The sequence below is a fragment of the Dactylosporangium sp. CS-047395 genome (genome assembly GCF_050942185.1).
Classification (GTDB): domain Bacteria; phylum Actinomycetota; class Actinomycetes; order Mycobacteriales; family Micromonosporaceae; genus Dactylosporangium.
In genome coordinates this window covers 10861484-11264437 of record NZ_CP192015.1, presented here as the reverse complement: position 1 = coordinate 11264437, position 402954 = coordinate 10861484, and the positions used below count along the sequence as shown (strand labels likewise).

Below are 402954 nucleotides of genomic sequence, written 5' to 3'. Positions count from 1 at the left end.
TCGCGCACCCCCATCGTGTTTCGCGGCCCCCACCGCGAGTGGACGGTGCCCGGAATCTTTCCGCCGTCCCGGGCCACCATTGTCCACAGGTTTTCCACAACCTGTGTACCAACGAGTCATGTCCCGTGGACGGATCGTCCTGATTCCCCCTCGTCCCGTGCTGACCGTGCGGTGATCAGCGCGTACGCAGAGGTCATGCAGGCCGGGCGGGTGTCTTACCCCCTTGCAGAACACCCGTTGTGAGCAGGAAAGTCCAGTTGTGCACCGTCGCCGGCGGTCGCGGTGTCCACCGGCAACCGGGCACGTTAACAGCGTTGTCCACAACCACTCAACCGTTGTCCACAACGAACCTGTGGATTTCGGCTCTCATCAGGGCTTTTGTTGTTCACACCCGGCCTCGGTGTGTGATCGTTGACGGTGCGTGAGGCGGCGCGTACCCTGTTTCGGTTGGAGCACCGTTCCCTGGTAAACTCCAATCACTGATCGACATCCCCGTGGGCGCTCCATCGCGTCCCGCCAGTCACGAAGACGGAGCCCCGACGTGAGCAAGCGCACCTTCCAGCCGAACAACCGCCGGCGCGCGAAGACCCACGGCTTCCGGCTGCGCATGCGCACCCGCGCCGGCCGTGCGATCCTCTCCGCGCGCCGCGCCAAGGGGCGCGACCGCCTCTCGGCCTGAGCCGTCGACTTCGACCGCGTCCTCCGGGAGGCAGCGTGCTGGCGGCCGCTCAGCGACTGCGGCGGCGGGATGACTTCGCCGCCACCATTCGCAACGGCCGCCGCGCCGGCCGGGGAGCCGTGGTCGTGCACTTCTTGAACCCCGGGCCCCCGCGGCCCGGGGTTTCCGGTGTTTCGGATCCTTCTGACTTGTCTGATTCTTCTGCCGCTGTTGCTCGCGCCGGCTTCGTGGTCTCCAAGGCGGTGGGCAACGCCGTTGTGCGCAACACCGTGAAGCGGCGGCTGCGGCACCTGGTCCGTTCGCGCCTGGCCGACCTGCCGCCCGGCTCCGTGATCGTCGTGCGGGCGCTGCCCGAGGCGGCCGCCCGGCCGTACGACGAGCTGCAGCACGACCTCGACTCGGCGCTGGAAGCCGCGCGCCGACCGAAGAACCGAGGTGTCCGTCGATGAACGCCGGAGCCCGGATCGTGGCAGCTCCCATCGTCGCGTACCGTCGTTGGATAAGCCCGGCGTTGCCGGCGCGTTGTCGGTTCTACCCGTCGTGCAGCGCTTATGCCCTGGAGGCGGTCGGCACGCACGGCGTGGTCAAGGGACTCGGTCTCGCGATCTGGCGGCTGCTGCGCTGCCACCCATTCCACCCCGGTGGGTACGACCCGGTGCCTCCGCGCCGGGGACACTCGCCCGAGCCCGAGTCGACGTGACTGGAGCGGTGTCGTGATTAGCAAGCTCATGGCCGGGATCTACTGGCTGATCTCGAAGGTGATGCTGTTCTGGCACACCGTGTGGGATTCGATCCTGCCCGCCAACCGGGTGCTGAGCACCAACTGGCAGTGGGTGCTGGCGATCGTCTTCCTGGTGATCACCGTACGCATCGTGCTCTTCCCGATCTTCGTCAAGCAGATCAAGTCGCAGCGCGCGATGCAGGCGATCCAGCCGAAGATGAAGGAGCTGCAGGAGAAGCACAAGGGCGACCGGGAGACCCTCCAGAAGGAGGTCATGGAGCTCTACCGGCAGGAGAAGGTCAACCCGCTCATGGGCTGCCTGCCGATGTTCCTGCAGATCCCGGTGTTCATCGGCCTCCTGCACGTGCTGCGCCACCTCCGCCCGGGCCAGTCCGAGCACCAGCAGACGCTGTACGGCTGGACGGTCGGCGAGTTCGAGAGCGCCGTCGACGCCCGCCTGTTCGACGCCCCGATCGTCGCCAAGTTCAGCAGCAGCGCGGCCGACCTGCTGAAGATCGACGCCAGCTCGACCGCGGTCAAGATCGTGGCCGCCATCCTGGTCGCCCTGATGATCACGACGACCTACCTGACGCAGCGTCAGATGATCAAGAAGACGGGCTGGAACACCGACCCGCAGCAGCGCATGATCCAGAAGTTCATGCTCTACGGCATCCCGTTCTTCACCCTGACCTCCGGCTGGTACTTCCCGATCGGTGTCATCATCTACTGGGTCACGAACAACGCCATCACGTTGGGCCAGCAGTACTGGGTGCTGCACAAGTACCCGCCGCCGGCGAGCGCGTCGACCAACACGACGCCGTTCAAGGGCGGCGCCGCCAAGGCCACCGACGCCAAGCAGCCCAGCGGGTTCGCCGCGCTGTTCAGCAAGGCGCGCGACGAGGCCGCGGCCCAGCGGGCCAACGGCAAGGGTGCGCCCGCGAAGGCGACCGGCGCGAAGGCCAACGGCACCGCTCCGCAGGCGGCCGCCGGCCCGTCCCGCGCCCCGAAGCCCGGCGCCAAGCCGATCAACCCGAAGAAGGGTGGCGCCGCGAAGCGGCAGTCGGGTTGATGCGACCCCGCCGGGCCCACCCCTCCAGCGGCCCGGCGCGTGGCGCTCCCTGAACCGAACCCACCCCTCACCGACGACCTGTGACGGCGCCTCGGCGCCCCAAACAAGCGGAGATGAGTTTCGTGACCGACACCACCAGTGATCTCGGCGCCGAGGATCTGGAGAAGCAGCCCACTGCTGTGCAGGAAGACGCCGACACCGATGCCGAGCGCGAGGACGACGGCGAGGACGAGGGCGACGACGAGGCCGACGAGGGCGACGAGGCCGACGAGGCCGACGAGGAGGGCGACGAGGCTGACGAGGAGGGCGACGAGGCCGACGATGACGAGGGCGACGAGGAGTCGTCGGAGTCGTCGGAGTCGGAGACCGCTGCGGCCGGCGGTGGCTCGAGCCGCTCGAGTGCGGACCTGTTCCGCGAGAGCGAGATCGCGGCCGACTACATGGAGGGCCTGCTCGACATCCTCGACTACGACGGCGACATCGACGAGCTGGTCGTGAGCGGCCGCCCGGTGGTGGAGGTCGTCGAGGGCGGGGACGGCTCGGGCAAGCGGCTGCAGGCGCTCGTCGGCCAGCGCGGGGCGACGCTCGAGGCGCTGCAGGAGCTCAGCCGGCTGGCCGTGTTCCGGCAGACCGGTTCGCCGAGCCGGCTGCTGCTGGACGTGGGCGGCTACCGGGCGCTGCGGCGCAAGGAGCTCGGCGCGATCGCCAAGAACGCGGCGGAGAAGGTGAAGGAGTACGGCGAGGCTGTGCGACTGGAGCCGATGAGCGCGTTCGAGCGCAAGTGCGTGCATGACGTCATCAACGCGCTGCCTGGCGTGGAGAGCGAGTCGGAGGGCGTGGAGCCTTCGCGCCGGATCGTGGTTCGGCCGGCTGCCTGACGCTTGGTTGTTCTTTGTTGTGTACCGCCCCGGCCTCTTGGTCGGGGCGGTTTCTTTTCGTCCGGGGCTCGAGGTCTCGGCCGGACGGTTCTCGTGCTCGGGCTCGGGGCTTCTTTTTTGTGTTCGGGCTCGGGGCTTCTTGTGTTCGGGCTCGGGGTCTCGGCCGGGCGGTTCTTGTGCTCGGGCTCGGGGCTTCTTGTGTTCGGGCTCGGGTCTCGGCGGGCCGTTCTTGTGGTCCGGGGCTCGGGGCTTCGGCGGGGCGGTTCTTGTGGTCGGGCATACTTGTTGGCGAGCGACTGGCGGCATGGAGGATGGGCAACCATCGGGAAGCCTCGTCGTGGGAGTCGACCGCCTGGGCTTCCACGCGCGACGAGGAGCCGTATGTCCAACACTCCCCTGGTTGCCCAGGCCCGTCTCCTGCCGGGCGCGCCGGTGGCCGAGTCGATCCTCGCGGACGTGGCCGAGCGGGCCGCGGCGCTCACCGCCCGGGGCATTACGCCGTCGCTGGCGACCATTCTGGTGGGCGATGACGATGCCAGTGTCGGCTACATCCGTATCAAGCAGCGCCAGGCCGCCGAGCTCGGGTTCGCCTCGCCCCACCGGCACCTCCCGGCCGACGCGACCCAGGACGACCTGCACGCGGCGATCGACGGCTTCAACGCCGACCCGGACGTGCATGCGCTGCTGATCCAGTACCCGACGCCGAAGCACCTCGACTACGACGCCGCCCTCATGCGGGTCGACCCGGACAAGGACGTCGACGGCATGCACCCGCTGAACCTGGGCCGCCTGGCCGCTGGGATTCCGGGGCCGCTGCCGTGCACCCCGGCGGGGATCGAGGCGCTGCTGGCCCACTACGAGATTCCGGTGAGCGGTCGCGAGGTCGTCATCCTGGGTCGCGGGGCGACGCTCGGGCGGCCGCTGGCGATGCTGCTGGCCCAGAAGCGGCCCACGGCGAATGCGGCGGTGACCGTGGTGCACACGGGGGTGGCGGATTGGCCGCGGTACACCCAGCGGGCCGACATCCTCATCGCCGCCGCTGGAGTGCCGGGGATCATCCAGCCCGAGCATGTGAAGCCGGGGGCGGTTGTGGTTGGTGGGGGCGTCCGCTACGAGGGGCGCCGGCTCCTGCCCGACGTGGATGAGTCCTGTGAATCGGTCGCGGGGGCGATCACCCCGCGCGTGGGTGGCGTGGGGCCGACGACTGTGGCCATGCTGTTCCGCAACGCGATCTCGGCGGCGGAGCGCCGTTTCACGTGAAACTCGTTCCCGGGGGATCTTCGCGTGCGTTTATGTGGGGTCTCCCTCAGGGACCGCTGCGCGGCGGCGATCCGCTGGGCGTTCCACGTGAAGCTCTCTCCTGGGGGGATCGCCGCGAGGCGGCCGCCCCGTGCGTTTCACGTGAAACGCCCTCTCGGGGGACCGTCGGTCGGCGGCGGTCCCTCCATGCGTTTCACGTGAAACGCGCATGGTTTGCTTAGAGGCATGGACGGTGCAGTGCCCAGCGAAATCCTCCCCGCTGCCGAGAAGGTCTTCGGCGATCGGCTCCCCACGGCGATTCGGTTCGCCGAGTTGCTCGTCACCGATGGGGTGGTGCGGGGACTCATCGGCCCGCGGGAGGCACCGCGGATCTGGGAACGGCATCTGTTGAACTGCGCCGTGGTCGCGGATCTCATTCCGTCGGGTGCCTCGGTGGTCGACGTCGGGTCTGGGGCCGGTCTGCCCGGTATGGTGCTGGCAGTGGCTCGTCCCGACCTTGCCGTCACCCTGGTCGAGCCGCTCGCACGACGTACCGCATTCCTTTCCGAGGCGGTGACGGCGCTCGGCCTCGAGCGGACCACCGTGGTTCGCGCCCGGGCCGAGGAGTGCGTCGGGAAGGTCCCGCTCGCCGATGTCGTCACCGCCCGGGCCGTTGCTCCGCTCGACAAGCTCGCCGGCTGGTGTCTCCCCCTCACCGCCGTCGGTGGCCATCTGCTCGCGATGAAGGGCGCCTCCGCGGCGGCCGAGGTCGCCGAGCACGCGGAGGTACTCACACGGCTGGGTGCGGGCACCGCGTCGGTGCGCACGTGCGGGGACGCCGTTCTCGCCGAGCCCACCACCGTCGTCGACGTCGTGCGCGAGCGGGAAGTCGCGCGCCCACGCAAGGCCGGGGGGCGCCGCGGCCGGTGACCCGGGGGCGGAACCGCGACCCCTGGGCGAGGGGAACGCGGAGGACTCATGGGGGACGGCAGGGCGGTCGGCATCGGATGGCCGATGTCGCCGATACAGCGCCTGGGCGGGCTGCTCCGGCGAGTTGACGGATTTCTGGTGTATTGGCGGCCGAGTTGGGGTGAGAAGACCAACGACGCGCCGGTGAGTCATGGCTCCACCCGGCGAAGCGCCGTAGGCTGGCCCCGCGCCACTCTTCTGTCCGACGGAACGGAACCCGAGGAAACCGGAACGGTACCCGACGCAGCCGGCCTGGTGGGAACGGAACCGGACGACGAGCGCCCTGCGGGGCCGTTGTCGCCCGGAGCCGGTACCGCCGAGACGACTCCCGAGGCGACCAACTCCGGCCCGCGGAATTCCGCGAACGGCGACCCCTCCATCGACGCGCGCGACGAGCAGCAGAACGTCGCCCGGGCCGCGGAGCCGAAGCCGGCGGACGAGGCGGCCGAGGGTGCACACCTTTCCGAGCGGGACGGGACTGACATGGTGCGCGATAGCGGTGATGGTCCGGGGTACGTCGATGCAGACGGTCATGTTTCACGTGAAACGGGGATAGAGGGTTGGGGTGTACGGCCCAGTGGCCGGCCCGTCCCGCAGCCACGATCAGAGAACGGCGAGCCGCGAATCGGGGACCCGGCGCGACCCGTAGAACCCGTGCGGTTCGAGGCCCCGTCCTCGCCGCCGCCCTCCCCCGCTGCCCCGACGCCCAATTCCCCGGAGCCGACACGCGGAGGCAGGGTGGAGTTTCACGGCACCGGGCCAAGCGACCGCAGTGCAACCGGTACTCTGTACGGCCGGGGAGTGACGCCGACAGTTGACGCTTCTCCGGCCGAGGTGCGGCCCGAACGACGGAACCCACCATCCCCCCGGCCTCACCCGACCGTCGTCACCGCGGATTCCGAGGGCGCCATGACTGACGCGTATGTTTCACGTGAAACCGAAGACCCCCCGCTCGCACAGGAGGCAAAGCGCGCCGTGGAGATTCTCAACCCGAGTGGGGAGATCACCATGCCCCGCCCACCACGGCGTCGCACGATGTGCGTCGCGAACCAGAAGGGCGGCGTCGGGAAGACGACCACCGCGGTGAACATCGCCGTCGCCCTGGCGCTGCACGGCAACCGGGTGCTCGTGATCGATCTCGACCCCCAGGGCAACGCCTCGACCGGACTCAACGTCCCGCACCACTCCGGTGTGCCCGACGTGTACGACTGCCTGATCGACGGCGCCCCGCTCGACGCGGTGACCCAGCAGGTCGAGGGAATCCCGAACCTGTGGGCGGTCCCGGCGACCATCGACCTCGCCGGCGCGGAGATCGAGCTCGTCTCGGTCGTCGCGCGCGAGTCGCGCCTCAAGCGCGCGATCGAGGCCGGTGGGAGCGACTACGACTACATCTTCATCGACTGCCCGCCGTCGCTCGGGCTCCTCACGGTCAACGCGCTCGTCGCCGCCGAGGAGGTGCTGATCCCGATCCAGTGCGAGTACTACGCGCTGGAGGGTGTGCAGGCCCTCACCAACAACATCGAGCTCGTGCGGTCGCACCTGAACCCGCACCTCGACATCTCGACCGTGCTCCTGACGATGTACGACCGGCGCACGCGCCTGGCCGACCTCGTCGAGCAGGACGTGCGGAACCACTTCGGCGAGAAGTGCCTGAACGCGGTGATCCCCCGCAACGTGCGGGTGTCGGAGGCGCCGAGCTACAGCCAGTCGGTCATGACGTACGACCCGGGTTCCCGGGGTGCGGTGAGCTATTTCGAGGCAGCGCAGGAGATCGCGCTCCGCGGCGCGCAGGGCGCCCAGGTGGGAGGGGTCGCATGAAGTCCAACCGACGTGGAGGTCTCGGGCGGGGGCTCGGCGCCCTCATCCCAACCGCCGCCGCGCCGGCCGAGGGTACGACCGGCACGGCGACCGCGCTGGCCACTCCCCCCGTCGCGGCAAACGGTGCGGCGAACGGTGCGGCGAGCGAGGCCGCGGCGGCGGTACCGGCGGCGGCTCCTCTTGCGGATGACGCTTTGGCTCCGGTGCCGGGCGCGCGCTTCGCCGAAATCCCGGTGGGCGCGATCATCCCCAACCCGAAGCAGCCGCGGCAGGTCTTCGACGAGGAGGCCATCGAGGAGCTGAAGACCTCGATCTCGGAGGTCGGCTTCCTCCAGCCCATCGTCGTGCGCGAACTGCGTGAGCCGTCCGAGTCGGGCGAGAAGCAGTACGAGCTGGTGATGGGCGAGCGCCGCTGGCGGGCCGCCCAGGCGCTGGACAAGGAGGCCATCCCGGCGATCGTCCGCGAGACGCGCGACGACGCGATGCTGCGGGACGCGCTGCTGGAGAACATCCACCGGGCGAACCTGAACCCGCTGGAGGAGGCGGCCGCGTACCAGCAGCTGCTCGAGGAGTTCGGCGCGACCCACGAGGAGCTGGCGCGGCGGATCGGTCGATCGCGCCCGCAAATCTCGAACACCATCCGCCTCCTGAACCTCCCGGCCCCGGTGCAGCGCCGCGTCGCCGCGGGCGTTCTGTCGGCGGGCCACGCGCGGGCGCTGCTCGGGCTCGACGACTCGAACGAGCAGGAGTCGTTGGCGACTCGGATCGTCGCGGAGGGGCTGTCGGTGCGGGCGACCGAGGAGCTGGTACAGCTTGCGGCTTCGGAGGCCCCGAAGAAGTCCGCCCCCGCCCAGCGCCGGGCGAAGCCGCACGCGCCGGCCTTGTCCGACCTGGCCGACCGGCTCTCGGACCGCTTCGACACGCGCGTGAAGGTCGACATCGGGCGGCGCAAGGGGCGCATCACCATCGAGTTCGCCACGGTCGACGACTTGGAGCGGATCGTGGGCATCATTGGGGTACCGGACGAGCAGTCGGCTTCTCAGCGCGAGCAGTAGCCCGCTTCAGTTCGTCGAAGAGGCCGATCCCACTGCGGGGTCGGCCTCTTGCGTTTTATGTTTCCCGTGAAACGTCACTCGGCCTCGGCCTCGGCCTCGGCTCCGGCGCGGTCCGGCGCGCGGCCCGGCTCGTTCCAGACGGGGCGGTGGGCGGCCCATCTCCGGCACCGCGCTCCACTCGACTCTCCTGCACCCGCGCTCCACTCGACTCTCGTGCACCCGCGCTCCACTCGACGGACGCCGGCGTCCGATGGCTGTCACCGATCCCGCCGGGTGGCGGCTCTGGTCGATGTCACTCGCCGTCTGGGGTCGTCGCGGCGGCGTTCGCTCGATGGCACCGTGCCCGTTCGCGGTCTTGAGGTGGCGCGCGGCGATGATGGCGTGCTTTGGTGGCCGTGCGGTCAATTGGTGGTCGGCGAGGGTCAAAAGGGCCGTTTGGAACGTCGCGGGCCCGAAAATCCGGCGGATGGAATCTTGAGAGAACGGTTCTGGGCGAATCTTGTCCACAGGGGTTATCCACAGGCTCACGCGTTTCACGTGAAACCAAGTGCTCGCAGGACGCCTGGCCTGTGGATGGACCCGGTCAAGTCAGGTGAGTGGACGACTGCCTGCCTGTGGATAACTCGGTGTACGTCCACAGGGTGCGGACAGCGGGGGCGGCGTCGGCTAGGGTCGGCTTCGTGCCTGAGTCGCCGCAGCTTCCCGCCTTTACCTACTGGCCTACGTTTCCGTTCGAGGGCGACATCCGTGTCAAGCGCCTTCTGGAGCCGGTTCCGATTGAGCCGCCCCGGCATGGGGACAACCCTGCCGAGTGCCGGGCGTGTGCTGCGCCCGACGAGGCGTACATCTGGGTCAGTGATCGCTGGCGGGTTCGGGCCCTTGATCGGCCGACCGGGCTGCCGGCCGTTTTGATCCTGGAGTCCCGGTCGCATCTGGACCTTGGGGATCTGCCGAACATGTTGGCGGCTGAGCTCGGGGTGATGACCGTACGGCTGGAGCGGGCGATCCGGTCGCTCGACGGGGTGGCTCGGGTTCACGTGAATCGCTGGGGGGACGGGGCGGCGCATCTGCACGTTTGGTTCCTCGCCCGGCCGTATGGGCGGCTTCAGCTTCAGGGGACCTTCCTTGCGCTGTGGGACGACATTCTGCCGCCGATCTCCGAGGAGAGCTGGCGGGAGAATTTGGCGCTCGTTGCCGCCTGGCTCGCCGAGTTCGGTGGGCGTCCGTTGGCCGAACCGCCTCGGATCAACTGGACCTCGCCCACCAGCCTCGCCGAGCGGGAGGCGCAGGCCCAGCCGGAGGATGCGCTCGAGCCGGCAGCGGCCGCTGAGGAGAATGACGACGTTGTAGTTCCCGAGCCGGCCGAGGGCAATGGCGATGCGCCGGATGAACCCGCCGGTGGTCAGAAGCCAGCCACCGCCTGACTCGCCCTTCCGGTCGTCGTCGCAGCCAGAATCGCACCGCACCGGCCCGCACCGCACCGCACGCACCGCATGCACCGCACCGCACGCACCGCATGCACCGCACCGCACGCACCGCATGCACCGCACCGCCGTGCCGCCGCGTCACCGTTGTGCCGCGTCACCGTCGTGCCGTCGAGCGTTCGTGCTGTCGTGCCGTGGGGCGTTCGTGCGGTCGGGCGTTCGTGCGGTCGGGCGGTCGGGCGTTCGTGCGGTCGCGCTGGCGTCGGGGCGTCATCGGGTCGAGCCGTCGGCGTCGGGCGGTCGCCGTCGCGTAGTTGCCATTGACCCGTTGCCGTCGCCGCTGGAGTGCCGTTTCGAACGCCGGACCAATGTCGGCTTCGGCTTGGACGAGAGCTTGCATCGCGTACCGGCGGCGTTTCACGGGAAACCATCCAAGTGCCGCCGCCCGCAAGCTATGCGCGTGGGCGGCGCGAGAGGAACTGTAGCCATGTCGCACCGTGGGTGGAGGCTATCGGCACGGAGCGTTGATCGGGCAGGGTGCCGACCGGGTTCGTCTTTTCTGTCACCCGGATAGCGGACGCAGGGATGAGGTGCGGTCGTCCTGTAGGGAGCAGGATGAGGAACTGTGTTCGGATGGGTCCCGCAGAGTGTGACAAATGCGTACCATCATGACGAGCTAATCCCGGTGCGGTGGAGATGGGCCAATGTCGCGACGTCTCGTCAGTTTGACGCTGGACACCCTCGAGGATCTTCCTCGTTCGTGCCGTGATTGCGTGTTCTGGGAGCTCGATCCCGTCGCCGCCGACCGGGCCTGTGCCAACGGCGATCCGGGGCTGGAGAAGGAAGCCTGGGTCTCGCAGACACTGCTGGAGTGGGGCTCCTGCGGCAAGCTGGTGTACGTCGACGGCATGCCGGCCGGGTTCGTGATGTTCGCGCCGCCGGCTTATGTGCCTCGCAGCATGGCGTTTCCGACTTCGCCGGTTTCTCCTGATGCGGTACTGCTGATGACGGCCCACGTCGTCCAGCCGTTCGCCGACGGCGGGCTCGGGCGCATGCTCGTCCAGGGCGTCGCCCGCGATCTCACCAAGCGGGGTGTGAAGGCGATCGAGGCGTTCGGCGACGCGAAGTTCGGCGAGGTCGACGAGGCCGGGCGCAACGAGCGCGGGTGCCTGGCGCCGGCGGACTTCTTCCTGTCGATCGGCTTCAAGACCGTACGGCCGCATCCGAGATATCCGCGGCTCCGGCTCGAGCTCCGGACCGCCCTGTCGTGGAAGTCGGACGTCGAGTACGCCCTGGAGAAGCTGCTCGGATCGATGAGTCCGGAATCGCTGCTTCGTCCGGTTCTTCCGGTTCGTCCGGCTACGCGGGAAATGACCTCCGGCTGAAAGCGCGACGGCCCAACCGCTGCCAAAGCCAAAGCCAAAGCCAGCAAGCCAGAGCTCAGAAGCCAAAGCTCAGAAGCCAAAGCTCAGAAGCCTGAGCCGAGAAGCCTGAGCCGAGAAGCCTGAGCCGAGAAGCCAAGAGCCAGAGTCAAGAGCCCGAAGCCGAGTGCGAGAGACCAAGCGCCAGAAAGCAGAGAGCCGAAGAAAGCGCTCAGGCCGAAGGCGCGGTGCCGGTCAAGGCACGCAGCAAGCTGACGTCAATCGACCCCGTCGGAACGTCCGCCTCAACGGGGAGATACATCCGCTGCACAGCCGCCATGATGGCCTCCACCACCCGGTCGCGGAACGCCGGATCGATGAGCTGCCGCCGATCCCCGGGCGAAGTCAGGTACCCCACGTCAACCCGCACAGCCGGCATCTTGGTGAGCCGCAACAGCTCCCAGGTCTTCGCGTGCACATGGCAGTCCCGCAGCCCGGTACGCACGACGATCTCCCGCTGGACGAGCCCCGCCAGCCGCTCCCCCACCACCGAGGTAGGCCCGGACACCGAGCCGTAGTGATAGGTGGCCACGCCATCGGCGAGCGGCGTCGAGTGCCCGTCGAGGTGGATCGAGATGAGCAGGTCCGCGCCGAGCTCGTTGGCCAGCTGAACCCGGTCACGGTCACTCAGAGCCCCCGCCGGCTGCGGACCCCTGGTCAAGTTCACCCGCATCCCCGCAGCCGCCAGACGGCCCTCCAGACGGGCCGCAAGGTCATACACGAGGTCCGCCTCCACCCACCGCAGCGGCCCATCGGGCACCACGTGGCCGGAGTCGGGGCCGCCGTGGCCCGGGTCGATCACGATGCGCTTGCCGAGCAGGGTCGGGCCGGACTCGCGGAAGGCTTCGGCCTCGCGCAGGAGCTGCGGGCGGCCGCCGATCACCTTGCGGCCGAGGCGGCGCAGGGCACCGAGGGTGGCCGGGCCGCACTCGCCGTCGGGGCGCAGGCCGACCTCGCGCTGGAACTGGGCCACGGCGTGCGCGGTACGGCTGCCGTAGATCCCGTCGGCGCGACCCGGGTTGTAGCCCATCTCGAGCAGCCGCTCCTGCAGCTGCCGGACGTCGTCGCCGACGTAGGGGTCACCGACGGTGTGGAAGAGCGCGCGCTGGCCGAGCCGCCAGCGGGCCGCGTCCAGGGCCCGCCAGGTCTCGTCGCCGACCTCGCCGTCGACCGTCAGGCCGCGGCTCTGCTGGAAGGCGCGCACGGCCCGCTCGACGTCCGCGTCGTACTCGGGGTCGTGCCGGGTCGGATCCGATGGCAGGAGGTCGTCCAGCAACTCCAGCACGACCAGAATGCCGCGGATCTCGGCAACCGCCGCTCCCCGCGCCCCGCGCCGGATCGCCCGCATATGGCCCTCCTGAGTTGCCAGTACCCCGCGTCGGAATCGTACGTGCCCACCTGAGCGCGCCGTTATGGGGCGATTTACCCATCCGGTACCGCATCCGCGAGGCAGCGTACTCCCACCACCCCATGAGCGCGTCCCGGAACGGCCGCGACGCGTCCGGGAACGGCCGCACCACGTCCGAGAACGGCCGCGACGCGTCCGGGAACGGCCGCACCACGTCCGGGAACGACCGCAACGCGACGCGGAACGACCGCAACGCGACGCGGAACGGCCGCGACGCGACGCGAGAAGCGTGCGCGGACAAAAGTGGCCCCGGTCCCCGCGAACGACGGAGACCGGGGCCACCAAAGAGAACGATCAGGCCGGGTCGAGCGCCGATTCGATCAGGCGGACCAGCGCGCTCTTCGGGTTAGCGCCGACGACCGACCGGAACTGCTCGCCGTCCTTGAAGACGGTCAGCGTCGGCACCGACAGGACCTGGTAGGCCCGCGCGGTCTCGGGGTTGCTGTCGATGTCGACCTTCACGATCTTGACCTTGTCGGCGAGCTCACCGGCGGCGATCTCGTTCAGCATGGTCTCGATCTTGCGGCACGGCTGGCACCACTCGGCCCAGAAGTCCACCAGGACCGGAATGTCGGATTTGAGGACCTCGACATCAAAAGTCTTGTCGCTGACGGCCTGGATGGCTCCCATGCGCTCTCCTTCTCCTATGCTTTTCTTGTACTTCTAGAGGCCCGCGATGTACCGCTCGGCGTCGAGCGCCGCGGCGCAGCCCGTCCCCGAAGCGGTGATGGCCTGACGGTAGGTGTGGTCGACGACGTCGCCGGCGGCGAACACGCCCTCGATGTTGGTGCGGGTGCTCGGGGCGTCCACCTTCACGTAGCCCTCGTCATCCAGCTCGACCTGACCGCGGAAGAGCTCGCTGCGCGGGTCGTGGCCGATCGCGACGAACACGCCGGCCACCGGCAGGTCCTGCGCGGTGCCGTCGGCGGTGTTCTGGACGCGCACCGCGCTGACGCGGCCGCCGCCGTCCAGGACCTCGGTCACCACGCTGTTCCACAGGACGTCGATCTTCTCGTTGGCCAGCGCCCGCTCGGCCATGATCTTGCTGGCGCGGAACGAGTCGCGGCGGTGGATGATCGTGACCTTGGTGGCGAAGCGGGTGAGGAAGGTCGCCTCCTCCATCGCCGAGTCACCGCCGCCCACGACGACGATGTTCTCGTTGCGGAAGAAGAAGCCGTCACAGGTGGCACAGGACGACACGCCGCGGCCGAGCAGCTCCTGCTCGCCGGGCACGCCCAGGGGCCGCCAGGCGGAGCCGGTGGCCAGGATCACGGCCTTGCCCTGGTATTCCGTCTCGCCCACCCAGACGCTCTTCACCGGGCCCTCGAGGGCCACGCGGGTCGCGTCGTCGGTGATGAACTCGGCCCCGAACCGCTCGGCCTGCTTGCGCATGTTGTCCATGAGCTCGGGGCCGTTGATCCCGTCCGGGAAGCCGGGGAAGTTCTCGACCTCGGTGGTCGTGACGAGTGCGCCGCCGGACGTGACACCTTCGATCACCAGCGGCTTGAGGTTGGCGCGGGCGGCATAGACGGCAGCCGTGTAACCGGCGGGACCGGACCCCACGATGATCAGGTTGCGGACCTCGTCCACGGTCGACTCCTCGAATTCAGCCTGTGCCAGCAAAACGTCATCCTACGAACCGGCCATTCCCGGTGGACGGTGACTCGTGTGCCACATCACCGCTACGGGGTGGTGGTGCGGTACCGCTCGTCGGCGATGGCCCCACCGATGCCGCAATCCGGCCCGACGACGACCACGAGGCGCTTGCCCACCGCGGTCCGCGCGCCGTCGACCACGACGACCAGCGCCGCCTGTCCCTGGAACGCGGCGTAGTCGACCAGTGCCACCTGACCACCGTATTCGGTCGTGATGGCGGCCAGGCACGCAGCCCGCGCGGCCGGCTGGGCGAGCCGTGCCAGGGGACCCGGCACGCTCGACGGGGCCGGCGGGCCGACGTTCGAGTTCGCGGAGGCGCCGCCCTCGCCGTTGAGGTTGTTGTTGGGCCGCTGCGCCTTGGGCGCGTTGGCGGAGAGGTCGCCGATCGTCGCCGGGTCGTAGTCGCGGCCGCTGGACGTGATCGCGGTGGTGTCCGCGGACGCGCCGCCGGCCGCGTCGCCCGCGGCGGTGGCCGTGTTGCGTTCGGGCCGGCCGCCCGGGCCGCCCGCGATGCCCGGGGCCGACGCCGGCTGGTCGTAGCTGTCGCTGCCGCCCATGCGCAGCACCTGCACGCCCACGCCGCCACAGACGAGCACGGCGGCGGCCGCGGCCAGCCCGGCGGTCCAGCGCAGGCGGCGTCGCTTGCGAGCCTCACGGGCCCGGTCCAGGTCGACGACCGGGGCGCCGGCGGGAGGTGCGGTGACGGCGGCGGCCAGGACGGCGTTCAAGCGATGCACGACCTCATCCGGTACCGGATGAGCCTCTGCTCCTAGCGCATGCAACTCGTCCCGCATGGCGGCGTCGGCGGTCACGAGCGTCGCATAGGCCTCGGCCCAGCTCTCCTCGGTCGTCACCAGGTGGCGCACGTCGTCCGCCTCCGGGGTGCCGTCCAGCGCCCCGCCGACGAAATCGGCGAGTCGGTCGAGATCGGCGTCGGAGAAGGCCGTCACGCGCCACCCTCCTTTCCGGATGCGGAAGTCTGCCCGGCGGCCCGGGTGTTCGCGGCAGCGTCTGCCCGGGCCGCCTCAGTTGATGGGACGCGGCCGCCGTCGACGGGGTTCCGCAGGTGGCCGAGGAGCAGCGCCAACCGGGCCCGGCCGCGCGCACACCTGCTTTTGATGGTGCCCTCCGCGACGCCGAGGATGACGGCCGCCTCGGCTACCGCATACCCCTGGACGTCCACGAGTACCAGCGCGGCCCGCTGCTCGACCGGCAGTTGCTGCAGCGCCTGGCGCACGTCCATGGCGGTGTCGCGGTCGCTCGCCGGGGCCGGTGTGACGTCGGTCTCGGGCAGCGGGACGGTGGGGCGGGCGTTGCGCCGGCGCACCCGGTCGAGGCAGGCGTTCACCACGATCCGGTGCAGCCAGGTGGTGACGGCCGAGTCGCCACGGAAGTTGCCGGCCGCGCGGAACGCCGAGAGCAGCGCGTCCTGCAGGGCGTCGGCGGCCTCCTCGCGGTCGCCCAGGGTGCGCAGCGCGACCGCCCAGAGCCGGTCGCGATGCCGGCGTACGAGCTCGCTGAAGGCGTTGGGGTCGCCCGCGGCATGGGCGCGCAGAAGCCACGCGTCGTCGCGCGTGTCTCGCGCGCCCGGCTCCCCTGCGTCCACGGGTCGCACCTTATCGACCGCGAACGGTTCGTGGGGTCACTGCACCCGGACGGTTATCTCTCCGATAGACACGCGGTATCCGCTGTTGTTGCTCTCCTTGGGCAGCTTGGTGATCCACACCAGGAGGTAGCGGGTCTTCTGCTCGGGTCCGTTGAAGATCGTCCGGCTGCCCATGTTCTGGCGGGCCGTGTTGGGCACGGCGGTGTACGCCTGCACCGTGGCCTGGTCCTGCGAGGAGCCGCTGCCGAGATCCTGGGCGCCGGTGCGCAGCTCGCCGTCGGCGCCGGGGGTCTGCAACACGACCTCGACGTTGACGACCTGCTTCTCCTCGCCGAGGTCGAGCCAGACGCCCATGCCGGACTTCTTGCCGCCAAAATCGGCTTTGTTGTACCGCTCGGTCTTCCACACGGTATTGGGATCGCCGTCGACGGTCTTGTCGGCGTCCTTGACCTCGGAGCGCGTGCCCTGCGGGTCGATGATGCGGACCTTCGAGCCGTCGATCTTGATCTCGACCGGCTGCCCGGCCGGCTTGGCCTGCTGCGAGGCGCTCGCACCGGGCGGCGCGTTGCCCGGCGACGGCGTCTCCGTCGTGGCCGGGTCGCCCAGCACCCGCGCCGCGGCCAGCGTGCCGGCCAGGGCGAGCACGAGCAGACCCACGACGCCGACGGCGAGCTTGCGCCCGGCGGGCTTCGGCGGGGTGGTCGACTGGGCGGCGGAGTCGAACGCGGCGAAGTCGACGCGGCCGCCCTCGTCGGCCAGGTCCTCGTCGTCGAGGCTGCCGAACGAGGCGAGCTCACCCGCGAGCGACTCGGCCGACGGCAGCGGCATGTCGGGGTTGAGCAGGTCCGCCACGAGCGAGTCCAGCGCGGCGGGCACACCGGCCCGCACCTGACGCGGCGTCTGCAGCGCGCCGGCGTTGTCGCGGACCCCGTCGGGCACGGAGTAGGTGCCGGCCTCGGCGTGCGGCCAGTAGCCGGTCAGCGCGCAGTACAAGATGGCACCGATGGAGCGGATGTCCGTCTCGGGCGTGGCGCTGTCGTCGGCCCGCGCGTCGGTGAGGACGACCCGGCCGTCGTGCGCCACGAGCACCGTCCCGGGGTGCACGTTGCCGTGCGCCATCCCGGTCCCGTGCAGCGCCGCGACGGCGTCGGTGACGGCCCAGGCGATCGCGACCGAGCGCCCGGCGTCGAGCGGGCCCTGGGCCACGATGTCGCGCAGGGCGATCCCGTCGACCCACTCGCGCACCACGTAGGCGCGCTCGCCCTCGTCGATCGCGTCGTAGACGCCGACCAGGTGAGGATGCACGATCCGGCTCGCGGCCACGGCCGCGGCCAGCATCTCCTTGGCACTGTCCCCGCCGGGATAGCGCGTGATCACCGCCACCGGGCGCCGCAGGATGACGTCGATCCCGCGGTACAGCTGGCGACCTAGCGAGTCGTTGCCGATGTGCTCTTCGAGCTGGTATCGCTCGGCAAGGATTTCACCGACGGATGGGGTGCCGAAGGTCAGGACCTGGGGAACGCCCCCAGCCTCCAGCCCTTCGTCGAGCTCAGCCACCCGTCCTCCCTTCCGATCCGTGTGCCGACCTGTGGCGTCTGTCGTAACGCGAGTCGCAGTCACTAAGCCTAAGCGCTTCGGCAGGGCGCCGGGGTTGACCTTACCTGTCGGCTCTTCGGTCTCCGACACGTCATCATCTCCGGACCACCCCGCGTGAGGCCAATTGATCACCCATGTCCCGACACGGCCGTCATATCGCCTTCACGTACTTTTCACCGAATCGTCGCCACATGCCGCCCGGCTTCTCGCCGCATGCACCCGCCGGAAGCGGTCGTCATTTGGCAAATTGGACAAAACGCCCACGGCCCGGCGCGCGCAATGGTGCCCCCACCGGTGTCACGCGGCGCGGCCCCGATCGGGTTCAACCGAGCTCCCAAGTGAGACGCCGCTCTCTGATCACTTGCCCGCCGAATGTGTCGAATCGCCACCAGGCACACGCGAGCGTCAATCTCGACAAACCGTCACGACGATTCTTGCCGCATTGCGCCCGCCCCGGCCGGACCCCTTGTCCGCGCCGGTGGCCTCCGGGGGCGGGCGGGAGCTCTCAGCGGCCGAGGCGGCGGCGGATCATGCCGGCGAACTGGCTGACCTCGGGGACCTTGAGGAAGATGCCGCCGGCCGCGTACACGCCCAGCAGCACCCCGGTGCCCAGGATCAGCTGGACGACGCCCAGCAGCTTGCCCGGGTCGAGGATCTGCGCGATCAGCCACGACAGCCCCAGCGCCAGCAGGCCGCCGGCCGCCGCCGCCGCGGTCAGGCGGATCAGGGTGTCCAGCAGGCGGCGCAGGCCCAACCGGCCCAGGCGCTGGCGGAGCAGGACGTAGCCGACGATGAGGGCGACCAGGTAGGACAGTGCCGTGCCCACCATCAGCGAGGTCGTGACCACCGCGACCGGCAGGATGAAGTAGAAGCTCACGTCCAGGATGAGGCGCACGGCCACGCCGCCGATGTTGACCAGGGCGGGGGTCTTGGTGTCGCGCATGGCGTAGAAGACGCTGGTCTGCATCTGGCTCAGCGCGAACGGCACCAGGCCCAGGCCGGCCGCGGCGACGACCGAGCCGGTGGCCAGGGACTGGTCGTAGTCGTAGTGGCCCCAGTTGAACAGTGTCACCGCGAGCGGGCGGCCGAGGACCAGGTAGACGGCCGACGCCGGGATCAGCACGACGGCGGCCAGCCGGCTCGCCTGGGCCAGCTGCTCGGTGACGTCGGTGAAGCGGCCGTCGGCGGCGGCGGCCGAGATGCGGGGCATGATCGCGGTGATGACGGAGACGGCGACGATGCCGTGGGCCATCATGAAGATCAGGAAGGCATTGTTGAACACGGCCGGGCCCTCGCCGCCGTGCAGCTGGGTCTGCTTGGCCAGGGCCATGACGACCGTGATGCCGACCTGGTTGACGCCGACGTACAGCAGCATCCACGCGCCCAGCTTGGCCAGCTCGCGCAGGTGGAGCTTGCGGAAGTCGAACCGCCACTTCCACTTGAACCCGGTCTTGCGCATCGCGGGCCAGAGGCCGGCCGCCTGCACGACGATGCCCAGGGTGGTGCCGATGCCGAGGATCAGCACCTGGGGCAGGGTGATCGTCTCGGGGGTCGGCACGCCCCCGCCGCGGACCAGCATGAACAGGCCGGCGGTGGCGATGACGACGATGTTGTTGAGGATCGGGGTCCACATCGGGGCGGCGAAGTGGCCGCGCACGTTGAGGATCGCCGCGGAGATGCCGGCCAGGCCGTAGAAGAAGATCTCGGGCAGCAACAGGTACGCCAGCAGCGTGATCAGATCACGGTCGCTCGTCGTCACCTTGTCGTTGCCGAGGGTGTAGATGGCGGTGATGAGCGGCGCGGCGACGACCACGATCAGGGTGGCGATGCCGAGCGCGACGGCGGCCAGGGTCAGCAGGCGCTGGGCGTGCGCCTCGCCGCGGTCGGGCTCGTCCTTGCGGGCCCGCACCAGGGTCGGGATGAGGACGCTGGCCAGGACGCCGCCGAGGAGCAGCTCGTACACCTGGTTGGGCAGGTTGTTGGCCAGCGTGTAGTCGTCGCCGACCACGGCCCCGCCGATGGCCGCCGCGATGGCCGCCGCCCGCACGAAGCCCGTGGCCCGGCTGACCAGGCTCAGGATGGCCATCGTGCTGCTGTTGCGCACGACGGTGCCGGTGCTGTCGTCGTCGGCCGCGCTGGGCGGGGCCGACTCCTCGACGACCGGCGCGTCGGCCACCACCTGCGGCCGCGGCGTGATGAACGGCAGCGCGACGGTCGGCGCGTTGGCCGGATCGACCATGCCCGGCGGCCGCTGGCCGACATGCAACCGGACGGTCTGCCCAGGGTCGACGGGCGGCGGTCCGGCGGGCACCGGGTCGGACGGCGGCCGAAGCACCTGCGTCGGTCCGGAAAGAGCAGCATCACCCGACGGCGGCCGAAGGACCTGTGTGGGGCCGGAAAGAGCAGGATCACCCGACGGCGGCCGAAGGACCTGCGTGGGACCCGCGAGCGCGGCATCACCCGAAACGGGAGCCGGTGGAGCAGCCGGCGACGGATCGGCCCACGGATCCTCAGGAGCGCGGTGCGCCCCACCCCGGCGCCGTGGCGGTTCCGCCGTCGGTTCCGGCCACCCGTCCGTCCCCGGATCCATTCGCCACATCCCCACTCAAGCCGAACTTCCCTCTCGCAGCACCGACCATAGTGGCACCCCCCGACACTTCCGAGGGGCCGACGATTATCAGGCGACCCGATGCACACGCGGCGGCTACCCTCGGTGCCTGGTTTCCCCTTCGCGATAGGCTGATCGACCGATGCCCGAGACCACACGCGCCCCGAACGAGGCCCAGCGCCCTTCCGTGCCCGACCTGCTGAGCGAGGCCCAGCGCCGCGCCGTGCACGAGCTGCTGCGCGTCTCCCCCGTCGCCGACGAGCTCGGCCGCCGCTTCGAGCGGGCCGGCCACGAGCTGCACCTGGTGGGCGGTTCGGTCCGCGACGCGCTGCTCGGGCGGCTCGGGGACGACCTGGACTTCACCACCGACGCGCGGCCCGAGGACACGCTGCGCATCATCGACGGCTGGGCGGAGTCGATCTGGACCACCGGCCAGGAGTTCGGCACGATCGGCCTGGCCCGGCGCGGCCTGCGCATCGAGGTGACGACGTTCCGCGCGGACGCGTACGACCGCGTGAGCCGCAACCCGATCGTCCGCTTCGGCGACAACCTGACCGACGACCTGCGCCGGCGGGACTTCGCCATCAACGCGATGGCCGTCTCGGTGCCGGGGCACCAGTTCACCGACCCGTACGGCGGCCTGACCGACCTCGCCGCCGGCATCCTGCGCACCCCCGGCACGCCGCAGGAGTCCTTCGCCGACGACCCGCTGCGCATGCTGCGGGCCGCGCGGTTCGTGAGCAAGCTGGGCTTCGGGGTCGCACCCGAGGTACTGGCGGCGATGACCGAAATGGCGCCCGACCTGGCGCGGATCACGGCCGAGCGGGTGCGCGACGAGTTCGTCAAGCTGATGTGCGGCCAGGACCCGATCGCCGGCCTGCGGCTGCTGGTCGACACCGGCCTGGCCGAGCAGTTCCTGCCGGAGCTGTCCGGGCTCAAGCTGGAGATCGACGAGCACGCCCAGCACAAGGACGTCTACGAGCACACGCTGATCGTCGTGCGCAATGCGATCGGCCACGAGCCGGACGGGCCGGACTTCACCCTGCGCATGGCCGCGCTCATGCACGACATCGGCAAGCCGGCGACCAAGGCGGTCGGCCCGGACGGCGGGGTCAGCTTCCACCACCACGAGATGGTCGGCGCGCGGCTGACCAAGCAGCGGATGAAGGCGCTGAAGTTTCCGAAGGACGTCATCGCCGACGTGGCCGAACTGGTGGCGCTGCACCTGCGCTTCTACGGGTACGGGCGCGGGGAGTGGACCGACTCGGCCGTACGCCGCTACGTCACCGACGCCGGCCCGCTGCTCAACCGCCTGCACGCGCTGACCCGTTCGGACGTGACGACCCGCAACCGGCGCAAGGCGGCCCAGCTCGCGGCCGACTACGACGCGCTGGAGGAGCGGATCGAGCGCATCGCCGCCGAGGAGGACCTGGCCCGGGTCCGGCCCGACCTCGACGGCAACGCGATCATGGAGCTGCTGAACCTGCCGCCCGGCCCGCTGGTGGGCCGCGCCTGGCGCTTCCTGAAGGAGCTGCGCCTGGAACGCGGCCCGCTCGATCACGACGAGGCGATCGCCGAGCTGTTCAAGTGGGCGGAAGCCGAGGGGATCACGCCACCCGGATCTCGGTGATCTGCACGGCGAGCTTGGGCGGGCCGTCCGGTCCGCCCGTCGTCGTGCCGGCCGCGGCGATCCGGTCGAGCAGGTCCATCCCGCTGGTCACGGTGCCGAAGACGGTGTAGTCCGGCGGGATGTCGCTGTCCTTGTACACCACGAAGAACTGCGACCCGTTCGTTCCCGGGCCCGCGTTGGCCATCGCGAGCGTCCCCCGCGGGTACGGCGGCACGGTCGTCGGCAGGTTCTCCTCGCCGAACTGGTAGCCCGGCGTGCCCGTCCCGGTGCCGCTCGGATCGCCGCACTGCAGGACGTACAGCCCGTCGGTGGTGAGCCGGTGGCACGGGGTGTCGCTGTAGAAGTCGTCGCGCGAGAGGTGCACGAAGGAGTTGACCGTGCAGGGCGCGCGGTCGGCGTACAACTGGATCCCGATCGGGCCCAGGTTGGTCTGCATCGTCGCGGCCAGCCGCCCGGTCAGCGTCGACTTGGGCGCCGGCGTGGCGATCAGGCGCGTGTCGCCCTCGCCGCGCCCCGCCGAGGCATAGCTGCAGGGCACCCCGGCCGGGGCCTGGGTCCGGGCACCGGTCGGGCCGGCCGCCCCGTTGGGCAGGGTGCTCGCGCCGCCGCCGGTGGTCAGCGGCGCGCCGACCTGGGGTGCGGGCCCACGACCGGACGCCGCCGGGGAGCCGGTGACGGCCCCGCCCATCGTCTCGGTCGAGTCCCGCCCGGGCCCGACGGCCAGGTACGCCACGACGGCCACCACGGCGAGCGCCAGCACGGCCCCGCCGGCCAGCGGTACCAGGCGCGACGGCTTTTCCAAAGGCGTCGAAGGCGGAGAAGCAGCAGCAGGAGGAGCCGGGAACTGAGGGTCCTCCGGCTGTGATTTACGCAGTGATTCGGGACGGACCGCGCCGGGCACACCAGGGACTGGCGCGGTCGGCGGCAGCGGCTCGGCGAGCTCAGGCGGTCGCGGTTCGCCGGGCTCCGGTGGCGTTGACATTCCGTAATCTTACGACTACCAAACGCAACAGTCCGGGAGGCTGTTGCCCGAGATCGTCTCCTTGTCGGAACACCGACCCCGTCTGCGTCGTGCATGTGGCGATTCGGCCGCTTCTGCGCCTAGACCGGGTGGGCTACCGTCGCTAACACGCAACCCCTGAACGAGCAAACCCCTGAACAGCGAACCCCCCCCGGAACCCTGAACCTGGAGGCAGACATGCAGCCGTGTCCAACCTGCGGCGGCATGGGCATTGATGCGAACGGCTACTGCACGCAGTGCCGCACCTATCGGGGCGTCCCGCAGGCGCCCCAGCAGCCGACGAGCGGCTCGCCGTACAGCGGCGCACCGTACGGCGGACAGCAGCCCTATGCCGGATACCCCACGAGCTCAGGACCGCAGTACTCGGCGCCGCCCCAATATTCCGACCCGGTCTCCGCTCCGCCCACCGCGTACGGCGCGACGTACGGCGGCGGCTCCGCGCCCACGGGTGGTGGCCGGAACAAGTACCTGATGCCGATCCTGGCCCTGTCCGGCGTGCTGGTCATCCTGGTCGTGGCGATCGTCGTGGTCGCGGCGCTCAAGAGCGGCGACGACGACAAGAAGGACCCGCAGGCGAACAACCCCACGGGTGGCCCGGCGACGACCGGAGCAGCCGTCGAGGACGCCAAGATCGACAAGTGCCTCGTCGGTACGTGGACCACGCAGACGTACACCGAGAAGGTCCCGATGGACCAGGTCGGTGAGGTGCCGATCAGCCTGACCAAGAACGGTTCCGTCCTGAAGTTCACCGCTGACGGCAAGCTGACCGAGACGTACAAGGACAGCACCTTCACCGGCAACCCGACCATCTCGGGTTCGAACGTCGCGATCACCATCACGGTCAACGCGACGGTCACCTCGAACGTCTCGACCAACAGCGGGAGCATCGCCTACACGAACGTGCAGGCGACGGGCACCATCAACACCAAGGCGCCCTCGATCAACTTCGACGAGACCGAGCCGTTCCAGACGGACGACAACCCGGCGAAGTACACCTGCAGCGGCGACAACCTGACGATGACCACGTCGCAGGTGAACCTGTCGGCCAAGAAGACCGGCTGACCTAGCGGGCCTGACGCTTCAGGAGCCCGTCGGGAGCGGCGATGTCGTCGCCGACCCGGCGGGCCCAGCGTCCGCCCAGCGCCGCGTAGCCGGCGGCGGCCAGCACGTAGCAGGCCGCGATGACGCACAGGACCAGCGCCGAGCGCCCGGTCTCGGGCAGCGTGAGGGCGCCGATGTACATGCCGGCCACCAGCGTCAGATTGAACGCGGTGTCATTGATGCTGAAAACGCGGCCACGGTACTCGTCCGCGCACTCGTGCTGCAGCGAGGTATCGGTCACGATCTTGATGCCCTGCGCCGCCAGGTTCGTCACGAACACGGCGCCGAGCAGCAGCACCGGGTCGAACGGCAGCCCGAAGCCCAGGATGGCCAGGCCGGTGCCGGCCAGCACGATCGCCACCCAGCGCCAGCCGCCGATCCGGCGGGTGATCGGGGGCGTGACGAACGAGGCCAGCAGCATGCCGACCCCGCCGGCCAGGAACGCGTTGGCGATGGTGCCGAACGAGCCGGTGACGTCGTCGCCGTGGTTGAACACCGTGCGGAAGAGCAGCAGGCTGGCCAGCAGGACCACGCCGTACAGCAGCCGGAAGGTCGCCTGCGCCAGCACCAGATAGGCCGCACCGCGCTTGGCCGCCAGGTGACGGACGCCGGCGACCGTGCCGCGGCTGGTCTCGCCGAGCGCGGCCAGGATCGATCCCCTGGTGCGGCTGGCGGCATCCGGCCCGAGCTCGTCCGGGCCGAACGAGGTCCGCCCGACCAGCGCCGAGAGCAGATAGAAGACCGCGGCCATGGCGGCGACCAGCGCGTATCCGTGAAACGACGTGGCCAGGACGGTCTTGATGAGCGCCGCGCCCGCCCCGATCCCCAGTGAGTAGCTCAGCGAGCCCAGCGTGCCGGCGAACGAGTTCGCGGTGACCAGCGTCGAGTCGGCGACCACGTGCGGGGTGGCCGCGGACAGCCCGGCCAGGAAGAAGCGGTTCAGGCCGATGACCACGAGGGCCAGCAGAAAGGGGATCGGCGACTTTTCACCGCCCCAGATGTACAGCGAGATCGGCAGCACCAGCAGCGCCCGCACGATGTTCGCCACGCTGACGATCGAGCGGCGCCGCCACCGGTCCAGGAACACGCCGACGTAGGGGCCGACCAGCGAGTAGGGCAGCAGCAGGATCGCGAAGCCGGCGGCGATCGCCATCCCGCCCGCCCGCTGCTCCGGGTTGAACAGCACGCTGCCCGCCAGGGCGCCCTGGAACAGCCCGTCGCCGAACTGGGCGATCATCCGCACCGAGGTCAGCCGCCGGAAACCCCGCTGGCGGAGGACGGCACGGACGAAGTGCGTCTGCGGGCGGGAGCTGATGGTGCTGGCGGACACGGCGCAAGCCTACGGCGAACCGGGCGGTCGTGACCCCGCACGAACAGAGAAGGGCCCTCACCAAATGGTGAGGGCCCCGCTCCGAACGGTTACCGATGCGGTTACCGGTCCTGCTTGGGCGCCTCGACCGCGGGCCGGCCGTTGACCGGCTCGACGACGTCGTCGCCGCCGGCCATCGCACCGAGCCGGCTCAGCAGCTTCTGCACGTCGATGCCGGTCAGGTCGGTGCCCAGCTGCAGGCCCTGGGCGACGTTGCTGGCGACCGACTTGGACAGCGACGAGGCGCCGTCGGTCGAGATCACCGTCAGCCGGTCGATGTTGCCCATCGGGTCGCTGGCCGCCTTGACCACGTCCGGCATCACCCGGACCAGCAGGTCGAGGATGGCCGCCTCGCCGTAGGTGGCGAACGCGTCGGCCTTGGCCCGCATGGCCTCGGCCTCGGCCTGGCCGCGGGCCAGGATGGCGGACGCCTCGGCCGCACCCTCGCGCTCCAGCGCCTCGGCGATGGCGACACGGCGCCGCTGCTCGGCCTCACCTTCCTTGGCACCCTCGATCGCGTTCGCCTCGGCCAGCGCGGCGCGGCGGGACCGCTCGCCCTCACCGGTGAGGCGGGCCTGCTCGGCGGAGGCCTGCGCGGCCGCGATGGTCGCCTGCCGCTGCGCGTCGGCCTTGAAGATCGCCGCGTTCTTGGCCGCCTCGGCCTCCTGCTCGACGCGGTACCGCTCGGCGTCGGCGGGCTTGCGCACCTCGGTGTCGAGCTGGCGCTGCTTGAGCTCGGCGTTGCGCTCGGCCACCTTCTGCTGCTCGGCCAGGATGACCTGCTCGCGCTCGGCCTGGGCGAGCGGGCCGGCCGCGGCCGACTTGGCCTTGGCCGCGTCGATCTCGGCCTGGATGCCGGCCTGCTTGAGGGCCAGGTTCCGGTTGGCCTCGGCGATGGCCTCCTCCGAGCGCAGCCGCTCGGACTCGGCCGCCTGGCGGGCCTGGGCCTCGGCGATGGCGGCGTCGCGCAGCACCCGGGCGGCCTCGGGACGGCCCAGGTCGGCGAGGTAGGAGCCCTCGGCGAAGATGTCCTGCAGCTGGAACGTGTCCAGCACCAGGCCCTGGTTGGTCAGCGAGTGCTCGGCCTCCTCGGCCACGGCGCTGGCGAACGCGGTGCGGTCGCGGATGATCTCCTCGATGGTCAGCCGGCCGACGATCGAGCGCAGCGCACCGGCCAGGACCTCGCTGGTGAACAGGTCGATGCCCTGCTGCTGGTTGAGGAAGCGCTGGGCGGCGGCGCGGATCGCGTCCTCGGTGCCGCCGACCTTGACGATCGCCACGCCCTGGAGGTTGGCGCGGATGCCCTGCTTGCTGACCGCACCGGTGATCTCGACGTGGATGCGGCGGCTGGACAGGTCGAGCACCTGCAGCTTCTGCACGATCGGGACCACGAACACCGAGGCGCCCATGACGACCTTCTGGCCGGACAGGTCGGTGGAGCGCGAGCCGTCGAGGCCCTGCACCGACTTGCCCTTGCGTCCCGTGATGATGAACGCCTCGTTGGAGCCGGCCACCTTGATGCGCGAAACGATGAACAGGATGATTAGCAAGATCAACAAGATGCCGCCGCCGATGGCGACGAGCAGGACTGTGTCCATCCGCTCCTACTTCCGGGGGTTGTATTTAGAGGGGCGTTTCTTCCACGATCACGCTGGTGGGGCTGGTCGCCTCCACCACGAAGACGCGGGCGCCGAGCGCGATGGGCTTGTCGGCGCGGGCGCTGACTTTGACGGGCTGCCCGCCCAGGGAAATACGGATCTCACCGAAACCGTTGCCGAGAATGGGCGTGACGACCACGCCGGTGGCGCCGATCATGTCGCGCTGGGTGGGGGTCGCGTCGGTGCGCATGTTCAGCGCCAGCCGCGCCAGGCGGGTGGCGAGCCAGGCGGTCGGGAACGCCGCGACGGCCCCGGCCACGACCGGCACCAGCAGGCCGTCCGCGCCGGTGATGGCCGCGAAGGCGGCACCGGCGAAACCGAAGGCGCCGATGAAGCCGGCGACGGCGGGCACCGAGAAGGGTCCTCCCGCGTCGGGATGGCCGAAGTGGAAGAGGTCTCCGATGAGTACGGACAGGGCGAGCACCACAACGCCTACGCCGCCGATCACCAGGAACGTCGTCTCCACCGTCCCCTCCCCTCCAGGACACCTGGAGAGTAGCGCCACCGCGCCACTCCCAGCGTCGGGCACAAGGAGCAGAATCGGCGCCGTGCGGTGGGTTCAGGTGCAGGCGCCGATCGATGCGCTCGGGGTGGCGTTCGACGATTCGGGCATTTGCCGCGTTCAGTTCGGCGGGGCGCCGCCGAACGTTCCGCTGGCCGAACCGGACGAGGTGCTCGGGCGCGCGGTCGACGAACTGACGCGCTATTTCGCGGGCGAGGACGTCGCATTCTCGGCGCCGTTGTCGGTGCGCGGCGGCTCGGAGTTCGAGCGGGCCGTCTGGCGGGAGCTCGCGGCCATTCCCTACGCCGAGATGCGGACGTACGGCCAGATCGCGGCGGCCGTCGGCGAGCCCGACGCGGCCCGGGCGGTCGGCACCGCGTGCAACCACAATCCGATTCCGGTCATCATTCCCTGCCACCGGGTGGTCGGTGCCGACGGCAAGCTGGTCGGCTTCGGCGGCGGGTTGTGGCGCAAGAAGATCCTGCTGGAGCTCGAGGCGCGGGTGCGCATCGAGCGCGAGTTCGGGCTCGCATGACATTCGGATGACAAAAAGGCCGGCCCCGCGCGGGGCCGGCCTTTTTACTACTGCGCGATCAGCGCTCGATCTCGCCCTTGATGAAGTTCTCGACCGACTCGTGCGCGTCGTGGTCGTTGTACTGCACCGGCGGCGACTTCATGAAGTAGCTCGACGCCGAGAGGATCGGGCCGCCGATACCGCGGTCCTTGGCGATCTTCGCGGCCCGCAGCGCGTCGATGATGACGCCGGCCGAGTTCGGCGAGTCCCACACCTCGAGCTTGAGCTCGGCGTTGAGCGGGGTGTCGCCGAAGGACTTGCCCTCCAGGCGGATGTACGCCCACTTGCGGTCGTCCAGCCACGGCACGTGGTCGGACGGCCCGATGTGCACGTCGGACTTCACCATCTCGTGCGGGATCTGGGACGTCACCGACTGCGTCTTCGAGATCTTCTTCGAGACCAGGCGGGTGCGCTCCAGCATGTTCATGAAGTCCATGTTGCCGCCGAAGTTGAGCTGGTAGGTGCGCAGCAGCTCGACCCCGCGGTCCTCGAACAGCTTGGCCAGCGCGCGGTGCACGATCGTGGCACCGACCTGGCTCTTGATGTCGTCGCCGACGATCGGCAGCCCGGCGTCGGTGAACTTCTGCGCCCACTCCGGGTTGGAGGCGATGAACACCGGCAGGGCGTTGACGAACGCGCAACCGGCGTCGATCGCGGCCTGGGCGTAGAACTTCGCCGCCTGCTCGGAGCCGACCGGCAGGTAGCACACCACGACGTCGGCCTGCGCGTCGCGCAGCGCCTTGACCACGTCGACCGGCTGCTCGTCGGACTCGTCGATCATTTCGCGGTAGTACTGCCCGAGGCCGTCGTGGGTCGGGCCGCGCTGGACGGTCACGCCGGTGGGCGGCACGTCGCAGAACTGGATCGTGTTGTTCTCGCTCGCACCGATGGCAGCCGCCAGGTCCTGGCCGACCTTCTTCGCGTCGACGTCGAACGCCGCCACGAACTCCACGTCGCCGACGTGGTAGTCGCCGAACTTGACGTGCATGAGACCCGGTACTCGGTCATTCGGGTCGGCGTTGCGGTAGTACTCCACACCCTGGATCAGGGACGAAGCACAGTTGCCGACACCGACGATGGCAACGCGGACGGAGCCCATCGCGGATGCCTCCTTCTTGTTGTTCACGATGACCGCTCCGGATCTTGTCCCGAAGGCGGCTGAGGGGTGGTGCCATTGCGCTCGTTCGCAATGAGCTCTTCGAGCCAGCGGACCTCGCGCTCGCAGGCGTCCAGGCCGTGGCGCTGGAGTTCCAGCGTGTAGGCGTCGAGCCGCTCGGCGGCTCGGCCGAGCACGTCACGGAGGCCTTCGCGGCGCTCTTCCACGCGCCGGCGGCGGCCCTCGAGGATCCGCAGCCGGGTCGCGGGGTCGGTTCGCGCGAAGAACGCGAAATGCACCCCGAAACCGGCCTCGCTGTCGTAGGTCTCGGGACCGGCGGCGCCGAGCAGTTCCTGGAACCGCTCCTTGCCTTCCGCGGTGATCGTGTAGACCACGCGGCCCCGCTTGCCGGTGAGCAGGGGCGGCTCTTCGGTGCCGGCCGTCGCGTCGGCCGGCGTCGCACCCTCGGTGATCCAGCCGTCCGCCTGCAGCCGGCGCAGCGTCGGGTACAGCGAGCCGTAGCTGATTGCGAAGCGGAACGCCCCCAGCTTGGTCGTCAGTTGCTTGCGCAACTCGTATCCGTGCATCGATGACTCGTGCAGAAGGCCCAGGATCGCCAATTCGAGCACTCCCGGCCTCCTTCCCGTAACCCGCCCGATGTATCGGGCCGATACATCGAACGGTAGGTCGAGATCTGAACGGACGCAACAAATCCGACCAAGTGGGCTGGGCCACAGCGCTGGTCGTCGATCGGACGACTACCGATCGTGACGGGAGTCGCCGTGCGGCGCCCGACCGCGTACCCTCGGGCGCATGCGTACCCAGCGTCAGGTTGTCGACTTCTCGTTGAGAAGACGCGCCCTGCTGCGTGAGGTGCAATCCGGACGCGTCGGCACCTATGAGGTGTGCGATGCGTCGCCATACCTGAAGAGCGCAGCGAAATTTCACGGTGAGCCGACGGACGAGCTGTGCCCCGTCTGCCGCCGCGAGAACCTCACGCACGTGCACTACATCTATGGCGACGAGCTGCGGCAGTCGTCCGGCCAGGCCCGCCGCCTCGCCGAGCTGCCGATCCTCGCGATGACGCTGAGTGAGTTTCACGTGTACGTGGTGGAGGTCTGCCGAGCGTGCGGCTGGAACCACCTCGTCGAGCAGTACCTCCTCGGGCGTGACGGCCTCGTCACCGACGGCGGCGACGCGCCGTCGCGGATGCGGGGAGGGGCGGCCGAGTGAACCTTGTGCACGTGACGAAGCGTTGTCACGAGTGCGGGACGAAATTCGCTGACTTCCTGCTCGGACCCCCGGCGCGCGGCATCCGGGCCGCGCCGCACCGGCTACCCCGCCAGTGGCGCACCTCACAGACATGACGGCGACGGAGCATGCGACAAAAATGCAACCGGCAAGGTGGGACGAATGAACTACGGTGACCCGAGCAACCCCCAATCGGGCCGCGCGCAGGTTCCTGGAAACCAGCCGGAACCCCCCTCACCCAATCCCTCCTCCGCCCCGCCGGCCGGCCGGGCCCAGGTGGGTCGGGCCGGGGTCGGCGGCCCTGGTGCCACCGGCTCCGCGAGTGTCGGCTCCGCCCGCGTCGGCGGTTCGGCGAGCGTCGGTTCGGCCCGGGTGTCGCCACCCGAGGGTCCGACCGGCCGCGCGTCCGTCGGCTCCGCCCGGGTGGGCGGCTCCGCGAGTGTCGGCTCCGCGCGCGTCTCACCACCGGAAGGCCCGACCGGCCGCGCGTCCGTCGGCGCGGCCTCCGTGCCGGGCGCCGCGGGCCGGGCCACCGTCGGGCGGGCCGTGGTCGGCTCCGCCTCGGTCGGCGTGCCGGATGTCATGGACGGCCCGGGTGGTCCCGGCGGTCCCGGTGACCTTCCCCCGGGCGCGGGCGGCCGCGGCGGCAAGGACGGCCGCAGCGTCACCGCCAAGGCCAAGAAGCGCCGCCGGCGCAACATCATGATCGCCTCGATCGCCGCGTTCATCATGATCGCCGGCATCGGCATGGTCGCCGGCACCTACTACTTCGACCAGGTCGCGCTGCCCGACGACATCACGCTGGACCAGTCGACCACGATCTACTACTCCGACGGCGTGACCCCGATGAGCCGCATCGGTGAGAACCGCACGGTGCTGCCGTTCGACCAGATCCCCAAGGACATGCAGCACGCGGTCGTGGCCGCCGAGGACAACAGCTTCTACACGAACGACGGCGTGGACTACAAGGGCGTCGTGCGGGCCGCGTGGAACAACGTCAGCGGCGGCGACCGGCAGGGCGCCTCGACGATCAGCCAGCAGTACGCGCGGCGCTGGGCCGACCTGGAGGGCGTGACCTACGCCCGTAAGGTCCGCGAGGCGGTCATCGCGCTCAAGCTCAACCAGCAGTACTCCAAAGACGAGATCATGACGATGTACCTCAACGTCGTCTACTTCGGCCGCGGCGCCTACGGCATCGAGGCGGCGTCCCAGGCGTACTTCGGCAAGCCCGCCAAGGACCTCAAGACCAACGAGGCGATGCTGCTGGCCGGGCTGATCAAGAACCCGGAGGGCTCCGGCAAGGGCAGCCCGTTCGACCCGAACATCGACAAGGCGCAGGCCCTCGACCGGTTCAACTACATCAAGGGCCAGATGATCAAGCTGAACTTCGTCCCGGAGGCCGAGGCGGCCGACCGGATGAAGTTTCCGGACAACGTGGTCACGCCGGCCGACGCGCGCAAGCGCTCCGTATCGCAGCAGAACCTCGACAAGCCCGAGGGCCTGATCGTGCACCACGTGCTCGGCGAGGTCGCGGCGCTGACCGACCCGCGCACCGGCCAGCTGCTGTACGAGGACACGGACGCGGACGGCAAGAAGAACTTCGACAAGATCCGCAACGGCGGCCTCAAGATCGTGACCACGATCGACAAGGACGTCCAGCCGATCGCGGTGCGCGAGGCCAGCCGCAACAAAGACTCGAACATGAACAAACAGCCGGAGAACCTGCAGGCCGCCCTCGTCGCGGTCGAACCGGGCACCGGCGCGGTGAAGGCGTACTACGGCGGCGACGACGGCAGCAAGAACGACTACGCCGGCTACTACAACGACCCGGTGCTCGGCACCGGCGAGGACAGCTGCTGCGGCGGCCACCCGCCGGGCTCGACGTTCAAGGTCTACACGCTCACCACGGGTCTGCTGAACGGGTACCGCATCGACTCGATGTGGGACGGCAACTCCCCCGGTGACTTCCCGAAGAGCGGCCGGTCGATCAAGGGCGGCAACCCGGTCAAGAACGCGGGCGAGAACCCCGTGTCCCACCCGGCCTGCGGCGCCTGGTGCACCCTCGAAGAGGTCACCGTCCTGTCGCTCAACGTGCCCTTCTTCGCCCTCGCCGAGAAGGTCGGCCCGGACAAGGTGATCGACACGGCCCGCGCGGCCGGCATCACCGACATGTGGGCGACGGTCAAGGGCCAGCCCCTGCCGGTCAAGATCGACCTGACCAACAAGACCGGCAAGGACGTCATCCCGCAGTACTTCAACACCGAGGTCGCGTTCGGCCAGTACCCGGTGACGGTGCTCGAGCACGCGGGCGGCATCGCGACCATCGCGGCGCGCGGCTACGCGGCCAAGACGCACTTCCTCAAGGAGATCTGGACCGGCGGGAAGAAGACGTACGGCGAGGTCATCAAGCCACAGCGGATCCCTGGCTTCACCGACGGCATGTCCGACGACATCAACACCGTCCTGCAGGGCGTGCCGAAGCACTACAACCTGAAGATGAAGGACGGCCGCCAGATCGCCGGCAAGACGGGCACCTGGCAGTACGGCCAGAACCAGAGCGGCAACGCGCACGCCTGGATGGTCGGCTACGCGGCGTACGACCCCGTCAAGAAGACACCTGACCTCGCGGTCGCGGTCTGGGTCGGCAACAAGGGCAACGAGCAGCCGATCAAGGACGTGGGCGGCAAGCCGATCATCGGTGGTTCGCTGCCCGGCCCGATCTGGCGCGACTTCCTCAACGACGCGCTGACCGCGCTCAAGGCGCCCAAGGTCAACTTCCGGCCGCCGGCCAACACCGGCCGCCTGGACGTGGGCACGGGCATCTCGCCGGTGCCGAGCGAGCCGGTGGTCGACCCGAACAACCCGGGCCAGGACCCGAACAACCCGGGCAACGGCAACGGCGGACCGGGGCCCGGCAACGGCAGCCAGAACCCGGGCGGCAACGGCGGCGGCACCGTGCCGACCACCGAAGCCACCCGAAGACGCTGATATCAGCAGGGTCTGATGTGTGCGGCCACGGCACCGGCGGTAAGTTCGCTCGGGACCGTGGCCGCATTCTGTTGGGGGTGGCGCGTTGGACACGGGCAGGCGCAGGGTCGTCCGATGGGTGCTGCTCGCCCTGTTCGTGGCGCTCGTCGTGTACGGCCACATCTGGTACCGCAACCGCCACGACTGGTTCGACCTGGGCATCTATCGCCAGGCCGTGAACTGGTGGCTCGACGGGCACCCGCTCTACGACTACGTCAAGCCCGACGACACCCAGGGGCAGCTCGGCTTCACCTATCCCCCGTTCGGGGCGCTGATCCTCGTGCCCTTCGCGGTGCTGCCGTGGATGGGTGCCGTCGTGCTGTACAGCGTGATCACGATCGCCGCCCTCCTGATCACCACCTGGTGGCTGGTGGTCCCGGTCGCCCGGCGCAAGGGCTGGGAGCTGCCGTTCGCGCTCGTCCTCGCGCTGACCGTGATCAGCGCGCTCGAGCCGGTCCGTGAGAATTACACGTTCGGCCAGATCAACATGGTGCTCGTCGTGCTGGTCCTGGCCGACCTGCTCGTGCTGCTGCCGCGCGGCAGCCGCTGGGCCGGGGTGCTCATCGGGCTCGCCGCCGCCATCAAGCTCACGCCGGCCATCTTCATCGTGTACCTGCTGCTCAGCCGCCGGTACCGGGCCGGGCTGACGGCCATCGCGAGCGCCGCCGCCGCGAGCCTGCTGGCGTTCGCCGTCATGCCGCGGGGTTCGATCGACTTCTGGACGGACGCGTTGTGGCAGGGCGAGGGGATCGGCAACGCGGCGTACACCTTCAACCAGTCCTTCTACGGGATGCTCGCCCGGCTCTCGGCGCCGCACGACGCCAACCGGCTGGTCTGGGCGCTGCTGGTGCTGGCCGCGCTGGGCTTCGGCCTGTGGCGGGCCCGCAAGGCGGCGCTGGCCGGTGACGAGGTGGTCGGCCTGACCATCACCGGGATCGTGGGCTGCCTGGTCAGCCCGATCACCTGGGTGCACCACATCTACTGGTTCGTCCCGGCGCTGATCGTGCTGGCCGCGGCCGGCCGGCGGGCCTGGCTGGCGGGGCTGATCGCGCTCACCGTGGGCCTCGGCCTGGTCTCCTGGTTCGAGCAGGGGCTGCCGGTGGACCCGTGGAGCCACGGCGTTCAGGGATTCATCATCAAGAATTGGTACCTGCTGCTGATGGTCGCCCTGCTGTTCGCCCTGCCGATCCGGACGGATTCTCGCGTCGAGCCGGGCCTTGCATCCACTTCCGAGCCCGCGACGGTACGGTGACACGATGCCGATGAGTCTGGGCCAGCCGAGTGGGCGCCCCGAGCATCTAGTCGACGAGCCCGCCAACTCCGACCGCTTCATCGGTGGCCTGTCCGAGTCCATCGGCGGCCCCCTCGGCAACCATGCCGTGCGGTCCCGTGTCCGGCTGCCCGGTGGCGGCCGCTTCTGGACCCCGGCCCGCGTGGTCCTGCTGCTGATCTGCGCCATGCTGAGCTTCCACTGGATGCAGAAGGCGCCCTGCCGCGACGCGGCGTGGACGGACATGAAGCAGTACAAGTACTTCTGCTACACCGACGTCCTTGCGCTGTACTACGCCGAGGGCCTCAACGAGGGCCAGGTCCCCTACGCCGACCACCAGGTCGAGTACCCGGTGCTGACCGGCGCCTTCATGGGCGTCCTCGGCCTGCCGGTGCACGACCTGCACCAGCGCGGCGTGGTGCAGAACGACGGCCAGGCCTTCTACGACCTCAACGCGGTCGTCCTCGGCGCGTTCGGCATCGCGGCGGTCGCGGCCACCCTCGCGGTGCGCCGGCGCCGGCCGTGGGACGCGGCAATGTTCGCCGTCGCACCCGCGCTCTTCGTCTCGGCCACCGTCAACTGGGACCTGTTCACGGTCGGGCTCACCGCCGTGGCCATGGTCTATTGGGCCAAACGAAAACCGGTCCTCGCCGGGGTGTTCTTAGGCCTGGCGACGGCGGCGAAGCTCTATCCGGTCCTGATCCTCGGCGCGCTGCTGGTGCTGAGCATACGAACCGGCAAGTGGAAGGACTTCTTCACCGCGGTCGGGGCCGGGGTGGTGACCTGGCTCGCGGTCAACCTGCCGGTGGCGTTCTTCTTCTACGACAGCTGGGTCAAGTTCTGGGAGTTCAACCAGCTGCGCGGGATCGACTGGGGCACGCTGTGGTACATCGGCGCGCACTTCCCGCGGGGCAACGGGCAGTACGGCTTCGAGTTCTTCCAGAAGCTGGACCTTGACCCTGAGCACGCCACGCTGAACATCCTCTACCTGGGCCTGTTCCTGATCTGCTGCGCGGGCATCCTGATCCTGGGGCTCACCGCGCCGAAGGAGCCGCGCCTGGCGCAGCTGGCGTTCCTGATCGTGGCCGCCTTCCTGATCACCGGCAAGGTCTGGTCGCAGCAGTACGTCCTGTGGCTCGTGCCGCTCGCCGTGCTCGCCAGACCCAAGTGGGGAGCGTTCCTGGCCTGGCAGGTGGCGGAGGTGCTCTACTTCGTCTCCTTCTACGGCGAGCTCATGGGCGCTTCCGGGCGGCAGGTCTTCCCGGAGGGCGTGTTCGTGCTCGCCTCGATCCTGCGGCTGGTCACGCTCGGCGTCCTGGCGGCGTACGTCATCCGCGACATCCGCCACCCCGAGGAGGACGTCGTGCGCCAGACGTACGAGGGCGAGGACCCGGACGGCGGCAGCTACAACGAGGAGTCGCTGGACGAGCATGCGCTGCTGGACGAACCGCCCCCGCCCGGCGCTCCGGCGCTGGTCAAGTCCGGTTGACGCTTTGTAGTTCTTCGATACCGTTTCACGTGAATCGGCCCGGCTTCCTTTCTGGGGAGCCGGGCCGTTCTGTTGTGGTGGCGATAAGTCGGGCGCTGGCGCGCCGCGACTTATCGGACATATCACGATTTTGCGGGATCTCACGGTACCAGAGCAGGCTCTTTTTGATCTTCACTTGGAAGCGCGATCGGGCTCAGGCGGGTGGCGATCAGGAAGGCGAGCACGACGATCGCGGCGGCCACCGCGAAGACGACCTCGATCCCGGTGGCGAAGGCGTGGTGGGCGTAGACCCTGGTCAGCACCGAGCCGAGGGCGGCCGCGCCGATCGCGGTGCCGAGCGACTGGAAGAACCGGATACCCGTCGTCGCCACGCCGAGCTGGTGGCGGGGTGCGGCGTCCTGCACGGCCATGATCAGCAGGCCGAGGAGCTGGCCGAAGCCGATGCCGAGCAGCACCAGCGCGCCGCGGATGGCCCAGAGCGAGGCGTCGAGGTGGACGAAGAGCACCAGCGCGGCCAGGGCGACCGCCGCGGCCGAGGTGCCGATGAGCACCGCCGTGCGGGTGGCGAGGCGGATGCGGGCGCCCGCCATGCCGGAGGCGGTCAGGCCCAGGGCCATGAACGCGAGGTACAGCCCGGAGTCGGACGCGCTGACCCCGCGGACGACCTGGAGGTACAACATCAGATGGACCATCGCCCCGATCATCGCGGCCCCGATGAGCAGCTGGATCGCGTAGCTGTGGCGGATGGTGCGGTTGCGCAGCAGGGTGAGCGGCAGCACGGGGTGCTTGGCGACGGACTCGCGCCACACGAAGAGGACCAGGCCGGCGACCGCGGCGGCGGCGAGCGCGAGGATGGCCGGGGACGTCCAGGCGTACCGCTGCCCGCCCCACTCGCTGATCAGCAGGAGCGCGGCGGCGAACGCCCCGGCCAGCGCGGCGCCGGGCAGGTCCAGGTCGGTGCGGCGGGTCGTGCGCGGGATGCGGATCGCGAACAGGCCGCCGACGATCACGATCAGGCCGAGCGGAATGTTGATGTAGAAGATCCCGCGCCAGTTGCCGTGGTCGGCGAAGAGGCCGCCGATGAACGGGCCGATCGCCATGCCGACGCCGGCGAACAGGCCGCCCATGCCGGCGCCCTTGCCGCGGTCCTGGCCCGGCTCGGCCAGGTTGGCCAGGACGACCATGGTCACGCTCATCAGGCCGCCGGCGCCGATGCCCTGGACGGCCCGGAACGCGATGAGCTGGCCCATGCTCTGCGCCGCGCCGCAGAGGGCCGAGCCGAGCAGGAACACGGCGACCGCGGACAGCCAGACCGGCTTGGCGCCGAACGAGTCGGTGAGCCGGCCGTACAGCGGCAGGACCACGGTCGAGGCCAGCGCGAACGCCGCGACCAGCCAGGCCACGTGCTCGACGCCGTGAACCGGATCGAGATCGCGCACGATCGGCACGACCGCCGACGACACGATGTTCTGGTCGAGGATCGCCAGCACGATCGTGAACATGCAGAGCAGAACGCCCAACGTCTTCATGTTCTTAGACTAAGCACAAGTTTGTACTGAGTACAAGTTTGATCCTGGTACAGTTGTGTCATGGCGAAGGAGACGCTGCGGGAGCGGAAGAAGGCGCAGACGCGGTCGGCGCTGTGGAACGTGGCGATCGAGCTGTTCGTCGAGCACGGCTTCGACAACGTCTCGGTGGCGCAGATCGCGGCGGCCGCGGAGGTCTCGAAGATGACCTTCTTCAACTACTTCCCGAGCAAGGAAGACCTGGTCGTCGGGCCGATGTCGGAGCACGTGGACGAGCCGGCGCTGGTCGTGCGGTCGCGGCGGGCGGGCGAGACGCCGGTGGACGCGCTGCACCGGCACTTCTTGTCGGCGCTCGCCGCGCGCGATCCGAACGCCGGGATGTGCGACAAGCCGAATGTGCTCGCCGTGCTGCGCCTGGTCTTCTCGACGCCGGCGCTGACCCAGCGCGCGTTGTCGGTCACGAACGCGACGACGGACGCGCTGGCGGCGGAGCTGGGCGCGGACTTCCGCAGCCGGGCCGCCGCGGCCATGATCGTCGGGGTGCGGCACGCGCTGATCATGGAGAACACCAACCGGCTGCTGGCCGGCGCGACCGCGGACGAGGTCTATCCCGCCGCGGTCGCCAACGCCGATGAGGCCTTCGCGCTGCTGCGCTCTGGTCTCTGAAACTTTCTAGCCGTCGATCTTGTACAGGATGACGTCGCCCTGTTCGGTGCGGGTGATGCCGAGGCCGTCGATGGGCGCGTCGATGGCCTTCGCGTACTCCGTGCCGGCCGCCCGGTCGCGCAGCACCACCACCGTGTGGATCTTCAGCTCACGTAGCTGGTCGACCGTGGCCTGATCCGGGAACTGCTGCATGTTGAGCCGCAGGACCTGCTGGTCGTCCGGGGTGAAGCCGCTGCCGCCGTTGACCATCTTGGGCAGGCCGTCGGTGCTCCAGAGCATGACGTTCATGTCGAAGAGCTCACTGGTGGGCAGCACGATGAGCGGCGCCTCGAGCGTGCTCATGGCGACCGGCGCCGGGGGCACCTCGGGATTCGGCCCCCACTTGTGCACGCCCTCGGACAGCACGAGCACGAGCGGAATCAGCGTGATCAGACGCCAGGCGCCGGCCCGTCCGCCCACGTCGGACTGGGTCTGATCGGCGAAGAGCTCGACCGCGCGGTCCGCGAACGCGCTCACCGCCCCGGCGGCGAGCAGCGCCAGGAACAGCGTCACCCAGACCATCAGCCGGCCCGAGGTGCGGATGCCCTCGAAGCCGGGGAGCAGGCGGTACAGCGCCATGTAGCCGAGGTCGCCCTTCGCCGGCCCGTTGCTGCCCATCGCGAGCATCGCCGTGAGCACCACGCCGACGCCGAGCAGGATGCGGTGCTGCAGCTTCCAGACCGACACGAACAGGCCGGCGAACGCCAGCCCGTACAGGAAGAAGCCGGGCAGCAGCGCCATCTCGGGCGCCCAGCCCAGCGTCGAGCGCGCGTTGGCGTACGCGTCACCCCACAGCCACGACTCGGGCGGCGAGATGAAGAACCCCTTCAGCGGCGGCGAGAACAGGCTGATGATCTCCGCGCTGCGCTTGGCCTCCTTGTGGTCCTTCAGCACCTGCAGGTACGGGTACGCCATCATCGCGCTCACGCCCGCGAAGATCAGGCCGCCGCCCAGGTTGGCGAAGAACAGCTTCCAGCCGAACGGGCGCCGGACCGCCCAGCGGAACGCCTGCCGGTAGCCCCACGTGATCGCGGTGGCCAGCACGGCGAACAGCAGCGCGTAGGCGAACGGGATGCCGATGCCGAAGCCCAGGCTGATCTGCCAGGCCGCGACGAGCCACCCGCCGAGGACCCAGCCCCAGCGCCGCTTCTCCGGCTCGTACCCGTTCTTGAGCGAGAACCCGTGCCCGCGCGCCAGCATCGCCAGCGAGAGCGCGATGCCGCCGATGGACAGCACGTGCAGGTGCCCCGCCTGCCCGAGCCGCCACGGCGCATAGGCGAAGGCCGCACCCGCCACCGCGGCGCCCGTCGCGCCGGCCCCGAGCTGGCGGACCAGCGCATAGGCCCCGAAGAACGCGAAGGCGAAGATGAAGATGAAGACCATGTTGTACCGCACGATCGCGGCCACCGGACCCTCGCCGATCATCCCCGCCGGGGCGTAGCCGAGCAGGGTGTCGGAGAACGCGTAGCTGTACTGGTCCGGGTAGAACGCGTTGGCGTGCCAGAGCTGCAGCGGGTTGGTCGTGAGGATGTGGCCGGCCCAGGACATCTGCCAGGCCTGCAGGGTCGGGTCCCAGATGTCCTGCGGGATGGTCGTCGCCGGGTGCCGCGCGGCGGGCCAGGTCATGACGATCGCGAGCAGGACCGAGCCGATGGCGGCGAGGGTCCACTCGTGCGCGAAGAACCTGCTCAGGGCGGAGCCGCTCTTGCGGGTGATCCTTCCGGCGCGGCCTGGAACGAACTCGGGCTCCGGCGCGAAGGCGTTGAACGGGTCCTTTTCGGCCTCTTCGCTTTCGTCCTCGGCCTTGGTTTCGCCCTCGGTCGCTGCGTCGTTCTTGGCGTCTGGGGCCGCCGCGTTGGCCTCGTCGTCCTTGTCGTTCTTGTCCACGCGGGTGTTGTTCTTCTCCCCCGGTTCGGCCGTTGTCGTGGCGGTCTTCCCACGGCGCCGCCGCTTATCCGGCTTGGCTTGGGTGTCCGATTTGTCACCCGAACCGGTGGAGTTCTCCTGGCGGGCCGCGGGTGCCTGGGGCGTGGCCGCGGTGGCGTCGGCCTTGTGGTTGCCGTCCGGCGTATCGGGCACGGGGGGTACCGACCCCGCGGAGTCTTCCGCGGGGGGCTCCTCGGACAGTGTCGGCTCCGACGACAGGTTGCTCACGCCAGCCGCTCCCGCAGGTAGGTGATGTCGGCGCCCTGGCCCTCGACGCCGCCCGGAGTCTCGACGAGTGCCGGAGCGCCGGCCGCGCGGATGACCGCGACGATCAGCTCCGGGTCGATCTCGCCGGAGGTCATGTTGTCGTGCCGGTCCCGGCCCGAGTCGAACGTGTCGCGCGAGTTGTTCGCGTGGATGAGGTCGATGCGGCCGGTGATCGCCTTGAGCCGGTCGACGATGTCCAGGAGGTCCTCGCCGCCGGCGAAGGCGTGGCAGGTGTCGAGGCAGAAGCCGACCTCGTACTCACCGATCGCGTCCCACAGCCGGGCCAGGTTGTCGAAGCGGCGGGCGCAGGCGTTGTCGCCGCCGGCCGTGTTCTCGATGAGCACCGGGGTGGCGAATCCGCCGTTGTCCGCCGCGTAGGCGAAGGTCTTGCGCCAGTTGTCGAACCCCTTGGCGAGGTCGCCGTTCTCGACGTGGCCGCCGTGGACGATGATCCCCTTGGCGCCGACCTTGGCCGCGCCGGCCGCGTGGTTGAACAGCAGTTTCCGGCTCGGGATGCGGATCTTGTTGTTCGATGAGGCCACATTGATCCGGTACGGCGCATGGACATATACGTCGATCTCGGCCGCTCGAATCGCCTCGGCGTCCGGGCGATCCTTGGGGTCCACCCAGTCCTGCGGGTCGGTCAGGAAGAACTGGATGAGGTCGGCGCCGCGGGCAGCGGCCTCAGCCAGCGGCTCAGCGGGGTCGACGTGAGCACCGATTCGCATGCCGGAGAGCCTACGACGTGGGTGTGACACTTTGCGCGGCCCATCTCCGGCCGGTCTCCCGGCGGTCTCTCCGGTGGCGACCGAAGCGTCCGGTATGCCGGTCTCCGTCACCGTCCCGGCGATCGCCTCGTTACGCACGTAGCCGCTCGTGATCGCGCCGATGCTCGTATGGCTCGATGGAACGGTCCCCCCAATCGAACTCCCCAACCCTGGATGGCTACTGGATGGCTACCTTGTCCGGACACCGAACGGCAGTCCGCCTGGCGGCTACCGCCATGGCGCTCGCCGCCGCGGCCCTGACCGTGGGCGCCAGCCCGGTGAGTGCCGCTCCCGAGTCGCCGACCGTCGAGTTCTCCGGCGGCAGCGTGCTGAGCCTGCTCGTGTGCAAGTCGGAACCGAACCTCGGTGACCTGTCGGTCCCGTCCGACACGCGCGTCAACTTCGTCAATCGGCTGGGCCAGAACGCGGCGCTGAAGGTGGACGGGAAGTCCGTGGCGACGGTACAGCCGAATCAGCAGGTCCCCGTGACCTTCAAGAAGGGCCCGGTCGAGGTCGCGATGACCTTCGACTGCGGCGTCGGCGTCGTGCAGCAGTTCAAGCCCGTCTCGGTCGGCGTGACCTCCCCGCCGCCCGCGCCCGCCGCGCCCGGCCAGGCCGCGCAGCCCCAGGCCAAGGCCGCTCCGGGCGCGACCAAGACCACGCCGGCCAGCGGGCCCGCGGGCGCCGCGGCCGGTGCGGCCAACGGCGTGATCTCGAACCACGGTGGCGGCGGCTCGACGCAGAAGACGAAGGCGCCGACGACCGCGGCGACGCCGGACAGCACCGCGGCGGACGAGTTGGGTACCGAACCCATCGACCCGTCGCTGCTGGACCCGAGCTCGTCGGCCCTTCCCGGCCTCGGCATGGGCGTCGACCCGAGCGCGCCCGTGGACGACCGTGTCACCGTCGAGGAGCCGGTGGCCGCGAGCGGGCCGGCGAGCAACGGGCCGGTCGGGCTGCTGGCCCTGGTCGCCACGGTCTGCGTGGTGGGCGTCGGAATTGCCGCAATTCGGGCTATCATTGCACAGCGGGCATCACGCGCTAGCTTCGCTTAAGGTACAATTTTCCCAAAGCTCCGCGGGGCGCAGTCATCCAACGCACCGGTGTGGTCGTTCCTCCCCAGGTCCCACCCAAAGAAGCGGATGACGCGCCCCGCGGTCTTTTTCTGTCTTGACACCTCAGCGTGTACTCTGGTTCGGTCCCGCAGCTCTGTTGTTGCTGGACGACGCATGACCTCCTGCCGCGGATGGACCGCGGCCGCTTAGCCCGTAGGAGGTGAGAACGTCTTGCGTCATTACGAGATCATGGTGATCCTCGACGGAAGTCTCGAGGAGCGCACCGTCGCCCCGTCGCTCGATCAGTATCTGAATGTGATTCGGACGTCGGGTGGCTCGGTGGAGAAGCTCGACGTGTGGGGCCGCCGGCGCCTCTCGTACGAGATCAACAAGAAGACCGAGGGTATCTACGCCGTCATCGACCTCCAGGCCTCGCCGGAGTCCGTGGCCGAGCTGGACCGTCAGCTGCGACTCAACGAGTCCGTGCTGCGCACCAAGGTCATCCGGCCCGAAGTCCGCTAAGCGGATTCGGGCGAGATCGATCTGCTTCGCCCGGCCGCTGGTCACTCGGCGAGACGGGAAACTGTCGTACCCCTGTGACATGGTGGCCATACACCAGCGCGCGAGGAGTTGACTCAAATATGGCAGCGGGAGACACCACGATCACGGTCATCGGCAATCTGACCGATGACCCTGAGTTGCGTTTCACTCCGTCGGGAGCGGCGGTGGCCAAGTTCCGGGTGGCCTCGACCCCCCGGACGATGGACCGCCAGACCAACGAGTGGAAGGACGGCGATCCGCTCTTCCTGTCCTGCACGGTGTGGCGGCAGGCGGCCGAAAACGTCGCCGAGTCGCTGACCCGCGGGTCGCGAGTCATCGTCTCCGGACGGCTCAGGCAGCGGTCCTACGAGACGCGCGAGGGCGAGAAGCGCACCGTCATCGAGCTGGAGGTCGACGAGATCGGCCCCTCGCTGCGCTACGCGACTGCCAAGGTGCAGAAGATGTCGCGCAGTTCCGGCGGCGGTGGTGGCGGTGGCGGCTTCGGCTCCGGCGGCAACGGCGGCGGGGGCGGTGGCGGAGGCGGCGGGTACAACGATGACCCGTGGGCCAACGCGACCCCGGCCGGCGGTGGCGGCGGTGGCGGCGGCAGGTCGAACTCTTCCTTCGACGACGAGCCCCCGTTCTAATGGCATCAGGAGCAAGAGCAATGGCGAAGGCTGCGGCCCTGCGCAAACCGAAGAAGAAGGTGAACCCTCTCGACAAGGAGGGCATCGCCTACATCGACTACAAGGACACCGCGCTGCTGCGGAAGTTCATCTCCGACCGCGGCAAGATCCGCGCTCGGCGGGTGACCGGTGTTACCGCCCAGCAGCAGCGCCAGATCGCGCGCGCCGTCAAGAACGCGCGCGAGATGGCGCTGCTCCCCTACACCGCGACCACGCGGTAAAGGGGGCCGGCGACATGAAGATCATCCTCACCCAGGAAGTCAGCGGCCTCGGTTCGCCCGGCGACATCGCCGAGGTGAAGGACGGCTACGGACGCAACTACCTGCTCCCGCAGGGCTACGCGATCCTGTGGTCCAAGGGTGCCGAGAAGCAGATCGTGACGATCAAGCGGGCCCGCGGGGCCCGTGAGATCCGCGACCTGGGGCACGCCAACGAGGTCAAGGCCCAGCTCGAGGGCCTGAAGGTCCAGCTGGCCGTCCGCGCCGGCCGCGAGGGTCGCCTCTACGGCTCGGTCACGCCGGCCGAGGTCGTCGAGGCCGTCCAGAAGGCGGGCGGGCCCGAGCTCGACCGCCGCCGCCTCGAACTGCCGGGCCACGTGAAGTCGGTCGGCGACTACAAGGTGCAGATCAAGCTGCACCCTGAGGTCGCGGCGAGCTTCACGCTGAAGGTCACGGCGGCTAAGTAGGGCGCTGCTTTACCTGAGGGCCCCGGAGAAGATTGCTTCTCCGGGGCCCTTCGGCGTCCGCCCCATCCTTCGCCACGCCGCACGCCGCACTTCGCACCGCGCGCCACCTCTTGCCGCCCGCCACCTCTTGCCGCGCACCGCATTTCGCGCCGGGCCACGCTGCATGCCGGGCCGCACACTGCACACCGCGCCACCTCTTGCCGCGCGCCGCACTTCGCGCTGCATGCCGGAGCCGCACTTCACGCCGGGCCGGACTTCACGCCGGGCCGGACTTCACGCCGGGCCGCACTTCACGCCGGGCCGCGCTGCATGCCGCGCCGCCTGTTGCCGCGCGTCGCACTTCCCGCCGCGTCGCAGTGCATGCCGGCACCGTATTTCGTGGCGGTGGCATCTCGCGGCGGTCGCACTTGACGCCGCGCCGTTTATTGCCACGTCTTGCCGGGGTTTCCGCCTTGGGCCGGTCTCCCTCTGCGCCGCAATACGTCTGGCGCCGCGCGTGGGTCATCGTCGTCGTGGTCGTCGTGGTCGTCGTGGTCGTCGTGGTCGTCGTGGTCGTCGTGGTCGTCGGGTGCGGTGGTCGACGGCGACGCGCCCGGCATGAGGCGGCGTGGCTTGGGCGGCCACGGCGCCGGCCGCTCGGGCGCGTCGACTTCGGGTGGTCAGGTGCGTCGACTTCAGGTGGTCAGGTGCGTGGAGGTCGGGTCGTCAGTTGCTTCGGGCTCGGGCGGTCAGTTGTAGAGCGACATGGCGTCGGTGATCATGGCGGTCAGGTCGCGGAGTTGGGGGGTGTCGCCGCAGTCCTGGGCGATGGTGCGCAGGTCGTTGAGGCGGACCTCCTCGGCGTAGCGGCTCGACCGCAGGACCTCGGCCAGGTAGGCCGCTACGTACGAGACGCGCAGGGGGGTCGGGGACTCGGCGAAGTCGCGGTTCAGGGCGGTCACCGTGATCGGTTGGGTGAGTTCGCTCGGCTCGCGGGTTTTGGGGTCTTGCCAGCGGACGCGTACGTCGGCGAGGTGGCCTTCGGCGCCTGGCCGCAGATGCAGGGCGTAGAGAGCGGTCACCGCATGGCCGGGGCCCACCTCGCCGCCGTCGACTCGGTCGTTGCGGAATTGGGAGGCGGAGAGCGCGCGGTTGTCGTAGCCGATCAGGCGGTACGAGAGAACGGTTTTGGGATCGAACTCGACCTGTGCCTTGGCGTCCAGGGCGCGCAGGGCGACGGTCGCGGGGAGTTGTTGCACGAACACGCGGTCGGCCTCGGTCTGGTCGCTGACGTAGACCACGTAGCCGTCGCCCTTGTCGGCGAGTTGTTCCATGAAGCGGTCGCCGTAGTCGCTGCCGACGCCCACGCCCAGCAGCGTGATCTGCTTGGACGCGGCTTCCTGAATCTCCTTGACGAGGGCGGAGGAGTCGGTGGTGCCGACGTTGGGCAGGCCGTCGGAGAGCAGGATGACGCGGTTCGTGGCCGAGTTGCGGAAGCCCTTGCGCGCGGTGTCGTAGCCCATCCGCAGGCCAGCCTCGAGGTTGGTGCTGCCCGAGACCTTGAGGCGGTCGATCGCCTGGTCGAGCGACTCGCGCTCGCGGACCGCGGTCATCGGGCGGAGGAGTTGGGCCTTGTCGGAGTACGACACGATGGCCACCGAATCGCTCGGGCGCAACTGGCCGACGAGGGTGTGCAGGCCGCGCTGGACGAGGTCGAGTTTGCCGGGCTCGGACATGGAGCCGGAGACGTCGACGACGAAGGTGAGTGCGGCGTCGGGGCGGTCGCCGCCGGCCTCGGTGCTGGTCTGCAGGCCGACGCGGAGGAGCCGGGCGCTCTCGTCGGCGCCGCGGTGGGTGGACGGCAGCCGGGTGCCGTCGGTGTTGATCGAGAAGCCGTTGCCTTCGGGCTCGCGGTACCGCTGGTCGAAGGAGTTCACGAACTCCTCCGGGCGGATCGTGTTCTCCGCCGGGCGCCGTCCGGACTCGAGGGTGCGCTTGGCGAAGCTGTACGAGGCCGTGTCGACGTCCACCGCAAACGTCGACACGGGCCGGTCGGCCGTGTTGGTCTCGCCGGCCGCGGCGGCGCGGTCGGCCTGGTCGGTGCTGTCCGGGGTCGCCTCGCCCTGGGCCAGGCCTTCGGGCGTTCCGGTGGCCCCGCCGTACTGGGGTGCCGCCTGTTTCCCGCTGTCGCTGCTGCTCTGGTTGGTGTCCCCGCCCGCGCTGCAGGCCGCGAGCAACGTGGTGGCGAGGGCCATCACGGCGGCGAGGCGCAGGCGTCGGAGCGAATGCCGACCGGCCATCGAATCCTCCTTCAAGGTCTTTGGCCGGTCTGACGGCGGCATGCGGCGGACGGCTCCCGGCGTGACCCGACGGTGACCGAACGGAGATCAGCGAGTTGTCAAAGGCCGAGATTTTGCGTCGCTAGTACCGCAAATCCGACCGTCGCCACGCCCGCGCCCAGCACCGCGCTGGCGAATCCGATCGCGAACGGCCGCCAGCCCGCCGTGATCTTGCCGAGGATCATCGCGACCACGATGCTCAGCGCCAGCGAGACGGCGAGTTGCGGCACCAGGTTCGTGATGTTCGAGATCGCCTCGTCGTGCTGGGACGGGCACGGCAGCCCGAACGCGTTGGTGCAGCCCGGGCGCGGGTCGTCGGGCAGGGTCAGCGAGAAGCCGACGTACGCGGCGAACGGGATGAGGTACCACAAGGCCGTCGAAATGAACGAGCCGATGTAGATGCTGCGCTGGTCCGGCTCGTCCTCGTCGTCCTCGTCGTCATCCGGCTCTTCCTGCTGGTCCCGCTCGTTGGGCGGGGGCGGGGGAAGCGGCACCCGCCGGCGGGGACGGCGGGCCCAGTCGTCGTGATCGATGACGCGGCCCTGGCCGGGGCGGCGGTTGGGGTCCGAGCGCGCGGGGAACGGCTCGATGCCGTAATCGTCCCCATCCGGTACGCGCTGCTGGGGGATCCACCGCTCCTGTCGCGGATCCCAGCGGCCCGTCTCCGGCGCCTGCCGCTCGCGGCCGCGGCGCGGCCGATCCCAATCCGGATAACCCACCGTCAGAGCGTCACCCTTTCGTGACCTTTCCGCAATCGGTCGTCCAGACGGAAATCCGTGGCGCTCTTTTTCTACTACACAGGCTGTGGATGTTGTACTGCCTGGTCAGCGCCCATTTCGGCCGCCCGTTCCCAGGGTTGTCCACAGGTCTGTGCACAAGCTTTCCCAAGGTCTGGGGCCTGCGTCCACAGGTTGTCCAGAGGCTTGTCCACCGGCTAACTTTCATCGAACGCCAGTCGCCCCATACCGTTGCGCGGGCGCGCGTCGTCGCGCCGGCGAGTTTTTGTCATACCCGCGAGGTCTACTAGGCCTGGCAGGTGTGGCGTTGGGGGGCGAGGACGTGTCGATCACCGAAGACAGGCGCAGCGAGCAGTGGGACGAAGAGCCGCCACCGGAACAGGGCAGCGGCGGTTCGGAACGCCGATCCGCGGAGACCTTCGAGCGCACTCCACCGCAGGACGTCGCGGCTGAGCAGAGCGTGCTCGGCGGCATGCTGCTGAGCAAGGACGCGGTCGCCGACGTCGTCGAGATCCTCAAGACGCACGACTTCTACAAGCCGGCGCACAGCGTCATCTTCGACGCGATCCTCGACCTCTACGGGCGCGGCGAGCCCGCCGACGCCGTCACGGTCGCGGCCACGCTGACCGACAGCGGCAACATCGCCAAGATCGGCGGCGCGCCGTACCTGCACACGCTCATGACCACGGTGCCGACCGCGGCCAACGCCAGCTACTACGCGCGCATCGTGGCCGAGCGGGCTGTGCTGCGCCGCGTCATCGAGGCCGGAACCCGGATCGTGCAGCTCGGCTTCGGCTCCGGCGGCCAGGGCGGCCGCGACGTCGACGACGTGGTGGACCTCGCCCAGCAGGCCATCTACGACGTGACCGAGAAGCGGGTCAGCGAGGACTTCGCGGTCCTGGCCGAGATGCTGCAGCCGACCCTCGACGAGATCGAGGCGGTGGGCGCGCAGGGCGGCATGATGACCGGCGTACCGACCGGCTTCAGCGACCTGGACCGCCTCCTCAACGGCCTGCACGCGGGCCAGTTGATCATCGTTGCCGGAAGACCCGGTCTCGGGAAGGCGCTCGCCCTCGACACCCCACTGCCCACACCGGACGGCTGGACGACGATGGGCGAGGTCAAGGCGGGCGACCGGCTGCTCGGCGCCGACGGCCGGCCCACGACGATCGTCAACGCCTTCGACGTGCTGCACGATCGCCCGTGCTACGAGGTGGAGTTCTCCGACGGCTCGGTGATCGTGGCCGACGCCGAGCACCTGTGGACGACGGTGACCCGTGCCGGCCGCCGGCAGCATGCCGAGGGCCGGCGCACGCCGCAGTGGCCGGCCAGCGCCCGCACCGAGCTGGCGGCGGTGCACAGCAAGGTCCTCGCCGCGCCGGACCAGATGGTCACGTTCGGCGAGGCGGTGTCCCTGGTCGGCGAGCAGTTCCGGCACGTCCTGCACGTCGTTGGGCAAGAGGTTGGGACGGCGGGCCACGTCACCCGGGAATACACGCGCTCGGGCCGGCCGTGGCGGCGTTCGATGCAGGCGTACTCCCGGCGCGCGCTGATCGAGGCGCTGAGCCGACGGGTGGGCCGGACGATGAACGCCGAGACCACGGCACTCCACCCGGCCACCGTGACGACCGCCGAGATCGCGGCGACGCTGCGGCACCCGGCCGACGGCCGGCTCAACCACGCCGTGCGCAACGCGGCCGCGCTGCAGCTTCCGGAGCGCGAGCTTCCGGTGCCGGCGTACATGCTCGGCGCCTGGCTCGGTGACGGTCACTCGGCCGCAGCCCGCATCACCACCGCCGATCCGCAGGTCGTGACGTTGATCGAGGCCGACGGGTTCCGGATCGTGCCCAGCACGGCGCACCCGATGCTGTACGGCATCCGTGCGGCGACGCCGGGCGACTCGCTGACCCACGACCTGCGCGCGCTGGGAGTGCTCAACGACAAGCACATCCCGGTGGCGTACCTGCGCGCGTCGGAGCGGCAGCGGCGGGACCTGCTGGCCGGGCTGCTCGACACGGACGGCACGGTGACGAGCACGGGCAACGTGCAGTACACGTCGACGAGCGAGCGGCTCGCGCGGGACGTGCGGGAGCTGGTGGTCAGCCTCGGGTACCGCTGCACCGTGACCCGGCGCGACGTGCACGGCCGGACGCCGGCCTCCTCGGTCGCGTACTCGCTGAATTTCACCACCGCCGACGAGGTCTTCCGGCTGGAGCGCAAGCGCGCGGTCCAGCGGGAGCGGCGCTGCACGACGAGCATGGCGCGGACCGGCGTGCGCTACATCGTCGCGGTGCGGACGGTGCCCAGCGTGCCGGTCCGGTGCGTGCAGGTCGACAACGCCGACCATCTGTACCTGGCCGGTCACGCCATGATCCCCACGCACAACTCAACGGCCGCCATGGACTTCAGCCGGGCGGCCTCGGTGAAGCACAACATGGCGTCGGCGATCTTCAGTCTGGAAATGTCGAAGGTCGAGATCGTCATGCGGCTGCTGTCGGCGGAGGCTCGGGTGCCGCTGCACGTGTTGCGGTCCGGGCAGTTGTCCGACGACGACTGGACGAAGCTGGCGCGGCGGATGGGGGAGATCAGCGAGGCGCCGCTGTTCGTGGACGACACGCCGAACATGAACCTGATGGAGATCCGGGCGAAGGCGCGGCGGCTCAAGCAGCGGCACGATCTCAAGCTCATCGTGGTCGACTATCTGCAGCTGATGACCAGCCCGAAGCGGACCGAGAGCCGGCAGCAGGAGGTCGCGGACCTGTCGCGTGGGTTGAAGCTGCTGGCCAAGGAGGTCGAGTGCCCGGTGGTCGCGGTGAGTCAGCTGAACCGTGGTCCCGAGCAGCGCACCGACAAGCGGCCGCAGCTGTCCGACCTGCGTGAGTCGGGCTCGATCGAGCAGGACGCCGACGTGGTGATCCTGCTGCACCGCGACGACTACTACGACAAGGAGTCGCCGCGCGCGGGCGAGGCGGACTTCATCGTGGCCAAGCACCGAAACGGGCCGACCGACACGGTGACGGTGGCCGCGCAGCTGCACTTGTCGCGGTTCGTGGACATGGCCATCTGACAGCGGCCTCCGGCTGAGGCAGCGAAGGTCGGCCGCGGCGAGGCGGTTGGCGCGGGCGGTTGCTTTCTCGGGCGGACGCACGCGCGTCATGCAGGGGCCGCCGGTCGCGGTTGCTTGCGTTTCGAGAGGGCGCCGCGCAAGCCAGGGGCCGGCGCGGTGGCGATGGCGGCGCGGTGGCGATAACGGTGGTGGCGGCGCGGCGGTGGTGGCGGCGCGGCGGTGGTGGCGGCGCGGCGGTGGTGGCGGCGCGGCGGTGGTGGCGGCGATAGCGGCGTGGTGGTGGTGGCGGCGCTGCTCACGCGGCGGTGATGGCGGTGCTGCTCACGCGGCGGGCGGTAGGCGCCGAGCCAGAAGGTCGGTGACATCGGTGTCGGTCAGTTGGTGGAAGTCGTCGTAGAAGCGGCTCACGGCGCCGAAGTCGGATTCGGCCAAGGGGCAGACGACCTGGTCGGCCCGGCGCTGCAGGCGGGCCACCGCAGCCGTGGCGCCGACCGGTGCGGCCAGCACCACGTGGGCGGCGGCGAGCTTGCGGGCCACGGCGACCGCCGCGCCGGCCGTGGCGCCGGTGGCCAGGCCGTCGTCGATGAGCAGGGCGGGCCGGCCGGTCAGGTCGAGCGCGGGGCGGCCCTGGCGGAAGAGGCGTTCGCGGCGGTGGAGTTCGGCTGACTCGTACCGGATGACTTCGGCCATCTCGTCCTCGTCCAGGCGCATGGCGATCTCGCGGTTGAGGACCTGGACGCCGCCCGGGCCGACGGCGCCGAACGCGACCTCCGGGGCCCACGGCACGCCCAGCTTGCGGATCACCAGGACGTCCAGGGGGAGGCGGAGGCGGGCGGCGACCTCGAAGGCCACCGGTACGCCGCCGCGGACCAGGCCCAGGACGACCGCGTCCGCGTGGTCGGTCCAGGTGGCGAGCAGCGACGCTAGGGCCGCGCCGGCCTCCTGCCGGTTTCGGAAGGCCATGCCTCCTGTCTACGCGCGCCCGCACGCAGCGACCACCAGAAGGCCAGGAACGCGACCGGATACAGCAGATATCCGAAGCGGGTCGTCGGCGTGAGCATGATGGCGGCGGTCAGGCCGGCCGCGATGTACGCCGACGCGGCGGCCGCGGTTTGCGGGGGGCGGCGGAACAAGAACCAGGCGATGATCGCGCCGGCCAGCAGGAGCAGGGCCAGGGCCACGGTGCGGCCGGCGGGGAACGAAGTGGCGATCAGGTGGCCGGGCAGCGGGGACTGGGCGGGGCTCGTGACCAGGCCGTGGCCGCTCGGGAAGCGGATGGCGTTCTCCACGAACGCGTCGGGGTCGACCACCAGAGCCGGGAGCAGGGCCAGCACCGGGATCCCGAACGCCGGTACCGCGAACCGGGCCGAAAAAGTCCAGCGGCCGGACGACCAGGCGAGGATCAGTACCACCAAAGCGACAGGAAGCGCGAAGAGCTTCAGCGCACCGGCGAGCCCGACCGCCACGCCGGCGGCCAGGAAACGGTTGCGCGAGGCGAAGGCCAGGGACAGCACGCACAGCGCGAGGACCGGAATGTCGTCGCCGCCGGTGGCCAGGGTCAGGGTGCAGAGCGGGAGGACGGCCACGGCCTGGGCCAGCCGGAGCGGGTCCGAGGAGCGCAGGAGCCGCCAGGCCCACGCCAGGCACGCGATCGTGGCCAGCGCGAACCATATCCGGGCGTCGGTCCACCAATATGCACCGACGGCCGCGCGGGGTAGGCCGAACAGTGCCATTCCCGGCTGGTACGGCGCGTAGCCCAGCAAGCGATCCGGAAGCGCGGCGATCGCGTCGTGCGAGAGGTACGGCGTCCCGGTGTGCACCAGCCGCTCGCCCATCTGCTCCACGACCAGCACCTCCTCCTGGGCGCGGTCGGTGCGGCCCGCGGCGCGTTGCACCGACTCGACCAGCAGCGGCAGGACGGCGGTCGCGGCGAAGAGGAACGGGATCAGCCACCAGCGGGCGAGCCGGAGGACCAGGAGGGCGCCCGCGGCGTACCCGATCCAGGCGATCTGACCCCAGGCCCGGTGCGGCAGCAGGGTGGACGTCAGGGCCGTGAGGCCGGCGAAGGCGGCGCACAGGGCGTAGAAGGCGGCGTCGAGCAGGCGAGGGTTGATGCGACCCATTATCAGGTGGAGCGCTCGCGACCCTGGCTCTCGGGGCCGAGGTTCATCTTGCGCGCCCGGCGGCTGCGCGACATGCGAATCACCGCGCCGGTGTCGTGCAGCGGGTCGGCCAGGTGGCCCTCGCCGCGGTTGAGGTGGGCGAGCAGGCGGTCGGCGGGCATGGCGCGGGCGAACAGGTGGCCCTGGCCGGCCGGGCAGCCGAGCTCCCACAGCTGCTGGCGCTGGTCCTCGCGCTCCACGCCCTCGGCCACCACGAGCAGGTCGAGGCTGCGACCGAGGTCGATGGTGGAGCGGACGACGGCGCCGGGGGCGGAGGTGTTCATCGCGGCCACGAAGCTGCGGTCGATCTTGAGTTCGTCCACCGGTACCCGTGCGAGCGTGGCCAGCGACGAGAAGCCCGTGCCGAAGTCGTCGAGGGCGAGCCGGATGCCCTGGTCGCGCAGGGCGGCGAGGACCTCGTCGACCACCTCGAGCTTGCTGAGGGTCACGGACTCGGTCAGTTCGATGACCAGGGCCGACGACGGTACCCCGCGTGCGCTCAACCGCCGCGCCACCGCGTCCGGGAACGAGGGGTCGAGCAGGCTGCGCGGGGACACGTTGACCGCGACGGGGATCTGGTAGCCCGCGTCCGCCCAGTCGGTGGCGGCGCTGAGGGCCTGGTCGAGCACCGCGTCCGCGAAGGCCGCCAGTTGCCCGGAGCGCTCGATCGCGCCGAGGAACCGGTCCGGGGACAGCGCGCCGCGGTCCGGGTGCTGCCAGCGGGTCAGCGCCTCGGCCGCGATCACCCGGCCGCTGGCGAGGTCCACGATGGGCTGGAAGTGGACCATGAACTCGTGCTCGGCGAGGGCCCGCACCAGGTCGCCGCCGAGGGTCAGGCTGCCCACGTCGGCGGTGTCGCGGGCCTGGGCGTAGACGACGACGCGCTGGCCGTCCTGCTTGGCCTGGTACAACGCGATGTCGGCCCGGCGCAGCAGCTCGCCGACGCTGCCGCCGGTGCCGGTGGTCACGCCGCAGGTGGCCTCGACGCTGATCCGCATGTCGTCGAGCTCGATGGGCGGCGCGAGCGCGTCCAGGATGGCGTTGGCGCGCAGCTCGGCGATGGCCGGCGCGCTCAGCCCGGCCAGCAGGATCGCGAACTCGTCGCCGCCGAAGCGGGCCACCAGGTCGTCGGGGCGGGTCGCCGTGGTGAGCCGGTCGGCGACGGCCTGCAGCACCCGGTCGCCCTCGGCGTGGCCCAGCGTGTCGTTGACCTCTTTGAAGTGGTTGAGGTCGATCAGCAGGACGCCGACCACACCGGCCTGCCCGGCCAGGATCTCGTTGCCGTACTGCTGCAGCCGCCGCCGGTTGGCCAGCCTGGTGAGCGGGTCCTGCGCGGCCGCACGCGCGTGGCTGTCGGCCAGGCGCTGGGTCTCGGCGAAGGTCGCGGCGTTGCGGATGGCGGTGCAGAGCGCGGCGGTGAAGGTCCGCAGCGTGTACTGCTCCCGCTCGGTGAACCGCACCGGGTCGGACCCGCGGAAGCGCAGCCGCAACTGCCCGAGGTCGGCGTCGCCGCGGTAGCTCTCGAGCGGCACCGGGATCAGGTAGCCCTCGGCCGCGGGCGCGTCGCCGGGCGGGCCGTCGTACAGGATCTCGGTGCCGTTGCTGCGCACCAGGCGCGGCCGGCCGCCGGGCGGGTCGATCTCGACCTCGGCCTGGTCGGTGGAGAAGATGTCGGTCGCGCGGCGCACGGCGGCGTAGAGGACCGCGGTCTGGTCGACGGAGTTGAACTCGTCGGTCGCCTCGGCCAGCCGCTGCCACGCCTCGTTGCCGGCCCGGGTGCGCGTCTTGTTGGCGAAGGCCAGGTGGATGGCGACGGCCAGCGGCGGGAGGACCAGCACGAGCCACTCGCTGACCCGGTACGCCGCGACGGTGGCCAGCGCCACGCCCAGCAGCCCGAGCCGCGTGACGAGCCGGACGTCGAAATGGGTCAGCAGCAGTTGCCGGAACGGCTTGTGCGTGATGATCGAGAACAGCCCGTGCGCGACGATCTCGTCCACGAACATGTAGGCGGCGAAAGCGGCGAAAAGTCCGGGTACCGCATCAAAAAAGGTGAATGTCGGATTCAGCAGGATGGGTTGCGTACCGACGGCCGTGGCCGCGGCAATCGCCGCAGTCGCGCCAATAGTGTCTTTTCCGACATTGAACCCGACCTTCATCGGATCGGTCGCGCGGCGCACCATGTGGGACAGGAACGTGCCGCACGCCGTGCCGAGAATCATCTCGGGTGCCGGCAGGAAGACGGCCGCGAGGGTGATCACCGCGGTGGTCGGAGTGATCACGTCCGACACGGACCGGATGCGGACCTCGACGGTCACGAAGCTCCGGCCGACCAGCACCAATGTGAGTGCGGCCAGGCCGGCGAGCTCCGTCGGACGGCTGGCGATGCCCCACAGCGCCCAGAGGGCGGCGAGGGCCCCGCCGACGACGACGGGACCAACGAGACGCCAGAGGCGCTGGTTGGTCGCGTCGTCGGTTCGCGGTGTTCTCTGCATGGCCCGATGTCATCGTGGCCGATGTCTCTGCGGGGTTGTCAACCCGACGAACGGGTTTAGCCCCAGTCGTGATCTCTGCGCATTTTCGCTCCTAAAAGTCGTTCGCGGATTCGACCCCCGTCAGCACCGGATATCGAAGGTCATCGACTTCCGAAGCGCTGAACGCAGCTTAGGGTGCAGAACGCAAGATGCCCTAAGCGAATTGTCCGTCGAATCATAGTTTGCGAACTATAACGGTCTTTGTCACGATTTGGCGACCCGAACGTGACGCTCCGTATAGCAAATTCGACTCAGCTAGCCCTTAGCGTGCATGATCATCCGCGGTTCCGCCTCCGACGATTAAGCTCTTTGGGTGCCAAATGAGCTGACCCACGTCGACGCCTCCGGGGCGGCGCGGATGGTCGATGTCGCCGGCAAGGAAGTGACCGCGCGTCGCGCCGTCGCGGCGGGATTCGTCCGCACCACCAACGAAGTCGTCGCACTTTTGCGTGACGGTTCCCTTCCGAAGGGTGACGCCCTCGCGGTCGCGCGCATCGCCGGGATCATGGGAGCGAAGCGCACGCCCGACCTGGTGCCGCTGTGCCACCCGATCGCCCTGCACGGGGTGACGGTCGAGTTGACGTTGCGTGACGACGCCATCGAGATCGAGGTGGTCGCGCGCACCGCCGACCGCACCGGGGTCGAGATGGAGGCGCTCACCGCTGTGGCCACCGCGGGGCTTGCGCTGATCGACATGATCAAGGCCGTGGATCCGGCGGCGTCGATCGAGCACGTGCGGGTACTGCGGAAAGAAGGCGGCAAGACCGGACTCTGGGAGCGCGCATGAAAGCGGTCGTCGTGGTCGCGTCCAATCGGGCGGCCGCCGGGATCTATGCGGACACCAGCGGGCCGCTGCTCGTGGAGGGCCTGCGGGCGCTCGGGTTCGACACGCCCGACCCGGTCGTCGTGCCCGACGGCGAACCGGTCGCGGCGGCCCTGCGCGAGGCCGTCGCGAGCGGCGCCGACGTGGTGCTCACCAGCGGCGGCACCGGCATCACGCCGACCGACGCCACGCCCGAGATGACCCGCCGGGTCCTGGACTACGAGGTGCCCGGCATCGCCGAGGCGATCCGCGCGGCCGGCGCGGCCAAGGTGCCCACCGCGATCCTGTCCCGTGGGCTGGCCGGCGTGGCCGGGCGCACCCTCGTCGTCAACCTGCCCGGCTCCCGGGGTGGCGCCAAGGATGGTTTGACCGTGCTGGGGCCGGTGCTGCAGCACGCCGTCGACCAGCTCGGGGGCGGGGATCACCGGCAGGACTAGGCTTTCGGCGTGACGTTACCGATCGCCTGGACGGCGGCGCGGGATGCGGTGCACGCGGCGGGCTCGGCGGTCGCTCCGGGTCCGGTGGCGGTACCGCTGGCCGAGGCCGACGGCCGCACGCTCGCCGAACCGCTGGTGACCCTGACCGACCTGCCCGCGTTCGACACGTCCAGCATCGACGGCTGGGCCGCCCGTGGACCGGCGCCCTGGCGGGTCGTGGGGCGGGTGCTGGCCGGGGACACCGCTGCGCCGCTCGGCGAGGACGGCACCTGCGTCGAGATCGCCACCGGCGGCATGGTCCCCGCCGGCACCACCGCGGTCGTGCGCGTCGAGGAGTCCAAGACCGACGCCGAGGGCCTGGTCACGGGCGAGCCGCGGGCCCTGCCCGACTGGCGCCGCCGGGGCGAGGAGGCGGCCGCGGGCGAGGAGCTCCTGCCCGCCGGGACGCCGGTGACGCCGGGGGTCATCGGATTGGCGGCGTCGTGCGGGTACGACACCCTGGTTTGTCGTCCTTCTCCGAAAACGGCCGTGCTGGTCTTCGGCGACGAACTGCTCACCGCGGGTGCGCCCGGTCAGGGAAGGGTGCGCGACGCGCTCGGCCCGTCGCTGCCCGGCTGGCTGCGCCGCGCCGGGACGACCGTGGTGCTCGTGCGCGGGCCGGTCGCCGACACGCTGGAGGACCACGTGGCCGCGCTGCGGGCCGCCGTCGACGCGGGCGCGCAGGTCATCTGCACCACCGGCGGCACCATGCACGGGCCGGTCGACCACCTGCACCCGGCCCTGGCCGAGCTGGGCGCGCGCTACATCGTCAACACGGTGGCGGTCCGGCCCGGCTTCCCGATGCTCGTCGCGCAGCTGCCCGGCGGCCAGTTCGTGGCGGGCCTTCCGGGAAATCCACAGTCGACGTTCGTCGCGCTCGTTTCGCTGGTACTGCCACTGCTCGCCGGATGCACCGCAAGCCCGTTGCCCACGTTGTCCACCGTGACCCTCGGCGCCGATGTGCCCGGCCGCGGCGACTTCACGCACCTGGCGCTCGTGTCGCTGGTGGACGGACGGGCGCATCCGGTCGCGCACGTCGGCTCGTCGATGCTGCGGGGCCTGGCCAACTCGGTCGGCTTCGCGGTGATCCCGCCGGGCGCGCAGGGGCGGGCGGGGACGGTCGCGGAGCTGGTACCGCTGCTCGCCGGTGATCGCCCGTGATCCGCAGCGAGGTGACCACGGAGCCGCTGGACGTGGCCGAGCACGAGCGGGCGGTCGCCGACCGGGCGGCCGGTGCGGTCGTGTCGTTCGCCGGGGTCGTGCGCGATCACGACGGCGGGCGGGGCGTGGTCGAGCTCGAGTACGAGGGGCATCCCAGCGCCGGCGACGTGCTGCGCGAGGTGGCGGCCGAGATCGCCGCCGACCCCGCGGTGCGCTCGCTGGCCGTGTCGCACCGCGTCGGCCGGTTGGAGATCGGCGATGTGGCCCTGGCCGCGGCCGTGTCGACCGCGCACCGGGCGGAGGCGTTCGCGCTCTGCGCCCGGCTGGTGGACGAGGTCAAGGCGCGGCTGCCGGTGTGGAAACGTCAGGTGTTCACCGATGGTGAAGAGGAATGGGTGAACTGTCCTTGAGGTGCTTCTTGGCGCGCTTGTAGGTCCTGCCCGCTCGCCAGCGCAGATCGGGGCGGCCCTCCTTGTCGAGGGCGGCCAGCACGAGGCCGCCGAACAGGCCCATGTTCTTCAGGAAGTTGATCCGCTGCTGGGCGCGCTCGGCCGGGTCCTCGACCTCCCAGAACGCGTGCCCGGCCAGGGTCGTCGGCACCAGCGAGCCGGCCAGCAACAGCGCCGCCGGCCGGGTGGCGTGCCCGGTCGCGAGCAGCAGGCCGCCCGCCACCTGCGCCGCGCCGTTGACCCGCACCAGCGTCTCGGCCTCGGTCGGCAGGTTGGGATGGATCGCCTTGATGCCCGGCTCGAGCCGCTCGGTGATCTTGGTCGCCTTGCCCGCGAGCCGCCCCGGGTTGGTGAACGCGGACCAGCCCTGCACCACGAAGATCGCCGCGAGCATGGAACGGGCTGCGGTACGTACGGGTCTCATGACGGAAACATACCCACCCGCGAAATGTCGTACCCCCTCACTACGGTTAGCAGCATGGCGGAAACAACGACGGTCACCACGGTCTGGACGACCGACCAGGTGATGGCGCTGGCCCCCGACTCGTCCGCGCAACGGGCGGCGCGCGGGCTGGCCGGCGACCGCGCCTGGCTGGAGACCGGGCTGAGCACCGCCGACGACATCGACCCGACGCTGTGGGGGCTGTGCCAGGGCAGCGGGAGCACGCCGTACCAGACCGTGGTCGACCTGACCGAGCCCGCCTTCAAGTGCACCTGCCCGAGCCGCAAGTTCCCCTGCAAGCACGCCCTGGCCCTGCTGCTGCGCTGGTCGGCCGGGGCGGTGCCGGCCGCGGTCGCCCCGTCCTGGGCCGCGGCGTGGCAGGCCGCCCGGGCCGCGCGTGCACATCGCGGGAATTCCGGCCCCGTGTCGGAAGAACCCAAAAGCAGCAGCGGCAACGGTACTTCCGGCAGAGCGCCCGTCAGCGAGAAAGCCCAGGCCCGCCGGGCCGACCGCATCTCCGCCGGCCTCGACGAGCTGGACCGCTGGCTGGCCGACCAGATGCGCTCCGGCCTCGCCGGCACCGGCAAGGGCGGCCCGGCCTGGGACAACATGATCGCCCGCCTGGTCGACGCCCAGGCGGCCAGCGCGGCTGGCATCCTGCGCCGCACGACCGCGGTCCTCGGCTCCCCCGAACGCCTCCTCGGCGAGCTGGCCAAGCTGCACCTGCTGGTCGGCGGCTACCGGCGGCTGGACGAGCTGCCGGAGGAGCTGGCGGCGAGCGTGCGGATGCGGGTGGGGGTGCCCATCGCCACCGAGACCGTCCTCGCCGGCCCGCCGGTCCGCGACCGCTGGCAGGTGCACGGCGTGCGCGACGAGATCGAGGACCAGCTGACGGTACGCCGGGCCTGGCTGCGCGGGGCGGCCTCGTCCGAGCCGCTGATCGTGCTGTCGTTCGCGGTCGCCGGCCAGACCCTGCCGATCGACCTCCTGCCGGGCACCGAGTTCGACGCGGACGTGTGCCTGTATCCGGGCGGGCAGCCGGCGCGCGCGCTGATCGCGAAGCGGCACGCGCCGCCGGAGCGGATGCACTTCGTGGCGGGCGCCCTCGGGATCGAGGACAGCCTGCGGGCGCACGCCTCGGCGCTGGCCACCGACCCTTGGCTGGACTACTGGCCGATGGTGCTCGCGGACGTGTGCCCGGTCCGCGACGGCTCTTCGGGCTGGGCGCTGGTGGACGCGGACGGCTTCGGGTTGCCGCTCGATCCCGCTGCGGGCGAACCCTGGCGGCTCGTCGCGGTCACGGCCGGACGCGCGGCGACGGTGACTGGCGAGTGGTCGGCGGCGGGGCTGCGGCCGCTGGGCGTGTGGGCCGACGACCGGCTGGTGCGGCTGTGATCGCGGTTCTGTCGGTGATTTCAGGCTTGGCGGCGGGCGATTGGTTGGTGGGGTTGTGAGCGAGCTGCCGGACTGGGGCGATGTGCTGGCCACGGCGCTGGTCGGGACGCAGCGGCGGACCTTGCCGGCCGGGGTCGGGCGGGCCGGCGCGGACCCGGCGGACGAGCTGCTGGATGTGGCCGGGGCGCTGACGCTGTACCGGCGGGGCGGGTTCCGGGCGCGGCGCGGGCTCACGGTGCCGGAGGCGGCGCCCGACGACTCGGGGATTCCGCTGGTGACGTGGGCGGCGGCGGCGCGGGCGGCGGACCTGCTCGCGGTCGACGCGGCCGGCTACGGGACCAGCAACGCCGTGCCGGTCCGCGACGCGGACGGGCGGATCGAGCTGCTCGCCGAGTGGCTGGGGGGCGTGCACGACCGGCGGGTACCGGGCGAGCTGTTGCCGGCGCTGCTGGAGATCGCCCGGCGGCATCGGGCGCTGCGGCCGCTCGTGGCGGCGGCGGGTGGGCCGCGGGCGGGGTGGCTGGCCCGGCAGCGGCCCGAGTGGGCGTTCTTCGACACCGCCGTCGTCGAGGCGCCGGCCGACGACCCGCGAGGATGGGAGCTCGGGACGATCGGCCGGCGGGTCGGCATCCTCACCGCGGTGCGACGCGCCGGTGCGGCGGGCGAACAGCGCGGCCGCGACATGCTGGCCGACGTCTGGCCGACCGAGACGCCCGACGATCGGGCCGCGCTGCTCGGGACGTTCGCGACCGGGCTCTCCCCCGCCGACGAACCGGTGCTCGAAGGCGCGCTGGACGACCGGCGCAAGGAGGTGCGGCTCGTCGCCCTCGACCTGTTGGCGATGCTGCCTGAGAGCGACTACGCGCGGCGTATGACCGAGCGCTCGACCGCCTGCGTGCGGGTTGTGGGCGGGCGCATCCAGGTGGCACCCCCGGCCGCCTGCGACAAGTCCATGCGCCGCGACGGCATCGTGCCCCGCCCGCCGGCCGGGGTGGGCGAGCGGGCGTGGTGGCTGGAGGAGCTGCTGACGCGTACGCCGCTGTCGGTCTGGGGCGAGCCCGAGGAGTTCCTGTCGCTGCCGGTGACCGACGAGTGGGCCGCCGTGCTTCGGCGTGGCCTGGCCCGGGCGGCGGCCGGCCAGCGCGACTCCCGCTGGGCCACGGCGCTGACCGGACGGCTGACCGAGGAGGTTGCGGCGGGCGGCCGGCCGGACGACCGGTTGCTGCTCGAGGCCCTGTACGACGCGCTGCCCTCCGACGCCCTGGCCTCCCTGGCCGTCGGCGTCCTGCGGCGCGGCCTCGCGGGCGCGGCCGCGGTCGGCGTCGAACACGTGCTGGAACTGTGCCCCCGCCCGTGGCCGCCGGCGCTGGTCGAGGCGGTCTTCGGCGCTTTGGACGACCTCGGCGGGCGGCGGTCCGCGGGCTGGCGCCTGGCCGGCCTGTGCGAACTGGCCGCCCTCCGTTTGCCGGCCGACACCGCATCCCGCGCCACGGCGATGGCTGCTGCACTGCCCTCGGACGACCCGATGTCCTCGATCGTCGGCCGGTTCGCGGACACCTTGCGCTTCCGCCACGACATGCTCGCGGAGCTGTCGTCATGACCGTCTTCCGATCGCGCTGGTTTGCGGTCGTGCCGTTCCGCAGTCTGCGGCGGTCCGTTGGCGTGGCGGTGGTCTGTAGTCCATGGCTGTCCGTTGTGGTGGCGGCGGTGTTCCGCCGTCGGCGGCCGTCCGTTGTGGTGGCGGCGTTGGGCCGTTGGTGTTCGGGCGTTGTGGTTCTTCCCCGGTTTGGTTCCTACCTCTTGGAGTCCGCGTGACCAGCAGTGTCGATGTCGCCGCCGCGCATGTTGATGGGGCGCCTGTTGCCGACGCCGTGCAGCGGCGGCATGCCGAGGACGAGTTCGCCGCCGAGCTGGTGGCGCTCGCGGGCAGCGACGAGCGGCCGCGGCCGCCGGGGTGGCGGCTCTCGCCGGCCGCCGTGGTGACCTATCTGCTGGGCGGGGAGGCGGGGGACGGGACGGCGATCACCCCGAAGTACGTCGGGCCGCGGCGGCTCATGGAGGTCGCCGTCGCCACGCTGGCCACGGATCGGGCGCTGTTGTTGCTGGGGGTGCCCGGCACCGCGAAGACCTGGGTTTCGGAGCACCTCGCGGCGGCGATCAGCGGGGACTCGACGCTGCTGGTGCAGGGCACGGCGGGGACGCCGGAGGAAGCGATCCGGTACGGCTGGAACTATGCCCGGCTCCTCGCCGAGGGACCGTCGCGGGGCGCGCTGGTGCCCAGCCCGGTGCTGCGCGCCATGGCCGACGGGCGGATCGCGCGGATCGAGGAGCTGACCCGGGTGCCGTCCGACGTGCAGGACACCCTGATCACGATCCTGTCGGAGAAGACGCTGCCGGTGCCGGAGCTCGGGCAGGAGGTACAGGCGCGCAAGGGCTTCAACGTGATCGCCACCGCCAACGACCGGGACCGCGGGGTGAACGAGCTGTCCTCGGCGCTGCGGCGGCGGTTCAACACCGTGGTCCTGCCGGTGCCCGCCGGCGTCGAGGAGGAGGTCGACATCGTGGCGCGCCGGGTCGCGGCGCTCGGCAAGGCGCTGGAACTGCCCGAGCTGCCGCCCGCCGCCGACGAGATCCGCCGCGTGGTCACCGTGTTCAGGGAGCTGCGCAACGGCGTGACCGAGGACGGCCGCACCAAGCTCAAGTCCCCGAGCGGCACCCTGTCCACGGCCGAGGCGATCTCCGTGGTGACGAACGGGATGGCCCTGGCGGCCCACTTCGGCGACGGCGTCCTGCGCGCCGGCGACGTGGCCGCGGGCATCCTCGGCGCCGTGGTCAAGGACCCGGTCTCGGACCAGGTGGTGTGGCAGGAGTACCTGGAAACCGTGGTCCGCGAACGCGAGGGCTGGCGCGACTTCTACCGAGCGGCCCGCCGTGGCGAGTGATGCGAACGGCACAGGATCGCGGCACGACTTCGGCCCCTCGGCGGCGCGGCGGCTGGCGCGCGTCGTGGCGAGTGATGTGAGCGGCACGCGATCGCGGCGCGACTTCGCATCCTTGGAGGCGGCGCTGCCCGGTCCGGCGTGCGGGCGGCTGTCGCGGTGGCGGCTGGGGGTGGGTCGTGGCGAGTGAGATGGCCGGGGCGCGGATGCTGCCCGGGATCGACGACGAGCCGGTGTTGTCCGGGATGGACGACGGGCCGGTGTTGCCCGCGTTCGATGGGCCGCTGCTACTCGGGGTGCGCCACCATGGGCCGGGGTCGGCGCGGGCGGTTCGGCGGGCGTTGGCCGCGTACCAGCCCGAGGTGGTGCTGATCGAGGGGCCGCCCGAGGCCGATGCGCTGGTGCCGTTCGCCGGGTACGAGGACATGCGGGCGCCGGTCGCGCTGCTCGCCTATCCGGCGGACAACCCGGATCCGAAGCTGCGGGCCTCGTTCTGGCCGCTCGCCGAGTTCTCGCCGGAGTGGCAGGCGATCCGCTGGGCGGTGGCCCGCGAGGTGCCGGTGCGGTTCATCGACATGCCCGCGGCGGCACGGCTCGCCGCTCCCAAAAACCCGCCCACCCCCGGTAATTCGGGTGACGACTCGGTGCGCCTCGATCCGATCGGAGCGCTTGCCGAAGCGGCCGGGTACGACGATCCCGAGCGGTGGTGGGAAGACGTCGTCGAGCACCGGTTCAACCACCCCGCGCCGGCTGTCGAAGTCCGTCCCGGCAACGGTGCGCAAGGCCGTTCCGCGCCTGGAGTCGAGAGCAGTTCCGCACCTGGAGCTGAGGGCAGTTCCGCGTCCGGAGCCGAGGGCAGTTCCACGCCTGGAGTCGAGGGCCGCTTCGACGGCGGGGAGTGGAGCCCGGCGACGTCCGCGCCCGCATCTTCGAACCGTTCCTCACCACCAAGCCCGTCGGCCGAGGAGGAACTCGCGGCGGCGGTGGCGCCGTTCGGGGCCATTGCCGAAGCCATGACCGTCGTGCGGGCGCACGCGCCGGAGCCCGACGAGGCGGAGCGGGTCGAGGAGGAGCGGCGTGAGGCGTACATGCGGATCGGGCTGCGGGGAGCGCTCAAGGAGTTCGAGCGCGTCGCCGTCGTGTGTGGGGCCTGGCATGTGCCCGCGCTGACGGGGCCGTTGCCCAGTGCGTCGGCCGATGCGGCGGTCGTGCGGGGGCTGGGCAAGGTCAAGGTGGCGATGACGTGGGTGCCGTGGACGCACGCGCGGTTGGCGTCGTGGCAGGGGTACGGGGCGGGAGTGCGGTCGCCCGGGTGGTACCACCATCTGTTCACCGCTGTCGATGAGCACGTGATCGAGCGGTGGCTCGTGCGGGCGGCCGGGGTGCTGCGCAAGGACGGCGTTCCGGTGTCGAGCGCGCACGTGATTGAGGCGACTCGGCTCGCGCAGGCGTTGGCGACGATGCGGGGGCGGCCCCTGGCCGGGTTGGCCGAGGTGACCGATGCGGCTCATGCGGTGCTGTGCGACGGGGACGATCTGCGGCTGGCGCTGATCAATCGGCGGCTCGTGGTCGGGGATCGGCTGGGGCGGGTGCCGGATCAGACGCCGGGCGTACCGATTGCGCGGGACGTGGCGGGAAGCCAGCGACGGCTGCGGCTGCCGCCCCGGGTGGAGCGGCGGGAGCTCAAGCTCGATCTGCGGCAACCGTTCGATCTGGACCGGAGCCGGTTGTTGCATCGGCTGCGGCTGCTCGGGGTCGAGTGGGGCAAGGTGCTCGCGGCGGCGAAGGGGAAGGGGACCTTCCGCGAGGAGTGGGAGATCGCCTGGCAGCCCGAGTTCGCGGTGGATCTCGTCGAGGCCGGGGCGTACGGGACGACGGTCCTCGAGGCCGCCACCGCGCGCGTCGCCGAGCTGGCGGCGTCGGCGGCGACGCTGGCCGATGTGACGGCGCTGGTCGAGCGGTGCCTGCTCGCGGATCTGCCGGATGCCCTGCCGGGTGTGCTCGACGCGCTCGACGAGCGGATGGCGCTCGACGCGGACGTGGCGCACCTGATGGATGCGTTGCCGGCGTTGGCGCGGACGCTGCGGTACGGGGACGTGCGGGGCACGGATCTGTCCGCGCTGCGCGAGGTGACGCTCGGCATGATCACGCGGATCTGTGTCGGGCTGCCGGCGGCCGTCGGGGGGCTCGACGACACGGCGGCGGCGGTCATGCGGGATCGGATCGACGGGGTGCAGGCGGCGCTCGCGCTGGTCGACGAGGCCGAGGCGCAGGAGCGGTGGCAGGGGGTGCTGGCCGGGCTGTCCACCCGGGACGACCTGCACGGACTGCTGACCGGGCGGATGAACCGGCTGCTGCTGGACGCGGGCGCGGTCGACTCGGACGAGATCGGCAACCGGATGGCGCTGGTCCTGACGGTGGGCGTGCCGGTCGCGCGCACCGCCGCGTGGATCGAGGGCTTTCTGGCGGGGGACGGACTGCTGCTGGTACACGATGAGCGGCTTCTGGCTCTTGTCGACGCGTGGCTCACGGGCATTCCGGCCGAGGCGTTCGTGGAGGTGCTGCCCCTGCTGCGGCGGACGTTCAGCGGCTATCCGGCGCCGCAGCGGCGGATGATCGGCGAGCGGGCGGCGCACATCGGGTCGGCCCGCCCCGGTGCCGGGGACGAGGACGAGGTGGACGCGGCCCGCGGGGCGTTGCTGCTCCCGGTCGCGGCCCGGTTGCTGGGGAGGGAACTGCATGGATGAGGACCCGGGCGACGAGCGGCTGCGGCGGTGGCGACTGGCCCTGGGCGGTGCGCCCGGTGCGGAGGGCACCGGGTTCGGGCTGACCGGGACGGACGCGGCGGTCGATGCGGCGCTCGGCGCGCTCTACGACCACGGCGGCGACGGTACGCCGAACCAGCGCGGGGCCGGCCTCGGTGCGTCCGCCCCGCGGGTGGCGCGCTGGCTCGGGGACATCCGGCAGTACTTTCCCTCGACGGTCGTGCAGGTCATGCAGGCCGACGCGATCGAGCGGCTCAACCTCACCCGCCTGTTGCTGGAGCCCGAGATGCTCGACGCCGTCGAGCCCGACGTGCACCTCGTGGGCACGCTGCTCTCGCTGAACCGGGTCATGCCCGACAAGAGCAAGCGCGCCGCCCGCAAGGTGGTGGCCAAGGTCGTCGCCGAGCTGGAGCGGCGGGTCGCCCAGCCGACGCGCACGGCGCTGAGCGGAGCGCTGAACCGGGCCGCGCGGATCAACCGGCCCCGCCACCACGACATCGACTGGAACCGCACGATCCGGGCGAACCTGCGGCACTACCAGGTCGCGCAGAAGACCATCGTGCCGGAGCGGCTCATCGGGTACGGGCGGCGGGCCCAGGCCGTGCAGCGCGACATCGTGCTGTGCGTGGACCAGTCCGGCTCGATGGCGGCCTCGGTCGTCTACTCCGGGGTGTTCGCGGCGGTGCTCGCCTCGATGCGCTCGCTCAAGACGTCGCTGGTCGTGTTCGACACCGCCGTCGTGGACCTCACCGATCGGCTCAGCGACCCGGTCGACGTGCTGTTCGGCACGCAGCTGGGCGGGGGCACGGACATCAACCGGGCCATCGCGTACGGGCAGCAGCTCATCACCCGCCCCCGGGACACGATCTTCGTGCTGATCAGCGACCTGTACGAGGGCGGCGTGCGCGAGGAGATGCTGCGCCGGGTCGCGGCCATGACGGCGGCCGGCGTGCAGGTGATCACGTTGCTGGCGCTGTCCGACGAGGGCGCGCCGGACTACGACCGCGAGAACGCGGCGGCGCTGGCCGCGCTCGGGGTGCCCGCGTTCGCCTGCACCCCGGACGTGTTCCCGGAGCTGATGGCGGCCGCGATCGAGCGGCGCGACCTACGGGCCTTCATGGAACGTCACTCCGCGGGTTGAGTCCGCAGGTAGCGCGCGAAGTGGGGGACGGTGAACGCCACTGTCCCCCGCTCCCCCGAGTAGATCAGGCCCTTCTTGATCAGCGCGTCCCGGGCCGGTGACAGGCTGGCGGGCTTGCGGCCCAGGGTGCGGGCGATCTCCGCGGTCGGCACCGCCTCCGACACGTCGACGGCCGGCAGCAGGGTCGCCATGGTGCGCATGTACTCGCGCTCGGCCGGGGTGGCCCGCTCGTACCGCGAGCCGAAGAACCCCACCGCCAGCTCCGCCTCCGCCTCGGGCGCGGCCACCCGCACGTCGGCGGCCGTGATCGGGGAGCGCGGCGCGTGGTCCCAGGTCGCCTTGCCGTACGCCTGCACGAAGTACGGGTAGCCGCCGGACGCCTCGTACAGCGCGTCGAGCGCCTTCGCCTCGTACTCGACCTCCTCGCGCTCGGCCGGCGCGGTGAGGGCCAGGTCGGCCGCGATCCGGTCGAGGCGGTCGATGCGCTGGTAGCGGAAGAGCCGCTCGGAGTACGACTTCGAGGCCGAGAGCAGCGCCGGCACGTGCGGCAGCCCGGCACCGACCACGATCAGCGGCGCACCGGTCTGGGACAGCTCGTGGCACGCGGCGCACAGGGCCGAGACGTCGTCCACCGAGAGGTCCTGCAGCTCGTCGATGAAGAGCGCGACGCCGGTACCCACATCGCTGGCCACGCTCGCCGCATCGGTGAACAGCTCGACGAGGTCGATCTCGATGTCCCCGGAGTCGGCCCGCCCGGTCGCCGCGGGCACGTCGATCCCGGGCTGCCAGCGGTCGCGCAGCTTGGAGGGGGGCTTGCGGGGGTCTTCGCGCAGCGCGAAGGCCTTGAGCACCCCGAGGAACTCGTCGATCCGGTCGGGCGCGCGGTGCTGCGGCGCCAGCTCCCGGACGGCCATGTGCAGGGCCGCCGAGACGGGGCGGCGCAGCGACTGGTCCGGCCGCGCCTCGATCTTGCCGGTTCCCCACAGGTGCGAGATGGCCTCCGAGCGCAGGGTGTTCAGCAGCACCGTCTTGCCGACGCCGCGCAGGCCGGTGAGCATGAGCGACCGCTCGGGCCGCCCGCGGGCCACGCGCTCCAGCACGACCTCGAAGGCGTGCAGCTCACGATCGCGTCCGGCCAGCTCAGGAGGGCGCTGACCGGCGCCGGGCGCATAAGGATTGCGAACCGGGTCCACGAATCGGAGAGTATCGGGCTTTCTAGCGCGCAGGCTAGAACCGCGTAGAGGAACCTCTACGGCGTGTCGTCGTGGAGCATCTACGGCTTTCTAGCGCAGGCGCAAGACAGCCTTATAAGGCGCCATCGTCAGACTACCGAACAGCTGTTCGATGGCGGGCTCGAACTAATGTACTACACCCCTTTGGGGGCTTGTAGCAAGGGGGCCCAAAAACGCCGAAGGCCCGGGCGAGGGCCCAGGCCTTCGGTAAAACCGCTGGTCAGCTGCGCAGCTTCAGGCAGAGCACGAAGTCGTTGGAGTCGACCGGGCTGTCGAAGAAGTAGTTGTGCGAGTACCCCGGAGTGCCCTCGCACTTGTTCTTGTCGGTCGTCCCGGGGATGCGCTTGAGCACCTCGTAGGCGCCCGGCCCGCACTGGATCTTCTGCATCTGCGGCTTGTCGTTGCTCGTGCCGATGTTCTTGAGGCACTCGCCGACCTGGACCGAGGCCGCATCGCCGGCCGACACCCCGCCCTTGGTGGGCGACGCGGCCGTGCTCGGGGCCGTCGTCTGCCCGCCGCCGCCCGCGTTGGCCGACGGGTCGGCCTTCGTCGAGGACTGGGCCGCGGGCGGGTTGGAGTCGGTCTTCTTGTCCTTCAGGACGTAGTAGTACACGCCGACGCCACCGCCGCCGCAGAGCAGCAGCACGAGGAACACGACCAGCGCGATCGTGCCGCCCGAGCGCTTCTTCTTCTCCGGCTCCGGGGGCGGGCCCCACTGCGGGTTCGGGTCGTCGTAGCCCGGCTCGTTGCCGTAGGGCTGGTAGCCGCCGCCCGGCTGTTGGTAGGTGCGGTCGTCGTACCCGCCGCGCCGGTCGTCGTAGCCCTGGTCGCGGTAGCCGCCCTGGTTGCCGTAGCCGCCCTGGTTGCCGTAGCCGGTGTTGGGGCCGTTCGGGCCGCCGTAGCCACGGTCGCCGTAGCCACCGCCACCGCCGCCACCACCTTGGCCGTAGCCGCCGCCCTGGCCGTAGCCGCGGTCACCGCCGCCGCCTCGCCCGCCGCCCTGGCCCGGGTACGGGTCCGGCTGGCCCCACGAGGGCTGCTGGCCCTGGCCGTAGCCCTGGTCGCCATAGGGGTCCTGGTTACCGCCCCCTTGGCCCTGTCCCTGGCCCCAAGGGTCCTGAGGTTGACCCTGGTACGGTCCGCCCGGCGGTCCGTAACCCGACATGATGTCTCCTCCTGGTCCTGCGGCCGGTGGTCGGCTTGGTGAGCCTATCGGCGTCAATGCAGCAACGGTAGCGCCAACCACCTCCCCCCTCACCTCACGGATCCGCGCCAAAAGAGGTTCAGATCAGACGGAGCTGCCGATCCTTGGGCCGGCGCGGCGCGGCCGGGCCGCGGCGTTCCAGCAGGCCCGGGTCGATCGCGGCAAGGAACGGCGACACCGCCATCTCGCGCTCCGACCCGAACCGGAACCGCGTCCGGCTGTGCGACACGAACAAGCGGTCCTGGGCCCGGGTCAGCCCGACGAAGAACAGCCGCCGCTCCTCCGCCACGTCGTCGTCGGTCGACTGGGCGCCGGCGAACGGGCGCAGCGGCAGCAGGCCGTCCTCCACCCCGACCAGGAAGACGACCGGGAACTCCAGGCCCTTCGAGGCGTGCAGGGTCAGCAGGTTCACCCGATCGGCCCGCGGGTCCCAGCCGTCCACCTCGGCCCCGGTGGCCAGCGCGCCCAGGAACTCGTCGAGGTCGGCGCCGGCCCGCAGCGCGAGCGGGGTCATCAGGTCGACGGCATTCCACACGTCGGCCTCGGACAGCGCCATCAGGTCGGTGTCCAGCGTGCCGCACCGGCTCGCCACCACCTGGCCGGCCAGCCGGACCCGGGCCGCGATCGAGCCACCGAGGCCGTCGGCGAAGCGCAGCTCACGGGCGAGCGCGGCCACGCCGGGGCGGTCGAGCAGGCGGTCGTGCGAGCGCTTCTGCACCGGCACACCGGCCCGGCTGAGCGCGTCGACGATCGGTGCGGCCTGGGCGTCGGTGCGGTAGAGCACGGCGATGTCGGAGAAGGACATCGCGCCGACGGCGGCCCGGGAGTCGACCCGGCCGTCGTGCGAGCGGTGCGACAGGCCGCCGACCAGTTCGTCGACGGTACGGACGACGAAATCGGCCTCGTCCGCGACCGAGCCGGCCGGGTACAGGCCGACCATCGGCGCCTCGAGGTCCAGCCGGGCCGGGTCCAGCCGGCGGCCGGGCACGAGCGTCGTCGGGGCGATGGCCTGCACGGCGGCGGCCAGGATCGGCGCCGATGAGCGGTAGTTGCGGGTCAGGCGGACCACCCGGGCGTCCACGTCGGGCGTGGAGAAGTCGGCCGCGAAGCGCAGGAAGAACGAGACCTCGGCGCCGCGGAACGCGTAGATGGCCTGGTCGGGGTCGCCGATCGCGCACAGGTTGCCGCCGGGCGGGCAGAGCAGGCCGAGCAGCTCGTACTGCACCGGGTCGACGTCCTGGTACTCGTCCACGAAGATCCAGCGCCAGCGGGCGCGATACCGCTCGACCAGGGCCGGCGTCTCGCGCAGCAGGTCCACGGTGAGCGTGAGCAGCTCGTCCAGCGCGACCAGGTCGCGGGCCCGCAGCGCCTTGGCCAGCGTCTCGCGGGTGCCGTCCTCCATCGCCGCGAGCGCCTTGCGGGCCTCCCGCTCGGACAGCGGCTCGAGCGCCGCGAGCAGGTCGGAGTCCTCGGCGATGCGGAACTGCGGGGTGAGCCCGACCGCGGCCGCGTTCTCGCGCAGGATCGCCAGGCCCAGCGCGTGGAACGTGGAGACGGTGACCGCCTCGGTGACCGGCCCGAGCAGCACCTCCAGGCGCTCGCGCAGCTCCTCGGCGGCCCGCCGGGTGAACGTGATGGCCAGGCAGTCCTCCGGGAACACGCCCAGCTCGGCGCAGAGGTATGCGACCCGGTGCGTCAGCGTGCGCGTCTTGCCGGTGCCGGGGCCGGCCACGATCAGCAGCGGGCCGCCGGGCGCGGAGGCCGCCACCCGCTGCAGCGCGTCGAGCCGGTCGAGCAGGCCCGTGCCGACCTCCTCCATGCCGGCGAGCATCGGTTCGAGCGGCTCGTGCGGGGACGGCGGCGCCGAGATGGGCGGGGGCGGCGGCGCGGCCTCCACGGGTGCGCTGCGCCGCTTGCGGGGCTGGGCCTTCACCGTGGGCTCGGCCTTGCGCTGTTTCGGAAGAGCCGGCATCGGTACGTCGAACAGCACGTCCTCCTGCCCGCCCGTCCGCAGCTCGGCGGGGTCGAACAGCTTGATGACGCCGTATTCCCCGTCGTAGCCCGGGGTCCGCCGCACGTCGCCGCGCCGCAGCCGCGCGATGCCCTCGCCGAGCAGCTCGCCGCCGGCCCGGGCGATGTCCTCGATCGGCACCGAGCGCAGGATCGACAGCTCCGAGCCGAGCTCCGCGACCAGCGCGGACAGCTTGTCGTCGACCGTCTTGGACTTCGGGCCGACGCCGTTGATCTCGCCGAGGATCTCGTGCAGCTGGATGAGGTGGGTGACGTCGGGGGCGCCGGCCGGGGCGTACCCCTCGGGCCGGTCGGCCAGCTCCTCGACGCGGTGCAGGACGCCGACGGTGAGCGGCTTGCCGCAGACCGGGCAGCGGCCCTGGGCCTCGCGGGTGCGGGCCGGGGCCCAGTTCACGTCGCAGGCGCGGTGCCCGTCGGCGTGGTACTTGCCCTCCTCCGGGAAGAACTCGAGCGTGCCGACCAGGCCGTCGCCGGTGCGCAGCATGTCGCGCACGCCGGTGTAGGACAGCTCGCCGTGCAGCAGCGTCGCCTCCCGGGCCAGCGCCGGGGCGGAGTGCGCGTCGGAGTTCGAGACCAGCCGGTACTTGTCCAGCGACGACACCCGCCAGTTCATCTCCGGGTCCGAGGAGAGGCCGGTCTCCACGGCGAAGATGTGCTCGGCCAGGTCGGCGTAGCAGTCGGCGATCGCGTCGAAGCCGGACTTCGAGCCGAGGGCGGAGAACCAGGGCGTCCAGATGTGCGCGGGCACCAGGAAGCCGTCCGGGCTCGCCTCGAGGGTGATCTCCAGCAGGTCGCGGGAGTCGAGGCCCAGGATCGGCCGGCCGTCGGAGCCGAGGTTGCCGATCCGCCCGAGCGCCGTGTTGAAGCGGCTCACCGCGTCGAAGTCGGGCTGATAGATCAGGTGGTGGACTTTGCGGGTACGGTCGCCGCGCTTGTAGATCGTCGAAATCTCCACCGAGAGCATGAACCGCACGGCCGAGTCGGCCACGCCCAGGCGCGGCGGGAGCTTGCGCAGGACGTCGGCCTCGCGGTCGGGATGCAGCCGGTAGAGCCCCGGCTCGGCCGGGACCAGCGCCTCGCGCAGGTGGTCGAACCAGGCCGGGTGGGTGAAGTCGCCGGTGCCCAGCAGGGCGATGCCCTTGCGCCGCGCCCACCAGGTGAGCGTCTCGATGCTGAGGTCGCGACTGCACGCCCGGGAGTACCTGGAGTGGATGTGCAGGTCCGCGACGAACGAGTCGGAGGCGACGTTCGAAGGCACGCTGCATCCTGTCACAGGCGCCCCACCAGTCGCTGGCTACGCGCCGTGCAGCTCGACGATCGAGATGTCCGGAGGTGCCCCGAATCGCACCGGCGGGCCCCAGAAACCGGCACCGCGCGTGACGTACACCTGAGTCCCGTCGACGGTGCCGAGCCCGGCCACGACCGGCTGCTGGAGCCCGACGAGCAGGTTGAACGGCACCATCTGCCCACCGTGGGTGTGACCCGACAGCTGCAGGTCGACGCCGCGTTTCGCCGCGTCGTGGGCCTGGACCGGCTGGTGGGCGAGCAGCACGACCGGCCGGCTGGTGTCGCGGCCGTCGAGCGCCTTGCCGAAGTCGGGGCCGTCGCCGACGTCCTCGCCGCTGAGGTCGTTCACCCCGGCGAGGTCGAGACCGAGGATGTCGACCCGCTCGTTGCGCAGCACGCGCACCCCGAGCGAGTTCACCTCGTCGACCCACTCCTGGTAGCCGGAGAAGTACTCGTGGTTGCCGGTCACGAAGAACGCGCCGTGCTTGCCGCGCAGGTCCTGCAGCGGCTCGGCGGCGCTGCCCAGCTCGGCCACGCTGCCGTCCACGAGGTCCCCGACGACGGCCACGAGGTCCGCGTCCACCGAGTTGATCATCCGCACGATCCGCTCGGTGTGCGAGCGCCCGAGCAGCGGCCCGAGGTGGATGTCGGACACCACCGCGATGCGGAACCCGTCCATGCTGGCGGGCAGCTTCTTCAGGGCGATCGGGACGCGCTTGAGGTTGGGGGCGCTCTTCGCCTGGTACACCCCGATGCCCACGGCCCCCGCCGACAACACGCCCGCGGTGACGGCGAGCGACCGCCCCAGCAACAACCGCCGCGACGCATCGAACCCCGGCTCGGTCGGCGCGGGAGGCACGGGCGGTGCCTCGGACGGAAGGGCCTCACCCGCGGGCACCGGCTCCAGAGCCGCGGTCGCCGGCGTGTTCGCCGAGCGGCGCTGCCAGAGACGGATCGCGAGCCGCGGGATCTCCAGGATCAGCAGCGTGACCAGGAGGTAGAACATCAGCGCGAGCCACAGGAACCCGGGCCAGGCGACGAGTGGCTGCTTCGCGAGCGGCAGCGCGCGAGAGAGGGCCAGCGTGACCGGGATGACCAGGGCGAGGAGCACGGCCACGATCGAGCCGGTCACCCGGGCCCGGCGCGAGTGGGTGGTGTCCTTGACGAGGCGCTTCCAGAGGTACCAGTGGATGGCTCCGACGACCAGGAGCACGACCACCAACAGGACGGCGATCACCCGGCTCAGCCGCCCGCGAAGGGGGGCAGCACGTCGACCGTGGCGGTCGCGGGAAGGGCGGCCTCGCGGTCCCGCCAGGCGGTGCCGTCGACCAGGAAGGAGCAGGCGGTCACCACACCGGCCAGGCGCGGCCGGTCGGCGGTGACGGTGGCCACGAGGTCGGCGAGGCTGGCGGCCTCGACCTTCTCCTCGGGCACGCCGGCGGCCGCGCGGGCCCCCGCGAAGTAACGGACGAGCAGCAAGTGGGTCATCCTCCGATGGCGGACATGGGCCGGGCGGGCTGCAGGAACTTCGGGTCGTCGATGCCGTGGCCGGCCGGCTTGGCCCACATCGCCTTGCGCCACAGGTCGGCCAGCTCCTCGTCGGTCGCCCCGCCGCGCAGGGCGCCGCGCAGGTCCGTCTCGTCCTGGCTGAACAGGCAGGATCGCACGGCGCCGTCGGCGGTGAGGCGGGTCCGGTCGCACGCCCCGCAGAACGGGCTCGACACGCTGGCGATCACGCCGACCTTCGCCGGGCCGCCGTCGACCACCCACGTTTCGGCCGGGGCGCCGCCGCGGGTCGAGGGATCTGGCTCCAGCACGTGCCGAGTGCGGAGGGCGGCCAGGATCTCCGCGCCGGTGATCATCTCCTCGCGGCGCCAGGTGTGGCCCGCGTCGAGCGGCATCTGCTCGATGAAGCGCAGCTCGTACCCATGGGCGAGGGCGAAGTCGAGCAGCGGCACGGCCTCGTCGTCGTTGATCCCGCGCAGCAGGACGGCGTTCATCTTCACCGGCAGCAGGCCGGCGTTGGCGGACGCGGCCAGCCCGGCGAGCACGTCGGCGTGCCGGTCGCGGCGGGTGATGGCCTTGAACCGGGCCGGGTCGGTGGTGTCCAGCGAGACGTTGACCCGGTCGAGCCCGGCCTCCGCGAGGGGCGCGGCCAGGCGGGCCAGGCCGATGCCGTTGGTGGTGAGCATCATGCGCGGGCGGCCCGGCAGCGCGGCGACCGCGCGCACGATCTCGGTCAGCCCGCGGCGCAGGAGCGGCTCGCCGCCGGTGAAGCGCACGTCGGTCACGCCGAGGCGGTGCACGGCGACGTCGATCAGGCGTACGACCTCGGCGTCGGTGAGCAGGGCCGGGTTGGGCAGCCAGTCCAGGCCCTCGGCGGGCATGCAGTACGTGCAGCGCAGGTTGCACCGGTCGGTCAGCGAGACCCGCAAATCGGTCGCCACCCGCCCGAACCGGTCGGCCAGAGCGGCCCCCGGGGGTTCGTGCGGCGCCAAACGGGTCATGGTTCGAACGGTACCCGGTTCACAGCGCGCGAAGCAGTGCCCGAACGGAGTCGCGATAGGCGGCACCGAAGAGCGCGGTGTGGACCAGCATCAAGTACAAGCGATGCAGTGGTATTCGCTCCTGCCAGCCGTCGGCGAGGGGCCACGCCTCCCGGTAGGCCGCGAGGAGGCGCTCGAGGTGCGGCACCCCGCCCCACAGGCCGAGCAGGGCCAGGTCGGTCTCGCGGTGCCCGCCGTGCGCGGCCGGGTCGACCAGCCAGCCCCGGCCCTGGTCGTCCCAGAGCACGTTGCCGGGCCACAGGTCGCCGTGGATGCGGCTGGGCGGCTCGTCCCCGCCGTAGCTGCCGATGCCGGCGATGACCCGCTCGACCTCGGCGATGTCGTCGGGGGTGAGCGCCTCGGTGGAGGCCTCGAGGAACGGGCGGAGCCGCTGCTGCGCGAACCACTCGCCCCACGGCAGCGTCGAGGGCTCGTTGGGCAGCGGCAGGGTGCCGATGTACCCGGGCCACGGCGCCCCGAACGCGTCGGCGCCCGCCCGGTGCAGGCCGGCCAGGCCGCGCCCGAGCTCCTCGGCGCCGCGCACGGTGGGCTCGCCGTGGTCGATCCACTCCAGGGCCAGCAGGTCCGGCAGCTCGGCGATGATCTCGGGTACCGGTGCCGCGCCGGCCGCGCGCAGCCAGCGCAGGCCGGCGGCCTCGGCGGCGAAGAAGCCCGGGGGCGGGTCGGCCAGGGACTTGGCGAACAGGGAGCCGCCGTCGTCGAGGGTGAGCCGCTGGGCGGTGCAGATCGAGCCGCCCGGCACCGGCGTCTCGCGGATGCGCTGGTGCTTGATGAAGACGGGCAGCTGCGCCGGGTGCTCACGCAAGTACTGGAGGTCCATCTACTCCGACTCTTCCAGAGAATGGGTCGCGGCGAGTGCGGGTGGGAGTACGGCTCCGCCGATCAGGCTGAGCAGGCTCATGATCCGGTCGGCGGTGTCCATGTGCCCGGCGTGCAGGGCGTGGTAGCCGAAGTGCAGCGTTCCGAAGACGGCGGTGGCGATTCCGGCCAGCCAGCTGACGGCGGGCTGGTCGGCGATCGCCGCGCCCGCGAAGAGGACGGCGAGGGTGAGCATGGTGGCGCCGAGGTCGACGGTGAGGTGCTGGTTGAACGGAGGGTACGACGCCGTCCAGTGCAGCCCGAAGCCGGGGAAGGTGCGGAAGAAGTGCTGCGGGGCCGCGACCGCCCAGCCGCCCCAGACCAGGTTGACCAGGCCCAGAGCGGCGAAACCGAGCCGCCGGACGGGACGGGCGAGCTTACGCGGCAGCGGCGGCGAGGGCTTCACGCGCGTCATCGTACGAGCGCAGGACCTCCTCCACCGGGGCCACGATGTGGGTGCGGGCGACCCCGCCGATCGCGTTGCGCAGCCGCCGTTCGGCCCGGGCCCGGGCGCGGCGGGCGGCGAGGGCGACGAACGGGCGCACCACGACCGCGAGCAGCAGCCCGAACAGCAGTCCGCCGCCGAGCAGCAGGGTGGCCAGCGGGATGCCGGAGCCGACCGTCGGCCCGCTCACGTTGGGCAGGCCCAGCAGCGCGAACACGGCCCGCACGGCGAGCCAGACCAGGCCGGCCAGCGCGACCGCGGCGCCGAGCCACTGCAGGCCGCCGATCAGGCTCCACCAGAAGGGCTTGCGGGCCAGGCCCAGGTCGGCCGAGGCGAGGGCGACGTCGAGCGCGTCGGGCACGTCGTCGACCCGCGAGCGGGACGCCGTGGTGATGGCGCCCGGCCACGGCTCCGGCAGCCCCTCGGACGCCTTGGCCGCGACCTCGCGGGCGGCCAGGGTGACGGCCGCCTTCTGGGCCGCGCTGGACTCGGGCAGCGAGGTGGCCTCGGGGCGCGCGATCGGGCCGGCCTCCAGGTGCAGGCGCTTGAGCGGGTCCGGGCGCAGCCGGCGGGCCCAGCGCAGCATCGGCCAGCCCAGCGACGCGGTGGCCCGGTGCCGGTAGGTGCGCTCGGTCGCCGCGGCCACGATCGGGGCGCCGGCGGCCTCGGCGAGCGCGCCGGAGAGGCGGTCGACGGTCGGCTGCGGTACCCCCGCGGAGACCTTCGCCCCGGCCACGACCAGCGGCTGCAGGGCCGCGACGGCGTCGGTGACGTCGCCGTTGAGGCGCAGGAGCGCGGCCTGCCGGTCGGCGACCGTGCGCTCCAGCGCGACCCGCAGCTGGCCCAGGCCGGGCTGGCCCTTGGCCGAGGTGGCGAACACGGGCACTCCGCCCAGGCCGTCCTCGTCGAGCAGCCGGCGCAGGTCGGTCAGCAGGCGCTCGGCGTCGGCCCGGTTGAGCCGGTCGGCCTGGTTGAGCACGACCACCGTGACGTCGCGGTGCCGCTGGAACTGGGCGAGGTACTGCTGGTGCACCAGCCGGTCCGCGTACTTCTGCGGGTCGAGCACCCAGACCACCAGGTCCACCAGGCGCAGCAGCCGGTCGACCTCGAGGCGGTGGCGGGCCTCGACCGAGTCGAAGTCGGGCAGGTCGAGCAGCACCAGCCCGCGCAGCGCGGCCTGGTCGTCGCCGTCCAGCGCGCTCTCGCGGGTGAACCGGCGGTTCGGCGGGACGCCCAGCCAGTCGAGCAGCGGTGCGGCCCCGGCCTGGCCCCAGACGCAGGCGTGGGCGACGCCGGTGGTCGGGCGGCGCACCCCGACCCGGGACAGCTGAAACCCGGAGACCGCGTTGAACAGGCTCGACTTGCCGCTGCCGGTGGCCCCGGCCAGCGCGACGACGGTGTGGGCCCGGGACAGCCGCAGCCGCTCGCCCGACCGGTCGATCACCGTGCGGGCGTTGACCAACTGGTCCTCGGGCACGTGACCCTCGGCCGCGGCGACGAACCGGTGCAGCGCGTCGACCCGCGTGACCAGCCGATCCGCGTTCACGGGCTGCCTCGGCATCATCTGCTTGACCCGCTCCACGAGGCTCATCCTCGATCAACCTCCGGGCGCGAGCGCAGAACCTGCTCCACAGGGCTCATGTGGCGATCGACCTCCGGGCGCATGCGTGGCGAGCGCAGAACCTGCTCCACAAGGCTCATGTGGCGATCGACCTCCGGGCGCATGCGCGGCGAGCGCAGAACCTGCTCCACGCGGTTCATGTGCGATCGACCTCCGGCCGGGCGTGGTGGATGGCGGTGCTCAGCGAGCGCAGCCGCGGTGACAGTTCCTCGTCCACGCCCGCGCCGGTCAGGGCGCTGCGGAACCGGTCCGACTCGGCCGCGAAGAGGTCCGCCACCCGCTCGCCGAGATTCTGCCGGGCCCGCTCGGCCAGCCGGCGCACGGCCTGGTCGCCGAAGATCGCCTCGAGCACCTTCTGGGCCGCGATGGTCGTGCCGCCGGCCACCGCGATCTCGGCCCCGGTCGGGATGAACGCGGTCGCGGCGAAGACGCTCACCATCACCAGCAGGCCGGTCGCGTTCACGGCGTAGGCGCTGGCCTTGGCGACCACCCGCTTGTCGCCCGCCTCGGTGCGCACCAGGTCGAGCACCGAGCGCTGCCAGTCGCGCACCAGCCGGTCGATCCGCTCGTCGATGTCCTCGGAGGGGTGCACCAGGCCCGGCGCGGCCTCCAGCAGCGCGGCCCCGGCCGGGTGGGCCTTCCACGCCGTCCCGGCCCGCTCGGCGGCGTCGGTCGCGGCCGCCTTGAGCAGCACGGCCAGGCCCGAGCCGAGGGCCTCCTGGAACTGCTCGCCCGGGGCCGGCCGCCCGGTGATCGCGGCGATCGCCCGGTCGCGCAGCTTGCCCACGCGGGCCTGCAGGGCGCGCATGATGTCGCCGGTGCCGACCAGCTCCTGCCAGCGGGCCAGCACCTCGCCGCGCAGCAGCGCCCCGTCGTGGATCCCGTGCTCGACCGACTCGGTGGCCGCGCGGTACGCGACGTGCACCGCCTCGCGCAGCGTGCCGGCCGCCGCGACCTGGTCCTCGGCCGCGGCGGCGAGGATCACCACGTCGACGGTCAGGGCGTCGATGGCCCCGCCGACCGTCTGGCGCACCACCGCGGCGCGGGCCTCGGCGTCGCGGGCCAGCCGGCCCAGCCACTCCTGCAGCTGCCCGATCTGCGCCTCGCCGAGCAGGCCCTGGCTGTCCAGGCGGGTCTCGGGGAGGACGAAGAGCGGTACCCCGCCCAGGTTGTGCTCCTCCAGCATCTGCGTCAGGTGCGGGGCGATCTCGTTCGCCGCCCCGCCGCCGGGCACCCGGTCGAGCACCAGGGCGACCGCGGTGCCCCGGTTGCGCGCGGTGTGCAGGAGGTTCCAGGGCACGGCGTCGGCGTAGCGGGCCGCGGTGGTGACGAAGAGCCACAGGTCGGCCGCGGCCAGCAGCTGCCCGGCGAGCTGCCGGTTGGCGTCGACGACGGAGTCGATGTCGGGCGCGTCCAGCAGGGCCAGGCCGGGGGTCAGGGCCTGGGCCGAGACCACCTGGAGCGAGCGCGGGTCGCCGCTCGGGCCGCTGGTGCGGGCGAGCGACGGCAGCAGGTTGGCCCGGGAGAACCAGGACATGTCGTTCGGGTGGCAGACCAGGACCGGGGCGCGGGTGGTCGGGCGCAGCACCCCGGCCGGGCTGATCGGGGTCCGGACCAGGCTGTTGACCAGCGTGGACTTGCCCGCCCCGGTGGAGCCGCCGACGACCACGAGCAGCGGCGCGTCGAGGCGCTCCAGCCGCGGCAGCAGGTAGTCGTCGAGCTGGGCGACCATGCCGGCCGCCACGGTGCTCGCCCGCTCGGCGCTGGGCAGCGGCAGAGCGAACCTGGTCGCGCGCACGGTGTCGCGCAGCTCGACGAGGCGCTCCTGGAGGGAGTCGCGGGTGTCGTCTGCGTCACGCGGGCGCGGTGGACGACCGGACGAGGGGTCATCCGACGAAGGGGTCGGGCCCGTCGACCGGGCGGACACCGACTCGCCCTGTGTGGTCACGGGTAAATCGTCCATGATGCGGCTCGTCAGCGCCATGCAATGGGCGTGCGTATCGATGCCACGAAGCGCAATCACATTCCGGGAATCACCCGGAGCCGTCCGTAGTTGCGTCTAGCAGACTCAAGGTTCCACTTGACGATCGAGCATCGCGTGGCACTATTGAGTGACAGTCACTCAACTTCGCAGCCGGCGGCTCCGTCGACTGTGGCATGGAGGTCAAACAGCTATGGCACGTGCGGTCGGCATCGACCTAGGAACCACCAACTCGGTGGTCAGTGTCCTGGAGGGCGGCGAGCCCAGCGTCATCGCCAACGCCGAAGGTGCGCGCACGACGCCCTCGATCGTCGCCTTCGCCCGCAACGGCGAGGTGCTCGTCGGTGAGGTCGCCAAGCGCCAGGCCGTCACCAACCCGGACCGGACCATCCGCTCCGTCAAGCGTGAGATGGGCACCAACTGGGCCATCGACATCGACGGCAAGAAGTACACCCCGCAGGAGATCTCCGCGCGGGTGCTCATGAAGCTCAAGCGCGACGCCGAGGCCTACCTGGGCGAGCAGATCACCGACGCGGTCATCACCGTGCCGGCATACTTCAACGACTCCCAGCGCACCGCCACCAAGGAGGCCGGCGAGATCGCCGGGTTCAACGTGCTGCGGATCGTCAACGAGCCCACCGCCGCGGCCCTCGCCTACGGCCTGGACAAGGGCCCCAAGGAGCAGACCGTCCTGGTCTTCGACCTCGGCGGCGGCACCTTCGACGTCTCCGTCCTGGAGCTCGCCGAGGGCGTCGTGGAGGTCAAGTCGACCTCCGGCGACAACCACCTCGGTGGCGACGACTGGGACGAGCGGGTCATCGACCACCTGGTCAAGACCTTCCGCGGCCAGCACGGCATCGACCTGTCGGCCGACAAGATGGCCATGCAGCGACTGCGCGAGGCGGCCGAGAAGGCCAAGATCGAGCTGTCCGCGGCCACCACGACGTCGATCAACCTGCCCTACATCACCGCCGGCCCCGACGGCCCGCTGCACCTGGACACCCAGCTGTCGCGCGCCGAGTTCCAGCGGATGACGCAGGACCTGCTCGACCGGACCAAGGTGCCGTTCGAGTCGGCGATCAAGGACGCCGGCATCAACGTGAACAAGCTCGACCACGTGATCCTGGTCGGCGGCTCGACCCGTATGCCGGCCGTGACCGAGCTGGTCAAGCAGCTCACCGGCCGCGACCCCAACAAGGGCGTCAACCCGGACGAGGTCGTCGCCGTCGGCGCCGCCCTGCAGGCCGGTGTCCTCAAGGGCGAGGTCAAGGACGTCCTGCTGCTCGATGTCACCCCGCTCTCGCTGGGCATCGAGACCAAGGGCGGCATCATGCACAAGCTGGTCGAGCGCAACACGACCATCCCGACCAAGCGCTCCGAGGTCTACACGACCGCCGATGACAACCAGCCCTCCGTGCTCATCCAGGTCTTCCAGGGCGAGCGGGAGATGGCGGCGTACAACAAGCGCCTCGGCACCTTCGAGCTGACCGGCATCCCGCCGGCGCCGCGTGGCGTGCCGCAGATCGAGGTCACCTTCGACATCGACGCCAACGGCATCGTGCACGTGTCCGCCAAGGACCTGGGCACGGGCAAGGAGCAGTCGATGACGATCACCGGCGGCTCGGCGCTGCCGAAGGACGACATCGAGCGGATGATGCGCGACGCGCAGGACCACGCCGACGAGGACAAGCGCCGCCGCGAGGAGGCCGAGACCCGCAACCTGGCCGAGGCCCTGCAGTGGCAGACCGAGAAGTTCCTGGCCGAGAGCGGCGACAAGATCCCGGCCGAGGCCAAGGACCAGATGAACGAGGCCCTCGGCGACCTGCGCAGCGCGCTCGGCGGCAACGACACCGAGCGGATCAAGGCGGCCCACGAGAAGCTGGCCCAGGTCTCGCAGCAGGCCGGCAGCGCGCTGTACGAGCAGCAGCGCCAGCAGGCCGCGGGTGACGCGGCCGGCGCCACGGGCGGCGCGACCGGCGGTCCGGGTGCCACTGGCGCCCAGCCCGGCGGCAACGGCCCCGAGGACGTCGTCGACGCCGAGATCATCGACGAGGACAACAAGAAGTGACGGATGCCAAAGAGCCGGCCGCGCCGGAGGCGCCCGAGGCCGACGCCGTCACGGTCGACGAGACCGTGACGGCGGGGGCCGCGGGGGAGCCGGAGGAGGAGAAGCCGGTGGAGGGCGAGATCGTGGACGAGGAGTTCACGGTGCACGCTCCACAGCACAGTGCTGATGCGGACGCACCGAACCAGGCGGCCGCGCAGGGCACCACCGACGACGCGCACCAGCACGGGCTGGGCGCGGAGCTGGCCGGCCTGCGCACCGAGCTCGACGAGCGCACGCGGGACCTGCAGCGGGTGACCGCCGAATACGCCAACTACCGCAAGCGGGTCGACCGCGACCGGGCGCTGGTGGTCGAGCAGGCCAGTGCGAACGTGCTGGGCGCGCTGCTGCCGATCCTCGACGACCTGGACCGGGCGCGCGACCACGGCGACCTGGTCGGGCCGTTCGGAACGGTGGCCGAGCAGCTCATCGCCGCGCTGACCAAGTTCGGGCTGACCGTCTTCGGGGCCAAGGGCGACCCGTTCGACCCGACCCGCCACGAGGCGGTGGCCCATCTGACCTCGGCCGAGGTGACCGAGCCGACCTGCATCGACGTGATGCGGCGGGGCTACCTCCTCGGCGAGCGGCTGCTGCGACCGGCGCTGGTCGCAGTCGCCGACCCGGAGTAGACGCACGCTGGAGGAGGTGGCGCAATGAGTTCGAAGGACTGGTTGGAGAAGGATTTCTACGCGGTTCTGGGCGTCACCAAATCCGCTCCCACCGACGAGATCAAGAAGGCGTACCGCAAGCTCGCGCGCGAACTGCACCCCGACCGCAACCCCAACAACGCGGCGGCCGAGGAGCGGTTCAAGGCGGTGTCGGAGGCGTACGACGTGCTCTCCGACCCGGCTCGGCGCAAGGAATACGACGAGATGCGGTCGCTGTTCGGCGCGGGCCAGTTCCGCCGCAACGCCCGGGCCGGTGGCCCGGCGGGCGCGGGCGGCCCCGGGTTCGACTTCACCGACCTGTTCGGCAACGCCGGGACCGCCGCGGGCGGCCCGGCGGGGCCGGGTGGTGGCGGTGACCGGCGCTTCGGCGGTGCCGGCTTCTCGGACCTGTTCAGCTCGATCTTCTCGGGTGGCGGGGCCCAGCCGGCGACCGGCCGGCGCAGCCGGGGGCGGGACGTCGAGACCGAGGTCGTGCTCAACTTCGCCGACGCGGTGCAGGGCGCGACGCTGCCCATCACCCTGCGCACGCCCGGCACCTGCGAGACCTGCCACGGCAACGGCGCGGCGCCCGGCACGTCCCCGCGGACGTGTCCGAAGTGCCGCGGCATGGGGGTCGTGAGCAGCAACCAGGGCTCGTTCAGCTTCACCGAGCCCTGCCGCGAGTGCCAGGGCGTGGGCACCATCGTCGACGAGAAGTGCCCGGAGTGCCACGGGACCGGCGGGGTCACCAAGACCCGCACGATCAACGTGCGCATCCCGGCGGGCGTGGCCGACGGCCAGCGCATCCGGCTGGCCGGCCGCGGCGAGCCGGGCACCCGGGGCGGGTCGCCCGGCGACCTGTTCGTGCTCATCAAGGTCCGGCCCGACCCGGTCTTCGGCCGGTCCGGCGACGACCTGACGCTGACGGTGCCGGTGACGTTCGCGGAGGCGGCTCTCGGGGCCGACCTGCGCGTGCCGACGCTCGACTCGACCGTGACGCTGCGGGTGCCCCCGGGCACGCCGAGCGGGCGGACGTTGCGGGTGCGCGGCAAGGGCGTCGCCCGGCGCGACGGCAACGTCGGTGACCTGCTGGTCACGATCGACGTCCACGTGCCGGCCGAGCTGTCCGAGAAGGCGCGGCAGGCTCTGTCCGACTATGCGGCCGCGGCGCCGCCGGCTCCTCGTGAGCGGCTCGACGCGATCGCACGGGAGCGCAGCAGTTATGAACAACGATGACGAGACCACCGAGCACGCGGTCTTCATCAGCTTCGAGGCGGTCTCCGACGCCAAGGTGCTGATCATCTCGATCGCGGCCCGCCTGGCCGGGATGCACCCACAGACGCTGCGGCAGTACGACCGCATGGGTCTGGTGCAGCCCGGCCGGACGGCCGGCGGCGGGCGCCGCTACAGCGAGCGCGACGTCGCACTGCTGCGCGAGGTGCAGCGCCTCAGCCAGGAGGAGGGCGTCAACCTCGCCGGCATCAAGCGGATCATCGAGCTGGAGGGCATGGTGGGCGACCTGCGGCAGCGGGTGGCCGACCTGGAGGCGGAGCTCGTCCGCACGCGGCACCGGCTGGCCCAGATCGAGGCGGCGGGCTTCCCGCGGCGCGACCTGGTCCCGTCCAACCAGCACCAGACCGCGCTCGTCGTATGGCGCCCGGTCAAGAACTCCTGAACGACGTTTATGCCCCGCGGACCGCGGGCACCACATGGTCAGGGAATGGTGCGGCTCGTTCCGGAGGCTGACCGGAGCGGTCCTGCGCAAGGGGTGTGGTCACCTCGAGAGGCGTCTCGCAATCTGCGAGGCGCCTCTCGTTTTTTGTGCCTCCGGAGGCCCCAAGAGGATGACAAATCCATCTATATGGGGGTTCACCGACGGTGAGCACGCACTTCGGCTCTTCCCATGCCGCCTGATGGCGGGCTAAGTTGTCGCCAAACCAGGACCCCGGCGGGCCATGGGAGCTGACGGTGAGCGTGACACAGGCCGGATTCCGGGGCTTCGAGAACCCCGTGGACCCTACCGCAGCTGAACTGCGCGCGTGGGCCTATCACCCCGACGCATCGCTGCTGTCGACGATGCCCCCCGACTGGGATCTGCTGGTGGCCGGCGACCGGCTGATCGGCACCCTGTTCGAGCTGGCGATGGACCCGGCCTGCCCGGCGCGCCGGTTCGCGCTGCACTGTCTGTACATCTACGCCGCCGACGGCATCCGCACGCACTTCCGGGCCCACCCCAAGCGCCGGCTGAAGAAGTTCACCGAGCAGGCCGAGGACCAGGGTGACGAGCTGCTCACCACCTGGGCGCACAACGTCCGGATGCTGCTGGCCCGGCCCGACCTGTTCGATTACCACGACTGGTGTGAGGGCGGCCTGGTGCGCCAGCCCCGCCGGATCAGCTGAACGACTCGCGGATGTTTTTGGCCGCCGCCGGGGATTAGAGTGTCGGCGTGAGCACGGACCGGCCGGACATGCGCATCTCCGACGCCGAGCGTGAGCTCGTGGTCGCCCAGCTCAACTCCGCGGTGGCCGAGGGCCGGCTGACGTTGGCGGAGTTCGAGGAGCGCGTCGACGGCGTGCTGCGCTCCCGCACGTTCGGCGAAATCGAGCCCTACGTGGGGGACCTGCCGCAGAAGGGCCCGATCGCCGCGCCCGAGCAGCTGGAGATCCGCAACCGCGCATCCAGCCTCAAGCGGGTCGGCCGCTGGACGGTGCCCCGGCGGCTGCTCATCAGCACCCGGGCCGGCTCGGTCAAGCTCGACTTCACCGAGGCCCAGTTCACCACCCAGCTCGTCGAGGTGCGGCTGGAGGCCCGCTCCAGCTCCATCGACCTGGTGCTGCCCCGCGGCGCGACCGCCGACATCGACAGCATCGCCCCGCACTCGAGCTCCCTGAAGCAGAAGGTGCCCGCCGCCTACGACGCCGCGGCCGGCTCCGGGATCGTCTTCCGCATCGGCGGCGAGGTGCGCAGCAGCAGCGTCCGCGTGCGCTACCAACGCAGGTTCCTGCGCTGGCGCTGGTGAAACGGCGCCCGGTTCTGGCCGTCGCACTCGCCGCCGCACTGGTCGCGACGCTGAGCGCGGGCTCGTGCGCGCCGGGCAGCACCGCCGAGCCGGAGAAGCCCCCGGCCGACGACGTCTCCTACGAGGACGTTCCCACCGCCTTCCCCAGTGCCAACCCGCTCGACCGGCAGAACGTCGTGCCGGTCCCGAAGGGCACCTCGCCCCGCGGGGTCGAGTTCGCCGACGGCGGCACCGGCTATGCGCTGTTCACCTCGTGCGTGGCGGGCGGCGCGTGCAAGGCCGGGCTGGTGCTCACCCTCGACGGCGGGTACAGCTGGCTCGAGCGCAAGCTGCCCTTCGACGACGCGATCGACGTGGACATGCGCCTCGGCCGCGGCAACGTGCTGATCATCAAGGCCGCACCCGACGGGTACTTCGTCTCCCGCGACACCGGCCGCACGTTCCAGCGCCGCCCCCTCGACCCGCCGCCGGTCGAGCTCAACCTGGCCGACCCGCAGTACTCCGTCGGGTGCCAGGACGCGCGCACCAACACCTGCGCCGACGCCCAGCCGTGGGTCGTGGGCGACGACGGCAACCGGTCCCCGCTGCCGACCCGCCCGGCCGGCCAGCACGAGTGGACCGGCCTGGCCGCGGCCGCCGACGGCACGCTCTGGCTGACCGCTCGCGGGCCCGCCGCGGCCGGCGCCTCGCCCGCCGGCGGCACCACGATCAGCGTCTGGAACAGCGGCGACCGGGGCCGCACCTGGAAGGCGCAGGGCAGCGCGACCGCGCCCCAGCCCAGCGCCACCGTCCGGCCCGTGGTCTCGCCCGACGGGGCCGACGTGTGGCTGGTCGGGCCGCAGTACGCGGCGCACCGCACGAACTCCGGCTGGGTCGAGTCGACCGCGATGCGCGAGGTCGCCCAGGTCTTCAACGCCGAGGTGCTGCCCGGCGGCAAGCTGCTCGTGGCCAGTGGCCAGGGTGTCTGGCTCGTCGACGAGGGGCAACGGGTGCGCGACCCCGGCGCCCGGCTGATCTTCCAGCTGCGGCGCCTCGACGCGCAGACGATTCTCGGGTACCCCGCACAACTCTCCGGCGACGTCTGGCTCTGCACCGCCTCCGCCGACGGGTGCGACTGGGCGCACGTGGGTGTGTCGTCGCGCTAAGGCCTGTTTGGTAACTGGGGTAGGTGCTGCGGCGGAGTCCAGATTTCGTCTGCGTGCGCAGCGCGGAGGCCCGGCTACCGGTGTTGTAACCGGGCCTTCGCGCTGTGTGCGCAGGCGGAATCTGGGCCCGCCGCAGTCCTGCCTCAGTTACCAAACAGGCCTTAGTTGCCGCAGTCTCAGCGGGCAACGCTCGGCAATTCAGACTTGAGTGGAATAGACTCAACCTCGTGGGTGTCGTACCTCATGAAGGACCACCTGGGAACGAGGAGTCTGAGGCCAACCGATGAACGCCGAACGCCTGACCACCAAGAGTCGCGAGGTCATCAAGGCCGCCGTGGACGCGGCGAGCCAGCGCGGACACGCGACCGTTGAACCCTGGCACCTGCTCCTGGCGCTGCTGGACACGGGCGGCTCGACCGCCGCCGGGCTGCTGCGCGCCGTGGGTGCCAACCCCGCCGACGTGCGCCGCGCCGCCCTGCATGCCGTCGAGCGGCTGCCCAGCGCCCGCGGCTCGAGCGTCGTGGAGCCCAACGTGGCCCGCGAGTTCGCCAACGCCATCGCCGCCGCCGAGCAGATCGCCCGGCCGCTGGGCGACGAGTACACCTCGACCGAGCACCTGCTGGCCGGCCTGGCCCGGGTCGGCGGCGCGGTCGCCACGCTGCTCAAGGACGCCGGGGCCACCGAGCAGACCCTGGTCGCCGCGTTCCCGCAGATCCGCGGGGGCGACCGCAAGGTGACCACGGCCGACCCGGAGCAGACCTTCCAGGCGCTGGAGAAGTACGGCGTCGACCTGACCCAGTCCGCCCGCGACGGCAAGATTGACCCGGTGATCGGCCGCGATGCCGAGATCCGGCGCGTGATTCAGGTGCTGTCGCGGCGTACCAAGAACAATCCCGTGCTCATCGGCGAGCCCGGCGTCGGCAAGACCGCGATCGTCGAGGGCCTGGCCCAGCGGATCGTGGCCGGTGACGTCCCGGAGTCCCTGCGCGACAAGCGGCTGGTGAGCCTGGACCTCGGCGCGATGGTGGCCGGCGCGCAGTACCGCGGCCAGTTCGAGGAGCGGCTCAAGTCCGTCCTGGAGGAGATCAAGGGCTCCAACGGGCAGGTCATCACCTTCCTCGACGAGCTGCACACCGTGGTCGGGGCCGGCAAGGGCGAAGGCTCGATGGACGCCGGCAACATGCTCAAGCCGATGCTGGCCCGCGGCGAGCTGCGCATGGTGGGCGCGACGACGCTGGACGAGTACCGCGAACACATCGAGAAGGACCCCGCGCTGGAGCGGCGCTTCCAGCCCGTCGTGGTCGGCGAGCCGTCGACCGAGGACACCATCGGCATCCTGCGCGGGCTCAAGGAGCGCTACGAGGTCCACCACGGCGTCCGGATCACCGACGCGGCCCTGGTCGCGGCGGCGGCGCTGTCCGACCGGTACATCACCGACCGCTTCCTGCCGGACAAGGCCATCGACCTCGTGGACGAGGCCGCCTCCCGGCTGCGCATGGAGATCGACTCGCGGCCGACCGAGGTGGACGAGGTCGAGCGCAGCGTCCGCCGGCTCGAGATCGAGGAGATGGCGCTGGCCAAGGAGCCGGACGCGGCCTCGGCCGAGCGGCTGTCCCGGCTGCGCGCCGAGCTCGCCGACAAGCGCGAGTCGCTGAGCGCGCTCACCGACCGCTGGCAGAACGAGAAGGCGCACATCCAGAAGATCTCCAACACCAAGGAGCAGCTGGAGCAGCTGCGCGGCGAGGCCGAGCGGGCCGAGCGCGACAACGACCTGGAGAAGGTCTCCGAGCTGCGCTACGCCGTGATCCCCGGCCTGCAGAAGGAGCTCGAGCAGGCCGAGCGCGAGCTCACCGCCCTGCAGTCGGCGGGCGCGATGCTCAAGGAGGAGGTCTCGGCCGACGACATCGCCGCCGTGGTCGCCGCCTGGACGGGCATCCCGGCCGGCCGGCTCATGGAGGGCGAGACGGTCAAGCTGCTGCGCATGGAGGAGTCGCTGCACAGCCGGGTCATCGGGCAGGACGAGGCGATCCAGGCCGTCTCCGACGCGGTGCGCCGGGCCCGGGCCGGCATCGCCGACCCCGACCGGCCGACCGGCAGCTTCCTGTTCCTGGGCCCGACCGGCGTCGGCAAGACCGAGCTGGCCAAGGCCCTGGCCGAGTTCCTCTTCGACGACGAGCGCGCCATGGTACGCATCGACATGAGCGAGTACAGCGAGAAGCACACGGTCGCCCGGCTCGTCGGCGCCCCGCCCGGCTACGTCGGCTACGAGGAGGGCGGCCAGCTCACCGAGGCGGTGCGCCGCCGGCCCTACACCGTGGTGCTGCTGGACGAGGTCGAGAAGGCCCACCCGGACGTCTTCGACGTGCTGCTGGCCGTGCTCGACGACGGCCGGCTCACCGACGGGCAGGGCCGCACGGTCGACTTCCGCAACGCGATCCTGATCCTGACCTCGAACCTCGGCTCGGAGGTGCTCGCCGACGACCCGACGCTCAACCCGGAGCAGCGCCGCGACGCGGTCATCGCCGCCGTGCGGGGCCACTTCAAGCCGGAGTTCGTCAACCGGCTCGACGACATGGTCGTGTTCAACGCGCTGTCGCCGTCCGACCTGCGGGCCATCGTGGAGATTCAGCTCAATGCGCTGGGTCGCCGGCTGGCCGACCGCCGGCTCACGCTGGAGGTCTCGGAGCCGGCACGTGACTGGCTGGCCAGTCTTGGGTATGACTCCGTGTACGGCGCCCGCCCCCTGCGCCGCCAGATCCAGACGTCGATCGGTGACCAGCTCGCCAAGGCGCTCCTGGCCGGTGGGATCAGGGACGGGGACCGCGTGGTGGTCGACCTGTCCGACGACAAGAAGACGCTCACGGTCACGGCCGGCTAGTCCGAGCTCGGGGAGGGTGCCGCAGATGCTGTGGAAGAAGCAGGCGTACGACGAGGAACTGAAACTCCTGGCCGCCGCCGACACGCTCGCATTCGGTGGCGTCGGCATCGCCGGCGCCCTCCTGCCGGCCACCAAGGCGTACTTCGCCGTCGAGGAGGCCCTGCGCCGGGACGGCCACGACCTGCGGCCCCGGCTGGAGGCCCTGCTCGACAAGGCCACCCCGGCCGGCAAGGTCTACGCCGCCGAGCTGCTCACCCACGTCGACGCGGCGGCCGGCCGCTCGGCCTGGGAGCGGCTGCGCGGGCAGAGCGGCGAGGTGAAGACGTTCCAGGGCTGCATCATGGGCAGCACGACGGTCGCCCGCTACGCGGAAGAGCGGCTGCGGGATTAGCGCGGCATCGATACGGTGATTCCCAGACATTTCCCTGGGAGGAGATCCGTTCGATGTCGTTCGCAACACCACCTGCGGCCCGGGCCCGGCCCTCGACCGTCAGCCTCGCTTCGACGCTGCTGTTCGTGGCGGCCGGGCTGGAAGTGATCAGCGTCGTTCTCCAGCTCCTCTACGCCAACAAGATCGCCGAGGGCACCAAGCGGGTCTACGAAGAGGCCGGCGTCCAGATGAGCTCGACCACCGGGGTCGGGATCGGCTCGACGATCACCGTCATCTTCGGGTTCATCATCATCGTGGTCCTGGTGCTGCTCGGCTACCTCGTCGGCCGGGGCAACCAGGTCGCCCGGGTGCTGACCTGGGTCGTCGGCGGACTCGCGCTGTGCTGTGGCGTGTTCGCCCTCGGCGCGGCGCTGTTCCAGTCGGCGCTCTGGGAGGCGGCCCGCGACACCAACTCGTCGCTGCCGACCTGGGACCGCTACAAGGAGATCGTGTACGCCGACGTGCCCGGCTGGTACGAGCCTGTCACCACGATCCTGGGCATCCTGCTGGTGATCGCGATCGCGCTGCCGATCATCCTGCTGGCCCTGCCCTCTTCGCACCCGTACTTCCGCAAGGAGCAGCAGCAGTGGGAGCCCCCGGTGCCCGGCGCCAGCCCCGGCTACCCGCCCCAGGACCCGCCGCTGCCGGGTTCGGGCCAGGGTGGGTACCCGCCCCCGAACGTCTGATCGTGTTCATCGGGGGACCGGGGCGACCCGGTCCCCCGATTCGTTAGCCTGCCGCGATGCCACCAACCGCGCTCGTCACCGGCGCCACCGCGGGCCTCGGCGCCGCGTTCGCCCGCGAGCTCGCCGCCGAGGGATACGGGCTCGTGCTCGTCGGCCGCCGCGAGGATCGCCTGCACGCCCTCGCCGCCGAGCTTCCGGTGCCGGTCGAGCCGCTCGCTGCCGACCTGGCCACCGATGCGGGCTGCGGCGCCGTCGCGGCCCGGCTGTCCGCCGCGGACCGCCCGATCGACCTGCTCGTGAACAACGCCGGGCGGTCGCTCAACCGCTCCTTCCTGCGCTCCACGCCCGAGCTGGAGGAGGAGCTGCTGCGGCTCAACGTGCACGCCGTCATGCGCCTGACGCTGGCCGCCCTGCCCGGCATGGTCGAGCGGGGCCGGGGCGACATCGTCAACGTCTCGTCGGCGTCGGGCTTCGCGGCGCTGATGCCGGGCTCGACCTACCCGGCGAGCAAGGCCTGGGTCACCAACTTCAGCGAGTCGCAGGCCCAGCTGGTGCACGGGACGGGCGTGCGGGTGCTGGCGCTCTGCCCGGGGTACACCCGGACCGAGTTTCATGACGCGGCCGGGATCGACACGTCGAAGATGCCGGACTGGCTCTGGATGGACGCCGGCGCCGTAGTGCGGGCGGCGCTCAAGGACCTGCGGCGGGGCCGGATGGTCAGCGTGCCGGGCTGGAAGAACCGGCTGGGCGTGTTCGGGATGCGCCACGCGCCGCGCCGGCTGTTGCACCGCATCGCCCGGGACGCGAGGGGACGCATCGGGCACGAAGAGCGCTAACGCCCATCTCGGCACCGCTCGGCGTCGATATGTGCCTGATGACAAGCATTGATTTTGCTGTGTATCGAACATGATTGTGGTCACGTACGAACGGCTGATGGGCCGATTGGCAGCGCTCCCAGCGGCGTCCGGTCGGGTGGGTACCGTACGTTCGGGTGTTCGTGCTGGTCAGAAGCGTGCATCGAGCATTGCAACGATCTAATGAGAGCAAGATTCGGGTTCCTCGACCGCTCATCGGTGGATCGTCATCCGCCGTCACGGGTGTCTCTCGTGTCACTCGCGGTGATCGCTGCGATCACCTTCGTATTCACCCTTGTCCCCTTGACGGCCATTAATTTCGGCGAGAGTGCGGGTCATCGATTCACCGCGCAGGTTTAGCGCGTACGCTTCGGACATGACCGACCGTGACGACCTGCTGAAACTCGTACGTGACCTCGCCGTGGTCAACGGACGAGTCACGCTGTCGTCAGGACAAGTTGCCGACTGGTACGTGGACCTCCGTCGTTTGACGCTGCACCATGCTGGTGCACCGTTGGTCGGCCGAGTCCTCCTCGATCTCGTCGACGACTGGGAGTTCGACGCCGTGGGAGGGCTGACCCTCGGCGCGGACCCGGTGGCCACCGCGATGCTGCATGCGGCGGCTGCCCGTGGGGGACGACCGCTCGACGCGTTCGTCGTCCGCAAGAGTGACAAGGCACATGGCCTGCAGCGCCGGGTTGAGGGGCCCGACGTCGCCGGCCGGCGCGTCCTCGCTCTCGAGGACACCTCCACTACAGGTGGAAGTGTGCTCACTGCGGTCGACGCGTTGCGAGAGGCGGGCGCCGATGTGGTCGGTTGCGCCGTTATCGTCGATAGAGGCGCGGAAAAGGCGGTTCGCGCCGCTGGGCTGAGCTATCGCTCAGCATTTTCGTTGGCCGACCTCGGCCGACAGGGCTGAAAAATTGTCGATTCGGACCTGCGCATATGCAGGCGGGTCGATGGTGTTGGTGGAAGGATGGAATACGTGGGAACTGCGCTGGCTGAGATGACCCTGCCCCAGATCTCGCCGCTTGCCGGCGAGCCGATTGACCGTGCCGATGCCGAGCGTCTCGCCGGCGTCCTGAAGGCGCTTGCCGACCCGGCCCGACTCCGGCTGCTGAGCCTGATCCAGTCGGCCCCGGATGGCGAGGCCTGTGTTTGTGACCTGACGGCCCCGCTCGGGCTCTCGCAGCCGACGGTGAGCCACCACCTGCGAATCCTGACCGAGGCCGGTCTGCTGGAGCGCGAGAAGCGGGGTGTGTGGGCGTTCTACCGCCTCGTGCCCTCCGCCATCGGCACCATCGCCGACCTTCTGACGCCGCCGCGCAAGCGCGCGACCAAGAAGGCGCCTCGCTAGCAGCGTCGGGTAGCGCCTCCGGGCTCTACCCGACCGGAGACCTCCGCGACCAACTCGCCCACGCCGGGCGTGCGGTCGTGCAGGCCGGACTCGTCGTGGGCTCGGGTGGCAATCTTTCCGCCCGGGCGCCAGGCGCCGACGAATGCTGGGTAACCGCGGCCGGGTCTTGGCTCGACCGGCTCGACCGTGGTTCATTCGTTCGGATCCGAATCATCGACGGCGCGACCCTTGACAACTCTGTCGGGGTCGCGCCGTCTTCGGAGGTTGCCCTCCATCTGGCGACCTACCGTGCGCGGCCGGACGTGAACGCGGTGGTGCACCTGCACCCGCAGACCGTCCTGCTGCTCGACGCCATGGGCGCGCCGATCCGCCTGGTCACCACGGACCACGCGTTCTACCTGCGCCGGGTGGCGACGACGCCGTTCGTGCCGCCGGGCCGTCCCGAGGTCGGGATCCTGGCCGCCGCCGCGTGCGCGGACGGGACCAACTGCGTGATCCTCTCCCGGCACGGCTGCTCCGTCGCGGCCGACTCGGTCGAGCTGGCCCACAAGCGCGCGATGTACCTTGAGGAGGCCGCGCGCCTGACCTACCGCGCGCTGGCACTGGGCGTTGCGCTTCCCTCGCTGCCGACCGACTGGCTGGATGATCCACTGGCCACGGCCTGATCTACACTCCTCCTCTCCTGCTGAACCGCAGGTCAAGGGGGTGTGAACGGTGGATGTCCGGCGACGGCCGCTGCGGGTGGCGATCGCGATCGGCGTCGGCTTGGTCCTCGCCGCCGGTGCCTTCGTGTTGGTACGCGCCGTGCTCGGCACCTCCGGCTCGTGCGTGCGCGTCGTGGTCGCGGCCGCCCCGGAGATCGAGCCGGCCGTCACCTCAGCGGCGACCCGGTTCGCCGGCACCGATCCCGAGGTGCGCGGCACCTGCGTCCAGGTTCAGGTCCGATCGGCCGAACCGGCAGACGTGGCCGGCTCGCTGATCGCCCGCACCGGCGCCGCGGCCACGCCCTCCCCCTCCGACGCGGACGTGCCGACGGTGTGGATCCCGGACTCGACGGCCTGGCTGACCCGGGTGCGCGGCGCCGACCAGGAGGCCTTCGAGGACCGCGCCGACTCGATCGCCAGCAGCCCGGTGGTGTTCGCCGCCGCGGCGCCGGTGGCGTCCGCATTGGGCTTCCGCTCGGTGGGCACCGGGCAGGTGGCGGCGCTGCTGGCCAAGGCTCCGATCGGCGCGGTCGACCCGCGGCGCAGCACGGCCGCGCTGGCCGGGGCCGGGCTGCTCTACGACGGGCTGGTCACCGACCCGAACCGCCTGGTCGACATGGTGCGCGCGTACCGGTCGATCACCGTCGCGCCGGACACCGCCGCGCTGCTCAAGAACGCCGCAGCCGGGCAGGTGGTGCTGACGAGCGAGCAGCGGGCGGCCGGGGATCTGACCGTACTGCCGCTGGAGCCCCAGGTTTCGCTGGACTATCCGTTCGCGGTGGTCAGCGGGAAGCCCGGGCCGGAGCTGGCCGCGGCCGAGCTGTTCCGGTCCGCCCTGACCGCCGAGACGTTCACCGGCCTCGGCTTCCGGGCCGCCGGCGAGCAGGTCTTCCCGGCCCAGCGGATCACCGACGTGCTCGGCTACTGGAACGCGACCACGGCCCCGTCGCGGGTGCTCACGCTGGTCGACGTGACCTCGTCGATGACCAAGCCGATCGCCAGGGGCGGCCCGTCGCGGCTGGAGGTGCTGCGCAAGACCGCGACCGACGGGCTGGGGCTGTTCACCGACGACAGCGAGCTCGGGCTGTGGGCGTACGCGTCCGGGCTCGCCGGCGGCCAGGACTACCAGCAGGTGGTGCCGGTGTCGGCGCTCACCGAGGGGCAGCGGGCCCGGCTGACCGGCGCGGTGAAGGCGGCCAAGGCGGCCCCGACCGACGTGTGCGGGCTGTACGACACGGTCCTCGCGGCCTACCGCTCCCTGCAGGAGGGCTACCGCGAGGGCCGCTCCAACACCGTCGTGGTCTTCACCGACGGCTCCAACACCAAGTCCGGCATGAGCCTGGAGACGCTGCAGCTGGAGCTGGAGCGGGCCACCGATCCCACCCGCCCGGTCCGCGTGGTGCTGCTCGGCATCGGCCCCGACGTGCGCAAGGACGAGCTCGAGGCGATCGCGGCGACGACCGGGGGGCGGGCCTTCGTGGTCCAGGACCCGCAGCAGATCGGCAACATCTTCCTGCAGGCGCTGATCCGGGCTTAGTCGCGGACCCGGCGGTCGGTCGGCGGGACGATCGGGAAGGCCTGGGTGGGGGCGTTCGCCGGGTCGATCGCCGACATCGGGGCGGTGGGGGCCTCGGAGGAGGGCGCCTCGGCGGCCTTGCGGCGCTTCTCGCGCCAGCCGCGGTAGATCTCGATGAAGATCGGCAGCGCGGAGATCAGGACGATCAGGGCGACGGCCGGCAGCAGGTACTTGTCGATCTCGCCGCCGGTCAGGTCGAAGATCTGCTTGGCCAGGGCCCAGCCGATCAGGATGATGCCGTCGGTCCACAGGATGCCGCCGACCACGTTCCAGATGAAGAACTGGCGGGCCGGCATGCCCACGACGCCCGCGACCGGGTTGAGGAAGGTGCGCACGATCGGGATGAAGCGGGCCAGGACGACCGCGCGGGCCGGGCCGAACTTGGCGAAGTAGTGCTCGGCCTTCTCGACGTACTCCTTCTTGAAGATCCGCGAGTTGGGCCGGTTGAACATCTGGCGGCCGTAGCGGGCGCCGAGGAAGTGGCCGAGCTGGGCGCCGGCGATGGCGCACAGCGGCGCGCCGATCAGCAGCGAGGTCAGGCTCAGGTGGGTGCCGACCAGCTCGCTGGCGACCGGCGAGGCGGCGACACCGGCCAGGAACAGCAGCGAGTCGCCGGGGAAGAAGAAGCCGACGAGCAGCCCGGTCTCGACGAACATGATGATCCAGACGCCGATCACGCCGAACGTGCTCAGCAGCCCCTCCGCGTCGAGGGGGTTGAAAGCGAGCAGGTCGCCGAAGGGGCGCGTCTTCTCTTCCACGGGTCACCAGGGTACGTGAGGGTCCTTGCAAAGCTAAGCTCGGTATATGGCGGTGGTCACGACCGCACACTGGCACCGGCTCGACGACGGCCGGGTGCAGTGCGACGTCTGCCCCCGAAACTGCCGGTTGCACGAGGGCCAGCGCGGCTTCTGCTTCGTGCGGCAGCGCGAGGGCGACGAGATCGTGCTCACGACGTACGGCAGATCCTCGGGCTTCTGCGTCGACCCGATCGAGAAGAAGCCGCTGAACCACTTCCTGCCCGGCACGCCGGTGCTCTCGTTCGGAACGGCCGGGTGCAACCTCGGCTGCCGGTTCTGCCAGAACTGGGACATCTCCAAGAGCCGCGAGATCGACACGCTGGGCGCGGCCGCCGGACCGGAGCAGCTCGCGGCCGAGGCCGAGCGTCTGGGGTGCCGGTCGATCGCGTTCACCTACAACGACCCGGTGATCTTCATGGAGTACGCCATGGACGTCGCCGACGCGTGCCGCGAGCGCGGGATCAAGGCGGTCGCGGTGTCGGCCGGCTACATGAACCCGGCCCCGCGCGAGGAGTTCTACCGGCACATCGACGCGGCGAACATCGACCTCAAGGCGTTCAGCGAGCGGTTCTACGAGAAGATCACGTTCGCCCGGCTCGACTCGGTGCTGGAGACGCTGGAGTACCTGCGCACGACCGACGTCTGGTTCGAGGTGACCACGCTGCTCATCCCGGGCCAGAACGACGGCGACGCCGAGCTGCACCAGCAGTGCGACTGGCTGCTGGAGCACCTGGGGCCGGACGTGCCGCTGCACTTCTCCGCGTTCCACCCCGACTTCAAGATGCGCGACGTGCCCGCCACCCCGCCCGCGACCCTGCGCCGGGCCCGCCGGATCGCGCTCGAGACCGGGCTGCGGTTCGTGTACACCGGCAACGTCCACGATCCCGACGGCCAGACCACCCGCTGCCCGGGCTGCGGGGCGGACGCGGTCGTGCGGGACTGGTACGACCTCGTCGCGTACTCCCTCACCGACGACGGGCACTGCCAGGCGTGCGGGTATGCCGTACCCGGCGTCTACGCGGGCCCGGCCGGCGGCTGGGGACGGCGGCGGCTGCCCGTGAGGATCGGGTGAGGCCGCCCGCGGTGGCCGGGAGCTTCTACCCGGCCGACCCGGACGAGCTGCGGTCGACGATCCGGCGCCTGCTCGCGGCGGTGCCCGAGGAGACGGCGCCGGAAAGCGCGTTCATCGTCCCGCACGCCGGCTATCGCTGGTCCGGTCCAACCGCCGCCCAGGTGTACGGCCGGCTGCGCGGTCGGAGCGCGCAAAGCGTGGTCATCGTTGGGCCGGCGCACCGGGTCCCGCTGCGGGGCGCCGCGGTGCCGACGCAGCCGGCGTGGGCGACCCCGCTCGGCGATGTGACGATCGACACGGAGCTGGCCGCGCGACTGGTGGCACAGGGCCTGGCCGCCGCCGACGACGGCCCGCACGGTCCGGAGCACGCACATGAGGTACAAGTGCCGTTTCTGCAGCTTCTGGGCTTTTCCAAGGTGTTGCCGGTGTGCGTCGGGGTGGCCGAGACCGATGCCGTGGCGGCGTTGATCGAGGCCGTCGCGGGCCCGGAGACGCTGGTGCTGTGCAGCACCGACCTTTCGCACTATCTGACCCAGGAGCGGGCCGAGGCGGCCGACGCGCGGACCGTCGGGGCGATCGAGCGGCTGGACGCGGCCGGGATCGGTGAGCGGGACGCGTGCGGGCGCTATGCCCTGCGCGGCCTGCTGGCGTGGGGCAACGCGCGAGGTCAGGCCGTTCGTGTACTGCACCGAGCGACCTCCGGCGATGAGGGCGGGCCGCGCGACCGCGTGGTCGGTTACCTCGCCGCCGCCCTGTCCTAGTCACGCAGCGTAGTCGAAAACGGCACACCGACGTCATAACGGTCGATTCCGTTGCACCCGAACCGGCCAAAAGACCCTGACCGATCGGCCGACCTCCAGCAGGGGTCGCTGGGACCGTCTTCCGAAGTGGAGGCGCCGGTGGACGGCGCCGGAACTGGAGAACGGGGCATGTCTGCCACGACGACGGCCGGCCCGGCGGCCGGCACCGGCTGGGTGCCGATGACGGCCGAGCAGCGGGAGCAGTTCGACACGGACGGTTACCTCGTGCTCAAGGGCGTGCTGAGCCCGGACGAGGTACGCCACTACGCGTCGGTGCTCGACGTCGCGCACGCCACGCACCCGCGCGCGGCGGACGGCTCGCTGCACCTGCTCAGCGCCGTCACGAGCTGCCCGGAGCTGGCCGGCCTGATCGACCACCCGGCGACGTTCCCGCTGGTCTGGTCGATCCTCGGCTGGAACGTGCACATCTACCACTCGCACCTCGACGTGCACCCGACCATCCCGGCCCCGAAGCCGGACTGGTGGCACTGGCACCAGGACGGCGGCCGGCAGAACCGCGAGCTGGAGACCGACCCGCGGCCGCGGTTGTCGGTGAAGCTCGCGTACTGGCTCTCGGACGTCTCCGAGGAGGGCCGGGGCAACCTGACCCTGCTCCCGGGCAGCCACAAGACCAACTGGCTGCCCGGCCCGCCGAAGCGCGACGTGCCGTGGCCGATGCCGCCGGGCGCCAAGCAGGTCAAGGTCGACGCGGGCGACGTGGTCTTCTTCGACCGCCGGATCTGGCACGCCCGCTCGGACAACTACTCCGAGCTCACCCGGCGCTGCGTGTTCCTCGGCTACACGTACCGCTGGATCGCCATCCGCGACGAGATCGCCGACCTGCCGAACAAGCCCTGGTGGAACAAGCTGAACCCCGTCCAGCAGCAGCTGCTCGGCGGGGTCGGCGCGGGCGACGGCGACCACCTGTGGGGGCACTACCCGGAGTCGACGCCGCTGTACGTCGCGCTGCGTGACCGCGGCCTGCTCGATCCGTCGTACCCGCCGCTGATTCCGTAAGGCCGCAATGTTCGCCGGTCCTCGATCCGTCATAGGGTCGGGGACCGTACGGGCAGAGGGGTCGGTTTGACGTTCGAGGAGTTCGTCGACGCGAGGCTGCAGGCGCTGCTGCGCTATGCCGTCATGCTCACCGGCGACCCGCACACGGCGCAGGACCTCGTCCAGGACACGATGATCCGGGCCCAGCTCAAGTGGCGCCGGATCGCCGCCGCCGACCTGCCCGAGCGCTATGTCAAGCGCATGATCACCAACGCCTACGTCGACCTGCACCGCGGCTCGTGGCTGCGGCGGGTCGCGCTGAAGGGCGTCGAGCTGGACACCGGCGTGCTCACGCCCGACCACGCCGTGCAGCACGCCGAGCGCGACCAGATGTGGGAGCTGCTCGGCTCGCTGCCGCGCCAGCAGCGTGCGGCCGTGGTGCTGCGGTACTACGAGGGGCTCACCGACGGCGAGATCGCCGAGGTGATGCGCTGCCCGGTCGGCACGGTCCGCTCGTGGATCTCCCGGGCCCTGGCCACGCTGCGCGCCGGCCTGACCCCGAGCACGGTGCTGTGATGGACGACCTGCTGCGGGAGACCTTCGCCCGGCACGAGGAACTGGTCCCGGTCGCCCGGCCCGAGTTCGGCGAGTCGATCGCCGCCGGGGCCCGCCGGGTGCGCGCGCTGCGCCGCTGGGTCGTCTCCGGCGCGACGTTCCTGTGCTGCGCGCTCGCCCTGTTGCTGGTGCCGCTCCTCGCCACACCGCGCCAGGGGCCGCCGGAGGCCGCCGCGCCCGGCCAGCCGCTCAACCTGCTGATCATCGGCATCGACCGGGGCACCGGCGAGCCGGCCCGGGTCAACGCCAACGCGATCGTGCTGGTGCACGTGAACCCCGGGGCGCGCACGGTGTACGAGGTGACGCTCCCTCGCGACCTCACGCTCGGCCTGCCCGGCGTGGGTCCGCAGCGGGCCGACGGGGCGTACTTCCTCGGCGGGTACCGGCTCACGGCCGAGGCGGTGGCGGCGATGACCGGCCTGACGTTCGACGGCGGGGCGGTGGTGGACATCGCCGGGCTGGAGTCGGTCACGCGGGCCATGGGCGGGGTGGACCTGTGCGTGCCCGAGTGCCGGCGCTACGAGGCGGGGGAGGCGGTCGCCCGGCTGCGGCAGTCGATGGGTTCGGGCGACGATCGTCTGCTGCACCAGTACCTGGCCGCGGTCGCGAAGGCCGCCGGCGATCCGCAGCGTCTACCGGCCCTGCTCACCTCGGCCTCGGAGTCGCTCGAGCTGCACCTCGGGCTCACCTCGCTGCCGACGCTGGCGGCCCGGATGGAGGGGGTCGACGCGTCCAAGGTGACGGGGATCAAGTTCCCGGCCGGCGGGGACGGCCTGTACGAGGCCATGCGCGACGGGCGGGTCGGCGCGTGGCTGACCGCGCACCCGCAGTACCAGGTCGCGGGGTCCTAGACCCTGTCCTAGTACTCGTCGTTCAGGTCGACCTCGCGGTCCTGCTCGATCGCGTCGTACTCGTTGGCCTCCCACGGCCGCGCGTGGGGCGTGTAGGGCCGGTCCAGCGGGTTGGCCGGCTGGGCCTGCTCGGCCGCGTCCTCGGGCGAGGCCTCCGGGTCGCGCACGTCCGGGTCGAGACGGTCCTCGAGGGTCAGCAGTTCCTCGTCTGGCTGGGTCATCGCCGGGGCTCCCTGTCGGTAGCTCGCTTCCGTCCTTGGCCGTTCTCCACCGTACGACGCCCCGGCCCGCCGTGCCCCCTCGCCCGGTGAATTACCGGCGCAGGTCACCCGGCGGCGAGGCAGGCTCAGGACTGCGAGATACTCCGTGGCAGGACAGCGCGGTCCGCGTTGGAGCCGCGTTCCGTCCGGCTCCAAACCGCATGATCCCAAGAAATCAAGGAGCGCCGTCATGCCCATCGCCTCGTCCGATGTCTACGCCGAGATGCTCGACCGCGCCAAGAACGGCGCGTTCGCCTACCCGGCGATCAACGTCTCGTCGTCGCAGACGCTCAACGCGGCGATCCGCGGCTTCGCCGAGGCCGAGAGCGACGGCATCATCCAGGTCTCGACCGGCGGCGCGGAGTACGTGTCCGGCCCGACCGTGAAGGACATGATCACCGGCTCGGTCGCGCTGGCCGCGTTCGCGCACGAGGTCGCCAAGAAGTACTCGGTGAACATCGCCCTGCACACCGACCACTGCCCGAAGGACAAGCTGGACAAGTTCGTCCGCCCGCTGCTGGACATCTCGGCCGAGCGCGTCGCCAAGGGCGAGGAGCCGCTGTTCCAGTCGCACATGTGGGACGGCTCGGCCGTGCCGCTGGGCGAGAACCTCGACATCGCCGAGGAGCTGCTGGCCAAGACCGCGGCGGCCAAGGTCGTCCTCGAGATCGAGGTCGGCGTCGTGGGCGGCGAGGAGGACGGCGTCGTCGGGGCGATCGACGAGAAGCTGTACACCACGGTCGAGGACGGCCTGGCCATGGTCGAGAAGCTCGGCCTCGGTGAGAAGGGCCGCTACATGGCCGCCCTGACCTTCGGCAACGTGCACGGCGTCTACAAGCCGGGCAACGTCAAGCTGCGCCCGGAGATCCTCAAGACGATCCAGGACGCGGTCGGCGCCAAGTACGGCAAGGACAAGCCGCTGTCGCTGGTCTTCCACGGCGGTTCGGGCTCGCTGCTCTCGGAGATCCGCGAGGCCCTGGACTACGGCGTGGTCAAGATGAACATCGACACCGACACGCAGTACGCGTTCACCCGCCCGGTCGCCGCGCACATGTTCAGCAACTACGACGGTGTGCTGAAGGTCGACGGCGAGGTCGGCAACAAGAAGGCGTACGACCCGCGCGCCTGGGGCAAGGCCGGCGAGGCGGGCCTGGCCGCGCGCGTCGTCGAGGCCTGCGAGCACCTGCGCTCGACGGGGACCACGATCTCCAAGTAGTTCTTCCACGACGAACGGCCCGGCTGGAGCTCCCAGCCGGGCCGTTCGCGTTGCTGCTCGATGGTGCTTATTCGTTCAGGAAGTTGAAGTAGCCGCCCGCGGTGATCGGGCCCATGACCGGCTGGGCGCCGGACAGGTCCGCGATGGTGACCGGGCAGGTGCCGGCGAAGACGCCGGTGCCGAGGCCGTCGGCGTCGTCGCTGACGTCGGGCGTGGTGACGGTGACGGCGGTGCCCGTCGGGTTGATCGCGGTGACCGTGGCCTGCTTCTTGCAGAAGAAGACGCCCCAGGTCGCCGAGCCGCCGTTGTAGTCGGCCACGGTCTTGTCGGGCAGCGTGCTCGTGGTGAGCACGGTGCTGGTCGCGGCCTTCGTCCGGCCCGAGGAGACGGTCAGCGAGGTGACCGTGGGCAGGGCGACGAGGCTGATCCCGGTGTCGGAGGTCGAGAACGTCTTGCTGACCCCGCCCTGGGAGATGGTCATGCTCGCGTCGGTCGTCGACAGCCCGACCGGCGTCTTGAACGTCATGTAGTTGCCGTTCGCCGGCGTGCTCGAGGTCGTGGCCGGGATGAGCGTGCCCGTGGTGTCGTACACCTTGATCTCGGTCGCCGCCTTGCCGCCGAACGTCACGGCCAGGCCCTGCGCCGAGCGCGGGTCGAACGCGTAGTTGGCGCCGGCCTTCACCCGCACGGTCTGCCCGCCCGCGGTGAGCAGCCGCTGCACCTGGGCGGTGGAGCCGAGCAGCGAGCTGTTGTCGTTGATGACCGGCTTGTCGGAGAGCGCGGCGAGGGTCGGCGGCGTGATGAAGTTCAGGCCGCCGGTCTTGCTCAGCGTGTTGCTCCCGGCGAAGAGAATGTCGATGTTGTCGCCGGCCGCCACCGTGGTCGCCGGGCAGCCGCCGGTGGGCGTCTTGACCGCGAGCGTGGTCGCGCTGGTGACGATGTACGTCGGAATGTTCTGACAGTTCGGGTCGGTGCCGAGGTTCACGCCGGTGACCAGCGCCTCGGACAGCGTCTGGCCGGTGACCGTGAGCACCAGCACCTGCTTGGCGGTGTCGGCGGCGAGCTTGCCGCCCACGGGTGTCGTGATCGCGATGGTGCCGGTCAGCGTGGCGCCGTACGCCACCTGCGGCAGGCCACCGACGATCAGCGCGGCGGCGGCGCCCGCGGTCAGGGCTCGTTTTCGCCAGGATCGTTGCTGCGGCATGGGGTCGGGTCCTCTCTGAAACCTGTTGCTGACCCAACGTAACAGCAGCATTACTGACAGTAGTGGTATTTCAGGTGGTCAGCAGCTCCGCCGCCTCGGCCACGTCGTCGGTGATGTGCAGCAGCCCGCGCAGGTCGCCGACCGGGGAGGACGCCAGCAGCGGCTCCAGCAGGCCGCGGATCGGCAGCCGTTCGGTCCAGTGCTTGACGTCGAGGAAGACGAACGGGCCGCTCACGCCGTCGGTCGCGTAGAACGTCTTGGTCGCGGCCTGGAACACCTCCTGCACGGTGCCGGCCATGCCCGGGGCGAACACGATGCCGCCACGGGCCAGCCGCAGGATGGTGTCCTCACGGATCGCGTTGGAGAAGTACTTCGCGATCTTCGCGGCGAACAGGTTGGCCGGCTCGTGGCCGTAGAGCCAGGTCGGGATGGCCAGGCCGCCGCGCCGGGCCCAGGTGACGGGGTCGACCGAGGCCTGATCGGCGGGCTCGGCCGAGTCGGGCGTGGGCGGGACCGGACGGCCGTAGCGCTCGCGGACCTCCAGGGCGATCGCGGTGAACGGCTGGTGGTCGTGGAAGTCGGGCGCGCTCGCCAGCGCGTCGATGGCCTCACGCACGGTCTCCAGCGGGTGCTCGGCCAGGAACGCGCCGAGGTTGGCCGCCTCCATGACACCGGGGCCGCCGCCCGTCACCACCAGGCGGTCGGCGCGGGCGAGGCGCCACGCGAGTTCGGCGGCGTTGCGGTACTCGGCCGCACCGCGCAGCGCCGCGTGCCCGCCCATGATGCCGATCGCGGCGGCCGGGCCCCGGGCGGCGATCCAGCCCGCGGTCACGTTGGCCAGCGCGTTGTCGATGCCCGAGTCGTGCATGCGCTGGGACACGGCCTCGCGGATCTCCGGCGTCGCGCCGCCGGTGGCCCGGAAGTGCTTGTAGACCAGGGTGTCGAACATGCCGTCGAAGCCGTCGGAGGCGAAGCCGGCCGCCAGGTCCTCGGGCACGTAGAGCTGGGAAGGGTGCGTCGGGTACGGGATGCCGGTGAACTCCGGCACCACCACCGCCCGGCGCAGCAGCAGGTCGACGACGTGGTCGAGGGCGGCGAAGTGGCAGCCGATGAACAGCGAGTCGGCCACGTCCACGGCGGACAGGTCGACGGCGGCGAGGTCCAGGCCCTGGACGATCTTGCCGGCGATGGTGCCCTGGCGCAGGTGGAACTGCAGCTCCTCAGGCGATTCGATCTCGTCCGGCGAGTGGTCGTGCAGCGCGACGACGTCCGGCGGTGGCGGGGTTGGCACGGTTCATATCCTGCCAAAGCCCCGCAAAGAGCGATGGCCCGATCTTGAGGATCGAGCCACCGCGAACCGGGTCCTGGGGAGGCTCCGGACTTTCATTTGTAGTACGCCGCGCCGCCACCTGGCACCCCCGAGCGCTCGGTGCGGGCTCAGCCGTTCAGCCAGGCGTGCTCTGGTGTAATTGCTGGATGCAGAACCTGCTTCCCGAACCCGCGCCCACCCTGCTCCCGGCCGAGCCGGACGCCGCCGAGCTGCTGGCCAAGGCCGATTCCGAGGAGGCCGTCAAGGCGGTCGCGGCGCAGTTCCCGACCTACAGCGCCGCCTGGGCGAGCCTGGCCGAGCTGGCCCTGGCCGCCGGCGAGCCGGTCACCGCGTACGCCTACGCGCGCACCGGCTACCACCGCGGGCTGGACCAGCTCCGCCGCAACGGGTGGCGCGGGGCCGGGCCGGTGCCGTGGGCGCACGAGCCGAACCAGGGCTTCCTGCGGGCGCTGCGGGCGCTCGGCCAGGCGGCGGGGGCCATCGGCGAGACCGACGAGGCCGAACGGTGCGCCACGTTCCTGCGGGACAGCGACCCTTCGCTCGCTTAGGGCCAGTTCCGAAACAGGCCCTAAAGCCCCTCTGACACCGACGCCGCTACCTTGAGCCAGGCCTCGCGACTCGCGGCGCTCAGCCCGGGGTAGCGGATCGGCTCGCCCGAGTCGATGAAGCGCTCATAGGGCACGATCAGCACCGTTCTGGTACGGGCGGCGAAGTGCTTGGTGATCGCCGGCACGTCGACGTGCCGGCGGCTGGGCGGCATCGACACGACGGTGACCGCCTGGCGCACCAGCCGCTGCCGCCCGTGCTGCTCAAGATGGTCGAGCATGCGCGAGGCGGTCTCGGCCGAGTCGTTACGCGCCGACATCGTGACCACGAGCTGGTCGGTGGCGTCGATGGCCGCCTGCCAGTTCTCGGCCCGCACGTTGTTGCCGGTGTCGACCACGATCAGCTTGTAGAACCGGCTGACGATGTCCCGGATCTCGCCGAACGCGCTGGACGTGAGCATCTCGCCGGCGGTCGCGGACTCGTCGGACGCGAGGACGTCGAACATGCCCTCGCCCTGCGCCCGCACGTACTGCGAGAGGTCCCCGACCCGCCCCTGCGCCCCCCGGAAGTTGCCCAGGTCGGTCAGCAGATCGCGGACGGTGCGGTTGTGGAAGTCCTGCTGCGCCCGCATGCCGAGGGTGCCCTGGGTCTCGTTGTTGTCCCAGGCCAGCACGTAGCCCCCGCGCTTCTGCCCGAACGTCATGGCGAGCAGCAGCACGGCAACGGTCTTCCCGGCGCCGCCCTTCGGGTTGACCACGGTCACCTGGCGCAGACCGCCGAAGTTGCGACGGACCATTTCGACTTCTTGGCGGTACTCCATCTCGCGCCGCCCCGGGGCGACGTTGATGAGCCCCATGGTGCCTTTGGCGAGCGCACCCCGGACACCCTGCGACGCGATGGGGTCGGCCGGCTTGGCCTGCCGCCGCCGCGCGAACTCCTCGGCCGTTGGCGTCTTGCCGTCATGCCAGTTCTGCGGCATGGGCGGCAACGGCGGCACGTTGGGGTTGTGCCCCTGCTGCTGCGGATCGGCATAACCCAGCGGAGCCGCGTACGGCTGCTGCCCGTACGGCGGCATGGGCGGCTGACCGGGCGGCCCGTCCTGCGGCGCCCCGGGCGGCGGCCCGTACATGGGCGGCTGTCCCGGCGGCATGTCGGTGGGCGCCCCAGGAGGCGGCCCGTAGATCGGCTGCTGTCCCGGTGGCACGTCGTTGGGCGGGCCGTACGGTGGCCGACCCTGGTGCGGACCGGTCGGGGCGCCGGGCGGCGCGTCGAACGGCCGGCCCTGGTGGGGACCGGGCGGCATCCCGGTGGGCGGCCCGAACGGCGGGCCCGGCGGCACGTAGAGGGGCGCGCCCGGAGGCGGTGGCGCGATCGGCCGTCCGTCGGGTCCGAGCATGGGAGGACCGACCGGCGGTGGACCGGGCGGCCCGGACATCGGCGGACCCACAGGCGGCGGACCGGGCGGCCCGTACATCGGCGGACCCACAGGCGGCGGACCGGGCGGACCGGACATCGGCGGCTGACCGGGCATCGGGCCGGAGGCAGGTGGCATCGGCCACGTTCCCGGCGGCGGTGCACTCGGCGGCCCCGGGACCGGACCGGCGGCAGCGTTCGGAGCGCCCGAAACAGGCGGACCGGACACCGGCGGCCCCGAGACTGGGCCCGGCGCACCAGGCCCGGAGACCGGGACCGGCGGTCCAGCGGGCGGGGCAGGGGGCGGGGTAGCGGCAGGGCCGCCCAGGCGCGGAACGGGCGGGAAAGCGCCGACCCCGACGGCCGGACCACCCGGGCGAGCAACCGGCGGCGGCCCCGAGACAGGACCCGGCACGCCCGGACCAGAGGCCGGGCCGGCCGCTGGAGGAGCAGCTGGAGGACCGGAAGCCGGCGGACCCGAGACCGGCCCGGGTGGTGGTGTCTGGGCCGGGATCGGTGGGCCGGGGACCGGGGCGCTGCCGGAAGCCGCCGCCGAAGCGGCCGGCGGCTGGAACGGACCGCCCACCGGGATGCCGCCCGCGACCGGGATAGCGTTGCCGCCCGTCACCGGGATGGCGCCCGCGCCGGGGACCGGGATGCCGGTGCCCGCCGGTTCGCCGGCCGCCGGGGTGTGCGGGACCGGGCGGCCGTGCTGCGGGCTCGCCTCGTCGCCGGACGGGGGTGGGGGCCAGGCCAGGGGGTCGACGGTGCCGGGCGGCTGTGACCAGGGTGAGCCGACGTGGTCGTCCTTGGCCGCGCGTTCAGCCCGCCGGTCCACGCTGTCTTCCGGCGGCCAGACCATGTCGTTCACGATTGGATTCCCTCCCCGCGGTGCCCTACCACCGTATGCGACGAGTTCGACCTGCGACACTTCTGAACGGCGAAGGGCCCTACGGCACGTACACGCCCCAGGCCCCGCGCTCCATCCACCAGGACCGTTTGCGGGTGAGGGTGCCCTCGACGCCGTCGTCGACGAAGGGGACCTCGGCGCGGGGATTGATGGCCACCGCGCGGCCGTGGGCGCGGCGGACCTGGATCTCGACCCGGGAGCGGCGGAACAGGCCGCGGGAGGCCACCGGGACCGCCACCGCCACGTCCAGCACGCCGTCGTCCATCGCCGGGGCGGTGACCAGGGGCAGGCCGTCGACCGTGGCGTAGCGGGAGGCGTTCGCGACCACCGACATCAGGACCGGCTCGGTGCCGTCGGCGAGGACCGCGTCATCCACCTCGACCCGGGCCAGGTAGGTGGCCGCGGAGCCGGTCGCGTTCACGCCGCCGAGCAGGGCGCCGTCCAGGGTGACCGAGCCGCCGTCGTTGCGCAGGAGGTCCAGGCGCCTGGTCTTGCCGCCGAGGACCGCGGCGGCCACGTCGGCCGGCTTGCGGGGCAGGCCCAGCCGGGTGGCGAGGTCGGTCGGGTCGGGGCCGAGCGACAGCACGCCGATCGGGGGCAGGTCGGGGATGGTGCGGTCGGCCGCCAGGGACTCGGGGCGCTTGCTGGGCGCCGGGGCGTACTTGCGGACCAGGCGGCGCATGACCGCGCGCAGCTGGCCGTCGGCGGCCGTGGCCACGATCAGGCGGGCGTCGGGGAGATCCGTGAAGGCCGCGTCGATCTCCTTGTCGTCGTGCGCGACCACCGTGCGGACCTCGGCACTTGCCGTGCGCAGCGCGTCGCGGCAGGCGAGAATGGGGGTACGGGTGCCGCACGCGCCGCCCTCGCAGTTGCATTGCGAGTCTTCGCCCAGCGCGAGCAGCACGATGTCGACCACCGTTGTCAGCCTGCCTTTCCGAAGGTTGTTAGCCTGGCACCCTGGGCGAACGCGGGTCGCCCGACCTTGGAGGGCGAGCAGACATGCCAGCGATCGTGCTCATCGGCGCACAGTGGGGCGACGAGGGCAAGGGCAAGGTTACCGACATGATTGGCGGCGGCGTCGACTACGTCGTGCGCTACTCCGGCGGCAATAACGCGGGTCACACGGTCGTGACCCCCGACGGGCAGAAGTTCGCCCTGCATCTCATGCCTTCCGGCGCCCTGTGGCCCAACGCGGCCATCGTGATCGGCAACGGGGTCGTGGTCGACCCCAAGGTGCTGCTCACGGAGATCGACGGGCTGGCCGAGCGCGGCGTGGACGTGTCGCGGCTCATGATCTCGGGCGACGCGCACCTGATCATGCCGCACCACCGGGCGCTGGACCGGGTGGTGGAGCGCTACCTCGGCTCGTCCCGGATCGGCACCACCGGCCGCGGCATCGGGCCGGCCTACGGCGACAAGGTCGCACGCATGGGCATCCGCGTGCAGGACCTGCTCGACCCGGGCATCCTGCGCAAGAAGCTCGAGATCGTGCTGCGCGAGCGCAACCAGGTGCTGTTCAAGGTGTACAACCGCAAGGAGATCGACGTCGACGGGGTGGTCGAGGAATACCTCACCTACGCCGAGCGGATGCGCCCCTACATCGCCGACACGCGCCAGGTCCTGTGGAAGGGGCTCGAGGAGGGCCGCACGGTCCTGCTGGAGGGCGCCCAGGCCACCATGCTCGACATGGACCACGGCACCTATCCGTTCGTGACGTCGTCCAACCCGACCGCCGGCGGCGCCTGCGTCGGCGCGGGCATCCCGCCGACCGCCATCACCCAGGTCATCGGGGTGACCAAGGCCTACACCACCCGGGTCGGCTCGGGCCCGTTCCCGACCGAGCTGTTCGACGAGAACGGTGTCCACCTGCGCAAGATCGGCCGGGAGTACGGCACGACCACCGGCCGCGAGCGCCGCACGGGCTGGTACGACGCGGTCGTCGCGAAGTACTCGACCCGGCTCAACGGCATCACCGACCTGGTCGTCACCAAGCTCGACGTGCTCTCCGGGCTGGAGAAGGTGCCGATCTGCGTGGCGTACGAGGTCGACGGCAAGCGCACCGACGACATGCCGATGACGCAGACCGAGTTCCACCACGCCACCCCGGTGTACGAGGAGCTGCCCGGCTGGTGGGAGGACATCTCCAAGGCGCGCACGTTCGATGAGCTCCCGGCCAACGCCCGGGCCTACATCGAGCGCATCGAGGAGCTCGCCGGCACGCGGGTGTCCATCGTCGGAGTGGGACCGGGCCGGGACGAAAACGTGGTGCGGCACGCGCTCATCTAGTCTGTTCGGGTGCGCGTACTCCTGATCGGGACGGGCGGCCGCGAGCACGCGCTCGCCGCCGCCCTCGCCGCCGACCCGGCCGTCACCTCGCTCGTCTGCGCTCCCGGCAACCCGGGCATGGCCGCGCTGGGCGAACTGGCCGCCGTCGACCCGCTCGACCCGGCGGCCGTGGCCGCGCTCGCCGTCGAGACCGGTGCCGACCTGGTCGTGGTCGGCCCCGAGGCACCGCTGGTGGCCGGGGTCGCCGATGCGGTACGCGCGAAGGGCATTCCCTGCTTCGGCCCGTCCCAGGCGGCGGCGCAGCTGGAGGGCTCGAAGGCGTTCGCCAAGGACGTGATGCACGCGGCGGGGGTGCCGACCGCGCGGGCGTTCGTGTGCACGACGCCGGAGGAGCTGGCGGCGGCGCTGGACGAGTTCGGCCCGCCCTACGTGGTCAAGGACGACGGGCTGGCCGCCGGCAAGGGCGTCGTCGTCACCGGGGACCGGGACGCGGCGCTCGCGCACGGAGCGGCCTGCGGGCGGGTCGTGGTGGAGGAGTACCTGGCCGGCCCCGAGGTGTCGCTCTTCGTGGTGACCGACGGCGTGGCGGCGGTACCGCTGCAGCCCGCCCAGGATTTCAAGCGCATCTTCGATGGCGACCAGGGCCCGAACACCGGCGGCATGGGCGCCTACTCGCCGCTGCCGTGGGCCCCGCCGGACCTGGTCGAGCAGGTCATGGCGAGCGTGGTCCAGCCGACCCTGGCCGAGATGCGCAAGCGCGATACGCCGTTCAGCGGCACGCTGTACGTCGGGCTGGCGCTGACCGAGGACGGCCCGAAGGTCATCGAGTTCAACTGCCGCTTCGGCGACCCGGAGACGCAGGCCGTGCTGGCCCGGCTGGAGACCCCGCTCGCCGGGGTGCTGCACGCCGCCGCCGTCGGCCGGCTCGCTGAGGACCCGCCGCTGGCCTGGCGCTCGGGCGCGGCCGTCACCGTGGTCATGGCGAGCGCGGGCTACCCGGAGTCGTCCCACAGCGGCGACGTGATCACCGGGGCCGAGGTGGCCGGCGTCCTGCACTCCGGCACCGCCCGCCGCGAGGACGGCGCGCTGGTCACGGCGGGCGGCCGGGTGCTGACCGCCACCGCGCTGGGCGCTGATCTGGCCCAGGCCCGGGAGGCCGCCTACGCGATCGTGCGCGGGATCGCGTTCGACGGCGCGCAGTTCCGCACCGACATCGCCCTGGCCGCGACCGACGGAAGAATCCAGCTGCCCTAGGCAACCCGGGCGGCCGACGGCTCCGTTTCCTGCACGTACCCATCAGGGAGGAAACGGATGACGCCGGAGCAGTCCTATCGCGAGTACGTCGCCGGCAACCTCGAGCGCCTGCGCCGCACCGCGTTCCTGTTGTGCGGCGACTGGCACACCGCCGACGACCTCGCCTCGACGGTGCTGGTGAAGCTCTACCGGCACTGGCGGCGGGTCGCGCGCTTCGACTGTGAGGATATTGATGGGTCGCCTCGGAGCCTTGGCCTGACCCGCGCTTCGACCGGCCGGAACGTTCGTGCCCTGAGTTTGATCTGTCGGCCCAGGCTCCGAGGCGACGCGCTGCCACCGGACCGGCCGACGTGTCTCAATAGGGGCCTTGCTGCGAACAAGGCACCATCACAGTCCTGACCGCCCTGCCGGCCCGGTGACGGCCCATCCGTTCCCGAGCCCTCAGGAGCCGACTGACCATGTCCAGCATGCCCGACCGCACCGCTGTCAGTCACGATCCCCACGCGGCTGAGGTTATTCTCGGCGTCGACACGCACAAGGATGTGCACGTCGCGGCAGTGGTGACCACGATGGGCGCTCTGGCCGGCACCAGAACCTTCCCGATGACCACGTCCGGCTACCAGCAACTCCTGCGCTGGGCGCGAACGTTCGGGCCGGTGCGACGCGCTGGTGTTGAGTGCACCGGTTCATACGGAGTTGCGCTGACCCGGCACCTTCACCAGGACGGCGTCGAGGTTATCGAGGTCAACCAGCCCGACCACGGCGAACGGCGCCGGCGCGGCAAGACCGACGCCATCGACGCCGAAGCCGCAGCCCGCGCAGTGCTGGCCGGCCGAGCCACCACCCTGGCCAAGTCCAGCGACGGGCCAGTGGAGATGCTGCGCATGTTCCGACTGGCCAAAGACTCCGCAACCAAGTCCCGCACCCAGGCGATCAACCAGCTCAAGGCCGTCCTCGTCCGCGCCGACCCAGCCCTGCGCGACGCGTTTTCCGGACTCAGTCTGGCCAAGCTCATCCGCCGATGCGGTGAACTGCCGACCGGAACACCGACTGACCCAGCCTCAGCAGCGGCCTACACGCTGCAGCTGCTGGCCACGCGCGTGGCCCAACTCACCACGCAGATCGAGGAGCTGACCGCCCACATCAGCGAAGCGATCAGCGCCCACACGCCGGCTCTGCTGCAGCAGTACGGCGTCGGACCAGATACCGCCGGCGCGCTCCTGCTCGCCATCGGCGACAACCCCGAACGCATGACCAGCGAAGCCGCCTTCGCCGCCCTCTGCGGCGTCAGCCCCATCGAAGCCTCCTCGGGCAAGACCCAACGCCGCCGCCTCAACCGAGGCGGCGACCGCCGCGCAAACTCAGCCCTCTACACCATCACCATCGCCAGACTCCGCTGGGACCAACGCACCCGCGCCTACGTTGAACGACGCACCAACGAAGGAAAAACCCGCCGGGAAGCCATCCGGTGCCTCAAGCGCTACATCGCCCGCGAGCTCTTCCAACTCATCACCCGGACCCAGCCCTCAACCGCTTGACATCCATAGGGGCATCAACCTCGACGCGTACGTCCGCCGCATGCTCATGCGCGCCTGGCTCGACGAGCGGCGAAGGCCCTGGCGGCGGGAGGCGTCGACCGAGCGGCTCCCCGAGTCCGCGGCGCCCGGCCCCGACGCCGACCGCCGCCTCGCCGTGCTCTCCCTCCTGGGCACGCTGCCCCCGCGCCGCCGGGCCGTGCTGGTCCTGCGGTACTTCTGCGACCTCTCCGTCGAGGAGACCGCCGAGGCCCTGGGGTGCAGCGAGGGGACCGTGAAGAGCCAGACGGCCCGGGCGCTGGAGTCGCTGCGGGCCGACCTCAGCGAGGGAGAAGCGTCATGGATCTGAAGCAGGCGATGCAGGAGGCCACCGACAGCCCGCCGCCCACGGGCATCGACGTCGACCGGCTGATCGCGAGCGAACGCCGCCGCGGCACGAGCATTCGGCTGGCCGGATTCGCCGCCGTCGTGACCGTGCTCGCGTTCGGGGCGACCATGCTCCCGCGGTACTTCGGCGAGAGCCTGGCCCCGCCCGTGGTCGCCGCCTCGGGTGACCGCACGCCCGGCCCGACGGTGACGGCGCCGGCCTCGGAGTCGACGTCGATGCCGGCCCTCCCGTCCGGGATGCCGGGCTCGATCAAGGAGCCGTGCGCGCAGTTGCCGGCGGCCGGCCTGCCCGCGCCCCGGCAGCCGGTGACCGAGGACTGCCAGCGTGCGACCGGCCGGCTGACCGCCACCTACGGCTTCCAGATCGAGGAGATGGTCACCGGCCACGTGGGCGGCCTGGCGCTGCGGTTCGTGCGCGACCCCGCCGTCGCGGTGGGGTACTCCTCGGGCCGGGACTACGACCGGGACGGCCACCGCTTCACGATCACCATCCGGGCCGCCGCGAGCAGCACCGACCAGGCCGGGTGGGAACTGCGGCACCCGTGCGGGACCGGGTGCCACCGGCAGGTCGTGAACGGCGTCACGGTGCAGGTCACCGACGGCCGGAACGTCGAGGCGTTCCGGCCCGACGGCACCGAGATCGTCATGACCGTCGACGGCGGGGACTACCGGCCGCTCACCGAGGACCAGCTGGTCACCCTGGTCACCGTGCCGGAGCTGACGCTCTACCCGACCGTTTCCTGAACCGCGACGCGCTGGGCCGTCACCGCGGTGATGGCCCGGCCCCGCACCTGCGAGACGGTGAACCGCCAGTCCTGGACGGTCACCGTCTCGCCCGGGCCGGTCGGCAGCTTGCCCAGCCGGGCCAGCACCAGGCCGGCCACCGTGGTGAACGGCGCGTCGGGGGCGATCTCCAGCGGGATGCGGACGTCCTCGAGGTCGTGGATCGGGAAGGTGCCCGGCAGCAGCACGCTGCCGTCGGCGTTGCGGCGCACCGGCGAGCCGGAGTCGGGCCCGGGCAGCGCGCCGACCACCTCGGACACGGCGTCGGTCAGCGTCACGATGCCGTCGATCGCCCCGCGCTCGTCGACGACCAGCGCGAGCTCCTGCCGCTCGGCCTTGAAGCGCTGCAGGGCGTCGGCCACCGGCAGCGACTCGGGCAGCAGCAGCGCCGGGCGCATGACGTCGCGGACCGTGGCGCCGTCCTCCGCGCGGATCAGGTCGGCCCAGTGCACGATGCCGGTGGCGCTGTCCAGGTCGCCGTTCTCGATGACCGGCGCGCGGGCGTGGCCGGACGCGGCCAGTTCGGCGGCCGCCTGCGCCGCGGGGGTCGAAGCCTGAAGAGCGAAGACCATCGGCCTTGGTACCAGTACAGCCCGCAGACTCCGCGCCGCGATCTCGACCGCGCCGGAGATGATCTCGCGCTGCTGGCGGGTGAAGGTGGGCTGGGACGCGACCAGGTCGCGCAGCTCCTCCGGGCCGATCTCGTCCTGCCGGCGGCGCGGGTCGGCCCCGGCCGCGCGGACCACGAGGTCGCTGGCCGAGCCGAGCACCCAGATGACCGGGCGGAGCAGCGTGGAGAGCAGTTGCAGCGGCCGGGCCACGGTCATCGCCCAGCCCTCGGCGCGCTGCATGGCGATGCGCTTCGGGGCGAGCTCGCCGATCACGAGGGTGACGAAGGTGAGGGCCAGGGTGACCAGCACGATGGCGACGGGCCCGGCCGCCCCGCCGAGGAAGCCCAGCAGCGGCTCGACCGGCTCGGCCAGCGACACCGCGGCCGTGGCCGAGGCGAGGAAGCCGGCGAGCGTGATGCCGATCTGAATGGTGGACAGGAAGCGGTTCGGGTCGCGGGCCAGGCGGGCCAGCGCGCGGCCGGCGCCGTCGCGGCGCTCGAGCTTGCGCAGCTGACCCTCGCGCAGCGAGATGAGGGCCATCTCGCTTCCCGCGAACGCGGCGTTGAGCAGAGTCAGGAGAAGAACCAGGGCCAGTTCGAACCAGACGTTGTCCATTGGACGATCAACAATAACGGCCCTAGCTGGGAAAAAGCTGACGGCGAACGATCTTGCCGGTGGCGTTGCGGGGCAGTGCGGGCACGAAGTACACGTCCCGCGGCACCGAGAAGCGGGCCAGCCGGTGCCGCACGTACTCGCGGACCGCGTCGGCGTCGACCGCCTCACCCGGGTGCAGCGCGATCCAGGCGGCCAGCCGCTGCCCGAACTCCGGGTCCGGCACGCCGGCCACCGCCACCTCCCGGACCTGCGGCAGCTCGGCGATGACGTCCTCGACCGAGGCCGGGTAGACGTTCTCGCCGCCGGAGATGACCATGTCGTCCTCGCGGCCGTCGACGAACAGCAGCCCGTCGGGGTCGAGGTGGCCCAGGTCGCCGGTGGCGATCAGGTCGCCGTGGTACTCGCGGCCGGTGCCGTTGGTGTAGCCCTCGAACAGCATGTCGTTGCCGACGAAGATCCGCCCGACGGCGCCGGTGGGCTGAGGTGCGCCGGCGGAGGACAGGATGGCCACCCGGGTGCCGTGCGGCGGGCGGCCGGCGGTGCCCGGGGCGGCGCGCAGCTCGGCCGGGACGGCGATGGAGGCCCAGGACGCCTCGGTCGAGCCGTACAGGTTGTAGAGCACGTCGCCGAACGCATCCATGAACCGGGTGGCCAGCGGGCCGGTCAGCGCCGAGCCGCTCACCGCCACGACCTTGAGCGACGGCGCCGGGCCGGCATCGGGCGCTTCGAGGATCCGTTGCAGCATCACCGGTACCGCGAACAGCGACGTGCATCCCTGCGCGCGCACTGAGGCCAGGGCGGTCGCGGGGGCGAAGCGGCGGTTCAGCACGATCGTCCCGCGCAGCGCCAGGCAGAGCTGCAGCGCGGCCAGCCCCCAGGTGTGGAACAGCGGCGCGGCCACGAACATCCGCTCGCCGGCGTTGAGCGGGATGCGGGAGACGACGGTGGCCAGCGGGCCGAGGCCGGCCGGGTTGCGCCGGCGGGCTCCCTTGGGCGCGCCGGTCGTACCACTGGTGAGCACCACGATCGAGCCGGGCTGTTCCGGCGGGGCGAGCTCGTCCGACGGCGCCCGGCCGATCAGCTCCTCGAGCCGCTCGGTCGACTGGCGGGGCAGGCCGGCCGGCACCGCGGCGAGCATGCCCAGGAACGTCTCGTCGTGCAGCAGCAACTGCAGGCCCTGGTCGTGGGCGACCGCCTCGACCTGCGCGTTGCCCAGCCCGGTGTTGACCAGCACGGCCTGCGCGCCGAGGGCGACGATCGCCATCATCGACTCGATCATCGTGACCGAGTTCTCGCACAGCAGCCCGACCCGGTCGCCCGGCCGCACGCCGAGCTCGACCCGCAGGCCGTTGGCGAGGCGGCGGACCCGCAGGTCGAGTTCGCCGTAGGTGACCGCGCGGTGCTCGTCGACGATCGCCTGCTTGCCCGGGTCGCGGGCGGCGGCGGAGCGCATCTCGCCGTACAGGCCGAAGCCCCACCGGCGCAGCGCGTTGAGCTGGCGGACCACCCGGCCCGGCGCGCCGGGGTGGAGGACCTTGCGGCGGGCGAGCGTGCGGAGCACGAATCCGGCGTCCATGGCGGTGGGACTCCTCGTTCCGATCGTCGGCCCAAGAGGGATAAATCTGGACACTATCCCTCTTGGCCGACAAATGGCGAGATCAGCGGACGTAGATCCCGGAGATCGCGCGGGAGATCACCAGGCGCTGGATCTCGCTGGTGCCCTCGAAGATGGTGTAGATCTTGGCGTCCCGGAACCAGCGCTCGACCGGGTGCTCGCGCAGGAAGCCCGCGCCGCCGAGGATCTGGACCGCCCGCTCGGTGACCGCGACGGCCACCTCGCCCGCCTTGAGCTTGCTCATCGAGCCCTCGCCGGCCTCGAACACGCGGGTGTTGCGGCCCATCCACGCGGCCCGCCACACCAGCAGCCGGGCGGCGTCGATCTCCATGCGCATGTCGGCCAGGGCGAACGCGATCGCCTGGTTCTCGATGATCGGGCGGCCGAACTGCACGCGGTTCTTGGCGTACTCGAGCGCGTACTCGAACGCCGCCCGCGCCACCCCGAGCGCCTGCGCGCCGACGGCCGGGCGGGACAGCTCGAACGTGCGCATCGCCGCCTGGCCCTGTGCTTTGCGGCCCTCGCGGGCCCGCGCCAGCCGCTCCGCCAGCGCCTCCCGGCCGCCGAGCACCAGCTCGCCGGGGACCCGGACGTCGTCGAGGAACACGTCGGCGGTGTGCGAGGCGCGCAGGCCGAGCTTCTTGAGCTTCTTCGTGCCGTTGAGCCCGGGGGTGCCGGGCGGCACGATGAACGCGGCCTGGCCCCGCGAGCCCAGCTCGGGCTCGACGCTCGCCGTCACGACGTGCACGTTGGCGATGCCGCCGTTGGTCGCGTACGCCTTCTGGCCGCTGATCACCCACTCGTCCGCGGCCTCGTCGTAGCGCGCGCGGGTGCGCATCGAGCCGACGTCGGAGCCGGCCTCGGGCTCGGTGGTGCAGAACGCGGCCACCTTGGGGTCGGCGGCGTCGCCGAAGCACTGGGGCACCCACTCGACCATCTGGTCCGGGGTACCGCTGCCATAGATCGCGGCCACCGCCAGGCTGGTGCCGAAGATGGCCATGCCGATCCCGGCGTCGCCCCAGAACAGTTCCTCGTTGGCGAGGCACAGCGACAGCCCGGACGGGTCGGACCAGGCGTTGGCCAGGAACTCGAAGCCGTACAGGCCGATCTTCGCCGCTTCCTGGATCACCGGCCAGGGGGTCTCCTCGCGGGCGTCCCACTCCGCGGCGGCCGGGCGCACGACGTCGGCCGCGAAGCCGTGCACCCAGTCGCGGAGATCCCGCTGGTCCTCGTTGAGGTCGAGCGAGAACTCGGGCATGACGATCAGGCCTTGGGGATGTCGAAGAGGTTCGCGATGTTGGCGGCGAGGCCGAGGTCGCCCTTGGCCTTGAGCTTGCCGGTCATGAACATCATCATGGGGTTGCCGACGCCGGAGACGACCTTCAGGAAGTCCACCGGGCCGACGGTGATCGCGAGCTTCGGCTCCTGGTCGGGGCTCGGCGACAGCGTGCAGGTGCCGTTGGCGATGACCAGCTCGTAGGAGTCGGCGCCGCCGTCCGGGGCGCCGGTGATGTTCCAGTGGATGATCGCGTTGGTCGAGCCCGCGCGGTCGGCCCGGAACAGCTCGGGGAACCGGGAGAAGATCGTGTCCAGGATCGTCTTGCGCTGCGGGCTGCTCATGATGTCGGCCAGCTGCGAGTCCGGCGCGTTCTTGACCAGCTGCGCGAACTGCTTCGGGTCGACGTTGTTGAAGTCGCCCAGGGCGTCGAGATCGGACATGGTGTGGCCCTCCGTCGAGGCACCCAATTCGGTTCGGCGAACGCTTTGCGGCAGGCCGAACCGAATTGGGAGCCCTAGTCGTTTGCTACTCGTGCGTAACCTTACGCACGAGTAGGTAAGGTGGCAAGATGCTGAAACGCCTCCCCCGCGTCGTGCGCGAGCAGCAGATGCTCGACGCGGCGGTGAAAGTCTTCTCGAGGCGGGGCTTCCACGCGGCCTCGATGGACGAGATCGCGGAGGTCGCGGGCATCTCGAAGCCGATGGTGTACGCGTACCTGGGCACCAAGGACGAGCTGTTCCTGGCCTGCCTGCAGCGTGAGGCGACCCGGCTGATGGAGGCGGTCGCCGCCGGTGTCGTCCCCACCGCCCGCCCTGACGAGCAATTGTGGAACGGGCTGCGGGCGTTTTTCGCCTTCGTGGGTGCGCACCGCGACGGCTGGCAGGTGCTCTACCGCCAGGCCCGCAGCGAGCCGCCGTTCGCCGCCGAGCTGGCCGGCATGCGCACCCGGATCGTCGAGGTGGTGGCCGGCCTGCTCGAAGGCGCGTGGGCCCAGGCCGACGCCACCCGCCCGACCGCCGCCGACGACTTCCTGGCCATGGCGTTCGCCTACGTGGGCGCGGCCGAGTCGCTCGCCGACTGGCTGGCCGACCACGCCGACGAGGACCCGGAGCGCACCGCCACCCGCATGATGAACTTCGTCTGGGTCGGCGCCGACGCCCTGCTGCAGGGGCGCGTCTGGCGGGCGGGCGAGGCTTAGGCAGTACCCACGGCGGGCACTTGTGACAGTCCCACCGCGAACGCTATGGCGAGCAGCGCCAGAGTGCCGACCACGGTTGCGACCTGCAGTTGCGTGCGCTGTTTGGACGGGGCGTAGGCGAAGCCGGCGGCCACGATCGCGCCGGTGATGAGCCCGCCGACGTGGGCCTGCCAGGAGATGTAGCCGCTGAAGCTGAACGTGATGACCAGGTTGAAGATCAGCACCGGGATGATGCTGGCCACGCTGAGCTTCATCTTGCGCAGGATCACGATGAGCGCGGAGAACATGCCGAAGATGGCGCCCGACGCGCCGGCGCTGGCGGTGTTGGGGCCGGCCAGCAGGAAGACCAGCACGCTGCCGCCGAGGCCGCACAGGATGTACAGCGCGAGGAAGCGGACCCGGCCGAGGGCCGCCTCCAGGGGGCGGCCGAGAATCCACAGCGCCCACATGTTCATGGCCAGGTGGAGCAGGCCGTAGTGCAGCCAGATCGACGTGAACAGCTGGTACCAGTGTCCGTCGGCCACGCTGTCGCCGGGGAGCCGGATGCCGGAGCCGCGGGCGGTGAAGTAGGGCACCTCGGCGCCCCAGTCGTGCAGCGGCGTCGAGCCGCCGAGCAGGCCGCCCAGCCCTCCGCCGCCGAGGCCCTCGGAGGCGTTCCGGCCGGCGCTGATGATCCCGATGATGAAGACCATCACGTTGATCACGATGAGCGTGATGGTGACCGTTCCGGCCGCGCCGGACTGGGTGCCGCCGAAGACCGTACGGGCCTGCCGCTGGGTCTTGTTGCCCGCGCGGACGCACTCCGGGCACTGGAAGCCGACCGAGGCCTCGTTCATGCAGTCGGGGCAGATCGGCCGCTCGCAGCGGGTGCACCGGACGTACGTCTCGCGATCCGTGTGCCGGTAACAGACGGGGACCACGTTCGCCGGCGGCTGAGTCATGCTGACAAGGTTAGCCAGCACTCACCCGAATCCGGTGAGGACGTGGTCCCGTCTGTCTGAGCGGCCTGGTTCAGCCGACCCGGTCGATGGAAACGCTCTGGATCACGACGTCGTTCACCGGGCGGTCCATGCTGGCGGTGCGGGTGGTGGCGATCTGGTCGACGACCTTGCGGGAGTCGTCGTCGGCGACCTCGCCGAAGATCGTGTGCTTGCCGTTGAGGTGCGGGGTCGGCCCCACGGTGACGAAGAACTGCGAGCCGTTGGTGCCCTGGCCGAAGCGGATGCCGGCGTTGGCCATGGCGAGCAGGTACGGCCGGTCGAAGCGCAGCTCCGGGTGGATCTCGTCGTCGAAGTTGTAGCCCGGACCGCCGGTGCCGGTGCCCGTCGGGTCACCGCCCTGGATCATGAAGTTGGCGATCACGCGGTGGAAGATGACGCCGTCGTAGTACGGGCCCTTGCCCGCCTGGCCCGTGCGCGGGTCCGTGTAGTCCTTGGTGCCCTCGGCGAGCTCCACGAAGTTGCGCACGGTCTTCGGGGCGCGGGTGGGGAACAGCTCAAGCCGGATATCGCCGACATTCGTGTGCAGCGTCGCGAACAGTTGCTCGGCCACCAGTTCTCCCTTTCCTTGGTGACATTCCGTCATCACGGTATCCGACGCGGATTCTCCCGGTTCCGGGTGTACGGCCGCCTCGTTCGTTGCACGATGACGAAGCGGTTCCTGGCCGCGAGGTTCCCCCTGGTCGGTTCGGGGTAACCGGGGATGGACGAGATTTCGCGCCTCGGGAGGTGGAGCAAGTGTTTCGACGTCGTCAGGTGCAGTCGCACACCCGGCTCATGCAGGACGAGCTCGGGCAGAGCCTCGATCACCTGCGGATGGCCGCGGCGCATGCCGCCGATGGCGCTTCGGGCGCCTTGGCGCCACGCGTCGACGCCGCCCGCAAGGCGGTCAAGCCGCGGCTGGACAGCGGCATGACCATGGCCATGGGTGGCATGGAGTCGGTCATGGAGATGGCCCGCGAGCGCTCCAAGAAGGCCGGTAAGCAGGCCCAGAAGGCGAGCCGCAAGGCCGAGAAGATGAGCCGCAAGACGAAGAACAAGCTCATGCGCAACGAGCCCAAGCCGTCGCGCCGCCTGCCGATGGCGATCGGTGGCCTGGTCGTCGCCGGTGCCGCCGCGGGTGTCGCGGCCGCGTACATGCGCCGGCGCCGCAATGAGCAGGCGTGGGACGAGTACGGCTCGACCCGCACCACCAGCGACACCGGTTCGCTGCTCGACTCCGCGAAGAACTCGATGGACGCGGGCATCGACAAGGCTCGCACCATGGGCCAGGAGGCCAAGGATCGCGCCTCGGATCTGATCGGCCACAAGAGCACCAACACCGGCCCGACGAGCGGCACCGAGTTCGACAAGAGCCCGATGCAGAACACGTCGGTCTCGAAGAACAGCCGCTCTTAGTACCGTCGATCACGTAGGCGGCCCGTCCCCGGCCACGGGGGACGGGCCACCTATGTGTCTCGCAACGAATGGTCTTGCAGGCACCGTTGACTACCGTTCGATGTCCTGAAGAACAGTGGGGGAGCAAGCTCCACCCACACCCCCTCAACACCGCACCGAGTCCTACGGGCGGCAGCAGTCCTTCTGGAACGGGTGCCCTAGAGCCAGCCGCTGCGTCTGAAGCCCCAGAACAGGGCGCCCGAGCCGGCCAGCATGAGGGCCATCACGCCCGGGTAGCCGAAGACCCAGTGCGTTTCGGGCATGTAGTCGAAGTTCATGCCGTAGATGCCGGCGATGGACGTGACCAGGGCGGCGATGGCGGCCCAAGCCGCGATCTTGCGCATGTCGTTGTTCTGGTCGACGCTCACCTGCGCCAGCCGGGCCGCGAGCACCGAGTTGATCACGTCGTCGAGGTACAGCACCTGCTCGACGGCGCGGGCGAGGTTGTCGGCGACGTCGCGGAAGTACCGCTTGATCTCCTCCGGCACCTCGGCCAGCTGCCCCGACACCAGCCCGTTCATCGGCCGCTGCAGCGGGAGCACGGCCCGCTTGAACTCCATCAGCTCGCGCTTGAGCTGGTAGATCCGCTGGATGCGGCTGGACGTGCGCTTGCCCCGGGTGCCCTCGGCGCTGAAGACCTGGTCCTCGACCGCGGCCACGTCCTCCTCGATGTTCTGGGCCACGTCGACGAGCGTGTCGACCACGCTGTCGGCGACCGCGTAGGCGACCGCCCACGGGCCCCGGGCCAGCACCTCCTGCCGCCGCTCCAGCTGGGAGCGGACCGGGGCCAGCCGGGCCGCGTCGCCGTGCCGGACCGTGATCACGAAGTGCTCGCCGATGAACATCAGCACGTCGCCGGTCTCGACCACCTCGCTGGTGTCGGTCAGCTCGTCGTGCTCCACGTAGCGGGCGGTGCGCATGGTCAGGAAGGTCATCTCGCCGTACCGCTCGACCTTCGGCCGCTGCCGCGACTGCACCGCGTCCTCGACGGCCAGCTCGTGCAGCTGGAACGTCTCGGCGATGGCGGCCATCTCGCCGGCCTGCGGCTCCTTGAGCCCGATCCACACGAAGCCGCGGTGCCGCCGGGCCGCCTGCAGGGCCTCGGCGTAGGTGCGGTCGCCGGGTTGACGGATCCCGTCGATGTACAGCGCGCAGTCCACGATCGCGCTGTGCTCGGACCGCGTGGCCGGCGGACTGTTCGTCAGCGCGGCGTTGCTGGTGAGGATCCGCGACATCGCCCGCACCGGCCGGGACAGCGCGCGCTGCAGCGGTCGCGGATTCGGGTGCTGTTCGTCGGCCATCTCGACCTCCCGGTGAGACGAGGGGCCGGCCCGCACGGCTTTGTTGGCACCGGGCGGACCGACCGCAGGTGGGGGGTGGGGGCGCGGTCGGCCCACCCGGTGCCGTTGGGGGGCGGGGGGTGATGCCGTTGGGGCGCAGCAAGAAAAGCGCGCCGGGCTGGATTTTGATCCATCCGATACCGCCTGCGGAACCACCCCCACCATCACGGTTTGGTGTCAGGTTCCTTGGAACGTGTATTTGTGCGTGGACGCGGGCCCTCAGGCGGACTTGCGCACGGCCTCGATCGCCGCCGCCAGCCGCTGCACGCCCTCGTCGACCTGGTCGGTCAGCACCGCCGAGAAGGCCAGCCGCACCGAGTGCCGGCCGCCCTCGAGCAGGAAGTCGGAGCCCTTGACCACGGCCACGCCGAAGTCCTTGGCCGCGACCTTCTCCAGTTCGGTGGTGTCGACGTCCTCGGGCAGCTCGACCCAGAGGAAGTAGCCGCCGTCGGGCTCCACGAACGTGGCGTCCGGGATGTGCTTGCGCAGGCCCTCGCCCAGCAGCCGGGCCCGCTCGCCCAGCACCGAGGAGACCTTCTCGATCGAGCGGTCGACGTCGCCGGCCGCGCAGAACTGGTGCACGATCGCCTCGGCCACCATGCTCGGCGAGATGTAGATCGTGGTCGCCGTCGCGGCGATCGCGCCGATCGTCTCCTTCGGGCCGACGAGGTAGCCGACCCGCAGGCCGGGCGCGATGGTCTTGGTGAACGAGCTCGCGTGCACCACGGCGCCGGTGGTGTCCTGGGAGAGCATCGACGGCAGCTTCTCGCCCCGCCAGCGGATGTCCGCGTACGGGTCGTCCTCGAAGATCGTGAAGCCGTACTCCTGGGCGAGCGCGAGCAGCGCCGTGCGCTTCGCCGCCGACAGGGTGACGCCGGCCGGGTTCTGGAAGTTCGGGATGATGTGCGCCAGGACCGGGCGGACCCCGCTCTCCAGCAGCGCGCGCAGCTCGTCGACGTCGATGCCGTCGGCCTGCAGCGTCACCGGGTGGACCTCGGCGCCCAGGTTGCGCAGGTTCAGCAGCGTCCGGTCGTACGTCGGCTTCTCCACGATCACGGCGTCGCCCGGCTTCACCAGGTGCGCGAAGAGCAGCGCGTCGGCCTGCATCGAGCCGTTGGTGACGATGACCTGGTCGGCCTGCACGCCGTGCTTCTCGGCGATCCACGTGCGCAGCGGAAGGTAGCCCACGGACGTGCCGTAGGCCGTGATGCCGGCCGGGTCAGCCTCGAAGGCGCGAACGGCGGCGGCCTTGAGCCCGTCGACGTCGATGATGTCGAGACTGGGCGCGCCACGGGAGAAAGAAATCAGCTGCATGCCTGGCAGCCTACGCAGGCACGCACCGGCCGTTCAGCCGAGTTCCCGCCGTCCACCTGGGGTGTTCCTGGAGTGTTCCCGGGCGGTGGCGGGGTTCTTGCGGCCGAACGGCCGGATCGCGCGAAGAATCACGCCGAGATCGACGTCTGGACCCAGACTCGCACGATGTCGCGCACCGAGATGACTCCCAACACATCGTCGCCGTCCAGCACGACCAGGTGACGGAAGCCGCCGCGGACCATCGCGGCCGCGGCCTCCTCGATCGTCCAGGCCGGGCTCGCGTAGACGACCTCCCAGGTGATGTGATCGGCGGCCCGCTCGGTGTCGGGGTCGAGCTCGGTGCCGATCGCGTTGAGGATGTCCCGCTCCGTGATGATGCCCACCCCGGAGCCGTCGGGGTCGACGACGATCGCCGAACCCACCTTTCGCCGGGCCATGAGGGCCGCGGCCTGCCGCAGGGTGTGGTCGGGACCGAGTTGGACGACGGTCGTGGACATTGCTTCGTGTACCTGCATGGTGATCACTCCTCGCAAGGGCACGGCTACGGACATGGTGCCGCCCAGGCCCGGAAGTCTCAAGAGCGCTCACCCGGGTGGGCCGGGCGGCTACAGTTGCCCAACGTGCGGTTTCTCAACGACCAGACGCCCGGGCACGAGCTGACCTACGACGACGTCTTCATGGTGCCGAGTCGCTCGGCCGTGGAGTCGCGGATGCAGGTCGATCTCACCTCACGCGACGGCAGCGGCACGACGATTCCGGTCATCGTGTCCAACATGACCGCGGTGGCCGGGCGGCGGATGGCCGAGACCGTGGCCCGCCGCGGCAGCATCGCGATCATCCCGCAGGACATCCCGATCGACGTCGTGGGTGAGGCGGTCGCCTGGGTCAAGCAGCGCCACCTGGTGCACGACACCCCGATCACGCTCGGCCCGACGGAGACCGTGTCGCTCGCGCTCGACCTGCTGCCGAAGCGGGCCCACGGCGCGGTGATCGTGGTCGAGGACGGCCGCCCGGTCGGCGTGGTCACCGAGGCCGACTGCCACGACGTGGACCGCTTCAGCCAGCTGCGCAGCGTCATGTCGAGCAACCTGCTCACCCTGCCCGACGACGTGACGCCGGAGGAGGCCTTCAACCGCCTGGCCGCCGGCCACCACCGGCTGGCGCCGGTCATCGACCCGGCCGGCCGGCTGGTCGGCATTCTCACCCGCAATGCCGCCCTGCGCGCCACGCTGTACTCACCCGCGACGGACGGCGAGGGCCGGCTGCGCATCGGCGCGGCGATCGGGATCACCGGCGACGCCGCCGGGCGGGCCGACAAGCTGCTCGCGGCCGGCGTGGACGTGCTCGTGGTCGACACCGCGCACGGCCACCAGGAGCGGATGATCAGCACGCTGCGCGCGGTCCGGGCCCTGAACCCGTCCGTGCCGGTCGTCGCCGGCAACGTCGTCACCCGCGAGGGGACGGCCGACCTGATCGCGGCGGGCGCCGACATCGTCAAGGTCGGCGTCGGCCCGGGCGCCATGTGCACCACCCGGATGATGACCGGCGTGGGCCGGCCCCAGTTCTCCGCCGTGCTCGAGTGCGCCGAGGAGGCGCGCCGCCACGGCGGGCACGTGTGGGCGGACGGCGGCGTGCGCCACCCGCGCGACGTGGCCCTGGCCCTGGCCGCCGGGGCGTCCAACGTGATGATCGGCTCCTGGCTGGCCGGCACCCACGAGTCGCCGGGCGACCCGCGGCGCGATGCCGACGGGCGGTTGTACAAGGAGAACTTCGGGATGGCCTCGGCCCGCGCGGTGAGCCGGCGCACGGCCGACGACAGCGCCTACGAGCGGGCCCGCAAGGCCCTGTTCGAGGAGGGCATCTCGTCGTCGCGGATGTACCTGGATCCGCGCCGCCCGGGCGTGGAGGACATCCTCGACGAGATCGTCGCCGGCGTCCGCAGCGCGTGCACCTACGCGGGTGCGGCCGATCTCGCCGAGTTCGCCGGGCGGGCTACTGTCGGTGTGCAGAGCGCCGCGGGGTACGCGGAGGGCAAGCCGCTCGATGTCTCCTGGTAGATGACCTTGCGGTGGACCTCGGAAATACCTCAAAGACCGGATGGTCCCGTCACTTGCGGTTCACGTAAGGTGCGTGTCGTGAAGCTCGCTCGCGACCCTCTCGGCTTGTGACGACAAGGCCGTTGCTGCGCCGCTTGCAGGGTCTGCGCGGCGCCTCCCGCTTCGTCGGCGCGGGTCTGCTCGACCAGGTCGTCATCGCCGCGGCCAACTCGGCGAACACGCTCCTGGGCGGCATCCTGCTGCCCAAGGAGCAGTTCGGCGCGCTCGCGCTGGCGCTGGCCGTCGGGTATTTCGCGATGTACTTGAACCGCGCCGTCGTCGGCGACGTGCTGCTCGCGCTCGCGTCCCGCTACGACGGGGAGCCCCGGATCCGCCTGGCCCGCAACGGCCTGGCCACCGCCCTGTGCTCCGGTCTCGTCGCCACCGTCGTCTTTGTCGTGCTCTGGGCCGCGTGGCCGAACAGTGGCGAGATCGACCTGCACGAGCTCATCTGGCTCGCCCCGTTCATGATCCCGGTGATGCTGCACGACACCGCGCGCTGCGACTACCTGGCCGATCGGCGGCCCGACAAGGCGCTCGGCATCGACCTGGTCTGGGCCGGCACGCAGGCCGTGCTGGTCGTGATCATGATCCTGACGCACAGCTCCAGCGCCGGCGGCCTGCTCTCGGTCTGGGGGATCGGGGCGACGGCCGGCATCACGGTCTACCTGCTGCGGGAGAAGCGGCTGCCGTGGTCGGGCAACCCGCTGGCGTGGCTCAGCGAGACCCGGCACCTGTCGAGCTGGTTCACCGTGACGGCGATCGTGGCCCAGATCCAGGTGCTGGCGATCAGCTTCGTGGTGGCCGGTCGGCTGTCCAAGGTCGACCTGGGCAACCTGCGCTTCGTGCAGACCGTGCAGTTGCAGCCGGTACAAAATCTGATCACGGCCGTCCAGAGCCTGCTGGTGCCGCGGGCCTCGCGCAATGCCGCCGACGCGGCCAAGCCCGGCCCCGAGGGCATCGAGGCGGCGGCCGTCCTGCGCCGCCAGACCCGCACCCTCGCGACGGCGTTCGCGGTGCTGGGGGCGCTGATGGTGCTGATCGTCTGGCCGATCGTCTCCTACGTGCTCGTGCACACCCACAAGTTCTCCGAGGCGGCCCCGCTGGCCCTGCCGATCGCCCTGCAGGGCGCGGTCTACCTGCTGCAGGTGCCGTTCACGGCGGCGATGCGCGGCATGCACCGGGCCCGGATGCTGTTCCTGCAGTACGTCGTGTTCGCCGTGGTCTCGCTCAGCGGCCTGACCCTCGGTGCGGACCTCGGCGGCCTGCACGGCGCCGCGTGGGGCCTGCTGACCGGGTCCACGGCCGGCCTGATCTGCATGGTGGTGCTGTACCTCTACGCGCTGCGCTGGGTCGGCCCGCCCGCCGGCGCCCCCGCCGCTCAGCCCCGCCCGGCGACGATCTCCCGGTAGACCCCGACGAGCCGCTCGGTCAGCACGTCCGGGGCGAACTCGGTCTCGTAGCGGGCCCGGGCCACCGGCGCCAGCGCGTCCGCCCCGGCCCAGGCCTTGACCAGCCCCTCGGCCATGGCGGTGGGCTCCGGCTCGACCACCCAGCCGGCGTCCCCGGCCAGATAGGGCAGCCCGCCCCGGTCGGTCACCAGCACCGGCCGGCCGCCCGACAGCGCCTCCAGGACGATCGTCGGCAGCACGTCGTGCCAGGTGGAGGCGGCGATCACGCACGCCGCCCGGCCGATCTCGGCGCGCACCGCCGCGTTGTCGACCGGGCCGACGTACGTCACGTCCTCCCGGTTCGCGGCGGCCCGTTCGGCCAGCGGGCGCAGCGGGCCGTCGCCCACGATCCGCAGCGGCCCGAGCTCCCCGTCGGCGTGCCGCGACCAGGCGTCCAGCAGCAGCTCGAGGCCCTTCTCAGGGGACAGCCGGGCGGCGTAGAGGAAGCCCTTGCCGGGCTCGGTGGCGGCGCCCGCGTCCGGGATGCCGTTGGGCTTGACGGTGATCCGCTCGGCCGGGATGCCGAAGTCGACCAGGTGCGCGGCGATCCGGTCGGTCAGCGCGATGAACCGGTCCACCTGCTTCCAGGTGCTTCGGTGGTACGCCAGCGTGGCCGCCATCACCGCCGACTGCGCCTTGGAGCCGCGGTAGCAGGTGTGGGCCACGGCCGGCAGCGGAAACGCCTTGCCGCGGCACTCGGTGCAGATGTGCCCGTCGCGGAAGTACAGGCCGGGCGCGCACACCTGCCGGTAGTTGTGGACCGTGTGCACGACCGGGACGCCGTGCGCGTGGGCCGTCTTGACCACCGAGGGTGACAGCAGCGGGTATGGATTGTGCAGGTGCAGGACGTCCGGCCGCTCGGTCTTCAGCAGCGTGGCCAGCGCCTTCTGCGACTCGCCGTTGCGGATCGGCGACAGCGGCAGCAGCACCTTCTGGGCCGTTGAGAACGTGCCGATCTCGTCCGAGCTGCGCAGGAACGGCAGCACGGTGACCCCGGCCGCGCCCAGCTGGGCGATCTCGGCGTCGACGATCACGTTCTCGCCGGACGGCTGCCCGGACGCGTACCTGTTGTGGGCGACGACGACCTTCATGATGAGGGCAAGCCTACGGACCGATGGGTGAGGCAGACTGTACGGGTGCCCGAGCTTCCCGAGGTCGAGGCGCTCGCCGCGTTCCTGCGGGAGCGCGCCGCCGGCCACACCATCGACCGCATCGAGGTCTCCTCGCTCAGCGCGCTGAAGACCTTCGACCCGCCGATCACCGCCGCCGCCGGCCAGACGCTCACCGGAGCGTCCCGGCACGGCAAGTTCCTCGACATCCACGTGGGTGACGAGCTCCATCTCATCGTCCACCTGGCCCGCGCCGGCTGGCTGCATTACCGCGACTCGTTCAACGCGAAGACGCCGCTCAAGCCGGGCTCCGGGCCGATCGCGGTGCGCGTCCGGCTCGACGACGAGTCCGGGTTCGACCTGACCGAGGCCGGAACCAAGAAGAGCCTCGCCGCGTACTTCGTCAAGGACCCCGGCCTCGTGCCCGGCATCGCCCGCCTGGGCCCGGACGCGCTCGCGGTCAACGTCGACGAGTTCGCCGCGGCCATGCGCTCGCGCAAGGGCCAGATCAAGGGCGTGCTGACCGACCAGACCATCCTGGCCGGGGTCGGCAACGCGTACTCCGACGAGATCCTGCACGCGGCCAAGATGTCCCCGTTCGCGCTCACCAACAAGATCACGGACGAGCAGATGGCCCGGCTGCACGACGCCATGCGCGCGGTGCTGACCGGCGCCGTCGAGCGCTCGGTCGGGCAGAAGGCGGCCACGCTCAAGTCCGAGAAGCGCTCCGGGCTGGCCGTGCACGCGCGCACCGGACTGCCCTGCCCGGTGTGCGGCGACACGGTGCGCGAGGTCTCGTTCGCGGACACGTCGCTGCAGTACTGCCCCACCTGCCAGACCAACGGCAAGCCCTTGGCGGACCGGCGGTTGTCGAAGCTCGTACGCTGAGCCGCGTGCGTCGTGCGTTCCTCGTGGCTTTCGCCGCGTTCTTCCTCCTCGGTGCGGCGTGGGCCCTCGCGCTGCCGGTGAACGGGACCTACGACGAGAAGCAGCATCTCGTCCGGGCCTACGCGGTCTGGGACGCCCAGTGGCTGCCGCACGACCGCACGGCGGACGCCAGCGGCATCGTGACCAGCGCGTTCGTCGGTCCGCGGAGCCTGCTGCCGGAGAACGCCGACTGCACCTTCATCGACAAGCCGGTCTACCACCCGGCGTCCTGCCTGGTGACGACCGGTGACCGGACCGAGACGCTGGTGCCGAGCGCGGCCGCGCGGTACAGCCCGGTGTACTACGCGCTGGTCGGCCTGCCGCTGCGGATCAGCCCCGACGGCACCGGCCTGATCTGGGCCCGGCTGCTGTCGGCGGCGCTGTCGGCCGCGCTGCTCGCGGCGGCGGTGGCGATCGCGCCCGGCCGGCTGGAGCGGCTCGCCGTGGTGCTGGTCACGACCCCGATGCTGGCCGACCTGGCCGGCTCGATCAACCCCAACGGGCTGGAGATCAGCGCGGCCGTGCTGCTCTTCGTGGCGCTGCTGCACCGCCGATTCGCCCTGGCCGGAGTGGGTGCGCTGCTGCTGTTCACCGTCCGCGACCTGGGGCCGTTCTTCGCGCTGGCGGACATCGCGCTGGCGCTGTTCGTGACCCGGCAGCATCCCCGGGTGCTGCTCCGGCGGGCGTTCCTCGTCCCGGCCGCCCTGGGTGCGGCCTTCGCGGTGTTCTGGGCCGCGGTCGCGTCGCGGAGCAGCGACCTCGACGCGGGCCGGCCGATCCCGCCGACGAGCTCGGGCGCGATCCTGTCCGACATCGCGGACGGCCGCGCCGAGTTCTGGGCCCGGCAGATCATCGGCCAGTTCAACTATGGCGAGACCACGATCTCGATCGCCGTCATCGGTCTCTGGTACGTCCTGTGCCTCGCCCTGGTCGCGCCCGCCCTCGTCCTCGGCGACCGCCGCCTGCGCCTCGGCATCGCGACGGCCTTCGTCGGCAGCGCCGCCCTGCTGGTGGCCCTGGAGTTGTACTTCGCGCCGAAGGTCGGGCAGTTCGCCCACGGCCGGTACGTGATGCCCCTCGGCGTGGGGGTGATCCTGCTCGCCCCGGTCGCTGCCGGTTACTCAGGGTGGCTGTCCGGATCGCGCTGGCGGGAACGGGCGGTGCTGGTGGCGGCGGCACTGACGGTACCGATGCAGCTCTATGCCCTTGCTCGGGTCATGACACGCTTCGACCGCGGCATCTCGGCCGGACTCAACCCGTTCGGGGGATCGTGGACTCCCCCGTTGGGGAGCGCGGTGCCGCTTCTGTGTGCTTTGGTGGGTGCTGGGCTACTCGGGGTGATTGTCACGCGCAGTTCTGTCCGCCCTACGCCAGTGCACTCGACAGCGCTAACGTTCAGCAACTAGTGTCGGCCGGTCGTCATCGGTTGCTACGGCGCTCATGGGACACTTTGCACGAGCTTTCCGGTGCCCGTGAACTTCGCAGCCGAACTTCACAACCGGCCGAGCAGAGCTGTGCCGCGATTCTTGGTCGCGGCGCGAGAGGACGCACTGAGGTGACCGCTAGTCTCCAACGTCCGGCCACCCCGCCGAGCCGGAGATCGACCTTGGGTGAACTCGACAGCTTCGAGATTCTTCCTGATCACGCTGTGGTGCCAACGGGTCCGAACGGCGTGCCGCGATCGGGCTGGCAACGGGCCAAGCGGCTGGCTCGGTGGCACCGGCCGTACGGGGCCATCCTGGTCCTGCTCGACATGGGCGCGGCCGCGCTCGCCTCGCTGACCGCCGCGGCCAACCTGCCCAAGGCCGACTCCGGCTTCCAGAACAGCCCCGAGCTCTTCGGGCTCGTCGCCTACCTGCTGCTGCCGGCCGTGTGGCTGCTCGTGCTCTGGGGCCACGGCTGCTACGACCGCCGCTACCTGGGCGCCGGCACCGACGAGTTCAAGCGGGTGGTCCGCGCCTCGTGGTCGGTGGTGGCGATCGTCGCCTTCGCGGCCTTCGCCTTCAAGGTCGACGTCTCCCGGTTCTCGGTCGGCTCCGCGCTGGTCGGCGGCCTGGTCTTCGTGCTGATCTTCCGGTACATCGCGCGCCGCGCCCTGGCCCTCGCCCGCACCAAGTTCCACCTCGCGACCCACCGCATGCTGCTCATCGGCACCCTGCAGGAGGCGCTGGAGGTGCACGCGGCGATCGCCCGCGACCCCGCCGCCGGCCTGGTGCCGGTCGGCATCCACCTGACCGAGGGCTACGCGCCGCGGCCGAGCACGGTGACCCCGGTGCCCGTGCACGCCGGCCGCGACATCCTCTCCCTGGTCCGCGAGCTCAACGCCGACACGATCGCGGTCTGCGGCTCGGCCAGCGCCGAGCCCGTGGAGCTGCGCCGGCTCGCCTGGCAGCTCGAGGGCACCGGCATCGACCTCGCCGTGGCGCCCCAGCTGACCGACATCGCCGGCCCGCGCGTGCACATCCGCCCGATCGAGGGCATCCCGCTGCTCTACGTCGAGGAGCCCAAGCTCTCCGGCCTCGGCTGGCTGTTCAAGAACATCATCGACCGCGTCCTGGCCCTGCTCGGCCTGCTCATCTGCCTGCCGCTGTTCCCGTTCGTGGCGCTGGCCATCAAGCTCTCGGACCGCGGCCCGATCTTCTTCCGCCAGCCCCGCATCGGCCGCGAGGGCAAGACGTTCAAGGTCTGGAAACTGCGGACGATGTACGTCGACGCCGAGGAGCGCCTGGCCACGCTCAGTGACCAGAACGAGAGCGACGGCCTGCTCTTCAAGATGAAGAACGACCCGCGCGTGTTCCGGGTCGGCCGCTGGCTGCGCGCCTCCTCGATCGACGAACTGCCGCAGCTCATCAACGTGCTCATGGGCGAGATGTCGCTGGTCGGCCCGCGCCCGCTACCGGCCGAGGACGGCGACTTCCTGGGCGACGTGCGCCGCCGCCTGCTGGTCCGCCCGGGCATCACCGGCCTCTGGCAGGTCTCCGGGCGCAGCGACCTGAGCTGGGACGACGCGGTCCGGCTGGACCTGTACTACGTGGACAACTGGTCGCTGGTCCTGGACCTGCACACCATGTGGCGCACGATCTGGGTCGTGGTCTTCCGTAAGGGCGCGTACTAGCTGACGATGTCGGCGTGGCTGCCAACCTCGTCGCCGGGCTGATCGTCGTCGTGCTCGTGTGCGCGCTCGGCGGTGCGGTCTACGCCGTGATCCGGCATCGTGGCCGCCGGGCCATCGCGACCGCGGCGCAGCGGGCCACGTACGACGTGCTGCACATCGCCGAGCTCGCCGCCGAGCCGCTGCGCAACGGGCTCACCGAGGTCGCGGCCGGGAAGGCCATCCGGCACCTGCGGACGCTCACCGGGGCCGCCGGCATCGCGGTCACCGACGCCCGGCGGGTGCTCGCCTTCGACGGGATCGGGGAGCATCACCGGGATCACGCGGCGGCCGCGGCGGTCAAGGCCGTCGCCGCCGGGCGGCCCACCGTGCTGTCCGGCCGGGATCTGCCCTGCGACCTGGTGGACTGTCCGATCCGGGGTGCGGTGGTGGTGCCGCTGGCGCAGCGGGAAGGGGCCCTCGTGGCGCTCTCCGACGGGCCGCCGGCGCCGGGGCTGGTGCAGGCGACGGCCGAGACCGCGCGGTGGGTCGGGACGCAGCTGGCCCTGGCCGAGCTCGACACCTCGCGGGCGCGGCTGGCCCGGGCCGAGGTGCGGGCGCTGCGGGCGCAGATCAGCCCGCACTTCATCTACAACGCGCTGACGGCCATCGCGAGCTTCGTGCGCACCGACCCGGAGCTGGCGCGGGAGCTCATCCTCGAGTTCGCGGAGTTCACGCGGTACAGCTTCCGGGCCCACGGAGAATTCACCACGCTCGCCGAGGAACTGCGATCCATCGACCGATACCTCACCATCGAGCGGGCCCGCTTCGGTGAGCGGCTGCAGGTGCGGCTGCAGATCGCGCCCGAGGTGCTGCCGGTGACGTTGCCGTTCCTGTGCCTGCAGCCGCTGGTCGAGAACGCGGTGCGGCACGGGCTGTCACGCAAGCCCGGGATGGGGACGGTCAGCATCGTGGCCCGCGACGCCGGGGCCGAGTGTCACATCACGGTCGAGGACGACGGAGTCGGCATGGACCCGGCCGCCCTGCTCACCGCCGACGACACCGGCGCCGACGCGGGCCAGCACGTGGGCTTGCGCAACGTCGACGATCGGCTACGTTCGGTTTTCGGGGACGGGTTCGGCGTCGTGGTGGAGACCGCGCCCGATGCCGGCACCAAGGTGAGCATGCGCGTGCCGAAGTTCCACCCGGGGGTGAGTTCACATTGAGTGATCACGGCTTTCTGCGCGTGCTGGCCGTCGACGACGAGGTGCCGGCGCTGGACGAGCTCGCGTACCTGCTGCGGGCCGATCCCCGGGTCGGCCGCCTGCACTGCGCCGGGGACGCGACCGAGGCGCTGCGGGTGCTGCGCGACGCCGACGTCGACGCGGTGTTCCTGGACATCCGCATGCCGGGGCTCGACGGGATGGAGCTGGCCCGGGTCCTCGGCCGGTTCGCCAAGCCGCCGGCGGTCGTGTTCGTCACGGCGTACGACGACCGCGCGGCCGAGGCGTTCGACCTCGGGGTCGCCGACTACGTGCGCAAGCCGGTGCGCGCCGACCGCCTCGCGGAGTCCATCCGGCGGGTGCTGGCCACCCGGCTCGTGCCCACCCACCCCGCCGTGGCCGCGCGCCGCGACCGCCAGGACGACCCGACCATCCCCGTCGAGCTCGCCGGCACGACCCGGATGCTGCCGCGCTCGTCGGTCCGGTGGGTCGAGGCGCAGGGCGACTACGCGCGCCTGCACACCGCCGACGCCTCGCACCTCGTCCGGGTGTCGCTGGCCACGCTGGCCGAGCGGTGGGCCGATGCCGGATTCGTCAGGATCCATCGCTCGTACCTCGTGCAGCTCAAGCTCATCACCGAACTGCGCATGACCAACACGGGGTACGTGGTGCTGATCGACGACCACGAGCTGCCCGTATCGCGTCGTCACACTCGGGAGTTGAAAGATCGCCTGGTGCGAGCGGCGAAGTCGTGGGGCTGAGGTCTTCACAGATCCTGCACATCGCCGACTGAGGGCCTGCACGTCACGGGCCTACGCTCAGGTACATGAACCCAGGTGGTGAGCGGCGCCGCGTGCTCGTCGTGGACGACGAGCGGATGATCGCGGAGTCGATCGCGGTACGGCTGCGGGCCGAGGGCTTCTCCGTCGACACCGCGCACGACGGCCCCTCCGCGGTCGCCGCCGCCCGGCTCATCCGCCCGGACCTCGTGGTGCTCGACGTGATGCTGCCCGGCTTCGACGGCCTCGAGGTGTGCCGGCGCATCCAGGCCGAACGTCCGGTGGCGGTGCTCATGCTCACCGCCCGCGACGACGAGAACGACCTGCTCGTCGGGCTGGCCGTCGGCGCCGACGACTACCTGACCAAGCCGTTCTCGATGCGCGAACTGGCCGCCCGGGTGCACGTGCTGCTCCGCCGGCTGGAGCGGCTCGCCCAGGTGCAGCCCGACCCCAACCAGACCCCGATCGTCCTCGGCGACCTCGAGATCAACCGGGCGCAGCGCCGCGTCACCCGGGCCGGCATCGAGGCCCACCTCACCCCGACCGAGTTCGACCTGCTGGTCAATCTCGCCAGCCGGCCGCGCACGGTCCTGCCCCGCGAGCGCCTGCTGGCCGAGGTCTGGGGATGGGCGGATGCTTCCGGCACCCGTACCGTCGACAGCCACATCAAGGCCCTGCGCCGCAAACTCGGTGCCGACCTGATCCGCACGGTCCACGGTGTCGGCTATGCCCTGGAGTCCGCATGACACGCCTGGCTGACCTCCTCCCGCGCCCGCTCGACCCGCTGCGCTCGATCAAGCTCAAGCTCGCCGTGCTGCTCCTCGCCTCGGCCTGCGCGGGTCTCGGCGTGTTCTGGATCGGCATCGGCTGGATCCCGCCGAACACGACCTACATCGCGCTGACCGTCGGCCTGGTCACCTCCCAGGTCCTGGCCCACGGCGTGACCCGCCCCCTGCGCGAGATGACGGCGGCCGCCCGCGCGATGGCCCGCGGCGACTACTCGACCCGGGTCCGCGCCACGTCGCGCGACGAGGTCGGCCAGCTGGCGGTCGCCTTCAACCAGATGGTCGGCGAACTGGCCGCCGCCGACCAGCAGCGCCGCGAGCTGATCGCCAACGTCTCCCACGAGCTGCGGACGCCGATCTCCGCCCTGCAGGCCATGCTGGAGAACATCGTGGACGGCGTGGCCGAGCCCGACCCGGCCACGCTGCGCACCGCACTGGCCCAGACCGAGCGCCTGGGCCACCTGGTCACCGAACTGCTGGACATCTCCCGCCTGGACGCGGGCGTCGTACCCCTTGATCGCGAGCTGTTCCACATCGAGGACCTCTTGCACGAGGTGGTGGCCGAGGCCGAGGTGAAGGCGACGGCGGCCGGCTACAAGGTGGACTACCTGTCCTGCTCGTTCCCGGAGAACGCCCTGATCCGCGCCGACCGCGCGCGCCTGCACCACGTCCTGACCAACCTCGTCGACAACGCCACCAGACACAGCCCCGACGGCGGCACGGTGACCATCCTGGGCCGCCGGGAACCGGGCCGAGTCATGATCGAGGTCGCCGACGAGGGCCCGGGCATCCCGCACGCCGAACGGGAGCGCGTGTTCGAACGCTTCACCCGGGGCGCCCGCGCCTCGGGCGGCGGCACGGGCCTGGGCCTGGCGATCGCCCAGTGGCTGACGCAGTTGCACGACGGGACGATCGCGGTCGTCGAACAGCCGGACGACCTGCCAGGCTGCCGAATCCGCGTGACGCTGCCCGCGTAGTCCTCCGCACTTCCGTTTGGTTCGTGACGGCCGCCGCTCCGGCCGATCGCGCAATGCCGCGCGCGCATTTCCGTTCCCCGTGGCCGTCACCGTCGCGGTCGCGGTCGCGGTCGTCGTTGCCGTTGTTCGTCGCGGTCGCGGTCGCCGTTGCCGTTGTCGACGTCGTTGCTCGTTGCTCGTTGCCGTTGGTCGTTGCCGTTGCTGACGTCGTTGCCGTTGCTCGATCGCCCTGTGTGAGGAGCTCACCGAGTCATGTCCGAAACGCCAGAGCAGCCCGCGAAGCCGTCCGGATCCCAAGCCGCCCCGGGAGCGCCGCCCGGTGCCGCGTCATCGCCATCGCCCTCATCGCCGCCGTTGCCATCGCGATCGCCCTCATCGTCGCCGTCGCCGTCGCCATTGCAGTCGCCATTGCCATCGCCATCGCCGGCCGGGGGATTCGCACCGCCCGGGCAGCAGGCGGGACAGCAGGCGGGGCAGGTGGCGGGGCAGGTGGCGGGGCAGGTGGCGGTGGCCACGCGACCGCCCGGCACGTTCGCACCCCGGCCGCCGGGCCCGCTTTCGCCGCCGCCGCTGCCGAATCCGGCGCTGATGAACCCGTTCCGCCTGGGCCCGCCGCCGCCGACCCTGTGGCAACGGGCCTGGCCGGTGCGGAGCCCGGCCGCGAGCAGCACCGCGCTGTACGGGGCGCTGGTCGCCGCGATCGTCGCCGCCGTCGCCCTGCCCCCGGACCGGCCCGGCATCGGCTGGCCCATCGCGGGCCTGGGCGTGCTGGTGCCGCTGGCCGTGCTCCTCGTGCGCCGCCAACCGGCCAGGACCGCGCAGCGGGTGGAGTCGCTGCTGTGGTGCGTGGCCGCGCTGGCGCTGCTGTCGGTCGGCTTCTTCCGGGCCGCCGAGTGGCTGTTCACGTTGAGCGCCCTGACCGCCTTCGGCTGCCTGGCCCTCGCCGTCGGCCTGCACCGCCGCATCCCCGCGGTCCTGGTCGCTCCCTTCAACCTCGTCTTCGCCGCCTTCCGCGCCGTCCCCTGGTCAGCCGCCGGCCTGACCAGACCGACCCGCACAGCACCCACCGCGCCGAGCACACCCACCGCATCGGAAGGACCAACCGCCTCGCCAGGTGCAGGGCCGGCAGCGGTTCAGCCCGGCGCCAACGAGCCCACAACGACCGCAGGATCGAGCGCGGCCACCACCGCGTCGAGCAATGACCGCACGGCGACTCGATCCGGCGAAACCGCGAGGAGTCACGCCGGCGGGGTCGTGGGTGGCCAGGCAGCCACGGTCGGCAGTGGCCAGGCAGCCACGGTCGGCAGTGGCCAGGCAGCCACGGTCGGCAGTGGCCAGGCAGCCACGGTCGGCAGCGGTCAAGCGGGCGATGCAGTCGAGGCCGACGGGCACGGCAACAAGGCCCTCCGGCTACTGGCCTCCATAGCGATCGGTATAGCCCTCCTAATACTCTTCGGCGCCCTCTTCGCCAGCGCGGATGCCGGTTTCGCGCGGGTCGTGGACGCGATCATCCCGTCGGTCGACGCCGACGTCATCGTGCGTTGGGCGCTGGTCGGCATGGCCGCCGCCGGCTTGGCGTTGGGTGCGGCGTTCCTGGTGGCGAACCCCTCGGCGGTCGGGGAACGAGCGCCGCGGGCCAAGGCCGTCCGCACAGTCGAGTGGCTGGTTCCAGTAGGGGCCGTGCTCGCGATCTTCCTGCTGTTCGTCGCCGTGCAGCTGACGGTGCTGTTCGGGGACCGCGACTACGTCATGCGCACCGTCGGGCTGACGTTCGCGGAATACGCCCGGAAGGGCTTCTGGCAACTCCTCGTCATCACCCTACTCACGCTCGGTGTCATCGCGGTGTCAGCCCGCAAGGCCCCGCCCGAGGACCGCAACCTGCTCCGCGCCACGCTCGGGCTCCTCGCGGCCTGCGCGCTCGTCGTGGTCGGCTCGGCCCTCTGGCGCATGAACGTGTACGAGCAGGCGTACGGCTTCACCAGGCTCCGCGTCTTCGTCAGCACCGTCGAGCTGTGGCTCGGCAGCCTCTTCGTGCTGGTCATGATCGCCGGCCTGGCCAGGAAGCGCGGCGAGCAGCCGAACACCTGGCTCGGCCGGGCGGCCGTCGGCCTCTGGGTGATCACCCTGCTCAGCCTCGCCGCGATCAACCCCGACCGCCTCATCGCCGCGCACAACGTGGCCCGGGCCGATCGGAGCAACGCCGACATCTGGTACCTGCGCACGCTCTCCGCCGACGCCGCCGAAGAGCTCGACAAGCTGCCGCCGGGCGCCCGGGAGTGCGCGCTGCAGGACATCCGGGGAGACCTGACCGAGAACGAAGACGACTGGCGCGCGTGGAACCTGGCACGGGCCCGCGCGCGTCAGATCGTTCCGGAGCCGGTTGCGCCGGGGGAGTACCCCTGTTATCGGCGGTACTGAAGGAAGGAAACCGAGCGAGGGCCGACGTTCAAACGGGGGACGTCGGCCCTTGCTTTTGTCGCTCGCCCGTTGCGAGACTGCCGTCCATGGAGCCGCCGACTCCGCGCGTCAGGGTGGTGCTCGGAGACGTCTCCCGGGCCCCGATCCACCCTGCTCCGGCCCGCGTCGAGCTGGAGGAGCAGAGCCCGGTCGGCACCGCCCTCGCCCGCGGGCTGGTGCGGGCCCAGCTCTCCGTGGCCGTGCGGCTCTCGGCCGTCGTCGCGGTCGGGCTCGGCGGGCTGCCGTTGCTGTTCGCGGCGGTGCCCGCGGTCGCGCACGCCCGGCTCTTCGGGGTCTCGCTGCCGTGGCTGCTGCTCGGCGTGCTGGCCTATCCCTTCCTCTACCTGGTCGGCGCGGTGTACGTGCACCTGTCCGAGAAGAACGAGCAGGAGTTCGTCGCGCTCGTCGAGGACCGCGGCCAAAACCCCAAGGCATGAATCAGTACTCGGTCGCGGCCGTCGTCGTGGTCACCCTCGCGACCGTGGCCATCGGCATCTACGGGCTGCGGTTCGCGCGCACGACGTCGGATTTCCTCGTCGCCTCGCGGATGGTCAGCCCGACCTGGAACGCGGCCGCGATCAGCGGCGAGTACCTGTCCGCGGCCAGCTTCCTCGGCGTCGCCGGACTGGTCCTCAAGCACGGCGTCGACCTGCTCTGGTACCCGGTCGGGTTCGCGGCCGGCTACCTCGCGCTGCTGCTGTTCGTGGCCGCGCCGCTGCGCCGCTCGGGTGCGTTCACGCTGCCCGACTTCTGCGAGGTACGGCTGCGGTCCAAGCGCCTGCGCAAGCTCGCGACGGCGTTCGTGATGTTCATCGGCTGGCTGTACCTCGTCCCTCAGCTGCAGGGCGCCGGCCTCACCCTGCAGACGGTGACCGGCGCCCCCTACGCCCTCGGCGCGCTGCTCGTCGGCGTGGTGGTGACGCTGAACGTGGCCCTCGGCGGGATGCGCTCGATCACCTTCGTGCAGGCGTTCCAGTACTGGCTGAAGCTCACCGCCCTCGCCGTGCCCTTCGTGTTCCTGGTCATGCAGTGGCAGGCTGACGGCCACCCCACCCTGACCGCGCCCGACGGGCCCCGCTTTCCCGCCGTCACGACCGTCGACGTGGATCACGACACCCGGATGACGATCGGCGAACCGACCATGGTCGACGGGCACGGCCTGGTCGACGGCGTGCTGACCAACGGCACCCTGCTGCTGACCCCCGGCGAGCACACGGTCACGGAAGGTGCTCGGCTGGTGTTTCCAGAAGCGGCCGCGGTACCGCAAGTGGTCGACGTCACCGCCGACTCGCCCGCCGAGTGGCTGCTGCCCGGCGACGACCCGCAGGACCTGTTCGGCACCTACTCGCTCATCCTGGCCACGTTCCTGGGCACCATGGGCCTGCCGCACGTGCTCGTGCGCTTCTACACCAACCCGGACGGGGCGGCCGCGCGCCGGACCACCCTCGTCGTGCTCGGCCTGGTCGGGGTGTTCTACCTGACCCCCACGTTGTACGGCGCGCTCGGCCGGATCTACACGCCGCAGCTGCTCATGACCGGCAACACCGACGCGGTCGTGCTCCTGCTGCCCCAGGCCGTGCTCGGCGGCGGCGTCACCGGGCGGCTGCTGAGCGCGCTCGTGGCGGCCGGGGCGTTCGCGGCGTTCCTGTCCGCCTCGTCCGGCCTGCTCACCAGCGTGGCCGGCGTGCTGTCGACGGACGTGCTCGGGCACGGCTCGGTGCGCGACTTCCGGCGCTCGGCGTTGCTCGCGGGCGTGGTACCGCTGCTGCTCGCCCTGTTCGTCGCCAGCCTCGACGTGTCGCAGGTCGTCGGCCTCGCGTTCGCCGTCGCCGCGTCGAGCTTCTGCCCGCTGCTGGTGCTCGGCATCTGGTGGCGCGGGCTCACCGCGGTCGGGGCGGCGGCCGGGATCGTGGTGGGCGGCGGGGCGGCCGCAACCGCGGTGCTGCTCACCGTGCTGGGCGGCCCGCTGGACGGCTGGGCGGGCGTGCTCACGGCCCAACCGGCCGCCTGGTCCGTGCCGTTGGCCTTTCTGGTCATGATTCTGGTCTCCCTGCTGACAAGGCACCGTTTGCCCGCGGGCGTCGGAGCGATCATGCTTCGCCTGCACGCGCCCGATGCGCTGCGCTTGTAGTGGCGAGGGTGGACACCGTGACCTACGTTCGAAATGTGACGAGCGGGCCGAATTCGGCTCTCGCGCTGCGGGGGCTCACGAAGCGTTTCGATGACAAGGTCGCGGTCGCCGGGGTCGACCTCGACGTGCCGACCGGGTCGTTCTTCGGGCTGCTGGGCCCGAACGGCGCCGGCAAGACCACCTCCCTGTCGATGGCGGTCGGGCTGCTGCGCCCCGACGCCGGGCACGCGTACGTGCTCGGGCACGACGTGTGGTCCGATCCGGTCGAGGCCAAGCGGCGCCTGGGCGCGCTGCCGGACTCCGCGCGGATGTTCGACCGGCTGTCCGGCAGTGAGCTGCTCGCGTACACCGGGCTGCTCCGCGGTCTTCCCCAGGACGTGGTGGACGCCCGGGCCGCCGAACTGCTCGACGTGCTCGGCCTGGCCGACGCCGGGCGGACGCTGGTCGTGGACTACTCGGCCGGCATGAAGAAGAAGATCGGCCTGGCCTGCGCGCTGCTGCACGCGCCGCGGCTGCTGGTGCTCGACGAGCCGTTCGAGGCGGTCGACCCGGTGTCCGGCGCGCTCATCCGGGACATCCTGATCCGCTACGTGCGCAACGGCGGCACGGTCATCTTCTCCAGCCACGTCATGGCCGTGGTCGAGAAGCTGTGCACGCACATCGCGATCCTGGCCGACGGGCAGATCAAGGTCGTCGGCACCACCGAGCAGGTCCGCGGCGGCCGCGAGCTCGAGGACGTCTTCGTCGACGTGGTCGGCGGCCGCGTGTCGACCGGCGCGGAGCTGTCGTGGCTGTGACCGGCGGCCCCGGCGAGCCCGGCGGCGTGCCCGGGCCCGGCCTGATCCCTCAGCAGCGGCCCGCCCCGGCGGAGCCCCCGTCGCTGCGCCCGCACGAGCCGATTCCGACAAGCCAACCGCGCATCTTGTACTTCGTGCGCCTCAAACTGCGCATCATCGGCAACTCGCTGCGGCCCGGCCGATCGCACGCGGCCGACTCGGCGGGCAAACGCCTCGGCCGGCACTCGCGGCTCATCCTGTTCATCTTCGGCGCGCTGTTCGGCCTGTGGGGCGCGTTCATCGGCTTCGCCGCGTTCGCCGCGAGCAGCCTGGCCAATGACACGCTGCGCCCGACCGTGGCCGCCTTCGCCGGCGCCGCGCTCGTGCTCGCCTGGATCTTCGTGCCGCTGCTGTTCTTCGGCGTCGACGAGACCCTCGACCCGGCCCGGTTCGCGCTGCTGCCGGTGCCGCGCCGCACGCTGATCGGCGGCATGCTGGCGGCGGCGTTCGTGGGCATCCCGCCGACGGTCACGCTGCTGGCCACCTTCGGCTCGGTGATCGGCGCCGCGATGCAGGGCGGCGTCGGGGCCGTGCTCGTCGCGGTCGTGGGCGCGGCCGTCGGGCTGGGCGTGTGCGTGGCCGCGAGCCGGGCGGTGACCAGCGCGTTCGCCCGGATGCTGCGCTCCCGCCGGGTCCGCGACCTGGCCGCGCTGCTCATCGCGCTGCTGGGCATCTCGTGCAATCCGGTGTTCCAGCTCGTCTTCGCGCTCGTCCAGCACGGCGAGTCGCGGCAGGCCACCACGGTCGGCGAGGTGCTGTCGTGGACGCCGCTGGCCGCACCGTACGTCGCCTACGCCGACGCCATCGCCGGCGACTGGGCCCTCGTCCCGGTGCGCCTGCTGATCGGCGTGGCCGGCATCGCCCTGCTGCTGTGGTGGTGGTCGCGGACCATCGAGTCGGCCATGGTCGGCAGCGCCGCCGGTCCGGGCGCGAAGAACCGGGCGGCCGGCGGCGAGACGCCGGTGCGCGCGTTCGTCCCGCGGATCGTGCGGTTCCTGCCGGTCGGGCGGTTCACCGCGCTGCTCTCCCGCGAGCTGCGGTACTGGCTGCGCGACCCCCGCCGCCGCGCCAGCCTGATCTCGCTGCTGGCGGCGTCGGTGGTCATCCCGTTCGCCTTCACCTTCAGCTTCAACGGGGGCGAGTCCCAGCGCGCCTCGCTGAGCCAGGGCGCGCTGGTGTTCTCGCTGATGTTCGCGGGCGCGTTCGTCGGCCTGGTGCTGGTGAACCAGTTCGGCAACGACGGCACCGCCTACGCCCTGCACATGCTCACCGCCGTCCCCGGCCAGGTCGAGCTGGCGGCCCGCGCCGTGGCCGTGGGCATCCTGGCGTTTCCGCTGCTGCTCGCCGGTACCATCGCGGCTTCGATCTTGAGTGGGCACGCCGATCAGCTGCCGGCGGCCATCGGGGTCGGCCTGTGCGCCTTCGGCATCTCGGTGGGCGCGGCGGGCATCACGTCGGTCCTGGCGCCGTATCCGATGCCGGACTCGACCAATCCGTTCGCGATGAACAGCGGCCGGGGCGGGGCCAAGGGGCTGCTGTCGTTCGTGAGCATGTTCGCCACCTGGATCCTCACCGCGCCGCTGGCCGTCGCGTTCGTGCTGCTGCCCGACGGCGCGTCCTGGATCCTGCTGCCGCTCGGGCTGGCCTGGGGCTTCGCGATCGCCTGGCTGGGCACCCGGCTGGCCGGCAACGTGCTGCAGCGGCGCGCGCCGGAGGTCCTGTCCGCGGTGACCCCGAAGCGGGCCTGACGACCGGGAGAATGGGGGCGTGAGCATTCACGCCTCCGACCCGTTCGCGACCCCCGACGAGCTCAAGTCGCCCGTGCGGCGCCTGCGCGGGCGACTCCCGGCCGCGGTCACGCTGTGGACGGCCGCCGGCGACCGCGGCTTGACGGTCTCCTCGCTGCTGGTGGTGGACGGCGACCCGGGCCGCGTCCTGGGCCTGATCGACGACGAGAGCGACTTCTGGACCGCGGCCGAAGCGGCGGGGCGCTTCGCGGTGAGCCTGCTGACCGCCGAGGACCGCCAGCTCGCCGACAAGTTCGCGGGCCTGATGCCGGCGCCGGGCGGGCTGTTCGCGACCGGCGAGTGGGACCGCACCGACTTCGGTCCGGTGCCGCGGGGCCGCTCGTGGGCCGGCTGCCGGCTTGTCGGCGCCGAGGCCAAGGGGTGGTCGCTGCTCGTCGAGGGTGAGCTCGAGCGCATCGAGCTGGGCGAGGCCGGCGTGGCGCTGGTGCACGAGCGGGGTCGCTACCGCGGCTGAGCGATGTTTCGAGAACACCGGTAACCGGTGTGATCGGTGTCACTCGGCGCACGGACGGTGCCGTTCGGCGCACATGCGGTACCGATGCGTCGGAAAGATCTTTATAGATGCCTGCCGGGTTCCTAGCGTGCGCGGTTACCCACACCCCCAATGGCAGGTGGTGATCAACCATGAGCACCGAGACCCCGGCCGGCACGGATGCCGACGAGAACCGCTACGTCGCCGTCGCCAACACGCCGGAGTTCGACACGCTGCGCCGCACGCTGCGCCGCTTCGTGTTTCCCGTTTCCGCCGCGTTCCTGGTCTGGTACGCGCTGTACGTGCTGATGTCCGCATACGCCCGCGACTTCATGAGTGCCAAGGTCGTCGGGCACATCAACGTCGCCCTGATTTTCGGGTTGCTGCAGTTCGTCTCGACGTTCCTCATCGCGTGGCTCTACGCGCGGTACGCCGAGCGCCGGATCGACCCGCTGGCCGACGATCTGCGGGCCAAGATCGAGGGCACCCCGGCCCCGGCCGCCGCCCCGGTGACGGATGGAGACGCCGATGCCTGACATTCTCGCCGCAGCCTCGGTGACCACCCAGCGGACGCTGACCCTGACGCTGTTCGTGATCCTGGTCGGCGTCACCCTCGGGATCACCATCTGGGCCAGCCGGCAGAACAAGACGGCGGCTGACTTCTACGCCGGCGGCCGCTCGTTCAGCGGTTTCCAGAACGGCATGGCGATCGGCGGCGACTACATGTCGGCCGCCAGCTTCCTCGGCATCGCCGGCATCATCGCGCTCAACGGCTACGACGGCTTCCTCTACAGCATCGGCTTCCTGGTCGCGTGGCTGGTCGCGCTGCTGCTGGTGGCCGAGCTGATGCGCAACTCGGGCCGCTACACGATGGCCGACGTGCTCGCCTACCGCATGCGGCAGGCGCCGGTGCGCACCGCGGGCAGCATCTCGACGATCATCGTGTCGATCTTCTACCTGCTCGCCCAGATGGTCGGTGCCGGCGCCCTCGTGGCCCTGCTGCTGGGCATCAAGGCCGGCGACACGTTCATGGGCATGAGCGCGGAGACGGCCAAGATCGTCACGATCGCGCTCATCGGCGTGCTGATGATCGTGTACGTCACGGTCGGCGGCATGAAGGGCACGACCTACGTGCAGATCGTCAAGGCGTTCATGCTGATGATCGGCGCCCTGGTGCTGACCCTGCTCGTCCTCGCGCACTACAAGTTCAACCTGTCGAGCCTGCTCGGCGAGGCGGCGGCGAAGTCGGGCCGCAACCCGACCGAGTCGTTCCTGGAACCGGGGCTGCGCTACGGCCGCGAGTTCGCCGGGAACGCCACGGCGACCCTGGTGAGCAAGCTGGACCTGATCTCGCTCGGCCTGGCCCTGGTGCTCGGCACCGCCGGCCTGCCGCACATCCTGATCCGCTTCTACACCGTCCCCAACGCCAAGGCGGCCCGCAAGAGCGTCGTCTGGGCGATCGGCCTCATCGGCGTGTTCTACCTGATGACCCTGGCGCTGGGCTTCGGTGCCGCGGCGCTGGTCGGCCGCCAGGCGATCGTCGCGCAGGACGCGGCCGGCAACACGGCCGCACCACAGCTCGCCCAAGTGCTGGGGCAGGACTATCTCGGCGGTGACTTCGGCGGCTCGCTGCTGCTGGCCATCATCGCCGCGGTCGCCTTCGCCACCATCCTCGCCGTGGTCGCCGGGCTCACCCTGGCCTCCTCGTCCTCGCTGGCGCACGACCTGTACGCCAACGTGATCAAGCGGGGCCAGACGGACGAGCGGCAGGAGGTCGTGGTCGCGCGGTACTCGGCGTTCGTGATCGGCGCCGTGGCCATCGTGCTCGGCATCGTCGCGCGCAACCTCAACGTCGCCTTCCTGGTGGCGCTGGCGTTCGCGATCGCCGCGTCGGCGAACCTGCCGGCGATCCTGTTCTCGCTGTTCTGGAAGCGGTTCAACACCCGCGGCGCGACCTGGGGCATCTACGCCGGCCTCATCTCGGCCGTCGGCGTGGTGCTGATGAGCCCGATCGCCTGGGGCGGCGTCAGCGACGCCCGCACCCCGGCCACGCTCACCGCGGCCCAGGCCAAGGAGTGCGGGGTGGCCCAGACGTCGAAGGAGGTCTCCAACGCCACGGCGCTGTTCAGCTGCACCACGGCGGCGCCGATCCCGCTGGAGAACCCGGGGCTGATCTCGATCCCGATCGGGTTCATCTTCGCCGCCATCGGGGCGATGACCAGCAAGGAGCGGGACCCCAAGAAGTACGCGGAGCTGGAGGCCCGGTCGCTGACCGGCGCCGGCGCGCACTGACGATCCGATCCAGATGAGTGCTGGGTCCGGGGGCGCCGCCGAGCCCCCGGGCCCCGTACCGGGACACGCTAGGCTGTCGGTCATGGTCGTTGCGCAGCGTTACGGCGAGGGTCACCGTGTTCTTCTGACCGGTGGTGCCGGGTTTGTCGGCTCCCACCTCGCGGATGCCCTGATCGCCCGAGGGGCCGAGGTTGTCGTGGTCGACAACTTCCTTACGGGGAGTAAGGACAACGTCGCGCATCTGCACGACAACCCGCGCTTCACGCTGGTCGAGGCGGACGTCACCGAGCCGCTGCCGGCCGTCGACGCCCTGAGCGCGCGCTTCGACGCGATCATGCACTTCGCCTCGCCGGCCAGCCCGACCGACTTCGAGTCGCTGCCGATCGAGATCCTGCGGGTCGGCTCGCTGGCCACCCTCCAGCTGCTCGAGCGCGCGGTCAACGACGGCGCCCGGTTCATCATGGCCTCGACCTCCGAGGCGTACGGTGACCCGCTGGTCCACCCGCAGCCCGAGACCTACTGGGGCAACGTCAACCCGATCGGCATCCGCAGCGTCTACGACGAGGCCAAGCGGTTCTCCGAGGCGGCCGTCATGGGCTACCACCGCCGCCGGGGCGCCGACGTGGGCATCGTGCGGATCTTCAACACGTACGGCGAGCGCATGCGCCCCGACGACGGCCGCGCCATCCCGACCTTCATCTCGCAGGCGCTGCGCGGCGAGGCGATCACGGTGCACGGCACCGGCACCCAGACCCGCTCGATCACCTACGTCTCCGACCTCGTGCGCGGCATCCTGCTGCTGCTCGACTCGGGCGAGACCGGCCCGGTCAACTGCGGCACCACGCACGAGATGACGATGCTCGAGCTGGCCGAGACGATCGTGCGGATTTGCGACAGCTCCTCCCGGGTGGCGCTCATCGCCCGCACCGCGGACGACCCGGAGCGCCGCCGCCCCGACCTGACCAAGGCCCGTGAGCTGCTCGGTTACGCGCCCACCGTGGGCCCGGAAGAGGGACTCGCGCGCACCGTGGAGTACTTCCGCAACCGCTGAGCTCTCCCGGGTTCGTGCCGCGCCCGCCGCGCTTACGTGGCGTGGCGGCGCGGGGTTCGTATCGTGGATGTATGCCCACCACGCCCGCCTCTCGCGGCCCGTCCTCGGGTCGCGCCTCGGTGCCCGGCGCGCTCACTCCGACGTCGGGCGCCCGTGCCCGCGTCTCCCGAGCCAACGCCCCTACGAGCCCGTCGTCGCCTGGCGTGTACGGCCGGCCGGGTTCACCGCCGCCGCCCGACCGTCCCGGACGCACGCCCGGGAACGGCGGCCAGTACTCCGGCCGCAAGAAGATCCGCCCGCGCTGGGGCCGCATCGCCCTGGTCGCCGGGGCCGGCATCCTCGTGCTGGCGCTGCTCGCCGGGCTCGGCGGGTACATCTACTACCGCAACGTCGACGCCGGCCTCAACCGCGACGACCCGTTCTCGCAGATCACCGACGGCCGCCCGCCCAAGGTGGCCGACGGCGCGCTGAACATCCTGCTGCTGGGCAGCGACTCCCGCGACCCCGACAACGGCGGCAAGGCGGGCGAGTGGCGCACCGACACGATGATCATGTTGCACATCCCGGCCGATCACCAGAAGGCCTACCTGATCTCGATGCCGCGCGACCTCTACGTGCACATCCCCAAGAGCAAGACGACGCCGTACGGCAACACGAACGCCAAGCTCAACGCGTCCTTCTCGTGGGGTGGCACACCGCTGACCGTGCAGACGATCGAGGAGTACACGAAGGTCCGGATGGATCACGTGCTGCTCATCGACTTCGGCGGCTTCAAGCAGGTCATCGACGCGCTCGGCGGCATCGACATGAACATCGAGAAGGACATCACCTCGATCCACCCGCCGAAGCGGCAGTTCAAGAAGGGCATGAACCACCTCAACGGCGACGAGGCGCTGGACTACGCGCGGCAGCGCTACCAGTTCGCGGACGGCGACTTCGCCCGCATGCGGCACCAGCAGGAGATGATGAAGGCCATCCTGGACAAGGCGGTCAGCTCCGGCACGGTGACCAGCCCGACCAAGCTCAACTCGTTCCTCAAGGCCGTCACCAAGGCGATGACCGTCGACAAGGACTTCTCGCTGGCCGACATGGCGCTGCAATTCCGCAACCTCCGCAGTGACGACCTCACGTTCATGGTCAGCCCGAACGACGGCAGCAAGAAGATCGGCGGCGAGGACGTCGTGGTGCCGGACAAGGAGAAGGCGACCTCGCTCTACGACGCCGTGCGCAACGACAAGATGGCCGACTGGATGGCCACCAACGGCCCGAAGCCGTCGGCGGCACCGTCGAAGGCGAAGTAGTACCGGCGTAAATCGGAAAAGCCCGGGCATGTCCCCCCTGGTGCGGGGTTGCATGCCCGGGCTGTCGTCTACATCTCATTGCCCCCACGCCGGGTGAACGAGTAGAAATCGCCTCATTGACGACTTCCCGGGGATCGTTCACCGGCTTCGCGGTCAGCACATTCGTGCTCGCGAAAGTAGACTCGTATGGATTCCCGCCGTAGCGCGGGCGGGTTGGCTCGGGGGCAGGCATGCAGAGCGAGTTGAGCACCGCGGACGGCGCCGCCGCCGATGTGCCACCCGTGATTGAACCCGAGCGATCCGGGAAATCCAAGAAGGTGAAACTTCCCGGTCGTGACCCGATCTGGGCCCGGCTGCTGATCGCCCTCGGGCTGGTCGTCGTGCTGGTCTCCGGCACCGCCGTCGCGGGGGTCAACGCGCTGAACAAGCGGTACACCGGGGCAATCAACCAACGGACCCTGCTGGGTGAGAACTCGCGGGCCGGAACGCCCGCCGAGACCCACCACAACACGGTCACCGGCCCGCTGAACTTCCTGCTGCTCGGCTCGGACCTGCGCGCCCTCGACCCGGAGGACGGCCAGCGGTCCGACTCGATCATCATCGTGCACATCCCGGCCACCATGGACCGGGCCTACCTGCTGTCGATCCCGCGCGACCTGCGGGTGGCGATCCCGCCCTTCCCGGCCACGAACTTCCGCGGCTCGACGCACGAGAAGATCAACGGCGCCTTCCAGCACGGCGGCGGCGGGGAGGGCGGCGTCCAGCTGCTCGCCGAGACGCTGCACGGCCTGCTCGGCATCCAGTTCGACGGGGCCGCGATCGTCGACTTCGACGGCTTCAAGACCGCGGTCGACCTGCTCGGCGGCGTCGACATGTGCATCGACCAGAAGGTCACCTCGATCCACCTCGGCTGGGACGACCAGGGCAACTACCTCTCGCCGGCCGACGGCGGCCACCCGGCCGTCTACGAGCCGGGCTGCCACCACCTGGAGTCGTACCAGGCGCTCGACCTCGTCCGGCAGCGCAAGAGCCTCGCCAACGGCGACTACGACCGCCAGAAGAACCAGCAGAAGTTCATCCGGGCGATGCTCGACAAGGCCCAGGAGAAGGACCTCACCACCAACCCGATCGCGCTGGACAAGTTCATCCGGGCGATCGGCCAGGCGCTGACCGTGGACACCAACGGCGTCTCGCTGGCCGACCTGATGTTCGCGCTGCGCAACGTGAGCCCGAGCAATCTGATCGGGCTGCAGGTGCCCTCGGAGCCGCAGGACATCGGCGGCATCTCCTACGTGGTGGCGCTCAACGAGGCCGACGGGCTCTACACCGCCATGCGCGACGACCTGCTCGACTCGTGGGCGGTCGAGAACCCCACCTGGGTCAACCACATGTGACTCCGGGCCGCCGGATAGCCTGAAACGGTGTTCAGGGGACCATCCATCCCGACCGCCTCGGTCGGTGACATCGCGGACGACGCCTACCTCCTCGACGTGCGCGAGGACGACGAATGGGCGGCGGGCCACGCGCCCGGCGCCGTACACGTGCCGATGATGCAGATTCCGGCCAGCCTCGGCGACATTCCGACCGACCGCGAGGTGTTCGTGGTCTGCCGGGTCGGCGGGCGCTCGGCCCAGGTCGTGCAGTTCCTGCAGCAGAACGGCGTGGACAACGCGATCAACGTCGGCGGCGGCATGCAGAGCTGGGAAGCGACCGGCCGGGCCATGGTGAGCGAGGACGGCGGTGCTCCCCGCGTCGTCTGAGGGCGCCGGCGGCTGGCGGCCGCTGGTCTTCGCGCACCGCGGCTCGTCGCGCACGCACGCCGAGCACACGCTCGACGCGTACCTGCTCGCCATCGAGGAGGGCGCCGACGGCCTGGAGTGCGACGTGCGGCTCACCCGCGACGGCCACCTCGTCTGCCTGCACGACTCGCGCATCGACCGGACCAGCGACGGCAAGGGCCGGGTCAGCACCCAGACCCTGGCCGAGCTGGACCGGTTCGACTTCGCCTCCTGGCGGGCCGACCCGCCCAACGAGCTGATCGTCGAGCGCAGCCACGGCGACGAGCGGGTGCGGGGCCGCCTGCTCACCCTCGACCGGCTGCTCGGCGTGGCCACCGACGCCGGCCGCCCGATGCGGGTGCTCATCGAGACCAAACACCCCGTCCGGTACGGCGGAGCGGTCGAAGCGGCCCTGCTGCGGCTTTTGCGGCGGTACGGCCTGGATCGCCCGGATCCCGAGCGCCCGCTCCAGGTGACCGTCATGTCGTTCTCGACCAACGCCGTCAAGCGCGTCCACCAGCAGGCCCCGGACCTGCCCACCGTGATGCTCATCGACGTCTGGTCGGTGCCGAGCCGCATCGGCCGGCTCCCACCGGGCAGTTCCATCGGAGGCCCCGGGGTGCAGCTGCTGCGCGCCGCACCGGAGCTCGTCGAGCGGCTGCACCGGCGCGGGCACCCGGTCTACGTGTGGACCGTGAACGAACCGGACGAGGTCGACCTGGTCGTCAAGCTGCGCGTCGACGGCATCATCTCCGACCGCCCGGCCTACGTGATGGACCGTCTGCGCGAGCTCGGTCACCGAAACTAGACCCCGCCGCGCTGTTGAGGGGGTGTGGGTGGAGCGAAGCTCCCCCACCGCTTTTCAGAACATCGAACGGTAGTCAACGGTGCCCGAATGTCCTTCCGCCACCAGTCCTAGGTCACTCAACTTTCCACATCAACCTTTCGCGGGGCCGGTATGCGAGGCAGACTCGCAGCATGGTCGATGCCGCACCGGACGAGTCCGGCGCCGTGTTCGGCGGCCTCGCGGAGGTCACCGAGGCGCTGAACTCCGGTGGCGGCGGACTGCCCGGCCTGCAGCGCTCCGTCGAGGTGGCCGTCGCGGTCACCGGCGCTTCGGGTGCGGCGTTCATCGAGTACGCGGCGGACATGGGCCGGGTGGTCGCCGCCGCCGGCGAGCTCGACTGGGCCCTCGGGCGCCCCATCGATCTCATCCACCCCGCCGTGCGCGGCCTGCTGCGGTTCGGCACCCGGGTCCGCGAGTTCCCCAGCAGCCTCATCGGCACCGCCGGCGGCCAGTTGCTGGCCAACCGGGGCATGCAGCGGGTGATGGCCTCGGAGGTCACCGCCAACGGGACCGGCGCCGGGGTGCTGCTGGTCGGCTACCGCGACCCGGACGGGGCGGCGGACGAGCGGCAACGGGCCGCGCTGGGCTTTCTCTCCTCGTTCATCGGTCTGCAGTACGGCCTGGGGCGCGGACTTCCGGTCTACTCCGACGGCCCGGCGGTCACCCCCGCCGACGGCCCGTTCGCCCTGCTGGACCCCGAGCACCGGGTCCGCACCTGGAACCCGCCCGCGGCCCTGCTCACCTCGCGGCCGGCCGAGACCGTGCTCGGCGAGCCGTGGCCGTTCCCGCTGCCGGCCGGCGACGCCACGATCGCGCACAAGCTGCCCTCGGGTGTCTGGATCGAGATCCGCACGGCCCGGATCCCGGGGTCCGAGGACCTCGCGGTGTCCTTCCGGGCCCGCCCGGAGCAGCCGTCGGACGGGCGCGACCTGTTCATCGCGCTCACCGGGCACGAGTTGCGCACGCCGGTGACGGTGATCCGGGGGTACACCGACACGCTGGTCGACCACTGGGAGTCCCTCCCCGAGGCGTCCCGCCGCGAGGCCATCACGATCGTCGGGCAGCGCGCCCGCGAGCTCAGCCGCCTGGTCGACCGGCTGCTCAACGCGGTCGGCGACGACGGGCAGGCGATCGAGTCGACCACCCTGCTGCCCTTCGACCTCGTCGAGTCGCTGGCCGGCGCGGTCGAGGAGCTCAGCGGTGACCAGCGCCGGCACCTGCGGGTGGAGCTGCCCGACGCGCTGCCCAAGACGCGGGGGGACCGGGCCAGCCTCGCCACGATTTTGGCGGAATTAGTTACGAATGCGGGTAAATACTCGCCGAATTGGGTAGAGATCGAGCTGACCGCGGGCGCCGACCCGCAAACCGTCTGGTTCCGCGTCTCCGATCGCGGGATCGGCATCCGGCCCGAGCACGTCGAGCGCGCCTTCGACCGGTTCTGGCAACTGGAGACGGGCGACCAGCGCTCGAGCGGCGGGGTGGGACTGGGGCTGTACCTGGTTCGCCGGATCGTCGAGCGTCAACATGGATGGGTATCATTGCGACCACGTCGAGGGGGAGGGACCGTCGCCGAGGTGCGACTGCCCCGAGCTGACGCCGACGGCCCCGGGGAGGCTTGAGAGCGTGTCCACAACCGTCGCGGAACCGCGCGCCTGGTGCGTCGTCGTGCCCCATCACGCCCGGGGCGCCCACGTCGCCCGGCACCGGCTCGCGGACGAGCTGGACACCCTGGTCCCGGCCGAGCGGCTGGACGACGCCGTCGCGATCGCGGCGGAGCTGGTCGGCAACGCGGTCCGGCACGCCGCCCCGCTGCCCGGTGACGTCATCCGCGTCGCGTGGCGGCTGCTCGGCGACGGCACGCTGGAGATCCGCGTGACCGACGGCGGCTCCCCGGCCGGCCCCCAGATGCGCGTGGCCGGCCCCGACTCCCTGGACGGCCGCGGCCTGACCATCGTCGCGGCACTCGCCAGCGGCTGGGGCGTCGAGCGCGACGGCCTAGGCCAATGCGTGTGGGCTACGCTTTAAGCCGATTTGCCCGGTTTGTGGGACCGCTCCGGGTGAGTGATGCGCGCGTTGACGGTGGTGTCTGCGCGTCGCGGTGCGTGAAGGCCTAGTGTGGATCGCCGTGAGCAAGCGTGCGAAGACCCCCCGTGGCCGCGCCGGCGGCGAGAAGCGCGAGAAGATCCGCGACGTGTACGTCGGCCGCCCGTTCCAGGGCCTGGCCGACGAGCCCGAGTGGGTCGCCCTGCGAGAGCTGGTGCCGGCCGCCTCGGCCCCGCTGAAGCTGGCCCCCGCGTTCGCCGAGAAGTACGGCGACCGCCCGGTCACCCTCGCGACCGTCCTGCCGATGGCGTGGCCGGCCATGACCAAGCCCGACGGGCGCGTGCTGATCGGCCTGCAGCGGCACGTGCAGTCCGGTGACGTCTCGCGCGACCTCGCGGTGGCCCTGCAGTGCGGGCTGGAGACGCCGACCGGCCAGGCCGTCGACATCCCGGCTCTGCCCGGCCTCGGCGACCGCCTGCAGGACGTGATCGAGAACGCCCCGCTCGAGATCACGGTGCACGAGGGCTTCGAGTTCTGGCTCGACGACAACGCCACCGACGACCCGAACGTGCGCGCCTCGCTGGAGCGCGCCAACGCGAGCATCTTCCCGACCGTGAAGCTGGCCGCCGCCCCGGCCACGTACTGGTGCCAGGTCACCGACCGCTCCCACGTGCGACTGGTGCTCGGCGACGACGAGGACCGCGCCCTGGACGCCCTGTCCCGGCTCTCGGCCGGCGGCGGGCTGCTGCTCGGCGACGACACCAAGTTCGCGGGCATGTTCCGCGCCCACGGCCTCCTCGCGCCGGTGTGGGACCTGCCGCTGGAGATCGAGGCGGGGCACTGGGAGGAGCCGGTGGCGCAGTTCAGCCGGCGGTACCAGGAAGCCCTCGCCATCACCGACCCGCTGACCGCCACCGAGCGCCGCAGCAAACAAGGCCTCATCGGCCGGCTTCAACCGCTCCGCTGAACGAGGGCCCCGGTGCGGTCTTGAGGGGGTGTGGGTGGAGCGAAGCTCCCCCACTGCTTTTCAGGACATCGAACGGTATTCAAGAGTGCCCGAAAGACCATTCGCGGCACGGTTGATCGGGGCGGACATGCAGCGCGGTCCGCCCCGGCCCGAGCCCAGTTCCGACCCGGGGATCCGGATCACCTCAATGCCGTGGCGCTCCAGCTGCGCGTTGGTCTCCACGTTTCGCTCGTAGGCGACGCAGAGCCTAGGCGCGATCGCCAGGGTGTTGTTGCCGTCGTCCCACTGCTCCCGCTCGGCCGTCACCGGGTCGAGGCCGGTGTCGATGACCCGCAGCGTGTCGATGCCCATCGCGGCGGCCGCGGCGGTGAGGAACGGGGCCGGGCCGGTGCACGACTCCGCCGTGAGGGTCCAGGCTCGCAGGGTGCTGGCGACGTTGGGGTACATCACGACCGCGTCGACGTCGACCATGGTGCACACGGTGTCGAGGTGCATCGTGGCCCGCTCCTGGGCGATCGGCACGACCAGGACGGTGTGGGCCAGCCCGGCCGCGAAGCAGCGCCGCGCGAGCCGTTCGGCGCCCGAGGGACGGGTCCGCTCGCCGACGCCGACCGCCAGCACGCCGGGGGCGAGCAGGAGGACGTCGCCGCCCTCCAGGTGCTCCAGCGAGGGGTCGTACAGCAGGGCGGTACCGGCGAAACGAGGATGGTGCCGGTAGATCGCGTGCGTGAGCGTGGTCTCGCGGGCCCGGGCGTGCATCGCGAGGCTCGTGACGGCCACCTGAGGCCCGATCCACACCGATGAGTCCCGCGTGAACAGCAGGTTGGGCAGCGGGTCGATGACGAAGTCGCCGGGTGCCATGAGCGCGTGCACCAGCCCGGCCCGGCCGCCCTCCAGGCCCAGCTCGGCCCGGCTCAGCCCGGCCACCAGCGTGGTGGCCAGTTCCGCGGGCGCCAGCGCGTCCAGGTGGGCCGCCACCCGCTCCCGCAGGGTGTCACCGAGCCGGAAGTCGGCGAGGACGGCCGCGCTCACCTCCGCCCGGGCCGCGGCGATGGTCAGCGTCTCGGCCAGCAGGGTCGCCACATACAGCACCTCGACCCCGCGTGAACGCAGTGCCGCGGCGAAGGTGTCGTGTTCTTCTTGGGCCCGCCCGACCCACGGGATACCGTCGAAGAGCAGCGAGTCGTTGTTGCGCGGAGTCAGTCGCGCCAGCTCCGCTCCCGGACGGTGCAGAAGCACCGTGACCAGGCGTCCGACCTCTGTGTCGACACTCATAGGGTCACCCTAACGGTCGATCCGATATCGTCTGGTTGGCGCTATGTGAAATTCATGAGGCGCCGTGAATGTGGCATTCATCCCAGTCACTCCATGTCATTCTCACCACTCAAGGATGCCGACTGTGCTCGCGGTCACGTACGGTGTTTGGACACACACGCAACCGAAGCGGCGACATCGGAGGTGTGCGAGATGACCGACGTCCTGTACCGCGGTCAAGGTTCGCAGCCCGAAGGGTTCGAAGATCGCGTCATTGCCGACGCGGGCCGGTCGACCCCCATCGACTGGGTCCGAACCCGAAGGGCGGAGCGCGAGACACGGCGGGAGGAGGCGGCCCACAGCCGGCTCTACCGGCGGGTCGGCACCCTCATCGGCCACCTCGGCGAAGAGTGGCACGTGCTGGACCTCCGCGAGCTCGGCGGGGTCGAGCGCACCAGCTTCCTGGCGGTCGGACCGGGCGGCGTCTTCGCCGTGACGGTCAAGGACCACGGGCGCAGCCGGGTCGCGTTCGCCGGAGACGTGGTCCAGATCGACGGCCGGCGGCCGCGCTACGTCGAGGAGGCCCGCCGCGAGGCGCGCGCCGCCTCCGAGGCGCTCTCCCGCAGTGCCGGCGTCTCCATCCCCGTGATGCCCGTGCTGGCGTTCGCCGGGAGCGGAAAGATCAGCTTCTACGGCGTGCCCAAGGGCTGCCTGGTCACCGCCTACCACGAGCTCCCGCGCGTGCTCAACGCCCGGGGCCAGCGGCTCGCGACGGAGACCGTGGACAAGGTCTTCCACCTCGCCATGCACCCCGCGACCTGGTACCAGGCGGACTACGGGCAGCTGGCCGAGGGCTACCGCTGGTACCGCGACGGCGAGCAGGTGGGCACTGACAAGCGGGGTCACGCGGAGTAGCCTCTTCGAGGTGGCCGGACGCTCTCCGCATGTCCGGTGCCCCTTCGCTTTTCGCACGTCCGGTGCCTGAGGAGGCGCTGTGCCGCAGCACGTCGAATTCACCATCCCCGACCTGCCCCCCGCCGACACGGCACTGGAGCGCTGGGCCGCGACCGTGAACGGCGCGGCCGAGGCCTGCCTGGTGATCGACGTCGAGCAGACCGTGGTGGCGATGTCCGTGTCGCTCGAGGAGCTGCTGGGCCTGCCGGTCTCGCCGGTGGGCAAGCCCCTGCTGGCGGAGGCCGGCGGTGCGCTGGCGGTGCTCGACTTCGCCGACGGCATGCCGCTGGAGCAGAACGAGGTCGCGCGGCTGGCCCCGGTGCTGGCGCTGACCTCGGGCCGGCTGGCGCGCGGGCTGGTCCGCATCCAGTGCGGCGAGGACCCGCGCACCTTCGACGCCATCGCCACGCCGCTGACCGAGGACGGCAAGACCGTCGGCTCGCTGACGTTCTTCTCGCTCATCAACTGAGGTCTATTCGATCGGCTGATCGACCGGCCTCGTCAATGGCGTGGTCAATATGGAGTTACTGTCGTCACGCAGGCCGCCACGGAGCGCGTTCAGACCGTAATCTCCTTGTCATGCTGGACCTTGCGCTCCTGCCGGGCGACTACGCGATCTGCCGTCTGCCGGCCGGATCCGCCGTGCCCGCGGGCCTGGCCGAGGCCGGCGTGGCCGGGGAGGGCGTCATCTCGGTGACGTGGACCCCGGAGGAGGTCTCCATCCTCTGCCCGGCCGAACGGGTGCCGGCCGGGGCGACCGTCGAGACGCCGTGGCGCTGCCTGCGGGTGGCCGGGCCGGTCCAGCTGGCATTGACGGGCATCCTTGCCTCGATCGTCTCGCCGCTGGCCGAAGCGCGGGTGAACATCTTCGCCTTCTCGACCTTCGACACCGACTATCTGCTGGTCCCGGCGGTGCGGCTGAACGAGGCCCTCAGTGCCCTCAGTGCCGCCGGTCATCGCGTCACGACCTGACTTCCGGCGCCCTCCGCGCACTCCTACGATGGGCGCATGCGCACCGGGGCGGCCGTACTGGCCATCGTCAGCCTTGGATTCCTGCTGTCCGCCTGCCGGAACGACACGGCCCAGACGGCGCCGCCCCAGGTGAAGCCGAGCCTGCTCAGCCAGGAGCCGCTCGTGCCGGTGCTGCCGCCGGCCCCGGAGGCGACCACCGCCCCGGTCCCGAGCGCCACGACCAGCCCCAGCCCGAGCGGGTTCTCCGAGCAGTATGTGACCTATTGCGCCGGCCGTCCCACCTCCGCCCAGGTGATCGCGGCGGTACGCAAGGTGCGCGCGAACCTCCCCGCCGGCAACGGCGTGTCCGTGCAGAAGGAGCCGGTCTGTTCGGGGGTGTGGCAGTACACCGTGCTGAACGTGACGGGCAGCGAGCCGCTCCAGGTGATCACCAAGGGCAGCCCGAACGCGCTCACCGTGGTGACCGCCGGCACGGCCCCCTGCACGGTCGAGGTGCGCGCGACCGCCCCCGCCGCGTTTCTCGATGCGGTGGACTGCGCCGACCAGTGATCCGGCCGCCCGCGGCAGTCACTAGGCTGGCAAGCATGCCTGGTGTGCCACCGACGCGGTTCGTGTTCCTGGGCCCGGAGGGCACCTTCTCCGAGCAGGCGCTCAAGACCATCCCGGCGGCCGGCCGCGGCGCGCTGACCGCCGCCCGCAGCGTCCCCGAGTGCCTCGACGCGCTGCGCAACGGCGACGCCGACGCGGCGCTCGTGCCGCTGGAGAACTCCATCGGCGGCCAGGTCGGGGTGACCCTCGACGAGCTGGCCAACGGCGAGCCGCTCATGATCACCCGCGAGGTGATCCTGCCGGTGCAGTTCGTGCTCGCGTCCCGGGAGGCCCGCCCGCTGCCGGAGATCCGCTCGGTCGCGGCCCACCCGCAGGCCGGCACCCAGTGCCGCACCTGGCTGCGCGACCACGTGCCCGGTGCGGCCGTGGTCGACGTGCTGTCCAACGCGGCGGCGGCGATCGGGGCGGCCGAGGGCGAGTTCGACGCGGCGATCTGCGCGCAGATCGGGGCCGAGCGCTATCGGCTGCACGTGCTGGCCAAGGACATCGCCGACAACCCGGACGCGATGACCCGCTTCGCGCTGGTGTCCCGGCCCGGGCCGCCGCCCCCGCCGACGGGCGACGATCTGACGACGTTGGCGGTGTACATCGCCCACGACCGGGTCGGCGCGCTGCTCGCGGTGCTGACCGAGCTGTCGGTGCGCGGCATCAACATGACCCGGATCGAGTCGCGCCCGACGGGGGAGCGGCTGGGGCGCTACGTGTTCTTCCTCGACTGCGGCGGGCACGTCGCCGACCTGCAGATGGGCGAGGCGCTGCAGGCGCTGCGCCGGATCTGCGCCGACGTGCGCTTCCTGGGCTCCTACCCGCGGGCGCCGCACAGCGACGCGCCGCCGCCTCCGGCTCCGGGTTTGGCGGACGCCGACTTCGCCGACGCGGCGGCGTGGTTGTCCCGCATCCGCCTCGGTGAGACCGCCTGAATCATCGGAGGTCTCACCGGGGCGTCGTGCGAGGGTCGTGACGGTCAGCCGCTGAGGACGCTGCCCAGGATGCCGCCGCTGCTCTGCTGGGCCGGGGCCGGCTTGCCCTCGCTGGGCTGGACGATCACGAAGCCCTGGCCGTGCAGCGCCAGCTGGAAGAGCTCGCCCGAGCCGCCGCGCAGCATCGACTTGAGGCTCTGGTTCTTCTGGATGCTCGTCTGCAGGCTGCTGGACCAGCCGACGATGGCGTCCGTGTCGACCATGACCGGGGCCTGCGGGCTGACCGGGATCACGATCGGCGCGCCCTCGGATACGATGGCGAGCCGGCCCTGACCGGTGAAGACGCAGTTGAACAGGCCGCCGCCGAACATGCCGGCGCCCTTGACCATCTGGATGTCGTACCGCAGCGACGGATCGAAGCACAGCACGTTGCGCCCGTTGATGGAGAGGGCGTCGTTGGGCTCGATGTCCAGGATGAAGCAGTCGGCCGCCCCGGAGGCGAACCAGACCTCGCCCTGGCCGCGCACGGCCATGAGGGACACGCCCTCGCCGGTGACCGCGCGCTTGAGGAAGTTGCCGACGCCCTGGCTCTTGACCTCGAACCCGAGGTTGCCACGGAACGCGACCATTGCGCCCTGGCGAGCCAGGACCTCGCCGTTGACGGCGTACTTGACGCACTTGGAGTGCTGCAGGCTCATGCCTGCCTGGGTCGGAGCTTGGGCCATGTTCTCGGCCTTGAAGATGTCACCTCGCACGCCGCGCAGCGTAGCGAACAAGAACAGCCCCGCCACCTCCCGGTGGCGGGGCTCCTGAACTTTTCTTCCCAGGGGAGCTCCGCTCCACCCGGACCCCCTCGGTCCGCGGCGCCGTCGTCGTCGCTCCCGAGGGGAGGATTCGTCTGATTCGCGGCCCTTTCGCAACGACCGCTGAGCGGGCGTCAGCCGCCGAGCAGGCCGCCGAGGACGCCACCCTGCTGCTGCTGGGACTGGGCGGCCCCGGGCGGGGGCTCCTCCGACGGCTGCACGACCACGAAGCCCTGGCCGGCGAAGCTCATCGTGAAAGCCTCACCGGTGGACCGGCCGAGCAGCGTGCCCAGGCCGAGCTGGTCGGCGCGGTGGTAGCCGGTCTGCAGCGTCGCCGACCAGCAGATCGCGGCCTGCGGGTCGACGTAGGTCGGCTGGTCGACGGTCAGCACGACCGGGGTGCCCTTGGTCGTGATCGCGAGCCGGCCGCGGCCGGTGAAGACGCAGTTGAACAGGCCCGCCGAGGACATCATGCCCATGCCCTGGACCATCTTGATGTCGTACTGCAGCGTCGACTCGAACGCGAGCACGTTCGCGCCGTTGATCGAGATGGCGTCGCCCTGCTCGAGGTCGATGAGGTGGACGTCGGCGGCGCGGTCGGCGAAGAACACGTCACCGCGGCCGCTGCACTTCATCAGCGGCACGCCCTCGCCGGTCAGCTTGGACTTGAGCCACTTGCCCATGCCGCCCGAGCCGAGCGCCTGGAACTGGACCTGACCCTGGTACGCGACCATCGAGCCCTGGCGAGCCATGATCTCGCCGTTGAGCTCGGCCTTGAGCAGCTTGGAGTTCTGCAACCGCAGTCCCGGCTGCTGCGACTCCTTCTCCATGTTTTCGGCGGCGAACAGCGCACTGCGCATGGGTAGTCCTCTCGAAGACGCACTTTGAACCGCACAGTGACGGTAGATGGTTGACGCAAGTCCGACCATCGGAAAGACGCGTTCCGTCGGTAATCAGTCCCAGCCCAGCGCGTGCAGCCGCTCGTCGGAGATGCCGAAGTGGTGGGCGATCTCGTGTACCACCGTGATCGCCACCTCCTCCACCACGTCGTCCTCATCGTCACAGATGGCGAGGATCGGTTTGCGGTAAATCGAGATCCGGTCCGGCAGGACGCCGGCGTAGTCCCAGCCGCGCTCGGTGAGCGCGTGCCCCTCGTAGAGCCCCAGGAGGTCCGGATCCTCCGGGGGAGCGTCGTCGACGACCAGGATCACCACGTTGTCCATGAGGTCGAGCAACTCCTCGGGCACCTCGTCGAGGGCCTCCCCGACGAGTTCCTCGAAGCGCTCCTTGCTCATCCGTACCGGCATGCGAAAGAGGGTCCCCGAAAACGGGAACCCTCTCAACAACGAATGGCGAAAGATCAGAAGATCACACGAGCTGAGCGTCCAGCGTGATCTCGACGGCGGCGAGCGCCTTGGAGATCGGGCAGCCGGCCTTGGCGTCCTGGGCCTGCTTCTCGAACTCGGCGGCGTCGATGCCGGGCACGTCACCGCGGGTCGTGAGATCGATCCGGGTGATGGCGAAGCCGCCGTCGACCTGGCCGAGGTGCACCGCGGCCGAGGTCTCGACCGACGTCGGGGTGAAGCCGGCCTTGGCGAGGCCGTTGGACAGCGCCATCGAGTAGCAGGCGGCGTGCGCGGCCGCCACGAGCTCCTCGGGGTTGGTGCCCTTGCCCTCTTCGAAACGGGACGGGAACGAGTAGTTGCCCTGGAAGGTGCCCGAGCCGGTGGAGACCGTGCCGTTGCCGGAGCGGAGGTCTCCCTCCCAGCGGGCGGATGAAGTGCGAGTAGGCATGAACCAGACGCTAGTCCATTCCGTGTCTGCCGTGGGACGAGCCCGGCGAACGGATGGGGGTTGTGGCGATGCAGCGCAAACTGGTGCTGATCGGCGGCTGGCTGGCGCTGTTCGGCCTGATCGGTGGGGGTGCGTCCGTCGTCGTACCGTGGATGGGCAGCACCACGATCCTCAACCTGCCACACGGACTTTGGTACGTGTTGTTCCTCTGTTCGCTCTGGGCCTTACTCGGCACCGCGGCGATGGGCGTCGGCCGGGGCCGCAAGTTCGCCGGGGTGGCCGGCCCGATCCTGTCGGTGCTGACCGCCTTCGTGGTCGTCGGCCTGATCACGACCTCCGAGGGCCGGGCGGCGGCGGGCGGCTGGCTCGGCCTCGCGTCGCTGCCGCCGCTGGGCTTCGCCTGCGGGTTCATCGCGATCGGCCGCGCCCGTGCGCAGGTCCCATCCGGCCCGTCCGGGCTCTACGATGCGGGGCATGCCTGAGCAGCCCGCGTCCATGCCGGAGATCCTCGCTCCCGCACCGGCGGTCGAGGTGCCAAGAGCAGAAGATCCCGCTTCGGTACCGTCTGTGCGTCGACGCCCGAACATCCTCGCCCTCTCGCTGCTGGCGGTGGGGTTCGGGCTGGCGATCTCCGCGCAGTACCTGCCCTGGGGCTCCTTCGCCCTCGGCGGACGCACCGCTTTGGCCGAAGAGGGCGCGGTGATCGCCCCGGACTCGACGGTCCAGCGGTCGGTCGACGTGCCGCTGACGTACCTCAGCGGCGCCCATGTCACTGTCTACCTGCTCACACTCGCGGGCGCGCTGACCGCCATCGCCGTGGTGCTGGCGGTCGCCGGCCCGGCCGCGCGGCGCATCGGGGCCGGCGTCGCGGGCGGCCTGCTCGCCGCGAACGTGCTCGTGCTCGTCGGGCTCAAGAGCGTCATCGACCACATGGGCAACGGCGACTTCTCGTTCCTGCTGATGGTGAATCCGCAGTCCGAGACCGGTCCGGGGTATCTCCTGGCCTACGCGGCGGCCCTCGTGCTCGCCGCCGCCCTGGTCGTGGCCGTGCGTGCGCCGGGATCGGGCGGGTGGCTGCTCGGCTCGCGGCGCGCGGTCGACGAGCCGCCGACGGGCGAGGCGCTGGAGCTCACGGTGACCCCCGTACCGCCGACGTTCCAGTAAACGTTCGGTCGAGTTTTATTCGCAGCCTGTCACCGGTCGGGATCCGAGAGGTACGGTTGCTGCCCCGCTCGTGCGGAAGGAGCAGCAACGATGCGAATCTCAGGCCTCCCCAAGCTGATCGCGACCGACCTCGACGGCACCCTGGTGCGCAGCGACGAGACGGTGAGCGCATACACGCGCGAGGTCCTCGAGCGGGTCAGAGCGGCGGGCATCCACGTTGTCGGCGCGACCGGTCGCGGCCCGCGCCTCACCGGGCTCGTCCGCCACGACATCCCCGCCGCCGACTTCCTCGTCATGGGCGGCGGCAGCCGGGTCCTCGACATGCGCGAGCCCGAGCACCCGGTCGTCCTGCGCGACGAGCGGCTGCCCGGCGCCGTGCTCGCCGACGTGCTGGCCCGCCTGGAGCGGGAGATGGGCACCCTGTCCGTCCTCATCGAGGCCGGCGACCACCACGACGCCCCGCTGTGGGGCGACGCCGACCCCAACTGGCGCTACGACGCCGTCGAGGCCCGCGTGCGCGCCGAGTGCCTGACCGGCCCGGTCATCAAGGGCTTCGCCCGCCACCCCGCCTGCGACGTCGACGAGCTGCTGGCCACCGCGCAGCGGATCATCCCGGCCGAGATGGCCACCGTGACCCAGGCCGGCCTCGGGTACATCGAGATCTGCCCGCCCGGCGTCGACAAGGCCACCGGCCTCATGGTGGTGGCCACCGCGCTCGGCATCGACCCGGGCGACGTGCTGGTCTTCGGCGACATGCCCAACGACATCCCGATGTTCCGCTGGGCCGGCTTCGGCCGCGTCGCCGTGGCCAACGCCCACCCCCAGCTGCGCGCCCTGGCCGACGAGACCACGCTCACCAACGACGAGGACGGCGTGGCCACGTACCTCGACGCTATGTTGAAACTGTGAAACTGGTAGCTACGGACCTCGACGGCACCCTGGTCCGCAGCGACCGCACCGTGAGCCCCCGCACCGTCAAGGTCTTCCGGCGCCTCCACGAGGCCGGCGTGGTCATCGTCCTGGTGACCGGCCGCCCGATCCGGTGGATCTTCCCCGTCTACTCCCAGCTGGGCATCCCCGCCCTGGCGATCTGCGCCAACGGCGCGGCCACGTACGACCCGGCCACCGACACCATCGTGCACAGCGCGCCGCTGGAGGCCCCGATCCTGGCCGAGGCCTGCGCCCGGCTGCGCGCCGAGGTGCCGGAGGTCGTCTTCGCGGTGGAGCGCGACGGGGGTCGCCAGATGCGTCACGAGCCGAGCTTTCCGGTCGGCCCGTGGGAGGCCGACCACGAGTCGGTCGGCCCGGCCACGCTGGACGAGATCCTGACCCGCCCGGCCGCGAAACTCCTGGTCCGCGCGGGCGTACAGGCCCCGGACGAGTTCACCGCCCGGGTCGGCGCATGCCTGACCGGCATCGCGGAGGCCACCAATTCCTCGTCGAGCGGCATGGTCGAGGTCTCAGCGGCCGGCGTCACCAAGGCCTCAGCCCTGTCCCGCGTGGCTCGCACCCACTCGGCTGCGGCGGCGGAGGTGGTGGCCTTCGGCGACATGCCAAACGACCTACCCATGCTGACCTGGGCCGGCCGCGGCGTGGCAATGCTGAACGGGCACGCGGCGGTCCGGGCGGCGGCCGACGACGTGACTGCCTACAGCAACGAGGACGACGGCGTCGCCGAATACCTGGAACGCCTCTTCGGCTTCTGAACCCGCGCGGCTCCCCACGTCGCGCGGTGTCTGCTTCGCGCGGCTCCCCGCGTTGCGTCGTTCCCCGCGTTGCGTCGTTCCCCGCGTTGCGTCGTTCCCCGCGTTGCGTCGTTCCCCGCGTTGCGTCGTTCCCCGCGCCGCGTCGTTCCCCGCGTTGCGTCGTTCCCCGCGTTGCGTCGTTCCCCGCGTTGCGTCGTTCCCCGCGTTGCGTCGTTCCCCGCGTTGCGTCGTTCCCCGCGCCGCGCCGTTCCCCGCGCCGCGCCGTTCCCCGCGCCGCGCCGTTCCCCACGCCGCGCCGTTCCCCACGCCGCGCCGTTCCCCACGCCGCGCGGTGCTTCCTTGCGCGGCCTCTCTCGCGCGGCTTCCTCGCGCGGTCCTGTTCCTCACGCGGCTTCCTCGCGCGGCCTCTCCTGCGCGCGGCCTCTCTCACGGGCGGCCTCTCCTCGTGGGGCCTCTCCTCGTGCGGGTTGCTTCCACGCGGCTCGCCCGAGCGCGGGTCAGCAACGAGCCGGATTTATAACCCGTCAGGCGATAAATCGGATATGTCGGGCTGAGGCACGAAGCCCGACATATCCGCAGCTCAACAAGCGGGAGGCGGGCCCAATCGGACCCGCCTCGCGAGGGGTGGTTACAGGTATTGGCCGGTGCCGGACGGCGTCGGGCCGCCTGGCTGGCCGGGGGTGCCGCCCGGGCCGCCCATGAGCGCCGGTCGGCCGCGCATCTGCTCGAGCTGCACGCGGGCGGCCATCTGCTGGGCCACCAGAGCCGCCTGGATGCCGTGGAAGAGGCCCTCCAGCCAGCCGACGAGCTGGGCCTGGGCGATGCGCAGCTCGGCCTCGCTCGGGGTGCGGTCGCCGTCGAAGGGCAGCGACAGGCGCTCCAGCTCGTCGCGCAGCTCCGGGGCGAGGCCGTCCTCAAGCTCGGTGATCGAGCGGCGGTGGATCTCCTTGAGTCGGACCCGGCCGGCCTCGTCGAGCGGGGCGGCGCGGACCTCCTCGAGCAGTTGCTTGATCATGCTGCCGATGCGCATCACCTTGGCCGGCTGCTCGATCAGCTTGCTCGGGTCTTCCGCGTTCTCGTCGTCGCCGGTGGACATCGTCCCCAGCGGCCGCCCGTCCGGGCCGACGACCAGCACGGTGCGCGACTCGTCCTGCGCCTCTTCTGCCATGGCTCCAAGTCTTACCCACGCCTCCCACCGACAACCACGAAGGGGTGCCGATCCGGCCCCTGTTGCCACCCTTCGTGACGCGATAACGTCTGCCGGTGACGAGTGATCCGCGGGACGTACTGAGCCGTCCGGCCCCGCCGCCGGACTTCACGCTGCGGTACGGCGAACATCCGGATCATGTGGCGGACGTGCGCCTGCCCGCAGTACCGAATGCGCCGCTCGTGCTCTTTGTGCATGGCGGGTTCTGGCGCCATCAGTGGGATCGCGCGCACGCGGGGCCGCTCGCCGCTGACCTCGCGGCCCGGGGATACGCCGTGGCGACGATCGAGTTCCGACGCACCGGGCAGCCCGGCGGCGGATGGCCGGGGACGTTCTCGGACGTGGCCGCGGCGGCGGTGGCGGTGCCGGATCAGCTGGCCAAGGAGGTCGCGCACCGCGGGCTGCTGCCGGTGTCGGTCGACCGGCCGATCCTGGCGGGCCACTCGGCGGGCGGGCACCTCGCGCTCTGGTACGCCGCGGTCGCACCCGACGCCGTCGGCGGGGTGGTCGCCCTGGCCCCGGTGGCCGATCTCGCCCGCGCCTACCAGCTCGACCTCGACGAGGGCGCCGTGGCCGACCTGCTCGGCGGCGGCCCCGACACCGTGCCGGACGCCTATCAGTCGGCGGATCCGATGCGGAACCTGCCCTCGGGTGTACGCACCGTGGTCGTGCACGGCGTGCTCGACGACATCGTGCCGGTCGAGCTGTCCCGCGACTACTGCCGCTCCGCGCGCCGGGCCGGGGACGACGCCACGCTGGTCGAGCTGGCCGACGTCGAGCATTTCGGCGTCATCGATCCCGGTTCGCGCGCGTGGCCCGCCGTGCTCGCCGCATTCGGGACACTGACCAGGGGCGAGGCCGCGGACGGCGATTGACTGTCCGGCGCGATGGCGGTAGAACGCACCGTGGGTTGTAGGCTCGTGGCTCGCGAGAGCGCGGGCAGTCGACGCCCGCGTCTTGCGGGGTCCCGGGGAGGAAAAGCACGTGTCCCACCTGAACCGCCGTCAGGCACTCCGGCTGTTCGCGGCCGCGGGTGCGGCGGGCCTGACCGCGCCGATCCTGTCCGCATGCAGCAGCTCCGACGACTCGTCCGACAGCACGGCCGTGCCGAGCGGGCCCCCGATCAAGATTGGCATGATCGTCCCGCAGACGGGCATGTTCAAGGACTTCGGCAACGAGCTCGACAACGGCTTCTCCCTCTACGTGAACCAGCACGACGGCCGGCTCGGCGGCCGCCAGGTGACGGTGGTCAAGGCCGACGAGGGCGAGAGCGCCGACAGCGGTAAGGCCGCGGCGAACAAGCTCATCAAGGACGAGAAGGTCCTCGCCATCACCGGCGTGGCCAACCCCGCCGCGATGCTCGCGATGCGCGAGGACATCGAGAACGCCAAGATCCCGCTGATCGGCTCCAACGCGTCGCCCAAGGCGCTGCAGGCGCTCGGACCGAAGTACATCTGGCGCACGTCTTTCGTCTCGGACGAGCCGGGCACCGCCATCGCGCGCTGGGCCGCGGGCAACGCCGGTGGCCCGCTCGCCATCGTCGGCCAGACCGGCCCCGGCGGCGACGACGATGACGTGGCCAGCTTCGTGGAGACCTACCGCAGCGCCGGGGGCACCGTCGCCGGGCAGGCGCGGACCGTGGCGTACGGCAGCAAGGACTTCACCGCCCTGCTCAACCAGGTCAAGTCGTCCAACGCCAAGTCGATGTACGCGCTGTTCAGCGGCGCCTCCGCGATCGAGTTCGTGAAGGCCTACCGCAACGCGAAGTTCCCCGGCGACTTCAAGCTCTTCGGCACCGGCGCCCTCACCGAGGGCTACGTGCTCAAGCAGCAGGGCGACGCGGCCAAGGACATCTACACCGCGCTGAACTACTCGCCGGACCTGGACAACGTGGCCAACCGCCGGTTCATCGCCGACTACCAGAAGGCCTACGGCACGGTGCCGTCGACGTTCGCGATGTCGTCGTACGACGCGGCCGCGGTGCTGGACAAGGCGATCACGGACGCCACGCGCAACCTCGACTCGTTCCAGCTCAACGCGGCGATCGGCCGGCTGGGGCAGATCGACAGCCCGCGCGGCGGCTGGCAGTTCACCCAGACCCGCACGCCGCTGCAGCGCTGGTACCTGCGGCAGGTGCGCAACGACGGCGCCGTGCTGTCCAACGTCCTGACCGCCGAACTCTCCACCCGCGGATAACCCCCGCCGCGGTCTTGCTTTTGAGGGGGCGTGGGTGGAGCGAAGCTCCCCCACCGATTTCAGGACATCGTTACAGAATCCAAAAGTGCCGGACAGACCATCCGCCGCTCAAGCCGCGCCGCGTCGCTTGAGCGTCGCCACCGCGGACCCGGCCAGGGTCAGCAGGCACTCCGGCAGCTTGCCGTCGACCAGCGCCACGGTGAACAGCGCCGTGGCGCTCGGGACGTCCTCGTTGACGTACGCGCTGACGAACCGAGCCACCCAGCGCTTGTCGTAGTTGGCGTCGTCGATGTCCGGGAAGTCCAGGCGCCACGGGCCGCGAGCCAGGTTGTCGCCGACCATCTCACCGGCCAGGCGCCACGCGACGTCGTACGCGGCGCTCATCCCGCGCCGGTCCACCACCTCGTCGAAGGTGTGGGCCACGCCGTCCTCGTCGCCCGCGAGCGCGGAGGCCAGGACCTGGGCGGCGTCCTGATATGTCTCGTCTCCCGGGTCATCCACGCCGCAACCGTATGTCGCGACGTCAAGCCCCGCTGTGCACATCCGGGTACTACGCGGGTGACCCGCCGCTCACCCGCGACGCAGCGCGCAGGTCAGCCGCGCGGTGCAGACGCGCTCGCCGTCCTCGTCCGTGACCACGATCTCGTAGCTCGCGATCATGCCCCCGAGCCGCAGCGGCGTGGCCACACCGGTCACCAGGCCGCTCTTGGCCGACTTGTGATGGGTGGCGTTGACCTCGATGCCGACCGCGATGCCGTTGAAGAGCCGGCCGGCGTGCAGGGCCGCGCCGATCGAGCCGAGCGTCTCGGCAAGCACGACCGAGGCGCCACCGTGGAGCAGACCGTACGGCTGGGTATTCCCCGCGACCGGCATGGTGGCGACGACCCGCTCGGGCGAGGCCTCCAGGATCACGATGCCCATCCGCTCGGGGAGATGGCCCTCCATCGAAAGGCCACCCGGCGCTTGGCTCGCGGCCTTGGACTCTTGATCTGGCATAGCGAGGAGCGTACCCGCGCCCCCGCTGAACCCCGGGCCGTGCCCGCGCTAAGGTGCGCACGGACCTTTGCGGAGGCCTTTGGGGAGGAGACGCCCATGCGTGCACGATCGGCCACCGCCATCGGTGCTGCGATCACGGCGATCGGAGTGTTGCTGGCCGCATCCGGCTGCGCCTCCGGCACGAAGAGTGACGAGGATGCGGTCCCCACGGCCGACATCCGCCTGTACGGCACCGACGGCAACATGGCCAACTCGTTCGGCGACGCGCTCAAGGACTCCCCGGCGGTCCTGAACGGCATGAAAGGTACAACCCCGCTCACGCCGCTCAGCGACGACTTCAAACGCCGCGTGAAGAGCGTCGACCCGACGCTCACCGACTTCAACTATTCCGGCGAGTCCTACGACGCCGTCGTGATCGCCGCGCTGGCCGCCGAGACCGGCAAGTCCTCCGACCCGGCCGTCATCGCCAAGCAGATCGTGGGCGTGACGACCGGCGACAACACCTGCGACACGGTGGCGGCCTGCCTGACCGCCGCGAAGTCGGGCAAGGACTTCAAGTACCGCGGCATCTCGATGCGCAGCAGCGGCTTCACGTCCGTCGGCGAGCCCTCCGCGGCCATGTACGGCGTGCTGAACTTCGGCACCAGCAACAAGATCGACGACGCCAAGACCGAGTTCGTCGGCGCCGGCGACCAGCAGAGCGAGGACAAGACCGCGCCGCCCGCGCCGGCCCCGTCGACCGGTGGCAACAAGAACCAGAAACCGCCGTTGAAGTACGGCCTGCTGCTGCCCAAGACCGGCGCGCTCGCGTTCCAGGGCCCGCCGATGTTCGCCGCGGCCAAACTGGCCATCAAGGAGATCAACGAGGCCGGCGGCGTGCTCGGCCAGCCGGTGCAGGTGGTGGAGGGCGACGACGGCACGAACCCGGAGGTCGCCAAGGCGGCTGCCGCGCAGTTCATCGCCCAGGGCGTCGGCGTGATCATCGGCGCGGGTGCCTCGGGCGTCAGCGCGGCCGTGATCCCGGCGATCGCCCAGGCCGGCCGGATCATGATCTCGCCGTCGGCGACCTCGGACGCGCTCACCAAGGTCGACGACAAGGGCTTCTTCTTCCGTACCTCGCCGCCGGACAACCTGCAGGCCAAGGCGGTCGCCGACATCATCATGCGGGACGGGCACACCAAGGTCGCCATCATCGCCCGCGACGACAACTACGGCAGCGGCCTGGCCGAGGGTGTGCAGAAGGACCTGCAGTCGGCCGGTATCCGCCCGGAGAACATCCTGGTCAAGAAGTACGAGGCCAAGGACAAGTACGACAAGACCGAGGGCCCGAAGCTGTTCGACCCGATCGCCGGGGAGATCAAGGGCTTCGGCGCGACCGGGATCCTGGTGGTCGGCTTCGACGAGTCCGCGATGGCGATCAAGTCGCTGGTGACCTCGGGCGTCAAGGTCTGACAGCTGTCGGCCTCTGGGCTCGCGCGTTGCCGCCCCAGGGCCTACCGTGAACCCCGATTACCCCTAGTCAGGTGAGAGGACCACCAGATGACCGACAACGAGACCGTCGAGACCCGCGGCGACGAGCGCGTGGAGCTTCTTGTCGGGGACACGAACAACGACGGCAAGCCCGACCTCTGGGCGGTCGACACCGACGGGGACGGCAAGGCGGACCTGTTCCAGTTCGACACCAACGGCGACGGCAAGGTCGACATCACGATGAGTGACCTCGACCAGGACGGCACGCCGGAAGCGGTCGTCGACGGCGACGGCGGCATGCCCCCGGCGACGGCGTAGCGCTCCTGATCCGAGCACGGCGCGGGTGGCTCGCTACCCGCGCCGTTGCTGTTCCACGTAGTCCCGCCACTGCTGCTCGAGCCGGTCCCGCCCGACCCCGAGCACGTCCCGGGCCACCGAGTCGACCTCGGACATGCGCATGAAGCCCTCATAAAAGGCGATGAGCTTGTCCTGTCCGTACGTGTCCGCGATCATCCGGCACGCCAGCCACCCGGTCACGTAGTTGCGCGGCTCCTCGTAGAACTGCTTGTCGTCCGGGAACGTGGTCAGCGCCAGGTCCCCGAGCGCCTCCCGGATGCCCGCCGGGTTGAAGCGGCCGTCGCGATAGGCCACGTACTCCGCGAAGCCCTCGACGACCCAGCGCGGCGTGTACGGCCCGGTGACAGGGCCCATGGCCGCGTGCGTGAACTCGTGGGTCAGATCGTGCTGCAGCTCGCCCTTGGGCGCCGAGAGCTCACTGGGGTTGAACACGATGCGCGTGGTCGCATACGTGGGCCGGTTCGTCCACTCCGCCACCGCCGAGTAGTACGGGACGGCGATCGCCGCCACCTGCGCCACCCGGTCCTGCGACTCCGCGAAGTACGTGTCGAAGATCTGCCGGTCGCCGACGGCCGTGATCAGGACCTTGCCGTCCCAGCCGCCGGGTCGTACCGCGGCGACCTGCCGCAGCCCCGTCTCCGCCAGCTCCAGCAGCCCCCGCCCGCCGTCCCCGCCCGCGTTGGCCGACAGCACCGCGACGACCCGGTCACTGCGCACGACGGTGATCGGCCCCTTGGCGTCCCAGGGCTGGCCGGCCTCCCCGGTGGGCAGATCCTTCCCGCTCCCGTCGGCCACGATGCGCCACTTGCCGCCGCCGTACGCGAACACGGCGAGCCACGGCGTAGCCACCGGCTTGCTGTCCACCCCGTCAATCCGATGCCGCACGGTCACCGGCACGACCCGCACGGCGGCGTGGAACCGCCGGAACAGCTCCTCGGGCAGAAAGGCGGCCGCCTTGGGCGCCGAGACCTGCGCCCGCTCGAACTCCAACTCGGCGAACGGCAGCCGGGTCAGGTTCTCGAAGAGCTGCTGCTGCTTCTTGCCAAATCCCGCATCGGTACCGTCCACATCGGCCATCCAGGCCGCCTGATCCTTACGCCGCACGGCATCCCCACGGCGCTGGAGGACGGCGTCGATGGCCTTGACGTCGCCACTGACCCAGGCGACGTCGGTGGGGGCGTTGCCGTACCCCCGCAGCATGACCGCCGCAGCCGCCCCGCCGCCAACGGTGATGAGCATGCTGCACACGAGCAGCACACTCAGAACCGGCCAGAGATAGCTCCGCCCAGGTTCGCCCGGCAGCCGCAGCGGCGGCGGATACCAGACAACGGCCGCGGGCCGCTCACCCGGCTCAAGGACACGCTCATCCGGCGGACGCTGCTGCGGAATGATCGCAGCGACCGGTTCGGGGATCGTCACGGCACCTACCGGCGTTCGGAGAGCGGAACCACATCCTCCGACAGCCCCCCACACGTTGTCGAGCAGCCCTCCCTTTTCGGGGGCGGCGCGAGCGCTCGCGACGTTGCGTACTTCCCGGCGTGCACGACGCGGCAGGTGACACGATCTCGATCCGGTTGTGCCAATCGAGGGTGGCAATACTTGATTCAGCGGCGGCGAATTGTGTGAGGCAAGTTGAATTGTGGTAACCGGGATTTGCGTCGGGCCAAATGCAGGGGAAATGCGTCACTCGAATGGGTGGTTCGGCGCCGGTCGATGAGTATCAGGGCCATAGTTCTTTGCTTTTCTGCACGTGCACGCCCGAGAATTCAGGTGTTCGTTGAGGCCCCACCGCGAAAGGTGGTTCAACCAACCGTGGGCTACTCGCAGGCCGGCGTGGTCGCCGCGCAGCAGGTCGTGTCCCATCACCTTCCGTCCCTTGCCGGCGAGCGCTGCTCGGCCTGTGGGGACGCCTTCCCGTGTGCGTTTCGGCGACAGGCCGACGACACGCTCAACGCGTACGGGCTGCTGCCCCGTCGCCTCCCCGGAGCTGCGCTGCGGGCGGCCGGGGTGCCGGTACACAATGAGCAACCGGTCGAACGGAAGCGCTTCTGGGCGACCAGGAATCAGCGCGGCTGGTTCGACGCCGTGATCAATCCCGCGGTCGGGCGGGCGAAGGTTCCGAGTTACTTCAGGGCGAGCGGGGAGGGGTAGCCCCGCCACTCGGCGGCCGGGCGCTTCCACGGCTCGTGCACCGCTTTGCCCGCAATGCCGGCCAGTTCGGGCACATAGCGGCGCACGTAGTCGCCGGTCGGGTCGAAGCGCTCGGCCTGGCGCAGTGGACTGAATCGCCGGTACGGCTTCGTGTCGTTGCCCGTGCCGGCGACCCACTGCCAGTTGCCGTAGTTGTTGGCCACGTCGCCGTCCAGCAGCAGGTCGAAGAAGTGGTCGCCGCCGGCTCGCCAGTCCTGGTAGAGGTGCTTGGTGAGGTAGGACCCGGTGATCAGCCTGGCGCGGTTGTGCATCCAGCCCTCGGCGATCAGCTGCCGCATCCCGGCGTCGACGATCGGCATGCCGGTGTGGCCCTCGCGCCAGGCCTGCAGCGCGTCCTTCTCGTCGCGCCAGTTCTCCTCGGCGTTCGCGCGGTACGCCTTGTGCCGCAGGTCAGGGAACGCCCACAACACCTGGTGATAGAAGTCGCGCCAGCACAGCTGCCGGATGAACGGCTCGGCGCCCTCGCGATCGCGCGCCTTCGCCACGATCTCGCGCGGCGAGAGGCAGCCGAAGTGCAGGTATGGGCTCAACCGCGAGGTCCCGTCGCCGGCGAGGTCGTCGTGCATGTCGCCGTACGACGGAAGCTCGGAAAGCCAGGACGCCAGGCGCTTGCGGGCCGCCGTCTCGCCCTCCGTGCCGAGCGTGGAGCCGAGCCAGGAGCGGGGCAGATCGGGCGGCAGCGAGATCGAACGCGGCGCATCCAGCACGTCCCGCCAGGAAGTGGCCTGCCACGCGCGGTAGTACGGGGTGAACACCTTGTAGTGCGTGCCCCCGCCGCCCGGGCGCACCTCCGACGGCGGCACCACGGTCACGCCCGGAAACGTCTTGAACGCCAGGCGCTCCTCAGCACAGGCCTCGGCCAGCCGGGTCTCGCGCGACCGCGCGTAACCGCTCACGTCGGCCGTCACCGCGATCGCCGACGCACCGATCTTCTTGGCCACCCGGACGGCCTCGCGCACCGGGTCGCCGCGCAGCTCGACCAGGTCGCCGCCGCGCTCGCGCAGGGCGTTGCGCAGGTCGGCGAGTGCCCCGGCCAGAAACTTGCGCCGGTTGTCACCCGCCGCGAGCGCCGGATCGTGCACGAACAGTGGCAGCACGTGCTCGAAGGCGCGCACCGACGACGCGAGGGCGGGGTGGTCGTGCACGCGCAGGTCCCGCGTGAAGAGCACGACGCACGTGGTCATGCGGCGGTACCGCGAAGATCCAGCACCGCCGCCCCGTCCCGCTGCTGCGGAATCTCCACAGTGGACGGCGTCGGCACCGGCGTGCCCGGTCGCGCCAGCACGCAGGCCAGCGCGACGGCCAGGCGCTTGGCCTTCGGCACCGTGGCCCGGCGCACGAAGACGTCCGCGTCCTGCGCCTCGACCTCGTCCAGGATTCCGCCGTACAGCCGATACGCCGCCCGCATGCACGCCTGCGAGGCGGGCGCGAGCATCGGGATGCCCGGCGCGGCGAGTGCGTAGTGTCGACGGGCGCGGCTCATCTGGTACCGGATGAGGCTCTTGATCTTTTCTGAACTTCGCTTGGTGGCGAGCGCCTCCTGCAGGTCGGCGCGGGTGACGCCGAACTCCGCGAGGTCCTGCTGGGGCAGGTAGATGCGCCCGCGCTCCAGGTCCTCGGCCACGTCCCGGATGAAGTTGGTGAGCTGGAAGGCCAGGCCGAGCTGCCGGGCGGGCTCGCGGGCGGCCGCGCGGTCGGACGACTCGAGGATCGGCAGCATCATGGTGCCGATCACCGCGGCCGAGCCCTCCATGTAGCCGAGCAGGTCCTCGTAGGTCTCGTACTCCGTGACGGTGAGGTCCATCGCCATGCTGTCGAGGAACTTGCGGAAGTCCTCGAGGTCGATGTCGAACACCTGGATCGTGTGCAGGACGGCCGGCAGCAGCGGGTCGTCGGTGTGCCCGCCGCGCAGCCCGCGCAGGAACTCGGCCGACCACGCGGACAGCTCGGCGGCGCGCTCCTCGGGCGTGCGGCCGGGGCCCTCGGTGCGGTCCACGATCTCGTCCGCGTACCGGGCGAAACCGTACAACGCGTGCACATGCCGGCGTTTCCAGGCGGGCAGCAGCCGGGTCGCGAGGTAATACGTGCGACCGTGGAAGCGATGCAACACGCGGCACCGCTCGTAGGCAGCGGCTAGTGACGCATCCATCTGACCTCCAGGTCTCCTGCAAATCGACGCACAAATCGACGCACGGTCGAGCCTACGCTACGCTTGCTGAGGCAGCTACCCGAAACGCACAGGGGGACACCATGCGAACCGTTGAGGGCCGGACGGATCGCGTGATCGTCGTCGGCGCCGGCCTGGGGGGACTCGCCGCGGCGATCCGCCTCGCGGCCGCCGGACGCAGCGTCACCCTGCTCGAGCGGGAGGACCAGCCCGGCGGCCGCGCAGGGCGGCTCGTCCTCGACGGCTACGAGTTCGACACCGGGCCGACCGTGCTCACCATGCCGGAGCTGCTCTCCGACCTGCTCGGCACGGTCGGTGAGGACCTGACCGCGTGGCTGCCGATGGAGAAGCTGGACCCGGCGTACCGCGCCCACTTCCCCGACGGCTCCACGCTGGACGTCATCGCGGACACCGCGCGGATGGCCGGCGAGGTGGCGCGGGTCTGCGGATCGCGGGAGGCCGACGGGTACCTCCGCTTCGTCGACCACGCCCGCGAGCTGTGGGCCCTGGAGCGCGACGACTTCATCGACCGCAACCTCGACCGCCCGCGCGACCTCGTCACCGCCAACCTGTGGAAGCTGGCCCGCCGCGGCGGGTTCGGCCGGCTGCAGTCCAAGGTGGACTCCTACTTCAAGGACCCGCGGACCCGGCGCATCTTCTCGTTCCAGGCGATGTATGCCGGCGTGGCGCCGCACCAGGCCCTCGCGCTCTATGCGGTCATCGCCTATCTCGATTCAGTCGCCGGGGTGTACTTCCCGCGTGGCGGCATCCACGCCGTGTCCCGCGCGCTCGCGGGGGTGGCCGAGAAGCACGGCGTCGAGATCGTCTACGGCGCCGAGGTGAGCCGCGTGGAGACCGCCGGCGGGCGCGCGACCGGCGTGACCACATCGGACGGTCGCCGGTTCGCCGCGGACGTCGTGGTGCTCAATCCCGACCTTCCCGTCGCGTACCGTGACCTGCTTCCCCCGACCCGCTGGCGCAACCCGCTGCTCGGCAAGCTGCGGTACTCCCCGTCCTGCGCGGTGCTGCACGTCGGCTCCACCCAGTCGTACGGCGCGATCGCCCACCACAACATCCACTTCGGACGGTCGTGGCGGGAGACCTTCGACGAGGTCATCAACCAGGGCCGGCTGATGAGCGACCCGTCCCTGCTGGTCACCAACCCCACCCGCACCGACCCGTCGCTCGCGCCGGAGGGCCGCCAGACCTACTACGTGCTGGCCCCGACGCCCAACCTGACCGCGGAGCTGCTCGACTGGCGGGGTTCGCTCGCCGGTACGTATCGCAGCGAGCTGATCGACACGCTGGAGCAGCGGGGGTACCTCGGGTTCGGCGCCGGCATCGAGGTGTCGAAGTTCATCACCCCGGCCGACTGGGCCGATCAGGGCATGGCCGCCGGCACCCCGTTCGCGGCCGCCCACACCTTGCGCCAGACCGGCCCCTTCCGGCCGGGCAACCTCCACCCCACACTGTCCAATGTGGTCTTCGTCGGCTCGGGCACCCAGCCCGGCGTCGGAGTGCCCATGGTGCTCATCTCCGGTCGCCTCGCGGCGGCCCGTGTCACGGGGGAGTCCTAGGACTTGTCACGCGAACAACAGCTGGTCGAGCTCGTCGCCATCGACGGCCGGGCCGCGGGCAGCGCCACCGTCGAGGCCGCCCACCAGGCCCCGGGCCGGCTCCATCGCGCCTTCTCGGTGCTGCTCGTGGCGCCCGACGGCCGGCTCCTGCTGCAGCAACGCGCCGCGGCCAAGACCCGGTTCGCGCTGCGCTGGGCCAACACCTGCTGCGGTCACCCCGCCCCCGGCGAGCCCGTCGTCGACGCGGCCGCCCGCCGGCTGGGCGAGGAGCTCGGGGTCTCCGCCCCGCTGACCGAGGTCGGCGTGTACTTGTACCAAGCCGAGGATCCCGATTCCGGCCGGGTCGAGTACGAGTACGACCACGTGCTCACCGGCCCGTTCGAGGGTCCCGTGCACGCGGACCCGGCCGAGGTGGCCGAGACCGACTGGGTGACGCCGGACGAGCTCGCCGCCCGGATCCGCCGGTTCCCCGACTTCTACGCGCCCTGGCTGGCCGGGGTGCTCGACGCCTGGCAGTCAGCCCGGCCATGAACGGCGCCGCCTACTCGGCCGGGGCCGTGGCAAGGCGGCTCGGCGTCGCCGTGACCACCCTGCGCACGTGGCACCAGCGCTACGGGATGGGACCGTCGCTGCACGAGCCGGGGCATCATCGCCGGTACACCGAGCAGGACATCCAGCGCCTCGAGCTGATGCAGCGCCTGATCGTCGAGGGGGTCGCCCCGGCCGAAGCGGCCCGCTGGGCGCGGCGCCCAGCTTCCGCTTCCGCTCTCGGGGCTCCCCCGAGCGCTTTCGGCGCCCCGCCGGGCGCTCCGGGGCCTCCACCGGGGCCGAACTTCGCCGTGGCCGTGCGCGGGCTGCACCGGGCCGCGCTGCGCCTGGACGCGCCGGCCGTCCGCCAGCGCATCGCCGAGGCCGTCCGCGAGCACGGGGTGGTCACCGCCTGGGACGGCGTGCTGCGCCCCGTCCTTGCCGGAATCGGCGAGCGGTACGCCGCGACGGGTGAACTGATCGAGGTCGAGCACATGGTCTCCGGCTGCATCTCGGCCGTGCTGGGGGCGGTGCCGCGGCCGCCGGCCGGGGTACCGGTGCAGATCCTGCTGTCCTGTGCCGACGACGAGCAGCACAGCCTGCCGTTGGAGGCGGTCGCGGCGGCCCTGGCGACCGACGGGGTGCCGAGCCGCTCGCTCGGGGCGCGGGTGCCGCCGGCGGCGCTGCTGGCCGCGGTGCGCCGGACCGGTCCCGACGCCGTGCTCGTCTGGTCGCACTCGCCGCGCACCGGTGCACCCGAGCAGCTCGAAGCGATCCTGGCCGAGCGCACCCGCCCCCTCGTCGTCGCCGCGGGCGGACCCGGTTGGCCTCGTCCGTTCGTACCATCCGGGGTCGTCTGTCCGGACAGCCTGGGCGAGGCGCTGGTGACGCTCACTTCGGTACTCGACCACACATCTGCGTAAAACGGCCTTGCGCGTCCACTCCCGGGTTCGTGCCACGGCCTGAACGCGTGAGGACGTCGACGGTCTCGAATCAGTAACGTGTGGCTCCGTCAGCGATACCTCAGAAATCCCTCGGAGTCTCACATGCCTCGTCTACGACTCGCAGCGGTGGGAGCAGTGATCATGGCCGCCCTGGCTTTCGCCGCCGGCTGTTCTCACGAAACGCACCCGACCGCGGCCTCGTGGCACGCGTCTTCGGGCTCCGGGTCCTACCCGGGCGAAACGCCGAGCGCCGGCCCTTCTTCCGGCCGCCCCGTCTCACGTCCGGTCTCCTCGACGCCGCCGCCCGCTTCGTCGGCGCCCGCCTCCCCCTCGGCGTCCGCCTCGTCCGCCGCTTCCTCTGCTCCACCCAAGGACGACATCATCCGCGGCACCGGTGCCGCCACGGTGGCGCTGACCTTCGACGACGGCCCGGGCCCGGACACCCCGACGATCCTGAAGATGCTCCGCGAGCAGGGCATCAAGGCCACGTTCTGCGTGATCGGGGTGAACGTCCAGGAGTACCCGCAGTACGTCCAGGAGATCGTCAAGGACGGCCACACCCTGTGCAACCACACCTGGAAGCACGACGAGGCGCTCGGCAAGAAGTCGGCCGACGTCATCCGAGCCGACCTGCAGAAGACCAACGACGAGATCCACAAGGCCGTGCCGGACGCCCAGATCAAGTACTTCCGCCACCCCGGCGGCAACTTCACCCCCACCGCCGTGCAGATCGCAGCCGACCTGGGCATGCAATCGCTGGGCTGGAGCGTCGACCCGTCCGACTGGAACATCCAGAAGTGGTCCGGCCAGCAGATGACCAGCCACATCTGCTCCAACGTGAGGAACAACACCAAGCCCGGTTCCATCGTCCTGTCCCACGACGGCGGCGGCGACCGCAGCGCCACGATGGCCGCGTACAAGACCCTCCTCCCCGAACTCAAAGCCAAGTTCACCCTGGTGGCGATGCCGGTCTGAGCTGGGGTTTCCCCACCCGGCGCGCCGCTGGTGGATACTCATTTGGAGAACGCGCGAGGGGTCACGTATGCTCTGAAAGCCTCCGGCGGGGCCGGATGGGAGCAACACCGCACGACTCGCGCGATATGCGATGATTGCGGGGCCGCCCTCATCGTCTAGCGGCCCAGGACGCCGCCCTTTCAAGGCGGTAGCACGGGTTCGAATCCCGTTGGGGGCACGTGGTACCACATGTTCATAGCTAGGTCCTGTGGAGCAGTTGGAGTGCTCGCCGCCCTGTCAAGGCGGAGGTCGCGGGTTCAAGTCCCGTCAGGACCGCTTTGCCCTTGTTTCTTGTTTGAGGGCTCTGGGCAGGTAGCTCAGTCGGTACGAGCGTCCGCCTGAAAAGCGGAAGGTCGGCGGTTCGACCCCGCCCCTGCCCACAAAGCTCTTCGCCGGGCTTTACAGACCCCGACCAGCGGCAACGCGGTCGGGGTCTTTGTCTGTCCACCCTCCGCCGCGACGCTCATCCGTGCAGCAACGACACTGCCGCGTCTTCTCGGGCGGGCGTATCGTTGAGTGGCGCCCAGTCAGCGGTGGTGGCGGGAGTAGAGGCCCAGCGTGACCAGCGAGGCAGTCGAGATGATCACGGTTCCCCGGGCTGAGTTCGATGCCATGCAGGCAGAGCTCAAGCGTCTCCGCCGTGAGGCTGCACGCGACGTCGCGTTGACGGCTATGCGGGCGGATCGCGGTCCCGGAGCCGGTGACGAAGCCCGCGTGTTCACGCGGGAGCAGCTGGCCGAGGCGTGGGGAATTCGTGCCTGAACGGCAGATCCGTTTTCCCGAGCAAGCGTGGCAACAGGTAGAGGCGCTTCCCCAGCAACTGCGATGGACAGTCCAGCGTGCGATCTTCAGCATTCAGCCCGTGCGGGTCGACACCTGATCTGGTGCATCGTCTGAAGGCCGGCGTCGTGTAGCAACGCGTGTAGCAACGGCTGCACACAACCGCGCTCGCCGACGACCCGCTTACGGCATCGGCCCTGACGTCGCCGGACAGCTCCTCGTCACCGCCGGGGACAAGCCCGACTGGCTGCGCTCCGAAGCCGCGTTCGCCATGTTCCGCCGCGCCCCACGAAAGAGCTGCTGAACCGACGTCGGCCGTGAGCTGCCAGATCTCTGGACTTGGCTGACGCAAGCTGAAAACGGCAGCGCCAGATTGAGGATCGCGGCAGGTCGTCCGCCGTAGGGTGGCGCTCGACGTCTTCGGCTTCGCCGGCGTCGCGCCTCCTGCTGCTGCCCGTCGTCCAGCCCCGTACGTGGGAGACTGAATGGCGGCAGCGCAGAGGGGTCCCAGGAGGTGGTCCAGATCGTGAGCGTGGCAACGACGGGGCACGCGGGGCCCTGGCATGAGGACGAGTACCTCGCGCTGGGCGAGACGGCGAACCGGATCGAGCTGATCGATGGGAGTCTGCTCGTGAGTCCCGCGCCCAGCTCGCGCCATCAGCGGCTTTCGCGGCGGATCGCCAATCAGCTGGACTCGCCCGCGTCGGCGGCCGGGCTGCTGGTGTACGAGGCGGTGAATGTCCGGCTGCACACGGATCGGCTGGTCATTCCCGATCTGGCGATTGTGGATATGGCCGACGACTTCCTGGTTGTGGACGCGGCGCAGGTGGCGCTCGTCGGGGAGATCGTGTCGCCCGGGAACGCGGCGGCGGATCGGGTCATGAAGATGCACTTCTACGCCGCTGCGCGGATTGCGTGGTACCTGATTGCCGAGCAGGAGTCGCCGGAGTCGCTCACCCTCCGGCTCAATCGGCTCGATGGCTCGCACTACGTCGAAGATACGGTGGCGAATCCGGGTGAAATCCTGAGCGCCGTGCAGCCGTTTCCGTTCCGGCTCGACACCCGGACGTTGCTCGTCCCATAGGGGATCAAGCGGCGGGGCGGAGGGTGGTCAACGCCCGCAACGCGTCCGCCAGTGAGATCGGGTGGTCGTTGGCCTCCGTGGCCAGGCACTGCTCGATCATCTGGCGCATCAACGTGGAAGGCTTCACGCCCCGCGAAGCGGCGACCGTGGCCAGCTGCTCCGCCGTGTCCGTGGGGAGCCGTACCGAATACACGGCCATGGTCTCGCCGTCCGGCTTTGGGGGGAGGGCGGCCGGCTCGTCCGTGTAGGTGATGTTGCCCGCGGCAACTGCCAAGGCCAGCTGGTCCAGCTGGTCGTCACTTGGTCGCATGACTGGCCTCCCATCCCTCGAACTCGGCGCGCTGGGCCGGCGTCATGTCCAAGGCGCCGACAATCAGCCACTCCAAGCCGCCTTCGTGCCGCAGGACGACGATCAACGGGCGTCCCGCCGCCGTGCGTGCCCATACGCTGAGGACCGGGAGGCCCAACGCGACGCCCGACCTCGGAAGGCGGCGGTCGGCGTTGAGGGCCTGGAGGGCCTCGGCTGGTTCTATGCCGTTGAGGGCCGCCAGGGTCGCCGGCCACCAACGGTAGGGCATGCAACCAATGTACGACGCCCGTCATACGTCGTCCAGCAAGGAGCAACATGATCGTCGTAACCGGGGCATCCGGGCAGGTGGGAGGGCGGGTCGCCGCGCTCCTCAAGGCGCCGCACGTGCTGCTGGTCCGGGAGCCGTCGAAAGCTCCAGAAACTCAAAAACCCGTCAAGTTCGCGGAATATGCTAATAAATCGGGCATGACCGCAGCGCTGCGCGAAGCAGAAGCGGACACGCTGTTCCTGGTGTCCGGCCGCGAGGACGCGAATCGCCGGAAGACGCACGAGACCGCAGTGGACGCCGCAGTGCAGGCCGGCATCCAGCGCATCGTGTACCTCAGCTTCGCCGGAGCCGCGCCCGACTGCACGTTCACGTTCGGGCGGGATCACTGGTACACCGAGCAGTACATCCGCGCGACCGGGCTGCAATTCACCTTTCTGCGCGACAACATGTACCTGGAGATGATTCCGCGGCTCGCTGACGAGCAGGGCGTGATCAAGGGGCCCGGCGGCGACGGGCGGCTCGCTGCGGTCTCCTATGACGACATCGCGGCCGCCGCCGTGAACGTGCTGGAGAACCCCAGGGACGGCGAGACGTTCACGCTCACCGGGCCGGAGGCGTTCAGCCTGCACGAGGCGGCCGGCATCCTCGGGCTCACCTACGTGCCCGAGACCGTGGACGAGGCGTACGCCTCCCGAGCCCACTACGGCGCGCCCGCGTTCGAGGTCGCGGGGTGGGTCACGTCCTACGAGGCGATCGCCAACGGCGAGCTCGAGGAGGTCACCGATCACGTCGAGCGGCTGACCGGGCACAAGCCTCGATCGCTGCGGGAATTGAGAGGTGCCTGAACCGCGGCGGTCATAGCATGACTTGCATGCCTGAAACCGACCGTATTCCGCAGCGTCCCAGTCTCGACGGCCTCGAGGAGAAGTGGGCGCGCGTATGGGAGGTAAACGGCACGTACCGCTTCGATCGCACCGCCGACCGCGAGAACGTGTTCGCCATCGACACGCCGCCGCCGACCGTGAGCGGGGCATTGCACGTCGGGCACGTGTTCTCGTACACGCAGACCGACATCATCGCCCGCTATCAACGCATGCGCGGGCGGGACGTGTTCTACCCGATGGGGTGGGACGACAACGGGCTGCCGACCGAGCGCCGGGTGCAGCTCACGTTCGGGGTCCAGTGCGACCCGACACTGCCGTACGACGCAGAGTTCCAGCCGCCCGAAAAGCCCGGCAAACAACGGGTGCTGGTGAGCCGGCGGAACTTCATCGAGCTGTGTCAGCGGCAGACGGAGATGGACGAGCAGTCCTACGAGCGGCTCTGGAAGCTGGTCGGGCTCTCCGTCGACTGGACGTATCTGTACACCACGATCGGCGACCGGGCCCGCGCCACCGCCCAGCGTGGATTCCTCAACAGTCTCGGGCGCGGCGAGGCGTACCCGCTGGACGGGCCGACGCTCTGGGACGTGTCGTTCGGGACCGCGGTGGCCCAGGCCGAGCTGGAGGACCGCGAGCGCCCCGGCGCCTACCACCGGATCAAGTTCGGCGAGTTCTTCATCGAGACCACCCGGCCCGAGCTGCTGCCGGCGTGCGTGGCGCTGGTGGCGCACCCGACGGACGCGCGGTACAAGGAGCATTTCGGCAGTACCGTGCGGACGCCACTGTTCAATGTGGAGGTTCCGCTGCTGGCTCACCACCTCGCCGACCCCGAGAAGGGCAGCGGGCTGGTGATGGTGTGCACGTTCGGCGACCTCACCGACGTGACCTGGTGGCGCGAGCTGGACCTGCCGACCCGCACCGTGATGCAGCGCAACGGGCGGCTCGGGCTGCAGCCGCCGGAGGGTGTGGACGAGGAGCTCTACGCGCCGGTGGCCGGGCTGACGGTGCACCAGGCGCGGGAGAAGATCGTGGCGCTGCTGCGCTCGTCCGGCGAGCTCGACGGGGAGCCGAAGCCGATCACGCACGCGGTGAAGTTCTACGAGAAGGGCGACCGGCCGGTCGAGATCGTGGCGACCCGGCAGTGGTACATCCGCAACGGCGCGCGGACGCCGGAGCTGCGCGAGATCATGCTGCGCCGCGGGCGGGAGCTGGAGTGGGAGCCGGCGCACATGCGGACCCGCTACGAGCACTGGGTCGAGGGGTTGACCGGCGACTGGGTGATCAGCCGCCAGCGGTTCTTCGGCGTTCCGATTCCGCTCTGGTACCGCCTGGACGCCGACGCCAACCCCATGTACGACGACCCGATCGTGCCGGAGTCCCTCCCGATGGACCCGAGCAGTGACACGCCGCCGGGGTACGAGGAGATCGACCGCGGCATGCCCGGCGGGTTCGTCGGCGACCCGGACGTGATGGACACCTGGGCCACGTCCTCGCTCACCCCGCAGATCGCCGGGGCCTGGCTGGACGACCCGGAACTGTTCGCGCTGGTGTTCCCGATGGCGATGCGGCCGCAGGCGCACGAGATCATCCGGACCTGGCTGTTCACCACGGTGCTGCGCGCGCAGTTCGAGCACGGGGTGCTGCCCTGGAAGCACGCGGCCATCGCCGGGTGGATTCTCGACCCGGACCGCAAGAAGCTGTCGAAGTCGAAGGACAACGCCAAGGACTCGCCCGAGGAGCTGGTGGCGCAGTTCGGCTCCGACGCGATCCGGTACTGGGCCGGCAGCGCCCGCCGCGGCGTGGACACCGCGCTGGACACCAACGTGTTCAAGGTGGGCCGGCGGCTGGCCGTGAAGCTGCTCAACGCGAGCCGGTTCGTGCTGGGCCTGCAAGCCCAAGGCGAAGCCGAGCAGAACCCCGATCCGGCCCAGGTGACCGAGCCGGTGGACCGGGCGCTGCTCGGCGCACTGTCCACTGTGGTGGCCGAGGCGACCGCCGCGTTCGAGCAGTTCGACTACGCCCGGGCGCTCGAGGTGACCGAGCAGTTCTTCTGGACGTTCTGCGACGACTACGTGGAGCTGGTGAAGGCGCGCGCGTACGGCGAGGCGGCACCGTCCGAAGTGGAGTCCGCGCGGGCGGCGCTGGCGATCGCGCTGTCGGCGGTACAACGGCTGCTTGCTCCGTTCTTGCCCTATGTGACCGAAGAGGTCTGGTCGTGGTGGCAGGAGGGCTCGATCCACCGGGCGCCCTGGCCGGTGGCCCCGGCTGCGGCCGACACGGCGCCGTTCGTGGTGGCGGCCGAGGTGCTCGGGGCGATCCGGCGGGCCAAGTCGGCCGCCCAGCAGTCGATGAAGGCCGAGGTGGCCAAGCTGGAGGTGGCCGGGCCGGTGCGCACGCTGGAGGAGATCCGGGCCGACCTGACCGCGGCCGGCAACGTGCGCGACTGGTCCATCTCCGAGGCGGAGGAGCTGTCGGCTACCGTCAGTTTGTGATGGAAGTTCAGGCCGTCGGGCTCCAGCATCCGGCCGTCCGGCAGGTGCAGCACATCCAGAACAACACCGCGCCGAACCGCTACAAGCTGTTCGTCGCCGAGGGGCTCTGGGCGCACAACATGCTGCTGGAGGCCGGGGCGCCGATCGACACGTTCTTCTGGTGCCCGGAGGCGATCTACGCCGACGAGGCCCACAAGCGGGCGGAGGAGATCGCGGCGCGAGCCGAGCGCTCGTTCCGCATCTCCCTGCGCACGCTGGAGAAGATCTCCGAGCGGGACAAGCCCGACGGGCTGCTGTCGCTGGCCGCGCTGCCCCGCTGGGACGAGCGCGACCTGCGCTTCGGCAAGACCGGCCTGATCCTGGTGGCCGACGGGCTGGAGATCCCGGGCAACCTGGGGACGCTCATCCGCTCGCTCGACGCGTGCGGGGCGGACTGTCTGGTGCTGACGAACCGCAAGACGCGGCTCACCCATCCGAAGGTGATCCGGGCGAGTCAGGGCACGATTCTGACGGTACCGACGCTGGAATTCGAAACTGTGGACGAGGCCGTCGCGTGGCTCGACGCGCGCCGCTTCACCGTGCTGCTGGCGGACACCGACGAGGCGATCAACTACCGGCAGGCCGACTACGGCGGGCGCACCGCGCTGGTGGTGGGCAGCGAGCGGTACGGCATCGCCAAGGGCTGGTACGGCCGCGGATACCAGCGAGTCGCCGTCCCCATGCTCGGGTCCGGCGACTCGCTGAACGTTTCCGTCTCGGCTTCCATCCTGCTGTACGAGGCGCAGGCCCGGAAGGCGCGCTGGTAGCTACTTCTTCTGCGCGATCTGGCCGCGCAGCGAGATGGCCTGCAGGAAGATGTCGCCGATCTTCGACGGGTCCTGCGCGACGAAGGTGCCGCCGCCGACCGCGTCGGTGATCTGGCGCATCGCCGCCTCGCCGACCTTGTCGCCGATGCCGATCAGGATGATCTGGATCGGCTTGGCCGGGTCGGCGACCGCCTTGAGCTGGGCGATGAGCTCCTCGAGCTTCAGGCCGCCGGCGGGGTCGTCGTTCTCGCCGTCGGTCATGACGATGATCGAGTTGATCCGGCCGCTCTCGTACCCGCTCTGGACCGCCTTGTACGCCGCCAGAATGGTGTCGTAGAGGCCGGTGTCACCGTTCTTCTTCGGCGTGATGCCGCCCAGGGCCTGCACCAGCTGGGCCCGCTGCGAGACCAGCGGACCGATCGGGACCAGCTGCTTGTAGTCCTTCTGGCCGTCCAGCAGCGTCGAGAACGTCCACACGCCCAGCGACCAGGAGTCGTCGAAGAGCGCCATGCCCTTGCGGGCCGCCTCCAGCGTCACCTGCATGCGGGTCGCGTTGCCGGCCGTCGGCACCGGCTCCAGCATCGAGCCGGAGACGTCGAGCACGGCCAGCATGCGGGCCGGCAGCGTGATCGCCTGCCACTGCTGCAGCAGCGTCTCGACCGTGCCCGCGTCGGGCAGCTGCGGGGCCGCGGCGGCGAGGGCGCCGGGCGCGTTGGCCGGGGTCTGGAAGCCCTTGCCGGGGGCGCCGTCGGCGCCGCGCAGGCCGATCGCGCCGAGCTTGTCGCGGAAGTCCTGGGTCTGCAGGGACTTGAGCAGCTCGTCGGCCATGCTGGCCTTGTCCGCGCTCAGCACGACGTACGGGTAGTCCAGCGGCGGGGCCGCCGGCTCGGCGTAGATCGCGGCGATGCGGACCGGCGGCTGCTGCCCGTTGTACTGGATGATCGCCTGCTCGGACAGCGGGGCCACGGTCAGGCTGGTGCTGATCGCCTGCTGGTCGCTGCCCCGCGGGAACTTCTGGATCAGGTCCGAGCGCACCGACGAGCGACCGGCCGCGAGAGCCCGCAGCGCGGTGGTGGCGACCTGGGTGGCCTGGGTGGCGTTGCCGCCGCCGGCCTGCTTGGCCACACTGGCCAGGGTCAGCAGCCCGGCGAGGCCGGTGGCGTCCCGGCTCGGCTCGGTGATGCCGATCTTGGTGCCCTGGTTGGCGGCGAGGCTGGCGATCAGATCCGCGTACGTGATGTTCTTCTGCGGCCAGCCGAACTTCGTCGCGGCCGGCTCGGGCATCGCGAGCACCACCGGGCTCAGCGCGACCGAGTGCGCGCCGGCCTTGACGCTGTCCGGGTTGACGGCGCGGATGCGCTGCAGCCACAGCGAGGAGTCGGCGACCCACACGTCCGGGATGCGGGTCTTGCCGTTGGCCTGGCCCACGCCGGTCAGCGACTTGTCGGCCTTGCCGGCCAGGGCCGCGGCCACGTCGGCCGGGTCCTCGTCGAAGACCTCGATGTCGACGCAGTTGCCGTTGTCCTTGGCCTGCTCGGCCCACTCGGCCGCCTGGAGCTTGAGGGCGGGCGAGATGTCGGCCGAGGCGCCGATGCTGAGCTTGGCGGCGTTGCCGCAGGCGGGCTTGGAGTACTTGTTGAACGCGTACCAGCTGCCGGCGAGGACGACGAGCACGGCGACGGCGGCGGCGCCCAGCTTGAGCGCTCCGCCCGACGACCCAGCTGGGCGGTGGCGACCTTTCACGGCTCTAATCCTCCGGACCGGCGGCCTCTGTGGCCTTATACCTTCGGTTGGAAATCACTGACGGTACGCATCCCAACAAACGAACGCCTAATCTACAAGGCGCCGAAGAATCGTAGTTATCCGAGCACGCTTCGCAATCGCGACCGGACAAACGGTCGCAACCTGGCAATTTGCGCGGATTTAAATCTGTCCTAATCGATTTTCAGCGTGCCCGGCCGATCACGCAGCGTCACAACTAGAGGTCGGTGGTCCGAGAACGGCAGCCGGGGGCTGTCGACGCTGAGCACCCTGGGCAGGCGCTCGATCCCCCGCGAATCGGCCAGAACGTGATCGAATTGCACCTGCGGGGCGGGCGAGGGATAGGTGGGTACCCCCGCCAATCGATGCCAGCCGGAAAACAACCGTGGCAGGCCGCCCGGAAGATTCAGGTCCGCAAGCAACAGCCGCGGCGCGGGCAGTTTGCGCAACGCCCGGCGGACCAGTTGCAGCTGCCGAACGTTCCATCCGGGCACGAACGACAGGTGGGTGGTGGCGATCGTCACGCGCCCGAGCGGGGTCGCGACCACCGCCGCGAGCAGCACCCGGGGCTCGTCGTCGAGCAGCATCATGTGCATGCGCTTCGGCCCGGGGATCATGATCGGGGCGCGCAGCGGCGCCGCCGGCAGCCGGGTGATGTGCCATTCGAGCACCGGGTAGCGGCTGACCAGGGCCACGCCGTAGTGCGGGTCGACGCCGTCGGCGTCGTCGTCGGTGGCGGCGCGAAAGGCCTCCCCGGGCGTGCCCACGACCGCCGGGACGAACATCGCGTGCCGGGCGCCGAGCGCGTCGGCCGCGATCCCCGCCAGGTCGGCGTGCCCGCTGCGCGGCTGGGCGCGATCCACCTCCTGCAGCCCCAGCACGTCCGCGTCGAGCTCCGCGATCGCCGCGCCGATCCGGCCGGTCTCGACCAGCCCGTCGGTCAGCGAGCGTCCGTGCATGAGGTTGAACGTGCCGAGCCGCATGTCCTCATTGTCGTCGCCGGATCTTCGTTACCGCCGCCCGAGCGATCGACTCGGTCTCGCCCCGGTCCACGCCGGGCTGCCCAAAATGCACAATCGTGCAGGTCAGACCCCCGACGCCGAGTTGCACGAGATACCCGCTCAAAGCAAAAGCGTCGTCTCCGGTACCGCCCTGAGCCGACATCCGAAACACCCGCTCGCTGTCGCCCACCCTCGGAAAGTCCCCGACCGTCTCCACGCGCACACTCGTCGTGGCCCCATCGCCATCGGTGTCCGTGAAGGTCTGACACTTCGCGGCCAGGGTGTCCAGGCTCTTGACGGCGGCGAGGCTCTCGGCCAGGAACGGCCCGGTGGCGCCGGCCTCGAACCGCGCCTCGGTCGGCCCGCCGCCCCGGAACAGGTCGAGCAGCGCCTCGCAGCCCTCGACGCTCGGGGAGCTGGCCGCGCTGACCTCGGGGGTGGCGTCGGGCGGGCTGGTCGCGTACCCCTCGGGCAGGTCCTCGACGGCGAGCAGCACGTCCCCGGTCGGGTGGGCCGCGGCCGCGCTCGGGCTGGTCGTGGGCTTCGCGTCGCTGCCGCAGGCGCCGAGCATGACTGCTGCCGCGCACAGCGTGACGGCGGGCAACGACCGGTGGCTCATATGGGCCATCATGCGCCGTTACGCCGTCGGGATAACGAAAAATGCGGATAACTCATGACGCTGGCGCGTCACGACTTATCCGCATTTTTCGGGTATGGGAGGTTTCGCAGATCGCGCCGCGGAGCGGGCGCGCTTCGGGCTCCGCGCCGCAGAGCGGGGCGCGCTTCGAGCTCCGCGCCGCAGAGCGGGGCGCGCTTCGAGCTTCGCGCCGCAGAGCCGCGGCCGCGTGCGGAGTTACGGCGCGACAGTGGGCTGCGAGCCCTGGTGCAGCGGCGTGCGCTTGCCGGTGGTCAGGTTGACCGCGGTGACCCAGGAGTGCCCGTTCAGCGCGCCCGTCAGCACGGCCGTCGAGGTGCCGGTGTAGACCAGCTCGCGGTCGTCCGCCTTGCCGATCGCGTGGCGGCCGGAGCCGTCGGTGTTCGCCTCGGTGACCGCGACCGCGGTGCCGTCGGCCGCGTACGTCGTCCAGGCGACCTTCTTGCCGTCCGCCCGCCAGGCCGGGACCACGCCGAAGCCGCTGGTGCCGTTGCCGCCGCCGCCGTACACGTCGATGGCGCGCTCGCGGCCGGTGGTGACGGTACCGATGCTGAGGCAGTTGTCGGCGATGCTCTCGCACTCGCCGCCGCGGAAGGCGATCTGGGTGCCGTCCGGGGACCAGGCCACGGCGTCGTCGGTGCGCAGGCGGTCGACCAGGTTGGCGGCCGGAGCGTCCGTGGACTCGGTGGCGGCGACCTGCGGCAGCTCCTGGTCGCGGCAGGAGGCCGGGAAGAGCGCCTCGGTGGTGCCGCCGCCGGCGGCGACGCGGAAGACGCCCGGGCCGCCGGTGCAGGACAGCGCGGCGAACGCGATCGACCGGCCGTCGGGCGACCAGGCCGGGCCGCCGGCCGGGCGGTCGCTGACCTGGTGCTTGCCGGCGCCGTCGGCGTTCATGACCCAGACCGTGCCGTCGTGCAGGTAGGCCAGCTTGGTGCCGTCCGGGGAGAACCGCGGGCGGGCGTTGAGCGCGTCCTCGGTCAGCCGGACCTCGGTGGCGCCCGTGCTGCTGTAGATGTTGCCGGCCCGGACGTAGGCGACGGACTCGCTCGGCGCGGCCGCGTGAGCTGCGGTCCCGCTCAGGATGCCGGCCATGCCGGCCATGCCGGTCAGACCCGTGATCGTGAGCGCCTTGGCGATCGTCTTGCCGTTCATCCTTGCCCCCCGCTGTGCTGTCTCATCCGTGTGACGCTGAGACCATCGGCGCAACCGTGCCGCACCTGAACGAATCCCGGGCCGGAACTTGGGATTTTCAGCCGTGCAAAAACATGCACTCATAGTGCATACTTTTCGAGACCCCGTCTCACGCGCGAGGATCGTTGTTGTGACCACTACTGACCTGAACCGCGTCGCCATCGTCACCGGCGCGGCCCGCGGCATCGGAGCCGCCACCGCCATCCGCCTCGCCGCCGACGGGCACGCCGTCGCCGTCCTGGACCTCGACGAGAACGCCTGCAAGGACACCGTCGAGCAGATCACCGGCGCCGGTGGGCGCGCGCTCGCCGTCGGCGCCGACGTCGCCGACGCCGAGCAGGTCGCCGCGGCCGTCGAGCGCACCGCGGCCGAGCTCGGGCCGCCGGTCGTGCTGGTGAACAACGCCGGGGTCATCCGCGACAACCTGCTGTTCAAGATGACCGACGGCGACTGGGACACCGTCATCGGCGTACACCTGCGGGGTGCCTTCCTCATGACCCGCGCGGCCCAGGTGCACATGACCGCGGCCAAGTTCGGCCGGATCGTGAACCTTTCCTCCTCGTCCGCGCTGGGTAACCGGGGTCAGGTGAACTACTCCGCGGCCAAGGCCGGACTCCAGGGCTTCACGAAGACCCTCGCGATCGAGCTGGGGCCGTTCGGGGTGACCGCCAACGCCGTGGCGCCCGGGTTCATCGCCACCGACATGACCGCCGCGACCGCGGCCCGCATGAAGATCGACTTCGAGACGTTCCAGAAGGGCGCGGCCGAGCAGATCCCGGTCCGCCGGGTCGGCAAGCCCGACGACATCGCCCACACCATCTCGTTCCTGGTCAGCGACGGCGCCGGGTTCGTCTCCGGCCAGGTGATCTACGTGGCCGGCGGGCCACTGAACTAAGGAGCTGCGTTTGAGTACCGCGGATCTCGCTCGCGAATTCCTGGCGGGTCACGATCCCGCTCGCACTGACCCGCTGGAATTCCTGCGGGCGCGGTTCGATGCGGGGCTGGCATGGGTGCCGTACCCGCCGGGGCTGGGCGGCCTCGGCCTGCCCCGCGCCGAGCAGCCGGCCGTCGACCAGGTCTTCGCCGACGCCGGCGCGCCCGACAACAACCCGCGCCGCATCGGCATCGGGCTGGGCATGGCCGCCCCGACCATCCTCCGGCACGGCACCGACGAGCAGCGGCAGCGCTGGCTGCGGCCGCTGTGGACCGGCGAGGAGGTGTGGTGCCAGCTGTTCAGCGAGCCCGGCGCCGGCTCCGACCTCGCCGGCCTCGGCACCCGCGCGGTCCGCGACGGCGAGGACTGGGTCGTCGACGGGCAGAAGGTCTGGACGTCGATGGCGCACGAGGCCCGCTGGGCGATCCTCATCGCGCGCACCGATCCGGCGCTGCCGAAACACCAGGGCCTCACGTACTTCGTGCTGGACATGACGGCACCGGGCGTCGAAGTGCGGCCGCTGCGCCAGATCACCGGCGAGGCGGAGTTCAACGAGGTCTTCATCAGCGGCGTCCGGATCCCCGACACCGATCGCCTCGGCGCGGTCGGCGAGGGGTGGGCGGTCGCGCAGACGACCCTGATGAACGAGCGCGTCTCGATCGGCGGGCAGGCCATCCCGCGCGAGGGCGGCGCGATCGGCATCGTGGCCGACCTGTGGCGCGAGCGCCCGGAGGTCCGCTCGCCCGGCCTGCACGACGCCCTCATGCGGCTGTGGGTCGACGCCGAGGCGGCCCGGCTGACCGGGGTGCGGTTGCGCCAGCAGCTCGCGGCCGGCCAGCCCGGTCCGGAGGGCTCGGCCTCGAAGCTGCTCTTCGCGCGGCTCAACCAGGAGATCTCGGCGCTGGAGCTGGACCTGCTGGGCGAGGAGGGCCTGCGGCACGACGAGTGGACGCTGCGCCGGCCGACGCTGGTGGACTTCGCCGGGCGTACCGCCGGCTACCGCTACCTGCGCGCCAAGGGCAACTCGATCGAGGGCGGCACCTCGGAGATCCTGCGCAACATCGTGGCCGAGCGGGTCCTGGGGCTGCCGCAGGAGCAGCGCGCGGACAAGGACGTGGCGTGGAAGGACCTGCCGAAATGACCGACCTGTTGTACTCCGAGGTCGAGGAGGAGCTCCGCGCGTCGGTCCGCTCCCTGCTCGCCGACCGCACCGACCTGTCCCGCCTGGAGGGCCCGGAGCCCGTCGACCTGAAGCTGTGGCGGCGGCTGGCGGCCGACCTGGGCTGCGCGGGCCTGCCGATCCCCGAGTCCGCGGGCGGCGCCGGCGCGAGCTGGCGCGAGACGGCCGTGGTCATGGAGGAGCTCGGCCGCTTCGCCGCGCCGGTGCCGTTCCTGGGCAGCGCGGTGCTGGCCACGGCGGCCCTGCCGGCGGACGATCCGCTGCTGGCCGAGCTGGCCGCGGGCACCCGCAGCGCGACCCTGGCCGTGCCGCTGTCGTCCACCGGCGTTCTCCAGTGGACGGTCACCGCGGCGGACGGTGCGCTGTCGGGCGCCGTGACGACCGTGGCCGATGCGCTGACGGCGGACGTCGTACTGGTACCGACGGCGGCTGGTTTGTTCGCGGTTGAGGCAGCGGACGTCGACCGGACGGCGGTGGTCTCGCTGGACCTCACCCGGCCGGTCGCCGACCTCGCGTTCGACGGTGCGGCCGGCCGGCTCGTGGCGGCGGACGCGGGTCCGCTGGTCGGGCGGGCGCTCGTGGCCGGGGCCGCGCTGCTCGCCTCCGAGCAGCTGGGGATCGCCGAGTGGTGCCTGGCGACGACGGTCGAATACGGCAAGACCCGCCGGCAGTTCGCCCGGCAGATCGGCTCGTACCAGGCGATCAAGCACCGGCTGGCCGACCTGTGGGTCGCGGTCACGCAGGCCCGGGCGGTGGCCCGCTATGCGGCCGACTGCCTGGCCAACGACGACCCGGACCTGCCCGTGGCGGCGTCCCTGGCCCAGGCGTTCTGTTCCCCGGTCGCGGTCAAGGCGGCCGAGGAGTGCGTGCAGCTGCACGGCGGGATCGGGTTCACCTGGGAACACCCCGCGCATTGGTACCTCAAGCGGGCCCGCGCCAACGCGGTCGCCCTGGGCTCGGCGACGCAGCACCGAGCCCGTCTGGCCGAACTGGCCAACCTGCTTTAGATCAGGAGACGCGTGAGGGATTCGGCGACACAGACCGGCTTGTCGCCGCCCTCACGCTCGATCGTGACCCGGTTCTTGAGCTGCACCCAGCCCTCGCCCTTGTCGTCGGCGACGAGCAGCTCCACGCCCGCCCGCACCTTCGAGCCGGTCGGCAGCGGGGCGGGAAAGCGGACCAGGTCGAGGCCGTAGTTAATGCCCATGCGGATGCCTTCCACGCGGTACACCTGGGAAACCAGCGTCGGCAGCAGGGAGAGCGTCAGGAAGCCGTGGGCGATCGTGGTGCCGAACGGGCCGGCCTTGGCGCGCTCTGGGTCCACGTGAATCCACTGGTGGTCGCCGGTCGCGTCGGCGAAGAGGTTCACCCGCTCCTGCGTGACCTCCTGCCACTCGCTGTAGCCGAGGTGCTCGCCCACCGAGGCCAGCAGTTCGCCCGCGCTTGCAAAGGTCCGCATGTCCTCGATACTCAAACGGTCGGCCCCCGTTGTGCAAGGGGACCGGCCGCTTTGTGAGAAGGTCAGGTGCCGATGCGGTTGAGCTTCGGGCTCACCTTGATGGTGCTCTTGACGACCGTCGTGCCCGGCACCGCCGGGGACACGACCGAGGTGGTCACCTCGCCGTTACCGGGCAGGAGACCGAACACCGTCACCGTGTAGGACAGCGACGCGCCGGGCACCGGATCGGAGCTCACCACGCGCAGGTCCTCGGTCGGCAGGGTGTTCAGGGGCAGGCCCTGTCCGCCCGTGCCGGTCACGTTCTCGGCCCCCACGACCATGTTCTGCCCGGCGGGCAGGGTGGTGATGGTGGCCGGGTCGTACGCGAAGACGATGTCCTGCACCCCGTTCACGCCGATCCAGACCTGGAAGTGGCGTGCGTTGAGGGTCCCGAAGTCGTTGACGCTCCACTCGACCACGAGCCAGGTGTCGACACCGTCGGTCAGCGTCGCCACCTGCAGGCCCTTCGCGCCCGTGCCGTCCAGGTCGGTCCAGAACGGTGCGAGCACGTTGTTCGGCTTCGCCGGGTCCGGGATCGGGGTGATGCTGCAGCAGTTGTTGTTCTCCCTGCTGTCGTCACTGCCCGGATACAGGTACCCGTTGGAGTCGATGGTCACCGCGCTGTACGTCACGCCGTTGTAGACGTAGCTCGGCACATTGAACGTCGTCAGGTCCTCGTCGCCGATGGGCGTCGGGGTGATCCCGAACAGATCGAGCGGGAGGTAGCCGGCGATGGTGCCCGGCGTCAGCGACGGCGTGCCCGGGACCGCACCGGCGAGCGGTGCGCCCTTCTTCTCCACCTTGAACGGGTTGACCACCTTGGCGTTGCTGGCCCCGGCGACCGGGAGGTTCAGCGACGTCGTGGTGGTGAAGTCGGCCGTGGTGTCGTTGAAGGTGCCGTTGGTCGCGGTGACCGTGCACTTGCTGGTCTGCAGCAGGCCGATCTCGCTCGGCGTGCAGGCCTGGGTGACCTGGACGTCGCCCTGCTTGGGCACGAACGCGACCGGGAGGTGCAGCGTCGGCACTCCGCCGGTGACCGGCACGAGCCGGACCTCGCCGAAGTACTGGCCTTGCGTGGCGTTGGACTTGATCGTGATGCTGATCTGCTGGCTCTTGCCGGCGCCGACCGAGAACAGGGCCGGCGTGGCCGTGATGGACGAGCCGCTGGGCGACGTCGTCTCAACGCGGTACACGAGGGTCTTGTTCGTGACGTTCTTCGCCGTGCGGACGGCGGTGAGCTTGCCCGGCATGACCGGCGCGTTCACCGACGGCAGGTTGATCTGCACCGCGTTGACCGGGTCGTTGCCCAGGGCGAACATCCGGTCGGCCGTCTCGTCGAACGTCAGGCCGGGGTTCGCGGCCAGGTTGACCTGGACGCGACCGGCACCGAGGTCGAACGGGTCGGCCGGGGTGACCCCGTCCTCCTTGAGCACCTTCGTCGTCGCCGTGGTCATCAGCGAGGACTTGATCTGACCCGGGGTGAAGCCCGGGTGCAGCGCCTTCTCCAGGATCGCGGAGCCGGCGATGTGCGGGGAGGACATCGAGGTGCCGGCGATCGCCTGGTAGTACTGCCCGGGCGGGCCGACGGCGACGTCGTCGGGGGTCGGCGTGTTGCCGGCCAGGATCTGCGTGCCCGGCGCGGTGATGTCGGGCTTGATGAAGTTGCCACCCGGGCCGCGCGACGAGAAGCTCGCCATGACGTCGGAGGGCTGGGTGCCCTTCTCGCCCTGCGTGAAGCTCGCCGTGACGTTCGGGTGCGCGTTGACGTAGTTCAGGAACGGCACGCCGTCGGCCAGGTGCACCGTCGGCAGCCAGTGGCTGTCGCTCAGCGTCTCGGCCGCCGGGTTGTTGTACAGGATCATGCCGGCCGCGCCGCCGGCCTTGACCGTGACGCCCTTGAGGACCCGGTTGGGTCCGCGCTGGCAGGCCACGATCTTGCCGTCGAACAGGCCCGCCGGGACGGGCTTGATGCACAGCGCGTCGCTGTACGGGGCGGCCGAGGCCAGCACCACCGGAAGCGGGCTGGAGATGCCGGGGGTGATCGAAGTGCCGGTCAGCGTCGTCGACGAGCCGTCCGAGGAGCGGACCGTCAGCGTGCTGTTGAACGAGCGCTTCTGGGTCGACGCGGCCACCGTGGTCACCCACGGCGACAGGTGGTCGGACGTGCTCGCACCCGGGCCGCTGTTGCCGGCCGAGGCGGCGACGAACACGCCGGCCTTGTACGCGTCGAAGAACGCCAGCTCCACGATGTCGGTGTACGGGCTCGCGCCACCCGAGATCGAGAAGTTGATGACGTTCACGCCGTCCTTGATCGCCTGCTGGACCGCGGCGGCCGAGTCGGTGCCGTAGCAGCCGGTGGCGCCGCAGACCTTGTAGACCGAGACCCACGCCCCGGGCGCGATGCCGTTGATCGGCCCGCGCTCGATGTCGAAGATCTTGGCCGACGCGACCGGGTCACCGGCGGCCGTCGACGCGGTGTGCGTGCCGTGGCCGTCGGAGTCACGGGCGGTGTACCCGTAGACCTCCATCGGCTGCAGCGCGTTGTAGGTGTCCAGGAAGCCCTGGCCCCCGATGAGCTTCTTGTTGCAGACGAACGGGTCGGCCGCGGGGGTCAGCGGGTTGTCGCCGAAGTTGCACGCGCGCGGCGTGCCGTCGGTCTTGGCCGGCGGGCTGCCGAGGTTGCCGTTGTCGGCGAACGACGGGTGCTCCGGCCACACGCCGCTGTCCAGCGAGCCGAAGATCACGCCCTTGCCGGCGTTGGGGGCCCCGCCCAGCTGCGGGTAGACCTTGTCCGCGCCGATGAAGGCCGGCGAGGAGTCGGTCTGCGGCTGCCGGGCCGTGTCGGACTGGACCGCCACGACGTTGTCGAGGGCCAGAATCGCGCCGATCTTGTTGGCGGGCACCATGAGTGCGATGCCGCCGTAGACCGTGCGCAGCTTCTGGCCGATCTTGGCGTCTGGGACCTGCATCTTGAGGTCGGCGAGGAACTTGTCCTCGATTCCCGCGATTCGGTTCTCGTACCGCTTTTCATCGGCGCTGCCGGACAGCGCCTTCCCCGTTACGGATGGACTCGTGGCGGCATATCCGGCAATATCGCCGGAATACGTCGCGGTGGCGTCGTAGTCGAGCTTGACCGCGACCGGCACCTTGGCCGTGTCGGAGCGGTTGAGCAGGGACGGGTCGGTCTTGGCCATGCGACTCGTCGGCGATTTCGCCCCCGAGGACTGCTTGGCCGGTTTGAGGCTTTCGACGGCCTTCAGGCTGCCTGCCGGGATTGGTGCCGCTGCGCTCGGATTCGCCCATGCGATCACGAGCATCGGTGGAACGAGTGCGGTCGCCACCGCGGCGTGCACCCATCTCCGTCGGCCCATCGTGCCCCCCTCTCGCTGGTGGAGGTGATGCCTCAACATGCCAGCTTCAGGGCGCCCGGGAAAGGGGGGATCACACCGCGGCAGCGAATTGTGAAGTTTGAATAGGGCAATGACGAGGGTCGGTCCGAATTGGCTATTCGGCGGCCTTTTTCGGCATTTATGGGCGTCGTTCGTCCTCGTCCGGCGGCGGGTTGATCACCACCGTGTCGTCGCGCTGCTGCGGGACCTGCGGGTGGTGCGGGGCCGGCACCTGGGGAACGACCATGGTCGGCGCGTCGACGAGCCCGGGAATGGGGCCGGGGGTCGGCGGGACGATCCGGGCCTGGGCGGCCTCTTCCTCCAGCCGGGCGCGCTGCACGGCGGCCTGGCGGGCCTCCTCCTCGCGGCGCTCCTGGACCTCGCGCTCCTCGCGGCGGGTGGCGGCCGCGGCCTGGAGGCGGGTCGAGACCTCGGGGGCCTCCTGCTCGAGCCGGCCGAGCCAGCCCTCCCAGCGCTGCTGCATCGGGCGGACGAGGCCGCCGCCGACGCCCACGATGAGGATGCCGGCCACCGTGGCCAGGACGGCGATGAGGACCGGGGTGGTGACGGTGGTGGCGATGCCGATCTGGTTGAGCGCGGCGATCAGGCCGAGGCCGAGGATGAACCAGTACGCGACGGTGGCGAGCGCCCGGCCGTAGGTCAGACCGCCGAGGGCGCCGGTGACGAGGTCCCGCACGCCGGCCGCGATGGCCGCGGCGACCACCACGATCACGATCGCGACGACGGCCCGGGGCAGCCAGCGGACCACGGCGTCGATGAGTTCCGAGACCGGGTTGGGGCCCCACACGCCGAACGCGATCTGGAGGGTGAAGAGGAGGAGCGCGTAGTACACGAGCTTGGCGAGCAGGTCGCTGGCGTCGAGCTTGCCGTGGGCCAGGGTTCTGCCGAGCCCGCCGCGCTCGGTCAGCCTGTGAAAACCGACCCGATCAAGCAGCTTGTGTACCGCCGTGCGGGCAAGCGTTGCGATGAGCCATCCGACGAGCAGGATGACGACGAACAGCAGGAAGGACGGGACGAACCGTACGATGTCGCCCAGGGCGTCGCGGACTGACTCCATGCCCCCAGGACATGCCCCGATTCAGGCGTGTTTATGCATCACTCCCTGTTATTCGTCCATGCCCGCCAGGCCGCGGGGGCTTTCCGGCTCGCGGGCGTGTTCGGGCCCGCCGGCCAGCTGTTCGGCCAGCGTGGGGCTGCAGTGCTCGGTGGCGAAGTCGCCGAGGTCGTCCGCCTCGAAGCCCGGAAACGGCTCCGCGACGGCGACCGGGCGATCGGGCTCGGTCATGGATCCAGTGATACCCCGGCCGTGGTGGGTATCACCCCGGACATGACCAAACCCGTGACCGGTGTGCTCTTTGATGTGGACGGCACCCTCGTCGACAGCGTGTACCTGCACGCCGTCGCCTGGTGGCAGGCGCTGCGTCAGCACGACCACGACGTGCCCATGGCCCGCATCCACCGCGCGATCGGCATGGGCTCCGACAAAATCCTCGACGAGCTGCTCGGCTCGGACCATGACCCGTCCGCCGACGACGAGATCCGGGCCGCGCACTCGGCCCTCTACGCGCCGCACTGGACCGCCCTGCGCCCGCTGCCGGGCGCGCGCAAGCTCCTGGACACCTGCGCCGAGCGGGGCCTGAAGGTCGTCCTGGCCACGTCGGCCTCGCACCCGGAGCTCGACGCCCTGCTGCGCTGCCTCGACGCCGACTCGTCCCTGACCGCCGTGACGAGCGCGGACGACGCCTCGGAGAGCAAGCCGGCCCCGGACATCCTGGAGGTGGCCCTGTCCCGCTCCGGCCTGTCGGCGGACGAGACGGTCTTCGTGGGCGACTCGGTCTGGGACGTACACGCGGCGGGCAAGCTGTCGATCCCGTGCATCGGGCTCACCTCGGGCGGCTTGTGCGCGGCCGAGCTGCTGGACCACGGGGCGGCGGCCATTTACGCGGACCCGCAGGATCTCCTCGATCACCTGGACGAGGCGCTCACCACGGCCTTCCGGATGGCGCTGGCCTGAGAAAGGCGATCACGGTGGGTTTCCGGCCAAGAGCGGCGGAGCAGGTCGAGCTGCGAGAACCCGGGTCACCCGGCTGTCCGCCTCGACCCACCGGCGGCTGGTGGGGCAGATCCAGTCGGCGACCCGCAATGACGTTTGGAACAGGCTGCCCAAGGGCCGATTGAACATCGGCTCGTGATGGGCCATCCGATTCCGAGCCTCATGCAGCGAACCGACGGCATCGAAGACGAGGGTGCGCCGCCGGCGAGGAAATGCCTTGTGAAGGCATGGGTGCCACAGCCGGCGGTCGTACCTGCGCGCGAGAAGGAACTGCCAGAAACCGAGATTGAGTTCAGCGACGACACGACCAGGCGTTTCCGGCCGGCGGTCACGTACGGCGCGAGACCTTGCCTTGGCGATGTCATCGAGAGCTTCGACGTCCAGGAACCCGTTCGGAAGCGTTGAAGAGACAGGATTCAGGTACCAGCACGGTTCGCCGAAAGTTCGGACCGACCAGTCCTCGAGTTGGTGGTGCAGGGCGTTTCGCAACAACACTTCAACGTGGCCGATGGTTGTCGAAAGGGCTGCCGTAATCTCTGCGTTCCATCGGTACAGCTCAAGTGCTGCCTGCAGGTCGCCGCCGCACGCGCCTTTGTACGGGCCAAGCCGCTCAGGTGAGAGCCGCTGTTCGAGCACCGTCAGCTCTGCCGCTCGCATGCCCGTCTCCCAGTCGTGGCCAAAGCACGCTATATTGGACTACGAAGACCCCGGTCCGCCTCTGCCCGCGAGGGCATGCCGCCGGGGTTTTGCTTTGCGGTCCAACGGCTGCGCTCCCAATCGTAGAGACCGACGATTGGGAGCGCAACTTAGTTCTGCTCGACCTGGGCGCGCAGCTCGTAAAGGGGCTTACCGCTCGGTACATGCACGTAGCCCCAGCCGTTGATCGTCGTGCCGGTCTGCTCCGCGAGTGCTCGTGACGGGGTGGAGAACAATCTTCCGTCGGCCAGCCGTACCCAACCGTGAGCCGTGACGGTTGCCTCGTGAACCATGCGCCTTCTTGGCTGTTCGTGTCGCAGAACATCGCCAGGGGCGATGAGTCCAGCCTTGATCAAAGGTGACAGAGCTCCCTTGCGGCGCAGCACCCGCGGTCGAGCGACAGTCGCGGCTTCGAGTCGCTTCGGTGACTCCTCCGACCCTCCGCCAAGGAGGAGTCGACGCAGCACGTCGTTCGGCGTGTCGACCAACGGCTCGCAGTGCTGCTGCAGGAAGGCGAACACCTCGTCGTCGACCTCGATGGTGCGTCCCGCCATCCCAGCCTCCAAGGTTCCCGATCGTCAGATCGTTACGATACAGGTCAGATCGGAGATTGGGAGATTTGCGAAGTCGGTGGTACCGCGCGAAGCGGTCAGCGCAGGGTCGCCAGGTGGCGGGCGGCCTCCGGGAGTGGCTCGCCGACCGTCGTGCGCAGGGCGGACCACAGCGCCGCCACCGCGGTCGCCGGGGCGCCGCGGGCCGCGTACAGGTCGGTGAGCCAGTCGTTCGCCTCGCGCACGAGTCGGGAGTCGTCGGTCAGCAGCGCCGCCGACAGGGAGTGCAGGGCGTGGTCCAGCGCGTCGTCGGCCAGGTCGGTTTCGCTGTGGTCCGGGCCGATCACCGAAGCCCAGCGCCGGCGGGTCTGGTCGCGGAGCTCGGCGAAGCGCGCCGTCAGCTCGGCGTGTTCGTCCAGGCCGGCCCGGCGGCGCGCGAAGGGCGCGGGCGGTGGGGTGATCGACTCCAGGGCCTTGATCGCCGTGCGGGCGTCCGGGGCCCAGGCCGTCGCGCCCAGGGCCATGGCGCGGGTGTCGTCGCTGCCGAAGGCGCCGCCGCCGACCAGGACCGGGAGGCCCACCTCGCGGGAGGCGTCGATCATGCGGCGGGCGGCGGGGAGGGCGGCCGCCACCGAGCAGGAGATGGCCACCGCGTCCGCGTCGACGTCGTCCAGGAAGCGGGCGAACTGGGCCGGGGAGGTCGAGGCGCCCAGGAACGTGGTGCGCCAGCCGGCCTCCTGCAGGGCGAAGCCCACCAGCCGGGCCGGCAGGCCGTGCCACTCGCGCTCGGCGCAGGCCAGCACGACGTGGCCGCGGGGCGGGTCGGGCTGCGGCAGGCGGGTGCCCAGGGCGACGGCGACCGACTCGCTGATCGCCGTGGCCGCGTGCTCGTGGGCCACCGTCCACTCGCCCGTGGCCCAGCGGTGGCCGACCTGCTCCTGGGCCGGGGCGACCACGTCGAGGAGGACGTCGACCGGGCTCCGGCCGGCGTCGACGAGGTCGGTGCACAGCCTGAGGGCCGCTGAGCCGTCGCGGTCTGCGAGGCACTGGAAGTACAAGTGGATCATGTGGCTCTGCATGCCAGCACGGCCAGGTCGTCGCGCTGGGCGGCGCCGGTTCCTTCGACGACGGCGATTTCCACCGCCTCGACCAGGGCCTCGACGTGCGCCTCGGCGTACTGCGACAGCAGCGCGACCAGGCGCTTGGTGCCGCGTCGGACGCTGCGCTCGCCGGCCTCGGTGACGCCGTCGGTGTACAGGACCAGGGTCTCGCCGGCCGCCAGCTCGACCGTCGCCGGCTCGTAGGCCACGTCCTCGACCAGGCCGGCCGCCATGCCGCGCACGGCGATCGGGGTGACCGAGCCGTCCGGGCGCAGGAGCAGCGGCGGCGGGTGGCCGGCCGAGGCGAGCTCGACGCGCAGGCCGGTCGCGGTGGGCGTGACGTGGCCGTAGACGGCGGTGACGTACCGGCCCGAGGTCGTCCCGGTGAGCATCGCGTTCAGCGCGCCGAGCACGGCCGCCGGCGCGGGGGCGACGGCCGAGGCGCCGCGGACCGTGTGCCGGGCCTGGCCGGTGACGACGGCGGCCTCGACGCCCTTGCCGGAGACGTCGCCGAGGGTGAACGACCAGCTGTCGTCGCGGCCCCAGACGTCGTAGAAGTCGCCGCCGATCTCGGCGTCGCCGGCCGCCGGGCGGTAGCGGGCCGCGAGGTCGACGCCCCGCAGCTTGGGCAACTCCGGCGGGCGGAGGCTGTTCTGCAGGACGGAGGCGACGTGCGAGCGCTCGGTGTACCGGCGGGCGGCGTCGACGGCGAGCGCGATGCGCACCGCGAGCTCCTCGGCCAGCTCGATGTCCTCGATGTCGAAGCCGGCGCCGGCCCGGCGGGCCAGCGTCAGGGTGCCGAACGTGCTGCCCCGGGCGGTCAGCGGCACGCCGAGCACGTCGGCCGGGCGCAGCGCGGAGACCTGGTCGCGCATGGCGTCGTCCGGGACCAGCGCGCGGAGGCCGTCCGCGGCCGCGTTGTCCAGGGCGACGTGCAGCAGCTCGGGCCGGCCGGTGACCAGCAGGCGGCTCTGGCCGGGCGGGGTGGCGTGCCGGGCCGAGACGGGGACGCCGCCGTCGAGCAGCGACGTATACGTGGCCTCGCCCCGGCTCACGATCATCAGCTGGGCCCAGTCGGCCAGCTCGGGCACGCAGGCGGCGAGGGACCGCCTGATCGTGTGCACCAGGTTCAGCGACCCGGACACCGCCCTACCGGCTTCGACCAGGTACGCAGCTCGCATCAGTCGAGTGTTCCGCGCGGTTTGCACAGAGGCAACCTGCGTGAGCGTTTGAACTCCACCGATTGGGTACCCCACACTGTTGACCAGTGAGTCAGGAAAGGAAGCCCGGTGGTAGAAGACGAGGCGATCTGGGAGCTGGAAACGCGCCGGCACGACGGCCGTGCGCACCTGGTGCTGACGGGGGAGCTCGATCTGGACTCGGCTCCGAGCCTGCTCACGGCGGTCGTCGCCGAGCTGGACTCGGGCGCCGACGAGGTCGTGGTGGATCTCACAGAGCTGTCGTTCATCGACTCCAGCGGCCTCGGCACGCTGGTCGGATGCTGGCGGCGCGCGAAGAACGTCGGCGCGCGGCTGGTGGTGGCCAACCCGAACGAGGACGTCCGGGTCACGCTGGAGATCACCGGGCTGGATCAGATCCTGCCGATCACGAACGAGCCGGTCAGCAACTGACCTTCGGCGCGATCTCCGCCCATACGGTCTTGCCGCCCTGATGGGGCCGCACGCCCCAGGTCAGGGCGAGGCTGTCGACGATCTGCATGCCCCGGCCCGACGTGCTGGTCAGGTTGTCGATCTCGGCGATGCGGGGGACCTGCTCGCTGCAGTCGCCCACCTCGATCACGATCGTCTCGCCCCGGCGCAGCAGGCGCAGGACGGCCGGCGGCAGCCCGTGCCGCAGCGCGTTGGCGACGAGCTCGTGCCCGACCATGACCGCGCCGCGGGTGAGGTGGGGCATGTTCCAGGCCTCGAGAGCCTGGGTGATCACGCGGCGCGCCCGGCGGGCCTGACCCGCGGGCACGTCGACCTGGATCGAATCGCCCTCCACGGTGTTCATGGTGCCCTGTGCCGGTCGCAAAAAACAGTCAGGTTTGCGCCGCCACTCGGATGGGCAACCCCGGAGTCACGTATTCGCCGTAGAGCCGGGGGGCCCGAATGACGCTCGTTTACCCAGAGACCCGCACCCAGGACATCCGCACCGCCCTGCAGGAGCGGCGGGACGAGCTGGAGGCGGAGTACACCGCCGCGGTCGCCGAGTCGACCCTCGCCGGTGTCGTCGACTCCGGCGACGACGTGGCTGACCTCGGCACCAAGGCCTTCAACCGCGAGCAGGAGTTCGCGCTCGCGCTGTCCCTGCGCACCCGCCTGGACCAGGTGGAGCGGGCGCTGGACCGCCTGGACGCCGGACACTACGGCACGTGCGAGACCTGCTCCGGGGAGATCCCGGTGGCCCGGCTGGCGGCGTTCCCGTCAGTCACGCTCTGCGTCTCCTGCAAGAGCCGCAGCGAGTCCCGTTACTAGCGTCAAGGCACGCTCGGCGGCGCTCTGGAGATGGGGGAGGTACTCCGGCGCGCCGCCGCTGCCGGCCAGGTCCTCGGCCAGGAAGGTCGTGTAGTTCAGGACCGCGCCGAGGACGTTGGACAGGTCGTGGGTGGCCGTGGCGACGGTGGCACGCAGCTCTTCCTCGCTCATCCGGCCCCCCGCCTCGCTCTGTCTGACTAAAGTGAGTCCCGTTCGCGAACGTAACGGGGCGTAGTCATATGGTAACTCTTGTCACAGCTGTCCTGGTGGCGGCCGTGTTCTTGCGGGCGCTCGGGGCCTGGTTCCGGGCCCGCGACCCGCTGCAGCTCGACGTCGCCCTGCTGTTCCTGCCGACCCTGGCCGTGTGCGTCAACGCCGCCGTGCGCGAGCACTCGCAGCGGCCGGTGCCCGTCGCGGCCAGCGCCCTGGCGACCGCGCTGCTGCTCATCCAGCCGTACCTCACGCTGCGCCTCGCCGCCCGCCTCGGCCGGGTCCCGCGCTGGCTGGACGTCTCGCTCCTGGTGCTCCTGCTCGGCAGCATCGCCGCGACCACGGTGGCCCCGCGCCCGCTGAGCCTGGCGTACCTCGGCCTGATCACGGCCACGTTCACGGTCACGGAGGCGATCGCCGGCACCATGCTGCTGCGGGTCAGCCGGCGCCGCTCCGGGGCCGGACGGACGCGCCTGCGCCTGGCCGCCGCGGCCACCTACCTGTACCCGGTGATGATGCTGATGCTGTTCACTGCGGCCGGGCGGTACCCGGGCCAGCAGGTCTGGTGGCAGCCGGCCGGGCGGGTCGTCGGGCTGGTCGCCGCCGTGCTGTACCTGCTCGCGTTCGTCCCGCCCGGGTTCCTGCGCCGGATGATGTCGGCGACGGTCTGGTACGAGGCGACCGAGGACCTCCAGCGGCTCCCGGCCGACGTGGGCACGGGCCAGGTGTGGCGGCGCTTCGCGCACGTCGTGCACGACACCACCGGTACCGACGCGGTCCTGGTCCTGGATTCGGGCCTCGGGCGGCTGGCCGCGGTCTGCCGCTCCGGCACGCACCTGCCGCACGAGCGCATCGACTTCGACGTGGACCGGCTCCTCACCGCGCGGCAGCCGGTCCGCCTCGCCAAGGACCACCCGCTTGCCCTGGCCACCGGCACCCGGCTGGTCACCGCGCTGGCCCTGCCGGGGGTGGGCACGGTGCTGCTGCTGGACCGCTACCGCGCGCTGTTCAGCCACGACGACCTGCGCCTCACGACCGTGCTCGGCGGCCAGGCCAAGGTGCTCGCCGAGCGCAGCGCCGTGCTGGCCGAGCAGCGCCAGCTCGCGGCCGCCCTGGCCGAGTCGGTCGACGCGCTCACCCACGCCAGCCAGGCCAAGAGCGACTTCCTGGCCGGCATGAGCCACGAGCTGCGCACCCCGCTCAACGCGATCATCGGCTTCAGCGACCTCATGCGCGCCGAGCACCCCGACGGCGACCGGCGCAGCGTCCCGGCCGAGTGGGTCGACCACGTGCACAGCAGTGGCCGGCACCTGCTCGGGCTGATCAACGACATCCTGGACCTGGCCAAGGTCGAGTCCGGCCGGCTGGAGCTCACTCCGGAGCCGATCGCGCTCGACGCGGCCGTGGGCGAGGTGATCACCACCCTGCGCCCCCTCACCGATCGCAAGGGCCTGCAGGTGTACCTCGATGTGCCGCCGACCGCCGCGGTGTCCGCCGACCCGCTGCGCCTGCGCCAGATCCTCGACAACCTGCTGTCCAACGCGATCAAGTTCACCCCGGACGGCGGGCTGATCGCGATCACCGCCTCGCCCGGCGTCGACACGGTGGCGATCACGGTCGCCGACAGCGGCATCGGCATCGCGCCCGAGGACCAGGAGCGGGTCTTCGAGGAGTTCCAGCAGCTCGGGACCGCGGCGCAGCGCCGGGCCGGCACCGGGCTGGGCCTGGCGCTCACCCGCCGGCTCGTCGAGGCGCACGGCGGGGAGATCGGGCTGGAGTCCGAGCCGGGGATCGGGAGCCGGTTCACGGTCCGGCTGCCCGCCGCCGAGCTGCCCCGGCCCGAGGTCGCCGCGGAGGCCGCGCCCGGCCCCGTCCGTGGGCGGGTGCTCGTGATCGACGACGACGCGCGGGCCGCCAAGCTGCTCGAGGCCTACCTCGCCGGGGCCGGCTACCAGGTCCGCACCGCGTCCAGCGGCGAGGCCGGGCTGTCGCTGGCCGGCGAGTGGCGCCCGGACGCGATCCTGCTCGACGTGATCATGCCCGGCCTCGACGGCTGGGACGTGATCCGCCTGCTCAAGCACGACGAGGCGCTGCGGGGCATCCCGGTCTTCTTCGCCACGATCGTCGACGACAAGCGGGCCGGCCTGGCCCTCGGCGCGGCCGACTTCTTCGTCAAGCCGGTCGACCACGACGCCCTCCTGGCCCAGCTGGCCCGGCACATCGCGCCCAATCAAGATCAAGAGCCGGCTTCGGTACTGGTTGTCGACCGCGACGACACCACCCGCGCAGTGGTCGAGCAGCGCCTCACCGATGCCGGAATCAACGTCGTGACCTGCGACGACGGCGCGGAGGGGCTGCGGCTGTCCCGCGACCGGCGCTTCGACCTGATCATCTGCGACCTGCAGATGCCGGGCGTGGACGGGTTCGCGCTGCTTGCCGGGCTCGAGCGGGAGCCGTCGACGCAGGGCATTCCGGTGCTGGCGCTCACCGAGCCGGATCTCTCCGACGCCGATCGCCTGCGGCTGAGCGGGAAGGTGATCGGCACGGTACCGCGGGGTTCGGCCGCCGACGGGGTGCGCGAGTGGATCGACCTGGCCGCCGTCACCGACTCCCGCGCCGGCTCGGCCGCTGCGGCCCGGCCCGAGGGGGCGGCGCGATGAACCGGGTTTCGGCCGCCGTCGCCGACTTCTGCGCTGATTTCTGCGGCGAGGTCCGGTCCGAGGGGGCGGCGCGATGAACCGGGTTTCGGCCGCCGTCGCCGACTTCTGCGCTGATTGCTGCGGCGAGGTCCGGTTCGAGGGGGCGGCGCGATGAGTCGTGTGTTGCTTGTCGAGGACGAGGAGCTCAACCGGGTCCTCGTGCGGGCCATTCTGGCGCGGGCGGACGCACCGGCAGTACGAGATGCGGATCTTCTTGAAGCCGGCTCGCTCGCCGACGCCCGGTCGGCGCTGGCCGGCCACGACGTCGACCTGGTGCTGCTGGATGTCAACCTGCCCGACGGCAACGGCCTGGAGTTGGCGGCCGAGCTGCGGGACGAGCCCGGGCGCCCGACCGTGATCGCGCTGACCGCGAGCGTCCTGCCGCACGAGCGGGCCGCGGCGATCGAGGCGGGGTGCGATGCCTTCCTGGACAAACCGTACGCCGCCGCTGATCTGGTGCAAATCCTCGCAAGTCGCTTAGGTTGATAATCGTGGTTTGATCCTCGGCCTTTGCTGGGTAGGAGCCTCGACGCTCCACTCGTACCGGCAAAGGGGAGGAACGGGTGCAGACTCTCGCCGATGGGCTGCGCCTGCAGATGGACGCATTGGACTACGTCCTGCTGGCGCTCTATTTCATCACCGTCCTGGGGGTGGGCCTCGCCGCCCGCCGCTCCATCCGCAACAGCGAGGACTTCTTCCTGTCCGGCCGTTCGCTCCCCGCCTGGGTGACCGGCCTCGCCTTCGTCTCGGCCAACCTGGGCGCCCTGGAGATCCTGGGCATGGCCGCGAACGGTGCCAAGTACGGGCTGATGACCTTGCACTACTACTGGATCGGCGCCGTGCCGGCCATGGTGTTCCTGGGCATCGTGATGATGCCCTTCTACTACGGCTCGAAGGTGCGCAGCGTCCCGGAGTACATGCGCCGGCGCTTCAACCGCCCCGCCCACCTGCTCAACGCGCTGTCGTTCGCGCTGGCCCAGGTGCTGATCGCGGGCGTCAACCTGTACGCCCTCGCCCTCATCATGCAGGCGCTGCTCGGCTGGCCGCTGTGGGTCGCGATCATCGTCGGGGCCGCGATCGTCCTCGTGTACATCACGCTGGGCGGCCTCTCCAGCGCCATCTACAACGAGGTGCTGCAGTTCTTCGTGATCATCGCGGGCCTCCTGCCCATCGCCATCGTCGGCCTGGTCAAGCTGGGCGGCATCGACGGGCTCTTCGACGCGGTGCGCAACAGCACCAAGCTCGGCGACGCCGGCCTGCACACCTGGTCGAACACCGGCGGCACCGACAACCCGCTGGGCGCCGCCTGGTGGGGCATCGTCTTCGGGCTCGGGTTCGTGCTCTCCTTCGGCTACTGGACGACCAACTTCGCCGAGGTGCAGCGCGGTCTGTCGGCCCGCAACATGAGCGCGGCGCGGCGGACGCCGATCATCGCGGCGTACCCGAAGCTGCTCATCCCGTTCGTCACGGTCATCCCCGGCCTGGTCGCCCTGGTGACCGTCAAGGGACTCGGCGCGGACACGGGCGATCTGCAGTACAACAACGCCGTCCCGCTGCTCATGCGCGAATTCCTGCCCAACGGCGTGCTCGGCATCGCCGTCACCGGCCTGCTGGCGTCGTTCATGGCGGGCATGGCGGCCAACGTGTCCGGCTTCAACACGGTGTTCACCTACGACATCTGGCAGGAGTACGTCGCCAAGGACAAGCCGGACGGCTACTACCTGCGGATCGGCCGGATCATCACGGTCGTCGGCGTCGTGATCGGCATCGGCACCGCGTTCATCGCCTCGGGCTACAGCAACATCATGGATTACATCCAGGCGCTGTTCGCCCTGTTCAACGCGCCACTGTTCGCCGCCTTCATCATCGGCATGTTCTGGAAGCGGATGTCGGCCTGGGCCGGCTTCTGGGGGCTGCTGCTGGGGACGCTGGCCGCGTTCCTGACGTACGCCGGGTACAAGTGGTTCGGCTGGTTCACCTTCGGCTCGGACCTCGACGAGTCCTTCTGGGGCGCCGGCATCGCCTTCGTCACCGTCATGATCGTGGCGATCGTCGTGACGCCGCTGACCCGGCCCAAGGAGGACGCGGAGCTCGACGGGCTCGTGTTCGGCGTGGGCAAGCACGACCTGCGCGCGGACGCGATCGCCGGGGACACCGCCTGGTACCGCTCGCCGGTGCTGCTGGGCACGGGGGCGCTCGTGCTGGCCTTCGCTTTCTACCTGCCGTTCCTGTAGGCCCTGGAGGTTCTCATGAGTGACCAAGAGCAGAAGGCGGACACCGCTCGGGCGGCTCGGCTCTTCGACGTCCGGCGGGTGATCGGCGGGCTCTTCACGGTGTACGGCGTGATCGTGACGATCCTGGGGATCTTCGACTCGCAGGAGGAGATCGACAAGGCGGCGGGGGTGCGGATCAACCTGTGGATCGGGTTGGGGATGCTCGTGCTGGGGCTGCTGTTCCTGTTGTGGCAGTGGCTGCGGCCGGCGGAGGCGCCGTCCTCGCCGGACAGTTCGCCCGCTGACGAGTAGGTTTCGGGACTGCTATTCGCGGCTGCGGCGCTGCAGACTGCTCGGCATGGAAATCGTGCTGGCGGATGTGGCGCCGCCGCCGTCTGTGGCTCCTACCTCGGCTCTGGTTGTGATCGGGCTGGGGTGTTTGGTGTTTCTGGCCGCTTTGGCGGTGCTGATCGTCTGGCTTATCCGACGGCGATCCCGATGAGCAGCGACGCTGCGTTTGCTCCTACGGTGACGGCGGCTAGTAGGGTTTTGTCGGCTTTTATGGCGATTATGAGTGCGACCGCTTCGATCGCCGTCGCTGCTGCCTCCGCCAGCCAGAGTTGGCCTGGATGGTGGCTCAGGTACAGCCAGAGGGCCGGATGGGTGGCGAGGTTGACGGCGACGCCGAGCGCTGCGGCTTTTGCCGGTTTTGCGAGCTTGAGCGCCACCAGCGCGGCCGTGTACAGCGGGACCTCGACCGCCAGGGTCAGCAGCAGGGCGCGGAGCACGGGATGAAGATAAGCCTGCTGTTCGTACTGGCCGCGAGCGCCGCGCTCGGAATCGCGCTGCGCTCGCCGCTGTTCGTGACCGTGGGCGGGTTGATCGCGTTCGGGGCGCTGCACAATGTGCTCGAGCTGCGGTACGTCGCCGGGCGGTTCTCGTCGCTGCTCACCGGGCGGTTTCTCGCGGTGCTGCTCGGGTTGATCACGGCGATCGTGCTGTGCCGGCTGGCGGCGCTCGTGGTGGGGGAGCCGGCGCGCTATGCAGAAATTCTTATCGGCTATGCCGTGCTTGCGGCCGCCTGTGTCCATGGACTTCGGGGGTGGCGGTTGGGTGCGGCGCTTTTCACCGTGGTTGTGGCGCTAGCGGGGTCGTTGACGTTTGCACAGTACCATTTCGTGATTTTGGCGCATTTGCATAATCTTGTCCCGCTGTTTTTCTTGTGGGAGTGGGCGGGTCGGCTGCGGCGGCCGGGGCTGTTCCGGTGGACGCAGGTCGCGTGGATTCTCGTGGTGCCGGTGCTCGTGCTGCTCGGCACCTTCGATTTCGCGCTGTCGTCGTCCGGGGCCTTTGCGCGCTTCGGCATCGCGCCGCCCGGCTCCTCCGAGCTCATCGGGACGCGGTTCCTCGTCGTGTTCGCCTTTCTGCAAACCATGCACTATTTCGTGTGGGTCTATTTCCTGCCGCGGTACGCCCCGGAAGCGCCCACATTCTTGCTCGGCCGGCGCGCCTGGCTGCTCGGGCTCGGACTGGCCGCGCTGCTCGCCATTCCGTTCGCCATCGACTTCGCGAGCGGCCGCGCGCTGTACGCCGCGTTCGCCTCGTACCACGCGTACCTGGAGTTCCCGGTGCTGCTGGCGGCCGTCGCAGGCGGTTCACAGCTCGTTTTCAGGGAAACCGCATCGGACCGTCAGGTACCGGCGGCAGTCTGATGGAGACAAGGGAACTTTCTGACGCAACCTGGAGCGAATCATGACGCGGCTGCTTGTGGTCGACGACGAGCCCGACATCGTCGAACTGCTCTCCGCGAGCCTGAAGTACCACGGCTACGACGTCGCCAGCGCCACCAGTGGCCGCCAGGCGATGGAGGAGGCCCGCCGCTTCCGGCCCGACATGATCCTGCTCGACGTCATGATGCCCGAGCTCGACGGCTTCGAGGTCCTGCGCAAACTCCGCGGCGAGGGCACCCGTGTGCCCGTGCTCTTCCTGACCGCCCGCGACGCCACCGAGGACAAGATCAAGGGCCTCACGCTCGGCGGCGACGACTACGTCACCAAGCCCTTCAGCCTGTCCGAGATCCTGGCCCGCATCCAGGCCGTCCTGCGCCGCGTCGCCGACCCGGCCGGCGGCTCCGCCGTCCAGACCTCGCGCCTCAACTTCGCCGACATCGAGCTCGACGAGGACACGCACGAGGTGTTCAAGGCGGGCCAAGAGGTCCAGCTCTCGCCGACCGAGTTCAAGCTTCTCCGGTACTTCATGACGAACCCCGGCCGCGTCCTGTCCAAGGCCCAGATCCTGGACCACGTGTGGCAGTACGACTTCGGCGGCGACGCGGGCGTCGTGGAGTCCTACGTCTCCTACCTGCGCAAGAAGATCGACACGTCCGAGCCCCGCCTGCTGCACACCCTGCGCGGCGTCGGGTACTCCCTGCGGCTGCCCCGGACATGAAATCCTGGCCGCTCCGCGTCAAGCTAGTCGTCCTCATGCTCGTCCTGCTCGCGGCGGCCCTCACAACAACCGGCATAGCCGGCGTCGTCAGCACGCGCGACTATTTGATCGACCGCCTGGACGCCCAACTCCTCGACAGCGTCGACCAGGCCACACACAACTGCATGATCAAGCCCTCCGACATGGGCAACGGCCCCGGCGCTCCGGTCCAGCGCAACGGCTACTTCGTCGCGTGCGGCCAACGCGACGGCTCCTTCGAGGACGCGGTCTTCACCAGGGCCACCGACAACCAGGCCAAGCCGGTCACCCCCGAAACCTGGGACGGCCTGGACGTCTCCCGCCTCTCGCCCGATGTGGCCGGCGCATACTCCACAGTGGAGTCACGCGACGGCACCGGCCACTCGTGGCGCGTCCTGACGGCCGTACAAACCAACCGCCCCAACCAGCCGCCGGTCGTCGTCGCCATCAGCTTCGACGAGATCGACAGCTCCGTCAGCCGCCAGGTCGTCATGAGCGCCACCATCGGCGGTTTCGTCCTGCTGGTGCTGGCCGTGGTCGCGTACGTCATGGTCCGCTCGAGCCTCCGCCCCTTGGTCGAGGTGGAGCAGACGGCCGAGGCCATCGCCGCCGGCGACCTGAGCCGGCGCGTACCCGAGTCCGACCCGCGCACCGAGGTAGGCGGCCTGGCCCAGGCCCTGAACACCATGCTGGGCCAAATCGAAACGGCCTTCGACGAACGCCGAGCCTCGGAGGAAGCGGCCCTCGCCTCGGAAGGCCGAATGCGCCGCTTCGTAGCCGACGCCTCCCACGAGTTGCGCACGCCGCTGACGTCGATCCGAGGCTTCGCCGAGCTGTACCGCCAGTCCGGCCAGACCGACGACAACATCCGCCGAATCGAACACCACGCCACGCGCATGGGCCTGCTGGTGGACGATCTGCTGCTGCTGGCCCGAATGGACCAGCAACGCCCCCTGGAAAAGCGCCCGGTGGACCTCCTCTCCCTGGCCACGGACGCGTTGATCGACGCCCGGGTAACCGCCACCGACCACCGCCTACGCCTACGCACCCCGAACAGCGAGGACGACGACGCCGACACCGAGGCCCCCATCGTCCTGGGCGACGAGGCCCGCCTGCGCCAGGTCCTGCAAAATCTCCTGTCCAACGCCCTGAACCACACGCCGGCCGGCACGGAGGTAACGGTCTTCGTAGGCACAGACGCCGACAAGGCCATCCTGGAGGTATCGGACAACGGCCCCGGCATGACCGAGGACGACGCGGCACGAGTCTTCGAACGCTTCTACCGCACCGACCCAAGCCGAACCAGAGCCCTGGGCGGCAGCGGCCTGGGCCTCTCAATCGTCGCGGCCCTGGTCAAAGCCCACAACGGCGAGGTAACCCTGAAGACCGCCCCCGCCAAAGGCGCAACCTTCCGCGTGACGATCCCCCTGCTGCACCCCGACCACTGAAACCCGCCCCGGCTCGTCCCGCAGCACCTTTCGCCGCGCGCAGCCGGTTCGGCGAGGGCTTCTCAGCTCGGGCGGGTTTTCGGTTCGGCGGCAGGTTTTCGTTTCGACGGCGGGTCTTCGGTTCGGCGGCGGGTTTTCGGCTCCGCGGCGGTGGGTCTTGGCTCGGCGGCGGCGGTCTTGGGCTCAGCTGCGGGTTTTCGGTTCGGCGGTGAGTCTTTGGCTCGGCGGTGGGGGTTTCGGTTCAGCGGCGGGTCTTCGGTTCAGCTGGCGGCGGTGATCAACGCGGTCTCGTACGCCACGATCACCATCTGCGCCCGATCTCGCACCTCAAGCTTCGCCAAAATCCGCCCAATATGCGTCTTCACCGTGGCCAAACTCAACCCGAGATGGTCGGCAATCTCGGTATTCGACAACCCCCGCCCAACCAGAACAAGCACCTCCCGCTCCCGCCCCGTAACCCCATCGAGCCGCCGCGGAAGAGGCCGCTCCGGCTGCGGCCGCCGAGCAAACTCCGCGATGAGCCGCCGAGTGACCGACGGCGACAGCAGCCCCTCCCCACCAGCCACAACCCGAACCCCACTGAGCAACTCAGCCGGCGGCGTGTCCTTGAGCAAGAACCCACTAGCCCCAGCCCGCAGCGCCCCAAACACGTACTCATCCAGGTCAAACGTCGTCAACATCAACACCCGCACCCCACCCAGCTCCGGATCAGAACAAATCCGCCGCGTGGCCTCAATCCCGTCCATCGAGGGCATCCGCACATCCATGAGCACCACATCCGGCCGCAGTTCTCCCGCCAGCCGAAGCGCCTCATCCCCAGTCCCAGCCTCCCCAACCGTGCTGCACTCCCCACTCAGATCAAGCAGCGCCCGAAAGCTCCCTCGCAGCAACGCCTGATCGTCAGCAATCAACACCCGAATCACGCCCCACCTCCAGCCACCATTTGCCCCCGCCACCATTGGCTCCACCATCCCTCGGCCCGCCGTCTCTTGGCCCGCCATCTCTTGGCCCGCCATCTCTTGGCCCGCCGTCTCTTGGCCCGCCGTCCTCGCTCCGCCGTCCTCGCTCCGCCGTCCCTTGCTCCGCCATCTCTCGCCCACTGTCACCCGCCGCGTGCTTTCCTCGCCCTGTGCGCCGTGGACGGCCGTTCGCCTCGCCCCGCGTGGGTCATGCGATGCCGCCGGCTGGTAGTAGGGCGCGGACGGTGAAGCCGCCCTCGGGGCGGGGGCCGGCGGTGAAGGTGCCGCCGTGGAGGGCGACGCGTTCGCGCATGCCCATCAGGCCGTGGCCGGTGCCGGTGCCGGTGCCGGTGGGGCGGGGTGGGCGCTTGCCGTCGTCGTTCACTTCGATGCGGACCTCGGCGGCGTTGACGACGACGCTGACCTGGCACTCGGCCGGGGCTGCGTGCTTGACGACGTTGGTGATTGCTTCCTGCACGATGCGGTACACGGCCAAGCCCACCGACTCGGGCACCTTCTCCATCGTGGTCTTGTCCGGCGGGGCGACGTCGAGTTGGACGCGGACGCCGCCGAATGAGGCCATCTCGACCAGGCCCGGCAGGTCGTCCAGGCCGGGTGTTGGGGCGTAAGGCGTGTCCTCGCGCAGCATGTCAAGGACGCGGCGCACCTCGAGCATCGCCGCCCGGCCCGTCTTCTCGATCACCTGGAGTGCGTCGCGTGCCTCGGCCGGGCTGGTATCGGCGACGTGGTTGCCGACCGCGGCCTTCACCACGATGAGCGTCATCGTGTGGGCGATGACGTCGTGCAGCTCGCGGGCCACTCGAAGGCGCTCCTCGACCGCTGCCTTCTGAATCGCCTGCTCGTTGCGTTCGGCGGTCTGGGCCCTCCGCTCGCCGATCGCGAAGCCGAGCGTCTGGGCCGGGGAGGTGGCGAAGAGGCCGAAGAAGCTGGCCATGATCAGCGAGGGGCTGTCGCTCGACGGCGGCTCGTCCGACAAGAGCATCGGCACGACCATGCAGGCGCTGATCAGCAGGCCGCCGACCACGACGCCGGCGATGCCCTTCCAGTCCCGTGCGACCGTTCCGAACGTGTAGAAGACGAGCGCGAGTGCGATGGCCGGACCTGCGGCCGCGAAGGTCGGGACGATCTGGGCGCCCAGGGCGAGCATTGATGCGGCCACGACGAGGAACACGGCGTGGAAGGGCCAGCGCCGTCTGAGGGCGACGGGCAGCCCGAGCGCAAGCGCCACGACTGCCGAGAGCCAGATCGGCTCCGTCCAACCTCCTTGCGGTACCGCGAGCGCCGCGAAGAAGCACACCAGCGTGGTGGCCGCTGCGGAGGACGCGTCGAGCGTGTAAAGACCTCTTGGACCGAGCCTCCGGGTTAGGACTGGTGGTAGATCCATGGGCTCGACGGTAGCGGTCGGCGGGGTTTTGCGCGTCGGCCTGGGAGCCGTCATACCCAGGTATGAGAACCGGGCCATTTACCCTTCGGCGTACGACCCTGGGCCGAACGAAAAGTGTCCATCACGGTCCGATGCGCGACCACAGCCCGACGCGGCATCGTTACCGGCCATGACGACGCAAACGGTGGTCCTGAAGGACGTCCGAGCCGCCTACGGTGACGGACCTCGGCAGCTCATCGCGCTTGACGGAGTCTCGGTGGCATTCGAGCGCGGCACGTTCACAGCGGTGATGGGCCCGAGCGGCTCGGGCAAGTCGACGCTGCTGCACTGCGCGGCCGGCCTCGACCGCCCGGTCGGCGGCTCGGTCACCGTCGACGGGGTCGTGCTCGACGAGCTCACCGAGGACGACCTGACCCGGCTCCGGCGCGACCGGATCGGGTTCGTGTTCCAGGCCTTCAATCTGGTCTCAGCACTCACCGCGGAGCAGAACGTGTCGCTACCGATGCGCCTCGCCGGGCGCCGTCCATCGCCAGCCGACGTGGTGGCGGCGCTGACCGCGGTCGGGCTCGCTGGCCGGCTCCGACATCGCCCGAGCGAGCTCTCCGGCGGCGAGCAGCAGCGGGTCGCCGTCGCGCGGGCGCTGATCAGCCGACCGGCAGTTGTCTTCGCCGACGAGCCGACGGGCGCGCTGGACAGCGCGACCTCCCGCCACGTCCTCGACCTGCTGCGGACGCTGGTTGACGAGCACGCGCAGACCGTGGTGATGGTGACCCACGACCCGGTCGCCGCCGCCCGCGCAGACCGCATCGTCTTTCTGGCTGACGGCCGAATCGTCGACGACATCCAGGGACCGCTTGCGGCGGAGAAGATCGCGGCCCGCACGACCCAGCTGGAGAAGGCATGCTGAGCGCCGTAGCTGGAGGGGTCGTCGTGGCGAAGCTCCGACGGATGGCCGGCGCGCTCGTTGCCGTGGCGATCGGGATCGCGCTGGTGATGTTGGCCCTGCTGCTGCTCCTTGCCGGACGGCCGATCGTGCCCGAACGGCTCGCGGCGGCTGCGGTTGTTGTCGATGCGCTCGACAGCCACAGTCCCGCCGAGGCCTTCCCGCCGACGGTGCCGTGGTCCTCGGCGAGGGCGGAGGAGTTGAGCCGAGGCCTTGGCGAGCTGCCTGGTGTTGAAGCAGTTGTCGTCGATCGCAGCTTCTACGTCCAGGCGCTCGTCGATGGGCGGCCACCCGCGGTTGAGGGGCAGCGGCAGGACACGTACGAGGGGCATGGGTGGTCGTCGGCTCGGCTTGGAGGGCTGGCGCTCGTGGACGGCGAGCCGCCGCGCCGTGCGGGTGAGGTCGTCGTGGACCGGGCGCTCGGGTTCCGGCCCGGGAGTTCGGTGACGTTGCTGATGGCGACGGGGCCCGTGCCGTACACCGTGACGGGGTTGGTCGATGCGCCTGGCTATCTGGTGGCGGACGATGTTGCGGCTCGACTGGCGCCGGGGGTTCGGGCGATTGGGCTGGTGCTCGAGCCCGGCGCGGATCCGGGAACGGTGGCAGCGGCTGCGCGAGGGGTGGTCGGGGGCGACGGCCGGGTGCTGACCGGGGACGAGCGGGGTGTGTTGGAGCCGCGCGACGATGCTCGGGCGCGGTGGATCGGCATGCAGGCGCTCACCGGTGTGGCGACGTTGGCCGGGTTCGTCACGGTGTTCGTCGTCGCGTCGACGTTCGCGTTCACCGTTGCTCAACGGCGGCGCGAGCTCGGGCTGCTCCGGGCGGTCGGGGCGACACCTCGGCAAGTGCGGCGCATGGTGTACGGCGAGGCGCTCGTCGTCGGAAGTACCGGCGCGGTCCTCGGGGTCGTCGTCGGGGCGGCGCTGGCTCCGCTGGTGGGGCGGGCGCTGGTTGGGACGGGGCTGGAGCCGGCGACGTACGAGGTGCGGTACGGGCCGCTGCCGTTCCTGCTCGCGCTCGGGCTGGGGCCGGTGGTTGCGCTGCTCGGGGCCTGGTCGGCGGCGCGGCGGGCGGCACGGGTGCGGCCGCTGGAGGCGTTGCGGGAGGCGGCCGTCGAGCGGCGGCCGATGGGGCGGCTGCGCTGGATCGTCGGCGGCTTGCTGGTGATGGTCGGCGTGGGGTTCGCGATCGGCACCGCGACGGCGGACGACGCGCAGGACGGGGCCACGCTTGCTTTGTACAGCGCGATGGCTCTGGTGACCGGGATGGTGGGGTTGGCGCCGGCGGCGGTACCGCTGATTGTGGGGCTGTGGCGCCTGCCGTTCCGGCGCGGTGGTGGGGCGATCGGGCTGTTGGTGCGGGAGGGCGCGCTGACTGCGGCCCGGCGGACGGCGTCCACGGCCGCGCCGGTGCTGCTGACGGTGGCGTTCGCCGTGCTGGTGGCGGGGATGGTGCAGACGACGACGGCGGCCTACGCGGCGGGGCGGGCGGCGGACGTCGATGCCGGGCAGGTGCTGGTGCCGGACCGTACGCCGGGGCTGTCGGATGCCGCGGTGACCGCGGTGCCCGGTGCGGCGATGCTGCCGAGCACGGTGTTCGGCCGGGACGATGCCGCGGGAGCCGATCGACGGGCGTGGAACGTGCTGGGCGTCGATCCGGCCGCGTTCGCCGAAGCCGACCGAGGAGCGAAGGTGCTGGCCGGCTCGCTCGGGGACCTGAAAGGTCAGGGCCCAGAAGGTAAGACCGGGGCGGCTCAGCCTGGTTTGGGAGGCGACGGCGCGGCGGGGGCGTCTGGCGTGGACCAGCGTGGTGTTGGGGGCGACGGCGCGGCGGGGGCGTCTGGGGTGGACCAGCGTGGTGTTGGGGGCGACGGCGCGGCGGGGGCGTCTGGGGCGGACCCGCGCGGTGTTGGGAACGACGGCGCGGCGGGCGCGTCTGGCGTGGACCAGCGCGGTGTCGGGGGCGAGGACACGGCGGTCGGGAAAGGGCCGGGGCGGCGCGATGAGTATCCGGCGGTGGTCACGGAGTCGGTGCGTCGTGGCGTAGGGGATGAGTATCCGGTGGTGTTCGCCGATGGCGAGCGGGTGTCGTTGCGGGTGGTGGCGGTGGTGGCGGATCGGTCGGTACGAGCGGATCTGTTGCTGAGTCGCGAAGTGGTGCGGCGGCATGATCCGTCGGCGTTGACGTCGGCCGTCTACCTGTCTGGTGCGAAGGCTGCCGGGTCGGGGGCGTCTGCCGGGTCCGGGGGGCAGGTCATTACGCCGGCCGGGACTGGGGCGAGGGTTATCGACCTGGCTACGTGGGCTGCGGAGGCCGACAGTGCCGAGGATCGGCTGGTGTGGCTGTTCACGCTGATGCTGATTGGGGTGTCGGCCGGGTACGGGGCGATTGCGGTTGCGAACACGCTGCTGATGGCGGCTCAAGGGCGGGCGGCTGATCTGCGGGTGATGCGGCTGGCCGGCGCTACTCGGCGGCAGGTGGCTTGGTATGTCGCGGCGGAGTCGGCGTTCGTTGTGTTGATCGGGGCGGTGCTTGGCGGGGTGGTCGCGTTCGGGGCGCTGATCAGCATTCGAGCGGGGCTCAGTCAGCAGGTTGGGGCGGCGGTTGCGCTGGTGGTGCCGTGGTCGGTCATTGCGGGAGTGGTCGGGCTCTGCCTGCTGCTCGCGCTGCTCGCCGGGGTGCTGCCGACTCGGCGGATGCTGCGGGAACGAGCGATTCGGATGCCGTCGTGAACCGGGCCAGCCGCAGGAAGCGTCGAGGTGCGGTGATCGAGAGCAGGGTGCCTGGTGGAAGCCGGGTCGTGGTCAGGAGCCGCGGTAGACGTAACCGAGCGCAGGGTGTCGGGTGGCAGCCGGGTCGTGGCCGGAAACCGTGGCGGGCGTTACCGAGTGCAGGGGTTTCGGGTGGCAGCCGGGTCGTGGCCGGAAACCGTGGCGGGCGTTACCGAGTGCAGGGGTTTCGGGTGGCAGCCGGGTCGTGGCCGGAAACCGTGGCGGGCGTTACCGAGTGCAGGGGTTTCGGGTGGCAGCCGGGTCGTGGCCGGAAACCGTGGCGGGCGTTACCGAGTGCAGGGGTTTCGGGCGGAAGCCGGGTCGTGGCCGGAAACCGTGGCGGGAGTAACCGAGAGCAAGGTGTCCGGTGGAAGCCGGGACATGGCCAGAAACCGCGGCAGGCGAAACAGTGCGGCTATTGGGGCGGGGCGCGGATTCAGGAGGAGCGACTGAAGCGGACGGCGTAAGGAGGAGCGACTTAAGCGAACGGCGTAGGAGGAGCGGAGGAGGAGCGACCAAAGCCGAAGTGGCGGTGGCGTAGGAGGAGCGGAGGAGGAGCGACCAAAGTCGAAGTGGCGGTGGCGTAGGAGGAGCGGAGGAGAAGCGACCAAAGCGGTAGTGGCGGCGGCTTGGTTAAGGGAGCGGAGGAAAGTCGGATGCCGGGGCGGATGTGTGGTGGTGCGGCTCGGAGTCGGTGGGTTGGAGGGCGACGACACACGAGGGCCCGCCGACGGTCCTGTGTGGACGGTTGGCGGGCCCTCGATCCTGTGGGAGTCAGGCTTTGGAGATGGCGTCGTCCGTCACCTTGATGGGGATGGCGGCCAGCGCTTTCTTGGCGGGGCCAGCGGCTACCGAGCCGTCGGCGAGTTTGAAGCGGCTCCCGTGGCAGGGGCAGTTGATGGTGCCTTCCGCTACCTCGCCGACTACGCAGCCGGCGTGGGTGCAGATGGCGGTGAAGCAGCGGAAGGTGCCGGCTGTGGGTTGGGTTACTACGAGCTTCTGGTCCGGGAAGATTTTGCCGCCGCCTACCGGGATGTCGGCGGGGGTGGCCAAGGGGGTGCCTGGTTGGGAGCCGGAACTCTTCGGGGTGGCGTCGTTGCCGGGTTGGGCGTTGGCGGTGTCCAGGCCGTACGCGGCGCAGCCTGAGAGCGCTGTGGCCACGCCGATGGCGGCGGTGCCGGTCAGCAGGGTGCGGCGGGTGGGGGTGTGCATGGTTCTTCGCCCCTTCAGAGCTTGACGCCGAACGTGGTGAAGAACCACAGAGCGGAGGTGACGAACAGGCCGGACAGCGCGGTGAAGACGAGGCCGCCGAGGACGGGGAGGGCCCAGCCGGGGACGCCCTTTCTGGTGAGGACCAGCATCTTGGCCGCGAAGGCGCCGTAGAAGAAGCAGCCGAGGAGGGAGTGCAGGAGGACGCGGGTGTCGTAGTCGTCGAAGCCGAGCGCGTACAGGCAGTGCAGGGCCACGGGAATGGAGGCGATGAAGGCCAACCGACCCGACCAGCGGTGGACCGGGCCCAGCCAGGGGGCGTCCTTGAAGAGCTGGAGCTTGCCGTACATGACCAGGGCGGTGAACAGCTGGACCAGGGCCAGCAGGAAGGAGAGAGTGGCCAGCCAGACCTTGACCGTTGCCGGACTGGAGAAACCGGCGAGGTTGACGGCCACGCCCGTTGGTTCGTGGAGCTTGCCGTAGACGCCGATGCCGGCCGCGATCAGGCAGGCGACCAGGAACGGGACGATCAAGGTGGCCGCGGTCTTCGGGCTGGTCGGAGCGATGACCGGCTCCGCCGGGTCCAACGAAACCGGCAAGGCAGTAGCAACCGACGCCGAACCCACCACGCGGTCAGCCGGCGCCGGCGGCGAAGAAACAGCCGCCGGAGACGAGGAGACAGGGGAGGAGGAGACCGGAGACGAGGAGACCGGAGACGAGGAGACCGGAGACGAGGAGACCGGAGACGAGGAGACCGGAGACGAGGAGGCCGAAGACGAGGAGACCGGAGAAGAAGAGACAGGAGAAGAAGAGACAGGAGAAGAAGAGACAGGAGCAGGGATAGGGCCGGTGTAGGAAGGCAGACCGGTCGGCGCCGAGTAAGGCAAAGGCGCGGAGTACAGCGGATCAACCGTAAAAGACTGCGGTTGAGAGCCATAAGAAAGCGACGGAGGAAGCGGCGACGGATCGGGAATCGGCGGAAACTCCACCGGCTTGAGCGGGGCGTCGTCCGGAGGGTTGGTCGGGGCGGCCATGTCAGGGCTCCTGGGCTCAGTATCCGGACGCGGGACTGGTCGGCTCGATGGACACGTTCGTGCCGTCGACCACGGCGGTCTTGTTGTTCACGTCGAAGGGAGGAGCCGGCTGGAGGACGCCGTTGCGGTTCTGCACGCCCACCTGGGTGCCGTCGGGCAGGACGATCCAGCTCGCGTCGAGCTTCTTGCGGAGGCTGGTCTGGGAGCGGTACAGGCCGGAGGGAGGAGCGACCGCCTTGAGCGTGAAGGTGTAGGTCTTCGCGCCCGCGGTCACGGTGCCCTTGATCTGGCCGGCGTTGTAGGTGGCGACGAGCTTTCCGGTGAGCTTGGCGCTGTTGAGCTGCGCCTCGCCGTTGGCCATCTCGCCGTCCATCCAGGCCTCGGCGGCCTTGCCGTCGCAGACGTAGGCGATCGCCTTGCCGTTGTGGACGACCACGCCCAGCGAGGCGGCGCCGCCGTCGACGGCGCCCGCGTAGGTAATGGTGCCGGTCTGGGCGGCTTTCCCGGAGCCGTCTCCCGGGGCGGAAGAGGCCGCAGAAGGGGTCGGGGAAGGAGTAGGGGCCGCAGAGGTGGCAGCGGCCGGCGGGGGTTGGTCCTCCGCGGCGTTGTTGCGGGCCAAGTCGTTGCCGACGCTGACATTCATGCCGTACAGCACGCCGGCCACGAGGACGCCGGCGCCCAAGGTCAGCAGCGGTGCCTTGAATTTCATGATGACTCCCACAGGTTGGCGGCACACGCACTGGGTGCCGTGAACTCATGGAACCGAGGATCGCCGGGCCTGTCTGCGTCGAAAGACGCACAACGGGGATGCCGCGAATGTCCAGAACGAGACGGGCCGGATCCGCTCGGAAGGTGCGACCCTTATCGCTGCCAACAGCGCAACAAAACCAAGGGGGCGCAGATGCCACGCGTCATCGTTTGGGCGGCGCATCTCGCGTTGCCGCTCGCCGGGCTCTGGCTGCTGCTGAGCCGGCCCGGAACCGACGTCATCTGGCAGCATCACGAGGCGCATTTCTGGCTCGTGCTCGTGGTGGCGGCGATCAATGTCATTGTCGGCGTGGCGATGAGCATCGCGGCCAAGCGGCGGGCCGACGGGCGGCTGTTCCTGGTCTCGCTGGTGTTTCTCGCCGCGGCCGGGTTTCTCTTCGCGCACGCGCTCGCCACGCCCGGCGTGCTCATCGGGCACCCCAATGCCGGGTTCGATCAATCGATGGCGGTCGGGCTGATCGTCGGGTCGGTGCTCGCCGTGCTGTCCTCGTTGCCGTTGAAGGCGGGCATCACCGGGTGGCAGCTGGCGCTCCGGATCGCGCTGGGCATTCTGCTGTTCATCTGGATCGTCTGGTCGTTGTCGGATCTGCCGCCGCTCTCGCGGCAGGATCAGATTCGCGACGTCGAGGGACCGCTGGTCTGGGTGTCGTGGCTCGCCGTGGCGCTGTATGTGGGGGCGGCGGTGCGCTTCTTCATGCTGTACCGGCGAAATCCCGGTGCTGTTCTCATTTCCGTCGTGACCGCGTTCGCGCTGCTGGCCGAGGCGATGGTCACCGTCACGCTGGCCGACAAATGGCGGCTGTCGTGGTGGGAGTGGCACCTCATCCTGACGGCCGCGTTCCTTTTCGTGGCGTACAGCGCCTACGTGCAGTACCGCCGCGAAGGAAGCGCGTCGGGGCTCTTCGACGGAATCGCGATGGCCGCGACCAACCGGCGGATCCGCGAGCAGTATGCGGCCGCGCTGGAGGAACTGGTGGCCGCGCTGCAGGAGTCCGAGCAGGGTGCGGCGCCCGAGCGGCTGGCGGCGCGGATGGCCGAGCGTTTCGGGCTGACCGAGAAGCAGGCCGAGGTGCTGGACCGGGCGGCCGCGGCGCTGGTGGCCGAGCGGGAATTGTCGGAGCGGCTCGGGGCCCTGGTCGCGGTGGGCGAGCAGGCGCGGGTCGGCGCCGGTGAGAAGGAGTTCCTCGAGAAGGCGGCCGAGGCGGTGCGGGGTTCATTCGGCGACGTCAAAGTGAACCTGATCGCTGACGGCAAGCTCGAAGAACAGCCGGACTCGTTGCCGCTGACCGTCAAGAACATCAAGGCGGGCGCCGTCGCGATTCCGAGGACCACGCGGGACGAGCTGCGCCAGACGCTCGCGCATCAGCTGTCCATCGGACTGGAGAATGCGCGGTTGTACGGCGAACTCTCCACATTGTTCCGCCAGTACATGTCGCCGGATGTCGCGGCCGCGCTGCTCGCCGATCCCGATCAGGCGGCGCTGGGCGGGCGGCTGGTCGACGTGACCGCACTGTTCGCGGATCTGCGCGGATTCACGACCTACTCCGAGGCCGTCGAACCGGGCGACATCGTGGAGATGCTCAACCGGTACCACGGCGTCGCGGTTCCTTGCATTCTCGACAACGGCGGCACCATTGTGCAGTTCGTCGGGGACGCGCTGCTGGCGCTGTTCAACGCGCCCGCGCGGCAGGAGGACCACGAGGCCCGGGCGGTGCGGGCGGCGCTGCAGATGCAGGAGGCGGTGCGCGGGATCGCCGAGGGGCACCCCGACTGGCCGCGGTTCCGCGTCGGGGCGAACACCGGGCCGGCGCTCGTGGGCAACATCGGCAGCGAGTCGTTGCGCGGGTTCAACGCGATGGGCGACGCGGTGAACGTGGCCGCGCGGCTGCAGACGATCGCCGAGCCCGGGCAGGTGGTGATCGGCGGGGTCACGTACGACGCGATCGCCGAGCGGGTCGCCGCCACGCCGCTGGGCGAGCTGGAAGTGAAAGGTCGCCGACAGACAGTCCGGGCATATGTGGTGGAGACTTTGGCGTGACCGAGTTCTTCGATCTTCTGCACGCCGACGAGCAGGCCGCGCTGGAGGCCGCCGGGCATCGCAAGCAGTGGCGGCGGGCGGCGGTGATCTTCCGCGAGGCGAGCCCGTCCGAGGCGGTGGTCATCCTGCGGGCCGGGCGGGTCAAGGTCTCCTCCGACACCGCGTCGGGCACCGAGGTCGTCCTGGCCGTGCGCGGCCCGGGCGCGCTGCTCGGCGAGCTGTCGGCGATCGACGGGGGCCTCATGTCGGCGACCGTGACCGCGCTGGAGCCGGTGACCGCGCTGTCGGTGCCGTCACCGGACTTCGAGCGGTACCTGCTCGGGCACGCGCGCGTGTCGTTCCTGCTGATGCGCGAGCTGACCCGCCGGTTGCGCGACGCCGACCGCAAGCGCATCGAGTTCGGCGCCTACGACACCACCGGCCGGGTCGCGGCGCGGCTGGTCGAGCTGTCCGAGCGGTTCGGCGAGCGGACCCCGGAGGGGTTGCGCATCAGCCTGCCGCTGTCGCAGGACGAGCTGGCCGGCTGGACCGGCTCGTCGCGCGAGGCGGTCACAAAGGCCCTGCGCACGCTGCGTGAGGAGGGGCTCATCCAGACCGGACGACTCCACGTGATCGTCCATGATCTCGATGCGCTCAGAGACCGCGCTCAATGAACGGGTAGACCCTTGTTTTGACCCTTGCAACTATGCGCATACCCCGTTGTTGATCTTCGACAGCCTCCGTGAGCACCTAGTCTTCCGCGTCAGGTGCATCGAGGCATCGACACAGGGCCTCGGTGCTGAATGCCCCACCAGGGAGGTACCTGTGCGTAAGTTGACCGTGGGACTGCTCAGTCTCACGCTCGCGTCGGGGATGGGGGTGTTCGTCGGAGGAGGTGCGGCCCATGCCGTGCCGGCGCAACAGTCGCCGTCCGTCGACGCCGCGGCCCCGTCCGACGAGTTGCCCAACCCGTTGGAAGAGAAGCGGCGCGACTCTCGTGAGGTCGCTCTCTCCCAGGTCCTGAACGGGCAGGCGCAGACCGAGAAGCGCGGCGCGAGCACGGTCGTGAAGATCGGCAATGGCAACAAGAGCAAGGGGCACGTCGACAAGTACGTCGAGCTGAGCCGGGAGAAGACCGACAAGATCTTCGTCGTCCTGGCCGAGTTCGGCGACCAGCGCCACCCGGACTACCCGGACCAGGACACGGCCCCGGCCATCGCCGGCCCGGCCACGTTCAACGGCCCGCTGCACAACGCGATCCCGCAGCCGGACCGCAGCCGGGACAACTCGACCATCTGGAAGCAGGACTTCAGCAAGCAGTACTTCGAGAACATGTACTTCGCCTCCGGCAACGGGGCGGAGTCGCTCAAGACGTACTACGAGAAGCAGTCCTCCGGCCGGTACAGCGTCGACGGCATGGTCACCGACTGGGTGAAGGTGCCCTACAACGAGGCCCGCTACGGCCGCAGCAACGGCTACCCGTGCGCGAGCAACGTCTGTGACAACACCTGGTACCTCATCCAGGACGCGATCGCCGCGTGGGTCCAGGGGCAGCACGCCCAGGGCCAGACCGACGCGCAGATCAAGGCCACGCTGGCCTCGTACGACCAGTGGGACCGGTTCGACTACGACGGCGACGGCGACTTCAACGAGCCGGACGGCTACATCGACCACTTCCAGATCGTCCACTCCGGCGGCGACCAGGCCGACGGTGACCTGCAGCAGGGTGAGGACGCGATCTGGAGCCACCGCTGGGCGGCCTTCCAGAGCCGCGCCTTCGGGCCGGAGTTCAACAAGCTCGGCGGTACCCAGATCGGGACCACCGGCCTGTGGGTGCGCGACTACACGATCCAGCCGGAGAACGGCGGCCTGAGCGTGTTCGCCCACGAGTACGGCCACGACCTGGGCCTGCCCGACCACTACGACACGACGGGGGCCGGCGGCAACGCCGAGAACCCGGTGAGCTGGTGGACGATCATGGCGCAGAGCCGGGTCAGCCTGCCCAGTGACAACGGGATCGCGGCCCGCGCGGCCGACCTCGGCGCCTGGGACAAGCTGCAGCTCGGCTGGCTGGACTACGCGACGGTCAACGCGGGCAAGACGAAGCTGATCGACCTCGGCCCGCACGAGTACAACAGCAAGAAGCCCCAGGCGGTCGTCGTCGTGCTGCCGAAGAAGCAGGTGACCAGCTCGCTGCCGACCCCGCCGGAGGGCACCAAGTCCTTCTGGAGCGGCGCGGGTGACCAGTTCACCCACACCCTGACCCGCAGCGTCGCGATCCCGGCCGGGACCACGACCCTGTCGTTCCAGGCCTACTGGGACATCGAGGAGTGCGGCAACACCACCTGCGACGACGCGTACGTCGAGATCGACGACGGGTCCGGCTTCAAGGCGATCCCCGGCTCGATCACCAAGGCCGCCGAGGGCAACGCGATCGACGGCACGAGCGGTGGCTGGAAGCCGGCGACGTTCGACCTGTCCGCGTACGCGGGCAAGACGGTCAACCTGCGCTTCGAGTACATCACCGACGACAACACCGGCGGCATCGGCTTCTTCGCCGACGACCTGAAGATCACCAACGGGTCGACCACGGTGTTCGCCGACGGTGCGGAGAACGGGCTCACCGGCTGGACCGCGGACGGCTTCTCGGCCGTGGGCAACACGCGGACGATCGAGTACGACAACTACTACATCGCCTCGCACCGCACGTACGAGTCGTTCGACAAGTACATGAAGACCGGCCCGTACAACTTCGGCTTCGCCGACCGGCCGCAGTACGTCGAGCACTTCCCGTACGAGCAGGGTCTCCTGGTCACGTACTGGGACACCTCGTACAGCGACAACAACACCAGCCAGCACCACGGCGCGGGTGAGATCCTGCCGATCGACTCGCACCCCGACCTCATGCTCAAGGCCGACGGGACGCCGTGGCGCCCGCGGGTCCAGGGCTTCGACGCGCCGTTCTCGTTCGCGAAGACGGACTCGTTCACCCTGCACTCGGGCGCGAACAACGCGCCGAGCCGGCTCGGCGGCCAGTGGGGCAACCCGCTGTTCGACGACAGCAAGAGCTACTACCGTGAGGACCCGGCGACCAGCACCTACTACGGCGTGAAGGTTCCGAAGAACGGCGTGAAGATCTTCGCGCTGCTGGAGAACGGCACGTCGATGGCGGTCCTCGTCACCGGCTGAGCGGGAACCGATTGAACCGGGAGGAGGTCCAAGTGGGTATGAAAGCTCCCTTGGGCCTCCTCCTGGCGGTTTTGATGTTGGCGGGTTGTGCGGAGCAATCCGGACAAACAGCCGAGCCGGCCGCCTCCTCAGCGAACCCGCAACCCACTATCAGCATTCCGAATGGCGTGCCGAAAACGACCAAGGTCGAGCCCCCGGCCGACGCTTTCCAGCAGGTGGTCGCAACAGGCAAAATCAGCGTCACCGGTACGTGCGTCGAGCTGATCACCGAGCAACTGCGCTGGGTCCTCATCGGACCACCGGCGGCCCAGCTCCGCGACGGCCAGCAGGTCAAGGTCACGGGCGTGCCGAACCCGAACCGCGAGACCGGGTGCAACGGCAGCCCGCTGCTGGTCTCCGCCGTCCAGCCGGGGTGATGTGGCCGCGGCGGCGCGGGCGAACCGTTGAAGAATGACCACCACTCCCTTCCAGGTCTCGGTGCCCCGGCTCACGGTGCCGGTGACCGCCGACGACCACACCGTCGGCCCGGCGAACGCCCCCGTGTCACTGGTCGAATACGGCGACTTCCAGTGCCCGTACTGCGGAATGGCCCACGCGATCCTGCAGGACCTCATGCGGCTGCGGCGGGAGAGCGTGCGGTACACCTGGCGGCACTTTCCTTTGACCAATGTGCACCCCTATGCCGATCTTGCCGCGGAGGTCGCCGAGGCCGCCGCCGTGCGGGAAGCCTTCTGGCCGATGCGGGACTGGCTGTTCGCCAACCAGTCCGGGATCAACCCGCGGCGGCTCATGGTCGGCGTCGAGCGGCTCGGCCTGCCCTCGGCCGAGGTCGGCGACGAGGTCGGCGCCCACCTCTACCTGGACCGCGTCCGGCGTGACCTGGTCGGCGGGGTGCGCAGCGGGGTGGCCGGAACTCCGACATTCTTCGTGAACGGCATCCGCCACGACGGCGGCTACTCGCTCGATGATCTCCTCGAGGCGGTGGACCAGGCGGCCGAGGCCGCCGAGCGCCGGGGCGACTACCGAACGTAGTTCGTCGCACATTACGCAGCGCATGCGTCCGGCGGGCGGTGACATCACCGCCCGCCGATCAGCCGTGTGTCGGCAATCGGCGCCGAATTCGTACAGTAATCAACCGCGGCCGACTATGGAAATTACGGACATCACGGTGTGTGAAATACCGTCGGGCGACATCCGTCTATTCGGCATTGGTGGGCCGCGTTAATCCGATTTTGCGCCCGGACGGTTGCGGTCGGTCAATGCACAGTGCATGCTTTCGCGTTGGGTCGCACGGTCTTTCGGGCCCTAAGTGTTCTGATCACGGGTTTTGGGGACCGTGAGCCGAACGGGGTGCGGGCCCCGTCGGCGAGGGCGACGATGGGTGACGGGTACGCGCTCCGATGCTGTTGGCCGATGACTTCTTCTTGATAGCGCACGACGACCGGGACGGACGATCCCGCATTTCCGCGCGCGCGATGGAGCTCGGGCTGGCCGGTGCCCTGCTCGGCGAGCTGGTGCTGGAGCAGCGGATCACCGTCGAGGGGCCGCGGCTGCGGGTGCTCAGCGGCGAGCCGCCGGCCGACCCCCTGGCCCACACCAACCTGGCCACGATGATCGCCGAGGTGCAGCACCGCGAAGTGCGCACCTGGCTGCAGTTCCTCGGGCGGACGGCGGTCGACGACGTCGGCACCCGGCTGGCCCGGGCCGGACTGGTGGAACAGACCCAGGTGCGGCGCCTGCTGCGGTCCTCGACCCGCTGGCTGCCCACCGACGTGAACCTTCCGGCCGGGCGGGTGGTGCGCCTGCGCCGCCTGCTGACCGGCTTCGAGCCCATGCGGGTGGCGGACACGACGCTCGCCGGCCTCGCCGAGGCGACCGGGCTGACCGGTCACATCCTCTGGGACGGCGACCCGGCGGGCGGACGACGGATTCAATACGCGATCGGCGCCCTGCCGCCACCGCTGCGCGACCTGATCCTCCAGGTCGAGTCGGCGGTCGGCGACGCGGTGCTGTCGCAACGCGGGTGACGGCGCGGTTTCGGACTTTCCTCTCCCCTTCCCCCCTCACAAAACCCCCTGGAGGACCGATGTCCGCAACGTCGCCTGCGCGACCGAGCGTGGTATCACAGGCACTCGCCCGCGACCGGCTGGGCGTGCCGTCCGTCATCATGTTCGCCCTGACCGCGGCAGCGCCGCTGATGGTCGTGGGCGCACTCGTCTCGACCGGCTGGGGCGTCGTCGGCACGACCGGCTTCCCCCTCGCCTTCCTGATCATCGCGGTGATCCTCGCGCTGTTCAGCTTCGGCTACGTCGCGATGTCGCGGCACATCACCAACGCGGGCGCCTTCTACTCGTACATCGCGCAGGGCCTCGGCCGGCCGCTGGGCGTCGGCGGGGCCCTGGTCGCCCTGGTGGCCTACAACCTGCTGCAGGTCGGCCTGTACGGCGCGTTCGGCTTCTTCTTCTCGAGCCTGCTCGAACAGAAGGCGGACCTCAAGGTCGACTGGTGGATCCTGGCCTTGATCCTGTGGCTGTTCATCGCCGTCCTGGGCCTGCTGCGGGTCGACGTCAACAGCAAGGTCCTCATGATCCTGCTCGGCGCCGAGCTGGTCGTGGTGACCATCTTCGACGTGATCTTCTTCAGCCACCCGGCCGGCGGCTCGCTGAGCTTCGAGCCGTGGACCTGGGGCGCCCTCAAGGACTCCGCCGGCCCGGCCTTCGCGGTCGCGACCACGGCGTTCGTCGGCTTCGAGGCCGCGCCGGTCTTCTCCGAGGAGGCCCGCAGCAAGAACCGCACGGTCGCCGTGGCCACGTTCCTTGGCCTCGGGGTCATGCTGCTGTCGTACTCCCTGACGAGCTGGGCCGCCTCCGCCAGCATGGGTGTCGGCGAGACGGTCGGCAAGGCTCAGCAGACCCTCGACCAGGGCGGCCCGTTCTTCATCACGCTGGTGGAGAAGGGCGGCAACTGGACCGGCGACGTCGGCACCGTCCTGCTCATCACGAGCATCGCGGCGGCCGCGCTGAGCTACCACAACACGACCGCGCGGTACGCCTTCGCGCTGGGCCGTGAGCGCGTGCTCCCGTCGTTCTTCGGCCGCACCCGGGCCCGCTCGGGCGCCCCGATGGCCGGCTCGCTGTTCCAGACGATCATCGGGGCCGTCACCATCGTGCTGTTCGGGGTGGCCGGCTGGGACCCGATGGTGAACCTGTTCTTCTGGCTGGGCACCTCGGGCGGCGTCGGCGTGCTGCTGCTCGTCGCGGCCACGTCCCTCTCGGTGATCTTCTACTTCGCGCGGGACGGCCGCGGTGAGAACCCCTGGTCGCGGCTGATCGCCCCGATCCTGGCCACCGTCGCCCTCGGCTACGTGATGTGGCAGGTGTTCGACAACTTCGGCCTCCTGCTCGGCATCGCGCCGGACCAGAAGAACGCCGCGGTGTGGGCGTTCCCGGCCGTGTACGGCGTGGCCGCGGTCATCGGCATCATCTGGGCGCTCATCCTGCGCGGCCTCAACCGGGCCGACTACGACGCCATCGGCCTCGGCGCCCGGGCCAACACGGCCCGGGTCGAGTCCACGGAGTCGGTCGAGGTCCGCTAGCCACAGCACAGCAAAAGGGGGCAGGCCGTGGTGGCCTGCCCCCTTTTTCAAGCCGTGTTAGCCGTAAGTCAGCGCCGGCGTGGGCTCGACTCGGTCGGCCGCCGCGCGCAGCGTGCGGGCCGCGAAGCCGCGCACCTTCTGCATCGTGACCGACTCGGGCCGGCGGTCGTCGACGACCGGGGCGTTCGGCAGGGCCGAGCGGGCCTCCGAGTGCACGGCCTCGAGTGAGATGATCATGGCGATCGGGATCATGACTGCTCCTTGGTGGTGTTCGGGCCGGTGGTCGCCCTGACCACCAGCGATACGGGCAGCGTCAGGTGACGCCGCGCCGGATCCTCGGGCGGGTCGAGCAGGAGCTCGCCCGCGAGCCGCCCGCGCTCGACGCTGGGCTGGCGGATGGTGGTGAGCCCGGCCGGCTCGGCCTCGTCGATGTCGTCGAAGCCGGTGACCGACACGTCCTTGCCGGGGCGCAGGCCCCGCACGCGCAGCGCGTCGAGCACGCCGAGGGCGAGGACGTCGGACGTGGTCAGGATGGCCGTGGCCCGGTCGAGCCGGTCCAGCGCCTGGGCCGCCGCGGCCGCGCCCTCGTCGCGGCTGTTGTCCGCCGCGTTGATGAGCAGCACCCGGTCCCAGGCGATCCCGGCCTCGGCGAACGCGTCCCGGAAGCCGCGCACGCGCTGGCCGGTGACGTAGTACCGCAGCGCGTCCGGATCGGCGTCCACCGGCCCGGTCACGCCCGCGTCGACGATCCAGTGCGCGACCACCGCGATGTCCCGGTGCCCCAGCCGGGCGATGTGCTCGCCCAGCCGGTGCGCGGCGGCGCGCTCGTCGATGCCGACGTAGCCGGCGTCGGGGCCGAACGCGTCCGGGTCCTCCCCGATCACGATCGGGACGTTGCGCGCGCGGATCAGCTCCAGCGCGATGTGCCAGTCCGGCACGCAGTACAGGCAGAAGGCGTCGACCGCCGCGTTGCTGATCACCCGGCGGCCCGCCTCGGGGTCCTTGGGCAGGTTCAGCAGCAGCAGCGACGTCTCCCGGGCCGAGGCCGCCTCGGCCAGCCCGCGCAGGTAGGCCACCGCGTAGGGATCGGTGAACGCCATCGACAGGTTGTCGGTGAGCAGCACCCCGATCGCGTTGACCTTGCCGCGGCGCAGCGACCGGGCCGTCGGGTTGGGACCCGAGTAGCCCAGCCGCTCGGCCGCCGCGAGGATGCGGGACCGCAGCTCGGGGGAGAGCTGATCCGGCCGGCTGTACGCGTTGGAGACGGTGCTCCGCGACACGCCCAGCTCGTCGGCGATGGTCTGCAAAGTGGCCGCCACGATCAGGTTCCCTCCCCTCGGCTGTATCGATCCAGATCCTTCTGTATCGATACAGTACGCCGGTCGGCCCGGGGCCTGCCAGGGTTTTGTCGGGTCCTGGCATGTGGGCCGCAACACGTGCTCTGAGCTGCGCTTTTAAAGCTCACGCAACAGAGCGCCACCACGGTTCAAGAGCCGGTAACGCGTCGATGTCGATCCGGTCACCCGGGCGGGGCACGACGAGCTCGATGTCCCGCGCCCGGGCCTCCTCGGCCAGCCGGTCGACCGGCTCGGACCACGCGTGCAGCGCGAGGTTGAACGTGCACCAGTGCAGCGGGATGAGCACCCGCGCGCGCACGTCCAGGTGGGCGCTGGCGCCGTCCTCGGGCTTCATGTGGATGTCCGGCCACGCGTCGTTGTAGGCGCCGACCTGGATCAGCGAGACGTCGAACGGGCCGAGGTTTTCACCGATCCGCTTGTACCCGTCGAAATAACCGGAGTCGCCCGTGTAGAACAGGCTCCGGTGCGCGCCCGTGACCGCCCACGACGCCCAGAGCGTGCCGTCACGGGTGAACCGGCGGCCCGAGAAGTGCCGTGCGGCGGTCGCGGTCAGGGTGACCCCGCGGATGACCGCCTCCTCGTCCCAGTCCAGTTCGATCAGGCGATCCTCCGGTACCCCCCACCGCTCCAGATGCGCACCCACGCCCAGCGGCACCAGGAACGGCGCCTGCTGGGTGCGCTGCAACGCCCGGATCGAGGCCAGGTCGAGGTGGTCGTAGTGGTCGTGCGAGATGACCACCGCGTCGATGCGTGGCAGCTCCTCGATCGGCAGCGGCATCGGATGCAGCCGCTTCGGCCCGACGAACGAGGTCGGCGAGCAGCGCTCGCTCCACACCGGGTCGAACAGCACCCGCACGCCCTCGATCTCCACCAGCGCGGTCGAGTGGCCCAGCCAGGTCACGTGCAGCCCGTCCGGGGCCAGCCGGCCGCCGAGGTCCGGCCGCCGCACCGGGATCACCCCGAGCGGCTTGCGCCGCTGCTTGCCCGTGAACAGCTCGACGAACGCGTCCCGCATCGCGTGCGGCGGCAGGATGTCGGCCGGCACCGTGTTCACGAACCGGTCGCCGCCGTACTGCGGTGAGCGCCGCATCCGGTCCGCCCGCGTCCCGCCCGGAACCGCTCCGAGCTGCGCCGGGAGATCACGCAGCGCCCACGCGACGCCCCCGGCGGCAGCTGCCACCGCGGCCCAGGCGAGCACCCGAGTCGTCTTCCCCATTGCTCCGTCGCCTCCAGTTGTGGTGAGGTTCAGCACCCGTCCGTTTCGATTTTCTCTCGGCCCTCCGGTCGGCCGGACACCGGCAGAGCCCCTTCGAAAGCCCGCGATCTGCGGAAACGTCGATCAACAGGCCCTTGAGCGGTGATAACGAGCGGGTGTACGGCATCCGCTTGGCCCTGTTGCCAGATGTCCAGGTGTGGAAGGCTGCCCGCGAAACTCCCTCTTCGCGCGCATGCACGCGTAGGTCACTTTCCCCCGGAGGCCTGTCGTGGTCTGGTACACCAACCAGTCACTCCTGTTGATCCTGCTCGCGTTCCTGCTCGGTCTGCTGGTCGGCTACCTCTGGTGGGGCCTGCGCCTGCGCCGGGTCCGGTCGTCCGAATCCGTCACCGAGTCCACCACAGCGGCGCCCCCCGCGCGCGCCGTCTCGTCCGAATCCTCGGCCCCACCGGCTTCGGCCGCGCCCATCGCGGCAGCGGTGGCCGATTCGGAGCCTCTTGCAGAGCCGGCCCCTTCGCCGGTACCGGCTGAGCCCGCACCGGTCGCGCAACCCGAACCGGTCGCCGCTTTCGAGTCCGAGCCCGTCGCCGCGGTTGAGGCTGAACCCGCGCCGGTTGTCGTGACCGAGGACCCGGCGGCTGATGACCTTGTCGCCGATGAGCCCATCGCGGAAGAGCCCGTTGCCGAGGAGCCTGTCACGGCCGACGAGCCTGTCGCGGCCGAGGAGCCGGAGGCGGTCGACGCGGATCTCGTGGCTGACGTCGAGTCCGCGTTCGCAGCGCCTTCGGAAGCGGCGCCCCAGGACCGGCTCGAGCGCATCGAGGGCATCGGCCCGAAGATCGCGGCGGCGCTGCGTTCGGCCGGCATCTCGACGTACGAGCAGCTCGCGGCGGCCGACCGGTCCACTGTGGAAGACGCGCTGGAGCGGGGCAACCTGCGGTTCGCGCCGAGCATCGGGACGTGGTCGCAGCAGGCCCGGCTGCTCGCGGACGGGGATGAGGCCGGCTTCAAGGCCCTCACCGACCGCCTGATCGCGGGCCGCGAGGTCACCGCGAAGACCGCGCCGGTCGTGGACGAGACCGAGGCCGTCGTCGAGGAGCCCGTACCCGCGGCTGTCGTCGTCGAGGAGCCGGCACCCGCTTCTGTCATCGCCGAGGAGCCTCTCGCGGCCGAGCCCGTCGTCGACGAGCCTTTCCCGGCCGAGTCCGTCGTCGAAGAGCCGGCGCCGGTTGTGGAAGAGTCCGTCGTCGAAGAGCCCGTCGCGGCCGAACCCGAGCCCGCCGTGGAAGAGCCCGTCGCGGCCGAACCTGAGCCCGCTGTGGAAGAGCCCGTCGTGGAGCCCGAGCCCGTTGTGGCTGTGCCCGCGCAGGCCGCGCCGGTCGAGGACGTCAAGCCCGACAACCTGCAGCGCATCGAGGGTATCGGGCCCAAGATGTCGGGGGCGTTGATCGCTTCGGGCATCAGGACGTACCGGCAGTTGGCGGACGCCGATGTCGACACCCTGCGCACCGCGATCGAGGCGGCCGGCCTCCGCTTCGCGCCGAGCATTGTGACCTGGGCCCGCCAGGCCGCCCACCTCGCCGACGGGGACGAGGAGGGCTTCGCCGACCTGACGCGCCGCCTGGTCGCCGGCCGCGACACCGGGCGGGCGTGATGGCGGGCACCACCCGTACGACATCGACGAGTGGCTGGGAAATCCGCAAGCGCAGCCCATGGATCCCGATCGGCGTCGCCGTCGTGGGGTTGGCGGCGTTGGTGGTGGCATTTGAGGTACCACATCGGCATTCGGTTGAAGACAACCTGACCGATCGCACCAAGGTCGCGCTGAGCAACGCCGGCATCGACGCCGACGTCAAGTTCGTCGGGCGCGACGGCACGGTCAAGGTCGGCTCGGCCGACGAGAAGGACAAGGCCCGCGACGTCACACTGGCCGTCGAGGGCGTCCGCGTGGTCGACGTCCAGGCCCCGCCCAAGGTCGAGACCCCGGCCGTGGTCCAGCAGCAGTCGATCTCGGTCAAGCTGCTGGTCGACAACGGCAAGGTGACCCTGACCGGCACCGTCCCGGCCGAGTCCGACCGGACCAAGCTGGCCGATGCCGCCAAGCAGGCCTTCGGGGCCGAGAACGTCCAGGACAACCTGACCGTGGACGCCGCGCGGACCGCTGACGACACCGACCTGGCCGGCTTGGGCGCGGTGGCGGCGGCGTTGGGCAAGGACGCCAAGGCGGGCGTCGTGGACTTGACCGATCATGTGGTCACGCTCACGGGTACCGTCGCGTCCCAGGAAATCAAGGACAAGGCCGAAACCGCGGCGAAGGCGGCGGCCAAGTCGGGCACCGTGCGCAACGAGCTGGTCGTGGGCCAGGCGGCGGCCCCGGAGCAGGTGCAGACCCAGCTGGTGGCCCTGCCGACGGTCGAGTTCGAGAACAACAGCGCGACACTCACGGCGCAGGGCCGGGCCGTGGTCGAGAACGCGGCTTCGATCCTGAAGGCCAACCCGAACATCAAGGTCAGCATCGAGGGCCACACCGACCTGACCGGCACGGCCGAGCGCAACCAGTCCCTGAGCGAGAACCGCGCCCGTACCGTGCTGGACACCCTGGTCTCCCTGGGCATCTCGGGTGACCGCCTGAGTTCCAAGGGCTTCGGCGAGAGCCGCCCCAAGGTCCAGGGCACGGACGCCGCAGCCAACGCGGTGAACCGCCGGGTCGAGTTCATCGTCCAGCAGTAGCGAACGGGGCCCGGTCCGCACCGGCCGGGCTCCACCCTCTACTCAGTGTCTCCTTCGCGGGTGAAGTGCGGTTCCGCCGCCTCCAGTCGCGGTACGGAGACGCCTAGCCGCCGCGCTTCGGCCAGGGTGTCCCGGCAGACCTCGCGCGGCTCCTCGGCGTCGGGGTCGGAGTGCGCCGTGAGGCTCACGCGCGCGAGCGGGACGTGCGCGGTCAGCCAGGCGAGCGCCGGCGCCGTCAGCCAGGTGGGTGCCCGGAACAGCAGTACGCCGCCCCGGTGCCGGCGCAGGTCAACGCCGCGCGCCCGGAGGACCGCCAGCAACTCCCGGCCGGCCAGCAGCGCCTCGCGCAGGTCGCCCGCTGCCCCGGCCAGCTTCGACAGGGAACCTCGCCGCAGGCCCTGCGAGAACAGGCCGGCGTCCGAAACGAAGTGCACCCACAGCCAGCCGCGGAAGTCCGGCTGCTCCTTGATCCGCAGTCCGGCCGCGCGGAACGCCTGGCGCACGGCCTGTTCCCGGTCGGTCGGGGGCTGGCCCAGGGTGCCGAAGACGACCGACGGCAGCAGCGCCCCGCGGAGCCCGCCGTCCGCGCCGAACCCGCCGCCGGCCTGGGGAAAGCCCCAGGCGATCCGGTCGACGGGGAGCGCGCCGATCGCCGCCTGCGGCTCGGTCCAGATGTTGCCGAAGACCAGCACCGTGGCCCGGCCGATACGCGGCGCCAGGAAGTCCGCCGCGCCCGCGAGGCGGTGGTGCGGCACGCTGAGCACGATCAGGTCGAAGTCGTGGTCCGGTTCCAGCACCTCGCGGTAGCGCACCGGCCATCGCTCGACGACGCGCCGCCCCCACACCCGGCGTCGCGCATCGAGCAGGTCGAGGTCCACCGTGTCGCCGTACGTCGCCGCGCGGCCCGGCCGGACGTAAAACTCGACGTCATGTCCCGCCTGTTGCAGGGCCCAGCCGTAGACAGTGGCAATCACGCCGCGGCCGAACATCAGGATCTTCACGCTGCACCTCGCGGGCACTTAGAATCGGAGGTCATCTCCAGTTCCCAAAATATGGAGGTCATCTCCACTTTGTCAACGCGAGGTAGTGCATGACTCCCGACAAGCCGCTGCGGGCCGACGCCCAGCGCAACCGAGATGCCCTGGTCGCCAAGGCGCGAGAGGTCTTCGACGCCGGCGACTTCTTCGACCTGCGCTTCGACGACTTCGCCGCCCTGGCTGGTGTGGGCACGGGGACGCTGTACCGCCACTTCCCCACCCGGGAGGCCCTGGCCGAAGCGGTCTACCACGGGGAGGTCGCCGCGCTGACCAACCGCGCCCGCCAGCTGCAAGCCACGCTGCCCGCGGCGGAGGCGTTGGCGACCTTCCTGCGCGACATGGTCGACCACATAGACGCCCACGCGGGCCTGGCCCGGACCCTGGCCACGCTCATGGCCGACCGCTCGGGTGCCCTGGCCGAGGGCAGCCGGACCCTGGAACAGGCGGTCACCGACCTGGTGGCCGCCGCGGTGCAGGCCGGCACCATCCGCCCCGACGTGGACGCCGGCGCCGTGATGATGGCGCTACATGGCATCGGCGCGGCCCACGACCGCCCCGGCTGGCGGTCCGAGGCCGACGGCGTCATCACGCTCGTGCTGGACGGCCTACGCCGGTCACCTTGAAGCGCCCGAGGTGTAGCAGTGCACGAGCGTGCCCCGGAGTACAAAGGGTGATGTGCGGCAACCAACCCTGTTCCTGACCGTCGGACTCCCATGCACCGGCAAGACCACCGCCGCCCGACGCATCGAGACCGAACAGCAGGCCCTCCGCCTCACCAAGGACGAGTGGGTGAAGGCGCTGTACGGCGCCGAGAACCCACCGTCGGCCCAGGACGTGATCGAGGGCCGGCTCATCCAGATCGCCCTGCGCACCCTGCAGCTCGGCACCAACGTGGTCCTGGACTACGGCCTGTGGAGCCGCGACGAACGCTCCGCCCTACGCCAGGCTGCAGCAGACCAGGGCGCGGCCGTGCGGATGCGCTACTTCGAGCTCCCGTTCGCCGAGCAACGCCGCCGCGTCGACCGGCGCCAGGCCGAGGCGCCCGACACGACCTGGCCCATGTCCGACGAGGAACTCACCTCGTGGGCGGCCCGCTTCGAAATCCCCACCCCGGGCGAACTCGACGGCAGCGAGCCGATCGACGCCCCACCGCCCGGATTCGCCACCTGGAACGACTGGCGCACCCACCGCTGGCCCCCGTCGATCGCCTGACAGCTATCGAGTCCGCCGCCCGCGCTATGCGTTGCCGCTCCTCAGGCGGCCGCCTCCGGGTGCCGCTCCAGCCACTCCGCGACCGCCAGCCGAATGATGCCCGAACGCCCGGCCCGGTCTCGCCCGGCCGCCTGGTCGAGCTTCGCGACCATGTCGCCGGGCATCTTGACCGTGACGACCTTCTCGACCGGTGCGCCCTTCGCGTCAACCTGAACGAAGGCGGTGGCGCTCCCGCGCTCTCCGGAGGCGATCAGGTCACCCAAGTCGTTGTTGGTGAACCAGTCGGCGATCTCGTCCGGGGTCATCGCCTTGAAGTCGGGCATTGCCATCATTGCGCTCCCATCCGCCTGCTCCATTGGCCGATCTCTTTGGGCTCGGCAAGCCGAGCCCGCAACACCACCCAGACGAACGAGTCATCCCGCCGGTGCAACAGCACCGCAACGAGGCCCGGCCCGGCGGGCGCCAGCACTGCCAGCATCAGTTCGGTCAGCCTGCTCTGCAACGAACGCTCGCCGGCGCACTCGAGCACCTCAGCCACGTCCGCAACGGTCAACCCATCCCGGAGCACCGCAGCGGGCCGCTCCCCAGGCTGCGGCATTCGCCACTGAATCTCCTTCACGGCTGGTTGTACTACCGGTAATACCTAGACTACCGCAACCGGGGCTAGCGCTGTCAGTAGGGTTGACCAGGCAATATGTGCCAGCAACATGGAGCGAGCAAGTGGATGCAGGCCAGCCGTCGAAGGTCCCGCATGCAAGTCGGCGAGACCCACAGCGCTTCCCCCGCCCAGCCCCGCGCGGCCTGACGCTGACGGCGCAGACCGGGAGGGGGTTCGGGTGGAGGCGAAGCCTCCCCCGGCATTCCGGAAACACAGTGGGCCGCCAGGGACTCGAACCCTGAACCTACGGATTAAAAGTCCGCAGCTCTGCCATTGAGCTAGCAGCCCGCGCCCAACAGGGTACCCTGTCCCGCCACGCCGACTCGCGCGTGTTTCCCCGAGACATGCGGCGGCGGCCCCCACACCCCAGGGAGGCCGCCGCCTGGAAAGCTGAACGAAAGGCAGATCAGCAGGACAAGGAGCCCGAACCCACGCCGGTGCCCAGGATGCCCACGAAGCGCTGGTAAGCGGCCACGCGGCTCTGGACCTGGGCCGGGTTGCGGCCGCCGCACTCCAGGCTGCCGTTGATGCTGCGGATGGTCTCGCCGAAGCCGGCGCCGTTGACCATGGCGTTGTGCGGGGTCATGGTGCCGGGGCCGCTCTGGGTGTTCCAGTACCAGAGGGCGGTCTTCCAGGCCACGGCGGAATCGGTCTGGACGAGGTTCGGGTTGTGCAGCAGGTCGATGCCCAGCGCGTCACCCGCGGCCTTGTAGTTGAAGTTCCACGACAGCTGGATGGGCCCGCGGCCGTAGTACGACGCCTGGCCGGCCGGGCAGCCGTAGGACTGGCTCGTGTCGCAGTAGTGGGGGTAGTTGGCGGTGTTCTGCTCCACGACGTAGACCAGGCCGCCGGTCTCGTGGTTGACGTTGGCCAGGAACGCCGCGGCCTCCTGCTTGCGCTGGTCGTCCGAGCCGGTCCTGGCGAAGCCGGGGTATGCCGAGAGCGCCGCCACCAGGCCCGAGTACGTGTAGAACGAGTTCCGGCCCGGGAACATCTGGTTGAACTGCGCCTCGCTCACCACGAAGGAGCCGGTGGACGGAGGGGGAGGCGTCGTAGACCCACTGCCTGAGCAGGTGTACGGGTCCCAGTACCAGGTGGAGATGACGGGGCTGTAGCCCGGGTTCTCGTGCTCGGCGATGTAGAACTTGCCGTCCGTGAACTTGACGATGTCGCCGGTCACGTAGTTGCGGCCCTGGACCCAGGCCGGGAAGCTGCAGCCGCCCGCGGCGCCCGTCTGGGTCGGGGGCTGGGGCGAGGAGCCGCCGCACGAGCCCTGGTCCTGCCATACGCCGGTGTTGCCGGGCGGGGCCTCGTTCTGGGTCCACCACTTGGCGAGGTAGTTGTGGCCATTGCGGGAGACCGTGGCGCCCCCGGTGTACACCGCTGTGGCGGACCATGCGGGTGAGCAGGAGGCGGCCGACGCGGGCAGCATGTTGAAGACCGCGACCACCCCGCCCACCAGGGTCACCGCGGCGAGCATGGCCAGCACCCGCACTCTCGACACCGTCGATCAACTCCTTCGCACGTCGTCTGACCGGCCCATGGGACCAGCCCGCGACGCGGAGGAGAGGGAACGTCATCGTTTTATGAAGAATATTTACGGTTGCCTTGAGACACGTCCGGACGGAGTGATCTGCGCCACTGTCCGCAAGGTCGAGAGGATCTCCGGACAAACGGTGCGGTGCGCGAAAGAGGCACCCTGGGTACAGTGACCCACGGTCACGTCCATGCGGGCACCGCCCCCGGTGCCGGGCGTGGCTGCCGCCCAATCGCCACCCGTGGCGAGCCGGGGACCCACCGTAACGTTGGGGTGAATCCAACCCTCTCCCGGGAGGGTGGTAGGGGTCGTTCCGTCCCGAACCCGTCAGCTAACTCGGTCGGCGGCCGACGGAAGGAACAACGAACCAGATGTCATCGCGACATCCCTACCGGCGTGTAATCGTAGCGCTACTGGCGGCATTCGTGCTCGGGGGGCTCGCCGCCACGCCCGCCGCGGCCGAGCCGGGCGGGGACACCGGCGACGAGGGTTCCGCCGCGAACCCGACCCTCGGGTCAGTGCTCGAGGACAGCACCCGCGCCTGGTCCGAGGCCAAGGAGAAGTTCGACGCCTCGGTCAAGCGCCAGGGCGAGCTCACCGCGCAGCTGCAGAAGACCGAGGCCCAGCTGGCCACGGTCCAGGAGCAGGTGGCCGCGATCGCCGTCGCGGCGTACCGCACCGGGCCCCTCACCACGTTCGCCGCGCTGATGGACTCGGGCAGCCCGGACAGCTTCGCCGAGCGGGCCGGGTCGATCAACCAGATCGCCCACCACAACGACAACCTGCTGCACGAGCTCAAGCAGCTCAAGGAGAGCCAGGCCGCGCAGAAGAAGGCGCTCGAGGACGAGGTCGCCGCGCAGCAGCAGCAGGTCCAGACCATGGAACAGAAGAAGAAGGACGCGGAGAACGCCCTGAAGCTGGCCGGCGGGCCGAGCAAGGGCTTCGTCTCCGCGAACCTGCCCACCGCCGAGGCCGTCCCGCGCACGGCCAGCGGGGGGCTGCCGAAGGAGTCGTGCAACGTCAACGACCCCACGACCACCGGCTGCATCACCCCGCGCATGCTCCACGCCATGCAGCAGGCGCAGAAGGACGGCTTCAAGCGGTTCGTCTCCTGCTTCCGGCCGAGCGGGCCGTACGAGCATCCCAAGGGACGCGCGTGTGACTTCTCGGTGCAGACGAAGTCCGGATTCGGCGGGGTCGCCTCCGGTGGTGACTTCGTCTACGGCAGCACGCTGGCCGCGTACTTCGTCAAGAACGCCCAGCAACTCGGCGTGATGTACGTGATCTGGTTCAAGGAGATCTGGACACCCGCGGTCGGCTGGCACCATTACAGCGGCGTCGCCGGTGATCCCTCCAGTGATCACACGAACCACGTGCACCTCTCGATTCTCTAAAAAGCCTCACAAATGCGAGTGGCCGGCCGATGGGGGAACCGTCGACCGGCCGTTTCGCGCATAGGGGTAGTGCAGTGAAGTACCGTCTCGTGACCCGCAGCGACTTCGACGGACTGGTCTGCGCGGTGCTGCTGCGCCATCTCGACCTCATCGGCGACATCACGTTCGTGCACCCCAAGGACGTGCAGGACGGCCAGGTCGAGGTCGGGCCGACGGACATTCTCACCAACCTGCCGTACGCGCCGGGTGCCCATCTGGTCTTCGACCACCATCACTCGGAGACGCTGCGGGCCGCCCGGAACAACCAGGGCCAGGCGACCAATCACGTCATCGACGCGGATGCCCCGTCGGCGGCCCGGGTGATCTACGACCACTTCGGCGGGGCCGAGCGATTCCCGCACGTCTCCGACGAGTTGATGGAGGCGGTGGACCGGGCGGACTCGGCGCAGTACGACATCACCGAGATCCTGCAGCCGACCGGCTGGACGCTGCTGAACTTCCTCATGGACAGCCGCACCGGGCTGGGCCGTTTCCGGCAGTTCCGGATCTCCAACTACCAGCTCATGATGCAGCTCATCGACGCCTGCATCGACCACCAGGACGTCGAGGAGATCCTCGCCCTGCCCGACGTGGCCGAGCGCGCCGAGCTGTTCCGGGAGCAGCAGGACCTGTTCGTCGAGCAGTTGCGCCGGGTGTCGAGCATGCACGGCGACGTCGTCGTGGTCGACCTGCGCGACGAGGAGACGATCTACGCCGGCAACCGTTTCATGGTGTACGCCCTGTTCCCCGAAGCCCGCGTCTCGATCCACGTGATCTGGGGCAAGCAGAAGCTCAACACGGTCTTCGCGGTGGGCAAGTCGATCCTCGACCGCACGTCGCCGACGGACATCGGATCGGTGATGCTGCAGTACGGCGGCGGCGGCCACATCGCCGCCGGCACCTGCCAGGTCCCGCACGACCAGGCCGAGCGCGTCCTGCACCAGTTGATCGCCAAGGTCGGCGCCCCGATGACCTCGACGGCGGCCCCGCGCCACTGACAAGAGGTTGATCCCCGAGTGGCATGCTCATAGGCGTGCGACCCGGCGTGCAACTCCTTGGGCGTGACGACGAGCTGCGTTCGCTCGCCCAGCACCTCGACAAGGTCAGCGACCGGGGGAATCCCAGCAGAGCGATCGGGCTGCTCGGTGAGCCCGGTGTCGGCAAGAGCGCGCTGCTGGCCGAGGCCGTGGAATACGCGCGGGACAAGGGCTTCACCGTGCTCGCCGCGCGCGGCAGCCAGTCCGAGACGCACTTGCCGTTCGCCTGCCTGCACCAGGTGCTGCGCCCGCTGCTGCCGAGGGCCGACCGGCTCCCGGCCATGCAGCGCAACGCCCTGCTCGCCTGCTTCGCGATGGGCGACTCGGTCGAGGTGAACCCGTTCTTCGCGTTCCTCGCGGTGCTGGAGCTGCTCGTCGACCTGGCCCGGCGTACCCCGGTGCTGGTGTCCCTCGACGACCTGCACTGGATGGACCAGCCCTCGGTCGACGCGCTGGCCTTCGTGGCGCGGCGGATCGAGAGCGAGCGGGTGGCGGTGCTGTGCACCTCGCGGCCGGCGCCGCCGCCGTTCACCGACGCGCACACGGTCGAGTGGGTGGAGCTGCACGGCATCGACGGGACGGCCGCCGCCGCGCTGCTCGACGCCCGGGCGCCCGGCCTGCCGCCCGCGGTGCGCGAGCGGGTCCTGCATCAGGCCCGGGGCAACCCGCTCGCCCTGCTGGAGTTCGCGACCGCGCTGGAGCCGGGGCGGTACGCGGACCTCGACGACGACCTGCCGATGACCACGCGGCTGGAGCAGGCGTTCGCCGCCCGGGCCGAGCACCTCGGGCCGGCGGTGCGGGCCATCCTGACCGTCGCGGCGGTCGATGACGGCGACGAGCTCGGCGACGTGCTCGCGGCCGCGCAGATCCTGCACGGCGCGCCGCTCGACCGCGCGGCCGCGCAGCCGGCGTTCGAGCACGGGCTGCTGACGGCGAGCGGCGAGCGGTACCGGATAAACCATCCCTTGATCGGATCGGCGCTGCGCCGGGCGATGGCCCCGGCGACGCGGCAGCAGGCCCACGAGGCGCTGGCGCGCGTCCTGAGCGCGCACCCGGACCGCGCCGTGTGGCACCGGGCGTCGGCCATGTCCGGTCGCGACGAGGGGATCGCGGCCGAGCTGGAGCGGGCGGCCGGCAACGCCCAGCGCCGCGGCGCGATCGCCTCCGCCGTGGCGTGGCTGGAGCGGGCGGCCGCGCTCAGTCCCGACCCGCAGGCCCGGGCCGGCCGGCTGCTCAGCGCGGCCGAGCTCGGCTTCCAGCTGGGCCGGTTCGGACGGGTCGAGCAGATCAAGGCCCAGGTCGCCGGGGTGTCGCTGCGCCCGCGCGACCGGTCCCGGCTGATCTGGCTGGAGGGCGTCTTCCACGACGGATCCACCGGCGAGCCGGCCGAGGTACGCCACCTGGTCCACCTCGCCCGCCAGGCCACCGCGGGCAAGGACGTCGAGCTCGCCACCCAGCTGCTGGTCGGCGCGGCCCGGCGGGCCTGGTGGCGCGACCCGGGTGCGGAACTGCGCCACGAGATCGTCCGGGCCGCGCGGCAACTGGACCTGGCCGCCGGCGACCCGCGGCTGCTGGCCATCTTCGCGCTGGCCGAGCCGATCGAGCAGGGGCCGGTCGTCATCGAGCGGCTCGCGCACTGGCCCGCGGACGCCGGCGGGCAGCCGGACGCGGCGGGCCTGCTGGGCATCGCGGCGTTCTGCACCGGCGACTTCCGCCGTGCGGTCGCGTTCCTGTCCACGCCGATCCAGGAGCTGCGCGCGCAGGGCCGGATGAGCCTGCTCGCGGAGGCGCTGGCGATTCGCTCCTGGGGCGAGATCTACCTGGGCACGTTCGACGCGGCGAGCTCGGCCGACGAGGCCATGCGGCTGGCCGACGAGACCGGGCAGTCGCTGTGGGCCGCGACCGCGCGCATCGCGGTGGCGCTGATCGACGGGGTCGGGCGGGGCTGGGACACCCGGCACGACCTGCTGGCGGAGGCTGAGCACACGGCGGTCCGTACACCCAACGCCGCTTCTTCGCTCTTGGCCGGCGTGCAGCTGGCCCGCGGGATCGCCGAGCTCGGCGCGAACCGGCACGAGCAGGCGTGGGGCGAGATGCGCCGGGTGTTCGAGCCGACCGACCCGGCGTACCAGCGCATCCAGCAGGTCTGGACGCTCGGGTTCCTGGCCGAGGCGGCGGTGCGCACCGGGCGGCAGGACGAGGGCCGGTCGCTGCTGGCCGGCGTCGAGCGGATCGCCGGCGACTCACCCGCGACCGGGTCGATCATCGCGCTGGAGTACGCCCGGGCCGTGCTCGCCGACCACGAGTCGGCCGAGCCGCTGTTCAAGGCGGCCATGCAGGGCGCGAGCAGCGGGCTGCCCTGGCACCGGGCGCGGGCCGAGCTCGCGTACGGCTCCTGGCTGCGCCGCCGCCGCCGGGTCATCGAGTCGCGCGAACCGCTGCGGGCGGCCCGGGCCACGTTCGAGGCGGTCGGCGCGCGGACCTGGGCCCAGCGCGCCGACCAGGAGCTCAGCGCGACCGGCGAGCGGGGCTGGCAGCCGACGGCGAACCCGCGGGAGCGCCTCTCGCCGCAGGAGACGCAGATCGCCGAGCTCGCCGCGCAGGGCCTGTCCAACCGTGAGATCGGCGGGCGGCTGTTCCTCTCGCACCGCACGGTCAGCTCGCACCTGTACCGGATGTTCCCCAAGCTCGGCATCACGTCCCGCGCCCAGCTGGCCGCCGTCCTGATGCAGTCACCTGACGCTAGCTGACGCCATGGAAGCGCTCCTACGGTGCCAATGACCGGCGCCTGACGAGTGGAGAACTCCTGTGACAACGCCCGTGCTCTTCATCCATGGCCTCTGGCTGCACGCCTCCTCCTGGGACCCGTGGGTCCAGCTGTTCCGCGACGCCGGCTACGAGCCGCAGGCCCCCGGCTGGCCCGGCGACGGCGAGACGGTCGCGGCCTCGCGCGCGAACCCGGACGCGATCGGCGACCACGGCATCGACGACGTGGTGGCCCACTTCGCCGGCATCATCGAGCGGCTCCCGAGCGCCCCGATCCTGATCGGGCACTCGTTCGGCGGCATGATCGCGCAGAAGCTGCTCGGCCAGGACCGCGCGCTGGCCGCCATCGCCATCGACGCCGCCCAGATCAAGGGGGTACTCCCCGTGCCCCTCTCGGCCCTGCGCGCCACCCTCCCGGTGTTCAAGAACCCGGCCAACCGGCACCGCGCGGTCTCGCTGACCCCGGAGCAGTTCCGGTTCGCGTTCACCAACGAGGTCTCGGAGCAGGAGTCGGAGGAGCTGTTCGAGCGCTGGACGATCCCCGCGCCGGGCAAGCCGCTGTTCGAGGCGGCGACGGCGAACTTCGACCCGCACTCGCCGGCCAAGGTGGCCACCGACAACCAGAACCGCGGCCCGCTGCTGCTCATCGCCAGCGGCAAGGACCACACCGTGCCGGAGTCGGTGACCCGGGCGACGCTGAAGCAGTACCGGCACTCGGAGGCGGTCACCGACATCCTCACGTTCCCGGACCGGGCCCACTCGCTCACCATCGACTCCGGCTGGCGCGAGGTGGCCGACACCTGCCTGACGTGGCTCAAGGAACAGTCGCTGTGAACCTGGGCCTCGCGGGGCGCCGCGCGGTGGTGACGGGCGCCGGCAAGGGCATCGGTCTCGCGATTGCGAGCGCGCTTGTACTGGAAGGTGCCCACGTCACCGCCGGTGCCCGGCACGGCTCGCCGGACCTCGACGCCCTCGGCGCGCACGTGGTCCTCGGCGACCTGACCACGGCGGCCGGCTGCCAGGCGCTGGTCGACGCGGCCGTGGACCGCTTCGGCGGCATCGACGTGCTGGTCAACAACGTCGGCGCGGTGCGCCCGCGGACCGGCGGCTTCCTGTCCGTCACCGACGAGGACTGGCAGGAGGCGCTGGAGGCCAACCTGTTCTCGGCCATCCGCGCCACCCGGGCCGCCGTACCGCACCTGCTGCGGAGCGCCCCGTCGGCGATCGTCACCGTCTGCTCGGTGAACGCCGCGCTGCCGGACCCCGGGGTGATCGACTACAGCGCGGCCAAGGCGGCGCTGCGCAGCTTCTGCAAATCGCTGTCGAAGGAGCTCGGGCCGGCCGGGGTCCGCGTCAACACGGTCAGCCCCGGCCCGGTGGAGACCCCGCTGTGGCTGGGTGCCGGCGGCGTCGCGGAGACCATCGCGCAGGCGCAGGGGCTGGACCCGGCGGCGGTCCAGGCGGCCGCGGTCGTCGGCACCCCGACCGGCCGCTTCAGCCGCCCGAGCGAGGTGGCCCAAGTGGTGCTGCTGCTCGCCGCCGAGACCGCCGGCAACATCACCGGCGCCGACATAGTGATCGACGGCGGCCTCGTAACCACCATCTAGGTACGACCCGGTGCGGTTTTGAGGGGGTGTGGGTGGAGCGGAGCTCCCCCACTGCTTTTCAGGACATCGCACGGTAATCAACAGTGCCAGGGCGCCCATACAGTGGGTTAAAGGATCTCGGTGTCCCGGAGCAGGCGCCATAGTCCGGCGCCGTCCGGGGCGCTGAGCCAGCGGCGGTCGTTGGGCGGGAAGCGCCGCGGGCTGCCGGCCACACCGGGGAACGCGCCGGCCAGGACCGCCTGGGCCGGGGACAGGTGGCGGATGGCGACGGCGGCGATGCTGTCCGGGTGCTCGGCCGCGAACTCGGCGTAGATCTCCGGGTCGTGCTGGCCGTCGTCGCCGATGAGCAGCCAGCGGATGTCCGGGAACTCCTGGGCCAGCCGGGACAGCGAGGCCCGCTTGTGGGCCTGGCCGCTGCGGAAGAACCGGTCCGGCTGCGGGCCCCAGTCGGTGAGCAGCAGCGGCCCGGCCGGGTACAGGTGGCGGGACAGGAACCGGGTCAGCGTCGCGGCCACGTTCCAGGCGCCGGTCGAGAGGTAGAACACCGGCGCGCCCGGGTTGGCGTTGACCAGGCGCTCGTAGAGCACGGCCATACCCGGTACCGATGCGCGGGCGTGTTCGTCGAGGACGAAGGTGTTCCAGGCGGCCAGCAGCGGGCGCGGCAGCGTGGTGATCATGACTGTGTCGTCGACGTCGGAGATGATGCCGAGCCGGGTGGTGGCCGGGTCGATGATCCGGATCGGCGCCTCGACCGGCTCGCTGTTCTCGACCTGGAGGGTGACCGTGCCCCAGCCGGGGGGCAGGTCGGACTCGATCACGAAGTCGATGAACCCGCCGCGGTCGCAGCGCACCTCGGAGGTACGCCCACCGGCCTCGATCTTCACCAGCGCGTTGCTGACCGACACGGCCGTGAACGAGCGCCAGCCGCGCAGCTTCTTGAGCCGCTTGCCGGGCTTCGGATCGAGCCGGGCCAGCAGCACGCGGCCGAGCACCCGGACCCAGCCGGGCCGGTCGGGGGTCGCCGCCGAGCCGTAGCCCGTGTAGGCGGTGACTGCGACGCTCCAGCCCCGCCGGCGCAGGCGCCGCTCCAGAACCGCGTGGAACGCGTCCTCGATGCGGGCCGCCCGGTGCAGCGGCAGCGGCGCGCTGGTGGGCGTCCCAGGTGGAGTGCTGGGCGTCAGGGACACTGTCTCACCCTGCCACAGCCCCGCCACCCGTGCACCCTGCTAGTGGATCAACCCATGGTGACCAACAGACGACGCTGGCATGAAACCGTGAGCCCGAACCGTCCGCCGTTCCTTAGCGTGAATGTCATCAGGGAACCTCAGCAACGAGGCGCACAGGAGGTGCGAGATGGCTACCACCACTTTCGAGGCCGTTCGGGCCGAGGCGCTGTTCGCCTCGGACCTGCAGTGCTCGCAGACCCCGGCCCGCGGCGAGATCCGCACGGCGGTCGCGGCGACGCTGCGGCGGATGGGCGTGCGGGGCTGCGCGGCGCGGGTCGCCGGCGAGTTCGGCGACCACCCGGAGACCGCGGTGACGCGCATGGCGTGGGCGCTGGCCCAGGTCCGCGCGGCCTACCCGGGGGCCTCCCGGACAATTCAGGCAATTCAGTCGCGGCGCTCCGTCGCCGCCTAAGCATGAAACCGGGCGTCAGCGGGCATCATCAGGGCCATGCAGGAGCTGCACGTCACGATTGACGCCGACCACGCCGACCCCGCCGTCCAGCGGCTCCAGGAGCCGCTGGAGGCCCAGCTGACCTCCGCGCTGCAGCGCGCCGCGGAGACCATCGCCCACGACTACCACGGCGAGTCCGTGGACGAGGTGAGCCACCGGCTCATCGAGCTCGCCCGGGAGAGCCTCCACCCGGACATCGCCAACGCCTGGCTGCCCGACGAGCAGGAGCTGCGACAGGCCGCGGAGGCCGTCGTGAACGATTTTCACTGATTGCCCGGTCGTGCAACCTGCCCGCTCCACACTGTTTTCCAGAGCCCGTACGGATCCCTGGAGGACAGCGTGGAGCAGCACAAACTCACGATCGACATGAACGACGCCACGATCGACCAGCTGCGCGACCACCACTTCGCGCTCTTCGGCCTCCACGCGATCGCGACCTCGGCGAGCGGCGCTCCGACCATCTGGCTCTCGGCCCACTACCTCGAGCGCCACATGGAGATCACCTGGACCGAGACGTACTCGATGTTCACCACCCGGCACATCGCGCACGCGCCCAGCACGAAGGTCGTGGCCACCCACAACTACCCGGCCCCGCTGGGCAGCGTGCTGACCGTCGCGGGCAACGACGGCGCCGGCATCGTCACGCCCGGCGGCCCGGCCGGCCACATGGAGATCGACAACACCGGCCGTGCCGAGCTCGGCGCCGGGCTGTGCGTCCACGATTCCCACGGGATGTACCAGCCGATGGGTGTCTTCGACCTGATGGACGTCGACCTGTTCCAGCCGGTGCCCAAGGTCGCCTTCTTCTTCTCGCCGATCCCGCACATGGCCGGCGAGATCGCCACCCGCTCCCTCGGCCCCGGCGTGCTGCTGGACTACCAGCTGACCAACAACGGCGCCCTGTCCATCGAGTACGACATCCACGACGGCTGGGCCTGCGACAACCGGCCGTACGCGCGCCCGATCGCCGCCAACGAGCCGCTCATCCCGCTCCTGCTGATCCGCTCGTCAGCTCTCCAGGCCCTCGCGATGCAGCGTCAGCGCATCACGACCGCCCGCCACTAGGCGTTCAGGACCCAGCGCACCGCGTGCGCCTCGGTCGGGTCCGGCGGCTCCCAGCGCCGGGCCAACCGGTCGATCACGGCCGGCGGCACCGTCCGCCCCCGCTCGCGGTTGCGCCGGTGTACCACGTCCGGCGGTGCCTCCACGCTCACCACCTCGACCCGCGCGCCGTAGTCCGCGGCCAGCCCGATGGCCCGCGACCGCAGCGCGCGGGTCGTGTTCGTGGCGTTCCAGACGTACGCCGTGCCCACCCGCAGGTGCTCGCGCGCCCGCGCGTAGGCCGCCGCGATCACCGGCCCCTGGTCGTCGGCCGGGCCCACCCGCAGCTCCGCGCGCAGGTCGTCGAGGCTGACCACCGGTACCCCCGGTCGGTTGCCCGCGATCCAGTGGTCCTTGCCGGCGCCCGGGAGCCCGGACATCACGGTCACGGTGAAGGTCGTCGCGTCGAACGCGGCATAGGCCGGATCCCGCCCCGGCGTCCGGAAATACTCGAACCGCGCATGATCCGAGGCGAATTCCCGGGCCTTGTCCAAACAACCGAGCTCGCCGGTGTACTGCCGGAAAAGCGCGACGTCCCCGAGAAGGTCCTGATCTCCACCGGCGACCGCGGCCGCCAGGAGCGCAAGATCGTCATTGCGGGCGAGCAGGCTGACCCGGAACGCGACCCGGTCGAGGTCGGGGCGGTCCAGCGCGCCGAAGGGCAGGCGGTGGTGGCGGACCAGCGCGGCCACGTGCTCCCGCCAGGCGATCGGCACCCCGCGCTCCCACAGGATGCGCCGCGCCCCGAGCTCGCCCTCCGGGAGGAGCAGCGCCGCCGAGTACACCCGCTGCTGTTCCTCGGAAGGCCGCAACCGGAACTCCTCGAGGCCCGTCAGCGCTGCCGCGAGCTCGCTCACGCGCGGACCCGGTTGGCCACGATCGGCCGGTCCTGCCAGTGGCTGCCGGAGTCCAGGATCGCGGTGTGGAAGCTCGGCCGGACCCACTTGTAGCGGCCCAGCACCGTGCCGGCGTCCTCGAGCTTGAGGTAGAGGCCCTCCATCTCCTCGGCGAGGTCGGTCTCGCGCGCGACCTGGTCCGGGTCGGCGCCCCCGGCGACCGCGGCCTCGCGCAGGGCGTCCCGCCAGCCGCTCGTGCGGCAGGTCGACGGGCCGACGAGCTCGGTCAGCGCGGCCAGGTCCGGGAACGCCTCGTCGGCCAGCACCGGCACGGACGCGACCCCGAGCCCGTCGAGCAGCTCCCGCCGGCGCGGCGTCGACAGGAATGTTTCCGATTGACGGTCGTACACGTCGAACTCGCAGAAATGATGCGGCAGCGCGTCGTAGAAGACGGTGTGCTTCGCGTAGAGCCACTCGCCGTACAGGATGAAACGCTCGCGCAGCACGGGCCACAGCCGGTATTGCACCCCGGCCGCCCACGCCTTGAACGGGGCGAACTGTTTCTCGCGCGGCCCGCCCGACAGATAGTGACCGCGTGACTGCAGCCGCAGCGTCCCGTCGGCATCGAAGCTGATGGCGGCGTTGGCCCCGTCGAGCTTCTCCTCCACGACCAGCGTCCGCCCGGCCAGCTCGGCGAACGGGACCTGGGCGAGGTCGTGGTCCCCGGGCTGCAGCCGCGAGCCCTGCAGGTGGGGCGTCCGGGGGTACTTGCGCAGCATCCAACCGTTGTACCGGAGTTCGATTGTTGCGAGACATCGGTTTTTCGCGGGTGGAGGAAAGGGTGTTACGGGTTCCGCGCGGCGGGCCGGGCCGAAAGCATCGGCGTGACATTGTTTGACCCGAATCAGCTGGCCACTGCACAGATTTGGGCAGATTTGGGAGGGTTGTCTTGACGAACAGAACCGTGAAGGGGCTGGTCCTCTTCACCGCCACGGCCATGGCCGTGGCCCTCGCGCCGGCCGCGAGCGCCCTGGCCGCTCCCGGCGCATCGAGCGCCGACGGCTACTCGGCCTCGGTTCCCTGGGGTCAGTGCGAGAGTGCCGGCCTGCAGCGCCGCGGCGCCGAGTGCGGCCTGCTCGACGTGCCCCTGGACTACAACAAGCCCAACGGCAAGAAGATCCAGATCGCCGTCTCGCGCATCAAGCACAAGGTCGCCGACAAGGACTACCAGGGCGTCATGCTGGTCAACCCGGGCGGCCCCGGCGGCTCCGGCCTGACCCTGTCGGTCCTGGGCGAGTACGTGCCCAACGGCGCCGGCGAGGCCTACGACTGGATCGGCTTCGACCCCCGCGGCGTGGGCTCCAGCGTCCCGGCGCTGCACTGCGACGACGACTACTTCGCCGGCCCGCGCCCCGAGTACATCCCGTGGAACAAGAACCTCGAGAACCTCTGGCTGGACAAGTCCAAGGGCTACGCCAAGGCCTGCGGCAAGGCCGGCGGCGAGCTGCTCAACCACATGACCACGGTGGACTCGGTCAACGACATGGAGTCGATCCGCAAGGCGCTCGGCGCCAAGCAGATCAACTACTACGGCTTCTCGTACGGCACGTACCTCGGCCAGGTCTACGGCACCCTGCACCCCGACAAGGTGCGCCGCATGGTCCTCGACGGCAACGTCGACGTGCGCAAGGTGTGGTACCAGGCCAACCTGGACCAGGACACCAACTTCCAGCGCAACGAGGAAATCTGGTTCGGCTGGCTGGCCAAGTACGACAGCGTCTACCACCTGGGCAAGACCGCCAAGCAGGTCGAACTCCGCTGGTACGCCGAGCAGCAGAAACTCCGCGCGGCCCCGGCCGGCGGCGTGGTCGGCGCGAGCGAGTGGACGGACATCTTCCTGTACGCCGGCTACTACCAGTCGACGTGGCTGGAGCTCGGCAACGCGTTCTCGGCGTGGGCCAACAACCACGACACCCAGGCCATCGTCGACGCCTACGAGGGCTACATCGCCCCCGGCGACGACAACGGCTTCGCGGTCTACAACGCGGTGCAGTGCACCGATGTCCAGTGGCCGCAGAGCTGGAACCAGTGGGAGCGCGACAACTGGCTCACGTTCCTCAAGGCCCCGTTCATGACCTGGTCGAACGCCTGGTTCAACGCCCCGTGCCTCTACTGGCCGGCCAAGGCCCAGAAGCCGGTCAAGGTCGACGGCTCGAAGGTCAAGAGCGTCCTGTTCGTCGGCACCACCCTCGACGCGGCCACCCCGTTCGAGGGCAGCCTGGAGGCCCGCCGGCGCTTCCCGCACAGCGCCCTGCTGGCGGAGGTCGGCCAGACCACGCACGCCAACTCGCTCAACGGCAACGAGTGCGTGGACAACACCATCGCGGACTACCTGGCCACGGGTAAGCTCCCGCAGCGCAAGTCGGGCGACCGCCCCGACAAGAGCTGCGACGCCCTCCCGCAGCCGGACCCGACCGCGTCGGACTCGCTCGCCAAGGCGCAGACCCTGCGCGCCGACAGCAGCGCCTCCGCCGGCCGGCCGGCGCTGTACCCGGTGCACCACTAGTCACACCTGCGACGCAGGCGGGGCGCGGCCACTTCTGGCCGCGCCCCGCTGTGTTTCCAGCAAGGCGACGATCCGCGGCGGCTGTCCGTCCGCGGGCCGCGGCTCCGACCTCCGGGGCATGAGGACTTTCACGAAGGGCACCGCGAGGGCGGCGAAGATCTCGGCGGCGGCGATCGTCGGGTATCAGGTGCTGCTGGTCGTGGCGATGCTCGTCCGGCCGGAGATCGATCCGGTGCACAAGCCGGTCAGTGAGTACGCGATCGGGCGGCACGGGTGGGTGCAGGTCCTGGCCTTCCTCACCGCCGCCGTCAGCTACGGGTGCCTGGCGGTGGCCGTCGCGCCGGCGGTGCGCGGCCGGCAGCGACTGGGACTGGGCGTGCTGTGGGTGTGCGCGGTGGGCACGGCCGGGGTCGGGCTGTTCGTGGCCGATCCGGTCGTGACGCCGCTCGACCGGTTGAGTGCCGGCGGCACCGTGCACGTGATCTGCGGGTTGAGCGCGCTCGTGTTGCTTCCGGTGGCGGCGGTCCTGCTGGGCGGTACCAAGGCGAAATGGGTCCCGCTCGGTGCGCTGGTGCTGCCCTGGGGGCTGTCCGCCGTCATGCCGCCCGAGGGGGTGCCGCCGCGGTTGTTGTTCCTGGGCTATGCGTGCTGGGTGGTGACCGTGGCATCACGCATAGTGATACTGTCAGCACAATCTGCTGATATGCCGCATTTCGGGCGGCCAGCGCTCGAAAGCCGGGGAATGACATGGGGTCGATGGGGCGGCGGGTCGCGGGGGCGATCGGCGGGCTGATGGCGGTGGCGGGATCCGTGCTGGTCCCGGCCACGGGGGCGTGGGCGGTGACCTCGCCGTGCACGGACGGCTCGGCGCCGGCGGCGCGCAGCACGGTCTCGTGCACGAGCGTCGGCAACTTCACGCTCGCGGTGCCGGCGGGGACGACGTCGATCGATGTCGACGTGGTCGGGGCCGGCGGCGGGGCCGGCTATCCCGCGCGGTCGCACATCGGCGGGCACGGGGCCGAGGTCACCGGCACCGCGACGCTTCCACCGGGGACCACGTCGATTTACGTCATCGTCGGTACCGGCGGTGGCGGCGACAACCACGGCTACGGCTACGGCGGCACCGGTTCGGGCGTGTTCGCGCTCGGGGCCGGACAGTCCCTGCTGGCCAAGCTCGCCGTCGCGGGGGCCGGCGGCGGCGGCTCGTACAACGGCGACGGGGGCAACGCGGGCGCGCCCGGCACGTCGGAGAACCCGGCCCTGGCGGCACCCGGCGCGGCCGGCAGCGGGGCGACCGGAGGCGCCGGCGGGGCCGGGAACTACGCGTCCGGCACGGCCGGCGGCAACGACAACCCGAGCTCGCTCACCCTGGCGGCCGGCGGCAACGGTGGCACGTACCCCAACAACAGCGCCGGCGGCACCGGTGGTGGCGGCTACGCCGGCGGTGGCGGCGGCGCGACCGGCAACCAGGGCATCCTGAACATCTACGAGGCCGGCGGCGGTGGCGGCTCGTCGTACGCGCACCCGACCTACCTGTCGGCGGGCGTGATCGGGCTGAAGAGCGGCACCGGCGGCGTCCAGCTGCCCGGGCTGGTCGCCGGCGACGGCCTGAACGGCTACGTCACGCTGACGTTCAACGGGCCGGCCGTGCCGAGCGCGCCGACGCAGGTGACCGCGGCGCCCGGGAACACGCAGGCGACGGTGTCGTGGACGGATCCGACCACCGACGGCGGCTCGCCGATCACCGGATTCACCGTGACCTCGACCCCTGGCTCGATCGTCACGAACTGCCCGTCCAGCCCGTGCACCGTGCCCGGTCTCGCCAACGGTACGGGCTACACGTTCACCGTCCACGCCGCGAACGCCAACGGTGACTCGCCGGAGTCCGATCCCTCGCAAAGCGTCACGCCGGCCCTTCCGCCGGGCGTACCCACGATCGGTACGGCCACGCGCGGGGCGGGTCAGGCGTCGGTCACGTTCACCGCGCCCGGGAGCGACGGCGGTTCGACGATCACGGGGTACACCGTGACCTCGAATCCCGACGGCATCACCAACACCTGCCCGTCCAGCCCGTGCACGGTCTCGCCGCTCGTGAACGGCACGGCCTACACGTTCACGGTGCACGCCACGAACGCCGCGGGCAGTTCCGGCGAGTCGGGCGCGTCCAACTCGGTCACCCCGGCCGACGTGCCGGGTGCGCCCACGCAGGTGTCCGCCGTGCCCGGTGACACGCAGGCGACGGTGTCGTTCACGGCGCCCGCGGGCAACGGCGGTTCGGCCGTCACCGGCTACACGATCACGTCCAGCCCGGGCGCGATCGTCAAGACCTGCGCGGCGAGTCCGTGCACCGTGACGGGGCTCGCCAACGGTACGGCCTACCAGTTCACGGTCCGCGCCACCAACGCGGTCGGTGACTCGGTGGCGTCCAGTGCGTCGAGCGCCGTCACGCCCGCCTCGCTGCCGGGCACGCCGACGATCGGGACCGCCACGGCCGGCGCGGGCCAGGCCGTGGTGACGTTCACCGCGCCCGGGAGCGACGGCGGTTCGACGATCACGGGGTACACCGTGACCTCGAATCCCGGCGGCATCACCAACACCTGCCCGTCCAGCCCGTGCACGGTCTCGCCGCTGGCGAACGGCACGGCCTACACGTTCACGGTGCACGCCACGAACGCGATCGGCAGCTCGGGCGAGTCGGGCGCGTCCAACGCGACCACCCCGGCCGACGTCCCGGCCGCGCCGACCGTCACCGCCACCGCCCTCGACGGCGGCGTGCGCGTCCAGTTCGCCGCGCCGAGCAACGAGGGTTCGCCGATCACGCGGTACGAGATCTCCACCGACGGCGGCGGCACGTGGGCGACGCTGCCCACCACGCCCACCGGCGCCACGCTGAGCGGAACGGTCACCGGCCTGACCAACGGCACGCAGTACGGTGTGCGCGTCCGCGCGGTCAACGCGAAGGGCGACGGCCACCCGTCCACCAACCAGTCCATCACCCCCGCCGCCGTGCCCGGTGCGCCGACGGCCGTGAGCGCGACGCGCGGCAACGGCTCGGCCGCGGTGACCTTCACGGCGCCGGGCAGCACGGGCGGCGCGGCGATCACGTCGTACACGGTGACGGCGACCCCGGGCGGCCTGACGGCGTCCTGCCCCTCCAGCCCGTGCACGATCAGCGGCCTGACCAACGGCACCGCCTACACGTTCACGGTGCACGCCACGAACGGCACCGGCGACTCGGCGGAATCGACCGCGTCGTCGGCGGTCACCCCGGCCACCGTGCCGGCCGCTCCCGCTACGCTGACCTTCACCCCGGCGGCCACCTCCGCGGTCGTGTCGTTCGCCGACCCGGCCAACGGCGGTTCGCCCATCACAGGCTACGAGGTCTCGACGGACGGCGGACAGACCTGGAACCCGCTCGACGCCGACCGCACCATCCCGGGCCTGACCCCGGAGACGTCCTACCAGGTGCAGGTCAGAGCCATCAACGCCGCCGGTACCGGTCCGGCGAGCACCAGCGCCGCACTGAGCACGGTTCCCGTGGCCCCGGCCGCTCCGACGGCCACCGCGGGGACGGCCTCGGTGGTGGTCACCTGGACCCAGGCATCCAGCAGTACGGTCACCGGCTACACCGTCTACGCCCACCCCGGCCCGGCCACGTGCACCACGAACGCGCGCACCGCGACGTCGTGCGTGATCGGGGCGGTGAGCGGGACGTCGTACACGTACACCGTGGTGGCGCACGCCCCGTCGGGTGACTCGGCCGACTCGCTCGCCTCCACCCCGGTGACGGCGGCGAACCCGGAGGTGCCGCCGGCCGCTCCGACCGCGGCGCCGACCACGCTGACCACGACCGAGGGGACGCTGTCCAAGGTCTCGCCGTCCCAGCAGATCACGATCGTCGGCACGGGCTTCGCGCCCTACTCGACCGCGACCGTCGTGCTGTACAGCTCACCGGTGGTCCTCGGAACGGCCACCACCGACGCCAACGGCTCCTTCACCAAGCAGGTCACCATTCCGGCCTCGATCCCGGCCGGCTCGCACAACCTGGTGGCCTCGGGCGTCGACAGCAACGGCAACACGCACCAGCTGCGGATGCCCGTCACCACGGCGGCGGCTTCCACGCCGTCGAGCGGGAGCGGGGGGCTGCCGGTCACGGGAGCTTCGGTGACGGTGCTGGCCATCTGGGCCGGGCTGGTCACGGCGGCGGGCGTGGGGCTGGTCGCCTTCGGCGCCCGCCGACCGCGAACGCGATGACGTGCTGACTCGCCCGCCCTCACGTTCGCTGAGGGCGGAGGCGGTTCAACATGAAGGTCGCGTAGAACTGCTCCCACGGGCCGATCTCGGTGCGGTCGGCGGTGAGCGGGCCGGTGCCGTCGTTGCCGCTGACGTACCGGTTGGTCGCTACTGCCAGCAGGCTGAAGGCGCCGTCGGTGCCCTGGACGATCCGGAAGTGGGCCGCGTCGGCGACGGTCGCGCCCGAGGCGACGAGGCGGTTGGTGGCGTCGATCGCGAAGTACCGCTGGGTGATGCGCGACCGCAGGGCGATCTCGCCGTTGCCCAGGTCGAGCTGGTCGAACGCGTCCGGGTAGTCGATCGCGGCGCGGTTGGCGACCAGCGGGCCGGTGCCGGCGGCGTCCGTGGCGACGTACCGCAGGTTGCTGCGCGACAGCAGGCCGAACGTCTTGGTGCGTGGGTACACCGAGACCTGCTTGGTGGCGCTGTTCGTTTCGCCGATCTCGTCGACCGCGGTCACGGTGATCGTGTAGGTGCCGGCACTCTTGTAGGTGTGGCTGCCGTTGCTCGCGAGGGTGCCGACCGGGCTGCCGTCGCCCCAGTCGACGGTGTGGTGGTCGATCCACGCGAACCCGTGCTTGCTGTCCTTCGGGTCGACGTGGACCGAGCCGTAGTCCGACGACGAGGTGAGCGTGAAGCCCGCCGTCGGCGGCGCCGGCTGGACGGTGGCGAACGCCAGGGCGGCGGGGTTCCAGACGAGCCCCTCGGCGTTCACGGTGACCCTGTTGGTCGTGACGTCGATCAGGGAGCCAGTGCTGAGCTCGCCACCGTTGAACACGGCGACGTGCTTGCCGTCCGGCGCCACACCGATCGCCTGCGGGGAGGGGCCGACCGGGATCGCCGGCCCGGCCGTGTTCGTGGCGGTGGCGATCACCGACACCGTATTGTCGGCGGTGTTGGTGACGTATGCGTGGGCGCCGTCCGGAGCGATCGCGATGCCGAACGGGCGCCCGCCGACCGGAACCGTCGCCGTGACCGCGTTCGTCGCGGTGTCGACGACCGAGACCGAGCCGGTACTGGCCGAGTTCAGCACGTACGCCCGCCGCCCGTCCGGCGTGACCGCGACGGCATGCGGCGCCGACCCCACCGCGACGGTCGCCGCGACGGTGTTGGTGGCCGTGTCGATCACCGACAGGTCGTTCGAGCCGGAGTCGGCCACGAACACCCGGCGACCGTCGGCGCTCACGGCCAGCCCGTCCGGGGCCGAGCCGACGCGGACGCTCGCGGTCACCGCGTTCGTGGCCGTGTCGACGACCTTGACCTGGTTCGTGGCCCCGTCGGCGACGTAGACGCGCCGGCCGTCCGGCGTGACGACGATGCCCGCCGCCCCCGCCCCGATCGGGACCGTCGCGACGACGGTGCTGGTGGCGGTGTCGAAGACCGCCATCGAGGCGCCGCTGCGCGAGGACATGTACAGCCGGCCGCCGTCCGGCGCCGCCACCATCGCGGTCGGCTTGGCGTCGAGAACGCCCAACGTGACGTACTGCAGCGTGTTCGGATCGAACATGCCGATGAGGGTGTCGTCGGATCCGACGACGTAGACGACCTGCCGGGTCGTGCTCGCAGCGGCCGCCGGGCTGCTCACCATGGCGATGGCCGTGGTCGCACCGACCGCCGCCGCCGTGAGAAGGCCCAAGAGGGACTTGCGCACACTCTTCCTTAGAACGAGAGGGGCAATGGCGCTCGCGATTATCGTCCGCGATCTTGGTCCCCGCGACCCCGTTTGCCCGGCGGGACAACGATTTCCCGTGCCGTACTGCACAATGCCCGTCGTGCAGAAGCCTCTCATCGCCGGCATCGTGACGGCGGTCGGCGCGGCCACCGCGCTGTTCGCCATCACCGGCCCGGCGGCCGCCGCAGCGGCACCCAGGCAAGTGCTCTACATCGGCGGATGGGGGACCGGCCTGGCGTCGGTCATCGATCCCCAGACCGGCAAGGATCTCAACACCCTCGGCGACAACAGGACCTACGGCGGCCGGGGACGGATGGCGTTCGATCCCGGCCGGGGTCTGGCGTACATCGCCGATACGAACATGGGTGTCGACGTCGTCGACGTAGCCCAGAGCCGGATCGTCAAGAGCATCGACCTCCAGGGCAACCCGGAGAGTGTGGCGCTGACGCCGGATGGCGCGCGGCTCTACGCGATGAACGGCTCGAACAACCGCGTGGACGTTCTCGACACCACGAACTACTCGGTGCTGAAGTCCATCACGGTCGGCAGAAGCCCGGAGGACATCGCGCTCTCGCCGGATGGCAAGCGGGCGTATGTCGTCGCTTCCGAGCTGTACATGAACGATCACGGCAACATGTCGGTCATCGACACCGCGACGAACACCGTGACGGCGACCGTGCAGCTCGGGGCGCAGCCGCAGGCGCTCACCGTCACGCCGGACGGCAAGCGCGCGTATGTCGCGAACTTCCAGGACAACGACGTCTCGGTGGTGGACCTGACGACCAACACCGTCACCGGCCGCATCCCCGTCGGCGCCGGGCCGCTGGACGTGCAGGCATCGCCCGACGGCTCGCGAATCTACGTCAGCAACTCGAGCGGCAACTCGCTGTCGGTCATCGACACCGCGACGAACACGGTCGCGACGACCGTGGCGGTGAACGGGCACGCGTACGGCTTGGTCATCGCGCCGGACGGGACCCGGGCCTTCATCCTCGCCGACACCTCGACCGGCACCTCGGCCGGGACCGGTCAGCTGGTGCCGTTCGACCTGGCCACCAACGCGACCGGAACGCCCGTCGGAACCCCGCGTGTCCCGGCGAACGCGCTGTTGATCGACATCGCCGCCCCGGGCGAGCCGACGGCGGACTTCTCGTTCACTCCCCAAACCGGCAACAGCTTCTCGTTCGACCCCGGCGCGGTCCGGTCGGGGCTGGTCCGGATCGTCTCGTCCACGTTGGACACTGGCGACGGCGGGCAGAGCACGATGACGTCGGCGCCCTACGGCTTCACGTACACCTACCGAACGCCGGGCACCTACACGGTCTCGCTCACCGTGGTCGATGCCGAGGGGCGGTCGGCGACCGTGCGCAAGCAGGTCGAGGCCACCTCGCAGGAGCGGACGGTGGCGCTGCTCGCGCTCAGCAATCTGCGGTACGTCTCCGCCGACGGGGCCGGGAGCAAGCCCCTGGTGCCGAACCGCACCGCGGCCGGAGCGTGGGAGAAGCTGCACGTGTACGACCTGGGCGGCGGCGACGTCGCGCTGTACGCCACGGTCAACAACCGGTACGTGACGGTCGACCCGGCCACGTCGAAGCTGGTCGCGAGCGCGGAGAACGCCGTCCCCTTCCAGATCGTCAAGGGTGCGGACGGCGCGTTCGGCCTGCGGTACAAGGCCACCGGCAAGTTCGTGAGCACCAACTTCGACCGCGAGCTCACCGCCGACCGCGACTCGATCGGGCCCTGGGAGCAGTTCGTGGCGGCCATCAACACCGACGTCACATGGTCCTCGGCGGTCAAGGGGTACGTCAGCGCGGACGGCGCCGGCACCAAGCCGCTGATCGCGAACCGCACGGCCGTCGGCTCGTGGGAGACGTTCGACCTGATCGACGCGGGCAACAGCCAGGTCGCGTTCTTCTCGCACGCCAACTACCGGTTCGTCACGGCCGACAGCGGCGGCAACGCGCCGCTGATCGCCAACCGCACCACCGTCGGCGCGTGGGAGAAGTTCACGCTGATCAACCTGGGCTGGCGGTCGGCGCTGCTGGCCAACGCGAACGGCAAGTACGTCACGGCCGAGAACGGCGGCAACGCGCCGCTGATCGCCAACCGCACCACCGTCGGCGACTGGGAGGGCTTCACCGGGCTGCCGTACTAGAACTTTAAGCAGTCCTTACTAATTGGTGAGAGTCTATTGACAGCGGCCCGTGCCTCCGGGTCAACTCGGGGGTATGGGTCGCTTCTGGCGTTATGGGCTGGCCGTCCTCGTCCTGGTCGGGTCGCTCGCCGCGGTCGGCACCGCCAATGCCGGCGTGACCACGCTCGGTGGGGCCGATCCCAGCGTGATCAAGGTGAACGGGCTCTATGTCGCGGCCAAGTCGGTGGACGGTGGGATCGCCATTCGCACCGCCACGACGCTCGCCGGCATCGCGTCGGCGCCCAAGAAGCAGGTTTGGAAGGACACCGGGCTCGGCGAGGTCTGGGCGCCCGAGATCGTGTACTACGACGGGCGCTACCGGGTCTATTTCTCGGCCGGGACCGGGTCGGCGCACCGGATGTACCACATCAGCTCGACGAGTCCGGACACCGGCTATTCGGCGGCCACGAAGGTGGCGCTGCCCAACGACAAGTGGGCCATCGACGGGGCGCCGTTCACGTTCCAGGGGCAGCGCTGGTTCGTCTGGTCCGGGTGGGCGGGTGACACGAATGTCGAGCAGAACCTGTACATCGCGCGCATGAGCAGTCCGACCGCGGGCACCGGGGCGCGGTACGTCATTTCGCAGCCGCGCGAGGCGTGGGAGCGGACGGTCGGGAACCCGTTCATCAACGAGGGGCCCGAGCCGATTCTGGACCCGAACGGGCAGCTGCACATCACGTACTCGGCGAACGGTAGCTGGAGCAACAAGTACTGCATCGCGGATTTGCGGCTGCGGGCCGGCGGGGATCCGACGTACGTGTGGGACTGGTACAAGAGCAACGGGTGCCTGTTCGGGTCGTATCAGCCGAACATGATGGCCGGATGGGACGCCACGCTCTACGTCGACGGGCCGGGGCATCACACGTTCGTGCTGGAGCGCGGGGACATCGCCACCAGCCCGCCGGCGGGCAATCGGTTCCCGACGATGTTCCACGCGGTCGCGAAAGGCACGCCGTACTCGTGGTCGGCCCGCTACTGGTACATCGGCTCGGCGGTGTGGTGGGGGAACGTGACGTACCGCCGCGTAAATGTTCCTGGTCCTACGACGGACACGGGATTCGGGCTGAAGTTCTTCGAGTGAACCCCAGAAGAATAGACCTCAGCCCCACCAGAAGACGGCACCGATGATGGCGTAGAGGGCGACCAGACAGGCACCCTCCAGCCAGGTCGACTCGCCGTCGAAGACGATGAAGGCCACCGCGATCACCGTGATCGCCACCGCCATGATGAGCATCGGGGCGAAGACCAGCGTGAGCGTGGTCGCGGTGAGCAGCGAGAGCAGGACCAGGGCCGGGGCCAGGACCAGCGCGATCTGCAGCGGGCTGTTGATGATCACGCTGAGCGCGTAGTCGGACTGGTTCTTCCAGGCCAGTTTGATGCCGATCACGTTCTCGATCGCGTTGCCGGCGATGGCCACGATCACCAGGCCGGCGAACGCCTGGGAGATGCCGAGGGCGTCGATGGCCGGTTCGAGCGCGTAGACGAACCAGTCCGAGACCAGGGCCGCGCAGCCGCTGGCCACCGCGAGCAGGCCGACGGCGACCCAGATCGGCCAGCGCGGCGGCTCCATGTGCACCTCCGCGCCGGCCGACGCCGAGCGCTTCAGGCTGGCCGGGAGCGACAGGGCGAAGACGATGAGCAGGATGACGGCCACGAAGATGGACAGCGTCTTCTCGTGCGGCTCGGCCGGGGTGTGCACATAGGACGCCAGGCTGGGCAGCACCAGGGCGCCCGTGGCGAGCACCATGAGGACCATCGTCGTGCGGGCGCGCTCGGAGTTGAACTTTTGCGTACCGTGCTTCAGCCCGCCCGCCACGAACGCCAGGCCGAGCACGAGCAGGATGTTCGACAGGATCGAGCCGATGATGGCCGATTGGACGACCGAGACCAGGCCGGCCTTGAGCGCGAAGAAGCCGATGAACAGCTCGGGCAGGTTGCCCAGCGCGCCCTGCAGCACGCCGGTCGCGCCCGCGCCGAAGCGGTCGCCGAGCTGCTCGACGCTGCGCCCGACCAGCGAGGCCAGGCAGGCCACGGCGGCCCCGGCGACGGCGAAGGCGAGCACGGACGGCACGCCGGCATATCGGGTCACCGCCGCCAGCCCGACGGCCACGGCGCACAGGCCGAACACGGTGAAGTCGGAGCGGATGAACATCCGGGCCGGAGCGGCGTCCACAGTCACGAGATCGAATATCGCACCCGATCACAAGTCTGTCGCGACAGCCGCCCTGTACAGTTCCCGCAATTTCGCCGCCCGGGCCGGTCGACCGGCGCCGACCCACTCGATCCGGCCGCGCAGATGCGCCGCGAAGTCGGGATGCCCCTCCCGGTTCGCCGCCGCGAGCCCGGTGCGGGCGGCGCCGTGCAGGATCGCGCGCAGCCGGTCGTACTCCTCCCGCGCGACCGCCGGTGACGCGTTGACCACCAGGCCGGCCAGGTGCTGGCGGTCGCCGCGCCCGCGCACGCGCGTCTTGCCGGGGTGCACCCGGAAGCCCTCGTCGGCGATGATCCGCATCGTCGCGGCGAGCGGGAAGAACCCGGAGAAGGCGAGGTCGTCGGCGTAGCGCGTGTACCGCGCGCCGAAGGCCGAGGCGAGCCCGGCCAGCCGCCGGTCGAGCCGGTACGTGCACAGGTTGGCCAGCGCGGGCGACGTCGGCGCGCCCTGCGGCAGGTGCGGCGCGCGCAGCAACGGGCTCCGCGCGACCGAGAACGGGGTGCGCGTCGTGCACAACGCGGCCAGCGTGTGGGCCACCGGCTCGGGGTAGCCCATCGCGCGGAACAGGCCGTACACCCGCTGCACCGAAATGCTCGGAAAGAACTTGGCGAGATCGAGCCGCACGACCAGGGGCTGCCCGGCGTGCGGCGCCGCGAACGTGTGCACCGACCGCCCCGGCACGAAGCCGTGCGCCGCCTCGTGCACCAGGACGCGCCCGAGCACCTCGTCGAGCAACCGGCGCTGGATGGCGCGCAGGGCCGGCTTCGGCGCCTCGATCAAACGCGAACCCATCCAGGTGTACCGGTAGTGCCTGAGCCGTTCCTCCGCGCTGTTCCCGTTGATCTCCCGCCGGTCCGCGAACCAGTCGAGCCGGTCGCCGTCCAGCTCCAGGAACTCCGCGAGGGCGGCCAGATCGTCGAGCGGCGGCGTGTCCCACCGCATCCGCACGACCCGCGTCGGCACCGCCCGCCGCACCGCGATCCGGGCCGGCACCCGGTCGGGCAGCTGTGCGGCGACGAAGGCGGCGAGCTCGAGCGGGCGGTCGGCGGGAGCGTGGGGGTACCCCCGCAGCAGGCTCGTGATGAGGGGACCCATCCAGCGCGGGCGGCGGCCGAGCACCTCGTAGCCGGTCTCGAGCAGCACTGGCCGCGACCATGCGGCCGCGGCCAGGAAGGCGTGTGCGAGGGCATGGGCGGCAGCGCGCCCCGACGTCGCCCGGTCGTGCCTGCCCTGTCTCGCGCGAAGCGCGGCCGGGGGCCGGCGGTGTGCTGCGGTGCTCAAGGTTGCGCCCCCGGGGTTGCCCCGGAGCGATCACGGCGAGCCGCGATCAGCTCGGGACGCGCTGCCACGAGCGTTTACCTTACGGCAGTTTCTCCTGGTACTCCTGCAGCGCCCGGCGGGCGAAGACCTGCTGGAAGGTGGCCACCCGCTCCGAGCGGCCGCGGCCGATGAAGCTCACGAACCAGTGCATCACCGCGGTGACCCGGTTCTTGAAGCCGACCAGGTAGAGCAGGTGGACCACCAGCCACAGCAGCCAGCCCATCAGGCCGGCGAAGTGGAACTTGCCGACGCTCGCCACGGCGGAGAAGCGCGAGATGGTGGCCAGGCTGCCCTTGTCGAAGTACTTGAACGGCTGCCCGGTCGCCTCGCCGGCCAGGCGCTTCTTGATCTGCCCGGCCGCGTGCCGCCCGCTCTGGATGGCCACCTGGGCCACACCCGGCAGGTTGTCCAGGCTCATCATGTCGCCGACGGCGTAGATCTCCGGGTGGCCCGGGACGGTGGTGTCCGGGTTGACCTTGAGCCGTCCGGCCCGGTCGGTCTCCGCCCCGGTCGCCTCGGCGATCTGCACCGACAGCGCCGGCGCGGCCACCCCGGCCGCCCAGATCTTGGTCGCCGACTCGATGCGCCGGCGCCCGTTGGCCGTCTCGACCTCGATGCCGTTCGCGTCGACGTCGACCACCTTGGTCGACAGCTCCACCTCGACGCCGAGCTTGTGCAGCTGGCGCAGCGCCTGCGTGGACAGGTGGTCGCCGAACGTGGAGAGCACCGTCGGCAGCGCGTCGACGAGGATGATCCGCGCCTGCCGCGGGTCGATGTTGTGGTACTGCCCGGGAAGGTGCCGGTGCGCGAGCTCGGCGATCTGCCCGGCCATCTCCACGCCGGTCGGGCCGGCCCCGACGACCACGAACGTCAGCAGCCGCTCGATGACGGCCGGGTCGGTCTCGATCTCGGCCAGCTCGAACGCGCCGAAGATCCGCCCGCGTAGCTCCAGCGCGTCGTCGATGCTCTTCATGCCCGGCGCGTACTCGGCGAACTCGTTCTTGCCGAAGTAGGACTGCGAGGCGCCGGCCGCGACGACCAGGGAGTCGTACTCCACGCTGTAGGCGACCCCGGGCGCGACGACGTCCACCCGCTTGGCGACCGGGTCGACGTGGGTCGCGGTGCCCAGGAGCGTCTTGACGTTGCGCTGGCGCTTGAGCACCTCGCGGATCGGGGGCGCGATCTCGCCCTCCGACAGGATGCCGGTGGCCACCTGGTACAGCAGCGGCTGGAACAGGTGGTAGGCGGTACCGTTGATCAGGGTCACGTCGACCGGCGCGTTCTTCAGCGCCTTGGTGGCGAAGAGGCCCCCGAACCCGGCGCCGATGACGACCACGCGGTGCCGCTGCTGCGAACGCTCGTCCATGTGCATCTCCCGAAGTGGGGCATTGGACCCTCTGAATCAAGTACACCACCGTTCGGGCCACATGACGGTGTGTCCTGCACGACGCTTTACCCGGGCAGCAGCCCGCGGACGTAGGCCGCCTGCCCGGCGTGCTAGATGTCGTCGTCGAGGATGCTCACCAGCCGCACGCCGAGCGACACCGGGGGGTCCCAGCGCTCGTCCACGATCTTGTCCAGGTCGGCGTCCTTGAGGTGCGCGATGAAGCCGCGCGTGCGGGCGTACACCGCGTCGAAGTACTCCAGCAGCGCCTCGGGCGACTCGGCCCGGACCGTCTGCACCTCGTCCGGCGAGTGCCCGTAGCCGGTGTTGTGGGCCTGCGGCTTGAGCCCGAACCGCGGCGCGTAGTTCCCGCTCACCCACAGCTGCTCGGCCCCGTCGATCAGGTCGGTGACGTGGTCGTCCTGCACCCGGGTGAGGTGCCACACCAGCCAGCCGACGGAGTTGGCCCCCGGCTGCGGCGCCCAGTGCAGCTGCTCGGCGCTCAGCCCGTCGACGGCCCCGCGCACCAGGTCGGGGAGCCGCCCGAAGCCCTCGGTCAGCAGTTCGTTCACCCGCATCGTCCCGCACTCCTTCCCGTGCTCACCCAGGCATCCTTACCCATCCGCGCCGAGGAGATGCCTTGTCGTACCGTGGCCGACGTGCCTGAGCGCGACGTGACCTGGGACGGCTTCTTCAACGCCCGCGACCTCGGCGGCCTTCCCACCGCCGGCGGCCGCTCGACCCGGCCCGGGGTGCTGGTGCGCTCGGCCGACCCGCGGTTCGTGACCCCGGCGGGCTGGCGAGCGGCCCGCGCGGCCGGCTTCCGCACCGTGCTCGACCTGCGCAACGACGACGAGGTCGAGGGCGTGCTCGCGCCGCCCGGGCTGACCCGGGTCCGGGTCGCGCTGGACCATGCGGAGGACGTGGAGTTCTGGCGGTACCTCGACGAGACGGGCCTGAACGGCACGCCGCTCTACATCCGGCCGTTCCTGGCGCGCAAGCCGGAGCGGGTGGCCGCCGCGGTCACCGCGATCGCGCGGGCCGAGCCGGGCGGGGTCATCTTTCACTGCGGCGCCGGGCGGGACCGCACCGGCGTGGTGGCGATGCTCCTGCTGGCCCTGGCCGGGGTCGCCCCGGAGGTGATCGCCGACGACTACGAGGAGAGCGCGGCCTGGCAGGCGCGGCTGGCGGCGGCGACCGGGCGGGAGGACTGGAGCCCGCTGATCGTCGAGAGCCTGGCCGGCAAGGGCCATACGGTCCGCTCGGCGATGCTTGACGCGCTGTCCGGTTTCGACGCGGCGGCCTATCTGACGGCCGCCGGGGTTGCCACCGGGGACCTGGCCCGGTTGCGGACACTGCTCATCACATGAAAACGGGCCGCCCCGGTTTGTCCGAGGCGGCCCGTGTCAGAGGGTGCTACAGGAACGCCAGCGCCGGAACGAACTTGTTCGCGTCGATGGTGCCCCAGCCCGTGCTCAGGTCGTAGCCGGGCCCCGCCGGGAAGCCGGTGACGTCGGCGAAGCTGTTGTCGCCCGAGGTCACGTCGACCAGGCCGGTCGGCAGGTGGGTGCGGGTGCTGCCGGCGCCCAGGAGGTACAGGGCCGCGTTGATGTCGCCGAGGCGGCGGCCGGCCTGCTGGTCGGCGAGGGCCACGATGCCGGCGAAGATCGGGGTGGCCTCGCTGGTGCCGCCGAAGATGTGCCACGGCGAGTCGGCGCCGACGAAGGAGTAGTACACCCACGCGCCGCCGTCGACGGCCGCGCTCATCGAGATGTCGGGGGTGCCGCGGTGGTTGCCCACCACGTTGCGGACGCCGGCCTGGAACAGCGGGCGGGGGAACACGTGCGAGAGGCCGCCGCCGGTCGCGCCGTAGCCGTCGTTCCACACGACGTCGTTCGACACGCGCTTGCCGGTGTTGTCGAGGTTGAGCTGGGTGCCGCCGATCGACGTCACCAGCGGGTCGGACGAGGGCCAGGAGTTGACCGGGTACGGGTACAGGTCCTCGCCGTTCGCCTGGTAGTCGGTCGCGCCGGCGTCGCCGGAGGCGGCCAGCACCGTCACGCCGTGCAGCGCGGCGTCGGTGAACGCGTAGCGCAGGCCCTGGATGCTGCGGAAGTCGCCCTTGTCGAAGCCGGGGAACGTGTTCTCGGTGGCGCCGAAGCTCTGCGAGATCACGTCGCCGACGCCCTTGTCGATGAGCGCCTTCTCGGCGTTCATCATCTCGGGCAGGCCGGTGACCCCCTCGGTCTCGGCGACCGGGGTCTCGACCAGCACGATCTTGGCGTCGGGCGCCATCGCGTGCGCGTACTCGACGTCGAGCGTGGTCTCCTGGGCCCAGCCGACGTGGTCGGCATTGTTCGGGTCGAACGTCGGGATGGTGCCGGCCTTGACGACCTGGACCGCGGTGTTCGGCAGCCCGAACTGCGCGTCGAAGACCTCGAGGTCGTGCTGGATCGTCGGCGACCCGAACGAGTCGACGATGACGATCGTGCGGCCCTTGCCGGTGATGCCGCGGGAGTACAGCGGGTTGAGGTTGTAGGCCGTGCGGTACTGCAGCGGCGAGTAGCAGTGGATGCCGATCTGCGCGACGCAGTCGGACGTGGACAGCGGTGCGGTCCGGGAGACCCGCTCCACATGTCCGGTGATCGCCGGTCGGAGCTTGAACGCGGGCGGCGCGGCGGAGGCGGCCACCGGCAGGGCGACCGCCGCGACGCCGGCCACGGTGGTGGTCACGACGCCCACGACGGCGGCCCGGGACACGATCGAGATGAGCTTCATCGGCACCTCTCGTGCAGATCGACTGGGACCAGCCCATCTGACGCTCCGCGATGCCGTCGTGGCACTACTCGGTACCCTATCCGTTACCCTTTCTCAATATTTATGGCCTTCCAAACGGGACTTCTGCCCGGAATAATCCCGCCACCATCACGTGACGATGGCTACTCGCCCCCTGTCAGGCCGGGACGCCGTCCTCCGCGCTGACGACTTCCGCGATGGTGGCGAAGAACGCGGCGATGCCGGGCCGGTTCGCCCCCTTGGCGCGGGAGGTCTCGCGGTCCTCGGCCGTGGCCCAGTCGACGATGTCCAGCCACTCGTCGTTGGGCAGGCGTACGAGCCGCGCGCCGAGGAAGCCGCTGCGGTCCTCCGCGAAGTCCGCCAGCATGCCGGGCCGGGCCTCGAGAAACGCCTCGGTCTGCCCGGGCGCGACGCGGAGGCGGGTCAGTTCCACGATTGCGGTCATGGTTCCCACTATGCGCGGAGGAGTACGTCGACGATCGCGGGGTAGCGCCGACAGGTGAACGAGCGGACGAGTGAGTCGCGGGTCGGGATCGTTCCCAACGTGTTCGGCATCGCGTACGGCGTCGGCGGGCTGGCCGGCTGCTGGGGCTACGCGGCGATGCTCGGCATCGCGCCCGTCGTGGTCTCCGACATCCTCTGCGTGCTGACCGCCGTGATCTGGCTGGGGCTGCTGGCCGCGTACATCCCGCAGGTGGCGCGGCGGCCCGGGGGCTGGGGCGCCGAGTTCTCCGACCCGGTGCAGGGGCCGTTCGTGGCGCTCATCCCGATCGTCGGCATGCTGGTCGGGATCGGGCTGATGCGGCACGAGCGCACCGCCGGGCAGTGGCTCTTCGGGGTGTTCGCCGCGGCCACGATCCTGCTGGTCGGGCTGATGGTCGGGGAGTGGGTGGCCAGTGGCAGCGTCCAGATCGACAAGCTGCATCCCGGGTACCTGCTGCCCACCATCGCCGGTGGGCTCGTCGGGGCGATCGGGGCCGAGCTCGCCGGCTGGACCGGGCTGGCCCGGGTGTTGTTCGGGTTCGGGCTCATCTCGTGGCTCGTCATCGAGTCGATCATGGTGGCCCGGCTGTGGTTCCGGCCGCCGCTGCCGCCGCCGCTACAGCCGTCGCTCGCGATCCACGTGGCGCCGCCCGCGCTGGCCAGCCTGTCCTACCTGGCCATCACGCACGGGCGGGTGGACGCGGTGGCCTTCATGCTCGCCGGGTACACCGTGCTCGCCGTGCTCATCCAGGTGCGGCTGTTCGGCCTGTACCGGCACCTGCACTTCAGTTCGAGCTTCTGGGCGTACGCGTTCCCGTACGCCGCCGTCGCCACGTTCGCGCTGCACTGGATCGACTACGTGCACCCGCCCGGGTACGGGATCTGGGCCTGGGTCGTCATCCTCGCCATCAGCGCGCTCGTGGTCGCCCTCGCCGTGGAAACCACCGCGGCCCTGGCCCGGCACCGCTTCCTGCCCCAGCTGCGTTAGCAACGGGGCTGAACGAAAAACCGGCCGGCGCCCAAGTGGACGCCGGCCGGGTTGCGGAACTGCCTACTCGTAGAACAGCTCGTCGTAGGTGTAGAGCCAGAACGCCTCCCAGGCGCCGACCGCGGTGCGGTTGGCGATGAGCGGCGAGTTGCCACCGTTGTCGGCCGTGACGTACCGGCCGTTGGCGTTGGCCAGGAAGGCCAGCTCGCCGTCCGGGCCGTTGACCAGGGTGAACTTCTCCCAGTCGCCGGGGGTGGCGCGGTTGGCGATCAGGGCCTTGGCCCCGCCGTTCTCGGCGGTCACGTACTTGCCGTTGGCGTGGGCGTAGAGCGCCGCCTTGCCACCGGCGTCGACCACGTCGAACGTCTCCCACTCGCCGATCACGTGGTCGCGGTTGGCGATGAGCGGCGAGTTGCCGCCGTTGTCCGCCGAGACCGCGAGGTCGTTGGCGTTGGCGACCAGGAAGGCCGTCGCGGCCGGACCGGCCAGGTAGAACTTCTCCCAGTCGCCGACCGAGGTGCGGTTGGCGATCAGGTTGGAGTTGCCGCCGTTGTCGGCCGTGACGTACTTGCCGTTGGCGTTGGCCAGCAGGCTGTAGCTGCCGTCCGCGTTCATCAGCAGGGTGAACTTCTCCCAGTCGCCGATCGAGGTGCGGTTGGCGATCAGCGCCTGGTTCCCGCCGGCCTCGGCGGTGATGTACTTGTTGTTGGCCAGCGAGAGCAGCCCGACGTGCACGCCGTCGCCGGAGGCGACGATCCGGATGCCCTCCCACGAGCCCGCGTTGAGCCGGTTGGCGATCAGCGGCTTGGTGCCGCCGGCGTCGGCCGTGACGATCTTGCCGTTGGCGTTGGCCCGCAGCGAGACCTGGGCCGGGGTGTTGGGCTCGCCGACCCGCAGCAGCTTGGTCGTGGAGCCGGCGCCGGCGCCACGGACGGTGCCGCTGATGCCGGCCTTGACGATCGCGTCGCGCACCTGGGCCGGGGTCCAGTCCGGGTGGGCGTGCAGCAGCAGCACCGCATCGCCGGTGACGAGCGGGGCCGCCATCGAGGTGCCGCTGAGGTAGCCGCGGAGGCTCTTGACGGTCTTGGCCTGGATGTTCACGCCAGGGGCGAAGATGTCGAGGCACGAGCCGTAGTTGGAGAAGCTGGCCCGGAAGTCGGTGGCGTCGGTCGCGCCCACGGTGATCGCGGCCGGCACGCGCGCCGGCGACTGGGTGCAGGCGTCCTTGCCGTCGTTGCCCGCCGAGACCACGTAGGTGATCCCGCTGGCGATCGACGCGTTGACCGCGTCGTCGATGGCCTGGCTGAGCTCGCCGCCGAGGCTCATGTTGGCCACGGCCGGCTTCTGGGCCGTCGCGGTCACGTGCTCGATGCCCTCGACCACCTGGTCGATGCTGCCCTCGCCGGTGCAGTCGAGGACCTTCACCGACTCGACCGGCGTGTGCTTGGCCACGCCGTAGAGCTCGCCGGCGATCTCGGTCGCCACGAAGGTGCCGTGGCCGTCGTCGTCGGCGCCGTTCGCCATCGGGCCGCAGGCCGTGATCTGCTCGGCGTCCCACGTGGCCGACCATCCGGCGGTGAGGCCGTGGTTGCCCGCGAGGTCGTCGTTGCGCTCGACACCGGTGTCGAGCACGTACACGTGCACGTCAGCGATGTCGCCGGGGTGGCTGTACCGGTGGTCGGCCGGCAGGAACGCCTGGTCGATGCGGTCCAGGCCCCACAGGTTCCACTTGTCGGGCGACTGGGTCTTGGTGTTCTCGGTGTCGGTCTTGCGCACGACCCGGTTCTGCTCGATGTACGCGACGTTCGGGTCGTTGGCCAGCGCCTTGGCGTCGGCCTCGGTCAGCGTGGCCGAGAAGCCGCGCAGCGACTTGCCGAACACCCGGTCGACCTTGCCGTGGTGCGACTTGCTGAGCGTGTTGGCGGCGTCGGTGACCTGCTCCGGCGTTGCCTTGGTGTTCTTGAGTACGACGATGTAGCTGTCCTGGATCCCGCCTTCGGTCGCGGCCCGGAACTTGCCGGTGGTCGCGGCCTTCGACTTCGCCTTGGCCGGCTGCGCGTTCAGGTCGAGGCTCTTGCGAGCTCCGAGCGGGGCGGGTGGCTTGCGGCCGGGATTGTTGGTCTCGGCGGAGGCCCCGGTGGTGGCGACGACCGCGAGCCCGATGGCGATGGCACCGATGGCGGTCGTGCGCGCCACTGAGGTGCGCCTCGCCGGGCGCTTCTGAGTCACTGCTGTATCTCCCCGATTTTGAGAGGTGCGCCCAAGTCCCAGAGGGGGACGAGGGAATGGGCGGCAACTCAGTCATGATCCTGAAAGTCCGGCCCGCGCAACTCAATCGATCGGCCATATTTCGGCGACAGCGAAGAAGAATTTCAGAGAACGATTACGCACCGCTTTTCGGGCATGACGCGGTGGTGTGCCGGATTCGGTCATTTCGCGCGAATGCCAGAAGTAGTGCAGGCCTGTCTTAAGACTGGCTTTGGTTCGAGATTCGCCCGGTCCGCGCTGGGTAGGCTCCGGCGCGTGGTGGAACCTGGAGGCCATCGGGCCGCGCCCTGGTGGAAATCGCGCCGTGCCCTCGTCGGGGCCGGCGCCGGCGTGCTCGTCGCCGGTGCGGCCTCGGTCGCGCTGCTGGCCCAGGCCTCCGGGGCCGCCTGCGCCGCCACGGTGGGCAACACCTCCGGCCAGGCCACCTATTACGCCGCCGACGGGTCCGGGAACTGCTCGTTCGACAAGGTGTCGGAGCCATTGGTCGTCGCGCTGGGCAATGCGGAGTACCAGAGCGGGGCCGCGTGCGGGGGATATCTCGACGTCAAAGGACCGAAGGGCAGCGTCCGGGTCAAAATCACGGATCGCTGTCCCGAATGCGCGCCCGGTCACATTGATCTCAGCCAACAGGCATTCGCCAGGATCGGCGTGATCAACGACGGGATCATCAAGGTCTCGTACAGCCAGGTGGCCAATCCGTCCGTTCCCGGCCCGATGACGGTGCGGGTGAAGGAGGGCTCGTCGCGGTACTGGCTGGCCCTGCGTTTCGACAACACCGGCAATCCGTTGTCCGGCGCCGAGATTCAGGTCGGCGGGGCCTGGAAAGCGCTCGCCCGCACGGATTACAACTACTGGATCGCCGAGAGCGGGGCCGGCAACGGGCCGTTCGCCGTGCGCGTCACCGACACCGCCGGGCGGCGCACGGCGCTCAACGGGGTGGCGCTGACGGTCGGCACGGTGCAGAAGCCCGGCGCCACGGCCGCCACCGCCTCCCCGGCCGCGCCGAAGACCAGCCGCGCCGCGCCGCCGAGCGCGGTCGCCCCCACCGAGCTCGCGGTGGTCGCCCCGTCGTCCGCGCCGGTGACCGCGGCGGCGGCCGAGGTGGGCGCGTCAGAGTCCCAGCGCGGCCCCGGCGGCCTCCAGCGTTGCGGCGCGTAGCTCCTCCGCCGTCGCGTCCGTCTCCAGGATCGTGCAGTCGCCCAGGCCGCCGATCGCGACCAGCGCGCGGGTCTGCTGCACCAGGGTCGGATCGGGCCCGAACAGCAGCGTCGTGATCCGCCGCCGCCACCCGTCGACCTCGACGGCCAGGTTCACCTGCGCGAGCACGCTCGGGTCCGACATCACCATGCCCGTGATCGCGCGGTGCCGGTAGGTCACGTCGAAGTACTCCCCGAGCAGCCGCCCGGGATCGTGCTCGCCCTCCGCCTCGAACCGGCCCAGCAGCTCGGCGACGTCGTCGACCAGCGGCTGCACCAGGCCGCGGAGCAGCTCCTCGCGCGAGGCGAAGTGGTAGTACAGCGCCGGCTTGGTGATCCCCACCCGCTCGGCGATCTCGCGCAGGCTCGCCTGCTGCACCCCCTTCTCGGCGATCAGCTCCAGGGCGGCGGCGCGGATGCGGTCGGCGGTCTCGCTCGTTCTCGGTCTCGGCACGCCTCCGAGTTTAGTTGACTTACCGGGCGGTAAGGATTTACCGTCCGGTAGGTAAGTAAACGTCGTGGGAGGGTGACATGCGCGTACTCATCAGCGGGGCCAGCATCGCCGGACCCGTCCTCGCCTACTGGCTGCACCGGGCCGGCTTCCGGGTGACCGTCGTGGAGCGCACGGCGTCGCTGCGCACGGGCACCGGCGGGCACCCCGTCGACCTGCTCGGGCCGGCGGTCGAGGTGGTCGACCGGATGGGGCTCGGCGAGATCGTCCGGGCCCGGCGCACGAAGACGGACCTCATGACCCTGGTGCGGCCGGGCAAGGCCGACATCACGATCCACGGCGCGCAGCTGCTCGCCGGCATCTCGGACCGGCACATCGAGATCATGCGGGGCGACCTCGCGGAGATCCTGCACGAGGCGACGCGGGAGATCGTGGAGTACCGGTTCGGCACCACGATCACGGCGATCGACGACACCGCGGTGACGTTCTCCGACGGCTCCCGCGAGCAGTTCGACCTCGTGGTGGGCGCGGACGGGCTGCACTCCGGGGTGCGGCGGCTGGTGTTCGGCGAGGAGCGGGCCTACCGGCACTTCCTCGGCGCGTACCTCGCGGTGTTCACGCTGCCCGCCTACCTCGGCACCGACGCGGTGCTCTCGTACAACACCGTCGACCGGGCCGTCGCCATCTACCCGACCAACGACCCGGCGCGCTGCCGGGCCGGGTTCCTGATCCGCAGCCCCGAGATCGACCACGACTTCCGGGAACCCGCCGCCCAGCGCCGGCTGCTGCGGGCGCTCACGGACGGGCTCGGCTGGGAAGTACCGACGCTGCTTGCGCATCTGGACGACGCGCCCGATTTCTATTTCGACGAGATCAGCCAGATCCGGCTCGACTCGTGGTCGCGCGGGCGCGTGACGCTGGTCGGGGACGCGGGCTACGGACCCGGTCCGGCGGTCGGCGGCGGCAGCAGCCTCGCCCTCGTCGGCGGCTACGTGCTGGCCACCGAGCTGATCGCGGCGCGGGGCGACCACACCGTGGCGTTCCCGGCCTACGAGGCGGCGATGGCGGGCACGGTCGCGGCCAGCCGGCGGATCGGCCCGTCGGTGCTCAAGACCCTGATCCCGGGCAGCGGACTGCAGCTGTGGACGATGGCCCAGACCCTGCGCGTGCTGCCGCACCTGCCGCGCGCGCTGCAGCGCACGCTCACGTCGTTCGGCGGCGGCCCGGCCGCGATGCTGTCCGGCGTGCAGTTGCGCCCGGTTCCCGAATACAGTCAGGTTCAGTGACTACTGACCTAGGCGTACTCTCCGCCCAGCTGCTGTTCGCGCTGCAGAAGGAGCTGTACCGGCGCCTGGCCGAGCAGGGCCATCCGCGGCTGCGGCCCCGCCACGGCGCGGTGCTGGCCTACCTCGACCGGGCCGGCACCCGGGCGACGGACCTGGCCGCTCAGTCGGGCCAGCACAAGCAGGTCATCGGGACGCTGGTCGACGAGCTCGAGCAGCTCGGGTACGTCGAGCGCCGCCCCGACCCGCAGGACCGCCGCGCGAAGCTGGTCGTGCCCACCGGACCGGGCCTGGACCTGCTGGCCAAGTCGCGGGCCATCCTCGCCGACATCGAGGCGCAGCACGCGGCGGACGTCGGCGAGGAGGCGTACGCGGCATTCAAGGCCGTGCTCGTCCGGGTCGCCGCCCGCCAGCGGGTGAATTCACCGCCGTTCACCGGGTGAGGCGGCGCAAAGCCCGGTAGGAAGCGGGGCATGACGACCCTGCTCGCCGAACGGGACGACTCCGACACGCGGCCCGGGCGGGCCATCCGGGTGTCGTGGCGATCGGGGTGGTGGCCGGCCGGGCTGGTGTTCGGCGCGACCGGCGCGGTCCTGCACGCCTACGGCGTTTCGCTGCCGGTGTTCCTGACCTTCGCCGCCTACGTCGCGCTCGCCGTCACGCTGCCCGGCATGCTGGTGTGGCGGCTCATCCACCGCGGCTCCCGCGGGCTGGGCGAGGACCTCGCGGTGGGCACGGCCGTCGGCTACGGCCTCGAGGTGCTCGCCTACGTCCCGGCGCGCGCGCTCGGCGTGCCCCTGGCCGCGCTCGCGGTCCCGATCGCGGTCATCGCCGCCTTCCTCGGTTTCAAGAGCCTGCGACGGTACTGGCGGGGAGGTGGCCCCGCCGACCGCCAGCCCGTCGCCCACGCGTGGACGCTCGCGGCGATCGCGCTCGTCCTGCTGTTCTGGAGCACGCTCTACTACCGCCACCACGGCTTCGGCTGGCCCAGCTACGGCAAGCCGGACATCGACCTGCCCTTCCACCTCGCGCTCGTCGGCGAGCTGAAGCACCACATGGACCTGGTCACCCCGTGGGTCGTGAGCGAGCCGATCTACTACCACTGGTTCGCGTACGCCGACATGGCCGCGACCAGCTGGGCGACCGGCATCGAGCCGTACGCCCTGGTGACCCGCCTGTCCGTGCTCCCGGTGAGCTTCGCTCTGGTCGTCGCCGTGGCCGCGGTCGGCCGGCGGGTCGGCGGCTCGTGGACCGCCGGCGCGCTGACCGCGCTCGCCTCGTTCTTCGCGCTCGCCCCGGACCCGTACGGCTGGGTGCAGGACCTCTTCTACCGCGACTACGGCTTCAACCCGACGGACGACGGCTCGAACATCCGGCTGACCCTGTGGACCAGCCCGACGCAGACCTTCGGCGCCCTCGTCTTCGTCCCGGTCATGCTGGTCCTGCTCGATCTGCTGCGCGAGCACGGCGCGGACCGCCGCCGCCGGCTCGCGTTCCTGCTGCTGCCGGCCGCGGTCACCGGGGCGAAGGCCAGCTTCCTGCCCACGCTCTTCTGCGGCCTGCTGCTCGTGCTCGCGGTGTGTTTCCTGCGAGAACGGCGCCTGCACCGGATCGCCGCGGCCGCGCTGGCCGTCGTCCTCGGCTGGCTGGTGTTCGCCCAGCTCGTGCTCTTCGGCGGGCAGAGCCAGGGCCTGGGGCTCGGCCCGCTGGACGCCCTGCGGCGCAATCCGGCCGGCGTCAGCACGCATTTCACCGAGGATCCGCGGTTGTACCGCCTGATCGTGCTTTTCGCGCTCACCGCATTCGGCTGGCTCGCCATCTGGGGCGGCGCATTCGGCCTCCGCCGCGGATTGCTCGGCCCCGATGCAGTCCTATTGCTCGGTCTGGGCCTGGCCGGATTCGCCATTCTGGTGCTGTTCGGCCATTCCGGAGGTCAGGCCGAGGGATTCTTCCTGCAGGGCGCCCGCCCCTACCTGGCCGCGCTGGCCGTGTGGGGCCTGCTGGCAATGGTCAAGTCCGCGCGCGTCCTGTACGCGTTCGCGGCCGGCGTGGCCCTGATCTACGCCATCCGCCTGCTCGACGGCCGCCAGGTCCCGGTGATCGGCCCCGAGCGCCGCGCCGCCGCCGTCACCCTCGACCTGGTCTGGCCCTGGGCGGTCATCGCCGCGGTCGCCGCCGCCGGCCTGCTCCTGGCCCGCCGCCGCCCGGTCTGCTACGGCCTGGTCGCCGTCTTCCTGCTCGGCTGCACCGCCCCGACCGCCGTTCGCCAGGTCACCTACGCGGTCCAGGACGGCCGCGCCAACGGCTGGAGCGAGCGCGCCGACCTGTGGCCGATCGTCACCCAGGGCACCCTGGAGGCCGGCCGCTGGCTGCGCGACCACTCGTCCCCGGACGACCTGGTGGCCACCAACATGCACTGCGCCTACGAGGGCCGCCGGGGCCGCTCGGCGTGCGACCGCCGGCACTTCGGCATCGCCGCCTACAGCGAGCGCCGGGTCCTGGTCGAATCCTGGGCCTACACCGCCGAGGCCCACAATCAGGAAACACTTCAGGGCGTGCCGCAGGAGCACACCGACTATTGGCGCCCCCGCATTCTCGCGGACAACGACGCCGCGTTCACCGATCCGTCCCCCATGACGATCGGCGTCCTGCGCGACCGGTACCACGTCCGCTGGCTGTTCACCGAGGACGACATCATGCCGCCGTCCCCGGAGCTCGGCCGCTACGCGACGCTCATGTTCCGCTCCGGTGCGTGTGCGGTGTACCGCATCTGACCTGGGACAACGCCGTCGTACACATGTGCTATCCACAGGCTGTGGACGAACATGTGTACGAACCTCGCGGGTGCCACGTCGCACCGGTTGTGCGGGTCCGAACGACGTGATCAAGCGCGGCTCAAGGGTTTCCGAAAGAAGCCCTAACAGTCACTTAAGCAATACCTCACGAACCGGCACAGGTAACGGTTCGAAGTGGATCGATAACGCGTTACCCCGGTGTGTGCACCATGTGCAGGTGATGGCCGACAAACCGGACATTTACCTTCGGAATATGGCCGGTTGGCGTCCCGCGCCGCGTCTCATCGATCAATAAAGAGGTTTAACAGACTTTGAAACAGGCCATGTGGATCATGTTCTGAAGCCTGGTTCGGGCACGATGAAACTTAAATTGACCCATTCCTCAGGCCCTGCCTAGGTTGGTTTCGCCGGGCGGTGAAAACCGTCGGAAACCAGCTCAACAGGATAGAGGAACTGCAATGGTTCAGCCGCACCCGCCGGGCTCCGGTGGGGCCCAGCCACCACGCGGTCGTTCCACACTGGGCGGTTCGCCGTCCGCGGTCAACGTCGGCCTCGTGGTCCTGGCCGCGCTGCTCCTGCTCGGCGTCGTGACCGGCGGCGGGCGCGAGACGATGACCCAGCTGTTCAGTTTCCTGGTCTTCTACTGCGGCGTCTTCACGCTGGTGTCCCTGACGCTGACGGTCATCGTCGGCCTGGTCGCCACTGACCGCATCATGCTCGTGGCGCGGCACCGCGTCTGGGTGCAGTCGGTGCACCGCACGCTCGGCATCGTCGCCATCAGCATGCTCGGCCTGCACATCGCCACCGAGCTGATGGCCGCGCGGGTCAGCGTGTTCGGCGCGCTCGTGCCGTTCACCACCGCGCCGTTCACCATCGGGGCCGGCTCGATCGCGGCGTACCTGATGATCATGGTGATGTGGACCGGCATGGTCCGCGCCCGCTTCGCGCAGACCGGCAAGCCGTGGATGTGGCGGCCGCTGCACGCGACGGCGTACCTGTGCTGGCCCGTCGCGCTCTGGCACGGCCTCAACGCCGGCCGGCCGCCGGCCGTCTGGGTCACCGCCAGCTACCTGCTGCTGGCGTTCCTCACCTTCGTCGCGCTCGGGCTGCGGCTCTCCGTCGAGCGCAACCGCCGGCGCCAGCAGCTCACCGCCGACCGCACCACGACGGAGATCGCGCCGATCGGACGGATCGCGCCGGCGGGGTACGAGCGGCGCACTGCTCCTCGCTCTTCGCGGCGCTTCCAGTGGGACGCACCGCCGGCCGACCAGCTCTGGTCCACTTCGGACAGCAAGGCCGATCTGCGGGCGGACTACCGGCGGGAGGCCGTGGCCGAGGCCGAGCCGGTGACGGCGATTCCGTCCTATGAGGACAGTTTCGTCGAGCCCGTGTTCGAGCCGCCTTACGAGCCCGTCTACGAGCCGGTCGCCGAGCCCGCTCGCGGTGTGGCGACGCCGGTCTACGACGACTACGACCCCTACGCTTCGTACGAGGAGCAGCGCCGCGAAGAGCCTCGCTACGAGGAGCCTCGCTATGAGGAGCCTCGGTACGAGGAGCAGCGCTACGAGGAGCCTCGGTACGAGGAGCCCCGGTACGAGGAGCCGGTCCGGGTCGATGAGGCCGCTCCGATGACCCTGCGCGACCGGTTCGCGGCGCGCCGCGCGGCCGCCGCCGCCGAGGCCGAGGCCCGGCACGCCGACGACGACACCCCCACGCTGGTCAACCTGGACCTGCGCCGCGAGCTGCGCCGCCAGGAGCGCGAGGAGGCCCAGCAGAAGCGGGGCCGCCGACACGCCGCCGCCGAAGAGGACGACGACATCGACTTCTGGAACCGCATGCGGGGCGAGGCCCGATGAGCGAGCTTGCGGAGGTGTCGGCATGAGCGGTCGCCGGGGTGCAACCGCCACCGTCGCGCCCGTGGTGCCGACGGTCCTGTCGATCGGCCCGGCCCGGCTGACCGCCGGTCTCGACCGCGCCGAGCGGCTCGACCTGCGCGCGCACCAGCAGGTGCACGGCCCGATCGGCCCGCTGAACCTGCGGGGCCTGCTCGAGCTGGCCGAGGACATCCGGCTCACCGGGCGCGGCGGCGCCGGCTTCCCGTTCCACAAAAAGGTCAAGGCCGTCGCCGACGCGGTCGAGCGGCGCATGCTCGCGCCGTTCGTCGTGGTCAACGCGACCGAGGGCGAGCCCGCGGCGTGGAAGGACAAGGTCCTGCTCACCCGCGCGCCGCACCTGATCCTCGACGGCGCCGCGCTCGTCGCGTGGGCGCTGCGCGCGGTGGAGATCGTGCTGTGCGTGGCCGACGACGGCGTGGGCGAGCGCTCGCTGCTCAACGCGCTCGCCGAGCGGGACATGCCGGTCCCCTCCCGCGTGGTGCGCGTGCCGCACCGGTTCATCTCCGGCGAGGGCGGCGCGCTGGTGCAGGGCATCAACGGCTTCCCGCACATCCCGCCGGGCATCAAGCGCCGCGCGGCCGAGTCCGGGGTGGAGGGGCAGCCGACGCTGCTGTCCAACGCGGAGACGTTCGCGCAGCTGGCGATCGCGGCCCGGGTCGGGCCGCGGCGGTACTGCGACGTCGGCGACGCGGACAACAAGGAGCCGGGCACGGTCCTGCTCAGCGTCACCGGCAGCGCCCGGCACCCGGCCGTCGTCGAGTGCCCCACCGGCACGCCGCTGGAGGAGGTGCTCGACCTGTGCGCGGTCCCGGCCGGCCCGGCCGTGCTCACCGGCGGCTTCCACGGCCGCTGGCTGGACATGAACGCCGCGTCGCGGGCCGTGGTCTCGCGCGCCGGGATGAAGGCGGTCGGCGGCGCGCTCGGGGCCGGGATCATCCTGCCGCTGGGGCCGGAGACGTGCCCGGTCGGCGAGGTGGCGCGGGTCGTGCGGTATCTCGCGGCCGAGTCGGCGGGCCAGTGCGGCCCGTGCCGGCTGGGCCTGCCGGACCTGGCGCGCGCGGTCGAGGGGCTGGCCACGGGGTCCGGGGATCCGGCCGTGGTGCGCGCGGCGGCCGCCGGGGTCAAGGGGCGCGGGGCTTGCAGTCATCCCGACGGTACGGCCGGATTCGCCACCTCTGCTCTGGAAGTCTTCGCCGACGATCTCGCCCGCCACGCCCGCTCCGGCGACTGCGGACGCTCGGTCGCCGGAGTGCTGCCGGTGCCCACCGCCCGCGACGAGGGCGGCACGCGCCGGCTGCACGTCGACTGGTCCCGCTGCGACGGCCACGGACTGTGCGCCGACGTGGCTCCGGACCTCATCAAGCTGGACGGCAACGGCTATCCGGCCTTCATGGACGCACCCGTGCCGGTGCGGCTCGAACCCGTTGCCGCGCAAGCGGTGGCGATGTGTCCGGCACTCGCGCTGCGCATGGCTGCCCCGAAACGGTGACGTGATGATCGAGGCGTACGGAAACCGCACCCAACGGCACTCGGCCGGACCCCGCGATGCCGACGACGAACTGCTCGTCGCGCTGTACCGCGAGCACGCCGACGCCCTGCTGCGCTTCGTCGCGCGGCTGACCGGCGGCGACCGGCAGCGGGCGGAGGACATCGTGCAGGAGACCCTGCTGCGGGCCTGGCGCAACGCCGACCGGTTCGACCACACCGCGGTCGGCTCGCTGCGGCCGTGGCTGTTCACCGTCGCCCGCCGGATCGCCATCGACGAGCATCGCAGCGCGAGCGCTCGGGCGGGCGAGACCTACGGGCAGGACCTGGACGAGCTGTGGCTGGCCGATCTCGCGCAGTCGGACGAGACCGAGCGGGTGCTGGCCAACATGGTCGTGATGGACGCGTTGCGCAGCCTGAGCCGGGCGCACCGGGAGATCCTGGTGGAGACCTACCTGCGTGACCGCACCGTCAACGAGGTCGCGGAGCTGCTCGGGCTGCCGCTGGGAACGGCCAAGTCGCGTGTGTACTACGCGCTGCGTTCCCTCCGGGCCGCGATGGACGCCCGCACCGGTACTACGGATCGCGGCGCCCGGTAGTTCGACTTCCCGGGCACTAATGTTTGTGAATTTGTCCACTTTGGATCCTTCAGTCTCCGGGCCCGCCGGCATCCGTACCACTTGGCGGAACACGGAAAACGCCAACCGAGGAGGAACCAGTGGCAGCAACCAGGCTCACCGCCACCGTGGCCGGCTGTGCCGCGGCGGCGGCCGCGCTGGCCGCCCTGACCGCGTGCGCGCCCCCCGGCGCGAACACCGAGAACACCGCCGACACGGCCGCCCAGGCCGACGCGCCCCTGGTCGAGGTGGGCGCCGGCTCGAGCCTCGCGCCGGTGGCCACGCCGCCCGCGGCTCCGCTGACCACTGAACTCAAGGCCGCCTCGATCCCGAAGATGGGCAAGGTCGTCACGGATCAGGAAGGCTGGGTGCTGTACCGGTTCGACAAGGACACGGCCAAGCCCCCGAAGTCCAACTGCGCCGACAAGTGCGCGCAGGTCTGGCCGCCCGCCCTGACCGACGGCAACCCAAACCTCACCGGCGTCGACCCGTCCGTGGTCGGCACCGTGACCCGCGACGACGGCTCCCGCCAGATCACGCTGGCCGGCTGGCCCGTGTACCGCTACATCGGCGACCCGAAGCCCGGCGCCTGGAAGGGCCAGAACGTCGGCGGCGTCTGGTTCGTCGTGGCTCCCGACGGCAAGAAGAACCTCACCTGCCTGCCCACGCCGGCCCCGACCGCGGTGCAGCCCCCGGCCGCGACTGCCGCGCCCACCGGCAACGGTGACGGCGGAACCGGCGGCTACTGATGTACACCGTCGAGCCTGACGGCGCTGGAGCCCGGCCGTGGCCGCGCCGCCGCACGTGGCCCTGGTGGCTGCTGATCGTTGCGGCCGTCGGCGTGATCCTGGCCGTGCCCAACCTGCGCACTGCCCTGACCGGTGGTCAGGCGGGCTCGGCGGGTGCTGCTGGCGGTGCGCAGCAGAACGGATACGCCCCGGCGGGTGCGGCCACGAACCCGGTGCAGGTCGCCGCGACCGGGCCGCAGCCGACCGGGACCGCCCTGCCGGCGGGCTGGACGATGACCAGCGCCGGCCCGCTCGGCCCGGTCGACCGCGAGTTCCTGACGAAGGTGCGCCAGGCCGGGCTCTGGGAGGGTCCGGCCGGCGAGATGGCCCAGACCCGCGCCGGCGACGAGCGGGTCAAGGAGGTCGGCCGGCAGCTCGCCACCGACCACAAGGGCCTCGACCAGCAGGTGCGGCAGATTTCGGCGCAGCTCGGGGTACAACTGCCGAACAAGCCCAGTGATGAGCAGCAGGGCTGGCTCAACGAGATGGAGCCGCAGACCGGCTCGACGTTCGACGACATCTTCGCGAACCGTCTCCGGGCCGCGCACGGCAAGGTCTTCGCGCTCGTGTCCCAGATCCGCTCCGGCACGCGCAACGAGCTCGTGCGCACCTTCGCGCAGACCGCGGTCAGCGTCGTGATGAAGCACATGACGCTGCTGGAGAGCATCGGCAACGTCAACTTCGGGGCGCTGCCCGAGCCCGCCGGTGCCGCCGCCCCCACCACCAAGGCCAACAACAGCACGCCCGCGGTCCCCATCCAGCCCGACGCCGTCTGGGCGGTGGGTGGCCTGGCTCTCGCGATCGGTGCCTTCGCCGCGTTCCGCATCTTCCGCGGTACGCGTGGGCGCCGGCGAGCCGCGTACTAGGTTCCTGTTCCCCTCTGTGACCTCGGCGTCGTCGGGTGCGAGGAAGGCCTCGACGGCGCCGAGCCCATTGCTGTCCCGTTACGGTCTGTTGCTTCCTCGCATCGACTGTTATCGTGCGCTAGGCCCTGTCCTGCCGAGCTTGTCGAGCCGAGACGGAGTCCAGATTTCGGCTGCGTGCGCAGCGCGGGAGGTCGGTTACCGGGTTGTAACTGGCCTTCCGCGATGTGTGCGCAGCCGGAATCTGGGCCCGGTGCAGGCCGGCAAGCTCGGCAGGACAGGGCCTAGGCCCAAGGGCGGGCCGGTTGCCACGCATACGGGGAGGACGCGGTGACCTACGGGGGGAGCACTCTGCCTACGGGCGAGGTGCCGGCTGATGTGAGCCAGGCCGCACAGGCTCGCGGGTTCGGCCCGCTCTTGAGCGTTCGGCAGTTGGCCAACGCGCGCAACAGGTTCCTGCTGTGGCTGGTGATCGCGGCCGGGTGTCTCGGCCTGCTGATCGGGATCAGCTATCTGGGCAGCAAGATGAGCGTGTTCGACGCCATGTACTCGGTGGTCCGCTTCATTGGCCTGTTCTTCTGCTTCGGCATGGTCTTCGCCATCGTCACGGCGATCCGGACGATCGTGGTCGGCAACCGGTCCTACTTCGTATTCGGCGAGGGCTTCGTCTACCGCCACAACGGCAAGGTCCAGGCCTTCTCCTGGCCCGAGATCACCGGCATGCAGTCGGTCCTGGGCAAGCGCGGCGACGCCGCCGGCAAGCTCAGCCACTACAACCTGCTGGCCGAGGGCGGCACGTCCATCATGATCCCGATCGCTATCGTCGACGGGCGGGACGAGTTTCTTGATCACCTCATGGCGGCGCTGAACCGCCATGGTCGACCGATTTCCTGACGGGGACAGAGTCATGCAGCCTGGATACGATCCTTCTTCGCAGGGGCAGCCGCCCGCGTACGGGCAGCCTTACGGCCAGCCCGGCCAGCAGCAGCCTTACGGCCAGCAGCCTTACCAGGCGCCGCCGCCGGCCGCGCCGCCCTATCCGCAGAGCGGGCCGCCGCAGGCTCCTTATGGCCAGCCCGGTCAGCAGCAGCCTTACGGTCAGCAGCCCTATGGTCAGCCAGGTCAGCAGCAGCCGCACTACATGCAGGTGCAGCAGTCCCCGGAGGCCAAGAGCGCGCTCGCCTCGAAGGGCCAGCGGGACATCATCTTCGGCCTGATCTGGATCGCGGCCGGCATCGCCATCACGGTGTGCACCTACGCGGCGGACATCCCCGTGTACGTGGTCGCCTGGGGCCCCATCATCTGGGGCGTCATCCAGGTGGTCCGCGGCGTCATCAACATGGCCCGCGGCCGCTGACTCAGCCGGGCAGCGCCGCCGCCTTCCGCTCGAGGTACCGCTGCTCCGGAACGCTGGTGGTGCGCTTGGCGGCCAGCGCGTACCACTCGCGCGCCTCGTGGAGCGACCCGGCCATCTCCAGCAGGTGCGCGCGCACCGCGGCCAGGCGGTGGTGGCCGGCCATCCGCTCGTCCGCGTCCAGCGTCGCCAGCAGCTCCAGCCCGGCGTGCGGTCCCCGGGCCATGGCCATCGCCACGGCGTGGTTCAACGTGACCATGGGGTTCGGCGCCACCCGGTTCAGCAGCTGATAGAGCACCACGATCTGCGGCCAGTCGGTGCCCGCGGCATCACCGGCCTCGTCGTGCACCGCGGCGATGGCGGCCTGCAGCTGATAGGGGCCGGCCGGCCCGCGCGGCAGCGTGCGGGTGATCAGCGCCGTCCCCTCGTCGATCATCGCCCGCACCCACCGCGACCGGTCCTGCTCCGCCAGGGGCACCAGCGTCCCGTCGGGGAGCGTCCGGGCCGGCCGCCGGGCATCGGTGAGCAGCATGAGCGCCAGCAGCCCGGCCACCTCGCCGTCGTCGGGCAGCACCCGATGCACCTCCCGGGTGAGCCGGATGGCCTCGGCGGTCAGGTCACTGCGCGACAACTCCGCCCCGGAGCTGGCGGTGTAGCCCTCGTTGAAGATCAGGTACAGGACGTGGAGTACCACCTCGAGCCGGGCCTGCCGCTCCTCGTCGGGCGGCGGCCCGAAACGCGCTCCGGCGGCCTTGATCTTCGCCTTGGCCCGGCTGATCCGCTGCGCCATGGTGGCCTCGGGCACGAAGAACGCACTGGCGATCTCGGCCGTGGTGAGCCCGCCCACCGCCCGCAGCGTCAACGCGAGCTGCGAGGCCGCCGACAGCGCCGGATGGCAGCAGAGGAACAGCAACGTCAGCGTGTCGTCCCGCTCGGACACCGCCTCGGCCGGCTCCGGCTCGAGCGCGGCGACGGCCTGCTCCCGCCGCCGCCGGGCATCCTCCGACCGGAACTGGTCGGTCAACCGCCGGACGGCCACGGTGATGAGCCACCCGCGCGGATTGCCGGGCACCCCCTCGGCCGGCCACTGCACCGCCGCCGCGAGCAGCGCCTCCTGGACGGCGTCCTCACAGGCGTCGAACTGCCCGTAGCGCCGGACCAACACGCCCAGCACCTGTGGCGCCAGCGCGCGAAGCTCCTCCTCGACCGTCACCTCACCATCTCTACACCACGACTCCCGGGCGGGCCCTGTCCGTGGCCAGCTTGACGGCGATCAGCCCGAGCAGCGTCCCGGTCACGTACCGCTGGACCCGCAACCACGTCGGCCGGCGGGCCAGGAAGGCGGCGATCGTCCCCGCGGCGCAGACGATCGCGGTGTTCACCAGCATGCTGACGGCGATCTGGATGCCGCCCAGCGCGAAGGCCTGGACGACCAGATGGCCCGCCCGGACGTCGACGAACTGCGGGATCAGCGAGGCGTACATGATGGCCGCCTTCGGGTTGAGCAGGTTGGTCATCAGCCCCATCGCGAACAGCCGCCGGTTCGAGTCCGGCGGCAGCTCGACCGGCGCGAAGACCGACGTGCCACCCGGGCGGACCGCCTGCCAGGCCAGGTACGCCAGGTACGCGGCGCCGGCCAGCTTCACCGTCGTGTAGAGGGCCGGCACCGCGGTGAAGACCACCGAGAGCCCGGTCGCCGCCAGCGCGAGATACACCAGGAAGCCCACCGCGACGCCGCCCAACGAGGTCAGGCCGGCCCGGCGGCCCTGGGCGATGCTGCGCGAGACCAGGTACATCATGTTCGGCCCCGGGGTCAGCACCATGCCCAGCGCCACGAGTGCCACGCCCGCCGCCGCGCCAAGAGAGATCATGCACCCCACGATGACCCCGAGCCACGGCCACCGTGAACGGCCAATCCGGAACCACTGGCGGCGGTTCGGGCGGTCCAGGCGGTCCGAGCGGTCCGGGCGGTCAGCGCGGTCAGCAGGGTCGCCGCGCCCAGCAGGGCGATGACCAGCGCCGGGCGCATCGACTCGGCCAGCAGGCCGGCCACCGCCGGCAGCAGGCCCTGCGCGGTCATCAGACCCGTGCTCAGCAGGCCGAACGCCTGGCCGCGACCCTCGGCCGGCAGCGCATCGCGGAACGCGGCCTGGACGCCCAGCGCGTAGGCGAAGCCGAAGCCGACCACCACCAGGGCGGCCGCCAGGATCGGCCACGACGGCCCGCCCGGGAGCGCGAAGACCAGGCAGGGCAGCCCCATGAGCGCAATCAGCGACGGGACCAGGCGCTCGCGGCGCGGAGGGGCCAGCAGCCGGCCGACCACGAGATTGCCGGCGACCATGCCGACCGGGATCGCGGCCAGCAGCCAGCCCGCGACACCCGGGGCGAAGCCGCGCTGGGCGGCGAACGGGACCATCAGGGCCTCCGCGCCGGTGATGAAGGCGGGCGGCAGCCATTGGACCAGCAGCAGCCGCCGTACCGTGCGATCCCGCACCAGGACCGCGTTGCCGCGCCAGCTGGCGGCGGCGATTCCGCCACGCACGGGGCGTACCACGGAAGCCTCTGGAAGTGACAGCCTGGTCCAGGCGGCGGCGATCAGGTGCCCCAGGGCGGCCAGGAACATCGCGTTGCGGCCGCCGATGGTGGCCACCGCCACGCCCGCCGCGGCCAGGCCCAGCAGCTGGGCCAGCGAGGAGGCGACGCCGGCCAGGGAGCGGCCCAGCACGTAGGCGTCGCCGGTGAGGGCGTCGGCGATCAGGGCGTTCTGCGCGCCCATGAAGACCGGGGTGAGCAGGGCGGCCGCGGCGACGAGCAGCAGCGCGGCCCAGACCGGAAGCGGAACGGCCGCCAGCACCACGGCCACGGCGGCCTCGGCCAGGTAGCCCAGGACGATCAGGCGGCGGGGGCGGATGCGGTCGGCCAGCGCGCCCAGCACGCTGGCCCCGATCAGCTGGGGCAGGAAGCCGATGCCGTACGCGAGGGCGGCCAGGGCGGGGGAGTCCGTGGCGGCGTACACGAGCAGGGACAGCGCGACGATGCGCAGGGTGTCCGCGAGGATGCTCAAGGTCCGGGTCCCGAACAGGACGCGGAAGGTGTCGTCGCGCAGCACGGACGTGTACGTCGTCATGCCTGTCAGCCTCGCGAGGGACGCGATCGCGGGGCACTGATTCGTCCCTGGACGTAAGGTCGAGCCATGCTCCGGCTCGAGGTCGCCGCCGAGGACCTGCTGCACACGCGGTTCGCGGTGTCGCCCCTCTTCGAGCTGGGCGGGCTGCTGCGGCGGCTGGCCGGGCTGGGGTCGCCGGGGCCGTTCGCGCGGCTGCGGCCCGAGTACGCGCGGCTGCGGCGCGAGACCGAGCTCGATGCCGTGGTGGCGTTGCACACCGCGCGGTACGGGGCCGACTTCGTTGGTCCGCCGCCCGCCGGGATGCAGCAGACGGTGCAGGACGACCTCGCCGCCGTCCGGGCCACGCCGCTGGAGGTGGCGCGGCGGGAGATCGCGCGGGCGCTGGCCGAGGGGCCCCGGCCCGATGCGGCCGTCCTCGCGACCCTCCAGGCCGACGACGTGGTGGAGCGGCTGGCCCGGGCGCTGGAGACGGCCTGGACGGTGCTGCTCGCGCCGGACTGGCCGCAGCTGCGGGCGATCTGCGAGACCGACGTGGTCCATCGCGCCGGGCGGCTCGGGGAGGGTGGCTGGGCCGCCGCCTTCGCGGGCCTGCATCGGCGGGTCCGGTGGCACGACGGCGCGATCGAGTTCGCCGCCCCGGCGCAACTGCCAGGAGCGGATCCGGGTGTACGGACAGTGCCCTCCGACGGCGCCGGCCTGCTGCTGGTGCCCTCGGCGTTGATCTGGCCGGGTGTGGGCGCGTACATGGACCCGCCGTGGCGGCGCGCGCTGGTGTACCCGGCCCGCGGCGTCGGCGCGCTCTGGGAGGGTGCACCGGCCGGCGGCGAGGCGCTCGGCGAGCTGGTCGGGCGGTCGCGGGCCCGGCTGCTGCTCGCGCTGGAGGAGCCGGCCAGCACCACCCAGCTGGCGGCCGGGCTCGGGCTCGCCGTGGGCGCGGTCGGCGATCACCTGGCGGTCCTGCGCCGCAGCGGGCTGGTCCGCTCGGCCCGCGCCGGGCGGTCCGTCCTCTACCGTCGCACCGCCCTCGGAGATGCCCTCGCGGCCCAGCATTCCGCACTAGGCTCGCCCTAGCGCGAACCGTCACAACGACCAAGGGAGTTTGCTGTGGCTTCGAGGCTCAACCCGTACATCAACTTCCGGGGCAACGCCCGTCAGGCGCTCGAGTTCTACCAGAGCGTGTTCGGCGGCGAGCTGCGCATGAACACCTTCGGCGAGTTCGGCTCGGACGACGCCGCCATCGCCGACCAGATCATGCACGGACAGCTGGAGAGCGCCGGCGGATACACGCTGATGGCCTCCGACACGCCGCCCAACATGACGCTCAACCCCGGCGATCACATCACGATCAGCCTCAGCGGGACCGACGCCGCCGAGCTTCGGGGGTACTGGGACAAGCTCGCCGCCAGCGGCAAGGTGTCGATGCCACTGGAGAAGCAGATGTGGGGCGACGAGTTCGGCTCGCTCGTCGACCAGTTCGGGATCCAGTGGATGGTGAACATCACGCAGCCGCAGGGCTGACCGGCAGTACCGGCGAGGCCTGCGCTTATGGTCTTGAACATGGCGCTCGAGGACCTCGACCGTGAGCACGTCTGGCACCCGTATGCGCCGATGCCGGCGAGCCGGCCGCCGCTGGTGGTCTCGTCGGCATCGGGCGTCCGGCTGCGGCTGGCCGACGGTCGCGAGCTCGTCGACGGGATGTCCTCGTGGTGGGCGGCGATCCACGGGTACCGGCACCCGGTCCTCGACGCCGCCGTGCACGACCAGCTGGGGCGGATGAGCCACGTCATGTTCGGCGGGCTGACCCACGAGCCCGCGGTGCGCCTGGCCAAGACCCTGGTCGACATCACGCCCGACCCGCTGCGGCACGTGTTCCTGTCCGACTCCGGTTCGGTGGCGGTCGAGGTCGCGATCAAGATGTGTCTGCAGTACCACCTGTCGCTCGGCCGCCCCCGCAAACGCCGGATGCTCACGTGGCGCGGCGGCTACCACGGCGACACGTTCCACCCGATGTCGGTGACCGACCCCGACGGCGGGATGCACAGCCTGTGGCGCGGCGTGCTGCCGGAGCAGGTCTTCGTGCCGATGCCCCCGGTGGACTTCGACGCCGGCTACGTCGACGAGATCGCGAAGATCCTGCGCGAGCACGCGGACGAGATCGCCGGGATCATCGTCGAGCCGGTCGTGCAGGGCGCGGGCGGGATGCGCTTCCACAGCCCCCGCTATCTGACCGCGCTGCGCGAACTGGCCGACGAGCACGACGTCCTGCTCGTGTTCGACGAGATCGCGACCGGCTTCGGGCGCACCGGCGCATTGTTCGCGGCCGATCTGGCCGGCGTCGCGCCCGACGTCATGTGCGTCGGCAAAGCCATGACCGGTGGGTACCTCTCGATGGGCGCGACCCTGTGCGCTCCCCGGGTCGCGCAGGGGATCAGCCGCGGGGAGACTCCGGTGCTCGCGCACGGCCCGACGTTCATGGGCAACCCGCTGGCCTCGGCGGTCGCGAACGCCTCGATCGAACTGCTGCTGGCCGGCGACTGGGCCGGCACCGTGCGGCGGATCGAGTCCGGGCTCCGCGCGGGGCTGGAGCCGGCCCGGACCGTGCCCGGCGTGCGGGACGTGCGCGTGCTCGGCGCGATCGGCGTCGTGCAGCTCGACCACGAGGTCGACATGGCCGTGGCGACCGACGCGGCGGTGGCGCACGGGGTCTGGCTGCGGCCCTTCCGCGACCTGGTCTACACGATGCCGCCGTACGTCACGAGCGACCTCGATCTCGCCGGCATCTGCGCGGCCGTGGTGGCCGCGGCGGCAGTCGCGTAGGCCCCGCACTCGGTCCAATTCGGACAACGCGCCGTGCAAGAAGGCGGCAGTGTTACGCAAATATGTCGCAAGACCTTGTGCAAGGGGCTGCGGCCGCCCTAATGTCACCTCACCTCATGGCGTCCGCTCCCACCCCGCCTCGAGCGTCGAGGTGCACCACCCCAATCACCTGCGCTCGAACGTTCCGCCAACTCGATGCATCTGGGTGCGCGCTGCCAACCCGAGAGAAACGAGTCAATCGATGTCACGGAGCACCACAGGATTACCATCGCGGTGGTCCGCGGCGGCGACCGCGGCCGCCGTCGGCCTCGGGCTCATCGTCGCCGGTGGCACCACCGCCTTCGCCGCGTCGGCCTCGCCGGTGACGCGGGCGGGCCTGGACCCCGCGCTGGTCGCGGGCCGGGGCGCCAACGTCGGCTTCGCCGAGCAGGAGGCGGAGAAGGCCCAGACCAACGGGGTGGTCATCGGCCCGGACCGCACGGCGTACACGCTGCCGGCGGAGGCCTCCGGCCGGTCGGCGGTCAAGCTCACGCCCGGGCAATACGTGGAGTTCACGCTGCCCAGCGCGGCCAACGCGATCAACGTCCGGTACAGCATTCCGGACGCGCCGAACGGCGGCGGCATCACCGCGCCGCTGGACGTGACGGTCAACGGCAAGTCCAAGCAGACGATGACGCTGACCTCGCAGTATTCCTGGCTGTACAACCAGTACCCGTTCTCCAACGATCCCAATGCGGACCTGCTGCACGCCGACTGGTGGATCACCGAGTGCGCCTGCGTCCCGGCCGCGACCTCGCCGGCGCCGCAGATCACCAAGCCGTTCCGGCCGTTCCACTTCTACGACGAGCAGCGGCTGCTGCTCGGCAAGACGTACAAGGCGGGCGACAAGGTCCGGCTCACGGTTCCGGCCGGCAGCAAGGCCGCCTGGACCGCGATCGACCTGCTCGACTCGCAGGTCGTCGGCAGCCCGAAGCTCAACCTGATCGCGTCGAACGTGCTGTTCTTCGGCGCCGACCCGACCGGCAAGCGCGACTCCGCGGACGCGTTCGACATGGCGATCGCGTTCGCCAAGTGGACGCACCTCAAGGTGTACGTGCCGCCGGGCACGTACCAGGTGAACCGGCACATCATCGTGGACAACGTCACGATCGAGGGCGCCGGCGCGTGGTACACGATCATCAAGGGCCACGAGGTCGCGCTCAGCGAGCCCGCGCCGGACAACTCGGTCCACACCGGGGTCGGCTTCTACGGCAAGTACGCCAAGGACGGCGGCAGCCGCAACGTGCACCTGTCGGGCTTCTCGATCATCGGTGACGTGCGCGAGCGCATCGACACCGACCAGGTCAACGGCATCGGCGGGGCCATGTCGGACTCGACCATCGACGGGCTGTACATCCAGCACACCAAGGTCGGCCTCTGGTTCGACGGGCCGATGAACAACACCAAGGTCACCAACACCACGGTCGTCGACCAGATCGCCGACGGCATCAACTTCCACACCGGCGTCACCAACTCGTCCGTGTCGAACAGCTTCTTCCGCAACACGGGCGACGACGCGATGGCGATGTGGGCGGAGACGACCACCAACGCCAACAACACGTTCGACCACAACACCGTGCAGACCCCGACGCTGGCCAACGGCATCGCGATCTACGGCGGCAAGGACATCACCGTCTCGAACAACCTCGTCGCGGACCCGATCCGCGAGGGCAGCGCGCTGCACCTGGGCACCCGCTTCGGCGCCCAGCCGTTCGCCGGGACGATCAACGTCACCAACAACACCACGGTCCGGGCCGGGACCTACGAGCTCAACTGGAACATCGGCCTGGGCGCGATCTGGCTGTACGCGCTCGAGAAGAACATGGACGCCAACATCCAGGTCGTCGGGGACAACTTCCTCGACAACACCTACAACGCGATCATGCTGGTCGTGGACTTCCCGGTGAAGGACCAGTACTCGATCACGAACGTCCACTTCAAGGACATCAAGGTCGACGGCACCGGCACCTCGGTCGTCTCGGCCCGCGTGGCCGGCTCGGCCACCTTCGAGAACGTCGACGCCCGCAACGTCGGGGCGGTCGGCGTGAACAACTGCGGCTCGTTCCACTTCACCCCGGCCGGTTCGGAGTTCTCCCTGACCGACCTGGGCGGCAACGACGGCGGCGGCACCACGGGCCCTTGGCTGGCGCCGTGGGAGCTGCCGAACACGATCACGTGCGACGACCGCCCGCCGGTCGTGGTGCCCCCGGCTCCGCAGCCCTGGTAGTCATGCGGCCCCGGTAGTGATCACCTGAAACTGAGGTGCCCCCGCCTGCTTCTCAGCGGCGGGGGCACTTCGTTTTTCCCTGGGTGCCGCGCGTCTTCCGGGTCCGCGCGTCTTCCGGCGTGGCTGCGCGGCTGCGTGGCTGCACGGGCGCGCGGGTTGCGTGGCTGCGCACGTGCGTGGCCGCGGGTGCGTGCCGCGCGGGTGCACGGTGGACGGCTGCACGGCTGCACGGCTATGCGGGGCACGTCTACGCAGTGCGCAGGTGCATCGGTGCGCGGGTGCGCGCGTGCACGGCCGCGCGTGCACGGCTTCGCGGATGCGTGATTGCCGCGGGCGCACGGGCGCGCGGCGTGCATGGCTGCGCAGGTGCGTGGCCGCGCGGGTGCGCACCGCGCGGGTGCACGGTGGACGGCTGCACGGGTGCACGGCCGCGCGGGTGCGTGGCTCCGCGGGTGCGCGGGTGCGCGGGGTGCGCGGCCGCGTAGGTGCGCGGGCCCGCAGCCGCGCGGGCCCACAGCCGCGCGGGCCCACAGCCGCGCGGGCCCACAGCCGCGCGGGCCCACAGCCGCGCAGGCCCACAGCCGCGCGGCCCCACTGGGGCACCGCCGCGCAGACCCGCAGCCGCGCAGACCCGCAGCCGCGCAGACCCGCAGCCGCGCAGACCCGCAGCCGCGCGGGTGCTAGGACTCCAACCGGTACCCCAGATCCGGCGTGATCGTCAGAGTGTCCATCTGGGCGCGTTGGAGCCGACCCGAGTAATCCCAGTTCATTGACTGCCACCGGGTGAACTGGTCCAGGACCCACACGCCCGATTGGCGGCTGCCGTTGCCGGAGCGGCCGTTGCCGCCGAACGGTAAGTGGGCCTCGGCGCCTGAGGTGGAGTTGTTGATGCTCACCATGCCGGCCCTGGTGCCTCGGCGGAACTCGAAGGCCTTGCGCGGGTCGGTGGTGTAGATCGCTGCCGACAGGCCGTAGCCCGGGGCGTCCGCGAGTTCCAGGGCCTCGTCCAGCGATGCGTACCGGGCCACGCCGACCAGGGGGCCGAAGGTCTCCTGCTGGAAGATTTTGTCCTCCGGCCGCACGCCGTGGACCAGCACCGGGTGGTAGAACAAGCCGGCCCAAGGGTCGCCGACGAAGCCGGTGCGCGGGTTCGAAGCCGTGATGCGGCCGGTGCCCGTCGAGCCTGAGACGCGGTGGTGGTCCTCGATCCAGTCGAGGTAGCCCTCGTAGCGCTCGGCGAACCGCGAGCTCATCAGCGGGCCGTAGAGGACCGCGGGGTCGGTCGGGTCGCCTACGGCCGCGCCCTGGACGGCGGACTCGAGGCGGCTGGTGAACTCGTCCAGGACGCTGTCGTGGACGATCAAGGTGCCGAGGGAGGTGCAGCGCTGGCCCGCGGTGCCGAAGCCGGCGAACAGGGCGCCGTGCACGGCCAGGTCCAGGTCGGCGTCCTCGGTGATGACCATGGGGTTTTTGCCGCCGAGCTCCAGGCAGGCGCTCTGCAGGTGCCGGCCGGCCAGCTCGCCGATGCGGGCGCCGACCTCGGAGGAGCCGGTGAAGCCGATCTTGTCGATGAGGCCCTCGGTCAGGGCGGATTCCAGGCCCGCGTACGTCGTGGCGCCGTCGGCGTGGACGATCTCGAAGACGCCGGACGGGACGCCGGCTCGGCGGATCAGCTCGGCGAACGCGTCGGCGCAGGCGGCCGCGTATTCGGCCGGCTTCCATACGACGGCGTTGCCGCAGAGGAGGGCGGGCACGAGGTACCAACTCGGGACCGCGACCGGGAAGTTGCCCGCCGTGACGACCGCGGCCACCCCGACCGGCACGCGGAACGTGAACAGCTGCTTGTCGGGCATCTCGCTGGGGACGGTCTGGCCGTAGAGGCGGCGGCCCTCGCCCAGGAAGAAGTCGCAGGTGTCGACGATCTCCTGGACCTCACCGCGGGCCTCGGGCAGGGTCTTGCCGACCTCGCGGGTGACCAGCGCGGCGAGCGCCTCGAAGTTGGCCTCGACCAAGCGGCCGAGGTTGGCCACGACCCGGCCGCGGACCGGCGCCGGCACGTCGGCCCAGGCCTTCTGCGCGCGGCGGGCGGAGCGGCAGGCGGCGACGAAGGTGTCGGCGTCGGCCAGCGCGACCTCGGCCACGACGTCGTCGAGCCGGGAGGGGTTGAGGGATGGCACCCGGTGATCGGTGGCCGAGACGGGTTCTCCGCCGACGGTCGAGACGAGGAGCTTCATGGGGACATCCTGCACCCCTGGTACGACAAAAAATGCTAGGAGGGGTCGAACGCCAGCCGCCCGCCGAACTGATCGCGCAGCCGCTCGTCGTAGTAGTCCGCGGTGTCCGCGACCCAGTCGCAGGCGTTGCTGAGCTCGATCGGGTCCAACGTGGACGCCAGCATCTCAACGGCCGCGAACACGCTGCCGTCGCGCCAGAACAGGCGGATGAAGTTGAGCTGCGAGTTGAGCTCGTTCAGCTCGGTCAGCAGCTCCGGCGAGCACGCCAGCTCACGCAGCAGCGGCGAGAACACGCGCACGAACGGCGGCTCGCTGGCGATCAGGCGCAGGTACACCACCGCGGTCCCGCTGCGGATCGCGACCGGCCGGCTGACGAGGTCGGCCGGGACGTCCTGACCGCCCAGGTACTCCGTGAGCAGCCCGTGCACCTTCGCCCGTAACGCCCCGTCAATCGACACGCGTTCACGATACAAGTGGCGCGCACCCCGGCTCAGCCGCTCTTGCCGGGCCTCCCGGGCGGCAGGAACCCGCGCCGCCGCGCCTCCTTGACCCAGCGGTGGGCGGTGCTCACCGGAACCCCGTGCCGGTCCGCCAGATCGCAGGCCGGGCGGGGCGAGGCGGCGGCGTACTCGAGGTACACATCGGCCACCTGACGATAGAAAATGTCGGGCCGGCCGCGCAACCGAGCGGGTCCGGCCGGAGCCGCGCGCACGACGGCCAGCGCGGGCTCGACCATCTCCCAGCCCACGTCCTCGGCGATCCGCGGTGCCGCCGGCCGGGTTCTCAAGCCCAAAACCGCCGCGGTTGTACCGTCTGTGCCCCCATCGGCCGACAGCTGCGCATTGGCCGCGGCCTCGATCCGCCCGACCGGGATGGCCCGCAGCAGCTCGGCGCTCGGCGGCCCGTCGATCCGCAGCCCGGTCAGCACCAGCCGGCCGCCCGGACCCACGCCGACGCGCACCAGCACCGTTCCGGCCAGCGGCGGCTCGTCCTGGCGCCATTCGTACCAGTCGTCATCGAGTGGGGAGGTGACTGGAAAGAGGCGGCCCCGCACGCGGCAAGGCTAACGACATTTCCGCAAATCAACAATTGCGCTGACCTAGACGTCTAGATACGCTTACCTGGACCCACCAGCTACAAGGCGTTCAAGACCGGGGGGCGGTCGCGCGCTTGGCAGTTTTGCCGTGCGCGCAGCCGATCGGCCGGTGGCTCGTCCGCATCGAAGAACGGGGAAAACGGGGCGGTGCGGACGATGGCCGCCGAGCGGCCGTGTGCAGGCGCGTTCCGCTCGGCGGCGTCAGCGCAGAGCCGCGGTCGCGGGGTCTCGCCGGGCCCCGCGGCCGCTTCACCACAGTGCTTGGGCAGCCACCCCCGGGGGGACGCGGTGGCTGCCCATTCCACGTCCCCGGGAAGACGCGCACGGCCCCGAAAGCCACGCGGACCACCCGCGCAGCCGCGCACCCGCGCATCGCACACCCCGTGCACCCGCGCAACGCCGCCGCCCGCCGCCGGCACTTGCTCAACGTGCGCAGCGGGAATACGCGAGACGGATTATCGGCTCGAACCCGAACGAATCGGATATTTGCCGTAAATTTTCCCTCAAGGGTGATCCGCGCGCAGTCGGGCGTGGGACCCGGACGGGGGGAACCAAATGATGTTTCGGCGGGAAGGGGCACGGTCTACGCGCTGGGCCGCGGTGGCGTTGCTTGCCACGTGCGGGGTGCTGGCCGTGCCGCAGGCGAGCTTTGCGGCGGAGGCCAAACCTGGTCAGGGTGCGGCGGTCGACCGGAAGGACGCCAAGGATCACAGCGGCAAGAAGCAGCAGGCTGACGCCAAAAAGAACGCTGACGCCAAAAAGAAGGCTGACGCCAAGAAGCACGCGGACGCCAAGACCAAGCAGACCAAGCAAAACAAGGCCGACAACAAGGCAAAGCAAACCAAGCAGAGCATCACCGCGGCTGAGGTCGATCCGACGCCCAGCACCACCAGTACGCCGGTGCCGAGTGTCAGCGTGCCGGGGCAGAACGCCAGTGCGGCGGCCGACCAGTCAGTGTTCGGATGCACTGAGAAAGCCAAGAAAGCCAACCGCGCGGAGAGTGCCATCACGGCCACCGCGCACTGGGGATCCTCGACGGTCGACGATCATGAGCCGACCACGCTGGTTGTGATGATCAGTAAGGGGATTACCTGTTCGTCGGTCAGCGGGCTCGGGTTCACGATCTCGCTGCCCGGTGCCGGCAAGCTCTGGCACACCGTGAGCAGCGACGACACCACCTGTGAGGCGAACGGCTTCTCCAACGAGCCCGGGGACACGGCGCTGGTCGCGACCGGGCTCGGGATGTCGGCCGAGATCGAGGACTGCACGGTCACGTTCCCGGTGCTGGCCGAGGCCTCCGGGACGTATCAGGTGACGGCGGCGCAGTTCACCAGTGTCAGCGGCGGGGTCGTGGCCAGTCAGACGCCGCAGACGCTGACCGTCACCACGGCGCCCGCTCGGGTCGGGGTCGGCATCTCGCCCTCGCACATTGAGGTGATGGGGAGCAGCACGCTACGCGCGGATCTGCACCTGACCGACACGAATCCGGCGGCCGCGGCGAGTGGGCTCGGGTTCCGGCTCGACCTGCCGCAGGGCGTCACCGTCGGCACCGCCGCCAGTACGAGCAACAACGTCGGCGGCAACGGCAACACCTGTGGTGGCACCGTCACGGCCACGGCCGGGGCGGATCACTTCTCGCTCGCCGGGGGCGCGCTCAGCGGGGAGTCGGCCAGCTGTGAGTTCACGCTGCCGATCACCAGCTCGGTCGCGGGGGAGTACGAGTTCGACAACAAGACGGTCACCGACGAGACCGGGGTCAAGTCGGCCCTGACCGGCGGGTGCGCCGAGCGCGCGCGGACCGAGGGCGAGTGCATCCCGACGCTGTACGTGAAGCTCAAGGCCCAGACGATCGACTTCCCGGCGCCGGCCGACTGGTCGGTGTCGAAGGGGACGGTGCCGGTCACGGCCACGGCCACGTCGGGGCTGGCGGTGACGTTCACCAGCACCACGCCGCTCGTGTGCACCGTGTCGAACGGCACGGTCACGCTGGTCAGCGCCGGCTCGTGCACCATCGCGGCCGATCAGGCCGGGAACGCCACCTGGGACTCGGCCATGCAGGTCCCGCAGACGTTCACGGTCAGCCCGGCGACCCCGGCCCCCGGGTCGGTCACCGCGACCGGCGGGGTCTCCTCGATCGCCGTGAACTGGGTGGCGCCGCAGAACCTGACCGGGATCACCGGGTACACCGCGATCGCCAAGCCGGGTCCGGCCACCTGCTCGACCAGCTCGGCGGCGGTCACCTCGTGCGTGATGGGCGGGACGGCCGGCACGACGTACACGGTCACCGTGGTCGCCAACAACCCGCTCGGGGACTCCGTGGCGACGGGGCCGTCGGCCGAGGTCACGCCGAGCGCGCCGGCGATTCCGAGCACGCCGCCGGAGACGAACCTGACGCTCACCACCGATCAGGGTCTGATCAACACGGCCACGCCGGGGCAGGACATCGTGGTCATCGGGACGGGCTTCATGCCCTACTCGACGGCGACCATCGTCGTGTACTCGCAGCCGCTCGAACTGGGCACGGTCGTCACCGACGGGCAGGGCAACTTCTCCAAGCCCGTGCGGGTGCCGCCGGACCTGGTGGTGGGGGCGCACTCGCTGGTGGCCGCCGGCGTCGGGCCGAACGGTCAGCCGCACAGCCTGAAGATGGCGATCACCGTGCAGGCGCAGAGTGCCGTCACCCACACCAGCGGGCTCGCCGTGACGGGCGCGCCGATCGCGGCGATGCTCCAGCTCGGCCTGGCAGCGATGTTCGGCGGCGGATCGCTGCTGTTCGCGACCCGCCGCAGGAAGAACGCGTACCAAAACGCGTAGCCAAAAAGAATCAAGCAGCGACGGCGGCGACCGAAGGGGTTGCCGCCGTCGACGCGTTCCGGGTCCGGAACAGCAGCAGCGACAAGGCAGCGGCCGAGATCGACAGCCCGCCCGCGATGTACCAGGCCAGGTCGTAGTTACCCAGCCGGTCCCGCAGCAGACCGGTGGCCGTCGCCGCGATCGCCGCTCCGAACTGGTGCGACGCGAAGACCCAGCCGAAGACGACCGGACCGCTGGCGCCGAAGTACTCGCGGCAGAGGGCGACCGTCGGCGGTACCGTCGCGACCCAGTCGAGGCCGTAGAACAGGATGAACACCAGCATGCTCGGCCGCACCGTCGCCGCGAACAGCATCGGCAGGACGAGCAGCGACAGGCCGCGCAGCGCGTAGTACCAGCCGAGCAGGACCCGGCTGTCCATGCGGTCGGTCAGCCAGCCCGAGGCGATCGTCCCCGCGATGTCGAACAGGCCGATGAGCGCGAGCAGCGAGGCGGCCGTCGGCTCGGTCATGCCGTGGTCGTGCGCGGCCGGGATGAAGTGGGTGCCGATCAGGCCGTTGGTGGTCGCCCCGCAGATCGCGAAGCCGCCCGCCAGCAACCAGAACGCGGGCTTGCGGGACGCCAGCCGCAGGGCGCCGAGGGCCCGCCGGGCCGCGCCGCCGGTCGCGACGGGAGCTTCCACGAACTCGCCGCCGTACGGTGCCACGCCCAGCTCGGACGGGTGGTCCCGCAGCCGCCACAGGACCAGCGGCACCACGGCGAGGGCGGCCCCGGCCACGGTGAGCGCGGCCGCGCGCCAGCCGTGCGCGTCGGTGAGCAGCGCGAGCAGCGGCAGGAAGACGAGCTGGCCGGCCGCCCCGCCCGCGGTGAGCACACCGGTGATGAGGCCGCGGCGGTGCACGAACCAGCGGCCGGTGATGGTGGCCACGAACGCCAGGGCCATCGAGCCGGTGCCGAGCCCGACGAGCACGCCCCACAGCGCGATGAGCTCCCAGCTGTGCTTCATGAAGACCGTCAGGCCGCTGCCGGCCGAGACGAGCAGCAGCGCGTACGCGACGACCCGGCGGATGCCGAACCGCTCCATCAGCGCGGCCGCGAACGGGGCGGTCAGGCCGAACAGCAGCAGGTTGATCGACACCGCGAGGGAGATCGTCCCCAGCGACCAGCCGAACTCGTCGTGCAGCGGGTGGATCAGCACGCCCGGCGTCGCGCGGAAGCCCGCCGCGCCGACGAGGGCGACGAATGCGACGGCGGCGACGAGCCAGGCCGGGTGCAGTCTCTTCACAGAACCATTCCAGCGGATTCGGTACGGGCGGACGAGTGGCCCGGCAGCCATCATGCGCAAGAATTGAGCCATGACCGACAAGCACCTGGTCGCCATCCTCGCCCTGGACGGACTCGTTCCGTTCGACCTCGGCACCCCGACGCAGATCTTCGGCACAGCACGGGACGAGCTGGGCAACCGGAAATACAAGATCCTGGTCTGCTCGCCCGGCGGACAACCGATCACGGCCTCGGCGGGCTTCAAGGTCGTCCCTGATCACGGCCTGGAGCTGCTCGAACGCGCCGACACCGTGGTGGTGTCCGGCATCCACGCCGGCGATCCCGTCGAGCGAGGGACGCTGGATCCAACCGTCAAACAGGCTCTCCAGGACGCCCACAACAAGGGCAAGAGAATCATGTCCATCTGTACGGGAGCATTCGTGCTCGCCGCCGCCGGGCTGCTCGACGAGCGGCCGGCCACCACGCACTGGTGGTGGGCGGAGCGGTTCCGGGAGTTCTTCCCGCAGGTCAAGCTCGACGCCGACGTGCTGTTCGTGGACGACGGCGACGTGCTCACCAGCGCCGGCGTCGGCGCCGGGATCGACCTGTGCCTGCACGTGGTGCGCACCGACTTCGGCAGCGAGGTCGCCAACCGCGCGGCCCGGCGCAGCGTGGTGCCGCCGTGGCGGGACGGCGGGCAGGCCCAGTACATCGAGCGGCCGCTGCCCCGCCCCGCCGACGCCACCCTGGCCGCCACCCGTTCGTGGGCGGCCGAACGGCTGGATGCGCCGTTGTCGCTGCACGACCTGGCCGTGCACGCGAACATGAGTGTGCGCACGTTCACCCGCCGGTTCCGCGAGGAGACCGGGGTGAGCCCGGCGCGCTGGCTGCTGCAGCGGCGCGTCGACCACGCCCGCGCCCTGCTGGAGAGCACCGAGCTGCCGGTCGAGGTGGTCGCCCGCCGCTCCGGTCTGGGCACGGCCGCCGGGCTGCGCCAGCACCTGCAGAACACGATCGGGGTCGCCCCGAGCGCGTACCGCCGCACGTTCCGGGTTGTGCCGGAGGGCAGCGGCGGGTAGGCAGATATGAGCGATCGCCGTCGATCTCTCTGGGAGGTACCCGTGCGAAGGCTCATTCCCCTCGTCCTGCTGCCGGTCCTGCTGTTACCGGCCGTCCCCGCGGCCGCCAGCAAGCCGGCGACGAATGGTCCAACGGCCACGGGCTACGGCGGGGCGGTGGCGTCCGTCGATCCCACTGCCACCGCGGCCGGCCTCAAGGTGCTGCGCGACGGCGGCAACGCGGTCGACGCCGCGCTCGCGGTCGCGGCCACCCTGGGCGTGACCGAGCCGTTCTCCTCCGGCATCGGCGGCGGCGGATTCTTCGTGTACTACGACGCCCGCACCGGCCGCGTCTCGACCCTCGACGGCCGGGAGACCGCGCCGCGCTCGATGGGCGAGACCGCCTTCGTCGACCCGGCCACCGGCCTGCCCATGGCGTTCCAGGAGGCGCGGGTCAGCGGCCTGTCGGCCGGTGTGCCCGGCTCCCTGGCCACCTGGCAGGAGGCGGCCCGCCGCTGGGGCAGCCGCCCGCTCGCGTCCGCGCTGCGCCCGGCGGCCCAGGTCGCCCGGGACGGCTTCCTCGTCGACGCCACCTTCAACCAGCAGGTCAAGGACAACGCCGCCGCGTTCGCCCAGTTCGAGCCGACGGCGAAGCTGTTCCTGCCCGGCGGCGCCGCGCCCGCGGTCGGCACCAAGCTGCGCAACCCGGATCTGGCCGCGACCTACGACCTCGTCGCGCGGCGCGGCACCGGCGTGTTCTACAGCGGCGAGGTCGGCCGGGACATCGTCTCCACCGTCCAACACCCGCCGCTGGCCGCGAACCCGGGCCAGGCCTGGCAATACCCGATCCGCCCGGGCGGCATGACGCTGGACGACCTGCGCGCCTACGACGTGCGCAACCCCGCGCCGACCAGGATCTCCTACCGCGGCTACGACGTCTACGGCATGGCCACCCCGTCGTCCGGCGGCTCGACGACCGGCGAGGCGCTGAACATCCTCGAACGCTCCAACCTGTCCAAGCTCGACAAGACCCAGGCCCTGCACCGGTACCTCGAAGCCAGCGCCCTGGCCTTCGCCGACCGCAACCGCTACGTGGGCGACTACACCTCCCGCTCGCTGCTCGACGCCCTGCTGACCGATGGTTTCGCGGGCGAGCGGGCCTGCCAGATCGACCCGGCCCGGGCGGCGGCCAAGCCCGTCCTGCCCGGCAAGCCCGACGGGCGCTATGACCGCTGCGCCACCGGTACCGGCGGGGCGAGCCCCGACAAGGGCCAGTCGACGACCAACCTCACGGTCGCCGACAAGTGGGGCAACGTCGTGGAGTACACCCTGACCATCGAGCAGATCGGCGGCAACGGGATCGTCGTGCCGGGCCGCGGCTTCCTGCTCAACAACGAGCTGACCGACTTCAACTTCACCAACACGCAGGGCACCGCGGAGGACCCGAACCTGCCCGGCCCCGGCAAGCGGCCGCGCAGCTCGATGGCCCCGACGATCGTGCTGCAGCACGGCAAGCCGTTCCTCGCGCTCGGCTCGCCCGGCGGCTCGACGATCATCACCACCGTCCTGCAGATCCTGGTCAACCGGCTCGACCTGGGCATGAGCCTGCCGCAGGCGGTCGCCGCCCCGCGCGCCTCGCAGCGCAACACCGCGAGCGTCACCGCGGAGCCGGCGTTCATCGACTCGGCCGAGGGCAAGGCGCTGGGCGCGCTCGGCCACACGTACACGCCGATGGCCGAGATCGGTGCGGCCACGGCGATCGAGTTCCTGGGCCACGGCAAGCTGCTGGCCTGCGCCGAACCGGTCCGCCGGGGCACCGGCTCGGCCGGCACCGTCCGCTAGCCGAGCAGGCCGATCACAGGGTGGCCGCCCTCGCGCCGAGGGCGGTCACCCGCGCAGGAAGAACGCCAGCAGGCCGATCGCGAGGACGCCGAGCAGGCAGAGGCTCACGGATGCGGCGATGGTGATCAGGACCCAGATGAGCGCGGCCGACTTCTTCTTCGGCGCGATCTCGATCGGTTCGTCGTACTCCCGCTCGTCGAGCGCGGCCGCCGCGTCGGAAGGGTCGCCGAGCAGGTCGAGGATGGAGCGCACCTCGACCTCGGTCTCCTGCGGCCCCAGCTCGGCCCGCCTGGCCGAGATGTGCGTGGAGAGATCGGCGAGCAGCTCGGCTCGCCGATTCGCGGGAACGCCGTCCAGGGCCTGCTCGACGGCGCGCAGATAGTCGTTGACCAGAAAATCGTAGGGGCTCGCGCGATTCGGGTCCGGCAAATCCGTCAACTGGTCTCCAGTAAGAAGTTTTCTGCGCGTGCAAAAATGCAAGCATGACCCGCTGGCTCGACGACGAAGAGCAGGCCGCCTGGCGCGCCTTCTACAGCGCGACCACGCTGCTGATCGACCGGCTCGACCGCGAGTTGCAGCACGAGGCCGGCATGCCGCACGCCTACTACGAGATCCTCGTCGTGCTCTCCGAGGCCGAGGGCCGCTCGCTGCGCATGAGCGAGCTGGCGGTCCAGACCCGCTCGTCGCGCAGCCGCCTCTCGCACGCCGTCACGAAACTCGAGTCGCGCGGCTGGGTCAAGCGCCGCGACTGCGACGACGACAAGCGCGGCCAGTTCGCCGACCTCACCGACGAGGGCTTCGCCGCCCTGGTTTCGGCCGCTCCGGGCCATGTCGAAACGGTTCGCACGCATTTGTTCGATCCGCTCACCCCGCAGCAGATCGAACAGTTGCGGCAGATCAGCGAAGCGATCACGACAACGCTCAAAGGCTAGCTGTCAAGGCTTGTAAGGATCTCCATCGATCGATACGGTGCCCACCTCGCCAGAGAGGTAGGCCCCGCCATGCCGTCCGCCAAGCACCTCACGTTGGGCATCCTGACCACCCTCGCCGTGCTCGCCGCGATGCCGGGCGACAATCCGCGCACACCGGACGTACCGCAGCAGCCAACGAGTTATTCGGCGGAGGGCGTGCCGGAGTGGTCGAGCGAGCCCTCGGCCGCCAGCCTGCTGGACAACAAGGACAGCAAGGGCAAGAAGGCGAAGCGGGCCGAGCAGTTCTACTTCGTGCTGGCCGACCGCTTCGCCGACGGCGACCCGGCCAACAACACCGGCGGGCTGCCGGGCGACCGGCTCAGCACCGGCTTCGACCCCACCGACAAGGGCTTCTACCACGGCGGCGACCTCAAGGGCGTGATCGACAAGCTCGACTACATCCAGGGCCTGGGCACCACCGCGATCTGGCTCGCGCCGGTGTTCAAGAACCGGCCGGTGCAGGGCAGCGGGGCCGACGTCTCGGCCGGCTACCACGGCTACTGGATCACCGACTTCACCGCGATCGACCCGCACTTCGGCACCAGGGACGACCTCAAGGTGCTCACGAAGAAGGCGCACGACCGCGGCATCAAGATCTACCTCGATGTCATCACGAACCACACCGCGGACGTCATCCGGTACGCGCAGAACCAGTACACGTACCGCGACAAGACCGACTACCCGTACAAGGACGCCAACGGCAACAAGTTCGACGACCGGAACTACGCCGACGGCACGCACGGGTTCCCGCCGGTCAACGCCCAGTCGTTCCCCTACACGCCGGTGTTCCCGAGCGCGGCCGACCAGACCGTCAAGAAGCCGGCCTGGCTCAACGACCCGCTGATGTACCACAACCGGGGCGACTCGACGTTCAGCGGGGAGAACTCGGAGTACGGCGACTTCTTCGGCCTCGACGACCTGTGGACCGAGCGCCCCGAGGTCGTCCAGGGCATGACGAAGATCTACGCCGACTGGGTCAAGGACTCGGGCATCGACGGCTACCGCATCGACACCGCCAAGCACGTCGACATGCAGTTCTGGCCGCAGTTCGTCAAGGGCGTGGACGCCGCCGCCGACCGGGCCGGCAAGAACGACTTCTTCATGTTCGGCGAGGTGTACGACGCGAACCCGGCCTTCGACTCGCAGTACGTGCGCAAGGGCCGGCTGCCGGGCACCCTGGACTTCCCGTTCCAGCAGGCCGCGGCCGACTTCGCGGCCAAGGGCGGCTCGGGCCAGGAGCTCGCCGACATGTACGCCCAGGACGACATGTACATCTCGCCCGGGACGAACGCGAACGGCCTGCCGACGTTCCTGGGCAACCACGACATGGGCCGCTTCGGCTACTTCGTGGCCACCGGCGGCACCGACCCGGCCACCCACCTGCGCCGCGACGAGCTCGGCCACGAGCTGATGTTCCTGACCCGCGGCCAGCCGGTCGTCTACTCCGGCGACGAGCAGGGCTTCACCGGCGCCGGCGGGGACAAGGACGCGCGCCAGGACATGTTCGCCACCAGGACGGCGGACTACCTCGACGACGACATCCTGGGCACCGACAGTACCCACGCGGTGTCGCACTACGACACGAGCCATCCGATCTACCGGACCATCGCGAGCCTGGCCGACCTGCGCGAGCACAACCCGGGCCTGCGCCAGGGCGTGCAGGTGACGCGGTACGCCGACCAGAACGTCTTCGCCTTCTCCCGCATCGACCCCGACCAGCGGGTCGAGTACGTGGTGGCCAGCAACAACGGCACCGGCACGAAGACGGTCACGGTGCCGACGTCCATGGCGACGACCACGTTCGACCAGCTGTACCCGAGCACCGGCGCGATCGCCGCCACGGCGGGCAACGGCCAGCTCCAGCTCAGCATCCCGGCCCTGACCACGGTGGTGTTCAAGGCCCGCGGCCAGATCAAGAAGGCGACCGCCAAGCCGCAGCTCACCCTCGCGGTCGACCCGGCGCCGGCGGGCGTGGCCCAGGTCCGGGCCGACGTGACCGGGGACCCGCTGTCGAGCGTCACGTTCGCGGCCCGCGTCGGCGAAGGCGCCTGGCAGCTGCTCGGCACCGACCAGGCCGGTCCGTACTCGGCCTATCACGACCTCGACGGGCTCGCGGCGGGCACGAAGCTCGAGTACAAGGCGGTGGTCCGGGACGGCTCCGGCCGTACCACCGAAGCCAAGATCTCCACGAAGGTCGGCACGGCGCCGAGTGCGGCCGCGCCCGACTACGCGATCGTGCACTATCAGCGGCCGGCGAACGACTACACCGGCTGGGGCGTCTACGCCTGGGGTGACATCCAGGACCCGATGACCTGGCCGGCGAGCGCGCCATTCGCGGGAGAGGACTCGTACGGGCGCTTCGCATGGGTCAAGCTGAAGCCGGGGGCCGCGAACATGGGCTTCCTGGTGATCGACGGCAACGGGGTCAAGGACGTGGAGGCGGACCGATCGCTGGATCCGACGAAACATCCGGAGATCTGGCTCAAGCAAGGAGATGCGACCATTTACACCTCCCAGGCGGCCGCCACCGGCAGCGTTTCGATCCACTACGGACGACCCGACGGGAACTACACCGGGTGGGGCCTGCACCTGTGGGGTGACGGTCTGGCCGCCGGTACCGCGACCGACTGGCCCAATCCGCGCCGGCCCGACGGCGTCGACGACTACGGCGCCTACTGGCACGTGCCGGTGGCCGACCCGAGCAAGCCGGTGAACTTCATCGTGCACAACGGCGACACCAAGGACCCCGGCCCGGACCAGTCGGTGCTGCCCAGCGCCCAGGGCGAGGCGTGGGTGCGGTCCATGGAGGCGACCGTGCACCCGACGCGGGCCGCGGCCGAGCACACCGCGGTGCTGCACTACCGGCGCCCGGCCGGCGACTACGACGGCTGGGGCCTGCACGTGTGGACCGGCGCGGCGACCGGCACCGACTGGGGCAGCCCGCTGCAGCCGTCCGGCACCGACGCGTTCGGAGTGAAGTTCACGGTGCCGCTGGCCGAGAACGCCCCGCTGCTCAACTACATCGTGCACAAGGGCGACACCAAGGACCTGCCGGCCGACCAGGCGCTGGACCTCGTCACCGTCGGGCACGAGGTGTGGATCCTCGCCGGACAGGAGAAGTACCTGCTGCCGATCCCGGACCAGGGCACGCCCGACACGGACGTGAACAAGGCCAAGGCCGTGTGGATCGACCGGAACACGGTCGCGTGGCGGGCCGGGCCGACCGACGGGCACAGCTACGAGCTGTGGTCCGCCCCGGCCGGCGGGCTCAAGGTGGTCGACGGGCAGCTCATCGGCAACGGCACCAAGATCCCGATGAGCGCCGTGCCGGGCAACCTGACCGAGACCCAGCGGGCGAAGTTCCCGCACTTGTGGGCGTACCAGACGTTCCATCTCGGCGGCGACCGCGAGGCCTTCACGGCGGCGCTCAAGGGCCAGCTCGTGGCCGTCGAGCGGGACGTGTCCGGGCAGGTCACCGAGGCGACCGGGGTGCAGCTGGCCGGGGCCCTGGACGACCTCTACGGTGCCGCCCTCAGCGCGAAGCTCGGTCCGACCTTCGACGGCGGGAAGCCCGGCGTGAGCGTCTGGGCGCCGACCGCGCAGACCGTGGCGCTGGAGCTGTACCGCGACCTCACCAAGGCGCCGCAGGTCGTGGCCATGCGCCGCGACGAGCGCACCGGCGTGTGGTCCGCCACCGGCGACAAGAGCTGGAAGAACGTCTACTACAAGTTCCGGGTCACGGCCTACCAGCCGGCGATCCACGCGGTCACCACGGCGAGCGTCACCGACCCGTACTCCGTCTCCCTCGCCGCCAACGGCACGCACAGCCAGCTCAGCGACCTGAGCGACCCGGCCCTGCGCCCGTCCGGCTGGGGCGACCTGCGCAAGCCGCCGGCCCCGGCCCGACCGCAGATCACCGAGCTGTCGGTACGCGACTTCTCCATCGCGGACGACACGGTGCCGGCCGCGCAGCGCGGGACGTACCTCGCCTTCGCCCAGCCGCAGTCGGCCGGCATGACGCACCTGCGGCAGCTGGCCCAGGCGGGCACGTCGTACGTGCACCTGCTCCCGGTCTTCGACATCTCGACCATCCCCGAGGTGCGCGCCGACCAGGCCCAGCCGCCGTGCGACCTGGCCGCGCTGCCGCCGGACTCCCCGCAGCAGCAGGCCTGCATCGCGCAGGTCGCCGACCGGGACGGCTACAACTGGGGCTACGACCCGTTCCACTACAACGCGCCCGAGGGCTCGTACGCGACCGACCCGCAGGGCACCCCGCGGATCACCCAGTTCCGCCAGATGGTGGCCGGGCTCAACAACGCGGGCCTGCGGGTGGTCATGGACGTCGTGTACAACCACACGACCTCGGCCGGCACCGACCAGTACTCGGTGCTCGACCAGATCGTGCCCGGCTACTACCAGCGGCTGCTCGACGACGGCGCCGTGGCCAACTCGACGTGCTGCGCCAACACCGCGCCCGAGAACGCGATGATGGGCAAGCTCGTCGTCGACTCGATCGTGCAGTGGGCCCGGCAGTACAAGGTCGACGGCTTCCGGTTCGACCTGATGGGCCACCACCCGAAGGCGAACATCATGGCCGTGCGGGCCGCCCTCGACCAGCTCACGGTGGCCAAGGACGGCGTGGACGGGAAGAAGATCCTGCTGTACGGCGAGGGCTGGAACTTCGGCGAGGTGGCCGGCGACGCCCGGTTCGTGCAGGCGACCCAGGCCAACATGGCCGGCACCGGCGTGGGGACCTTCAACGACCGGCTGCGCGACGCGGTGCGCGGCGGCGGCCCGTTCGACGGCAACCCGCGGATCCAGGGCTTCGCCACCGGGCTCTTCACGGATCCCAACGGCGACCCGGTCAACGGCTCGGCCGCCGAGCAGAAGACCCGGCTGCTGCACTACCAGGACCTCATCCAGGTCGGGCTGACCGGGAACCTGGCCGCGTACGAGTTCACCGACTCGACCGGCCACCGGGTCACCGGCGCGCAGGTCGACTACAACGGCTCCCCGGCCGGCTACACGCGCGCGCCGAGCGAGGCGGTGACGTACGTCGACGCCCACGACAACGAGATCCTGTACGACACGATGGCGTTCAAGCTGCCCACCACCACGACCGCCGAACAGCGGGCCCGGCTGCAGGTGCTCGCGCTGGCCACGACGATCCTCGGGCAGGGCACCGGCTTCGTCACCACCGGCTCCGACCGGCTGCGCTCCAAGTCGCTGGACCGCAACTCGTTCAACTCCGGCGACTGGTTCAACCAGATCCGCTGGGACTGCGCCGACGGCAACGGCTTCGGCGCCGGGCTCCCACCGGCGGCGGACAACCAGGACAAGTGGCCGTACGCGCAGCCGCTGCTGGCCGACCCGGCCCTGGTGCCGGACTGCGCGGCGATCGACCTGGCGTCCGCCCGCTTCCAGGAGCTGCAGCGCATCCGGGCCGGCTCGCCGGTGTTCTCGCTGGGCACCGCGGCCCAGGTCCAGCAGCGGCTGAGCTTCCCGCTGTCGGGCGCGCAGGCCACGCCGGGCGTGATCACCATGGTGCTGGACGCCCGTGGCCTGGACGGGCACTGGCGCTCGCTGATCGTGGTGTTCAACGCGGGCGCGGTGGCCACCACGCAGACCGTCGCGGCCTACCGCGGGGCCCACGTCGCGCTGCACCCGGTCCAGGCGGCCTCGGCCGACCCGGTGGCCCGGCAGTCCACGTTCGACAGTGCGCACGGATCGTTCACCGTCCCGGCACGCACGGTGGCGGTGTTCACCGAGGAGTAGATCGAGGAGTGAGATTCGCGCGGCGGGGTATCCATCTCGTCATGAGTCGATACCGCAACCGCGTCCTGAAGGCGACGGCCGCCATGTGGCTGCTCGTCCTGCTCGCCGACGCCGGCTGGGTGGCGACCTCGCGAGCCGCCCTGACCGCGGCGACGGTGCTGGCCGTCTGCGTGGTGCTGTCCGCCGCGCTGTTCTACAAGTTCATGCAGAACCTGCGCGAGGACGAGGCCGTCCCGGCCCAGGTTCGGCGTAACGACCGTCGCGGTTGATCGACTTTAGCTGCGCTTAACCCGCGCAAAAGGCTCAACCCGTCGCCGCGGCTGCCGTTGGGACGGACGTGAAGTCGCTCGTGGCCGCGTTGCTGATCGGCGGCGCGGCCCTCGGGCCGACGCCGCCGCCCGGCCCGCCCCTGCCCGGCCCGCCGGCCATCCTGGAACCGATGGGTCCCTCGCCGACCCTTACCGGTCCGGCCGATCTTGGAACGATTCCGCCGCTCGCGACGCCCGTGGCGCCGACGGGCCGTCCGCTCGGGTCGCCGTCGACCCCGGCCGCCGGGGTGCCCGGGGGCCCCGCCGCGAGCGCCGGGCCGACCCCCGGGGAGATCTCGCCGACCCCCGCGTCCGTGGAAGCATCATCCGGTCATTCGGCCATGTGGATCTTGTTTGGCGCCGTCGTGGTGCTCGCCGGAGCCGCAACCTGGTTCGTTGTGCGACGCCGGCGTCACGCATAGTCAGAACGACTCGGCCGTTCGGCTAAGGACTCTTTAGGGATCCGACCTCTTCCAGTAGCGTGCCTGATCGTGTTCCGTAGTGGATCCAACTTCGACACCCCCGTGTTGGAGCGCTCTCTTCGGCACTCTCCGTAACGGAGCCGCTACTTTTAGGAGGCCAGGCGGTGGCAGGCAGCGGCCCCTCCCGCGCCCCGGTGCCGAGGCACGGCGTGAGCCCCGGCGGACCGACGCGCCGTACGGCTGGCACGGACACCTCCGTGGCCGGTCACCGGCGGGGCGGTGGTCCGCGCGCGGGCCTGCTCCGGTCCGTGCGCGCGCAGCTCCTCGCGCCGATCATCGTGGCGATGGTCGGCCTGTTCATCCTGGGCGGCATCCAGGTCACGAACGCGGTGAACTCGGCCCGCGACGCCGGGCACGCCCGCACGCTGACCATCACCGCCACCAGCGCGGTGCTGTTCGTCCATGAGATCGAGCGCGAGCTCGCCGAGACGGCCGCGCTCCGCCAGCGCGGTGGGCAGAGCGGTTCCGCCCTGGTCACCGCCCAGCGGGCGCGCACCGACCAGGCCGCGTCGCGGTTCTTCGCCGACGCCGCCAAGGCCGTTGACGCCGTGCCCGCGCTGAGCACCCGGGTCCGGGTGGCCGGCGAGAACTACGGCCAGCTGGGCTTCACCCGGGCCGCCATCGACAACGGTACGGCCACCATCGTCCTGGTCACCGACGTCGTCTACGGCGGCCTGGCCGACGCGCTGCTCGCCGTGGCCGACGCCGTCCCCGGCCAGATCGAGGACATCGAGCTCTCCAACGCCGCCCGCGCCCTGGCCGCCAGCGCCTTCGTCGAGCACTACTCGGCCGTCAAGCGCGACCTGCTGCGCACCATCTTCAGCCGCGGCAACCTGCAGCCCGGCGACCTGGGCAACCTGGCCCTGGTCGAGGGCGCCCGGGGCCAGCGCGAGGCCGAGTTCCGGCGGGTCGCCACGAGCGAAGAGCTGCAGTTGTACACCGCTGAGGTGCGCGGCACGGACGTCGACAACGCCGACAGCATGACCGCCAAGGTGCGCGACGCCGAGCGTGACCCGGCCGGCCTCCGGGTCGACGCCGACGCCTGGTTCGTGGCCCAGAGCGGCGTCATCCGCCGGGTCAGCATCGTCAGCGTCGACATCGCCGACAGCCTCGACGCCCGGGCCGAGCAGATCGCCGTCGGCGCCAGCCGCCGGGCCTGGGCCACCGGGTTCGTCACGGTGCTGCTGGCCCTCGGCGCCCTGGCCATCGCCATCGTCCTGGCCGTGCGGACGGCCCGCCGGCTCAACTCGCTGCGCGGGGCGGCCCTGCAGGTGGCCCGGCGCGACCTGCCCGACGCCATCAACGCGGTCTCGGCCGGCTCGTCGGCCCCGGCCCCCTCGGTCATGGAGGGCGGCCAGACCGCGGCCGAGGTCACCCGGGGCATCGCCGCCCTCAACGACGAGGTCGGCCAGGTGGCCGAGGCGTTCAGCACCGTGCACCGCACCGCCCTGCGCCTCGCCGGTGAGCAGGCCGAGCTGCGCGTCGACGTCGGGCGCATGGCCGAGGTGCTGGCCCGGCGCATCCGTACCCTCATCACCCGACAGCTGCGCCTGCTCGACGAGTTCGAGCGCGACGAGACCGACCCCGACGTGCTGGCCCGGCTCTTCGCCCTCGACCACCTCGCCGCCCGCCTGCGCCGCAACGGGGAGAACCTGCTGGTCCTCTCCGGCGGCGAGCCCGGCCGCCCGCAGACCAAGGCCGTCGGCCTCGGCGCGGTCATCACCGCCGCCGCGTCCGAGATCGAGGACTTCGCGCGGGTCGAGTTCCAGCCGGCCGACCTGGCCATCACCGGGCCGGTCGTCGGTGACCTCGTGCACCTGCTGGCCGAGCTGCTGGAGAACGCGACGGCGTTCTCGCCGCCGACCGAGCCGGTGACCGTCGACGCGCGGGCCACCACCGACGGCGCCATGATCCGCGTGCACGACCAGGGCATCGGCATCCTCCCGGCCCGCCTCGCCGAGATCAACTCCCGGCTGGCCGTGCCGAGCGCGCTGTCCAGTGCCGCCGCCGGCACCATGGGCCTGCACGTGGTCTCCCACCTCGCGGCCCGCCACGGCGTCCGGGTGCAGCTGCAGACCACCGGCTCCGGCACGATCGCCTACGTGGCGCTGCCGCACCGGCTCCTGGAGCAGGTGTCCGCCCTGCCGTCCGGGCGCGAGGCGCCGACCGTGACGATTCCGGCGGTACAGGCGCCGCCGAGCCGGCCCGTGCAGGTGCCCTCGACGGTGGGCGCCCCGCTCGAGCGCCAGCCCGCACTCATCCCGCAGCAGCGGCAGCCCCAGCCGCAGCCCGCGGTCCAGCCCCAGCCCCAGCCCGTCGCCACCCAGGCGGCCGCGTCGGCCGGTGGCGTGGCGCCGTGGTTCCGTCCCTATCTGAGCAGCGGAAATCCCGGTGCCGGCGGGCTCGTCACCCCGCCGCCGGCGCCGCCGCAGGGCAGGCCGGGCGGTCACACCCCGCCGCGCGGCATGCCCCAGGTGGCCGACACCCCACCGGCGGCCGCGCCGGTCCGGCCGCCCCAGTACAGCGCGCAAACCACCTGGGGCTCCCCCGGCACGTGGCCGCCACGCCCGGGGAGCCCGTCCTCCAGTGCCGGAGGTGGCTCGATGTCGGAGCAGGACCAACATCTTCCTCGTCGTCGTCCCGGTGCCCAGCTGGCGCCGGAAACCACCGCACCACCTGCCGAGAGCCGCAGCGCCGCGGCGGTCGATCCGGAGCAGATCCGGTCCCGGCTGTCCGCGTTCGCCGAGGGGGTCTCGGCGGCCGCTCGACGCACCACCAGCACCGCTCCAGGACAACCAGGCAAGGAATCATGATGTCTCAGCAAACCCACGGCGCCGGACAGCTCGACTGGCTGATGGTGAGCTTCGCGCGACAGGTGCCCGACGTGGCCCACGCCATCACCGTGTCCGGCGACGGGCTGCGCCTGGCCGCCTCGGCCGACCTGCCGATCGACCAGGCCGACCACCTCGCGGCCGTGATCAGCGGCCTGGCCAGCCTGGTGTTCGGTGCCGCCCGGGTCATGCAGGCCGGCCACGTGCGGCAGACCATCGTCGACATGGACGGCGGCGTCATGATCGTGATGTCCGTCGGCGACCGCGCGCTGCTCGGCGTCCTCGCGGCGCCCGGCTGCGACCTCGGCCAGGTCGGCTACGAGACCGCCATGCTGGTCCACCGCGTCGCCGACGCCCTGGACCCGCTGCCCCGCGACGCCCTGTCCCGCTGAGCCTGGCTGAGAAGGTCCGCTTGAAGATCAGGAATTTCGCGGTACTGCTCCTCGCGGCGGTGGTTCTCGCCACCGCCGGGTGCGCCAGCGCGTCCGCGCGGCCGGGCGCCGACCTGTACCACGGCGGCCGGCTGTTCATCGCCACCGGCAACACGACCGGCGTCTTCTACTCGCTCGGCGGCGGGTACGCCGACCTGATCACCAAGCACGTGGCCGGCTACGAGGCGCGGGCGGAGGCGACCGGCGCGTCCGGCGAGAACATCCAGCGGGTCGCGACCGGCGACATGGACGTCGCGCTGACCCTGGCCGACACCGCGGCCGACGCCTACGCGGGCAAGAACGCCTTCGACGGCAAGCCGCAGAAGGTCGTCGCCCTGGCCCGGATCTACAAGAGCTACGTGCACCTGGTAGTGCGCAAGGGCGCGGGCATCACCAAGTTCTCCGACCTGCGCGGCAAGCGGGTGTCGACCGGCTCGGCGGGCTCGGGCGCGGACATCCTGGCCGGGCGCATCCTGGCCGCCGGCGGGCTCAACCCCGACGCCGACGTGCAGCGCCAGCGGCTCTCGCTGCCCGAGACCACCAAGGGCATGCTGGCCGGCACCACCGACGCGCTGTTCTTCACCGGCGGCCTGCCCACGCCCGGCATCGCCGACCTGCTCAGCACCCAGCCCAACGCGTTCACCGTGCTGCCGCTCAACGCGCTGCTGCCCGCGCTGACAGGCAAGTACGGTGCGGTCTACAGCGGCGCCAAGATCCCCAAGGCGACGTACAACACGCCGGGCGACATCGACACCATCGCGGTGGGCAACTTCATCGTGGTCTCGCCCGACATGCCCGAGCAGCTCGCGCACGACCTCACCAAGGTGCTCTTCGACTACCAGCAGGAACTGGGCCGGGTGCACCCGGAGGGCGGAAACTTCGACAAGGGCACTGCCCCGCAGACCGATCCCATCCCCCTCCATCCGGGCGCCGCCCGCTACTACAGCAGCGGCTGAACGCCGACGTTAGGGATCTCTCATTCGGCACAAGGGACGAGGGCGATCCGGGCCGGGTGATGTCAGGATTGCGACCGTGACCGCACTCCAGCAAAACCTCGTTCACCTGGACGACATCCGTGACGCGGCCGCGCGGATTTCCGGGCTCGTGGTGCGCACCCCGCTGCTACCCAGCCCCTGGGCCGAGGAGCTGTGGCTCAAACCCGAGAGCCTCCAGCCCATCGGCGCGTTCAAGCTCCGCGGCGCCACGAACGCCCTGCACCGCCTCGACCTCGAGCGCCGCCGCACCGGCGTGGTCACGCACTCCTCCGGCAACCACGGCCAGGCCCTCGCCTACGCCGGGCGGGCGCTCGGGGTGCCGGTCACCGTGGTCATGCCCGACGTCTCCACCCCGCTCAAGATCGAGGCGACCCGCGGCTACGGGGCCGAGGTCATCCTGGTCCCGCAGGCCCAGCGCGAGGACGAGGCCAACCGGCTGGTCGAGGAGCGCGGGCTGACGCTGATCCCGCCGTACGACCACCCGGACATCATCGCCGGGCAGGGCACCGTCGGCCTGGAGATCTTCGAGGACCTCTCCAGCGTGGACGTGGTCGTGGTGCCGGTCGGCGGGGGCGGGCTCGCCTCCGGCGTGGCCACCGCGATCAAGTCGCTGGCCCCGCACGTGGCGGTCATCGGGGTCGAGCCGGCGGTCGCCGCCGACGCGGCCGAGAGCCTGGCCGCGGGCATGGTCCGGGTCTGGCCGGTGGAGCGGATGCTCAGCACCGTGGCCGACGGGCTGCGCACGCCGCTGTCCGAGCTGACGCTGGCCCACCTGTCGACCTACCTCGACGCGATCGTGACGGTCAGCGAGGAGGAGATCCTCGACACCGTCCGCACGCTGGCCCGCAAGGCACGGCTGATCGTCGAGCCCAGCGGCGCGGTGGCCACGGCCGCGGTGCTGCACCGCCGCGACGAGTTGCCGGCCGGCCGCACCGTCGCCGTGATCAGTGGCGGCAACATCGCCCCTGACCTGGCCGCCCGCTTGTTTGCCTGAAGTTGTCCACAGGCTGTGGGTAATGCCTGTGTGGATCCGCACAGTCACGCCGCGCTCGGGCGCTCGTTCCGCCGAAGTTATCCACAGGCGCCCGGCGGGTTGTCCACAGCAAGTTCTCCACAGGCTGTGGACAATGACCCAGTCGCGGATGGTCTTACGGGCGTTTTCGTTCACCCCTCGATGTCCTGAAGAACAGTGGGGGAGCTTCGCTCCACCCACACCCCCTCAAAACCTTGGCCGGTGCTACCGGCGGCGACAGTTCAACGTCCGGGCGGCTGGGCCAAGCCCGCCTTGTCGAGCAGCCAGGCGGCGATGAAGGCCTCCTCGCGCCAGGCGTTGTAGCGGCCGCTCGGGCCGCCGTGGCCCGCGCTCATCTCGGTCTTGAGCAGCACGTGGCTCGACGGGGAGGTGACGCGCAGGCGAGCCACCCACTTGGCGGGCTCGTGGAACAGCACCCGGGTGTCGTTGAGGCTGGTCACGGCCAGGATCGCCGGGTAGGGCACCTCGGCCAGGTTCTCGTACGGCGTGTACGACTTCATGTACGCGTACACCTCGGGATCGGCCAGCGGGTTGCCCCACTCCTCCCACTCGGTCACGGTCAGCGGCAGCGACGGGTCGAGGATCGTGTTGAGCGCGTCGACGAACGGCACCTGGGCCACGATCCCGCCGAATGCTCCGGGCGCCAGGTTCGCGATCGCGCCCATGAGCAGCCCACCGGCCGAGCCGCCGCGGGCGATGATCCGGTCCGGGGCGCTCCAGCCGGCCTTGACCATGTGCTCCGCGCAGGCCACGAAGTCGGTGAAGGTGTTCTTCTTGGCCAGCAGTTTGCCCTCGTCGTACCAGCGCCGCCCCATCTCCCCGCCGCCGCGCACGTGGGCCACGGCGAAGACGACCCCGCGGTCCAGCAGGGACAGGCGGGGGATTGAGAACCAGGGGTCCATCGAGGTCTCGTACGAGCCGTAGCCGTACAGCGTCAGGGGAGCGGACCCGTCGCGCGGGACGCCCTTGCGCGCCACGACGGAGATCGGCACCCGGGTGCCGTCGTCGGCGATCGCCCACTCGCGGTGCTGCTCGTAGCGGTCCGGGTCGAAGTCGCCCAGCACCGGCTTCTGCTTGCGCAGGGTCAGCGCGCCGCTGTCGAGGTTGCAGTCGAACACCGAGTCCGGGGTCACCATCGAGGTGTAGTGCAGGCGGAACGACGTGGTGTCGTACTCCAGGTTCGCCTCCGGCCCGACCGAGTACAGCGGCTCGGGGAAGGCGATGTCGTAGGGCGCGGACCCGTGCAGCGGCACCACCCGGATGCCGGTCAGCCCGTCGCGGCGCAGCGAGACCACGAGGTGCCCGGAGAACGCGTCGACCTGCAGCAGCCGGGTGCCCGGCTGGTGCTCGATCAGCGTCGTCCAGTCGCCCGGGGCGTCCACCGAGGTGTACGACAGCGCGAAGTCCTCGGCGCCGTCGTTGTGCAGGATCAGGAAGCGGTGGCCGTGGTGCTCGATCGAGTACTCCACGCCCTGCCGGCGCGGCGCGATCGAGCGCGGCTCGCTCAGCGGGGCGTCGGCCGGGATGACCAGCACTTCGCTGGTGACCTTGCTGTTGACGTCGATGAGCAGGAACCGCTCGGAGCGGGTGAGCTCGATGCCGACCCAGAACCGCTCGTCGGGCTCCTCGAACACCAGCGCGTCGTCGCCGGTCGTGCCCATGGCGTGCCGCCACACGCGGTTCGGCCGCCAGGCCTCGTCGACCGTGGTGTAGAACAGCGTCGAGCCGTCGGCCGACCAGGCCGAGCCGTAGAAGACGTTCTCGATGACGTCGGGCCGGTCCGCGCCCGTGGTCAGGTCCTTCACCCGCAGCGTGAAGCGCTCGTCGCCGGAGAAGTCGGTGCTGTACGCCAGCAGGGTGCCGTCCACGCTCAGGTCGAACGTGCCGAGGGCGAAGAATTCCGAGTCGCCCGCCAGCGCGTTGCCGTCCAGCAGCACCTCCTCGCCGGGCAGCGGGGTGCCGTCGCCGATCTCCGGCGGGGCGTCGCGGCCCTCGGCGGCGCGGACCCGGCAGTGGATGCCGTACTGGCGGCCCTCTTCGGTGCGGGTGTAGTACCAGTAGCCGCCCTTGCGGGTGGGCACCGAGAGGTCGGTCTCCTTGGTGCGCGACTTGATCTCGTTGAACAGCGTCTCGCGCAGCGGTTCGAGATGGGCGGTGGCGGCCGTGGTGAACGCGTTCTCGGCCTCCAGGTAGGCCACCGTGTCCGGATCGTCCTTGTCCTGGAGCCAGAAATACTCGTCGATCACAGTGTCGCCGTGGTGGACCCGCTCGTGCGGAACACGCTTCGCGACCGGTGGCTGCTCGCTCGTCACGCTCGGAAACGTTACCTGTTTTCACACGCAACCACGCGCGTCGTTCGCCGGTCTGTCCACTAGGAGAGAGCGACGCCGGTACCGTCATGGTCTTGTAGTTCGGGCGAGACCACGGAGGGATGCCGGTGCGGCGTCGTGGGGTGTTGCACATCGGGGTGACCGGGCTGGCAGCAATGCTGGTCCAAGCGTGCTCCGAGGGATCGACGACGACACCGGGAACGGGGAACGGCTCCTCGGCAGGCGGTCCAGCCTCGCCGAGTGCCGAGCCCCAGGCCGCGTCGACGTTCGACCCCTCGGGGTACGTCCCCAAGCCGGTCGCCCTCGCGGAGCTCAAGAAGCTCTACAACTACGACAAGGGCTCGACGCTCAACGCGAACCTCACGGACCGCCGCACGGGCGACGGGATCATCCTCGAGGACATCACGTACTCCGACACCCGCGGCAACGACAACGTGCCCGCATACGTGGTGAGTGCCGACATCCCCGGCGACACGCTGCGGATGCCCGCCATCGTCCTGGGCACCGGCCCCGACGGGGACCGCGACAAGCTGCTCGACGAGGCCACCGCCATCGCCCGGATGAAGGCGCTGGTCATGATCCCGAGCCTGCCGATCAAGCCGACCGGCGACCCGAGCGCCGACGCCAACCTGATGGCGGCCGCCGTGCTCGCCCAGCGCCGGGCCTTCGACCTGCTGATCCGCCGCAGCGACTGCGACGGCAGCCGGGTCGGCTACGCCGGGCACCACTCCGGGGCGGCCCTCGGCGCGGTGCTGCTCGGCCTGGAGTCCCGCATCACCGGCGCCGTCCTGGCCAGCGGGACCAGCCGGTTCTCGCGCTGGATGGTCAAGCAGAAACTGCCGACGGACTGGCACTCGTACCTCGACTCGCTGTCCCGGTTCGACGCCGGCCCGTACGTGGCCGTTGGCGGCAAGCGCTCGGTGCTGCTGCAGTTCGGCAGCCAGGACACCGTCGTGCCCGAGGCGGAACGCGCCGAGCTGGTCGCCGCCGTCGCCGGGGCCAAGCAGCGCAAGGACTACGCGACCGGCAACGACCTGCGGGGCTTCGCCGCTGCCACCGCCGACCGGGCGGCGTTCCTGAAGCAGGTCCTGCGGCTGTCGTGACGACCTGCGTGGCCGTGGCCGCGACCGCCGATCGGGCGGCGTTCCTGAAGCAGGTCCTGCGGCTGTCGTGACGACCGCGCGCGGCCTTGGCCGCGACCGCCGATCGGGCGGCCTGCCTGAAGTAGGTCTTGCGGCTGTCGTGACGAGCCCATAGGCTTTCGAACGTATGTTCGGTGTCGGTTGACGCGCCATGTGAATCAACCGACCTCCGGGCGTAGTTCGAACGTGTCATTGGGAATGCCTGGACCATGTCGTCGTCGTCCCGGCAGCCGCGAATCCCAGCGACCGATCTTCCCCATGTCCACGGCTGGTGACACCAGGGAAGCGGGAGTCTGCGGTGACGGTGATCGAGGCGTTGTCCGAGGCGTGCGGGCCGGACCACGCGTGGGAGGCGGGCCCGGCCGACACGGTCGACGGCGTGCCGGTCGGCTGGGTGGCCGAGCCGGGTGACGCCGCCGGGGTGGCCGAGGTGCTGCGCTTCACGGCGACCGAGGGGCTGTCCGTCGTCGCGTCCGGCGCCGGCACGAAGCTCGACTGGGGCGTGCCGCCGAGTCACGCGGACGTACTGCTCGACGTCAGCCGGCTCACCGGCGTGCTCGACTACGCCCCGGGCGCCCCGACGGCGACGATCGCGGCCGGCACCCCGCTGCGGGCGCTGCGCGCGCTGCTGGCCAAGCACCACCGCCGGCTGCCCCTCGACGTCGGCTCCCCGGCCGCGACCCTCGGCGGCGTGCTGGCGACCAACGAGGCCGGTCCGCTCCGGCACCGCTTCGGCGCACCCAGGGACCTCGTGACCGGCGTGCGGGTCGCGCTGGACGAGGGCAGCCTGGTGCGGGCGGTCGACGGGTTCGAGCTGGAGCGGTACGTCTGCGGCTCCTACGGCACCCTCGGCGTCATCACCGAGGCGACCATGCGGCTCGAACCGCTGCCGGCCGCGCGGGCCTGGGTGGTCCGCCCGGTGTCCACCCCGCGCGAGGTCCAGCAGCTCACCGAGGCCCTGGTCGCCTCACCGCTGGAGCCGGTGGCGATCGAGGCCGACCTGCCCGGCGGGGTCGGGGCGCGCCCGGCCGAGCTCGCCGCCCTGTTCGAGGGCGACGAGGTCTTCGTCGCCCACCGCGCCGAGTCGGCCGCCAAGCTCCTCGGCGGCGGGGCGGCCGTGGAGTCGCTCCCACCCGCCTGGTGGGGCCGCTACCCGTTCGCCGCCGACGACGTGGCGCTCAAGATCTGGGGCCGGCCGAGCGAGCTGTTCGCCGTCGTCTACGCCCTGCGCGACGCGGCCGGCCTGCCGGTGCCCGTGCGCGGCTCGGTCGGCCTGGGCGTCGCCCACGTCGCGCTGCCCGACACCATCACCCCCGAACGCCTCGACGGCATGCTGACCGCCGCCCGCACGGTCCTGCTGGCCCGCGGCGGGGGCGGCTGCACCCTGCTGCGCGCTCCGCTGGACCTGCGCGAACTGGTGGACAGCTACGGCCCGGAGCCCTTGCCAAGCACCGCGGCCCGGCTGAAGCTGGCCCTCGATCCTGAGGACCGGCTCTCACCGGGCCGCATACCCGACGTGTCCTAGAGGCAGCGAAGGTCTCTTCACTGTATGGGCGCCTTGGCAGCGGGGTTGGACCGTTGGATGTCCTGAAAAGCGGTGGGGGAGCTTCGCTCCACCCACACCCCCTCAAGACCGCACCGGGTCCTAGTTGGGGCCTAGTTGGGTTCTAGTGGCAGGTCCAGACGACGGCTTGGAAGCTGCCGTCGGGTCGGGTTGCCTGGCCGACGATGGTTCGGCCGTCGTCGCTGAGGGTTACGGGCGTGTTCGGCCGGGCGGCGGTGGGGTCCAGGATCGCCGGTAGAACGATGCGCTGGTCGTCGGCCAGCAGTACGGCCCGGCCGTCGGTGGCGCGGCCGAGCACGAAGCCGTTCGCGTTCACCTCGCCCGCCGGGGACTCGATGCCGTCGAGGACCACGACGATGCCGCCCAGCGTGCTCCAGCGGACCGGCTTCGGGTGGGCCGTGCTCTGGTCCGCGAAGCCGGACGCCCAGCCTTCGCGGGCGCTGGTGACCACGGCGGTGGTGCTCCCGGGCGGCAGCGGGAGCGGGGCGCCGGTGCCGTTGACGTCCCAGGAGTACGGTACCTCGGCGGTGCCGTAGGCGACCGAGCCGAAGACCGTGCCCCAGAAGTCGATGGCCAGCGCCCGGCCGCCGGTCGCGCCGCTGGGCAAGGGCAGCTCCACCGGTGGGTTGCCGCCGCGCCACGCGATCGGGCGGCCGCTCGCGTCGTTCGAGCCCCGGTTCCCGGCCACATCGCCCTTGATGTTGACGGCCTTCGCGAACGCCCGCTCCTCGCCGGGCAGCAGCGTGGCCTTGCCGTCGTGCAGCCGCCAGGCGGCGGGCCGGCCGGCGATCGTCGAGTTGCCGACCGCGTCGCCGCCGTTGTTGACGGCCACGACCAGCGGATCTTCGCCGGGGAGGGTCGGCAGGCTCGGCTGCCCGGCCTGCCAGCGGACCACCTCATCGGTGCCGTCGGTGCGGTGCCGCAGGCCGTAGTGCACCGAGCCGTCCGGCGAGCCCGCCGACACCACCGTCGGGCCCCCGCCCGCCGGGGCCGCCAGTTCGTGCACATCGCAGGCAGCGGGCGCCGTGGCGAAGGGCGGCGCCGCGTACGAAGCGCCGGGGGTTCCGCCCGGCGGGGGGACCGAGCGGGTCGGGCCGGGCGTGCCGGTGTCCGTGACGACCGGGTGGGGCGTCGCGGGTGGCGTCGGGTCGGGGCCGGCCGGTGCGCTGTCGTTGCGGGTCGCGGCCAGTGCGGCCGGCACCGCCACGGCGACCGCGATCGCGACGGCGACCCCGCCGGCCACGGCGAGCCGGCGGGACGCGCGGCGGCGTCGGCCGTCGTGGATCGCGGCGGCGATGGAGACGCGGGGCGGGTGCGGGGACTCGGGGTCCAGGCCGGCCCGCAGCAGGTCGCCGGCGTTGTGCTCGTTCAGGTCCACCATGTCAGCGCTCCTTGGTCAGGGCGGCGACGGTCTGCTCGCCGAGCAGCCGGCGCAGGGCCGTCAGTCCGTGTGCGGTCTGGCTCTTCACCGTGCCCACCGAGACGCCGAGGATCTCGGCCACCTCGGCCACCGGCAGGTCGTAGAAGAACCGCAGGACGAGCACCGCCTGCTGGCGGCGGGGCACGCGGGCGAGCGCCTGGCGCACGGCGGTCCGTTCGTCCTGATCCGGCTCGTACGCCACCCGCTCGGGCGGTTCGGCGAACAGCCGGACCCGCGACCAGGCGAGCCGGCGCTGGTCGATGAAGGTGTTGACGAGCATGCTGCGCACGTACCGGTCCAGGTTGTCGGCCTGGCGCACCCGCGACCACTTCACGTACAGCGTGGTGATGGTCTGCTGGACCAGGTCGTCGGCGCGGTGCGCGTCGCCGCTGAGCACGTAGGCCAGCCGGTGCAGCGCCGGCAGCCTGGCCGTGACGTACTCGACGTAGTCGTGGTCGCCCATGCCCCCTTGGACGGGTGCGGTCATGCCTCAGGTTGTACGCGACTTCCGCGACTTCTCCGTCCACACCACGAGCTGCTCGGTGCCTTCGACCTCAGTGGTGTACCGACGGGAAGGAATCTCTTCGAAACCGAAGCGCCGGTGCAGCGCGATGACCGCCTTGTTCCACGCGAGGGTGCGCCCGCCGAACGCGCGCAGCCCCATCTCGTCGAACGCGTAGGCGACCGCCGCCTTCTCCAGCTCCATCCAGGCCGGAAGCAGCTCGCCGCGCGCCTCCAGGCCGTCGACGTCGAGGAAGAAGCCCCATTCCGCGGTACCGGCGGAAGGATCATGGTCGTTGAACGTCACGACCCCGCAGTCCCGGCCGCGATAGTTGAAGATCAGCACGCGCCGCGCCGGGTCGGACTGCACCTTGCCCCACCACAGGGCGTGCCCCTCCGGCGTGATGAGCGCGGTGTGGATGCTCGCGCCCCTGGTCTTGGGGTGGTTTCGCCAGGTGCGGATCGTCTCCACGTCGGACTCGCGGGCCTCGCGCAGCACCTTCGGGACCTCCTAGGTCGTTGAACCGCGTGACAAGCCGTACAACTCGCGCATGGCCGCCCGGGATGCGCCGACCCGAAGGACCGCCGATGAGCAACCTCGACCGTCTCCGCGCCGCGTTCCGCACGGCGCTGGGCCTGCCGGAGGACCTCGACGTCGACCGGCTGGAGTACCGCGGCATCGAACAGTGGGACTCGCTGGCCCACCTGACGCTCATCGCCGAGATCGAGGACGCGTTCGACGTCATGATCGACACTGACGAGGTCATCGACCTGAGCTCCTTCGGCAAGGCCGTCGAGATCCTGGGGAAGCACGACGTTGCGCTCGCCGGCTGAGGGCTCGCCCCGGGTCGCCCTGGTCACCGGCTCGTCCCGCGGCATCGGCCGGGCGATCGCGGCGACCCTGGCCGCCGAGGGCTTCGAGATCGTCCTGCACGGCCGCGAGGAGAGCTCGGCCAAGGCCGCGGCCGAGTCCATCCCCGGCGACCACCTGCTGGTGCACGGCGACGTGAGCCGGCCCGACGACGTGGCCGGCATGGTCCGCGCGGTCTTCGAGCGCCACCGCCGCCTCGACGCGCTGGTCGTCAACGCGGGCGTGCACGAGGCCGGGCTGCTCGGCATGATGGGCGCCGAGGCCGTGGACCGGCTGTTCGCGGTGAACGCGGCCGGCGCCGCGCACACCCTGCAGGCGGCGGTGAAGCTGCTGCGGCGCGGTACGACACCTGCTGTTGTGCTCCTGGCATCGGTCATGGGAACCTCCGGCGCGGCCGGTCAGGCCGTCTACGGCGCCTCCAAGGCCGCCGTGGCCGGGCTCGCGCGCGCCGCCGCCAAGGAGCTGGGCCCGGCCGGGATCCGGGTCAACGCGGTCGCCCCCGGCTTCGTCGAGACCGACATGCTGTCCACCCTGGACGCGGCCGGGCGGGCCGAGCGGATCGCCGCCACCCCGCTGCGCCGCCTGGGCCGGCCCGAGGAGATCGCCGACGTCGTGGCGTTCCTGCTCTCCCCGCGGGCCCGGTTCGTCACGGGCCAGGTGATCGGCGTCGACGGCGGGGTGGTCGTGTGACCGCCCTGCGCCATCCCAACGCGCGGCTGATCGACGCGGCGACCGGCGAGGTCGTCCGCGATCTGGTGCGCCCTGACCTGTTCACCGACGTCCCGCCCGGCATGGTGTTCCTGCGCATGCCGACCACGGTCGAGGCGGTGTGCCAGTACGTGACGGCGTTCGAGACCGGGCGGCCGGTCGCGCTGCTCGATCCCGGCCTGCCCGACGAGACGCTGCTGGAGCTCGTGGACCGCTTCGAGCCGGCCGCCGTCCTCGGGCCGGTGCCCGCGGAGCTCACCGACCGGGTGCGTGCGACGGCCCCGAAAACCGCGCCGCATCCCGACCTTGCCGTGCTGCTGGCCACCTCGGGCTCGACCGGCAACCCCAAGCTCGTCCGGCTGTCCCGGCGCGCGGTGCTGGCCAACGCCGACTCGATCGTCGAGGCGCTCGGCATCACCGGCGACGAGGTCGCGATCAGCGCGCTGCCGTTCTACTACAGCTACGGCATGTCGGTGCTCAATACCCACCTGACCGCCGGGGCCACCGTGGTCGTCGAGGGCGAGGGGCTGCTCGGCCGCGGCTTCTGGCCCGCCATCGACGAGTTCGGGGTGACCTCCCTGGCCCTGGTGCCGTCGCAGTACGAGATGCTGGTCCGGCTGCGCTTCGACCCGGCCCGCCACCCGGCCCTGCGCACGCTCACCCAGGCCGGCGGCCGGTTGCGCCCCGAGCTGGTGCGCGACTTCCACGAGCGGATGGCGTCCGTCGGCGGCCGGCTGTTCGTCATGTACGGCCAGACAGAAGCCGCACCTCGCCTGACCACGCTCCCTTCGGGGCGCCTGGGCGAGAAGCTCGGCTCGGTCGGCCCGGCGGTTCCCGGCGGGCGGCTGAGCATCCGGCTCGAGGACGGCACCGAGACCACGGCCCCGGACGTGTGCGGCGAGGTGCTCTACCGCGGGCCGAACGTCATGCTCGGGTACGCCGAGACCGCCGCCGACCTCGCCCGCGGCGACGACCACGGGGGCCTGCTGGTCACCGGCGACCTCGGCCGGCTCGACGCGGACGGGTACCTCTGGCTGGACGGGCGCCGCAAGCGCTTCGGCAAGGTCTTCGGCGTACGGCTCAACCTGGACGACATCGAGCGCATGCTGCCGGTCCCGGCCGCGGCCGTCTCGGGCGACGACAAGGTCATCGTGTTCGTCACCGACGGCGAACCGCCGCACCTCCGGCGCTCCCTCGCCGACCGGCTCAAGCTGCACTGGACCGGCTTCGACGTGCGCGCGATCGAGGCGTTTCCGCTGCTGAGCAACGGCAAGGTCGACTACCGGGCGCTGGCCTCATGAGCGTGTTCACCCTGGACCAGGCGCAGAAGGACGCGCGGCTGCTGCCCCGGCTCATCGAGCTGACCGAGCGGCACCGGGCGCGGGGCGCGGCGTACGCGAACATCCTCGCCGCCACCGGCCACCCCGTCGGCCGCGTCTACCGCGACACCGCCGAGCTGCCCTGGCTGCCGGTGCGGCTGTTCAAGACCCGGGAACTCAAGAGCATCCCCGACGAGGCCGTCTTCAAGGTGCTCACGTCGAGCGGCACCACCGGCGACGTGAGCCGCATCTACCTGGACAAGGAGGCGGCCGCCGCGCAGACCAGGATGCTCGGCGCGACCATCCAGACCGTCCTCGGCCCGCGCCGGCTGCCCATGCTCGTGGTCGACACCAAGTCGATCATCAAGGACCGGCGCTCGTTCAGCGCGCGCGGCGCCGGGGTGCTCGGCATGGTCACGTTCGGCCGCGACCACGTCTGGGCCCTGGACGACGAGGGCCGCCCCTCGCTCTCGGCCGTCCGCTCATTTCTGGATGCCCACGGCGACCGCCCGTTCCTCGTGTTCGGTTTCACGTTCATGATCTGGTTGTACCTCTACGAGCTCGCCCGCGAGCACAAGCTCGACCTGTCCAACGGCATCCTGATCCACTCCGGCGGCTGGAAGAAGCTCGCCGATCGCCGGGTCGGCAACGCCGAGTTCCGCCGGGCCTTCCGCACCGGCACGGGCCTGACCCGCATCCACAACTTCTACGGGATGGTGGAGCAGATCGGCGTGGTGTACCTGGAGGGGCCGGACGGCGATTCGCTGTACTGCCCCGACTTCGCCGACGTGGTGATCCGCGACCCGGACACGTGGGAGCCACTGCCGCCGGGGCAGCCGGGGCTGGTCGAGGTCGTCTCGACGCTGCCGGAGTCGTACCCGGGGCATGTGCTGCTGACCGAGGATCTGGGCGTGGTGCACGGGGTGGACGACGGTGCCTGGCCGGGGAAGCGGTTCTCGATTCTGGGCCGCCTGCCGCGGGCCGAGGCGCGCGGGTGCAGCGACACGTTTGTGGGTGCGTCAGTTTGAGCTTCGTGGTGAAATTTCCGCATTTTTCCGGTCAGCTCGACCTCGACTCGCTGTTGGCCGAGGTTGCCGCCGTGCCCTCCGGCGGGCCGTTGGTCGTCGGCGACGAGCGGGTGCGCGACTTCCTGACCGCGTTCTCCCGCCGCCTCCTGCGCCCCGACGTGGCCCGCCGCCATCCCGAGCTGGGCTCGCTCGGCTTCTTCCTGCGCAAGGGCGAGCTCGCCCGGGCCGTGGCCCGCCTCGGCGACGGGGTGGCCGGGCAGCGGCGTGCGCCCCGCGGCCTCGTGCTGCACTTCCCGCCGGCGAACGTGGACACCATCTTCGTGTACAGCTGGGCCCTCTCCGCCCTGGCCGGCAACCACAACATCGTGCGGATCTCCAACCGCTCGGCGGGCGCGGCCGAGGCGGTGCTGGCCGCCCTGAACGACGTGCTCGCCGACGCCGATCCGGCGATCGCGCAGACGCAGCGGATGGTGACGTACGATCGCGACGACACCCTGACCGCGGCCCTCAGCGCGGCGTGCGACCTGCGGGTCCTGTGGGGCGGGGACGCCTCGGTGACCGCGCTGCGCCGCCACCCGGTCCGGCCGCTCGCCCGCGAGCTCGCGTTCCCGGACCGCAGCTCGTTCGCCGCCGTCTCGGTCGCCGGCTGGCGGGCAGCTACGCCCGCCGAGCGGCGGGCGGCGGTGGCGGGGTTCGCCAACGACCTGTACTGGTTCGACCAGGCGGCCTGCTCCTCGCCGCGGGCACTGTTCTGGGTCGGTGCTGATTCGGCGGCGGCGGACGCGCGCGCCGAGTTCACCGGCCTGATGGCCGAGGAGATCTCGCTGCGCGGCTGGACCGTCGAGCCGGCCATGGCGGTGGAGAAGTACGTGGCCACCTACGCCCTCGCCGCGGACGGGGCCGCCACCCGGGTCGCCTTCGCCGGCAACGCTTTGGCCGAGGTCGACCTGGCCTCGCTGGGCGAGCTGCAGCGCGGCTGGCTCGGTGCCGGCACCGTCTGCCACGTCAGCGTCGGCTCTCTCGCCGAGCTGGCCCCCGCGATCCGGCGCAAGGACCAGACCCTGGCGCACTTCGGCTTCACGCTGGGCGAGCTCGACGACTTCGTCACCCTGGTCGCCGGCCGCGGCCTCGACCGGATCGTCCCGTTCGGCCAGGCACTCACCTTCGCCGGCGTCTGGGACGGCCTCGACCTGCTGCACGAGTTCACGCGCATCATCACGATCGCCTAAGGGGAAGCACCCGTGTCCGTTTCCGTCGTCGTGCCCTGCTACCGCTCGGCGAGCATCCTGCCGAGGCTGGTCGAGCGGCTCAATGCGGTGCTGCCTGGGATCGACCCGATCCACGAGATCATCCTCGTCGTCGACAGCACCGACGCCACCTGGGACGCCGCCCGCGACCTGGCCGCCAAGCACCCCGCCGTGCAGGCGATCCGGATGGCCCGCAACTACGGCCAGCACAACGCCCTCATCGCCGGCATCCGCGCCGCGAACTGCGCCCGGATCATCACCATGGACGACGACCTGCAGCACCCGCCGGAGGAGCTGCCGAAGCTGGTCGCCGCGCTCACCGACGACCTGGACGTGGTGTACGCGGTGGCCGAGTCCGAGGAGCACGGCCCGCTGCGCAACCTGACCTCGTGGGGCGCCAAGAACCTGGTCATGGGCCGCACCATGGGCGTGCCGAACGCCGACGTCCTGGGCGCGCTGCGCATCTTCCGCACGTTCCTGCGCGCCGGCCTCGACCAGGTGAGCGGCCCGCACGTCTCGGTCGACATCGCCCTGTCCTGGACCACGACCCGCGTCGGCTCCGTCGTGGTACGCATGGACCAGCGCACCGAGGGCCGCTCGGGTTTCACGCTGCGATCCCTGACCAAGCACGCCGTCAACATGATCCTCGGGTACTCCACCAAGCCCCTCCGCCTGGTGACGTACCTGGGCTTCCTGATCGGCGTGTGCGGGGTGCTGCTCACCTTGCGCCTGATCTGGCTGTACTTCACGGGCGACACCAAGGTCGCCGGCTTCACCACCCTGGCGTCCCTGGTCACGATCTTCTCGTCCGCCCAGATGATCGGCATCGGCGTGCTGGGCGAGTACCTGGGCCGCGTCCACGCCCACGGGATGGGCCGCCCGACCTACGTCATCCGCGACCATGTCGGTCACGCTTCGGTGTACGAGATGAGCCTGTAGTTTCCGGGGTTATCCACAGGCGGAGATTGCTTCTTGTGGTCTCTCGGTGGCGGGGCGGAGCCTGGTTCTTGTGACACGGGGGCGTTTCACGGTTCTTGTTCTGGCGGTCGCGCTGGTGCTGGTGCTCTCGGGCTCAGCGGCGCGGCATTTCGGTACTGAAGACGGCAGTTGCTCGGCCCGGCTGCCGCAACGACTGGGCAATCCGATCCCGGTGCAGGACGGCCTGGCGGTGGCGGAGCTGGGCACCAGCCGGGTGGGGGCTTCCGCCTTCAGCGTGGGCGCGTTGGTGGCGAACCGGTCGCCTACCTGGGCGGCTTATCGCACGTCGATGAGCGTGCGGTTGCTGGACGCTTCCGGCGGCGTGGTGGCGGACCTGCCGTCGTCGACGCTGCCGATGGTGTTGCCGGGGGCTGCCTTACCGGTGGGCGCGACGATTGGGGTGCCGCCGGACCGGGTGCCACTGGTGGCGCGGGCGGAGGTCGTGCTGAGCACCACGCACTGGGTGACGGTGGAGCCGGAAAACCGCCTGTTCCAACGCTTTGACGGAGTGCCGGAGTCCGACGGCGACTTCCTGCTGCCGGCGAACATGGGGGAGGTGCAGTGCTCGGGGCTGTCGGCTACGGGCGCAGTGCTGGTCTACCGCGACGCATCGGGCAGGGTCGTCGGCGGCGAGTCGGTGTTGTACTCGGGGGAGTACTGCGCCGGCTCGCATTTCGGGGAGAGCTTGTCGCCCCGGAACGTCCCGGAGACGGCCGACCCACCCCGCACCACAATGGCCGTCTACTGCGACGTCGGCGGTTGAACAATCCTGCTGCGATGCGTCCCAGCCTGATCGCTGAGGCATTCCTGCCGGACATGGAGCACATCACGCACGTCGGCGGGGTCGGGTGGGTGGTCACCGAACCGTCCGCGCCGGCGGTGCGCGTTCTCGACAGCCGGTTGCGGCTCACAGCACTGGTCAACGTGCCGGCCGGAGAGCGGCGGTTCCGGGTCAGTGCCGATGATCGGCATGTCGTTGTCTCCACCGGCGAGGAGTTGGCCGTTGTGGACTACCGGGGGCAGCTGTTGTCGCGGCTGCCCGGGGAGCACGGTGTCGCCGCGCCGCCGGAATGTCATCTCGATTGCCACGGCGTGTTGTGGGTGCACCGGCCACCCGTGGACGAACTCGTGGCGGTCGAGGCGGCGACCGGGCGTGAGATCGCTCGCGCGAAACTGGAAACCGCCAACGGCGAAGGCGTGTTCGTCAGCGACCCGACCGGTGTGTGGACGGGACTACATGTCGCGATGGGCTACTACTCGAGAAGCTGGCTGGTCCGGCTCGAATCCGGCCGGATCGCGCTGCGGCCGCTCGACGGCGAGAGTCTCATCGGGCTCACGCCATCGGGTGACCGGTACTTCGCGATGCCGCGCGGGTTCCTCACCGTCCGCGCGGTCGCCACCGATCAGGTCGTGGCCGCTCGGCACATCGACGACGTTCCGGGGCTGGAGGAACGCACCAGGCTGCTCGAGGCCGCCGCGGTTGTCTCCGATGAGCTCGTCATTGTCGCGGTGAACCTCGATGACTTCGAGACCGACTTCGAGGAGCATCTGCTGTTGTCCGCGCGCTCGATGCGGTACCGATCCACAGTGGAGTACCCGTTTCCGATGACGCAGAACTCGATCTATCCCGCGGACGGCGCCGGCCGGTGGCTCACCCGCAGCCATGAGGAGCGCGTCGTGCGGCTCTGGCGGATCGCGGGTCCCCTCGACGACGAGGCGATGCCCGGTCAGGAGCGGCTCTTCTGACGCTAGGCGGGGGCGAACGACTCGCCGTTGGTCATGATCGGCACGGTGTGGGAGACGCCGGACTGTGAGGCCAGCCTGACGTCCTCCGCAAAGCCGCGCTGAATCAGCTCCTGCCCGCTAACGCACCGCCGCACCGCAGCAGCCACGTTCCGCACCGCCGCAAGGGCGGCCAATGACACCGCGGCCTCCACCGACAACGGTGCGCCCAGCATCGACAGGCCGTCCAAGACCGCTGCCGCGCCCAAAAGGTCCTCGACGCACGGGCGCAAAGTGCCGTCCGGCCACAGTTCGCCTGCCGCCACCACGCCGACCGGGCTTGTTGGGGAGCCGTGGCCATGGGCGTGCAACCAGCGTGCCACCGCCGGGGCGTTGCGCAGGCACGCCGCCACCACCGGTACGCCCGTCGACGCGGCCGCCGAGCAGATTGTGGCGCCGTTCGGTGAAGGCAACACCAGCTCGTCGACGTGCGGGGCCGATTGGAGGGCCGCCGGGGACAGGCTCCACGGCTGCTCCGCACTCGTCTGGCTGCGCCCCACCGCTACCGCGGCGCCCAAGCGGTTGGCGTAGGCCGCGGCCTGATCGCTCCACGGGAACGGGTGGACCCGGATGCCGCGGCCCACCGCCACGTCCACCGCGGTCGAGAACGACAGGACGTCGACCACGACCAGGACCGAGCAGACGCGTGCGAGTTCTGCCGCGCCTGCCGGGCCCCAGTCGAAGCGGGCGCCCGAGCCGGGCTGGCTGTAGACGCCCTCAGCCATGAGGTCAGGAATCGGGGTCGTCGTCCAGCGGTGCGTGCGGCACCTCCGGAGCATCGACCTTCTCAAAAACCGAGCCAGAAACCGAGCCAGAAGCCGAGGCCGGATCCGTAGCAGGGGCCGGAGAAGACTCGAAGGCCAACGAAGGCTCCGGGTCGCTCGGCGTGCGGTACGCCGGCGCCTCCGTCGACACCTCGCCGAACAGCGCCGGCAGCGTCCCCATCCAAGCCGACCGCAGCTCGTCCAGCGCGATCGTGAACTGGCCGCGAACATCCAGCGCGCGGCTGCGGCCGTCGACCGAGCCGATCGTGGTGACCGGCAGGCCGTGCTGGGCGCACAGGGCGGTGAACGCCTTCTCGTGGCCGCGCGGGACGGACACGAGGGCCCGGGCCGTCGACTCCGAGAACAGGGCTACGAACGGGTTCAGGCCCTCCGGCAGCGTGATGTTGGCGCCGCAGTCGTACCGCAGCGTGGCCTCGACCAGCGCCTGTGCCAACCCGCCGTCGGAGAGGTCGTGGGAGCTGGACAGGTGGCCGCGCTCGCCGGCCTCGGTGAGGACGGAGGCGAGGATGCGTTCGCGGGTCAGGTTGACGCGCGGGGGCAGGCCGCCCAGGTGCTCGTGGGTCACCCAGGCCCATTCGGAACCGGAGAGTTCTTCAGTGGTCTCGCCCAGCAGCATGATGAGGTCGCTGTCGCCGCCGAAGCCCATCGGGACGCGGCTGCCGACGTTGCCCATGATGCCCAGGACGCCGACGACCGGGGTCGGGTGGATGGCCTGGGAGCCGGTGGAGTTGTAGAAGGAGACGTTGCCGCCGGTGACCGGGATCCCGAGTTCCTGGCAGCCGTCGGCCAGGCCGCGCACGGCCTCGGCGAACTGCCACATGACCTGCGGGTCCTCCGGCGAGCCGAAGTTGAGGCAGTTGGTCACGGCGAGCGGGGTCGCGCCGGCGGTGGCCACGTTGCGATAGGCCTCGGCCAGGGCGAGTTTGGCTCCGTTGTACGGGTCCAGGCGAGCGAACCGCGCATTGCCGTCGACGGACAGTGCGACGCCGAGGCCGGACTGCTCGTCGATGCGCACGACGCCGGCGTTCTCCGGCTGGGCGAGGATCGTGTTGCCTTGGACGTACCGGTCGTACTGCTCGGTCACCCAGCTCTTGTCGCACAGGTTGGGGCTGGCCGCGAGGCGCAGGAGGGTCTCGCGCAGCTCCACGCCGGTGCGCGGGCGGGGCAGGGTCTCGGCGCGGTCGGCCTGCAGCAGGATGAGGTCGGCCGGCTCGCGCATCGGGCGGGCGTAGACCGGGCCGTCGTCCACGAGGGAGCCCGGCGGCACGTCGACGACGGTCTCGCCCCGCCACTTGATGAGCAGGCGGCCGGTGTCGGTGACAGTGCCGATCGCGGTGGCGATGACGCCCCAGCGCTCGGCGACGCGCAGGACCTCGTCGAGCTTGGCCGGGTCGACGATGAGCAGCATGCGCTCCTGCGACTCGCTGGCCAGCACCTCCTGCGGGTCCATGGAGGCCTCGCGCAGCGGCACGGTGTCGAGGTCGACGTCCATGCCGGTGCCGGCGGCCGCGCTGGTCTCGGTGAGGGCGCAGGTCAGGCCCGCGCCGCCGAGGTCCTGCACGCCGACGATGAGGTCCCGCTCGTACAGCTCCAGGCAGCTCTCGATCAGCAGCTTCTCGATGAACGGGTCGCCGACCTGGACCGACGGGCGGCGGGCCGGGCCGTCGGCGTTGAAGGTGGCGCTGGCCAGGACGGACACGCCGCCGATGCCGTCGCGGCCGGTCTTGGCGCCGAGCAGCACGACGATGTTGCCGGGGCCGTGGGCCTCCTTGTTCTGCAGGCGGTTGACCGGCAGGATGCCCACGCAGAGCGCGTTGACCAGCGGGTTGCCCTGGTAGCAGGGGTCGAAGACGACCTCGCCGCCGATGTTGGGCAGGCCCAGGCAGTTGCCGTAGCCGCCGACGCCGGCGACGACCCCGGGCAGGACGCGCTTGGTGTCCTCGTGGTCGGCGGCGCCGAAGCGCAGCGGGTCCATCACCGCGACCGGGCGGGCGCCCATGGCCAGGATGTCCCGGACGATGCCGCCGACGCCGGTCGCGGCGCCCTGGTAGGGCTCGACGAAGCTCGGGTGGTTGTGCGACTCGACCTTGAAGGTGACCGCGATCTCGTCGGAGATGCGGATCACGCCCGCGTTCTCGCCGATGCCGGCCAGCATCAGATCGGACTTCGGCGCCTTTTCACTGAACTGCCGCAGGTGTACCTTGCTGCTCTTGTACGAGCAGTGCTCGCTCCACATGATCGAGTACATCGCCAGCTCCGAGGTCGTCGGGCGGCGGTTCAGGATCGAGCGGATCCGCTGGTACTCGTCCTCGCGCAGACCCAGTTCCTCGTAGGGCTGCTCGTCGTCCGGAGTTTTGACAGCATGATCGACGGTGTCAAAGGCCTCGGCGGTCATACACGGGCTCCAAGGTGAGCGAGCACGGACGTGAAGATGCCCAGGCCGTCGATCGACGGACCGGTCAGCACCTCGACGGCGTGCTCCGGGTGGGGCATGATCCCGACGACGTTGCCGGCTGCGTTGCTGATGGCCGCGATGTCGTGCAGCGACCCGTTGGGGTTTCCGCGGATGTACCGCGCCACGACCCGACCCTCGCCCTCGAGCTCGTCGAGCACCCGGGTGTCGGCCATGTAGCAGCCCTCACCGTTCTTGACCGGGATCACGATCTCCTGGCGCGGCTGGAAGCCGACCGTCCAGGCGGTGGTGTTGTTCTCGATCCGCAGGCCCTGGTCGCGGTTGCGGAAGTGCAGGTGCTGGTTGCGGGTGAGGGCGCCCGGCAGCAGGTGGGCCTCGCAGAGCACCTGGAAGCCGTTGCAGATGCCGAGCACGGGCAGCCCGTCGCCGGCGGCCTTCACGATCGAGTCCATGACCGCGGAGAACCGGGCGATGGCGCCGGCCCGCAGGTAGTCACCGTAGGAGAAGCCACCCGGCAGGATGACGGCGTCCACTCCGTAGAGGTCGGCGTCGGCGTGCCAGAGCGGGATGGCGGCCGCCCCGGCGAGGTGCACGGCCCGGGCGGCGTCGCGGTCGTCGAGCGAACCGGGGAACGTGACGACACCAATGCGCGCGGTCACTGCGCCTCGACCTCCACCGGCTCCGGCTCGGACTCCTCGACCCGGAGGTTGAAGTCCTCGATCACGGGGTTGGCCAGCAGCTTGTCGGCGATCTCGCGAGCCCGGTCGAGGTCCGCGGCGCCCGCGAACTCGATCTCGATGCGCTTGCCGATACGCACGGACGCGACATCGTCCACGCCGAGGCGCGGCAGCGCGTTCGCGACGGCCTGGCCCTGCGGGTCCAGGATCTCCGGTTTGAGCATGACGTCCACCACGACGCGGGCCACGGGGCACTCCTGACGTTGAGTCGGGCGCTCGAGGGCGAGCGACACGAGCCTACCGGGCGGGGCTCCGCCGCAGATCACCGCCCGTGTCACGGTTCGGTCGACCACGCGGCGAAGCCCGGAAGAACATCGCCCGACACGCATCTTACCGGGGGCCGGAGCAGCCCAAGATCGACGCTCAGAGGATGGGAGGCGGCACGTAGGCGCCGGCCCGCGGGTGCGCCGCCAGCACCGCTTCGACCTGCTCGACGACCGCACTGACCTGCGCGGATGCCGCCCCGACGAACTGCGAAGGATCGGCCACCAGCGCCTGTACCTCGCCCGCGGACAACCGCAGCCGCTCGTCCCCGGCGAGCCGGGTAAGGAGGTCGTTGTCCTGGATGCCCTTTTCGCGCATGGCGAGCGCCACGGCGACGGCGTGCTCCTTGATCGCTTCGTGAGCATCCTCACGGCCCACCCCGCGGCCGACCGCGGCCACGAGGACCCTGGTCGTGGCGAGGAAGGGCAGGTAGCGGTCGAGTTCCCGGGCGACGACCGCGGGATACGCCCCGAACTCGTCCAGTACCGTCAAAAATGTGGCAAACAGCCCATCGACCGCGAAGAACGCGTCGGGCAGGGCCACCCGCCGCACGACCGAGCACGACACGTCGCCCTCGTTCCACTGGTCACCGGCCAGCTCGCCGACCATCGACAGGTAGCCGCGGACGATCACGGCGAGGCCGTTGACCCGCTCGCAGGAGCGCGTGTTCATCTTGTGCGGCATCGCCGACGAGCCGACCTGGCCGGCCTTGAAGCCCTCGGTGACCAGCTCGTACCCCGCCATCAGGCGGATCGTGGTGGCCAGGCTCGACGGGCCGGCGACGGCCTGGGCCAGGGCCGACACCACGTCGAGGTCCAGCGAGCGCGGATACACCTGGCCGACGCTGGTCAGCACGTTGCTGAAGCCCAGGTGCGCGGCGACCTGGCGCTCGAGCTCGGCCACCTTGCCCGCGTCCCCGCCGAAGAGATCCAGCTGGTCGGCCGCGGTGCCGACCGGACCCTTGATGCCACGCAGCGGATAGCGCTCGATCAGATTTTCCAGCCGTCGGTACGCGATGAGCAGCTCCTCAGCCGCGCTCGCGAACCGCTTGCCCAGCGTCGTGGCCTGGGCCGGGACGTTGTGCGAGCGGCCGACCATGACCAGCTCGTCGTACTGCTGGGCGCGCGCCGCCAGCCGCGCCAGCGTGGCCACCATCCGGTCCCGCACCAGCTCCAGCGAGAGCCGGATCTGCAGCTGCTCGACGTTCTCGGTCAGGTCGCGCGAGGTCATCCCCTTGTGGATGTGCTCGTGCCCGGCCAGCTCGGAGAACTCCTCGATGCGGGCCTTCACGTCGTGCCGGGTGACCCGCTCCCGCTCGGCGATGGAGACCAGGTCGACGTCGTCGAGGACCCGCTCGTAGGCCTCGACGACCCCGTCCGGCACCGCCACCCCGAGGTCCCGCTGCCCCTTGAGCACGGCGAGCCAGAGCCGGCGCTCCAAGCGCACTTTCTCCTCCGGCGACCAGATGTCGACCAGTTCCGGAGAGGCATAACGGGCGGCGAGCACATCGGGAATCCGAGCTTTAGTCACGCCGCCCATTGTGCCTAAGGGCGACCGGCAACAGGCGCGCCGCCTGATCGTTCGCCCTCCTGCGGTGGCGGCGCGGCAGGCCGCGACGCGGGGCGCCGGTCCCGGCGGAAGTGATCGAGGCCTGTTGCCGGCCGCTCACGTCCGGGGTGGGTGATCCCGCTCGGGCAGGCCGTACTGCATCGCGACGCGGTCGAGGTACCAGAGCTGCCCGGCAATTCCGACAACGAGGAAGACCAGCAGCAGCGGCAGGGGCAGCAGTCGCGCCAGCGGAAGGTCGGCCTTCGAGACGAACTGCATCGAGACCATCACCCCGTTGAGGGCGTTCGGCCGCGTCATGGTCCCGTTGATGTACGCCCAAGCCGTGTCGATGCCCTGCACGAACCAGGTGCCGACGTACGCGAGGCCCAGCATCGGCAGCCCCGGCCAGATCACCGACCACCAGGACGCGGGCCGGCCCTCCTGGTGCAGCACCTCGCGCCGCAGGGCCTGCCCCCGGAAGAGCATGGCCAGCAGGATGAGCGCGGGGATGGTGACGCGCGAGGGCGGTACCAGCGCGATCCAGGTGTTGAGGCGGCCCGCCGACGACCCGGCGGCGTAGGCGCGCAGGGCCAGTGGGCCGACGCCGACGAACAGGAACAAACCGAAGGGCAGCAGAAGCAGCTCACTGTACTTCCCGAGCGGCCGCAACCCGCTGATCCCGAACGCGGCCAGGGCGGCCACGGTGACCCCGATCAGCGCCGAGATCAGCGGCGGCATCCAGGTGTTGACGAAGGTCGGGCTGAGGCGCTCGTTGTCGCTCGTGATGCGGCTCAGCCACGGCCAGATCCCGATGAGGGTGATCAGCAGCACGATCGCCAGGCCGCCGGCGAGCGGGCCCCAGCCCCAGGTCCGGCCTGCACGCGGTACCGCGGAAACCTGGAAACGCAGGTTGGTGACGATGATCAGGACCGTCGCGGCCGCGCCGAGCAGGAGCAGGGGGACGAGCACGACCGAGGAGACGGCGGTCGCGCGGCCGAAGTCGAAGTTGACGAAGCCGTACTGGATGCTCAGCAGGATCGGCGACGGGTGCCGCTCGTCCGCGGGCACGTTCTGGAAGGCCACGGCGAACCCGACCTCCTGCAGCACGACGCCGACCACGGCCAGCACGGCGAGCAGGCCACCGAGGACCACCCCGGGCCACGGGCTGCGGCCGCTGCGGAAGGCGGCCAGGTAGAGCAGGGCGGCCGCGGCCGTGACGAAGCCGAACGTGCCGAGCCAGAACGCGGAGAGCTGGGAGTGGCCGTCGACCATGTGCGCGACGGCGATGCCGAACGGGGTGAACGCGACGAGCGGGAACGTCAGCAGGCCGCGCGCGACCCACCGCCCCGCCTTGCCGGTCGTCTCGGCGGCCCAGGCCACGGCCGGCGCGACCAGGATCACGGCGAGCAGCGGGAGGAGGGCGAGCAGCAGGGCGTACCCGAGGGCGCCACCGAGACCGTGCTCGAAGGCGTTGCGGTAGTTGTCGAACCCGACGGATTCGCCCGCACCGCCGCCGTTGATCGCGCGGATGCCGCTGAGCTTGTTGAACGAGCTCTTGAAGGTCCAGTAGACCGGCTCGACGTAGGAGGTGATGAGCAGCACCAGCGCGGGGAGCACCAGTACGAGGCCGACGACCACCTGCCAGGCGGGTCGGGGCGTGGCCGGGCGCAGCATCGTGGGCTGGACGGTCATGCGACCACGATATTGGCCCGGGCCGCAATCAGCGCGACAAGATTGCCGTGACCCCCTGGCCGCCCGCCGCGCAGATCGAGATGAGCCCGCGCCCCGCGCCCCGTTCGGCCAGCAGCTTGGCCAGCGTGGCGACGATCCGGCCGCCGGTCGCGGCGAACGGGTGCCCGGCGGCCAGCGAGGAGCCGTTGACGTTGAGCTTGGCCCGGTCGATCACCCCGAGCGACTTCTCCCAGGCCTTGAGCGTGGCGAGCACCTGGGACGCGAACGCCTCGTGGATCTCGTAGAAGTCGAAGTCCTGCAGGGTGAGCCCGGCGCGCTCCAGCAGCCGCGGCACTGCGTAGGTCGGGGCCATGAGCAGGCCGTCCGCGCCGCTGACGAAGTCCACGGCGGCGGTTTCGGCTGTCTCGAAGTACGCGAGGACGGGCAGTTTCTTGGCTTTGGCCCATTCCTCCGAGGCCAGCAGCACCACCGCCGCGCCGTCGGTCAGCGGCGTCGAGTTGCCGGCCGTCATGGTGGCGTCCGGGCCCTTGCCATAGACCGGCTTGAGCTTGGCCAGCTTCTCCAGCGACGTGTCCGGGCGCAGGTTCTGGTCGCGGGACAGCCCGAGGTACGGCGTGACCAGGTCGTCGAAGAACCCCCGCTCGTACGCGGCGGCGAGGTTGCGGTGCGAGGCCAGCGCCAGCTCGTCCTGCTCCTCGCGGCCGATCGCGAACTCGGCGGCGGTCAGCGCGGCGTGCTCGCCCATCGACAGCCCGGTGCGCGGCTCGGCGTTGCGCGGGATGTCGGGCCGCAGCTGCGTCGGGCGGAACTTGCTCACCGCGCGCAGCCGGGCCCCGAGCGAGCGGGACCGGTTGAGCTCCATCATGATCCGCCGGGCGTCCTCGTTCACGCCCAGCGGCGCGTCGGAGGTGGTGTCGACCCCGCCGGCGATGCCCGCCTCGATCTGGCCCAGGGCGATCTTGTTGGCCACCAGCGTGACCGCCTCCAGGCCGGTACCGCACGCCTGCTGCACGTCGTACGCCGGAGTCCGCGGGTCGAGCCGCGAGCCGAGCACGGATTCCCGCGTCAGGTTGAAATCGCGGCTGTGTTTGAGCACCGCACCGGCGGCGACCTCGCCCAGCCGCTCACCCGCCAGGCCCAAGCGGGCCACGAGCCCGTCTATGGCGGCGGTCAGCATGTCCTGGTTTGATGCAGTGGCGTATGTGCTGCCCGAGCGGGCGAAGGGGATGCGGTTGCCGCCGACGACCGCGACCCGGACAGGGGTTTGCGAGGGGCGATTCGAGGGGGCCATCGAAGTCTCCTTCTCGACGGGGCAGGGCATCCTGGCGTTACCCTACTCGTGAGTAGGTTAGCGTGCGGAGTTGTGACTGGGGAGGCACCGCAATGACCGATCGCTACGCGTCCTTCGCCCACTCGGGCGCCGGGAGGTTCCTGGTCAGACGCCTCGGCCTGCCGGACCCGCCCAAGCTGCGCCGCTACGAGCCGGGCAACGAGTTCGGCCCGGTCACCCTCGGTGGCGACGGCCGCCTGATCGAGCCGACCCGGCACATCCTCGACAAGCTGCCGACCGCCGGGCGCGGCTCCGAGGAGCGGGTCGCCGCGCTGGTCTTCGACGCCAGCGGCATCACGGACAGCGCCGGCCTGCGCGCCCTCTACGACTTCTTCCACCCGGTGATCCGCTCGCTGCGCCCGGCCGGCCGGGTGATCGTCCTGGGCACCCCGCCGGAGCTGTGCACGAGCGCCCGCGAGGCGACCGCCCAGCGCGCCCTCGAGGGGTTCGTGCGCTCGGTCGGCAAGGAGATCGGCCGGGGTTCGACCGCTCAGCTCGTGTACGTGGCGCCGGGCGCGGAGGAGGCCACCGAGTCCACCCTGCGATTCCTCCTGTCGGGGCGGTCGGCGTACGTCTCCGGGCAGGTCATCCGGGTCGGGCCGGCGGCCGTCGACGTGCCCGACGACTGGGACCGCCCGCTGGTCGGCAAGACCGCCATCGTCACCGGCGCCGCCCGCGGCATCGGCGCGGCGATCGCCCAGGTCCTCACCCGCGAGGGCGCCCACGTCGTCTGCCTCGACGTGCCGGCCGCCGGCGAGGACCTCTCGGCCGTGGCCAACGAGCTCAAGGGCACCGCGCTGCAGCTGGACCTCACCGCCGAGGACGCGCCGCGCCGGCTCGCCGACTTCATCGCCACCCGCCACGTGCACGCGGACGTCTTCGTGCACAACGCGGGCATCACCCGGGACAAGACGCTCGGGCGGATGGACGAGGGGCAGTGGTCGTCGGTACTCGAGGTCAACCTCGGCAGCCAGGAGCGCATCAACGACGTGCTGCTGGCCGAGAACCTCCTGGGCGGCAACGGCCGGATCGTCTCCGTCTCCTCGGTCTCGGGCATCGCCGGCAACCGCGGCCAGACCAACTACGCCACCTCCAAGGCCGGCGTGATCGGCCTGGTCCAGTCCTGCGCGGGCGCGGTGGCCGAGCGCGGCCTCACGATCAACGCGGTGGCGCCGGGGTTCATCGAGACCAAGATGACCGCCGCGATGCCGATGTTCGTGCGCGAGGGCGGCCGCCGGCTCAACAGCCTGTCCCAGGGCGGGCTGCCGGTCGACGTGGCCGAGACGATCGCCTGGCTCGCCCACCCGGCGTCCGGCGGGGTCAACGGCAACGTCGTGCGCGTGTGCGGGCAGAGCCTGCTGGGGGCCTGATGGAGACGACGGTGCTCGCCGCCCCGCCTCGTTTGTTCCCGTTGTACCGCGCGGCGGCCCTACGCCGGCCGCACGGCTCCACGCTGCCGGAGCGGGCGCTGCGCCTCGATGGGGTGACGATCGATCGGGGGCACCTGGCGGCTTACGACCGGGTCTGCGGTTTTCGCCTGCGCGACGAGCTGCCGGCGACCTACGTGCACGTGCTGGCGTTTCCGATGACGCTGTCGCTCATGACGGCCGCCGATTTTCCGTTTCCGGCGCTGGGTCTCGTGCACGTGGCGAACACCATCGAGGTGCTCCGGCCGCTGACGTCCTCGGACACGTTTTCCTTGTCGGTACAGGCCGAGGCGCTCCGCCCGCACGCGCGCGGCACGCAGCTCGATCTCGTGGCGACCGCTTCGATCGACGATTCGCCCGTGTGGCGCGGGCGGTCGACGTACTTGCGCCGCAATTCCGACAAATCTGTCAGATCGGTCAGGTCCGTTTCCTCGGCCGCGGAGCCGCCGCCTCCCGCGTCCGCGGTCTGGAAGGTGCCGCGGCGCACGGGGAACGACTACGCGGCCGTGTCCGGCGATCGCAATCCGATCCACACCAGCCGCTTGATGGCCCGGGCGTTCGGGTTCAAGCGCACGATCGCGCACGGGATGTGGACCAAGGCGCGGTGCCTGGCCCAGCTCGAGGGTCGCCTTCCGGAGACGTTCTCCGTCTCGGTGGCCTTCAAGCTGCCGATGTTGCTGCCCGCGACCGTCGAGTTCTCCGGAGCCTTCTCCGGGGGCTCGGACGAGTTCGCGGTACACGATCGAAGGACAGGAAAGCCCCACCTCGCCGGCGCGATCGTTGAACTTGATCGTGCAGACCCTGTCGAGGGCGCCCGCTGAGCCCATGAACGCGGCGCCCCCGAGGGCCGTCGTCGTCGCGGGCCGGTTCGCGGGCCCCGCCCTGTTGCTCGTGGCCACGTTCGCGGTGCTGTGGTTCTACCGCGTGCCGCCGCTGAGCACGGCGATCTTCGTGCTCTATCTCGCGCTCGGCGTCACGCTCCCGGGCACCCTCTGGTGGCGTCTGCTGCGCGGCGGACCCGGCTGGCTCGTGGCGGATGCGGCTTCGGGGCTCGTCCTCGGGTACATCGGCGAGGTCTTCTGCTATGTGCTGGCCCGGCTGATCGGCGCTCCTCTGCTCGTGCTGGTCTTCCCGCTCGCCACCGTGGCCCTCTTCGCCGCGGTGCCCACCCTCCGCCGGCACCTCCGCGGGGCTTCGGACGCGGAGCGCCCCCCGGCGGCGTGGCGGTGGATCATGACCGGGCTGGCCGGCCTGACCTTGGTCTGGAGCATCAAGTTCTTCCGCGTCTACGGCCTGAGCTACCCCTCCAACGCCTCCCCCGACACCGACAGCCCGTTCCACCTCGCGCTGGTCGGCGAGGCGAAGCACCACATGCCGATGACGATCCCGTGGATTCAGGGCGAGCCGCTGCTCTACCACTGGTTCGTCTATCCCGAACTGGCCGCGACCAGCTGGGTCACCGGCATTGAACCGAACGTACTCCTGCTCCGCCTCGCCCTGCTGCCGATGCTCATGGCGTTCCCGGTCCTGATCGCCCTCCTGGCCCGCCGCGTCCTGGGCGACTGGTGGAAAGCGGCGGCCGCGAGCGCGGCAACGCTGCTGGTCCTGGCCCCGAACCCGTACCAGTGGCAATTGAACGCCTTCTATCGCGACCTCGCCTTCAGCGGCTTCGACGACGGTGCGTACTTGCGTCAGACAGCCTGGACCGGTCCCACCCAGACGTTCGGCGCCCTGCTGTTCGTGCCCGTCATGCTCGTCCTGGTCGACCTGCTGCAGGGCCGGGCGGGGCGGCGTCAGTGGGTGCTGTTCGCGGTCCTGCTGGCCGGCGTGACCGGCGGCAAGGCCACGTACCTGCCGTTGCTGGCGGCGGGCCTGGCCCTGCTCGTGCTGGTGCGCCGCTGGCACCGCCAGGCGCTGCTGGCGCTGGGCTTCGTGGTGACGGCGATCGTGATCGCGCAGCTGGTCCTGTTCGGCGCGAGCAGCCAGGGCACGCGCCTGGCGCCGCTGACCGACGTGGCCACGGGCGGCATCGGCGTGACGACGGGCTTCAGCGCCGGCCGGGTGTGGTGGAAACTGCTGCTCCTGGCTGGCCTGACCCTGCTCTGCTGGGCCGCGATGTGGTCGGGCGTGGCGCTGGCCCGCTCGTGGAACGCCGCGATGATCGTCATGGCGGGGATCGGCATCGCCGGGATGGCGGCCACGATGCTGCTGGGCCAGGACGGCGACAGCCAGCGGTACTTCCTGGAGTCGGCGCGGCCGTACTTGTGCGTCCTCGCGGTGGCCGGTCTGGCGCGCTGGCGGGTCCTCTTGTTCTCGGCCGCCGCCGGCGTGGTGATCATCCAGGTCGTGCAGGCCGTTGGACGGCATGACATTCCGCGGAACGGGTCTGTGGTTCCGCTGGTCGTGCCCTATGTCTTGCTGGGAGCCGTGCTCGCGGGCTCGCTGTTGATCTCGAAATATCCGCCGCTCCGCGACAGATATTTCGGACATTTCATGATTTTGGGGTTGCTCGCGGGATTTTGCGTAAACACCAGCGTCCAGCACTTTGTGCTCATCGCGCAAGAGTCCAGGCAGGGCGGCCTGCGGGACGTGGTGCGCAGCCCGCGGTACGTCAGCGCCGGCACCCTCGAGGCCGGCCGCTGGCTGCGCGATCACTCGTCCGCCGACGACCTGGTGGCGACGAATGCGCACTGCCTGACGTACCAGGGACGGTGCAGCAATCTGCACTTCTCGATGACCGCGTACTCCGAGCGCCGGATGCTCGTCGAGGGCTGGGGCTTCACGACGACCGCCCACGACCGCGCGGCGGCGACGGGCGAGTGGGTCGGCGCGGTCCCGTACTGGAAGCCGGAAGTATTGGCCGCCAACGACGCCGTCTTCGCCGATCCAAGCGTGGCAAATGTGGACGTTCTTCGCGATCGCTACCGAGTCCGGTGGCTGTTCGTTGATGAATCGCAGAGCAGCGTTTCGCCACGACTTGCGACCTTTGCGAAGTTCCGCTTCCGAGCGGGGGTCTGCGTGGTGTACGAGCTGCCCCGTCCCTGACGTTAGGTAGGCGCCGCCAGTGAAAGCGACGAAGCAACTCGCCGTCCCGTTCAACAAGGGTTACCTGACCGGTGCCGAGAGCGGCTACATGCAACAGGCGATGGCGAACGGCCCGATGACCGGCGACGGCCCCTTCACCAAACGCGCCAACCAGCTCCTGAACCAGATCATCGGCGCCCAGCACACCCTGCTCACCACGTCGTGCACGCATGCCCTGGACATGACGGCGCTGCTGCTCGACCTGGGCCCCGGCGACGAGGTCATCCTGCCGTCGTTCACCTTCTGCTCCACCGCGAACGCCTACGCCCTGCGCGGCGCCCGCCCGGTCTTCGTCGACTGCCGCCCCGACACCCTGAACATCGACGAGCGCCTGATCGAGCAGGCCATCACGGACCGCACCCGCGCCATCGTGGTGGTCCACTACGCCGGCGTGGCCGCCGAGATGGACGCCATCACGGCCCTGGCGAAGCGTTTCGGTCTGGTCGTGATCGAGGACAACGCCCACGGCCTGGGCGGCACGTACCGCGGCCGCAATTTGGGCTCGATCGGCGCCCTGGCCACCCAGAGCTTCCACGAGACCAAGAACATCCACTGCGGCGAGGGCGGCGCCCTGATCCTCAACGACGACCGCTTCTACGACCGAGCCGAGATCATCCGCGAAAAGGGCACCAACCGAGGCCAGTTCTTCCGCGGCATGGTTGACAAGTACCGATGGATGGACCTGGGCAGCTCGTACCTCCCGTCAGACCTGCTGGCCGCGTTCCTGACCGCCCAGCTGGAGCACTTCGGCGAAATCCAACGCCGCCGCATGCACGTCTGGACGAGCTACCACAACCGCCTGGCCACGTGGGCGGTGGAGCACGGCGTCATCCAGCCCACGGTCCCCGAGGACAGGACCCACCCAGCGCACTTGTACTACCTGCTGCTCCCAGACCTGGAAACCCGCTCGGCCATGCTGAGCCACCTCCTGGAGCAGGGCGTGCTCGGCACGTTCCACTACCAGCCCCTGCATCTCGCCCCGGCCGGCCAGCGCTACGGCCGCACCCTGGGCTGCCCGGTCACGGAGGACGTGGCCGACCGCCTGCTGCGCCTGCCCGTCTACGCCGGCATGAACGACGACGACATCGACCTGGTCGTACACGCAGTCGAGTCCTACCGCCCGATCCGCCGCCCGGTGTCCTGCCCCAAGTGACCACCACGGTTGAACGAGTCCTGTCCGACCGCCGCGTCAGGTACGTGGCAGTCGGCGGGTTCTCCTCGGCGGTGTACTACGCACTGTTCACCGCGATCTACCTGACGACCCGCGACCACCTCCACTACTTGGCCATCCCGATCCTGGCCAACTTCGGCTGCGCCCTGGCCACGTACCCGCTCCAACGCCGCTGGGTCTTCCAGTCGTCGGGGCCGGTGGTTTCCGGCTTCCTGAAGTTCTACGTGATCTGCTTGTGGGCCTTGGCCTTCACGTACGCGGGCCTACCGCTGCTGGTCGAGCTGGCCGGCGTGCCCGTGCTGATCGCCCAGGCCGTGCTGATCGTGACGGCCCCGCTGATCAACTACCAGCTGAGCAAGTTCTGGGCCTTCCGCCGCTGAGGTAGAACATCAACGTCGGATCTCACGGGTTCTGCAGCACGATGCTCGCGAAATCCTCCGTTCGCTTCCGGATAATTTCGGGCGTCCAACTGGAGTAGCTCAGGACTTGGACGCTTCGAGGGAAATCGGAAACACGGCTCTGAAGGTAGGTCACCTTCTTCTCTTCGAACTCCCTCCGGCCCGCGGCCGAATTCTTACTCTTGCTGAGTAGGACCAGGTTGCCCGCACTGTCGACGAGCTCCTGGCGCTCCGCGTCCGTGAAATTCGTCGTCCAGAGGCCGCCGGGCTTCGGGTTCTGCGGCAACACATGTTCGATCGAGCGAACCTGGAAATGATGCGGATGGTCGAGTTCGCTGGTGACGATCTCGGCGCGGACCAGCAGATACTTAGCATGTCCGGCTCCATAGAAGTTCGGAGCACGGCATGCTTCATAGATTTTACTCAGGTCGACCTCGATGCCGTCCATTACCTCGGCGGGTGCGGTCGCACCGTCGATTGACTTCAGAATGGCCGTGTAGGTGCTGTAACGTTCGTCCTTGCGCACGCCTTGTACCCAGTGGTCGAGATAAACCTTCTCGATGCGCAGCAAGAAGTTGTAGAGATCGGCACCTCCAAACTTGTCTGCGAACAGCAGGAGGCAGGCCTTCCATTCGTTTGCGGGAAAGTGGTCGATCATTGCGGTCAAAAGCGTTCGCCATTCGACATGCGGGGCGTTCGGCTGGTCAAGGTAGTCCTTGTCAACAAAGAGTCGATCGTAGAGATCTACGTACTTCTTGAGATCATCCATGAAGGCGGCGCCCGATTTCGGCAGCCCGTCCTTGCCGAGGATTCGATTCACGAACTCCGTGTGAAGGTCCGTGGCCGGCTTGTCCTTGACGTAAATAAGACGAAGTAGGTGGAACATGTCCTCGAACCTGTCTTCGCCCAACTGGGCCTCTAGGTCCTCCCACTGGTGGGCATATTTCACCCTGGCGTCAGCATTGGGAATCCACCTCGGATCGAGGTTGTGCGCCTTCAGCACGTCAATACGGCGTAGCTGCTTGCCACGGTCGTTCACCACGGTGAAGAGCCGGAAGGCGTCCTCGAACGAGTCTGTCGCGAGGTAGATGAGCGTGCACGACTTGTTCACGAAGATTGCGAACTTCTTCAAATCGTCTTTAGACAGGCTGGTCAGCTTGTCGCGGAACGTCTTGCGCGCATCTTCATAACGCTTCCCGGTCGCCGTCCCCTGACTCAAGGGAGTCAGGGGGTTGATCGTGCCGTTCTCCGCGCCGATCAGGAGATTGAAGAAGGCTTGGTCCTTCACCTGCAGTCGCAGCTTCGCGGGGATGCCTTCAAGTGTGTTTTCGGGTTGAAAGATCTTCGCGTGCAACTCGTTCGCCAGCTTGTGCTCATTGATTGCACCAAGCGCATCCCTGACGCAGGCCAGCAGAATGCAGAGAGCGGTCAACCGTTGTTGGCCATCAACGACGTCGTATTCGGACCCGTGCTGCTTATGGAGCACCAGGGTCCCGAGGAAGTAAGGCTCTTGCCAGCTCGCGCTGACGAGGTCGTCAACGAGGTTGAAGAAATCTTCCCGGTCCCACATAAACGGCCGCTGATACTCAGGAATTCTGAAGAAGAAGTCTTGGGAGAAGAGCTTGGCGATCGGGTACATGTTGCTCTCGAGCTGCTTTGTCACGGTGGGCCTCGAACCGTCTGGAGGGGCGGACTGTGCGGGACCTTCGACCTTAATTTGTTTCGCGTCGATGCGACAGGCCTCATCCGGCTGGAAAGCCCGGCTACGCTAATGGCCATATGAAGATATGGTGGACTGCGACGATCTCGCATCGCAACAGGTTCCGCACAACGAGCGGGACGTGCCGATTCGCGTCAGGGCGCTGAGATAGCGATGTTCTTCTCAACGGCTATTGGGAGCATCCAAGGCATGTAGTGGCGCCAGGTCGCCGCTGCCGCCTCCAATGGACGCGCGGTCGGACCACATTCCGGGCCGCCCACATCGATAGCCGGTCGCCGGCCCCGTCCGCCACACCAGGCGACACTCGGAGCGTTCACCGAGCGGCGATGCACCAGGGAGGCCGAAGGGGGTGGCTCGGAAGCCAGGCCGTTTCGTCACGGGTGGGTCGTCGGATGGTCCATGGCTCGCTGTGGCTCTGCCTTGCGAGGTGGCTGTCTATGTCAGCGGATCCCGTTTGAGGCTCTCGACTACCGCCGACCACGCCATCATGCGGCGAGCGAGCCAGCCCGGGTCGGTGCGAGATGCACTGTGAAGCATTCGCATTCATCAGCAGACGCACGGAGCGGAGGGCGTGGGATTCGAACCCACGGAGACGCGGAACGCCTCACCGGTTTTCAAGACCGGCGCCATCGGCCACTAGGCGAGCCCTCCAGCGGAACGACGCTAAGTGTGCCAGATCCCAGCGCGCCCGTGGGGAGTCACCCACGTGAGGGACGCCGTTCGGGCGAACGCGGGCCGGTGAACCCCCGACCAGGGTGTGGCAAACGCGCACGAACAGGGGATGACCTGCGCAGACTCGATCTAAGCAGGGCTTCCGACGGGGGGAATGGGACCGTGCACCTCTTCTTCAACGATCCTCGGGACGAGTTCGTCACCAAGCATCGCCGAATCGCCAAGCCCTCGCTCGCGGCGCTTGTCGTCGGTGGGGTGGGGGTGGCGGCGCTCGGGGTCATCGTAGGCGCGGCCGGGTACGACGACGTGCGTGTGCCCACCAGGACGGAAGCGGAGGCCGGCGGGTTTGCCCTCCCGGTGGCTACGCCGGGGGAGACCAGAACGGCCGGGCCGCTCGGGATGAGTACCGTGCCCGCCGCGCCCGTGCCGATTCTCGATCTCGGAGCGGCGGTGCCGACCGTTGCGTCTCCGCCGCCGTCGGTTCCGGCCAGAAACATGGCGAAAAATGCCGATCCAGTACGTGTGGAGCGGAGCACCCCCATGCCCGCGCAGACCACGCCGGCGGCCGCGCCTACCACCGAGGTTCCAGTAGTGGTGGAGACGCCGCCGGTTGTGGCGGAGCCGGTGGTCGAGGACCCGCCGGAAGAAGAGCCGGACAACCACGTCGGTCGGCACCGCTGGCACCAGCAAGACCAGCAGAACCAGCAAGACGACCAAGGGGACCAGCGCGATCAGTGGAGTCCGTTCCAGAACCGGGACGGCCGCCAGTGGGGGCCTTGGTGGGAGCGGCGATGATGGACCCGTGCATGCGATCACGATTGAACGCCCCGGTGGTCCCGAAGCGCTCCGCTGGACCGAAGTGCCCGATCCCGAGCCGGCGGCCGGTGAGGTCCTGATCGAGGTGGCCGCGGCCGGTGTCAATCGCGCCGACGCGTTGCAGCGGCAGGGGAATTATCCGCCGCCCAAGGATGCGCCGCCGTACCTCGGGCTGGAGGTTTCCGGGCGGATCAAGGCGATCGGCGACGGGGTGCACGGCTGGCACCTGGGGCAGGAAGTCTGCGCGCTGCTCGGGGGTGGCGGGTACGCCGAGCTCGTGAACGTCCCGGCCGGGCAGGTGCTGCCGGTGCCCAGGAATGTCGGGCTCGTCGACGCGGCTGGATTGCCCGAAGTGGCCGCCACGGTGTTTTCGAACGTGGTGGACGTGGCTCGGCTCAAGCCGGGGGAGACGCTGCTCGTGCACGGGGGCGGGAGTGGGATCGGGACTTTCGCGGTACAACTGGGAAAGGCTCTTGGGGCTGAGGTTGTTGCCACGGCGCGGGCGGCGAAGCGGGAGCGGCTGCTCGAGCTCGGCGCTGATCGCGTGATTGATTATCAGGCGGCCGATTTTGCCAAGGAGGTGCGCGCCGATGTCGTGCTCGACATCATGGGCGGGGCGTATCTCAAGCAGAACGTCGAGGTCCTCAAGACGAATGGGCGCCTTGTGGTGATCGGCATGCAGGGTGGGCGCCGCGGGGAGCTGGACCTCGGGCAGCTGCTGGCGAAACGCGCGCTCGTGGCCGGGACGACGCTGCGTGCGCGACCGGCTTCAGAAAAGGCGGCAATTGTACGGGGCGTGCGCGAAGAAGTATGGCCGCTGCTCGATGAGGGAATGATCCGGCCCGTGATCGACCGGCGGTTCCCGATGGCGGAGGCGGCCGCGGCGCATCGCGTGCTGGAAACGAACGAGCACTTCGGGAAGCTCATTCTTGAACGGACGTGAGAATTACCGGGCCCGGGCCCTTGCCGGCCAGGCGGTCGTCGGTGTTCGCGAGCGCGCAGCTCTTGAGGGACAGGCAGCCGCAGCCGATGCAGCCGGTGAGCGTGTCGCGCAGGCGTTCGAGCAGCTTGATCTGCTCGTCGAGGTGCGAGCGCCAGCCGGAGGAGAGCCGGGCCCAGTCCGCCTTCGTCGGCGTACGGTTCGCCGGCAGCGAGGCCAGCGCCTCCTTGATGGTTTCCAGGGGCACGCCGACCTGCGCCGAGATGCGGATGAACGCGACCCGGCGCAGTTGTGAGCGCTCGTACCGGCGCTGGTTGCCGCCGGTGCGGGTGGCCTGGATCAGGCCGAGCTTCTCGTAGAACCGCAGCGCGGACGGGGCCACGCCGCTGCGGGCGGAGAGCTCGCCAATGGTCAGGAGGTCCCGATCGTGCGGGACGGCTTGCGCATGCGTTCGCGCGACAGGATCCACAGCGCCTCGACGCCGTCCTTCCAGGTGATCTTCTTGCCCTCTTCGCGGGTGCGGGCGCGGTAGCTGATCGGCACCTCGTAGGGGCGGTGCCGGTTGCGCAGCAGCTTGCCGGTCACCTCGGCCTCCATGCCGAAGCCGGCCGAGCGCACCTGGAGCGAGCGGTACAGCGAGACGGGCATCAGCTTGAAGCACGTCTCCAGATCGCCGAGGTAGCAGTTGTACAGCATGTTCGCGGCGGTCGTGACGGCCTTGTTGCCCATCACGTACCAGTACGAGAAGGAGCTGTGCGAGCCGAAGGTGCGATTGCCGTAGACGACCGTCGCCCGGCCGTCGAGCACCGGCTCGAGCAGCTTCGGGATGTCCTGCGGGTCGTACTCCAGGTCGGCGTCCAGGATGACCATGTAGTCGCCGGCCGCGTGCTCGACCGCCGTCTTGATGGCCGCGCCCTTGCCCTTGTTGCGCGGGTGGACGATCACGCGCAGTCGCTCGTCGGTCAGCCCGTTGAGGATCTCGGCCGTCCGGTCCCGGCTGCCGTCGTCGACGATCACCAATTCGATGTCGGTCGGGTAATCCACGTCCAACGCCTGCTTCACGGCGTCGGCCACGCGGACTTCCTCGTTGTAGACCGGCATCAGGATCGACAGCTTCATCACGATCTCCGTGGGCGTTTGGCTGGACCATCAGAGTAACTGCCCGTCACCCTGGCGTGTGACCCTCCCGCGGAGGAGGGCGCGCTCGTACCTTGTGTCGTATGACGAACGCATCCGCCTCGGTGGAACGGTTGGGCGAGGAACAGTATCTCCTGGTGACGACGTTCCGCCGGGACGGTACACCAGTGCCGACCCCGGTGTGGGCGGCCCGCGACGGCGACGCACTGATGGTGTGGACGGCGGCCGGATCCGGCAAGGTCAAACGCATCCGCCGCGACGGCACCGTGACCGTCGCGCCGTGCACGGTCCGGGGCAAGCCGACCGGCGAGCCGGTGCCCGCGCACGCGACCGTGCTCGGTCCTGAGGGCGGGCCGGTGGTGCGCGAGCTGATCAAGCGTAAATACGGCCTGCTGGGCCGGGTGTACGTCTGGTTCAGCGTCCGCCGCCGCGGCGCCGACGGCACCGTGGGTATCCGGATCACGCTGACCTGATCGGCTGAAAAAGCAACGCGCTCGGATCACCGGGGGGTGACGATCCGAGCGCGTTGCGGTAAGAAGTCGTGTCGTTTTGGCGATGGCGGTCGACCGGGGGTACTGTCGGCGTCAGTCGCCAGTCCGCTGCGTGGGAATCTGGCCCTGGAGCAGGGCCCGCACCTCCGACTCCCGGTAGCGACGGTGACCGCCCAGCGTCCGAATGGCGCTCAGCTTGCCCGCCTTCGCCCAACGGGTGACGGTCTTCGGGTCGACGCGGAACATCGACGCGACCTCAGCCGGCGTTAGCAACGGCTCAGGTTCATGCGTGCGAGATGGCATCGGTCACTCCTCCACAGGTACCCAGGAACGCCGGCCGGGGTCCCGCCGGTCGACGCGTTTCCTATGGTCCGGGTAGTCCCCGATGTCCGACATGGGCCGAACGGCTGAAGGTCCCTGTATGGACGGATGATGAATAAGTGAATTTTCCGATTTTGACACCGCAAAACCGGATAAATTCGGACTCATTTTGACGGAGGGTGAGCGATCAACCACGAATCTAGCTCACTCTCCGGGGTGACGGCTAGCCCACAAACACTCCCGTATTCGGCATAACGGACACCAACGAGGTGCGATTCGGTTGCGGAGGGTGACACCCGTTCGGGTGGGTGACGAATCGGGCATTTAGCGCCGTCAAAATCTTGGCCCAGAGCAAGAACCAGAGTGGTCCGCGCTACCGGTAGCACCCGGTGCGGTGTTGAGGGGGTGTGGGTGGAGCGAAGCTCCCCCACTGTTCTTCAGGACATCGAGGGGTGAACGAAAGCGCCAGGAAGACCGTCTGCCGCTAGTTGCAGCGCTCCAGCAGCTGCACGGAGCGCCAGCGCTCGACGAGCTTCTCGTACACCTCGGTCGCGGCATCCGCATCGCCGCGCGCCACGTTCGACAGCCCCGCCGACACCAGGCCGGGCGAGTCGTCGGCCGCCAGCGCCTCATCGGACATCAGGCTGACCAGGCCGCCGTAGTCGAGCTCCACGATCGAGCGCGAGTGGAACTCCTCCAGCCAGCGCGCGGTCTCCTCCACGGCGACCGTGATCGGCGCGTCGCCCATCGCCCGGCGCAGGACCGCATAGGCGCGGTGGGCGCGGCGGCGGGCCTTGGAGATCTCGGTGCGGTACCGCAGCACGCGCCGCCCGGGACGCAGCGACAGCTCACGCTCCTCCAGGTCGACGAACACGAACCAGCGCAGTGGCACGCCCCACGTGGCGACCTGCTCGTGGACCCGCGGCAGACCACGCTCGAGCACGTGGTCCCCGCTGCGCCAGTCGTCGACGATGGTCTGGGCGAGGCCGGCGAGCACTGGAGGTACGAACGCATCGGCGATGACGCTGGGAACGCCGTCGCGGGCGGTCAGCGCCGCCTCCGCCACCCGGATGCGCAGGTTCCACGGGCAGACGAGCAGCGTGTCGTCGGCCTCGAGGACGTAGGCCTCCTCGGGCAGGGCGGGCAGCCGGGTCCAGCCGGCGCCGAGCGCCTCCATCACCGCGCTGCGCTGGCGCACCGGACCGTCGGACAGCGCGACCGCGCGGCCCTCCTTGACGTAGCGACGCCAGTACAGCTGGTGGTCGCGGTCGAAGGCGGCCAGCGGCTCGTACACCCGCAGGTATGACGCGAAGAGCGACGGCACGGCCCGATCGTCGCACGAAACGGCCGAACGACGCGAAGGCGCCCTGGAACCGGCTTCCGTGTGTCGGCGTTAGGGTCGACTCACCGCACTTCGTGCGCGGACCCGTCTCACGAGGACGGGCCGCCGTCGCCCCGGGAGCATCCATGGCCGTCTTCACCAGCCACCACGAACAGGTCGTGTTCTGCCACGACCACCAGTCCGGCCTGCGGGCCATCATCGCCGTGTACTCCACCGCGCTCGGACCGGCGCTGGGTGGCACGCGCTTCTACCCGTACGCATCGGAGGACGAGGCCCTGCACGACGTGCTGGAACTCTCGCGCGGGATGGCGTACAAGAACGCCCTGGCGGGTCTCGACCTCGGCGGCGGCAAGGCCGTCATCTGGGGAGATCCGGACAAGGACAAGAGCGAAGCCCTTCTGCGCGCGTACGGCCGGTTCGTGCAGTCCCTCGGGGGGCGCTACTACACGGCGTGCGACGTGGGCACGTATGTGCAGGACATGGACATCGTGGCCAAGGAGACCCGGTTCGTCACCGGCCGCTCCGAGTCCCACGGCGGCGCGGGCGACTCGTCGGTGCTCACCGCCTACGGGGTCTTCCAGGGCATGCGGGCCGCGGCCGAGCACCGCTGGGGCACCCCGACCCTCGCCGGGCGCCGGGTCGGCATCGCGGGGCTGGGCAAGGTCGGCAAGCACCTGACCAAGCACCTGCTCGAGGACGGCGCCTCGGTGGTCGCCACCGACGTGTCGGAGCGGGCGCGGGACTGGGCGAGCGCGACGTACCCCCAGGTGGATCTCGTCGAGAGCAACGAGGAGCTGATCGCGTCGGCAATCGACGTGTACGCCCCGTGCGCGCTCGGCGGCGCCCTCAACGATGACACCGTCCCCCTCCTGCGCGCCAAGATCGTCGCGGGGGCGGCCAACAACCAGCTGGCCCACCCCGGCATCGAGAAGCTGCTGGCCGAGCGGGACGTGCTGTACGCCCCGGACTACGTGGTGAACTCGGGCGGGGTCATCCAGGTGGCCGACGAGATCGAGGGCTTCAACTTCGCCCGGGCGAAGGAACGTGCGGGACGGATCTACGACACCACCAAGCAGATCCTGGAGCTTGCTTCGGCCGAGGGCGTGCCGCCGGCGCTGGCCGCCGACCGGCTCGCCGAACGGCGGATGGCCGATGTCGGCAGGCTCCGTACCATCTTGGTGTAACCATGCGCGGGGGCTCGTGACGGACGTGACGACCCGACGACCACGGTGGTGCTTACCCGCCGGTTACCCGACCGGTCCGGTCGGGTAAGCAACGCCACCGAAATGGTCGGTAGGGGCGAGATGCCGAAAGGTGCCCGCGACATGTACCGTAAGAGCCACGAGAGATGCCTGACGTTGTCGGGGCCTGCCGGTAATGGCTGCCCCGTAATTCTGTGCGAGGGGGTCGAGCCATGGGGCGCGGCCGTGCGAAGGCCAAGCAGACTAGGGTGGCCAGGGAGTTGAAATATCACTCACCTAACACCGACCTCGAAGCGTTGCAGCGCGAGCTCGCGGCGGGTAGCCCTAAGTCAAGCGACGACTACGCCGAGTATGACGGAGTCGACGAAGAGGCTGACGACGAGGACGACTACGACAACCCCTCCAGCGACAGTGATTGGCGCTCACGGGGTCGTTGACCATCGTGCGTCCAGTCTGGCCCGACCTGGCTTTCGCCGTGGTCGGCTGGGCTGAGGCGTCACCCGGCACGCGGGCACGTGGACGACCACGTGCCCGAGTCGTGTCCACAGCACCCGCACGGCTGGTCGTTCTCTCGACGGCCCGCCATGTGGGTGTCTCGGCGTAGCCATCGCCCGGGTCTGCTTCCCACCTGACTCCGGCGCGGGGCGACGACCTCCACCTCCCGAGACGGTGCATCGGTGCGCCGCCTGCTGTGTGGTGCGGAGTTCGGCCGAGACCCCTTACACCCCAGTTCGGCCTTTGACGTGCGCTGACACTGTCCCTGGCTGCTCGGGTACGGCCGCGCGACATCGATGCCTTTGGCGTGCCCTTCGAGCGCTGCCGGGCGTGGTCCTTACATCCTCTGACGTCGCTTGCTGTGTCCAGATTCTGGGACGGCGGCGGGATTTTTTCGTCGTACCGCGATGCGCGGGCGACGGGGAAGAGGGCAGGGCGAGGCGCGGCGTGAGTTGGCGCCGGGGAAGGAGCGTCGTAAGGAGCCCGAGAGGCTACCTGGGGCGGTTGTTCCAGTTGTAGAAGGTCGGGATGTTCTCGAAGTGGTTCCAGGCGCACACCGCGCTCGAGCCGTCCTCGCCCGAGGCTTCGGCTCTTGCCGTTCTTGCGGTGGCGGCCTCCTCGAGCAGGGTCCGTAGGCCGTCGGCGGCCCGGTGGACGCGCTCGGTGAGCGGGTCAGCGTGATCCGGCATGGTCCAGCACTCCCTCCAGAAGGCGAATCTTGCTGTTGCGGCAGTGGTTGGTCTCGGTGCCGTCGAAGCGGCCGTGTTCGAAGTAGCGGTTGGCCGCGTGGGCGCCGCCGCAGAAGCCGAAGTACGGGCAGCTCCGGCGGCAGGATTCGACGCCCCGCAGGTACTCGGCGATCCAGGGGGCCGACGTCGCCGCGCCGCTGAGGATGGTCGACAGCGGGGTGGCGAGGACGTTGCCCGAGGAGAAGTCGCCGTAGCGCGGGTCGGTGAAGCCGGCGAGCTCCGGTGAGAGCAGGAAGACCCGGCCGTCGGCGGCGATGGTGGGGATCGGGTCCAGGGCGCTGGGCAGGATGCCGTCGGCGCGGTCGGCCAGGACGGCGCCGGCGTACCGGAGGGTCCATTCGATTTCGCGGACGTGGATCCTCGGATCGCGGCGCCAGGAGGCGACGAGCTCCGACCAGAAGGAGCGCACGGCGTCGTCGGCGAAGGCGTTCGGGCGGGCGTTGACGCCCTCCTGCTCCTCGATGTTGATGCCGAGGACGTCGCAGCCCAGGTCCAGGAAGTACTCGTACAACTCCGCCGCCAGGCCCGGGCGCGGGTCGCTGACGACGCAGAGTGCGGAGAACGGCACGCCGTGGCGGCGGAGCGCTTCGATGCCGCGCAGGATCGTGCGGTACGACGGAAGGCCCGCCTTGTTGACGCGCTGGCCGTTCAGCCGTTCCGGGCCGTCGACGCTGATGCTGACCCGGACGGCGTGGGACGTGAAGAACTCGCACCAGGCGTCGTCGATCAGGGTGGCGTTGGTCTGGACGTGGTGCTCCACGCCGGTGAAGGGCGACATGAGCTCGGCCAGGGCGGGGCGACCGGCGGCCAAGGGCTCACCGGCGTGCCAGACGACCGAGAAGCGGTCATCGGCGGCGGCCCACGGGTTCACCGAGTCGGCCACCGCCGCCGCCACGGCCGGGGACATGCGGTCCTGGCGGGAGCGGAAGGGCAGGTAGCAGTAGGTGCAGTCGAGATTGCACAAGGTCGTCGGCTGCATGACCACGTAGCCGGGGACCGGCGAGATGCCTTGCATGCCGCTCCACGACACCGCCCCGTCCTCCTCACAGGCCCAGACCCTAGGGACGTGTCGCACCAGCCTAGGTGCAACGCGGCGCGGCGGTAAGTCCCGCGCGAGAGTTCGCACATTCCGACACAACCCGCACCACTGAAACGCGCAAAGGGGCGGCCCCGGTTGCACCGGTGAACCGCCCCCGCGAAAGGAAGAACTCAGCCCCGGGTGTGCGAGCCGACCATCTGCACGGTGCCGGTGCCCTCGATGACCTCGCCGACCTGCCAGGCGTCGAGGCCGCGGCCGGCCAGGAAGGCCAGGGTGCGGTCGGCGTCCTCGGCGGAGACCACGGCCATCATGCCGATGCCCATGTTGAAGGTGCTCTCCATCTCCATGTCCTCGATCCGGCCCTTCGTGCGGACCAGCTCGAAGATCGGCTGCGGGCGCCAGGTCGAGCGGTCCACGACGGCGTCGAGGTGCTCGGGGAGGACCCGGACCAGGTTGCCCGGGATGCCGCCGCCGGTGACGTGGGCGTACGCGTGGATCTCGCTCTCCTTGATCAGGTCGAGGCAGTCCTTGGCGTAGATCCGGGTCGGGGTGAGCAGCTCCTCGCCGAGGGTCCGCTGCTTGCCGAACTCGTCGATGACGCTGTCCAGGCGCATCCGGCCGGCGCCGAGCAGCACGTGGCGCACGAGCGAGTAGCCGTTGGAGTGCAGGCCCGTGGAGCGCAGCGCGATTACCGCGTCGCCGACCTCGACCCGGTCGCGGCCGAGGATCGCGTCCTCCTCCACCACGCCGACGCCGGTGCCGGAGATGTCGTACTCGTCGGGGCGCATCACGCCCGGGTGCTCGGCGGTCTCGCCGCCGAGCAGGGCGCAGCCGGCGTACCGGCAGCCGTCCGCGATCCCGGCCCCGATCTCGGCCACGCGGTCCGGCACGACCTCGCCGCAGGCGATGTAGTCGAGCAGGAACAGCGGCTCGGCCCCGCACGCCACGAGGTCGTCGACGACCATGGCGACGAGGTCGATGCCGACCGTGTCGTGGATGCCCAGGGCCTGCGCGATGGCCAGCTTGGTGCCGACGCCGTCGGTCGACGAGGCGAGGATCGGGCTCTTGTACTTCTTGAGGTCGAGCCGGAACAGCCCGGCGAACCCGCCGATGTCGCCCATCACCTCGGGCCGGTGGGTGCGGTGCACCTTGGTGCGCAGCAGCTCGACGGCCTGTTCGCCGGCGTGGATCGACACACCCGCGTCCGCGTACGTCACGGTCTTGCGGCGGCTCCGGCCGTTGCCGGCGCTCCACAGCTGCCGCTCGGGGGTGCTGCCCTGACCGGACTGACCGGTCTTGTCGGCGCGCTCGTCCACGTGCGTCACTTTCTCCCCTTTGATTGCCTCTGCGGCGGTGGCACCGCGATATGTCTGTCGGCGGCGGAATTACGGGCGCAGCAGCGCGCCAGATCCGCCAACGCTGCTGGCGACGCTGGCGGCGCCGCCCTCGTTCGTGGTCGGCGCGGCCCCCGCGGCGCGCGCGACGCCTTCAAGCACGTGCTTGCCGATCACATGGTCGGCCGGAAGCTCGATCGGGTATTGCCCGTCGAAGCAGGCACTGCAGAGCCGGGTCGCGGGCTGCTCGGTCGCGGCGATGAGCCCCGGTAGGGACACGTAGCCGAGGGAGTCCGCGCCGATGGAGCGGCGGATGCCCTCGAGTTCGAGGCCGTTGGCCAGCAGCTCGGCCCGGGTGGCGAAGTCGATGCCGTAGAAGCAGGGCCACTTCACGGGCGGCGAGGAGATCCGCACGTGCACCTCGATGGCCCCGGCCTCGCGCAGCATGCGCACGATCGCGCGCTGGGTGTTGCCCCGCACGATCGAGTCGTCCACGACGACCAGGCGCTTGCCCCGCACGTTGTCGCGCAGCGGGTTGAGCTTGAGCCGGATGCCCAGCTGGCGGATGGTCTGCGACGGCTGGATGAAGGTCCGCCCGACGTAGGCGTTCTTCACCAGGCCGTGGCCGAACGGGATGCCGGACTCGGTGGCGTAGCCGATCGCGGCCGGCGTGCCGGACTCGGGGACCGGGATGACCAGGTCGGCCTCGACCGGGTGCTCCTTGGCCAGCGTGCGCCCGATGGCGACGCGGGCGGCGTGCACGTTGCGCCCCGAGATCGTGGTGTCGGGGCGGGCCAGGTAGACGTACTCGAACAGGCACCCCTTCGGATCCGGCGTGCCGAAGCGGCTGGAGCGCAGCCCGTGCTCGTCGATCGCGATGAGCTCGCCCGGCTCGATCTCGCGGACCCAGCTGGCGCCGACGATGTCCAGCGCCGCGGTCTCGCTGGCCACGACCCAGCCGCGCTCGAGGCGCCCGAGCACCAGCGGGCGGACGCCGTTGACGTCGCGTGCCGCGTACAACGTGTCCTCGTCCATGAAGACGAAGCTGAACGCACCGCGCAGGGTCGGCATGACCTCCAGCGCCGCGGCCTCGACGGAGAGGTCGGGGCGGGCCGCCAGCAGCGCCGTCACCAGAGCGGTGTCGTTGGTCGAGTTGATCGCGTCCGGCTCGACGTCGGGCAGCTCCGCCACCCGGCGGGCCAGCTCCGCGGTGTTGACCAGGTTGCCGTTGTGCGCGAGCGCGATCGTGGTGCCCGCCCGGTCGTCGCCGGCGCGGGTCGAGCGCAGGGTGGGCTGCGCGTTCTCCCACGTCGAGCCGCCGGTGGTCGAGTAGCGCGCGTGGCCGATCGCGATGTGGCCGCGCAGGCTCGCCAGGGTCGGCTCGTCGAAGACCTGGGACACCAGGCCGAGGTCCTTGTAGACCACCACACCGGATCCGTCGGACACCGCGATGCCGGCCGCCTCCTGACCACGGTGCTGCAGCGCGTACAGCCCGTAGTAGGTCATCTTGGCGACCTCTTCGCCCGGCGCCCAGACGCCGAACACACCGCACTCGTCCTGGGGACCTGGACGCTGGGGGTCGAGCTCGTGGCTCAACCGGCCATCGCCTCGGGGCACGTGCCGCTCCTGTCGTCGCAGTTGCCGGGGTGGCTGAAGACCAAAGGGGAAGTGGCGCTGGGATGGACGCGGTCCGACGGGTGGCGAACCGTCCGGGGGCTAATCGACGCCACAAGCTGGGTCGCCGTCGCGGGAGCCAGTGTACGCGAGGTTTCGGGCATGACGCAGAGCGACGTATCGAAGGCCGTTGGTGAGGAGTCTGCCCCAAGATTTGCCCGGTTACAAGGGAAGATAGCCGGATAAATCCGCCCGAATCCCGCTGGCGCGAATCTTCCCTGCCGTGACGGCTTCATGCCACGATTTCCGGCCCGTGGCGATCTCGATCCACGTGACCGGGTCGGTCTCCACGACGTTGGGTGGCGTACCTCTCGTATGTCTCGGCCCCTCGATGCACTGAATCGCGCCATAAGGAGGAATCCGCACCTCCACCGAACGTCCGGGTGCGCGTGAACGCAGGTCGGCGAGCAGTTCCCGGACGGCGTCGCGGACGGCGATCCGGTCCGGATCGAGTCCGCCGTTCAGGGCATCAAGGACGCTTTGCACCGTGTCGGAATATCGGTGCGGACTGGACATAGCCGGACGATACGACCCCGTGTGGGCGGCTTGCAAGACGCTGCGGGTTTCGCCGACCCCGGCCGACAGGGCATAGTTTGCTGCGGCGCACCATGCAAGGCGAGCCTCGCTCGCATGTTGGACCATAGACAGACATGCTCGGCAGCGAAGCTCGGGTGAAAGTCAAGATCCGGAGGGGTGTGGACGTGACTGCGCACCGACGAGCCCTGCTGTTCAGGGCGGGGACGGTGGCTGTACTGGCCGCGGGCGCTCTGTTCGGCATTACGGCCCCGGCGTACGCCGCCGGACCCAATGTCGTGGTAAGCAGTGCGCCAGATGTGCAACTGACCGTAGGCGCCGGAGCGCAGACCGTCAACATTCAGATCAAGAACACCGGCGATGAGGGCGACGCTACCGTCTCCATCAATATTCCCGGTGATCTCGGCCTCACCATCACGAGTCGGCCGCAGGGCTGCACCGACGGCGCGACGAGCACGACCTGTGACGTCAAGGCGCTGGGTGCCACCCCGAAGAACCTGCCGATCGGCATCTCCCCGCCGGCCCAGAGCTCCATCCCGGCCGGGGGGAACAAGTCGGGCGGCGGCCAGGTGATCGTCACCAACGGCGGCTCCGACACCAAGAACTTCAACGTCACCCTCAAGGCCGCCGCGGCCCCGCCGACCACGCAGGCGGCGCCGACCACGGTCACCGAGGTCTCCGGCTCGATCACCGACTCGACGACCGGCAAGGCCGTCGGCGGCGCCACGGTCGTGCTCGAGGACGGCGCGGGCAAGCGGCGGCAGCTGCAGACCCCGACGAACGGCACGTTCAAGTTCACCGGCTCCGACGCCAACCCGATCGCGCCGGGCACCCTGACGATCACCGCGGGTGCGTCCGGCTTCGACAACGAGACCCGGCAGATCACCGGAACGGCGGGCAAGGCCAACACCCAGCTCAAGATCGGCCTGCCGGTGCTGGCGGACACGCAGTCGGCGGCCCCGCTGCCGACCGCGAACGACCCGGCGATCATCGACAACCAGTCGGCCAACGGCGTCGTACCGCAGAACACCGCGACCAACAACGCCTCCAACGAGAGCAGCGGCGGGGTCTCCTGGATCCTGATCGCGCTGGGCGTGCTGCTGGTCGGCTTCGGCATCGTGGCGATCGTGCTGCTGCTGCGCCGCCGCGGCGATGACGACGACGATGACGACAACGACGAGCCGGCCCCGCGCCGCGGCGCCCCGGGCGGCGTGCGCCCCGGCGGCTACGGCGGTCAGGGTGCCGACCCGACGATGGTCGGCGCGATGGGCCCGGCCCCGACGATGATCGGCCGTGGCGGCGGCAACAACGACGCGACCGCGATCGTGCGGGCCGGCCGCGGCGTCTTCGACGACGTCCCGCCGGACCCGTACGGCGCGCCCCCGCCCGGCCCCGGCGGCTACCCGTCGGCCGGTGGCTACGACGACCGCGCGGGCTTCGCCAGCGGCGGGTACAACGGCGGCGGCGCGAACGGCTACGGCGCCCAGGGCCGCCCGGCCCCCGGCCCCGCGGTCGACCCGTACGCCCCGGACTACAACGGCGGCGGCGCGGGCGGCGGCTACCCGGACGCGACCCAGCGCTACGACGCCGGCAACAACAACGGTTACAACAACAGCCCGGCGACCGGCGGCAACAACTACGGCGGCGGCCAGGGCAACGGCTACGGCGCCAACGGCTACGACGGCCCGGGCGCCGGCAACGGCTACGACGGGCCGGGCGGTGGCTACGGCGGCCAGCGCGGCGGCGGCTACGAGGGCCCGCCCGCGACGGTCGGCGGCTTCGGCGGCGAGCGTGGCGGCTACGACGGCCCGTCGGCCGGTGGCAACAACTATGGCGGCGCCGGCTACGACGACCGCGGTGCCCAGGGCGGCCCCGGCGGCGGCTACGACGACCGCGGCGGCTACGGCCCCGGCAGTGGCCCCGCCAGCGGTGGCGGGTACGGCGGCCAGGGCGGCGACCGCGGTGGCTACGGCCCGAGCGCGGGTGGCCAGGGCTACGACGACCGCGGTGGCTACGGCCCCGGCGCGGGCGGCCAGGGCGGCGGCGGGTACGACGACCGCGGCGGTTACGGCGCGGGCGCGGGCGCGGGTGGCGGCTACGGCGACGGCCCCTCGGCCGGCGGCGGCTACAACCCGGCCGGCGGCGACCGCGGCGGCTACGGCCCCAACGGTGGCGGCGCTGACCGCGGCGGCTACGGCCCGAACGGTGGCGGCGGCGACTACGACGGCCCGTACACGGGTCGCGGCGGGTACGAGCCGGCCTCGGGCTACGAGCGCGACGGCTACGAGCGCGTTCCCGAGCCCCCGCGGGCCGGCAACGGCTACGGCCCCGGCGGCGGCCCGGCGGGCAACTACGACGACCGCGGCGGCTACGGCCCGAACGGTGGCGGCGACTACGACGACGCCCGCTCCCAGGGTCGCGGCAGCGGCGGCAACCGGCGCCCGCTCGACTGGCTGGACGACTGAGCACTGAAAAGCGAAACAAGAAAGAGGGGCGGCCGGAGAGCCGCCCCTCTTTTTTGTGCGGAAAACTAGGTGTCCTCGGCCGATGCGAGGTCCCCGTCGGCGCCCAGCTCGGCGTCCGAACGTTCGCGCAGGTCGAGATCGTTGCGGGTGTTGCGCAGGTCCACGGCGTGCCGGGGGACGTACTCGTCCTCGTCGGGCCGGCGCAGAACTTTCGTGTGGCGTCGCGTCATGAACTCGTGTCCCCGTGGTTATCCGATGGTGGGTGTGGCGGCGCGGCAGGCGGCGTCGAGCTGGGGGCTCGCCGGGGCCGCGTACCGCGGGTGCGTCACCCGGAGCCAGCGCACCTTGCGCAGCATGCGGGTGGTCGGACCCGCGGCCCGGTGCCTGGCGACGTGGCCGCTGCTGCTCGTTTGAATGCTCACGACACAGAGTGTGCGCGGATCGCGACAGGATCGTTAGAGCACGAACAGTCTGCACACGGCGACCGTCCGGATTCCCCCGGAAGTAGCTGAGTACCGGTTTCCGGCGCGCTGAGTAAGTGCCGTCCGCGGAAATCGCTCATCCCAACGGGGTCCGCCGTCCGCCCGTCCGAAGCGAGCAGGACCGCTGATGGCGTCCGGAACGGGGCCGGTGCCAAGGTGAATGCATTGCCGAAATGCCCGACCGAAGGGGGTTGTTGCAGTCAGGGATTGCATTCTCGTGTGCTGGGGGTGGCCACGAGAAAATGGACGGGCGGCGACGTCCGCGCGGGATGCCGCCGCCCGTCTACCCGCGCCGCATGTGCAGGCGCACCGTGGTGCCGGGTCCGCCGGTACGCATTTCGAGAAGGTCGCAGATCTGTCGCGCGATCCAGAGCCCGTGGCCCTGGCCGGCCTGCGGATCGGCGCGCAGGAAGCCGAGGAAGCTGTCCCGGGCGCTGCCCTCGTCCATGATTTCGCAGATCACCCGGCGGTCGGTGGCCCACAGGCGCACCTGGCCGCGGCCGGCCCCGTGCCGGACCGCATTCGTCGCGACCTCGTTCACCGCCAGCGTGAAGTCGTCGAGGCGATCGGCCGGAACACCGAGGCGCTCGGCGTGATCGGCGACGAATTGCCGTACCGGAGCAATGGCTGTGAAATCGGGGAGCCATTCGACGCCCTTGGCCGGGCGGTCCTGGAGCGCGACGTTGTGCTCGGCGTAATAGGAAACGGGATCGGCATAGGTGGCGCTAACTTCGCTGTGCTCGCCGATCGCGAGGGCCGGATGGGTGCGCCGGGCGTCGTCGACGATCGCGCTGGGCAGGTTGCGGGTGTCGTACCCACACATCACCCACGCGCGGCAGTCGGCCAGCGCGACGTTCATGACCGATTCGTAGCGGCCCCATTCCGACGTTTCGAGCGCGTCCCGCCCGGCCCAGACCGGCTCGCCGAGCACGCGCAGCATGCCGGTGGTGCCCGGGAGCGCGTCGATGCGGCGGTGGTGGGCGTCGAGGGTGCGGCCGGGGGAGTCGAACCAGCCGGTGGCGGGCAGGAACGTGACCCGGTCCTCGGCCGCGCCGAGCCGCTCGCGCAGCAGTGTCTCGTTCTCGTCGGAGGTGACGGCGATGACCGTGTCGCCGCGGTGCAGGCCCTCGGTCACGAACGGAACCGCCGCCGCGAGGAACGCGGCGGGCGAGTCGAACACGAGGGCCTGATGGATGAGGCTCACGGCGACTCGTCCGCATCGGCCAGCGTCCAGCGTGCGATGTGCAGGACCTTGCGCATCGAGGTGGGCATGTGGCGCACCTGCACCCGGCGCTCGGGCGCGATCGACTCGGCGAAGCGCACCAGCGAGCGGATGCCGGCCACGTCGATGAAGGTGAGCTCGGCGAGGTCGAGCACGAGCAGCGGCTCCCCGGTCGGCCAGGCCGCCGCCTGCTGCAGGGCGTCGGCGAGCGGGGCGGCCGTGGCGTCGTCGACGACCCCCGCGATGCGCAGCCCGCGCGGCGCATACGTTGGCACGATCCGCAGCTGCCGGTCGTCGTGCAGCGGGTCGATGCAGACCACACCGTGGTGCACCGACACCAGACCGGTGAGGTCCGCGCGTTCGAAGAGCCTTTCGTCGTACTGGCAGACAGCCGCCAGATCGCCCGAGTCCACGACCGTCGAGGAAACCCCCGACTCGTACTCGTGCAGCTTCGTAGCCCCCGGCACGCCGCGCAGCGCCCAGCTCATCTCGCCGGTGAGTCGCAGTCCCTGGAACCCGGCCGCGCGCGCGTCACGCACCGCGTTCCGGATGCCGCCGATCACCTCGGCCGGGTCGAAGCCGTCGTGCCCGTCGGCCGCGCGCACCTCGAGCTGCCCGCGGGCGATGGCGAGCGCGCCGTCGACGCCGCGCGGGTCGAGCCACGCGTCGAGAGCGTCGGGGTTGGTGCGGTCGGAGAAGTACAGCACGCGCTCACCCCGCCGCAGCCCGTCCGCGATGAAGGCGGAGACGACCTCGCGCTGCTCGGCCTCGCTGGCGAAGGGCAGACAGAGGTGGTCCCCAGGGCGGACGCGCCCTGCGTGCGTGGCAGACATCGGTTCGCTGATGGGATTCAACCTACGCGGTCTACCCATCCCGAGCGGTCCGCGAAACCCGCCGTGCCGCGGCTATCGGATGCAGCAGGTGGTGCAGACCTTCGGCGTCGGCAGCGTGAAGGCGAGGCAGCACGTTTTGCGCTGAATGTTCAGCCCGCCGCCGTCCCGCGGACTCAGGTCAACCAGGTCGTCGGCGTCCAGCACCCGCAGCAGCCGGTGCGCGGTGTCGAGCAGCGGACCCGGCAGCGAATCGGCCGCGCGGGAGAGGCCGTAGGCAACACCGGAGCCGACCGAACCCCACAACGTCCGGCGGCCGAGGCGCGCCCGCTTGCGGAACTCCTCCAGCAGCGGGTCCAGGTGGGCGTCGACCAGCGAGCGGCGCAGCACCCCGAGCAGCTCGTCCTCGTTCTCGACGATCAGCAGCCCGGGCGCGTCGGTGGCCACGATCGGGTCGTCGGCCAGCACCGCCGTCACCGGGGCGCGCAGGGCGAGGGTCAGGAAGGGCCTGGGTTCGCTGTACCGCACGAGCACGTGATCCGGCGTCATCAGCGGGACCCGGCGCGAGGCGGCGAACCCGAGCACCGCCGGCAGCGCGCACCAGTACGAGTAGCACTTCCACGCGAGTGCGGCGGCCGCGTGCGGCTGGGCGCTCCAGCGGCGGGCCGCGGTGTCGAGGAGATCGGCCACGTCGAGCTCGGCCGCGGGGCGCCACTCCGGGCCGCCGGCGCCGACGAGATCCGGCACCAACCCCTGGAGTGAATCTTTACCGTGCCGATTCTGCAGCGCGGCAAGCGTGGCGACGACCGGACGAAGGGGCTCGACCCCTTCGCGGCTGATGAGCGCGGTCACGTTGGGTCGCCGTTTTCCGCCGGGGGCACGGTGAGCCGGAACCGCGGCGCGGCGGTCGGCGCATGCGTGCTGTTGGTGCTCACCACCGTTGCGTACCCCCAGAAGTGCAAGCCAAGCGCCTACCATACAGCTATTAGGTAAGCCTAACCAGCATAGCTCTCGCGCACTTCGGCGGGTGGGGTGTCGTGACGTTGGGTAGTCGCTAGTCGAGCGGGTCGTGACCGAAACGCGTTGATCAAGACCAATCCGGCGGTGGTGTCAACCATTTTGTCAGGAATCTGTCCCCCCAGTCTGGTCAACAGCCGGACTCGTGGACACTAACCGGACAGGGGCCGTCTCCCTGTAGGGCTGGACCGGACATGACCACGAACGAGCCATCTCCCGTGCAGCGGGCGGCGGAGGCGTTCGTCGCAGAATTCGCGCGGTGGCGCGTCGAGCGCGGCATGTCCAAGAAGCAGCTGGCCGCGGCCATGGGCTTCGACGCCTCCTACGTCAGCCACGTGGAGGCCGGCCGGCACCGCCCCACTGAGGACTTCGCGCGGCGCGCCGAGGCGATCCTGCAGAGCGGCGGCTCGGTCTGGCAGCGGTACAAGGAGTACGACGAACTGCGGGCGACCGCGCGCAGCCGCGTGGGCGTGCCGGGCCGCGACCCGCCGGTCCCGGACCAGTGGCTGCCGCCGGGCACCGGGCTCGTGGTCGAGCGGGAGACGGCGCGGCTGTCCTATGTCGAGGGGAAGTACCGCTGCACGGTCCGCCGCGCGCTGTACAACGCCGGAACGGAACCGATCACGCGGTACCTGGTCCGGATCTCGGTCGACCGCTACCCCGACGACCCGGCGCGCTCCAACCGCCATCACCACGACCACCCGCTGTCGCTCGACGAGCTGTCGCTGGTGGCCTCGTGCGCCGGTGAGCCGATGGAGTGGCGGGCCAAGACCGACCGCGACACCCTCAAGGAGCTCTGGCTGCTCTTCGAGAATGCGCAAGGGCGGTTCCCGTTGTACCCCGGGCAGCGCACCACCATCGCGTACTCCTGGCACATCGGCATCGACAAGTGGGGCAACTGGTTCGAGCGGGCCATCCGCCTGCCCACCCGCCACCTCACCGTCGAGGTCGAGTTCCCGGCGCGCATGCGCCCGGTGGTGTGGGGCGTCCAGACGTCGCTGTCGGCGGAGGAGGTCCCGCTGCGCACGCCGATCACGCAGGAGCTGTCGGACGACGGGCGCGCGGTGTTCTCCTGGCACACCGAGGCGGCCACGCTGCACGACTACTACCGGCTCGAGTGGCGCTTCCGGGGCAGCCGCCCCGAGGGCGCGGTCGAGGACGCCGACGACTGGCCGGACCCGCCCTTCGTCCCGCCGTCGGCCCACCAGCTCTCGGCCTGACGTCTCGGCCTGACTCTTTCGGGGGTCGCACCTCGCGTGTGACACCGTGCGCGACGGGTTCGGCTACAATGCGTACACCTTGAGCGTGAAAAAGTTGTACGCCGCGTGAGACCGCCCGCGAGCCGTCGCTACGATGGCCCGCGTGGCGGAAGCGGTCTTATTCGACCTCGACGGCACGCTCATCGACAGCGAGCCCATCTGGGCCGCCGCGAACACCGCCCTGGTGCGTTCCCGCCGCGCCGAGGTCACCGATGAGCTGCTGCGGAGCCTGAGCGGGATCGACGCGACGGTGGCGATGCGGCGCATCCACCGGTACTACGGCTGGACCGGGCTCGACGTGCACGCCGACGTCGCCTTCGTCCAGCGCCGGGTCCGGGAGTCGTACGCCCGCGGCGTGCACTGGCTGCCCGGTGCCCGCGCGCTGCTCGGCTCGGTGCGCGCCGCCGGCCTGCGGGTGGCGCTGGTGACGTCGACCTATCGCGAGCTCGTGCGGTTCGTGCTGGCCGAGGCCGGGCCGGGCACCTTCGACGCCGTGGTCTGCGGCGACGACGGGCACCGGCCCAAGCCCGACCCGGCGCCGTACCTCGCCGCGATGGACCTCCTCGGCCTGGCCGGCGCGGACTGCGTCGCCGTCGAGGACTCGGCCGTCGGGGTGGCGAGCGCGCACGTGGCCGGCTGCTCGGTGCTCAACGTCGCCCCGATCATGCGCTCCGACCTCGCCCACACCTGGGTCCCGTCCCTGCTGCACGTCGGCGTGGACAGCCTGCACGGCGCCGTCGCCCTCTGGGACAACCGCGAGCCGGTCGCTGGTTAGGCCATCGAAAGGCTGGGTGCGCCCGGCTCCACGTGGTCGATGCACAGCACGCCGCTGAGGTGGTCGACCTCGTGCAGCACGTCCCGGGCCAGCCGCCCCCGGTCGAAGGTGATGATCGCCTCCGCGCCCATGGGCGTCAGGTAGCTGATCACCGCGGTCCGCGGCCGCCGCAGCGAGCAGCGGAAGTCGAAGAAGCTCAGGCAGCCCTCCGTCGTCTCCTCCCACTCGGCACGGGAAGACGGGCCGATCTCGATCACCCGTGGGTTGATCAGCACCACCTGCTCCTCGCCGTGCGCGCGGAAGATGGCGATCGAGCGCGGTTCGGCGATCTGGGGAGCGGCCAGGCCCATCGCACCGGTACTGAAGTCATGCACCTTCATCACCGCATCCGCCGTGGTCGTCAGGCGGTCCAGGATGCGCAGTGCCTCGTCGCGCTCGCGGGGCAGGTCGAACGGGCGGGTGCCGCGGGTCAGCATCGGGTCGCCCAGCTGCACGATGCCCAGCGCGGCCATCACCTCGCTCGGACGGGCCCCGGCCTGGGGCGGGCGGCGCGCCCCCGGCGAGGGCCAGGCCGTTCCGGGCGACGTTCCGGGCACTGGCCGGCCGTCCGAGGAGGGGGACCACAGAGCGCCCTCGGCGGGCCGGCGGGGCGCGGGGGCCGGGGCGGTCTTGCGGTCGTCTGCCACGTCGCTGGTCATCGCTGCTCCTTCAAGGGGCGGGTCGCTGCAATCGCCTCGTGAATGGGCGCGAGCCAGTGCGCAAAAAGCCGCGGCCTGGCGGGGCCGCGGCGCGAAGAATCGTACGGGTGCAAGAGAAATGCGTCGGCCCGGCTCAGCGCCATCCACCCAGTGTGAGTGGCGATGAGCCGGGTGTGAACCCCATATGGTCTCGTTGAACGTGAATGAATGTGTTCGATTCTTATGAGCTTAGGTATCGTTTTGTTCGACGGTGCTCAAAGGTGCTCAGTCGAGTTCGCCGGCCGCTGAGAGGTAGGCCTCGGACACGTAAACGGTGATCCAGCGGGCCGGGCGACGGTCCGCGACCAGGTCGAGAGAGGGGTCGAGGTTCAGCTGCCGGTACGCCCGGCGCATGGCATCGTCGTCCAGGACCTTCGCCAGTCCGCTCAGGTGCAGCCCGATCGCGCCGCGGGCGAAGTCGACGAACAACAGGCTGATGCGCGGATCCCGTGCAATGTCGGCGACGGCCGTGGAAAGGCTCGCGTCGTCGAACTCGGGCCACGCGAGACGATTCACGCTCAGTACGCGAACGAAGCCCGCGCCGCCGGTGACGAACGTGCAGTCATGTCCGTCGTCGGGTTCGCCGGTGGCGACGAACATCATCTCCTGGCGGCGGACGAAACTCTGCATCCGTTCGTCGAGCGCGGTCTGAACGGTGCGGTCGGGGCGATGGTCGATTGACGCGGCAGGCACTGGACACCTCCGGGTTGATGTGCGCCTGGAGACAACCTGACACCGGTCCGGGATACCAGCCGGACAGCCGGTGCGACGCGACCGTTCGGTGGATGCGACTGGCATGTCCAGCGCCCCGCACCGGCGCGTCGCGGGGAATATCGGTCCCGCACACCCGTCGTCGCACAGTCAGTGCGATGCGTGGTCTCCGCAGGTAGTGACGCTGATGGACACCACGGCACCGACGTTTGACGGCGAAGGGCACCGATGAGCAATCTGTCGCGATTATTGAAGGAGAGCTGGACGCTCGTCGAGGAGCAGCAGGACAAGCTCGCCAGCTACTTCTACGCGCGCATGTTCCTCAACAACCCGAATCTGCGGGACCTGTTCCCCGTGCACATGGACGTTCAGCGCTCCCGGCTGATGGGCGCCATCGTCTCGGCCATCCAGACCGTCGACGACCCCGAGCACTTCCACGAGTACCTGGCGTCGCTCGGCCGGGACCACCGGAAGTTTCACGTGCAACCGGAGCATTACGACGTTGTGCGCGATGCGCTCATGGAGGCGCTGCGGACCTACGCGGGCGATCAGTGGACGATCGAGTACGACCAGGCCTGGACCGACGCGTACGCCAAGATCGCCGAGATCATGATCGAGGGGGCGGACGCCGACTCCAGCAACCCGCCGTACTGGCACGCCGAGGTGCTGTACCACGAGCGGCGCAGTCGTGACATCGCGGTCATGACCTGCAAGCCGATGCAGCCGATGGAGTACCGGGCCGGGCAGTACGTGAGCGTCGAGACCAAGTTCCAGCCGCGGCTGTGGCGGCAGTACTCGGTCGCCAACGCGCCGCGCAAGGACGGCTCGCTCGACTTCCACGTGCGCGCCGTCGGGGCCGGCTGGGTCTCCTCGGCCCTGGTCCGGCGGGTGCAGCCCGGCGAGATGATCCGGCTGGCCGCGCCGATGGGCCAGATGACGCTCGACCGCCGCTCGACCCGTGACATCGTGTGCGTGGCCGGCGGCACCGGGCTCGCGCCGATCAAGGCCCTGATCGAGGAGATGACCCGCGCCAACCGCACGCGCTGGGTGCACGTGTTCTTCGGGGCCAAGGACCGCGACGACCTCTACGACCTGGCCTGCCTGAACCGGCTCGCGGCCCGCTATCCGTGGCTGTCGGTGGTCGCCGCGACGAGCGACGACCCGGACTTCCCGGGCGAGCACGGCAACATCTCCGACATCGTGGCCCGCTACGGCCCCTGGAACGACCACGACTTCTTCGTGTCGGGCTCGCCCACCATGGTGCGGGCGACCCTGCGCACGCTCGCCGAGATGCAGGTCCCGGCGATCCGGATCAAGTACGACGCCTTCGGTGATATGTGAGCGCGGGCAGGGCGGTCCAGGTGCGGTGACCGCCCCGCCCGCGGCTCGGAAAGTACAGTTGCGCCGTGATCGACACTGGCGCGGTGATCGACCGGCGGGGCATCCGGAGTGAAGTGCTGCTCGTGCTCGGTGTCTCACTGGGCAGCTCGGCGATTTACGCGATCCTCAACATCATCAACCGGCTGACGTACGTCAAGCCGCTCTCCGAGCAGACCGCGACGCTCAATCCCACCGTGGTCGCCGACCGGCCCTGGTTGGACCTGCTGTACCAGCTGGCCGGCATCGGGCTGGGTGTGGTGCCGGCGCTGCTCGCGGTACACCTGCTGCGGAAGTCGCACGAGGACCTCGCGGTGGGGTTGGATCTGCGCCGGCCGGGCCGGGATCTGCTGCTCGGGGTCGGAATGGCCGCGCTCATCGGCCTGCCGGGGCTCGGGCTGGTGTGGGCCGCCCGGCAGCTCGGCATCAGCGCGCAGATCGTGCCCGAGGCGCTCGGCACGCACTGGTGGTCGGTGCCGGTGCTGATCCTCTCGGCCATCGAGAACGGGGTGCTCGAGGAGGTCGTGATGATCGCGTACCTCCTGACCCGGCTGCGCGACCTGGGCTGGGGCTGGTGGTCGACGGTCGTGACGAGCGCCGTGATCCGCGGCTCGTACCACCTCTACCAGGGCTTCGGCGGCTTCATCGGCAACTTCGTGATGGGGCTGGTGTTCGGCTGGTTCTTCCGGCGCACCCAGCGCGTGATGCCGCTGATCATCGCGCACTCGATCCTCGACATCGTGTCCTTCGTCGGGTACGCGCTGCTCAAAGATCATTTAGCATTCCTGAGATAGGGCAAATTAGGACAATTACCCTGGGCTCGTGGGCCGGATCATTCTTGCAGTCACCCTCGTTCTCAGCGGCGCGTTCCTCGTGCCGACTCCCGCGTCCGCCAAGGCGGAGACGGCGATCTACATCGTGCAGCTGGCCGGCGACCCGGCGCTGCGCACGGAGAGCGCCCGCGCCGGCGTGCGCGCGAACCGGCAGGCGGTGCTGCGCGGAGCCGGGATCGGCCGGACGATCTACGACTACGAGACCGCCTTCAACGGGTTCGCCGCCGCCCTGACGCCCGCGCAGCGCGAGAAGGTCCAGCGCACGCCCGGGGTACAGCGGATCTGGAAGAACGAGACGCGCAAGGTCCAGACGATCACCACCCCGGCCTTTCTCGGCCTGGCCGGGCCGGACGGCGTGTGGGCGAGCCAGTTCGGCGACCCCGCCCACGCCGGCGAGGGCATGATCATCGCCGACATCGACACCGGCTTCTGGCCCGAGAACCCCAGCCTCGCCGCGCTGCCCGAGCCCCGCCCCGACCAGGCCGTGATCGACGGCAAGTGGAAGGGCACGTGCGCGGAGGGCAACGGCACCCCGCAGCAGAAGATCACCTGCAACAACAAGGTGATCGGGGCGCGGTTCTACAACAGCGTCGGCTTCGGGGACTGGACCGGCGAGTTCCAGTCGCCGCGGGATTACGACGGCCACGGTACCCACACCGCCACCACCGCCGCCGGCGACTTCAACGTGCCGGCGACGATCAACGGCAAGCCCGTCGGGAACGTCTCGGGCATGGCCCCGGCCGCCCGGATCGCGGTCTACAAGGCCCTGTGGCGCCAGGAGGACGGGGAGGGCTCGGGCGCGACCGTCGACCTGCTGGCCGCCGTGGACGACGCGGTCGCCGACGGGGCCGACGTGCTCAACTACTCCGTCTCCGGCTCCAGCAGCCTGGTCGTCGACCCGATCAGCCTCGCCTTCTACAACGCCGCGGCGGCCGGCGTGTTCGTCGCCGCGTCCGCCGGCAACGACGGGCCCGACGCGTCCACCGTCAGCCACAACGCCCCGTGGATCACCACGGTGGCCGCGAGCTCGCACGACCGCGGCTCCGTCAAGTCGGTGACGCTGGGCAGCGGCAAGACGTACCAGGGCATCGGCCAGGGCGACCCGGTGCCGCCCGCGCCGCTGGTCGACTCGGTGGCCGTGGGGCTGGCCGGCGCCGAACCCGACCGCGTCGAGCTGTGCTATCCGGGCGCGCTGGACCCGGCCAAGGTCAAGGGCAAGATCGTGCTGTGCAAGCGGGGCGTGAACCCGCGCACCGACAAGAGCATCGCGGTGCGTGATGCCGGCGGGGTCGGGATGGTGCTCTACAACCCGACCGAGAACTCGCTCAACGCGGATTACCACGTCATTCCGACGGTGCATGTGGACGAGCGGGCGGGGGCGGAGATCAAGGAGTACACGAGAAGGCTTGATGCTCGTGCCTCGCTGTCGGCGACCACGACCACCGTGGCCCGCGCCCCGGCGATGGCCGCCTTCTCCTCGCCCGGCCCGGCCGACGCCGGCGACGGGGACCTGATCAAGCCCGACCTCACCGCGCCCGGCGTCGACATCGTGGCGGGCGTCTCGCCGGCCGGGCACCACGGCAACCTGTGGGACGGCGAGAGCGGCACGTCGATGTCCAGCCCGCACATCGCCGGGATCGCCGCGCTGCTGCGGGCCCGGCACCCGCAGTGGTCGCCCGCCGCGCTGAAGTCGGCGCTGATGACCACGGCCGGCACCGTCGACAACACCGGCGCGGCCATCCAGCGCGGCAGCCGCCCGGCCAACCCGTTCGACGACGGCTCCGGCCAGGTCCGCCCGGCCCGCGCCTTCGACCCCGGGCTCGTGTACGACGCGGGGGCGCAGGACTGGGCGCGGTATGCCTGCGGGATCGGCCAACTCCAGCTCGCGAGCGACTGGTGCCCGACGGTCGGCACGGCGGACCCGAGCGACCTGAACTATCCGTCGATCGGCATCGGCTCGCTGCCCGGTGAGCAGACCGTGACGCGGACCGTCACCAACGTCACCGACCTGCCCAGCGTGTACGTCGCCGCGGTCACCCCGCCGACCGGCACCTCGGTCACCGTGACCCCGTCGACGATCACCGTGCCCGCGGGGGGCTCGGCGAAGTTCACGGTCACGGTCACGCGGACCGACGCGGCGTACCGGGAGTATTCCTTCGGCGCCCTGACCTGGACAGATCTGCGCGGCCACGCGGTGCGCAGCCCGATCGCCGTGCGCCCGGTCGCGCTCACCGGGCCGGGGGAGATCATCGGCACCGGGACGTCCGGTCATGCGGGCATCGACCTTGTTGCAGGCTTCGGGGGTACTGTCACCGCTCACCCGTACGGCCTGGCCGCTTCGAGCGAGCACGCGCAGAAGCTGATCGGCAGTACCGCGGCGTTCGTGCCCTCGGCTCCGGGCGTCTCCCCGGCGATCTTCAGCTTCGAGTTCACGCTGCCGGCCGCGACCAAGCTGGCCCGCCTCGCCACCTACGACGCGGACGTGGCGCCCGGCACCGACCTGGATCTCTACGTCTACCAGAACGGCGAGCTGGTCGGCCGCAGCGACGGGACCTCGTCCGACGAGGAGGTCCCGCTCACCGGGGGTTCCGGGACCTTCCAGGTGTACGTCGTGCAGTTCGCGCTGCCGCCCACGCTGAACGAGCAGGTGGCGAAGGCGCACCTGTTCGTGGTCGGCGCCCCGCTCACCGGGAACCTGACCGTCACGCCCAAGACCCGGCCGGTCGCGCCCAACGACAAGCTGCACTTCGACGTGGCGTGGCAGGGGTTGGCGGCGGACAAGCGCTACCTCGGGATGATCGAGTTTGGCGACGGTACGGCGGCGCGGGCCTGGACCACCGTGGTGATCGGCCCGCAGCCGCCGACGATTCCGCTCGCCCCGCCCCCGTCGCCGTCGCCGTCCTTGCCGCTGCCGCCTAGGCCGTGAACTGCAATTGCAGCAGCATGGGTGCCAGGAAGAGCCCTTGTGCGACGAGCGCCAGGAACAGGTACATGCGCTCGAACGTTCGGCTGGCGCCCAGCATGCCCAGGACGATGAAGGCCGGGAACCACTCCAGCGCGATGCGCGGGGCCGACATCAGGTAGTTCGGGAACGCCGTCTCGGTGCAGATGAACAGGAAGATCGGCAGCGCCGCGTAGATCAGCAGGTAGAACTGGTCGCTGCGGAAGCTCAGCTTGCTGCGCCGGCGCACGGCGAGCAGCAGCAGCCCGATCGCGCCCAGCACCGAGATCAGGTTGAACACCTGCAGCAGGCGCCAGTCCTGCAGGAACGGCTTGTCGTTGAGCAGCTTGATGGTCTTCCAGATCGGCTGGCCGGGCCACCCGTACTGCCGGTGCCACCCGTCCTGCGCATGGCTGAACGCGAGCCAGTCGCCGGTCGTCGAGTGCAGGAAGATCGCGAACGCGACGACGCCGCTGGGGATGAGCAGGAAGCCGAGCGCGTCCCACCGGACCTTGCGCAGGCTCCAACCGCGCTGGCGCAGGTACTCGTAGGCCAGCGGGGCGACCAGGAGCAGCCCGAACAGCCGCGTCGACCCGGCGAGCGCGGCGAAGACACTGGCCCACCAGAAGTTGCCCTTGCGGGCGGCGTAGAGGGCGGCGATGACGAGCGTGATGTACAGCGACTCGTTGTACGCCGCGAGCAGGAAGAACCCGGCGGGGAACGCGGCCAGGTAGAACGTCGTCCGGCTGGCGACCTTGTCGCCGAACTCCTCGTCCACGAGCCGGTGCAGCATGACCAGCGCCACGAGCCCGAAGAAGACGCTGATCGCCAGCGCCGCCGGGAGCCCGCCGCCGGGGAGGATCGGGTTCACCAGCTTGATCAGGCCCGGATAGAGCGGGTAGAACGCCGGCGCGAACTTGCTCCAGAGGTACCCGTCCTCGGCGATCCGGACGTAGAAGATGGTGTCGAACTTGTACCAGGTGCCCATCAGGTCGTGCACCGGCGGGATGCGGTCGGGCATGAACCGCCACGCATAGAACGTCACAAACACGTACGCGACCCCGGCGGCGGCCCAGACGCCCGCGGCGACCTTGAGCGACCGCACCCACGGCTGGAGCCACGCTCTCTTGCCCGCCGGTTCGGTCTCCGGTTCGCTTTGGCCTTCGTCGATCTCTTCGTTTGTGGCGGGGGTCACTTCGGTCTCGGGACCGCCCTTGGGCGCACCCGGTTCTCGCTCACCGTGCAAGTCATCGAGGTCGATATCGTTCACGTCGGCAGCGTCAGTTTCAATAGCGCCAGAGGGGAGCGACACAGGGCGAGACTATACATAAGCGCAGTTCACGTTGCCGAGTCGAGCCTTGGCGGCGATTGGCTTCCACAGTGACCAAGACGTTGCCGGTTCGTTTCCGGTTGCTGTCCACAAAGGTATTCCAGCCCACAACGGCGGCTCTCCTCACTCCCCGTACACCCAGTTCTACCCCGACCGCGCCAGCCGGGGTTCATGGTTGTCCGCCGTCAGGCTCGGAATCCGCGGTAGTACCGCACCGCGCGGGCCGCCAGCCGTTCGGTGCTGCGGGCGGCCGTGACGGAGCCCACGACGAGCCCGGCCCCGGGCACGAACCTCCTCGCGATCCGCGTGGCGGCGGCCCGGAGAAGTCCGGCCCCAACCATCCGGGCAAGCGGCGCACTCATCCGGTCGGCCCCGACCCGCCGACTGGCCCGCCGAGCCCCGGTCCGCTCGGCCGCCATGACCGCCGCTTCAGCCGTCTCGACCGACCCGTGCACCCGCTGCAGCACGAGCAGCTCGGCGGCGCGGCGGCGGTCTTCGGGATCGTGCCCGTACGCGGCGGCCAGGTGCAGCACCAGCTTGGCCTGCAACCACGCCACCCCGGCGGCCTCGACCACCAGCCCGGTGGGCCCGACCAGCCCGGCCGCGAACCCTTGCCGCCGCGCCCGCCGAACAAACTCGCGCGTGATGGCCCGCGAGAGCGCATCCCCGTCGGCGTCGGGGTAGGTCACCTTGTACCAGTCCACCCGCCGCTTCGCGCCGGCTCCGAGCCGCTCAACGGCCGCGAGTGCCAACGCCTCTGGCAGGTACGCGGGGTTGATGCCGCCGGACGATTCGTCCTTGTTCGCCACAACGGAAACAGCCGGGGCGGCCGCAACCGGCTCGGGCCCGGACGTGGCGTCATCGACCTTTTGCGGCGTGGCCGCCACAACGGGCCGCAACTCGGGCGCGCTGTAGGCGCGCTGCGGCTCAGGCGCGTCGGCGGCCGGGGCGATGTCCTGCGGCTCGGGCGCGGGGGCGGCGGGAGGAGCAGTTCGTGGCGCAGGGACCACGGGCTGTGCCGACCCCACGATCGGTTCGGGCTCGGCGTTCGTCACTACGGCGGGAGTGGCCTTTGTCACTACGGCTTTTTTCGCGGCAGCCTTCTTGGCGGCGACCTTCTTGACCGGTTCGGCGGGTTGTGCGGCTTTCGTCGCCTTGGCCGCTTTCTTCGCAACCGGCACTTCCGCCGATGCGGCCTTCGCCGCAGTGGCCTTCTTGGCGGCGGCCTTCTTGGCCGGCGCGGCTTTCTTAGCGGGCACGGCCTTCTCAGCGGGCGTGGCCTTCTTGGTCGCCTTGGTTGCGGGTGCGCTCACGGTCTCGTCAGTCGCGGGTGCAGCCGCCTTCTTCGCCGGTGACGCTTTCTTAGCCGGGGCGGTCTTCTTCACCGGCGCGGCCTTCTTCGCGGCGCTCGGCACCACGGGCGTCGGCTCAGCGGCGGCGGCCCGGATGGGGTTCGTGGTGGAGTCCGGGGTGACCTGGCGGGGCGGCGTCACCCGGAAGGGGGTCGTGGCGACCGTAGGCGCCGCCGGGGCGAACGGCGTAGTCGGAGCCGGCGTACGCGGTCGAGGTGGCGCCTTCGGTCCGTCCTCCTCCGAGGCATCGCGCGGCGGCGGCTCAAAGCGCAGAGACGTGTCACCAAGGGCAGCCTTCCGCGGGCCCGTCTCCGGTTCATGATGCTGAGCTTCGTCCCGACGCCGCGGCGGAGTTGCGTCCTCTCCCATCTGCACGAGCGTAATGGCCAAGCGCGCTGAGCACCCGTTCTGCGATGATGGAAGCGGAGGACGCGGAAGGTGTACCCGCTTTGCCGGGTGCTGAGGGCTGCCTGTATCCTCGGACGGCGGTCTCCGGTGACGGGGACGGCTGGAGGCTTCGCCTAGTTCGGTCTATGGCGCCGCACTGCTAATGCGGTTTGGGTCTTAAAGCCCATCCCGGGTTCGAATCCCGGAGCCTCCGCGCAAGACGAAAACCTGGTGTGTACACTAGGCGAGCACCGAGCGCCCGTAGCTCAACGGATAGAGCATCTGACTACGGATCAGAAGGTTAGGGGTTCGAGTCCCTTCGGGCGCGCAACATCAAGAGGCCGTTGACCTGCGGAAACGCAGTTCAACGGCCTCTCTGATTTCGTCCACTGTGGACCTGAAGTGTTCCAATAATGATCGGCTGTTCCGGAAGGGTCCGGACCGGTGCGTGCTGGACGGAGCGAGTCTGTTCCGCTTGGTCCACTGTTCCGAAAAGCGATCCGACGAGTCACGGCCGGTCGATGGCATCTGACCGCTGTGGATTTCGGGCTGCTGAAGACCGATCACGGTGGGGCGGCAGACGCGGTTCGATCTCAGTGGCGGGGCCTGGCTTCGTACTGGCCGGAGGCGTGCACGGCGTTGCCCCCGGTTGGCTCCGATCCGGCAGGGCTCACGATCCGTTCAGCCGATGCCGATCCCGCTGGTGGGGTCACCGAGCCCGACGGCTACCGCCTCGGCCAGTCGTCGTTGCCCGACGCACGTTCCACGCACGCGGCACCCTCGCACCCGACCGCGTCGCCGCCGGGCTGGCCGCCGCCGCCCTGGTTGCCGGGGGAGACGCCGAGCAGTTGCGCTTCCACCTCGTCCGGGCCAAAGAGAGCCGGGCCAGAGAGAACGGCCTGACCGAGAGCGAACTGATCGAGTCCATCACCCATCTGGCGTTCTACACCGGCTGGCCGAAGGCGATGACGTCGATCACCGTCGCCCGGCAGGTCTTTGCGGGGCCATGATGACAAGGGCGCGGCTCGTTGCGCGCCGGCGGTCGAGCGGAGAGGGCGGTGCGGGGTGCGGTACACACGGCTGGGCGAAACGGGTCTGCGGGTCAGCCGCATCGGTCTCGGCTGCATGAGCTACGGCGTGGCCGCGGCCGGCATGCACCAGTGGACGTTGGACGAGGACGCCGCGGCCGTGTTCTTCCGGCAGGCGGTGGAGCTCGGCGTCACGTTCTGGGACACCGCGAACGTGTACCAGGCCGGCACCTCCGAGGAGTTCGTCGGCCGGGCGATCACCAGGTTCGCCCGGCGGGAGGACATCGTGCTCGCCACGAAGGTCAGCGGGAAGATGCACGACGGCCCGGGCGGCAGTGGCCTGTCCCGCAAGGCAATTCTCGAGCAGGTCGACGCCTCCCTGCGGCGGCTGGGCACCGACTACATCGATGTCTACTACATCCACCGCTTCGACCCCGACACCCCGGTCGAGGAGACCGTGGCGACACTGCATTCGCTGGTACTGGCGGGCAAGGTCCGCTATCTGGGCGCGTCATCGATGTGGGCGTGGCAGTTCGCGAAGTTGCAGCACGTGGCGGCGCTTGGCGGGTGGACGTCGTTCGTGGCGATGCAGGACCAGTACAACGTCCTCAAGCGGGAGGAGGAGCGGGACATGATCCCGATGTGCCTGGACCAGGGCGTCGGGCTGACCCCGTACTCCCCGCTGGCGAAAGGCCGGGCCGCCCGGCCCTGGGGCGAGCAGACCGCACGGTCGTCCTCCGACACCGTGGCCCAGGCGTTCGACCGGGACACGGACCGGCCCGTGGTCGACGCGATCCAGGCGGTGGCCGAGTCCCGCGCGGTTCCGATGGCTCAGGTCGCGCTCGCGTGGGTGCTGTCCAAGCCCGTGGTCTCGGCTCCGATCGTGGGTGCGACGAAGCCGCACCACCTCGCGGACGCGGTCACCGCCCTGGAGCTGACCTTGACCGACTCGGAGCTCGACGAGCTCGAGCGGGCGTACTCGCCGCAGGACAACTTCTGGTGGTGACCCTCGACCGGGGTACTGGCAGAACCTCCCAGACCGGTCCGCACGGTCGTAGCGTCGAGGGTGTGGACAGCCGAGCCGAGATCCGTGACTTTCTCACCACGCGCCGGGCCAAGGTCACCCCGGAGCTGGCGGGCCTGCCCAACTACGGTGGGCGCCGCCGGGTCAGCGGGTTGCGCCGGGAGGAGGTGGCGCTGCTGGCCGGGGTGAGCGTCGACTATTACACGCGCCTGGAGCGGGGCAACCTCACCGGCGTCTCCGACGGTGTCCTGGAGGCTCTGGTACGGGCATTGCAGCTCGACGACGCCGAACGTGCTCACCTGTTCGACCTGGCCCGCGCGGCGAACACCACCGCGGCGACCGCTCGCGGGCGGCGGCGTCCGACGTCGCAGCTGCGGCCGGTGGTGCAGCGGCTGCTCGACGCGATGACGATGGCCCCCGCGTACGTGCGCAACGGCCGCCTCGACGTGCTCGGCGCCAACCCGCTCGGCCGGGCTGTGTTCGCACCGCTGTTCGACACCGCGGCGGCCACGCCCAACATCGCCCGGTTCATCTTCCTGCACCCGGCCAGCCAGGAGTTCTACCGCGACTGGGAGAACCTCGCCGGCGACACGGTGGCACTGCTGCGCGCGGAGGCCGGCCGCGACCCGTACGACCGGGCGTTGACCGACCTGATCGGCGAGCTCTCCACCCGCAGCGACGTGTTCCGCACCTGGTGGGCCGTGCACAACGTGCGGCTGCACCGGTCCGGCGTCAAGCACCTGCACCACCCGGAGGTCGGCGACCTCACGCTGGCCTACGAGTCCCTGGACCTGACCACCGACGTCGGGCTGCGGCTCAACGCCTACACCGCCGAACCCGGCTCTCCCTCCCAGGACGCCCTCGACCTCCTCGCCAGCTGGACCGCGGCGCCGCACGAGCGGCCCGTCGCCCGGCCGATTCCGGAAGCCTGAGGAACCCGGTCGTGGGCACCAAGCCCGGCCTCAGGCCGAGACCTGGCTGCGGGAGATCGGCCTGCGCTGAGCCCGGCCGGGCGCCCTGACCGCGTCGTCTGGCGACACGGTGGTGAGGAGGAGACTGAGCGCATGGGAACTCTTGATGGGACCGTCGCGCTGATCACCGGCGCGTCCAGCGGGATCGGCGAGGCGGCCGCCGAGGCGTTGGCCGAGCGGGGCGCGGCCGTCGCCCTGGCCGCGCGGCGCGGCGATCGGCTCAACGAGCTGGCGGAGCGGATTCGCAAGAACAACGGGCAGGCGCTGGTCATCGAGGCCGACATCACCGACCGCGAGCAGGCCGAGGGTGTGGTGCGCAAGACCGTCGAGGAGCTCGGGCGGCTCGACACGCTCGTCAACAACGCGGGGGTGATGCTGCTCGGGCCGGTGGTCGACGCGCCGGTCGAGGAGTGGGAGCGGATGGTCTCGATCAACGTCATGGGCCTGCTGTACTGCGCCCACGCCGCCCTCCCGCACCTGCTCGCCGCGGCCGGGTCCGATCCACGCCGGGTCGCCGACATGGTGAATATCAGCTCGGTCGCGGGGCGGGTCGCGCGCAGTGGGAGTGGCGTGTACAACGCGACCAAGCACGGGGTCGGGGCGTTCAGCGAGGCCCTGCGCCAGGAGGTCACCGGGCGGTTCGTGCGGATCTCGCTGGTCGAGCCGGGCGCCGTCGCCACCGAGCTGGCCGGGCACAACCGGCCGGAGGTCCGCGAGACGATCCAGCAGCGGTTCGAGGGCGTCGAGCGGCTGCAGGCGCCGGACATCGCCGACGCGATCGCCTACATCGTGACCCGCCCCCGGCACGTGGCGATCAACGAGCTGCTGGTCCGGCCCACGCAGCAACTGGGCTGACCCGAAGCGTCAGGCACCGGCCCGGGCCACCGCGGAGGCGGCGGCCCGGGCCCCGTCAAGCAACAGCTCAAGCCGCGACGAACGGGAACCGCTGCGGGGCCAGGCCGTTGCAGTCCCACAGTTGCAGGCGCGTCCCGTTGGCGGTGTTCCCGCCGGGCGCGTCCAGGCATCGCCCGGAGTTCGGATTGAACAAGGATCCGTCGGTACGGCGCAGCCACTGTTGAGCCGGCCCGCCGTTGCAGTCCCAGATCTGCAGCGGGGTGCCGTTCGCCGTGGCCGCACCCGGCACGTCCAGGCAGCGGCCGCGCGCCTCGATGGAGCCGTCGGGGCGCAGGGTCCACCGTTGTACGGGCGCGTCGTTGCACTGCCAGGCCTGTACCGCTGCGGCATTGGCGTTTCCACCGGCGGCGACGTCCACGCAGGCGCTGCCGTTGGCGAACCGGCCGGGCCGCGTGGTCGTGGGCGGCAGGAGGCCGGAATCCCAGCTCGCGTGGCAGCCGGAACCGGTGTCGTCGGTGGTCACCTGCAGCACGCCGGTGCCGTCGACGGTCGGCACGAGCACCGGGCTGTAGTTCGGGCACACCTCCGAGCGGGCGCCCGGAACGGCGACCGGGGTGGCGGTCGCGTACCAGCTCCGTCCATTGTCGACGGACGTGAACATGGCGCGGCCGTTGACCGCCGAGTCGGTGCCGTCGGCGTTGCGCACCCGTTGGCCGATCAGCAGGACGCGCCCGGTCGCGGTGGTCGCGAGCGTCGGGGTCGCGGTGAGGTACCGCCCGTCGCCCGCCGTCACCACCGGGTCGAGCCGGGCCGGGTCGCCCCACGTGGTGCCGTCGGTCGAGGTGCGGGAGCGAACCGCGCAGTCGTACTGCCCGCCGAACCCGCACACCTCGTAGGCGAGCAGCCACCGGCCGTCCGCGAGCCGTTCGACGGCCGGCATGCCGGGGCGGTGGCCGGGCTGCGGACCGGTCACGATCGGCGTGCGGGCCGACCAGGTCACGCCGTCGGTCGAGATCGACTGCACCAGGACCTGGCTCCGCCCGGGCCGGCTCTCGTCGGCGAACAGCGCGACGAGGCGCCCGGCCGCATCGACGTACAACTCCGGCTCCCACAGGCCGCCGAAGTTCTCGCTGCGCGCAACGGTCGCGAGGAACCGCCAGCTGCGTCCGGTGTCGGTGCTGGCCCACAGGCGGATCGTCATGCGCCGCCCGCTGCCGCCGTCCTGGCCGACGGCGCCGGCCCACAGCAGCGTGCCCGCGCTCAGTCCGCCCACCGGCTGGGGCAGCTGGAACAGGGTCGTGCAGCAGAGGCCGGCGCGGGCGTCGGGGTCGGCGACGGTACCGACGCGCTGGAAGCCACTCGAATCGCTGGTGCTCTCGTAGATCGCGCCGACGGGTCCGCCGGCCGGGAACTGGGTCATGGATGCGATGACGCGCCCGTCCGCCAGCCGGATCGCGCGCGGATACATGGCCGTGCCGGCGTCCACCGGCTTGGCGACGGCCGGGGTCGCGACGAGGAGGGTTGCGACGGTGGCGGCCGCCGCGAGCATGCTCTTCACTCTGGCAGGCTGAACGGATTCGCCCGATCAATCCATGGTTTTCGAAATCTCGCCGATGTCGGAGGGATCGGCGATGGCGTCGATGGCGGTGATCCGGCCGCCGACGATGGTGAACGTCATGGCGATGCGCGGCCGGCCGCCGACCATCACCAGCGCGCCGGGCCCGCTGAGCAGCTCGGCCACCCGGGCGGCCTGGGCGCGACCGTTGAAGAAGCCGGCCACCACCTCGGCCCCGCGCACCTCGCCGTGGCCGCTCATCCGCGCGGCGGTCTCGTCGGCGCGCATGACGACGTCCGGATCGAGCAGCCGCAGGAGGGTGCCGAGGTCGCCGCCCCGCGACGCGGCCAGGAACGCCTCCACGATCTCGCGGCGGCGCTGGGCGTCGTCGTGCGGCACCGGCCCGTCCTGGACCCGCCGGCGGGCCCGGCTGGCCAGCTGGCGGGCGGCGGCCGGGGTGCGGCCGACCACGACCGCGATGTCCTCGAACGACACCGCGAACATGTCGTGCAGGACGAACGCCAGCCGCTCGGTCGGGCTCAGCGTCTCCAGCACCACGAGCAGCGCCAGCCCGACCGAGTCGGCCAGGACCGCCTCCTGCTCGGGATCGGCGCCGCCGACCGGTTCGACGGGCGGGAGCGGGTCCTCGCGGCGGCTGGTACGGGTGCGCAGCATGTCCAGGCAGATCCGCCCCACCACCGTGGTCAGCCAGGCCCCGAGGTTGTCCACCCCGGCCGCGTCCGCGCGGTTGAGCCGCAGCCAGGCCTCCTGCACCGCGTCCTCGGCCTCGCTGGCCGAACCGAGCATGCGCTGGGCCACCGCGCGCAGCCGGGGCCGCTGGGCCTCGAACTGCTCGGTCAACAACTCGTCGCCGCTCACTAGATACCCCCCATTTGTGGTCTACGCCACTTTTGTCACAAGTCGGCAAAGCGTTCCGTCGTACCCGCGACGAAGCAAACCGCTCCGATGTGACAGGAGACGAACCATGCAGGCTCGAATCGACAATCCCGCCGCGCTGCTGCCGGACGTGCCGAAGGCGGTCAACCTGCTGTACAAGGCGGCCCATTCGGCGGGCGTGCCGCAGACCGTCCTGGAGCTCGTGCACCTGCGCGCGAGCCAGATCAACGGCTGCAGCGCGTGCGTCGACTCCGGCGCGCGCTCGATGCGCAAGGCCGGCGAGACCGACGAGCGGCTGTTCGCCGTCGCCGCCTGGCGCGAGACGCCGTACTTCACCGACGCCGAGCGCGCCGCCCTCGCCCTCGCCGAGTCCGCGACCCGCCTGGCCGACAAGGGCGACGCCGTGCCGGACGAGATCTGGAACGCGGCCGCCGAGCACTTCGGCGACAAGGAGCTGTCGGCGATCGTGCTCTGGATCGCCACCACCAACTTCTTCAACCGGATCAACGCGACGACCAGGACGCAGGCCCCGCAGAACTGGGGCTGAGTGCTACTCGGACACCGCCGTGTACCGGCCCCACTGCGTCTCCTCCTGCTGATCCGCGACGTCCACGTCGACCCCGGGCAGCTCCGCGACGATCCGCGCGGCGAACTCGGGCGACAGGAAGTTGTGCCGCAGGTCGAGCCGCCGCAGATGGGTCAGCGGCTGCCCGGCCAGCAGGGCCTCGGCCCCCGCGTCGTCGAGCACGCCCATGGAGAGATCCAGCTCCGTGAGCCGCCCGACGACCGGGGCCCCGGCCAGCGCCGCGGCGATCCGCTCGGCGATCTCCGAGTTGCACAGCCCCAGCCGCCGCAGCGCCGGGAACGGGTTGTTGTTGAGCAGCGGCTCCAGGTCGCGCACGGTCGCGTCGCCGCCGTAGTTGGCCACCCCGAGCCAGAACTCGAGGTGCTCCAGCGCCGGGAAGTCGCTGCCGAGCACGCCCCGCACGACCCCGGCGGGCAGGCCGCCGGACTCGAACACCAGCTCCCGCAGCCGCTCGTGCCGGGTCGGCCGCAGCTCCAGGTTCTCGGCCCCGCGCACGCGCAGGACGCGCAGCTTCGGGTACGCCTCCAGCAGCGGCGTGATGTCCCGCTGCCGGATCCAGGAGATCTCGCACTCCTCCGCCTCGATGTCGCCGAGGAACAGCGCCTCGAGATTCGGCAGCCGGTGCGCGACCTCGCACAGCTTGGCGACGGGCGCGTCGGCGAACGCCGCGTACCCCCACGACCCGAGCACGAGCGCGTGCACGGCCTCGGTGTCGATCCCGTCGAGCAGCTCGTCGAGCGCCTCGTGGTACGGCTCGTAGGGCCCGTACTCGGGCCGGCTCGGATAATCCTCGTCCCAGTACGCGAACCGCCAGGCGACCGGGCCCTCGACCGGCGGCAGCGGCTCGCCCAACTCCAGCTCGACCACCGGCCGCCCGGCGAACGTCTTGGTGTTCTCGGGGAACGTCACCGGCCGAACCTAACAGCGCCGGGGATGACATCCGTCATGGCGCGGCGATGACGGCGGGCAGGAGTCCGCAAGCCCTCCCGGCCATAGCTTTTCAGTCATGACCGAGAAGAACATGAACCGGACCCTCGCCGCCGTACTCGCCATCGCCGCGCTGCACGTGCTCGCCATCGGGGTGACGCTCGTGGCCCTCGGCTCCGCCGGCATCGGCGCGATCGTGCCGCATCTCGTGCTCGCCGTGCTGCTGCCCATTCGCGCCCTGAAGCTGCGCGGCGGGCGGCCCAAGGCGCGCCGCATTCTCACGCTCGTGCTGGCCATTCAGGTCGTGGCGCACGTGACGCTGCCGAGCGTGATCGCGCAGATGCCCGGGTACGCCGCGCCGATCATCGCGCTGCAGGCGCTCTCACTGGTCTGCGAGCTCGCCGCGATCGTCTTCCTCTGGGCGCCGAGCCGTCGCGAGCAGGTGGCCCTGGGGCGTTAGTTCGCCCTCGCGGGGAGGCCGCACCTCCTCGTGGTGCACGTCGAACCCGGCGGCATCGAGCAGCCCGACGAGCTCGTCGGGCTGCTGGCGGTACCAGGTCGCGTCGAGTTCCAGGCCGTCGTGGGACGAGCGGTGCTTGAAGTCGGAGCCCACCTGGTACACCAGCATCAACACGCCGCCGGGGCGCAGGACGCGACGGAACTCGGCGAACACGAGCGGGCGCAGCTCCCACGGCACGTGGATGAACGAGTAGCAGGAGAGCAGGCCGGCGAGTGAGCCGCCGGCGATGTCGAGCGCGAGCATCGAGCCGATGTCGAAACGCAGGTGCGGGTGGGTCGTGCGGGCCAGCGCGACCATCGCGGGCGACAGGTCCACCCCAAAGACGTCCAGCCCCATCTCGTACAGCAACCCCGTGACGCCTCCGGGGCCGCAGCCGACGTCGGCGACGGGGCCGGGATCGCGCAGTACCGCCGAAGCGAACAGTTCCAAGTGCGCCCGATCGCTGAGATCCGAGCTGACGATGTGCAGATGGTTGACGGACAGCGCGTCGTAGGTGCGGGCGGTGCCGGCTTCGAAGGCGAGATCCGGGGGCGCGTTGTCGGGCATCCCGACACCGTGCCCGAGCGGGCCGGCGAGGGCAAGGCGGCGGTGCGACCAAGCTCACAGCGCTGCGTCAATAGGCCGTCACCCGTACGGCGCTACCGAGCAGATGTTGCACAACGCGAATACGCTCGCGGCTGCTAGAGTCCGGCGTCCGCTCGCCCCTGGGAGCCCGGAAAGCCCGCGGGGCAACGCCGAGCGTGACGCCTCCCACACATCGTGCACACATTGAGGAGACCCCCACTGTGCGACGGCTCTTGACCGCGGCGATCCTCGTCGCCCTCGTCGGCACCTCCGCGGCCTGCGGAAACTCCGACGACAGCTCCACCACCGCCACGTCCTCCACCGGTGCCGCCGCTCCCGCGGCGACGACCGCCTCGCCGACTCCCACGGTCGACGTCGCGGCCAACACCAAGGAGGTCTGCGGCAAGGCCGAGAAGATCATCACCGAGGACGCCGTCAAGCCGATCGGCGAGCAGATCGGCATCATGATCGCGGCCAAGCAGGCCAAGAACAAGACGGCCGAGACGGCCGCGGCGGCGAAGGCCAAGGAGCTCGCGGACGCGCTGGCCGAGAAGCTGCGCGCGCTGAAGAGCGAGGCGGCCGACCCGAAGCTGCAGGCGGCGCTGGACAAGGGCGCGGACGGCATCAAGCTGTTCGGCTCGCCGGAGTACCTGGCGAAGATCAACTCGCTGAACGACATGGACAAGCTGACCACCGACATCGACGCCGCCGGCAAGGACCTCGAAGCCATCTGCGGCTGACGCTGCGTCGTTCGATGCCCTGCTCTGCGTCATGGCGGAGCAGGGCATCGTTCGTCTTGCCACGCCGAAGTTGATGCGCTGTGGCAGGCTTCCGCACGTGGTAGATCCATCGGGTGTCTCCACCCTGGACGAGCTCTCGGGCCTCCTGCGCGACCTGCGTCGCCGGCAGGCGCGCCGGGTCTGCTCGTCCCCACTGACGTTCGCCGAGCTGGCCGCGCGCACCGGCTGGCCGCGCACGGCGATCGGCGCCTACTTCGACGGCCGCGCCCTGCCGCCCGCCGAGCGCCTGGACGCCCTGGTCCGCCTGCTGGGCGCCAGCCCCGCCGAGCGCGGCGCGTTCGCCTCGGCCCGCGAGCGCATCGAGACCCTGGAACCGCTCCTCCCGGTCGCCGCCGCCCACCCCGCCGACCGGCCCGGACTTCCGCCCGCGACCCCCGGTTTCGCCGGGCGCGCCGGGGTGATCGCCCGCCTCGACCGCCTGCTGTCCGACGCCCGCGCGGTGGTGCTGGCCGGGCCCGGCGGCGTCGGCAAGACCGCCCTGGCCGTCCACTATGGACATCGCATCGCCGACCGCTTCCCCGGCGGCGCCATCTTCCTGGACCTGCGCGGCTCCGACCCGGCGGGCCCGCCGCTGCCGCCCGCCGAGGCGCTGCGCATGCTGCTCGACGCCCTCGGGGTGGCGCCGGCCGATCTGCCGTTGGGCATGTCCGCTCGTACCGGACTGTTCCGCACCCTCACCGCCCGCCGCGGCGTGCTCCTGGTGCTCGACGACGCCGCCGACGCCGCGCAGGTCCGCCCGCTGCTGCCGGCGGCCGGCGACAGCGTCGCGCTCATCACCGGTCGCGCCGGCCCCGGCCGACTGTCCGAAGTGGACGGTGTGGCGACGGTGACGCTGGAGGCGCTCGACCGCACCGAGGCGCGGGCCGTGCTCGCCGCGCGCGTCGGGGCCGAGCGCACCGCGGCCGAGCCGGACGCCGTGGACCGCATCATCACCGCGTGCGGGCGGCTCCCGATGGCGCTCGCCGTGGTCTCGGCCCGGGTCGCGCTGCACCCGGAGCTGCGGCTGGCGGACGTGCCCGACGAGTCGGTCTTCGCCTGGTCGTACGACCTGCTCAGCCCGGCCGCCCAGCACCTGTTCCGCGGCTTCGGGGCGCATCCCGGCCCGTACGTGTCGGCGGCCGAGGCAGATGTCCTCATCGGACAGTCGAGTGTGGACGCGCTGACCGAGCTGAGCCGCGCGCAGCTCGTCACCGAGGTCCGGCCGGGCCGCTACGCGATGCACCCACTGCTGCGCGAACACGCGGCCGCGCGCACCACGGCGGCCGAGCGCGCGGCGATGCAGGACCGGCTGGTCAGCCAGGCCACAGAGTTCGCGGTGCTGGGGCTGGCGATGCGGCGGCGACGGTACCGTGACGCCTGGCGCATTGCCGACGCGCTCGACGCGCACCTGGACGCGGCCGGGCGCTGGGACGACCGCATCGCCGCTCAGGAGATCGCCATCCGCGCGGCCTCGCGGCTCGGCGACGCGGCGCTGCTCGCGCGGGCGCAGCGGGCCCAGTCGGCGGCGTACCTGCGCACCGGCCAGCACGAGGCCGCCCTGCGCCGGCTGCGGGAGGCGGCGGACTGCTTCCTGGCCCAGGGCGATCCCGCCGCGGCCGCGCACTGCCGGCAGGACCTCGCGGCGCTGCTCGAATCGATGGCCCGCTTCGCCGAGGCGATCGTGCACGACGAGCTCGCCCTGGCCCTGTTCCGCCGGGCCGGGGACCGCCACGGCCAGGCCGCCGCGCACGCGGCCGCCGCGTGGCACTACGCGCAGGCGGGTCGCGCGGCCGAAGCGGTCGCCCACGGCGAGGCCGCGCTGGCGCTGCACGCCGACCCGCACGAGGTGGCGGCCGCCCTGGCGCACCTCGGCCGGGTGCACGCCGCGCTGGGCGAACGCGAACGCTCACTCGATCGGTTGCGGGCGGCGCTCGAGCAGTACACCGAACTCGGCGACCGGCTGGACGAGGCCGACACCGCCACCCGGCTGGGCGACGCGCTGGATGGGGCCCCGGCCATCGGACTCTGGCGCCGGGCGCACGCCATCTACGAGCGCCTCGGGCACCCGGCGGCGGCCACGGTCGCGGCACGGCTGGGCATCTAGTTCATCGAACGGGTTTAATGCTCGACATGACCTCCGAAACGCCAGGTTGGGACGCCATCGACGCGGCGCTGGCGCAGCGCTATCCCGGCGTCGAGCCGCGGCACCTCGGCACGATCATCAAGTGGGCGCTCGGCGGCCCCGATCCGCTCGACGGCATCAGCTTCTATCCCCGCCTCGACCCGGTGCCGCACTGGCACGCGGTCACCTACGGGATGAGCGAGCTCTACGACAAGCGGTCCGACAACCCCGACGAGTCCGGCTGGGGCTTCGAGTTCACCTTCCGCATCCGCCGCGACCCGGCCGAGACCGAGCCGCCGATCTGGGCCGCGAACTTCCTGCAGAACCTCGCCCGGTACGTCTTCCAGACCGGCAACTGGTTCGAGCCCAACCACCACATGGACCTCAACGGCCCCATCGCACTGGACCGCGAGACGCTCATCCGGGCCGTCGTCTTCACCGAGGACCCGGAACTCGGCGCCATCGACACCCCCAACGGCGCGGTGCAGTTCCTGCAGGTCGTGGGCATCACGGCGGACGAGTACGCGGCGACCCAGGCCTGGAGCGTGGACGACTTCCTCAAGCTGCTCGCCCGGCGCATCCCGCTGCTCGTCACCGACCTCGACCGCGCCTCGCTCACCGACGACCCGGCCGTGGCCGAGACCGTCGACGAGGGCCGCCGCCTCGACGGCTCCTCCACCGCGACCCTCGCCCTGGCCGAGTTCGGCTGGCGCCCGGACGGCGACCTGGTCCGCCTGGTCATCGGGGCCCACGTCGCCCCGCGGGTGGCCGAGACGCTGGTCGGCCGCCTGCCGTTCGGCCGCACACTGCGCCTGGACGGGCCCGAGAGCAGCGTCGAGTTCGCCTCGGACAGCTTCTACATCGCCACCGAGGAGGGTTTCGAGAACCATCTCCGGATCGGCCTGACCGGCGAGGCCCTCGACGGCCTGCTCCAGGTGCTGGTACCCACGGCCGGCGTCCGCGCCGCCGCCGGCGCCGAGCCGATCGTGGTGGAGATCGTCCGCTCGGAGATCCGCGATGCTGAGGGCAACGTCGTCCGTACCATCGGCTAGCGGTCTTAGTGTGGGGTCGTGACCTATTCCGCAGACGGTTCGCGCTACGACCAGATGCAGTTCCGCCGGACCGGCCGCAGCGGCCTCAAGCTGCCCGCCGTCTCCCTCGGACTGTGGCACAACTTCGGCCACGACCGGCCGCTCGACGGGCACCGCGCGCTCGCCCGGCGCGCGTTCGACCTCGGCATCACCCACTTCGACCTGGCCAACAACTACGGCCCGCCGTACGGCTCGGCGGAGGAGAACTTCGGGCGCATCCTGGCCACCGACTTCCGCCCGTACCGCGACGAGCTCGTCATCTCCAGCAAGGCCGGCTACGACATGTGGCCGGGCCCCTACGGCGACCTCGGTTCGCGCAAATACCTCACCGCGAGCCTCGATCAAAGCCTCAAGCGCCTTGGCCTCGAGTACGTCGACATCTTCTACTCGCACCGCTTCGACCCCGACACGCCCCTCGAGGAGACAATGGGCGCCCTCGACGCGGCGGTGCGGGCCGGCAAGGCGCTGTACGTCGGCGTCTCCTCCTACTCCCCGGCCAAGACCGCCGAGGCGGCGCAGATCCTGCGGGAGCTCGGCACGCCGGCGCTGATCCACCAACCGTCGTACTCGATGCTCAACCGCTGGATCGAGGACGGCCTGCTCGACGTGCTCGACCGCGAGGGGATGGGCTGCATCGCGTTCTCGCCGCTCGCCCAGGGCATGCTTACCGACCGCTACCTCAACGGCGTGCCCTCCGGCTCGCGGGCCAGCGAGAACAGCTCGCTCTCGCCCGACTGGCTCACCGAGGAGAACCTGAGCAAGATCCGCGCCCTGCGGGACCTCGCCGCGGCCCGTGGGCAGAGCCTCGCCCAGATGGCGCTGGCCTGGACCCTGCGCGACTCCCGGGTCACCTCGACGCTGATCGGGGTGAGCAGCGTGGCCCAGCTCGAGGACAACGTGGCGGCGCTGGCCAACCTCGACTTCTCGGCGGAGGAGCTGGCCGCGATCGACAAGCACGCGACGGAGTCGGGCATCAACCTTTGGGCGAAGTCCAGCGCCCACTGAGCCCGCTCGCCCTCGCCACGCCGCGTTTTTTTGGCGGCGGTGTCGAATTCGGGGCGGTTCGGTTCGTATGGCCGGTGGAAGTTCGCTTCACGAGGAGGAAGACCATGAAGCAGTACCTGCTGGCGGTCATCGAGCCGAGCCAGGGCGAGCCGCCGCCGCCCGCCGAGATGCAGAAGATCATCGAGCGGGTCGAGGCGTACCAGCGCAGCGCCCAGGAGGCCGGGGTCTGGGTGTTCAGCGGTGGCCTGTTCCCGCCGGCCATCGCGACCACGCTGCGGCCCAAGGACGGCGAGGTGCTGGTCACCGACGGACCGTTCGTCGAGGGCAAGGAGCACCTGGGCGGCTTCACGATCATCCAGTGCGAGGACCTCGACGCCGCCCTCGAGTGGGGCCGCCGCTGCGCCGAGGCCACCACGCTGCCGGTCGAGGTGCGGCCCTTCCGATGAGGAGCGGGGCGGTCGAGCGGGTCTTCCGGGAGGAGTACGGCCGTGCCGTGTCCGTGCTGGTCCGCACCTTCGGCGACATCGACCTCGCCGAGGAGGCGGTGCAGGAGGCCTTCACCGCGGCGCTGCAGCGCTGGCCGGACGACGGCCCGCCGCCCAGCCCGGCCGGCTGGATCATCACGACCGCGCGCAACCACGCGATCGACCGCCTCCGCCGCGACGCCAAACGCGCCGAGAAGCACGCCGAGGCCGAGATGATCTATAACATCCCACCGGACGAGCCCGACGACCGCCTCCGCCTCATCTTCACCTGCTGCCACCCGGCGCTGGCCCGGCACGCCCAGGTGGCGCTCACGCTGCGCCTGCTCGGCGGCCTGACCACCCCCGAGATCGCCCGGGCCCTGCTGGTCCCGGAGCCGACCCTGGCCCAGCGCATCGTCCGCGCCAAGAACAAGATCCGCGACGCCGGCATCCCGTACCGCGTCCCGCGCGCCGCCGACCTCCCCGACCGCCTGACCGCCGTCCTGGCCGTCGTGTACCTGATCTTCAACGAGGGCTACGCGGCCAGCTCGGGCGCCCTCGTCCGCGACGACCTGTGCGCCGAGGCCATCCGCCTCGGCCGGATGCTGCGCCGCCTCATGCCGGACGAGCCGGAGGTCGCCGGCCTGCTGGCCCTCATGGTCTTGTCCGCCGCCCGCCGCCCGGCCCGCGTCGACCCCGAGGGCGCCCTGGTCCCCCTGCCGCTGCAGGACCGCACGCGCTGGGACCGCGACGCGATCGCCGAGGGCCACCGCCTGGTCCGCGAGTGCTTACGCCGCGCCAGCCCCGGCCCGTACCAGCTCCAAGCCGCCATCAACGCCGTCCACACCGACGCCGAGACCGCCGAGGCGACCGACTGGGTTCAGATCGTCCAGCTGTACGACCAGCTCATGGCCCTCTCACCCTCGCCCGTCGTGGCCCTGAACCGAGCCGTAGCCATCGCCGAGCTGGAAGGTCCGGCCGCCGGCCTGCGGTTGATCGAGCCCTTGCCGCTCCCCACGTACCACGTCTTCCACGCCGTCCGCGCCGACCTCCTACGCCGAGCCGGCCGCCCCGAAGAAGCCCGCGAAGCGTACAAAACGGCCGCCGAACTGACCGGCAACACGGCAGAACGCGATTATCTCCTCACCCAACGTGCGAACCTCCTACCCTCGCTCTCGTAGCAGCGCTCGACCATCTTGTCGGCGAGTGGGATGCTCGAAAGATGACCCATCCGGTGCTCGCCCAGTTGCTCGCGGTCGCGTTGATCGTCGCGGTCTGTGCGCTGGCCGTAGTCGTCATCCCGTTCAACCGCCGAGGCGCACCCATCAGCGTCCGCACCCGCCCGGGCCGCCGCGACGAAGAACGAGGCTGGTACGGCTTCATCTACGCCAACCCAGACGACCCGAACCTCTTCGTCCCCAAGCGCCTCGGCCTCGGCTGGACGATCAACTTCGGCCACCGCCGCGCCTGGCAAACCGTCTTCGGCCTCCTCGCCTTCATCGCCCTGAGCATCGCCATCGGCACCGTCGCCGGCCACCAGGGCCGCTGACCGCCGACTCAAGCGCAGCCACCTAGCCACCCTGATCTCTGCGTGCGGGGCCTGGCTGTTTGCGTGCCCCTAACCAACCCGGACGTCGGTGTGCGGGGTTATCTGCCCGCCCCAGGCCAACCTGAGCCCTGTGCGTGGGGGTTGTTTACCCTGCCCCCCGGCCCCCCGGCCCCCATCACCCCGCCGTCGGCCAATCCCACTCCAGCTGCAGAAACATCCCCAGCCGGTCGCTAACCCCCCGAATCTCCGAGATCCTCCCCTCCCGAACCGTAAAGATCCACATCTGCTCCACCTCAAACGACCGCCCCGTAGGCTCCGGCATCCGCGGATGAAACCCCGTATGCGTCCCCCGCGCGACCAGCCGCACCGCCACCGTCTCCCCCTCCGCGATCACCTGCTCCGGATACAACCCGCCCTCCCCGAACGCATCCAGCTGCTGCCGAAACCCCTCGAACGCCGCCCCCGGCGCGTCCTCCTCCCCAAAGATGATCTTGTTGTGATCGATCACGTCGGCCGCCATGTACTGATCCCAGTCGCCGACCCGCCGCTCATTGATCGCCTCGAAGAAACCGATCACGACCTGCTTGTTCGCATCCACCGCCGCCCCGCCCTTCTTACGTCGTAAGTTTGATGGGGCCGAGTGTAGACTTACGGCGTAAGAAACCGCAACCCCGCCGAGGGAGGCCAGGCTTGGCAGCGAACCGTCAGCGCGGCGAGCGCGCCGGCCTCACCCGCGAGCACGTGCTCGACACGGCCCTGTCGCTCGTCGACCGCAAGGGCCTGAGCGCCCTCACCATGCGCGCGCTAGGTGCCGAGCTGGGGGTCGAGGCGATGACGCTGTACCACTACGTCCCCAACAAGAACGCCCTGATCGACGGCATCGTGGAGCGCCTCTTCACCGCCGTGCACCCGGCCGAGCCGGGAGGCGACTGGCAGGGGCACCTCCGCCGGTACGCGCACGATCTGCGGGCCGTCCTGCTCCGCCACCCGTATCTGCTGCCCGCGGTGAACCGGCCCGTGGTCACCCCGGCGGCGTTGGACGCGGCCGAGGCGGGCCTGCGCATGCTGACCGACGCCGGCTTCGAGCTCGGCGAGGCCCTGGACGCCCTGAACGCGCTGACCCTGTTCGTGCTCGGACACACCGCCGCCGAGGTGGCGATCGGTCCGGAGGGCCCGACGCCGGTGGATGCCGAGCGGCACCCGCTGCTGGTCGAGGCGGTCGAGACGCTCGCCGGCATCGACGACGCCAACCGCTTCACGTTCGCCGTCGACGCCATGATCGCCGGATTCGACGTGATCCGTTGACACTTGCGCCATCAAGCACGCACCGAGGTGAGTATCCTTTTCGGCGGCCTCACGACCGCGCAAGGGCGGCCTCACGACCGCGTTTGAGCGGCCTTGTGACCGCGCATGAGCGGCGTTACAACCGCGCATAGGCGGTTTCGAGGCCGCGCATGAGCGGCGTACAACCGTGCATGGGCGGCCTTGTGACCGCGCATGAGCGGCGTACAACCGCGCATGGGCGGTTTCGAGGCCGTGGAGAAGCGGCCGCGAGGCCGGGCAAGAGCGGTCATAGTCCTGAAGGGGAGCCGGAGTGAGCGAGACGCTGGAATTCCAGGCGGAGACGCGACAGCTGCTGCAGTTGATGGTCCACTCGATCTACTCGAACAAGGACATCTTTCTGCGCGAGCTGATCTCGAACGCCTCCGACGCGCTGGACAAGCTGCGCCTGGAATCCCTTGTGAACAAGGAGCTGGAGGTCGACACCAGCGACCTGCACGTCCAGCTTGAGATCGACAAGGATCAGCGCACCCTGACCGTGCGGGACAACGGTATCGGCATGTCCCACGACGAGGTCGTCTCGCTCATCGGCACCATCGCCAAGTCGGGCACGGCGGAGTTGTTGAAGCGGCTGCGGGAATCGCCCGAGCAGCAGCAGCGGGCCGAGCTCATCGGGCAGTTCGGCGTCGGCTTCTATTCGACGTTCATGGTCGCCGACAAGGTGACGCTCGTGACCCGCAAGGCTGGCGAGAGCCAGGGCACGCGGTGGGAGTCTGCGGGCGAGGGCACGTACGAGATCGAGAGCATCGAGGACGCGCCGCAGGGCACCAGCGTCACGCTGCACCTCAAGGCCGAGGACAGCGACGACCAGCTGTTCGACTACACCGCGGAATGGAAAGTCCGGGAAATCGTCAAGAAGTACTCGGACTTCATCGCCTGGCCGATCCGCCTGCAGGGCGCCGAGCCGGCGGAGGAGGGCGAGACTCCGGCGCCGCTGAATTCGATGAAGGCACTTTGGGCGCGGCCGAAGAGCGAGGTCGCGGCCGAGGAGTACAACGAGTTCTACAAGCACGTCAGCCACGACTGGACCGACCCGCTCGAGACCATTCACATGCGCGGCGAGGGCACCTTCGAATACGAGGCGCTGCTGTTCATCCCGGCCCGCGCGCCGTTCGATCTGTTCATGCGCGACGGGCACCGCGGCGTCCAGTTGTACGTCAAGCGGGTCTTCATCATGGACGACTGCGAGGCGCTGACCCCGCGGTACCTGCGATTCGTGAAGGGCGTCGTCGACGCGCACGATCTGTCGCTCAACATCTCCCGCGAGATTCTGCAGCAGGACCGGCAGATTCAGGTGGTCCGCCGGCGCCTGGTCAAGAAGGTGCTCTCGACGCTCAAGGAACTGCCCGCCGATCGGTACGCCACGTTCTGGACCGAGTTCGGCCGCGCCCTCAAGGAGGGGCTGCTCGACGACGCCGAGAATCGCGAGACCCTGCTCGACCTTCTGCGGCTCCCCTCGACCCATTCGGCCGACGAGCCGACCTCGCTGCGCGAGTACGTCGAGCGGATGCAGGACGGTCAGAGCGCCATCTACTACATGACCGGCGAATCGCGCGCGATGGTCGAGAACTCGCCGCACCTGGAGGCCTTTCTGGCCAAGGGGTACGAGGTGCTCATCCTCACCGATCCGGTCGACGAGGTGTGGGTCGAGCAGGTCTCGGAGTACGACGGCAAGCAGTTGCAATCGGTGGCCAAGGGCCAGGTCGACCTCGGCAGCGAGGAGATTCCGGCCGAACGCAGCGAGGGATTCGCGCCGCTGCTTTCCTGGCTCGGCACGGCATTGGCGGCGGACGTCAAGGAGGTGCGTCTCTCCACGCGCCTGACGACGTCGGCCGCGTGCATTGTCGGCGACGAGCACGACATCACCCCGACGCTCGAGAAGATGTACCGCGCGATGGGCCAGGAAATGCCGCACACCAAGCGCATTCTCGAACTGAACCCGGAACACTCGCTCGTGACCGGGCTGCGCGACGCGTTCACGGCCGATCCGGAGGCGCCCGCGCTGGGCGAGACGGCGGAGCTGTTGTACGGCATGGCGCTGCTGGCCGAGGGCGGCGAGCTCGCCGACCCGTCCCGCTTCACCCGCCTGCTGGCCGACCGCCTGGCCCGATCGCTGTAACGCCATGACGGTTCCCGCACGCACCGTCGTCCTCGTGCTCGTCGACGGGGACGACGGTGTGCTGGGCGAGTTGCCGCCGTTCGAGGTCGGGTCGCCCTGGTGGCCCGAGGTCGAGGAGATCGTCGACGGCGCGCGCGAGCGCTTCGGGGCGCGGGTGAGCGTGCTGCGGCTCCTGCACGCCGATCGCGCGCATCCGCACGGGGGCCTCGTCCGGTACCTCGCGCAACTTGAGCAAGGCAAGCCAGAACTCGTGCCGACGTCGTTCGAGCCGGCCCCGCACCCGCTGCGGGCACCTTTCGCGGAGGTGGGCGGGCCGGCCGCCTCGCTGGCGTGGGCGCGGGGGTTGCTGGAGGGGTCTGCGTACGGTACACCCGAAGAAATCCGGCAGCGGAAAACCTGGAACCTCTCGGGGTTGTGGCGGCTGGAGACGGCGGGTGGCACCGTCTGGCTCAAGCACCTGCCGCCGTTTCTGCGCGCCGAGCACGAGGTCCTCGCGTGGATCGGCGCCGTCGCGCCCGGGGCCGCCCCGCCGTTGATCGCCGCCGACGGGACCGGGCGCCAGCTGCTCGGGCACCTGCCGGGCGAGGACGGCTTCTTCGCGCCCGCGGCGGACCGGCTGGCCATGGCCGATCTGCTGCACCGGCTGCAGCGGCGGGCGCTGGAGGACGTCGATGCGCTGGCCGAGCGCGATGTGCGGGACCGGCGCGGCGAGCTGCTGCTGGAGCAGATCGTGGCGGCCGCGGAGCCCTGGCTCGGTGAGATCTTCGGCCTCGACGCCGTGGTGGCGGGCCTGCCCGACCGGCTCGCGGCGGTCGAGGACTGCGGCCTGCCCGACACCCTCGTGCACGGCGACTTCCACCCGGGCAATGTGCGTTTTTCCGCGTCGGTACCGCCTGCTGTCCTCGACTGGGGCGACGCCTTCCTGGGAAATCCGGCGTTCGACCTGATCAGGCTCGGTGAGGGCCTCGAACCCGGGGACGCCGGGCCGCTGATCGAGCGCTGGTCGGCGCTGTGGAAGCAGGTCGCGCCCGGCAGCGACCCGGCCCGTGCGGTCGAGCTGCTGCGGCCGGTGGCCCCGCTCCTCGGCGCCGCCGTGTACGCCAACTTCGTCCACAATATCGAGCCGAGTGAATGGCCGTACCACGCCGACGACGTCCCGACCTGCCTGAAAACGGCCGTGGAGCTGGCCTGACGCGTTTTTGTCGTACCCATGCGATACAACTTCTCGCGTCACGGAACGTCGGAACGCTGGAGGTTGATGGTCTTGAGCGTCGAAACGCGCTCGACGGCGGTGGTCATACCGCCCGTACAGCCCCGCAAGCTGGCCAAGGTGCCGTTCGTCGAACTGGCCGACGGTCGCCTGCAGGGTGTGGTGTCGAGCGGATCTGACATCGAGCGGGTCTACGTCTCCTCGATCGGGGCCGGCTCCCACGGACTGAGCTGCAGCACCAACAACAACCGGCCCTGCGGCGGGCTGCGCGGGTCCTACCCGTGCAAGCACCTGGTCGCGCTGCTCGACGAGGCCCAGCTGCAATACGGGCGCGAGCGCGTGGCGCGCTACCTGCGCATCGAGGTCGACGAGAGCACCTCGCTGGTGCAGGGGCTCAAGGCGCACCACGAGCCGTCGCCGGCCGCGACCGTGTTCGCCGGGTTCCTGCGCCACCTGGCCTACCTGGAGCTGCCCGGCAGCGACGAGCCGATCCCCGAGCTGCACTGGTTCCCGTCCGTCGCCCCGGTGGGAGAACGCTGATGCTGGCCACCCTGTTCAGCGCCGACGCCGCACCCGGCGCCGAGATCGACGCCGCGCTCGAGGCCGCCGGCGCCGTCGACGAGGGCCTGCTGCACGGCTTCGCGCGGATCGACGACGACCGGGCCGCCGCGCTGGCCGCGCTGGCCGCGGCGTTCGCCGGCAGCCCGCTGGGCGACGCGGTCGCCGAGGCCGTGGAGAAGATCTCGGCCGGCTCCGTCGCCGACGACCACCTCTTCGCCCTGGCCGCCGCCCGGATCGCGCTCTTCGGGGCGGTGCACGACGCGCTGCTGGCCCGGGCCGACGCCGAGCTGGGGCGGCAGCGGGCCGAGTGGCACGGCGAGCCCGGCCCCGCCGCGGCCGCCACCCACCTGCTCGGCGGCGCCCGCTCGTGGCTGCGCGAGCTCGCGATCACCGGCTGGCGGGGCGTCGACCACGACCTCGTCGCCGCGGCCGGGCAGGCCATCGAGGCCGCGCTCGGCGACCCGGAGCTGCGCCGCCTCGCGGTGCTGCTCGACGGGCTCGCCGCGGAGCTGCGGGCCGGCAGCCCGATCGCCACGATGGCGCCGGTGCCCGTGCGGCGCTGGGCCGACCTGTGGAGCCGCGCGCTGCTGCTGGCCCGCGACGGCGGCCGGGCCCAGCGCGCCGCACAGGGCGAAACGGTCACCGGGCGGCTGCTCGTCCTCGGCGTCGACGTGCACGAGCACCCGACCGCCGTCCAGGTCCAGGTGCACGGCGTGCTCGAGGCGGCCGGAGCCCCGGTGCGGCTGGTGCGGGCGAGCGTCTCCGCGGCCAAGGTCGACACGATCGTCGGCCCGGCCGTCTGGCGCCTGCTGGCCGGTCACCCGATGCTGCTCACGGCGCTGGCCGAGCACCGCGCGCTCGACCTGAGCGACATGCCGCTGCTGCCCGGCGGCGACCTGATCTGGCGCGATACCCAAGCCCGGCCCGGTGACCCGGCCGACCCGTTCACCACCGCGCGGGTCCACCTCGGCGGCGCGCTCGCCCCGGCCACCCCGCCGCTGGAGCGGCACCCGGCCCGCATCGCCGAGCCGGTGTTCGTGGAGGACCTGTCCGCGGTCACCGTGGACACGACCCGGCTGCCCGCCTGCGGGCCGCTGACCCCGGCCGCCGTCAAGGCCGCGAGCGCCTGCATCGGGCTGCTGCGCTGGGACGACGGCACCTGGACGGTGCAGCCGCTCGGGGTGCTGGCGACGGTCAAGAAGAAGCCGGTCGGCCTGCACACCGCCGACTGGGCGCTCGGCCCCACCGACCCCAAGCTGGCCAAGTCGGCCGGCGAGGCGGTCGAGGTGCTGCGCGAGCGGGCCGGAAGGTTGCTGCGCAAATGACGACCGCCGACGAGAACCGGCGCCAGGTGCTCTACTGGCGCATGCTGGGCCGGCTGTTCGAGGCCGACGAGCAGCTGTCCCTGGAATCGGCGAGCGTCGCGATCGTCGACGACATCGGGCTCCCGCCGGCGCTGCTCGACCCGGGCGTCTCGGTGGACAACCTGGTCCAGCGCCACCCCGAGCTGGCCGCCGAGTTCGAGGGGCTGATGGCCCCGGAGCCGGGCGGCGACCGGGAAGGCGCCGAGGTGCGCCGGGCCGCGCTGGTGTCCAAGCTGCTCATCAACGTCTTCAACACCGGCCACGGCAACGTCAGCGCGACCCAGCTGACCAACTGGCAGGCCGACGCCGGATGGTTCGAGAAGGCGCTCGGCATGAACCCGGGCGAGCTGCGCGGGCGGCCCAACGCCGGCGGGCTGGCGGGCGTGCTCGGCGGCATCGAGGGCGACCTGGTCAAGCGGATGCACCTGCGGGAGGTGCTGGCCAACCCGGCGCTGGCCAAGCAGCTGACCCCGAGCATGTCGCTGATCGAGCAGCTGCTGCGGGACAAGCACAACCTGTCGGGCCTGGCCCTGGCCAACGCCAAGTCGCTGATCCGGCGGTTCGTCGACGAGGTGGCCGCGGTGCTGCGCACACAAGTGCAGCAGACCAGCGTCGGCGAGATCGACCGGTCGGTGCCGCCGAAGCGGGTCTACCGCAACCTCGACATCGAGCGCACGATCTGGAAGAACCTGACCAACTGGAGCCCCGAGGACGAGCGGCTCTACGTCGACCGGCTCTTCTACAAG

General features: G+C 70.8%; 367 protein-coding genes, 7 tRNA genes, 4 pseudogenes and 2 riboswitches (1 of these 380 running past the window's edge). Of the genes and pseudogenes, 229 read left to right on the top strand and 149 right to left on the bottom strand.

Annotated elements, in window-relative coordinates:
* Window positions 1–541: 541 nt before the first annotated feature.
* The 11 genes and pseudogenes from rpmH (at window position 542) to ACQP00_RS52550 (ending at window position 11237) form a co-directional block, all read left to right on the top strand.
* Window positions 542–679 carry a 50S ribosomal protein L34 gene (gene rpmH, locus ACQP00_RS52600; protein WP_033360019.1) on the top strand — a complete coding sequence of 46 codons (138 nt, stop codon included), beginning with the start codon at window positions 542–544 and terminating at the stop codon, window positions 677–679.
* A gap of 35 nt (window positions 680–714) precedes the next feature.
* On the top strand, window positions 715–1128 hold the full coding sequence (rnpA, locus tag ACQP00_RS52595) for a ribonuclease P protein component (RefSeq protein ID WP_433212475.1): 414 nt from the start codon (window positions 715–717) through the stop codon (window positions 1126–1128).
* A pseudogene (yidD, locus tag ACQP00_RS52590) lies at window positions 1125–1396 on the top strand (membrane protein insertion efficiency factor YidD). The gene rnpA and the pseudogene yidD overlap by 4 nt, the downstream one beginning before the upstream one ends.
* Window positions 1397–1407: 11 nt before the next feature.
* A complete protein-coding gene (gene yidC, locus ACQP00_RS52585) occupies window positions 1408–2469 on the top strand; it encodes a membrane protein insertase YidC (protein ID WP_433224344.1) in 1062 nt (353 codons plus the stop codon).
* Window positions 2470–2582: 113 nt separating this feature from the next.
* Entirely contained in the window at window positions 2583–3347 is a 765-nt protein-coding gene (locus ACQP00_RS52580) for a protein jag (RefSeq protein WP_433212472.1), read from the top strand.
* 283 nt (window positions 3348–3630) lie between these two features.
* Window positions 3631–3712: riboswitch (ZMP/ZTP riboswitch) on the top strand.
* A gap of 16 nt (window positions 3713–3728) precedes the next feature.
* Window positions 3729–4607 carry a bifunctional 5,10-methylenetetrahydrofolate dehydrogenase/5,10-methenyltetrahydrofolate cyclohydrolase gene (locus ACQP00_RS52575; protein WP_433212469.1) on the top strand — a complete coding sequence of 293 codons (879 nt, stop codon included), beginning with the start codon at window positions 3729–3731 and terminating at the stop codon, window positions 4605–4607.
* 225 nt (window positions 4608–4832) lie between these two features.
* Window positions 4833–5516: a 16S rRNA (guanine(527)-N(7))-methyltransferase RsmG gene (gene rsmG, locus ACQP00_RS52570; RefSeq protein WP_433212466.1), complete on the top strand. Its 684-nt coding sequence runs from the start codon at window positions 4833–4835 to the stop codon at window positions 5514–5516.
* Between the two features lie 525 nt (window positions 5517–6041).
* Window positions 6042–7373 carry an AAA family ATPase gene (locus ACQP00_RS52565; protein WP_433224342.1) on the top strand — a complete coding sequence of 444 codons (1332 nt, stop codon included), beginning with the start codon at window positions 6042–6044 and terminating at the stop codon, window positions 7371–7373.
* On the top strand, window positions 7370–8428 hold the full coding sequence (locus ACQP00_RS52560) for a ParB/RepB/Spo0J family partition protein (RefSeq protein ID WP_433212463.1): 1059 nt from the start codon (window positions 7370–7372) through the stop codon (window positions 8426–8428). Before ACQP00_RS52565 ends, ACQP00_RS52560 begins: the two co-directional genes overlap by 4 nt.
* A 680-nt stretch (window positions 8429–9108) precedes the next feature.
* Complete coding sequence (locus ACQP00_RS52555; protein ID WP_433212460.1) at window positions 9109–9852, top strand: hypothetical protein; 744 nt, start codon at window positions 9109–9111, stop codon at window positions 9850–9852.
* 704 nt (window positions 9853–10556) lie between these two features.
* Window positions 10557–11237: a GNAT family N-acetyltransferase gene (locus ACQP00_RS52550; protein ID WP_433081870.1), complete on the top strand. Its 681-nt coding sequence runs from the start codon at window positions 10557–10559 to the stop codon at window positions 11235–11237.
* 208 nt (window positions 11238–11445) lie between these two features.
* Here ACQP00_RS52550 and ACQP00_RS52545 read toward each other — a convergent pair whose 3' ends face one another.
* From ACQP00_RS52545 to murJ, 7 genes are all read right to left on the bottom strand, one after another.
* Window positions 11446–12621, bottom strand: a complete 1176-nt coding sequence (locus ACQP00_RS52545; RefSeq protein ID WP_433212457.1) for an N-acetylmuramoyl-L-alanine amidase — start codon at window positions 12619–12621, stop codon at window positions 11446–11448.
* Between the two features lie 354 nt (window positions 12622–12975).
* Window positions 12976–13311 (bottom strand): thioredoxin, encoded by a 336-nt coding sequence (trxA, locus tag ACQP00_RS52540; RefSeq protein ID WP_433054159.1) that lies wholly within the window; start codon window positions 13309–13311, stop codon window positions 12976–12978.
* A 33-nt stretch (window positions 13312–13344) separates the two neighbouring features.
* Window positions 13345–14271 carry a thioredoxin-disulfide reductase gene (gene trxB, locus ACQP00_RS52535; RefSeq protein WP_433054156.1) on the bottom strand — a complete coding sequence of 309 codons (927 nt, stop codon included), beginning with the start codon at window positions 14269–14271 and terminating at the stop codon, window positions 13345–13347.
* A gap of 92 nt (window positions 14272–14363) precedes the next feature.
* Window positions 14364–15287: a hypothetical protein gene (locus ACQP00_RS52530; RefSeq protein WP_433212455.1), complete on the bottom strand. Its 924-nt coding sequence runs from the start codon at window positions 15285–15287 to the stop codon at window positions 14364–14366.
* Window positions 15284–15952: an RNA polymerase sigma factor SigM gene (sigM, locus tag ACQP00_RS52525; RefSeq protein WP_433212452.1), complete on the bottom strand. Its 669-nt coding sequence runs from the start codon at window positions 15950–15952 to the stop codon at window positions 15284–15286. The genes ACQP00_RS52530 and sigM overlap by 4 nt, the downstream gene beginning before the upstream one ends.
* A gap of 27 nt (window positions 15953–15979) precedes the next feature.
* A complete protein-coding gene (locus ACQP00_RS52520) occupies window positions 15980–17500 on the bottom strand; it encodes a protein kinase family protein (RefSeq protein ID WP_433212449.1) in 1521 nt (506 codons plus the stop codon).
* A 544-nt stretch (window positions 17501–18044) separates the two neighbouring features.
* The gene (murJ, locus tag ACQP00_RS52515; RefSeq protein WP_433212446.1) at window positions 18045–19850 is read right to left on the bottom strand and encodes a murein biosynthesis integral membrane protein MurJ; all 1806 of its coding nucleotides are present in this window, start codon (window positions 19848–19850) and stop codon (window positions 18045–18047) included.
* 439 nt (window positions 19851–20289) lie between these two features.
* Here murJ and ACQP00_RS52510 point away from each other — a divergent pair, with 439 nt between their 5' ends.
* Entirely contained in the window at window positions 20290–21777 is a 1488-nt protein-coding gene (locus ACQP00_RS52510; RefSeq protein ID WP_433212443.1) for a CCA tRNA nucleotidyltransferase, read from the top strand.
* Here the strand turns inward: ACQP00_RS52510 and ACQP00_RS52505 are convergent.
* Window positions 21755–22579 (bottom strand): peptidylprolyl isomerase, encoded by an 825-nt coding sequence (locus ACQP00_RS52505; RefSeq protein WP_433212440.1) that lies wholly within the window; start codon window positions 22577–22579, stop codon window positions 21755–21757. The genes ACQP00_RS52510 and ACQP00_RS52505 overlap by 23 nt on opposite strands.
* A 423-nt stretch (window positions 22580–23002) precedes the next feature.
* Between ACQP00_RS52505 and ACQP00_RS52500 the strand changes: the two genes are divergently transcribed.
* On the top strand, window positions 23003–23860 hold the full coding sequence (locus tag ACQP00_RS52500) for a hypothetical protein (RefSeq protein WP_433212437.1): 858 nt from the start codon (window positions 23003–23005) through the stop codon (window positions 23858–23860).
* A gap of 1 nt (window position 23861) precedes the next feature.
* Here the strand turns inward: ACQP00_RS52500 and ACQP00_RS52495 are convergent, their stop codons facing one another.
* From ACQP00_RS52495 to ACQP00_RS52485, 3 genes are all read right to left on the bottom strand, one after another.
* Window positions 23862–25229 (bottom strand): MFS transporter, encoded by a 1368-nt coding sequence (locus ACQP00_RS52495; protein WP_433212434.1) that lies wholly within the window; start codon window positions 25227–25229, stop codon window positions 23862–23864.
* A gap of 101 nt (window positions 25230–25330) precedes the next feature.
* Complete coding sequence (locus ACQP00_RS52490; protein WP_433212431.1) at window positions 25331–26866, bottom strand: flotillin family protein; 1536 nt, start codon at window positions 26864–26866, stop codon at window positions 25331–25333.
* A gap of 25 nt (window positions 26867–26891) precedes the next feature.
* Entirely contained in the window at window positions 26892–27392 is a 501-nt protein-coding gene (locus ACQP00_RS52485; protein WP_433212428.1) for an NfeD family protein, read from the bottom strand.
* Window positions 27393–27474: 82 nt separating this feature from the next.
* Here ACQP00_RS52485 and ACQP00_RS52480 point away from each other — a divergent pair, with 82 nt between their 5' ends.
* Complete coding sequence (locus ACQP00_RS52480; protein WP_433212425.1) at window positions 27475–27963, top strand: methylated-DNA--[protein]-cysteine S-methyltransferase; 489 nt, start codon at window positions 27475–27477, stop codon at window positions 27961–27963.
* 58 nt (window positions 27964–28021) lie between these two features.
* On the opposite strand, the gene ACQP00_RS52475 is transcribed toward ACQP00_RS52480, so the two are convergent.
* The gene (locus tag ACQP00_RS52475) at window positions 28022–29101 is read right to left on the bottom strand and encodes an inositol-3-phosphate synthase (RefSeq protein WP_433224340.1); all 1080 of its coding nucleotides are present in this window, start codon (window positions 29099–29101) and stop codon (window positions 28022–28024) included.
* Between the two features lie 23 nt (window positions 29102–29124).
* Entirely contained in the window at window positions 29125–29727 is a 603-nt protein-coding gene (locus ACQP00_RS52470; protein WP_433054119.1) for a PadR family transcriptional regulator, read from the bottom strand.
* Window positions 29728–29911: 184 nt separating this feature from the next.
* On the opposite strand from ACQP00_RS52470, the gene ACQP00_RS52465 reads away from it, so the two are divergent.
* From ACQP00_RS52465 to ACQP00_RS52450, 4 genes are all read left to right on the top strand, one after another.
* Entirely contained in the window at window positions 29912–30331 is a 420-nt protein-coding gene (locus ACQP00_RS52465) for a DUF5318 domain-containing protein (RefSeq protein ID WP_433212422.1), read from the top strand.
* A 180-nt stretch (window positions 30332–30511) separates the two neighbouring features.
* The gene (locus tag ACQP00_RS52460; protein ID WP_433212419.1) at window positions 30512–33337 is read left to right on the top strand and encodes a transglycosylase domain-containing protein; all 2826 of its coding nucleotides are present in this window, start codon (window positions 30512–30514) and stop codon (window positions 33335–33337) included.
* A 118-nt stretch (window positions 33338–33455) separates the two neighbouring features.
* Window positions 33456–34628, top strand: coding sequence for a glycosyltransferase 87 family protein (locus ACQP00_RS52455; RefSeq protein ID WP_433212416.1), 1173 nt, complete (start codon window positions 33456–33458; stop codon window positions 34626–34628).
* Between the two features lie 4 nt (window positions 34629–34632).
* Entirely contained in the window at window positions 34633–36135 is a 1503-nt protein-coding gene (locus ACQP00_RS52450; RefSeq protein ID WP_433212413.1) for a glycosyltransferase family 87 protein, read from the top strand.
* Between the two features lie 140 nt (window positions 36136–36275).
* Here ACQP00_RS52450 and ACQP00_RS52445 read toward each other — a convergent pair whose 3' ends face one another.
* A complete protein-coding gene (locus tag ACQP00_RS52445) occupies window positions 36276–37664 on the bottom strand; it encodes an MFS transporter (RefSeq protein WP_433212410.1) in 1389 nt (462 codons plus the stop codon).
* Between the two features lie 60 nt (window positions 37665–37724).
* Here ACQP00_RS52445 and ACQP00_RS52440 point away from each other — a divergent pair, with 60 nt between their 5' ends.
* On the top strand, window positions 37725–38327 hold the full coding sequence (locus ACQP00_RS52440; protein WP_433212407.1) for a TetR family transcriptional regulator: 603 nt from the start codon (window positions 37725–37727) through the stop codon (window positions 38325–38327).
* A gap of 6 nt (window positions 38328–38333) precedes the next feature.
* Here ACQP00_RS52440 and ACQP00_RS52435 read toward each other — a convergent pair whose 3' ends face one another.
* The gene (locus tag ACQP00_RS52435) at window positions 38334–40445 is read right to left on the bottom strand and encodes a hypothetical protein (RefSeq protein WP_433212404.1); all 2112 of its coding nucleotides are present in this window, start codon (window positions 40443–40445) and stop codon (window positions 38334–38336) included.
* A gap of 71 nt (window positions 40446–40516) precedes the next feature.
* Window positions 40517–41287 carry a deoxyribonuclease IV gene (locus tag ACQP00_RS52430; RefSeq protein ID WP_433212401.1) on the bottom strand — a complete coding sequence of 257 codons (771 nt, stop codon included), beginning with the start codon at window positions 41285–41287 and terminating at the stop codon, window positions 40517–40519.
* A gap of 275 nt (window positions 41288–41562) precedes the next feature.
* Between ACQP00_RS52430 and ACQP00_RS52425 the strand changes: the two genes are divergently transcribed.
* The 5 genes from ACQP00_RS52425 (at window position 41563) to rplI (ending at window position 44292) form a co-directional block, all read left to right on the top strand.
* Window positions 41563–42381: a hypothetical protein gene (locus ACQP00_RS52425; protein ID WP_433212398.1), complete on the top strand. Its 819-nt coding sequence runs from the start codon at window positions 41563–41565 to the stop codon at window positions 42379–42381.
* 231 nt (window positions 42382–42612) lie between these two features.
* Window positions 42613–42903, top strand: coding sequence for a 30S ribosomal protein S6 (gene rpsF / locus ACQP00_RS52420; RefSeq protein WP_223100250.1), 291 nt, complete (start codon window positions 42613–42615; stop codon window positions 42901–42903).
* A 119-nt stretch (window positions 42904–43022) separates the two neighbouring features.
* The gene (locus ACQP00_RS52415; RefSeq protein ID WP_433212395.1) at window positions 43023–43568 is read left to right on the top strand and encodes a single-stranded DNA-binding protein; all 546 of its coding nucleotides are present in this window, start codon (window positions 43023–43025) and stop codon (window positions 43566–43568) included.
* Window positions 43569–43588: 20 nt separating this feature from the next.
* Window positions 43589–43828 (top strand): 30S ribosomal protein S18, encoded by a 240-nt coding sequence (gene rpsR / locus ACQP00_RS52410; RefSeq protein WP_223100246.1) that lies wholly within the window; start codon window positions 43589–43591, stop codon window positions 43826–43828.
* 14 nt (window positions 43829–43842) lie between these two features.
* The gene (gene rplI, locus ACQP00_RS52405; RefSeq protein ID WP_433212392.1) at window positions 43843–44292 is read left to right on the top strand and encodes a 50S ribosomal protein L9; all 450 of its coding nucleotides are present in this window, start codon (window positions 43843–43845) and stop codon (window positions 44290–44292) included.
* A gap of 728 nt (window positions 44293–45020) precedes the next feature.
* Here rplI and ACQP00_RS52400 read toward each other — a convergent pair.
* A complete protein-coding gene (locus tag ACQP00_RS52400; RefSeq protein WP_433212389.1) occupies window positions 45021–46571 on the bottom strand; it encodes a YfbK domain-containing protein in 1551 nt (516 codons plus the stop codon).
* A 98-nt stretch (window positions 46572–46669) separates the two neighbouring features.
* Window positions 46670–47329, bottom strand: coding sequence for a hypothetical protein (locus tag ACQP00_RS52395; RefSeq protein ID WP_433212386.1), 660 nt, complete (start codon window positions 47327–47329; stop codon window positions 46670–46672).
* Between the two features lie 325 nt (window positions 47330–47654).
* On the opposite strand from ACQP00_RS52395, the gene dnaB reads away from it, so the two are divergent.
* Complete coding sequence (gene dnaB, locus ACQP00_RS52390; RefSeq protein WP_433212383.1) at window positions 47655–50414, top strand: replicative DNA helicase; 2760 nt, start codon at window positions 47655–47657, stop codon at window positions 50412–50414.
* A gap of 321 nt (window positions 50415–50735) precedes the next feature.
* Here the strand turns inward: dnaB and ACQP00_RS52385 are convergent, their stop codons facing one another.
* From ACQP00_RS52385 to ACQP00_RS52375, 3 genes are read right to left on the bottom strand one after another with little or no spacing between them, the layout of a single operon-like run.
* Entirely contained in the window at window positions 50736–51377 is a 642-nt protein-coding gene (locus ACQP00_RS52385) for a phosphoribosyltransferase (RefSeq protein ID WP_433212380.1), read from the bottom strand.
* Window positions 51338–52537, bottom strand: coding sequence for a glycosyltransferase 87 family protein (locus ACQP00_RS52380; protein WP_433212377.1), 1200 nt, complete (start codon window positions 52535–52537; stop codon window positions 51338–51340). The genes ACQP00_RS52385 and ACQP00_RS52380 overlap by 40 nt, the downstream gene beginning before the upstream one ends.
* 2 nt (window positions 52538–52539) lie before the next feature.
* A complete protein-coding gene (locus ACQP00_RS52375) occupies window positions 52540–55068 on the bottom strand; it encodes a putative bifunctional diguanylate cyclase/phosphodiesterase (protein WP_433212374.1) in 2529 nt (842 codons plus the stop codon).
* Window positions 55069–55465: 397 nt separating this feature from the next.
* On the opposite strand from ACQP00_RS52375, the gene moaC reads away from it, so the two are divergent.
* The 4 genes from moaC to ACQP00_RS52355 are packed head-to-tail and all read left to right on the top strand — an operon-like array spanning window position 55466 to window position 57977.
* Entirely contained in the window at window positions 55466–55894 is a 429-nt protein-coding gene (moaC, locus tag ACQP00_RS52370; protein WP_433224338.1) for a cyclic pyranopterin monophosphate synthase MoaC, read from the top strand.
* Complete coding sequence (locus ACQP00_RS52365; protein ID WP_433212371.1) at window positions 55891–56367, top strand: MogA/MoaB family molybdenum cofactor biosynthesis protein; 477 nt, start codon at window positions 55891–55893, stop codon at window positions 56365–56367. Before moaC ends, ACQP00_RS52365 begins: the two co-directional genes overlap by 4 nt.
* 9 nt (window positions 56368–56376) lie before the next feature.
* Window positions 56377–57567: a molybdopterin molybdotransferase MoeA gene (locus ACQP00_RS52360; RefSeq protein WP_433212368.1), complete on the top strand. Its 1191-nt coding sequence runs from the start codon at window positions 56377–56379 to the stop codon at window positions 57565–57567.
* Window positions 57564–57977 (top strand): molybdenum cofactor biosynthesis protein MoaE, encoded by a 414-nt coding sequence (locus ACQP00_RS52355; RefSeq protein ID WP_433212365.1) that lies wholly within the window; start codon window positions 57564–57566, stop codon window positions 57975–57977. The genes ACQP00_RS52360 and ACQP00_RS52355 overlap by 4 nt, the downstream gene beginning before the upstream one ends.
* On the opposite strand, the gene ACQP00_RS52350 is transcribed toward ACQP00_RS52355, so the two are convergent.
* Window positions 57940–58440 carry a DoxX family protein gene (locus tag ACQP00_RS52350; protein WP_433212362.1) on the bottom strand — a complete coding sequence of 167 codons (501 nt, stop codon included), beginning with the start codon at window positions 58438–58440 and terminating at the stop codon, window positions 57940–57942. The genes ACQP00_RS52355 and ACQP00_RS52350 overlap by 38 nt on opposite strands.
* A 54-nt stretch (window positions 58441–58494) precedes the next feature.
* Here ACQP00_RS52350 and ACQP00_RS52345 point away from each other — a divergent pair, with 54 nt between their 5' ends.
* The 5 genes from ACQP00_RS52345 (at window position 58495) to ACQP00_RS52325 (ending at window position 66698) form a co-directional block, all read left to right on the top strand.
* Window positions 58495–59853 (top strand): SWIM zinc finger family protein, encoded by a 1359-nt coding sequence (locus tag ACQP00_RS52345; RefSeq protein ID WP_433212359.1) that lies wholly within the window; start codon window positions 58495–58497, stop codon window positions 59851–59853.
* Window positions 59854–59908: 55 nt separating this feature from the next.
* Window positions 59909–61453 carry a DUF5691 domain-containing protein gene (locus ACQP00_RS52340; RefSeq protein ID WP_433212356.1) on the top strand — a complete coding sequence of 515 codons (1545 nt, stop codon included), beginning with the start codon at window positions 59909–59911 and terminating at the stop codon, window positions 61451–61453.
* A gap of 211 nt (window positions 61454–61664) precedes the next feature.
* Window positions 61665–62795, top strand: a complete 1131-nt coding sequence (locus tag ACQP00_RS52335; RefSeq protein WP_433212353.1) for an ATP-binding protein — start codon at window positions 61665–61667, stop codon at window positions 62793–62795.
* Window positions 62796–62971: 176 nt separating this feature from the next.
* Window positions 62972–65539, top strand: a complete 2568-nt coding sequence (locus tag ACQP00_RS52330) for a DUF5682 family protein (protein WP_433212351.1) — start codon at window positions 62972–62974, stop codon at window positions 65537–65539.
* Window positions 65532–66698 (top strand): VWA domain-containing protein, encoded by a 1167-nt coding sequence (locus ACQP00_RS52325; protein WP_433212348.1) that lies wholly within the window; start codon window positions 65532–65534, stop codon window positions 66696–66698. The genes ACQP00_RS52330 and ACQP00_RS52325 overlap by 8 nt, the downstream gene beginning before the upstream one ends.
* Here ACQP00_RS52325 and ACQP00_RS52320 read toward each other — a convergent pair.
* From ACQP00_RS52320 to ACQP00_RS52270, 11 genes are all read right to left on the bottom strand, one after another.
* Window positions 66683–67891: an ATP-binding protein gene (locus ACQP00_RS52320; protein ID WP_433212345.1), complete on the bottom strand. Its 1209-nt coding sequence runs from the start codon at window positions 67889–67891 to the stop codon at window positions 66683–66685. The genes ACQP00_RS52325 and ACQP00_RS52320 overlap by 16 nt on opposite strands.
* 259 nt (window positions 67892–68150) lie before the next feature.
* Window positions 68151–69095, bottom strand: coding sequence for an LppU/SCO3897 family protein (locus ACQP00_RS52315; protein ID WP_433212342.1), 945 nt, complete (start codon window positions 69093–69095; stop codon window positions 68151–68153).
* 118 nt (window positions 69096–69213) lie between these two features.
* Window positions 69214–72423 carry a UvrD-helicase domain-containing protein gene (locus tag ACQP00_RS52310; RefSeq protein WP_433212339.1) on the bottom strand — a complete coding sequence of 1070 codons (3210 nt, stop codon included), beginning with the start codon at window positions 72421–72423 and terminating at the stop codon, window positions 69214–69216.
* A 36-nt stretch (window positions 72424–72459) separates the two neighbouring features.
* Window positions 72460–73689 (bottom strand): metallophosphoesterase, encoded by a 1230-nt coding sequence (locus ACQP00_RS52305; RefSeq protein WP_433212336.1) that lies wholly within the window; start codon window positions 73687–73689, stop codon window positions 72460–72462.
* Between the two features lie 5 nt (window positions 73690–73694).
* Window positions 73695–73940, bottom strand: coding sequence for a MoaD/ThiS family protein (locus ACQP00_RS52300; RefSeq protein WP_433212333.1), 246 nt, complete (start codon window positions 73938–73940; stop codon window positions 73695–73697).
* Window positions 73937–74959 carry a GTP 3',8-cyclase MoaA gene (gene moaA / locus ACQP00_RS52295; protein WP_433212330.1) on the bottom strand — a complete coding sequence of 341 codons (1023 nt, stop codon included), beginning with the start codon at window positions 74957–74959 and terminating at the stop codon, window positions 73937–73939. Before moaA ends, ACQP00_RS52300 begins: the two co-directional genes overlap by 4 nt.
* Before the next feature lie 19 nt (window positions 74960–74978).
* Entirely contained in the window at window positions 74979–75839 is an 861-nt protein-coding gene (locus ACQP00_RS52290; protein WP_433212327.1) for a fructosamine kinase family protein, read from the bottom strand.
* Window positions 75840–76283: a hypothetical protein gene (locus ACQP00_RS52285; RefSeq protein WP_433212324.1), complete on the bottom strand. Its 444-nt coding sequence runs from the start codon at window positions 76281–76283 to the stop codon at window positions 75840–75842.
* Window positions 76255–77913: a GTPase gene (locus tag ACQP00_RS52280; protein WP_433212321.1), complete on the bottom strand. Its 1659-nt coding sequence runs from the start codon at window positions 77911–77913 to the stop codon at window positions 76255–76257. Before ACQP00_RS52280 ends, ACQP00_RS52285 begins: the two co-directional genes overlap by 29 nt.
* On the bottom strand, window positions 77910–78083 hold the full coding sequence (locus ACQP00_RS52275) for a hypothetical protein (RefSeq protein ID WP_433212318.1): 174 nt from the start codon (window positions 78081–78083) through the stop codon (window positions 77910–77912). The genes ACQP00_RS52280 and ACQP00_RS52275 overlap by 4 nt, the downstream gene beginning before the upstream one ends.
* Complete coding sequence (locus tag ACQP00_RS52270; protein ID WP_433212315.1) at window positions 78080–79891, bottom strand: ABC transporter; 1812 nt, start codon at window positions 79889–79891, stop codon at window positions 78080–78082. Before ACQP00_RS52270 ends, ACQP00_RS52275 begins: the two co-directional genes overlap by 4 nt.
* Before the next feature lie 226 nt (window positions 79892–80117).
* Between ACQP00_RS52270 and dnaK the strand changes: the two genes are divergently transcribed.
* From dnaK to ACQP00_RS52215, 11 genes are all read left to right on the top strand, one after another.
* Window positions 80118–81992, top strand: a complete 1875-nt coding sequence (gene dnaK, locus ACQP00_RS52265; RefSeq protein ID WP_433212312.1) for a molecular chaperone DnaK — start codon at window positions 80118–80120, stop codon at window positions 81990–81992.
* The gene (gene grpE / locus ACQP00_RS52260) at window positions 81989–82657 is read left to right on the top strand and encodes a nucleotide exchange factor GrpE (protein WP_433212309.1); all 669 of its coding nucleotides are present in this window, start codon (window positions 81989–81991) and stop codon (window positions 82655–82657) included. Before dnaK ends, grpE begins: the two co-directional genes overlap by 4 nt.
* A 24-nt stretch (window positions 82658–82681) precedes the next feature.
* Window positions 82682–83911 carry a molecular chaperone DnaJ gene (gene dnaJ, locus ACQP00_RS52255; protein ID WP_433212306.1) on the top strand — a complete coding sequence of 410 codons (1230 nt, stop codon included), beginning with the start codon at window positions 82682–82684 and terminating at the stop codon, window positions 83909–83911.
* A complete protein-coding gene (locus ACQP00_RS52250) occupies window positions 83898–84350 on the top strand; it encodes a heat shock protein transcriptional repressor HspR (RefSeq protein ID WP_433054001.1) in 453 nt (150 codons plus the stop codon). Before dnaJ ends, ACQP00_RS52250 begins: the two co-directional genes overlap by 14 nt.
* A gap of 293 nt (window positions 84351–84643) precedes the next feature.
* On the top strand, window positions 84644–85075 hold the full coding sequence (locus ACQP00_RS52245) for a hypothetical protein (protein WP_433212303.1): 432 nt from the start codon (window positions 84644–84646) through the stop codon (window positions 85073–85075).
* 47 nt (window positions 85076–85122) lie between these two features.
* On the top strand, window positions 85123–85695 hold the full coding sequence (locus ACQP00_RS52240; protein ID WP_433212300.1) for a DUF1707 SHOCT-like domain-containing protein: 573 nt from the start codon (window positions 85123–85125) through the stop codon (window positions 85693–85695).
* Window positions 85692–86840 carry a hypothetical protein gene (locus tag ACQP00_RS52235; RefSeq protein ID WP_433212297.1) on the top strand — a complete coding sequence of 383 codons (1149 nt, stop codon included), beginning with the start codon at window positions 85692–85694 and terminating at the stop codon, window positions 86838–86840. Before ACQP00_RS52240 ends, ACQP00_RS52235 begins: the two co-directional genes overlap by 4 nt.
* A 283-nt stretch (window positions 86841–87123) precedes the next feature.
* Window positions 87124–89718: an ATP-dependent chaperone ClpB gene (gene clpB / locus ACQP00_RS52230; protein WP_433212294.1), complete on the top strand. Its 2595-nt coding sequence runs from the start codon at window positions 87124–87126 to the stop codon at window positions 89716–89718.
* 25 nt (window positions 89719–89743) lie between these two features.
* Window positions 89744–90109: a hypothetical protein gene (locus ACQP00_RS52225; RefSeq protein WP_433212292.1), complete on the top strand. Its 366-nt coding sequence runs from the start codon at window positions 89744–89746 to the stop codon at window positions 90107–90109.
* A 53-nt stretch (window positions 90110–90162) separates the two neighbouring features.
* Window positions 90163–90834, top strand: coding sequence for a hypothetical protein (locus ACQP00_RS52220; protein ID WP_433212289.1), 672 nt, complete (start codon window positions 90163–90165; stop codon window positions 90832–90834).
* Window positions 90835–90890: 56 nt separating this feature from the next.
* A complete protein-coding gene (locus tag ACQP00_RS52215; RefSeq protein ID WP_433212286.1) occupies window positions 90891–91670 on the top strand; it encodes an SDR family NAD(P)-dependent oxidoreductase in 780 nt (259 codons plus the stop codon).
* Window positions 91671–91943: 273 nt separating this feature from the next.
* Here ACQP00_RS52215 and ACQP00_RS52210 read toward each other — a convergent pair whose 3' ends face one another.
* Window positions 91944–92066 carry a hypothetical protein gene (locus tag ACQP00_RS52210; protein WP_433053977.1) on the bottom strand — a complete coding sequence of 41 codons (123 nt, stop codon included), beginning with the start codon at window positions 92064–92066 and terminating at the stop codon, window positions 91944–91946.
* Between ACQP00_RS52210 and pyrE the strand changes: the two genes are divergently transcribed.
* From pyrE to ACQP00_RS52190, 4 genes are all read left to right on the top strand, one after another.
* Window positions 92065–92607: an orotate phosphoribosyltransferase gene (pyrE, locus tag ACQP00_RS52205; protein WP_433212283.1), complete on the top strand. Its 543-nt coding sequence runs from the start codon at window positions 92065–92067 to the stop codon at window positions 92605–92607. The two genes, ACQP00_RS52210 and pyrE, sit on opposite strands and share 2 nt — an antisense overlap.
* Window positions 92608–92664: 57 nt before the next feature.
* Window positions 92665–93045: an ArsR/SmtB family transcription factor gene (locus ACQP00_RS52200; protein ID WP_033359976.1), complete on the top strand. Its 381-nt coding sequence runs from the start codon at window positions 92665–92667 to the stop codon at window positions 93043–93045.
* Between the two features lie 77 nt (window positions 93046–93122).
* A complete protein-coding gene (locus ACQP00_RS52195; RefSeq protein ID WP_433212280.1) occupies window positions 93123–93710 on the top strand; it encodes a class II aldolase/adducin family protein in 588 nt (195 codons plus the stop codon).
* 49 nt (window positions 93711–93759) lie between these two features.
* Complete coding sequence (locus ACQP00_RS52190; protein ID WP_433212277.1) at window positions 93760–95286, top strand: VWA domain-containing protein; 1527 nt, start codon at window positions 93760–93762, stop codon at window positions 95284–95286.
* On the opposite strand, the gene ACQP00_RS52185 is transcribed toward ACQP00_RS52190, so the two are convergent.
* Window positions 95283–96083 carry a DedA family protein gene (locus ACQP00_RS52185; RefSeq protein WP_433212275.1) on the bottom strand — a complete coding sequence of 267 codons (801 nt, stop codon included), beginning with the start codon at window positions 96081–96083 and terminating at the stop codon, window positions 95283–95285. The two genes, ACQP00_RS52190 and ACQP00_RS52185, sit on opposite strands and share 4 nt — an antisense overlap.
* A 46-nt stretch (window positions 96084–96129) precedes the next feature.
* Here ACQP00_RS52185 and amrS point away from each other — a divergent pair, with 46 nt between their 5' ends.
* The 5 genes from amrS (at window position 96130) to ACQP00_RS52160 (ending at window position 100456) form a co-directional block, all read left to right on the top strand.
* On the top strand, window positions 96130–97194 hold the full coding sequence (gene amrS, locus ACQP00_RS52180; protein WP_433212272.1) for an AmmeMemoRadiSam system radical SAM enzyme: 1065 nt from the start codon (window positions 96130–96132) through the stop codon (window positions 97192–97194).
* On the top strand, window positions 97191–97955 hold the full coding sequence (amrB, locus tag ACQP00_RS52175; protein ID WP_433212269.1) for an AmmeMemoRadiSam system protein B: 765 nt from the start codon (window positions 97191–97193) through the stop codon (window positions 97953–97955). The genes amrS and amrB overlap by 4 nt, the downstream gene beginning before the upstream one ends.
* A gap of 168 nt (window positions 97956–98123) precedes the next feature.
* Window positions 98124–99011, top strand: coding sequence for a phytanoyl-CoA dioxygenase family protein (locus tag ACQP00_RS52170; RefSeq protein WP_433212266.1), 888 nt, complete (start codon window positions 98124–98126; stop codon window positions 99009–99011).
* Window positions 99012–99077: 66 nt separating this feature from the next.
* Complete coding sequence (locus ACQP00_RS52165; RefSeq protein WP_433212263.1) at window positions 99078–99566, top strand: SigE family RNA polymerase sigma factor; 489 nt, start codon at window positions 99078–99080, stop codon at window positions 99564–99566.
* Window positions 99566–100456: an LCP family protein gene (locus tag ACQP00_RS52160; protein ID WP_433212260.1), complete on the top strand. Its 891-nt coding sequence runs from the start codon at window positions 99566–99568 to the stop codon at window positions 100454–100456. Before ACQP00_RS52165 ends, ACQP00_RS52160 begins: the two co-directional genes overlap by 1 nt.
* Before the next feature lie 8 nt (window positions 100457–100464).
* Here ACQP00_RS52160 and ACQP00_RS52155 read toward each other — a convergent pair whose 3' ends face one another.
* On the bottom strand, window positions 100465–100677 hold the full coding sequence (locus tag ACQP00_RS52155; protein WP_433053944.1) for a hypothetical protein: 213 nt from the start codon (window positions 100675–100677) through the stop codon (window positions 100465–100467).
* 229 nt (window positions 100678–100906) lie between these two features.
* On the opposite strand from ACQP00_RS52155, the gene fbaA reads away from it, so the two are divergent.
* Window positions 100907–101932, top strand: coding sequence for a class II fructose-bisphosphate aldolase (fbaA, locus tag ACQP00_RS52150; RefSeq protein ID WP_433212257.1), 1026 nt, complete (start codon window positions 100907–100909; stop codon window positions 101930–101932).
* Window positions 101933–101999: 67 nt separating this feature from the next.
* On the opposite strand, the gene ACQP00_RS52145 is transcribed toward fbaA, so the two are convergent.
* Together ACQP00_RS52145 and ACQP00_RS52140 are read right to left on the bottom strand one after the other, a co-directional pair.
* A complete protein-coding gene (locus tag ACQP00_RS52145; RefSeq protein WP_433212255.1) occupies window positions 102000–103136 on the bottom strand; it encodes a hypothetical protein in 1137 nt (378 codons plus the stop codon).
* Window positions 103137–103206: 70 nt separating this feature from the next.
* On the bottom strand, window positions 103207–104427 hold the full coding sequence (locus ACQP00_RS52140) for a hypothetical protein (protein WP_433212252.1): 1221 nt from the start codon (window positions 104425–104427) through the stop codon (window positions 103207–103209).
* Between the two features lie 185 nt (window positions 104428–104612).
* On the opposite strand from ACQP00_RS52140, the gene ACQP00_RS52135 reads away from it, so the two are divergent.
* Window positions 104613–105014, top strand: coding sequence for a DUF3151 domain-containing protein (locus tag ACQP00_RS52135; RefSeq protein WP_433212249.1), 402 nt, complete (start codon window positions 104613–104615; stop codon window positions 105012–105014).
* 20 nt (window positions 105015–105034) lie between these two features.
* Here the strand turns inward: ACQP00_RS52135 and ACQP00_RS52130 are convergent.
* Window positions 105035–106720, bottom strand: a pseudogene (locus ACQP00_RS52130) (chromosome partitioning protein); the annotation flags it as partial.
* Window positions 106721–107375: 655 nt separating this feature from the next.
* Complete coding sequence (locus ACQP00_RS52125) at window positions 107376–108251, bottom strand: diacylglycerol kinase family protein (RefSeq protein WP_433212246.1); 876 nt, start codon at window positions 108249–108251, stop codon at window positions 107376–107378.
* Between the two features lie 83 nt (window positions 108252–108334).
* On the opposite strand from ACQP00_RS52125, the gene ACQP00_RS52120 reads away from it, so the two are divergent.
* The 6 genes from ACQP00_RS52120 (at window position 108335) to ACQP00_RS52095 (ending at window position 113541) form a co-directional block, all read left to right on the top strand.
* Window positions 108335–109621, top strand: coding sequence for an adenylosuccinate synthase (locus ACQP00_RS52120; RefSeq protein ID WP_433212243.1), 1287 nt, complete (start codon window positions 108335–108337; stop codon window positions 109619–109621).
* Between the two features lie 9 nt (window positions 109622–109630).
* Window positions 109631–110875 (top strand): phosphoribosylamine--glycine ligase, encoded by a 1245-nt coding sequence (purD, locus tag ACQP00_RS52115; protein ID WP_433212240.1) that lies wholly within the window; start codon window positions 109631–109633, stop codon window positions 110873–110875.
* Window positions 110876–110932: 57 nt separating this feature from the next.
* A complete protein-coding gene (locus ACQP00_RS52110; RefSeq protein WP_433212237.1) occupies window positions 110933–111274 on the top strand; it encodes a sigma factor in 342 nt (113 codons plus the stop codon).
* 68 nt (window positions 111275–111342) lie between these two features.
* On the top strand, window positions 111343–112413 hold the full coding sequence (locus tag ACQP00_RS52105; RefSeq protein ID WP_433200209.1) for an IS110 family transposase: 1071 nt from the start codon (window positions 111343–111345) through the stop codon (window positions 112411–112413).
* 40 nt (window positions 112414–112453) lie between these two features.
* Complete coding sequence (locus ACQP00_RS52100; protein WP_433212234.1) at window positions 112454–112759, top strand: sigma-70 family RNA polymerase sigma factor; 306 nt, start codon at window positions 112454–112456, stop codon at window positions 112757–112759.
* Window positions 112750–113541 (top strand): hypothetical protein, encoded by a 792-nt coding sequence (locus ACQP00_RS52095; RefSeq protein ID WP_433212231.1) that lies wholly within the window; start codon window positions 112750–112752, stop codon window positions 113539–113541. The genes ACQP00_RS52100 and ACQP00_RS52095 overlap by 10 nt, the downstream gene beginning before the upstream one ends.
* Here the strand turns inward: ACQP00_RS52095 and ACQP00_RS52090 are convergent.
* The 4 genes from ACQP00_RS52090 to ACQP00_RS52075 form a co-directional block, all read right to left on the bottom strand.
* A complete protein-coding gene (locus ACQP00_RS52090) occupies window positions 113523–114806 on the bottom strand; it encodes a hemolysin family protein (RefSeq protein ID WP_433212228.1) in 1284 nt (427 codons plus the stop codon). The two genes, ACQP00_RS52095 and ACQP00_RS52090, sit on opposite strands and share 19 nt — an antisense overlap.
* A gap of 22 nt (window positions 114807–114828) precedes the next feature.
* Window positions 114829–116382, bottom strand: coding sequence for an AMP-binding protein (locus ACQP00_RS52085; protein WP_433212225.1), 1554 nt, complete (start codon window positions 116380–116382; stop codon window positions 114829–114831).
* A gap of 82 nt (window positions 116383–116464) precedes the next feature.
* Window positions 116465–117679 (bottom strand): acyl-CoA dehydrogenase family protein, encoded by a 1215-nt coding sequence (locus tag ACQP00_RS52080; RefSeq protein WP_433212222.1) that lies wholly within the window; start codon window positions 117677–117679, stop codon window positions 116465–116467.
* A 5-nt stretch (window positions 117680–117684) separates the two neighbouring features.
* Window positions 117685–118140 carry an SCP2 sterol-binding domain-containing protein gene (locus ACQP00_RS52075; RefSeq protein WP_433212219.1) on the bottom strand — a complete coding sequence of 152 codons (456 nt, stop codon included), beginning with the start codon at window positions 118138–118140 and terminating at the stop codon, window positions 117685–117687.
* Between the two features lie 128 nt (window positions 118141–118268).
* On the opposite strand from ACQP00_RS52075, the gene ACQP00_RS52070 reads away from it, so the two are divergent.
* Complete coding sequence (locus ACQP00_RS52070) at window positions 118269–118898, top strand: TetR/AcrR family transcriptional regulator (RefSeq protein ID WP_433212217.1); 630 nt, start codon at window positions 118269–118271, stop codon at window positions 118896–118898.
* Here ACQP00_RS52070 and ACQP00_RS52065 read toward each other — a convergent pair.
* Both ACQP00_RS52065 and ACQP00_RS52060 read right to left on the bottom strand, forming a co-directional pair.
* Window positions 118895–119839 (bottom strand): rhomboid family intramembrane serine protease, encoded by a 945-nt coding sequence (locus ACQP00_RS52065; protein ID WP_433212214.1) that lies wholly within the window; start codon window positions 119837–119839, stop codon window positions 118895–118897. The two genes, ACQP00_RS52070 and ACQP00_RS52065, sit on opposite strands and share 4 nt — an antisense overlap.
* 70 nt (window positions 119840–119909) lie before the next feature.
* Entirely contained in the window at window positions 119910–120449 is a 540-nt protein-coding gene (locus ACQP00_RS52060) for a peptidylprolyl isomerase (RefSeq protein ID WP_433212211.1), read from the bottom strand.
* A gap of 185 nt (window positions 120450–120634) precedes the next feature.
* Here ACQP00_RS52060 and ACQP00_RS52055 point away from each other — a divergent pair, with 185 nt between their 5' ends.
* Entirely contained in the window at window positions 120635–121294 is a 660-nt protein-coding gene (locus ACQP00_RS52055) for a hypothetical protein (RefSeq protein WP_433212208.1), read from the top strand.
* A gap of 197 nt (window positions 121295–121491) precedes the next feature.
* Here ACQP00_RS52055 and ACQP00_RS52050 read toward each other — a convergent pair whose 3' ends face one another.
* The 3 genes from ACQP00_RS52050 to ACQP00_RS52040 form a co-directional block, all read right to left on the bottom strand.
* Window positions 121492–122634, bottom strand: a complete 1143-nt coding sequence (locus ACQP00_RS52050; protein WP_433212205.1) for a magnesium and cobalt transport protein CorA — start codon at window positions 122632–122634, stop codon at window positions 121492–121494.
* Window positions 122635–122892: 258 nt separating this feature from the next.
* Window positions 122893–123987, bottom strand: a complete 1095-nt coding sequence (locus ACQP00_RS52045; protein WP_433212202.1) for a PLP-dependent aminotransferase family protein — start codon at window positions 123985–123987, stop codon at window positions 122893–122895.
* A 128-nt stretch (window positions 123988–124115) separates the two neighbouring features.
* Complete coding sequence (locus ACQP00_RS52040) at window positions 124116–124502, bottom strand: CBS domain-containing protein (protein ID WP_433212199.1); 387 nt, start codon at window positions 124500–124502, stop codon at window positions 124116–124118.
* Between the two features lie 162 nt (window positions 124503–124664).
* On the opposite strand from ACQP00_RS52040, the gene ACQP00_RS52035 reads away from it, so the two are divergent.
* Window positions 124665–126044 carry a GuaB1 family IMP dehydrogenase-related protein gene (locus tag ACQP00_RS52035; RefSeq protein ID WP_433224336.1) on the top strand — a complete coding sequence of 460 codons (1380 nt, stop codon included), beginning with the start codon at window positions 124665–124667 and terminating at the stop codon, window positions 126042–126044.
* A 107-nt stretch (window positions 126045–126151) separates the two neighbouring features.
* Window positions 126152–127495: a hypothetical protein gene (locus ACQP00_RS52030; protein ID WP_433212196.1), complete on the top strand. Its 1344-nt coding sequence runs from the start codon at window positions 126152–126154 to the stop codon at window positions 127493–127495.
* Here the strand turns inward: ACQP00_RS52030 and ACQP00_RS52025 are convergent.
* A complete protein-coding gene (locus ACQP00_RS52025) occupies window positions 127465–128625 on the bottom strand; it encodes a glycosyltransferase family 4 protein (RefSeq protein ID WP_433212193.1) in 1161 nt (386 codons plus the stop codon). The two genes, ACQP00_RS52030 and ACQP00_RS52025, sit on opposite strands and share 31 nt — an antisense overlap.
* 45 nt (window positions 128626–128670) lie before the next feature.
* Between ACQP00_RS52025 and ACQP00_RS52020 the strand changes: the two genes are divergently transcribed.
* From ACQP00_RS52020 to ACQP00_RS51910, 23 genes and pseudogenes are all read left to right on the top strand, one after another.
* Window positions 128671–129531, top strand: a complete 861-nt coding sequence (locus ACQP00_RS52020; protein WP_433212190.1) for an Fpg/Nei family DNA glycosylase — start codon at window positions 128671–128673, stop codon at window positions 129529–129531.
* Window positions 129532–129536: 5 nt separating this feature from the next.
* Complete coding sequence (locus ACQP00_RS52015; protein WP_433212187.1) at window positions 129537–130976, top strand: DUF2142 domain-containing protein; 1440 nt, start codon at window positions 129537–129539, stop codon at window positions 130974–130976.
* Window positions 130977–131176: 200 nt separating this feature from the next.
* The gene (locus tag ACQP00_RS52010) at window positions 131177–132685 is read left to right on the top strand and encodes a sugar transferase (RefSeq protein ID WP_433212184.1); all 1509 of its coding nucleotides are present in this window, start codon (window positions 131177–131179) and stop codon (window positions 132683–132685) included.
* 14 nt (window positions 132686–132699) lie between these two features.
* Complete coding sequence (locus ACQP00_RS52005) at window positions 132700–133887, top strand: sensor histidine kinase (protein ID WP_433212181.1); 1188 nt, start codon at window positions 132700–132702, stop codon at window positions 133885–133887.
* Window positions 133884–134645 (top strand): LytR/AlgR family response regulator transcription factor, encoded by a 762-nt coding sequence (locus ACQP00_RS52000; protein ID WP_433212178.1) that lies wholly within the window; start codon window positions 133884–133886, stop codon window positions 134643–134645. Before ACQP00_RS52005 ends, ACQP00_RS52000 begins: the two co-directional genes overlap by 4 nt.
* Window positions 134646–134710: 65 nt before the next feature.
* Window positions 134711–135409 (top strand): response regulator, encoded by a 699-nt coding sequence (locus ACQP00_RS51995; protein WP_433053858.1) that lies wholly within the window; start codon window positions 134711–134713, stop codon window positions 135407–135409.
* On the top strand, window positions 135406–136425 hold the full coding sequence (locus ACQP00_RS51990; protein ID WP_433212175.1) for a HAMP domain-containing sensor histidine kinase: 1020 nt from the start codon (window positions 135406–135408) through the stop codon (window positions 136423–136425). The genes ACQP00_RS51995 and ACQP00_RS51990 overlap by 4 nt, the downstream gene beginning before the upstream one ends.
* Window positions 136426–136902: 477 nt before the next feature.
* The gene (locus ACQP00_RS51985) at window positions 136903–138843 is read left to right on the top strand and encodes a DUF4153 domain-containing protein (protein ID WP_433212171.1); all 1941 of its coding nucleotides are present in this window, start codon (window positions 136903–136905) and stop codon (window positions 138841–138843) included.
* Window positions 138844–138929: 86 nt separating this feature from the next.
* Window positions 138930–139319, top strand: coding sequence for a hypothetical protein (locus ACQP00_RS51980; protein ID WP_433212169.1), 390 nt, complete (start codon window positions 138930–138932; stop codon window positions 139317–139319).
* The gene (locus ACQP00_RS51975) at window positions 139316–141013 is read left to right on the top strand and encodes a cation acetate symporter (RefSeq protein ID WP_433212166.1); all 1698 of its coding nucleotides are present in this window, start codon (window positions 139316–139318) and stop codon (window positions 141011–141013) included. Before ACQP00_RS51980 ends, ACQP00_RS51975 begins: the two co-directional genes overlap by 4 nt.
* Window positions 141014–141048: 35 nt before the next feature.
* Complete coding sequence (locus tag ACQP00_RS51970; RefSeq protein ID WP_433212163.1) at window positions 141049–141810, top strand: ABC transporter ATP-binding protein; 762 nt, start codon at window positions 141049–141051, stop codon at window positions 141808–141810.
* Complete coding sequence (locus tag ACQP00_RS51965; protein ID WP_433212160.1) at window positions 141801–143597, top strand: ABC transporter permease; 1797 nt, start codon at window positions 141801–141803, stop codon at window positions 143595–143597. The genes ACQP00_RS51970 and ACQP00_RS51965 overlap by 10 nt, the downstream gene beginning before the upstream one ends.
* Before the next feature lie 19 nt (window positions 143598–143616).
* The gene (locus ACQP00_RS51960) at window positions 143617–144111 is read left to right on the top strand and encodes a flavin reductase family protein (protein WP_433212157.1); all 495 of its coding nucleotides are present in this window, start codon (window positions 143617–143619) and stop codon (window positions 144109–144111) included.
* Window positions 144112–144281: 170 nt separating this feature from the next.
* Window positions 144282–144665, top strand: coding sequence for a DUF485 domain-containing protein (locus tag ACQP00_RS51955; protein WP_433212154.1), 384 nt, complete (start codon window positions 144282–144284; stop codon window positions 144663–144665).
* Window positions 144658–146140 (top strand): annotated as a pseudogene (locus ACQP00_RS51950) (solute symporter family protein); the annotation flags it as partial. The gene ACQP00_RS51955 and the pseudogene ACQP00_RS51950, both read left to right, overlap by 8 nt.
* A gap of 363 nt (window positions 146141–146503) precedes the next feature.
* The gene (locus ACQP00_RS51945; RefSeq protein ID WP_433212151.1) at window positions 146504–147472 is read left to right on the top strand and encodes an NAD-dependent epimerase/dehydratase family protein; all 969 of its coding nucleotides are present in this window, start codon (window positions 146504–146506) and stop codon (window positions 147470–147472) included.
* Between the two features lie 71 nt (window positions 147473–147543).
* The gene (locus tag ACQP00_RS51940) at window positions 147544–148773 is read left to right on the top strand and encodes an LCP family protein (RefSeq protein WP_433212148.1); all 1230 of its coding nucleotides are present in this window, start codon (window positions 147544–147546) and stop codon (window positions 148771–148773) included.
* 230 nt (window positions 148774–149003) lie between these two features.
* Complete coding sequence (locus ACQP00_RS51935; RefSeq protein WP_433212145.1) at window positions 149004–150167, top strand: LCP family protein; 1164 nt, start codon at window positions 149004–149006, stop codon at window positions 150165–150167.
* Between the two features lie 27 nt (window positions 150168–150194).
* Window positions 150195–150533 (top strand): rhodanese-like domain-containing protein, encoded by a 339-nt coding sequence (locus ACQP00_RS51930; protein ID WP_433212142.1) that lies wholly within the window; start codon window positions 150195–150197, stop codon window positions 150531–150533.
* A complete protein-coding gene (locus ACQP00_RS51925) occupies window positions 150514–151359 on the top strand; it encodes a glycerophosphodiester phosphodiesterase (RefSeq protein WP_433212139.1) in 846 nt (281 codons plus the stop codon). Before ACQP00_RS51930 ends, ACQP00_RS51925 begins: the two co-directional genes overlap by 20 nt.
* Window positions 151360–151529: 170 nt before the next feature.
* Window positions 151530–153017 (top strand): sensor histidine kinase, encoded by a 1488-nt coding sequence (locus ACQP00_RS51920; protein WP_433212136.1) that lies wholly within the window; start codon window positions 151530–151532, stop codon window positions 153015–153017.
* Between the two features lie 4 nt (window positions 153018–153021).
* Window positions 153022–153423: an ATP-binding protein gene (locus ACQP00_RS51915; RefSeq protein WP_433212133.1), complete on the top strand. Its 402-nt coding sequence runs from the start codon at window positions 153022–153024 to the stop codon at window positions 153421–153423.
* A gap of 100 nt (window positions 153424–153523) precedes the next feature.
* Entirely contained in the window at window positions 153524–154408 is an 885-nt protein-coding gene (locus ACQP00_RS51910) for a DUF5926 family protein (RefSeq protein ID WP_433212131.1), read from the top strand.
* Between the two features lie 60 nt (window positions 154409–154468).
* Here the strand turns inward: ACQP00_RS51910 and ACQP00_RS51905 are convergent, their stop codons facing one another.
* Entirely contained in the window at window positions 154469–155683 is a 1215-nt protein-coding gene (locus ACQP00_RS51905) for an arginine deiminase (RefSeq protein ID WP_433212128.1), read from the bottom strand.
* Between the two features lie 192 nt (window positions 155684–155875).
* Here ACQP00_RS51905 and ACQP00_RS51900 point away from each other — a divergent pair, with 192 nt between their 5' ends.
* The 5 genes from ACQP00_RS51900 to pheA all read left to right on the top strand — a co-directional run bounded on the left by ACQP00_RS51900 (window position 155876) and on the right by pheA (window position 159117).
* Complete coding sequence (locus ACQP00_RS51900; RefSeq protein WP_433212125.1) at window positions 155876–156577, top strand: hypothetical protein; 702 nt, start codon at window positions 155876–155878, stop codon at window positions 156575–156577.
* A 79-nt stretch (window positions 156578–156656) separates the two neighbouring features.
* Window positions 156657–157085, top strand: a complete 429-nt coding sequence (locus tag ACQP00_RS51895; protein WP_433212123.1) for a hypothetical protein — start codon at window positions 156657–156659, stop codon at window positions 157083–157085.
* Between the two features lie 110 nt (window positions 157086–157195).
* Window positions 157196–157588, top strand: coding sequence for an ACT domain-containing protein (locus ACQP00_RS51890; RefSeq protein WP_433212120.1), 393 nt, complete (start codon window positions 157196–157198; stop codon window positions 157586–157588).
* Window positions 157589–157624: 36 nt separating this feature from the next.
* Window positions 157625–158137: a hypothetical protein gene (locus tag ACQP00_RS51885; protein ID WP_433212117.1), complete on the top strand. Its 513-nt coding sequence runs from the start codon at window positions 157625–157627 to the stop codon at window positions 158135–158137.
* A gap of 35 nt (window positions 158138–158172) precedes the next feature.
* Window positions 158173–159117: a prephenate dehydratase gene (gene pheA, locus ACQP00_RS51880; protein ID WP_433212114.1), complete on the top strand. Its 945-nt coding sequence runs from the start codon at window positions 158173–158175 to the stop codon at window positions 159115–159117.
* A gap of 44 nt (window positions 159118–159161) precedes the next feature.
* On the opposite strand, the gene ACQP00_RS51875 is transcribed toward pheA, so the two are convergent.
* From ACQP00_RS51875 to ACQP00_RS51860, 4 genes are all read right to left on the bottom strand, one after another.
* Entirely contained in the window at window positions 159162–159872 is a 711-nt protein-coding gene (locus tag ACQP00_RS51875; protein ID WP_433053791.1) for an AIM24 family protein, read from the bottom strand.
* A 182-nt stretch (window positions 159873–160054) separates the two neighbouring features.
* Window positions 160055–160780, bottom strand: a complete 726-nt coding sequence (locus tag ACQP00_RS51870) for an AIM24 family protein (protein ID WP_433212111.1) — start codon at window positions 160778–160780, stop codon at window positions 160055–160057.
* 93 nt (window positions 160781–160873) lie between these two features.
* Window positions 160874–161227: a metallopeptidase family protein gene (locus ACQP00_RS51865; RefSeq protein WP_392803063.1), complete on the bottom strand. Its 354-nt coding sequence runs from the start codon at window positions 161225–161227 to the stop codon at window positions 160874–160876.
* 61 nt (window positions 161228–161288) lie between these two features.
* Window positions 161289–161714: an OsmC family protein gene (locus tag ACQP00_RS51860; protein ID WP_433053785.1), complete on the bottom strand. Its 426-nt coding sequence runs from the start codon at window positions 161712–161714 to the stop codon at window positions 161289–161291.
* Window positions 161715–161782: 68 nt separating this feature from the next.
* Here ACQP00_RS51860 and ACQP00_RS51855 point away from each other — a divergent pair, with 68 nt between their 5' ends.
* The 4 genes from ACQP00_RS51855 to ACQP00_RS51840 all read left to right on the top strand — a co-directional run bounded on the left by ACQP00_RS51855 (window position 161783) and on the right by ACQP00_RS51840 (window position 164584).
* Window positions 161783–162196, top strand: a complete 414-nt coding sequence (locus tag ACQP00_RS51855) for a hypothetical protein (RefSeq protein ID WP_433212108.1) — start codon at window positions 161783–161785, stop codon at window positions 162194–162196.
* The gene (locus tag ACQP00_RS51850) at window positions 162189–162878 is read left to right on the top strand and encodes a hypothetical protein (RefSeq protein ID WP_433212105.1); all 690 of its coding nucleotides are present in this window, start codon (window positions 162189–162191) and stop codon (window positions 162876–162878) included. The genes ACQP00_RS51855 and ACQP00_RS51850 overlap by 8 nt, the downstream gene beginning before the upstream one ends.
* A 90-nt stretch (window positions 162879–162968) precedes the next feature.
* Complete coding sequence (locus ACQP00_RS51845) at window positions 162969–163787, top strand: HAD family hydrolase (protein WP_433212102.1); 819 nt, start codon at window positions 162969–162971, stop codon at window positions 163785–163787.
* Window positions 163784–164584, top strand: coding sequence for an HAD family hydrolase (locus ACQP00_RS51840; protein ID WP_433212099.1), 801 nt, complete (start codon window positions 163784–163786; stop codon window positions 164582–164584). Before ACQP00_RS51845 ends, ACQP00_RS51840 begins: the two co-directional genes overlap by 4 nt.
* Before the next feature lie 628 nt (window positions 164585–165212).
* Here ACQP00_RS51840 and ACQP00_RS51835 read toward each other — a convergent pair.
* On the bottom strand, window positions 165213–165752 hold the full coding sequence (locus ACQP00_RS51835) for a bacterial proteasome activator family protein (RefSeq protein WP_433212096.1): 540 nt from the start codon (window positions 165750–165752) through the stop codon (window positions 165213–165215).
* A gap of 95 nt (window positions 165753–165847) precedes the next feature.
* Here ACQP00_RS51835 and ACQP00_RS51830 point away from each other — a divergent pair, with 95 nt between their 5' ends.
* Both ACQP00_RS51830 and ACQP00_RS51825 read left to right on the top strand, forming a co-directional pair.
* Window positions 165848–166666: an alpha/beta hydrolase family protein gene (locus ACQP00_RS51830; protein ID WP_433212093.1), complete on the top strand. Its 819-nt coding sequence runs from the start codon at window positions 165848–165850 to the stop codon at window positions 166664–166666.
* A 109-nt stretch (window positions 166667–166775) separates the two neighbouring features.
* The gene (locus tag ACQP00_RS51825; protein ID WP_433212090.1) at window positions 166776–167987 is read left to right on the top strand and encodes an ABC transporter substrate-binding protein; all 1212 of its coding nucleotides are present in this window, start codon (window positions 166776–166778) and stop codon (window positions 167985–167987) included.
* 108 nt (window positions 167988–168095) lie between these two features.
* Here ACQP00_RS51825 and ACQP00_RS51820 read toward each other — a convergent pair whose 3' ends face one another.
* Both ACQP00_RS51820 and ACQP00_RS51815 read right to left on the bottom strand, forming a co-directional pair.
* On the bottom strand, window positions 168096–168488 hold the full coding sequence (locus tag ACQP00_RS51820; RefSeq protein ID WP_433212087.1) for a hypothetical protein: 393 nt from the start codon (window positions 168486–168488) through the stop codon (window positions 168096–168098).
* Window positions 168489–168557: 69 nt separating this feature from the next.
* Window positions 168558–168983, bottom strand: a complete 426-nt coding sequence (locus ACQP00_RS51815) for a PaaI family thioesterase (protein WP_433212084.1) — start codon at window positions 168981–168983, stop codon at window positions 168558–168560.
* 96 nt (window positions 168984–169079) lie between these two features.
* On the opposite strand from ACQP00_RS51815, the gene ACQP00_RS51810 reads away from it, so the two are divergent.
* Window positions 169080–170435: an ABC transporter substrate-binding protein gene (locus ACQP00_RS51810; RefSeq protein ID WP_433212082.1), complete on the top strand. Its 1356-nt coding sequence runs from the start codon at window positions 169080–169082 to the stop codon at window positions 170433–170435.
* 87 nt (window positions 170436–170522) lie between these two features.
* Complete coding sequence (locus tag ACQP00_RS51805) at window positions 170523–170771, top strand: hypothetical protein (protein ID WP_433053750.1); 249 nt, start codon at window positions 170523–170525, stop codon at window positions 170769–170771.
* Window positions 170772–170804: 33 nt separating this feature from the next.
* On the opposite strand, the gene ACQP00_RS51800 is transcribed toward ACQP00_RS51805, so the two are convergent.
* The 3 genes from ACQP00_RS51800 to ACQP00_RS51790 all read right to left on the bottom strand — a co-directional run bounded on the left by ACQP00_RS51800 (window position 170805) and on the right by ACQP00_RS51790 (window position 175170).
* On the bottom strand, window positions 170805–172049 hold the full coding sequence (locus ACQP00_RS51800) for a hypothetical protein (protein ID WP_433212080.1): 1245 nt from the start codon (window positions 172047–172049) through the stop codon (window positions 170805–170807).
* A gap of 884 nt (window positions 172050–172933) precedes the next feature.
* Window positions 172934–174205 (bottom strand): cryptochrome/photolyase family protein, encoded by a 1272-nt coding sequence (locus ACQP00_RS51795; RefSeq protein ID WP_433212078.1) that lies wholly within the window; start codon window positions 174203–174205, stop codon window positions 172934–172936.
* Entirely contained in the window at window positions 174202–175170 is a 969-nt protein-coding gene (locus ACQP00_RS51790; RefSeq protein ID WP_433212076.1) for a phytoene/squalene synthase family protein, read from the bottom strand. Before ACQP00_RS51790 ends, ACQP00_RS51795 begins: the two co-directional genes overlap by 4 nt.
* Window positions 175171–175271: 101 nt before the next feature.
* Between ACQP00_RS51790 and crtI the strand changes: the two genes are divergently transcribed.
* Genes crtI through ACQP00_RS51775 form a run of 3 tightly spaced genes read left to right on the top strand, consistent with a single transcriptional unit; the run spans window position 175272 to window position 178216 of the window.
* Window positions 175272–176765, top strand: coding sequence for a phytoene desaturase family protein (crtI, locus tag ACQP00_RS51785; protein ID WP_433212074.1), 1494 nt, complete (start codon window positions 175272–175274; stop codon window positions 176763–176765).
* A gap of 3 nt (window positions 176766–176768) precedes the next feature.
* Window positions 176769–177296 carry an isopentenyl-diphosphate Delta-isomerase gene (gene idi / locus ACQP00_RS51780; protein WP_433212072.1) on the top strand — a complete coding sequence of 176 codons (528 nt, stop codon included), beginning with the start codon at window positions 176769–176771 and terminating at the stop codon, window positions 177294–177296.
* Window positions 177293–178216 (top strand): MerR family transcriptional regulator, encoded by a 924-nt coding sequence (locus tag ACQP00_RS51775; RefSeq protein ID WP_433212070.1) that lies wholly within the window; start codon window positions 177293–177295, stop codon window positions 178214–178216. The genes idi and ACQP00_RS51775 overlap by 4 nt, the downstream gene beginning before the upstream one ends.
* Window positions 178217–178464: 248 nt before the next feature.
* On the opposite strand, the gene ACQP00_RS51770 is transcribed toward ACQP00_RS51775, so the two are convergent.
* Window positions 178465–178608 carry a hypothetical protein gene (locus tag ACQP00_RS51770; RefSeq protein WP_433212068.1) on the bottom strand — a complete coding sequence of 48 codons (144 nt, stop codon included), beginning with the start codon at window positions 178606–178608 and terminating at the stop codon, window positions 178465–178467.
* A 34-nt stretch (window positions 178609–178642) separates the two neighbouring features.
* Between ACQP00_RS51770 and ACQP00_RS51765 the strand changes: the two genes are divergently transcribed.
* The 6 genes from ACQP00_RS51765 (at window position 178643) to ACQP00_RS51740 (ending at window position 181115) form a co-directional block, all read left to right on the top strand.
* On the top strand, window positions 178643–179212 hold the full coding sequence (locus ACQP00_RS51765) for a polysaccharide deacetylase family protein (RefSeq protein WP_433212066.1): 570 nt from the start codon (window positions 178643–178645) through the stop codon (window positions 179210–179212).
* Between the two features lie 144 nt (window positions 179213–179356).
* Window positions 179357–179429 (top strand) — tRNA-Glu (locus ACQP00_RS51760).
* A gap of 24 nt (window positions 179430–179453) precedes the next feature.
* Window positions 179454–179527, top strand: a tRNA-Asp gene (locus ACQP00_RS51755).
* 30 nt (window positions 179528–179557) lie between these two features.
* Window positions 179558–179631: transfer RNA gene (locus tag ACQP00_RS51750), tRNA-Phe, on the top strand.
* A 178-nt stretch (window positions 179632–179809) separates the two neighbouring features.
* On the top strand, window positions 179810–180013 hold the full coding sequence (locus tag ACQP00_RS51745) for a hypothetical protein (RefSeq protein ID WP_433212064.1): 204 nt from the start codon (window positions 179810–179812) through the stop codon (window positions 180011–180013).
* 532 nt (window positions 180014–180545) lie between these two features.
* On the top strand, window positions 180546–181115 hold the full coding sequence (locus tag ACQP00_RS51740; RefSeq protein ID WP_433212062.1) for a Uma2 family endonuclease: 570 nt from the start codon (window positions 180546–180548) through the stop codon (window positions 181113–181115).
* A 4-nt stretch (window positions 181116–181119) separates the two neighbouring features.
* On the opposite strand, the gene ACQP00_RS51735 is transcribed toward ACQP00_RS51740, so the two are convergent.
* Both ACQP00_RS51735 and ACQP00_RS51730 read right to left on the bottom strand, forming a co-directional pair.
* Complete coding sequence (locus ACQP00_RS51735; protein ID WP_433212060.1) at window positions 181120–181425, bottom strand: CopG family transcriptional regulator; 306 nt, start codon at window positions 181423–181425, stop codon at window positions 181120–181122.
* Window positions 181412–181693 (bottom strand): hypothetical protein, encoded by a 282-nt coding sequence (locus ACQP00_RS51730; protein ID WP_433212058.1) that lies wholly within the window; start codon window positions 181691–181693, stop codon window positions 181412–181414. The genes ACQP00_RS51735 and ACQP00_RS51730 overlap by 14 nt, the downstream gene beginning before the upstream one ends.
* A 47-nt stretch (window positions 181694–181740) precedes the next feature.
* On the opposite strand from ACQP00_RS51730, the gene ACQP00_RS51725 reads away from it, so the two are divergent.
* Genes ACQP00_RS51725 through ACQP00_RS51715 form a run of 3 tightly spaced genes read left to right on the top strand, consistent with a single transcriptional unit; the run spans window position 181741 to window position 185872 of the window.
* Window positions 181741–182538 (top strand): SDR family oxidoreductase, encoded by a 798-nt coding sequence (locus ACQP00_RS51725; protein WP_433212056.1) that lies wholly within the window; start codon window positions 181741–181743, stop codon window positions 182536–182538.
* 44 nt (window positions 182539–182582) lie between these two features.
* Window positions 182583–185066, top strand: a complete 2484-nt coding sequence (valS, locus tag ACQP00_RS51720; RefSeq protein WP_433224334.1) for a valine--tRNA ligase — start codon at window positions 182583–182585, stop codon at window positions 185064–185066.
* Window positions 185066–185872 (top strand): TrmH family RNA methyltransferase, encoded by an 807-nt coding sequence (locus ACQP00_RS51715; RefSeq protein WP_433224332.1) that lies wholly within the window; start codon window positions 185066–185068, stop codon window positions 185870–185872. The genes valS and ACQP00_RS51715 overlap by 1 nt, the downstream gene beginning before the upstream one ends.
* Here the strand turns inward: ACQP00_RS51715 and ACQP00_RS51710 are convergent, their stop codons facing one another.
* From ACQP00_RS51710 to ACQP00_RS51695, 4 genes are all read right to left on the bottom strand, one after another.
* Complete coding sequence (locus ACQP00_RS51710) at window positions 185873–187615, bottom strand: VWA domain-containing protein (RefSeq protein WP_433212055.1); 1743 nt, start codon at window positions 187613–187615, stop codon at window positions 185873–185875.
* Between the two features lie 191 nt (window positions 187616–187806).
* Window positions 187807–188616 carry an endonuclease/exonuclease/phosphatase family protein gene (locus ACQP00_RS51705; protein WP_433212053.1) on the bottom strand — a complete coding sequence of 270 codons (810 nt, stop codon included), beginning with the start codon at window positions 188614–188616 and terminating at the stop codon, window positions 187807–187809.
* Between the two features lie 4 nt (window positions 188617–188620).
* Window positions 188621–189253 (bottom strand): hypothetical protein, encoded by a 633-nt coding sequence (locus ACQP00_RS51700; protein ID WP_433212051.1) that lies wholly within the window; start codon window positions 189251–189253, stop codon window positions 188621–188623.
* Window positions 189254–189487: 234 nt separating this feature from the next.
* Window positions 189488–190441 carry a TolB family protein gene (locus tag ACQP00_RS51695; RefSeq protein ID WP_433212049.1) on the bottom strand — a complete coding sequence of 318 codons (954 nt, stop codon included), beginning with the start codon at window positions 190439–190441 and terminating at the stop codon, window positions 189488–189490.
* A 169-nt stretch (window positions 190442–190610) separates the two neighbouring features.
* Between ACQP00_RS51695 and fabG the strand changes: the two genes are divergently transcribed.
* The 3 genes from fabG to ACQP00_RS51680 are packed head-to-tail and all read left to right on the top strand — an operon-like array spanning window position 190611 to window position 193601.
* Window positions 190611–191375, top strand: a complete 765-nt coding sequence (gene fabG, locus ACQP00_RS51690) for a 3-oxoacyl-ACP reductase FabG (RefSeq protein ID WP_433212047.1) — start codon at window positions 190611–190613, stop codon at window positions 191373–191375.
* A gap of 10 nt (window positions 191376–191385) precedes the next feature.
* Window positions 191386–192555: an acyl-CoA dehydrogenase family protein gene (locus tag ACQP00_RS51685; RefSeq protein ID WP_433212045.1), complete on the top strand. Its 1170-nt coding sequence runs from the start codon at window positions 191386–191388 to the stop codon at window positions 192553–192555.
* Complete coding sequence (locus tag ACQP00_RS51680; protein ID WP_433212043.1) at window positions 192552–193601, top strand: acyl-CoA dehydrogenase family protein; 1050 nt, start codon at window positions 192552–192554, stop codon at window positions 193599–193601. Before ACQP00_RS51685 ends, ACQP00_RS51680 begins: the two co-directional genes overlap by 4 nt.
* On the opposite strand, the gene ACQP00_RS51675 is transcribed toward ACQP00_RS51680, so the two are convergent.
* The 4 genes from ACQP00_RS51675 to ACQP00_RS51660 all read right to left on the bottom strand — a co-directional run bounded on the left by ACQP00_RS51675 (window position 193598) and on the right by ACQP00_RS51660 (window position 198787).
* Window positions 193598–194053, bottom strand: a complete 456-nt coding sequence (locus ACQP00_RS51675; RefSeq protein WP_433053673.1) for a MaoC family dehydratase — start codon at window positions 194051–194053, stop codon at window positions 193598–193600. The two genes, ACQP00_RS51680 and ACQP00_RS51675, sit on opposite strands and share 4 nt — an antisense overlap.
* 62 nt (window positions 194054–194115) lie before the next feature.
* Window positions 194116–197286 carry a S8 family serine peptidase gene (locus ACQP00_RS51670; protein WP_433212041.1) on the bottom strand — a complete coding sequence of 1057 codons (3171 nt, stop codon included), beginning with the start codon at window positions 197284–197286 and terminating at the stop codon, window positions 194116–194118.
* A gap of 334 nt (window positions 197287–197620) precedes the next feature.
* Window positions 197621–198559, bottom strand: a complete 939-nt coding sequence (locus tag ACQP00_RS51665) for a mechanosensitive ion channel family protein (RefSeq protein WP_433212039.1) — start codon at window positions 198557–198559, stop codon at window positions 197621–197623.
* Between the two features lie 48 nt (window positions 198560–198607).
* A complete protein-coding gene (locus tag ACQP00_RS51660) occupies window positions 198608–198787 on the bottom strand; it encodes a hypothetical protein (protein WP_433212037.1) in 180 nt (59 codons plus the stop codon).
* A gap of 42 nt (window positions 198788–198829) precedes the next feature.
* Between ACQP00_RS51660 and ACQP00_RS51655 the strand changes: the two genes are divergently transcribed.
* On the top strand, window positions 198830–199516 hold the full coding sequence (locus ACQP00_RS51655) for an HAD family hydrolase (protein WP_433212035.1): 687 nt from the start codon (window positions 198830–198832) through the stop codon (window positions 199514–199516).
* A gap of 9 nt (window positions 199517–199525) precedes the next feature.
* On the opposite strand, the gene ACQP00_RS51650 is transcribed toward ACQP00_RS51655, so the two are convergent.
* The 4 genes from ACQP00_RS51650 to ACQP00_RS51635 form a co-directional block, all read right to left on the bottom strand.
* Window positions 199526–200212 carry a hypothetical protein gene (locus ACQP00_RS51650; RefSeq protein WP_433212033.1) on the bottom strand — a complete coding sequence of 229 codons (687 nt, stop codon included), beginning with the start codon at window positions 200210–200212 and terminating at the stop codon, window positions 199526–199528.
* A 149-nt stretch (window positions 200213–200361) separates the two neighbouring features.
* Window positions 200362–200805 (bottom strand): hypothetical protein, encoded by a 444-nt coding sequence (locus ACQP00_RS51645; RefSeq protein ID WP_433212031.1) that lies wholly within the window; start codon window positions 200803–200805, stop codon window positions 200362–200364.
* A gap of 95 nt (window positions 200806–200900) precedes the next feature.
* Window positions 200901–201869 (bottom strand): cobalamin B12-binding domain-containing protein, encoded by a 969-nt coding sequence (locus ACQP00_RS51640; protein WP_433212029.1) that lies wholly within the window; start codon window positions 201867–201869, stop codon window positions 200901–200903.
* On the bottom strand, window positions 201866–203083 hold the full coding sequence (locus ACQP00_RS51635) for a PP2C family protein-serine/threonine phosphatase (protein ID WP_433212027.1): 1218 nt from the start codon (window positions 203081–203083) through the stop codon (window positions 201866–201868). The genes ACQP00_RS51640 and ACQP00_RS51635 overlap by 4 nt, the downstream gene beginning before the upstream one ends.
* Window positions 203084–203191: 108 nt before the next feature.
* Between ACQP00_RS51635 and ACQP00_RS51630 the strand changes: the two genes are divergently transcribed.
* Entirely contained in the window at window positions 203192–203533 is a 342-nt protein-coding gene (locus ACQP00_RS51630) for an STAS domain-containing protein (protein ID WP_433212025.1), read from the top strand.
* On the opposite strand, the gene ACQP00_RS51625 is transcribed toward ACQP00_RS51630, so the two are convergent.
* The gene (locus ACQP00_RS51625; RefSeq protein WP_433212023.1) at window positions 203523–203906 is read right to left on the bottom strand and encodes an ATP-binding protein; all 384 of its coding nucleotides are present in this window, start codon (window positions 203904–203906) and stop codon (window positions 203523–203525) included. The two genes, ACQP00_RS51630 and ACQP00_RS51625, sit on opposite strands and share 11 nt — an antisense overlap.
* 107 nt (window positions 203907–204013) lie before the next feature.
* Between ACQP00_RS51625 and ACQP00_RS51620 the strand changes: the two genes are divergently transcribed.
* The gene (locus ACQP00_RS51620) at window positions 204014–204379 is read left to right on the top strand and encodes a TraR/DksA family transcriptional regulator (protein ID WP_433212021.1); all 366 of its coding nucleotides are present in this window, start codon (window positions 204014–204016) and stop codon (window positions 204377–204379) included.
* On the opposite strand, the gene ACQP00_RS51615 is transcribed toward ACQP00_RS51620, so the two are convergent.
* Window positions 204329–204550, bottom strand: coding sequence for a hypothetical protein (locus ACQP00_RS51615; protein WP_433212019.1), 222 nt, complete (start codon window positions 204548–204550; stop codon window positions 204329–204331). The two genes, ACQP00_RS51620 and ACQP00_RS51615, sit on opposite strands and share 51 nt — an antisense overlap.
* Window positions 204551–204645: 95 nt before the next feature.
* Here ACQP00_RS51615 and ACQP00_RS51610 point away from each other — a divergent pair, with 95 nt between their 5' ends.
* From ACQP00_RS51610 to ACQP00_RS51590, 5 genes are all read left to right on the top strand, one after another.
* A complete protein-coding gene (locus ACQP00_RS51610) occupies window positions 204646–207249 on the top strand; it encodes an ATP-binding response regulator (protein ID WP_433212016.1) in 2604 nt (867 codons plus the stop codon).
* A gap of 150 nt (window positions 207250–207399) precedes the next feature.
* On the top strand, window positions 207400–207774 hold the full coding sequence (locus tag ACQP00_RS51605) for a response regulator (protein ID WP_433212013.1): 375 nt from the start codon (window positions 207400–207402) through the stop codon (window positions 207772–207774).
* A 110-nt stretch (window positions 207775–207884) separates the two neighbouring features.
* The gene (locus ACQP00_RS51600; RefSeq protein WP_433224330.1) at window positions 207885–209522 is read left to right on the top strand and encodes a sodium:solute symporter family protein; all 1638 of its coding nucleotides are present in this window, start codon (window positions 207885–207887) and stop codon (window positions 209520–209522) included.
* A gap of 15 nt (window positions 209523–209537) precedes the next feature.
* Window positions 209538–209813, top strand: a complete 276-nt coding sequence (locus ACQP00_RS51595) for a hypothetical protein (RefSeq protein WP_433212010.1) — start codon at window positions 209538–209540, stop codon at window positions 209811–209813.
* A gap of 46 nt (window positions 209814–209859) precedes the next feature.
* Window positions 209860–210003 (top strand): hypothetical protein, encoded by a 144-nt coding sequence (locus tag ACQP00_RS51590; RefSeq protein WP_433212007.1) that lies wholly within the window; start codon window positions 209860–209862, stop codon window positions 210001–210003.
* On the opposite strand, the gene ACQP00_RS51585 is transcribed toward ACQP00_RS51590, so the two are convergent.
* Complete coding sequence (locus ACQP00_RS51585; RefSeq protein ID WP_433212004.1) at window positions 209981–210289, bottom strand: hypothetical protein; 309 nt, start codon at window positions 210287–210289, stop codon at window positions 209981–209983. The genes ACQP00_RS51590 and ACQP00_RS51585 overlap by 23 nt on opposite strands.
* A gap of 3 nt (window positions 210290–210292) precedes the next feature.
* Between ACQP00_RS51585 and ACQP00_RS51580 the strand changes: the two genes are divergently transcribed.
* Genes ACQP00_RS51580 through ACQP00_RS51570 form a run of 3 tightly spaced genes read left to right on the top strand, consistent with a single transcriptional unit; the run spans window position 210293 to window position 213415 of the window.
* Window positions 210293–211213 carry a hypothetical protein gene (locus ACQP00_RS51580; RefSeq protein ID WP_433212001.1) on the top strand — a complete coding sequence of 307 codons (921 nt, stop codon included), beginning with the start codon at window positions 210293–210295 and terminating at the stop codon, window positions 211211–211213.
* 40 nt (window positions 211214–211253) lie between these two features.
* Window positions 211254–211949, top strand: coding sequence for a response regulator transcription factor (locus ACQP00_RS51575; protein ID WP_433211998.1), 696 nt, complete (start codon window positions 211254–211256; stop codon window positions 211947–211949).
* A gap of 35 nt (window positions 211950–211984) precedes the next feature.
* Window positions 211985–213415, top strand: coding sequence for a sensor histidine kinase (locus ACQP00_RS51570; RefSeq protein ID WP_433211995.1), 1431 nt, complete (start codon window positions 211985–211987; stop codon window positions 213413–213415).
* Window positions 213416–213675: 260 nt separating this feature from the next.
* On the opposite strand, the gene ACQP00_RS51565 is transcribed toward ACQP00_RS51570, so the two are convergent.
* Window positions 213676–214338: a response regulator gene (locus ACQP00_RS51565; protein WP_433211992.1), complete on the bottom strand. Its 663-nt coding sequence runs from the start codon at window positions 214336–214338 to the stop codon at window positions 213676–213678.
* A 244-nt stretch (window positions 214339–214582) separates the two neighbouring features.
* Window positions 214583–215779 (bottom strand): sensor histidine kinase, encoded by a 1197-nt coding sequence (locus ACQP00_RS51560; protein WP_433211990.1) that lies wholly within the window; start codon window positions 215777–215779, stop codon window positions 214583–214585.
* A 256-nt stretch (window positions 215780–216035) separates the two neighbouring features.
* Between ACQP00_RS51560 and ACQP00_RS51555 the strand changes: the two genes are divergently transcribed.
* Together ACQP00_RS51555 and ACQP00_RS51550 are read left to right on the top strand one after the other, a co-directional pair.
* Window positions 216036–216686, top strand: coding sequence for an ABC transporter ATP-binding protein (locus tag ACQP00_RS51555; RefSeq protein ID WP_433211987.1), 651 nt, complete (start codon window positions 216036–216038; stop codon window positions 216684–216686).
* A gap of 23 nt (window positions 216687–216709) precedes the next feature.
* Entirely contained in the window at window positions 216710–219454 is a 2745-nt protein-coding gene (locus ACQP00_RS51550) for an FtsX-like permease family protein (RefSeq protein WP_433211984.1), read from the top strand.
* 813 nt (window positions 219455–220267) lie between these two features.
* Here ACQP00_RS51550 and ACQP00_RS51545 read toward each other — a convergent pair.
* Together ACQP00_RS51545 and ACQP00_RS51540 are read right to left on the bottom strand one after the other, a co-directional pair.
* The gene (locus ACQP00_RS51545) at window positions 220268–220705 is read right to left on the bottom strand and encodes a Rieske (2Fe-2S) protein (protein WP_433211981.1); all 438 of its coding nucleotides are present in this window, start codon (window positions 220703–220705) and stop codon (window positions 220268–220270) included.
* A 14-nt stretch (window positions 220706–220719) separates the two neighbouring features.
* Complete coding sequence (locus ACQP00_RS51540) at window positions 220720–221289, bottom strand: DUF6529 family protein (protein ID WP_433224328.1); 570 nt, start codon at window positions 221287–221289, stop codon at window positions 220720–220722.
* Between ACQP00_RS51540 and ACQP00_RS51535 the strand changes: the two genes are divergently transcribed.
* On the top strand, window positions 221237–221557 hold the full coding sequence (locus ACQP00_RS51535; protein ID WP_433224378.1) for a hypothetical protein: 321 nt from the start codon (window positions 221237–221239) through the stop codon (window positions 221555–221557). The genes ACQP00_RS51540 and ACQP00_RS51535 overlap by 53 nt on opposite strands.
* A gap of 195 nt (window positions 221558–221752) precedes the next feature.
* On the opposite strand, the gene ACQP00_RS51530 is transcribed toward ACQP00_RS51535, so the two are convergent.
* Window positions 221753–222445, bottom strand: a complete 693-nt coding sequence (locus ACQP00_RS51530; RefSeq protein WP_433211978.1) for a hypothetical protein — start codon at window positions 222443–222445, stop codon at window positions 221753–221755.
* Window positions 222446–222637: 192 nt separating this feature from the next.
* On the opposite strand from ACQP00_RS51530, the gene ACQP00_RS51525 reads away from it, so the two are divergent.
* The 7 genes from ACQP00_RS51525 to ACQP00_RS51495 all read left to right on the top strand — a co-directional run bounded on the left by ACQP00_RS51525 (window position 222638) and on the right by ACQP00_RS51495 (window position 231305).
* Window positions 222638–224542 (top strand): adenylate/guanylate cyclase domain-containing protein, encoded by a 1905-nt coding sequence (locus ACQP00_RS51525; protein WP_433211975.1) that lies wholly within the window; start codon window positions 222638–222640, stop codon window positions 224540–224542.
* Window positions 224539–225195 (top strand): Crp/Fnr family transcriptional regulator, encoded by a 657-nt coding sequence (locus ACQP00_RS51520; RefSeq protein WP_433211972.1) that lies wholly within the window; start codon window positions 224539–224541, stop codon window positions 225193–225195. Before ACQP00_RS51525 ends, ACQP00_RS51520 begins: the two co-directional genes overlap by 4 nt.
* 151 nt (window positions 225196–225346) lie before the next feature.
* On the top strand, window positions 225347–227710 hold the full coding sequence (locus ACQP00_RS51515) for an immune inhibitor A domain-containing protein (RefSeq protein ID WP_433211969.1): 2364 nt from the start codon (window positions 225347–225349) through the stop codon (window positions 227708–227710).
* A 50-nt stretch (window positions 227711–227760) separates the two neighbouring features.
* Window positions 227761–228126 carry a hypothetical protein gene (locus tag ACQP00_RS51510; RefSeq protein WP_433211966.1) on the top strand — a complete coding sequence of 122 codons (366 nt, stop codon included), beginning with the start codon at window positions 227761–227763 and terminating at the stop codon, window positions 228124–228126.
* 34 nt (window positions 228127–228160) lie between these two features.
* On the top strand, window positions 228161–228742 hold the full coding sequence (locus ACQP00_RS51505) for a DsbA family protein (RefSeq protein WP_433211963.1): 582 nt from the start codon (window positions 228161–228163) through the stop codon (window positions 228740–228742).
* A 368-nt stretch (window positions 228743–229110) separates the two neighbouring features.
* Window positions 229111–229737, top strand: coding sequence for a GOLPH3/VPS74 family protein (locus ACQP00_RS51500; RefSeq protein ID WP_433211960.1), 627 nt, complete (start codon window positions 229111–229113; stop codon window positions 229735–229737).
* Window positions 229738–229796: 59 nt separating this feature from the next.
* Window positions 229797–231305: an APC family permease gene (locus tag ACQP00_RS51495; protein WP_433211958.1), complete on the top strand. Its 1509-nt coding sequence runs from the start codon at window positions 229797–229799 to the stop codon at window positions 231303–231305.
* Between the two features lie 57 nt (window positions 231306–231362).
* On the opposite strand, the gene ACQP00_RS51490 is transcribed toward ACQP00_RS51495, so the two are convergent.
* The 3 genes from ACQP00_RS51490 to ACQP00_RS51480 all read right to left on the bottom strand — a co-directional run bounded on the left by ACQP00_RS51490 (window position 231363) and on the right by ACQP00_RS51480 (window position 233879).
* Window positions 231363–231557 (bottom strand): hypothetical protein, encoded by a 195-nt coding sequence (locus ACQP00_RS51490; protein ID WP_433053576.1) that lies wholly within the window; start codon window positions 231555–231557, stop codon window positions 231363–231365.
* Entirely contained in the window at window positions 231554–232624 is a 1071-nt protein-coding gene (locus tag ACQP00_RS51485; protein WP_433211955.1) for a LacI family DNA-binding transcriptional regulator, read from the bottom strand. The genes ACQP00_RS51490 and ACQP00_RS51485 overlap by 4 nt, the downstream gene beginning before the upstream one ends.
* A gap of 142 nt (window positions 232625–232766) precedes the next feature.
* Entirely contained in the window at window positions 232767–233879 is a 1113-nt protein-coding gene (locus ACQP00_RS51480) for an MBL fold metallo-hydrolase (RefSeq protein ID WP_433211952.1), read from the bottom strand.
* A 268-nt stretch (window positions 233880–234147) separates the two neighbouring features.
* Between ACQP00_RS51480 and ACQP00_RS51475 the strand changes: the two genes are divergently transcribed.
* On the top strand, window positions 234148–235533 hold the full coding sequence (locus ACQP00_RS51475; RefSeq protein WP_433211949.1) for a helix-hairpin-helix domain-containing protein: 1386 nt from the start codon (window positions 234148–234150) through the stop codon (window positions 235531–235533).
* Window positions 235534–235634: 101 nt separating this feature from the next.
* The gene (locus ACQP00_RS51470) at window positions 235635–236609 is read left to right on the top strand and encodes an OmpA family protein (protein ID WP_433211946.1); all 975 of its coding nucleotides are present in this window, start codon (window positions 235635–235637) and stop codon (window positions 236607–236609) included.
* Window positions 236610–236647: 38 nt separating this feature from the next.
* Here ACQP00_RS51470 and ACQP00_RS51465 read toward each other — a convergent pair whose 3' ends face one another.
* Complete coding sequence (locus ACQP00_RS51465) at window positions 236648–237610, bottom strand: ketopantoate reductase family protein (protein ID WP_433211943.1); 963 nt, start codon at window positions 237608–237610, stop codon at window positions 236648–236650.
* A gap of 89 nt (window positions 237611–237699) precedes the next feature.
* Between ACQP00_RS51465 and ACQP00_RS51460 the strand changes: the two genes are divergently transcribed.
* Together ACQP00_RS51460 and ACQP00_RS51455 are read left to right on the top strand one after the other, a co-directional pair.
* Window positions 237700–238269: a TetR/AcrR family transcriptional regulator gene (locus ACQP00_RS51460; protein WP_433211940.1), complete on the top strand. Its 570-nt coding sequence runs from the start codon at window positions 237700–237702 to the stop codon at window positions 238267–238269.
* Window positions 238270–238321: 52 nt separating this feature from the next.
* On the top strand, window positions 238322–238858 hold the full coding sequence (locus ACQP00_RS51455; protein ID WP_433211937.1) for an AAA family ATPase: 537 nt from the start codon (window positions 238322–238324) through the stop codon (window positions 238856–238858).
* 41 nt (window positions 238859–238899) lie between these two features.
* Here ACQP00_RS51455 and ACQP00_RS51450 read toward each other — a convergent pair whose 3' ends face one another.
* The 4 genes from ACQP00_RS51450 to ACQP00_RS51435 form a co-directional block, all read right to left on the bottom strand.
* Entirely contained in the window at window positions 238900–239214 is a 315-nt protein-coding gene (locus tag ACQP00_RS51450; protein ID WP_433211934.1) for a ribbon-helix-helix protein, CopG family, read from the bottom strand.
* Window positions 239187–239396, bottom strand: coding sequence for a hypothetical protein (locus ACQP00_RS51445; RefSeq protein ID WP_433211931.1), 210 nt, complete (start codon window positions 239394–239396; stop codon window positions 239187–239189). The genes ACQP00_RS51450 and ACQP00_RS51445 overlap by 28 nt, the downstream gene beginning before the upstream one ends.
* Before the next feature lie 336 nt (window positions 239397–239732).
* Window positions 239733–239804: transfer RNA gene (locus tag ACQP00_RS51440), tRNA-Lys, on the bottom strand.
* A gap of 118 nt (window positions 239805–239922) precedes the next feature.
* Complete coding sequence (locus tag ACQP00_RS51435; protein ID WP_433211928.1) at window positions 239923–241020, bottom strand: glycoside hydrolase family 19 protein; 1098 nt, start codon at window positions 241018–241020, stop codon at window positions 239923–239925.
* A gap of 248 nt (window positions 241021–241268) precedes the next feature.
* Window positions 241269–241415: riboswitch (cyclic di-AMP (ydaO/yuaA leader) on the top strand.
* Between the two features lie 63 nt (window positions 241416–241478).
* On the opposite strand from ACQP00_RS51435, the gene ACQP00_RS51430 reads away from it, so the two are divergent.
* From ACQP00_RS51430 to ACQP00_RS51410, 5 genes are all read left to right on the top strand, one after another.
* A complete protein-coding gene (locus ACQP00_RS51430) occupies window positions 241479–242447 on the top strand; it encodes a coiled-coil domain-containing protein (protein WP_433211925.1) in 969 nt (322 codons plus the stop codon).
* A 74-nt stretch (window positions 242448–242521) separates the two neighbouring features.
* Entirely contained in the window at window positions 242522–243484 is a 963-nt protein-coding gene (locus ACQP00_RS51425) for an exopolyphosphatase (RefSeq protein ID WP_433211922.1), read from the top strand.
* A 35-nt stretch (window positions 243485–243519) separates the two neighbouring features.
* Window positions 243520–246273 carry an AAA family ATPase gene (locus tag ACQP00_RS51420; protein WP_433211919.1) on the top strand — a complete coding sequence of 918 codons (2754 nt, stop codon included), beginning with the start codon at window positions 243520–243522 and terminating at the stop codon, window positions 246271–246273.
* Window positions 246274–246331: 58 nt separating this feature from the next.
* Complete coding sequence (locus ACQP00_RS51415; protein WP_433211916.1) at window positions 246332–247123, top strand: alpha/beta hydrolase; 792 nt, start codon at window positions 246332–246334, stop codon at window positions 247121–247123.
* Window positions 247120–247896, top strand: coding sequence for an oxidoreductase (locus ACQP00_RS51410; protein ID WP_433211913.1), 777 nt, complete (start codon window positions 247120–247122; stop codon window positions 247894–247896). Before ACQP00_RS51415 ends, ACQP00_RS51410 begins: the two co-directional genes overlap by 4 nt.
* Window positions 247897–248003: 107 nt before the next feature.
* Here ACQP00_RS51410 and ACQP00_RS51405 read toward each other — a convergent pair whose 3' ends face one another.
* Window positions 248004–249077 carry an App1 family protein gene (locus ACQP00_RS51405; RefSeq protein WP_433224327.1) on the bottom strand — a complete coding sequence of 358 codons (1074 nt, stop codon included), beginning with the start codon at window positions 249075–249077 and terminating at the stop codon, window positions 248004–248006.
* 172 nt (window positions 249078–249249) lie between these two features.
* Here ACQP00_RS51405 and ACQP00_RS51400 point away from each other — a divergent pair, with 172 nt between their 5' ends.
* The 3 genes from ACQP00_RS51400 to ACQP00_RS51390 all read left to right on the top strand — a co-directional run bounded on the left by ACQP00_RS51400 (window position 249250) and on the right by ACQP00_RS51390 (window position 250638).
* A complete protein-coding gene (locus ACQP00_RS51400; protein WP_433211910.1) occupies window positions 249250–249534 on the top strand; it encodes a hypothetical protein in 285 nt (94 codons plus the stop codon).
* A 36-nt stretch (window positions 249535–249570) separates the two neighbouring features.
* Entirely contained in the window at window positions 249571–249843 is a 273-nt protein-coding gene (locus tag ACQP00_RS51395) for a hypothetical protein (protein ID WP_433211907.1), read from the top strand.
* 69 nt (window positions 249844–249912) lie between these two features.
* The gene (locus ACQP00_RS51390; protein ID WP_433211904.1) at window positions 249913–250638 is read left to right on the top strand and encodes a hypothetical protein; all 726 of its coding nucleotides are present in this window, start codon (window positions 249913–249915) and stop codon (window positions 250636–250638) included.
* Here ACQP00_RS51390 and ACQP00_RS51385 read toward each other — a convergent pair.
* The gene (locus tag ACQP00_RS51385) at window positions 250635–251531 is read right to left on the bottom strand and encodes an AAA family ATPase (RefSeq protein ID WP_433211901.1); all 897 of its coding nucleotides are present in this window, start codon (window positions 251529–251531) and stop codon (window positions 250635–250637) included. The two genes, ACQP00_RS51390 and ACQP00_RS51385, sit on opposite strands and share 4 nt — an antisense overlap.
* Entirely contained in the window at window positions 251528–252289 is a 762-nt protein-coding gene (locus ACQP00_RS51380; RefSeq protein ID WP_433211898.1) for an RNA ligase family protein, read from the bottom strand. The genes ACQP00_RS51385 and ACQP00_RS51380 overlap by 4 nt, the downstream gene beginning before the upstream one ends.
* 170 nt (window positions 252290–252459) lie before the next feature.
* Here ACQP00_RS51380 and ACQP00_RS51375 point away from each other — a divergent pair, with 170 nt between their 5' ends.
* The 3 genes from ACQP00_RS51375 (at window position 252460) to ACQP00_RS51365 (ending at window position 258330) form a co-directional block, all read left to right on the top strand.
* Window positions 252460–254076: an alpha/beta hydrolase gene (locus ACQP00_RS51375; protein WP_433211895.1), complete on the top strand. Its 1617-nt coding sequence runs from the start codon at window positions 252460–252462 to the stop codon at window positions 254074–254076.
* A gap of 187 nt (window positions 254077–254263) precedes the next feature.
* Window positions 254264–254869, top strand: coding sequence for a DUF998 domain-containing protein (locus ACQP00_RS51370; protein WP_433211893.1), 606 nt, complete (start codon window positions 254264–254266; stop codon window positions 254867–254869).
* The gene (locus ACQP00_RS51365) at window positions 254833–258330 is read left to right on the top strand and encodes a beta strand repeat-containing protein (protein WP_433211891.1); all 3498 of its coding nucleotides are present in this window, start codon (window positions 254833–254835) and stop codon (window positions 258328–258330) included. The genes ACQP00_RS51370 and ACQP00_RS51365 overlap by 37 nt, the downstream gene beginning before the upstream one ends.
* 19 nt (window positions 258331–258349) lie before the next feature.
* Here the strand turns inward: ACQP00_RS51365 and ACQP00_RS51360 are convergent, their stop codons facing one another.
* Complete coding sequence (locus ACQP00_RS51360) at window positions 258350–260020, bottom strand: SMP-30/gluconolactonase/LRE family protein (RefSeq protein ID WP_433211888.1); 1671 nt, start codon at window positions 260018–260020, stop codon at window positions 258350–258352.
* A gap of 121 nt (window positions 260021–260141) precedes the next feature.
* On the opposite strand from ACQP00_RS51360, the gene ACQP00_RS51355 reads away from it, so the two are divergent.
* Window positions 260142–262196, top strand: coding sequence for a PKD domain-containing protein (locus ACQP00_RS51355; protein ID WP_433211885.1), 2055 nt, complete (start codon window positions 260142–260144; stop codon window positions 262194–262196).
* A gap of 73 nt (window positions 262197–262269) precedes the next feature.
* Window positions 262270–263316 carry a glycoside hydrolase family 43 protein gene (locus ACQP00_RS51350; RefSeq protein WP_433211882.1) on the top strand — a complete coding sequence of 349 codons (1047 nt, stop codon included), beginning with the start codon at window positions 262270–262272 and terminating at the stop codon, window positions 263314–263316.
* Between the two features lie 18 nt (window positions 263317–263334).
* Here ACQP00_RS51350 and cax read toward each other — a convergent pair whose 3' ends face one another.
* The 4 genes from cax to ACQP00_RS51330 form a co-directional block, all read right to left on the bottom strand.
* Window positions 263335–264414 (bottom strand): calcium/proton exchanger, encoded by a 1080-nt coding sequence (gene cax, locus ACQP00_RS51345; protein WP_433211879.1) that lies wholly within the window; start codon window positions 264412–264414, stop codon window positions 263335–263337.
* Window positions 264415–264435: 21 nt separating this feature from the next.
* Window positions 264436–265590 (bottom strand): reverse transcriptase family protein, encoded by a 1155-nt coding sequence (locus ACQP00_RS51340; RefSeq protein ID WP_433211876.1) that lies wholly within the window; start codon window positions 265588–265590, stop codon window positions 264436–264438.
* A 217-nt stretch (window positions 265591–265807) separates the two neighbouring features.
* Entirely contained in the window at window positions 265808–267133 is a 1326-nt protein-coding gene (locus ACQP00_RS51335) for an NAD(P)/FAD-dependent oxidoreductase (protein ID WP_433211874.1), read from the bottom strand.
* 131 nt (window positions 267134–267264) lie between these two features.
* Window positions 267265–267729 (bottom strand): mycothiol transferase, encoded by a 465-nt coding sequence (locus tag ACQP00_RS51330; RefSeq protein WP_433211871.1) that lies wholly within the window; start codon window positions 267727–267729, stop codon window positions 267265–267267.
* Window positions 267730–267810: 81 nt separating this feature from the next.
* Here ACQP00_RS51330 and ACQP00_RS51325 point away from each other — a divergent pair, with 81 nt between their 5' ends.
* Entirely contained in the window at window positions 267811–268521 is a 711-nt protein-coding gene (locus ACQP00_RS51325) for a tyrosine-protein phosphatase (protein WP_433211868.1), read from the top strand.
* A gap of 46 nt (window positions 268522–268567) precedes the next feature.
* Here the strand turns inward: ACQP00_RS51325 and ACQP00_RS51320 are convergent, their stop codons facing one another.
* Together ACQP00_RS51320 and ACQP00_RS51315 are read right to left on the bottom strand one after the other, a co-directional pair.
* A complete protein-coding gene (locus ACQP00_RS51320) occupies window positions 268568–269929 on the bottom strand; it encodes a S53 family peptidase (RefSeq protein WP_433211865.1) in 1362 nt (453 codons plus the stop codon).
* Window positions 269930–270104: 175 nt separating this feature from the next.
* Window positions 270105–270392, bottom strand: a complete 288-nt coding sequence (locus ACQP00_RS51315) for an antibiotic biosynthesis monooxygenase family protein (protein WP_433211862.1) — start codon at window positions 270390–270392, stop codon at window positions 270105–270107.
* A 54-nt stretch (window positions 270393–270446) separates the two neighbouring features.
* Between ACQP00_RS51315 and ACQP00_RS51310 the strand changes: the two genes are divergently transcribed.
* Window positions 270447–271418, top strand: coding sequence for a hypothetical protein (locus ACQP00_RS51310; RefSeq protein WP_433211860.1), 972 nt, complete (start codon window positions 270447–270449; stop codon window positions 271416–271418).
* A 63-nt stretch (window positions 271419–271481) separates the two neighbouring features.
* Here ACQP00_RS51310 and ACQP00_RS51305 read toward each other — a convergent pair whose 3' ends face one another.
* Window positions 271482–273614: a S8 family serine peptidase gene (locus ACQP00_RS51305; protein ID WP_433211857.1), complete on the bottom strand. Its 2133-nt coding sequence runs from the start codon at window positions 273612–273614 to the stop codon at window positions 271482–271484.
* 327 nt (window positions 273615–273941) lie between these two features.
* Here ACQP00_RS51305 and ACQP00_RS51300 point away from each other — a divergent pair, with 327 nt between their 5' ends.
* A complete protein-coding gene (locus ACQP00_RS51300) occupies window positions 273942–274844 on the top strand; it encodes an expansin EXLX1 family cellulose-binding protein (RefSeq protein ID WP_433211854.1) in 903 nt (300 codons plus the stop codon).
* Here ACQP00_RS51300 and ACQP00_RS51295 read toward each other — a convergent pair.
* Window positions 274797–275336, bottom strand: coding sequence for a TetR/AcrR family transcriptional regulator (locus ACQP00_RS51295; RefSeq protein WP_433211851.1), 540 nt, complete (start codon window positions 275334–275336; stop codon window positions 274797–274799). The genes ACQP00_RS51300 and ACQP00_RS51295 overlap by 48 nt on opposite strands.
* 77 nt (window positions 275337–275413) lie before the next feature.
* Here ACQP00_RS51295 and ACQP00_RS51290 point away from each other — a divergent pair, with 77 nt between their 5' ends.
* The 10 genes from ACQP00_RS51290 to ACQP00_RS51245 all read left to right on the top strand — a co-directional run bounded on the left by ACQP00_RS51290 (window position 275414) and on the right by ACQP00_RS51245 (window position 286416).
* Complete coding sequence (locus ACQP00_RS51290; RefSeq protein WP_433211848.1) at window positions 275414–276619, top strand: FAD-dependent monooxygenase; 1206 nt, start codon at window positions 275414–275416, stop codon at window positions 276617–276619.
* Entirely contained in the window at window positions 276616–277059 is a 444-nt protein-coding gene (locus tag ACQP00_RS51285; protein ID WP_433211845.1) for a MarR family winged helix-turn-helix transcriptional regulator, read from the top strand. The genes ACQP00_RS51290 and ACQP00_RS51285 overlap by 4 nt, the downstream gene beginning before the upstream one ends.
* 30 nt (window positions 277060–277089) lie before the next feature.
* Window positions 277090–279390: a hypothetical protein gene (locus ACQP00_RS51280; RefSeq protein ID WP_433211842.1), complete on the top strand. Its 2301-nt coding sequence runs from the start codon at window positions 277090–277092 to the stop codon at window positions 279388–279390.
* A 479-nt stretch (window positions 279391–279869) separates the two neighbouring features.
* Window positions 279870–281267, top strand: coding sequence for a hypothetical protein (locus ACQP00_RS51275; protein WP_433211839.1), 1398 nt, complete (start codon window positions 279870–279872; stop codon window positions 281265–281267).
* 22 nt (window positions 281268–281289) lie between these two features.
* Window positions 281290–282795: an NADH-ubiquinone oxidoreductase-F iron-sulfur binding region domain-containing protein gene (locus ACQP00_RS51270; RefSeq protein WP_433211836.1), complete on the top strand. Its 1506-nt coding sequence runs from the start codon at window positions 281290–281292 to the stop codon at window positions 282793–282795.
* Window positions 282796–282799: 4 nt separating this feature from the next.
* Complete coding sequence (locus ACQP00_RS51265; protein WP_433211833.1) at window positions 282800–283390, top strand: sigma-70 family RNA polymerase sigma factor; 591 nt, start codon at window positions 282800–282802, stop codon at window positions 283388–283390.
* A 119-nt stretch (window positions 283391–283509) separates the two neighbouring features.
* Complete coding sequence (locus tag ACQP00_RS51260) at window positions 283510–284157, top strand: hypothetical protein (RefSeq protein WP_433211830.1); 648 nt, start codon at window positions 283510–283512, stop codon at window positions 284155–284157.
* The gene (locus tag ACQP00_RS51255; protein ID WP_433211827.1) at window positions 284157–285062 is read left to right on the top strand and encodes a DUF4142 domain-containing protein; all 906 of its coding nucleotides are present in this window, start codon (window positions 284157–284159) and stop codon (window positions 285060–285062) included. The genes ACQP00_RS51260 and ACQP00_RS51255 overlap by 1 nt, the downstream gene beginning before the upstream one ends.
* 327 nt (window positions 285063–285389) lie before the next feature.
* Complete coding sequence (locus ACQP00_RS51250; protein ID WP_433211825.1) at window positions 285390–285953, top strand: hypothetical protein; 564 nt, start codon at window positions 285390–285392, stop codon at window positions 285951–285953.
* Between the two features lie 13 nt (window positions 285954–285966).
* Window positions 285967–286416, top strand: coding sequence for a hypothetical protein (locus tag ACQP00_RS51245; RefSeq protein WP_433211822.1), 450 nt, complete (start codon window positions 285967–285969; stop codon window positions 286414–286416).
* 1 nt (window position 286417) lies between these two features.
* Here the strand turns inward: ACQP00_RS51245 and ACQP00_RS51240 are convergent, their stop codons facing one another.
* Genes ACQP00_RS51240 through ACQP00_RS51230 form a run of 3 tightly spaced genes read right to left on the bottom strand, consistent with a single transcriptional unit; the run spans window position 286418 to window position 289540 of the window.
* Window positions 286418–287626: an RNA polymerase sigma factor gene (locus ACQP00_RS51240; protein ID WP_433211819.1), complete on the bottom strand. Its 1209-nt coding sequence runs from the start codon at window positions 287624–287626 to the stop codon at window positions 286418–286420.
* A 10-nt stretch (window positions 287627–287636) separates the two neighbouring features.
* Window positions 287637–288284 carry a LysE family translocator gene (locus ACQP00_RS51235; RefSeq protein ID WP_433211816.1) on the bottom strand — a complete coding sequence of 216 codons (648 nt, stop codon included), beginning with the start codon at window positions 288282–288284 and terminating at the stop codon, window positions 287637–287639.
* On the bottom strand, window positions 288281–289540 hold the full coding sequence (locus ACQP00_RS51230; RefSeq protein WP_433211813.1) for an MFS transporter: 1260 nt from the start codon (window positions 289538–289540) through the stop codon (window positions 288281–288283). Before ACQP00_RS51230 ends, ACQP00_RS51235 begins: the two co-directional genes overlap by 4 nt.
* Before the next feature lie 66 nt (window positions 289541–289606).
* On the opposite strand from ACQP00_RS51230, the gene ACQP00_RS51225 reads away from it, so the two are divergent.
* From ACQP00_RS51225 to ACQP00_RS51210, 4 genes are all read left to right on the top strand, one after another.
* A complete protein-coding gene (locus ACQP00_RS51225) occupies window positions 289607–290611 on the top strand; it encodes a winged helix-turn-helix domain-containing protein (protein WP_433211810.1) in 1005 nt (334 codons plus the stop codon).
* Between the two features lie 33 nt (window positions 290612–290644).
* Window positions 290645–291058 carry a VOC family protein gene (locus ACQP00_RS51220; protein ID WP_433211807.1) on the top strand — a complete coding sequence of 138 codons (414 nt, stop codon included), beginning with the start codon at window positions 290645–290647 and terminating at the stop codon, window positions 291056–291058.
* A gap of 39 nt (window positions 291059–291097) precedes the next feature.
* A complete protein-coding gene (locus ACQP00_RS51215) occupies window positions 291098–292357 on the top strand; it encodes an adenosylmethionine--8-amino-7-oxononanoate transaminase (protein WP_433211804.1) in 1260 nt (419 codons plus the stop codon).
* A gap of 241 nt (window positions 292358–292598) precedes the next feature.
* The gene (locus ACQP00_RS51210) at window positions 292599–294623 is read left to right on the top strand and encodes a glycosyl hydrolase family 28-related protein (protein WP_433211801.1); all 2025 of its coding nucleotides are present in this window, start codon (window positions 292599–292601) and stop codon (window positions 294621–294623) included.
* A 680-nt stretch (window positions 294624–295303) separates the two neighbouring features.
* Here the strand turns inward: ACQP00_RS51210 and ACQP00_RS51205 are convergent.
* The 4 genes from ACQP00_RS51205 to ACQP00_RS51190 form a co-directional block, all read right to left on the bottom strand.
* The gene (locus tag ACQP00_RS51205) at window positions 295304–296857 is read right to left on the bottom strand and encodes an aldehyde dehydrogenase family protein (RefSeq protein ID WP_433211798.1); all 1554 of its coding nucleotides are present in this window, start codon (window positions 296855–296857) and stop codon (window positions 295304–295306) included.
* A 35-nt stretch (window positions 296858–296892) separates the two neighbouring features.
* Window positions 296893–297315 carry a T3SS (YopN, CesT) and YbjN peptide-binding chaperone 1 gene (locus ACQP00_RS51200; protein WP_433211795.1) on the bottom strand — a complete coding sequence of 141 codons (423 nt, stop codon included), beginning with the start codon at window positions 297313–297315 and terminating at the stop codon, window positions 296893–296895.
* Between the two features lie 32 nt (window positions 297316–297347).
* Window positions 297348–297911 (bottom strand): hypothetical protein, encoded by a 564-nt coding sequence (locus tag ACQP00_RS51195; protein WP_433211792.1) that lies wholly within the window; start codon window positions 297909–297911, stop codon window positions 297348–297350.
* A 749-nt stretch (window positions 297912–298660) separates the two neighbouring features.
* On the bottom strand, window positions 298661–298960 hold the full coding sequence (locus ACQP00_RS51190) for a hypothetical protein (protein ID WP_433211789.1): 300 nt from the start codon (window positions 298958–298960) through the stop codon (window positions 298661–298663).
* Window positions 298961–299024: 64 nt separating this feature from the next.
* On the opposite strand from ACQP00_RS51190, the gene ACQP00_RS51185 reads away from it, so the two are divergent.
* Window positions 299025–300767 (top strand): hypothetical protein, encoded by a 1743-nt coding sequence (locus ACQP00_RS51185; RefSeq protein ID WP_433211786.1) that lies wholly within the window; start codon window positions 299025–299027, stop codon window positions 300765–300767.
* Window positions 300768–300777: 10 nt separating this feature from the next.
* Here the strand turns inward: ACQP00_RS51185 and ACQP00_RS51180 are convergent, their stop codons facing one another.
* Window positions 300778–302100 carry an MFS transporter gene (locus tag ACQP00_RS51180; RefSeq protein WP_433224325.1) on the bottom strand — a complete coding sequence of 441 codons (1323 nt, stop codon included), beginning with the start codon at window positions 302098–302100 and terminating at the stop codon, window positions 300778–300780.
* Window positions 302101–302119: 19 nt separating this feature from the next.
* Here ACQP00_RS51180 and ACQP00_RS51175 point away from each other — a divergent pair, with 19 nt between their 5' ends.
* On the top strand, window positions 302120–303106 hold the full coding sequence (locus tag ACQP00_RS51175) for a GlxA family transcriptional regulator (RefSeq protein ID WP_433211783.1): 987 nt from the start codon (window positions 302120–302122) through the stop codon (window positions 303104–303106).
* 6 nt (window positions 303107–303112) lie between these two features.
* Entirely contained in the window at window positions 303113–304927 is a 1815-nt protein-coding gene (ggt, locus tag ACQP00_RS51170; RefSeq protein ID WP_433211780.1) for a gamma-glutamyltransferase, read from the top strand.
* Window positions 304928–304972: 45 nt separating this feature from the next.
* Here the strand turns inward: ggt and ACQP00_RS51165 are convergent, their stop codons facing one another.
* Window positions 304973–305365 (bottom strand): HAAS signaling domain-containing protein, encoded by a 393-nt coding sequence (locus tag ACQP00_RS51165; RefSeq protein ID WP_433211777.1) that lies wholly within the window; start codon window positions 305363–305365, stop codon window positions 304973–304975.
* 44 nt (window positions 305366–305409) lie between these two features.
* On the opposite strand from ACQP00_RS51165, the gene ACQP00_RS51160 reads away from it, so the two are divergent.
* The 7 genes from ACQP00_RS51160 (at window position 305410) to ACQP00_RS51130 (ending at window position 317714) form a co-directional block, all read left to right on the top strand.
* On the top strand, window positions 305410–305859 hold the full coding sequence (locus ACQP00_RS51160; RefSeq protein WP_433211774.1) for a MarR family winged helix-turn-helix transcriptional regulator: 450 nt from the start codon (window positions 305410–305412) through the stop codon (window positions 305857–305859).
* A gap of 69 nt (window positions 305860–305928) precedes the next feature.
* Complete coding sequence (pulA, locus tag ACQP00_RS51155; protein ID WP_433211771.1) at window positions 305929–311673, top strand: pullulanase-type alpha-1,6-glucosidase; 5745 nt, start codon at window positions 305929–305931, stop codon at window positions 311671–311673.
* Window positions 311674–311714: 41 nt separating this feature from the next.
* Window positions 311715–311942 (top strand): hypothetical protein, encoded by a 228-nt coding sequence (locus ACQP00_RS51150; RefSeq protein ID WP_433211768.1) that lies wholly within the window; start codon window positions 311715–311717, stop codon window positions 311940–311942.
* Window positions 311943–312711: 769 nt separating this feature from the next.
* Window positions 312712–315276 (top strand): sensor histidine kinase, encoded by a 2565-nt coding sequence (locus ACQP00_RS51145; protein ID WP_433211765.1) that lies wholly within the window; start codon window positions 312712–312714, stop codon window positions 315274–315276.
* A complete protein-coding gene (locus ACQP00_RS51140; RefSeq protein ID WP_433211762.1) occupies window positions 315273–315686 on the top strand; it encodes a roadblock/LC7 domain-containing protein in 414 nt (137 codons plus the stop codon). Before ACQP00_RS51145 ends, ACQP00_RS51140 begins: the two co-directional genes overlap by 4 nt.
* Before the next feature lie 20 nt (window positions 315687–315706).
* Window positions 315707–316681 carry a TAXI family TRAP transporter solute-binding subunit gene (locus ACQP00_RS51135; protein WP_433211759.1) on the top strand — a complete coding sequence of 325 codons (975 nt, stop codon included), beginning with the start codon at window positions 315707–315709 and terminating at the stop codon, window positions 316679–316681.
* 76 nt (window positions 316682–316757) lie between these two features.
* A complete protein-coding gene (locus tag ACQP00_RS51130) occupies window positions 316758–317714 on the top strand; it encodes a threonine ammonia-lyase (protein ID WP_433211756.1) in 957 nt (318 codons plus the stop codon).
* 260 nt (window positions 317715–317974) lie between these two features.
* Here ACQP00_RS51130 and ACQP00_RS51125 read toward each other — a convergent pair whose 3' ends face one another.
* On the bottom strand, window positions 317975–320065 hold the full coding sequence (locus tag ACQP00_RS51125) for a S9 family peptidase (RefSeq protein WP_433211753.1): 2091 nt from the start codon (window positions 320063–320065) through the stop codon (window positions 317975–317977).
* A gap of 173 nt (window positions 320066–320238) precedes the next feature.
* On the opposite strand from ACQP00_RS51125, the gene ACQP00_RS51120 reads away from it, so the two are divergent.
* Window positions 320239–321186: a hypothetical protein gene (locus ACQP00_RS51120; protein ID WP_433211750.1), complete on the top strand. Its 948-nt coding sequence runs from the start codon at window positions 320239–320241 to the stop codon at window positions 321184–321186.
* Between the two features lie 337 nt (window positions 321187–321523).
* The gene (locus tag ACQP00_RS51115) at window positions 321524–322750 is read left to right on the top strand and encodes an FAD-binding oxidoreductase (protein ID WP_433211747.1); all 1227 of its coding nucleotides are present in this window, start codon (window positions 321524–321526) and stop codon (window positions 322748–322750) included.
* Between the two features lie 142 nt (window positions 322751–322892).
* Here the strand turns inward: ACQP00_RS51115 and ACQP00_RS51110 are convergent, their stop codons facing one another.
* From ACQP00_RS51110 to ACQP00_RS51100, 3 genes are read right to left on the bottom strand one after another with little or no spacing between them, the layout of a single operon-like run.
* A complete protein-coding gene (locus tag ACQP00_RS51110; RefSeq protein WP_433211744.1) occupies window positions 322893–324170 on the bottom strand; it encodes a hypothetical protein in 1278 nt (425 codons plus the stop codon).
* Window position 324171: 1 nt separating this feature from the next.
* A complete protein-coding gene (locus ACQP00_RS51105) occupies window positions 324172–324696 on the bottom strand; it encodes a SigE family RNA polymerase sigma factor (protein ID WP_433211741.1) in 525 nt (174 codons plus the stop codon).
* 3 nt (window positions 324697–324699) lie between these two features.
* A complete protein-coding gene (locus tag ACQP00_RS51100; protein WP_433211738.1) occupies window positions 324700–325209 on the bottom strand; it encodes a GNAT family N-acetyltransferase in 510 nt (169 codons plus the stop codon).
* Window positions 325210–325298: 89 nt separating this feature from the next.
* Here ACQP00_RS51100 and ACQP00_RS51095 point away from each other — a divergent pair, with 89 nt between their 5' ends.
* The 8 genes from ACQP00_RS51095 (at window position 325299) to ACQP00_RS51060 (ending at window position 332607) form a co-directional block, all read left to right on the top strand.
* Complete coding sequence (locus tag ACQP00_RS51095) at window positions 325299–325544, top strand: acyl carrier protein (RefSeq protein ID WP_432832527.1); 246 nt, start codon at window positions 325299–325301, stop codon at window positions 325542–325544.
* Window positions 325528–326271 (top strand): SDR family NAD(P)-dependent oxidoreductase, encoded by a 744-nt coding sequence (locus ACQP00_RS51090; RefSeq protein ID WP_433211735.1) that lies wholly within the window; start codon window positions 325528–325530, stop codon window positions 326269–326271. The genes ACQP00_RS51095 and ACQP00_RS51090 overlap by 17 nt, the downstream gene beginning before the upstream one ends.
* Complete coding sequence (locus ACQP00_RS51085) at window positions 326268–327590, top strand: AMP-binding protein (protein ID WP_433211732.1); 1323 nt, start codon at window positions 326268–326270, stop codon at window positions 327588–327590. The genes ACQP00_RS51090 and ACQP00_RS51085 overlap by 4 nt, the downstream gene beginning before the upstream one ends.
* Window positions 327587–328636 carry an acyl-protein synthetase gene (locus ACQP00_RS51080; protein ID WP_433211729.1) on the top strand — a complete coding sequence of 350 codons (1050 nt, stop codon included), beginning with the start codon at window positions 327587–327589 and terminating at the stop codon, window positions 328634–328636. Before ACQP00_RS51085 ends, ACQP00_RS51080 begins: the two co-directional genes overlap by 4 nt.
* Before the next feature lie 5 nt (window positions 328637–328641).
* Window positions 328642–329865 carry an acyl-CoA reductase gene (locus tag ACQP00_RS51075; protein ID WP_433224323.1) on the top strand — a complete coding sequence of 408 codons (1224 nt, stop codon included), beginning with the start codon at window positions 328642–328644 and terminating at the stop codon, window positions 329863–329865.
* Between the two features lie 12 nt (window positions 329866–329877).
* Window positions 329878–330822, top strand: coding sequence for a glycosyltransferase family 2 protein (locus ACQP00_RS51070; protein WP_433211726.1), 945 nt, complete (start codon window positions 329878–329880; stop codon window positions 330820–330822).
* 70 nt (window positions 330823–330892) lie between these two features.
* Entirely contained in the window at window positions 330893–331624 is a 732-nt protein-coding gene (locus ACQP00_RS51065) for a hypothetical protein (protein ID WP_433211723.1), read from the top strand.
* 89 nt (window positions 331625–331713) lie between these two features.
* Window positions 331714–332607: a hypothetical protein gene (locus ACQP00_RS51060; protein WP_433211720.1), complete on the top strand. Its 894-nt coding sequence runs from the start codon at window positions 331714–331716 to the stop codon at window positions 332605–332607.
* A gap of 2 nt (window positions 332608–332609) precedes the next feature.
* Here ACQP00_RS51060 and ACQP00_RS51055 read toward each other — a convergent pair whose 3' ends face one another.
* The 7 genes from ACQP00_RS51055 to ACQP00_RS51025 all read right to left on the bottom strand — a co-directional run bounded on the left by ACQP00_RS51055 (window position 332610) and on the right by ACQP00_RS51025 (window position 341373).
* Window positions 332610–333368 carry a 2-phosphosulfolactate phosphatase gene (locus tag ACQP00_RS51055; protein ID WP_433211717.1) on the bottom strand — a complete coding sequence of 253 codons (759 nt, stop codon included), beginning with the start codon at window positions 333366–333368 and terminating at the stop codon, window positions 332610–332612.
* Between the two features lie 4 nt (window positions 333369–333372).
* Window positions 333373–335823 carry a phosphoribosylformylglycinamidine synthase subunit PurL gene (gene purL, locus ACQP00_RS51050; protein ID WP_433211715.1) on the bottom strand — a complete coding sequence of 817 codons (2451 nt, stop codon included), beginning with the start codon at window positions 335821–335823 and terminating at the stop codon, window positions 333373–333375.
* Complete coding sequence (purQ, locus tag ACQP00_RS51045) at window positions 335820–336500, bottom strand: phosphoribosylformylglycinamidine synthase subunit PurQ (protein ID WP_433211712.1); 681 nt, start codon at window positions 336498–336500, stop codon at window positions 335820–335822. The genes purL and purQ overlap by 4 nt, the downstream gene beginning before the upstream one ends.
* Window positions 336497–336766 carry a phosphoribosylformylglycinamidine synthase subunit PurS gene (gene purS / locus ACQP00_RS51040; protein ID WP_433053310.1) on the bottom strand — a complete coding sequence of 90 codons (270 nt, stop codon included), beginning with the start codon at window positions 336764–336766 and terminating at the stop codon, window positions 336497–336499. Before purS ends, purQ begins: the two co-directional genes overlap by 4 nt.
* Before the next feature lie 175 nt (window positions 336767–336941).
* Window positions 336942–338372: an adenylosuccinate lyase gene (purB, locus tag ACQP00_RS51035; RefSeq protein WP_433211709.1), complete on the bottom strand. Its 1431-nt coding sequence runs from the start codon at window positions 338370–338372 to the stop codon at window positions 336942–336944.
* 135 nt (window positions 338373–338507) lie between these two features.
* Window positions 338508–340082 (bottom strand): hypothetical protein, encoded by a 1575-nt coding sequence (locus tag ACQP00_RS51030; protein WP_433211706.1) that lies wholly within the window; start codon window positions 340080–340082, stop codon window positions 338508–338510.
* Window positions 340083–340110: 28 nt separating this feature from the next.
* Window positions 340111–341373, bottom strand: a complete 1263-nt coding sequence (locus ACQP00_RS51025) for an acetyl-CoA C-acetyltransferase (protein ID WP_433211704.1) — start codon at window positions 341371–341373, stop codon at window positions 340111–340113.
* A gap of 92 nt (window positions 341374–341465) precedes the next feature.
* On the opposite strand from ACQP00_RS51025, the gene ACQP00_RS51020 reads away from it, so the two are divergent.
* Genes ACQP00_RS51020 through ACQP00_RS51000 form a run of 5 tightly spaced genes read left to right on the top strand, consistent with a single transcriptional unit; the run spans window position 341466 to window position 347474 of the window.
* Window positions 341466–342782 (top strand): 3-oxoacyl-ACP reductase, encoded by a 1317-nt coding sequence (locus tag ACQP00_RS51020; RefSeq protein ID WP_433211701.1) that lies wholly within the window; start codon window positions 341466–341468, stop codon window positions 342780–342782.
* Window positions 342782–343660 (top strand): MaoC family dehydratase, encoded by an 879-nt coding sequence (locus tag ACQP00_RS51015; RefSeq protein ID WP_433211698.1) that lies wholly within the window; start codon window positions 342782–342784, stop codon window positions 343658–343660. Before ACQP00_RS51020 ends, ACQP00_RS51015 begins: the two co-directional genes overlap by 1 nt.
* Window positions 343661–343664: 4 nt before the next feature.
* Window positions 343665–345884, top strand: coding sequence for a hypothetical protein (locus ACQP00_RS51010; RefSeq protein WP_433211695.1), 2220 nt, complete (start codon window positions 343665–343667; stop codon window positions 345882–345884).
* Window positions 345885–345903: 19 nt separating this feature from the next.
* A complete protein-coding gene (rffA, locus tag ACQP00_RS51005; RefSeq protein WP_433211692.1) occupies window positions 345904–347076 on the top strand; it encodes a dTDP-4-amino-4,6-dideoxygalactose transaminase in 1173 nt (390 codons plus the stop codon).
* Window positions 347073–347474 carry a GtrA family protein gene (locus tag ACQP00_RS51000; RefSeq protein ID WP_433211689.1) on the top strand — a complete coding sequence of 134 codons (402 nt, stop codon included), beginning with the start codon at window positions 347073–347075 and terminating at the stop codon, window positions 347472–347474. Before rffA ends, ACQP00_RS51000 begins: the two co-directional genes overlap by 4 nt.
* A 22-nt stretch (window positions 347475–347496) precedes the next feature.
* Here the strand turns inward: ACQP00_RS51000 and ACQP00_RS50995 are convergent, their stop codons facing one another.
* Together ACQP00_RS50995 and ACQP00_RS50990 are read right to left on the bottom strand one after the other, a co-directional pair.
* Complete coding sequence (locus tag ACQP00_RS50995) at window positions 347497–349155, bottom strand: DUF262 domain-containing protein (RefSeq protein ID WP_433211686.1); 1659 nt, start codon at window positions 349153–349155, stop codon at window positions 347497–347499.
* 620 nt (window positions 349156–349775) lie between these two features.
* Window positions 349776–349863: transfer RNA gene (locus tag ACQP00_RS50990), tRNA-Ser, on the bottom strand.
* A gap of 183 nt (window positions 349864–350046) precedes the next feature.
* On the opposite strand from ACQP00_RS50990, the gene ACQP00_RS50985 reads away from it, so the two are divergent.
* Both ACQP00_RS50985 and ACQP00_RS50980 read left to right on the top strand, forming a co-directional pair.
* On the top strand, window positions 350047–350679 hold the full coding sequence (locus ACQP00_RS50985; protein WP_433211684.1) for a hypothetical protein: 633 nt from the start codon (window positions 350047–350049) through the stop codon (window positions 350677–350679).
* Between the two features lie 7 nt (window positions 350680–350686).
* Window positions 350687–351643, top strand: coding sequence for an NAD(P)H-quinone oxidoreductase (locus ACQP00_RS50980; RefSeq protein ID WP_433211681.1), 957 nt, complete (start codon window positions 350687–350689; stop codon window positions 351641–351643).
* Here ACQP00_RS50980 and soxR read toward each other — a convergent pair.
* Window positions 351624–352109 (bottom strand): redox-sensitive transcriptional activator SoxR, encoded by a 486-nt coding sequence (gene soxR, locus ACQP00_RS50975; protein WP_433211679.1) that lies wholly within the window; start codon window positions 352107–352109, stop codon window positions 351624–351626. The two genes, ACQP00_RS50980 and soxR, sit on opposite strands and share 20 nt — an antisense overlap.
* Entirely contained in the window at window positions 352052–352759 is a 708-nt protein-coding gene (locus ACQP00_RS50970) for a glycosyltransferase family 2 protein (RefSeq protein WP_433211676.1), read from the bottom strand. The genes soxR and ACQP00_RS50970 overlap by 58 nt, the downstream gene beginning before the upstream one ends.
* A gap of 101 nt (window positions 352760–352860) precedes the next feature.
* Here ACQP00_RS50970 and ACQP00_RS50965 point away from each other — a divergent pair, with 101 nt between their 5' ends.
* The gene (locus ACQP00_RS50965) at window positions 352861–353250 is read left to right on the top strand and encodes a PPOX class F420-dependent oxidoreductase (RefSeq protein WP_433211673.1); all 390 of its coding nucleotides are present in this window, start codon (window positions 352861–352863) and stop codon (window positions 353248–353250) included.
* A gap of 111 nt (window positions 353251–353361) precedes the next feature.
* On the opposite strand, the gene ACQP00_RS50960 is transcribed toward ACQP00_RS50965, so the two are convergent.
* Window positions 353362–353571: a BldC family transcriptional regulator gene (locus ACQP00_RS50960; RefSeq protein WP_223099768.1), complete on the bottom strand. Its 210-nt coding sequence runs from the start codon at window positions 353569–353571 to the stop codon at window positions 353362–353364.
* 502 nt (window positions 353572–354073) lie between these two features.
* Entirely contained in the window at window positions 354074–354913 is an 840-nt protein-coding gene (locus ACQP00_RS50955) for a hypothetical protein (protein ID WP_433211670.1), read from the bottom strand.
* Window positions 354914–355056: 143 nt separating this feature from the next.
* On the opposite strand from ACQP00_RS50955, the gene ACQP00_RS50950 reads away from it, so the two are divergent.
* Window positions 355057–356115 (top strand): Glu/Leu/Phe/Val dehydrogenase dimerization domain-containing protein, encoded by a 1059-nt coding sequence (locus ACQP00_RS50950; protein ID WP_433211667.1) that lies wholly within the window; start codon window positions 355057–355059, stop codon window positions 356113–356115.
* Between the two features lie 230 nt (window positions 356116–356345).
* Window positions 356346–356570 (top strand): DUF3073 domain-containing protein, encoded by a 225-nt coding sequence (locus tag ACQP00_RS50945; protein ID WP_433211664.1) that lies wholly within the window; start codon window positions 356346–356348, stop codon window positions 356568–356570.
* A 549-nt stretch (window positions 356571–357119) separates the two neighbouring features.
* Here the strand turns inward: ACQP00_RS50945 and amcA are convergent.
* The 5 genes from amcA to ACQP00_RS50920 form a co-directional block, all read right to left on the bottom strand.
* Window positions 357120–357317 (bottom strand): multiple cyclophane-containing RiPP AmcA, encoded by a 198-nt coding sequence (gene amcA / locus ACQP00_RS50940; RefSeq protein WP_433211661.1) that lies wholly within the window; start codon window positions 357315–357317, stop codon window positions 357120–357122.
* Complete coding sequence (gene amcB / locus ACQP00_RS50935; RefSeq protein WP_433211658.1) at window positions 357301–358392, bottom strand: cyclophane-forming radical SAM peptide maturase AmcB; 1092 nt, start codon at window positions 358390–358392, stop codon at window positions 357301–357303. The genes amcA and amcB overlap by 17 nt, the downstream gene beginning before the upstream one ends.
* Before the next feature lie 194 nt (window positions 358393–358586).
* Window positions 358587–359741 carry a phosphoribosylformylglycinamidine cyclo-ligase gene (gene purM / locus ACQP00_RS50930; protein WP_433211655.1) on the bottom strand — a complete coding sequence of 385 codons (1155 nt, stop codon included), beginning with the start codon at window positions 359739–359741 and terminating at the stop codon, window positions 358587–358589.
* Between the two features lie 60 nt (window positions 359742–359801).
* Window positions 359802–361367, bottom strand: a complete 1566-nt coding sequence (gene purF / locus ACQP00_RS50925) for an amidophosphoribosyltransferase (protein WP_433211652.1) — start codon at window positions 361365–361367, stop codon at window positions 359802–359804.
* A gap of 219 nt (window positions 361368–361586) precedes the next feature.
* Window positions 361587–361940 (bottom strand): sterol carrier family protein, encoded by a 354-nt coding sequence (locus ACQP00_RS50920; protein ID WP_433211649.1) that lies wholly within the window; start codon window positions 361938–361940, stop codon window positions 361587–361589.
* 317 nt (window positions 361941–362257) lie between these two features.
* Between ACQP00_RS50920 and ACQP00_RS50915 the strand changes: the two genes are divergently transcribed.
* The gene (locus ACQP00_RS50915) at window positions 362258–364423 is read left to right on the top strand and encodes a carboxypeptidase-like regulatory domain-containing protein (RefSeq protein ID WP_433211646.1); all 2166 of its coding nucleotides are present in this window, start codon (window positions 362258–362260) and stop codon (window positions 364421–364423) included.
* Between the two features lie 65 nt (window positions 364424–364488).
* Here ACQP00_RS50915 and ACQP00_RS50910 read toward each other — a convergent pair whose 3' ends face one another.
* The 5 genes from ACQP00_RS50910 to ACQP00_RS50890 all read right to left on the bottom strand — a co-directional run bounded on the left by ACQP00_RS50910 (window position 364489) and on the right by ACQP00_RS50890 (window position 367704).
* A complete protein-coding gene (locus ACQP00_RS50910; RefSeq protein WP_433211643.1) occupies window positions 364489–364653 on the bottom strand; it encodes a hypothetical protein in 165 nt (54 codons plus the stop codon).
* Window positions 364654–364671: 18 nt separating this feature from the next.
* Window positions 364672–364845 carry a hypothetical protein gene (locus ACQP00_RS50905; RefSeq protein ID WP_433211640.1) on the bottom strand — a complete coding sequence of 58 codons (174 nt, stop codon included), beginning with the start codon at window positions 364843–364845 and terminating at the stop codon, window positions 364672–364674.
* 343 nt (window positions 364846–365188) lie between these two features.
* Complete coding sequence (locus tag ACQP00_RS50900; protein WP_433211637.1) at window positions 365189–366109, bottom strand: anti-sigma factor RsbA family regulatory protein; 921 nt, start codon at window positions 366107–366109, stop codon at window positions 365189–365191.
* Window positions 366106–366960 carry an MEDS domain-containing protein gene (locus ACQP00_RS50895; RefSeq protein WP_433211634.1) on the bottom strand — a complete coding sequence of 285 codons (855 nt, stop codon included), beginning with the start codon at window positions 366958–366960 and terminating at the stop codon, window positions 366106–366108. The genes ACQP00_RS50900 and ACQP00_RS50895 overlap by 4 nt, the downstream gene beginning before the upstream one ends.
* 72 nt (window positions 366961–367032) lie before the next feature.
* A complete protein-coding gene (locus ACQP00_RS50890) occupies window positions 367033–367704 on the bottom strand; it encodes a hypothetical protein (protein ID WP_433211631.1) in 672 nt (223 codons plus the stop codon).
* A gap of 464 nt (window positions 367705–368168) precedes the next feature.
* Here ACQP00_RS50890 and ACQP00_RS50885 point away from each other — a divergent pair.
* Both ACQP00_RS50885 and ACQP00_RS50880 read left to right on the top strand, forming a co-directional pair.
* A pseudogene (locus ACQP00_RS50885) lies at window positions 368169–369122 on the top strand (helix-turn-helix domain-containing protein); the annotation flags it as partial.
* A 214-nt stretch (window positions 369123–369336) separates the two neighbouring features.
* Window positions 369337–370008, top strand: a complete 672-nt coding sequence (locus ACQP00_RS50880; protein WP_433211628.1) for an HAD family hydrolase — start codon at window positions 369337–369339, stop codon at window positions 370006–370008.
* Here the strand turns inward: ACQP00_RS50880 and ACQP00_RS50875 are convergent.
* Together ACQP00_RS50875 and ACQP00_RS50870 are read right to left on the bottom strand one after the other, a co-directional pair.
* Window positions 370005–370706: a peptide deformylase gene (locus ACQP00_RS50875; protein WP_433211625.1), complete on the bottom strand. Its 702-nt coding sequence runs from the start codon at window positions 370704–370706 to the stop codon at window positions 370005–370007. The two genes, ACQP00_RS50880 and ACQP00_RS50875, sit on opposite strands and share 4 nt — an antisense overlap.
* Window positions 370707–370970: 264 nt before the next feature.
* A complete protein-coding gene (locus ACQP00_RS50870; RefSeq protein ID WP_433211622.1) occupies window positions 370971–371438 on the bottom strand; it encodes a pyridoxamine 5'-phosphate oxidase family protein in 468 nt (155 codons plus the stop codon).
* Window positions 371439–371684: 246 nt separating this feature from the next.
* Between ACQP00_RS50870 and ACQP00_RS50865 the strand changes: the two genes are divergently transcribed.
* The 3 genes from ACQP00_RS50865 to ACQP00_RS50855 all read left to right on the top strand — a co-directional run bounded on the left by ACQP00_RS50865 (window position 371685) and on the right by ACQP00_RS50855 (window position 376592).
* On the top strand, window positions 371685–372797 hold the full coding sequence (locus ACQP00_RS50865) for a globin domain-containing protein (RefSeq protein WP_433211619.1): 1113 nt from the start codon (window positions 371685–371687) through the stop codon (window positions 372795–372797).
* Between the two features lie 65 nt (window positions 372798–372862).
* Window positions 372863–373627 (top strand): CPBP family intramembrane glutamic endopeptidase, encoded by a 765-nt coding sequence (locus ACQP00_RS50860; protein ID WP_433211616.1) that lies wholly within the window; start codon window positions 372863–372865, stop codon window positions 373625–373627.
* A 28-nt stretch (window positions 373628–373655) separates the two neighbouring features.
* Window positions 373656–376592: a S8 family serine peptidase gene (locus ACQP00_RS50855; protein ID WP_433211613.1), complete on the top strand. Its 2937-nt coding sequence runs from the start codon at window positions 373656–373658 to the stop codon at window positions 376590–376592.
* Here ACQP00_RS50855 and ACQP00_RS50850 read toward each other — a convergent pair.
* Together ACQP00_RS50850 and ACQP00_RS50845 are read right to left on the bottom strand one after the other, a co-directional pair.
* A complete protein-coding gene (locus ACQP00_RS50850; RefSeq protein WP_433211611.1) occupies window positions 376582–377712 on the bottom strand; it encodes a mannosyltransferase family protein in 1131 nt (376 codons plus the stop codon). The two genes, ACQP00_RS50855 and ACQP00_RS50850, sit on opposite strands and share 11 nt — an antisense overlap.
* 410 nt (window positions 377713–378122) lie before the next feature.
* Window positions 378123–379430, bottom strand: a complete 1308-nt coding sequence (locus tag ACQP00_RS50845) for an EcsC family protein (RefSeq protein ID WP_433211608.1) — start codon at window positions 379428–379430, stop codon at window positions 378123–378125.
* 369 nt (window positions 379431–379799) lie between these two features.
* Between ACQP00_RS50845 and ACQP00_RS50840 the strand changes: the two genes are divergently transcribed.
* The 6 genes from ACQP00_RS50840 (at window position 379800) to ACQP00_RS50815 (ending at window position 383554) form a co-directional block, all read left to right on the top strand.
* A tRNA-Ser gene (locus ACQP00_RS50840) sits at window positions 379800–379890 on the top strand.
* A 41-nt stretch (window positions 379891–379931) separates the two neighbouring features.
* Window positions 379932–380004 (top strand) — tRNA-Arg (locus ACQP00_RS50835).
* A 520-nt stretch (window positions 380005–380524) separates the two neighbouring features.
* On the top strand, window positions 380525–380686 hold the full coding sequence (locus ACQP00_RS50830; protein ID WP_433211605.1) for a carboxymuconolactone decarboxylase family protein: 162 nt from the start codon (window positions 380525–380527) through the stop codon (window positions 380684–380686).
* Window positions 380687–380741: 55 nt separating this feature from the next.
* Entirely contained in the window at window positions 380742–381710 is a 969-nt protein-coding gene (locus tag ACQP00_RS50825; RefSeq protein ID WP_433211602.1) for an aldo/keto reductase, read from the top strand.
* 62 nt (window positions 381711–381772) lie between these two features.
* Window positions 381773–382660: a helix-turn-helix transcriptional regulator gene (locus ACQP00_RS50820; RefSeq protein WP_433211599.1), complete on the top strand. Its 888-nt coding sequence runs from the start codon at window positions 381773–381775 to the stop codon at window positions 382658–382660.
* 132 nt (window positions 382661–382792) lie between these two features.
* Entirely contained in the window at window positions 382793–383554 is a 762-nt protein-coding gene (locus ACQP00_RS50815) for an SDR family NAD(P)-dependent oxidoreductase (protein WP_433211596.1), read from the top strand.
* Window positions 383555–383621: 67 nt separating this feature from the next.
* Here ACQP00_RS50815 and ACQP00_RS50810 read toward each other — a convergent pair whose 3' ends face one another.
* Together ACQP00_RS50810 and ACQP00_RS50805 are read right to left on the bottom strand one after the other, a co-directional pair.
* The gene (locus ACQP00_RS50810) at window positions 383622–385103 is read right to left on the bottom strand and encodes an RICIN domain-containing protein (protein ID WP_433224321.1); all 1482 of its coding nucleotides are present in this window, start codon (window positions 385101–385103) and stop codon (window positions 383622–383624) included.
* Window positions 385104–385139: 36 nt separating this feature from the next.
* Window positions 385140–385988 carry a sigma-70 family RNA polymerase sigma factor gene (locus tag ACQP00_RS50805; protein WP_433211593.1) on the bottom strand — a complete coding sequence of 283 codons (849 nt, stop codon included), beginning with the start codon at window positions 385986–385988 and terminating at the stop codon, window positions 385140–385142.
* Between the two features lie 106 nt (window positions 385989–386094).
* Here ACQP00_RS50805 and ACQP00_RS50800 point away from each other — a divergent pair, with 106 nt between their 5' ends.
* Window positions 386095–386553, top strand: coding sequence for a carboxymuconolactone decarboxylase family protein (locus tag ACQP00_RS50800; RefSeq protein WP_433211590.1), 459 nt, complete (start codon window positions 386095–386097; stop codon window positions 386551–386553).
* Between the two features lie 3 nt (window positions 386554–386556).
* Here the strand turns inward: ACQP00_RS50800 and ACQP00_RS50795 are convergent, their stop codons facing one another.
* Window positions 386557–387501 (bottom strand): STM4015 family protein, encoded by a 945-nt coding sequence (locus ACQP00_RS50795; protein WP_433211587.1) that lies wholly within the window; start codon window positions 387499–387501, stop codon window positions 386557–386559.
* 97 nt (window positions 387502–387598) lie between these two features.
* On the opposite strand from ACQP00_RS50795, the gene ACQP00_RS50790 reads away from it, so the two are divergent.
* Complete coding sequence (locus ACQP00_RS50790) at window positions 387599–387979, top strand: hypothetical protein (protein WP_433211584.1); 381 nt, start codon at window positions 387599–387601, stop codon at window positions 387977–387979.
* Here the strand turns inward: ACQP00_RS50790 and ACQP00_RS50785 are convergent.
* A complete protein-coding gene (locus ACQP00_RS50785; RefSeq protein ID WP_433211581.1) occupies window positions 387902–388585 on the bottom strand; it encodes a class I SAM-dependent DNA methyltransferase in 684 nt (227 codons plus the stop codon). The two genes, ACQP00_RS50790 and ACQP00_RS50785, sit on opposite strands and share 78 nt — an antisense overlap.
* Before the next feature lie 239 nt (window positions 388586–388824).
* On the opposite strand from ACQP00_RS50785, the gene ACQP00_RS50780 reads away from it, so the two are divergent.
* From ACQP00_RS50780 to ACQP00_RS50750, 7 genes are all read left to right on the top strand, one after another.
* Entirely contained in the window at window positions 388825–389343 is a 519-nt protein-coding gene (locus ACQP00_RS50780) for a hypothetical protein (RefSeq protein ID WP_433211578.1), read from the top strand.
* 97 nt (window positions 389344–389440) lie between these two features.
* The gene (locus tag ACQP00_RS50775) at window positions 389441–391486 is read left to right on the top strand and encodes a helix-turn-helix domain-containing protein (RefSeq protein WP_433211575.1); all 2046 of its coding nucleotides are present in this window, start codon (window positions 389441–389443) and stop codon (window positions 391484–391486) included.
* Between the two features lie 26 nt (window positions 391487–391512).
* Window positions 391513–392556 (top strand): suppressor of fused domain protein, encoded by a 1044-nt coding sequence (locus tag ACQP00_RS50770; RefSeq protein WP_433211572.1) that lies wholly within the window; start codon window positions 391513–391515, stop codon window positions 392554–392556.
* A 54-nt stretch (window positions 392557–392610) separates the two neighbouring features.
* Window positions 392611–393600, top strand: coding sequence for an L-glyceraldehyde 3-phosphate reductase (gene mgrA / locus ACQP00_RS50765; RefSeq protein WP_433224319.1), 990 nt, complete (start codon window positions 392611–392613; stop codon window positions 393598–393600).
* Between the two features lie 104 nt (window positions 393601–393704).
* Window positions 393705–394046, top strand: coding sequence for a YciI family protein (locus ACQP00_RS50760; RefSeq protein ID WP_433211569.1), 342 nt, complete (start codon window positions 393705–393707; stop codon window positions 394044–394046).
* Window positions 394043–395245 carry an RNA polymerase sigma factor gene (locus tag ACQP00_RS50755; protein ID WP_433211566.1) on the top strand — a complete coding sequence of 401 codons (1203 nt, stop codon included), beginning with the start codon at window positions 394043–394045 and terminating at the stop codon, window positions 395243–395245. The genes ACQP00_RS50760 and ACQP00_RS50755 overlap by 4 nt, the downstream gene beginning before the upstream one ends.
* Window positions 395246–395286: 41 nt before the next feature.
* Window positions 395287–395613 carry a DUF5808 domain-containing protein gene (locus ACQP00_RS50750; RefSeq protein WP_433053123.1) on the top strand — a complete coding sequence of 109 codons (327 nt, stop codon included), beginning with the start codon at window positions 395287–395289 and terminating at the stop codon, window positions 395611–395613.
* Window positions 395614–395788: 175 nt separating this feature from the next.
* Here the strand turns inward: ACQP00_RS50750 and ACQP00_RS50745 are convergent, their stop codons facing one another.
* Complete coding sequence (locus tag ACQP00_RS50745) at window positions 395789–396211, bottom strand: ester cyclase (protein ID WP_433211563.1); 423 nt, start codon at window positions 396209–396211, stop codon at window positions 395789–395791.
* Between the two features lie 92 nt (window positions 396212–396303).
* Between ACQP00_RS50745 and ACQP00_RS50740 the strand changes: the two genes are divergently transcribed.
* The 6 genes from ACQP00_RS50740 to ACQP00_RS50715 all read left to right on the top strand — a co-directional run.
* Complete coding sequence (locus ACQP00_RS50740) at window positions 396304–396918, top strand: TetR/AcrR family transcriptional regulator C-terminal domain-containing protein (RefSeq protein ID WP_433211561.1); 615 nt, start codon at window positions 396304–396306, stop codon at window positions 396916–396918.
* Window positions 396919–397258: 340 nt separating this feature from the next.
* Complete coding sequence (gene htpG, locus ACQP00_RS50735; RefSeq protein ID WP_433224317.1) at window positions 397259–399073, top strand: molecular chaperone HtpG; 1815 nt, start codon at window positions 397259–397261, stop codon at window positions 399071–399073.
* Between the two features lie 4 nt (window positions 399074–399077).
* Entirely contained in the window at window positions 399078–400265 is a 1188-nt protein-coding gene (locus ACQP00_RS50730; protein WP_433211558.1) for a phosphotransferase family protein, read from the top strand.
* A 66-nt stretch (window positions 400266–400331) separates the two neighbouring features.
* Entirely contained in the window at window positions 400332–400823 is a 492-nt protein-coding gene (locus ACQP00_RS50725) for a hypothetical protein (RefSeq protein WP_433211555.1), read from the top strand.
* A complete protein-coding gene (locus ACQP00_RS50720) occupies window positions 400823–402169 on the top strand; it encodes a hypothetical protein (protein WP_433211552.1) in 1347 nt (448 codons plus the stop codon). The genes ACQP00_RS50725 and ACQP00_RS50720 overlap by 1 nt, the downstream gene beginning before the upstream one ends.
* A protein-coding gene (locus ACQP00_RS50715; protein WP_433211549.1) for a VWA domain-containing protein crosses the window boundary here: on the top strand, window positions 402166–402954 show its 5' portion. It continues 513 nt past the right edge of the window; only the first 789 of its 1302 coding nucleotides appear in the window; it begins with the start codon at window positions 402166–402168; its stop codon lies off the right edge, out of view. Before ACQP00_RS50720 ends, ACQP00_RS50715 begins: the two co-directional genes overlap by 4 nt.

Excerpts from the sequence above, each read along its gene's own strand:
- moaA (WP_433212330.1), bottom strand. The coding sequence starts at position 74,959 with ATGACCCGTTTGGCGCCGCACGAACCCCCGGGGGCCGCTCTGGCCGAC.
- ACQP00_RS50910 (WP_433211643.1), bottom strand. The coding sequence starts at position 364,653 with ATGACGCGACGCCACACGAAAGTTCTGCGCCGGCCCGACGAGGACGAG.
- ACQP00_RS51505 (WP_433211963.1), top strand. The coding sequence starts at position 228,161 with ATGACCACCACTCCCTTCCAGGTCTCGGTGCCCCGGCTCACGGTGCCG.
- ACQP00_RS51795 (WP_433212078.1), bottom strand. The coding sequence starts at position 174,205 with ATGACCACGTGCGTCGTGCTCTTCACGCGGGACCTGCGCGTGCACGAC.
- ACQP00_RS51350 (WP_433211882.1), top strand. The coding sequence starts at position 262,270 with ATGGGTCGCTTCTGGCGTTATGGGCTGGCCGTCCTCGTCCTGGTCGGG.
- ACQP00_RS51110 (WP_433211744.1), bottom strand. The coding sequence starts at position 324,170 with ATGGTGGACCTGAACGAGCACAACGCCGGCGACCTGCTGCGGGCCGGC.
- ACQP00_RS50865 (WP_433211619.1), top strand. The coding sequence starts at position 371,685 with ATGAGCAATCTGTCGCGATTATTGAAGGAGAGCTGGACGCTCGTCGAG.
- ACQP00_RS51790 (WP_433212076.1), bottom strand. The coding sequence starts at position 175,170 with ATGGATGCGTCACTAGCCGCTGCCTACGAGCGGTGCCGCGTGTTGCAT.
- ACQP00_RS52085 (WP_433212225.1), bottom strand. The coding sequence starts at position 116,382 with ATGGACGCCGGATTCGTGCTCCGCACGCTCGCCCGCCGCAAGGTCCTC.
- ACQP00_RS52215 (WP_433212286.1), top strand. The coding sequence starts at position 90,891 with ATGCCACCAACCGCGCTCGTCACCGGCGCCACCGCGGGCCTCGGCGCC.
- pheA (WP_433212114.1), top strand. The coding sequence starts at position 158,173 with ATGCCTGGTGTGCCACCGACGCGGTTCGTGTTCCTGGGCCCGGAGGGC.
- ACQP00_RS51995 (WP_433053858.1), top strand. The coding sequence starts at position 134,711 with ATGAACCCAGGTGGTGAGCGGCGCCGCGTGCTCGTCGTGGACGACGAG.
- ACQP00_RS52080 (WP_433212222.1), bottom strand. The coding sequence starts at position 117,679 with ATGCCCGAGTTCTCGCTCGACCTCAACGAGGACCAGCGGGATCTCCGC.
- ACQP00_RS51920 (WP_433212136.1), top strand. The coding sequence starts at position 151,530 with ATGGTCGATGCCGCACCGGACGAGTCCGGCGCCGTGTTCGGCGGCCTC.
- ACQP00_RS52040 (WP_433212199.1), bottom strand. The coding sequence starts at position 124,502 with ATGCAGGTACACGAAGCAATGTCCACGACCGTCGTCCAACTCGGTCCC.
- purL (WP_433211715.1), bottom strand. The coding sequence starts at position 335,823 with ATGACCGCCGAGGCCTTTGACACCGTCGATCATGCTGTCAAAACTCCG.
- ACQP00_RS52035 (WP_433224336.1), top strand. The coding sequence starts at position 124,665 with ATGGTGCCGAGTCGCTCGGCCGTGGAGTCGCGGATGCAGGTCGATCTC.
- ACQP00_RS52400 (WP_433212389.1), bottom strand. The coding sequence starts at position 46,571 with ATGGCCGGTCGGCATTCGCTCCGACGCCTGCGCCTCGCCGCCGTGATG.
- mgrA (WP_433224319.1), top strand. The coding sequence starts at position 392,611 with ATGCAGTTCCGCCGGACCGGCCGCAGCGGCCTCAAGCTGCCCGCCGTC.
- ACQP00_RS51665 (WP_433212039.1), bottom strand. The coding sequence starts at position 198,559 with ATGGAGTCAGTCCGCGACGCCCTGGGCGACATCGTACGGTTCGTCCCG.
- ACQP00_RS51775 (WP_433212070.1), top strand. The coding sequence starts at position 177,293 with ATGAACGGCGCCGCCTACTCGGCCGGGGCCGTGGCAAGGCGGCTCGGC.
- ACQP00_RS52170 (WP_433212266.1), top strand. The coding sequence starts at position 98,124 with ATGTCTGCCACGACGACGGCCGGCCCGGCGGCCGGCACCGGCTGGGTG.
- ACQP00_RS51225 (WP_433211810.1), top strand. The coding sequence starts at position 289,607 with ATGCTCCGGCTCGAGGTCGCCGCCGAGGACCTGCTGCACACGCGGTTC.
- ACQP00_RS52090 (WP_433212228.1), bottom strand. The coding sequence starts at position 114,806 with ATGGACAACGTCTGGTTCGAACTGGCCCTGGTTCTTCTCCTGACTCTG.
- ACQP00_RS52490 (WP_433212431.1), bottom strand. The coding sequence starts at position 26,866 with ATGGACACAGTCCTGCTCGTCGCCATCGGCGGCGGCATCTTGTTGATC.
- ACQP00_RS52325 (WP_433212348.1), top strand. The coding sequence starts at position 65,532 with ATGGATGAGGACCCGGGCGACGAGCGGCTGCGGCGGTGGCGACTGGCC.
- ACQP00_RS51855 (WP_433212108.1), top strand. The coding sequence starts at position 161,783 with ATGCAGCGCAAACTGGTGCTGATCGGCGGCTGGCTGGCGCTGTTCGGC.
- ACQP00_RS51805 (WP_433053750.1), top strand. The coding sequence starts at position 170,523 with ATGACCGACAACGAGACCGTCGAGACCCGCGGCGACGAGCGCGTGGAG.
- ACQP00_RS51175 (WP_433211783.1), top strand. The coding sequence starts at position 302,120 with ATGACCGACAAGCACCTGGTCGCCATCCTCGCCCTGGACGGACTCGTT.
- ACQP00_RS50760 (WP_433211569.1), top strand. The coding sequence starts at position 393,705 with ATGAAGCAGTACCTGCTGGCGGTCATCGAGCCGAGCCAGGGCGAGCCG.
- ACQP00_RS52380 (WP_433212377.1), bottom strand. The coding sequence starts at position 52,537 with ATGGGTCGCATCAACCCTCGCCTGCTCGACGCCGCCTTCTACGCCCTG.
- ACQP00_RS51395 (WP_433211907.1), top strand. The coding sequence starts at position 249,571 with ATGCAGGAGCTGCACGTCACGATTGACGCCGACCACGCCGACCCCGCC.
- ACQP00_RS52200 (WP_033359976.1), top strand. The coding sequence starts at position 92,665 with ATGGAATACGTGGGAACTGCGCTGGCTGAGATGACCCTGCCCCAGATC.
- ACQP00_RS52160 (WP_433212260.1), top strand. The coding sequence starts at position 99,566 with ATGGACGACCTGCTGCGGGAGACCTTCGCCCGGCACGAGGAACTGGTC.
- pulA (WP_433211771.1), top strand. The coding sequence starts at position 305,929 with ATGCCGTCCGCCAAGCACCTCACGTTGGGCATCCTGACCACCCTCGCC.
- crtI (WP_433212074.1), top strand. The coding sequence starts at position 175,272 with ATGCGAACCGTTGAGGGCCGGACGGATCGCGTGATCGTCGTCGGCGCC.
- ACQP00_RS52300 (WP_433212333.1), bottom strand. The coding sequence starts at position 73,940 with ATGACCCACTTGCTGCTCGTCCGTTACTTCGCGGGGGCCCGCGCGGCC.
- ACQP00_RS50720 (WP_433211552.1), top strand. The coding sequence starts at position 400,823 with ATGCTGGCCACCCTGTTCAGCGCCGACGCCGCACCCGGCGCCGAGATC.
- ACQP00_RS51280 (WP_433211842.1), top strand. The coding sequence starts at position 277,090 with ATGACGACCCTGCTCGCCGAACGGGACGACTCCGACACGCGGCCCGGG.
- amrS (WP_433212272.1), top strand. The coding sequence starts at position 96,130 with ATGGCGGTGGTCACGACCGCACACTGGCACCGGCTCGACGACGGCCGG.
- ACQP00_RS51735 (WP_433212060.1), bottom strand. The coding sequence starts at position 181,425 with ATGCGACCAAGTGACGACCAGCTGGACCAGCTGGCCTTGGCAGTTGCC.
- amcA (WP_433211661.1), bottom strand. The coding sequence starts at position 357,317 with ATGCCGGATCACGCTGACCCGCTCACCGAGCGCGTCCACCGGGCCGCC.
- ACQP00_RS51815 (WP_433212084.1), bottom strand. The coding sequence starts at position 168,983 with ATGCCAGATCAAGAGTCCAAGGCCGCGAGCCAAGCGCCGGGTGGCCTT.
- ACQP00_RS51575 (WP_433211998.1), top strand. The coding sequence starts at position 211,254 with ATGACGCGGCTGCTTGTGGTCGACGACGAGCCCGACATCGTCGAACTG.
- ACQP00_RS50800 (WP_433211590.1), top strand. The coding sequence starts at position 386,095 with ATGCAGGCTCGAATCGACAATCCCGCCGCGCTGCTGCCGGACGTGCCG.
- ACQP00_RS51570 (WP_433211995.1), top strand. The coding sequence starts at position 211,985 with ATGCTCGTCCTGCTCGCGGCGGCCCTCACAACAACCGGCATAGCCGGC.
- ACQP00_RS51660 (WP_433212037.1), bottom strand. The coding sequence starts at position 198,787 with ATGACCGAGCCCGATCGCCCGGTCGCCGTCGCGGAGCCGTTTCCGGGC.
- ACQP00_RS51545 (WP_433211981.1), bottom strand. The coding sequence starts at position 220,705 with ATGCACACCCCCACCCGCCGCACCCTGCTGACCGGCACCGCCGCCATC.
- ACQP00_RS51120 (WP_433211750.1), top strand. The coding sequence starts at position 320,239 with ATGCTGGTCCAAGCGTGCTCCGAGGGATCGACGACGACACCGGGAACG.
- ACQP00_RS52425 (WP_433212398.1), top strand. The coding sequence starts at position 41,563 with ATGGCGCTCGCCGCCGCGGCCCTGACCGTGGGCGCCAGCCCGGTGAGT.
- ACQP00_RS52350 (WP_433212362.1), bottom strand. The coding sequence starts at position 58,440 with ATGAGACCCGTACGTACCGCAGCCCGTTCCATGCTCGCGGCGATCTTC.
- ACQP00_RS52135 (WP_433212249.1), top strand. The coding sequence starts at position 104,613 with ATGCAGAACCTGCTTCCCGAACCCGCGCCCACCCTGCTCCCGGCCGAG.
- ACQP00_RS51600 (WP_433224330.1), top strand. The coding sequence starts at position 207,885 with ATGGACGCATTGGACTACGTCCTGCTGGCGCTCTATTTCATCACCGTC.
- ACQP00_RS50810 (WP_433224321.1), bottom strand. The coding sequence starts at position 385,103 with ATGCTCGCGGCGGCCGCCACCGTCGCAACCCTCCTCGTCGCGACCCCG.
- ACQP00_RS51400 (WP_433211910.1), top strand. The coding sequence starts at position 249,250 with ATGGCTACCACCACTTTCGAGGCCGTTCGGGCCGAGGCGCTGTTCGCC.
- ACQP00_RS51270 (WP_433211836.1), top strand. The coding sequence starts at position 281,290 with ATGAGCGGTCGCCGGGGTGCAACCGCCACCGTCGCGCCCGTGGTGCCG.
- ACQP00_RS52280 (WP_433212321.1), bottom strand. The coding sequence starts at position 77,913 with ATGAGCCTCGTGGAGCGGGTCAAGCAGATGATGCCGAGGCAGCCCGTG.
- ACQP00_RS51245 (WP_433211822.1), top strand. The coding sequence starts at position 285,967 with ATGCAGCCTGGATACGATCCTTCTTCGCAGGGGCAGCCGCCCGCGTAC.
- htpG (WP_433224317.1), top strand. The coding sequence starts at position 397,259 with ATGGTCCACTCGATCTACTCGAACAAGGACATCTTTCTGCGCGAGCTG.
- ACQP00_RS50875 (WP_433211625.1), bottom strand. The coding sequence starts at position 370,706 with ATGACCAGCGACGTGGCAGACGACCGCAAGACCGCCCCGGCCCCCGCG.
- ACQP00_RS51725 (WP_433212056.1), top strand. The coding sequence starts at position 181,741 with ATGATCGTCGTAACCGGGGCATCCGGGCAGGTGGGAGGGCGGGTCGCC.
- ACQP00_RS52290 (WP_433212327.1), bottom strand. The coding sequence starts at position 75,839 with ATGGACCTCCAGTACTTGCGTGAGCACCCGGCGCAGCTGCCCGTCTTC.
- ACQP00_RS52445 (WP_433212410.1), bottom strand. The coding sequence starts at position 37,664 with ATGAAGACGTTGGGCGTTCTGCTCTGCATGTTCACGATCGTGCTGGCG.
- ACQP00_RS51670 (WP_433212041.1), bottom strand. The coding sequence starts at position 197,286 with ATGGCCAAGACCGACCCGTCCCTGCTCAACCGCTCCGACACGGCCAAG.
- ACQP00_RS52210 (WP_433053977.1), bottom strand. The coding sequence starts at position 92,066 with ATGTCCGAAGCGTACGCGCTAAACCTGCGCGGTGAATCGATGACCCGC.
- ACQP00_RS51885 (WP_433212117.1), top strand. The coding sequence starts at position 157,625 with ATGCGCACCGGGGCGGCCGTACTGGCCATCGTCAGCCTTGGATTCCTG.
- ACQP00_RS51055 (WP_433211717.1), bottom strand. The coding sequence starts at position 333,368 with ATGGCTGAGGGCGTCTACAGCCAGCCCGGCTCGGGCGCCCGCTTCGAC.
- ACQP00_RS50750 (WP_433053123.1), top strand. The coding sequence starts at position 395,287 with ATGACCCATCCGGTGCTCGCCCAGTTGCTCGCGGTCGCGTTGATCGTC.
- ACQP00_RS51255 (WP_433211827.1), top strand. The coding sequence starts at position 284,157 with ATGTACACCGTCGAGCCTGACGGCGCTGGAGCCCGGCCGTGGCCGCGC.
- ACQP00_RS52475 (WP_433224340.1), bottom strand. The coding sequence starts at position 29,101 with ATGGGCTCCGTCCGCGTTGCCATCGTCGGTGTCGGCAACTGTGCTTCG.
- fbaA (WP_433212257.1), top strand. The coding sequence starts at position 100,907 with ATGCCCATCGCCTCGTCCGATGTCTACGCCGAGATGCTCGACCGCGCC.
- ACQP00_RS51495 (WP_433211958.1), top strand. The coding sequence starts at position 229,797 with ATGTCCGCAACGTCGCCTGCGCGACCGAGCGTGGTATCACAGGCACTC.
- ACQP00_RS51330 (WP_433211871.1), bottom strand. The coding sequence starts at position 267,729 with ATGCGGGTGAACGAACTGCTGACCGAGGGCTTCGGGCGGCTCCCCGAC.
- ACQP00_RS51150 (WP_433211768.1), top strand. The coding sequence starts at position 311,715 with ATGAGTCGATACCGCAACCGCGTCCTGAAGGCGACGGCCGCCATGTGG.
- dnaJ (WP_433212306.1), top strand. The coding sequence starts at position 82,682 with ATGAGTTCGAAGGACTGGTTGGAGAAGGATTTCTACGCGGTTCTGGGC.
- ACQP00_RS51095 (WP_432832527.1), top strand. The coding sequence starts at position 325,299 with ATGAGCAACCTCGACCGTCTCCGCGCCGCGTTCCGCACGGCGCTGGGC.
- ACQP00_RS51615 (WP_433212019.1), bottom strand. The coding sequence starts at position 204,550 with ATGAGCGAGGAAGAGCTGCGTGCCACCGTCGCCACGGCCACCCACGAC.
- ACQP00_RS51180 (WP_433224325.1), bottom strand. The coding sequence starts at position 302,100 with ATGGCTGCCGGGCCACTCGTCCGCCCGTACCGAATCCGCTGGAATGGT.
- ACQP00_RS51650 (WP_433212033.1), bottom strand. The coding sequence starts at position 200,212 with ATGCGAGCGGCAGAGCTGACGGTGCTCGAACAGCGGCTCTCACCTGAG.
- ACQP00_RS51205 (WP_433211798.1), bottom strand. The coding sequence starts at position 296,857 with ATGAAGCTCCTCGTCTCGACCGTCGGCGGAGAACCCGTCTCGGCCACC.
- rsmG (WP_433212466.1), top strand. The coding sequence starts at position 4,833 with ATGGACGGTGCAGTGCCCAGCGAAATCCTCCCCGCTGCCGAGAAGGTC.
- ACQP00_RS51635 (WP_433212027.1), bottom strand. The coding sequence starts at position 203,083 with ATGCGAGCTGCGTACCTGGTCGAAGCCGGTAGGGCGGTGTCCGGGTCG.
- ACQP00_RS52275 (WP_433212318.1), bottom strand. The coding sequence starts at position 78,083 with ATGAACCGCGTGGAGCAGGTTCTGCGCTCGCCGCGCATGCGCCCGGAG.
- ACQP00_RS51500 (WP_433211960.1), top strand. The coding sequence starts at position 229,111 with ATGCTGTTGGCCGATGACTTCTTCTTGATAGCGCACGACGACCGGGAC.
- ACQP00_RS52440 (WP_433212407.1), top strand. The coding sequence starts at position 37,725 with ATGGCGAAGGAGACGCTGCGGGAGCGGAAGAAGGCGCAGACGCGGTCG.
- ACQP00_RS51460 (WP_433211940.1), top strand. The coding sequence starts at position 237,700 with ATGACTCCCGACAAGCCGCTGCGGGCCGACGCCCAGCGCAACCGAGAT.
- ACQP00_RS50815 (WP_433211596.1), top strand. The coding sequence starts at position 382,793 with ATGGGAACTCTTGATGGGACCGTCGCGCTGATCACCGGCGCGTCCAGC.
- amcB (WP_433211658.1), bottom strand. The coding sequence starts at position 358,392 with ATGCAAGGCATCTCGCCGGTCCCCGGCTACGTGGTCATGCAGCCGACG.
- ACQP00_RS51605 (WP_433212013.1), top strand. The coding sequence starts at position 207,400 with ATGAGTCGTGTGTTGCTTGTCGAGGACGAGGAGCTCAACCGGGTCCTC.
- ACQP00_RS51705 (WP_433212053.1), bottom strand. The coding sequence starts at position 188,616 with ATGCGGCTCGGCACGTTCAACCTCATGCACGGACGCTCGCTGACCGAC.
- ACQP00_RS51290 (WP_433211848.1), top strand. The coding sequence starts at position 275,414 with ATGCGCGTACTCATCAGCGGGGCCAGCATCGCCGGACCCGTCCTCGCC.
- ACQP00_RS51080 (WP_433211729.1), top strand. The coding sequence starts at position 327,587 with ATGAGCGTGTTCACCCTGGACCAGGCGCAGAAGGACGCGCGGCTGCTG.
- ACQP00_RS52315 (WP_433212342.1), bottom strand. The coding sequence starts at position 69,095 with ATGTCGGGTTACGGACCGCCGGGCGGACCGTACCAGGGTCAACCTCAG.
- ACQP00_RS50945 (WP_433211664.1), top strand. The coding sequence starts at position 356,346 with ATGGGGCGCGGCCGTGCGAAGGCCAAGCAGACTAGGGTGGCCAGGGAG.
- ACQP00_RS51015 (WP_433211698.1), top strand. The coding sequence starts at position 342,782 with ATGGAGACGACGGTGCTCGCCGCCCCGCCTCGTTTGTTCCCGTTGTAC.
- pyrE (WP_433212283.1), top strand. The coding sequence starts at position 92,065 with ATGACCGACCGTGACGACCTGCTGAAACTCGTACGTGACCTCGCCGTG.
- ACQP00_RS51010 (WP_433211695.1), top strand. The coding sequence starts at position 343,665 with ATGAACGCGGCGCCCCCGAGGGCCGTCGTCGTCGCGGGCCGGTTCGCG.
- ACQP00_RS51480 (WP_433211952.1), bottom strand. The coding sequence starts at position 233,879 with ATGGGGAAGACGACTCGGGTGCTCGCCTGGGCCGCGGTGGCAGCTGCC.
- rpsR (WP_223100246.1), top strand. The coding sequence starts at position 43,589 with ATGGCGAAGGCTGCGGCCCTGCGCAAACCGAAGAAGAAGGTGAACCCT.
- ACQP00_RS51265 (WP_433211833.1), top strand. The coding sequence starts at position 282,800 with ATGATCGAGGCGTACGGAAACCGCACCCAACGGCACTCGGCCGGACCC.
- ACQP00_RS52365 (WP_433212371.1), top strand. The coding sequence starts at position 55,891 with ATGAAAGCGGTCGTCGTGGTCGCGTCCAATCGGGCGGCCGCCGGGATC.
- ACQP00_RS52580 (WP_433212472.1), top strand. The coding sequence starts at position 2,583 with ATGAGTTTCGTGACCGACACCACCAGTGATCTCGGCGCCGAGGATCTG.
- ACQP00_RS51940 (WP_433212148.1), top strand. The coding sequence starts at position 147,544 with ATGCCCACCACGCCCGCCTCTCGCGGCCCGTCCTCGGGTCGCGCCTCG.
- ACQP00_RS52465 (WP_433212422.1), top strand. The coding sequence starts at position 29,912 with ATGCGTACCCAGCGTCAGGTTGTCGACTTCTCGTTGAGAAGACGCGCC.
- ACQP00_RS51680 (WP_433212043.1), top strand. The coding sequence starts at position 192,552 with ATGACCGACCTGTTGTACTCCGAGGTCGAGGAGGAGCTCCGCGCGTCG.
- ACQP00_RS50920 (WP_433211649.1), bottom strand. The coding sequence starts at position 361,940 with ATGTCCAGTCCGCACCGATATTCCGACACGGTGCAAAGCGTCCTTGAT.
- ACQP00_RS51620 (WP_433212021.1), top strand. The coding sequence starts at position 204,014 with ATGACGCTCGTTTACCCAGAGACCCGCACCCAGGACATCCGCACCGCC.
- ACQP00_RS51185 (WP_433211786.1), top strand. The coding sequence starts at position 299,025 with ATGATCAGTAAGGGGATTACCTGTTCGTCGGTCAGCGGGCTCGGGTTC.
- ACQP00_RS50755 (WP_433211566.1), top strand. The coding sequence starts at position 394,043 with ATGAGGAGCGGGGCGGTCGAGCGGGTCTTCCGGGAGGAGTACGGCCGT.
- ACQP00_RS51900 (WP_433212125.1), top strand. The coding sequence starts at position 155,876 with ATGACCGACGTCCTGTACCGCGGTCAAGGTTCGCAGCCCGAAGGGTTC.
- ACQP00_RS51335 (WP_433211874.1), bottom strand. The coding sequence starts at position 267,133 with ATGGACGAGCGTTCGCAGCAGCGGCACCGCGTGGTCGTCATCGGCGCC.
- ACQP00_RS51870 (WP_433212111.1), bottom strand. The coding sequence starts at position 160,780 with ATGCGCAGTGCGCTGTTCGCCGCCGAAAACATGGAGAAGGAGTCGCAG.
- yidC (WP_433224344.1), top strand. The coding sequence starts at position 1,408 with ATGGCCGGGATCTACTGGCTGATCTCGAAGGTGATGCTGTTCTGGCAC.
- ACQP00_RS52065 (WP_433212214.1), bottom strand. The coding sequence starts at position 119,839 with ATGACTCAGCCGCCGGCGAACGTGGTCCCCGTCTGTTACCGGCACACG.
- ACQP00_RS51675 (WP_433053673.1), bottom strand. The coding sequence starts at position 194,053 with ATGCGGACCTTTGCAAGCGCGGGCGAACTGCTGGCCTCGGTGGGCGAG.
- ACQP00_RS51525 (WP_433211975.1), top strand. The coding sequence starts at position 222,638 with ATGCCACGCGTCATCGTTTGGGCGGCGCATCTCGCGTTGCCGCTCGCC.
- ACQP00_RS52415 (WP_433212395.1), top strand. The coding sequence starts at position 43,023 with ATGGCAGCGGGAGACACCACGATCACGGTCATCGGCAATCTGACCGAT.
- ACQP00_RS52460 (WP_433212419.1), top strand. The coding sequence starts at position 30,512 with ATGAACTACGGTGACCCGAGCAACCCCCAATCGGGCCGCGCGCAGGTT.
- ACQP00_RS52345 (WP_433212359.1), top strand. The coding sequence starts at position 58,495 with ATGGCGGAAACAACGACGGTCACCACGGTCTGGACGACCGACCAGGTG.
- ACQP00_RS51645 (WP_433212031.1), bottom strand. The coding sequence starts at position 200,805 with ATGGCGGGACGCACCATCGAGGTCGACGACGAGGTGTTCGCCTTCCTG.
- ACQP00_RS51020 (WP_433211701.1), top strand. The coding sequence starts at position 341,466 with ATGACCGATCGCTACGCGTCCTTCGCCCACTCGGGCGCCGGGAGGTTC.
- ACQP00_RS50785 (WP_433211581.1), bottom strand. The coding sequence starts at position 388,585 with ATGCCCGACAACGCGCCCCCGGATCTCGCCTTCGAAGCCGGCACCGCC.
- ACQP00_RS51140 (WP_433211762.1), top strand. The coding sequence starts at position 315,273 with ATGATGTCTCAGCAAACCCACGGCGCCGGACAGCTCGACTGGCTGATG.
- ACQP00_RS51890 (WP_433212120.1), top strand. The coding sequence starts at position 157,196 with ATGCTGGACCTTGCGCTCCTGCCGGGCGACTACGCGATCTGCCGTCTG.
- ACQP00_RS51800 (WP_433212080.1), bottom strand. The coding sequence starts at position 172,049 with ATGCTCATCACCGTTGGCGGCGGGGCGGCTGCGGCGGTCATGCTGCGG.
- ACQP00_RS51715 (WP_433224332.1), top strand. The coding sequence starts at position 185,066 with ATGGAAGTTCAGGCCGTCGGGCTCCAGCATCCGGCCGTCCGGCAGGTG.
- ACQP00_RS51860 (WP_433053785.1), bottom strand. The coding sequence starts at position 161,714 with ATGCCTACTCGCACTTCATCCGCCCGCTGGGAGGGAGACCTCCGCTCC.
- ACQP00_RS52250 (WP_433054001.1), top strand. The coding sequence starts at position 83,898 with ATGAACAACGATGACGAGACCACCGAGCACGCGGTCTTCATCAGCTTC.
- ACQP00_RS51655 (WP_433212035.1), top strand. The coding sequence starts at position 198,830 with ATGACCAAACCCGTGACCGGTGTGCTCTTTGATGTGGACGGCACCCTC.
- ACQP00_RS50960 (WP_223099768.1), bottom strand. The coding sequence starts at position 353,571 with ATGCCATCTCGCACGCATGAACCTGAGCCGTTGCTAACGCCGGCTGAG.
- ACQP00_RS51835 (WP_433212096.1), bottom strand. The coding sequence starts at position 165,752 with ATGGCAGAAGAGGCGCAGGACGAGTCGCGCACCGTGCTGGTCGTCGGC.
- clpB (WP_433212294.1), top strand. The coding sequence starts at position 87,124 with ATGAACGCCGAACGCCTGACCACCAAGAGTCGCGAGGTCATCAAGGCC.
- ACQP00_RS51695 (WP_433212049.1), bottom strand. The coding sequence starts at position 190,441 with ATGAACGGCAAGACGATCGCCAAGGCGCTCACGATCACGGGTCTGACC.
- ACQP00_RS52045 (WP_433212202.1), bottom strand. The coding sequence starts at position 123,987 with ATGCAGCTGATTTCTTTCTCCCGTGGCGCGCCCAGTCTCGACATCATC.
- ACQP00_RS52500 (WP_433212437.1), top strand. The coding sequence starts at position 23,003 with ATGGGCATTGATGCGAACGGCTACTGCACGCAGTGCCGCACCTATCGG.
- ACQP00_RS52095 (WP_433212231.1), top strand. The coding sequence starts at position 112,750 with ATGGATCTGAAGCAGGCGATGCAGGAGGCCACCGACAGCCCGCCGCCC.
- ACQP00_RS52510 (WP_433212443.1), top strand. The coding sequence starts at position 20,290 with ATGCCCGAGACCACACGCGCCCCGAACGAGGCCCAGCGCCCTTCCGTG.
- ACQP00_RS51945 (WP_433212151.1), top strand. The coding sequence starts at position 146,504 with ATGGTCGTTGCGCAGCGTTACGGCGAGGGTCACCGTGTTCTTCTGACC.
- ACQP00_RS52145 (WP_433212255.1), bottom strand. The coding sequence starts at position 103,136 with ATGCCGCAGCAACGATCCTGGCGAAAACGAGCCCTGACCGCGGGCGCC.
- ACQP00_RS51580 (WP_433212001.1), top strand. The coding sequence starts at position 210,293 with ATGAAGATAAGCCTGCTGTTCGTACTGGCCGCGAGCGCCGCGCTCGGA.
- ACQP00_RS51530 (WP_433211978.1), bottom strand. The coding sequence starts at position 222,445 with ATGAAATTCAAGGCACCGCTGCTGACCTTGGGCGCCGGCGTCCTCGTG.
- ACQP00_RS51030 (WP_433211706.1), bottom strand. The coding sequence starts at position 340,082 with ATGACCGTCCAGCCCACGATGCTGCGCCCGGCCACGCCCCGACCCGCC.
- ACQP00_RS50950 (WP_433211667.1), top strand. The coding sequence starts at position 355,057 with ATGGCCGTCTTCACCAGCCACCACGAACAGGTCGTGTTCTGCCACGAC.
- ACQP00_RS51905 (WP_433212128.1), bottom strand. The coding sequence starts at position 155,683 with ATGAGTGTCGACACAGAGGTCGGACGCCTGGTCACGGTGCTTCTGCAC.
- ACQP00_RS51865 (WP_392803063.1), bottom strand. The coding sequence starts at position 161,227 with ATGCCGGTACGGATGAGCAAGGAGCGCTTCGAGGAACTCGTCGGGGAG.
- ACQP00_RS52375 (WP_433212374.1), bottom strand. The coding sequence starts at position 55,068 with ATGCAGAGAACACCGCGAACCGACGACGCGACCAACCAGCGCCTCTGG.
- ACQP00_RS52120 (WP_433212243.1), top strand. The coding sequence starts at position 108,335 with ATGCCAGCGATCGTGCTCATCGGCGCACAGTGGGGCGACGAGGGCAAG.
- ACQP00_RS51955 (WP_433212154.1), top strand. The coding sequence starts at position 144,282 with ATGAGCACCGAGACCCCGGCCGGCACGGATGCCGACGAGAACCGCTAC.
- ACQP00_RS52025 (WP_433212193.1), bottom strand. The coding sequence starts at position 128,625 with ATGAAGGTCGTCGTCGCCCACAACAGGTACGCGTCCGGGCAGCCGTCC.
- ACQP00_RS51990 (WP_433212175.1), top strand. The coding sequence starts at position 135,406 with ATGACACGCCTGGCTGACCTCCTCCCGCGCCCGCTCGACCCGCTGCGC.
- ACQP00_RS51230 (WP_433211813.1), bottom strand. The coding sequence starts at position 289,540 with ATGACGACGTACACGTCCGTGCTGCGCGACGACACCTTCCGCGTCCTG.
- ACQP00_RS51810 (WP_433212082.1), top strand. The coding sequence starts at position 169,080 with ATGCGTGCACGATCGGCCACCGCCATCGGTGCTGCGATCACGGCGATC.
- ACQP00_RS52050 (WP_433212205.1), bottom strand. The coding sequence starts at position 122,634 with ATGGCCGACGAACAGCACCCGAATCCGCGACCGCTGCAGCGCGCGCTG.
- ggt (WP_433211780.1), top strand. The coding sequence starts at position 303,113 with ATGAGCGATCGCCGTCGATCTCTCTGGGAGGTACCCGTGCGAAGGCTC.
- ACQP00_RS52575 (WP_433212469.1), top strand. The coding sequence starts at position 3,729 with ATGTCCAACACTCCCCTGGTTGCCCAGGCCCGTCTCCTGCCGGGCGCG.
- ACQP00_RS52450 (WP_433212413.1), top strand. The coding sequence starts at position 34,633 with ATGCCGATGAGTCTGGGCCAGCCGAGTGGGCGCCCCGAGCATCTAGTC.
- ACQP00_RS51595 (WP_433212010.1), top strand. The coding sequence starts at position 209,538 with ATGAGTGACCAAGAGCAGAAGGCGGACACCGCTCGGGCGGCTCGGCTC.
- ACQP00_RS52075 (WP_433212219.1), bottom strand. The coding sequence starts at position 118,140 with ATGTCCGATCTCGACGCCCTGGGCGACTTCAACAACGTCGACCCGAAG.
- ACQP00_RS52100 (WP_433212234.1), top strand. The coding sequence starts at position 112,454 with ATGCTCATGCGCGCCTGGCTCGACGAGCGGCGAAGGCCCTGGCGGCGG.
- ACQP00_RS50970 (WP_433211676.1), bottom strand. The coding sequence starts at position 352,759 with ATGAAGCTGTCGATCCTGATGCCGGTCTACAACGAGGAAGTCCGCGTG.
- ACQP00_RS52545 (WP_433212457.1), bottom strand. The coding sequence starts at position 12,621 with ATGCGGGCGATCCGGCGCGGGGCGCGGGGAGCGGCGGTTGCCGAGATC.
- ACQP00_RS50730 (WP_433211558.1), top strand. The coding sequence starts at position 399,078 with ATGACGGTTCCCGCACGCACCGTCGTCCTCGTGCTCGTCGACGGGGAC.
- ACQP00_RS51315 (WP_433211862.1), bottom strand. The coding sequence starts at position 270,392 with ATGACCGCAATCGTGGAACTGACCCGCCTCCGCGTCGCGCCCGGGCAG.
- ACQP00_RS50770 (WP_433211572.1), top strand. The coding sequence starts at position 391,513 with ATGACCTCCGAAACGCCAGGTTGGGACGCCATCGACGCGGCGCTGGCG.
- ACQP00_RS51160 (WP_433211774.1), top strand. The coding sequence starts at position 305,410 with ATGACCCGCTGGCTCGACGACGAAGAGCAGGCCGCCTGGCGCGCCTTC.
- ACQP00_RS50895 (WP_433211634.1), bottom strand. The coding sequence starts at position 366,960 with ATGTCTGCCACGCACGCAGGGCGCGTCCGCCCTGGGGACCACCTCTGT.
- ACQP00_RS51700 (WP_433212051.1), bottom strand. The coding sequence starts at position 189,253 with ATGAGCCACCGGTCGTTGCCCGCCGTCACGCTGTGCGCGGCAGCAGTC.
- ACQP00_RS51590 (WP_433212007.1), top strand. The coding sequence starts at position 209,860 with ATGGAAATCGTGCTGGCGGATGTGGCGCCGCCGCCGTCTGTGGCTCCT.
- ACQP00_RS51845 (WP_433212102.1), top strand. The coding sequence starts at position 162,969 with ATGCGAATCTCAGGCCTCCCCAAGCTGATCGCGACCGACCTCGACGGC.
- ACQP00_RS51105 (WP_433211741.1), bottom strand. The coding sequence starts at position 324,696 with ATGACCGCACCCGTCCAAGGGGGCATGGGCGACCACGACTACGTCGAG.
- ACQP00_RS52550 (WP_433081870.1), top strand. The coding sequence starts at position 10,557 with ATGTCGCGACGTCTCGTCAGTTTGACGCTGGACACCCTCGAGGATCTT.
- rplI (WP_433212392.1), top strand. The coding sequence starts at position 43,843 with ATGAAGATCATCCTCACCCAGGAAGTCAGCGGCCTCGGTTCGCCCGGC.
- ACQP00_RS52110 (WP_433212237.1), top strand. The coding sequence starts at position 110,933 with ATGACGCCGGAGCAGTCCTATCGCGAGTACGTCGCCGGCAACCTCGAG.
- ACQP00_RS50725 (WP_433211555.1), top strand. The coding sequence starts at position 400,332 with ATGGTCTTGAGCGTCGAAACGCGCTCGACGGCGGTGGTCATACCGCCC.
- ACQP00_RS51190 (WP_433211789.1), bottom strand. The coding sequence starts at position 298,960 with ATGGCACTCTCCGCGCGGTTGGCTTTCTTGGCTTTCTCAGTGCATCCG.
- ACQP00_RS52560 (WP_433212463.1), top strand. The coding sequence starts at position 7,370 with ATGAAGTCCAACCGACGTGGAGGTCTCGGGCGGGGGCTCGGCGCCCTC.
- moaC (WP_433224338.1), top strand. The coding sequence starts at position 55,466 with ATGGTCGATGTCGCCGGCAAGGAAGTGACCGCGCGTCGCGCCGTCGCG.
- ACQP00_RS51935 (WP_433212145.1), top strand. The coding sequence starts at position 149,004 with ATGCAGAGCGAGTTGAGCACCGCGGACGGCGCCGCCGCCGATGTGCCA.
- trxA (WP_433054159.1), bottom strand. The coding sequence starts at position 13,311 with ATGGGAGCCATCCAGGCCGTCAGCGACAAGACTTTTGATGTCGAGGTC.
- ACQP00_RS51980 (WP_433212169.1), top strand. The coding sequence starts at position 138,930 with ATGGAGCCGCCGACTCCGCGCGTCAGGGTGGTGCTCGGAGACGTCTCC.
- ACQP00_RS51275 (WP_433211839.1), top strand. The coding sequence starts at position 279,870 with ATGGTTCAGCCGCACCCGCCGGGCTCCGGTGGGGCCCAGCCACCACGC.
- ACQP00_RS52225 (WP_433212292.1), top strand. The coding sequence starts at position 89,744 with ATGCTGTGGAAGAAGCAGGCGTACGACGAGGAACTGAAACTCCTGGCC.
- ACQP00_RS52155 (WP_433053944.1), bottom strand. The coding sequence starts at position 100,677 with ATGACCCAGCCAGACGAGGAACTGCTGACCCTCGAGGACCGTCTCGAC.
- ACQP00_RS51320 (WP_433211865.1), bottom strand. The coding sequence starts at position 269,929 with ATGAAGCTCATCTCGATCGTGTCCCGGGCCGCCGTCGTGGGCGTCGTG.
- ACQP00_RS52385 (WP_433212380.1), bottom strand. The coding sequence starts at position 51,377 with ATGGCCTTCCGAAACCGGCAGGAGGCCGGCGCGGCCCTAGCGTCGCTG.
- ACQP00_RS51490 (WP_433053576.1), bottom strand. The coding sequence starts at position 231,557 with ATGATCCCGATCGCCATGATCATCTCACTCGAGGCCGTGCACTCGGAG.
- ACQP00_RS51210 (WP_433211801.1), top strand. The coding sequence starts at position 292,599 with ATGTCACGGAGCACCACAGGATTACCATCGCGGTGGTCCGCGGCGGCG.
- ACQP00_RS51560 (WP_433211990.1), bottom strand. The coding sequence starts at position 215,779 with ATGGATCTACCACCAGTCCTAACCCGGAGGCTCGGTCCAAGAGGTCTT.
- dnaK (WP_433212312.1), top strand. The coding sequence starts at position 80,118 with ATGGCACGTGCGGTCGGCATCGACCTAGGAACCACCAACTCGGTGGTC.
- ACQP00_RS52105 (WP_433200209.1), top strand. The coding sequence starts at position 111,343 with ATGCCCGACCGCACCGCTGTCAGTCACGATCCCCACGCGGCTGAGGTT.
- ACQP00_RS51640 (WP_433212029.1), bottom strand. The coding sequence starts at position 201,869 with ATGATCCACTTGTACTTCCAGTGCCTCGCAGACCGCGACGGCTCAGCG.
- ACQP00_RS52220 (WP_433212289.1), top strand. The coding sequence starts at position 90,163 with ATGTCGTTCGCAACACCACCTGCGGCCCGGGCCCGGCCCTCGACCGTC.
- ACQP00_RS51975 (WP_433212166.1), top strand. The coding sequence starts at position 139,316 with ATGAATCAGTACTCGGTCGCGGCCGTCGTCGTGGTCACCCTCGCGACC.
- ACQP00_RS51380 (WP_433211898.1), bottom strand. The coding sequence starts at position 252,289 with ATGCTGCGCAAGTACCCCCGGACGCCCCACCTGCAGGGCTCGCGGCTG.
- ACQP00_RS50965 (WP_433211673.1), top strand. The coding sequence starts at position 352,861 with ATGACGAACGCATCCGCCTCGGTGGAACGGTTGGGCGAGGAACAGTAT.
- ACQP00_RS52070 (WP_433212217.1), top strand. The coding sequence starts at position 118,269 with ATGCTGAAACGCCTCCCCCGCGTCGTGCGCGAGCAGCAGATGCTCGAC.
- ACQP00_RS51235 (WP_433211816.1), bottom strand. The coding sequence starts at position 288,284 with ATGATCTCTCTTGGCGCGGCGGCGGGCGTGGCACTCGTGGCGCTGGGC.
- ACQP00_RS52430 (WP_433212401.1), bottom strand. The coding sequence starts at position 41,287 with ATGCGAATCGGTGCTCACGTCGACCCCGCTGAGCCGCTGGCTGAGGCC.
- ACQP00_RS51365 (WP_433211891.1), top strand. The coding sequence starts at position 254,833 with ATGGGGCGGCGGGTCGCGGGGGCGATCGGCGGGCTGATGGCGGTGGCG.
- ACQP00_RS51730 (WP_433212058.1), bottom strand. The coding sequence starts at position 181,693 with ATGCCCTACCGTTGGTGGCCGGCGACCCTGGCGGCCCTCAACGGCATA.
- ACQP00_RS51850 (WP_433212105.1), top strand. The coding sequence starts at position 162,189 with ATGCCTGAGCAGCCCGCGTCCATGCCGGAGATCCTCGCTCCCGCACCG.
- ACQP00_RS51450 (WP_433211934.1), bottom strand. The coding sequence starts at position 239,214 with ATGGAGCAGGCGGATGGGAGCGCAATGATGGCAATGCCCGACTTCAAG.
- ACQP00_RS51215 (WP_433211804.1), top strand. The coding sequence starts at position 291,098 with ATGGCGCTCGAGGACCTCGACCGTGAGCACGTCTGGCACCCGTATGCG.
- ACQP00_RS51025 (WP_433211704.1), bottom strand. The coding sequence starts at position 341,373 with ATGGCCCCCTCGAATCGCCCCTCGCAAACCCCTGTCCGGGTCGCGGTC.
- ACQP00_RS50790 (WP_433211584.1), top strand. The coding sequence starts at position 387,599 with ATGACCGAGAAGAACATGAACCGGACCCTCGCCGCCGTACTCGCCATC.